This window comes from Geosporobacter ferrireducens (genome assembly GCF_001750685.1).
GTDB lineage: Bacteria > Bacillota > Clostridia > Peptostreptococcales > Thermotaleaceae > Geosporobacter > Geosporobacter ferrireducens.
Genome location: NZ_CP017269.1, coordinates 4,150,989 through 4,612,361, shown reverse-complemented (window position 1 = coordinate 4,612,361; position 461,373 = coordinate 4,150,989). Strand labels below are relative to the sequence as shown.

Below are 461,373 nucleotides of genomic sequence, written 5' to 3'. Positions count from 1 at the left end.
CCTCAAAAGCAGTTATCCCTTCTTCGTGAGCCATATTTGCAATATAATTCATGTTTTTCCGTCTTGCTAATGCTAATTTGAATGCATCATTTATCGACTTAGAATGTATTTCACTTAATTTTTCAAAAAGTGTAACGTATGCACAAAATGCTAGTCCTTCAGTTAATTCATTAATAGTATTTTCGCCTTCTTTGTCTATTTGTATTGTAAAATAGTCATATAACTTTGTCGGTTCTTTTTTTTCTCGATAACTTGTATATAAAACACTAACTATATTACATTTACGTCTTAGATCATAAAGGCAATTTTTGATAAAATCTTCTCCCGATTGCTGTAATCCTAAGCGTTTATCTACAATACAAAGGCAGAATTCTGATTTCTTTGTTACTCTTGTTATTTCTGTCTCAATATTGTCCCATTCATCAATTGGTGCTTCTTTGTAAATTCTCAATGATTTTCTTGGAGTAACTTTCTTAAGTTCTTCAAAAAAGGCACTATAGACACTTAGCTGATTCACTGCTCCATATTTCAAGAAGATGTCTGTTAAAGCAGCCTCCTTTTCATTTATTAAATTAATTTCATCAATAATTTCTTTTGCAAGTTTTTTTAGTTTTATGTACAATTCATGCTTATTTTCCATTTTATCCAAGTATTTGGTTATTTTTCCTGTTTCTACTATTTTTTCTTTTAGGTCAACTTCATGCTCTACAGATTTGAATATTTGCAGGAACTCTTCTAATGAAACGGTAAGTTTAGCATACCCATTATCACTAGTTTCTGACAGCAATGATTTTATATCTTCTTGGTTAACATCCACTAAGTAGCTTAATATTTCCTCAGGATCAGCCAATGGAGTAAAATCATTTTCTACAAATACAACTAGATTAACATTCAAATTTTCAATTAACGATATGAACTTAGTCGTTGTTTTCATCTGCCTCACCTTCATCATTAATATTTTCATCTTCAATTCTATTTTTGCTTTCTAAATAAATGGCAAACATATATCGGTTTCCATATTTATTCTTTTCTTGTAAAAGTTCAATATCTGCTCCAAAAGATCTTAAAAACTGTCTAACGATATATAACCCCATCCCTCTTCCGTTTTTATCTTTACCGGTAACGAGGGCATTAAATAAAATATGTTGATATAAGGGAATGACACCCGTTCCAGAATCACTAAAAATAATTGTATTGGCATCTTTTTTGCTAATTTTTATATAGTCTCCTGTATTTGTCTCATACGTCTTATCATAAATCGCTAATTTTCTTCTCTTTTCAATCCAGTACAATGAATTGTCAATTAAATTGTAGAAAATATGTACTAATGCACCTTTCGGAACTGCCCATTTCATATCAATTGATGAGAAATCAACTGCTATTTTACTCTTTGATAACCTTTTTGACATTCTTAAAGCAAGATTCTCCAGAAATTCATGCACATTTTCTGAAATGAAGTCTTCTATTGTCCCTTTGTAAAGAAATGTTTTTTCTAAAAACTGATAAAAATCCTTCAATTCCAGCATCCTTGAAGTAAGACCTACAAAATTACTATTAAGAGGTTTAAAGTGATCTTTATATATGTCAAATTGATCTGACTCCAGTAAATAGTCTCCTATTAATTTAAAATGTTCTTTATAACTATCAGTACTGTTAGTGTTTAATAGTATTGAATGAAGTTCATGGGTAACCACTTCTGTTATTAACCCGTTTGCCATTAGTTTATAGTTATTATATGTGTCTATTTCAATTATTTTTTTCTCCCTTTCAATTTGTTTTAATAACTCACCTGATTTTGTAACTGTTTCAATTGTTTTATCAATATTCTTATTAAAATTATCAATAGTATTTAAAATAAGCCCAAAAGCATTTTGTACATTATTTATTTTTTCAGGTGTGCTAAGATCAATATTATTTTTCATCTGTATAAAAGCTTCGCTAAAAACTTTTAAACTTTCCTTACTTTCAACAATTACTTTGTTTGTATCATCTATGTTTTCTTTTAAATCATCTGTAGTAACGTTTGGCAACAATTGTTCATTTTTGATTATCTCACGTACAATGTAATATGCAGATTGGCTAAACTGATAGAAAAAGCCATGAAATATAATTTTCAAGAGCTCCTTAAAAGCTACAGAATGATCATTTTGGAATAAATCCAAGCGGGAGCTAATTTCCTTTAGGTATTGCTGGGCTGGGTCATTCACTTTAACATATCCAATAACATTGCCCAGTTCAAATCTAAAAAACTGCTGTCCTTTTGTTCTCGCTTGCTGTAATTGGAGCCAATCACTGTCTTTGTCACCCAGAGTTGCAATACGATATTTTCCCCTATATAATTTAATTCCATTGTGATAATCTAAAAAATTGTCAAATTTCTCAACTTTAAAATCCTTATTAATAATATTGTTTTCTTTTGCTGATTCTAAAGCCATATCAGATAACTTTTTTAACCTTTTAAAAGTAAATACTTTTCCTTCAATTGGAGCTATATCTCTAAGTAATTCTGTGAAATTTGGTATTTTTTCATCAATCTTAGTTTTAAAGCTATCTTCACTTAATACGACGTTTAATGATTCATCAAATTTACGCTTATATTTTCTAAGCAGTTTTGCATAAAAGGCGTGTTCTCTTCTAAAGTCCTTAAAGAGACTTTCACCAACTAATCTACGATGTATTCTTTCAATATACCACGGCTGAATTTTCATGCTTAACATTAAAGTAAATTTATTATCATTTTCTTGCAATTTAAAGGAATATTCGTTTTCAGCTAATTTAATAGCTTCATTATGAAAATCTGATTTCACATCATGATTATCCATTAATAATTTAATCTCAAAATTATCTTTATGCTCTTCAAATGGGGATAATAGAAAACTAATCGCCGATTGCAGACCTTCTTTAAGAAAAATAGTATCTTCTTTTTTTATTATTTCATTGTGGCCTTTTTCAAATAGTTCATTAAAACTTAATTGTTTAAATTTAGGGTTATTATCAATTAGAAAATTGTCAAAATCGACGTTTAAGTCAACAAACCAAAGTCTCGTATATGAATCTTTCTTTTTAGGAAACTCCCATACTTCTATGTCTATCTGTTCAAGATTTTTATAATTGGTAAGAAAATCACTCCAATATACTTTAACTAAAAACGTTACGTTCGAATTTTTACTGGTAGTCTCAATAAATAGTATATTACTTAATCTTTGTGCAGCAAGACGACCAATGCCTTTCTCCCCTAATGGAAGTCTCCTTTCATTAGCTTTCCCGTTACTTTTACTGCTCTTTTGTCTTTTTTTAATATCTGTTCCGATAGTAAAAAAACCTTCTTTTAATTCGTTGGAATCCATTCCACTTCCATCATCTTCAATTAGTATTATTTTTTTATGGTGTGCAACTTGGGATATATGTGAGTATATTTCTTCGTTAGTTGGATTTAATAGTCTATTCTTATCTAAAATGTTACTGTCTGTAAGAAAGTGGATTTTCACACAGTTTGCCCCTGCATCATATGAATTTTTTATTAGTTCTGTAAAAGCAAGCTCATCGCTTGTAATTAGCTGCTTACCTAGTTGCTCCAGAACTCTTGAATTAATTGAGAACTTCATATTATATCCCCCTCGTATAAAAAACCGTAGTTATAGAACACGATACGTATATAAGTGTAGTATTAATATAGACAATTATTGATTGTATTCTACACAAAAAAAGAAAACCCCTTTGTCAAAAAATGAGTTTTTTTGTCGTTTTGTCCTTTTTCTATTCTTTCAATTCAATTTACACTTTTAAAGATCTATTTAATTTTTACGGGAAAACGAGTTTTTCGATCCTTACAAAAGAAAATATATTTTATTCTATATAAAATATTTATGAAGGTAGTAGGCACAGCTCATCAATTTTTCAACATATCTCCATCATCTTCCGAATAACCATTTCATTAAATGGAGGTGATTTGTTTGAAAAAAGTTATTATCCTCATTTCTTCGCAGAAACTTAAAATGGGCGTGATTTTTTGTACGTTTCTTATGCTCTTCATCATACTCGGCATCGTTCTGACTTTTAAAGACTCAAATCATTTTACTGCCTTTACTACTTTGCCTGATGATCATACAGAAGGGTTGAAAGATGAGAATGAAAGATTGAGGGGTGCTTTAGAAAGCGTATTGCCTAATGTGGAAAAGCCTCTATTTGAAAATGATTGTGGCGGTAAGAGCAAATGACATACTTCCTAAAGAAATAGATTCTCAAAATTTTCTATTTCAATTATCCACCCCAACGGAATATGAAATGGACTATCTGTATGGCAGCTATGGTCGGAGTGACTATTTGAAAAAAATAGAGCCCATTTCAGCTTCTGGCTTTGCCCATGTCCAAAATGATCTATCTTCCAATGAATTAGATAAGGAAAATGCATTGTTACGAAGAGAATTGCCTTATTATGTACCCTTGGAAAATGAGATGAGAATCATGGAGGAAGAATGTCCGGATCGTTTATTTGATATGATTTCAAAACAGAAAGATATCCCAAAGGATGTTCAAAAGGAGAAAGTATATAATAGCCCCTTTGTGGAAATTATTTAAACACAAAATTATCTACAAGTTTTTTTCATATCTATATAGTTAACTTCTTCAACTATTATTTTATAATGAACCTTGTATGCTATAGATTCTGTGGTTATTAATCATGACCGTTCTTTTTGGTGTAAAGTTTGAGTGAATATAAGGGAAATCTAACATATCTGGATAGGTTTATAGTTGTTATAACCATGTGAACTACATCGCCATTGAAATGGCGAGCTTCGGATTCTAGGTGAAAGAGCAGTTATTCCACTGATACATCACTGGATTATCCAACCCCACTACTGCCGGATGAATCGGAACATTTTAATCTTTCCAAATGCCCATTTATGCAGCTTTTGATTGCTTACTTTTCCAAGATTGTTATCTTCTCTGATATTTGTAATATCGCCGATGATTACCTTGGTAACTTCCTCTTTTTTGTATGCATAAGGGTTATATAGTTTATCCAAGTCCATCGAAGCCTTTATCTATCAGCCTTTCAGCCTCACAATGCCTCATCATATAAGGCTCATACAATTTAACAATACATTTTGCTTATAAACCACCAAAAATATATGGCAAACAAAATTGAATTAAAGGAGCAATAGTTAATGCAACTATCAAAGAAAGAAGCAATTGTATTTTGTCCCTGTATAACAATACTGTTGCAATGACTAAACAAAGTACTTCTGCAAAATAAGAAACATCTATATACCACACTCCAAAAGAAAATGCTTGTGTAAAAAAGAACCCAATGATTATTCCCGATAACGTAACTGCTAACCAACCATGTCCTTTTGCATACCAAGTTAAGAAAGCAAATATGGGTGTGAATAATGTTATTATCGACCATGCAATCATATATGTTTTAGGGAAAAAGCCTGATACTGTTATTGTAATTGTATAATAGCCCATAAGCATTCCAATAAAAAAACCAAAAACATTCACGCTTGCCCTAAATGGACGTTTACTGAAAACTGCAATACCAACTGCAAACAAAGCCCAAATGGAAAGCCTTGAAAAAATATTTGCTAAATCAACTATACCAAGTATCCTTTGCCACAAAATATCATTATTCAATGACATATTGTCCAATAGTTTTGATAACACACCAAACAAAATTCCCAATATACTAATTAAAATAGTGTTTATTATTTCAGATTTCAAAATTTTTTCAGAAGTGATTGACCGACACTTAGACAAAAGCTCTTTCACAGAGCATCCCCCCCTATTATATAAATAATCCCATTTCAATCTTTTACTAAACAATTTAAACTTATCGGCAAAACAAAACAACGTTCGAAACACTATTTCTAGTTTACCAGTAATGGTATCCAATACAAATACCTCCCACCATTCACCATTTCCAATAATAGGACATTTTTCATATTGGAAAAGTTCAGCCTAAAGGCGTTTTTCTTTTCTCCATTTGAAAGAAAGGATCATTTCACAAATTTGATTTTTTATCTGCATATAGACCGGAACATCGCTGCTCCTGTTTATTTGAATGTTCAACCTAAACGGCATAGAAAAAGACACTCAAATCGGAGTGCCTTGCTGAAGTTATTTTTATTCTGAAATTTTTCTTGACATTCGTTAGCTGGTCTTTTTCATAATTGAAAGGGTAATGACCGCATAATAACCATAATAGGAAGTAAGCAGAAACTTAAAATTCCTGAACCCATCTATTATTAATTTTGCCAAAACGGCATCCATAACCCGCATAAAAATATGCAAGAATTGTCGGGTCAATGATGCATGCATCATTAAAGCTGCAAATGCAATTATTATCTGCTTGATTGACATATTCATCAGATTCATCCCCAACAAAAAAACGCCAACCGCAGTCCGGAAAATTTTTAGAAGGTTCTTCCCTGTACATATAACCGATTTGATCTCTTTCAAGCGCGGCTTTAGTAATGATGCACCCCGGATTGCTTCCAAGAAGATCGACCCACTCTCGGTTCTGTGGCACATACCACTGGGATCTCTGCCATGCACCACCTTCCATGAATAAATGCTGAACAAGATTGAAATTTATCTGAAAGAAATTATCTAGATCAGGTTCACCAAGATACATAAAATAAACAGCACCGCACAGACAACTCACAGCATATTCCTGATAAGAATGATAAAACACCTGTGCTAGCCGCACCCAAGGGTCTGTTAACTGCCAAAATTCTTTATCAGACAGAATGCCACATGCAACGGCCTTCCGGCATAGCCCAATCTTTTCATTGATATCCCATGCATAATATCCTTTTTCATTTAGAATAGGATAAAACTGTTCCGAAACTTTTTTGCATTCCTCAAACCTTTTTCTTCCTTCTGATGTTAATTCCTCTATATCAAACAACGGAGCTTTAACCCAAAAGGTCATAAACTGCTCATATTGTTTGTGCACAGAATATTCTCTTTCGCAAAATTCCAATAACGATTCGGTATTCTGAATGCCATACACCTTCCATAAATGTTCGCGTACCATCTCCTCATCTTTTTTGCTCTCACAGTGATACAGTGTTTCATATCCCATATGTACCGGAATTCCCGGTGCTTTCCTACATGTAGAGATACCGCTTAACAGTAGAGTGAATTCCTCTCTGTTTACTTTCTTTGCCTCCCTATTCTCAGAGAGTTTATTTAGTTCTCTTTGATATAAGGAAATTTTTTTTGCTATGTTTTTTACAGTATTCATTTTTCGTTTTCTCCTATTTAACTATTTGACTACATCCCGGACGTGACGTGGGGACGGGGTTATCGTCACACTACACTCTCTGAATTATCCCCCTTCCAATTTCTATTAATCTCTCAATCTGTCTGATTGATAAATCGCCTCCATCTTTCAGGTCTTTTATGCAGGAATTTCCTTTTTATGTACGTCAAATCTTCGTATATCTATGGTATGGTCAACTCTACAATGATATTATAATCATAATTCAAAGAAGCCTAGTTGTTGAGGACTACTTTGATATATTATATAAGAATATTATATAACAAACTTAGCTTTCTAAAAGTAAAATCTTATTTCTTTCCAAATCAAAGAATAGTAGTTCTTTCCCCCTATACCGCTATTGTTGGCAATTCTAAACTAACACCTTTTCCTTTCAGTTTAACATATGTTTTATCAAGATCATCACAAGAGAATACAAAATTGACTTTTCCTCGCTTGACTTCCCCATTTATTTTCATTCCTTTCTGTTAATTAAGTCAAGCTGGGACGGTCTGCTTTCCTTAACTTTGGTTTAGTATATTTGCTTATTAAGTATTGAATTTATATGATATCAGACATTCCTTACTCTTATCTTTGCCTAATAGCGGCAAGCAAGATCCGTCCCCGTTTTCCTTCATCTGTCGGTAAACTTTGAGTATAATTTTTTACTGGCATAGAAAAAACTATTGACAATCTTATTCTACCGGAGTAGAATAAGATTGCATGCATTCTACTAGAGTAGACTACAAAACAAAACGAGGGGTGAGAAAATGAAAATTAAGCTGTTCGATGCAGAGATAAAGATTATGGATGTTCTCTGGAAAAATGGCGATACCACCGCTAAACGAATTGCAGAAATCTTAAAAGAACAGGTTGGATGGAGCAAGACTACCACCTACACGCTTATCAAAAGGTGTATTGACAAGGGTGCAATTGAGCGGATTGAGCCGAATTTTGTATGTCATCCGCTTGTGACCGTTGAACAGGCAAGGGAATTAGAAACCACGGAGCTTATCAACAAAATGTATGACGGCGCTGCCGATCAGCTTGTGGCTTCGATTCTGGGATGGAAAAGTTTATCGTCCGAAGAAATCAAAAGGCTGAAAAAGCTTGTCATCAACTTGGAATGAGGGGATGACTATGGAGATATTAAACATGAGTCTTTCAGCTGCTGTGCTCATTCTAACGATTGTGATAATCCGTAGGCTTGCACTTCACAGGCTGCCGAAAAAGACCTTCCTTGCACTTTGGGCCGTAGCCTTGTACCGCCTGTTGATTCCCTTTTCTGTTTCATCACGGTTCAGTATCTATACGTTGGCAGACATGCTTAAAAATAGGTTTTGGACAGCAAACAAGCCCTCTATAGATACGGTTACCCCTAATACCCGAATAATCACCGAAAAGCTTACACCCATATTGGCAGAAGTAACCCCCGTAAGCATATCACCTGTCATGGTAATGTGGTTGATCGGGCTGTCAATTTGCGCCTTGTTTTTCCTTGTAACGCATCTTCGCTGTCGCAGGGAATACAAAACCGCATTGCCGATTTCTAACGAGTTTGTGAAGGGTTGGCAGCAGGATCATCCGATAAGGCGAAGGGTGGAAATCCGGCAGTCAGATAAGATAGTCGTTCCGCTGACCTATGGAGTATTCCTGCCCGTAATACTCCTGCCCAAGACAACGGACTGGACTGATGAAACAAAGCTGCACTATATCCTTACTCATGAATTGGTCCATATCCGGCGTTTTGATACGTTAACAAAGTGGCTGCTTGCCGCTGCCCTGTGCACCCATTGGTTCAATCCCTTTGTATGGGTTATGTATGTGCTGGCAAATCGTGATATAGAACTTTCATGTGACGAATCGGTGGTTCGGATATTTGGGGAAAGGATGAAGTCCGCTTACGCCTTGACCCTTATCGGGCTGGAGGAAAAGAAAAGCCAACTTAACCCTCTTGCGAGCAATTTCAACAAAAACGCTATTGAAGAAAGGATTGTGTCAATTATGAAGATGAAAAAAAACTCTCTTATGGGAATATTTCTTGCTTTTACTTTGGTCATTGGTATGACAACTATATTCGCTACAAATGCTGCTTCTGCAGTTGATAAAGAGCAGAAGAACAAAGTATATAACGTTACCATTGCAGAAGAAACAGCATACATAGAAACGCCAGCAAGCAAGGCTGAAGCATTTGCCATCTATGAGCTATATGGACTTACCTACAATAAAAGCACAGACCAGCTATTCTACAATGGAGAATTAGTCAGATGGTTTGAGGATTATTACCCGGTTGGCGAAGGTGGCAGCACAGGGAGAGACTACTTTAATGCGAATGGAACAATAGATGTTCATGGAGTAAGAGACTTATCGCAATTAACCCGTAATCCCGATGGTTCCACTGATCCGAGCGGTAAACTTGTAGGAGTTGAGCCCTACAGTCAAGCAGCGTTTGACGCAAGGGATATTGATCAATTGAAAAATCCGCCTATGTCCGTAACAGCGGTTGAAAATTCTTCTGAGGAGCAGGAAGCGTCACAAGGAAGCACCTCGACGATAGTTTATAGTTCGGAGGGCGGCATGATGACACCGGAAGAACGCGCAAAAATCTACGCCGTTTACGAGCCCTTCGGCCTGATTTATGATAAAAAGCAAGATTGCTTTTACTATAACGGCAAGCTTGTCCGCTCGTTTATCGATATCTTATCATCAAACGGCGAAGCTTTGAGCAGTGGAAAATTCAAGGGTTCTATGCGGCAGATAAACAATCCTGATGGAAAAGGGGAAGTTGATATAAAGGCTGTGCGCGACTATACGAAGCCTAACGCCGGGGGAGAAGGCAAACTGATTGGAGTTGAAGTTGTAAATTAAAAGCCGTTGTTTCAACCACAGGATAGAAACGAATGATTGATAAAGGAATTGCCACAAAATAGCTTGCTTATTTGATGTTATACAATGTAGATTGTAAAATCAACATAAATTAAAGGTGGGAACAGTGGAAAAAAAGAATAATGGTCTTACAAAGGTTTATCATCAAAAGATGCTGCTGGTAGCGGGAATTACTTTTGGCAGTATTGGAGTCTTAGGAAATTTTGTGTTGTGGGCGCTGTCCAAAAAGCTACCGGTTCATATTGCAATCTCTAAAGGTCAATATGTTATCGGCAATATTTTGCGTTATGATTTTTATACTTTCATATCCGAGTATCGCCTTGGAGCAATTTGGGGCATGCTTTTAGTTTTTCTTTTAGTGGGGATTATTTTGCTTGTTATACGGTTTAGGAATATAGTAAAAATCAAAAGAAATTCTCTCGATGAAAATGAGTGAACGTCATACACACTATCAGACTATGGAAAACTAAATTATTTATTTTTTAAAGCCGTCACAATCGTGTCGGCTTTTCTTATAAAATTAGAAAGGAATGAGACCCTATCCATCTCTACAAAAAATAAGGGAATGCTTTTCAAAAAAACATCCCCATAATAAAATTCTCTGATTTGACTTCATTTAGTTTCTAACTCCATCCATTCCTTTATTTTTCATATTTTTTTAGCCACTTAACTACTTTGTTTCTTTCCTGTGTCAGAATAGTTCTCAGCATGCACTTATATATTAACGATTGTTTGCCATCTTGCCTGTATACTATTATAGCTGCTCAGTTTATAATCACTCCACTTTATAGAGTATTTTTATTTCACTAATAACAAAGACAATTGTGGAACAAAGGTAATGACCATCAGATCAAAAATAAGTAATGCAATAAATGGAACCGATCCTTTGATTACATCGGATATGGAAATATTGCCTATGCCCGAGGCAACAAAAAGATTCAGCCCAAAGGGCGGCGTCAACATGCCAATGGCTAGGTTTACAATCATAATTACACCAAAGTGAATTGGATTAACACCGATATTTGTTACGATCGGAAGAAACAGGGGCGTTAAAATAAGCACCGCAGCACTTGAATCCATAATCATGCCTACAAACAGAAGAATTACATTAATCACCAGCAGAATTACAAAAGGTGAACTTTCAAGAGCCAAAACGACGTCTGCAACTTTAAGGGGTACTTGCCGGAAAGTAAGATACCAGCTGAACAATTTTGAAGTTGCAATTACGAACATAATCATCGCCGAAGTAATAACAGATTTTTTTGCAATAATCAGGACATCGCCCGGCTTAATTTCCTTGTAAATAAACAGCGATATGATGAGACTGTAAATAATAGCAACCGCTGCTGCTTCTGTCGGTGTTGCAAAACCGAGGTAAATCCCCCCTAGAATGATGACGGGCATCATAATGCTGAAAAAAGCATCTTTAAAGGATATAAGCACTTCCTTGAAGGTAGGAAAAGGTACTTTTTCATGTTTCGAAATACGGGCATAAATATAACTGTAAATCATAAGTGTTAGGCCTATAAATATTCCCGGGATAACTGCTGCAATAAAAAGACGGCTGATAGACTGCTCAGATACGACACCGTAAGACATCATAGTAATGCTTGGTGGAATAATAATACCAAGAGAGCCCGCAGCACACAGTAGTCCCACTGTGAACTTTTTAGGATAGTTCTTCTCTATAAGATTGGGAATCATAACGCCACCCACACCGGCCACAGTTGCCGGACTGGAACCTGATAAAGCCGCAAAAAACATGGATGAAATAATTGCCGTAATCGGAAGACCGCCTGTGATCCATCCGAATAATTTATTGGCAAAATCAATCAGCCGTTTGGAAGCTCCGCCCTTTAGCATGATATCTCCTGAAAAAACAAAAAAAGGAATGGCCATAAGGCTAAAAGAATCTACACCTGAAAACATTCTCTGTACTGCAGTTGTCAAGCCAAGGTTATCAGTAGACATGGCAATGATTGTAGCAAGTCCAGTGGTGATTGCAATCGGTACGCCCAAGGCCAGCAGTACGACAAAAGATAGAAATAAAATCATGTTTACGCCCCCTCCGCTTTCTTGCTTCCATTGACTAAAGTTATAATTTTTTCTTTAAATCTTATAATATAATGCAGACACATCAGAAATACACCTACGGGAACTGATGCATAAGGTATATAAAGGGGGACATTTATGGCTGTTGCTGTAGACCCTAAAGCAACAACATCTTGTAACATTCTTATACCTGCATATACGATAATGACACAAAAAATAATATTTATCATATCAGTAAGAATTCCCACCACCATCTTGATCTTCTCTGGCAGAACGATAAGTAAAGCATCCATGCTTACATGTGCATTTTCCTTGACTGCCATACTGCTTCCCAAAAAGATGAACCATGCGATCATCATTCTGGCCAATTCTTCTGCCCATGACAGAGAATAATTAAACTGGTATCTTAATACAAGCTGAGCAAATATAAGGGCAGAGGTTAATATCAATAATATAGAAGCAATATATTCCTCCATATTGTCTATAAATCTCATGACAGTTCTCATAAAACACATCCTGTTCGTTTTAGATTTTCAATTGTTGTTTTCTGTATCAGGAACAAAGTCAAAGCTTTATTCCTGATACAGTTTTAGTTCTTCAATATCTGCCGTTTCCCTTATTTTACATATTTCTTAACAGTTTCTAATAGCTCTGCTCCGTTTTCCCTTTTGCTGAATTCGTCATACGCAGGTTTTGTTGCTTCTTTGAACGCTGCTTTTTCCTTATCTGTAAATGCATCAATGACCATACCTGCATCTTTAATTTCCTGCAGATACTCTATCTCTTTTTCAGCTGTTTTTTTCCACTCCCATTCTGTTGCTTCTTTCGCAGCTTCTTTTACCATTGCTTGAAGATCTTCCGGCATAGAGTAAAATTTATTCTTGTTCATGATGAAAGCATAACCCATAAAACCATGATCACTGATGGTCATATATTTTTGTACTTCGTAAAACTTTTTACTCGCAATATTGGCATATGGATTTTCCTGTCCATCTACTGTTTTCGTTTGAAGAGCTGAATAAAGTTCACTGAACGGAACTGAAATCCCACCTGCATTGATGGCTCTAAACTGGGATACAAGGATAGGACTCTGGCTTACTCTGATTTTTAGCCCGCTTAAATCTTCCACGCTCTTCACTGGCCGAACAGAGTTTGTAATTTGTTTAAATCCACCAGTCCAGTACCCTAAACCGATAAGGCCTTTTTGTTCTAACGCCGCATTAAATTTCTCTCCAACGTCTCCATTTAATGCATTGAATGCTTCCTCACTACTAGTAAATAAATAGGGCAAATCGAAAAGTTCAAATTCGCTTACAAAAGACGTCAAAGTAGATAATAAGGGGGTGTTCATATCTAGGGCTCCAGATAAGATTTGCTCGTTGATCTCCTGATCCGTTCCCATTTGTGAGTCTGGATAGATGGATACCGTGATTCTTCCATTGCTCTTTTCTTCAATACTTCTTTTAAACTCTTCCGCTGCAGCTCCTTTTGGTGTTGTAGGCCTTACTACATGGGCAAGCTTTAATTCATATACCGTATCATCTGCTGTTATATCGGTGTTTTTATTTGATCCTGAACATGCCGCAAGGGATAAAACCATGGAGAATGCTAGAAGAACCGTCAATATTTTTCGTAAACCTATTCTTTTCATTATAAATTCGCCTCCATTTTTTAAGTTTATTTTTTAAAGATTTTATTTTCCCTAAAATCAGACCATACATTTTCAAACCATGAATCATACTCTGGAATAGGTCGGACATCTACCCAGGTATTGTCAAACCCAATGCCTCCCTGTCCTTTTTCTATATAGGTTTCACAGATTCTGTCCTTAGAGTCCCGTTCAATGGAAAATTTAAAAGTCATATCCGCCCCTTTGATTTCATGACTTCCATGATCATCTGCAATCAGATAGGAACCCCTGCTGTCACCGTGCTGCTCTATATACTCAAGCATGGCACTGAGGCATGCAATTTGGGTAATAAGCATATCATATACCCGGAAAACAGCTGGCAATTCTTTTATATCTTTGATATGGATGCATTGGTGAAGGGTGCTGTAGGTCTTCTTGAATTCTTCCAATGTTTCCAGTATACTCCTTTTGTTTCTTATAAAAGCCCCTGCTTTTGACATTTTCTTTTGCAGTTCCTGCTGGAATGACAACACGTTGGAAGGTTTTTCCCTGTCTATTTTGATGGCTTTTATGAATGCGACACGCTTTTCAACATCGGGTATAACGTTTTCTTTAAATGCAGACATTGGTATCGGTGGGTCTGCATACTGATTTTTAATATACTCCGCTGCCCGGTAGCTTCCAACTTGCGTAGAATTGAGGGCTGTACCGCCCGGGCGGTAAATGCCCAGGGTACCATTTACCTCTCCTACAGGGAAGAAATGCTTGATATTGCTCTCCCACCAGACATTGCCGACTAATCCGCCATTTTGGTGTTGGGCACAGACATCAATTTCCAACCATTCCTTCTCTAAATCAATATTGTTATCTCTATAAAGATCAATGGCTAAAGGATTCATTTTTTTCAAACGGGCAATAGGTGTGGGCAAAAGGGCATCTGAATTTTTCAGATATCCATAAGCTTCTTCGCCTAATTGCTGAAAGTCCAGACTTCCATCCACATCCGCACAGCTTGGATTTCTCAGAAAATCCATGAATACCCGTCTTCCTTTGATTTGGGTTTCGATATAGATCAGGAGATCTACGATGGAAGATCCATTATTCCTAAGCTTCTTGGCGTCGAAGGGCCATTGATATCCTTTTAGGAAAACTGCATTGAGCAGTTCCGTAGGATTTTTAAAATAATCTTCTAAAAACTCTCTTTCATCACCCATATTCTCGTCGGTGGAAATATATCTCGGGATGACCTGCTGGTATGTTCCCGATAGATTCCATCTAAATTTGGTGGAGGCAATGCCATACTGCCATTCGGTCAGGTTGTTCGCCCGAGCTCCTGCTTCGAGGGCAATCCCTGTGGCTCCAGACTGGCTCTTTGGGTAGACGGAGCGATAATAAATGCTTGCCGGACCCCCGGTGCCGTAAATAATGTTTCGGCAGTTAAACAAGGTAAGACCGTAATTCTGTTCATTAATCCGTTTAACATCTAAAGCTAAGATGCCAATGGCTTCATCCTTGTTTTTTTCTTTTAGGATTCCAATTACCATAAAGGAATCAAAGATATCTGTCCCATTGTTTTTGACCTGATCTTCTAATTTTTCTGTCATCAGCTTGGATGTCAGCGGGCCGACAGAGCTTGCTCTGCTGTTTTCATCATGGTCTGTCTTGTATCCAACATACTGTCCAAAGGTATCGTGAGGGAACGGGACACCAATTTCTACAAGATTGTAAAAACTCTTGAGGGAAAGGGCAGCTTCCACCAGGGCAATATCTCCATGCATGGCCCCTCCGTTAAAGAGAGTCTGAGCCATCTTCAGCGGACTGTCAGCATCCTTGATGGATGTAGACTGTTTGTAGTAAGTCTGTTTATCAGAGCCTGTATTTCTGGATGTACCTCGATTCATGCCGTCTGTAATCAATGCGATATCCTTTTGCCCCAGCTTATATAAAGAAGCTGCTGCATTCAAGCCCGCTGCCCCTGAGCCTACAATAACAGTATTGTAGGCATAGACATTTACCGGTATATCATGAATTATAAGTTGTTCTTTATATGGTTTCACTATAACCTCCTTATATGATAGCCGCCATCGACATTAATCGCATCTCCGGTTGAATAAGTCATCTTGGGGGAGCACAGCAGGCTCACAACGCCAGCTATATCTTCCGGTGTTCCCCATCGCTTGATAGGAAGCAGTCCGCCTTCAATTGCTTGGTCATACTTTTCACTTACTTTTGCTGTCATGTCCGTTTTAATGATGCCAGGCCTGATTTCATAAACAAAGATGCCATAGCTGGACAGCTTGTCTGCAAAAAGGGTGGTGATCATACTGATACCAGCCTTTGAAATACAATATTCTCCTCTGCTTACAGAAGAGGTATAGGCGGACATTGAAGATATGTTGATGATTTTGGGCGGAAAATATTGATTATCTTGCTGAATCATTACATTTGCAACTTTTTGAGTCATAAAAAAGGTGCCCTTTAGATTGGTATCTATTAAAAAATCAAAGCTTTCAGGAGTTGTTTCCAAAAGGTCTTTACGCTCCTTGGGTGCAACCCCGGCATTGTTTACCAAAATATCAATACGTCCAAAGGCATCGGTCACTGCATCTACAGATTGTTCAATCTGATTGATCGAACTAATGTCTGAAGGAATGAACTTTATCCTTCCATCGGAGCTTTCAATCAACTTTTCTATATTTTCATTTAAGCTTCTGCCAAGGCATGCGACTAAAAAGCCTTGCTCAAAAAGCTCTTTTACGATGCCAAATCCAATCCCTCTGGTTCCTCCAGTTACAACTGCAACTTTTCCCATTCATTACACCCCCGAAGCTTTCATTTCTTTATAGATCGGCAGATAAACCGCTGCATCCCGTATGACACAGCCACAAGTTCCAATTTTTGATTTCATCTCACTGCATTTGCTGCAGGAAATACAGACACTGCTGCGTTTCATTTCTTGATTTTCCAGGATATCTCTGGCGAAATCAGGATAGGCAATAGATTCCCTGCCGAACCCGATAATCTTGCAAAGGCCATGTTTTAGACTGCCTGCCCCCACGTAAGGAGCCAGATCCCTAAACCAGCTGTACCCCAGGCCTACAAAGACAGTTTCAGGAAAGCTTTTTTGCATATTTCCAACCTCACGGATCAGTCTGTTACAACTGTGGAGAGCGTTTTCCGGCGGAATATAATTTCCTAAATCAAAAGGCTTGTTGATATGGGGAAAAGCATAAGGATTACCCATGGTAAGACTGATTAATTGAACACCTTTGCATATTAAACTTTTAACCAGTTTTTTGGGTTCAGTTAAATCTACTTCCAAGCCTTTTCCTTCTGATACACCCCAGCCCTGTGGATATGGAAGTCCGTCATAAATATTGAGTCTGGATGAAATCACCAAACCTTCACATGCTGCATCTTTTTTGATCGCTTCAACAATATCCATCATGAGACGGGTACGATTTTCAAAACTGCCCCCATATTTTCCTTTTCTTTCATAGGCAGAAAGCAGTTCTGACAGCAAATAACCATGACACGCTTTAATATCTACACCATCAAATCCAGCTTTTTTGCTGAGTCTTGCGGCTTGTACATACTTTTCTTTCAGACTGTCCAGGTATTCGTCTGTTACCACTGGATAACTTTCGTCAATTCCCAATCTTTCATCCAGGTTTTTCTTATGGGTAGCAATAATCGGACTTGGCTTTCCTTTTACTTTACAGTAACGTCCTGCATGATTGATCTGGATAATTGTCATCGGATGATAGTCTTCTCCGAATTCTTCCTTTGCAGATTTTTTGATGATATCATTTAATGCTTTGAAATCTCTCCAATTATCCTCGGTAATCCAAAGCTGTTTATCATTGGATCGGCCATCTTTGCATATGCTGACTGCTTCCACCCAAATGAGACCAGCTCCGCCCTTTGCTATTCTTTTGTACTTTCTAAAGGTCATGTCTGTAGGACTGCCTTTTTCGTCGGCGTCCCCGCCTTCCATGGGATGGCTGGCAATGGCATTTGGTATTACATGATGTCCTATTTTAACTTCTTCTCTATAAAGGGATAGATCTTCAGAGAATTTAATATCAAACTGCATCTCTTGAATATCCTTTTCCAGTTCTGCCAGGCTTTTATAATTGAATTTTCTGTCATTTGAATGTATGGAATTTGACAACACACAGCCTCCTTGTTTGTTTTGATAGTGCACTATCTATTTTTAAAATTTTATGTCATACTAAGTATAATATGGTTAAATAAATATCGATATTGACAAGTTGCCAAAAAATTGATAAAAGTTGCGATTGTAAAAAAAGGAGCCTTATGGATTATAAAAATATTGATATGAATTATAAGACAATGACTTTTCAAAGTGAAAAGTTAAAGGAACATTTTCATATAGGTTACGAAATCATTCTTGTTACCCAGGGTGAGTCGGTTTTTAAAATAAATGATGCGTTATGCCATTTTGAAAAGTATAGTATTGTTTTTATCAATAATTTAGAAAAGCACGAAATGCAGACCCTTAAACTCCCCTATTCCAGATATATGGCTATCATCGATGCAGATTTTTTTGATAACATCATCAAAGACCCCGTACTTTTATCCATCTTTAAAATAAGGCCAAAAGGCTTTAAAAATGGTTTTAAACTAAAAAAAGAGCATGTGGATAGTATAGAAGAGATCTTTTATCAGCTAAGCCTTATCCACAGCAAAAAACAGGAATTTTGGCAGATAGAGTTTAATGCCCTTCTGTCTAAACTCATCGTGCTGATCTATCGCAATTACAAAGAGCACTTTCCAATTCAAAATATCGATAAAGCAGAAAAAAGAATTTTTGATATCCAGAGTTTTATCGATGAAAATTTTAAGAAAGAACTCTCTCTTGAATCTTTATCTGCTCAATTTTATCTGAATCGATATTACCTTGCACATCTGTTTAAAGAAGTAACAGGCTTTACTGTTAAACAGTATATCTTGCTGAAAAGAATTGCTTTTTCTAAGAACGAACTTTATTTTACAGATAAGAGTATTACGGAAATTGCCTTTGATTCAGGATTTAATAGTCAAAGTAATTTCATACGGATTTTTCAAAAAAAGGAAGGAATCACTCCTTTACAATTCAGAATGTATTACCGTAAAAACTATTTAGGATGACAAAGAATGATAACTATTGATATTGGGAATCCTCATAGACTGGAGACAAAATATAAAAATAGCGTAAGGCGGGAGATTCAAACAAATTGGCTCAAGAAGATTGTATTGTTCGTCTAAATACAGGTTTTAAATTATCGAGCACGCCGAATCCGTAAGGAGTCAGCCTCCTCTTGTCATGTCCAATCAATACTTGCATAAAGGTAGTAAAAAAAAATACGACATATGGTTTTGATTATACTAATACATGTAGCTGCTGCTAATTCGCTTAACAACTTTAGACAAAGGCTCTTCCATTTCTCTAATAGGTAAATGAATATGGTTATTTATCAAGCAATATCCATATAATTGATAATTGCTAATAGTTTTGTAATATCCAACCGTCTGAATAAACCGATATCGATCCTCATCTTTTTCAAATAGATTTTGCCTATTAATCCCCTTATTATCAAATAATATATCCCACTACTACTTTTCTTTCGAGCTTGCCTTGGTATTTTCATCCCTCCCAGATAAATATCTCAGTTTCTTAACAGAGGGACAAGGTACCTGTCCCTATTCATCTTTTTCTACAACCTCACTTTTATAACGTTCCTGAAATAGATGTCCACATCGGTCATACTTTTGATTGATGCAACAGTTCACAATGCAATGGCTGTAGTTAAAACCTTTCTAGAATAAATAGTTGATTTCAAGCAAGGTCACAAGCGTTATGGATTTAATAGAAAAGTGAAACTTAAGGACTATAACTCCTGGTGGAATAGTCCTATTTCAGTGGGAAAAACTTGAAATAAATAGAGTGATTGTATAAAATTCCATACATGAACTTATTGAATACAAAATACAATAAGTGTAAGTGAAATTACAGTCAAAGGAGAAATGTTATGAAAAACAAAATAACAGATGTTGAAGGAGCTAAATCCCTAGCTAAACAAGGATTTTATGCATCAATGGTAATCAGTGGTATGACAACATTAATGATCATTTTAGGAGTGGCTGGGTTACAATTATTTGATATTGGTCTTTCTGGATTTATTGACGTTGCAGCCTTTTTAGCCATTGGATTTGGCATTCGCAAGATGTCAAGAATAGCTTCTGTGTTGGGTTTTAGCCTCTATATCATTGAGAAAATCATTATGATGATAGATTACGGCCCCAAGGTTGACTTTATGATGATTGTATTTTGTACAGCTTTTATAAATAGCATTCGAGGAACCTTTGCCTATCATAAACTCAAAAAGCTACCAGAGGATGTAGGCATTGAAATGTAGAGATGTTTGAAAGGTTACCTGAATAATTATGAAAACAAATTGATTACAAAAGCCCCTTCTAAAAATAGAAGGGGTTATTTTCGTAAAAAATAATAAGAATAGATTGATCTATTTTGAAGCTTCTAATAAAATTTAAAAGCTACAAGAGAAATAAAAACATTAGGAATTTAGATCTACAAAGCCAATTCAGCAGTATTTTATTCTAAAATTCTCCTTAATTCTTAAAACGTTGATTTTTAGATAAAAAGCTGATAAACTACAGGTAATTTAACAGTTCCCTTAAGCTGCGCTATAATATATACGTGGTTATTCCCTGGATAAGGGTAACTACAAAGGAGAGAGAAGCAAATGAAGAAGTTAACCTTTGCAATGGAGAACTATCTGGAAGCAATCTATGAACTTTCAAAAGATGGAGCTGGAGTCAGGCTATCGGATATTGCAGAGCGATTAGGGGTAACCAAAGCCAGTACCAATCGTGCTATGGCAACCCTTTCTGAAAAGGGATTAATCATCAATGAAAAGTATAAAGAAATATTTCTTACACCAGCAGGGTTAAGTTTGGCAGAATTTACTTCAAAAAAACATCAGGTTATTCATGATTTTTTTATAGAAATTTTAAATATTGATCCAGCTACTGCAGACAAAGATGCCTGTGCTATTGAGCATGTAATTAGCAGTGATTCTATCTATGCAATGGAGAAGTTTTTACATTTAAATAAAAAATTTCAGGCTGATTAAAGAGGTTCCCTCTTAATCAGCCTATTTATTATAGAAAATCCTTATTCATCTTTTTAGTTCACAATATCCACCCTATGAAGTGATGGGTGCCAAAGCACATTGGCCTCTAAAGCTTCCACCACATATCGGAGTGGTACTAAAGTACGCCCATCTTGTACAATAGCAGGAACATCAAGACCTGGACCAGTCTTTCCCAGCACCAGCTCTATCTTTTTCCCATCTTTTGTAATTTCTACACTGCGAGTGGCTTCCTTCCACTCAACATGAGCCTGTAGGGTTTCCGCTATAAATCGTAGAGGTACCATCGTACGGTCGTTCATGATGACAGCTGGTACGTCCAAGGTTTTCTGAGCACCATTAACCGTAACCGAAGGTTCGCCGATACTTAGGCTAATATATATCAGGTTGTCAGCTTTCAATACCCCATAATAGCTAAAGCTATCAGTATAGAAACTAAATTCTTTGGTCTGCGGATCATAGGAACCACCTAATTTCACCAGTGTCACATTGCCAGCAGCATCGGTGACATATCGAACAGCTGTGAGCTTTGTTACGTCTACTTGATTCATATTGACCGAAGACAAATCTATAGCAATTTTCACTGGCTCGCTAAAGCTGCTGATTTTGGTACGTGTAATGTTATCTGCACCATCAATGCTAACAATTTCTGCAGTCAGTTCAAATACTAAGCCCCCAATCTCAAAGATGCCAGTGGATTCACCTAGATTGGCTTTGGATAGTAACTCTTTCTGTTTCGCGTCATCAAGGGATTTCATAACAATATCTACATGAGTATCTACACCCGGTGCTGACTTGAGAAGATCGTCACTGAATAAGGATTTTTTAGGGAATTCCACGCGAACACCTGCACCTTCCATAATAATTGAATTTGTACTGTTAATGTCTTGAAGCGTTTCGGCAGTAAGTGTTGCCTGACCGATTTCCAATTTTATCCTTGCTTCTCCTGTTTTTTCCAAAGCTTCTTTGAGAGCACTGTCCGCATCCTTTGTCGGTTCTGAAGCTGTACCCTCAGAAGTATTTGAACTTGAGCCGCGGGAACCTCCGGAACTGCCAGAACCATTATCTGGGTCATTAGAACCCTTTGCAAATACAACCAAATCAAGAGCTTGATCATATACCCATGATTTCAATGCAATATCATCCGGTAATACATTCGTCACATTTTCATCGGTCATATTTTGATTGAGTACAGCAGCAAATTCTGCACTCTTCAAATAATTTTTCATTTTTCCCTCTACGCTCACTGCTGTAACCAGTCCCGTACTTGAAGATGGAACATAAACCCCTACCCCTGGCGTTGGCTTGAGAAGGGTATTTCCAGAGTAATGGATTGCATCGGTATTGTAATACGCATAGTAAGTTGTAGCTATCCCCGTATGTCTGCCTGCGTAACCACCCACGTCTGTAGCGGAAAGCACACTCTTCACATTCCCTAATGCATAGCAATTTCTCACATAACCTGCTTGGAATCCTGCTATACCGCCTGTTGATGTCTTGTTAACGTTAACCGTACTGTCTGAGGCAGCATCACCCAGTGTATAGCAGTTAATGATATACGTACGATTATTCAACCCGGATATTCCGCCAAGATAAACCCAAGAGCTGTCGGATATGCCGGTAATGTCTACATTTGTATAGCAGTTGATAACGTAACCTACAGCGCTATCCGTGCCAGATGTAAAACTCACAAGCCCGCCTGTGTAACACTGATTTTTCGAACGATTGGTTAGTATACCCTGTGCAGAACAATTAGCAATATAGGTACCGTTTTCTACTGCCCCAGCAAGCACACCAGCATAAGCACGACCATTCCCTTTATAATAATTATTGATATAAGCATTGGTTAGATTTACATTTTTTATCTGTGCACGATTTCCATACCCAAAGAGCCCAACATACTGGTATGTCATTGGTTCCCCTTCACTGCCGATGGTCATATCGCTGATGGTGTGCCCTGCACCATCAAAGCTTCCTCGGAATGGGTAAGCTGCATTACCACTTCCGGTAGGAATCCAGTCGATCCCTTTTAAGGAAATGTCCTTCGTCAGCACAATATAAGCACCCTCATATCCTTCATCAACATTAATAGATGCTGCAAAGGCTATTAGCTCCTGAACTGAAGAAATTTGATAAGGATTTGTTTCTTTGCCAGTACCTCCTGCGAAAATAGCTGGATCTACTTTCCCATAACCCGTTGTATCTCCCACTTCAGCTTTCTTGAGCGCAGCATCAATAGCCTTAAGCATTGCAGTCAATGAGCTGTTGTTTGTGTCGTAATGAATCTTTGTGCCTTGTTCTAGAAGTACTGCATCAATTAGGTCTTCAGTATCAAAACTATCCCCTTCATTGTGCTTTGTAACTTCAATCGTTTCAATCTCATCCTCTGTAACCGCAATTCTTACGATAATCTCGCGGCCTTCATTGTAGGCCCGTCCAAAGTAATTGCCTGGCTTATAGGTGACATCGCCCTCTGCCTCAATAACCACAGGAACATAGGTAGTCACAGCATCATCAGAAGTAAGTGTTACAAGATTTTTTGAGTTATCATAGGCCCATGTTTTCAACGTTGTCCCTGTAGGCAGCCATTCGGAAAGCTCAACGGGGAAGGATTCAAAATTGCTATTCAAAAGCAATGCAAAATCATTAGATTTCATTTCTGCAAGCGTATAACCCTTTAATCCATAGTTGAAACCACTATAGGTAATACCGTCTTCGGTCATGTTAATGGTAGTTCCTACCGCCACAAAGGGATTCGGCACCTGTTGATCGATTGTTTGAACTGCTTCCTTATTGTAATAAGACAAATATCCTTTACCAATACCAGTAGTCATACCAGAAATAGCACCTACATAATATGAATAGGAATCAGATATTGTATCCCCTAATACATAGCAGTTTATAATTGTACCCGCCTGGCATGCGACCAGATTACTGACATAAGCCATACCTTCCGCTGCTCTAACCGCATCTCCTGAAGCATTGCCCAATGTATAGCAGTTGGCTATTAACCCCCGGTTATTAAGAGAAACTAAGCCGCCTGCCTCTGACAGATGCTGGCCTACTGCCTCTGAACGCACATCCACATCGGCCCAGCTGTTGATGATATAGCCTTTATACTGATTGGCAACTAAACCGCCGACAAAATTATTGCCTTTGACTGTAGTTTTGCTGCTTATCATACCTGTTGCATAACAATTATCAATGCCACCGCCTTCAAGGTATCCTGCAATAGCAGCTGAATTTACAGAATTTTTCCCAGCATTATAAATACTAACATCAACCAGTCCCAGATTCTTAACGAATCCATTCGTGCCTATAACTCCGAAAAGCGCTACATAGATATCATTGGTAGCATCCTTTGCATTCTCTTCACTACCGTATTTAAGGCCTTTGATCTTATATCCGTCCCCGTCAAAGGTTCCTCGGAAAGCATACTTACCCTGTCCGATAGGAATCCAGTCCTCACCGTTCACATCAATATCTCCTGCGAGTTTGATATATATACCCGAATAATCAACTGCTTCGTTTAAGGATACTGCAAAGGTTCGCAGCTGCTCTTCTGTCTCGATGATATAAGGATTTTTTACAGTTCCGTTGCCCCCTGCAAAAATGCCGCTGTCAATTTCATCATTAATATAGATTTTATCACTTAAAGTCACCTTTCCGCCAGAAAGCTCCCATGCATGCATGGAAACACCGCTAGGGAGAATGATATTGCTTTGGTTTAACAGCTTTAATCCATTATTTAGTGCATCTACTAAGGTTTCTGATATCATGCTGCTTCCTGCTAAACCATAAAGACTTGTAGGTTCTGTATTGCTTGCACCTATTCCAACAGCTGGAATTGGATTATACACTGCATTGTTTACGGTCACAGCAGTATCTACACTATAAAACATTCGGTCCATGATTCCATTACCGGTAACTTGTCCTGCCAATGCTCCAGCCAAGCTATACTTAGGCGTTTGGTATACAGCTTCGGTTACATTATTCGCTGTAACCGAGCTTAGTGAATAGCAGTTATAAGACTTCCCACTCTGCATTCCAAACAATCCACCGACGATCGCACCATTCGTTAGATTTGCACTGGTGGCAGTGATTTCTCCCAATGTATAGCAATTTGCAACCGTTATATTGTTTCCAGCAAGAGAAGTCAGTCCACCGGCATAAGCAGACATAGTAGAACCCGATTTTGCCTCTACTGAAATATCTGTCCAGCAGTTGGTGATATTACTGTAAGAGCCTAAGGAGCCAACCAAGCCCCCTGCAAAAGCAATTGTATTCGCTGTTGTTTCAGAAGAAACACGGCTCCCAGTTACATAACAATTATCTATGATGGTTCCTCCAGCAGTGGAACCACTACTGGTTCTTGCAGCTAAACCACCGGCATAAGCAGCAGCACTATTGGATATGTAAATAGCAACATTACTAATTCCTAAATTTTTAACCACTGCAGTTGCTGAAAGCGTTCCAAACAGTCCCCCGTTGACAGAATCTGCAGGAGTTGATGAAGTTCCAATGGTTAATCCGCTAATTACATGACTTGCACCATCAAAAGTCCCAGCAAAGTTGTTAATGGGTATCCATTCTCTTCCACTGATATCAATATTACTAACTAGCCTGATATATTGATTAGCGTAAGCCTGTCCTTGATTTACAGTATTGCGGAATTCTTGTAGCTGCTCTAAGCTTGCAATAATAAATGGAGATTTTTCAGTTCCATAACCAGAATCAAAAATGCTTGAATAGGCCTTTTCAAGTGCAGAATCTACAGCTTCAAGAATTGCCCTACTACTCTTTGTTGCACCAGAAATTGCATCTACGTCGGTACTTTGCGTATTAATAATATCATCAATTACCGCTTTTGCTTGTGCTAAATAACTGGGCGTTTCATTATTCGCTCCGACCTCAATGTTGGAAATTTTTCCAGATTCAACGGTAACCAATACCGATAGCGCCCCTCCATGGCCGCTACCACTACCGTTATACACGCCGTCTTTATAGGTATAACCAGATGTAGTAGCCATTGATGGCATAGTAAAGCAAGAAAACATTAAGAACATAGCTAATAACAAAGCCATGCCTCGTTTCCCTTTTCTTACAGGTTTTTGCATATATGACCTCCTCCTTTATTTTAAATGTTAGATTGAACTAACTTTTTTATTTTAAAAAATGTTAGCAAAATCTAACTTTTTCTCTTGATGGAATGTTAGATTGATCTAACATTCATATTTTACCATAATTTAGCTGCTTGTCAATCTCTTCCTTTTTTATTTTTATTTATATTTAGTTTTATAGCTTGAAAACGGAAATATATGGGCAGGTTCTAATTGTGCTATAGCCACCTTTGAAGATGAAATATTAAATGAAATGCTCCTCCTTACAATAAACAGTTTTTATTGTTCAAACTGCCTACCATAAGGGGAGCATCTCACTTTCTCACTTCATTTAGTTCAGTTTTGTCAGTATGTTACAGATAATCACTGCTGCCTCTGCTCTTGTAGCTGTTCCTTTCGGATTCAGTGTACCATCTCCGTTTCCATTGATGATACCTGCTCGAATTAATGCAGCTACTGCATTCTGGGCATAAGAAGCGACCTGTGATGCATCTTTAAAACCTTCCAGCTCTTTAGTCGAATCTGCAATCTGCAGCTTTCCGCTCTTTTCTAGGGCTCTGGCTGCCATGACCATCAGATCCTGCCTTGTGATCTCTGCTTTTGGATAGAATAGGTTTTCACCCATTCCCGATACAATTCCCTGTTCCTTTGCAGCTCCTAACGCTTCGTAGTAATAGGCGTCACTGACTACATCCCGGAAATTCGTATGTGCAGCAGACGGCGTTTCGATCTCTAAGGCTCTTATCAGCAATACAATGAAATCCGCTCGAATGATATTCTTGCCCGGTTCAAAAGAATCCTCTGAGGTTCCCTTGATAATCCCCTTGGCAGCTAATTGCTCGATAGCACTCTTTGCCCAGTCATGGTTTCCAAGGTCTTGGAACTGCTTAATCGGGACGGACTGTATGGGTGTTTCTGCTGGTTTCTGTCCATCGTCGATTTTTGTATCTATTTTATTCTCTTCCTTCTTTTCTTCCAGCGGCTCAGGAGTTTTGACCGGTTCCTGATTCCCAGTGTTTTGGTTACCGCTTCCGCCGCCACTACTTGCACTATCGGTTCTGGCAGATACTATACCGGAGAATGGAGACTCTCCTTTTGCATTGACAGCAGATACTTTATAATAGTATCGGGTTCCTGATGAAAGCCCGGTGTTGCTATAGGAAGTCGTATTTTCAGATAGACTATGGAGCAAGGTATATGTGCCGTTTTCAGCAGCAGAGCGATATATGTTGTATCCTTCTGCACCTTCTACCTGATCCCAGGTAATGGTTACAGAGTATCGGCCATTGGAAACTGCACGTACATTGGCAGGTGCTCCAGGGACAATAGCATCCTCCTCTTCTGCCTCAATCAGACTACTGATGGCTGTTTGTACCTTTACGACTGCCACATTTACTGCTTCTTGGGTTGCCGCATCGTCATCCATAAGAGCGATGACTTCTAACAGAATACGTTCCAGTTCCTTCCAGCTTTCTGCTGTGTAATCTTCTGCCTTCAGCTTTTGGGCAATTTGGATCACTTCTGCAAGTGCAGACTTATCTACTACTACTTCTTCTTGTTCTTCTTCAATCGGTACGATGAACTCCATATCCCAATATACGTCCGAACTGCTTGGACGATCTTGATGTACCTCCGCTGCCAGTACATTGGCACCCTCTACCAGATGAGACAGAGCTGCTTCATTCAAATAAAATGTCTCATATCTATTTTCCGGTGTATCACTGAATCCGGGATATTCATTCACGTATTTGTTGTATGGGATTTCTCCTGCTGGCAGGTTATATCTGCCGATTTCATGTCCATTGAGATAAAGGATCACACTGTCATCTATACCGAATTCTATCAAACCTGACTTTCCAATAGCAGATAGATCCTCTACCGTAAATTCTGTCCTAAAATAACTGGTGGCATATTTGTTATTGGCATTATTTCCATAGCTGATAAGTGTTTTGATGCTTCCAAAGGTAGGCCGGGTTTCATCCAGGGGATATCCCAGTGGTGCCTGACCGCTTTTCCATGAACCATCGTCAAAATCTACCGCTCTCCATGCAGTTCCTTGATCTGATCCATCATCCAAGTACTTCCACACACTGCCTCTCTTGAATAGAATCTCATCTGTTACCAGTTTTATCTCTACAAATACCGAATTACTGGTTATGGTTCGTTGTTCTTTGGTGACTTCTGCCCAGATCTTTGCTGTCATACTCTTTTCCGGTTTTGTCTTTACAAGGATATTTCCGTTTTGTGATATTTCGATGATTTCTTCACAGTCTGTCTTATATACGATGTCGGACGCAGATAGATCCAGCGTATATCCATCCTTGTTCTTCGCTGTCAAGCTCAGTTTGATATCTTTATAGAATACGGATGGCTCAGCTGGCATGGTTGTTCCATCGGCTGCAAGAATTACTTCTTCTATTGTCTGATCGATTTCTTCACTGGTTTTTCTGATTGTATAGGTATCTGTCACTTCCATGGTATCCACTCTATAGGTAGTAATGGTAAAACTCTGGTCGTCTATGGATACATGAGAGAAAGTCGGTACGCGAAACTGTTCTCTAACAGCCGCATAGGCCTCCGGTATGGACTGCAGGTTGTAGTATTTGCTGCCGCTGGCAGAGTTTGCAGTAATGTATAGTGTCCCCGTAGGATTGATGACTGCTCCATCCTCACCGATCATCTGATCTTTCTGCGGTATATCCCCTTTCATCTGATAAGATCTGGTATAGGAATGGTCGTGGCCGCTTAAGACAACGTCAATCCCTAACTCATCAAAAACCGGGAATAGCTGTGCTCTCAAGTTTGTAATTGCAGAAGAAGTCGAATGACTGGCAGAGCTGTATATAGAGTGATGGTACATCACAATCTTCCACTGCACATTTGGATTGGCTGCTATCGCCTCCTCCATAAAGGCTTTGTGGGTGGCCCCGCTGGTATTGTTAGAGTTTAGTATCATATACAGGGCATTTCCATGAGTAAAGTAATAATCTCCACCGGCATTAGTAACCCCGTATTGCGCCGATTCATTGGGGCGATTAAAGTGATATTTGTAGTTGACTGCATTGTCATGGTTTCCGGCGGTTGTTGCCACAGGAAGGCTTTTTAGCTCTTCTGGGGTAAAATAACCGGTATAATGGGTTTCGTTGGTGGCAGTTTCCACCTGATCTCCTGCCGACATCATAAAGCTTATATCTGAAAAAGCACTGACTGCTTTAGACATGGTATTCACCCAGCCGGCTGTATCATTGGCTACATTACTGGAGCCGATCTGCGGATCTCCAACCAGCAGGAAGCTATAAGCATCAGTTTTTCGTGTCGTATACCTATATACAGGCCCCCAGTTTTCTCCATCACCCACACGATATACATACTCGGTAGACTCTTCAAGTCCTGTGACGGTTACTTTATTGGTTAAATGCCCTGTGACTGCACTTGAAATCGTACCTGTAAATATAACTGCTTTTGAATCTGGAAAGTCCGTACCTGTCATATCTGATTTTTTTGCAATCTGTACTGCATTTGCAGTAAATCCTTCTTCTATATACCAGGCAAAGTTAAGCTCTGTGGCATTGGCTCCCGGATTGAGTGCGATTCCTGTAGGATTATAATCCTTAGGTTCTTCTGGCTGCTCATTGTCATATACGGTTATATCCAGTGTATTGCTTACTCGCTGATTATCGTAGGTTATCACCGTAACGATTAATTTGGTATTGCCTACAGATACACCGGTTAAATATCCATCATTATTGACCACTGCAATACTAGGATCTTGAATCGCTACCTCAACTCCCGTGGGGAATGGGTAAGGCGGAATGCCTCCAGGAACATATACAGCAGTGGCAGGATTGAAAATAATATCTTCTTCTCTGTATCTGACAGTCTCTCCTACTTTAACCTTGGTCTTCAGCCCTTCTTTGAAGCCAATGGCATCCAATTTTTTTGTTATGTTTAGCTCAACTTTACCTTCTGCGCCGCCGATGGTTTTAACAATGATATAGGCTTGGGTTATGCTTTGTCCTATGACATTGACGGTATCTTTTGTTGCTCCAGGAATAACTGCTGCAATCTTTGTATTGCTGGAGGACCATCCTTGGATTTGGTCATCCCCTTGATCAAAATAGACTGGAGTAACTATGTTTGCTGTATAAACAATAGGCTTTTGGGTAGGGTCTGGAAGTAAAGACATAATATCCACATAGTCTTTTTCCACTGGTTTCCCATTTTTTTGGATCTCTATTACTACATCTTTATATACTTTGCCATAATAAAATCCTTCGAAAGTGATCCCACCAACATTGGCCTGTGCTCGAATGGTATATTGGTCTGCCGCATTTCTGTCAGCAGTCACAACGCCATCGGTACTGATCCGAATACCGTTCCCTTCTACGACTGTCCATACAATAGGAGTCTCTACTATCTCATTTCCTTTCTTCGCTTGCAGTGAGATTGAGGATCGTTTTCGAAGATGCAAAGTAGGCGGAGAATCTATAGTCGTCTCTATTTTCAGAACCGGCTCTTTGATGGTTAGATACTGGTGCTCCGCAGTACTAACCCACTCAGCAGCTCCGTCACTTTTTACTCTAGCATTGACCAGCATATGACTTACCGGACTGAGGGCCGTCAGAACTCCATTCAGGTCAATTTTCACATGATCGTTGTTTGCTTCTCCATAAACAAACTCATATACAGTAGCAGTTGCATCGTTTGGAGTTATGCTGAGGTAGTCTTTTAGATGCAGCTGTTCTCCCACATAGATCTCCTCAGGTATATTGGCTATCCATTCTAGGCCATCTGCCGGTTTGGCACCATAGACGACGCTTACAACTGTCTCCGCTTTGACTCCGTTTAATTCTGCCGTAATCTTTGTACTGCCATTTTCCTTTGCAGTTACTATTTTGCCGTTGACTGCAGCAATACTAGGATCTGCTGTTGTCAACTGAATGGACCCTAGACCATCTTCTGCATCCATATACTGAGGATCTGTCGCAGAAGAAACTCTATATTCTTTGCTATCTCCCTTTACCATTGTATATGCAGCAGGCTCTATGATCAGATTCAGATCATTTACTTTTACCTCATAGACGGCTGTGCCCCCATAAGGAGAACTTACTTCTACTTTCGCCGTACCTGCTTTCGTATCATTGCTTGTACCTCTAATGACCTCCAGTGTAACAGAAGCTCCTGTTTCTGCCGATAATCTTAACCCTGCGTTATTCTCGATGAATCTCCATTGAAATCCTGCAAATCCTGCAGGAGCAATATCTGAATGGGCAGTCAATGATACAGCTTCCCGCCCTTCTTTCTTTACATGAAGAGGCTCTTGAGTATCTGCTATGATTTCAAGACTTTCCGATTCTATCTTTAGAATGGTGTAGCTGTCTGTCAACGCCATGTTGTCCGTTCGATAAGTAGAGATCGAGAAACAATTCTCATCGACCGTGATATGAGAGAATGTAGGTACCCGAAGCTGCTCTCTTACAGCCGCATATTCTTCTGGTGCCGCCTGCAGATTGTAATATTTGCTTCCGCTTCCGGAGTTGGCAGTGATATACAATGTTCCTGTAGGATTGATCACATCTCCATACTCATTTACCTGCTGATCCTTCTGAGGAATATCTCCCATCATCTGATAGGTTCTCGTATAAGAGTGATCATGGCCCATCAATACTACATCGATTTCAAACTCATCAAAAATAGGAAATAATTGCTGTCTTAAAGAAGTAATACTAGACGATACAGAGTGATTGGCCGAACTGTAGATGGATTGATGGAACATGACGATTTTCCACTTCGCAGTTGGATTGGCTTCAATGGCCTCCTGCATAAAAGCTTTGTGGGTTGCTCCGCTGGAATTATTGGTATTGAGTACCATGAACAAAGTATCTCCATGGGTGAAATAATAATCTCCACCGGCAGCAGTTATTCCATATTCAGAGGACTCATTAGGAACATGGAAGTGATAAGCGTAATGAATGGAGTTATCATGATTTCCGATTGTTGTTACAACCGGCAAGCTCTTTAACTGATCCGGTGCAAAATATCCTGTATACTCAGTTTCACTACTGGAGGTATTGACTTGATCTCCCGCTGAGAGCATAAAACTTATACCTGGAAATGCAGTAAGTGCTTTGCTCATGGTATCTACCCAACCAGCGGTGTCGCTTGTTACGTTGCTGGAACCAATCTGAGGGTCCCCTACCAGCAGGAAGCTGTATGCATCTGTTGCTTTCGTTGCATAATCATAGATAGGACTCCAGTTTTCATCACTGCCGTCTCCCAAACGGTATACATAAGCAGTATTTTCTTTCAGTCCGGTCACCGTGACTTTGTTAGAAAAATACCCTTCTGATGCCGGTGCTACATTACCTATAAATGTATGTGCCGTATGCACCGGAAACGCTGTACCAACCGCATCAGACTTCTGGGCGACCTGAACTACACTTTTTGTCGCAGTCATGTTGGTATACCACGCAATGTTCAACTGAGTAGCATCCTTTCCCGGAGTAAGGGCTATCCCTGAAATCTCATAGCTGATATCACCGGTTGTTAATGTAGTCATACTTTGATTCTTTTCATCTGTATTAGCGAAAACAATTTGTGCTGTCATTGGATTTAAGAATCCAGACAACATAATCATCACAGCAATAAAGAGCGAAAGAATCCTTGTTAATCGTTTTTCTTTTCCTTGTGCTGTAAACATATCTGCCCCCCTATTCATTTTTTTCTTCCTTTGTTCACAATCAAACTCCTTTAATCCTTGCCCACCTACGGAACGGATTTATTATACTGGAAATCTTTGAAAAGAACATAAACACGCTGTTACGTTCTTGTTAACAATTGGTAAATACATGTATTGTTTATTAATTTACATGAAATTAACATTGTCTATAGCAGGTTATTAACATTCATGGTATATGTTAGAAATAATTTATTAGAATAGATTGGAGACTGGATATGAAAAAGTGGAAGTCATCAAAGTTCTCTTTATGGATACTCCTACTGCTGCTGTTTATCTTCTTTTTATACAACTTCAACCAAGGGACTCAGATTTCTTTTCGGCAGCAAGGCGGAATTTCCTATATACGGTATGAAAAAGCAAAGATACTCAGCATTATTAGCGAATCTCTGGAAAAAGACGAGACTATCAGCGGCTTATATAGGGGGTCTCAGGAGCTTGAAGTAGAAATCCTCTCAGGAGAGCATAAGGGAGAAGTCCATGTTATCAAAAACTATTTGAGCAATCTTTTCAATGTGTATGGAAAACCGGGAATGAATATCATCGTATGTGTAGATACGGCTAATCCCGAAATGTACCTGGTAACAGTATATAACTACAATCGATCTCCCGTATTATATGGATTCATCCTTCTTTTCCTGGGTGCCTTATGGGGTATTGGCGGTAAAAAAGGCTTTCAATCGATGGTTGGTATTATATTTACATGTGTGTGCATCATCTTCTTACTGATTCCGATGCTCTACAAAGGATATTCTCCAATTTTTGCAACTATATTCGTTGTAGGTATAACAACCTTTATCACTTTGTTTTTGCTAAATGGATGGAGTTCTAAAACCATGTCCGCCATTCTGGGAACCATTCTTGGTGCAGGAATTGCAGGCATCGTTTCCCGAATAGCCGGCAACCTGGCCCGAATCTCCGGGTTCCACACAGAAGAAGCGGAGATCCTCATTGTCATCGCAAGAGATTATGGGATGCGAATCGGCGACTTGCTATTTGCAGGAATTTTGATTGCCTCCCTCGGAGCTGTTATGGACATTTCCATGTCAATCGCCTCTTCTGTATATGAAGTATATCGAGCCAACCCCAGGTATAGCAAAACAGAACTTTTCCGAGCAGGGCTTCATGTTGGACGGGATATGATGGGTACCATGTCCAATACATTGATTCTCGCATTTGCCGGTACTTCTTTAAATACTATGCTATTGATTTATTCCTACAATGTACCCTACAACCAATTAATCAATATGAATATGCTAGGCATTGAGGTAGTCCAAGGATTATCCGGCAGTCTCGCTGTAATTTTAACAGTTCCCATCATTGCATTTATTTCCTCAAGACTCATTCCTCGCTTTGAGAAATAATCTGAAGTACATCCAAGATGCCAGATACAATTTCGGATGTACTTTTTTATGGCTCTTTAGTGTGGGAGGCCTTTTTATGAAAAGCATCAAAACACGAATACCAAAATTCTTAGGTTATGCACCTGTAACAGGTACAGGATGGTCTATTGCTGTGACTCTTCCCAAGTCAGAAGTATTTGCAGATCTGAAAAGATTGACAGCCACTATTACTATCATTACGCTATTGCTAATACTCCTAAGCATCGGCACAGCCTTCATACTTGCTTGCCGCATATCCAGACCTCTTAGACTATCAGCGGAACACTTGGAGGTAGTTGCCTCAGGAGACTTTACAAAAGAGGTTTCTCCTATATATTTGAATATGAAGGATGAAATAGGTATGTTGGCAAAGTCCATCAATAAAATGCAGACATCCTTCACCCTATTGATAAAATGTGTAGCAGATGCCTCCACTAAAATGGTAAATCTGATATCACATGCGGACGATAACATGCCCTAAGGAGACAAAAAAGATGCCGTTTTAACCTGGTGGGGCCTTGGCGGCAGGATATCATTCTGAAAAATTGCCCCAAAACCCTCTAAAAATAAAAATCACCTTTTAAATAAAATTTGATCGGAGACTTCCTGGATATGAACCCAAAAGTTTCTAAAAGGGAACTGATCAGAAAAATATGATTCAACTTTAGTCTCATAACTGCCATTTATTACTTTTTCAATATAGAAATCAGGCCATTGTGCTAAATAACGTCGTTCCTCTTTCGAAAAGGTTTTGTCCGGTAGAGCCAGATGTAAAATAAGCATAGCAAGTATAAATATGAAGGGAAGCATACCCAACACATTCTTTATAATAGCATAGTTTTTTTTATCATATATTCCCATAGCCACCTCCTGGTTAAAATCGAAAATATATAAATGGGTTGTAGGTTGAAGCAACCATATATGCCATTGAAAAAAACATAAGTGCACAATAGTATACATTAGCTGCTATTCCGTAAAAATTACTATGAATTCTTTTAAAAAATAATGCCAGCTTCTTCGGCCAAGGTGTAGCTGAAAGGATACAAACAATATAAAGAAAGGCATTGGCTTTTAACCTTATAATTCCCTGGTTATCAATTAAGGCATTATCCCCTGCTCCAAACATAGCCCGCAAAAAATTCAACATATCATTCAGATTGGTAAATTCAAAAAATACCCAGCCTATAACAACAAACAGCAACAAATATATATGCCGGACAGCCTTTGGCCATCTTTGCATACTTTTCTGTAAATATAATTTTTCGTTCAATAATAAAGTTCCAAAATAAAGCCCCCATAAAGCAAAATTCCAGCTGGCACCATGCCAAAAGCCTGTAAGAAGCCATACGATGAACAGGTTTCGTATCAATTTCCAATTACCTACACGGCTCCCTCCAAGAGGAATATATACATATTCCTTAAACCATGAGCCGAGGGATATATGCCACCTCCGCCAAAATTCCGAGATGCTTTGAGAAATATATGGATATTTGAAGTTTTCCTTGAATCGAAATCCAAACATTTTTCCCAATCCGATGGCCATATCTGAATAACCGCTAAAATCGAAGTAAATCTGCAATGAAAAGGCTATAATCCCGGCCCATGCCATGAGTACTGAAATTTCATTATTGGGCATAGCTTTTACTTCGGACCATAGCAGGCCTATGTGATTGGCAAGCAGCACTTTTTTTGCCAGTCCCTGCAGAAATCTCCTAAGCCCGGAGTTAAATTTTTTGAAGGTTATGCTCCTTTCTGCCAACTGTGATTCAATGTCTACATAGTTCACAATAGGGCCAGCCACCAGCTGAGGGAACATAGTTATATATAGAGCGCATAGAATGAGGCTTTTCTGGGGCTTTATTTTTCCTCTATATACATCAATCACATAGGATAGTATCTGAAAGGTATAGAAGGAAATTCCTATGGGAAGTGCCGGTGTTCGCACATTCAAGCCCCAACCGCCGATGGATGCTATTGTACTTATGATCATGCCGAAGTATTTGAAATAAGCGAGACAGCCTAAATTGAACACCAGGCTTATTATAAAAAAAAGCTTCCTTTTTCGTCTGCTGGTATCATCTCTACCTAAGAGAGTGCCTACACAGTAATTAATGATTATGGAACCGCACATCAATAACACATAGATAGGTTCTCCCCATGCATAGAAAAACAGGCTTGCAGTAAGCAGGACAATATTCTTGAAACGCTTGCCCAACAAATAATACAACATTACTATTACCGGTAAAAAAGCAAATGTGAAGAACAAGCTGCTGAATACCATATGACCTCCTTCGCTACATTAATTTAGAAAGCTTCTGCAGCCACAGCTGATAAAACTCCTTTTTGAAATGAATACCATCTTCAGCATATAAATCCGGGTTTTCCTGTGCCAATGTACCTATGTCTACATAATTAACTGACAATTCATCGGCTAATTCCTTCAAAACCTCGTTATATTCCTCTATTCCCTTATAACGAGGCTCCGCTTTTAACGCATCCTGCATTACAGGTGTAATAGACTGGAGGTATATTTTACTGTCCGGCAGCTCTCCCTTAATCTTGTTTACTAGCTTCGTTAAATCATTTCTGAATAACTCCTTGGGGTCATCCACCGGCATGAGAAGGTCGCATGATCCCAACATGATAAAGACCTTATCCGGTTTCTTTTCAACCAAAGCATCCATGTCATCATAGGAAAAACCGGCTGTTGCTCCTGCCCCGGCTATTACAGCTTCTCTCGGCAGGATTTCATTGAAAACAAAGCCTTCAGTAATGGAATCTCCCATAAATACACTGCTTTGGAACTCAACTTTAACATCCTTTTCTGCCGTTTTATTTCCGCAGGCAGTTACACTAACCAACATTAAGCCTATCAGAAAGCTAATCACTAATTTTTTCATAAAAAATACCTCTTTTCTTTATTTGATACACAGATATTACAGCAGCAAAATGCAGACGAGGTGCAGATGAGATAAAGTTCGGATATTATTTTCGTTCTAATTTTTTGCAAAATAAAAGCCATGAAGAATCCTTCATAGCTGTGAAAATATATCCAATGCTTTATGGTTGTACTGGTAGTGAAAAGAAAAAGCGGACGCCATCTTTTGTATTTTCTACACCATAAATTGCATGATGAAGCTCCAGTATTTCCTTGGAAATGGCAAGGCCAAGGCCTGTACCTGCTTTGGAGTTCCGTGCCTCCACACGATAGAATTGGTTCCATATCTTTTTTCTGTCTTCCTCTGATATCTGGTCCCCTTGATTTTCAATACTAACCTCCACCGTCTGTCCATTGGCGCTTACTGTAATTGAGATTTCATGGCCTTTCTCAGTATGCCGGATTGCATTACTGAGAAAATTAGTAATTACTCGACTAATCAGACCTTTATGTCCTATCACCAACTGTGAAGAGAGTCTTAATGTGAGGGTAAGATTTTTCTTCCGTATTTCCTCAGCCAGCGACCTGCATACTTCAGTAATGACTTTATCTATTTCAAAAGGCGCCATTTCAGGCTTATAGGTGCCAGATTCAAACTTAGCCAAATCCAGCATATTAACAACCAGCAAGTCCGTCCGCTGTATCTCGTCTTCCATTGCCTGAAAGTAATGTTCTCGTTTTTCAGCTGCGATCCCATCTTTTAAAATAGACAGACAGCTTTTCATAACAGCAAGAGGCGTTTTCAGCTCATGTGATACCCCTGCAATAAATTCCTTTCGTATGGTTTCCAATTTTCTCTCTTTATCCAGGTCCTGTTTTAGCTGACCAATATATGTTTCCATCTGGTTGGACAGGTTATTAATATTTTGGGATAGCTGTCCAATTTCATCATCTGAATGCACCGGCAGCTTTTCCGTAAAATCCAAGTTTGCTATTTTCCCGGTGATATTGTTGATGGATAACAGCGGCTTCGCCAGCCACTTTGAAAAAATAAAGGCTAAAAATATAACACAGAGAAGGGTAAAGCCAAAAAAATAAGGATAGAATTGCCGTATAACCGATATTGCTTCATCTATCGGCTGAAGGGAGGTCATGGCAAAAATATATCCCCTTACCCCATTTTCGACAACCGGTTCAATGATTATTTTATATTGAGCAAAATTTGCCGTTATACTAAGCTCTTCTGTACGCTGAAGATGCTTTGCATTATCAGCCAGCAGACTAAATTGAAATTCTTTTACCTGTTCCAAAAAATAACCTTCCTGATAAGGAAACGAAATATACTCCCTTCGCTCCGGAAATACGGCTTTTGTTATCCTTCCCCTCAGCAGGCCGGTGCTAATGTGACTATAAGCTTCATCTGCATTAGGACCGTGCAGCTTGTTTGCAATGTTTAGATTCACAACTCCTGTTGAACCGGTCTGTATTAGATATGGTATCCTTTCATCTGCTATATTTACTACATCAATGATCACCTCATCGCCGACCCTTAATGAAGAAAGTACATCAGATGAAAATTGTCCTTCAAAGGAGTACATTGGAATTCGTAAATCCCTCTGAGCATCATTTTTCAATAGCACTTCGATATAATAATCATTGACATCGCAGATACGTCCATATTCATCCAGCTTTGTAATCCAGATATGGTTATTCTTATATAGTTTTCCCGATGCCGTTTCCGCTCCTACTTTCTCTGCTAAGCTTAAGTACTCATTCATATAGGTTTTGAGCGTATCCGATTTTTTATCAATATAATATTTCTCGAAAAAGTAATTTTGTGTAATTCCAATGAATAAAAACATCGTAGAAAACAACAGAGCTGTCAGCACAAACCATTTAAAAACAATACTTTTTTTCATAGCTTTTCCTCTTCAAATTTATATCCCGTACGAATAACCGTAACAATACAGCTGCCTTTTCGGCCCAGCTTGGCACGCAGATTTCTGATATGGCTGTTCACTGTCTTTTCATCACCATAAAAATCATAACCCCATATTTTAGCGATTAATTGTTCTCTGGTAATTACAATCCCTTTATTTTGCATTAAGCAAGAGAGAATTTCAAATTCTGTATGAGTCAAATTTATAGTATTGCCATCTACAGTAACAAGTCTTGATCCCATATTTAATGCAATACCACCAGATGATATCAGCATTCCGTCCATTGTACCTGAGTATTTTTCAAGAAATCGTTTCACCTTTATCATTAGAACCCGGGGACTATATGGTTTAATCAGATAATCATCCGCTCCCAGCTCATATCCCAGGAGAGAATCATCCTCATCTGAACGGGCAGTCAAAATAATGATAGGGATACTGGAACTTTTTCGTATCCTGCGGCATACTGACCAGCCGTCAACCTTTGGCAGAACAATATCTAGTATAACCAAATCAACAGAATTGGCTTGAAACAGCTCCAAAGCCTTTTCTCCATCTGCAGCCTCTAACACCTGATATCCATCTTCAATCAGATAATCTATTATTACTTCGCGTAATATATCTTCATCTTCAACGACCAGTATTTTATTCATCTCATCCCTCCTTCTGTGTCCTTACAAACTCAATTAGCGTTAACAGTGGTAAACTATCATCATAAATAGCAATATCAAAGTTTTCTACTTCCATTTCATCGAAGCGCAGGGACGGTTCCACGCTTCCATTATGCTTTAAATATCAGATTAGGTGAAATCCCTAAAATCCTTGCAGCCTGTCTCTGCGAAATTCCTTCTATTCTTTTTACCTTTCTGATTAGTTCATCCCTTTTTAACTTCGGAAAGCTCTTTAATTGAGCCATTTCCATTTTCCCAATTATTTTGCCTATTTCTTCCCTCGCCTCTTCATCTGATAATCTTACTTTCTCATCACTAGTGTTATCCAGGCAGCTATCATTGTTTATTTGTTCATTAAACTTTCGAAATTTAGCTATTGCTATGCCTTTATCTTCTGAAAACATGTCCAAAATTAATTTACTATCTAGCAATCCTTCTGGGTATATAGCTTTCCCATAATATCCAAGACAACTACTCCACTTCCATTCCTCAATTTTCTTCACTTTTTCTGATTTTACAGGATTTTGATGTATATATCTAATTACAGTTAAAAGATATTCGTCTGTTTCTACATTTTCACTTTTGTACCTATCTTGATACAGATGCCCTGTTGTTTTGTATTTATTGTTGTAATACCATACATAGCTTACTCCTATGCGTTTCATAGTTATTGCAAGTTCCTCGGTACCTTCACTCAATAGTAGGTGTATGTGATTATCCATAAGGCACCAGCCTAACGCTTTTATCTTTGCTTTAATCTTAAATCTATTAAGGATCTCTAAAAATCTTGACCGATCTTCTTCATCATGAAAAATCTCTTGTCTATTAGCACCCCTAATCATTATATGATATACTCCACTCTTACTTTTTTCTCTTGCTTGACGTGGCATATTTGATCCCCACCTATATTTTTTCTATATTTTAACATAAAGTAAAGAAGCAAGAGAACCGTCCCTTAGCTTTACTTGGGCTCTGAAGAAAACTTTGAGTCACTTTTTGCTTCTTTCAGGTTTTCTATTTCCTTATGTCAGGTATATTTTGATCCACTTGTTGTGGGAGTGGAGCAGTATAATATTGTCTGGACAACTTTTGACTCTATAGGTTCATTCCACCAGATACTTCTATTCGCTGCGCAGTAATCCAGCGGGCGTCTTCCGTGCAAAGAAATGCGACCACTCCTCCAATATCATCCGGCTCTCCTACGCGTCCAAGTGCCGTAGCTGCTTTTATATTAGCATTATACTGAGCATTGTCTCTGATAATACCACCTGCAAAATCGGTGGCAATGGGCCCTGGAGCCACGGTATTTACTTTAATACCTCTTGAACTTAGTTCTTTAGCTTGGTATCGTGTAAGCGTTTCAATAGCCCCTTTCATGGACGCATATGCGGAATATCCCGGCATACTGGCTTGTGCTAATCTGCTTGAAATATTGATAATGCCTCCGCCATCATTGAGGTAGTTTAATGCTTTTTGTGTAAAGAAATAAACGCCCTTGAATTGGACATTCATCAGCTGGTTAAACTGTTCTTCAGTGGTGTCTATAAAAGGAATATTCATACCAATGCCCGCGTTGTTAATTAAATAATCAAAACAGTCCGTGTTAAAGACTACTTTTAATACTTCAGCAACCTGCTCAAAGAAAGGGCCGAAAGACCTTACATCGCCTATATTTAATTGCAAAGCGGCTGCCTCGCCACCGGCTTTTTTGATTTCTTCTACCACCTGTGAAGCTTCATCTTTTTTAGTATGGTAGGTAATAATTACATCCAATCCTTTCAAAGCAAGTTTAATAGCCGTATTCTTGCCTAATCCACGGCTTCCGCCAGTTACTAAAGCTATTTTCTTCTTCATCTTTTCTCATCTCCTTAAAGTATTCATTCATACCGGATGGAGAAACAAAAAAACGTACTCTCCGACCCAGTAGGTTAGATAGTACGTTGGCTGACGTGAACGCTTACGTTATATAATTAATTCTATTTGAAATCATTATATACTTTTTTAAGTTTAAAATCAATCATAAAAATCTTTGTAAATGGGCTTTAGACCGATTGAACAAATCTAAACATATTGCTTCTTGAATTTTCCCGATGTGAAATTCTAAAAAACTAATCTTTAGCTATTTGACAACATTATGAAATTGACTCATGTAATTACTTTTTTCCCTCTAGGAAAGCGACCCTGATTGGGCAGCCTTCCTAGCTTATGATTTCTATTTAGCTCTCCAGGAGAAAGACAACATCTTCCCCGTTATAGGATTTCTACATAGCCTTCCGTTCCGTTAACCCGGATTCTCTGTCCATCCTTAATCAGCTTGGTAGCATTTTCTACTCCGACAACTGCTGCTAAACCATATTCCCGAGCGATCACTGCTCCATGAGTCATCAGTCCACCAACTTCTGTGACCAGGCCTTTTATGGATACAAATAACGGTGTCCAGCTAGGGTCAGTAAAGGAGGTGACCAATATATCTCCATCTTTCAGATCAGCATCTTCCATGTTTAGGATGACACGTGCACGTCCCTCTATCACTCCAGAAGAAACAGGCAGACCTGCAATCGCTTCAGCCGGAAGATTTTCTAAGTTGTACTTACCTGCAATAATTTCACCATCAGAGGTGATAACACGTGGGGGATTTAGCTTTTCATATAATTTGTATTCATCTTTTCGCCTGCTGATGATCTGGTCATGCACTTTATTGGAGCGTACGGCTTCACGAAGTTCTTCAAAAGTGAGATAGTATATATCTTCTTTTTCATGAATAATGTTGGCCTGTACCAGTTGCTGGGCTTCTTTCAGTAAAGCCTGTTTATAAACGAAGTAGCGACTGACGATGACGTATTTCGGATATTCACGATAGCCGGCGAAATTCCGGATTAGATCGATCATTTGTTTTGTCTCTTCGGCTTTTTCTTCGCCATCCGGTAATTGCTTTAGTCGTTCTAATAACTCTTGCTCTTTTTTAGAAGCTGCCTGCAGCCCTTGCTGAAATTTCTGCTTGCCGGCATTAGGCTCAAAGTTTTTTACATTACTGAGAATCAAGGGAACAAGTGAAGTTGGTTTTTCGCTCCAACGAGGTTTCGTAATATCAATTTCCCCACTACACCGCATTCCGTATTTGTTGAGATAAGACAAAATTGCGTCTTGGGTTTCCTGTCCACCATCAAACCTAACCAGTTCATCCAAAAAGTTATCACCTTTTGCATGTTGTAAATACTCAATGACTTCTGGATAAGGACGAATCACATCTGCGACATCCAATAACGCCAGACCCATTTCCGAAGTAATATTGTTTGGTACAGATTGAGAAAGGATATCTGCTACGTTTTTTTCACCTAACCACTCCTTCATCTTTTCATTGATCCATGATGAAGCATTCATGGCAGCCATAATCACACCCATGTTTTGTGGATCAAATAAGCTCTTTTTTGATTGCTGGATATCTTCCAGGATAAAATCAAATAAATCTGATCCTGATCTCGCTTGGATGTTTTGCTTTAACGCTTCGATTGATGTTTGACTGCGCTTAATCAAACCAGAAACGATTGTGGGATCGTTTCCTACCTGTGCCTGAATATCAGCAGACGACATGCCTTTATTGCTTTTACCGGGACTCTGTTCTTTCTGATCATCCGGTAACGGTTTTATAAAATCCCCCCGCTCGATGATGGTTATCAATGCATCTTTTATGAGGGGATCGTGTTGTCCCATGTTATTTAATAATATTTCTCTGCTGTCAGGTGAAGGCAACATATGGGCAACATCAACAAACAACCTTCCACCCGCTTTAAACATGGGTCCGGCTGCTTGTAACTGCCATAAAGACAATCCCAATGGTTTCATAGGGTCGGTCATCATTTGTTGATGACCGACAGATATATAAACGTGATATTCATGGTCATTCGCTTCAGGGATGGGATATAGCGTAGTGATTGGCCGGCTCTGGACAATATAAAATGTATTATCAGCCAAACACCATTCGATGTCCTGGGGGTAGCCGAAATGTTCTTCGATCTTTCTGCCCATATGCGCAAGCTGCAAAATCTGCTCATCCGTCAGCGTTTGCCCATTTTGCTGCCCAGGCTCAATCTCCTGTTCTTTTGTACCGCCATCTTTTAAAACATAAATCGCACGCTTCTTGGTGGATATCTTTTTATCGACTACCTTTCCGTTACACACTTTATAGATATCCGCATTCACCAGGCCGGAGACCAAGGCCTCACCAAGTCCGAAGCTGGCATCAACAGATAATACCTTCCTGTTGGAAGTGACGGGATCTGCAGTAAACAAAATCCCTGCCGCCTGGGGAAAGACCATCTTCTGAATAACCACAGACAGCTGGACTTTACGGTGGTCGAAGCCCTTTTGAAGGCGATAAATTACTGCCCTCTCGGTAAACAGCGATGCCCAGCACTTGCTGATGTGCTCTAGGATTGCCTCTCTCCCAATAATGTTCAAATACGTATCCTGCTGACCAGCGAAGGAGGCCATCGGTAAATCCTCTGCGGTTGCGCTGGATCGTACTGCATAGGCATTTTTTTCTCCAAGTCTGGAGAGGCGGCGGGTGATCTCTTCAATAATGTCTTCAGGGATATCTAGCCCTGCGATGACCCTGCGAATCTTACCGCTAAGTTCACCGATTTTATCCCGTTCTTCCACCTTTAGATGCGATAACTGATCCAGTAATTCATTAATCAACGACGTTTCCCCAATGATTCTTTTAAAGGCTTCCGTAGAAATGCAAAAGCCGTCCGGGACGTGTATTCCTTCAATCTTGGAAAGCTCCCCCAGATTGGCGCCTTTACCCCCAACAACCATGAGTTTTGTTTTGTCAATCTCCTGAAAACCAAGCGCATAGGAACTCATATATTTCCCTCCTTTGGCAATTCCTTCTTTGATAATTTAGGTAACATCCTTTCCATAATAATCCTCTCCAGCAAATCTCATTAATATACTATTGCATTATAGCACTAGCAAATGAGAACAAATAGTCTATATTTGCAATTTTCTATATGTTATAATTAAAATGGGAAGAGTTCTATTTTCAAAGAAGTACCATCATGCTCCTTAAGTGTATGCAAAAAGGCACCTCCCCTTTCACGTCACACCTTTATTTTCTGTTGATATTCATTGAAATTTATGATGCCAGGCACAACACTTAAGCAGTTATTGCATAAAAAATCCTCTACTGAGAAATTTCAATAGAGGATTTTAAACTTCTTACTTACTCCCTAACAACCAACGCTATAGCCTCACAGTTCCTTGTGGCTGCACGGATTCAAATATACTTTGTTTTTCGTTATTTACTGGAAACTTGGTTATTCCTGTTATACATACTCTTATTTATTTTTTCGGCAAAAGTGTGTAAATTTCGACATTCCCTGTATATGTTTTACGGATGCATTTTATTTATATCGCCGATTATTAGATTAAATAGTCTTTCAACAAATATTAAAAATTCCCGGCACTCCTTGGTTTTATATCGTTTATTATTATATTCGGATATCAATCATATTACCCTTGCGTAAATCTACTGTATTACCATACTTAACGTGCCAGGCACCTACTGTTCCGAAATATGTTCTTCGATATAATCTATCAAAAACATATGATCTGCATATTATTATCCATGAGTATTACCTCCTTAGTAAAAGGATAGCTGTTTCTACATCTACTTTTTTCATAATTCTTGCTATCTTCGAAGAAAGCTGGATCTTGATCATCCTATACAGAAAGCATGAAAGCAGGTTATGGTCTACACCAATATCAATCCTTTTTATTGATTTCTTTCCAATTTTCTTTGAAATAGGGAAGCTTTTCAACAGCCTTTTGTATAAAGCACTTAATTTCCCCTTCATTAATACTGTCAAGTCTGTCATATTCAATCTTTCTTAAGAATTTGCTGGTACCGGCAATCAATTTATTTTTCTCGTCGCACAATAACCCACCAAAATGAAATACTAACGAAACCTTGTTCTTTAAAATCTGGATCGCACATATCCAGTGATGAAAATCATTATTAATAGCAAAAGTTGGTTTTCCCCATTTTATTGCTGCCTCCATACCTTGATGGCTGAGAATTATTTCCATAAGTCTGGCAGCTATTTTTTGAAGATCCTCCGGTTTTTGATCAAAATATGCATTGATTTCTTTTCTGACATCTACATTCATTGTTTTTTTATCCTTTCTGTTTCCATGCCGGAAACGGTATTCCAATTGCCATTTCCTGCAATGATATATGGATAATTCCTTTCCTCTAAATAACTCAGATACGCCTTCGGAGTGATAGTTGATACCAAAATTATAACTTCCTTTAAATATCCAAGATTTCTTAAACAGTGAAGATTTCTCAGTATTCCTCTGCTGTCAGGGATGACCCCTATTGGTCTGAGATCATCCGGGCTTATTACTGGCTTCGCAAAATCGGCCTCTGTTTCGTCAGGATATTCTTCAAATGCAGTAAAAACAGTATTGGAACCAAACAGCACCGCATCTGAATGAATTCCACCGGCAACTTGATAATATACCTCCGGGTTGTCAAAGCCCTTAATGCGGCCATCAAGGCTGATCTGTGAGTGCATAATTACCTTAGGTTTCATAATTGTGAATCCTCCTTTTTAAAAAAGAATATCACACTACACTGACAGCTGTATGTCAGTAGGAAAATTAAAACTTTACATATCAAGAAAATATGTAACATGTTAATAGCTTACTTTAAATTAGATTAAAACAATGTTCTGTAATTTGAGCCAAATACTTACGGATAATGCACTTTAATCTATCCGGATTAACTATTTCAATCCCTGATTGGTATTCAATCAACTGCTTGGCCAATATCTCAAGAGAATCTGTTTGCAATGTTATTTCCTTTTTGCTTCCGATGTCGATTTCCTCAAGGAAGCCGAGAACATATCTACTTTTAATAGCATTGTATATTTCGCCTTTTTCAACTCTTAGTATCACTCTATGTAGTTGCTTATAAGAGAGCATCTGTTGCAGTATTTGTTCCAACGTACCGTGAGGTTTTTCACAAGCTTCTTTTTCTTCAAGGCTTATATTTTTTATACGATCCACACGAAAATTCCTATATTCATTTCTAAGGCGGTAATAAGCAATCAAATACCAATTTTGCTCATAGAAGCCTAAAGAAATGGGTTCTACCGTTCTGCAGGTTGGCTTTGAATAACCCTGAGCAAGATATTGTATAGATATTGCTTTTTTGATACAAATAGCAGTTTGAGCGGGCCAAAAATGCACTTTTCTGGCCCGATTTTTGCTCATTTTTTGCTCTAAAACCACTGCATATAGCAGTTGACCCACCTTATTTCCCCCTCAAACCACTATTCGTCATCTAAACGATACACTCCACATGCCTTGAGTGTATAAAAATAATGCCGTTTGAAGCTAGTTGAGCCTTGGCGGCATGAATATATTTCTAAAAGATCTGATTTCTCTGTCAATAAATTTGGAAGCAGTATTCTGCTATCCAGCTATCATATACATCGTGCTTCTAACCATCCTATTTTAATAATAATTTTTTCAAATACACATGTTTGTTTTTATAAGGTGGATATTTCATCGATAAATCAAAAGCATAGCCTTTTTCTAAAATCGATTTCCTGTGTGAAAACGCATCAAAGCTGTATTTTCCGTGATAATTCCCGATTCCGCTGTTGCCTATGCCGCCAAACGGTAGGTGCTGATTCTGAAGATGACTCAGTGTATCATTGACACAACCACCACCAAAAGGAATGTTAAGAATCAATTGTTCAGCTATTTTTTTATCATTTGAAAATATATAGAATCCCAGAGGATTCGGATTGAGTCTAATGATTCTTTTAACCTCCTCTAAACCGGAATATGAGACAACCGGCAAGATCGGACCAAATATCTCTTCCTGCATCATTGGCGAATTCATATCGGATACCTCTATGATTGTAGGCGCTATATAAAGTTCGCTTTCATTCAATTGTCCGCCTATAATTATTTTCCCTTCTTTCACATAGTTTTTTAGCCTTATGAAGTGGCTTTTATTAATAATCCTTGAAAAGTCTGGGCTATTTTCAGGATGCTCGGTAAAAAAAACACTTAACCATTTTTTGAATGAATCGTAAAGGGCCTCCTTGATTTCATTATTTACAAGCAAATAATCCGGAGCGACACAGGTTTGACCTGCATTGAAAAACTTACCCCACAGTATTCTTTTGGCAGCAATATCAATATCAATCTTCTTATCGACGATACATGGACTTTTGCCTCCAAGTTCGAGCGTGATAGGAATCAATTTTCTTGCAGCCTTTTCCATTACAATTTTCCCAACACTTGGGCTTCCTGTAAAAAATATTTTGTCAAAATTTTGTTCTAAAAGGCATTCACTAACTTCAATGCCGCCTTCAACTACAGTAATATAAGGCATATCAAAAGCTTCATAGATTATCTTCCTTATAACACCAGCCGATTCTCTTGATAACTCTGAAGGTTTAACAACGCAGCAGTTCCCTGCAGCAATGGCACCAATTAATGGTACCATTGTCAGTTGAAAAGGATAATTCCATGGTCCGATAATCAATGCTACTCCATAGGGCTCCTTAATAATATAGCTCCTAGATGGAAAAAGATTTAACGGGGACTTGACGCTTTCACGTCTTGCCCACTTATTTAAGTTCTTCATTGAATAATTGATTTCGCTGATGATGAATCCAATTTCAGATGTATAGCTCTCAAGACGGGGCTTTTTCAAATCTTTCTCCAATGCTTCCACTATTGCCTGTTCATTCTTGATAATTGTGTCTTTTAGTTTTTTTAGTGAATTCAGTCTAAACCTCAAGTCCCTGCTCTTACCGGAAAAGAAAAATTCCTTTTGTTTTGTTACAATTCCCATAATCTTGCTTTCTTTCATAATATCAACCACCTCTTTTTTATTCATTCTTATTCTACCTGTATATTAAGGTGGTTTCATTGATCTATGTTAAGTTTAATTTAGATTTTATTCTACTTAAGCTTTCAGGCGCAATTCCGAGGTATGAAGCGATGTTTTTTTGATTGATCCTTCCTTGGAGGTTAGGGTTTTCCTTTATGAATTGAACATACCTATCTTGAGCAGTTTCTTTCAAAAAACTACCTTCACGCAACTCCTTTATGATGTACATTTTTTCTGCATACTTTCTTGCAATATTTTGCCAGAAAGTACTGCTTTCAACTCCCCTTATGTAGTCGCTGTACTGAATGACAAGCAATTCAGAACCTTCGAGGGCCTCTATATAGTATAAAGATGGCTTACGCATTATAAAGCTTGCATATGACGCAACAAAGTCATTTTCCTTTGTGAAGTGTTTAATGCACTCATCGCCATTTCTATCTATATAATAATATTTATATAATCCTGACACTACAAAACCTATACTCTCCGGGATATCCCCTTCGCAAGCAAATTTATCCCCTTTCCTCTGCTTAACTGAAGCAAAAACATTTCTAATATTTTTAATTTCCACCTCAGGAATTCTATATATTTTATTTAATTCCTCACATAATTTTTGATATCCGTTCAATTCCATATAACCTACTCCCTTCAATGTCCTGAAGAATCTTTCGGTACGTATATTCTCAAGGGCTTGTCCCTTTCCATCCATAGAAGCTCTTACTCCAGTTTCATCCAAAAACTTCAGGTTGTCTGCATTTTTAAATACTTCTGATGCGCTCTCGAGGAATTCCTGTTTTCATCAGCTCAGCACGACCGGACTGATTTCATATTTGTCTGCAATCTCATTAAGAGTTGCCGCTTCGGATAGAATCTCCAGTATAATTTTTGTTTTAAATTCGGCTATGTAATGATTTCTCTTTCTCATAGTTCTAGTATACGATAATCCGTTAAGCATAGGGACGGTTTCACGCTTCCATTATGCTTTAAATATCAGATTAGGTGAAATCCCTAAAATCCTTGCAGCCTGTCTCTGCGAAATTCCTTCTATTCTTTTTACCTTTCTGATTAGTTCATCCCTTTTTAACTTCGGAAAGCTCTTTAATTGAGCCATTTCCATTTTCCCAATTATTTTGCCTATTTCTTCCCTCGCCTCTTCATCTGATAATCTTACTTTCTCATCACTAGTGTTATCCAGGCAGCTATCATTGTTTATTTGTTCATTAAACTTTCGAAATTTAGCTATTGCTATGCCTTTATCTTCTGAAAACATGTCCAAAATTAATTTACTATCTAGCAATCCTTCTGGGTATATAGCTTTCCCATAATATCCAAGACAACTACTCCACTTCCATTCTTCAATTTTCTTCACTTTTTCTGATTTTACAGGATTTTGATGTATATATCTAATTACAGTTAAAAGATATTCGTCTGTTTCTACATTTTCACTTTTGTACCTGTCTTGATACAAATGCCCTGTTGTTTTGTATTTATTGTTGTAATACCATACATAGCTTACTCCTATGCGTTTCATCGTTATTGCAAGTTCCTCGGTACCTTCACTCAATAGTAGGTGTATGTGATTATCCATAAGACACCAGCCAAACACTTTTATCTTTGCCTTAATCTTATATTTATTAAGGAGCTCTAAAAATCTTGACCGATCTTCTTCATCATGAAAAATCTCTTGCCTATTAGCACCCCTAATCATTATATGATATACTCCACTCTTACTTTTTTCTCTTGCTTGACGTGGCATATTTGATCTCCACCTATACTTTTTCTATATTTTAAAATAAAGTAAAGAAGCAAGAGAACCGTCCCTTAGCTTCTATAAGTTGGTGGTTAGTATACTTTCATGCTAAGTATCTGCTGGATCGTTGTCATTGGTGTTCCTCATGGAGTAAGAATCAAAACAAGGCTGCCTACTTAGAATTGAGCGTTGTATCTTACACCTTTACATCAAGCGACGTGTATGATGTCTTACTCTCAGTACTTTTTGCAGCATTATCCCATGCTTTGTTATATACACTTAAAAATTCTAATTCACGGGCATTTTCTGCTTTTGTTCCGTAAAATGTCCAACCGCCATTTGAATAGGTTGCAATATGTTCACCATTACTGTCTGTAAACTCTGCATATGTTAAATCTACTTCTTTTTCGTAAGTGATTTTCCCCCATAGAAGAAGGTCTACGTAGTTAATATTCTTTGTTTTCGCTTGATTATTTTTAAAAATATTTGTTAAAGCTTCGGTAATAAGTCCCATTCTATCGGGTGAGGCCACAGACACATAACTTTTTAGTAAATTCTTATATGCCGTTGATTGAGTTTGAAATTTTCCTGCTGCCTGATCTTTTTTTGCTTGTTCAATGATAGCTTCCTTGAATTTATCATCACTCATCGAGGAAGTTGTTTTCGTATTAAAATGGAAATCATTAAAATCAGGTAAAGAGACATTACCGATTTTTTTTGCACCAGAAAACATACGTCTTATCGCATAACCATTATATTGTTCTATACGCACTATTAAGGCACTCCTTTCCTTTACATATTTTTATATGGGCTAGCCTAATAACAATATCGTCAAAATATGGAAATTTTTACAGTACAACTTTATATAATGATGATATATTTACTTTAGACTGCTTTCAAGCTCCTGCCGACACTATATTCGGCTTTCTTCTGAAAAAATCAAGGAATGACACAGTATACCCCCTCTGATTAGTTTGATTCATTATTTTTTCATGTATCTATAAAGATAAATTTCTATGCTTAATTCTTCCATGCGCATGAATTGCGTTTTTTGCTTTGGTAACTTGTTGTATGCACTATCTTCTTTCAATTTTTCAAAGAGTGCGACAGGACATCGCCCCCTTAAACATATCACTTAACCTATACTAAAGAAAATATACAGAATGCATAAAAAAAGACCTTAGCTTTATAGTAATTTTCTTAAAATTCAATCCTTTATATAATCAGATGCTTTTTTATGTTCAGATGGATTGATATGCTTTGAGTTATATAGTTGGACAACTTTTTCAATACCATCTGTAGACATATATTGGAGGTATGGCTCAATATAGCCCCAATTTCCTGTTTTCTGCATGATATCTAAAGCTTTTGTGTCTGCTTCATTTTTTGAAATATCGGATGGAACCTCTATGGTTTTGTAGTTATTACCGCCATTCATAGTTAAATTTACAGAACCGTCTTCACTGTTCCACTCAACTTTGAATTGCATATATTCTAGCAGTTCTCTCATTGGCATATATAATTGACCATCAGAACTTCCATCTTTCACAATTGTAACTAAAGGGTTTTCTAATAATATTTCATTTCCGTAAAAATAAACCTTAGAGTTGCTATAAGTTGCTGATTTAATTCCTCCCGCTGCAAAAACAGTTGTAACTCCTAACGTGCCAATTATTACGCCGAAAATTAAACTTTTAATATCAAGCTTTTTCATCTTTCTCCACTCCCTTATTAGTTTTAGTTGAATATATCAATACTATTTACAAATGCATAATATAAAAAGTTTCTTGTTGCTGCACAATATCAAACTAATAGGACTATCACTTTTTACACTTATTTCTTCTTTCAACATCAAGTCAACTATTAACTCAACATTATGCTAAGGATTGCAGGTAACGGTTCGAGGCTTAGCAATGTCAGACTTTCTCTTTAAAAAACTCTTCCCGATGTCTACTAAGCCTCTGTTATAGGTTGTCCCGTTACTTCTAATATTTCTATTGCCACTAATTTATTAGCTTTTATAACGTCTAGAAAAGATGATATGATATGAATTTTATTCTAACTTCATCACATAGCCAAAACGAATAATGACCAAGCAGAAATCGGATACCTATGGAGTCATTAATTTTTCCAGCTATAGCAAAGCTTATTTATTGGATAGAACACGTAATGATTCATACAAATCTTGCAAAAATTCTATATCGAATTCATTTCTTGAAACCTTATAACTTGAGTAATTCCCATTTTTATCTATAATTGAAAGATATCTGTCACCTCTTATAGTTGCTCTTAAAACCTCATTTTCGTTATTTATTATTTTTACACTGTAACTTTCCATATCATCCAACTTACGATAACTAACATTAGTTCTCTGATACTTATAAGATTGTAAAAAATCTAATATATCTTTAGCATGTTTTTGGCTGTAAGCTTCAACTACATCACCACTTTCAATAATAGCGTTGCGATGTATTACTCTTAAATGAGCATCTGAATCTATAATTGGCTCTTCTCCTATGATTTGAACAAGGGGTCGAGGATAAAACATAATAATACTGAATACAGTTAATACAATAAGTATACTTGCAAATTTTTTCATATCTAGAATTCCTCCGGTCTTACTTTTGCCGTACTTTCCATCCAGTATGTCTTTTAAAAATAATTTGTATTAATATTGCTTTATATATTCGGCTATTTTATCCACAGGGATTTTCCCGTCACCCTCGCCAAACTCCATAGTTACGTTGATATGCGTATCAGCATTTTTGTGGGAAAGAAGAATTACTGTCTCAACGTGCCTTGAGGAGATAAAAAAGATGCCGTTTGAGCATAGTGGGGGTTTGGCGGAGAGGTTAGAGTCTGTCCCGGAAGCGTAACTGTTCTGTTTATGAAATTCCGATGCTCAGTAGACATCTTGTTGATCAATCAATTCGCCGTATAATTCAGCCTTATAGAATTTAAGCACACGCAATACCCGGAGCGTATTCCAGCGGCTGTCGCAGCCCGTCTGTTCCTTATCGAAGTGAATCATTCCGGAATATTTCTACTGAACCGGCCAATGATTGTTCTTCCGTTTCTTCTGGATGATAAGTACCAGGCATTGTGCAGCAGGCAATTTTCTAAGTAAGTAACACCCTGAACACCATACTAACGGATGGCAGGGTGTATATTGATAAACAATACTGCTCATAAATATATATATATCAATTATTTCGGCACCGAAAATATTTTTGATACTATTCTCCATTCATCCTCTAATCTATATAAGAGCATATAGTCTATTGAGAAGTGTATTTCACCTTTATAAACATCAGTTTTCACAACAGCCGTATTGTCAGTATTATCTAATATACATAATTCGTAATCCGTTGAGTTTTGCCATAACTCAGGAGATTTTTCCTTCATTCCTTCTATTATGTCCAACTATTTGTCAATATCCACTTTTTCAATTTGACCGTTATTCAAAACAATCATTTCAAATTCCTTATGAAATCCCTTTAGCGCCAGGTTTTTATCTTGTTTCCGATGGATTCCCTCTATATAGCCTTCTTTCCCTACAAACACTTTTTTTGATTTGTGTTGTTCGAATTCAGCTTATTGTTATAAAATTCAATCTTGTTTGCTAGGAAATCCATAGAGGTTTGCAGCCTTTTCAGTTCTTCTGCAAGCCTATCTTTATAGCTGCTCAAAAGCTCTATTCTTTTGGGTATACTGTCGTCACCGCTATAATACAGTTCAGCATATATAATAATGTCATTGAGCGGCATTCCTGTGTTTCTCAGGCTTAGCAAAAATTTAATCCATTTGATATCATCATCTGTGTATTTTCTATCACCTTTGTCATCCCTGCATATATTTCTTATCAGCCCAATATTCTCGTAAGATGCTGTCAAGTAGGGACTATTAATTTTTTGTGCATTCTTGATATTTATAAATGTTGAGCAGAAAGGCTACTGCGTTTTTCCATTTGTTCTCAATACTCAAAATTTAATCTGCACAACAAATTGGAATTTGTCAGCTTCGCATTATGCTCATGATCCATTTCCTATCTTTGAAATGTTTTCTTCCGTCAAGTCCATATACTGGATTTGAATTTCAGAAGCGTCTCCAATGTGAGCGTTGACCCACTCATTGTATTCGGATGCATCTACCGGGTGGGTATTGTCATATCGTCCATCTTTCATAATATAGTAAACAAATCCCGTCCCGCTTTTATCTATATCACTTGGAAACGGATTATTTTGATTGTCTGTTCCTGGGTAGTTTTTGTCCCATGCGTCCACCATGCCAACTAATACATAGCTGTCCGAATCCGGCGCATATTGATATAGGCTATAGGGCCAAAAGTCACCAGCAAGTCCTTGATTATGGGACCATCCTGCTTTGATGATTCCGTTATCATAAAACGTCAGCAAAGTGAATTCACAAAGTTCCGTTTGCAGTTTTTTTGTCTCTGCATCGTAATCAAGCACGTATCCTGCCCAGCCACCTGAATATGTAGTGGTGTATATAAGGAGTAGTTCTTCTTTCCCGTCGCTATCCACATCGTAAACAGCGAATTTGTTTTCAGCCATATCACATAATTGTTCCCCGCCGTCGATGCCGTCGGGAAGTATATGGTTTTGGATCAGGTTTTCCAGTGCAGTAAAATATGCATTATACATATCATCAAGATTATCGACGGGTTTATTAGGTTCTGCCAGTGTGTCTGTCCCCGTTGCCGAGGCAGGAAGAGGCGAATTTTTACTATTATCATCTATATTTACTGCCTGATTGTTGTTGCAAGCGGCAAGTGTAACACATAAAGCCATAGAAAAAATAAGTATCAGTATTTTTTTCATTTAGCAGATTCTCCTTTTATTAGCTCAACGTGTGTACCAATCTGTGAAAGTCGACCATTATCTATGACAAGAATCTGATCGGCGTTCTCAATCGTCGCCAGACGATGAGCAATCGTGACGATGCTTTTTCCCTGTACCAGTTCACTAATTGCTTGCTGAATTAAATGTTCATTTTCTGGATCAATACTTGCAGTTGCTTCATCAAGAATGACGATGGGAGCGTCTTTCAACATTGCGCGAGCGATTGAAATACGCTGTTTTTCACCGCCTGATAGATTAGAGCCACCTTCGCCGACATTCCGATGTTGAAGCTGTTCAATTTTCAATTCCCGGACAATCTGTGCAACACGATTTTCAATTTCCTGCGGAGGAAATTCCTCATTTTCCAGTCCAAATGAGATTTCGCTATCAGAATCCAGATTAAAAAACTGCGACTTTGGATTTTGAAAGACAGAGCCTACTACTTTAGCAAGTTCATACATTTGGGTATTGGCAACGACACAACCCTCAACACACACATTACCTGTTAAATTTTCACCAGATGTGAAATGAGGGATCAGACCGTTGATTAGCTTCGTTATTGTAGTCTTTCCGCAACCGCTTTCTCCGCAAAGCAAAAGACACTCTCCCTGTGGAATTGTCAGGTTAATATTGTTCAAAACTTTTTTTGTTCTACGTAAGAAAAATTTACGTTCCTAATTTCCACCATAATCTTGCCTCCCTATTATAGATATGTAATAAAGAAATGCTTATTAGATACGGCTTAATGCCTTACCTAACTTTTCCTTCTTCAGTCTCTACCTTATTCACAAAGTCCATATTGTAACGCACAGCACCGTGGTCTTTAATTACCGTGCCTCTTGTGATGCGGATTGCCAAAATAATGCAGTTTTCATTCTGTTCATTGTTTGCGTGGTCGTACCATTTGGCAAATGCTTTACGAAGTTTAGTCCTTAGCTCAGCGTTTTTCGGATCTAAAACCCATCCGAGGTTTTCGCCAATTCCATTTCCGGAAAACCACTCGAAGCAAACAGCAAATGCAACCTCTTTGTTTTGAGCTATCTGCTGCATTTTAGTTGATTTCGCCCAAGTAGTAACATAAAACACGCCGTCTTCATAATAAGCGTCCACATCACGGACATAAGGACGGGGTTTTCCGTCAGCGTTCGGTTCCATTGCGATGGTTGAGAGAGAGATGATATTATCTTTTCCGTTGCCGCATCTTTCCTCGATTAATTTTATTCCTTCTTCGTACCTGCTCATTTTTAACTCCTCCTACTAAATTTTTCATCATTATAGCATGACAAATTAGACAACAACGTGTCATATTTGAAAATATAATTTTTTTATGTTATCGTTAAAGCGCAAAGCTGCTACACATAACGATTATACATCACTTTTGCAAGTTAGATAATCTCAATACTCACGTTATAGAGCCGTTTGATATCGTACACGGTATCGTGCTTATTTGTTATGATTCAAATTACATTACAGCTTTAGCCACAAAGCGGGACGGACACCGCCTGTACATTTGCCATCACTGATGTTGCCTTTCAATATATTGTTGCCTTGGATACCTATATTACCGTCACCGTGGATGTACACGGCTTTTACATTAACGCGGCCGGGCGACCGAAGCCACCACCACCAAATACCCCCTTTATTAGCCTCAAGTCTTGCTATTCGCTTACTGTTGTTTTCATCTTTTCTTTCAAACCAATATTTTTGATTTTTTCCACGGTTTTGCAGTTTTGAACTGCTATCACCGAAATATTGGCACACTACTTCCTCAATGCTTAATATAAATATGCTGTCTTGCGTATCTGCTCCGCCTTTTGAACCATACCACTGATTGTCAGGATTTTTATTTATTACCGGAATTATTCTTGATTTATCAGTTGCGTTGAATTTGTTATAAAATTCACCGTTAAGATATTTTCTTAACGAGCTGTCAGCCCATGTTATATCTTTATAAGCATCATGGTAAGCACGCTGTTCTATAATACATTCGGTTATAATCAAAGCCGTATTGTTTTGTATGTCAAGCACTCGCCAATCGTAACTGCCAAATGATATTTTATCTCCTACTTGCATATTTACCTCCCATACCTAATATAAATTTTCTGCTCTTTACATTACCGACAAATGTTTATCTGTATTATAACATAACTAATCTATAAAGCCATCAACATACAGAATGTCGGCAGCCTGAAGCCTGACATATGTTGTCAGGCTTTCTATTTTATAATAGATATATATAAGGAGGATGTGTTTCTATGAAATCAAAACTATTCACTAAAAATTTTACTTTTCTCATATTGGAACAGGCCATTTCCATGTTTGGCACCAACATACTGAAATTTTCTATTTCACTCTATATTCTTGATTTGACGGGATCAGCAGCACTGTTTGGAATCATCATAGCAGTCAGTTGTATTCCTCCTGTTTTTCTCTCACCCTTTGGTGGAATTTTAGCGGACAGAAGGAATAAGAAAAACCTGATGGCTTCCCTTGACTTTGGGTATTCAATCATCGCTGTCTTACTAGGGATTGTATTGTTAAGGCAGAATTCTCTTATCATGATAAGCGGTCTGATGATTCTTCTATCTGTAATTTCCTCATTTGAAACACCTGTTGTCCAATCAAGCATACCACTTGTGATGTCGGAAAATAATTTGGTAAAAGCCAATGCCGCTGTAAATCAGGTATCGATGCTGTCGGGATTGCTTGGCCCGCTTTTGGCCGGAATTTTAATTTCTAGCCCCATGACTGCTATTCTTATAGTATTGAGTCCAGATTTATCCCGGGTAAAGGTTTTATCTAACCCCCGGATTTGCAATAGCATTCTGCTTGCCATAACTGACCTCCAAAATTGTGAAAAATCTATTTAAAAGTCTTGCCATAAATGTTTTAAATGGCACCCTATGGTTTGATCCTTCAAATCCCCTGAAATACCCAAATACAATGTATTTAACCTTTTACACTAAATTTATAGGGGCAGACCCGCTTCAAGATGTTCCAAACCAGCATCGAGTAACTTGTAAAACCTCTCTATAAACCCTTCTGATAAATCTTCTCCTGTACTCATCCATGCAGCAAGCCATACCCCGGCAATTGCACCGGAGAGGTTACATACTGCAAAGTCATCCTGGCTACGTCCAACCCGTTCTGCCATCATTTCGTTGATTAATCGAATTTTCCCCGTAAAATGGTTCAGCGTAGCAGTACGCAGCTCAGGGACCGAACGCAATAACAGGTGACGCTCTTTTATCTGTTCGCTCTCCTCAATCTGACTTTCCATGAACAATTTGTAAAGCGCATTTCGCAAGGCCTGAATTGGACTCATTTCTGAAGGCGCCGACAGAGTAGCCTCCTTAACCGTATTATCAATAAAGTCAATATCACAAAGAACCACGTCGGCCTTCGTCGCAAAATATCGGAAGAAAGTTATACGTGAAATTTCCGAGGCTTCTGCTATCTGTTCTATTGTTGTCTCATTATACCCTTGCTCTTTGAACAGTCTCAATGCTTCACGCTGAATAGCGGCTCTTGTTTTCGCCTTCTTCTTGTTATGCCAGCCTAAAGCTGGCTGAATGTCACCATGCAAACCTTTTTTTTTCATCCGTCTATACTCCCTTCCTATTGGTAATTCCTTTAGCTTTTAGCATAATCCATTTGCTAGACGGAGGCAGATCATACTCCTGAATAAACATGATCTGCCCCCTTTTCACGATTTATACTTTATACATCTGTTCCGAATAAGTCTTTGGACTGGAGCGAATTCTGGAACCTAATCCAAATAAGTAAATGGAACTTTAATAGGCAAATATTTCCTCAGATCTGTTGTACCTGTTTCACGTTGAGCCGCCATATCGAAATGTTGGTGCATCATATTATGTTCCAAATCTGCTGCTAAGATCCTTTTCCAAGGACGTTTCGTAATCTGGCTCGCCATATACCGGCATCCGCGCGGTCGTTTCATCATCTCTCGCGCCAGTTCCCATGCTCTGTCAATCAACTTTTCTCTGGGCAGTACTTCATTCACCAACCCGAGTTCCTTCGCCGTCTCAGCATCGATGTTTTCACCCGTATACATATAGTACGCAGCCCGCTTCAGCCCAAGGAGTTCTTGCATGATGAGATACATCCCATCGCCGGGCGCAACGCCGAAAATGAAATGATTTTCGAAGAAATAGGCATCAGTAGCACATAACGTCAAGTCACAGGCCAATGTGAATTCCGTATGTGAGCCGGGGCCGTTGACGACTGCTATTGTTGGGATGTCCATTTGAAAAACCAGATTCTCAAGATTTTTGTAGGACTCCTTGTATTGGCGCATCATAAGGTCAGGCGACCATTCTCTGAAAGGAAGGCTTTCCCAGTTTCCTGATGATTTCCGCTTTTCAGGATTGGTCGAATAGGGGATCGTGTAAAATTTGTCTCCCGTGCCGGTAATAATCAGCACTTCATTTTCCGGATCATTGGCAATATCATGCCATGCCTGGCTCCACGCAGAATGCCCCGCCCAAGTATGCTGGAAAGGGCCGCCATCTGTATGCATTCTCGCCTCAATGATCCCGTTTTCTCTTTTCATAACAAAAAATTCTTTGTACTTTTCGGAGTATTGCTCAAAATTTAAGGGTCTAACTTCACCTGCAAAATGATCTGCCATAATTATTCTCTCTCCCTATAATGATATTAGTATCATTTGATACTAATATCATTATAGGGGTTTTTTTATTAAATTGTCAAGCTTCATAAAATTATTTTCATTTATGTATTTTTTGTTTGTACTATATTTTGTCTATATGACTGTGAATTCTCCCTGTAAAGTTTGGCATCATTGCTTAATTAGGATATTCTGAGTATAAAAGAATATACGCACAATTAGGTAAATTGAGCAATGCTCTAGCAGATTTGCTCGTGAAAAAGAGGCTTTAATGCAAAAGCCCTCGTCTCTTTGGCTGGTGTGGGTAATCATACGGGAAATATAATTGAGGGCTTCTTCAATGTTCTTTTTTTACTACAGAAACGGTGACATATTTATCCTGCACGATGCTGTTAGTTAGCTCCGGTGGCTTTATCCATGAGCATCTGGTTATGCTCCCTGCGATACTCTTCCAGCGTCTCATCTTTTATCGGGACAAGGTACCTGTCCCTATGCCTTCATCAGACAAATATAAGGATTGTAAAAATAATGGGAAGTAACAGAAAAAATACTTGAAACACAAGCGTTTTTTCTGTTACTTCCCATTAACTCAACGTCTCATTACTGCAATGTGCTCAGGATTCGACATTCTCTCATTATTGCCAAGTCTCAAATTTACCTCACACTGCGTAATATCGACAGGTCAGAACAATCTACTTAAAGCACTGTGTAAACATATCTACACACTCCATGTCCAACACAACCGATACATCAATTTTATCTTTCAACACCTTATTCCTGAAATCATCGCCATCAGTCGTAAAAGTCATATATCTCGCAAAGTGCTGAAACCTCAGGATTTCTACGTATCTTTCCTTTGCATTCATATTACGCACTCCACATGCATGGTATGTTGCAGCTAGCATGTGTATAACTTCTTTGAAAAAAAATGTGCCAAGGAAGTGTCTCCTGTCACACCCTGTCTCATTTTTATTAAAACTCGTTTTCATACCTTTTGAAAAATTCATAATATGTACGCACATTTTCCAACTCAGTCCATTCATTTTTTCACATTTACTGATAGTTGAAGATACAACTCGTAGCGCATCTACCAATTCTTCTCTTATATATTGGTCCATAGTATTTCATCTCAAATTAGAATTTATTACGCTAAATCTTTTTATTAAACATTCTTCATTAATTCAATTTGGATTTTTCTTTCTTTTCTTACTTCCTCTAAATTTTTAAGATACATTAAGTTTATTAAAGTTATTGCATAATCAGAAGCAATTAAAGCATGTCTCTTCACATGGAGAATGAGAGCAACTTGCTCCATAACTCTCAAGACTTTAGCTTTCACTGGGTCTTTCTCTGTGCGTACTAAGTCGGGTGTCATAGCAGCCGCCTGTCTAGTCTCTTTGTAAGTGGCTTTTCCTGCTTGCCACTTTGTGCAAATTTGAAAACTGTGTTTTATTTGGAAAAAATAATTCAAACTTTTTATAAAAAGGCTTGACAAATTTCTACTACATATGTAGTATTTGAATATAAACTATGGTTGTAGTTAATTTATTATGGAGGCATAATATGGAAAACAAAGCATTTGAAATCAGCGAGGCAGAATTAGAGGTTATCAAAGTCCTTTGGAAAACCGATAAACCAATGACAGCTCAGGAAGTATGTGACACCGTTGTTAATAAGGAGTGGAAATACACAACTGCTTCTACTTTGCTTAGTCGATTGGTGGAAAAGGGTGCAGTTGCATACAAAAAAAAGGGAAAGTCATATCTCTATTATCCAATTATCAAAAAGGAAGATTACAAGCAATCGCAGACAAAAAACCTTGTATCAAAGTTGTATGACGGCTCTGTAAAGAATTTAGCTGTTTCCCTGTTCAAAGCAGGAGAGATGTCCGCAGATGACATTGAAGAAATCAAAAAGATGTTTAATCTTTAGAGGGGAGACGGATTTATGTTATTACAGATTTTCAAAGCAATACTTATAACGTCGACAGTAGGAAGTGTTTTAGCGGCATTGTTGCTGTTGTTAAAGCCTATAACAAAGAGGTATTTTGGCTCTGCATGGCAATATTACGCATGGGCAATTGTACTTATTGTTATGATGTTGCCTGTCACTATACGTCTACCGCAGGTCACCACTAATATAGCACCCGATGTTTCGCTAAACATGCAACAGACTTTCACAGACGCAACAGTACAAACGGAATCAGAAAATGTACAACAAATACCAATTCCAGCAGTTGACACGAAACCGCTCGGACAAAGCACAGTAAATGTATTAAAGGATATTTCATTTGGAATAACAGATATGATGTGTTATGCGTGGCTGGTCGGATTGATGTTGATGTTGGGAATAAACCTTATTAGATATTTGATATTTTTGCGGGCAATCCACAAAAACTCCGTCATTATTTCCTGCCCAGGAATAGATGCAGATAAAATTATAACCCGAAAAACAAGCATGATTGACGCACCGCTTATGGTGGGGATTTTCAGTCCCTTGTTACTCCTTCCCGATATAGAAATGTCGGAGGAAAATCTAAACTATATACTGTTGCATGAGCTTACCCATTACAGGCGGCATGACCTTTGGTATAAATGGTTTGCAATGCTTGTAAATACTGTGCATTGGTTTAATCCTTTCGCCTATATCGTGTCGAGGCAGATTGATCAGGAGTGCGAAATCTCCTGCGATCTATCTGTTGTGGCAAATTTGGACGAAAATGAACAAAAAGGCTATATGAACACAATATTAACACTTGTTTCACGAACAGGCACAACTACTAAACTGTTTACAACGGCAATGGCAAGCAATAAAAATCAGATTAAAAGGAGATTTACCATGATTAAAAATGCAACAAAAAAAGTAAAATAACAATTCTTTTTTCAGTAATTACGGCTTGCATAATACTTGGTGCTTCTGTTTTTGCAAGCGGAGTTTTGAGTGATAAAACCCAATCACAAGATTTACATAAACCTCAGGAGATTGAGAGCGTGACTGAAAATCAGACGAATATACTATTAATCGGCGTTGACGGTAGTGAGCAAATGCGTACAGATACTTTAATGTTGCTCTCACTTAATAAAACTAATAACAGTCTTGCGGTGTTGTCGATTCCGCGAAACACCCTTATTACATCAGATAAGCAAGATAATAAAATATCTAATTTAATGACTGATGGTGATGCCCAAAAAATAATTGACGCCGTTACTAATCATCTTGAAATACCTGTTAATTATTACGCAAGGATAAATTTTGAAGGTTTTAGAAATATTATAGATATTTTAGGTGGCGTGGAGTTTAATGTGCCTGTTGATATGCTTTATGATGACCCTGCGCAGAACTTATATATATCTTTGAAAAAAGGATTGCAAATATTGGATGGTGAAAAAGCGGAACACTTAGTCCGTTATCGCGCGGGTTATCCCGAAGGCGACATTGCAAGAGTACGAATGCAACAAAATTTTATTACGGAACTAATAAAGCAAAAATTTGACACTAAATATTTCGCAGAAATAAGTGGACTGTATAACGAATTATCAAAAAACGTTGTAACAAATTATCCTTCTGTGAAAATTGCCGAAGATATGAAGGCTTTGAATAAAATAAACATCAACGAAATTGAGACTTTTATTTTACCCGGCACAACAGAATTACGTCAAACAACATTATATTTTGTAGTTAATGATGCAGAATTAAAAAACCTAATAGAGCAAAAATTTGCGTTGAAATAAAATAGATTGAGTGAAGACTATGGAACAAAGAGGAATGGTTATTTTACCATGTATTTAAATCAAAATATGAATAAATTACGGCAGGACACAACACTTTTGAATTTCCCGTTTCTATTCAAAATGCAAACAACAAGCATTATGGAGCTATGTTAAATGTGAACATAATTTCTTATTTCATGCTGCCCAATGGCATGTAAAAAATCGTTGTTATAGCTGTTAGATATTGGAGTGCTTAAACAAAGCACAAAAGCCTAACGGCGGTTTTGAAATAACAATCAAAACCGTCTTTAGGCTTTTTTAAAAATGGATCGTCAGTGGGTGTGTTAAAGTCAGGCTTTTTTTAGGGTACGGCTGTATCTTAGGAGGTATCGCTGTGTCTATTTTTCTTTTATACGCTCATCTTAATTTTCAATCATCAAAAAAAGTTATATCCACTATCGTTGAATCCTGTCTTTATATATGAATTCACACATCATCTGATTAGATATGAGTATTGCCATGCCTGACTGAGGTGTTTTCAGTCGGGAATTTTTGTGTATATTAGGTTTCGTTGCCGTTCACTACCTTTGTCCTTTTGATTTTAGCAATTCCTCAAAAATCGACAAGCAAGGACGGCAGACTGTGTAATAATGCTAAAATATTCTCAGCTAAGCCCTGTTTTTGAGTGTTTGTATAACAGCTCGGACCAGTAACCCATAAGCTTATACAGCACTTGGAAGAAGATATACATTAAAACAACTCCCAATAGACAAGCTAACAATATCGTCCCTATTCGATAATTTAAAATCATATTTGCCTCACGCAAAATCCAGATGCTGGGGATTAGGAATATAGCCGATGTGATGACTCCGGGTACATATCCTTTAAATCTAATGCAAAGTAATATATGAATCAATACATAATGTAAGATTAACCCTAAAAAAGCTCCATACCAAATAAAAAAACTATTGAAAACTATAGAAAATAAACTAATTAATGAAAGACCTAAGAATTCTACGCCCACTGCTATAGAAAAAGTTGGTGTCTGAAAATTATGTATATAATTTAACCCAAATGGCTTCCATTTAACCCAAACCAAGTTTATTTTTCCTTTTTTGCGTATACTCCATACTTTATGCTTTGCCTGCCTGATTCGGCGGCGAACCAAGAATCCGAACGATTATATTCGTAAGCGCTTGTTTCTTTTCCGATTTAACGTTTGAAGCGCCAGCTATATCAAAGAACCCGCTAGACCCGCGCAAAATGAACAGAGCTGTTTCTTCGGGGTACTCACAGTTCCACGAGCCATCGGAGTTTCCTTGCTTTATGAGCGACAGCAGCGTGGGCATTGCGGACACGGTCATTTTATTGGAACAGTATTCAATAATGGCGGCATCGCTTGCAATACTCGGTATCAGTTTGCCAAAACCATCCGAATCCAGCTTGACGCTTAGCAGAGTAATAAGCCTTTGAAGCGCCGTGCTTTCTGTACCATTCAGGGCTGTTTCCATCGCCTTCTGTTTTTCATCGGCCATTGCATCAATGACTGCGTACAACATTTCTGTTTTCGACTTGAAGTAGTGGTACACAAGTCCTTGTGCCACGTTCATTCTTTTTGCAATATCGGATATCTGTGTTTTGTCAAACCCATTTTCAGTGAACAGTACCCTCGCGGTATCAATAATTTCTTGACGACGCTCGGGAACTGTTTTCGTTACCCTCACCATACAAAGCTCCTTTCACGAAATTTGAACATAGTATATCACATTGAATGAATTCAGTCAAAAATTTTTTAATTAGTTAATCCACAATTTTAAATTTTCTTTTGTCTATATATTTGTTCATACATTTGTATAAAAAAGCCGCCAACTAAGAGATAGGTCCCTCGATTGGCGGTCAACTCAATATCTTATATTTCAACGTTAAGCTCAACTCCTGATTTGAACTCAACAATTACTTTATCATCAAAAACTGTAACCTTCTCGATTAGTCTCCTTACCAGCTGCTCATCATATTCTGTGATATCACATAACTGCTCATTTAGAAAGGCTGTCATTTCTGCGATCCGTTGCCTTTTTCCTTCACGTTCTGCATTTTCAACCAGTGCATTTTGCTTCAGTTCCCGCAAGCGGTAAATCTCTTCCGTCACTTCGTTATAATCAGCTTTGGAGTTTGCCGGCCTGAGAAGCTCGTTTTGCAGTTCATCCAATTTGGCATCAATATTATCAGTGATTTTGTCATGTTCTTCATTTAAGACCGTTGCAATGTTGGCCTGCAAGGTGGAAAGAAAAGTGTCCTTGCTAGCAAGTACCTCATTGATTACTTTTACAACCGCTACCTGAAGCACCTCTTCATTTATCGTCGGGGAAGTGCAGTCAGAACCCTTTTTCTCCAGGCGGCTAACGCATCTTCACACGATAGATCTGCATCCTCGATTGTTCCAGTGCACCCGTCTGTAAATTTGGTGACATTCGCCGCAATATACAATGCTGAATAATGCGTATCGACTACTATAAAGTAACTGTACTTAGTATACAGATAGGTTATAATTTCTTATAAATCCTCATTGCAAATATATACGCAACAACTATTATTGCTATACACCAAGCCAAAGCAGTCCATATCTCATTTCCTACTGGCTGATTTGCTAATAAGTTACGAATAGCTTCTACGATGGGAGTTACAGGTTGATTTTCTGCAAAAACACGTACTACTGAAGGCATCGTATCTGTTGGTACAAAGGCAGAACTGATAAATGGTAAGAAGATGATTGGGTAAGAGAATGCCCCTGCGCCATCTGGTGTTTTAGCAGAAAGTCCTGCAATTACAGCAATCCAAGTCAATGCAAGTGTAAATATTCCTAGAATTCCAAATACAGCTAACCACTCTAAAATTCCTGCTGAAGAACGTAAGCCCATTAATAATGCAACAAGTATAATCACTACTACAGAAATTCCATTAGAAATTAATGAAGTTAATACATGTCCCCATAATACTGTAGAACGAGCGATAGGCATAGAGTGAAAACGTTCAAAGATACCACGTTCTTTATCTGTAAACAAACGGTAGGCTACATATGCAATCCCACTACCAATAGTCATTAACAATATACCTGGTAAAAGATAATCAATATAATTTTCTGTACCTGTTTCGATTGCACCACCAAATACATAAACGAATAATAACATAATCGCAATTGGTGTGATACTAACTGTAATAATTGTATCCATACTTCTAAAAATATGACGCATAGAACGTCCAAACATAACACTCATATCTTTGAAAAAATATTTATTGGTAGATTCCATTTATTTTTCCCCCTTTTTACTAATTATTGTTAAAAATATTTCTTCCAATGTCGGTTGTTTTTCTACATATTCTACTTTTGCAGGTGGGAATAATTTTTTCAATCCTTCTAATGTATCTAGAGCAATGATTTTTCCCCCATGAAGAATAGCAATTTTATCTGCAAGTTGTTCTGCTTCTTCTAAGTATTGAGTGGTTAAGAATACGGTAGTTCCTGCAGCTGATAGCTCTTTTATGATCTTCCAAACTTTTAAACGTGCTTCTGGATCAAGGCCTGTAGTTGGCTCATCTAAGAAAATAATCTTTGGATTTCCCACAAGGCTCATTGCAATATCAATTCTTCTTTTCATACCTCCAGAATAAGTACCTACCCTGCGGTCTGCAGCCTCTGACATACCAAAACGATTAATTAACGCATCTGCTACTGCATTTGGATTTTTAAAATGTCTTAGTTTTGCTATCATTTGAAGATTTTCACGTCCAGTCAAAATTTCATCAATAGCAGCAAACTGACCAGTAAGACTGATAGAACCTCTAATATCCCCTGGATTTTTTTCAATATCAAAACCATTGATCACAACACTTCCAGCATCTGCTTTAAGTAAAGTAGCCATGATTCTAATCATCGTTGTTTTTCCAGCTCCATTTGAACCTAGCAATGCAAAAATACCCCCCTGCTCTACTTCAAAATCTACTCCTTTGAGTACTTCTACATCTTTGTAAGATTTCTTTGCCCCTTTAATTTGTATGATACTTTTTTTCATTTTTTTTCCTCCTCTACAATATAGTTTGGGTAGTTGTAATAAAGAAAGAGCCGACAACTGTGATTTCACTCACGGTTATCGGCTCTGCGTCTTAGCGTCTGGCTCTTTGATAACTGATATATTCAGTTGTTTTACATTGATTATCGTTTCATTTTTACACATGGGACAAAATAGTGGGAAGTTTTCAAGCACCGTATCATCACGTATCTTGACCCTTGTTTTGTTGCCACAGACCGGGCATAATATCCACTCGTATTTACACACTCTACCATCCCTTTAGTTGATGTTTTTGTTGACCACTATCATTTTAATGCCTGCAAACATTAATCTGCTTTTCAATGTACTCCATCTATGCGGGAGGCGCAGACCTTACACTTCAATTGCTTTTTCAGTCCCGATATCTCCCTTTTACTTTGTTTTATCCGTAACCTTTTTCATGGCCTTATTAACTTCTTGGTCAACAGATTCTTGATAGATGTCAGCGTAAGTTTTTGAATCTTTGATTAGATCGTCGCAGAAAGCCGCTACGTCACTGCCCGTCACTTCGAGCACGCCTTTCCCCAAGGCCGCGCCCTCTTCAAAAAGATCGATAATCCCCGAGAGTAGACCTATCCCGTCGGTTAGCTCAACAGGGCCGACCTTAAAGAGATATTTTTGAATCTCTTTATAAACAATCTGATAATCTTTCGGGAGCGCTTTGACACGCGCCACGTGCGCTCGCCACTCTTTTTTGCCTTCGATGATATCTTGTATTCTCATTTTATCCTCCTATTTACCTAATTTTTTAGCGATATTATTGTTGAGTTGCTCGCGCCACTTGTCGCGAAAAGACTTTGCCCCTTCTTCACCAGCCAGCGCTGAACAGAAGCCTTTGATATCGTCACCCAAAACCTCTTGGACACTCTGACCGTCCGCCGCCGCTTCTTCGAGCAGGCCAAGCACACCGTCAAGAATTGGCATGAGGTTGCGACCGGTGAAATCTGAGTGCGGCCAAAGATTGGCATTAATTTTTTCCCATGCCGCTTGATAATCAGCCGGCAGCTTTTTGGCTCGTGATTCAAAATTTTTCAATTCTTTAGTCATGTCGCTTCCTGTAATTTTTTCCCATAAATTCATTGTTTTTTCTCCTTTAACTCGTTAATTTTTGATGATACGAATTCCCATCTTTCCCAGAACCTCCGCAGCTCCTCACGCCCCGCGTCGTTGAGCGTGAAAAACTTTCGCGGAGGTCCCATATCGGATGGTTTTTTTTCTATGTCCACGAGTTTATTCTTCTCAAGCCGCACCAAAATGGTGTAAACTGTCCCATCCACAACGTCCGAAAATCCGAGGGCATTCAGCCTCCGCGTGATCTCGTAACCGTAGATTTCCTCGTGGTTGATGATTTCAAGAACGCAGCCTTCCAGTACACCCTTTAACATTTCCGTAATATTTTCCAAAAAATCACCTCTTCACTATCTAGTGATACATGTATTTAGTATTACTTACTACTACTATATAGTATCACGCAGTAGTGGCAGTGTCAATATGATATGTTTATTTTTTTGCGTTTATTTTTACCAGCGAGATCTAAAAAATACTAAGGATGATAACAATCACCTTATAATAGTACCTGTAGAAGTTAAGCTCAAATATAAGTTCCTTTTTACTTGATAAGCCCACTGTCATCACTAAATATGACGAGCAACTGGTAAGGTAGTTGATTGAAAAGATGATAGTATTTCATGATAAATTTATTGTAGAATTTAAATCTGGTGTTACAGTAGATATAAGTGAATAGAGCTAAAAACAAATAAGACACTCTACGCTGTTTAGTTATAGCATAGGGTGCCTTGAAAACAGAAAAAGAAGAATCCCCACCACTAGATATTTGGCATTTAACTCACTCTATCTCTATATTTAACGTTTGACTGTATTCAAATTCTATATAAGGGGGGTCGTTTTCCTCTATCAACACAAACAAATACGCAAAACCCAAACCTTAACGCAAAGATCCTTAGTTCTGCGTAAAATTTAGACCCCCTAAGTAAAAATTCCCCCAAACTAATCAGTCTGAGGGAACATAAAACACACTTCAATATTTAGTTAATAACCTCTAAAGCCTTTGATACCAGCCTATTTCTTCTCTATCTTCACAACTACCTCAACATGACTGGTGTGTTGCAGTTAGCATATTCTCTTCAATTTTCCAATAGATTATATAAAATAAAGAACACACAACGCTATTCGCTTTATGTGTTCTTTATTTTTAGTGACCTTTTTTCTTTTGTTTCTTTTTTTCCTGTCTTATAGCAAACCTTTTTTCTTTTTCAAAATCTTTTTTCTCTTTTAACTCAATTTTTCTCTCAAGTTTATTTGTTTCTCTTTCAAGTCGGATTGCCTCTTGCGCTTTTGTAGAAATCCCTTGATTTTGCAAAGCTTTTTTAATTTTTCTTTGTAATCTCTTTGGGTTAATTCTTTTAGAACTATCTTCTTTAACTGCTAAAGGTCTACTAAATTTTAATTGACTATAGTGCTTTAAAATAAAATCGTACACTTCATAATCTTTAGGTTCTGTTCCAAAAATGACTCTACATGTCTCTAAATGACCACTTTCAATGCGCTCAAACACGCCAATCCAAAATGGATCGTCAAAATAAACCGTTAACTGACTCATATTTATTTCCTCCTGTAAAGTTTGCTTTTTAAAGAGAATGGACAACCCCAGGAGGGCAGGTTACTGACAGATTAGCATCTGCATTCGGACTACCAACCGAATCGTGTTTTTATCTCATAGCTTTAATTTAATATTATAGTAACATACACATCAATAATTGGAAAGTATTTACTAATGGAATAATATATTTGTTCATTAATTAGTTTTTTTCAATTTTTGCAACTATCTCAAGATGTGTTTTGATAAAAAGATGACACTAATACGCATTAATATTTATAATGCGCACTTATTTTTTGTCTTCATTGCCTAACAGTTTCATTTCCATGTCCTCAAGTGCCTTAATATAATCTTTTTCCACCTTAGAAATCTCTTCAATTTTCAAAGCTTTATATTTCTTATACTCTTCCTTTGCTTTAAGTTCAACAGTCTTTGCACTTATCTTCCCTACATGCGTAAGTATTTCATGCTTGGACAATTTCAGAAATCCATCTAATGTTTCAATCCAATCTGACATATACATCGGGATTCTTCTTCTCGCCTGCATTTCAGCAAATTCAAGATACGCAGATACAACACTGTTCAAAGCAGCTAACTCATCTTCTGTGCAATAATTTTTTGCTACTATGTTTCATAAAAATATTCCCAGTATTATACTAAAAAGAGGCTAAGTTTATGCGCCATTTTATTGACTCACACTTAGCCTCTAATATTATAATATTTTATTAAAAACTCCTATCTATATGAATCAATCTAAATATTTATATTAATTCGACTTTCCGAGCTATCTTATCTACTGGGATTTTCCCTTCACCCTCGCCAAACTTCACATTTACGTTGATATATGTGTCTGCTTTTTTGTGGGAAAGAAGTACAACCGTCTCTACGTGCGTTGAGGAGACAAAAGAGATGCCGTTTGAGGCTGATAGCTCCTTGGCGGAAGGAGTATTATTGCAATACTCTTCAATAAAAATGCTACTGTATGTATGTTGCCTAATGGTCATCACTTGAGCTGCTCAATAACCAACTTTGAAAGTACCTTTATCCCAAAATCAATTTCATCCAATGAAGCATTCGAATATGAAATCCTGATATTCTGGTTAGAATGATACTCATACAAATCTCCAGGGTGAATAAGTATTTTATTTTTTAAGGCTTTTATAAACAGCTGGTGCATTGATATTGCATTATTTAGCCTGAGCCAGATGAAATATCCACCTGCCGGTGTGTTCCACGAAGCTATCCCTTTGAAATATCTATTAAGCGCGGCAAGTGCAGCATCCCTTCTTTTCCTGACGTTTTTTCTCATCATTTTATTATGTTCAGTGTATAATCCGCTGGCAAGCATTTCTGCAGCCACATATTGTGAGAGCGAACTAGATCCGTAATCGGTTTGCATTTTTATATCCGCCAATCTTGCAATAACCTGTTCAGACCCAACAATCCACCCTATCCTGAGTCCCGGACTCATATTCTTAGACATGCCGCCAATATAAAGAACAAGGCCGTTTTTATCGAATGCTTTTAAAGGCATCGGAGGCTGTTCATCAAACCATATCTCCCTGTAAACGTCATCCTCTATAACAGGCAGTCTTTCCAGCCCACATTTGTCTATGAGAATTTTGCGTCTTTCCGGTGACATTACATTTCCTGTGGGATTATGAAAAGTAGGTATTGAAAACAGCATTGCTCCTCTTTTTCGTCTGTGCCGTGCAAACAATTCCTGTATATTGATGCCTTCTTCATCAAGAGGTATTCCCGACAGCTGCATGCCAAAGGATTGAAAGGTTCTAAGCGAATAAAGATATGAAGGCTTTTCAAGGTATACAACCGAATTTGAATGCAGCAGGCCAAGAGAAATAAGCTGCAAGGCCTGCAAGGCACCTGAAGTAATCAGTACGGAAGAAGGTTCTGCCGCTATCCCCAATGTAGAAAGATATTTGCACAACTCTTTTCTTAAATGAAGTGTTCCCCTTGGTTCTTCATAGCCAAGGGACTTTCCCGAGAGAGTCATCTTCTTCAATATTTTCTGTATCATTCCGCAAGGAACTAATGCATCGGATGGTTCGCATGAACCCAGTCTTATGATTCCCGGATCAAATTCAGCCTGGTTGATCTGCTGCACTATGGTCTGATTGGTCTGATGAACCCCTGAAGAGATATAGTTATTCCAGTTGTAGGTACGCTCCATGGGACACAAAGTCCAGGTATTGTTAATTATTACTGTACCGCCTCCTGAATTTCCCTCTATAACCCCTTCAGCAGCCAGCTCTTCCATTGCAGCTACAATGGTGCTCCTGTTTACACCAAAAACCTCCGAGAGTGTCCTCTGACTTGGCAGTTTTGTACCAACAAGCCATTCTCCACAGGCAATTTTGTTTTTAATATACCCGGCAATCTGCAAATACAATTGTGTCGGGCTGTTTCTGTCCGGTTTCCAATCAATATTCAGCATGACATTACCTCCACACATTACTGATATTACTGTATCACTTGGTTGGCTAAAAAGCAACCAAACAATGGTTGGAGACTTTTCAACAAACTTTATTTATAATTGCATTGACACGAAGAACTTATATATAATCCGTTGAGATACTAAAGTGCGATGAAATTTCAATGTTCAATCCAAGAAGAACTTGATAAAATAACAAATGATATCGGAGATCTTGGAAATTGCAAGTGGCTTCAAAGAATAGACTCACTTGATTTCATTGCCGTAGATAATGCCGCAAAAGCCCTTGAGGAAACAGATACCGTAATAACCACAACACCTTCCCGTAAGGCATACATATCAAATGAATGGGTCATGCCTGGAACTCATTTCAGCTGTATTGGGGCAGATATGTCGGGCAAGCAGGAGATAGATGAAAAAATCTTTGGAGGGGCCAGGGTTTTTGTCGATGTAGTACAGGCATCGCCCTGCAGGATCTTTCCGTTTCAAATTTTCTGATTAAAAAAGCTGAAGAATTGAATATCTGTACAACCGTTTACATTTAAATGTCACCCCAATTTACGAGGAGGAATGAATATGAAAGTGAAAGCGTATACAATAAACTCATTTGCCAAAACCGCTGAAGGAGGTAATGCTGCAGGAGTAGTCCCAAATGCTGATTTTCTGTCAGATGTGGAAATACAAAAAATAGCTGCCACCCTCGGATTCAGTGAAACTGCCTTTGTTATGCAATCAAATCCGGCAGATTTCAGGGTAAGGTTCTTTACCCCGAACGAAGAAGTCGATCTATGCGGACATGCTACGATAGGAACCTTCTATACTCTGGCAACACTAGGATATATAAAGCCGGGCAGCTATCTGCAGGAAACCAAAGCAGGAATTTTGGGAGTTGAAATAAAGGAAGACCTGTCCGTTATGATGTGTCAGCCGCTCCCGTCTTTTTTTGAAATAGTCGAAAAGAACGAAATCGCCGATTCATTAAACATAGAAATAACCAGCATTCATGAAGATTTACCGGTTCAAATAGTATCAACAGGTTTGAGGGATATAATAGTGCCCATAAAAAGCGTAGATATTTTAAACTCCATAAAACCGGATTTTGAAAAAATAAATGAAATCAGTAGGAAGTACAATGTAGTCGGTTATCATGTATTCACACTTGAATCAATCAATCGTTCAACCGCCTGTTGCAGAAACTTTGCCCCCTTATTTGCGATCCCGGAAGAATCCGCTACAGGTACATCGAACGGTGCTCTTGGCTGTTACCTTTATAAATATGGCAAGCTCGATTCTAATCAAGCTTCACATATTATCATTGAACAGGGCTATTCTATGAAAAAACCGTCGGAAATACTGGTTTCCCTGGCTGTCGAAGGGAAGGAAATCAAAGGAGTCAAAGTTGGCGGGAAAGCATTAAGTTTATCTTCAATTATAGTTGACATAGAATAACTTAATCTTACCAAGACTCACAGTCTTTTCTCCCTAAAACGGTTCAATTCTAGCATTCACTTTTTTCGACAGATTGCCACGCATTCTACATGCCTTGAGGATACAAAAAAAAGATGCCGCTTAAAGCTGGTAATCCCTTGGCGGCAGGGTATATAACGATAGATCTTCACCTCATACACAACTTGCCTTGCTATAAATACAGATGAATTTTAAATATAAATGCTGTTATTTACCTTCTAATTTTTTAATTGTATCCATACTGATCTCCTGAATTGCTTCTAATTGTAGTATGGCTAATTAATCCATTTTTGCGGCGACAGTTTAAAAGCATTATATCCGGCTTCTTTTCTAAACCTATCGAATTCGATAGGTTTAAAATCAGGATTATACATCAGGGTTATACACCAGAATTACACCCATCCGGTTGTGTCTCCCGTTTGGGCGGTCATAATAATCGCCCGTACAAGGCATCCCTCTAAAAAAGCCAGACATTCAAATTCCATAAAGCGTGAAGCATTTTTATCGAACAAAATCTGAACGTCACATGGAAATTCATCATCTCCCTCATTATAAACAATCTGGAGGGGGATTTTCGGTAATATATTCAGAAGCCATGAATAGCCGCCCGATTTCAACTTTCCGTTAAAAAAACCGTCTAATTTGCACATAGTTTCGCTGAATGCTACATAATTTCCACTGAATATTTTACCGAGCGGATCGGTCATCCATTTTATATTTGAACTGAATATTATTCCTATGCCGGCAAAATAAGAAATCTGTACATATGAAAATACAGGCTCACCCATGCCTTTGGACAAGGTATAGTAAGCCAGAACATTGCGGTTGTTGATATTAACCGGCTTACCATCTGTCGGATTAACACCTCGGGAACTAATCTCGTATTCTCGGCCAAGAAAATTTACAGACAAGGTCCCATCTGGCTGAAGTGAAAGACCAAGCCGTTCGGCAACTTCTAAAAAATCACACTTGCTCAATTTAGGTATAAGGCTTTCATAAATTTGTTCATAACCTCTACTCATAAGATATTCCTTTCATTTTACGCCCCAGATGCCCAATACATATATTTTTAGCAGTATATATGTACATTTTAGTTTATATATCACCAGTTTACAAGTTTAATTAAGCAATCTTCTTCCCGTACAAGTAGCATTTAACAGATTCAATTATGGCGGAATATATTTTACTATTTTCGAGGGAAGATACGAAACCATTTAAAATTAATTCTCTGTAGATCTGGCTTGCTATTTCACGCTTTATTGCTTGGGGACTTTCAAATTGCCATGCTTTTAGCCTCTCATCTAAAAATAGTAGCACACAAACAAGGGTAAATCCAATAGCCAAAAGATTGACGTATCTTTCAATGGCAAGTTTGTTACGTACCATATAGTTGCTAAATCCCCAAAAGAATTTTTGCTGATAGAATATGACTTCGATGTTCCATCGAATTCCGTAGGCGCGAAGCATTAGATTCTCTGATCCTTTGAACCTGTTATTACTTTCTTCCTGCTCATGTTCTTTAAATAGTTCAATCCCTTCTGGATTCAATGTAGAGATATAGACTCTTACGGAAGTAAGTTCTTCGGGATTGGTAGTCGTTACTGTAACATATACAGGTTGGTCAAAGAGTCGTGTTATTGCTTTCTTCGTAGCAACATAGTAATCCCCTAGTTTTTCAAAGGAAAAGGTAGCTTCATCAAGCCTATCTCCATGTATTCTAGGTCTACCTCTTTTCCCTGTAGGGGCTGGAGGCAAGTCAAACAAAGCAGTGCCCCTTAAGATAGGTGTTTCCTGTTTTATTTGCATGATCAAAGTGCTGGAAGTAGCAGTCAAAATGATCTCCGAATTTTGCTTGCAGCGTATCGTCAATAGTTAGAAAAATAGTAGTATTCTTCAAGGCATCAGGAATTAACGCAATTGCAATACCTACGGTAATCTTTATTAGCTCTTCCACAGGAAAATGAACATAAGATAAAAGGTAGTATAGAGAGTTTAAAGCTTTTTTTCCATATTTCTTAATGAAGTTTTCATGTAGAAACCGAATAGATCGAACTTCCTCAACAGAGATAATGGCGAGCATGAGCCAGAAGAAAATATCTAAACTACGCTTTTTAAAAAGCAGACGATATTTCAATAAATATTGTTCTAAAGCTTGAATAAACGAATCCTTGGATATACTAATCATATCAGGCACCTCCTAGGGTGTTGGTTCTGCAAAATTAGTATTCCTAGGATTCAGGCGTCTGATTTTGTCATTTTTATCCAGTTAGTTTTTGATTACTTGTAAAGTGGTGTTTATATATTGTACTGGGCTCCTAAAAAAATATTATGCTAAAGTAAGTAATAGCATCGGGGCTATTATTGTATTTAATACCACATCATTTAACTATATATTTTGTGATAAAGATTTTACAAGCAAAATATTTCCTCTTTATTCTTATCTCGTGTAAACCTGTGTTAATTATCAGTTAGAGACATCTCTTTGCAGATCATCTGCGCAAGATCCCGTATCTTTTCATTTTCATTACTGCATGCCCCCATGATATATTGCTTATAGCTTTCCTGATAATTATTCCGCATGAAATTCAATACATTTACTTTCCATTTCCATAATTCATCCGGAGAAAGGTAAAAGAATTTAGGCTGTATGTTATGCTTATAAAATTCTTCTTCCATTTTCATAATGTTTTCTGGTGTGAGGCAAAGCGATATTTCCGAAACACCGGGGAATTCATCCTTCTCCGTCCATTTGCCACTGTTCATCGGACATGCATCCTGACAGGCGTCGCACCCGTAGATCCAGGTTCCAAAACTCTTGCCGAGAGGATCGTTTGACAAATCACGGCCGCCAAAAGTGGTAAGAAAGGAGACACAGCTGACTGGATTCATCGTATAAGGCGATGAAAGAGAGCAGGTGGGGCAGGCTTTGATACAATTGGAGCAGCCTTCAGGACAAATCGGTAAATTGGTTGATTCAACTAGTTCCATATCCCTGTCGGTTATCCACGCTTCTAATTCTACCCAGGAACCGGATTCCGTATAAAAGAAATTGTTTCTGCGTATGACCCCAAGCCCGGCCTTCATGGCCGCCCAGCGTAATCCGACGATACCAAAATTCCGGTTTGAGGCTGTTTTGAGTCCCAGATCCTGCAGAAATTGTTCCATCGCAACGCTTCTCTTAAATTCTTGAGATTCCGTATTGACACGTCCGTCAAATATATAGTGTTTACCGATATGGCCTTTTAATTGCCCAGGTACTTCATAATGTCCATAATGAGAAACAGCCACGATAACGGATTTTGTCCATGGGTACCGCTCCGGCAGATGCGTCAAACGGCTTTGGTTCTGATAGAACATCTTTGATGCGGGGACTTTATCAATACGTTCCATTAGACATTTATCATAACCCTCTAAATCCTGAATACGGACAATTCCGCATTTTTCATAACCGAATTCATAAGCTTTATTCTGAATTAATTTCTCTATACTCATGACTTTGATCTCCTTATAAATATAGTGCATATACACGAATAGGGCTAATTAAGATCCCATTCTCTCAATAATGGAAAGGAGAGATGTCAATTTTTCAATATTTTCTTTCCCGAGTTTCTGCTCAATGAAATTCTGCACATCGTTCCACAGGTATTCCGCCTCAATGCATTTCTCAATCCCTTTTTCGGTTAATTGAAGCTGACGATTTCGGGTGCCTTTTTGAGAAACGTCAATAATTAAGGAAGCAGTTTCAAGAGGTTTTAAACTACGGACCAAAGTCGTCCTGTCCAACCTGATTTTTATGGCCAGATCACTGACACTGACGGGACCAAAAAGCTTCAGATGCTTCAAAATCGAATATTGGCTGACCGTCAATCCGCTTGGGGCCAGCTTTTCATCATATATTTTTGTGATCGCTGCAGAAGCCCTACGTAAATTCAGACAATTGCAAATTGACGGCTTCTTTTCATTGTTTTTCATATAGGAAGTCACCTCAATATAGTGTATATACACTATATATGATACTTTAAGATTATTATTTTGTCAACATCACATTATTTCACAATCAGGGCAAAAGCATGAACCCATTCCTGCATAAGCTGATTCCTAGTATCCTGTAATATCTGTTTATGCTTTATTTTAAATTTATAGCTACGTAACTTTTGTACAAAGATCTAGTGTTAGATTGGATAACTTATCCATCAGGATATATCCAAAAAATAACTAAAGGTAATACCGTATGCCTATCGAAGTAGTATTTTTCCCACAAAGACTCTACGAAAGGCGGTATTACCTTATGAATAAGATAACATTTCACCAGAGTAATTGCAAGAAAGAAACTGCTTCAGCATGGTTGCTTTCATTACTCAAGTTTGCATGCGAAACTGAGTATTTTAAAGACTTACAGGACTTTAAACTTCCAATGATTAAAAAGGATTACACCATTTACCAGAAGTTAATGACCTTGATTAGTTCTATAGCCGTAGGCTGTGAGTCTACAAACGATATTAATGAGAGACTTCATCCTGAGAAAGTGGCTGCCAATATTCTAGGAATGGAAAGATTTCCAGACCAGTCTCAAATTAATCGTTTGCTGCAAGCTATGGATGAAGAAAATATTCAACAGCTTAGGCAGATACATCATCAAATCTTTATGAAACATAGCGATAGCATCTCCTCAGCCGAAGAGATGGTAGTCGATTTTGATCAAACGGGGCTAGTCGCCAATGGAAAAAGATGGACTTAGGGTTTTGTATTAGTTCAGATATTAACCAAGCATGGGGAACTAGTGTATACCCATCTGATTACCAACATTCCGAAGGAAAGAATGTCAGATGTAGAACTCTTTCATTTCTACAACCAGCGTCAGACCATAGAATCTTTCTTTAAGATGGCAAAGAACGTATATGGTATTAAGAATTTAAGAACAAGAAAATTCTATGGGATCTATGCATTTCTATGGTTAGCCTTTATGACCCATAATTTTATTGTAAATGCAAAGAAACTATTATTTGCTGAAACGACGCTAGTCGATACTGGAATGAAGGTATTGGTAAAACATGTTGGAAATATTAAAGCCCTTGTAGAACGAAGCATGGAGGGAATAAGGGTTATTATTCCTACATTTACGAAGTTGGCAAAGCAGCTGGCTAATGCCTTGGCAGAACCAAAGTACGTGCAGATAAGTCTGTTTGACCGTCAGAGATTCTGACGCATTAGTCAGGTAAATATATTCCATTAATGGTAATGATCCTGCTACCATTAGCTTTCATGACTTTTTTAAATATGGAATATTCTTCATGCTAAAAAGTCAGCCAACATAGGGAAATAATGGAATATAACACCTGATTTTTACTGGAAATTCAGTTCCAATTATATCTATTCACTTTGTACAAAATTTAGGTAATTACCAAACCTATAGTTGGAACACCAATTAATATAAGTAAAATACATAAAGTGGAAATTGGCATTTCCTTTGGCATATCTTTTAAATTAAATAAAAAATTGAAAGCAAAATAGCCTAGACTTAAAACCCTAATAACTAGACGAAAACCTATAAATAAATAATTGGCTCTTACCGTTTTTAAATGTTTCCCCATATTCTCCCCCAATAGCCTGTAATTAGCAAATCTTTTTCCATCTGACTTTTTACGACTTAAAAATCCCCATTAATTTAATATGGGGAATCAGTAGGAACGGTTCTTTCCGGTTGTTTATTTGAAATACTTTAAATCATTAGGAATCGTTCCCAGTGATTTAAATGTGGAAATGTGAACTGACAGGCACCAATACTTTTTATTTCTGTATTACTGGGATATTATATGTACTTTGAGCTTTTTGAAAAACATCATCTCTATTACCTTTCCCATCAAATCTCATTTTCTTTTTATCCACATCAAAAATCAGAGATTTCTTACCTGATGGAGGATAATGAAAAACAACATAATTATTTTCTGTTCTTCCGGCACCATGGCCTAATGAATGACGATCCACAGATATCCCCTCTACTTTTTGGGTATCTATTAAAATATAATACGTAACATCTTTTTGTAGTATAAAACGTTTACCAAATAATACTCTTAGCATATTATTATAAAATCTATACGTATACATATTATGATTTCCATTCTCCAACATATCTCTTGCAAAAGCCAATCTATCTTCTTCGGTCTCTAATGTTTCATCTATCTCTTTTCTTAGCTCCTTCATAAGTTTCTTCACAAGTCTTGATTTACTAAATACAAACATCAGGATCAATGCATTGAATGCAAACAATCCTACTCCAATGCCTACATGCATGGTCAGTATCTGTTTTACCGGTGCTTCTACCATGATTCCAATGCCTACCAGCATCCCTACAATAACCACAAACATTATTGGCAAATATACATGATAAAATCTTTTGCTGACCTTGACGGCTTGCTCCATGATTCTCTTCTTCTCTGTTTGTTCCCACTCTTCCAACAATGAAGTTATACTATTTTCATTCATAAGTTTCCTCCACAAATTTTGCTGGTAGTATATAGGTTTGCACTACCATTTTATTTTAGCTATAATTCATACTAGTAACTACAGGCATACAGTTATTCATTCTAAATAGAGAGCACACTGGTCTATATTGAAAAAGGATTGTAAAACTTACTACAATAACTGCATATCTGTAAATTTAAAATATTTTTCTTTGATGACTTATTGCCAATATTCGTATTGTACTTTATAAATTCCAAAAAATACATAGGTATTCGGAACTATTAGAAATCATTTGAATTTCAAACCATTAATCTCCTTTATACTGTATTGTAGCATAAGAACAAGCTACTCTTTCACTGAATCCTGATTCGAAGGTCAAATAAAAGTTGTTCTATCAACTCCCATGTATTTTCTAATATACATCTATACTGATAGAACTTACGAGCATCTTCATTCATTTAAAAATTCTTATGATATCTACTATATGTATTTAAGAATTCCTGATAATGTAGCTTATCAACTAAGCACATCAGGTCAGCCTCTTAAAGTTGCTTTTTTCATTGAGTACTCCTTTCTGAAATAAAATATATTGAGCAGGCTGCACACCTGCTCAATCGTTAAGTCACCATGTTTTTTCCAACGTCGTATTCCAGTCAACGGCATAAGGATTGTTACTGCCGGACTTAAGTTTTTCATATATTTTCCGGCGTTTAAATGCCTCTGTTGAGGGGTCCTTGGGGTCTTTTCCTGACCAATAAGCATATCCTGTCAAATAACTCTCTACCATTTCGTCCCATGAAGTGTAAAACGTTTGAAGCTCTTTGGCAATATCTAAAGCCTTATCAAGGGCTTCTTCTTCGGTATAGTAGCCGGCAAGATAATAGTCAGCCAACAAGTTAAGCGCACGCGTATAGTCCCATGCATCGATTGCACTTGCTCCATGCGTTTCATAGGCATCGATTGCCGCAATGTAAGATTCCACTGTTCCATTATCAAGTTCCAGACTTTTCAAATATTCGCGGGCCTCTTGGCGAGAAACGTCAAATACTCCATCCTTCTTAAGCAGCGTCATTTCTTCAACATATCCTGTTCTATGACCTTCTTTCATTAGAAACTCTATCATTTTGTCTGCTGAAGCACGGTCAGCTACTCCCCACCACTCTTCCAATAATACTTTCGCATTAGCGCTATTGGTTTCATTTTTAGGGAACCCGCCAAACAAATTAACATCTCCACCATTGGTCTCAGTAAGTATCGCATGGGTTGTGTTGATCCATTTCACAGTATCTGAAGGTTGTCTCTTACTGTCACAAGCAGTAAATATATTCACTAACAACACACTGGCGAGCAGACACAAAATAAATTTTTTCATCCTTTTTTCCCCTTTGTTTTCATTTTTTTCCTCTAATTTACATGAACTTTTTTAATATAACATATAATTTGGCAAAGAACAACATATATCAAATTCTGTATCAGCAGACGCTTTTTTAAAAGAAAAGCCGCAGAACCGGAAAACTCCCGCGGCGAATTTAAAAACTGAAACTATCTTTGTTAGATAGGATTCAATGTCCGAGCCCAATCGTCTGTTTGGTTCCATACCGGTTAATTTTCCTTCTTCGTTGACAACGGCAAGACATCTGTCATCAAAACAAAAAAAACAAGGAGCTTTATGATTTCCCTGTTTTATCTTATTTTTGATTCTTCACCCAATTAGAAACTTCACTTACGTATACTACTTTGTTTTTTCTTTCTGGGTGTCCAATTCTCAAAACATTTATTTGAGAACTTTCTATAGTTCCCGTAAACTCCCACCATGGCATTTTTTTCTTTCCAATAGCTACGTTTTCACTCTTAATGCTAATCATTTCATCAAAAATACTAGTGAAGTACTCATCATATTCCCAGGATGTTAAAAATACAATGTTCGTAGGTTTCAAGAGTTTTATTTCTTCTTTAATGATCTGCATTCTTGATATACAGTTGTCTTTCATTAAATTAGAAGTTGTATCGACTGTATCTGAGTTATTGCATTTCATTATATTGGTATAAGCAATGTAATCTCCCGAATCAGAACCATATAGCTCATCTGAAATAGATCTTGTATAACTCCAGTATGGCCATGAGACCTCCCATAATTCATCAGCTCTACCTCTTGAGTCTAAATATGAGTTTCTAGCCACACCTGGATTTCCCCTAGCATTTTTACCGATGAATAATAGTTTATATTTACTGAAACAATACTTATCGCCAACAAACCAAAAAGAAACTGGTCTTGAAAGGTTTTGAGTAGTGTTTCTGCAATTTAGACATGCGTCATCGTTTCCTATACCTAATTTCTCATACATATTAAAAATTTTATCTTCCAGACTTTCATCATGTCTAATCACCCAAAACCTTCTCCTCTATCTAACTAAGTTTAGAAACTTTTCTCCAAAGCAAAAAACAAGCACCCATTATAACTAAAAAAATCAACATCCAAATGTATTTAAAAGCAAACAATTCATTGGTTGCAATGAAAACCGCAGTTGGACCATCGGCTCCTCCAATAATTCCTATGGATGATGCCCCTTCTACCTCAACATCTGCTTTAAGCATTAATTTTATAAGCTGTTTTATAATGAAATCACTCAAAGCAAGCATGATTGTAAGTGCTCCACTCACAAACATTCCAACCTTCAGCAATCTAATCTTTGTTGCTTTTTTCATCACAAATTAACCTCATTCCACTATTAATTTCTCTTTTTAAAATATCACATATTACAAATCCTTACAATATCTATATTTTCGTCTGAAAACAAGGGCAAAAAAGTGGCATTTTTCACCCCCGTTTTCGCCCTTGTTTGCCTCTCAAACCACAACATTTTGTGGTCAATTCGTCTTATTCGTCCTTTTGACCACAATTCGTCATCAGAATTATACACTCCACATGCCTTGAGTAGACAATAATGATGTCGTGAAGACCTAGTGGTGCCTTGGTGGTAGTGTAAATTTGGCAAAAACCTTTTTTAATGCAACTTCTATTAAAGATAGTTAGTATCATAACTGTCTACGGCTATGATTAGCCTAGCCAATTACCTATACTAAGAATACTTTCATTTACAAGATTTCTACACTCCAACGCTTTCTCAATACGCAGGTACTTGGTATGAGCAGGTGGCTTTCAATAACCTGAATCCCATCCTAAATAATTCTAGTGATTTCTGCGAAGTATAAAGTGTGGTAATCCTCATTGCTATAAATATTATTAAGGATATCACTTCTTAAATTTGAAGATGTAACAATCTGCTTATATACGATATTACATTCTAGCACCGTTTTACATCCAGTGATGTATATTGCACCAGAATCTGTTGAAGCTGTTTTGAAATTGCATTTCTCAAATTTGTCTACTTTACGACCACTTGCTTTACCACATATTTCTAACTCCCTTAGCATTTCAAATTTCTTTGGGATGTTTATAGTAAAAACATCTGAACTCTCAAGCAATTCTTTCGTATGCCGTGTGTCTCTGACAAGTACCATTGCCATAGGCATTTGCCACATGTATCCAATCAGTGCACAGCCTATGGTCATTACATTTATCTCCTTTTCATTATTGCTAACAAGGAAGCAACCTTCATGAAGCTGAGATACTAAATCATTAACCTTATTTTGATAATTACTATTAGTCTTCATTTAATTTTCCTCAAGTATTCTGTAGAACTCATAACATCTGAAAAACCGCGACTCAGTGCAGCCATAAAAGTGGATTGAACTATATTTGCAGCTATAGTTTCGCCACTAAAAACCAGGTCTTTCGTTGCACAGCAATCATAAAGAAGTATATTGGAATATCCTAAATCATAAGCTGCTCTAACTGTTGTATCTACGCAATGCTGTGTCATCATACCTACAATCACTAATTCTTTAATTTTCTGTAATCGTAAAAACTGATGTAGTTCCGTATCTCTGAAACTATTCGGAGTGTGTTTGATAATAACCGTTTCTCCTTCAATTGGCTCAATTGCTTTATAAATCTCTGAACCGAGTGTTTCAGGCTTAAAAAATGTAGCACTCTCTTTCATGTTAATATGCTTAATGAATACGACTAAATCTCCTTCTGCTCTAAACTTGCCCAGCACACCCTGAATGTTTTTCGCTGCCATGTTAGCATTAGATAACGGATAAGCCCCATTATCAAAATAATCATTCTGAACATCAATAATTAGTAATGCCTTTTTCATAACTGTCCTCCTTTAATTAAGCATCTATATTGAACGTAATAGAGAATTTACATCGACAGATAATATTTATATTCACGTTCAATATGCAAATTTCGTGCTTGATTATACTGCTTATGTTGAAAGAACATTGGCACGAAACATATAGTATGTATCACAAATAAATTGTAGCAAGTATTCATTCATTTTTGAAGTACCTACTTTTTTGTTAGTATCAAATTCACGGACTTAGATTTTCATTCCATTTTCGTTCATGTACTCTTTTCCTATAGATTGCAATATATTGATAGCTTCAATAATTTTTTGTCCTCTTTCCGCTGTAAGACTATATTCAACTTTTAACGGGTAACCTTCATATTTTATTTTATTAACTACCTGAAACTCAATTAAATCAGCTAAATCTTGTATCAGCATTTTCTGATTAATCCCTACAATGCACTTTTCAAGTTCAGTTAAAGATTTAGGTCCGTGTTTTAGTTGATATAATATGATCGTCTTCCATTTTCCTCTAAGAAAATCATGTACTATTTCAAGTGGGCATGTGTATCGTCGTCGAATTTTCATAAATAAACCTCCTCTTGATTATCCTTTACCGACCAGAGGGATGCCACCCATCTTCAAAATACGCCCATTCTTTCTGCTTGATGCCAGTATCTGTTGATACAGGACTCTACTCCTTCAACACTTGTTTCACCAATCTTCATTTTATGTTAACCCAAAAAGAATGATACTCGACCCTTATTATTGCCCGGTCGAGGAAAATACAAAAAATTGTTTACATGCCCGTCTTAGTGACAAGGGGACGGGGTTACCGTCACACTACGCTTTTGAATAATGCCTCTACTAACTCCTGTCAATCTTTCAATTTGTCTAATTGATAGGCCATACCCTTCCTTTAATTCTTTTATGTATCTATCTTTTTTATCTGTATCAACCATCTGTAAATCTAAGCCCTGCTTAACCTTACAATGAGCCTTGATTATTTTTATAGCATCATTATCCTTTATCTGTCGGCTTTCTTTTATTTCTAGACATTTACCATCGTTATCTTTATCAATATACTCAATAAATTTCCTAACAGCTTTTTCTCTATCTACATTTAAAATATCAAAGGCAAGTCTATATCCGTCTGATATTTTTCTCCAGTATAATCTGTATAATTCGTCCATAAATAGTCTTCAACTTTAGCTACTATACCAGCTTTTACAGGATTCTGAAGAATATACCTTAGAACTGTTAGGAAATATGCACCCTCCTCTACATGCTCGCTTTTAAATCGATCTTGTAACAAATATCCTACTCTTCCTCCTTGTTATACCATAAAACATAGCTACAGCATATCCTTCGCATAACAGTCTCTAATGGATCTTTATCCTCCATTAGTAGCAGATGAAGATGATTACTCATCAAGCAATAGGTATATAATTTGTATCCACTAATCTCACTGTACTTTTGTAAGGTTTGAAATAAACCTATGATAATCTTCCCCATCTCCAAACACAGTTTGACGATTTATTCCTCTCATAATGCTATGATATATTCCACTTTTGCTTTTTATTCTTGGCACGAAAATCACCTCTATGGTAAGTTATATCATAGAGGTATTATCTGTGTCAACAACCCCGTCCCCTTGTCAGTCTTGAAGGTTTCTCAGTCTCGTTCTCTTTTATTTCCTGAACTAAAATTATGAGTTTATCCTTATATTGTTCAATTCCAGTTCCCCTCATTTTTGCACTGTCACAAAATCCATTTACGACATTTACATAATCCTCAGTACAATAGAAAAGCTGAAAATATTTCAAATCTTTAAGCCAAGACTTGAGTATTCTGTCTATTCGTGCTTTACATTTCTTATAATATTCGACGACAAAATTTTTACTTTTAGGAAAAGTAGATCCAATTTCCTGTTCGATTTTTATAGCTGTCTGTTCAATTTTTATTTTTTCATAGTCATAAGCTTCCGGGTTAAGATAATTATTGAAGTACTCCATAACATACTTAATGATAGTTGTCATGTTTTCAGCATGGTTTTTGAAATTAAATTCATCCAGCTTGTCCTTCTTTTTCATCTGCGATATGTACTACTCTATCGTAAGCATCCATCTCTTCCCTCTTTTTACCAAGCCTATAATATATTGTTTATTTCAGCAAATACCTTATCCTTTCCAATACAGATTTAAATATAAGATACTTGCTATCCCATGTATTCTTCAAGCTTTTGAGCAAGATGTAATGGTAAAGGCATTCTCAATGTTTCTCTATATTGATGAGCTGCTTTTCGAAGTACATGTGTCAAATATACCCAGTCAGCAGGATCGTCTCCTTCTTTCAAGTGTATAGGATAAATCTCAATCATGGCTGGTCTTTTACACTCTTTAGTAGGATGAGTCACTTTTGATATAGCGTATCTAGTGTTTTGAAACAATTTGTCATTGGGCGCTGGCGCAATGCTCCAAAATATATCTTTATACTGATATATTCCTGTAAGACTCTTCGTATTTCCATCTTCTTTTTCTTCAGTAAGGTAATCTGGCACCTCTTCATTATTTCTTACTCTAATAATTCTAATACCATTCTCTTTTCTGTCGAGAAAGACATCATTATTACTATCTAAGTTATCGAAACATAGCCTTTTCAGCGTGTACTTATTTAACCTTTCTACTTTTGATAGTTCAGTATCAGATACAAACTTCCATATTTGTCGACTAGTACCATCGGATTTTATTAATACTAATATTGGCTTTTTATGAGTGTTAATCAATTCAAGCATTTTTGACTTTATTGACGAGAACATTGCTTTTTTTATATCATCTTTTGCTTCTTTCTTCCCTGGCATTTTTTGAAATTCGAGGCATGCTTCCCAATAAAGCAAATTAGGTCGTGTAAAGAAACCACAATCCACTCTAATTTGTCCTTTTTCAAAATCTGTCTTAACAAAACCGGGAAACCGTTCTGTATTCCCATAGATGGTTTTTTTGTAATTCACAATCCAAATCCCCATTGCAGGTACTGACAAGTTAGCTTCGTTTAACCTCTTTTTATTTTTTAAAGGATATAAGTAACCTAGTTGCCGATACAAATCATATATAGCAGACGTTATCCTACTCTCCTCACTTTTTTCTGACTCTTCCTCATTCTCATCACCATCAATTCCCGGTTGTATAAATTGAGTAAGTCTTCCAGTTTACGAGTACAAAAAACTTCAGCATGGTATTTCAGCTCAAACATTAACCTTCTAATTGATTCAAACCACTGCTTCTTCCTGTATACATCCATGTTCATTCACAAATTCTATGAACTTATCACTGTCCAGTGACCTACTGAAATAAAACCCTTGGAAATACTGACATCCAAGTTCATGTAGTATTTCTACCTGCTCCTTTGTTTCCACACCTTCCGCCACAGCCTTGACGTTCAGTTGTCCGCAAAGTGAAAGAATGGATTTTACAATCTGTTGACGCTGCCTATCGCTGGTAATAGTACGAACCAAGGAAGCATCTATCTTAACAATATTTGCATAGAAGTCACAGATATATAACAAAGAACTATGCCCCATTCCGAAATCATCAATGGAGAGATTTATGCCCAGACCCTTTATTTGCTCCAGCTTACTTCGCGTGGAGTCACTCGGATCGATTGCAGCATTTTCAGTAAGCTCCAGTTCCATATATCTGGACTCAATAGCGAACCAGCCAATGTAGGACCGCACAGTTTGAACCAGTGATTCGTCCTCCTGCAGCTGCCGTGGACTTAAATTCACAGAAAGTGACAATGTATTGTATCCTTCTTTATGCCAACGCTGCAAATCGCTAAATGCCCGATGCATAACCCACCTCCCCAATTCATTGGTAATGTTGGCTTCATCACAGAGGTTTAGTATGACTAATGGCGATACGTATCCATAAACAGGATGAATCCAACGCAAGAGAGCCTCCGCTCCTATGACTTCGCCTTTGTGATTTACTTTAGGCTGATATTCCAAATGCAGGATTTGTGTATGATTCCTAAAACCATCTTTAATCTCAGCCACTAAAGCGCGGGCGAGAGAACCTGTTTCGTCGTCGCGGTTAAGAATGGTTTTCTGCTGTCTCTCCTGAACATATTGAATCTCATTTGCTAGATTTTTAAAGACTGTAATAAGAGTATGCTGCTGGTGCCTTTCCTGTAACCGGACGAAAGGAATATAAATCAATATGGACAGGATCAGATTCACTGCCTGCATCACAATCCCGGCAACTGATCCTGTACCGAGATAGCCGGATAAAAAAATAGGGGTTGTCCATTCTACTGCCTGCGTTACTGGAGGCACCCATCCTATGCGTACTGACACCCAAGCGATAAAACTGAGAATAACAGGTGACAGCAGAAACGGAACAAAATAATAAGGGTTGAATATAATTGGCAACCCATATATCATGATTTCGTTTATGTTAAAGATTCCAGGCAACACAGAAACCTTGGCCAACCGGTTTTCGTTGCTCTTTTTCCTGACCAGCATCAGGGCAATCAGCAGCCCCAGCGTTGACCCTGCTCCGCCTAAATAGACGTAGGTATCAAAAAATTCTTTGGTTAAGATGCTGACATCTGCCACAGACGTCACAGAAGTAGCAACCGGCGTTGCACCTGATATCGCATCCATAATTACATTGCCGCCGTGTACACCAAAAAACCATAAAATATGGGTTGTGAGAATGATGAATAACGCTGAAAAATAGTTATGTCCCGTCATCCAAGTTTCATTTATTATTCTTGTGAACATCAATCGGGCATTGTCCGATCCGGTGAAATCAAGCATCCTTCTTGCTGCGCTGAAAATGAAAATGGTGAGCAGAGCAGGTATAACTGCGCGAAAAGAGGCTCGGATCAGAGCACCTCCATTATAAGAAAATAGAGCTGAAGGCCAAATACGGTCACGGCATCTGTAAAAAAAGCAAAACAGATTGCAGGCCATTACAGCTACAACCAGCGCTCGAAACATACCTGCAGAACCTGCATGCTCTGCACTTATAATCATATTTGTGTTATTTATGAATGCAATAAAAGAGGCCAACGCCGTTATTACGACAATGGTTGAATTTACCTCACCGGATTTCACAAGATCCTTTTCCTTTGAAACGGCATAGCTGACCGTAATCAATGTCGTAAGTGCCATGATTTGAAGCGTACCTTTATGTATCGACAGCCCAATCTCCCGCCAGTCTTCTCCTAAAACATTCAGCATGAAATCCTGAAAGGCCGGGATGGGGAGATTGAGCAATACAAGAATAATTGAGCCAATGATAATCAGCGGCATCTGATATATAAAACCTCTTCGGACTGCCCGGATTGTTTGTTGGTTTGCCAGTTTAGATACAATTTTATCGAATTTTTCTATCATTTTTATTAATTCCTCCTCTTGAGTAATCCTCTCAAGTAAACAAAGGCCGCAAAACAAAGGATTCCGGTTGATATGATCTCTATTATATAAAAATATAATATTTTACCTGAATTTTGTTGTATAATGTATTCAATTGATGTTTTTTTGTTCCCAATATTAAATATAAGTTCATTGACGCACTACTTCTTCTTTTTGACAGCAACCCCAATTTTTATCTTCTGTAAAATAAAAAAACCTACCTTCTGCGGCCAGGTTGCCATTCCTCCAGCCGGAAGATTAGGTCCTATTGCTTTGCGTCCCAGTGTTTTCACCGGGTTGCCAGTATCGTGACAAGTCATCTTGCAGTCTTCATGATACCTCTTAACTGTATCTGCGACTGTAATTCAACCTATTGCAGTTCTTGCTTTTTCCGTGTTTTGTATGCATACATCTTCTGATCGGCCAGTGCCAGTATATCTACAACGTTGGAGGCTGGATTGGAGCAGAAGGATGCGATCCCATAACTGAAGGACAATGTATAGGGTTTTGGATTTTTACTGTCTAATTTTTTCAGTTCTTTATACATTCTTGCAATGATTTTTCCAGCAACTTCTTCCGTACAGTTTTTGAAGATGATCAGAAATTCATCACCGCCATACCGGCAGACTATATCCGAGTCACGAATTGAGGATAGAAGTACCTTCGCAATACTCTTTATCGTATTATCGCCTTCATTGTGACCGTAAGTGTCATTTATGGTTTTCAAACCATCGATATCGATGAAGGCAACGCAGTGTTTTTTTGATGTGTCTACATGGAACAAAATCTTCTCCAGTTCCTCCAACCCTACTTTGCGGTTATAGGTACCGGTCATCTCATCCATCGTTGCCGAGAGCACAAGCTGATATTCACTTTTTTTCCAGTCACTGATATCTTCAATCATATGCAGATAAAATACCTGCCCATTGGGAAGCGAAAACCTGTCTGACATAATTCGATACCATATACCGCTGCTGTCCTCATAGACTTCCCGAAAGACCGGAAAGGCATTATCCGCTTTACTAAATTTTGCGATAAGCTCCAGCAGCACATTGCTTTCTATTTGCTCCGAAGGTATATATTCTATACTTCCCAATATTTCTTTTGCCAGGCGGTTAGCGTACACCACACGTCCGCTGCTGTCCACCTCCAGTACCAAGATATGAAGCAGATTGAGCGCCTGGAGAATCTGATGGTAACGCCAGCTGTTAACTGGTGCGGGCACATTGGAGGCAGAATTATTTGTTCCCCGCACAGAAACCAATGCCACCTGGTCAATCAGTCCGTTAAATATCTCAAACAGTTCACCGGTATGCTCCAGTTTACTCACCACCTGACCCGACTGCAGCTGCCTTCCGCTCCACGCTAAAATAGACAGTTGAGAGTGGAGCTGCTTCAGCACGCCGGCCATGTAGTTATGCCGGGAAGGTGTGGGACCGTCCAGCTTGCCTTTTGAAAGGTCAAAGGCCAGACGGTTTATTTCATTTAAGTGTTGAATCAATTGATTCAACTGCTCGACAACTTTCTGCAATTCGGGTACAGGTGAGCAGCATTCAATCGTACCGCACTGCTTCCCAGATAGCAGTATTTTCAATGCAGACTGCACTGCCATAAGCGTTTTTTTACTTTCATCCTCCATCTTTCATCACCTCCGTTTCTCGAAAATTCCTATATGCACGTTAAATTAGCGGCTGATACAGGCTACAGCCAATTTCTTCATCACATTCTCGGGCCCGAATATTCTTTAGCATACATAGAAACAACCGGTATACAAGTACCGGCGTACCTGGCCCCAGATTTTTTATGCCATCGTCAACATCTCCAAAGCCCTCCCAGCTGAGCCTAGATGACTTGTTCTCGTGTTACATGTAACCGCCTCCCTGTCCATATCACTGGCTAGCAGCAGTAAACCGGCAGGTCCTATCTCCACTTGCCCAGCAATCGATCTCCTTGACTGTAAAAGGATGCCCACTGTACGTTTCAAGAATGCCTGCAATAAATCCCTCATCATAGTCACATACCGTTTCGCCTGAAACAGGCAAACCTGAACAATCCAAATCTTCTGAAACCGTCAGGGTAAAAGAAAGCGAATATAGATCAGCTTTCTCAATACGCAGAATTCCGATTTTAAGCTCTTTGAGCTTATTGGTCAGGTTTGCGATAAAAAAATCAAAGTCTCCGGAAAGATCCAGTACGTTTTTTGCCAGCTCAGTACCAGCCAAATGTCCGGCAGCTCGATACAGGCGGCAGGCAGTTTCTTCATCATATTCTCGGGCTAAAATATCCTTTAAGGTATATTGGAACAATCGGTAAACAAGCACCGGCATATCCGGGCCCAAATTTTTTCTGCCTGCACTGATATCTCCAAGTCCCTCCCAGGTGAACTTTGATAACTTGTTTTGGTGTTTCATAGGTATCTCCTCCTTTAACTATTGCATTAAACTGAGTACATGTCCGTGCCCTTATGAGTACAAGTATAAAATTGCTAAAGGATGTTGTATTTTACCATGTACTTAATTTGCTCTTTTTTGCTCCCAATAAATGATGTGTTTGCCTTGTGTCGGAAAGAACTTATTCTACGTAAAGCTGTTCCATCTCCGTATGCACCATGCCACTCCATTTCGTTCTATTCCTTTTGGAAAACAAAAGCAATTTTCCTTTTAACTGCAGTTGATGAATTTTTGATTTCAACACTCGATTTTTTATCCTCTATATTCAGCAGCTTCTTTTATGCCACTGAGTTCTTCCATTCCAAAATGATGCAAAAGCATCATCAGCATATGGGAATTATATCTGTCTCTTAATGTTTATGTATGATGCTTGTATTCAATTGGCATTTTATTGTTCCCAATAATGAAAAGCTGTGATAAATAGCATTTCATATTACAGGCAGGCGGCTGCGATAGCTAGTACGCGGATAAATCCGGCAGTCCAATGGCCGACAATGCTGACTGCCGACAAATCAGCCATCATCAGAATGTTCCTTGTGGAATAATAAATTTATTCGGAACAATAAAAGCCCATTGATGACAAAACCATTTTGTTATAGGTTTTATCCTTAATGAGCGTTTTTGTCATCAATAACAATTAAGCTAAAAAAAGAATGGTTTATAACATATTGCAAAAAAATCTGATCCACTAAAAAATGTATTCCATAAGCTTATTGTATTAAATAAACAGAGAGAGCAATGAAAAAAGCCGCGAACACGGTGATTGTGTCATGACATTTGCGGCTTAAATCTGAATAAAATTGATATTTCGTCTTTGCATCTTAGATAGAATTGATACGCAAAAAAGTAAATCGTGACAGCAAATATTTTTTTTATTGACTCCAGTTTAATTAATTGTCTTGATTTTCAATTTAATTACACCTTAAAAAATGTATAATTTCAGTATTTTATGGTATAGTGCGTCTATTTTCCTGCTTTTATGTAAAAAACCATGGAACCGATACATCCCATGGTTGAAGTTTTACATATTTACTTTTAGTTTTTCACAGCACTTTTACGATCAACGCTTTACATCGTTTATGAAGGTTTTTCCTGTGAAGCTTGTGGAATATGGAGTTTGATGGTGAACACCCTTTTATCCTGATCCGCGTCTATCCATACCAAACCGCCCATGCTTTCAATAATATCCTTGATGATATTCAGCCCCAATCCATGAAAATCCTTATTCTTCTTAGTCGTTTTCAATTCTTCGCCTGCGAGAATCACTTCACCATTAAAAGAATTTGCCACCTCAATCATTGTCCAATCCTGATTGCCGCTGCTTGTGATTTCAATAAACCGCTCCAGAGCGGGAACCTTACAGCACGCCTCGATAGCATTGTTAAGCACATTGGCAAAAATACGGATAATATGAAGCTCGGAAAGAATCATATCTAACGGAAGATAGATAAACGATGAAAATCTGATGTGGTTTTCTTCACATGTGTTGGCTGCATCCTGCAGTACAGCATCCAGTAAAACATTGTTGGAATACGTTTTATGAACCAGCACACTTTTTTGCATGGTATCGTGTATATCGTCGATCAGCTTGACAGCCTTTTCATTTTCATGATTTTTAATCAGCGTCTTAACCGACGCCATCATGTCTTTATAGTCATGCTTAAATGCCCGGAAGCTCTCCGTATATCTTTGATATGATTTGTAATGCCTTATTTGCCTTTCAAGTTGTTCCTGCAGCTGACGGGTATGCAGTTCATACTCCATCAGCACCGAAACCCTGATCGTATGATTCAAGACAAACAGCAATCCCAACTTACCCATGGTGAATGAAATAAGGTATAGTGTAGAAAACCATAGGGGCCTTATCCCCCAAAAGCGGCCGTCATTGACCAGCAAAAGATAAATAATCAGCAGGAAAAGATAAATGACAGCGAACTTTAGCTGTTCTCTGTTGCATAGCAGTTGCTTCATTTTATCCAGCGGCACTATCGTTTTTCTTATAAGAGTGAAAATCAGCATTGAATAAAGTACTGCCAATACGATTATCGTATAATAATAGACCTCATTTCTAAGTACTCCGGCAATGCTATTTTTTAAAATGATGGCATAGAGGGAAACAATGATACCCCTGCTGCTATATAAGGAGAACATATACATGCCGCCTGTGCACAAAACCTGCAAGCCCTTCATACGAAAAAGCAGCTTAAAGATAAGCAGAGTAGAACCTAAAATAAGAAAAACACCGATTTGGTGCAAGTCCCAGATATCCGATATCAAAAAAGCGCCGATGTTGAGAGCAATCGCAGCTGCATAATAAAGCCAGTGCTCCCGTTTAAGCGGGAACAGTCTTTTCAAATAGAAAAAAATAAAAATATTATACGCAACCAGTGATACAATTGCGATCACCATCATGTGCTCAACCGCCCTTTCATTTGAAGCTGTGGATGTTGGATCGGGATATATAGTCGGAGAAAAGCTGCTTAACCTGCTTCAAATAAGTCACACCGATGGGGATATTTTCTCCTGTTTTTAACAGCAGGCTTTGCTGCTGAAATTTTGCAATATAGGGCAGGTGGACCAGATACGAACGGTGAACACGGACAAAATCCTTATCCCGGAGCTGTCTCTCCAGCTGCTCCAGAGTTCCGTAAAATTCAATGGTTTCCTTGCCGTTGTGGTGAACAGTTACAACCCGCTTCCAGATTTCAAAAAAGGAAATTTCCTTGATCGGGATTATTTTCTGCGTGTTGCCCGATTCGCACAAAAACATATCCGTCGCTTTCTTTTCTGCCAGGTCTACGGCACGCAGGAACACCTGCTCGAACTTATCCTCCCCAGTGGCATCTTTCAGCAAATATTGCACCGGTGTAATGTCGAATGCGTCATAGACATAATCCTCACTGGTGGTAAGAAAAATGATTTCAGCCTTACACCCATAGGCCCGGAGCTGCCTTGCGGTATCCATCCCGTTCAACGTTCCCATGAGGATATCTAGGTAGATAATATCTGCTTGGTCCGGAGAATCAGACAGATGAAACAGCAGTTCTTCTCCACTGTTAAAAGCGGAGAGGGTCATCTCTATATGATGTTTTTGGGTGATTTTAGCAATCAGACGGCTGTAGTGCTCTATAGTTTTCTGATTGTCATCACAAAGAAAAACTGTCACCATATCCTGTTTCACCCTCCTTTATGCATGCTTCTATACGTGATATTCAAACCTTTTTTCTTTTTATTATTACATTTTTGCTATTATAGTATAAATCATAAAATGATACAAGTATATCACTTCCAAACTATTTCTGGAAGAAAACAGCTATGATTGACAATATAAAAAGGTCGTCCTTTGCTCAAAAATTATAGACAGCGTTTGTGTGATGCCTTGATGATCTTATTAGAGAAAATAGAGATAACAAAATAGATACCTTGTCAAAAAAGAGTATGTAAAAGTATTAACATTTTTTGCATACTCTTTTATTTTATAGCTACCATAATACTATCAATTGTTCACCCTTTAACTTGCATTTCCCAATTGTCAATTCTTGTAACGGCTATCCTGGGTAATATTTCTTAATATACATTATAACAATGGCCTACTTGAAGTTTTGCCATATAATTTCAAAAATGCCTGTTTCACCTTGTTGGTATAGGTTCCGCCGACAGGTATTTCCTCTCCGGTTTTTAAAACAAGAAACTGCGGATGAAAGGTGGTAATATAAAAGAGATTTACCATATAAGAGCGGTGTGTCCGTATAAAGTTTTTATCCTGCAATTGTTTTTCCAGTTTTTCCAGACTGCTGTAAAACCGAAACTCTCTTCCTTTATGATGTACGTTAATCAGACGCTTTTTAATTTTTATATATGCAATGTCTTCTATCGGAATCATGACTTTGCTATTGCCAAACTTACAGGCAAGAAATTTCGTTTTTTTCTGTCTGGCCAGCTCAACTGCCCGCAAAAATACCTTCTCAAATTTCTCTTCAAAAGTTGAACCTTTAACCAGGTACTGCACCGGTTTGATGTCAAACACATCAAATACATGCTCCACACTGTTGGAAAGAAAAATGATACCGGCTTGACAGCCGCGCAATCTCAGTTCTCTGGCGGTTTCAATGCCGCCCAGTTCCTCCATAAATATGTCCATGTATATAATGTCTGCTTCATGGGGGTGATTCATTGTGTGCAGCAAAAGCGTTTCTCCATTGGAAAATCTGGTTATGTTGACATCAATGTTGTGCTTCCTTGAAATCTTTGTCAGCATTTCTCTGTATTTTTTGGCGGTCATTACATTGTTTTCACAAATGCAGACACAGATCATATACATCCTCCTTTTAGCTTTTTTCTTTATATCTCTGTTTACATCGATTCTTTCAAATTTAAAATATTGATATTTGTTAGTATATCAAGCACCACCCTTTTTTCAGGCTGATTTGTATCTAATTATCCGTTTCCTGTTCTCAATAAAAAACGAGCAATTAGAACAAACAGGATGTCAAAGATGGATACCGGGAACAGAGAAATAGAAAAGAAAGCAGCCGGGATCACTTAAAAAAGTAATCCCGGCTGCAAAAACTATTTACGTTTTTGTAGCAGCACGCCTATGACTGCGATACTAGTATTTCTTCAACTCTGCCGTTTTACTGCTGCTGACAGGAGTCGACTCGTTAATCGTGGTAACCCGGTGCTTTTTTTTGGCAGACAATCCTTTCAGCTGAAACTGTTTGATGAGTTCTTCCAGAGTTTGAGCCTGTCCGGAAAGTTCCTCGCTGGCGGCGGCACTTTCCTCTGCACTTGCAGAATTGTTCTGGACAACCGCAGAAATCTGATCAAACCCTATGGTCATCTGACTGATTGCTGCAGCCTGCGCATCGGAAGCATCTGCAATTTCATTCACCAACTTTGAAACAACCCTTGCTTTCTCGACAATAGCATTAAGTGACTTTTCCGTTTCTTCTACCATTTGTGTGCCATTGCCAATCGCACGTATGGTGTTCTCGATAAGCATGGTGGTGTCCTTGACAGCCTCAGCGCAATTCGTTGCAAGTTTACGTATTTCGTCTGCAACCACTGCGAAACCCCTTCCGGCATCACCAGCCCTTGCTGCCTCCACTGCGGCATTCAGCGCAAGAAGGTTGGTCTGGGTGGCAATGTCATCGATGGTTTTAACGATCTTGCTGATCTGGTCAGAGGTATTTGAGATATTCTCCATTGCTGTTACCAGCTGCTTCATCTGACGGCTTTCGTTTTCAATTTCTGCAGCAGTTTCAGAAACCATGACATTGGTCTGTTGTGCATTTTCCGCGTTGTGTTTTACACGATCAGAAATGTCCGTGATGGTAGCCGATAATTCCTCAATGGTACTGGCCTGTTCCACAGCTCCCTCGGCAAGCATCTGGGCACTGGAAGATACTTGTTCAGAACTAGAAGCCACCTGTTCAGAGGTCTGGCTAATCTGTAACAGCGTGCTGTTCAAAGATGAAAGGATGTGCTCCATGGATACCTTGATAGGTATAAAATCCTTCTGATACTCCATCGTAATCGCTGCCGTCATATCCCCTTCCGCCATTTTGCCAAGTACTTCGGAAATATTGTGGATATATTGATTAAAACTATCGATTAAAGCACGGACACTGTCTGCCAGAGAACCAAGCTCGTCCTGAGACTGATATGTAATAACGACATTCAAATCTCCGGCAGCAAGCTGCCCGGTCGCCAGCTCGATTTCTTTAAGGGGTTTTGTAATGCTGCGGACAATATAAACGCTAAAAAGGATGATGGCAATAAGAGAAATGAATGCTAACACTACAATCCTAATATATGTGTTCCGTCCAGCAGCTTGACCCTTGTTATAGAAATCTTCTGCTACTTCCTCGGTACTTTCTCCCAGGGTATTGACCAACCCTCTTACATTTGTAAAAATAGGGCTGACATTTGCCTTATATAGGGCAGCCGCTTCTTCATTTTGGTTGTTTGTTGACAAGGTTACAATTCTGTCCTGATTATTCTTATTTGACTCCAGAATAGTTCGTATCTCCTTCAACAGCCCCTGCTCTTCTGGCAAAATCAGGTTTTTTTCCAGAATTGAAAAGCTGTTATCTACGGCAGCCATTGTAGCTTCAAACTCCCGAACATATTGCTGGGTTTCATTGATGCTTTCTGTGCTACACATCAAAATCAGATACTTTTCCATTTCCATCAATCCCCGTCGCATATCCATGGCGACGGTACTGGTCGTAGCGGGGCCCTTATGGTAAGTCGTGAAATTCGAGGACAGCGTCCGCACACCCAATACAGCGCTTATAACTGTAATCATAAAAAGAATGACTACAATACCGAATGTGATGCTGAGTTTTTTACCGATTTTCAAGTTTTTCATTTAAAATCTCCTCCTGTATGTCTGTTAGTGTAATCGAAAGAAGATTTGTTACACCAACCAGAAAAACATCCTGATCGTTCAATCTGGCCATACCGTCTAAAAAACGACGTTCCGGTTTTTCTGCCAAACTGGTTGATACCTCCATTTTTTCCAGGATATCAGTCACCTCGATCACCTCGTCTACAAGATATCCTTGCAGTTCTTGTCCGATACTTAAGACAATAATACTGTTGTGTTCTGACAATGCTGTATTTTCAGAGCGTAAGCAAAAGAGGAGGTCAATAACGGGAATTACAGTATCATTCGAAATGATGGTGCCCTTGATGTGGTCGGGACAGTCAACCAGAGGAATAATATCCTCCTGCACTATAACTTTAAGCACAGGAGGGATGGGTAGGCCATAAAGCTGGCTGCCCGTTTTAAACATGAGATATTTGCTGGTGGTTGTTTTTTCAAAATTCAGTGCCATATTTATTCTCCTTCCTTTTATTTTAAAGAGGCATTAATGTGATCAACCTATACCAGAATATTTTATTTCAGTGTGTAATGTTGTTTTTTGTCTTCAATTGGCTTTTTTTTGTTCCCAATAAGGGCAATTTTTGCCGGCTTATTGGGACTTTATGTTATTGAGGACATAAATAGTCTAAGCCCGATCCTGATAAGACTACCAACCATTGGTTACTCAATAACCCAATACTTCCTCCAACTGCTTTGATCAACAAGATAATAACTCTTAGGATAAAGAGAGGGATAATGCCCCATAAAACTGGGCCACCAAAAGATACCTGCTCCATATACATTGGCTCCATCAACGATTGCCTTATTGATGCCTTGTACAGCTCCATAAATATTTTCAATATATGGATCATGATAGATAACCAGTGTTTCCTCTATAAACCGGCGTTCATAAGCAGGTACCCACGGCATCAGCCTGGCTGGTTGTCCATTTGGTCCAATATCGCCAATCGCCTCACTGTATCTCATTATTTCAGAACAAATTAACTCCTGATAAACCTGAGGATTATCAATTGGAGAATCCCAACCCATTAAATCATATAACATTGGATTGATCTGATTCACTACAGAGGCAACTTGTTTAATAAACGAAGCATCCCAGTTCTTAAGGTCTGAATAGTTTATAGGGGCCGCAATTGAGAAATGATTGTTTTCCTTCAGTGCATTTTTTCTTAAATAAGCTAAAGTATTTAACAGTAATTTATCGTCCGGAATAAAAGGTTCAAAATCAATGTGTATACCATCTGCCTTATAATACTCATTTTCATAGAGAACCCCTTTATTCAATAACAAATCAACAATATCATTTAGATTTTGATTAAAACGCTTTGTCCCAAATAGCGGGTTCCTGCTTGCTTCATCTCCAAAATCATTCAGCAAAACTCTCTGATTGTAATTGACAACAAGGATAATTTCCTGTTCAGCATCGATTTGACGGGAATGATAAATCCAGTGACCTAATCCGGCATAATTCTTGGGCTCCAGCGTTCCATCGCCGTATAATACTCCAATATCCGCAAATTGATATCGAATTCGCTGTTCTTTCAACTCTTTAACGTAATCAGCAATGTCGTCAGGTGCCTGAACCGTATTGAACCAATCCTGCGGCAAAAAAGCCCCATTGTTTATTTGGGGCTTCAAGATATAATCCTCTAAAACAAGGCTTAGATTATCAAAATACACCTCTCCGCCTTCTAAAAGCTCTACGACATACAGATAGACCGACAGTTGAGCGGTACCAGATACTGTAGTAAAAGAAACAGATTGTTTTTCAAAGGATGTCTTCGAAAAAGCAACAATAAATTTACCATCCTTTATCTTATTTCCTTCACTATCCAGGCAGTCAACTCCCAATATTCCTACCTGTCCGATTTTATTTACCTTCCCATATCCAGACAGCGTATAAGTTTGACCCGGCTCAATACCTGATATAATTTTGCTGCCGGCTCCGCCTTCTGCCTGACTGACAACAGCACTATATTTGCCTTCATAGACTTGGCCACTGGCAGAAGTATAAGAGAATCCACCCCAATTCTCCCAGTCTGCACGCCTTTCAAAATTCGGATTCGTTATTAAACCTGTTTGCACGTTATTTTTATTGGTCGAAAAAAAAACAATAAATATCGCGGCAAAAACAACCAAAACAATTATGATATTTATTCTTTTTGTCATAGATATTTTCTCCAATTCATGGTTTGAGAATGAGTAAATTATTTTTACTATATTCGTAATCAACTATTTCCATACCCGCTTAAGTCTAAAAAGCTCCTGAAAATATCCCCAGACAGATATTGGACTCATCAATAACTGATAGGTCAATGTATACACAATAAAACCCAAAATATTTTTTCTGATACGCAACTCTAAGGTTTTAAAGACATTCTTTTGATAACGATATAAAATATAATTCACGATCATAGCCAGTGGCAGTACGAACAGTGTGGCAGGACCTACAATCCAATAACAGCCAAAAAAGGCTAAAATCAAGCCAGGAATCCAGCAGAAAGTATAAATGATATCTAAATATGGAAAAATAAGATTGACACCTGTTAAGTATCTGACGAAAACAAAGGGGTGCTGCCAAGGCTTAATTACTTTTAATGCCTCTATCATACCCCTGGCCCAACGGCTGCGCTGCCGGAAAAAGTGCTTGAGCGTCTCCGGAACATCCGTAAAGGCAACGGCTAAAGGCTCAAAATATACCCGGCCCTTCTTTGATAATAAACGCCATGTCAGAACAATATCTTCTCCAATTGCATCGGGCCAGCCGCCTATTTCTTTCACTGCTTCTGTTTTATATAAGGAAAAAGCACCCTGGGCAACCAAGGTGCCTTGGAATAAGCCTTGAAGTCTCTTAATACTTGAAATCCCTAAAAAATAATCCCATTCCTGTATTTTTGCCATTAATTTTTTACGGCTGTTACGAACCAGGACCGTACCGGCAACCGCACATACATCCGAAGGCGAGGTCATCATGCGTCCTACAATATAACGAACTGCCGATTTATGCATCAACGTATCCGCATCTAAAGTGATCAGCAGTTTAGTGTCAACATATTTTAGTGCAGCGTTCAATGCATTGTTTTTACCCGGTACCGGTTCATGAAGGACCATAACATTCAGATGAAATTTTTCACCTGCTGCTCTGGCTGCATCAGCCGTACGGTCACTGGAATTATTGTCAATAACGATTGTCTTTAACTTTCCATCGTACTCCTGTGCTGCTACATACCGCAATGTATTTTCGATGCTTTTTTCTTCATTGTAACAGGCAATCAAAATCGTTATTTCTTCTGTAGGATTCAACACTTTAACAGGAGGCTGCCTGTCAAATAATAAGCTTGAAACCATAAATGCATTCATATAGCCCGGTATATAAGCAATACCTGCAATAACCATAACTGCAACCGGTATTGTAATCAATTCTCCAAGCTCCTTAATCCATTGCATAGAAGCAAAAATTGAAATGAGCATCCATGCTAAAGCGATAATATGGCTATATATAAACTTTTGTATTACAGGAATGTAGCGCTTGGCAAAGGCTCTACGGGTTGGAAATACTTTACTTTTGCATCTAATTTCGGTTTTCATCATGCCAATTTTCCTTTGAATGTAAGAATTGCGTTAATTAAAAATGCTTGTACCTGCTTGTCTCTGATTTTTAAATGTATCAAGCCTAAATTCATTTTTATAAATTCTCCTTCATTATACTGGATTGCAAATATTGCTTTACTCAATATTTGCAATTAAAATAACATGCATCGGCCTGATTTTGGGTAAACTTGTCACCAATCATCGTATTTTCGTATTAAATACAATTCGACTCAAAAATATCCCTATTAGGAACAATCAGATACCTGTTATTGACCAAAAAAGATATACTTAAATATATTTCGTTAGTAAATAGTTCATCTATGCATCAGCTGTTTACTTCTTTAAGGGTACATTCTTATGCTGGTAAAAAAGTGGGAGGTGTTTTAAATCTCAAAGGTATATACTACGAAGGATGTGATGACTGCAGCAAGAGAACGAATTGACTTAGTTTTTACTGATTTTGATTTCATATATCTCTGTGTTTCCGGAGGCAAGGACAGTTCTGTTATGCTCCAGCTATGCGCTGATGGCGCACGGCGAAAGGGTAAAAAATTCAGCGTCTTATATATCGATTTGGAAAGTCAGTATCAAGCTACTATCAGGCATATCGAAGAACTACGGCAAATCACGGCTGATGTAGTAGATCAGTTTTATTGGTGTTGCCTGCCGCTCTCCTTGCGAAATGCGGTATCTGTCATCCAGCCCACCTGGATTTGCTGGGATCAAAATGAACGGGATAAATGGGTCCGGGATATGCCGGCTTACGATTGCGTCATTCATGAAAAGAATCTCCCGGAAGAGTGGATCTGGTTCAAAAAGGGGATGGAGTTTGAAGAATTTACATACCAATTCAGCCAATGGTTCCAAAGAAAAGCTAAAGGGCCTGCGGCGGGTGGCGCGGGCCATCGAGAAAAATGATTTTTGGTTAAAGCGTCTCAGTTTTGCTCCCACAAAGACAGATGTGATGCTTTTGCAGCATCTTAGAAAACAATACCGGAACTTATTTCATTTGGAGAATGCACAGGACAGATATATGCGGAAAGCACTTCTCTCCATGGAGGTTGAAGATGGTAATGAATAAGATTTCATGTTTCGAAGGGGCTTATGACAAAGCGCTTTTCTATTCCAAAATGGGCCGGTTCTTTGCGGAAGAAAAATATATCCAGCAGATGCCTTATTTGCGCAATGAGACGGACCGTGTCTGGTTTACGATAGAAGAGAATAACCAGATCATCGCCTTTTCGTCCTTGTTGAGCCGCCAGGCTTCTGGCAAAACTCATATACAAACTCTTTCCCGTTGCGGCAAATCAATCCGTAATCCGTGGACTGCACACCATCTTCCTTCATTTTTGCTTCACCGTATCTGCTAAAATCCAGAAGCTTAAAGGCGGCATCATCGGACGGGAACTTAGATGCTTCCAGCAGTGCCTGCCGTCCATAGTCTGCCGGTGAGGATAATTCGGGATAAAAATCATAGCAGTCAAGGTTTTGCGCAATGTCAATGGCAAAGTCCAGGTCGGTACAATACTCATATTGGAGGGCGGCTTTGTACTTAGCACCCATATTGCTGTCCAGGATTTTTGAAATGGCATTGCTTAAGGTATTCAACATTTCCATGTCCTCACTTTCTGAGAACACACTGTCAAAGCAGGGCATGATGCTTTGATAGTGTGTAAAAACACAGTCATCAAGGAAAGCTGCGCCCAGTTCCGACAGGGCTGATGCAATTTCAACCTCCGATGCGGGAAGGTACAGCCATGTCTTTTGGGGATTTTCTGTTGGCGAGTCCTTTCGCCTGACTTCCAGCTTCAGTATATAATCGCTGGTGTAATCATAATCGGGAAACATTTTGCCATCGTATACTTCTTCGATAGGAAGCCTATTGCAAAACACCACACCATAAGGAGTTATCTTACTATCACCGCTGCTTAAAAGATTCCTGCTCATTGTTTCAAAATCGAGCTTTTCAATTTCATTTGAAGGACACCCGATGTTCTTATCCATGTAGTGTTTACATCCGATGTTTTTAAGGTTCGAGAAATCTGTGACGACCGTATAGTTGTGAAGGTTGAAAGTCAGATTGATAAGATCTTTCATAGTGCAGATACCCGCTCTTGCAATTGCACCTTGGAACTTGGCAAGCTCATAATTATCGAAGCTGTCTATCCGTCTGGCCAGATAGTTCAGCTCATCCGCATTGATGCAGTTGTTTTCAAGTACGCAAAGAGCAGGAACCTCGCCGCTTATCTTCACTATATGACAGCTCACAATGTTGCTGTCGCTGATGCCTATCTCACCGAGCTTTTCCACCATGGCTTCCTCCTCAATAGGGAATGTGAGGTCGATGAGTTGGCTGTGCGAGTATGCACCGTTTTGGATGGTGGCAGTGATCATTTTCGTATCAATCCTTTCCTTATAAAATTAAGCAATAAAAAAAGCGGATACATTTTCTTTGGCTAAAAATGTATCCGCTTTTTAGGCTTTTGAGTTTTTAATGTTGTTTTAACTAACACCAAGCAATGCATATTTTATAAGCTTTTCTGCGCTTTTTAGTATAATATTATAGTTGTAATAATACTATTGCCTTAAGTCCTTCATGATTTCACTTCTCTTCCATACTGATTATTTCCTCACAGTACTCCGTATAGGGTCTGAGCTTTTCATAATTCCTTGAAAACCTAAGCTGTGGGTTGATTTGTCTTATCAATGTATCTGTAGAATTTTCATTCAACTTTTTACAAATCACTCTTGTATCAAGTCCTAATATTTTACATGCTTCTAAAGTTGGACAGAAGTTCTTGGAATGAAAAACGATCTTCCTCTCTGATTTCTCCACAATTGGCGCTTCGTCTTCTGTAATGTTGAACCTGTTAAGTAATAGTTTATAGCCCGAATCCAATATATTATCATTTATAAATTCGAATCTTTCACGATTTTCATAAAACCATTTGACTCTTCTATTTATTGAATCAGTATTTAATTCATTAAGTATTTGATCATTTGCATTTCGCAATTTTTCAATTTCTATTCTTACATCTTTTCTGTATAGAATCGAGCATTCACGGCTTAATATGTTCTCATGAATTTTTATGTTAGCACTTGCTCTTTTAAACAGTTCACAACAGGTTAATTCTATTCGCTTTCTTCCCTGCTTTATTGCTTCCTTGATTGAATATCCATAAGCAATTTCAGATATGCCTGACCACACTACTGCTGTAGCACACATAGGGCATGGCTCATGCGTCGATACTAAAATGCATCCTGTAAGCTTTTTTCCTAATTTTTTTGATGCTTCTTTTATTGCATTAATTTCTGCATGTGAAGTGGAATCGTCGTCAGTATCTTCAGTATCATGTGCAGAAGAAATTATTTGTTCATCCTTAATAATAACCGCACCAAATCCGTTGTTACCTTCACGCAAACTAATTTTTGCTTCTTCTAGGGCTAGTTTCATATATTTATTTAGTTCCAATCAAATCCCTCCACCAAATACAATAAAAACTAAATATCATTGTATATTACCACAAACCCTAAAAAAAATCATTAATAAAATTTCGACAAATAACAACATCAGCATTGATTTCTAAAAATTCAATGCCAATCTTTTCCCTGCTTATGGAGTTTTTTTGAGTGAAAATTAAAGTACATTTATGGATAAGCCATTTTAAACGGTTAAAATAACCCTTTTCTTAAACCGCCAGAAAATCAATATATAGTGTCTAACCGCTTGAAAAATCACTATATGTTGTAATGTTTACCTCTTTCCATTAAAGTACATCTGAGCAACCACTTCAACGTGCGTTGTATATGTTTTACAGATGTATTTTTTATGATACAAATAGTCAGGTGTTACTCTTCATCATTCTTAATGCTATTTGTTAATCTGTCAAAATCAGACTGAAAGAGTCTGTCCTGAATGATACGGTATTTTTCAAACTCACTCTCTGCAAATTCCTTTGCAATAGCAGCCGTCACTTTTCCTGCGTTCTCTAATATATCCTTTTCATTGAATTGCAGGAATGCGTTTAGCTTCTTAGCCCAGTCTTCCATTGTCATAGGGATGTTTCTTTCAGCCTGGCTTTCTGCATAATCAAGGTACATCGTCACAAATCGATCTAAAGACTTTAGTTCTTTTTCTGTGAGATAGTTTTTTGCAACAGAAACATCACTTTTTACAATTTTTCCGTGCGGTGCATTTTTCCAAGTCGTTAGCCCCATATGCTCTTTGGTACTGTCAGCTCTATTATAAACCACCTCTGCCGCAGTACTGCCGTGGATTGCAAAATGCAACTTGTTTTGAACAGTCTTAAAGAAATCCTTTGTTATTTTTGTCTGTGGATTATAATCTAAGGCAGTTGCATAAATATCGGTGATCTTCTGATAGAACCTTCTTTCACTTGCCCGAATCTCTCTGATTTCTTCAAGCAAATGATCAAAATATTCCTCGTTTAAGAAAGTACCGTTTTTTAGCCGCTCTTTATCCAGCACATATCCCCGAATCGCAAAATTTCGCAGCACTCCTGTTGCCCATTGTCTAAACTGCGTTGCTCTCAATGAATTCACACGGTAGCCAACGGATATGATGGCATCAAGATTATAAAAAAGAACATCTCTGTTTACTTCTCTGATTCCCTCTTTTTGAACTATCCGGTTTTTCCGGATAGTTGCTTCTTCTGTTAATTCACCTTCAGCATAGATATTTTTAAGGTGCTCATTTACCGTTCTTACATCCACACCAAAAAGCTCGGCAATCAACTTCTGTGTAAGCCAAACCGTTTCATCTTCAACACGAACCTCTATTGTATTCTCGTTGGCTTGTGAAGTAAATATTAAAAACTCAGCCGTGCTATTCCTTATCTGTAAAGAATTCTTCTTTTTTTTATCATTTTCTTTCATGCAGGATACCTCCATTCTTTCCAATTTTTCAAAACCAGTTATCGTGTCACCTCATTTATGACAATTATGCTTTGATTGTAATTTATAATAGCATAATTTCCAATCCAAGAGTATTTACTCGCAGTCCCACATATCCCGATATGCATTAACATATCCTACTGTAGCAGCCGGGTCTATTTGATAATAATAACGACATAGTTTACGATACAAAAGTAAAATTTGTTCATTAAAACAATAATCAAGCAGTCTATCTAAAAGCTCTTCAATTTTCTGTTTATCACAACATCTTGACTCAATAATCTCGTGAACTTCAGGCTCAAAATACTCTAAAGCCCGACTTGCCAAGATATTCCTTGTTTCTACCATTTCCATAATCTCTCTTGATAATATATCAACCACATATTGATAAGTGCTTTCATCTACATTTTTCGTCATGGTATTCATCTCTTTCATACATACTGCTATTAATACTATTATCTTTATACATCAAACATTTGAATTATCCAGTTTTTCCGGATAGTTGCTTTTTTCTCAAGATTCCCTTTATGTATATAATTCCTGTATCATATTTTCCAATCTATAAGGCTGCAACATAGGCATGTTCTTTTAGGATAAGTTCACACCATATTCCAGCTTACTCTTGAGCCCATCATAATTCTTATCGCACAGCAGTTCATTAGGAGACTGCCATGCAACGGAAGGTATGAGATAAACATCCGGTAATCTTCCATCTTCAAAAATGAGCAATATTAGGTATATGCTCGGGTCTGAAATATCCCACTTGTCTTTTTGCATATACACATAGTTGGATTGTCGCACTGCTTTGACTTGCAGTTCATGAAATTTACCGTTTTTTCCCTTTACAACAAAATCTATGCCATGATCATCGACTTCCGATGTATAGACCTCAAAGCCATAAGATGTAAACTCCATCTTTGCATAGTATTCTGCATATCTACCAAATTGTAATTTATTCAGCTTTGACCAGTTAGTATCCGGCATACAACCCCTCCATAAGGCTCTTCCATAACTTTTGAGTAGCTTTCCTACAAAAAGTTCTCAACATCAAAATAATTGACTGTTTCCTCAATAGTAACAGGTATAATTATTTCATCTCTTGTCTCATATTCCTCACATATAATTGACACCTTAATTTCATAATTGCCTGCTTTCTTCGGCACGATTATAAAATCTTCATCATCAAAGTTTATCTCATTGGTATGAAGTAAATCATCAATATTAATTTCAATTGTATTATCTTCCTCAGACGTTGATAACGAATGATGAATATTAAAGTTACCGAGCGTACTGCCTGCTAATTCACTTAAAGTTAATCTGCTGCTAAGCTGGTTTCCTGTAATAAATGGTGAGCTAAAAGCATTAACTATTTTGCTAAGATTCGTTACAGATTTAAAAGCAGGACTCTGCTTAAACATCTCTTCTTTCCGTCTCTTTTTAGCCAAATCATATAGATGCTCAGGTAGTCCCTCTGGTTCTTCAATTTCATCTAAATTTAAATTAGCATCTTTCATAATTACAAGTTCATCAGGAAATTCAATTACTATATCAATATCGTTAGCTTTTCCGGTGCCATTATTAATAACAGTGATTACAGGCTTATTGTGGTTGTCTTTTAAATATTTGACTGAACTGATTTCATCATTGTAATCATCTAATCCATAAATCTTGCTCAAGTGAGCATTATATTCATTTACCTCATTAATCTCTAAATATTTGGAAACTTCTTCAGGTAAATCTTCAAGTTTAACTGGCTTGTATAATTTGTAGTCAGTTCTTTTAGTGATCACAAATTTCAAGTCACTGCTTCCATTTATTTGGACATCAATTTTAGGGCTTCGAGCCTTAATCATATTTTCAAGACGCTTAACTTCATCTCTAAGAGTACGATTTTCTTTACTAAGTCGAACAAGTTCATCTGACATTGCACTAATGTCCGCTTTATCTGCCCTTATCCAGCCTATACCTTTCTTAGAGTTCATAGCCTTGAATAAGGATAACAGAACTTTACTCTCCAAGTCTGAAATATCATTCCAAAAATCAACCATCTTGCCAATCTTAGCTTCTTCCCTAAAAGCCTTTAATTTTAGAGTTAAATCAGGGTCTTCGTCTCTCTCATCAGGCTTTGTTGCTACATTGTCATTTCTTATAAATATATGTATTGGAATTCCTTTTTCTTTTGCATACCTATATTCTTTTTCAGTATAACTGATGCCTTCATTCGTTAAGCTGCCGTATCTATGCCCGATAATAAGCACATAATAATCCGATACATCAATGGTTTTCCTGATTACTTCCCATTGTTCCTCATCCCCTGCATTAAACATTTCCATTCCTATAGGAATATGATACGAACTTAAAATAGCCTTCGTAATTTTTTCACGTGCTTCTTTCAAATCTATATAAGTCGAACTTATGAATACTTGATATTTTACATCCATACAATCCCCTCATTTATCAATAATACTCAATCTCTTTATTTTTCTTTCTCTCCAACTTTTCTATCCTTTTCATCTCTTTTTCTCGTTTGCGTTCGGCCCAGTATTGCTTTCTCTGTAAATAATTTCTTCCTGTTAACAGTATTAAAGCATGTCCAATTATTGTAACTACTAATGCGATAACAAATAAAATAATAAATGCTTGCTTAACTTGTTCTTGTAACACAGCAAATATCTCCGTGTAATAAGCTGACGCATATCGAGAAGCATCAGGACTATCTATAATCATATCGGTTATAAATCCCCACAGGGGTATTGTGATCAGAAAATTCAAGAAGAAGTATCTACCAATCCAACCTAAAATCCCTTTCCTTATCCCATTCTTATAGTAATAAAGTAATATCAATGCAAGCATAACCCCTATAAAAATTAGATTCATATATAAATACTGGGTTTGCGAAGTATTCGTTAAAGCTTTCTCAAAAAAAGCTTGAATTTCAGCTTCAGTCTTAACCTCAGTCCCAAAAGATGTTGCAAGCATATCAGGCTTTATAAAAAAAATAACCGGCAATAACACTAAAGATGAGTATGATTTTATTATAGGCTCAAGAAAAGGTCCTATCGTCATTCCCAAGAATTGTGTTATTAATCCTAAAACCAAAAATGGAAGAAGAATTACAAAGAGCGCTAATATTAAAAACCCCTCACCACTTATCGCTGGAATAAAAAATATACTTACCTTTTTCTTAGTCATCAAAATCCATCCTCTTTCATCACTTTTTAGTGATCCTAATATTAAAAGCACTCTCAGATACAAAAAGAGTGCCTCATAGCAGTTTAAACCTTATCGATGTTCGCCTCAAACTAAATTGTATCTTTAATCTCTTATATAAACTCCGCCAAATTAGCCCCGCTCCAATCCATAGAATGTGACCATTTTTCAATAATCCTCATGTCGTTGAGGACATATACATGCCCTTCTTTAATGCTTTTTAAGTTAAAGAAAAAACCACTTAATAATTATATCATTAAATTTTGAATATTTCCATGACTATCCATATTTTATGAATGCTTTATGCTTCCTTTATGTTATATTAAATTCTCTTTCTCTATCATGAAAACCGTCGATTACTAAATAAACTGAATAAAGCCCTCAGCCAATAATGCTAAGAGTTTTATTCAGCTTGCTTACTTTTTAAATTATCGGTGCCTGCTTCGCATCAAACGCAGGCACCGATTTTCTCAGATTCCTTATTTTTCTTCGGTCGTCCGCAGCCCTGATATTTCTTTCGCACCTCCACGGATTGCTCCAATTCTATACCGGATTTAAAGACGATAATTATCTTATCTTCGGACATGATTTTGACGGTTTGTATCAACTATCTGACCAGAATATTATCAAATTCTGTCATAGTGTGGTTTTTATCTTCAAGGAATTTTTGCATCTCATTTACCCTGTGGCTCCCTGCAGATTCCCATTTGGAATTCATTTTAATTTCCTTCGTACTAAATGCTCCACCTGTACCTGATAGTTCTATTGCTGTTCTTCCAGTTCTGTACTGTCCTGGCAAATTCTCAAAGAGGTTATTTCTCTTTCTGCTATGTGAAGCTTTTCCGCATCCTCAATCCCCAGCTTGTTTTATAAGCACATTTGAATGAGGATAACAACATCTGTGATCCCATTCATAGCTGTAATCATAATTGTCGTTCATGGTTATAGCCCCTGACAGCCGTGTGCTTTTTTATGAGTTCAGCTATCGTTTCTTCAACCAATTTATCATTACCTGCACAACGTCTGATTCTATCTTTATCAGTCTGGGTAAGCGGCATGCCTTCCATTGACATTGAGCCGTTAACTTCATCAATTAGTTTTTCCAAATCTCTCATATGAACACCACCTTATCTATATATTATACTATATTGTCATTGAGAATTCAAAACTGTCCATCAGCTATCTAACTCCTTTATATTCAAGTCCTAGGACAGCTCCCGATATACTACATCTTTTTTGTATATACAAGGGTTATTTAGTTTGCCCAAGTCCCTTAAGCCCTCTATCCATCAGCCTTTCATCCTCTCAACCCTCGCGACGGCCTCGCAATGCGTTGTAGCAGTGGTGCAGATGCACTTTAGCGAGATTATTTACTTTTCATATTTTTATTGTTTCGGTACCAATCTCTATATTTTCTTCTACTTCCAATCCAATATGTTGTATTTAAGCAATAATTCCTTTGCTAATTTCATCCCCTCTTCTGTAATTGCTACAGACTTGGATCGATGGCTGCCCTGCCGGATATAATCTTCCTTATCCAGTTCATTAATAATATCAAAATCATATCCCTTCCAAGCCATATCTAAGTTCGAGCTAAAACGGTCTCTTTCATTAAATCTTGTTAAATACATCAGCAGTATAGTCAATTCTTTAATTGCTTTCTCCGGGTTAGCTTTATCCATTTCAAATCTCTCCTTTATGCAGCGGAATAACCATCTATTCGTTTATTCCTCGTTTAATTGCTCAAATTCTGCTTTAAATGCTCTTTTTCTGGGATGTATTTTTTTATAATGTTCTATCGTAACCATTCTTCCATGTAACTTCCCATTTGACTCCAATGTTTCACCTAATGCTGTTATCAGTATAGCTGCCTTATAATAGCTTTTCCGGTGATTTCCCCCTACAACAGCCTCAGTCCTTTTATCTACTTCTTCTTTCAGCCATGCAATATACTTTTCATATTGTTCATTTCTTAGAACTACTTTTTCTTTCCAGCCTAAAAATTGATCCTTGAAGCTTTTTGTATGATCTTCAGTAAATCCCAGTCTGTATTCTATTTCATCTATCAATCGTTGACCAGCTTTTGTAACCTTTTTATTCTTGTCTAATAACAAAATAAAAAGTGGTACAACAGTTCCTTTAAAATTGCTGCTCCAACCTAATGTAGTTCCATCTTTTTTACAATCTTCATAAATATAATCAAATTCTCCATTAAAAAACCGGAGAAGCTTTTTATGTTCCTTTGAAAGACTATTCACCATCATCTGTTTATTTTTATGATATCCTTCCCACATAGAATTCTCAGGTAGTGTTTTTGCATGCTGCACCGCTCTATCCGCTATATTCCGGTAATCCGAAAGCTCAAATAACCGTAAATAGTGATACAGCGTTGATTCAGAATAAAAAGCGGCTTCATAGCATTGATTAATTATATCAGTGTTTTCCAACTCTACAGCAGCTTTTGCAGCTAGATCTGTAATGCTTCCTCGAATAATCAGCTTTTCAGGCAATATACTGATAGCCTCCATTCCCAACTTCACACACTCAAACTCCTTTTTTTCATTTAGCAGATACTTACAAGCATGTTGATATAAAACCGGATGTCTCGCCCATACTTCTCTGGCTGCTTCACATAGACGGCTGATACCCCCCTGGTATATACATGCCTCCGACAGCAAACCTCCCGCCAGGTCGCCCTCTGTATTTTTAAGAAAAGAAATCCAATCCTCCATAAACCTGTCTATCCCTTTAAGCTCTTCCGGTCCTATAGTAAACATTTCTTCTACTTTTATGTTCTTACACATGTCCCATGAAAGATACCGGTACAGTGCAGCTGCTCTTTCTTCTCCTTCAGTAACCTGATATTTTGCATACATCATATTTAAAGCGATACGCTTTAAATCCAGAATTACCAGTTTTTCTTCTACAAGCTCCTCCAGCTCCAGCTCACTCCACTCTTCAATATCGCTATCCAATGCCGAAAAAGTTATACTGCAAAGTAAATCATATACTGCTGCCGCCTGCTGGTATTCTTTTTGGAATAACAAGCCTTCCGCAATCTGAAATGCTTTAGAAAGCTCTTTTCCTATTCCAAAAATATCAGAATACTCATAAGTATATTCGCTATCCCAATAGCCTTCTCCATACTCTTCATAACCACTGCACTCGAAATAGATTTCTGCATCTTCTATTTTTCTACACCAATCTTCTAGTTCTTTTATCTCCTTTTTTATAGGAATATCCGTACAATGATCTTGTTTTTTTGCTAAGGAGTTTAAAAATATAATTCTCTGATTTTCATTTGTAGTACGGGCCATATTATGTATCCATTCAGTTTTTTCCACTTCAGACATAGCGGATAGTTTTTCATCAACTGCTTTCATAAATTCATTATAATTCATTGCTTTTCTCATCTCTCTTCTTTCAAGCCCCATTGTCAACTAACAAAGCTTGATATTTTTTAAAAAGCTTCTCAAAGAAGATGGTAAGATCATGATAATAATTATTTTTCTATACTCTTTATCAACTCATTTGCAATATTAGGACTTTCAAGTCTCATGATGCTTTCTTCTGCACTACCAAAACTTAGTAGATTGATACTACCATACCATATGATTCTTTGATCAATAACTGCGAATTTCTGGTGTATATTTGTCCTAAAAACCATAATAACTCCAGCATCTTGCAACAATCTTATCGTAGCTTTCAGAGCAGTCGTATTTTTGTCTCTAAATTCATCAGGTGGTCTGGTGACTACGATAACTTTCACCTTGCTTCCTAATGCTCCCAGGTATTGTAGCATCTGTAAAGTTCGCTTCTTCGTGATAAATGGACTTACTATCAAAACTTCTCTCGATGCATTCACAATATCATTTGCATATACTGGTAAAAAGTTGCTTTTGTCAAAAATAATATCTACTGATTCTGCTGCAATACTTTCGCCTTTTGCTTTGTATCCAATGGACGCATATCCGTTAAGTCGTTTATTGTACATTTTTTCCAGCATCCTAATATGAATATCCACATAATCATATATTCGCACTTCATTTTTATTTTCAAATAGTCTGTGAAGCCGTCCTGCATATTGCTGCAAAGTGCCCTTCCACGATATAGGCATAGCTAAGAACAAAGTATCAAGACGTGGTTCGTCAAAACCTTCCCCTATATATTTACCCGTAGCCACTAAAGTCAACTGCCTATCTATAGGTGTATCTGTTATTCGCTCTAGAATTTCCCTGGTATTCTTCGCACTCATTCCACCCATAAGGGATATTACGTCAGGAATTCTCTCATTCAGTTTCTTTGTAAGTAATTTGACATGTGCAGTTCTTTCTGTAAGAACAACACAGTTCCTACCATTCTCATAACTTTTTACTACATCATCTATAATCTGCTGATTGCGCATTTCGTTCATAACGATTTCGGCATATAGCTCCTGGATAGAGATATCTTTCTCATCTTTACCCACGGGAACTCGTAGAGATGTAAATCTTGGTATAACATAATGTTCAAAAGGTCTTTTCTCGGCCTGTTTTTTCGCATCATCTCTATACCGTATTGGACCGCACTACATAAAAATAATAGGATGGTGTCCATCCTTCCTTGTTGGTGTTGCGGTTAGTCCATAAATATATCTCGCATTTATACTTTTTAGTATCTTTTCAAAGCTAAATGCTGAAACATGATGACATTCATCAACAATAACCATACCATAATTTTTTACGCAATCCTTTACTTCACCCATTCTATTTAACGATTGCATTACAGCTATATCAATGATCCCACTTAAGTTGTCTTTTCCTGCTCCCAATTGCCCTATAATGCTTTTGACCTTTTTTCTTCCTCTCTTTTTTCCGGCATCTGTATCTGGCAAAGTTTCATTTATAGTAAGAAACTCCATTAGTCTTTTTTTCCATTGTGAGACCAGATTGATTTTGTCAACGATAATAAGCGTATTTACCTTTCTTTCAGCAATCAGGTTTATTGCCACAACTGTTTTACCAAAAGCCGTTGTTCCAGAAAGTATTCCGTTATCATATTTCAATAGCTTGTCCATTGCCAGAAACTGCTCATCTCTCAGAGTCCCATTGAATTCAATGTCAATGCTTTTGCCATAGTTCGCGTTTTATCTATAAAATGAGCATCTATATTCAGTTCTTTAAATACATCTTTTAAATCCGTTTCACATCCTCTTTGCAGGCATAGATATTCTGTCGTTTCGTCAGAACATGAGATAATTCTTGGTAGCTTTTTTACTGATAATCTCATGGCTTGTGCTTTGTAAAATTCGGGATTTTTAAAGGCTGCTAAACGTTTAAAATAATTTAGCGCTCTTTGAGAAATACCTGCTCTCGGAATAAAAATCATATTGGCTTTTACAATTTCAACAGTCTTGGGGAAATCATTTTTCAATAATTTAGTTTTGCTTATTTCCCATGGTTTTTGGTCTTCTTCATCTTTTATTAATACGCCAAGTTCGTTTCCATGACATAGTTTTGATATCAGTATTTCAATATTATCTTCTGAGAGTTTTGGAATAGCTCCTAAAAATGCCCATTGATCACGATATGGTTGATAATTTTCATCGATGAATTCACTGTTATGATTCTCTCTTGCAGCTTTTTGCAAAGGCAAAGCAATTAAGTTCCCTAAACCACCCTTTGGCATAGTATCCTGGTTAGGAAATAACCTGTCATATGATTTAAATTTTATCTCATGCCTTTTGTTCATGGAGCAAGTAAGCAGTGCACTTCCAAATTTTCTTGCTAAAGCAGCAGGTATGGGACTCTTAAAGAAAAACCAGCCGTGGGCTCCTTTGCCTGAGCGTGAGCGTTCAACTGCTAATGGAATATCAAATTTAACACACACTTCTCTCAGTACTGAAATATCCTTTTGCCATTCTTCTCCATCAAAGTCTATAACTAAAAAATGGCAGGTTTCATCAAGGCACAAGGGATATATTCCTGCGACAGAATTTTTATATCCTCGTAAATGGTCATCAATAACCTTTTCATTTAGTACAGCATATACCTTATTAGTACAATTGGTACAAGTGCCCGTTGGTTTTCGGCATAATCCAGGTTTCCATTCATTCAAACAGTACGGTGAATACCCCGCTGTCCCTTTTTTTGGATTTTCCGACCTTTAAATAGTGACATAAACAGCTTGATTTTTTCCATTGGGTCTGACATGTTATCAATTTCCGAAGTGAAAACTTGATCAACTGATTCTTGTTCCAACGTTTCAGAGTCAGATTTATACTCAAAAATTTCATCAGAATCAGCCAGTAATTCTTCAGTGCCAAGTTGGGCTTTTAATCTTTTTATTTCTTCCTTTAAATTGTTATTTTCAACCAGCAATGTTTGATATTTTTCAAGCAACTCTTCAAAGTTCATTATGCCATCCCTCATCCCAATATTCCGATAAATATTGATATATATTTCTTTAACTCTGCAATACCAAGCTTTTTCATTATTCTATAACACTTAACGTCTCCATCTTCCCGGCCATAGTAATCTAATATTAATGCTACCCAAAGGTATTCTAGAAGTCTCCAAAATACCATGACTCTTCTCTGCTCAACTCGGACATAAATTCATTCCAAGGGGGAACAAATTTACCTTTTTTAAATTTATGATCTAAAAGCTTACTATGATCCACAATTTACCTCCATTGCCCCTTAAATTCTTAACAATAAAACCTATAAAAACAGTACTCCAGCTATATTAACCCTCGAGCCGTTTAATGGTGTCCATATTTATTTTCTGTATCGACTCAAGCTGATGAATGGCTAGCTTATTCAAAAGCTGTAGCCTCTCCGGTTGCAATTTGCTCTGCTCTATTAAAATCGCATTATAGCTTTCCATATTAGCCAACACCAGTAATTGATTTAAGGTAGCATAATCTCTAATGTTTCCATTCTTATCTGGATTTTTTTCGCGCCACTGCTTAGCGGTTATGCCAAACAGTGCGACATTAAGCACATCGGCCTCGCTGGCATAGGTTATGGATATTTGATATTGTGTCAGTTCTGGCGGAATTAAATTTTCTTTGATAGCGTCAGTGTGAATTCTGTAATTCAATTTTGAAATCTCACGATTGAGATTCCATCCCAAGGAAAGCCGACTGCTTTCATCGTTTTTTAGCCTTTTATAGTCTTTTATTATATAGAGCTTAAACTCCGCCGAAATCCAAGAAGCAAATTCAAAAGCAATATCAGAATGAGCAAAGGTACCACCATTTCTGCCTGATTTGGAAACAATACCGATTGCATTCGTACTATCAATCCATTTTTGAGGTGACAATGTAAAAGCGTTTGAACCTGCTTGATTTCTAAAGGAGTCGAATTCGACCCCTTTAAATTTATCATTATGTAATTGTTCCCAGAGACCTAAAAATTCAATTGTGTCCTTACTTCTCATCCAATTTTTAATGACATCTTTGGGTTCATCACTTTTATAGCGTGCAATATCTGTAAGTGAAATAAATTCGTTCTGAAAATCTTCAGTATAGATAGCAATATCTATACCTTTGGCTTGAATTGTTTCTTTTACAGGTTTCTTTGCCATTGGATCATCCTCTTTCTTGGTGCCTTAATCTCTGAATAATCGATACAATTATTCTTATTATACTATATTTTACCAATATTCGCATTATTAGAATATAAACTTTTCGCCATCTATCTTTCTAGAAAAATATCTTAGCCTGTTCTTCATTTTTATAACAAATTATACTATACGAATTAAATATCTGAATTATATCAACTTTATCCCTGATTACACTTTCATCATAAGCGCCATTTTCACATACCGTTTCGCCAAGTACTTTCTTAATCCACTCCTCATCCAACGTAGGCGAATTGGCACATGCGTCTTTCCCTTTTTCTATCCTTGTCTCACATCTCCAAACCACCTTACCCCTTTCCGTTCTTCTCCGATGAGATGCACCACAATCGCCACAAATAAGCAAATTTCCTAAAAGATATTTACCGTTATATTTGCATCCCTTTATCATCTATGTAAAATAGACAAGCCTATTTATTCTACAAAATAAAAGACGTGAAAGTCATCCTCTCACGCCAAAACATGTTTTCATCTGCGATTCTACAAGGCTTTGAAATATCAGCTTTTCCCCTTCTGCAACAGGGCTATGGATTCAACGTGCATGGTGTGTTGCAGTTAGCATATGTAGGAAGAATGTACCAAAGCGTATTGCCCTCACCTTTATATTAAAACGGAATACCTTCATCATGTTCTATCAAATCCTCTTCTTCTGCTATATTCTCAAAATAATAGTATGTTTCATCATACAATTGAATACGTTTCTCCTTCGCTTTTCTGCGTTGATTGGCTTTATCAATTTCCAATTGTTTTTCTCTGCTCACCACATCTGTATCGAAGATAACTCCTAAACTAATTAATTCTTGAGCAGCACAAAGTCTTGATACCCCAAACCATTTTGCATATCGTTTAATGATATTTTTCATTGGAGAATTCTCCTGTATCCATTGGGCTGCATGAATAAGTCGTTCGTTCTTTTTATACCTTTTTCTACGTGGCGTACTTTGAGCTTTTGCCATTTCACCACCTTCATAAAAATTTTGAAATATATTATACTGTTGAATATTTCTTCTTCTCTAACATGGTCATATAATTAATTGAGTCAATCCGTCTGTAACGCAGAATTTCTTGCTAAATTTGAATATCATTCAAACAAGGATTTTCACCCTGAATCAATACAGATTTCATTTAAGGTTATCTATCTGTTTCTTTGTATATTGAATCAGCGTGTTTACCTCGCTGCTTACTTCCCGCAGCACTTCTTATACTTTTTCCCGCTTCCACATGGACATAGGTCGTTGCGACCTATTTTGGGCGGTTTTGTTATCGTTTGAGCGCTCTTGAAGTTTTGCCTAGCATTCATTCTTTGCTTATAAGTTTCCTCAAAGCAAGCCCACCATTCCAATTCAGCTATGGTATCTTCAATAAATTCCATGTGTGTATTGTTTCTAGAACTCTCTAGAACATAGTCTTTTCCCTGCCGCATCGCGTCATCAACGCTTTCCATACCAATTATAGATTCATCTACCAAAGCCTCATCATAGCAGTTTTTTATATCCTCATACAGTTCTTCTGGATAGATATCACAGCATGCAATCACTAATAATCCCAGCAATAGAGGCTTATTCATTATCGCAGGCTCATTGATTAGTTTCTTATAATATGCAATGACTTGGTCTCGTTCTAGCACATTATGCAATGCCAAAATTGCCAATGCCTCTATAGCCTGTCCACGCATATATTCATCTGCCTCTTCATTTTCTGCCAATGCTTTTATCAGACTTGCATCTGACCCCCATACAGTAGCAAGCATTCGACTGCCAGCTTCCAATATTGAATCACCAAACAAATCATATGGCAAATCGTCTGGCAAGCTTAAAATATCGATTAATATTGGATAAGCCTCTTTGACACGAAATTGTGCCAAAAGGTAAGCTGCATAAATATGAGCAAAATAGCCATATTCATCCCGATACTGTTCGGGATTGTCTCTTATCTCTTTCAAGATATCCAACAGAAACGGGATTGCCTCTTCCTTTTTGCATATAATTTCTTCTATCTCCTCCTTCGGGAAATGTCCGGTGTTGTAGGCAACTTGATCAAGCAATTCTTCAACGCTATGTTCAGCTTTATCCAATGCAGTATCATTATGATCCAGTACCAGCTCTCGTCCTAAACTGTTTAAGCGTTCTTCATATTCTTCCTCATTAAATTTCTTATTCTCCTTTAAGATAAAATACATCTGTTCTACCAGAATTGCAGCAATCATTTCTTTAGCTTCCTGCTTTGTATAACCTTTTTCTACAAGTCGTTGTAAGGTAATATTCACACACTTTGGATCGTTCATCCTTATTTGATTTTCTACGGCTTGTAACATTTGACTTTTGAGTATCTTGTTTGACATATTTATACACTTCTCCTTTTCTATATTAAAACTTCGTATAGCAGAATTAGCCCATTCCATTCGTATTAGCTGTGCAACGTATTCACCCTGATATGTATGTTAGCATATCTTAACTACAGCTTTTTTCGCTTATACTGATAGTGAACTAATTTGATGTGTTAAAAACGATAAATATCAGAGCTCTTAATGTATATCCTGCTATAAAGAAAGGATAGCATCTATAAATTGCCATCCTTGAATTTAATATTCTTTATCATATCTTCTAATTGTATTTTTACATTAGGAATATCCTCTACCAGCGTAATCCATACGTCGCCCATCTTCAAAATTTGATATTTCTTGAAGAAGCTTATTGATAATTTGATAGTCTCTAGTGTTCATAGATATCAACAACCTTATCGATCTTTATCAACGAATTCTCCTCACTTGGAGCATGAATCAAATCTACCTCTTTATTTAATTTAGACTCAATTTCATATCTGATATGGTTAAAAGTGAAACATTAGGTGATAAAAACTCCACAAGCATATCAACATCACTATCTTCTTTTCCGGTCCCATTGGCATAAAAACTAAATAAAGATAATTTTTAAATAGGGTATTTTGCTAAGATATCTGCAATAGCGTTTTTAATATCATCCAGAGTTAGTATTTTGACTTCACCACCATAATTCATTGAATTCTTAGCTCAATTATACCATATTATTTGTTTATTAATCATTATTTATGGATGCTGTCTAACAATTAATGAGACGACCTCAACGTGGATGGTGTGTTGCAGTTAGCATATATCTAAATCGCTTGAAATATATCGTGTCACGGAACCGTCCGAAACCACTGAAAAAGTACCCCTTTTTATGGATACAAAAATATCTGAGTCCTGATTTTTTATGCTTCATCGGATATTTTCTCGCCTGAATATTAAAAATGAAATTTAAAGAGGATTGCAGTGCTGCAATCCTCTTTAAATTTACTGCCAATGCCGTTAGTTTTGCTTGTATGGACATGCTCCGCAGACCATACCCTTTGGCACGGTTTAGTCCATGAAATCTCTTCATCTCTCCATTTTTCCACTCCTGTGATGCACGTTGTTTGTATTTATCAAGGAATTCTTGGGTCTTGGCTCATTGGCTATACTCGTAGAACTCCGGAGTATTGATACTAATATCAAGTATTTTCACTTTTGCCCTGGCATGAAGACATTCTTCTCTATAGGGACAATCTCTACAGTTTTGTTTGTCAAATTTGTACTTGTAGAATTCTCTACCATCTTTCTTTTTAAACCGTTTCTTTTCTATGGTATAGTTTCCAAAATCACAAACCCATTGATCAGAATCTTTGTTGTAGCTGTACCGGCTCTCATCAATCCGATACACTGACTCGCTTACCGGAATATATGCTTGCGCTTGATTTTCTGATATCGTATCTAGTATCTGTTTTCTAAAGTAAGTCTTATCCCCATATACTTCTTGTGGAATCATTCCTGTTTTATTGGACAGATCCATGAGTTCTTCAAAACCATTGCCATCCACATAGGCACCATCATAGGATTTTACAGCAGTAATAATTCTTTCTTTTGTTGTGATGAGGTATTCGGTTTTGTAGCCAAAAAAACTTTCTGTCTTCGACTTGTATCCCACCCTAGCATCTTGATCCACTAAGGATCGTAGGCCTCTTTGTTGGATGAACTTAGGATCGGATAAGATCATCTTTGCATTTTCAATGGTGGCTTGAGTTTTAGGATGATCTTCTAATTTGATATTTTCTTTAACTTTTTCTATGACTTCCTCCAAATATTGTTTCATCGTTTCTTTTGCTTGTTTATGATCCTCAATTTCTTTGTATTGGGGAATAGTTGTGTTTAAGCCTTCTAAGATTTGTCCATTTTCTTCCTCTAGATTTTTGAAAATCTTTTTAGCAAGGTATTTCATGACCCTTTCTGGAACGGCTTTAAAGGTATTGGCATGGGTATGGGTACAGTCTACGCTGAGGGAAGTATCTTTTAAAATGCCTTTATTAATGCATTGTTTTACAACTTGTATAAGGATCTCATCCATGGTTGATTCCTTTAATCGATGAACTCTAAATTTAGCTAAAAGGCTTGGGTGAGGCAAATCTTAATCATCAGCTCAGGTTCTTTAGCAGGGCGTCCATAGTATTTACAGTATGACTTCTCTAAAAGCTTGTTGATAAAGCTAAAGTCTACAGCATGATTTACAAGCTTTAGTATATGATTATCTGGAATTTTATTGTATAATATTGAATAGATGCTTAACTGCATATCTTTGTTTTTAAGCATGGAAAAACCCCCGTATTTATGATATTGTCTCGACAACTCTATCATATCAAATCAGGGGTTTTTTCTCTATAGTATTAGCTTGCCTTGAACAAATTTCCCAATATTTAGGATGTGTTTTTCAGTGGTTTCACCCCGTCCCCTTGTCATCCCGTTGAACAATTTTTGTAATTGATCAATTTGTATTTATCTTTCAAAACACTACTAATAATATCAGACAACCACCCTGCAGCTATCTATACATAGATACCCACATTGGCGGTTGCATTTGTCATAATACTACTTTAGAATGCCCCAGCAAGTCCTCTTTCATTAAGAAACGTTTCCGAGTCAGAAATTGCTTTATTCACAACTTCCGTATTGACTTTATTAGGTTCTGTTTCATTACCGGATGCCAAAACGAGCTGAACTTTTCCCATATTGAAAAGAAGATTTACAAGCAACGCTGTGTTTTCAGTAATAAGTTTTTCTTCTGCAGTGAAAGTATCCCAATCTGTCTTTTTCAAAACTTCAACTACATTACTTAGCCTATCCATGTGATCCATGTAAACTCTGTTAACTTTAGTAATCGCATCATCAAACTTAGTCGCAACACCGTTCAAATCTTTCATATAGGAACAAATAGCGTCAATTTCTCTTTCTGCTTTTTTCATTTGAGACCAAGCTTCATCAGCTTTATCTGAAAGAGAAGATCCAGTTATGCTAAAAATAACCCCACCAACTAATAGGCCAACCCTCGTGGTTTTAGTCCTTTTGCTTCTATCATTCTTAATTGTTAAAGAAATGGATCGACACCTGATCATAGCACCATCTATAAAAATAGCGTTATTAAAAAGGGTAACAATATGAAAACCATTCCTGCCATTGCTACAAACAAAACTAACGGGATTTTTCTGCCTGCAAAACTATTAGTTAATGCCCCTTTCTTTGGACAAACAACAATGCATTTTTGGCAGTTAAAACATTCAGCCGATATTACCTTCTTCATTTTATGCACCTCTAGATTTGAGGGACATTTCTTTGTACATAACGTGCAATTGATGCACTTATCTTCGCACCGGACGATACCACTGGGGCTAAACCGACCTGCAACTCCGGCGACAGCACCCTGTACGCAGATATATTTGCAGAAGAATCTATCAATAAAGAATGAGCCAATAATTGTTACAAATATCAACATAATACTTATCCAGGCTAATCCAGTCAATATTATGTCATATTGCTCAAACACATCGTCAACACTGACTTGTAGCAGTAACTTGCCGCTTGCAATGGATAATACTGCAAAACCTATAAGTATGATGTATTTCGCTGCTCTAAGATATTTATCGAGTGTTGCAGGAACTGTGACCCTTTTTTTTAAAACCTTGAATCCTATATATCCAACAACCCTTTGCAGCGCCCCCACCAAGCACAAAAAACCGCAAAAGCTTCTTTTAAAGATAATGGCAAACAAAATAAATATTATTGGAGCTGCTATAATGCTAAGTTGAACTGCATTTTCGAAAGTCGCCTCAATAAGGGATTGAAAAACAAACGGGAATATTGTTAGAAAAAAAGGAATGGCTGTTTTTGCTAATTTCTTAGTATTAAGAATGTCTGTTTTTTCTAATTTCTTAGTATTAATATTCATTACATACCTCCGTATATTTGGTTTGGTTTACATCTACCGATTTCAGTATAGTTGTTGCAAATTAATGTTACATAATAAAATGATACTTTCAACCCTGTCTTTCCATAGTCTACATATTGCATCACCGCTAGGGCAGCTTTTAATCCCTCTTTCTTATCTACCTTTTGCTCTAAAGCCAATTTATCTGTTTTGCGATATGAATGAGCATTGCCTGATAGTTAGATTTAGTACAGACGTCACCCCCCCATTTATTGCAGGATAATACCAATCTGTTGTAATTAAAATCTTGACAAAAATACCTCCTGTTTATTTATGTGATAATAATATCAAATCACATTAAACAAACAGGAGGTATAAAATTAAACAAATCCTAAACTCTCTTTTTTTCAATTTAATTAATAATTATAATTTGCTACTCTAACAAGCATTTCGAGCTTTTACTGCTATCTTCCTTATTTTTTTCCAAGAGGACACTTATCGAAGCCTCTATCTTCCATTGAATAACCTGATAACCATATGATTTTATCTTATCTATTCAACCGGTATCCCGCGCGCCATACTGTCTCTAAGATTTTTGGGTTTTTAGGGTCATCCTCAATTTTTTCACGAATACGATTAATATGCACCATAACCGTCGCACTATCCCCAACATAATCATATCCCCATATTTTCTCAAACAATTGTTCCTTCGAGAAAACGATATTAGGATTTTCAGCCATAAATTTTAATAGTTCAAATTCTCGGTTAGGAAAACGAATTTCTTGCTCACCCTTATAGACCTTCCATCCATGCAGAAGAACTCGAATATTACCTATTAGTATCTCATCGCCCTTCTCATCCAACTCTATCTGATTGGCTTCTTTTAATCGACTATACTGTCTTATATTTGCATTTACTCTTGCTACAAGCTCAGCGGGATCAAAAGGTTTAGTAATATAATCATCTGCACCAAGTCCCAGACCACAAATTTTATCAACAGATTCCGTCCTTGCCGTTACCATGAGAATTGGAATATTAAGTTCACCTCTTATCTCTTTGCATATCTTATAACCATTCTTCCCAGGAAGCATAAGATCCAGTAGTATTAAGTCAAAATTTTCCACATGCAGAAGTGGAAGTACTTTATCTCCATCACTTACAATGAATGTTTCAAACCCACTAGCTTCCAGATAAGCCTGTTCTATCATACTGATATCATCATCGTCTTCGACAATTAGAATTCTATATTTTGCATTCATCTAAATCACCTCATTCATCCAAGATTGGTAGTCTTATTCGAATAGTAAGACCGTTGCTGTTTTCTGCATCTACTGAGCCTCCCATAGCATTCACTAGATATTTTACAATATAAAGACCTAGACCATTCCCTTCTTTTATATTCCTTGACTCATCACCTCGAAAAAATTGTTCAAAAATATGGGGAATCTTATCTTCTGAAACTCCACAGCCATTATCAGAGATCTCAAGTACGACATATGCATGTTCTTCAAAAATATTAATGGTAATTTCAAGCTTATTTGTTTCTGCATATTTTTTACTGTTTTCCAGTATATTATCAAGTATTCGTTTCATTTGTTCTCGGTCAACATTTGAAAACAAGCCTTTTTTTACATCTTTCATTTTAATTTTTATAGATTCATTCTCTATCAATAATTCGTATCTTTTCACATAGGCTTCCAGATACTCACTCCACTCTGTCTTTTCAAAAAACAGTGGCATATTACCTGTTTCAAGTTTTGAGAAATAAAATAACCTTTCCAAAAGCCGATCCATTTCTATTGTTCGTCTATAAGCTGTATCAAGAAATTTTTCTCTTAATTCAGGTGTTGTAGCAACCCCATCCTTGAGACCTTTTATTGTTCCTCTAATTGCCGTTAATGGAGTCCTTAAGTCATGAGAAATTCCCGCCACCATTTCAACTCTCACCTTTTCATAAGACTCCTTTTCCGCATTAGCTTCCATTATATGTTCCTGCATTTTATTAAATGCCTCACAGACATATTCAAATTCAATATCTCCCTTGTATTTAACAGGTTCAGAAAAATTTCCTTCTTTCATTCTTTTTGCTCCTTCTGACAATGCATCTAAAGGATTTGTGATATGTTCTATAAGTCTCTTAGTAAAAATCTGACTAATAATGAGTAATGCACCTATGCAAAATATACCATCAATCAGCAATAGTATAAGTATAGTAGTCAAATTATTTTTTTGAGACCAGAATCCATGATATTCTCCTGCAATTGCATACACTTTCATTTTCTCATTCATATCATATTGTGTTAGTACAGTCATATAGTCTTGTACATAAACATGTACCTTTCCATCTGTTTCAAAATAATCTCCAATATAATTTATAAGCTCACTCACAGGAAAATCAGTATTTGAGTAAATCACTTCACTATCGATTTCAACGCAAATAGAAAATCCATACCTATTCAGTTTTGTTGCAAGATTGTTTATCGCCTCTTCTTTTGGGGATGGATTCCAATCTGTCAGGATATTTCTTATTTGTTCGGTATTATCTGCTAACTCAGACGAACCAATCATGCTGTTTTTATATGTGCTCTCATATAAATTTACTACAAACATATTAACGAAAAGAAATAGACTTAAAGTTACAAGTACCATTCTGGTATTAGAAATAAAAATTCTGCGTTTCACCGTCTGCTTTTCCTTATTCATCGTCCTCCTCCTCGTAATAAGTGTCACAGAGAAAATCGTCAATGTTTCTTCTCTGTGACACACACTCTTTTAACTTTCTTCTTTTTCGCCTATCAAAGAATTTCCACATTACTACAGGATTTTGAACCAGCATTAACAGTTGTGTTACAGGTACAGGTACTACAAATTTTGTAAAAAGGATTTCCACGGTTTTGACATTATTTCGCATCCTTTTTCTTTATATGACCACATGCCTTACATGTTCCTTTAACTATTGAGTATAGATACAATACAATATAGAAATCATATGATTCATGCTGACTTCGGCTTCCATTATCTTGCTCCATCTGTTTCTGATATTCTTCTAATTGCAGTTCCTGTTGCTTTTGTAAAGAATCTTTTACTGTTGGAAACCTGTTATTAAAATTATTATACAACAAGATTCTGATATAACATTAAAAATAAATCCCGTTATCAAAACTCCATACTTTCTGTCAAGGGGACGTCTGTCAAGGGGACGGGGTTATCGTCACGCTACAATCTTTGAATAATACCTCTATTAATTCCTGTCAATCTTTCAATTTGTCTAATTGATAGTCCATATTCATTCTTCAATTCTTTTATATATGAATTTCTTTTGTCTACATCAATCATTTGTAAATCTAACCCCCGCTCAACGTTACAATGATCCTTGATTATTTTTATAGCATCATTATCCGTTATCTGTCGGCTTTCCTTTATTTCTAGACATTTATCATCGTTATCTTTATCAATAAACTCAATAAATTTCATTACGGCTTGTTCTCTATCTACATTTAAAATATCAAGGGCAAAGTCCGTATCAGTCTGATATTTTCCTTCAATATAGTCAGTGTAGTTCGTCCATAAATAGTCTTCAACTTTAGTCACTATACCAGCTTTTACAGGATTCCGAAGAATATACCTAAGGACTGTTAGGAAATATGCATCGTCCTCTACAGGCTCACTTTTAAATCGATCCTGAAACAAATACCCTATTCTTCCATATTTTTTGTTATACCATAAAACATAACTACCGCATATCCTTCGCATAACAGTCTCTAAGGGCTCCTTATCTTCCATTAGTAGCAAATGAAGATGATTACCCATTAAACAATAGGCATATAATTTGTACTCACTAATCTCCTTGTATTTTTGCAAGTTTTGAATAAACTTATGACAATCTTCCTCATCTTCAAATACAATTTGACGATTTATACCTCTCATAACAATATGGTATATTCCGCTTTTGCTTTTTATCCTTGGCATCCTTGGCACGCAAATCACCTCTATGATAAGTTATATCATAGAGGTATTTTCTGTGTCAATAACCCCGTCCCTCTGTCACTGAAATAACCCCGTCCCTCTGTCACTGAGGATAGCTGACGACCTTCAGCGGGAAAAAGATACGCATTGTTTCGTTTGCCATTTTGATCTCCTCCATTTCTTTTTGCGCCACATCGGGCAATAAAAAAGAGGCTATGCTTCTCAAAAAAGAAAAACATAGCCTCATGTGCTTCTGCCTATTGGCAGCAATTATTAAACTGTTTTGGGGTTATATAAAAACAAAGACCAGAGTTATGTGACTCCGCTATCTTTGAATTTATCCTTGCTTAGTGGAGGAACAAATAATATATCCTGATGATACTTTGGTCAGTTGACCTTTATAAACGTACCTACCAGGGCTATAATTAGGATATATAAATTAAAATCAGTAATGGAGGTGGTGTCCATGAGTACAATTTTAGATAGAATTCTGGTGCAAATTGGCGATCAAAAAATAATAGATAAACTTCTTTCTCTTTCAAAGGCAGACTTAAATTCGCTGTTGTTAGAACTGTTTGAAAAGCAAACGGATAAGTTTACCCCTGTGGATGTCTTAAAGGCGTATCAAGTTAACCGTTTCTCTACCCCCAGTGATATTGACCCTGCCAAATTCCATGCTCTAGAAACACAGCTATTGACCGCGGCACAGAAAATGGATATGCAAACTGTTCTGCTTTCGCCCTCTGCGCCCTTTGGCAGTTGTAGCGTTTTTGGTTGCGTAGACCAATACAATGTTGTAAGCGCATTGCGCGGTACGGAAACACTGTCCGACCCCTCTAATATGATGGCTATCATTATTGCTGACAGACTAAAGCGTAAGACGGAGAGTAATACGCCCCCTTTGCATTATGCTACAACCGCAAGAGCTGTTCGGGCACAAGCGCTTTCAGGTAAAGGTTTTTTTGCCCATTTCGGTCTTTTTTGCATGGTGTCTTCGGGGAAAGATATAGGGTCTTATGCCTGTGAGAAAGAGCTACTCAAGAAGCACTTGAATTTTTACAAAGAGTTGCTTCAAGAGCACTTCAATGCAAAGCTATCCATTGTTTTACGGAAAAGAGGCGGATACACAGACGGCGATGGCTTTTTTGACAAAATGACTACGGTTGTACAAACAGCATTTCCTGATACGCCGCTTTCCTTTGATTATGACGATGTAGACAACAAGTATTATCAAGGCATCAATTTTCAGATATACATGGAAACTGAGCATGAAAAAATGATGATTGGTGATGGCGGATTTGTTGATTGGATTTGCCAAATGCTCGGAAGCAAAAAAGAACGATGTTTGATAAGCGGAATCGGCTTAGATCGGCTTCTTTTGTTTAGTGAATGAGAGAGGAGGAGGACGATGGAATTAAAAAAATGGTCTTACAATTATGTCAGTGATTTGATCAGATTCGCCAATAACAAAAAAATCGCAGACAACCTGCGTGATATTTTCCCGCACCCCTATACAGAAGAAAATGCACGGCAATTTATAGAGTTTTGTATGAATACCCCAGAGAATAAGCAAATTAACCGTGCCATCTTTTATGAGAATCAAGCTATTGGTGGTATCGGCCTAACATTGGGAGAAGATGTTTACGCAAAGAGCGCAGAAATCGGCTATTGGTTAGCCGAAGAGTATTGGGGCAAAGGGATTGTCACCGATGCCGTCAAAGAAATGTGCCGCTTCGCATATGAAGAACTCAATCTTGCGAGAGTATATGCGGCAGTTTACGCTTATAATAAAGGCTCCTGCAAAGTCTTAGAAAAATGCGGTTTTGTAATGGAAGGCGTGTTGAGAAAATCTGTATTTAAGAACGGACAGTTTTTTGATGCCTGTATGTACAGCTTGATCAACTAACATCAGATGCTAAAGCAAACCACCCAATAAATCCATGCACCCAGGAATGGACTTATTGGGTGGTTTGGCATTTAACGTAGATATATTTGTAATTTTGTTGTGTCCAAGATTATTAGTTCTTGATTTTTATAAGACAATATCCCTTGCCTATCACACTCCGCTATCGCCCGATTGATACTTCTCATTGGAGCTTTAGTTTCCTTTGTTATCTGCTCCTTGGTGAGCTTGTCTATATCTCCCCGGCGATAGTGGGTAGCCACACAGCGCATCAGTCGCTCCTTGACTGTTAAAAGCGAAACTTCCTCGATGTATTCACTATTTATGATTAGCTTATATGCAATTTCCTTTATTATAAACTTTGTAACTTCAAAGTCTTTTTTCATCCAGTCAAAGAAGTCCTCCCTGTGAAGCGCATACGCAACACAGGGCGTCATAGCAGAAATCTCAACTGGCTTCCTACCAACATAGAATTGTTCCAACTCGCCAAAAAAACTTCCAGGTTCATAAAGATGTATAGTTGCAGAGGAGCCTTGCAGATTCGGTACATAGGCTTCGGCTTTTCCCTCAATCAAAAAATAAACATAATTGTTTTCGTTCTCTGCGAAAAGAATCGTTTCGTTTTCATTATACGTTTTCCGGTGCAATTTTTTCTTTACTTCATCGGGCATCATATCAATCAAACTTATTGTAATCACTCCTAACTTTGCCATTGTGTCACCTCTATCCTCATCAAATCATCGATGAATTGAAATTTGTTTATTCTAAGTCCCTTGTTTTCATATTTGCCGAAGCACTTAATACACCAAATTCCATGTTTACTCCACCTATTCTATTACATACAAATTCATTTGAAAAACAATTAATAAATTCATCTTCTTTACAATATATATCATCAGTTGGATAAACAAGTATTCTTGTCGTATCCAATGCTCTAAAACTATCAATAGATAACTTTGACTTAGTAATTTGGCCGCATATCAACCTGTCAAATTTCAACTTACCTCCCGCCCAATGCTGTCTGATTCTATTCTTAATATCTCCCGTAGTTCCAACATAAAGTTGACAATATTTATCAAGAATCATTACATAATATCCCGGGCAGGAATATTCGCTCAAGTCTGTAATTTCAAAAAACCTAGCTTTCTTAAGAAATTGTGCTACTTCATCCTCAAACTTAACATGGTCCAATCTCTCAAAGAAATTCATATTGAGGTCAAAATTCTGCACAACTTCGATTAAATGCTTTTTACACCAATCATCTCTATAAATAAGCCCTTCTTTATCAGCATAAATCTCAGAATAAGCCTTTATAAGTTTCTCATCGTTCCTTTTCAGTGCCTGTATATATATCATATTTTTTCCATGTGTACTCTTATTTGAAATAATAGCATAATTCTCACGGGTTAATTTGTAACCACGAGTTCTTAATGACATAGTTAGCCCAAAATGAATAATTGTTTTATCATCCATCTTTTACCTCAACATAAATTAATAGTATTGTTGTTCTGTTCAACCATTTGATAAATTCCCTGTTTATTTATGTGTTCTATACTATCCTTTATCATTTTATTGTCCAGCTATGGGAAATTCAAGCATGGACTCTGAAATACCGAATGTCATCTATGAAACGCCCCAAAAAACAGGGTTAAAAAATGCAGTTTTTGACCCTAATTTTTGCTCATTTTTAGCTTCAAAACCACTACATGTTGTGGTATACCTGCCTTATTTTCCTTTAGAACCACAATACGTCATCATTATTACGCACTCAACGTGCGATGTATGCGGAAACATATCCACTGGCTGTACTTCAACTGTATGATATCCCCGATCCTCCAGATACCTCAGATCCCTTGCTAGGGTGGCAGGATTGCAGGATACATACACCACTCTTTGTGGATTCATCTTTACAATCGTATCCAACACCTTTTCATCGCAGCCCTTTCTCGGAGGATCTACCACTACCACATCAGCTTGTATGCCCTCCCTATAAAGCTTTGGCACGACTTCTTCCGCCTCACCTGCATAAAAGGTCACATTTTCAATATCATTGATTCGGGCATTTTCTTTCGCATCTTCGATGGCTGCCTCCACCACTTCTATTCCATAGACATGCTTGGCCTTCTTCGCCAAAAACAATGAGATTGTCCCAATCCCGCAATAGACGTCAAAGACAGTTTCCTTGCCCGTCAGTCCTGCATACTCCAGCGCCTTTCCATAGAGCACCTCAGTCTGCATAGGATTGACCTGGAAGAAGGACAAAGGCGAAATATTAAACCTCAATCCTCCCAATGTATCTACAATCTGATCACTGCCATAGAGAGTGATGCATTCTCTGCCTAAAATGGTATTGCCCTTCTTGGTATTTATGTTTTGCACAACACTTTTGAGTCCTGGTATTTTTGCAGTTAGATCCTTAATTAACGCCTCTTTTCCGGGCAATTCTCTTCCGTTAGTCACTAAAATAACCATAATTTCACCTGTAGAGAAGCCCACCTTTGTAAGAACGTGGCGCAGCAGACCGTGGCCAGTTTTTTCGTCATAGGTAGAAACCTGATGTTCTACAATATAAGTTTTTATAATGGCTATCAACTGATCATTGATTTCATGCTGGATATGACAGCTCTCTGTATCAACAATCTCATGACTTCCTTTTTTATAGAAACCAATGATCGCCTGCGCTCCTGATCTTCCTACAGGAAACTGGGCTTTATTCCGGTAACGGGCCGGCGACTTCATGCCTAATGTATTATGTATAATCACATTCTCCAGTTTTCCGATCCTTTCAATATTCGCGCGTACCCGATTAGTTTTAAGCTGCAGCTGCGCAGCATAATCAATCTGCTGGATTTGGCAGCCCCCGCAAACTTCTGCGATGGGGCAGATGGGTTGAACTCTGTTTTCTGAAGGATTTACAATCTTGATGATCCTTCCGGCAGCATAGTTCTTTTTCACTTCCTCGATCTTTATCTTTAAAAGATCTCCCGGTACACCATCCACCACAAACACGGTCATTCCCGCAATACGGCCGATTCCTTCTCCGTTATGGCCAATATCTTCTATCGTAATCAGGTGTTTTTCGTTCTTTTTTAGTATTTCATTCATCATATGTATTCCACCTCATTTATTCATCTTGTGATGCTGTCGAAGCCCTTAGATTTTTGCTCCATATTATCTGTTATTGGTTAAATATGTTAAAGGGTAATACTTTTCCCTTTTGCTTTTATGCCTTATAATGTAAATAAGGGTGCTTGTGAGACAAGCTCCAATGGACAAAGGAGTGATTACATGCTAAGGTCAATCTTTAATCTGTTTCTCGTCTTTATTATTTGTATTACTGCTTCCGGTATCCCTGTAAATGTAGATGCATTTGACTTCTCTCTGCCACTCCCATCTACGAATACAAGTATATCATATGTTACTAATTTGAATACCGATAGCTTGGAAAATCCTTCGACAATTCAACTTGAGATCCATGGTATAACCCCTATGGAGTTAACTTACGAAGGCGATCAAAGGCTCCTTTTAGAAGTTTTTCAAGATAATCAGCAAATTGCCAACATTAACGGCAACGATCTCATAATAGAAACAAATGAGTTATCCAGCGCCGTTGAAGAAAATTTGGAATACACCCTGGACATATCACAGCAAAAGCTTAATCTTCCTAATGGAAATTATGTTTTCCATATTCGCTCACTGGCCCAGGAGCTCAAAAAAGCAAAACCTTTTATATTGAATGTATCCTATGTTTCTATTGCAAAATACATCCCGGCTTCCAACAGCATCGCCCAAGGTACGATGGCCCTTCATTTAGGCTTTACCGATTCAGACTATCAGTACCTTATCCCAGTAACCCGTGTAGTTCCTTATGATCGTGCTGTCTTGCGCACGGTGATCGATCAATTGCGTACGGGTCCTGATCCAGCTTTAGGCCTAACTGGCTTACCGGTGCCGGAAGTAAAAAAGCTTAGTGTCACAAAAGATCTCCTTACCGTCAACTGGACCGCTGATGCAGTGCAGGCTGCTCAAGGTTCCAGCGTTGCAAGTCTTGCCAGTGACGGCATTATTCAATCATTAACGGCTGTTTCCGGCATCAACCGGATAAAGTTCCTAGTGGATGGCAAAGAATCCGATGAATTGTTCCACGGCGTAGGTACTCGAACCATATTCACAGCGGATAAAGCACCAAAGATATATTTAGCCTATGACAATCAAAAAGATCGAATGCTGCTAGTCCCTTATCGCATGCAGTCTAAAGACAGAGATACGCTGGTTCAGGAAGTTTTTACAGGACTAAAAACGGCTGAAGTACAAGGCACTGCTGCAATAAACCTAAAGGCAGTGCTCCCAAGTCAAATAGAGCTTCTTGACTTTGCTGTTCATAATAAGGTTTTAGCCCTAAACTTAAGTAAAGAATTTTTAGATGCACATCCAAGCCGTACAGATCTACAAAGAATGATAATCGATGCAATTCTCTATAGCTTTACCAGTATTGACGGTATTGACAAGGTACAAATCAAAGTTGAAGGAAATGCTGTAGATTCCTTTGCCGGCATCAGCCTTTCCCAGGCAATAAAAAGACCTCTGTTTATCAATCCTGAAAGATAGTTGTTGGATGTTTATCTATCAAACTCGTCATAACGGGCAGACACAAGGCCTGCCCCTACAAAAACCAGTCTTCATCAAAAGATATATTTACAATCTACACATAAACATTCTATTTCATAGGACTTGAGGGGTCTATCCTCAAGTCTTATTTTATGCAAAAAAATTAGGCACCTGTAGCATGTGCCATTCAAGAATAATAAATAGAAGAATCAGTTATCACCTATTTTTCAAATATCAAAAAGCTATTATAGATTATTATACATAAAATTGAATTTTATACCAGCTAAAAATCGTTAAAATACTGGAAATTTTTTTCGTCTAAAATCTTTTGAAATAAATTGTATTATTTCCATTCGCCATCATCTGCTCCAGCTTCCTTTTTATGAGCGCTTTTGCTAACTCTCGCGTTCCCGGTATAACAAGTATAAAGCCCAAGCTGTCGGTCAAAATTCCCGGTGTCAGAAGCATTGCCCCGCCAACCAATACACATAACCCATTAATCAACTCATCTCCCGGCATTCTTCCCTCTCCCATTTCGTAACGCAAGCGAAACCATATTTGCCGCCCTTGCGACTTTGCGAGATAAGCTCCTACAATTCCCGTTAGAATCACAATACCAAAAGTATATCCTAGGCCGATATATTTATTCAGTTTTAATAGAATGAACAACTCCGCCAAAGGGACTAAGGTAAACAGCAGCAATAAACGCATGAACATTTTTTATCACTCCTCTGTACATTCTTGCAGCAACTTCCACATGCTCGAATTTACTTTTTTAAAATTAACAGGTTTCAACTGTTTGTCAACAAAGGCATGCACCGTTTTTCCCTCAGCTAAAATTTCTTCGTCTAACTTTCGAATAATTTGATAAGCAAACTGCAATCTTACACCTTTTAAAGCGCGAATCTTTGTACGAACCAATATCTCATCATCATATTTAGCTGAAGCTCTATAGAAGCACTGACTTTCAATAACAGGCATAATGATGCCTTCTTCCTCCAGTTTTTTATATGTATATCCTAAAGATCTAAAAAACTCAGCTCTCCCTACTTCAAACCATGTATAGTAGTTTCCATGATACACAACGCCCATCTGGTCTGTTTCCTGATATCGAACGCGAATTCTTGCATCATTGATATGCATCAAAAATCCTCCTTATTCCTAGTCAATAATAGTATGTCTAATCATTATTCTTCATATCAATTTGTTTTCCCTTCATTTCATAGATAAAAAAATAACCGAAGCATCCTTCGGTTATTTTTTTATGCTATAATACGTTTGCTTTTCCCCTGTACGCTAGTCCCCTAATACTATCTAACGTAATAGTTCCACCATCTTTTAATATCGATGTTGCGTCAGTCGCTCCAACAATCGTAGGTTTTCCTAAATGCAAGCCTACAATAGCAGCATGAGAAGTCAATCCGCCTTCTTCAACAATAATACCGGCTGCTTTCTCCATATATGGAACCATATCACTGTCTGTAGCTGTTGTTACAAGTATACTGCCCTCTTCAAACTTGACTGCTGCTTCTTCTGCATCTTTTACGATACACACTTTCCCGATGGCGGATTTTTTTCCGATACCCATTCCCTTGAGCAGTACCTCTCCTACGATTTGCACCTTGATCGTATTAGTTGTACCTGCCACACCTACAGGGACGCCGGCAGTAATCACGATAAGATCTCCGCACTTGATATACTTATACTTTAAAGCTTCTTTAATGGCTAAATCAAATACCTCGTCAGTAGATTCTCCCTCTTTTGTAACGATAGGATAGGTATTCCACGTTAAGACCAGCTGTCGTGCAACTTTATGGCTGGTAGTTGTTGCAATAATCGGTGCCTTCGGTCTGAATTTAGATACCATTCTGGCAGTAAAGCCTGATGAAGTGGACGTAATAATCGCTGATGCACCCAAATCTTGAGCACTGGTACAAGTTGCATGGCTCACTGCATCCGTGATGCTCTTTTCTTTACCAACCCCTTTTTCCCTTAGAATGCCGCGATAATCCAATGAATCCTCAGTTGTCTTGGCTATATTGGCCATCGTTTTTACTGATTCCAAAGGATATTTCCCTGCCGCCGTTTCCCCAGACAGCATAATGGCGTCTGTTCCATCAAAAATTGCATTTGCAACATCCGTTACCTCAGCACGTGTCGGTCTTGGATTTCGAATCATGGAATCAAGCATTTGAGTTGCTGTAATAACCGGTTTTCCTACCGCATTACATTTCTTTATAATCATTTTCTGAACAAGGGGGATTTGCTCTGTTGGAATCTCTACCCCTAGATCTCCTCTAGCCACCATGATGCCGTCAGATACCTCAATAATATCATCAATATTGTCCACGCCTTCTTGATTCTCAATTTTAGAAATGATCTGTATGTCTGCTGCATTATGTTCTTCTAAAATTCTACGGATCTCATAAACATCCTGTGCCTTTCTCACAAAGGAGGCAGCAATAAAGTCGATACCATTTTCGATGCCAAAAATGATATCATCTGCATCTTTTTTTGTGATAGCAGGTAAATTGATTTTAACCCCGGGAACATTTACGCCCTTGTGGTTCTTAATCGTACCCGAATTATTTATGCGGCAACGGATATCTGTATCGTTAACAACCTCTAATACTTCCAGTTCTACAAGACCATCATCAATAAGGATTCTATTGCCCTGCACTACATCTGCTGGCAATCCCTCATAGCTGATATTGCTAATGGTTTCATCTCCAAGTATATCTCTGGTAGTTAGCGTGTACTCTTTGCCTTGTTCCAGCAGAACTTCAGGGTCTTTAAATTTCCCTGTTCTTATCTCCGGACCCTTTGTATCTAAGAGGATAGCTACAGGCGCATTCATCTCTTTTCTTACTTCCTTAACCACTTCTATTCTCTTTAAATGCTCTTCATGGCTGCCATGGGAAAAATTTAATCTTGCTACATTCATACCATGTTCAACCAACTGCTTTAATATTTCATGTTTTTCACTAGCTGGGCCGATTGTACAAACAATCTTTGTTTTTCTCATCAGTAAATACCCCCTTTTATATTGATAGTACTTTAGCTAATCGATATATATCTTGATTTAGCTTCTTTTCGATTGTCAACGCTTCTGATATATCCATGTCGATGATTTCATTTCCTTTTATCCCAATTACTCTGCTGCTCTTATTATCTAGAATTAGTTCTACTGCTTTTCCGGCCATTCGACTAGCTAGTATTCTGTCAAAAGCAGTTGGACTTCCACCTCTCTGAATATGTCCTAATATTGTTAGTTTCGTTTCTATACCGGTTTTCTCCTCAATTTCACTGGCTACCTCATAGGAATTTTTCACGACACCTTCTGCAAGAAGAATAATACTATGTAGTTTTCCTCTATTTCGACCTTGTATGAGTCGCTTACAGATCTCGTCGATTGAGAACTCTTCTTCCGGTACGATAATGCTCTCTGCACCGCCGGCCAGTCCCGCGTATAGTGCAATATCCCCACAGTGCCTTCCCATTACCTCGATAATGTTTGCCCTTCCATGAGAAGTAGAAGTATCCCTTATATTGCTGATGGCATTCAATACGGTATTAATGGCCGTATCAAATCCAATTGTGTAATCGGTGTATGCCAGATCATTGTCTATGGTTCCCGGTAAACCGATGGTTGAAATTCCTGCTTGACTCAGTTTTTCTGCTCCTCTAAAGGATCCATCCCCTCCTATGACTACAATACCATCAATTCCAAAAATATTGATTACATTTAATGCTTTGCTAAAACCCTTTTCTGTCTTAAAGTCTTCGCTACGTGCGGTACGCAGCATTGTTCCGCCCCGGTGAATGATATCAGCTACAGAAGATAGGCTCATATTTTCTATGTCTCCATTTATCAAACCTTCATAGCCTCTTTTGATCCCTACAACTTTTAGATCATTATAAATAGCTGCTCGAACGACTGCCCGAATTGCAGCATTCATTCCCGGCGAATCCCCACCACTGGTAAGAACCCCGATTTTTTTCATCGTATCCCTCCTTGTATCATGGTTGAATAACTTATGATAAGTGCCTACATATTTCTTAAGGGAAAGCCTCCCTTGATGGGGCTTTCCCTTATGATATCATAATCACTAATATCCTAAATCCACCAATACATCATGCGCTTCCTGTACTTCCCCATTGGGAACCAAAACTTCATAGACTCTGTCGTCTTCTTTTCCAATTGCCCTAATTTTCACTAAGAATCCTTCACTGCCCAACAGTTCTTTTATCTTTTCGCCATCTGCTTGGTTATGAGCCATATATACTACAGTCCACATTAGTTGGCCCTCCCTTTTGGAGTACTTGATTTTTCTTATTATTGTAATTCAATTTTTGTCAAATTTCAATACATCTAAAGATTGAAATCAAATTTCTTCCTAAATATTATTTTCATTTTCCTTCCTTTTCATGTACATAACAGAATTATGAGACTTTTACACACTCAGCTCCAAGAATTTTTCTTAGTTCCTCCATCAAGCTGCTGTTGATTTCCACCCAGAGCTCCGCATTGGCTTTAAGTTTCTTATTTTGTTCCTCGATATAGATATATACGGGTACATTTCCCTTCCATTGCTGAAGTACAGGTTTCACTCTCTCGATCACCTGAAGTCCCTTCTCCCTCGATATTGTTAAGGAGAGGCCGCTATAAGAATGGTCCATCTTCACTAACGGCAGTATTTTCTCTGCAATCAACTTTGGCTCTTCTTCTTCCTTCATAGTAATTCTTCCTTCCACCACCACAGCCTGGTCTTCATAAAGGAGATTCGCTGATTTATCATATACATTTGGAAAGATCAGTACTTCTACGGTACCGTACAGATCCTCTAATGTAACAAATGCCATTATTTTATTGTTCTTTGTGGTTTTATTGATGCGATGGATGATCAACCCTGCCAGACGCACATAAGCGCCATCCCTCAGATCACTGTTTTCTTCATTTTCCTTTAATTCTACCAATTCTCCCGTATTCACTGTTGAAAGACGTAAAATTTCCTCTTCAAACTCTGCGAGGGGATGCCCTGTAATGTATAAGCCTGTAGTTTCTTTTTCCATAGCCAGCAGCATCTTCTGTGGAAATTCTTCTACATTCGGTAATACATCTTCCTTCACAGTCTCCGGCAAAACCTCATCAAAGTTAGAAAACAATGAGACTTGTCCTTCAATATTTCTGCGGCGATCTTGCTGAATTCCATCGATAACTCTTTCAAATATAGCCAGCAGTTGGGCACGGTTGGCACCAATATGGTCAAATGCACCACAACGGATCAGGCTTTCAATAGCCCTTTTATTTACCTCCTTTGAATCGACTTTCTCGCAAAAATCCATAAAGCTCACATATCGCCCTTTATCCTGCCTTGCCTGTACAATGGCATCGATAATTCCCAAACCTACGTTTTTTACAGCCATCAAGCCAAATCGGATTTTACCGTTCTCTACAGTGAATTTAGGACCGCTTTCGTTTATACTTGGTGGAAGAATCTCCATATCCATCTTTTTACAGTCCTGAATATATTGGGCTACTTTTGAAGTGTTTCCCATTACACTTGTCAGCAGTGCCGCCATAAATTCTACGGGATAGTAGCATTTCAAATAGGCCGTCTGATATCCTAATACTGCATAAGCGGCAGCATGGGATTTATTAAAGGCATATTTTGCAAAGTCTATCATTTCATCGTAAATCCGGTTGGCCACATCCTCCGGGACCCCATTGCGAATACAACCAGCTATTTCTAGGTTTCCCGCTTCATCGGTTTTTCCATGGATAAAATACTGACGCTCTTGTTCCATTACTTCCATCTTTTTCTTTCCCATGGCTCTGCGTACCAGGTCACTGCGTCCGTAACTGTAACCTCCCAAATCCCGTACTACCTGCATTACCTGCTCTTGATACACCAAACAACCATAGGTCACATTGAGAATCGGTTCCAGTTTGGGATGCAGGTATTGAATCATATGCGGATTATTTTTGTATTGTATATATCGGGGAATAGACTCCATAGGGCCTGGTCGAAAGAGGGAAATACCAGCTATGATATCCTCAAAGTTATCCGGCTTTAAATCCTTCATAAACTGACGCATCCCAGCACTTTCCAACTGGAATACTCCTAAGGTATCTGCTCTGCTGATAAGCTCATAGACCTTCGGATCATCATAATTGCTGTTGGAAAAATCAATTTTCACCCCGTGATTTTTTTCAATCAGATCTAATGCGTCTCGGATCACCGTTAGGTTCCGTAACCCTAGAAAATCCATTTTTAAAAGTCCCAGTTCTTCTAATGTACCCATAGTGAACTGGGTAGTAATACTCTCCTCATGCATGTATAAAGGCACATACTCATCCACAGCTTCCTTGGAGATCACTACGCCAGCGGCATGGGTTGAGGCATGACGGGGCATCCCTTCCAGAGCCCTAGCCACATCTATGAGATATTTCGCCTGCTCATTTTCTTTATATAGTGCTTTTAGTGATGGATTCACCTCCAGCGCTTTATCGATAGTCATTCCCAACTGCATAGGAATCTGCTTTGCAATCCCATCTACCTCTGCATAAGAAAGATTAATTGCCCTCCCTACATCCCGGATTGCAGCTCTGGCAGCCATGGTTCCAAAAGTAATAATCTGGGCTACCTTTTCCTGTCCATACTTCTGAATTACATAATCAATGACTTCTTGCCTTCGTTCAAAGCAAAAATCAATATCTATATCAGGCATACTGATTCGCTCAGGATTCAAAAATCTTTCAAAGATTAGATTGTATTTGATGGGATCAATATCTGTGATTCCCAACACGTAGGCTACAATGCTTCCTGCCGCAGATCCTCTTCCCGGACCTACCATGATGTTATTTTCTTTCGCATAACGAATAAAATCCCATACAATCAAGAAATACTCTACATATCCCATATCAATGATTGTATTCAACTCATAGTCCAACCTTTCCTTCAGTTGGTCTGCACCTTCCCCATACCGTTCTCTCAAGCCTTCATAGCAAAGCCGATAGAGATAGTCCTTCGGCTCTTCTGCCTCTGGAACATCGTATTTTGGAAGATGAATTTGGTCGAAATCGAAATCCACTTGGCAACTATTTGCGATTTTCACGGTGTTCTCCAGGGCCTCTGGTACATAGGAAAAGAGTGCTTCCATTTCTTCTGGTGATTTCAAATAAAAGGCATTGGTAGAAAATTTTAATCGGTCTTTATCCTGAACCGTTTTTCCCGTCTGGATACACAGCAGGATATCATGGCTATCCGCATCCTCTTGTCTCAGGTAATGGACATCATTTGTTGCAACTAAAGGAATCCCCGTCTCTTGACTTAATTTAATCAATTCCCGGTTAACGGTTTTCTGTTCCTCTATATCATGATCCTGCAGTTCTAAGTAAAAATGTTCTTTGCCAAAAATTTTCTCCAGTCTGAGAGCCGTCTCTTTCGCTGCCATGAAGTTGCCGTTTAAAAGCTCTCTCTGTACCTGGCCAGCCAAGCAGGCACTCAAAGCAATGACCCCCTCGCTGTAGTTTTCCAAAACCTCAAAATCAATACGGGGCTTGTAATAAAAGCCTTGTGTATATCCTAAAGAAACGATCTTCATAATATTCTTATAGCCCATCATATTTTTCGCAAGTAAGACGAGGTGCCCTTGATTTTTATCTTTCACTGGATCCCGATCATTCATCCTTCTCGCTGCAGTATATACCTCACAGCCAATAATAGGCTTGATACCATGCTTCTTTGCCTGTTTATAGAAGTCGATTACACCAAACATCGAGCCATGATCGGTAATGGCGATGGCCTTCATACCCATATTTTTTGCCATTTGGGCTAAATCTCTAATTCTGGCAAAACCATCTAATAAACTGTATTCTGTATGGACGTGCAAATGAACAAACTCTCCCATAGACAACCTCCCTTCCCTCTTATTTTTTTAGTATTTTTGCCGACATCATGGCTTTAGAGACAATTTCCTTTTGGTGCTTTACAGATATATCTACCTTATAAAATTTTCTTCCCATGTTGATGATCTCCGCATGGATTTCAATGGTATTCTCCATCTGCAAAGGTCTGATAAAATACACCATGAAGCTGTCGATCACACTATCCAGTTGTTTTTCCTTTTTGATTGCAAAGGATCCTGCAGCGGACATAAGCATAACCATTACACCGGCACTGGCAATTCCCAATTCATTGAGCATCATAGGTGTTATATCGCCAAGCAGTCGAATTCCATTTTCCGTTTCTTCAATCTTAAAATGATCCAGCAGCATATCCTCAAAGGTTTCGCCTAAATGAGGCTGACTTCTGATATACTTTAAGCCGCGAATCACATCCTGACGCGTAATTACACCAATAAGTTTTTTCCCCTCTACCAGTGGAATCATTTCAATTCCTTCCCAAATCATTATATGAGAAATATAAGCTACAGAAGTGTCTCTTAATATGGTAATAGGTTCCTGGGTCATAAGATTTTTTATTAAGTCATCATCTTGCGCTTCTGCAATATCTCTCGGAGTCACGATACCGATAACATGTTTATGGTTGTCCACTACTGGAAAACGACTATGCCCTGTTTCCCGAATCTTTTTTTTCAAATCGCCTACATTCTGCGTTCCCTCGATGTAATATAAGTCCCTGGGCATAATATCCTCCGCCATAAGAATCTCTTTACGAATCAACCGTTCATGAATATCTCTATTTAGGATAGAGGTTACTGTAAAAGTATCATGGCTGGTAGAAATGATCGGAAGCTTTTTTTCATTAGCCATTTTCTTGATCTCATCTTTACAGGAAAAACCTCCTGTAATCAATACGGCGCAATCTTTGTCCAAGGCTAATTTATGCGCATCATCCCGATTGCCTACAATCAACATGTCCCCTTCTGAAAGATAGCGTCTAATCTCATTAATTGCCATAGCTCCGATAACAAATTTATTAAAGGTTTTATAGATGCCTTCATGGCCTCCTAAAACGGTTCCCTCTACGATATGCAAGACTTCTGCAAAGGTAAGCTTTTGAATTCCTTTTTTCTCTACCTTTTCCACACGGATTGTTCCGACTCTAGGCATGGTACTGACCAGCTGCAGAAGCTCTGCATCCTTAATGGCTTTATAGGCAGTTCCTTCACTAACGCCCATATCGTTTGCAATTTGCCTGACTGAAATTTTGGTTCCTGCTGCAATACCTCGTATATACGCTAATAGTTGTTCATTTTTTGTCATCTTTATTCTCCCGTACACTAAAAATAGGTATGAAAGTTCTCTCACACCTACTATTATACCAAACTTATTCAATATTCTCTAATATATCTACAATCGTAATCGACGGATGTTTTACCAGATTCAAAATGCTTTTTCCACTGCACTTTATGCCTAATGGATCTAACAGACAGCGAATCTGCGGTCGGTGTGGAAAGTTCTTATCAATACTTGAAACAATTCCTCTATATCCATTGCTTAGCACCACCATCGTTCCAATAGGATAACTGGCCACATATCGCGTAAAATTTTTGACAATTTCATAATCGAATTGGTGATTCCCCATAGAAATCAAGTATTCGATTGCCTGGTGCGGCTTGATTTTAGATTTATATACACGATCAGAGGTCATTGCATCATACACATCTGCAATCGCTACGATTTTGGCATAGTCATGAACTTCTTCACACTTTAACCCCTGGGGATAACCCATGCCATCGTAACGCTCATGATGGGTTAAAGCGATCAAGGCAGCTTCCTCTCCTACTTGAGGATATTTCCGTAAAACCTCGTAACCCAGCTTAGCATGATGCTGAATAACGCCATACTCTTCTGCGGTTAATGCCCCGGGCTTATTCAGAATCGCCAAGGGAACTAGTGTTTTTCCAATATCGTGAAGCAGTGCGCCAACACCTAAGGTTTTCAAGTTTTCTCTAGAATATCCCAAAGAAATCCCTGTAATAATGGATAGCACAGATACATTGACAGAATGTCCAAAGGTATATTCATCAACGGTCCTAATTTCCGACAGATTCAGCAGTATATCTTTCTGGCTCAACAACTCCTCCAATAGGTCATTTACCATGGCCAATACTTTTTCCGTTTGAAGCGCTTGTCCTACACTTACCTTTTCCATAGTTTCTCTTACTAACTTCTTTGCCTCAACCCTGGCTTGCTCGCTGATTACATCTTGAAGAATTGTATTTTCTTTCTCTTCTGACATAATATATATTTCATCTATCCCTGCATCCTTTAGTTTTTCGATATAAGATTGCTTTAGAGGCATGCCGGAGGAAAGTAAAATCTGCCCCTCTTCATCATAAATATTTTTTGCCACCATCATTCCCTGTTTTATGTAATCCACCTTGAGCTTTCGCATGATGCCCTCCATCATTCTGTCATCATTCGTATTAATTTTGTAAGAACCTACATGAATTGTTATTATTTACATAGATTTCGACATCATAATAAAAAATCCTTTTCATATTTATTATTTATTACAAGGACTTTTCTACTATTTAGCAATAAAAAACTGCTCCAAATTGGAGCAGTTTACATATTCGCCAGTGTAACCTCAATTAGATTGACCAAAGCACTTAAAGCTTCACTCTCATCGGGTCCGTCTACTTCAATCATAATTTTTTCTCCCTTTCCAACACCGAGAGACATCACACCCATGATACTTTTTGCATTAATCTTTTTTGTACCTTTTTCAAGCATAATATCTGATGCGAACTTATTTGCAGTCTGTACAAACAATGCTGCCGGTCTTGCATGAAGACCAAGTTTATTTATTACAGTAACCTCTTGATGCACCATTTACATATCCCCCTTTTTCTGCTTTAATTTCTCAGCAATTTTATCTATTTTTCTTAGTCTATGATTCACACCCGATTTTCCTACAGGTGGCGTTAACATATTGCCAAGTTCTTTCAAACTGGCATCTTGATAATGCAGACGCAGCTCTGCAATCTCACGCAGTCCTTCAGGTAGAATTCGAAAACCCTCTGTTTTTTGGATGTACTCTATATTTTCGATCTGGCGTATAGATGCATTAACAATCTTACTAAGATTTGCAGTCTCACAGTTTACAATGCGATTTACATTATTGCGCACCTGCTTGTAGATGCGAATATTTTCCAAGTTGAGCAGTGCAGAGTAGGCACCCATAATATTCAGCAAATCAACAATCTGATCTCCTTCTTTCAAGTAAACCACGTAACTTTGCTTCCTCTGAATGATTTTTGCCCCCAGATCAAATTCATTAATAAGATTTTTTAGATCCTCACTGTGCTCTTCACTGGTTGTTACAAATTCTAAATGATAAGCTTTTTCCGGATCACTAACAGAACCTGCTCCTAAAAAAGCCCCTCTTAAATAAGCTCTTTTACAGCATCTTGACTTAATTAGCTCCCAGGGTACTCCGTGCTCTATGGTAAATTGCTCATCACTTAACTTTAGTATTTTTACCGTTTTGAGGATATCGTTTGCACCCGCATCACTGTTTATTGTCATCATATAATGGTTATTCTTCTTCAGTAATTTATTCCTTTTCACCATTAATTCTGTATGAATTCCGAAAGATTTTTTCAAAAGCGTAAAAATTGTGCGCGCTACAGCTGCGTTTTCTGTAGCAATCTTAATATTTACTTTTTGAAATCCCGCCAACTGAATCGTCCCGCTCATTCGAATCATTGCAGCTAATTGAGCCAACTGACAACAGGAGTCTTCCGGAATAATCCTAGCCAATTCATTCTTTGTTTTCATCGAAAAAGACATATGATCACCTGCTTTATGAACAATGATGCTTTCTTACCTAGGTTTTATTTTTACTACAATATTATATATTTCATATATTATAACACAATCTAAAAATTTTTCTATTAAAATTTTATTAAGAATCGTAATCTTTCTAATATTATTTTGTGTAATATTTGTATGAAATATTTTTTAAAAAAAGACACAAAATATATATGAAACCAATGAGGAGGTGTAAAATATGCAAGGAGGAAAACATCCTACAATGGAAGTAATGTGCCACGTTTCAAACTGTCGTTTTTTCAAAAATGATTATTGTCATGCTGACAAAATAGAAGTAAACCCAAAGCATAGAGGTATGGCTCATAACAGTGACGATGCCTTGTGTTCTACTTTTATTCCTCAACAGTAGTGATATAATAAAAAGGCCTCACCGGTTGGTGAGGTCTTTTTCCATCTCTTTAATAGCTTTTTCAATGATTTCCCGTTCATCATCATATTTTGCCAACTCGATAGCCCGGTTCATATGCACAAATTTTGCTTCAATAAAGCCTTCATCCTTTAAGGGGATACATTCCATATTTCTTGCTTTCATTAAATACCAATGTACTGTTTTATTTACTGTTTCATGATCCTGCCAGCTGTTTTTAAAAGAGTAGTTGATTTTTCCTAAATATCTCAGCACTTCGGCTTTTACACCGCCTTCTTCAAATACCTCTCGTACAGCTGCATTACTGGTTTCTTCATCTAGTTCTACCTTCCCTTTTGGCAAAACCCAATCTCCATTATACTTTCTAAGCAGCAATATGGCATTTCCGAAAACAACGACACCTCCTGAGCTGATTTCTTCCCTCACAACGTCCACTCCTTCTATACTGAAACAATCTTTTCTTTTTTCTATTTGTTGCTCTTTCTCTAGGTCTATTTTCCTACCGAATATCTATATATAATAAATTACCATAATCCCTTATGCCTTTCAATGTTAAATTGCAAGAAAAATTTTCATATCACTTTGTACCTGAATCATCCAAATCTGTTAACCTACATCTTTTTATACACATTTGCCCTCGGTTATTCCTTATTTTCTTAGATAAAATAATAAGAAGAAACAGATAAGAAGGCAGGTGAAAATAATGTCTATTCATGAAAGATTTATTATTAATCTACAAGGAAAAAATTTTGTAACCTATGAAGGACTTTTAGATTTAGCACATCAACAAGAGCTTGAGTCTATTGCAGTAGATCTTGTGCAGCTTCCTTCCCAAGATAATGCTTATACAGCTGTATGTAAAGCAACCGTCAAAACAAAGGACAAGGTTTTTACTGATTTTGGTGATGCAAGTCCAAATTCTGTGCGCAGCAATTTGACTCCTCACATCATCCGAATGGCCTCTACGAGGGCAAAGGCTAGAGCTTTACGAGACTTTACAAATATTGGAATGACCGCTATCGAAGAACTAGATTTGAAGGATTTAGATGATAGCAGCCTTGTTCGAGAATCTACTAATCCTGCGATAGAAGGTCCTGCAGCAGAAGACCCCCCCACTCAAAGGCAAATAGAGACTATAAAAAAGCTTTCTGGAACATTAGAAATTCCCGTTAATTTTGATAATTTGACTAAACGAACTGCAGGAGAATTAATTTCAAAAATGTTGGATGAAAAATATAAGCGGCATTGACATGCCGCTAGTTTTTTCATAGTCTATTTTACAGGTCTTAATTTTGCAGTGAAATGACGTAGTACCTTTGGCTCATATGCAAACTCTAACCCTACTAATTTTTCTGCATTTTTAAAGACTGCTATCACTGCATCGGCCACTACATCCATATGCCGATTGGTATATACCCTTCTAGGTATAGTAAGTCTCATTAGTTCCAGTGGAGATTCCAGATTTTCTCCAGTATCCGGATCTCTTCCCAAAAGGAAAGAGCCAATTTCAACGGGTCTTACGCCGGCTTCCAGATATACAGCATTGCAAACTGCCTGTGCAGGAAACTCATCATATGGGATGTGCGGGCAGATTTTCTTACAATCTACAAACACCGCATGACCTCCAGTAGGATATTGGATCGGTACACCTGCCTCTACTAACCGGTCTCCTAAATACTTCACTTGCTCGATACGATACTCAAGATAATCTAATTCAATTCCTTCCTGCATACCTACGGCTAAGGCTTCCATATCTCTTCCGGATAATCCGCCATAGGTAGGAAACCCTTCCAACGGTACGATGGTAGAACGGCAAAGGGTATAAAGTTCTTCATCTTCCTTGATTCCAATTAATCCACCCATATTCACCAATCCGTCTTTCTTCGCACTCATGGTGAACCCATCTGCATAGCCGAACATTTCCCTTACAATTTCTCGGATGGATTTTTCCTGATAGCCGGATTCTCGCATCTTAATAAAATAAGCATTTTCTGCATACCGTGCCGCATCGATAATTACCTTTATACCATACTTATCGGCAATGGCTTTTACACCTCGGATATTTGCCATAGAGACAGGCTGTCCCCCTGCCGAATTACAGGTTACAGTTACGACAATCAGCCCAATTTTTTCTACGCCTTTTTCTTTGATAAAGGCCTCTAGCTTTTCAAGGTCAAAATCCCCCTTAAAATCGTCATAGGTTGTGGTATCATAGGCTTTATCAGCAATCATATTAACAGCTCTGCCGCCGGCGATTTCTATATGCGCTTTCGTAGTATCAAAATGCATATTGCCTAATACATAGTCTCCTTTATTCTTGATTAGACTTGGAAATACCACCTGCTCGGCACCTCTTCCTTGATGGGCTGGAATCACATATTTGTATCCGATGATGTCCTGTACCGATGCCTCCAATTTATAAAAGCTTTTACTTCCTGCATAAGATTCATCCGCCACCATCATTCCTGCCCATTGTGCATCACTCATTGCACCGGTTCCGCTGTCGGTTAATAAGTCAATATATACATCTTCTGCTCTCAAAGCAAAGGGATTATATCCAGCCTCAATCAGCGCCTTTTCCCTCTCTTCCCTAGAAATCATACGAATGGGTTCAACCATCTTGATTTTAAACGGTTCAGCCTTTCTAATACTCATTCTATAAACCTCCCTTTAATATAGATTCTACCAACCGGTGTTGTGAATTAATTTTATTGCTTAAAATTTTTTTATACCTCCTCTATTATTCTACATTTGTATGAAAAAATCCTCTTCCTTTTATAATCTTTTCCCCTATTATGTGTAGGTTTGCATAAAAAAACTTATGGCATCAAAAGACGCCATAAGTTTTTTTATATTTTAAATGTCCTGACTTCTTCTAACAACAGCTTGGCCGATTCTGCCAAATCTTGACTGGAAGATGCAATCTCTTCCATCGATGCCAATTGCTCCTCGGTAGATGCTGAAACCTGTTGGGCTGAAGCTGAAGTTTCCTCTGCAATTGCCGATAAGTTTTCTATGATTCCTATCAATTCATCTTTGCTTATCTCCATATCTTTGCTGTAGCCATTTACTTCGTCAATTCTTGTTACCAGGTTTTGTACTATAGCCAGAATCTTTTTAAAGATCTCTCCTGTTTGATTCACAGCTATATTATTTTCTCCAACAGCAACCTTAGCGTGTTCCATAGCCTGTACAGCCATCTTCGATTGATTCTGTATTCCCTGTATAATCTGATGAATATCCCCTGCTGCCCGTCCGGACTGCTCTGCCAACTTTCTGATTTCTTCTGCAACTACGGAAAATCCTTTACCGTGCTCTCCGGCGCGGGCTGCTTCTATAGACGCATTTAAAGCCAATAAATTTGTTTGCTGGGCAATCTGTCCAATGGCACCAATAATCATCCCGATTTCCTGTGCATGTCGATTTACTTCTATTACGATTTCATTTACTGCCATGGTCGATTGAGCAGTTTCTTCAGATTTTTCGGTAAGTACTTGTACCTTAACCAGTCCTTCTGAAGTTATTTCATTGGTTTCCTTTGATATATCTCCAATTTCCCTTGCATTTTTTGTTACCAGTTCAATTTTTTCTGATAAGCCACTGACCTTCAGCATGCTTTCTTCCATGTTTCTGGCCTGTTCCATTGCCCCCTTGGCGATATCCTCAATGGCTCTTGCCACTTCCTCTACAGCCGTGGTGGTTTGTACGGTGATTTCCGATAAATGCTCTGAAGTCTCTGTAACATTTTTTGTGGAATGACCGGTCTTCTGAAGAAGCCCTTTCAGGGTTCTGATCATATTGTTTAGACTATCAGCAATCTCACCGATTTCGTCTTTCGTATGTACATCGCAGTTTACTCTTAGATCTTGATTTTCTGCTGCTTGAATAGTTTTTACAATTTCTTGTATATTATGAACCATTTTTTTAACAAACAATATAGAAATCAATACACCAAAAAACATTACTGCCAATCCGATGATAATCATGTTGAAAATCGTTTTGTTTACCACCTTCATTGCGTTGGCTTTACTAACCCCGACAAACCAGGCCCCAATAATTTTGCCGCCGGCATCTTTGATGGGCATATATCGACCTTGATAAATCACACCATTTACGTTAGCCTCACCATTGTATTCCTGGTCTCTTTCTATCACGTCTGCAACATTTTTAGATATCTGGGTACCTACTGCCCGACTGCCATCCTGCATCTGTACATTGGTAGCTACCCTCTGATAAGGTCCCTCATGGGTCTCCAGCTTTGCCTGTTGATTTTTCATGAATATGGTGGCTAAAGAACCAGTTTGCTTTTCTATTTCATCTACCAATTGATAGTTGCCCCCATTCTGGGTTCCGTCTCCAATCAATACCGCTCCCTTATAGAGCTTATCTCCTTCTACTCTCCAATCACCTGCATATTTCACGTCTAAAAGACTATAGCCCAGCTTAGCATCGCCACTAAGTTTTTGCTCTATTTCATACATGGCAATTTTTATTAGTTGATACCGGGCGATTGCTATAGTGGAAAATCCTAGCAGGCTTAATAAAGCAATCATAACGAACAGCAGTTTTCCTTGCAATTTTAATTTCATATTGTCATCCCCCTCGTTTGCTATATTTTTATAAAACTTTTACCCCACTCTCTTTTTTCAAATCACTTCATTCATATCCCTGTTTATAAAGTCTATACTATTTTATCGACACATTTCGTCAATATATTACATTTTTAGCCTCAAGCAAGAAAAATTTCTCAACAAAAAAAACCCTCAATAAATGAGGGTCATCAAATCCTACTGAGTTTTTTTAATTTCTCATGAAAATAATAATAATCTAGAATGCGAATCTTGTCCGTTGCATATTTTTCTTCCAATGCCAGCTTGATAATCTGTTCTGAAAGCTTATCCGTATCATGGCGTATATATTGCTTTTTTACTTCCAAAAACTTGCCTTCCTTGATTTTAATACCGGCTTTTGCAATCCTTTCCTGATCTTCTGGATTCAACACAACAGGAGAAGCACCGTCTTTCTTATATTTTTCCAATACTTCTAAAGGAACGGCTTCGTTGTTCACAAAGACATAATCTACAACCTGCTCTTTTATATGTGAAAAAATAGCCTCCAGATGCTTCCAAACACCATAGTCGTCAGTTTCACCCGGCTGTGTCATTACATTTGCTACATAAACCCGCAATGCAGAAGTCTTTTTTATTGCCTCGGCAATATCACGCACCAGAAGATTTGGAATTACACTGGTATAGAGGCTTCCAGGCCCTAGAATTACAACATCAGCATTTTGGATTGCCTCCACCGCTTCCTTTAGTGGTTTTACATGATCGGGCTTTATAAAAACCTGATCAATTTCACTTTCATATTCTTTGACCTTGATTGGAATCTGAGACTCCCCCTTGATCACTTTACCGTTTTTTAGTTTTCCATAAAGAGTGATATCCTCTGTAGTAACGGGAAGTACCTTACCTGTAACTGCTAAAACATCGTTGATTTTTCCAATGGCTTCTTCAAAATTATCAGATATGCCATTCATGGCAGCAATTAATAGATTGCCAAAGCTTTGCCCCTTTAAACTTCCCTCTGTAAAACGATACTGCAATAATTGCTCCATAATTGGCTCTGTATCTGCTAAGGCTAAAATACAGTTGCGAATATCGCCCGGCGGCAGCATGCCCAAATCCTCTCTCAGTTTGCCTGAGCCGCCTCCGTCATCGGCTACTGTAACAATTGCGGTGATATTCAAAGTATACTTCTTAATTCCCCGCAGTAGGACAGAAAGGCCGGTGCCGCCTCCCACAACGACGATCTTAGGCCCTCGCATCAAAATCCGTTTATCATAAAGCTTTTTATCGATACGGCTTCGATAGCTGGTTCCCTCACCTGGAATATCCAAAATGGTCAGTATCGATAATATTCCACGTTTAACGGCAATTCCTACAAACAATGCTCCCACAAACAACATCATAAAAGCATGACTAGTGAGTCTTTTTTCCCCTAATAAAAAGCTGATAATAGGATATACACCCATACTCACTAAAAAAATTCCCAGCACCCCTAATGCAACCCACCTTTTTATTTTCAACCCCGGCTTTAACCAATCCGTAAGGTTCATTTTTCCCTACTCCCTTACCGTTCTTACAGAATCCCTATGATTGATCATCGCACGGTGTCCCTTCTCTTTTAGGGTTTCATATAATATATTTGCAATTGTCACAGACCGGTGTTTTCCTCCAGTGCAGCCAATGGCAATTACTAGCTGTGATTTGCCCTCTTTTATATATAGGGGGATTAGGAAATCTATCATATCATTCAGTTTTTCTATAAAAGAAATACTTTCAGGCCATTTCATGACATAGTCCCTTACACTTTGATCATCTCCCGTATAGTCTCGAAGTTCATCGATATAATGGGGATTCGGTAGAAAACGAACATCAAACACAAGGTCCGCGTCCAAAGGAATGCCTTTTTTAAATCCAAAAGAAAGAATGGATATGGTTAAATTTCTTGATTTAACCCCCTGCATGAATATTTGCTGAATTTCATCCTTTAGATTAGCAGGTGTCAACTTTGAGGTATCAATAATATAGTGGGCCATTTCTTTTAATCGGGTCAGCTTCTTTCGCTCCGCTTTAATCCCTTCGATGATTCTATCCCCCGGACTTAAGGGATGGTCCCGTCGAGATTCCTTAAATCGTTTGATCAACACGTCATCAGAGGTCTCCAAGAATAGTATTTCATATTCATATCCAACTCGGCGAAGCATATCCAGATTTTCAAACAAATCATCAAAGAATCGTCCTCCGCGAATATCGATCACCAATGCTACTTTGTCAATATCTCCTTGTGCATGGAGACATAATTCTGTAAACTTTGGGATGAGAGAAGCCGGCAGATTGTCAACGCAATAGAATCCCAGGTCTTCCATACTTTTCATCGCTTGACTCTTTCCTGCTCCTGACAGCCCAGTAATAATTACAAATTTCATAGGATCCCCCTTTTACTATTCTTCTGCATTTAAGATTTGAGCAACAGGTACACCTGCAGCAATCGCACGATCTAAACCGGGTTTTATATTTCCTACATCCTCTGGTTTGTGCGCATCACTGCTGATGACAAACTTTACGCCTTCCTTCATTGCTACCTTGATATACTCTACTGTCAAATGACCATGACTGCTGTTGATCTCTAAGGCTGTATTTCTTGCTGCAGCTACTTTTGCCAACTCTCTTGTATCAATATGTGCTTTTGCTCCAGGATGGGTAATAACATCAATAGGATTGTTGTGCACTGCCTCTACCACTGCCTTTGTATTCAATGTCTTTGACTTATTTACAACAGAAGGAAGATGTTTCGCTAATAGATTGTAGGCATGAATCTTTGTACCATCTATCAAATTTTCCGGAAGGGCTCCAAAATGGTAGCCTGCCAGTACAATATCCAAGTGCTTTAACATATCTTGATCTACATCTATTTTTCCGTCCAGACCAATAATATTCGCTTCGATTCCAAGCTTTACTTGAATCTTGTCTGTAGTCTGATTAATCTGGTCGATCTCTTTTCGCATCTTTTCCAAGTCTTTTTTCTTAATCCCAAAGCCAAGGTGCCTAGGTCCGTGATCAGCTATAGCAACCTCTTTTAATCCTTTTTTTATAGCCTCCTGTACATTTTCTTGTATGGTTCCCTTGCCATGACTATATTTTGTATGGGTATGATAATCTGCAAATATCTTCACTGGTTTCACTCCAATTCCTAGATTTCCCCCTTAAGCATGCTTTCTTATTCCTCTCCAATAATTCTAACCTCAGGATGTAAGTCTACACCAAATTTATCCCGAACTACTTTCTGCACCAATCCTATAAGATTTAATACATCCTCTGCTGACGCCTTTCCAATATTCACAATGAAACCGGAATGCAAATCTGACACCTGGGCATCTCCTACTCGAACACCCTTTAGCCCTGAATCCTCAATAAGCTTCCCGGCAAAAAAACCCGGCGGTCTTTTAAATGTACTTCCTGCGCTAGGAAGATGGAGCGGCTGCTTGGTAGTTCTTTTTTGTGTCAACTCATTGGTAATCTCTTTAATTTTTCCTAAATCTCCAAACTGCAATGCTATTTTTGCCTCTAAAACAATATAACCCTTTTTTAATACAATACTGTTTCTGTATTCTAGTTCTAATGCGTCTCTATCCAGATATATTACATTCCCCTTGTCATCCATTAGGGTAGCACCCTGAAGTACTTCCTTCATTTCACTGCCATAGGCACCGGCATTCATCGCTACAGCTCCCCCCAATGTCCCCGGTATGCCGCTTGCAAACTCAAAACCGGCTAATGCGTATTCCATTATTTTTTTAGACAGGGTAGATAGTAAAATACCAGCCTGTGCCGTTACAATATTGTCTTCTACTCTAACAGCATTATAGTTTTCTGCTATTTTTATCACTACACCGCGGATTCCTTTGTCCCTTACAAGAAGGTTACTTCCATTACCAATGATCTGATAGGGTATGCTGTATTCTTTACACAAGGTAAGGGCATGTTTGATCTCATCCACCGTAGTCGGCAGCACCATAATGTCCGCCGGCCCTCCGATTTTAAAAGATGTATGTTTTGACATATGTTCATTGATACGCAGATGATCTATATGAATTTTCTCCAGAAGTTTCTGTTGAATCATTTCAATATTCACCGATTCCACTCCTCATCTATTTCTTTTTAGCCTTTGAATTGATCACATTTAGTATACCTCTTTGCCTAATGAAATACAAGGGTAACCTGCCCTATTCCTATATATCCTTTGGCTGCAGGCAACGAAAGACACTACAAAAAAGCAATATCCATCTCTACTATTGTTTAACCGCATTACAACATCTTATACATAAGTAAATGCTTCTTCCATTATCATTTTCCATTTTCTTTTTTCTTCATTTCTAAAAAAGCTTCTATTTTTAACTTTGCATCCGTAATGGCATCCTCTACAGTTTTCTTACCCAACACAGCCTGACGAATTTGACTCTGCAGAATTCCATCAATGGTCATCCAATAGGGATGCCTCGGTAGATTTTGGGTATAAGGAAGGCTTTTCTCGATCGTAGACATCATAGGATCATTTTCATAAATATTCCCGGCACTTTTTTTCACTGGAAAAACTCCCAACCGATGAAGCTCTTTCTGACTTTTTTCGTCAGTAATAAATTTTAAAAATTTTACGCACATTTCCAGTTTGGATTGATCTTCTTGCTTAAATATACCATAAGCGGATACATTCGCCGAAACCGATACAGGAAGTCCTTTTTCACCAATAGGATAGTTCGCCACGGAAAATTCAAAACCTGCTCCTTGCTGCCTGATCCGGTTGAGTGTATTTACTGTCCAGGTTCCAGCAGGATATACGGCTATTGCCTTGTCTCGATAAAAAGTTAGCCAGGCCTGGTCTTCAGTGTTTTCTCCAAAATTGCTAGGTGTTACCTGGTGAAGCTGCTTGAGATCCACTAATCTTTGCAATCCTTTTCTTGCCCGATCATCATCAAAGCGGTAAATTAGATAATCCTCATCAAATATTTCAGCACCATCTGCAAGTAGAATTCCCCACAGGTTATAGGCATAGGTATCGATAAAGCTGTTAAATCCGTAGCAGTCCTTTTTCCCATCATTATCTCTGTCGAAGGTGAGTGCTTTTAATGCATTCACAAATTCATCATAAGTCCAGTTTCCATCCCTGGGAATTTCTACTCCTTTTTCTCGGAACAAGTCATTGTTAAGAATCATCGTATAGGTAGTCATCATCCAGGGAAATCCCCAGGCTTTTCCCTCATGTCTAACGGCAGTAATGGCTTGCGTTTTATAATCATCCAGTTCTTCCCTGCTTAAGAATCTATCAACAGGCTCCAAAAGCTGTTTAGATACAATAGCATAATCTGCGGCTACCGGAGCAATATCCGGTACTTCTCCCGTGCTAATGGCTGTCTCCAATTGTATGGGTCCTGATTTGAAGTCAATGGGGACTAACTCTATATATACACCCGGATTAGCCTTTTCAAAGGCTTTTATTTTTCCGTTAATCCACCCATATCGGCTGCCATTCTCAATATCCACCCGCGGATAGTCCCATAAGGTAATGACCCCTTTCCAAGGACTGACTTCTTTATCATCAACCATATAATCCGGTATTGGTTTGCAAAGCAAAAAATAGATTGGTCCAAATACAACAAAGCACCATAATAGTAACATAAAAAAAAGAGCAAAAGGTCCAACTTTTCTGTCTTTCATTCCCCCCACCTCCTACTCTATTTTATTAAATAGAATGTAGTGATATGCCCAGCAACTTCGATCTCTAAAATCTAAAAAAGAATACCCCCAGCAGCTTTGCCGCTAAGGGTTGGGGAGAGAAAGAATAGAGAATTTTATGAGACGGTCATCATAAAATTCAACTACAGCCTATATTTTTCTTGGCTCAATATGCCATATTTCTTTTGCATACTCTGCAATCGTTCTATCCGTACTAAACTTTCCTGAATTGGCCAGATTCATCCAGCATTTCCTTGCCCAATTTAAAGGTAATCGATAATCTTTATCAACCTTTTCCTGCGCCTTGCGGTAATCATCAAAATCCCTACAAATAAAATAATGATCTGCCTTATGCCAGGATGCTCCTTCAAGAATAGACTGGTACAATTCACGGAACATCCCTGTTCCGTCATCATCAAGGGTTCCGTCTACAAGCGCATCTATAACCCGTTTTAAACCTGGCACGCTTTCATAGTAAACCTTGGGATCATAATGAGCTTTTATTGTCTCTATTTCCTCTACTCTGGCTCCGAAAATAAAGTTGTTTTCTTCTCCTGCTTCTTCAACGATTTCTACATTGGCCCCATCATATGTTCCTAAAGTAGGTGTACCATTTAGCATAAATTTCATATTTCCCGTACCGGAGGCTTCCTTTCCTGCTGTAGAAATCTGCTCAGAGACATCCGCTGCCGGGAATAGTTTCTCTGCATAAGAAATTCCATAGTTTTGTACAAAAACAACCTTTATTTTATGGTTGACAGCGGGATCATTGTTTATCCGTTTAGCAATCTCATGAATCAATTTGATGACAGCCTTGGCCCGGAAATAGCCTGGTGCTGCCTTCGCTCCAAAAATAAAGGTTCGCGGTTGAATATCCAGCTGCGGATTTTCCTTCAATCGATAATACAAATCTAAAATGTGGAAAGCATTTAACATCTGTCGTTTGTATTCATGAAGCCGCTTAATCTGAATATCAAAAATAGAATTTGGGTCAATCTCAATGCCCTCCCGTTGATAAATATATGCTGCCAACTGTCTTTTTTTAGCTTCTTTAATCTCTATGAACCGCTGCATCGCTTCTTGCTTGTCCGCATATTTTTCCAAATCCTTTAATCTCCCCAGATCCCGTATCCAATCTTTTGTACCCAGCAGCTCTGTGATCAATTCTGACAACTCCGGATTACTCAACAGCAGCCAGCGTCTAGGCGTAACTCCGTTTGTCTTATTCTGAAATCTATCTGGATATAGTTTATACCAATCTCTTAATTCCTGTTCTATGAGGATCTTCGTATGGAGTGCCGCTACCCCATTGGTGGTATGGCATCCGTGTATGGCCAACCAAGCCATTCGAATACGTTTATTGGCAAAAATTCTCATTTTCTCTATTTTCTCATTTGAATAGTTTTGCTTTTTTAATTCAGCCACAAAACGCTTATCTATTTGTTGAATGATCTGATATACTCTTGGCAGCAGCTTGCGATATACCATACAATCCCATTGTTCCAGTGCTTCTGCCAGGATTGTATGATTTGTGTATGCAAAAGTTTTTACTGTAACTGACCAAGCTTTATCCCAAGCAAGCCCCTCCTGATCCACAAGAATCCGCATGAGCTCCGGTATAGCGACCACTGGATGGGTATCATTCAACTGTATTGCATGGTACTGGTCGAAAACTTCAAAGGAGCCTTCATGCAGCAGTTTATATTTTCGAACCATATCTTGAAGAGAGGCTGAGACAAAAAAGTATTGCTGCTTTAATCTCAATATTTTCCCCTCTTTTTTAGAGTCATTTGGGTAAAGTATCCGTGAAATATCTTCTGCCCTATTTTTCTCCTTCACAGCTTCGTCATATTTCTGTTCATTAAACAATTGAAAATCAACTTCTGTTATGGGCTCTGCCTGCCATAGCCGAAGTTTATTTACGTTTTTTGTATCATAGCCTAAAATAGCCATATCATAGGGAATGGCCTGCACGCTTCCATCAGAAAAATCAACAGTTACCCGGTCCTCTATCCTACGTAATGACCAAGGGTCACCCCAGCGAAGCCATGGATCTCCTTCCTCCCGCTGGAAACCTTTCTCGAATCTCTGTTTAAAAATTCCATACCGGTAACGGATACCATATCCTGTCACAGGCAGGTTCATTGTCGCGCAGGAATCTAAGAAACAGGCGGCCAGTCTCCCTAGGCCGCCATTTCCTAATCCTGCATCTTCCTCTGCCTCTTCTAATCCATGGATTTCTATGCCCATGCTTTCCAGCACTTCTTTTACATCCTCATAAATACCAAGATTGATCAGATTGTTGCTAAAGGCTCTTCCCATTAAAAATTCAGCAGAAAGATAGTATGCTTGTTTTCCTTTCTCATAGTTCACTTCTGTATGATACCAATCCTCTGCAATAAAAGCCATGATACTTTTTGCCGCAGCATGATATTTCTCCTGGGCCGATGCCCGCTCCATAGACTTTCCATAGTCAGCTTTGAGGATTTTATTCATTGTATCTATAAAGTTTTCTCTATTCATCCGCCCATATCCTACCTTCCATATAATCTCGTTAACTGACAGATCTTTTCTGCAAGCTTTTCTGAAATATATTCCTTTTTAACACGCCACTGCCAGTTTCCTCCTATCGTCGAAGGGATGTTCATGCGATGGGTACTGCCTAAGCCTAAAAAATCCTGCAAAGGAGCAATAGCCAATCTGCCTACAGAACTCCATGCGCCCCGGATAAATCCCCAATGATATCCTTCTTCTTCCGTAAGATGGAAATAATCCGCAGCATAGGCAACATCCTTTTCATTTGCAGTACGCACCCATCCTATTACCGTATCGTTATCATGGGTGCCCGTATAGACAACACAGTTTTTATCATAATTATGGGGCAAATAATCACTCTCTTCCCGGGTATCAAAGGCGAACTGCAGCACTTTCATACCGGGATATCCCGAATCTGTTCTAAACTGCAATACTTCCTCTGTTAAAAACCCAAGATCTTCAGCAATGATGTCTACGGCTCCCAGTTGGGCAGTTATTGCATTAAAGAGCTTCATCCCCGGACCCTTTACCCATCGCCCTGTTGCTGCAGTTTTGCTGTCATAGGGAATCTCCCAATAAGATTCAAAGCCTCTAAAGTGGTCAATGCGAATCACATCATATAGCTTTAAATTTCCCTCAATCCTTTTAATCCACCAATCATAACCCCTCTGTTCTAAAAGGTCCCAGCGGTAGATAGGATTGCCCCATAGTTGCCCAATCTCCGAAAAAGAATCGGGAGGACACCCCGCAATATATATAGGATTTTTGTATTCATCTAAATGGAACAACTCACTGTTTGCCCAAGCGTCTGCACTATCCTCCGCTACATAAATAGGAATATCTCCTATAATTCGAATTTTTTTGTGGTTTGCATAAGTCTTTAATGCAGTCCATTGCTTAAAAAATAGATATTGTAAAAAAAACCAATATCCTATTTCATCTGCAAGCAGTCTTCTATATGCTTCTAATGCGTTCTCCTCTCTTTGCTTTATATCCTCATTCCAGTCCTTCCATGGTTTCATTCCAAAGTGCTTCTTGACTGCCATGTATAGTGCATAATCCTCTACCCAGTCCCGATGGTCCTCTAGAAAGCTCATAATTTCATCTGCAAGTTCTTTCTTACTGTTTTCGTACGCCTTTCTCAATATCGGAAGCTTCTGAAGATATATTTTTTCAAAATCTACTTTTTCTCTGTCGCTGCCAAAATCAGTATTTTGAAAATCAGCCTTTCGCAACAGCCCCTCTTGTACCAGCAGGTCTAGGTCAATCAGATAGGGATTGCCTGCAAAGGAAGAGAAGGACTGGTAAGGTGAGTCGCCAAAGCTTGTTGGCCCTAAAGGTAATAACTGCCAGTATTTCTGTCCTGCCCTCTCCAGAAAGTCTACAAATTCATAGGCATCCTTACCCAAGGTTCCGATTCCATAGGGACTCGGCAGAGAGGTAATGTGCATTAAAATGCCACTGCTTCTTTTCATCTTCATCTTTCCCTTCTACATTCCTACTTTGATATTTACACCAGCAGTATGGTTTTTTCCAGTATCCTTCCCCTTCGATCTATAAGATCAAACAGAAGTTTCTTCACCTTTGGACTTCCCTTCTTTTTTACATGAATAGCATAATCATCACTCTTTTTTTCAACAAAAATAGCTATTTCATCATAAATGCCCTCTTTATATCTATAGGTAATACCATCGTCATCATAATAATGATAGCTGGCTTGATCTTCAACAAATCCGATAAACCGGAGCACTGTATGATCCAATGCCTCTATATTTTTCCCATAGCTTCCTATCGGAAAGAGCTTGTTTTTCCGTAAAAATACCGGTACAACATCCAGGTCTGCCCCAATATAATGGTGTCCTTGAAATTTAACGCTGTACTGGAGTTTTTCACCCGGACCGAAGAGACAAAGGAGCATCTCTTCCGGAAGCCATACCGTTCTTCCCACTGCATTTTCTTGATAAATGGGTGTAATCATCAGGGATTCCCCTACCAAAAGCTGGTCTTCCACTCTTTTAGAAAGTTTGTCTTCATAAGCAAATGCCAAAGGAGCAAAATATAGTCCCTTATGAAACACTGCCTTCATATATTCAGCATAAATATAGGGAATGAATTCATATCGAAGTTGAATCATCCTGCGCATGATTGCCATACTCTCTTCATCAAAGGCAAAGGGCTCCTGTTTTCTTGTTCCCATGGCGGAATGATTGCGAAATAGAGGTGCAAACAAACTTAGCTGCATCCAACGAATCAGCATCTGTGCATTTGTATCTCCGCTAAAACCTCCGGTATCCGCCCCAACATAAAGAAAACCGCACAGGTTGAGAGAAGGCATCATTTTTAAATTCAAAAGGATGTGTTCCCACCATGAATGATTATCTCCTGTCCAAATCCCAGCGTATCGATGCATTCCGATATAGGATGCCCTTGAAAATAAAAGAAACCGCTTATCCGGGTCAATAGCTTGCAGGCCTTCAGCAGCTGCTTTGGTCATATTATAGCCGTATAGATTATGCACCTGATGATGATTGATTCTTTTCCCTTCAACCTGGTGATAAAAACTTTGATAGTCTTGTGGATGATTGGATAGATTTATAAATGCATCCTTTAGTGCAAAGAAAGAATAGATATCCAAATTCTCATTCTCAGACCGTTTTGCTTGATGGATGGCTTGCTGCAGCCCTCTTTCCGTATAGAAGATGGCAGGCTCGTTCATGTCGTTCCAAAAGCCTTCAATACCGTAATCTGTCAGTACTTTGTACTTGAGGCCAAACCACTTTCTGGCAGCTGGATTCAAAAAATCGGGAAAGTGGACACGACCGGGCCAGACTGCCGCAACAAATGGCTTTCCTTCCGCATCTATACAGAAATACCCTTTTTCCACACCTTCTTCATATACCCCATAGCCTGCTTCAATTTTAACTCCGGCATCTATAATGGGTATTAATCTCAAACCTTTTTCCCGTAGTTTTTTGACAAACTGCTTAAACTGAGGAAATTTCTTTTCATCTATGGTAAAATCCTTAAAATTCTCCATATAATCTATATCCAAGTAGATTGCATCACAAGGAATTTCGTGTTTTTCAAAGGCTTCCGCAATCTCTTCTACCGCCCGGGCATCCAGATAATCCCAACGGGATTGTTGATATCCAAAGGCCCATTTTGGCGGCACATAGCTTTCACCAATTAATTCTAAAAAATTCCTGCTAATCTCATACAGCTTTGTTCCTTTGATAATATAAATATCTGCATCTTTTCCTTCAATCTCTATTTGTAAAAGATCTTTATGGGTAAATCCAATATCAAAGATGATTTTACCGGGAAAATCAATATACAGTCCAAAAAATTCCAATCCATCTATTATAATAAAGTTATGAGCTCCGTATAAAGACTTTTTATCCGGAGTATGACGGGGATCATCAGAGCAATAAGCTTCATAGATGCCGCCCCTTTTGTTCATCCCCCGCTGACTTTCTCCTAATCCCCAAATAATATCTTCCTTATCCATTTTATAGTTTATTTTTAATGTTTCTTCCCATTGGACTTGAAGTCTATGGATTTTACCCTTGTCTGTCAATTCTCCCTGCATTACAACACTATGGGTTTCAAAAGGACTTCCAAATCGATATTTCATGATATGGTCATTTATTTTATATACTTTCACAGCAATCACCTGCACTATTTATTTTATGGATCCTTGCATAACGCCCTTTACAATATGCTTTTGGGCTATAAAATAGAATATAATAATTGGCACCATGGCAATTACCAAACCCGCCAGCGCTAAGTCCCAGCGTTTAGAGTACTGTCCGAAAAAGTAGAACATTTTTAGCGGGATCGTGTGCCAACCTGGTCTATTGATAACCAGCTGGGGAAGTAAGAAATCATTCCAAATCCACATGATATTCAGAATACATACAGTGACAGTAATGGGCTTGAGCAAGGGGAAAATAACATACCAAAATACCTGAAATAGGTTGCACCCATCTAAAATAGCTGCTTCCTCTAACTCAACAGGAATGCTTTTAATAAATCCATGATAAAGCATAATCGATAAACTGGATCCAAATCCTAGATACATAAATACGATACCTGCCCGATTTAAAAATCCTATTTTTCCCATAATATTGATCAATGGCAGCATAACCGATTGAAAAGGTATCAACATTGCAGCAGCAAAGAGAAAAAAGAGAAAGGTGCTGAGTTTCGACTTTACCCTTACCAGCATCCAAGCAGCCATGGATGCAAAAACTACAATAAGCAGTGTACTAGATGCTGTAATCAAGAGGGAATTTAAAAAGGATCGAATAAAATCAAGCTCTATAAAAGCCTGGGTATAGTTTTTTAATGTAAAGTATTCTTTCGTGGGAAGACCCATTACATTGATAAAAATGCCCTTTTGGGTTTTCAAAGAATTGGTAAATACAATGTAGAAGGGCGATAAAAACAAAATGCCTAATAAAGTCCCAAAAATAGGCCATCCTATGCGAAACTTGCGGTCCATTACATTTCAACCTCCCTCTTTTTGTTATAACTTAACTGTGTTAAGGTAATTACAGCAACTGTAATCAGAAAAATTACTGCTTTCGCTTGTGCTAATCCTAACCGGTTAAAAGTAAAAGCTGTAGAATAAATATTAAGTGCCAGCATTTGTGTTGATTTAAAGGGGCCCCCATTGGTTAATGCCAGATTCTGATCAAACAGCTTAAAAGAGTTAGATAGGGTTAAAAACATGCCGATGGTAAAGGCAGGTGCAACCAGGGGAATTGTTATATGAATGAGTTTTTGAAAGGGCGATGCCCCATCAATTTCAGCTGCTTCCTTCAAGGATTCCGGAACATTTTCCAAGGCCGCAATATAGATAACCATCATATATCCGGCTAACTGCCAGGACATTAAAATCACAAGGCCCCAGAAGCCTGTATCAGGCGTGGAGAGCCAACCTTCCAAGAATTCTAATCCATAGGTTACGCCAACCGCATCAAAAGCCTTGGTAAAAATAAACTGCCATACAAAACCAAGGATCAGACCCCCAATTAGATTAGGCATGAAAAAAATACTACGCAGCACATTGCTCATTTTCATACCCTTTGTCACTAGAAGAGCCAGTCCAAAGCCCATCATATTGATTGTAATCACGGATACAAAAGCAAATTTTGCAGTAAATAAAAAAGCATTTAAAAAATCTTTATCCTTTGTAAAGATTTCCGTATAATTCCTTAATCCTATCCAGTTCGCATCGTTTACAATTCCGTTCCAATCCGTAAAGGAATAATAAATTCCCAATAGTGTCGGTATGATCACCACCACCAAGAATGCAATCAATATCGGTCCAACGAAAAAGCCAAACCAGTATTTTGAATTCTTCATAATATCCTCCTATTGCCCCAGGTCACTATCATCTCTAGATTATAGAAATTTGAGGAGGGCAGTTCTCCCCCCTCAATCCACCTTTTTTACTTTCTCATTTCTATCCATTGGTCTTGTGCGTTCTTGACAGCATCTTCCCACTTAACTTCGCCAGCAAAGTATTTTTGAATTTCTGTACCTAGAACTTCCATACCCCAGCCTGTAGGATATCCCATGAATACCCATGGCATTGTTTTTCCTGCTTCAGCATATCGCTTTACAGCTTGACCTAGTGGGTCTTTTGGCTCAAGACTCTCATATCCTTTGAGTGGTGGAATAAAGAAGAATTTATTTACGATAAAATCTTTACCTTTTTCAGATGTATACAGCCAGTTCAAGAAATCCTTAGCAGCCGCCTTTTGGGCATCTGTCCCTTTATTGTTTACTGCCCAATACATTGGTACACCTACTGGAATAGAGTCTTCTTTAATGCCTTTCACAGGCATTGGCAGAATATCAAGATTGTTCGCTACCGCTTCGTCGACAGCTTTTACGCCGCCATAAATCCAGTTACCCTGTTGAACGATAGCCACACGCTCAATAGCAATTCCTTGGTCAACCTGTGTTGCATAATCTACTGCATTTAGTTTTGCCTTAGCTTTTGCATTGGATGAGTGATCAGCCTGCAGGTCTAACAATGCTTTAAGTGCATCCCCATATTTAAATTCTATGTTTTTTGCTGCAAATGCATCTAAGGAACTTGGAAATTCTTGTGATAAAGCCGTGTTGGATGCATGTAAGCCTGTTACCCAGGTTTCTTTGGCTGCTACTTCAAAAGCCGCTTTTAGATTTGGAAATTTATCTTTCAATTCTCCCGCTTTAATCTTGCTATCTAGTTCCTTTACTGCATCTTCCAGGCTTTTAAAGTCTATAATATTGGCTGCATCAATACCTGCGGCTTCAAAAACCGCTTTATTATAGACAAACCCATAACCTTCAATATTAAAAGGCAATGCATATATTTTTCCGTCAACAGTTACGCCTGACAATACACCCTCAAGGGCTTGTGCAACCCAAGGCTGATCAGACAGATCCTCGAGTCTTGACATCCAATCCTCCACATCCTGCGGACCGCCAATATTAAAAAGGTTTGGCTCTACACCAGATTGAATCTTGGCTCTTAAGGCAGCGCCATAATCATCGCCGCCTCCTACCGTTTGGATATTGATTTTTACATTTTGATTCTCTGCTTCATAAGCCCTTGCAGCTTCTTCTAATTCCTTTGCAATTTCTACTTTGAATTGGAAAATATTAAGTGTTACTTCCTCAGCTGCCGGCGGCTGTTCCCCAGCTGCCGACGGTGTCGCTTCCTTTGGCGCACAGGCGGCCAACAAGAAAGTAGACAACGCAAAAACCACCATCATACTCAAGGCAATAATTTTTTTTGCTGTTTTCATTGAAATCCCCCTCCTATTGTTTTTTATTAATCAATTCCCTCCCAATGCACATCATTGCAGGAGAATCGATAATCCCATCCGAAAACCTTTTCCTCTGAGTTATATAGATGTTATACCTGAGAAATTTAATATTTCCCGGAACGGTGAGGACACCGTTCCCTACCTAAATCTAAAACAGGAATGTAGGGATCGACGCCCTCGTCAGCCCGCATATAAATTAGGATTCCCAATCACCGATCTACAAAAGAACTTTCCTATAAGCCTCTTTCTAGATTAACTTTTTACAGGATTCACTTTCCAGTAATTCTGTCTTTAGAATAACATGTTGATGTTCTTTTTTCTTTTTAATAATATCAAAGAGTATATCAGCACTTCTTTTACCCATATACTCACCAGGTTGATTAACCGTTGTAAGGGAGGGATGAAAAAATTTTGCATAGTCAATTCCATCAAAGCCCATTACAGACAAGTCATCAGGAATCCTTAACCCCCTGTTCAAAATAGCTTTCGCTGCACCAATGGCCATAATATCTGAAGTCACAAATACAGCAGTCAAATCCTGAACGCGGTTCAGCAGACGGTTTAACGCATCAAAACCAGATTCAAAGGTATACTCACCAATTTCCTTGGAGCTTTCATCAAAAGAAATATGATTACACTCCAAGGCCCTCTTATAACCCTTCAATCTTAGATTTCCAACACATTGATCCTCTTCGCCGATAGTAATGATTCCTATCTTTCTATGACCCAATTTGCATAGATAATTTACTGCTTCATAAGCTGCCTTCTCATTTTCTATAGAAACGCTGGAGAAGAAAGCTTTTTTTCGTTCCTCTTCAAGGTCTGTCGAGGCTAAAACAAGCGGCGTTTCTAAATCTTCAAAATGGGATTCGTTTAAATTGCTGAAGTTTCCACCAAGGCAAATGAGTCCTTTCAGCTTCTTTTCCTTTACAAATTCAATAGCTGCTTCAATATCATTAACATTGTCATTATTATAATGAAGAATCATGGTGTATCCATGAGCAGCTACTTTTTCTTCAATGGACTGAATAATCTTTGCAAAAAATGGATTATATATCCCTTTGACCAAGACGCCTATATCTTTTGAATTACTTCTCTTTAGATTTCTAGCACTATTATTGGGTATATAATTGGTCTCTTCTATGATCTCCATTACCTTTTTTCTTGTCTCTTCGCTCACATCCGGATGATTGTTTATAACCCGTGAAACTGTACTGATTGCAACACCTGCAATCTCTGCGATATCTTTGATATTTGCATTTGACATAGTATATCCTCCAATAGGAAACGTTACCGGTAACGTTTCCAGTTTCTATCTAAATTTTACCATAACTTATAGAATAATCAAACTCTTTTTAAGGATAATTTATTGTCATTTGCACGATAGCCGCTACCGCTATCGTTGGAAAACAATTAAAAATAAGGAAATGGGTGAATTTTCATAGAAGTTTAGGGTTGCTTCTTATCTTTTTTCTTTTTCTGCACATCTTTTATCGAAATATCTTTTAAATGACTCGATACAGGCCGCAAAAAAACACTTTCCTGATAGAAAGTGTTTTTTTATTATAATTATATATTTTTTACAGGTGTTTTTGGCTGCAGTGCTGACGATGGGACCGGCGCGGCTGCTCTGATTGGTCTGAGATATGCCAGATAGTAGAACAATGGAACGATCAAGGCTCCACCGATCAGATTTCCTATGGTTGCTGGAATAATATTATTTAGCCACATTTGACTCCAGCTTATATCTGCCCCCAGGAATTTGGCCATAGGGATAAAGTACATATTTGCAATGCTATGTTCATACCCGGATAATACAAACAACATAACAGGAAACCAACAAGCAAATAGTTTGCTGATCACATCTTTTGCGCCTGTAGCCATCCAAACAGCCAAGACTACAATAATATTACACAGTATTCCCCGAATAATGACAGAACCTAAAGGAATGGCCATTTTTGCAGTTGCGATAGCGATGGCTTTTTCTACTACCGGACCACTCATCAGTCCAGAATAATAAATCATGATAACAGTTAGTATAGAACCGATAAAGTTTCCTAAATAAACTGTAATCCAATTTTTAAGCACACAGCTAAAACTGCATTTTCCGTCTAAAACACCTAATGTCATTAAATTATTGCCTGTAAAAAGCTCTGCCCCACAGATGACAACCATCATCAATCCAATAGGAAAGGTTGCAGCAAAAGCAAACTTTGCCAACCCTGCATCGACCGATGCTAATGTCTGAGAAATTACAATCGCCCCTTGTGCTCCAAATGCGATAAATGCACCGGCAAAAATGCTCAGTACACTCATTTGAAGGATAGATAGTTTTGACTTACCTATTCCGGCTGCGACCGTTGCCTCAGCAATTTCTTTGGGAACTAACATTCTCTTTTCCATTTCATGCTCCTTTCAAGCTGTTTTAATAAAGTAAATCTTATCATTACTCCTCACCATTATTAGTGTCCTATAAAAAATGTTTGTCAAATGGCAATGTTGAACTTGTGCTTTGTATTGAAAGATTTTAGTCAAAGGTATACAATATACATGTACGAATTTCTACTATCCTATAAGTAACAGAAAGAAGGGACATCATTGAAAAAAGTATCATTTTGGAAATCCTATCCTGTCAAAAACCTTAAAGGAGACATTATCGGCGGTTTTACCACTGCTATTGTAGCATTACCTTTGGCTTTGGCATTAGGGGTAGCGTCGGGTGCAGGTGCTAAAGCCGGCCTTTATTCAGCAATTATTACGGGCATACTTTCTACTCTATTTGGAGGTACCCCTGCTCAGGTTAACGGTCCTACCGGAGCCATGACCGTTGTACTTATTGAGCTAAGTGAAAAATATGGTCTGGAAGCATTATTTGCAGCAATGGTTGTAGCCGGTTTGCTTCAGATTGTAATAGGACTCTTGAGATTAGGAAGATATATTCACTTAATCCCTCAACCTGTAATTGTCGGCTTTACAAATGGTATTGGCTTTCTTATTTTTATCAAAATGTTTTCTTATTATAAAACAAACCCGGTATTAGCAACCATAACAATTTTGATTATGCTGCTCTTTCCTCTTTTTACAAAGAAAGTTCCTGCGTCATTGGTTGCATTAATTGTTGGAACACTTATTGGAACCTATCTTATTTCTACAGATGCTTTAGTGGGCGCAATCCCTAATGGCCTTCCAAAATTTGTCCTACCAACCTTTAGAGGAGGTCAATTGATGGAAATCTTAAAATCAGGATTTGTCCTCGCGCTATTAGGATGTATCGAATCATTATTAGCCTCTTTAGTTGTAGATGAAATGACCAAAACAAAACATCATTCCAACCGAGAGTTAATCGGACAAGGAATAGGTAATACTATAGCCGCCCTTTTTGGCGCACTAATTGGAACCGGTGCTATTGTTCGATCTGTTGTGAATGTAAATGCAGGTGGCAGGACAAAGCTTTCCGGCATTTTACACGGATTGATTCTACTGGTAATTACGCTGAAATTTAGTTATCTTGCTTCACAGATTCCCCTTGCTGTTCTAGGCGGAATTCTTATGGGAACTGCAATTAGAATGGTTGAATATAATACAACAAGGCAAATGGCCTATGCTTCTAAAAAAGCAGGAACGATTATTATTGTAACGACACTGCTGACGATTTTTACGGATTTGACGATAGCAGTAGCTCTGGGAACATTATTGTCCATGTTTTCCTTTGTCATAAGCATGGGGGATGTATATCTAAAAAAATATGACATCTCATTTCCAGAGGGAAAGGAAAAGATTGCATCTTATACCATTGAGGGCCCGTTATTTTTCGGTGTTGCACATACGATCACAAGCAAATTAGAAATTGAGGCAGAAGATGCAGATATTATTGTATTAAACCTGATGAACATGCCTGTTATAGATTCTTCAGGTGCCATTGCACTTAAAAATATTAAACAATCCTTAGAACAGAATGGTAAAAAATTAGTTTTAGCAGGCGTTAAAGAAAACATGGTGGATTTACTTGAAAAATTAGAAGTAATCACAGAAAATGAAATTAAGCTTTCCAGAAACCGTATCGGAGATGTACTAGACCATATAAAAATGCTTAACGACGCTTCATAGAAAGTATTCCTTATTTATTATATAAAAAAGCGTCGACGACAGCAAAGCTGTCTGAGCATCTTCCTGAAGGCGGCAGGGGATTTCATCCCCTACAACCCTTTTTTTATATAATAGAAAAGTAGAACTTTCCTACTTATATAAAAGACGTCTTTCAAAGACACACTTTATCCATTATACTTGTAATTATACTATTCTTCAATCACTTTTATTAGGTCATTTTTCTTTATTTTTCCTGGCTTAAGAACCTTTGTAAAAATTCCTTCCGTAGGCATCACACAGTTGCCTACCTGATGAAAAATCGCACACTTGGTGTGACATTCTTTTCCGATCTGTGTTACCTCTTGCAGTGTTTCCCCAATCTCTAATTTTGTTCCTACGGGAAGCTTCCACAGTTCAATACCTTCTGTTGTTAAGTTCTCCGCAAATTTTCCTGTACAAAGTCCTTCTATACCAATGGCTTTCATTTTTTCGATACTCTCGTTCCCCAACAAGCTCACCTGTCTATGCCAGTTGCCTGCATGGGCATCCCCTACTAAACCATGATCTACTTCGAATACACCTTCCTCAATGGTCCTTTTCGGTACACCCTTCTTTTCACTAATGTTGATGGCAATGACTTTACCTGTCAATTTCTTCGCCCTCCCTTATATAAGTTCCGGATTTTCCTCCGGTCTTTTTTATCAAACGAATGTCCGAAATGAGCATATTCTTATCAATTGCCTTGCACATGTCATATATGGTTAGTGCTGCGATGGATACGGCCTGCAGTGCTTCCATTTCTACCCCTGTCTTTCCTACCGTTTTAACAATGGCTTCTATATGAATTTTATTATTCTGTTCATCAATGATAAAGTCCATATCTACACCAGTTATAAAAATATTGTGACACATCGGAATCAAATCACTGGTTTTCTTAGCAGCCATAATTCCAGCCATCTGTGCTACTGCCAATACATCTCCTTTTGCAATTTTTCCCTGTCGAATTCGATTTAGGGTTTCCGGTTCCATTTGGATTGTACCCTTGGCCACTGCCACCCTTTTCGTCTCCTCTTTTTCTCCGACCTCTACCATTCTCGGCCGGCCTTTTTCATCCATATGAGTAAGCATTTTCCTATCCTCCTATCCGAAACATATCACGGTGGATCGGTTCATTGTCTTGATCATTTAGTCTATGCTGGGCTGGTTTCGCCAAGATAGCCTGCTCCATGATATCCTTCAAATCTCTAAGTCCACTTCTCAATGCCAGCTTTACATCTACCTCTTGATTAGAGTGAAGACAGGGCTTCAAGCGCCCATCAGCAGTTAGACGCATACGGTTGCAGTATTTACAAAAATGACTGCTGATCGGATTAATCAGACCCACCTTTCCTTTCCCATTTGGCAGCTTGTAATACTTTGCAGGACTGGATCGATCCCCTGTATAAATGGAAATTAGTTCTATAATTTGTTCCTTCACTGTATAATTAGATATAAAATTGGTTTTCGCCCAGCCTGCAGCCTGTCCTATAGGCATTAACTCAATAAATCGGACATCTATTGGCTCATTCATTGTCAACTGTACAAAATCTCTTATTTCTCCATCATTAAATCCCCCAATGAGAACCACGTTGATTTTTAAGGGAAGCAATCCTACCTTCTTAGCTTCCTCCAGTCCCTCTATAACACTGGTCAATTGACCTCCTCTTGTAATTTCCTTATACTTTGCCTCATTTAAAGTGTCCAAACTGATATTAACTCGGTTCAAGCCCGCTTCTTTTAATCCTCTAGCATACTTTTTAAGCAAAGTACCATTGGTTGTAAGTGCCAAATCTTTGATAGTACCTAATGAAGCAATATCCTCTACCAGCTTTAAGAGATCTTTTCTGACAAGGGGCTCGCCTCCTGTAATACGCACCTTGTTTACGCCTAATTCGGATGCAGCTTTTACAACCTGAAATATTTCCTCCAAGGATAAAATTTCATTCTGCTCTTTTTTACTTATACCTTCCTCAGGCATACAATATCTACAGCGCATGTTGCATAAATCCGTAACAGATATTCTCAAATAATTAATACTTCTTCCCAGGGTATCCCTCATACTATCCCCTCCTCGACGTACAATCCATAGGATTTCGTCCACTATAAGATATCAATAATTTTGCCAGCATCCTCAAACCGATATCCGCCCAACGCTATCAATTCCTTCTGAAATTCCATGGATTGAAGCACCTGAATAAAGGTTTTAGCCATTTCTGTATTCAGGTATTTACTAGGAATAACGAAGTCATAATCCTCTTCTCCGATAGCGATGAAGTCTAAACCAAGGGCTTGAGCGGCAGATAATACACCTATGCCTACATGGGCTGTTCCAGAAGCGACAGCAGCAGCAACAGCCATATGGGTTGTCATTTCCCTGTCGTAGCCTGATATCGTTTCAGAATCTATGCTTCTTCGGTTCAGCTCATAATCTACCAGTATTCTTGTTCCTGCCCCCCGCTGACGGTTGACAAACTGTATATCCTCTCGCTGCAGATCTGTAAAATCCTTTATCTTCTTTGGATTCCCTTTTTGGACAATAAAACCTTGAATTCGTTTTACCCCTTTGATCAATTTCATATCTACAGCAGGTAAATACCGTTGGATGAAAGAAATATTATATTGACCTGTCTTCTCATCCAATAAATGAATTGGCGCCAAATGGGCTTCTCCTCTTTTTATCGCCATAATTCCCCCTAAGCTTCCCACATGAGCTGAGGACAAATCATATCCGCCTTCCAAGTCATGCATATGATTTGCAATCAAATCCATGATAAGATCATGACTGCCGATCGATACTAGGGTTCGATGAATCTCTTCAATAGGCTTTAGAAGTTCCACTTCTACTGCCTCTCCAGCTTCTACGCCCTCGCTATTTTGTGGGATTATCAATACACCATCCGCTCGTACCAAGGACATCGTTACCCCTGCACCTCTATTTAGGGGCGTAGCAATCAATTGATCCTCTACACGGCCTAATTTTACTTGAATATACTCTCTATGCTTTAAAGAAGAGATGATTCGCTTGGATAAGACCGCCTTTGCTTTAGGTTTACCCGGCAGCTGCTGCCCTAAATAATAATGAATCAGAGGTTTAGCAAAGGTATCAAATACAAAATAGGCGGATACGGGATATCCTGGAATTCCCAATACAGGCTTTTCTTGAATAAATCCAAGAATCGTGGGTTTTCCCGGCTTTGTTGCGATTCCGTGTACCAATACCTCTCCTAGCTCACGAATCAGCTTTACGGTGAAATCTTCAGATCCTGCAGAAGATCCCGCATTGATAATGAGTATGTCATTAACTGCAACCGCTTGTAAAATCTGTTCCTTCAAAGCTTCATAATCATCAGGAACCGGCTTATATCTCAAGGGTATACCACCCAATTCGATCACAAGACCTTCAAATATCCGGGAATTCGATTCAATGATTTTGCCAATCTCCATGGTCTCTTCCGGTTCAATAATCTCACTGCCTGTAGGCATAATACCAACCTTAGGTTTTTGATAAACAGCTATCTTTGTAATTCCCCCACTAAGCAAAGCCCCTATATCTATAGGCCGAATTCTATGCTTTGCCGACAGAATCATTTCTTTTGCAACAATATCTTCTCCAATGGGGCGGATATGCTGCCAGGGTGCTGCAGCCTGTATAATCTCTACTTGATCTTCATCAATCTCTACCACATCTTCAATCATGATGACAGCAGTGTAGGGCTCAAAAATGGGATCTCCTGTGTCTACCGGTATATAATCCTGCTGTTTCTTCAATCGAACCGGGTTTCTTTCAGAAGCACTATAGGTTACTTCTGCTCGCACAGCAATTCCATCCATAGCAGAGGCGTTATAATTTGGCGAAGACAATCGCGCAAAAACAGGTAATGCGGTCACTCTTCCCAATGCCTCTGTTACTTTAATATATTCTACTTTACCGGCCTCATTGCCTTGTCTGATTCTATCAAAAAACATTTCTAATGCTTCTTCTACCGCGACATTGGATAAATACAGATTTCTTTCATTCTTTTTCAAAGGCTCATCCCCCTTCACCCTATAATAATATGACCTCTACCTTTTCGCCTTTATGAATTCCCTCTTGATTCCCATGGATTTTAATATATCCATGGGCTTCTGCCATGAGTGAGATCGCACCGGATTTACCATAAATGGGCTTTACAATATATTTATCATCCCTTTTTTCGAGTTGTACCATCTGATAGGTTTCTTTTCCCGGTGACGCGTGTATATTGGCATCACAGATGCCCTGTATCACTATTTCCTGAACTTCATTGAACTGCTGCAGTTTTTGAAGTATATAATCTACAAACACCTTATAGATGACCATCGCAGAAACAGGATGTCCAGGAAGGCCAAAAACTGCTGTACGATCCACTCTTCCAATGATGGTAGGCTTACCTGGCTTTACCGCTACCCCATGTATAAAGACACCGGGCTCCCCCAGACTATCAATAACCTGAGCAGTTACGTCCTTTGCACCTACAGAACTGCCTCCCGAAATGACGACTACATCACTTTTTGCAATAGCATTTTTTACAATATCCTGTAACCGCAGGAAATCATCTTTTACAATCACTTGCCCTGCTAACACTGCCCCTCCGTTTAAAGCCATTGCAGAGAGGGTATAGGTATTAATGTCACGAATTTGACCTGGCTTAATTTCTTCTTTCGGATGAACAAGTTCATCTCCTGTTGATATCACAAAAACCCTTGGTTTTCTAAAAACCTTGATCTGATAGATCCCCACTGCAGCCAACATCCCGATATCCTGAGGTTTTAATCTTCTCCCTTTTGACAGGATCTGTTCTCCCTTTTGGATATCTTCTCCTTTTTGAATCACGCCTTCACCGGGAGCCACAGCCTTATATACAGCAATGGTCTCATCATCAAGGCTCTCCACATACTCAATCATTACCATGGCATCAGCTCCCTGGGGGAGCATCCCCCCCGTAGGAACATAGATTGCTTTCCCTGGGGTTACTTTATGAGCTGCTGTTTCACCCATCTCTACCTTTCCTATAATCTGCAGAAATGTAGGAAGACTTTCACTGGCTCCGTAGCTGTCCTTTGCTGTAATAGCATATCCATCAACAGTTGCCCGTGAAAATTCAGGAACCTCTAATTGTGCATAAAGATCTTCTGCGGCTATTCGGTCTAAAGCCTCAGCAATATCTATATATTCTTCCTCTAAATATATTCCTTCAAAATAATGGTCAATCTTTCGCTTTGTCTCTTCTACAGAATCTACTTTTAACAGCTTCATTTCCCTTCCTCCTTAGTCAATCAGCAGTTCTCCTTGAATAAATCTGCGGGTAAGCATACTGCCAGGTTGATATAATATCTGTTCAGTTGGACCCGTCTCTACAATCTTACCCCTATGCATAAAAACGATCTCTTTACATAAGCGTTTTGCTTGCTGTAAGCTGTGAGTAACCATCAGTACCGTAGTCTGATTCTCCTCATTCGTATTTCGAATCATCTTCTCCATCACAGCCACTGCTGACGGATCTATGTTTGCTGTAGGTTCATCTAATATTAAAAGTTTCGGTTTAAACACCAGCGCTCTTGCTAATGCCACTTTTTGGGCTTCGCCGCCGGACAAAGTCCAGGATTTTTGATGTTGAATCTTTTCAATCCCCATTTGAAGAAGGATATCCTTTACAGACCTTTCAATTTCATTGGAAGAATAATCCCGTATTTTCAACGGATAAGCAATATTTTCCCATACAGAGCTGCGAAGCAGGTAAGGCTTTTGAAAAACGACCGTCATCTCTTTTTGCATCTGCGTTGTAAATGGCTTGCCATCATATAAAATTTCACCAGCAGTAGGGTCCTCCAGCTTTCCGATAATTTTTGCCAGGGTACTCTTTCCAGCACCATTCGAACCAATAATCCCCCATAGACTTCCTTTTCTAATAGACCATTTCCCAATCTCTAGAACCTGATAGTCCTCATAGGCTTTTACAATATTATGCAGTGAAATATTCATATTCTACGCTCCCTGTTGGAAATGATATAAAATAGAGTTTATTAAAAAGGATATTGCCAATAAAACAATACCAATGGCAATCGCCGTAGAATAATCTCCCATACTCTGCAGCATAGCAATGGTGGTAGTCATGACCCGTGTATGTCCTTTGATATTTCCTCCTACAATCATTACTGCACCTACTTCTGAGACAGCTCTGCCATAGCCCGTAACCAGGGCGGACAGAATATTGATCCGCAGTTCCCTGATCAATAGAAGCATGGTCTGCCCAGGGCTGGCTCCTAAGGTTTTCACCGTATTTCCCATCTCCTTGGTTCCATTGTAAACAATACCAATTATAATCGGTGTAATTAAACAGGTTTGTGCAATAATCATAGCAGCAGGTGTATATACCAGTCCCAGAAAACCCAAGGGCCCTTTTCTAGAGATTAAAAGAAATACAACTAAACCGGCAATCACAGGCGGAATACTCATCATTGTATAAAGAAACCTGACAACAATCCTTTTGAGTGGAAAATTCTTTATACCGATGAAAACACCTATTGGCACCCCCAGAATAGAAGAAATAAAAGTAGCAGTGAGAGAAACATAGAGGGAGAGCATAATAATTTTATATACTTCTTGATCTAAAGAAAGCAATAGATTAATTGCCTGTTGTACTCCTGTCCATATTTCGCTCATTCTAGTCACTCCTATTTACTGTTTTCCGTTGGGTATGAACAAGGACTGCCCATACTGTTCTTTTCCGAAGGCTGCAATGAATTCCTGCCCCTTTTCCGAAAGAATCCAGTTGATAAAGACCTGAGCCCCTTCACTGTTGATTTTATCATTTTTATTGGGATTTACAGCAATGACGCCATACTGATTAAAAAGTCTGCTGTCTCCTTCTACAAGAATCTCTAAACCTACTTTGTCTCTCATGGAAAGATAGGTAGCCCTGTCAGACAAAGTATATCCTTGAACCTCATGGGTCATCAGAATCACTTCTCCCATACCTCTGCCCACAGAAAGATACCAGTCTCCGGCAGGTTCCACATTCATCTCCTTCCAGAGCGCGATCTCTGCCTTGTGTGTTCCTGAATCATCCCCTCTGGATAAAAACTTTCTTTTTTGCTCGTGAATTAACTGAACCGCCGCGGTGATATCACTGCCAGCCTTTTCTTTGATTTGCAGCGGATCTTCCTTGGGTCCGATTAAAATGAAATCGTTATACATTACATCAAAGCGCTCTAAACCATGTCCAGCCTTTACAAACTCTTCTTCAGCGCTCTTCGCATGAGCCAACAATACATCTGCTTCGCCATCTTCCCCTAATTTCAGTGTCTGCCCTGTTCCTACAGCAACTACCTTTACATCAATCCCTGTATCTTCTTTGAACTTTGGCAACAGAAAGGTTAATAGTCCGCTGTTCTCCGTGCTGGTAGTCGTAGCCATCATTAGGCTCCCCGCATCTTCTCCAGACTTTTCCTGCACTACAGGCTGTTCAGGAACTACAGCAGGTTTTGCACATCCTATCCCTGCCAGGATTATAAAAACGGTTACTAAGATCAAAGTCATACCCTTGTTTCTCCACAATTGCATCTTTTATCCTCCAATCTGCCGGTTACAGGTAGAAAAAAAACAATCCTCGAAAGGATTGTATAGATTGTTGTCGAATCCTTTTCCTTTCCAATCACGGGAGGCATAAGAATTTCTCCTGATACCCATTGGTTATATTTTCATGGCTTTCACTTTAGAAAATATAACTCGGAAATTTTTTAATCGTTTAAATATTTAATTCATTATCAAAATTATAGCATGTCTAGGTCAAAAAAACTATTCCTCCATATTCTTACCATCAAAAATTATCCGTTCTTCGTCCGTATAGACGTTCATTTTTCCACCTCGGGCAAACCCAATCACGGTTATTCCAAGATTTTCAGCAAGTGCTAAAGAAAGACCGGTTGGTGCTGACCTGGATACGACAACAGGAATTTCTCTCTTTGCAGCCTTAATCAGCATCTCTGAAGATATTCTCCCACTGGTAATCACAACCTTGTTCTTCAAATCTATATCCTTTAAAAATGCTTCTCCAATCATTTTATCTAATGCATTGTGACGTCCCACATCTTCGTGAAATAATAACAGATCTTTTCCATCACTAAGGCATGCACTGTGTACACCGCCAGTCTTTAGAAATAGTTCCGAAGCCTTGTTAAACTGATGCATCTGCTGCATCAATTGAGAAGCAGAAAGCTTTAAGTCGCTATGGATGCGTTTACTCTGAAAGGAATCTACCACATTATAGAAAATCGTCCCTTTTCCGCAACCCGTGGTCATCGTTCTTTTGCCAAGGAGTTCTTTTGCCAATAAGCTTTTTCGGAGGGTTTCAATCTCAATCCTTCCCTTTTCTTCATCTAAGTGCCAGTGCAGCAAATCTTTTTTGTGGTGGATAAGCCCTTCGGACAACAGAAAGCCTATGGCTAAATAATCCAGTGCCTTTGGAGAACACAACAGGGTGATTAGTTCCTCCCTATTTACAAAAACAGTAAAGGGGTATTCAACAATCACGTCATCCACCAGAGTTTCTACAAGTCCCCGGTCATACTTTTGCAACTCAACCTTTTTTATACACTCCACCCGACTCACTCCTTTTTGCAGCTGCTAGGTAACGCTTCACATCTTCTTCCGTATTTAAATTTATAAACATTTCCCATTCAGGGCTGAATTTCCTGGCTATATACTCTTCAATGTACAATACCTCAGCTTCTTTTAACAATGTAAGAATTCTATGTTCATGCTGCTGCATCTTTTCTTCTATTTTAGAGATCAAGGTTTTTCCATAAAATCCATTGAAGGGCTCCAGCCATTCTCCCAGCATTGTCACTACCGCCTCAAGCTCCTTTTCAGATGCCGCAATCAAATCTTTCATATATTGAATATATTTCATATCCATATAGGGCATATCACAGGCAATAACATAGCTGTACCGGCTGCTGGAGGCTTTTAACCCGGCGTGAATTCCTCCTAATGGCCCAAAATTCTTTTTCTCATCCTCCACGATAATACAAGGGCTATTCTTATAATGGGCCGGGGTATTGGTAACAATGATGATTTCTTGAAAGATTTTTGATAACTGCTCAATTTGTTTTATAATCAGAGGTTGTTTCCCAATAGACAACAATTGCTTATCAAAACCCATTCTTGAACTTTTTCCTCCGGCTAAAATAATTGCTGTATCCGTTATTTTCATAAAGTCCCCCCTTGCAGTTCTTGTGTCTATTCTATCAAAAGCATTCTTCTAAGAAAAGAACTAAAAAAGAGATCAGTCAAAAGAGAGATGTCCGCAGGGACATCTCTCTTTTATTAACCAATATAAGCTGCTGCCGCGTAGCTTCGCAGTCCGTCTAATTCTGTTTTTGATAATTTTTCCACTATTACCGCACAAACTTTTAATTCCGGTGTCTTGCAAGTCGGATCGATTGCTGTATTGGTCAGCATATTGGCAGCACCCATTGCATAGTGGAAAGGCATAAATACTACCTTCCTCTCTACGGTATCCACAACCTTTGCCCTTGTTAAAATACTGCCCCGACGAGAAGATACCCGCACGTACTCTCCATCCTGAATCTTTAATGAAGATGCAGTAGCCGGATGAATCTCTATATAACTTTCCGGTGCCATTCTATTTAAGCCGTCAACTTTCCCGGTCATGGTTCTTGTATGATAATGATAAAGAATTCGACCTGTAGTAAGAATCAACGGATAGTCTTGGTCAATCTCTTCTGCAGGGGCCTTATGCTCCAATGCCATAAATAATCCTTTTCCCCTGGCAAAGCTTCCACTGTGTAGGAACTTGGTACCCGGATGCTCCTTAGTAGGACAAGGCCACTGCAACCCTTTTTCTTCAATTCTATCATAGTCAATTCCTGCGTAGGATGGTGTTACTGATGCAATTTCATCCATGATTTCTGAAGGCTGTTTATAAACTTTACTGCACCCAAGCCTGTTCATCAATTCCATCATGATCATCCAGTCTGGCTTGGCATTTCCTACAGGTTCAACAGCTCGCCGTACTCTTTGTACCCGTCTTTCCGTATTGCTAAAGGTTCCATCCTTTTCTGCAAAAGAGGTGGCAGGCAACACTACATCTGCAAACTGTGCCGTTTCCGTCATGAAAATATCCTGTACTACCAAAAACTCCGTATGCTCTAAAGCATGCTTCACATGGGTAGTATCCGGGTCTGATACCATAGGGTTTTCTCCCATGATATATAGGAATTTAATATCTCCATGACCGGCAGCATTCATAATTTCAGAAACCGTTAGTCCTGGCTTTGTGGGCAGTACAGCTCCCCATGCCTTTTCGAACTTCTCGGTCACCTCCGGTTTGTTAACCGGCTGATAACCGGGATATACGTTCGGCAGTGCACCCATATCACAGGCTCCCTGTACGTTATTTTGTCCTCTTAACGGATTCACACCTGTTGATTCCCTGCCAATATGACCACACAGCATTGCCAGATTTGAAACAGACATTACATTATGAACACCATTGGTATGCTGTGTAATTCCCATACAATAGAAGATGCTTGCTTTCGCTGCCTGTGCATATAGCCTTGCAGCCCTTCGAATATCCTCCGCATCTACTTCGCAAATCTCAGAGACTCTTTCTGGGGTATATGCTTTCACCATTTTTTCAAGCTCTTCAAAATTTTCTGTTCTCTCTGCAATAAAGGTCTTATTCTGTAGTCCTTCCTCCAGTATAACATGCATCATCCCATTGAATAAGGCTACATTGGTTCCCGGTTTAATCTGAATAAAAACTTCCGCATCCCTGGCTAAATCAATTTTTCTTGGTTCTGCCACGATTAGCTTAGCACCTCTTTGAATTGCCTGTCGGATCTTCGCTCCAATTACCGGATGACTTTCCGTCGTATTCGATCCCGTTACAAATATCACATCTGTATCCAGCACCTCATTGATGCTGTTTGTCATGGCACCACTGCCTAATGTTGTTGCAAGACCTGCAACCGTAGCTGCATGTCAGAGGCGTGCACAGTGGTCTATATTGTTCGTACCAATTACGGCTCTAAACAGCTTTTGCATCAAATAATTTTCTTCATTGGTACAACGGGCTGAACTAAGCCCTGCCAATGCATCTGCTCCATATTGGTCCTTTGTATTCTTTATTTTGTCCGCAATCAATGCATAAGCTTCCGCCCAGGTTGCTTCCTTAAATCGTCCGTTTTTCTTAATCAATGGCGTCTTTAAACGATCCGGATGATTGACAAAATTGTATCCAAATTTTCCTTTTACACATAGCAACCCATCATTGGAGGGCCCATCTGCCGGTTTTACATCTACAATCTTATTATCCTTTACCACTAAATCCATTTGACAGCCTACGCCACAATAAGAACAAGTGGTGCGAACTTTTTGTGTTTCCCAATATCTAAACCGCTCTTTACTCTTCGGCATTAATGCACCAACAGGACAGACTGACACACAGTTGCCGCAGGATACACAATTGGAATGCTCCATTCCCTTATCAAAGGGGGCACCTACGTGGGTATCAAAGCCTCTTTCCAATTGTCCGATGGCCCCTGTACATTGAAGTTCATTACAGACCCTCACACATTTACCGCATAGAATACATTTATTTTGATTATTACTGTAGAAATGATTGCTGTCATCAACTGGATAGTTTTTCTTTATACCGCCGAAAGGACCTTCCTTTACATCATACTGATAGCAATAGTCTTGAAGTTTACAATTACCGGCTTTCTCACAGGTTAGACAATCCAGCGGATGGTTTTCAATCATCAGCTCCAAAATTTCTTTTCTCGTTTTGCCAACCTTTTCACTATCTGTATATAAGACCATTCCCTCAGCTGCTGGAGTCGTACAGGCAGTCATCAAATTTCTTGCTCCTTCTACTTCAACAACACAGATTCTACATGCCCCATGGGGTACTAGCCTTTTATCGTGGCAGAAGGTAGGAATCTGGATTCCAAGCTGTTCAGCAGCCTGAAGGATGGTAGAACCGTCTTCTACCTGCACCTTCTGATCATTTATGGTTATCGTAATCATCTGCTCTTCCCCTTTTCAATATTTTTCTGTTATGAAAGAATTGATTGCTCGCACCATTTATCTATTTTCTCTCAATTGCTTTGAAAGGACAAGCTTCCATACAGGCACCACACTTGATACATTGTTCCTGTCGAATCTTATAGACCTCTTTTCCCTTCACGCCATCAATACAGCTGACAGGACATTTATTCGCACAGATTCCGCATTTTTTACAAGCTTCCGGTATTACCCTATAAGATAATAGTGCTTGGCATACCCCTGCTGGGCACTTTTTATCATGAACATGGGCTTCATACTCTTTCCTGAAATATCTTAGGGTTGATAATACCGGGTTCGGAGCTGTCTGACCCAACCCACATAGAGAGGAGGTTTTAATTGTATTGGCCAAACTCTCCAGTTTTTCGATATCAGCAACTGTCCCCTTTCCTTGTGTTATCTTTTCAAGAATCTCTAGCATTCGTTTCGTACCTTCACGGCAAGGGGTACATTTGCCACAGGACTCATCTACGGTAAAATCCAGGAAGAATCTTGCAATGTCTACCATACAATTGTCTTCATCCATGACAATCATTCCACCGGAACCCATCATGGAACCCAGTGCAATCAAATTATCGTAATCAATCGGTGTGTCCAGATAGTCTGCCGTAATGCATCCTCCGGAAGGTCCCCCTGTTTGCACCGCCTTAAAGGCTTTTCCATTGGGAATGCCGCCACCTACATCAAAAATTACTTCTCTAAGGGTTGTTCCCATTGGAATTTCTAAAAGTCCGGTATTATTAATCTTTCCACCCAATGCAAATACTTTCGTTCCTTTTGATTTTTCCGTGCCTATCCCTGCAAACCAGTCAGACCCTTTTAAAATAATCTGCGGTATGTTCGCATAAGTCTCTACATTATTTAGTAGTGTCGGCTTTTGCCATAATCCCTTTACTGCCGGGAAAGGAGGTCTCGGTCTCGGCATCCCCCGCTTGCCTTCAATGGAGTTTAACAGTGCAGTTTCTTCTCCGCAAACAAAAGCGCCTGCCCCCAATCGAATCTCTAAATCAAAGCTAAAATCTGTATTAAATATATTTTTGCCCAGCAAACCATATTCTCTTGCCTGATTAATGGCGATCTGAAGTCTATGAACGGCTATGGGATACTCTGCTCTTACATATATGTATCCTTGACTGGCTCCTACAGCATATCCCGCTATAGCCATAGCCTCTATAACTGCATGGGGATCTCCCTCTAATACAGAACGATCCATAAAGGCACCCGGATCTCCTTCATCTGCATTACAGGCTACATATTTTTCATCACTCTGGGCGCGATAGGTAAACTCCCATTTTAGACCTGTAGGAAAGCCCCCGCCGCCGCGACCGCGCAGCCCGGATTTCTTTACAGTTTCAATGACATCCTCTGGCTGCATCTCTATAAGCACTTTACCTAAAGCCTTGTACCCGTCAAAGGCAATATATTCTGTGACGTCTTCCGGATTAATAACACCGCAATTTCTAAGCGCAACCCGCTGCTGCTTTTTATAAAAATCCACCTCATTAATAGAACGGACTTTATTATCTACCATAGCTTCTTTAAATAACAAATCTGTAACGATTCTCCCTTTTAGCAGATGCTCCTCAGTAATCCGTGTTACATCTTTTACCTTTACATGGCTGTAAAATGCACCCTCCGGGTAGATAATCACAATGGGACCCGCTTCGCAAAGTCCAAAGCAGCCGGTCCTAACCAATTTTACTTCCTTTGTCAGGTTATACTTGCTTAACTCAGCACGAAAGACCTCTTCAATATTTTTAGAACCTGAGGAAGTACACCCTGTACCGCCACAGATTAAAACATGTGATCGAAATAATTCCATGTTTCACCCTCCCTCATCATGTGATTTCTACTGCTTAGTTTGCTGCTCCAATTGTATATTCATCAATAACCGTTCCGTTTACAATATGCTCAAGGATTACTCTTTTTGCTTTTTCCGCATTCATTTCTACATAGGTTACCTTCTCCTGGCCCGGCCGATATACTTCTACGATTGGCTCTAATCTACAGACTCCGATGCAACCGGTCTGACTGACCACAACCTCTTTCAGATTTCTTTTTTTCACTTCCTCAACCAGTGTCATCAACACGGGTCTTGCCCCTGCTGAAATTCCACAGGTAGCCATCCCAACTACGATCCTAGTCCCCTCTCGATCGTGTCGAATATCTACTTTTTTCAACGCCTCTTCCCGAATCTTTGCTAATTCTTCTAAAGATTTCATTCCCAATCCCTCCTCTTAAAATCACCAACACCCTTGCGCGCTTATAGGTTTCTTAATATTTTGCAATGATTCCCGGCACATCTGCTTCTATCAATCTCCCGTATACATCCTCATTTACAGTCAAAACCGGTGCCAAGCCACATGCACCAATACATCTCGTTGCCTCCAATGAAAATTTGCCATCCGGCGAAGTCGCACCAATTTCTACATTTACCTCTCGCTTAATTCTTTCGATGATTTTTTGTGCCCCCTTTACATAGCAGGCAGTCCCTAAGCATACGCCAATGGTATACTCTCCTTTTGGTTCCAGGGTAAACTGAGAATAAAATGTAACAACACCATAAATTTCGGCCATCGGCACATTTAGTTCCTCTGAAATCCTTTTCTGAACTTCCAGTGGAAGACATCCAAAAATCTTTTGCCCTTCATGCAGGATTGGCATCAAGGCTCCTTTTTTCCCTTTATGCTGACAGATAATCTCATTCAGCTTCGTGTAATTCTCTTGTGTTAGAATTTCTCTTCCCATAGTACCTCCCCCTTTGTTATAAAGCATATTATTTCATTTTACATCTTATATTGTATATTGTATTTTGAATTGACATATATTTGTCAAGAGTCATCCTTATTATAACACTTAAGCTTCCTTCCTGTTTAGTACTTTTATCAAATTCTTTGGAAAATTTTATACATTTATCTGCCTTACTAATTTTAACTTATTGTACCTTCTTTAAAAATGATATAATGGAATTAAATTAAAAATATACAAATGATCTTTGGAGGCGTTGTCATTGAAAAACAATGTAAACGTTATACTTGAAAAGTCTTATATTGAGCGTTCCCATCACCGTTGTGGACAAATGGGCATTGAGCGTTCTCAAATTTTCAGCAGCAACATTATTGTAGGTGATTTTTTGCAAAAGAAGCTGGAAGAAAACAGAAACCTGATTCTTACAGCAGAACCCTTTATGAATCAATTATATAATTTTGTTAAGGGATCAAACTTTTTTGCAATTCTTACCGATGGTACAGGCTGCATTCTCAGTGTCATTGGTGATGAAGGTATTTTATCAGAAGCTTTTGCATTAGAAATGATTCCCGGTGCTTCTATGGATGAAGCACATATTGGTACCAACGCTATGGGCACAGCGATTGCAGAGGGTATACCTGTGCAGGTTTCAGGAAAGGAACACTATATTCAAGCCTATCACCGCTGGACCTGTTCTGCCTCTCCAATACGCAATCCCAAAGGTGAAATTATTGGTACGCTTGATTTAACAGGCTACAGTGACCTCGTGCACTCCCATACGCTAGGCATGGTGGTAGCAGCCGCCAATGCGATTGAAAGAATGCTGGAAGTTAAAAGCTATAATGATGAACTCGCTATTGCGAAAAATCATATAGAAACCATTATTGACTCTATTCCTGCTGGAATACTTACCTCCGACTTGGATGGCAAGATCAAGGCCATAAACAAATCTGTCACGGATATATTTGGCTATGATGAAAAAGAAATGCAACAAATGAAAATATGGGACCTGTTTGAAGGCTGGACCCACGTCAAGGACCACCTTATTGGAAAACACACCTTTATTGATGAAGATGTTTATGTGAATGCGCGAAAAAATAAACTACAGTTAAACCTCAGCGCTTACCCTATATGGGATGGAGAGGGTACTGTACGGGAAATTATATATGTTTTTAAAGAAGTAAAAAAAGCTAGAAAGCTTACAACAAGAATTATCGGCAGGCAAGCCATATATACCTTCGACAAAATTATCGGAAAAAATGATCGCTTTATACAGACGATTGAATACGCGAAAAAAATTGCAGACAGCAAATCTACGATTCTGATCATGGGAGAAAGTGGTACAGGCAAAGAAGTTTTTGCACAATCTATTCATAATTACAGCAGCCGTAAAGAAGAGTCCTTTATCGCTGTAAACTGCGGCGCAATTCCTCGTAATCTAATCGAATCGGAGCTTTTCGGATACGAAGAAGGTGCTTTTACAGGAGCCCGAAAGGGTGGAAATGCGGGTAAATTTGAAATGGCTGACGGGGGCACCATCTTTCTAGATGAAATTGGTGAGATGCCCATCGATATGCAGACCAATTTGCTCCGCGTTATTGAAGAAAGTACGGTTATTCGCGTAGGCGGTTCCAAGCAAATTCCGGTAAATGTCCGTATTATTGCCGCCACCAACAAAGACTTGCGCCAGGAAGTAGAAAAAGGTAATTTTAGAAAAGACTTGTACTATCGCCTTCATGTACTACCCATATATCTTTCCCCACTAAGGGAACGCAAGGATGATATCCCACTTTTGATTGAGTATTTCATGAATACATTATCAAAGCGTCTTAATAAAAGGCCTGTGGAAATTTCTACAGCCCATATGGAAAGTTTCATTCATTACCATTGGCCAGGCAATATCCGGGAATTAGAAAACTTAATTGAGTTAATTATTAATACGGAATATATTCCTCTTGATATAGCAACAGGTAATGACCAAAAGAAAATTCCCATCGCACCTGTTCAGGAAAATACCATGACACTAGATCAAGTAGAACATCATTATATTTTAAAGACACTGAAGAAATTTGGAGGGAATATTACCCTTTCTGCTGAGTCTTTAGGAATTGGCAGAAATACTTTATATCGGAAAATCGAAAAGTATAACATCGACTGCTCTTTTATGGAACAGCGTTCGTCAACAGAGCCGTCTCATCTTCACAATGTCGTTCCGTTTTAAAATATCTCTTTAAAAGGAGGTAGTTGGCTTGAAAAGATACAGCCGAAACATATCTACCCTCTCGCCCGCCGAGAATGAAAGCTTGAGCAAAATTCGCATTTGCGTGGTAGGCTGCGGCGGCCTTGGGGGACATATCATTGAAATGTTGGGCCGAATCGGAATCGGTTTCATTACAGCCATAGATGGCGATGTCTTTGAGGAATCCAATCTAAATCGCCAAATCTTATCAGATGTGCCCTCTTTAGGCCAGCCGAAGGCGATCAAGGCAAAGGAGAGAATGCTTTCTGTAAATCCACTCATTCATGTAGATCCCTTGGTTAAACGGGTAGATGCACAGAATGTTCTGGAAATTCTGCGCGGCCATAATCTTGTACTGGATGCCCTAGACAACATTGAGACCCGATTTATTCTTCAGGAAGCTGCAGAACAATTGAATATTCCTTTTATTCATGGAGCAATCGCTGGCTGGTATGGCCAAGTCACCACCATTTTTCCCGGCGATGATACATTGAACGATCTCTACCCGAATCGGCAAGCAAAGGGTTTAGAAAAAGAATTAGGCAATCCCTCCTTTACACCGGCATTGGTTGCTTCTATTCAAGTCAGTGAAGCCATTAAGGTGATCATTGGACGTGGTGAGCTGCTAAGGAAAAAGATTCTTTTTATCAATACCCTGGAACAGGAATATGATGTTATTCATTTATAGGTATCGTAGGGACAGACCTGCATATCTGTCCCCTTCATTTTCGGGACGGCAAACACAGACGGCCGTCTCCTTGTATCCATTGTAATAGAGAACAATCACATACATCAAAGGGAGGATTTTTATGTTTACACTAGGTATTATCATCTCCAGTGACAAGGGTTCCAAAGGTGAACGTGTTGACGAAAGCGGTAAGGTTATTCAGGAAATGATGAAGCAGCAGGGATATGAGATAAAAAAATATATTGTTCTTCCGGATGAAAAGGAACTCCTTGCAGCAGAGATGATCTATATGACGGATGAATTAGGCGTCGATCTGCTTCTAACCTCTGGCGGCACAGGTTTTTCAAAGAGGGATATCACGCCTGAAGCCACTTTAACCGTGGTAGAAAGACTAACTCCAGGAATTTCAGAAGCTATTCGTTACAACAGTCTCAAAATTACTCCAAGAGCGATGTTGTCCCGGGCCATATCGGGTATCCGAAAAGATACACTAATTATCAACTTACCTGGCAGTCCAAAGGCTGTACGGGAAAGCCTAGAATATATCATTCCCCACATTGGCCATGGTCTTGAGATCTTAAGGGGTTCAGCATCGGAATGTGCAAGAAAATAGGCCAAGTTATTTAAAAAACCTATTTATTGATGCTGGATCATAATATTTGCAAATGAATAAATCCATCCCCTCTAAATAGAATATTTTCTATAGGGGGGATTTTCTATGAAACAAAGACAGCATATATGGGTTAAAGAAGCATTTATCGGTCACGAATTATTGCATGCAAATAATAAACCCTTGAATAACAGTATTGTTTTTGCAGGTGCAGAACAAAAAGAACATGCTGAGGAATATAAGATTCATTTCATCCTCAATTATACTGCCAATCCAGCGATCGCCGCAGTAGGCTATGGTGTCAATATCTTCATCACCACTGTACCGGGTACACCCATCCGCTTTGAAAACCATTTTGGCATTACAGAAGATGCCTCGGCGCAATACAGACCTGAAGAGTATGTGGCTTATAAACAGTTTTACCGGGTAAAGCACATTCGCTTTCTTTCAATTGAAACAGATCATCTACAGTATGAAATCCATTGCTTATGATATAAAAAGAGCGTCGACGACTGCTATCGCAGTCTGAGCACCCTCCTTAGTACAGCAGGGGATTTCATCCCCTACAACCCCTATTTTTTATATAATAGAAAAGTAGAACTTTCCTACTTATATAAAAAATAGGCAGATTTCTCTGCCTTCTATTCTTCCTTATTAATATGGTTCATGAGTCTGGTATTTAGTTCTTCAGCCGCATTATAGCCCATTCGCCTCTGCCGGTGGTTTCTGGCAGCCACTTCTACAATCATAGCTAAGTTTCTTCCGGGCTTTATGGGAATCGTGTTCTTTGGAATATTACTGCCCAGGATATCCATAAACTCTTCATCCATTCCCAACCGGTCGTACTGCTTGTTATCATTCCAATTCTCCAACTCGATAACCATATCGATCTTTTTCTTGTTTCGAACGGCTCCCACACCGAAGAGCTTGACGATATCCAATATGCCGATTCCCCGTATCTCCATAAAGTGGCGGATCAATTCCGGTGCACATCCCACCACATTGGTATCATCAACTTTTTTAATTTCTACTGCATCATCAGCTACCAAACGATGTCCTCTCTTAATCAATTCCAATGCAGTCTCACTCTTTCCAACACCACTTTCTCCTAATATGAGAATGCCTACACCATATACTTCTACCAGTACCCCATGCCTTGTAATAACCGGTGCCAATTTATCATCCAAATAACTGGTGAGCTTACCGATAAGCCGGGTAGATGAAATATTGGTTCTTAGAACAGGCCTCAGGAACTTTTTTGCCGCATCCAAAATTTCCTCATGAACTTCTAGTCCTCTGCTGTAGATTACGCAGGGAACAGGGTGTGACAGCATCTCCTCAGCTCTTTTTTTTCGTACTTGAGGCGCTAGGGCACCAAAATACGTCCATTCTACCTTTCCGATTACCTGTACCCGTTCATAGGCAAAATACTTGTAAAATCCAGCCAACTGCAGTCCTGGCCGATTCACATCACTGATCTCGACTTTAACAGATTCTGTCTCCGGCATATATAGCACCTCTAAATCTAATTCCTCTGTTAGCTGTTTAATCCCCACATGTGCCAAGCAGATCACCTATCCTTTACGATTTAATAAAAACTGTTGTACTTGCAGTGCAGCTCCGCGATTCATGCCCTCCACCGCACCCAGCTCCTCCAATGAAGCTTTTTTAATTTTATCAATAGAGCCAAAGTGTCGAAGCAGTGCCACTCTTCGTTTTTCTCCAATACCGGGAATCTCGTCTAAAACTGACTGAACACTGGTTTTTCCCCGTAGGCTTTTATGGTAAGTAATAGCAAATCGATGGGCTTCCTCCTGGACTCTACCCACTAATTGGAAAGCATTGGGATACTGATTCAGTTCAATTTCTTCTCCTTGATAGATTAATCCCCTGGTACGGTGTCGATCATCCTTTACCATGCCCGCCAATGGAATGTCTACGCCTAAGGCATTTAGAACATCCCGAATTGCATTTAAATGGCCTAAGCCTCCATCAATTAAAATTAATTTTGGCATTTTCGAGAATTTTCCTTCCAAGTCCGCTATCCCTTTTTCTTTAATCATAGCTTGCTCTTCCAATCCTTTTCTAAATCGTCTGTAGACAACCTCCTGCATACTGCCGTAATCATTAGCCCCTTCAACGGTTTTAATTTTGAATCTTCGATAATCACTATTCTTAGGCTTTCCATTTTCAAATACAACCATGGAGGCAACGGAATCTGTGCCTTGTATATTGGATATATCAAAGGCTTCTATTCGATAGGGGATCTCACGAAGCTGCAGCAGTGTTGCCAATTCTTCCAGAGCGCCTACACTCTTCTCTTTATCTTTTATCAGCTTGTCCCTAAAATGCTCAAAAATCTCCCGGGCATTTTTACGTGCTAGATCCAGAAGCTCTTTTTTCTCTCCTCGAAGCGGATGTTTTATAAGCATTTTAGATCCTTTTATTGTAGAAAGCCACTGCTCCACTACCTGCTGATCCTCAAATTCCTCCTCAATCAGGATTTCTTTCGGTACAAAGGCCGTTCCCCCATAAAATTGCTTCATGAAAGAACTGAGAATTTCCCCTTGCCCATCCTCTACTTCACAATCCAGCATATAGTGTTCCCTGCCCATTAGCTTACCACCTCGTACAAAGAATACCATCACACATACTTCCTGGCCTTCTCTGGCAGAAGCAATAATATCCTGATCCACATCAGCTGCAACAACCACCTTCTGCTTCTCCATGATACTTTCGATCGCTTTCATTTGATCCCTATATTCCGCTGCTCTTTCAAAATCCATATTCTCTGCTGCCTTCTGCATCCGCCGCTCAAGCTCTTTCAGGAGTTCGTCCTGCTTTCCACTGAGGAATAGGATCACATCCTGAATCATCTTCATGTAATCCTCATGATGTACATCCCCTTTACAAGGTCCTAGACAACGATGAATATGATAATTCAAACAAGGCCTGTCATTGGCCTTCTCTAAATTCTTTCCACAAGTTCTTAATGGATAGAACTTCTTAAGAATTTCAAGGGTTTGATTCACTGCTCCCACGTTAATATAGGGACCAAAGTATCTGGCACCATCCTTTAGAACTCTTCTGGTTTTCAATACCCTAGGATATTTTTCCCCTAAGGTCACTTTTAGATAAGGATAGTGTTTATCATCCCTAAGCAAAATGTTATATTTAGGTCTGTGCTTTTTGATTAGATTGCTTTCCAGCATCAATGCTTCCACTTCAGAGTCGGTGATAATGTATTCAAATTCTACAATATTGGCTACCATTGCACGAACCTTAGCCGGATGGTTCTTAAGAGATTGGAAATATTGCCGTACTCTGTTTTTTAAAGAGATGGCTTTACCCACATAGATAATGCCGCCGCTTTCATCCTTCATTAAATAAACCCCGGGCTTTTCCGGAAGCTTTTTTAGCTGTTCATTAATATCAAACATATTTCATCCTCACATTCTAGCCTTGCATTGTTTCTATTATCTCTTCTTATTGTACCAAATTGTCTATGCCATTAGTAACACTATTTTTTATCTTAAATAAAAGTGACAGGCTACATTTCTTGCCGTATAGCCTGTCACTTTTACTATTCCTGTCGAAGCAACTTCAATACCTGCGGAAAAGGTTCCAGTGCCCGCTCTAACACGCCTGTAATATATCCGATCAACACTCCATAATTCACGATAGGTGTGTCATTCTCTATAGCCTGTTGAATGCGGAATTCCATTTCCTTAGGATTCAGCATGCAGCCACCGCAGTGAACGATCAACTGAAACTTTTTCATTTCCTCTGGCTCTGGATAATAAGTTCCAGAAGTCCATTCGAAATGGAGCTTTCCGCCTACGATTCCCTCAATCCACTTTGGAATTTTATCTTTTCCAATATCTCCTTCCTGGCGATGATGGGTACAGCCTTCGCAAATCAATACATGGTCTCCCGGCTTTAATCTCTTTATTTTCTTTGCTCCCAGCACCAATTCTTCTAATTCACCTTTATATCTCGCAAATAAAATTGAAAAGGAAGTCATCGGAATATCCTTCGGTGTAATTGCATTGACCTTCACGAAGGCTTGAGAATCCGTAATCACCATCTTCGGCTTCTTTCCCAGTGAGTCCAAGGTTTCCGCCAATTCCGTTTCACGGGTCATGATGGCAATGGCACCGTGATCAATCACATCACGGATCGTTTGCTGCTGAGGCAAAATCATTCTACCCTTTGGTGCAGCCTTATCGATTGGTGTTACCAGAACCACCAGGTCACGAGGTGCAATTAGATCTCCAACAATGACCTTTTCCTGTTTTTCAACCTTTGCCTGTAAAATCATTTGCTGTTTTAATTCCTCGATTCCATCTCTTCGCAGGGCACTGACTTTAACAAATGGAAAACCATACTTTTTCTCCCACCCTTGTATCAGTGTATCTTCCAGATTTTTTTCATCAGTTTTATTAATCACACCTACGATCGGAATCCTTTTTCCCTTGATGCGATCAATCACTTCTTCATCAAAGTCTGTAATTCCTTCATTTCCATTAATCACGACAACCGCTAACTCAGTTTTATTTAAAACCTTGTAGGTCTTTTTTACCCGAAGGTCTCCTAAAGTTCCTTCATCGTCAATCCCAGCTGTATCAATGATCACCACGGGCCCAATTGGCAGAATTTCCATCGTTTTATATACCGGATCCGTCGTCGTACCTGCAACCTCCGAAACCAATGCAATATCTTGATTGGTCAATGCATTGATTAAACTGGATTTTCCTGCATTCCTTTTACCAAAGATGGCAATATGAAGCCTATTGCTTCTGGGTGTCTCCTGCATCTATATTCCCCTCCACATCTATTTTAAGATAGCTTGGGAATTTTCTTCCCGTTACTTGAATCGCCCGAATCGCTGCATGCAAATCAATCATATTTTTATTGCTGTAAATTTGGTAATTATACCGGTACTTAGCCGGCGTATTGATCAACATTACCGTATTGGCCCCTGCTTGCAATGCCTTGATTTGTCCATCCGGATCTAGGGAAGCAAGTGCTGTGGTAGCAGGAATAAATACTCTTTTACATACAATCCGTGTTACTGCAACAGCTTTTAAAGTCATTTCTACGCTGCCAGCAGGATATTTCTCAAAAGGTGTACCCTTTGCCGGCAAAAAGGGTCCAATACCGATCATATTGATGCCCATCTCCTTAAAGAAGAGAATGTCCCGGGCAATATCCTCAGGACGTTGCCCCGGCAGTCCGATCATGCAGCCTGAACCGTTTAAGTATCCTAATTCACGGAGCCATTCAGAACATTTGGCACGCTCATCGTAATCATCATCGGGATGGATAAATTCAAAAATCTCACGATTGGTGGTCTCTATTTTCAGTAAATAATTATTTGCTCCGGCTTCTTTAAACCGTGCATATTCCTCTTGAGGCCTCTCACCAATACTTAAAGTAATCCGCATCCCGGTCTCTGTTTTAATTCGCTTGATTAATGCGATCATCTTTTCTGCTGTCCACCAGGAATCTTCACCGGACTGCAGAATAACCGTTTGCAACCCCATGGCATGAAGCTCATGAACAATTTCCATGATTTCATCCTCTGTCATCCGGTAGCGCTCTAGTGTGGGAAGACTCCTGCGAACTCCGCAGTATTTACAATCTTTCATGCACACATTTGAAAACTCTATAGCCCCTCGTACATCCACCACATCTCCTACGATCTCCTTACGCATCTGGTCCGCAGCGCTGAACAGGGCATCCATTTCTGCTTTTCGTTCTGTTTTAAGAAGCAGAATGATATCTTCATAGGAAAGTTCTTCTCCACTTTCAATCTTCTTCATAATCTTTATAAATGCTTCTGATAAAATATCCTGCTGCATCTTTTCTATTAGACCCGACAATCGTTTCGGTAAATCGGGATAAATCCCTTGAATCACAATGGCATTTTTTCTAAGCAGATCCTCCGCCAATGCAACAACGTCTTTTTTTACACGAATTGCAATGGCGCAAACAGAACCATACTCAGCTGGCGCCGGTACTAATGCGGTTTCAATACCTATATCCTTTAGCAGTTTGTCTCCACGAAGCATATGATTAGTAGAACCCGCCATAATCAAATAGTTCATAACTTCATTTTTCTGCATCTTTTCCTCCATTTTAGAGATATAAATCCCTTTCTCCCGCTTCGATCCGCTTTAGGCGTTCTATCGTAATTTTCTTAAGCTTTTCATCGGTAATCTTATCTAGTTCTTTTGCAATCATAATCTCACCTTTGACTCTTGTCTCTCCCGATGCATAATCTTCAAGGTTCTCCTTAAAAGTCAGAATGGCATTAGGCTGACAAAACTCGTGGATATGTGCGTCTTTAGCTAGTTCCATAAAAGCTTCACCGGTGCGCTTGGCACGATAACAAGCTGTACAAAAACTAGGCAAATGTCCTTGCTGGCAGATCACCTGCAGCATCTCATCCAGGCTTCTTTCATCTGAAGTCTCGAATTGCTCCCCATCATGATCTTTTTCTTCATACCCACCGGGGTTTGTTTTAGAACCAGCTGAAATCTGTGAAACTCCTAAGCTCAGGAGTTCATCCCTCAAAGCAGCGCCTTCCCTGGTTGATAAAATAATGCCTGTATAAGGAAGGGTCAAGCGATATACAGCCACAATCTTTTTCAATTCCCAATCAGCCACCGGATAAGGGGTTTCACGAATTGCAGAATCTAAAGCAGGTCTCAACCTTGGAATGGAAATGGTATGGGGCCCTACATGATATTTGTCATCCATATATTGAGAATGCATTAGAGAAGCTAATACATCAAATTTATAGTCATACAATCCCAAAAGAACACCAATACCAAAGTCATCTATTCCTGCTTCAAAGGCACGCTCTATGGCAGTAATCCTATACTCGTAATTAGACTTGGATCCACTCGGATGCATTTTTTGATAAGTCTCACGATGATAGGTTTCTTGAAATATCTGAAAGGTTCCGATTCCCGCAGCTTTTAGTTTTCTAAAGTCTTCTACCTCCATTGGGGCTGCATTTACATTGATTCTTCGAATGTCTGCACCTTGATAAATTGTCTTTACAGCCTCGGTGATATGGTCAATATGGGTTTTGGATTTATCCTCACCACATACCAGCAGAATCCGCTTATGCCCCTGATTCTCAATGGCTTTTGCCTCCTGTAAAATCTCCTTTGCCGTTAGCGTTCTCCGATGAAGCTTTCTATTTGCTGCCCGGAATCCGCAGTAAAGGCAATTATTTGTACAGGCATTGCTGGTGTACAGGGGTGCAAAAACAACAATCCTGCTTCCATAGATGTGTTCCTTGATTTCCTTAGCTGCTTCAAATAAAGCCTCCAGTTCATCCTGGTCTTCAATTTGAAGCAGAGCTGCAGCTTCTTCTAAAGTAAGTCCATAACAATCTCTTGCTTTCTCAATAAGCTCTAAGCGTTCTTTTTTTTCTACTTTTTTTCCCGTTTCCAACAGTTGATTAATTTTGTCTTCACGAATAACCTCATAGACTTTCATATTGTACGCTCCTCCACTATTTTTGCGTAAGGGCACTCTTTACAGCAACCCCTTGCAATTTTCCCAACTTACCTGTCAGTGCACCAATCTCATCGGTTGTTCCATCCACAATGATCGATATAATACTCATTTGTTTTTCTCTATAAGGTACACCCATTCTTCCCACAATAATATTCCCATAACTGCTTAGCAGCTTGTTTACCAGCTCAACATTGTCTTTATTTTCTACTATTATAGCTACTACCCCAATCCTTTTGTTCATAACATCCACCCTTTCTCAAAAAACAAAAAACTTTCCTAAAGGTAGGAAAGTTTTATAAGTAAATGACCGCTTTCTACCCTCTTGCGCAGAAGAATCCTTGCAATTAGAATAACTATTTTCTCCTCCCACTGAATGAAATCCATTGGTCAGAATAAAAATTTATTTTTAAAAAAGCGTAGATGATCGCTCATCTACGCTTTAATGACTACTCTCTCGCGGCAGCAGCATCGTGATGAGCACTATGAACTGCTTCTGTTTTCGTTCCAAATTTTTCTCTTGCTACATAATGTGTATGCAATAGTTCATGAGCCTTATGACTGTTTGGCTTGCCTAAGAAATCTGCATACAGTTTTTGAACCATTTCATTTTTATGTGACTTTCTGAGTTCCATTACTGTGTCTTCTTCGTACAACGCCTTCGCTCTTTCTAATCTTAAGTCGCAATCCATTTTAACTTTAGCAGATACCTGTGGTTGCCCTCCACCGGTTACACAGCCACCGCTGCAGCCCATGATTTCAATAAAGTGGTATTCCTTCTCACCTGCTTTAACCATGTCTAACAGTTTTGCAGCCATAGCGGTTCCATGTGCAACAGCGATTCTAATGGTTTTTCCACCTAAAGTCACTTCTGCTTCCTTGATTCCCTCTAAACCTCTTACTGCGTTATATTCGATATTCTGTAAATCTTGTCCTTCTAATACATCCGCTACTGTTCTTAGGGCTGCTTCCATTACGCCACCAGTTGCTCCGAAAATAACCCCTGCACCTGTATATTCACCCATTAAATCCTGATCAAACTTTTCATCGCCAAGAGCCGCAAAATTTATTCTTGCCTGCTTTATCATTTTTGCCAACTCTCTTGTAGTTAATACTGCATCTACATCTTTTAGACCCTTTACATTCATTTCTGGTCTGGAAGACTCTGTTTTCTTAGAGGTACATGGCATGATAGAAACCGTAAAGATTTTTTTCGGATCAATATTTTGCTTTTCTGCATAGTAGGACTTAACAATTGCACCTACCATTTGGTGCGGTGATTTACAACTGGATAGATTATCTAAAAATTCCGGATAGTTAAACTCACAGAATCTTATCCATCCTGGTGAGCAGGAAGTAATCATTGGCAGCTTCCCGCCATTTTGAATTCTTCCCAGCAGTTCATGGCCTTCTTCCATGATGGTTAAGTCAGCACCAAAGTTTGTATCATATACTTTATCAAAACCTAGACGTTTTAAAGCTGCTACCATTTTACCTGTAACGCGTGTTCCGATCGGCATTCCGAATTCTTCTCCAAGTGCAGCTCTTACAGCAGGCGCTGTTTGTACCACTACATGCACACTCGGATCTTCAATTGCATCCCATACACGTTCAATGTCTTCCTTTTCTCTCAAAGCTGCTACTGGACAAGCAACAATACACTGGCCGCAGTAGATACAGGGTGCTTCATCCATACTCTTGTTGAAAGCAGGTGAAACCTCTGTTTTAAAGCCTCTGTTTGTAAAATCTAAAATACCAATCTTTTGCACATCTCTACAGACATTTACGCATCTTCCGCAAAGAATACATTTGCTAGGGTCTCTTACGATTGAGTGGGAAAGATCATCAATTTCCCCACGGGTATTCTCTCCCTCAAAAGGAATTTCACTGATGTTTAATTCCTCTGCCAAGCTCTGCAATTCGCAATTTTTATTTCTGAAGCAAGTTAAACACTCTCTATTGTGATTGGATAAAATCAACTCTACGGTTGCTTTTCTCGCATCTCTTACTTTTCTCGTATTTGTCTTGATAACCATGCCTTCTGAAACCGGATGAACACAGGAAGCTTGCAAGCCTCTTGCTCCTTGAAGCTCTACTAGGCATACTCTACAGGCACCCACTTCATTTACGGACTTCATATAGCATAGTGTTGGAATATCAATCCCTACAGCTTTAGCAGCCTCTAATATGGTATATTCCTTCGGCACTTCAACTTTGATATTATCTATTGTCAAAGTAACTTTTTCCATTTCGATCCTCTCCTTTTCTAATTAGATAAAAGTCCCTTTCACTATTTTCTGATAATGGCTTTGAACGGACATTTATCTACGCAAGCCCCACACTTGATACATGTTTCCGCATTAATTGTATGAAGTTCTTTTCTTTCCCCTGAAATCGCGTTAACCGGACATGCCTTCGTACACAGTGTACACCCTTTACAAGCATCGGTAATATGATAGGTCAACAGCTCTTGGCATACGCCTGCTGGACATCTTTTCTCAACAACATGTGCCTCATACTCATCCCTAAAATATTTTATTGTTGATAATACCGGATTCGGTGCTGTTTGCCCTAATCCGCATAATGAAGATACTTTAATATTTTCTGCCAATCTTTCTAGCTTATCAATATCTGCCAGTTCGCCTTTACCCTCTGTAATTTTGTCTAAAATTTCCAACATTCTCTTTGTTCCAATTCGGCAAGGAGGACATTTTCCACAGGACTCATCTACTGTAAAGTCCAAGAAGAATCTTGCAATATCTACCATACAGTTGTCTTCGTCCATAACGATCATACCACCGGAACCCATCATAGATCCTAATGCAATTAGGTTATCGTAGTCTATTGGTGTATCCAGGTAATCTGCAGTGATACATCCACCGGAAGGACCACCGGTTTGTACTGCCTTAAATGCTTTCCCGTCAGGAATTCCCCCGCCAATTTCAAAGATTACTTCTCTTAAAGTTGTTCCCATTGGAATTTCTAATAATCCCGTATTGTTAATCTTTCCACCTAATGCAAATACTTTCGTACCCTTTGATTTTTCTGTACCAATGCCTGCAAACCACTCTGCACCCTTTAAGATAATCTGTGAGATATTGGCATAAGTCTCTACATTGTTTAATAGGGTTGGCTTTTCCCATAGACCTTTAATTGCAGGGAAAGGTGGTCTCGGTCTTGGCATACCTCTTTTTCCTTCGATGGAATTTAACAATGCCGTTTCCTCTCCACAAACGAAGGCTCCAGCACCCAGCCTAATTTCCAAATCGAAATCAAAGCCTGTTCCAAATATATTTTTGCCTAATAATCCATATTCTTTTGCTTGCCCGATGGCAATTTGCAATCTATTTACTGCAATCGGGTACTCTGCTCTTACATATACATAACCTTGATTTGCACCTACAGCATAGCCTGCAATAGCCATCGCTTCGATAAGAGAATGTGGATCTCCCTCTAATACGGAACGATCCATAAATGCGCCTGGATCCCCTTCGTCTGCATTACAAGCTACATATTTTTGATCTCCTTGGGCTCTATAAGTGAATTCCCACTTTAATCCAGTTGGGAAACCACCACCCCCACGGCCACGCAGCCCTGATTTTTTAATTGTTTCAATAACATCTTCTCTGGACATCTCTGTTAAAACTTTTCCTAATGCTTTATAGCCGTCAAATGCAATATATTCTGTAATTTCTTCTGGATCGATAACTCCACAGAGTCTCAAAGCAACACGCTGCTGCTTCTTATAGAAGTCTACTTCATTAATAGAACGTACTTGATCTTCTACAACGGCTTCTTTAAATAAAAGATCTGTAACAATTCTTCCCTTTAGCAGGTGCTCTTCTGTAATTCTCGGGATGTCCTTCGCTTCAATTCTGCTGTAGAATGCGCCTTCCGGATATACGATTACAATAGGTCCGGCCTCGCAAAGGCCAAAACATCCTGTTCTAACTAATTTTACCTCATTCGCAATATTATGCTTCGCTAATTCTTCCTTAAAAGCATCTTCTATACTCATTGAACCTGAAGAAGTACATCCTGTACCTCCACAGATTAACACGTGTGATCGAAATAATTCCATGGTTTGCCCTCCTTACAAAATAGTGATTTACTTTGCAGTGCCAATCGTGAATTCTTCAACTACCTTACCGTTTACTACATGTTCCGCTATAATTCTCTTTGCCTTCTCAGGACTCATTTCTATATATGTCACTTTTTCCTCACCAGGTCTGTATACCTCAACAATTGGCTCTAATCTGCATACGCCAATACATCCTGTTTGACTTACCGTTACACCCTGTAGATTTCTTTTCTTTACTTCTTCAACCATCGCCATCAAAACAGGTCTCGCACCCGCTGAAATACCACAGGTTGCCATACCTACTACGATTCTGGTGCCTTCCCGCTCTGCCCGCAGGTCTACTTTTTTTAACGCTTCTTCACGAATCTTAGCCAATTCTTCTAATGATTTCATCAATGAATCCCTCCCGAATAAATAGATGTTTATAACGTTTTCCCGAATAGGAATGATTAATCCTATTTAATATTTTGCAATAATGCCAGGCACATCCGCTTCAACCAAACGTCCGTATACATCTTCATTTACCGTTAATACTGGTGCAAGTCCACAGGCACCGATACAGCGGGTAGCTTCTAATGAGAATTTCCCGTCTGGCGATGTAGCACCTACCTCTACATTTGCTTCCTTCTTAATTCTGTCAATAATTTTTTGAGAGCCCTTTACATAACAGGCAGTTCCCATACAGACACCAATGGTGTAATCTCCTTTTGGCTCTAATGTAAATTGGGAATAGAACGTAATAACACCGTAAATCTCTGCTAATGGAATGTTGAGTGCCTCTGATATTCTTTTTTGGGCTTCTAATGGTAAACATCCAAAGATTTTCTGGCCTTCATGAAGTACAGGCATTAAAGCTCCTTTTTTGCCCTTGTTTTTCTCGATAACAGCTTCAAGTTTTTGGAAGTTTTCCTTCGTTAAAATTTCTTTTGGCATAGTACCTCCCCTTTTCCTTCTGCAATTTATATTATAATGTCCTTCATTTATGTGTCATGCTTTATCCACAACTATCCCCATTATACCATTGAAATAAAAACTTGTGTAGTATTTTTGACAATCTCGTGTCGAATTTTGCATAATTTTATTCGTAAATAATCATTATTGACTAATTTGCTTCATTGTAGTCTGTTATATGATTACCAGTTGACATTAGGAGAATTTTTAGAATGTTTTTTGTTTTTGGTAATATTTTTATCTTTATTAGAAGTTTTTTTAAGAAAAGTAGTGTCATTGCATATGAAAAATTCAGATATTTCCAGTTATCGGTATGATTCATATTTATAACAGCGCCTTGTTGGCCACAACTTGTTATTATATTATCGTTAATACGTTAACACATTTTTGCTGTATAGACTACTCTTTTTTTGTTAAAAATCAAAATAAAAAGAATCTGCGAGGGGGATTTCTATGAAAACAATAAAGCAGAATTTATGTATACTTCTGGTATGCGTTCTATTTTCAGGTTTCATCAGTTATGGCACTGCTGATTTAACAGAAGTTAAGGCAATTCAGAAAACAGTGCACATGTCTGTAGGAAAGAATTCGTCAGCAACACAGGATGTTTTGTTCCTGGACAACAGGATTTATGTTCCTATTCGTTTTGTTTCAGAAGCGTTGGGTCTTCATGTAGATTGGAACAGCAATAAACATCAGCTCACAATTCACACAGAACCAAGCTTTACAGATTTTGATGAAGCCGATCCCTTAAATGGAGAGCGCTTTGTCTATGGAGAAATTCTATCTATCAATGAGAAGAATCGTCTATTAACCATCGAAGAGCATTATGATGACCAATATATCCATACAGAACCTCATCTCTTTGTATCCCCAGAAGCAGTAGTCATACTGCAAAGAAATGATAAAGTGATGAATTTAGATTTTAAGGATTTAAAAATCGGTGATGTGGTAGGAATGGTACTCAATAAAGAAGGGGAAATACGTGGGATCATATTAAATAATTAATATAAAGACTGCATCATAACAAGGGTCGCACACTGTGCGACCCCTACATTTTTTGTATCGTACTTGTTTATTACTCAAGAGATTTTCTAAGAAATTTACCGGTATAAGATTCTTCTGCTTTACAAATGTCCTCAGGTGTACCTACAGCTACAATATTTCCCCCGCCGTCTCCACCTTCTGGCCCCAAATCGATTACATAATCACAGGTCTTGATTACATCCAGATTATGCTCAATCACTAGTACCGTATTCCCTGTTTCCACCAATCGGCTTAAAACGCCAATTAGTTTATGAATATCGGCAATATGGAGTCCTGTAGTGGGCTCATCTAAAATATAGAACGTCTTTCCTGTGCTCCGCTTGCTCAACTCAGTAGCTAGCTTAATTCTCTGGGCTTCTCCTCCAGAGAGCTGTGTAGAGGGTTGTCCCAGTTTGATATAGCCTAAACCTACCTCATAGAGGGTCTCCAGCTTTCTTTTAATTCCAGGAATATTTTCAAAAAACTCTAAAGCTTCTTCAACCGTCATGTCCAGCACATCAGAAATAGATTTGCCCTTGTACTTTACCTCTAAGGTTTCACGGTTATATCGCTTTCCTTTGCACACATCACAAGGAACGTACACATCAGGAAGAAAGTGCATCTCTATTTTTATGATTCCGTCTCCTTTACAAGCCTCGCATCTGCCGCCTTTAACATTGAAACTGAATCGGCCTTTTTGATAGCCGCGCATTTTTGCCTCTGGCACCCTTGCATATACATCTCTGATCAAATCGAATACTCCTGTATAAGTGGCAGGGTTAGAACGTGGTGTCCTACCAATCGGAGATTGATCAATGTCGATTACCTTATCAATATACTCTAGTCCAAGAATTTCTTTGTGACTTCCCGGGCGGGTTTTCGCACGATGCAGCTCAGCAGCCATTTTTTTATAAAGAATTTCGTTGACCAAGGTACTCTTTCCGGAACCTGAAACTCCTGTAACACAGGCAAATACGCCAAGAGGAAATTTGGTATTGATATTTTTCAAATTATTTTCCTTTGCCCCTATTACTTCAATCCACTTCCCATTTGGCGTTCTTCTAACCTCAGGAATCTCAATCTTTTTTCTGCCTGATAAATACTGTCCTGTAATTGATTCCTCACAAGCCATGATCTCTTCTGCCGTACCAGCTGCTATAATATATCCTCCATTTGCACCAGCTCCCGGTCCAATGTCAATGATATGATCCGCTGTAAACATAGTATCTTCATCATGTTCTACAACAATTAATGTATTGCCGATATCCGTCAAGTTACGCAGGGTCTTCAGCAGCTTTTCATTATCCCGTTGATGCAATCCGATACTGGGCTCGTCCAAAATGTATAAAACACCCATTAATTGGCTGCCGATCTGCGTTGCTAAGCGGATTCGCTGGGACTCTCCTCCTGACAAGGTCCCTGCTGCACGATTAAGGGTTAAATATTCCAAGCCTACATCTGCGAGAAATCCAAGGCGTTCATTTATTTCCTTTAAAATTTGTCGTGCGATCATCATATTTTTTTCAGAAAGATTTAAACTGCCAAAAAAACGTAGTCCATCCCTAACTGAGAATTCTGTAGTCTGAGATATATTTTTTCCGGCAATTTTCACTGATAAGACCTCTGGTTTCAGACGTGCTCCTTTACATGCTTCGCATGGAATTAGACTCATGTATTCTTCAATTTTTTCCCTTGCGTAATCTGATACGGTTTCCTTATATCGTCTTTCCAAATTCTTGATGATTCCTTCAAAAGCAGACCGGTATTTGCGCATACCGCCGAATTTGCTCTCATAGGTAAATTCTATGGTTCTTTTTCCCGTTCCATAGAGCAGATCACTTATGAATTCCTCTGGGAGCTCCTTTATTGGTACATCCAAACTTACTCCATATTCTTTTGCTAAAGCTTCTATCATCTCAAAGTAGTAGGTTCCCTCGCTGGAGTTTGCAAGGGGCGAAACCCCGCCGTCCCGAATGCTTAAAGATGGATTCGGTATAACCAATTCCGGATCTATTTTTTGTAAAAAGCCGATACCGTTACAATGAGAACAAGCACCGTAAGGACTATTGAAAGAAAACATTCTAGGTTCCAATTCTTCAATCCCTGTACCATGTTCCGGACAAGAAAATCTCGTACTAAAGGTTAGGTCATCTCCGTCAATGATATTAACTACGACTAACCCCTCCGAGAGCGATAAGGTTGTTTCAATGGAATCCGCCAATCGCTTTTCAATACCGTCCTTTATAATTATCCGATCTACTACTACTTCGATCGTATGCTTTTTTGTTTTTGCTAATTTGATATCTTCGCTTAACTCTCTTAATTCACCATTAATTCGAACACGAACATATCCATCCTTCCTGATCGTCTCCAGAATTTTTGTATGTTCTCCCTTTCGTCCGCGAACAAGGGGCGCCAACAATTGAATCTTCGTTCCCTCAGGAAGCTCTATGATTCTATCAACAATCTGATCTACAGTTTGCTGCGTAATCTCCCGGTCACATTCGGGACAGTGGGGTGTTCCTACCCTCGCAAAAAGAAGACGCAGATAATCATAGATCTCTGTTACTGTCCCTACGGTAGAACGAGGATTTCTGCTAGTGGTTTTTTGATCAATGGATATGGCTGGAGATAAACCCTCAATATAGTCCACATCAGGTTTTTCCATTTGACCTAGGAATTGCCGGGCGTAGGCCGACAAGCTTTCTACATATCTTCTCTGCCCTTCGGCATAAATGGTATCAAAGGCCAATGAAGATTTTCCCGAGCCGCTTAATCCAGTCATCACCACAAATTTATCCCTTGGTATTGTCACATTTATATTTTTCAGGTTATGCTCCCGAGCACCCTTTACAACAATATTGTTTCTTGCCATAGTGTCACCTCTACCCTATCTTTTCCTTTAATGATAAAATTTTATCTCGTAATTCAGCAGCACGTTCAAACTGTAGATTGGCAGCTGCCTCCTGCATTTCTATTTCTAACCGGCTGATGGCTTCCTGTATTTCCTTTAGCTGCATTTCCTCTGCAGCCTTGTCTAATCCATATTTTACTGAATCCTCTGCAACCTTTGTCGCCTCAATAACATCTCGAACTTTTTTAATAATTCCCTGTGGCTTAATATTATTTTGCTGATTGTATGCCTCCTGTATTTTTCTTCTTCGGTTGGTTTCTTCAATGGCTCTGCCCATAGAGTCTGTAATCCGGTCTGCATACATAATTACTCTTCCATTGAGGTGGCGGGCAGCACGACCAATGGTCTGAATCAAGGAAGTCTCCGAGCGCAGGAAACCCTCCTTATCCGCATCTAAAATAGCGACCAGAGACACCTCCGGCAAATCCAACCCTTCCCGTAAAAGATTAATACCCACTAATACATCAAATACGCCTAACCGCAAATCTCTGATGATTTCCATCCTTTCTAAGGTATCAATATCAGAGTGGAGGTAACGTACCTTTATACCCACATCCTTTAAATATCCGGTTAAGTCTTCAGCCATCTTTTTAGTTAATGTGGTAATCAGTACCCGCTCTTTCCGTTCAATTACCCCGTTGACTTCTCCGATTAAATCATCAATCTGCCCTTTAACAGGACGTACATAGATTTCAGGGTCTAGCAGTCCCGTTGGACGAATGATCTGCTCCACAATGTTTTCACTGCGTTCTTTTTCATAAGGTCCAGGTGTTGCACTGACATAAACTACCTGATTGATTAAGCGCTCAAATTCATCAAAATTCAAAGGTCTGTTATCAAAGGCAGATGGCAAACGAAAACCATATTCTACTAGAGATTCCTTTCTAGACCGGTCCCCGGCATACATACCCCGAATCTGGGGAACCGTCACATGGGACTCATCTATAATGAGCAGAAAATCATCGGGAAAATAATCGATTAGTGTGAAAGGTTTGCTCCCTGGCGGCCTCTGCGATATGTGCCGGGAATAGTTCTCAATACCTTGGCAGAAGCCTACTTCTCGAAGCATTTCAATGTCATACATCGTTCTTTGTTGAATCCGTTGGGCTTCAATCAATTTTTCATTTTCCTTAAAGTACAGCACTCTCTCTTCTAATTCTTTTTCTATATCAAGTATCGCCCGATCCAGTTTGTCGTGGCTGGTCACATAATGGGAGGCAGGAAATATGGACACATGATTTCTCAGGCCTATGATCTCTCCAGTTAACACATTAATCTCTGTAATTCGTTCAATTTCATCCCCAAAAAGCTCAACTCGAATTGCATTTTCAGAAGAAGCGGCTGGAAAAATTTCAATCACATCACCTCGAACTCTGAAAGTTCCACGAATAAAATTAATGTCATTACGAACATATTGGATCTCCACTAATTTTCTGAGAATATCTTCCCTGCTTTTAGTCATTCCAGTACGCATAGATAAAACAAGATTCTCGTAATCAACAGGATCACCTAATCCGTAAATACAGGAAACACTGGCTACAATGATTACATCCCTGCGCTCATATAAAGCAGCAGTAGCTGAGTGACGCAGTTTATCTATCTCATCATTAATCTGGGCGTCCTTCTCAATGTAAGTATCTGTGTGCGCTACATAAGCTTCAGGCTGATAATAGTCATAGTAACTGACAAAATACTCTACCGAATTCTCAGGAAAGAATTCCTTGAATTCGCTGCATAGCTGGGCTGCTAATGTCTTATTGTGAGCAATAACCAAAGTTGGTTTTTGCACCTTTTCAATTACATTTGCCATGGTAAAAGTCTTTCCTGAGCCAGTTACGCCTAAAAGCGCTTGGGCCTTTTTACCTTCCAATATTCCTTTGGTCAAACGTTCAATGGCCTGTGGCTGATCTCCCGTGGGCCTATAATCGGAGACAATCTGAAAGTTTTTCATAAAAATACGCCTCTTTTCCATAACATACAATCAAATTATACCATAGGAATTTTTATCTATTATTGTACAATATCTTCCACCTATCAAACATTTGTTCGCATAGTAAATTATATCGTTCTCTCTTAGGAAAGTCAATTCTTCTCCTTGGTTTTTTCTCTTTTTAAAAATGTTTTATTATTACAAAATAATCTATTGCCAAAAGGATATTATCAATTTTTATAGAATGTTAACATACTATTAAATTCTATCTAAGTGAAGGTGACTTAATTTGTCCAAGAGACAGCCTATCCCATTCTCTATTGTTTTAATCCTTTTAGTAAGTATACTTTTTCTAATATATTTGAGCCTGCCTGTTTTCGGTTACACTGCAACGAAACTACACCCTGCTGTGACAGCCATTTTTGTGATTCTTCCATTGTGGCTGAATCATCTATATCATTCTAAAAATTTTAAAAAGCTAAATAATCAGTTAAGCAGCATGAACATACTCATGCGGGTAAATCGAGAACTGGCAAAGAGCAATATGTTGAATGAGGCCATGCTGGAAATTAGCAATTCGATTGTTAGCATCCATAATCTTGATGAGCTGCTGCAGCTAGTATTGGAAAAAGCTGTGAGCATCATCGACAGCGCCGATAAGGGCAGCATTATAATTACAAACTCCGATGGAAAATTAGAATATCGTGCAATTTATGGCTATGATGCAGAAAGCCTGACACACATCACTTTATCTCTAGAAGAAACCTTTATTCATGCATACACAAAGGGAGAATCCCTAAGAGCTTGCATCATTAAGAATCCTCAGGCATTTAACCGTAAAAATATGTCTGAAACCAATTTAAATAAACTTAATGATGCCCATGCGCTAGACATCCGCGCTACCATTTGTGCACCAATCATTGTCGACAAAGAGTTTTATGGTCTGATTAATGTAGATAATATTTTTGATGAAAATGCCTTCCGTGAAGAAGAGGTTCGTTTAATGGAGTATTTTGCCAACCAAGTGGGGATCGCCATTAAGAATGTCCGGCTTTTTGAAAAAACCCTCTACCTCTCTCGTCATGATGCCCTTACACACACCTACAACCGTCATTATTTTGAAGAACTGTACACCAATTTGGACAAGCGGGCAAAGCGCTACGCTGAGCGGTATTGTATTTGCGTTATTGACTTAGATGAATTAAAGCAAATTAATGATCATTTCGGGCACGTTGTTGGTGATTTAGCAATCAAGCACTTTGCTAAAACATTGATGGAGAATGTCCGGGAGTCCGATATACTCTCTCGTTTAGGCGGCGATGAATTTGTAGCCGTATTCTTAAACAGTGGCTTCGAAAATACTTATCAAAAGATTCGCCAAATTAGAGAAAAATTACTCAATAATCCTGTTTGCTATGAGGAGCATTGCTTTCATGTTCGTTTTAGCTTTGGGATTTCTTGTTTCCCGGAGGACTCTACTGAAGGACGGGATCTCATCAAAATTGCAGACCAAAGAATGTATGCAAATAAAATGAAACAAAAAACAACGATATAGCCCTTATCTACATCGTTGTCTATTAAAAAACCCCTCATCGGGGTTTTTTAATATAACTTTAGCAGCACCTTAAGTTTTTTACTCATTTGCTATCGTTTTTCTTTTAGAGAACCTATCCTCCGATATATTCAACAAAATCGAATTCAGGATATCCGATTTTCTTTAAAGCGCTCTTTCAACACCAATAATTCATTTTCAATTTGATGAAGAAAAAATAGACTGTTTTCAATATCGGCATCATGATAGAATTCTTCCAGCTTCTTTGACTTTTCATATACTTCTGTCAATCCGAAATTTAAAGAAGTTCCCTTTAGTCCATGTATATATTTCTCAATTGAAGGATCCTTTTGTTCTCTTTGGACAGCCTCTATTTCTGAAAGCGTTGCATTAATGGTTTCCTCTATATAATCCAGCAAAAATTCTCTTGCTTCTTCTCTTTCAAATCCAATCTCCTCTGTAAGCCGGTATAAAGGATCTGTATATTCCTGCTTTTGTACTTCCAGAATAGTTTTTTCCATCTTCAGATATCCGTTGATTTTGTTGAATAATTGATTAATATCTATGGGTTTGCTGATATAATCATCCATTCCTGCTTTTAAGCATTTTTCCCTATCTCCTCTAAGGGCATTCGCTGTTAAAGCAATAATCAGACTGTGCTCGCCCGGCTTTTCCTTTTTCCGTATTTCCTTGGTTGCTGTATATCCATCCATAATTGGCATTTGGCAGTCCATAAGAATAATATCGTATTTGATCTTTTTCATCTTTTCCAAAGCTTCCTGCCCATTTTCTGCACAATCGCAGCGCATCCCATTCTTTTCCAATGTCTTTTGCATCATTCTTCTATTGGTGATACTGTCCTCTACCAATAGCACTTTTACATGTTTTTTCGCATCTTCTTCAGGCTCTGCTTTGTCAATTCTCTCAATAGGCATATCTTTTTGTACCGGCAGCTCATGCAATTCTTCCTGCTCACGGAAAACATCAAAATCCACGACAAAGCTAAAATTAGAGCCTTTTCCAACTTCGCTGATCACCGAGACACTGCTTCTCATAGCTTCCAATATTTTTGTAGTGATTGCAAGCCCCAAACCTGTTCCTTCATATTTTATAGATGTTGAAATGTCTCCTTTGGTGAAGGGCTCAATAAGTTTATTTATATCCTCTTCATGAATCCCCTTTCCTGTATCCATTACTTCAAACTTTAATTTAACTCTGTCTCTTTCGCCCCCAATTCTTTTCACGCAAAGGTAAACGGCTCCCTCATCTGTAAATTTCACTGCGTTTTCCACGAGATGATTTAGAACCTGCTTTAATCGAAAACTATCTCCCATGAGAGACTGTGGCATATCCCATTCTACATAGGAAACAATATCTATACCTTTTTTTTGAGCATCAGAGATAAATGAAGCCATCGTTTCTTCAACCAAATCTATCAAACAGAATTTTTTGTAATCAAGGATTATTTTTTCAGCCTCTATCTTTGAGAAATCTAATATCGTATTCATTAATGCCAGCAGGGACTTTGATGCGGACTTGACTTCGTTCACATATTCATACTGCTCTGCATTTAAATGACTATCGCATAAGAGCTCTAGAAAACCAATAATACTGTTTAAAGGTGTTCTGATTTCATGGGACACATTGGCTAAAAATTGACTTTTGGCTAAATTTGCTGCTGCAGCTTCTTCCTTTGCTGCTTTCAGCTGCTTCTGGAGCTCTTTTTTTTCCGTGATATCCCTGGCTATACCCGTACTGCCGACAACATTTCCCATATCATTTATAAGGGGTGTTTTAAAAATTTCAAGCCATATCGATCCCTGCCCTTTTTCAATCTTTCTTTCAAAGCTAACTTGTCTTCCCTGATGTACTTCCCCATCTGAGTCAATATGGCTAACCCCAAGGTTTTCCTGCCAAAAGTCCATATCTTTCTTTCCTATAATCTCTTCCTCTCTATATCCGCTGATCTCTTCAAATGTCTGGCTAATTGCCATATACCGGCCTTCAAGATCCTTTATCCATCCAATACAGGGCATGCTGTTGAAAACAGCTTTCTGCAGCAGCTTTCTCTGACTGATTTCCTCTTTCAGATTTCTCATTTCAGTTAAATCTCTAAAAAATCCAAGAATCACCGGCGATCCATTCCATTCAATCATTGTTATTTTAACTTTTACAGGAAAGGTTTCCCCCTTCCGGGTATGTAACTTCATTTCGCATGCCTCTATTGTCCCACGCAGCATTTCTCGAATAAGTACCATTCCTTCATCTTTGTTTTCTGGGGGATGGATAATTTTCACATTCTGTTTTATTAATGCTTCTAAAGCATACCCCATTCGCTTTAAAAATCTTTGATTGGCAAATACGATTTTCCCATCCTGATCTACAGCCAAAACAAGTTCTTTTGTTGCATTCAGTATTTTGTCCAAATTTTTCTGCTGCACAGAGATCCTCTTCTCCATTTCTTTTTGTTGACTTCTGTCTACTAGTATACCAATAATTCGCTGAGGTCTGCCATTAGTGCTATAAGCAATTACTTTTCCCCTTGTAAGTACCCATTTATAGCTTCCGTCTTTACATTTCAACTGATGCTCTATCCGAAAAAAAGATGTTTTTCCTTCTAAGTGTTGTCTTAGCTTCTCCCATACCCTTGTCAATTCCTTCGGATGAATCCGCTCCTCCCATTCCTTAAAAGTCGAACTTATTTCCTCTCCTGAAAAGCCCAGCATGTTTTTCCACGATTCTGAAAAATATACTTCATTGGTCAGCAAATTCCAATCCCAGAAACCATCATTTAAAGCTTCTATATCCCGTCGATATCCTTCCTCCATAATTCTTCATCCCCCCTGTAGATATTAAAAACACTCCATAAATGGAGCGTAAATGCCGGTAACTATACTGTAAGAAGTATCCATGAAGTCTACTGCCCGATCATCAATAGATCTGCCGTCCTGATCTTCAGTTTCTGTAAGCATACCGTAATCATGAACCGTCCCTTCATCAATATCATTTGACATTTTTCAGTTTTAACGGTTACTATTTTCCTATTTATTATATAAAACTAAAAAAGGATATAGGCAATATTTTGTATGACTTTGTCTTTTTTTTGGCTAAAAAGGTGTTTTTCTTGATCAAATCATCTACTTTGATAGGTTCTCTCATTATTATAACATACAATATATTTGTCGAAATAATTTTAGCTTCTCCATCGTAATGAGGGCTGTCTCTTTGGTATTTTCCAGCTGTACCAGGTAGGTTTTATTTCCCCACGGATGCATTCCCACAATTTTGTCTACGTTGATAATATATCCTCTATGGCACCTGAAAAAGCTATCATCCAGTTTGCTCTCGATTTTCTCCAGAGATTCGCTAATCTTATAAACACCCCTATGGGTATGAATTTCAGTTTTTCTGCTATTCCGGGTTATCAGAATAATCTCTTTCATTTTAATAAAGATCAAACGTTCATCGGCTTGTATGATCATATGCTGATGCCTATTATTCATCTGGATGCTGTCATATTCCACAGCCTTTTCAGCCTGTCTAATTCCGTTAAAAGGATAATATACAAACCGCTTGATGCGATCCACCGTTTTTACAATTCTTTCAAAATCATATGGCTTTACTAAATAATCAAAGGCATAAACATCGAAAGCCTCTCTCGTATAATGGTCATATGCCGTCGCAAAAATAATAAATATTTGAGGATTAATATCCAGCAACTCTATTGCCGCCTCTAGTCCACTCATTTTAGGCATATTAATATCTAAAAATACAATCTGCGGCTTCAACTTATCTACCAATTCAATGAGATCTGGTCCATTATCTGCTTCTCCCTCTACGACTAAATCGGAGATCCGATTTAACATTTTTTTCAGCATCAGTCTTTCATGCCGATTATCTTCTCCAATAACAACCTTTAACATATATACGTCCCTTCTCTCTGGTCTATTAATTTTATAAAGTGCAAAACAAATTCTAATCATGTATTTTTCGAATCTTGATGTACAGGACTTTTATATTATATGTTATCATGTTTTTATTCTGTGTAATCAGGTCCATAGTCCTATTGTTGACAATTAACTGATATTTTTTACCAAGTTTTTTCACAGCCCTATCTCTTAAATCTTCTGACAGGATGCTTGTGAAAAACTCTCCATAAAAAGAGCAAGGGTTTCTGCGTTCAACCACTTGCCTTTTGAAAATACAGCATGAATAATCTCTCATAACATAAACATACCACGTATCTACATTGTCGTTTTTTGTTTTCCAAAAACCTTTTTGATCAATTTCGTTCCCAAGCTAAAGGAGGTTTGCGGTTGAAACAATACTTCTGCCTGTTCTGGAATCACAATGATGTCCAGATTTCTAATTCCTCTCCTGTAGTCTTTATGCTCCAGAGTTTTTCGAATGCCCTTTCTCGTTATGATGTCCACCCAAATATAAGATGGAAAATCGTATAATACTTCCCGAATACTCTCCTGGTTCGTAATCATACGATTATTAATTTTTAAAATGACATCTCCTGGTCTTAAACCCATCTCTCTGCCGTATCCATCCTGCATCACATCTAATACGGTGACACCTTCTGAATAATTGCGAAAAATAGGCTTTAATCTTTTTTCTTCTTTTTGCCCATAAATAATCAAGGCTTCGTGTCCGAAAGGAGCGAATAAAGCCGCAATATATTGAAATACTTGCAACCTGGTAGAAATCACAGAAAGAAGCAATAGAATCAGGCTGTAGGCTAATAATCGCAAAGATGACTTTCTGGTTTTTTCCTTTGGTGTAGCAGATAAAGCAATATCGCCATAGCCTAGAGCTGCTACTACTACAGACATTTGAAGCATTGTTTGCTCCAGATTAATGCTGTTTATTTGTGCTCGAAATAGCGGCCACCAATCCGAGAGGTTCAGCTCTCTTGCACCTTCACTAGTCCCCATTGATAAAAGTAATACGGTAAAAGGTATCGGCCAAAATCGCTGCAGCATAAAGCCGCCTATTACACCATATCTGGGATCCTTCATAAAAATAGGTGTCGCATCCTTATCTCCATCAAGCCAGATCAGCATACTCTCTACCAAATGGAGCAGCGCTACAATTGCCATAATACTGGAAACATTAATCTGTGGAAACCCGAAGACCAAACTAAACAGGCTCAATAATCCTCCCGCATAAGAAAAACAGATATACCGGGCATTAATCATCATCATAAAAACTGCCATCGGTAAAATATAAGTAAAATCCTTAGGTTGTAGGGTAATACCCAACAGAATGAAGAATATTGTTCCAATAAATCCTCCCAAAAGTCCCATCCATAGAGCATTTCTCATTTTATCCTTTATGGAATGCTTAGGCATCCCAAGAATACTCATTTCCATTTTTATGATTTTCTTATATTGAATCATGACCAGAATAAATACCAGCCAAAACAAGGGATTAACAATCGCTGTCATAAGCGATAAAAAAGCCATTTGAAACAGCTGAAGCCAATCGTTCAAAAACACCCCTCCTTTTTTACCATTCTGTTTGAATCATTTTGGAATATTTTCTTTTCATCGGGCATATATCTTTTAGGCTGGAATATTATTGTCACATACCTATAGTCTACAGTAAAAACCGTTCCATTTCTATTCTAAACACAACTTTTCACCTTCAATCATTTCGACAGAAAATGTAATTATAATTTTTTGTTATTGTGGCTATTTAGTTATACTTTACAGCCATTGGGTATAGACATAATATACGTGTAAAAAACCAAAGAATGAAAGGGGTGTTATAACCCATGAAGCTACAAACCATAAGCGATTTCGATCTCTACCTATTCCATCAAGGAACTCATGCCCACAGCTATAAATTCCTTGGTGCCCACAAAACGATGGATGGCGACTTGGAGGGTGTCCGCTTTTCCCTATGGGCTCCCAATGCCCTTCAAGTAGCAGTTGTTGGAGACTTCAACCATTGGGATCCCAATGGATATCAAATGACTAAGACTAAAGAATCGGGTATTTGGAATCTATTTATTTCTGGTATTCAAGATGGAGGCCTATACAAATATCTAATCTATACACAACAGGGAGAAATCCTTTATAAAGCTGATCCCTATGGTTTCAGCAGCGAATTTCGCCCCGGAACGGCTTCTAGAATCAGTAATCTTGATACATATGGTTGGCAGGATAAAGCTTGGCTTTCTAGTAAAAATTCGTCTGCTATGTATGACAGTCCTATGTTAATCTATGAGGTTCACTTGGGTTCGTGGAAGCGAAAAGCAGATGGCTCTTTTTATTCTTATCGTGATTTAGCAGAGGAATTGATTCCCTATGTAGTTAATATGGGTTATACCCATATTGAAATTCTTCCGCTTACGGAACATCCTTTCGACGGTTCTTGGGGATACCAGTCTACAGGTTATTTTGCTGTCACTAGTAGATACGGTGAACCTCAGGATTTTATGTATTTTGTAGATCAGTGCCATCAAAAAGAGATCGGTGTCATACTGGATTGGGTTCCTGGACATTTTTGCAAAGATGCCCATGGGCTACGGCAATTTGACGGGACACCGCTCTATGAATACGCGAATCCAATGCGCGCCGAGAATTTTCATTGGGGAACTCTATCCTTCGATCTGGGCAAGCCGGAAGTCAGAAGCTTTTTAATTTCTAACGCCATATTCTGGCTTGACGTTTTTCACATTGATGGATTGCGGGTTGATGCAGTAGCCAGTATGCTCTATTTGGATTATGGCAAAGAGGCCGGCCAGTGGGTTCCTAATATTCATGGAGGCAAGGAAAATCTGGAAGCCGTAGACTTTATGAAAAAGTTAAATGAAACAGTATTCTCTTATTTCCCCTGTGCATTGATGATTGCAGAGGAATCTACCCAATGGCCTATGGTATCAAAGCCTACTTACCTGGGTGGTCTCGGCTATAATTACAAATGGAATATGGGATGGATGAATGATATGCTTCGTTATATGCAGACAGATTCCATCCACCGCAAATGGCATCACGAACTGCTTACCTTCTCACTAATGTATGCCTTTTCAGAAAATTTTATTTTACCTTTATCCCATGACGAAGTAGTTCACGGGAAAAAATCTTTACTAAATAAGATGCCAGGAGATTATTGGCAAAAGTTCGCATCATTACGTGCTTTTTATGGATATATGATAGCTCATCCCGGTAAGAAGTTGATTTTTATGGGTGGAGAATTCGGCCAATTTATCGAGTGGGATGAACAAAAAGGTTTAGATTGGTTTTTACTTGATTATGATATGCACCGCAAGCTGCACCTTTATGTAGAAAAACTAAACTGCCTGTATCGCCAAGAATCCGCTTTATGGACCTATGACCACGACTGGCAAGGTTTTCAGTGGATTGATCCTCATGATTATCAGCATAGTATTATTACCTTTATGCGTATGGGCAAAGACCCTGAGGCGTTTATCATTATACTTTGTAACTTTACGCCGATCGTATATGACAATTATCGGATCGGTGTACCAAAGAAAGGGCACTATGTAGAATTATTCAACAGTGACATGGTTTGTTTTGGGGGTTCCGGACAATCCAATCACTGTACACTGGCAGCGGATTCCCAACCTTGGCATAGTCAACCGCACTCTATAGTATTGAAGGTTCCTCCGCTGGCAACCTTGTTCCTAAAATATCAAAAGCCCTCGGCAAATCCCATGGAAGAGTGTTAAACCATTAAAGGGGGAATACCGTGTGATGAAAAAAGAATGTATTGCCATGATATTGGCAGGAGGACAAGGCAGTCGTTTAGGTATTCTAACAAAACGACTGGCAAAACCCGCAGTTCCATTTGGCGGTAAATACCGCATCATTGATTTTACTTTAAGCAATTGTGCTAACTCAGATATTGATACCGTAGGTGTCTTGACACAATATAAACCTTTAGTGCTAAATTCTTATATCGGTATCGGCCGTTCTTGGAATCTAGATAGAAAAAACGGCGGTGTTACCGTACTCCCGCCTTTTGTCAAAGAGCAAGGTGGAGAATGGTATAAGGGTACAGCCAATGCCATTTATCAAAATATAGATTTTATCGACCAGCATAATCCTGAAAATGTGCTGATTTTATCAGGAGATCATATCTATAAAATGGACTATAGCCCCATGATGGAGGAACATAAAAAAAGAAATGCGGATGCTACCATATCAGTTATAGAGGTTCCATTAGCGGAAGCAAGCCGTTTCGGAATTATGAATACAAATGAAATGGATCGAATCATAGAATTTGATGAAAAACCGGCCCATCCCCAAAATAATCTGGCATCTATGGGCATCTATATCTTCAAGTGGTCTATCTTAAAAAAGTATTTAATCGAAGATGAACAAACACATGGTTCTAGTCATGATTTTGGTAAGAACATTATCCCTGCCATGCTTCAAAGGAATGAAAAAATGTATGCTTATCGTTTTTCAGGCTATTGGAAGGACGTGGGTACTATAGAAAGCTTCTGGGAAGCTAATATGGACTTACTTTCTGATCATCCTGAGTTGGATCTATATGATCCCCACTGGCGTATATACTCGGTCAATCCTACACAACCGCCTAACTATATCGCACCCAATGCAAGAATACGACGCTCTTTAATCAATGAAGGCTGTCTAATTTTAGGTGAAGTTGAAAACTCTGTGATCTTCCCTGGTGTATATGTAGGTACTGGCGCAAAGATTAGAAATTCTGTCATTATGCCTTATGTGAAAATAGGCGCTAATGTATGTATTGAAAAAGCCATTATCGGTGAGGCTTCTGTCATCAGAAAGAGAGCTTTTATCGGTTGTGAAGATCTGGATGACTTCTACTTCCGCGGGGATCCGAATTACGGTGAAATTACAGTTATTGGAGAAGGTATGGATATTCCAAGAGCAACGATTATTTCAAACGGCGCTATGGTTTCTCAGGAGGATTAATTCCATCCGTAAGTATATTAGATGATGAGATTTAGTTTTATATAGGGTGTTACGGTTTGGAAACTTATTGTATTTACAATCATTAGATAATGGAGTGATGGGTATGAGTTTGATAATGGGGATTATTAATAATACGAAAAATGGAAATCAGTTAAAAGAACTGACTGCAAACAGATATATGGCTTCAGTGCCCTTTGGCGGCAGATATCGTATGATTGATTTTGTACTGTCGAATATGGTTAATTCAGGGATTCGCAATGTGGGCATCTTAGTTCAGGGCAAATACCGTTCCTTAATGGATCATCTCCGTTCAGGCAAAGAATGGGACCTAGACCGCAAACGGGATGGGCTTTTTATTCTCCCCCCAGCCTATAATAATTGTCCGCTGGGCATGCAAAAAGGAGATCTGGACAATTTTCATGCCAATCTGGAATATCTTCAAAAAAGCCGTCAGAGATATGTTGCTATTTCTGGCGCAAACATGGTCTGCAACATCAATTACAACCAGATTTTACAAGTACATCAGCAAAAACAAGCAGACATAACGATGATATACACAGAAGAAAATGGTGAAGTTCATGATTTTTCTAAATCTACATTTCTCCATACTACTCCTTCCGGTCAAGTCACCGACTTGGAAATCAACCCCATCAAGCAACGGAGCAATAAAATATCCATGGAAATGTATCTTCTAGAAAGAACGCGGTTGATTGACATCATCGATGAGTGTATTTCTAAAGGTGGTTACGACTTTATCCTGGATGGCATTCTGAAAAACCTACAACGCTACAAAGTTTATGGCTATCATCATTCAGGCTATGTAGGGCGCATTCATTCTGTACAAAGCTACTATAGACATAACATGGATTTGCTGAACCCTGATATATGGGAGGAAGTATTTTTAAAGTCAGGTTTGATCTATACAAAAGTTAAAGATCAGGCCCCTGTAAAATACATGGAGCATGCCATGGTAAAGAATGCCTTGGTAGCCAATGGCTGCGTTATAAACGGAGCTGTTGAAAACAGCGTCCTTTTCAGAGGCGTTCGAATTCATAAGGGCGCAAAGATCCGCAACAGTATTATTCTTCAAAACTGCGTAATTGGTGAAAATGCAGAACTGGAAAATGTCATTTTGGATAAGGAGGTTCGTGTATCTGCTGAAAAGCAATTGGCAGGTCTGAAAGAATACCCAATCATTATCGAAAAGAAATCCCGCATATAAGAAAGGAGGATAAACAAATGATTAAAGTTTTATTTGCCGCTGCAGAAGGTACTCCCTTCATTAAAACAGGCGGCCTTGCAGATGTTATTGGTTCTCTTCCTAAGGCGCTGCTTCAAAAAGAGATCGACATACGGGTTATTATACCCAAATACGAATCCATTCCCTCCCATTGGAAAGAACAAATGACACCTATAAAAAGTATTACTGTCCCATTGGGATGGAGAACGCAGTACTGTGGAATTGAAACCCTAGTCTATGAAGGGATCCCCTTCTATTTCATAGACAACAAATATTACTTTGGTCGCGAGGGTTTATATGGCTATGAGGATGACGCAGAACGTTTTGCATTCTTCAGTCGTGCAGTTCTTGAAATTTTACCTCACATTGACTTTCAACCGGATATTCTTCATTGTCATGACTGGCATACTGCAATGATCAGTGTTTTTCTTAAAACTCATCTTAGCAGCACTGAATTCTATCGAAAGATAAAAGCAATCTACACGATTCATAACCTTATGTATCAGGGTATATTTCCCTATAGCATCCTTTCAGATTTATTAGGATTAGACGATCATTATTTTACAATTGATACCTTAGAATACCATGGACAAATCAATTATATGAAAGCAGGGATCATTTTCTCTGATCTGCTGACTACCGTTAGTAAAACTTATGCAGAGGAAATACAAACTCCCTATTTTGGAGAAACCTTAGATGGACTGCTTCGAAAAAGGAAAAAATACCTATACGGAATTGTCAATGGAATTGATTATACGATTTATAATCCTAATACAGATCCCTATATAGCGTCACACTATGTCCGTTCTCTCTCTAAAAAAGCGCTTAACAAGGAAAAACTGCAAGAAAGTTTAGATTTGCCAATAAATAGTGAAATTCCAATGGTAACAATTATATCCCGATTGGTCAGTTCGAAAGGATTAGATTTGATTGCACATGTGCTGGAGGACCTTCTTACTTTGGATCTGCAAATGATAGTACTAGGTACCGGAGAAACAAAATATGAAGAATTATTTCGCAGCTGCGCAGGCCGTTACCCCCACAAGCTTGCAGTAAGAATACAATTTGACGATAGATTAGCCCATCAGATTTATGCTGCATCAGATTTATTTCTCATGCCCTCACGCTTTGAACCCTGCGGTATTGGACAGTTGATAGCGCTGCGGTATGGCAGTATTCCTGTTGTCCGCGAAACGGGAGGTCTGAAGGATACGGTTCAATCCTACAATGAGTATACACAAGAAGGAAATGGCTTTAGCTTTACCCACTATAATGCCCATGACATGCTATATACCCTTAAACGGGCCTTACAATATTATCAGGATAAAAAGATTTGGGATAGAATCTTCAAAAATGCCATTCACTGTGACTATAGTTGGAAAAAATCAGCAGAAGAATATATCAACTTATACCAGTGTTTGTTGCATAAACCGGATCCAAAATAATACCGGGGGTGGTAGATTTGATTATTACGAAAGAATATTTTAAAAAATTATATCTCGATAAATTTCAATCTATGCATGGTAAAGAAATTACGGAAGCTACACCCATGGATCAGTACTTAACCTTAGGTGCTGTTATCCGGGATTTTATCAGTCGAAAGTGGATTGCAAGCAACAATACCTATGCCACTATGGAAGATAAAGAAACCTATTATTTTTCTCTAGAGTTTCTTTTAGGAAAATTAATGAATGCGAATCTATTAAAACTTAACTTAGGGGAAATTTGTACAGAAGCGCTTGAGGAACTGGGAATTCATCTAGATCAGATTGAAGAGCTGGAACCTGACGCCGGTCTAGGAAATGGCGGTTTAGGCCGTTTGGCAGCTTGCTTTTTAGATTCTTTAGCCTTTCTGCAGCTGCCAGGCCATGGTTGTGGTATCCGATATAAATATGGTTTTTTTGAACAAAAGATTGTAGACGGTTATCAGGTCGAGCTGCCGGATAACTGGCTGAAGTACGGAAATGTGTGGGAAATTCGGAAAGCTGATAAAGCCGTAGAGGTAAGATTTGGAGGAAATGTTCGCTTAGACCAGGCAGATGGCCGCACACTCTTTATACACGAAAATTTTGATCCAGTTTTGGCCGTTCCTTATGATACACCCATTGTGGGATTTAGGAACAATACCATCAATACGCTGCGGCTTTGGAGCGCTGAGACAACGATGAAAGACTTTGACTTTTCTACCTTTAATCGAGGCGACTATCTAAATGCTGTGAAATATAAATATGAGGTAGAGTCTATATCGCAGGTGCTCTACCCCGATGACAATCACCTGGAAGGAAGAGTGTTGCGGTTAAAGCAGCAGTACTTCTTTGTGTCGGCAGGTATTCAAAGTATTGTGCGCCGTTATAAAAAACATCATGCAGATCTGAAGTATTTTCACGAGAGAGTAGCCATTCACATCAACGATACCCATCCGGTATTGGCTATTCCTGAACTTATGCGTATTCTAATTGATGAAGAAGAAATGGGATGGGATGAAGCATGGGAGATTACCACCCGTACGATCTCTTATACCAATCATACAATTTTGCCCGAAGCCCTTGAAAAATGGCCTATTGATATCTTTCAAACCCTTCTGCCCAGAATCTATATGATCGTTCACGAAATCAATGAACGTTTCTGCAGCAGCCTCTGGCAGAAATACCCGGGAGATTGGAATAAAATTCGCTCTATGGCAGTTTTATCCGATGGTTATGTACACATGGCCCATCTTGCTGCTGTAGGCAGCAAGAGTATTAATGGTGTAGCAAAAATCCATACAGAAATTCTAAAGAATCAAGTCATGTCTAATTTTTATGATTATTATCCACACAAATTTAATAATAAGACCAACGGCATTACACCTAGAAGATGGCTGCTGAAATCTAATCCTAAACTGGCTCATTTAATTACTGACACCATTGGTTCTGATTGGCTCCAGGATTCAAAAAAGCTTCAACAGTTGGAGCACTATGCCCATGATCCAGTATTTCAAGAAGAGACTCATAGGATAAAGCAGCATAACAAAGCTGCGCTGGCGGCTCTTATTCAAGATAAATATCAGGTCGCAGTTGATCCCAACTCTATATTTGATGTGCAGATTAAACGAATTCACGGTTATAAGCGACAAGTTCTCAATGTACTGCATATTATGAACCTCTATAACCGCCTCCGCGAAGATCCTAACTTGGATATACATCCACGAACCTTTATATTTGGCGGAAAAGCTGCCCCAAGCTACTATATGGCGAAACAGACAATCAAGTTAATTAACACCTTAGCTTCTGTTGTCAATCAAGATTCTCGTATTAAAGATAAGTTGAAAGTAATTTTTATGGAGAACTATAATGTATCCTTGGGAGAGCAGATTTTTCCTGCGGCCGATGTGAGTGAACAAATCTCAACTGCCAGTAAGGAAGCCTCAGGTACAGGCAATATGAAATTTATGATGAATGGAGCTATAACAATAGGCACCTTAGATGGAGCCAATATTGAGATTAAGGAAGAAGTCGGCAAAGACAACATTGTCATTTTTGGTCTCACAGCAGACCAAGTATTAAAGTATTATCAAGAAGGTGGATATAATGCGTGGAATTTATATCACGGAGACAGCAGAATCAAAACAGTTTTAGATCAGCTGGTCAATAACTTTCTTCCCGTTGGTCCAGATGAATTCCGCAGTATTTATGAAGGATTTTTATATCATAACGATGAGTACTTTGTATTGAAGGATTTTTCTTCCTATGTGGATGCACATAATCAAATCAACCAACTCTATAACAATCGATACAAGTGGCTTCAAATGAGTATTTGTAATATTGCTCATTCCGGAAAATTCTCTAGTGATAAAACCATCAGCGAATATGCACGGGATATATGGAATATTCATACCATCCCAATTCCTGATCAACCAATGTTCTAAAGAAAGCAGGTGAACTCTTTGTGTATAGATTGGATCTATCATAACTCCCATGAAAAAATCTATCGGACACCCTTTGGCGCTCTCCCCTGCAGCGCAAGGGTGTCTCTGCGTATCAAAATTGCATCTGAAGTCCCTCCCGATACGGTTTTTCTTCGACTTTGGAATGAAGAAGAAAAAGAAAAACTCTATCCCATGTCCCTGCTGGAAAATCAAAGGATGGATCGGATTTATCATGCAGAAATTGAAACCCCGCAAACCCCTAAACTTATATGGTATTTCTTTATAATTCATTTTCAGAATCAAACCTATTTTTATGGCAATAATGCCAGCCAGTCAGGCGGTGCCGGAGAAATCTACACCCATGAGCCTCCGTCTTATCAAATCACAGTTTTTCAACCAAATACAAGAACTCCTGATTGGTTTAAGTCCTCCGTAATGTATCAAGTTTATGTAGATCGATTTTTTCCTCACCATCCAGATGGGATCACCTATGAACCTGCTCCTAAAAACTTTTTCCGGCGTGAATGGTCAGAGCTTCCGGAATATGAGCGTGATCCAGATACCCATAGGGTTATTCGCTATGATTATTTCGGCGGAAATCTACAGGGACTAATAGCAAAACTACCCTACCTTCATGAATTAGGTATAGGCGTACTCTATTTGAATCCTATTTTTGAAGCCCACAGCAATCATAAATATGATACAGCTGATTATCATAGGATTGACCCTATGTACGGAGATCAAGATACTTTCCAAAGACTTTGTGCGGAAGGGAAAAAACTCGGCATATTGGTGATTTTAGACGGTGTCTTTAGTCATACCGGCAGCAATAGCATTTACTTTAACCGGGAAGGTACCTATTCTTCTCTAGGCGCCTATCAATCTACAGATTCTCCTTACTATTCCTGGTATCATTTTGATCATCATCCAGGCAGCTACGATTGCTGGTGGGGAATCGATACCATGCCAAATGTAGATGAAACGAATAGCCTCTACCAGGATTTTATTCTATATCAGGAAAACAGTGTAATTAAGCACTGGATGAAATTAGGTGCCAAAGGCTGGCGGTTAGATGTTGCTGATGAACTTCCTGACAGCTTTATAAAGTCCTTGCGTGCTGTCATGCATACAATAGATGATGATTCCGTATTGATTGGCGAAATATGGGAGGATGCTTCTAATAAAACCAGCTATGGAGAACTTCGTGAGTACCTTCTTGGGGAAGAACTGGATTCCCCTACAAATTACCCTTTTCGAAAGATTCTGCTGGATTTCTTTTTGGAAAGGATCGATGCAGAGGAAATGCATATGCAGCTGATACAGCTTTATGAAAATTACCCGCTGCACCATTTTTACGCTGCCATGAATTTAATCGGCAGCCATGACGTACCTCGTGTTTTAACACTTTTGGGAGAAGCGCCAGAGCAACAAACACTTTCCAAAAAAGATCAGAAAAATTATCAGCTATCGGCATCACAAAGAGAATTAGCCATAAAACGCCTGAAGCTTTTATCCCTGATGCAGATGTGCTTTCCGGGGGTGCCTTGCATCTATTATGGAGATGAAATAGGGCTGGAAGGTTACAGCGATCCTTATAACCGTGCTCCTTATCCTTGGGGAAAGGAAAACCTGGAGCTTCTTTCCTGGTATAAAGCTATTATTGCCCTCCGTAATCAACATGCCGCGTTGCAAACCGGCAGCTGGCATACCGCTTACGCCCGTGATGACGTATACGGTCTGGTACGACAAATTACAGGCAATCAAGATGTATTCGGCCAGGTAAAGCAAAATGGAACCTTCTTACTCTTTATAAATCGAAGTACAGATCAGCAGCGAGATATAGAAGTAGATATTCGTTCCTGGTGCAACAACGCGCTAATCAGTCTTCTCGACAATCAGAAGGAATTTTTCATAAACGAAGGAATTTTAAGACTTACACTCAATCCTTTAGAGGCAAAAATAATGCTGCAAAGATAATTCTCTGCAGCATTATTTTATAATCCTATTTTTTGTTTTAATACTTCCAAGCCTTTTTGAAGCTGCAAATCTTCTTCATCGGTAATATTCCCTCGCTCAATGAGCTCTTCCGGCAACTCTACCACAATATTCGGTTCAATACCTTTGCCATGGATATTAATTCCATTCGGCGTAAAATATTGAGAAGTCGTGAGCTTAAAGCCCGTTCCATCCTCTAATGGTTTTACCCGCTGTACCAATCCCTTTCCAAAGGTTGTGGTACCGATTAGCGTACCAGATTCTGTGTCTTTAACTGCTCCGGCTAATATTTCTGATGCACTGGCGCTGCCCTTATTCACTAATAGTACATACGGGAATCCTACCATTTTCCCGTTTGAACGCTCATATTCCCGCTTTCCTGCCCGATCCTCAGTATAAACAATCACCTGCTTACCCAGGAGTTCATCCGCAATTTTTACACATTCGCTTAAAAGTCCTCCCGGGTTGTTTCTTAAATCTACCACCAACCCGGTTATATTTTGCTTTTTCAACTGATTTAATTGAGTTTTAAAGTCATCTGCTGTTTGCTCATCAAACATGGTAATTCGAATATAGCCGATATTATTCTCTAATACTCTCGACTTTACAGTCTTTAATCTTATTTCTTCCCGCCTAATCTTAACAGCAAAGGGTTCTTCTCTTCCCGCCCTAAATACAGTCAATTCAACATTTGTTCCTGGATCTCCCTTGATCATGGCTACCGCTTCATCCAGTTTTTCTGCCGTTACATCTTTTCCGTCCACCTTGATGATCTTATCCCCGGAAATAAGCCCTGCTCTCTCTCCAGGCGTATCTTCAATTGGCGAAACAACTGTAACAAATCCATCTTCTCCCGGAGTCATAATTACGCCAATACCGCCGTATGTACCCTTCGTATGAACCATGAAATCGTCAAATTCTTTGTTATCCATATAAACAGAATAGGGATCCTCCAGGGATGCAAACAGTCCTCTAATAATCCCATCTTCCATTTTTTCAGTATCAACGGGTTTATAATAGTTTTCCTCAATAAAGTTCTTTAAAGCAAGAACTTTGCTATAAGTCTTTTGAATATCCCTATAGTACTCAAAGTCACTTTTGGAAATCACCACTTTATTTCCCACAGTTAAAGTTACGATATTTGTAACAGTAAAAGTAACCATGCTCGTAATCATTACGAGAATAATTGCTCCAATAACGGCATTTTTTTTGCTGATCATGGTAAGTCTCACCCCAATATTAATTATTTAATGACAATCTTTTTGGTCGCCCACATAATACTATATTATTCCTTAATCCCACTGAATATAACAAATCATTACGCCTTTCATTATATCATCAATTAGAGCATTTGCAAATTATCTCCATAATGCAAGGAAGCCAGGCTAATCTCTGGCTTTTCTATTTTTTATATACGCTTCCATATCTGCTAAATAACCCTTTTGAACTGTTTGAAGAACTAAATTCTCTGTTGAATGATAGATTCTTTCATCAATAGAATGAATAGGCAGTACATTCACAGAGGTCCCTGTCATAAATGCAGCATCAATCTCTGTCAATTGGCTCTCATGAAGAAGTTCTTCCTTCACCTGAATCTGTAATTTTTTGCATACTTCCATAATGCGCATTCTCGTAACCCCTAACAATACATCTCCTGGAGGTGCTGTAATCAAATGATCCTCTTTTACGAAGAAAATGTTTGATCGACTTCCTTCCGTAATATAATGCTCATTATTTACCAAAAGCGCTTCAAAAGCCCTTGCAGTCTCCATGGCTTCCTGTACTCTTTGACGAAGATTATTGTTGACTACCTTTGCGTTGGGATTTTCTCGTTCCGACTCAAAAAGAATGGTGTGAATCCCTCTGCGACATACTGCTTGTTCTGGATAATGACTTTTCATAAAATAGAGCAAAAAGTCTTGGTTTTCCTGATGCAGATTGCTGCATAACAGTTTAATATTTAGGTCGGGATTGTTATTCATTTTTATTAATTTCTCAATCTCCCTAAACACTTCACCATCTGATTTATTTATTGCATAGCCTAAAATTTCCGCGGACTTTCTCATTCTTTCCATATGCTCTTCAAAATATAACGCAACACCATCAATCACACGTATCACTTCATAAATGGTATTCTCTCCAGTAATATCCGCCAACATCTGGCTTTGAATTGAAAAAATCTCTCCGTTTCGAATGTAGTAGTCTAAAACTGCTTCTCTTTTCACACGGTCACCCCTATATTCAGTATGTTTCATCCCTATTCTATTGTACTATATATTTTAAACATACAGAAGGTAAAGCCTCCATTTTCTGATATTAAATATCAAAAAATGGAGGCCTGTTATGTAAGATTACTGATTAATATTTGATAAATTTACTTCCTGGAACATTACAGATGAAACACTTCTCCGGCACTACTTTCTCAATGTTTCCACAGACTGGACAAAGGTAGTAGAATACCTCTTCTTTACTATCTACATTATTTAAGGCTTCCTCGTACAGTCTTGCATGAACTTCTTCAGCCTTTAGTGCATATTCAAAAGTTCTAACAGCTTCTTTATTGTCCTCTTCCTGTGCTATTTTTAAAAATTCAGGATACATATCCTTAAATTCATAGGTCTCCCCATTTACAGCATCCTTTAGATTGTCAACAGTAGACTTCAGCTTGCCTGCAACTTCAAAGTGCTTATGGGCATGCAGTGTTTCAGCATCGGCAGCAGCTTTAAATAATTTCGCAGCATTTACATATCCCTCTGCTTCTGCTTTTTTCGCATATGCCAAATATTTTCTATTAGCTTGTGATTCACCTGCAAAAGCCGCCATTAAGTTTTCTAGTGTTTTGTTGTTCATTGTATACCTCCTATAATTAATAATAATTATTTGTTAACTATTATTATATTTTAATTTAGTTTGCTTTGCAACTATATTTTTCCATATTTTTAAATTTTTAATCATTCACAGTTTGAAATTTGCTTTCTTCACCATATATATTTTTCCGCTTATATAGTAAATAGCTTAGAATAAATCGAAAAGCCATATCAAATGTAATCGCATACCATATTCCATAAATATTCAGGCGGAAACCGATGGACAGGATATAGGCCAAAGGCAGTCGAACCAACCAGAGACCTGTACCTGCCACAATCATCGGAGCCTTCGTAAATCCAGCACCGCGCATAGCTCCATATAAAACGCCTGCCAAGTTCTGGGGGATTTGTACAAATGCCATCAGCATTAGGTATACTGCACCTAAACGAATGACTTCCACTTGATTTGTCAATAATCCCATTACCTGATAAGGTAAAAAGAGCAAAATCGCCATACTAATGCTGGTAAGCACCACAGAGCCCTGCACAATTTCTTTCAAATACTTTTTTGCCATAGCCGGTTCTTTAGCACCAAGGGACTGACCGACAAAGGCAGTGGCAGCAATACTAAAGCCCATGGCAGGCATATAAGAAATGGCCTCCGCTTGAATCCCCAACTGATGTGCCGCTAATGCAACTTCTCCAAAAGTAAGAATCAATTTTGTCAGCAGAATCGTGCAGAACTGCCAAAATATAGATTCCATAGCTGTCGGTGTCCCTAGTCTATAGATTTCTGATATCCTTCTCCAATCAGGTCTGAAAAAAGAATGACTAAAAAGACCTTCCAATGTCCCCCCCTTGCCAAACAGGATATATAATCCAATCACAGCACCAATAAATTGAGCGAAGGCTGTAGCCATAGCAGAACCTCTGATCCCTAAGGAAGGGAATCCAAAATTGCCATAAATCAGCAGATAATTCCCTACTATATTTACACCATTCATAATGAAAGCAATCTTCATAGGCGTTTTGGCATTCCCCATCCCCTGCAATACACCAGCCACCACCAGCATAATTGCCATAAAGGGCAATCCCCAAGAAATCGTCCTTAAATACAAAGTACCCTTTTCCAACAACTCGTCCTTTCCCCCCAGCCAATGGACCAGTAAAGGTGCCTTCCAATAAATCAGCTGCTGTATGCCGATCACAAACAGAAGGACTGATAATAAAGTTTGCTGAACTACCTGACGAAGTCTCTTAGAATCTTGAGCACCATAGGCCTGAGCTGCAAAAATAGTAGCACCTGTAGTAACCCCTTTGAAAATTGCCCACACGATTTGTGTAATTCGCATGCTCAATCCAACAGCACCGATGGCAATCGTACTGATTCTTCCAATCATGGCCATTGCAACGAAGCCTGCTAACATTTGCAAGACATTTTCTAAGCTGATAGGCAAGATCATCGCGTAAATTCTTTTGCGCATCTCCTTTTTTGTCATCTGCTCTTTCACAAATCCAGTTTCCAAGGCTATCAACCTTCTTTGTTATTATTTCGATACTCTAAGTATATAATATTTTTTGGTTTTTATTGATGAATATTTTGTAAAATCCTTTTATATCTTAATCTCTTTGATTACTTTTAAAAAGGCAGTGGGAATCGCATATTTTCCGATTTCATTCAAAGAAACCCATTGAATTTCCGGATAGTCAATGTCAGACATGGATATGAGCTTTAACCTGAAAAGCTGCATATTCCATTTCATATGGGTAAAAATATGACTTTTCTGTATATCTGCCTGAGGTTGGGCTGTTTTTATCCCGTAGTTCTCCTGTAACTCCATTACAATGCTTTTTCCAGGAGCATTCCCTATCATTTCTTCAGTGGATGGCAATGCCCAGAGATTTGCCAATAAACCTTCTGCAGGACGCTTTGTCAGCAATATTTTGTCTTCTTTTTGCAGAAGGGCCAACTCCATATTTAAAAGCTTAACTGGCTCCTTCTTTTTCTTCAGCGGCAAGGTTTCCTGCACACCCTCTTTTCTAGCTTTGCAGATCAATAGAAGGGGACAAAGGAGGCATTTAGGTGAACTAGGCGTACATATCATGGCCCCCAGCTCCATTAGTCCTTGATTAAAGGCAGATGGATTCTCTACCGAAACAACTGTTTCCCCAAGCCTTTCCATCATCTTTCTCGTACCGGCTTCGCTAATATCTTCATAGATTAAGAATAATCTGGAAAACACACGCATAACATTCCCATCTACCGCTGCTGCTGCTTTTCCATAAGCAATACTCAATATTGCGCCTGCTGTATAGGGGCCAATTCCATGAACTTTCAACAGCTCTTTTCGAGCCTCTGGAATTTTTCCATTGTAAATTTCACAGATGAACTTTGCACCCCGGTGTATGTTTCTTGCTCTTGAGTAATATCCCAAGCCTGCCCATAACTGCAGCACTTCCTCTTCTTCGGCTGCCGCCAGGCTCTCTATCATAGGAAATGCATCGATGAAACGCAAAAAATAAGGGATTACTGTGTCCACCCGGGTTTGCTGCAGCATCACCTCTGAAATCCAGATATAATAAGGATTTCTTGTTTCTCTCCAGGGTAATTTTCGATGATTTCTTTCGAACCAGTAAATTAAATGCTGTTGCAGCCTTTGCACGTCCTCTAACCTAAAATCTTTCCAATCATCTATTTTATAAGCGCTCATGTCACTGCTCCTTTTTTAGTCAATATATATAGTATATCATACTAGAGAGCAGCAAAGTGTCCATAAGAAAAGACTAACAGAAACTGACATGCTTCCGTTAGCCACTGAGAATTCCTTCACCGTTCTAAAATTATATCTTCTAAAGCCCGCTTTGGCACATGATGGACACCTGCATCATCTCTCCAGTATTTGATATCTTGCCCATCCGTAAGATTTTCTAATACTACAGTCTCCTTAGGTTTCCCTAATGCAATTACTGCCAGAATTTCATATTGCTCCGGTATATCTAAATCCCGTATCAGACCATTTCTGTCAAAGGCGCCAAACATGCATCCGCCCAATCCCTTTTCGCAGGCTCCCAGCAAAATACTTTGACATGCCAAACCATGATCCCACCAATAATTTTTCGAAATTGTGGTATCACCAAGAATCACAATATATCCCGAAGGCTTTTCTCCCTCCACTGGGCCTGCCCAATCCTTTAAGTATCCAGCCCAGCGTAAATGCTGAAAAATCAACCTATTTTCCTCTTCCTCACAAGAAAGAATATATTTTAAAGGCTGCAGATTTCCAGCTGACCCGCTTAGCCTGGCAAGGCCTACCAGTTCTTTTAAAATTCCTTTGTCTAAAGGAACCTCCTGATAGAATCTTCTATAGCTTCTATTCTTCTCTACCAATTCACGCAGCACAAGTCCACCTCCTCAATGATTTTTGATCACCTTCATATGTTCCTTTATATTTTTATTAAAGTAGGGGCTGTTTTCATGCCTGACCGTTGTATTTTTCACCAATACCATTTTGGGACAGGCGCAGAAACCTGCCCCTACATTTTAAGTACACTGATTCTCTTCCTTATTCTATTTCACCCAAGGTAGCGGATCTACATATTCACCGTTTTTACGGACCTCGAAGTGTAGATGGGGACCTGTGGACATTCCTGTACTACCTGCTTTTGAAATCGTATCTCCCCGTTTTACTTTATCGTTTTCTTTAACTAGTAAACTGGAATTATGGGCATATAAAGTTACAATTCCGCCACCGTGGTCAATCATAACCGTCTTTCCATAACCCCCAAGCCAATCTGCATGGATAACTGTTCCATCTAATGCCGCTACTACATTTTTTCCCGAAGGAATACCAATATCAATACCCGTGTGCATCTTTTTCGTTTTTAATATAGGATGAATCCTATTTCCGAAGGGCGAAGTAACTCTCGTGTAACCTGGTGCCGGCCAAGCCATCTGGCCTCCTACATATTCCCCTTTGGATTGCTTTTTCTTAATTGTGGCAATCAGTTGATTCGCCTCTTTGTTCAACGCATCGATCTGTTCCTCCAGCTGCTTATTGTCCTGCTGCAGCTTTGCCTTCGCACGGCTTATTTCCCCACGGCTTTGTTCCAAATCTCTTTGCTTTACTTCCATGTTTTTTGCCATAGCTACCATCTTGGATTGCTGGGTCTCTAAAGTTTTTTTCTTAATTTCTACCGCATCCCGCTGCTGTTTCATATATTTCAACAAATCAACATCATGATTAAATATTTTTTGCACCATATCTAACTTAGAAAACAGTTCTACAATGTTGGCAGAATCTAATAATACTTCTGCATAACCTACATTTCCATTCTTGTACATCACTCTAAGCCTTGCATTCAATACATCTTTTTTATCATCTATACTGGCTTCTGCTAATTGCAGTTCCGTTTTTGTCTCGCTTATTTTCCTCTGTGTCAAAGTAATATCTGTACTGATTTGACCAATTTCCTTCTCTGTGCTATCAATTTTTTCATCTAAAACCTTGATCTGCGTATTGAGATTTTTTTCTTGATTTTTATTTTGAACTAGCTTTGTCTGCTGATTTTTTAATTGTTTGTTCAACTGCTCCAGTCTCTTTTGTTCGTTGGTTACATCCATGGCAAAGACCCTTAGTGAAAAAGTCAGTATTAATACAAATGTAAATAGAAATAAAAAAATTCGGTTTCCTTTCATACTCTTTTTTGTCCCCCTTTACACATTTTCTATACTTTCAAGAATTTTCTCATAGAAAATATGCTTCCTAAAGCCCCAATTCCAGTACCTAAAACCAAGAATATTACTGCTAGATTGTTAATAAGCAATGGCGTAGGAATCATATAAGCTGAAACCATAACGTACATTTTTTCCGTAATCAAATCGAAAATGTTTTTATAGCTGTACCCGATTACTACTAATGCAATTATTGATCCTGTAAATCCTAGGATCATTCCCTCTATGAGGAATGGCCATCGTACAAACCAGTTGGTGGCACCTACATATTTCATGATGTTGATTTCCCTATATCTAGCTGCTACTGTAATTTTAATCGTATTAGAAATAATAAACATTGAGATCCCGATTAATATTCCAATTACAATCAGCCCTGTCGTACGGATAAAATTTGTAATCTGTAACAGCTTGTCCACAACATCCTTGTAGTATTTGACTTCCTCTAATCCGTCAATTTTTTTTACTTGACTTACAACTTGCTCTGAATATGAAATATCCCTCAGCTTCAATACATAGGAATTGGGTAGTGGATTCGACTCAAGGCCTTCCAACAGGTAGCCATGCTCCCCCCACTGTTTTTTCAGATCCTCCAAGGCTTCTGCTTTGGATATATAATAGGCTGATTCAAGTCCTTCCATACGATCAACCATTTTACCGATTTCGTCAATTTCCTTCTGATCCAGATCATCCTTTAGATACAACTGTATCGAGTCAAATTGTCCTTTTGCTGTTTCTGCCAGACTGTTGATATTGAGTACAATCATAAAAACAATACCTAAAATAACCAATGCAGAGGCTACAGAGCCGATAGATGCAAAAGTCATCATCCGATTACGCCATAATCCCTTGACCCCTTGACGCATCATATAGGATACAGTTCTAATCTTCATAGCCATACACACCTTTCTTATCGTCTCTTACAATTCTTCCTCCTTCGAGTGCAATTACCCTCTGCTGCATCATATCTACAATTTCTTTGGCGTGTGTAGCCATTACCACAGTGGTTCCTCTGCGGTTAATCTGTTTAATTAGTTTCATAATTTCCCATGCAGTATCTGGATCCAGATTTCCTGTTGGCTCATCGGCAATTAGAACTGAGGGGCTGTTTACAATAGCCCTGGCAATGGAAACCCTCTGCTGTTCTCCTCCCGAGAGCTGATCTGGATACATATTTGCTTTGTCACTTAAAGATACCATGCTTAAAATCGTTGGAACTTGTCTCCTGATTTCCTTCGGACTTGCTTCTATAATCTCCATGGCAAAGGCTACATTTTCAAAGACAGTCTTATTTTGCAGCAACCGGAAATCTTGAAAAACAAAACCCATCTTTCTTCTGAGCATCGGGATTTTTCTTCTTGAAAGATTTGTTGTATCCATTTCGTCAATGATGATTCGTCCCTCAGTAGGTTCAAGTTCTTTCAAGAGCAGCTTAATAAACGTGGATTTTCCTGCCCCGCTGGGTCCTACTAAAAACACAAAATCGCCTTTATTAATTTGTATATTTATATTTGAAAGCGCTGATGTACCGTTCTTATACTGCTTTGTGACATTAAAGAATTCTATCATTTGACCAACTCCCACTAATTCATATACATTTCTACAAAATAGCTTAAATCTCCTTTTTATTGTAACATGAATTTATAATGCATTTGTCCTAAATTTAAAAAATAGTAAAAAAATAATACAATTTGTAGATTCTAATACTATTATAGTATGTTTTGCCTTTTTTTCCAAACCCTAATACTTGCCATCCAGCACCAAAAAATTAATAGCATAATTTCACTCTACCTCAAAGGATTCATTCTATTCTATAGCGAATTAAGAAATCGAAAATACTTCTAGGAGATGAGATTGTGAAAAAAGAGATGAGAAAAGAAATATTACACCATAGGGGAATGTTGTCAGAGGGGGAAATCCTAGAAAAAAGCAAATCAATTTTTCACCGTTTGAAGAATTTCCTACCTTACAAAGAGGCACAAAATGTAATGGTTTATATTGATTTCCGAAGTGAAGTAAAAACCGATGGGATTGTCCAAGATTTGATTGCTGGTCATAAAAAAGCAATTGTCCCCATTTGCGTGCCTAAGACAAGAGAGATGATTTTATCCCATTTGAAAAACCCTGCCAAAGAACTTGCCGAGGGAACTTTCGGCGTATTCGAGCCTAAAGAAGAATACATCCGCTCTGTGGATGCATCTGAAATTGATTTGGTAATTGTTCCCGGTGTTGCCTTTGACCGGAAAGGTTATCGTATTGGTTATGGCGGCGGTTACTACGACAGATTTTTTGAAAAGTTATCCAAAAGAATACCTACTGTAGCCCTTGCCTTTGACCTGCAGATTGTCGAAGCTGTACCTGCAGAATCTTTTGATCAAGCAGTAGATTATATCATTACAGAATCAGAACTGATTGAATGCAAATAGGGTAGACAAATGCCTACCCTCAGCTTGTTAACAAAGTCATATTTTTAAACAAACCCCTATAAGCTCCCGATTCGCGACTTGACGAAGGTCACTTTTTTCAACTTGTTTTATTCAATAAAAGTGGCCTTGTCATGGAGCAGGGAGGATCTTGTGAGGGGGGTATAATCAGTCTTAGAGTAGGCAATTGCCTACTCTATCTCTGTCTTTGCTTACACTCTCATCTTGCTTATTTCCTTTCTCTTTCTTTTCTTTTTTCTTTCATTTTTTCGTTCTTTTCCTTCTTCTGCGCCTTCTTCCTCTTCCAGGAATTTCTTTAACTGCTGATTCACTCTGTAATACACACTATCTTGTGTATATTCTCCGGATTCATCCTTTACGCCAGCAGGCACTCCTGTCAGTATCTCTATGCCTTCTTCCACACTTTTAATGGCATAGATATTGAACAACCCGTGTTCTATCGCTTTAATAACTTCATCATTCAGCATCAGGTTTTTTACATTTTGATGTGGAATCATAACTCCCTGTTTTCCGTTCAGTCCTTTCAGCTTGCAAACCTTAAAGAAGCCTTCGATTTTTTCATTGACACCACCAATGGGTTGTATCTGTCCTCTTTGATTGACTGAACCTGTTACTGCAATATATTGCTTAACCGGTATCTTCGATAAACTGGACAGCAGTGCATATAATTCTGTACTAGAGGCACTATCTCCATCTACCCCTGAATAAAGCTGCTCAAATACAATGTTTGCTGATAGGGATAAGTGTTTGTCCTGCGCAAATTTATCGCCTATATATCCGTTTAAGATTAGGACACCCTTGTCGTGAATACTTCCACTCTTTCGTACTTCTCTTTCGATATTGATAATGCCCGATTTCCCTTTATAAGTGGTAACGGTAATCTTACTGGGCTTTCCAAAGCTGTATTCTCCTGTGCCTGTAACAGCAAGTCCATTGATTTCGCCAATCTTTTCACCCTCAACATCTAGCAGAAGGGTCCCATCCTCAAACATCTCCATCGTTTTTTCTTCGTATTTGTTATTGCGCTGAACCTTTTCTGCAATAGCCTTTTCTACATGAATAATCGTTACATGGTCTGAGCCCATCATTTCTGCCCAACGATCCGCTTCATACAGTATTTCTACTACTTGATTAAACCGCGAACTCAATTTATGCTGATCATCTGCCAGACGAGAACTGTACTCAATCATTCGTCCTACGGCACTTTTATCAAAATGCTTTAACCCTTCTTTTTCGCAATGGGTAGCGATAAATCTGGCCATCTTGTAAATATTTTCTTCACTACGTTCCATCTCAATATCAAAATCAGCCATGATCTTAAAAAGCTTTTTAAAATCTTCATCATAGTTGTATAATAAATAATAGGTGTATGGATCTCCAACAATGATAACTTTGATATCAAGAGGAATCGGTTGTGGTTTTAGGGTAGAAGTTACTACATATCCAACCTGTTTGTCCAATCCTTCAATAATTATTTCATTTGTTTTTAAAGCCCGTTTTAATGCATTCCAAGCAAAAGCATTGGTTAGTAAGTCCTTTGCTTGAAGAATGAGATATCCACCATTGGCTTGATGCAATGCACCGGCTTTTACCTCTGTAAAATCCGTTTTCATAACACCTAATTCATTTTTATACTCAATTCTGCCCAGAAGATTGTAATAAGTGGGGTTTGTTTCATTAATAATAGGTGCACCTTTCTTTTCGCTATTGTCTATAAAAAGATTGACTCTATAACGATCAAAAAATGCCTCTGTCGAACGCATCTGGAACATTGCTAAGGGATTATTCATATCTTGTCCCTGATCAGACTTGAATTTATCGATATGCCCTACGATATCATCTTCAAGAAGTTCTAAAAATTCAATAATGGATTCCCGGTCTCCAAACTTTTCCTTTAGTTGAGTAATATAGAAATCAACTGCATCAAAACCGCTTTTTTCGTCTAATTGTTTTATGCGGTTCCTATACTCTTCTTCTAATGCCCGAAGCTTATTAAAAACATCTATGGTTTCTAAGCTTAACTGACTGGAATTTTGCCGCAGATGATCCATCTCCTGAGAGGTTAAATTTCGATACTCCTCTTCGCTCATTGGTCGTCCCTCTTTTAGAGGAACGCTTATCAATCCACGTTCCGTCTGGCTAAACATAAATTGATAAGATTTTGCCATTTGATTTAATTCATCAATGATCTGCTGTGTATACTTCTGGTATTGTTGAACGAGCGTACTTTTTTTGTTCTCATACTCTTTACTTAAGAAAATTTGAGGTATTTCTTTTTGTAAGATTTCAATCATGTTCTCGATTTCTTTTTTTAGATACTTTGCTGTACCATTTTTCAAACTCAGTGCAATAGGACTGTCCGGATTTTTAAAATTATGAACATAAACCCAGTCATCCGGTGTTTCCTTTGATTCAGCTTTCTTTTCTGCAATTGATAGTACATAGCTGTTGCGGCCTGTCCCACTTAGCCCTGAAACAAATATATTATAGCCCTTCTTTTTTATATCTAAGCCAAATTCTAGAGCTTCTGCAGCCCTTTTCTGACCAATGATTCCCTGCAATGGATATAAATCTGCAGTTGTATTAAAATCAAAACATCCTATATCACATTTGTTCTTCAGTTTGTCCACTGGGACTCTATATTGATCTATCATTTATTCAACCTCCCTATTTTAGTTTGTTAATATCTATACCCGGATATGTACCTTACAAAAAATAAATTTGCTAGTTTTTGTAATAATTGTAAAGAAAACAGAGACAGCCCGCATCTTATGATACGGGCTGCACATTATTCATCATATTTTACTTTTAACTCTATCTTGTCAGGCAGTTCTTTTAGATTGGTTTTTGCAACGGTATATGGATATGTAATCACTTGTGTAACCACGTCTCCAGGCTTAGGATCCTCGAAGGTTACATAAATCACTAGTTTATTTTTATCTTCTTCTTTTACTTTCATAATGCGATCTATATCAACCGTAAATCCACCTGTCGGCTTTTCTCCCCTTGTAGCGATCACATAAATATCTCCGTCTACCTTACACGCCAGCGCCCTTTCTAATGCTTTATATCTGGGCAGTATCTCCTGGACTTTCTGCGGTATCATTTCCTCACTCAGTATTTCAAAAGCCACGTTTCCATCATCCTTCATAAAATATTTAAGCGTATAAATTCCTGCAACCACGATCAAAATTACAACCGCTACGATTGCAATGGTTCTCCAATTGAGAGCCTTAAGATTGAAAGACCATTTGAATTTCACCCATATCCCCCCTTATTCCTTAATATATACTACATAGTATTCTGAATGTCCCCTAAATATTCTATATAGATTTCAATAAATCATGAATATTTGTCTTTCACTTCTCAGCGATCATCAAAACATGAAAATTGATCTTTCGGTTATACTAATACAGAATTCTAGCAAAGAAAAGGAGTTTTATATGAAGCCTTTGGTCGTACTTACAAGAAGTCATCGTGTAGAAAGCATCCATAGCGGCGCTATTTGCATTAGTGATTATCATAATCAGCTGCAGTCGCGCATAGGAAATGAGCAAAAAAAAATATATCTGCGTTCTTCAGCAAAGCCCTTTCAGGCGGTTGCTCTTGCAGCTTCAGGATCATTAGAAAAATTTGGAATCAGCCTTGAAGAATTGTCTGTCATCTGTTCTTCCCATAGTGGAGAAGATTTTCACCGGCAAGCGGTATATTCTATACTTCAAAAAATAGGTTTGACGGAGGAAGATCTAGACTGCGGTATTTGTAATCCTTACAATCCTGAAATGCTTACCCGGATTACGTGCAAACAGGAAAAGCCATCTCAGCTTTTCAACTGCTGTTCTGGTAAACATGCAGGCATGTTGGCATTATGCAGATTTTATGGTTATCCTACAAAGGGATATGTAGAGAAAACCCATCCAGTTCAACAACTGATTCTTAACACCATAGCTTCATTATTAAATATCCCTTCTGAAGAGATTGTCACAGGACAAGATGGGTGCGGCGTCCCTAACTTTATGATCAGCCTTCAACAGGCAGCCTATCTTTATGCGCTTCTGGCAGCTGGTGAAAAAGGACATTCTCAATACGGATTTGTTTTGTCCAAAATTGCAAATGCTATGCTGGCTTATCCTAGAATGATTAATGGAGATAGTGAATTTTGCACAGAATTGATCAATTATAGCGGTAGAAAGGTAATTGGCAAGGTGGGTGGTGAAGGTGTATACTGTCTAGCCATACCAGAAAAAGGGCTGGGTGCTGCTGTAAAAATTGCTGACGGCAATGAGCGCGCTGTTTATCCCGTTGCCCTTCATATATTAAGACAGCTTGGCCTTACGGACAGGGAAATGGAAGACCGATTGGTATTATGGGCATTTCCTCCTATTAAGGACCATCGGGGAAATATCATAGGATACACGCTACCTGTTTTCGATGTTCTTCAAGGTACTAATGAAGCCATTAAAATAGGTGACAACTTTGTTTTCAAAGGAGAATGCTTATGGAAGCACTAGCAGTTGTTACTCGGAACGATTTAATAGAAAGTGTCCATTATGGAACCATTTGTGTAACGAATTCTATTGGAACTGTGCTATATCAACTTGGTTCTCCAGATACATCTATTTTCTTTCGTTCCTCTGCAAAACCTATTCAGGTAATTCCTTTGCTGCAATCAGGTGCAGCAAAAGCTTATAACTTTTCACTTGAAGAGATCGCACTTGCCTGTTCTTCCCACAGCGGGCAAGGGCGCCATCAGGCTGCTGTTCAGAAAATGCTCGGTCGTCTGAAATTAGGAGAAAAAGATCTGCATTGCGGTATCATGATGCCCTACAATGCCGACGAAAGCAACCGGCTTATATCAACAGGGGATAAGCCCTCTGTATTCCATTGCAGTTGCTCCGGCAAGCATGCTGCCATGCTGGCTTTAGCAAGTTATAAAAACCTTCCTATAGATACCTATGAGGATTTAGCCCATCCTGTACAACAGGAAATTTTAAAAACTATCGCTGATTTTGCAGAACTAGACCCCAAAAGTATTCCTGTTGGTATTGACGGCTGCGGTGTGCCTATTTATCTTTTACCTATTCGTAATATCGCACAATCCTATGGGAAATTAATGTACCAGGCTATTCATTCCCATTCTCCCTACCATCCGGCTGCAAAAACTGTAGTAGATGCCATGTTGGCTTATCCTGAAATGGTCAGTGGCGATGATGAGTTTTGTACAGATTTAATGCGGTTAACCCATGGCAAGTTGATTGGTAAGGTAGGTTGTGAAGCAGTTTATTGCATCGGTATTAGAAATCAGCAGTTAGGGGTATGCATCAAAATTGTTGATGGAAACGAACGGGCAATCTACCCGGTAGTCATTCACCTTTTAAAGCAGCTAAATGTACTGGATGAGAAAGAAATAGAAACCTTAAAGAACTGGTATCATACACCCATTTATAATAATTTAAAGGAACAAATTGGAGAGGTAGTTCCTGTATTTGACATTCATCAGCCAAAGGGTGCTGTGCCTCTTCTGGGAAAGGATATTAAGGATTTCTAAAAAAATTCTAAAAAAAGAGAGGCTTCCCTCTCTTTTTTTACTTCATTGCGATCGCAGCTTTAGCAGACTCAACGATGGCCTCTGCTGTCAAACCGTATTTTTTCATTAACACATCAGGCTTTCCAGACTCTCCAAAGGTGTCCCTCGTACCTACGCGCTTCATGGGTACAGGCTTATGCTCCACTAAAACTTCTGCTACTGCCGAACCTAGACCGCCAATGATATTGTGTTCCTCTGCAGTTACAATTGCACCGGTCTCCGATGCAGCCTTCACAAGTATCTCCTTGTCAATAGGTTTAATTGTATGGATATCGACTACGCGTGCTTCTATCCCTTCTTGTGCTAAAATATCCCTGGCCCTTAATGCTTCTGCTACCATGACGCCGGTAGCAACCAAGGTTACATCCTTACCACCCTTTACTTCGATTCCTTTACCAATCTCAAAACTAAAATCCGCGTCATCATAAATCACTGGTACATTTAATCTTCCCAATCGAACGTAGACAGGGCCATAATAATCTGCAACTGCAAAGATTGCTTTCTTTGTAGAAACTGCATCAGCCGGATTGATTACAACCATATTCGGAATAGCTCGCATACAGGCCAAATCTTCTAAGGATTGATGTGAAGCTCCATCCTCACCCACAGTGATTCCTGCATGGGTCGCACAAATTTTTACATTCAATTTTGGATAACAGATAGAATTTCTAATAATTTCAAAGGCTCTTCCTGTGGCGAACATAGCAAAAGTGCTTGCAAATGGAATCTTTCCAGCAGCGGAGAGACCTGCAGCTGTGCCCATTAGGTTTTGTTCTGCTATGCCCATATTGAAGAAGCGATTTGGGAATTCTTTTTGGAAAACAGCAGTTTTAGTAGACTTTGATAAGTCTGCATCTAATACAACAATATTTTCATTAAGTTTTCCTAATTCAGCTAAAGCTTTTCCGTAGGCATCGCGGGTTGCAATTTTTTCAGTCATTACAGCACACCTCCCAGTTCTTCCAAAGCTTTTTCAGCCTCTTCTTTCTTTGGTGCATTTCCATGCCATCCTGCTTGATTTTCCATGAAAGATACACCCTTTCCTTTAACTGTCTTTGCAATAATCACCGTTGGTTGATTTTTCGTACTCTCTGCTTTTTCCAAGGCATCAAAAATCTGATCATAATCATGACCGTCTATCGCCACTACGTTCCAACCAAAGCTCTTCCATTTGTCCGTGATGGGATTAATATTCATTACTTCATCTGTATTTCCATCGATTTGGAGTCCATTATAATCCATGAAAGCCGTTAAATTATCCAATTGATAATGGGCAGCAGCCATAGCAGCTTCCCATACAATCCCTTCTTGTACTTCTCCGTCTCCAAGAAGTACATAAATCCGGTTAGATCGTTGATCTAGTTTAGCTCCCAATGCCATTCCAATGCTCGTTGAAAAACCCTGCCCCAATGATCCGGTAGACATCTCAACCCCTGGGGTTCCCTTCATATCTGGATGCCCTTGCAGCATGGCATCTACATGTCTTAGTTTTAAAAGTTCTTCTTTAGGGAAGAAGCCTTTTTCAGCTAGTGCCGCGTAGAGTACTGGTGCAGCATGTCCTTTTGATAAAATAAACCGATCCCGCTCTTCCCATTTTGGATTTTTCGGATCTATCTTCATTTTCTCAAAATAAAGTGCTGTCATAATTTCTACAGCAGACAAAGAGCCTCCCGGATGACCTGATCCAGCAGCATAAACAGACCGGATAATGCTTCTACGGATTTCCAATGCCGTTTCATTTAATCTTTTTTGATCCACCTTAACCAAGTAAAATCCCTCCTAATCTTATTCAAATTTCTTAAAGCCTTCTCCAAGTACCTCATGTACTGTGGTAACCATAATAAAAGCGTCACCATCAATAGAATGGACAATATTCTTTAGCTTTGCTACTTGTGTTCTGTCTACAATACAGAGAAGTACATCCCGATCATTTCCCGTATAAAATCCAGTAGCTTTTAAAACTGTTACACCGCGGTCCAAGGTCGTAAGAATCTGTTTCCCAATCGCCTTCGATTCCTTTGATATGATAAAAAATGCCTTCCCATAACTCAAATCCTCTACAATAAAATCAGCAATTTTTACAAGTATGTACAAAGCAATAATTGAATATAAAGATGTTTCCAGCCTTCTGTTGACGATTCCTGCCAAGGTTACAATTACTAAGTCCAAGGCCATCATCATTTTAGGTATGCTCATGTTTGGAAAATATTTATTTAAAATTGAAGCAGCTAAATCTGTACCTCCAGTGGTCCCTCCTGCACGGAAAACAAGACCGATTCCAACTCCCATTAATACACCACCATAAAGGGCCGCTAATAGCAAATCTTCAACCATAATGATATTTTGTCCCAATGAAATTATGAACATCCTAATAAATAAAGAGAGCATGAATGTTCCGTAAGCAGTTTTTAATCCAAATCTGCTTCCTAAAGTCATCAATCCCAAAATAAATAGGGGAATATTGATCACTAAGTTTGTCACATCAATAGGAATACCCAAAACCTTATTGACAACAATGGCTAAGCCGGTTACCCCGCCGGGCGCAATGGTATAAGGTTCCAAAAAGTAAATGAGTCCTAGTGCCATGATCAAAGTACCAACAGTAATCAAAATATAATCCAATAATACAGACGATTTGCCTTTTATACCCATTTTTTCACCTCCACTATTATATCACAATTTGTCTTCTAATTATTTATTTTTTAGCAATCGATGCATACTTATCCAACGATGTGATATTCACAATAAAATATTTCACAGGCCCACCCGCATGAAAAAATCCTCTCAAAATCTCTCTATGGCTGCTGCAAAGGTTTTAGCAGTTTCGGGAGACTTGTCGAGGATAGCCAGTAATAAATGCTATTTTTTGCTAAATAATACCTTTATCATAAACTTTGGTAATGACATCATACGTTTGTATCGCCAAGGCTCTTTCAACAGGCGGTAAAACCATTCCAGACCAAGTTTTTGATAAACCTCGGGTGCACGCTTAACTGTCCCGGCCCATATATCCACACCGCCACCTACCCCCATAGCTATTTTAGCTTTTAGTTTATCTCTATACTGGAAAATCCACTTTTCTTGCTTCGGGGCGCCTAAACCCACAAATAGAATATCTACGTTGCTCTGATTTATTTTTTCAATAACCGCAGCAGTTTCATTTTCTTGGAAATAGCCGTCATTGAACCCACTGATACAAATCTCCGGAAACTTGATTTGAATATTTTTGCAGGCAACTTCTGCAATACCGGGTTTTCCGCCTAAGATATAGATGGATTTTCCATGCTGATTACAATAGGAAAGGACTTCTCCCATCAAGTCTACGCCAGTCACCCGCTCCTTTAATCCTTTATTTAATATTTTAGAAGCATAGATCAGTCCAATACCATCGGGAATCACTAAATTTGCAGCCTTAATAGCGTCCAGCAGTATTGGATCCTGCTGGGCTGCCATAACAATTTCTGTATTCGGCGTATAGATCACTTGGAGATTTTCCTGCTGGAAAAAAGCTACTGCCTGGTCCACTGCCTTTGGCATGTCCACCGCATCTATTGGAACCCCCATAATTTCAACCCTATTTATCATGTTCTCACCCGCTTACTCTAACAATCTTACGGCGATTTCACCGTTGATAGCTGCTTTCCTTTTTAAATACGCAGCAACCTCTTGCAGCATTTTCTCATTGCTTTCCCGTTCATTCCATAAACGGTCAAATTCACTACAAAGCTTAATAAAATCCAGTTCCTCTACTTTTCCGATATTGGTCTGTTTGACCACATCTAAAAAACCTTTAATTTTCGGATCATATTCAATCCCAATCATTGGAACACCCATTCTTGCTGCAAAGATCAGTGCATGCAATCGCATGCCAATTAGAAAATCCATTTTGCCAATGATGCCAATCATTTCTTTAGGACTTACTTCTCCTTGGAGCACATAGGCTTTGTTTTTCATCTTACTGCAGATTTCCTCAGACAAGGCAATATCCTTTGTAAACTGCATTGGCAGAAACACTACATTCATATTTCTTTCAATGATATAGTCACAAACCGATGCCAACACCTTCACAATACTGTCAGCATGTTTCCAAGGCCTTACGGAAATTCCGATCAGCGGCTTATCCATAGGAATTTCCTCTTGTTCCAAAATATGAAGGATACGGACCTGCACTTCCGGCTCTAACACAAATGTTGCATCAGCAGTAACTTCAACACTTTTATTTAATCCTATAGCCTCAAAGGTTTTCATAGAGTCATAATCCCGCAGGGTAATACGATCCACGTTGCGGAGAACACGCTGCAGCAAATGCCTATTCCACTGCTTCGTGATAGGTCCAAAACCATTGCCATAAAACATTACTTTCTTACCCATTTTTTTTGCTAAATAGATGATACTTAAGTAATAGATCAAGGATCGGCTGCTGGTAATATCCTGCAGTAAGGAGCCACCACCGCTTATCACCAAATCAGCTTCTTTGATTGCTTGGATGATTCCTCGGAGACTATTTCTACTCACGGCATGAATCCCGTGAAGCTTTTCTGTATATTGGGCATTATAGGATAGGGCTGAGATTTGAATATCTTCTTTTTCCTTTTTCAGCGTAGAGACAATAGCAGAAAGAATGGCTTCGTCGCCAATATTCTGAAAACCGTAATAACCAAATATAAATACTTTTTTCATGTGCCCTTCACCTGCATATATACTGTATGATATTGGCTAGCCATCTCTACTGCTGAAAAATGTTTCTTTCCGTATTCAAAGAGCTGCTGCCCAAACTGCTCCCGTCTTTCCGCTGAATTGCCCAATGTAATTAAATGATCTCCAAAAGCCTTATGATCTCCTAATGGAAAAAGCAGTCCTGTTCGATCAGAAAGTATCAACTTGCTTACATCTCCAACATCAGAGCTAATGGTGGGCTTCTTCATTTTGGCACCTTCTAACAAAGCATAGGGGAAACCTTCGCTATAGGAAGTAAGCGCATTGATATCAATCGCATTAAAAAAATCATAGGGATTTTGTACAAATCCAACAAAATGCACCGCATGTTCAATCTGTAGTTTACTGCAGAGCTTTTGTAGATTCTCTATTTCAATACCGTCCCCGCCAACGATAAAACGAAGATGACCTGCCTCTTTTAATGCTTCTGCTGCCCCTTCTAAAAATACCTTATGACCTTTTACAGGATGAAGTCTGCCGAGAATCCCTATATAAATACAGCAAGGATCATAAGGGATATTTAGCCTTTTAAAGTATTCCTCCCGCGGTGTATAGCTCATTTCACTCTCAAAATCTAGCCCGTTAAAAATATAGGATATTTTTTTATTTGGAAAGCCCCGTTCAACCAATTTTTCCTTTAGTTCCATAGAAACAGTAATATAATAATCCATAAAGCGTAATGCAATAGCGTTTAATGGTGTAAAAATCCATCTTTTATAGAAGGTATCTTCGAAGTCCAATCGATAATCACTATGTATGGTAGTGATCACAGGAATCTTTATTTTTCGCTTTAGCAACATGCTGATTAGGTTTGCCCGCGCACCATGAGAATGGATTAAATCATATTCTTCGCTGTCAACAATAGCTTTAATCTTATCCACTACAGACATATCCAATCTTGAAGGCTGCTTGATTAACTCAATATCAAGTCCCATGGCCACTGCCTCTTCATAAAAGATCCCTTTTATGAAACACAACACCTTTACTTCGACATTTTGCTTTTGAAGATTCTTCACAAGTGTTAAAACTTGAACCTTTGCCCCTCCAATATCTCCACCGCTGATTAAGTGGAGTACCTTTAGTTTTCGATTTCCTTCCAAGGGAAAAACCCCCCCTTTCCTGAGTCGGTCATTTCCATATCGAACAAATCTGTGAAACAAAGGCAGCGCAAAAAGCACTGCCTGAGTCTACTCTGTTCTTACACCAATAATTACTGCTTGCGCTTTGCTTTTATGGGTATTGATAATCAAAATATTCCCAACAAGCACATCATCTTTTTGAATTTGAATACTATTATTATTTACCTGAGCCTTGCCTGTCACCGTAAGAATAATATTCAATTTATTCGGAACTTCCTTCATTACATAGTTTCCCTGCAGATCCACTACTGGCTCTTGATAGGGCTCCGATTTAATCTCTGAGATCGTTCCTAAAACTGTTTTTGAATTTGCATCTTTAACAATGTCTCCTACGGAAAAACTCTCTAATGCAAAAGGCATTACATCCTTTATGAACATATCCATTTCAATTTCCTGCAACACAATCTGCTGGTTTTGCTGCGCTCTCGCTGCCATTTTTGTATAGGTACCAAAAGCCAGAACCACAACCATTAATAACACAACTAAATCTATTAAGTTGATCAGACCGAATAAACGGCCTTTTTGATCTATTAAACCCATTTTTACACCTCGCTCCATTGATATTTGACCTGTTTTAAAGTCCTTCAAATACAAATCCTTTTCCTTCTACAAGTTCTTTGCAATAAATATTTCTAGTATCTATAATAAAGGGCTTGTCTCCAGACATAAAGCCTCTAAAATATTCTAATTTGTCAAAATCAATACCATCCTGCTTTGCCAAAACAATAATTCCGTGAGCATTTTGCAATGCATCCTCGAGTCTATCTGCCAGATAAGGGTGTTGTGCAGGGATCGCAGGATCGTATACAGCCACCTCAATATCCTGACTCTGCAATGCCTCTATAACATCTAAAGCAGGACTCATTCGATCGTCTGATGAATAGTCTTTCATGGCCATTCCCAGAATACAGATTTTTGCATCCTTTGGTGCTACCTGCAGGTTTTTTACAGCCATTTCTGCTACACGATTAGGTGTTCCTTTATTGATAGCTCTCGCTGCAGCCGATAGCTCCAGGCCTACGCCCAGCTCATCTGCCCTAGGTTTTAAATAATAGAAAGCATTGGGTATACAGTACCCGCCTACACCTGGTCCCGGATACAACAGATTTACCCTTTTATGGGTATTTGCTACTTTGATGACTTCGAAGATATCAATGCCCATTTTCTTTGTAAATTTCGCAAATTCGTTTACCATAGCAATATTAATATCTCTTGAAAGATTTTCCAATACCTTAGAAGTCTCTACTACTTCTATGGATGAAGCGATAACGATCTCTGCCTTTGTTACAATCTTCAATAATTTTTCTGTGGCCTTTGCACTGGCCTCATTCACGCCACTAACCAATGTAGGCATATTTTCAAATTCATCAAAGGCTTTTCCTTCCGCAATTCTCTCTGAGGCATATCCCAAAAAGAAATCCTCCCCAGCCTTTAATCCGCTTTCTTCTAAGATTGGTTGAATAAAGCTGCGCACTGTACCTGGAACCACAGTACTTCGAATAACCACCAAATCTCCTTTTTTTAAGCCTTTTGCGATGGTCTTGCTCACACTTTCCAAGTGACCCATATAACCATTTCCGTCAACTACCGGAATACCCACCGTCACGATAAAGCTGTTACACTTCTCCATTGCAGCAGTAGGATCAGCTGTTGCTTCAAATCTTCCAAAAGCAAGTTGTGTCTTCAAAATCTCTTGGATCGACTCACCCTGATAGGCTTCCAGGTGATGGGTAATGCCCTGATTTAATTCTTGTATTAAGCGTGTATCGATGTCTACACCTACAACCTTTGCACCTCTCATGGCAAAGCTCAATGCCAAGGGCAATCCAACAAATCCGAGGCCAAATACGGCTATTTGATTTCTATTTTCCATGTTTTTTTCCTCCCAACGTTTCTTCAATGATCTGTAGTATATCCATTACTTTTCTATCCCAAGAAGATTCTCTTCCCTTCTCGATCCGTTTTTGCTTCAAAATCTCGCTGTTTTCTTCTAAAGCCCTTTGTATATTCTCCAAAAAAGCATCCTCATTCTCAGAAATCATTACACAATCTCCAAAAGTGCGAACCGCTGGCATATCTACTGTAACAATGGGTTTTCCTGTAGCCAGGTATTCATAAAACTTTAGAGGACTTACGTTTTTGGTCAGATTTGATTGTCGAAAAGGATTGATACAAACATCAAACCCCTTTATATAATGGGGCAGTTCCTCCGGTTTTTTCCCACCTACAAAGTGTACGTTCGGTAAGGATTTTAGAGGTTCCACATTAATGCCTGCACCAATCGGTCCTACCATAAGAATAGACCAAGTGGGATTTTCATTGGCAATACGGTAAATCAGTTTTAAATCAATCCACTCTTGAATCACACCTACAAAGCCAATGATCGGTTTTTGTAAGCCCTTAATTTCTTGAGCAATGGGTGTACTTTCCTGATCGACAGAGTTAAATAGTTCAAAGTTTACACCGTTGGGAATACAGTAGGTATGATCATTGTAAGATCGCTTTGATTCATATAAACCCTCTGCTGTAACAAATACCAGATCACAGCTTTCTGCCAGGGCCTTCTCCATTTGCAGAAGTGCCTCCTTATGAATAAATCCTTTGTATTCCGAATGCTCATCCACACAATCATAAATAAGTCCTTGATATTCCAGCTTTTTTATCAAGTCTAAGCTGTTTGGCATATAGGTCCAGATCAAGGGATTCTGCATACCATGGCTTTTCATAATCCTTTTGATAAAAATGGACTGCCACCATTGATTCAATCGATTGATCCAAGGGTACATATTTCCAAAAGGAAGCACTGGCGGCGGGCAATAAACCGTAATATTCTCCTGAACCTTCTTCGTTCCTTTTAGAAACGCTGTCAACTTAAAGGTCATGCTTCGATCCTTCAAGGGTGAAATTAATGTGATAGGCGGTTCTATATAAAGAATGTCATAATCCTTTGGTAATCTAGACATTACCTGTTGCTTCCTAGTGGGAATGGGAAACCAGTCGATAGATGAAATACAAACAACTTTACGGGGTATATTCTTATAATCCATCTTATTTCACCTCACACTGCGGTTCTGCCTCTATATAGCGAAGAGAAAGAATCACAGCTACCAAGAGCCAGAAGTAGGTAGCCATCATCGGCACCTCAAAAACATTTTCAACGGCATTTTGGGCCAATATACCAATTAAGCCTGTAAAAATCCCTACTGCCATATTATACAATTTTGGGTCTTTCAACCCTCGTATGGTTCTTAGGGATTCGATGCAGCCACGGTACAACAGATATAAAAATCCGGTTAACCCAATAATCCCCATCTCTGCCATGGTCTTTAAATAAAAATTGTCCGCATAGAAAGAACCTGGTATATAGCGCATAGCGACAGCACCGCCATATCTTCCCAAGCCAACGCCAAAAATCGGACTTGTTTTCACTGCTTCTATGGCTGCAGACCATCGAGCAATCCTTCCCCCCCTGGCACTGCTTAGCATATATTCCGGACTGATCATATATGCGATTCGATCTCCAATCTGCGGTACAGCAATCAGTAAAACTGCGGCACCCAGTACCATAGGAATAATTAACCGTTTATCCTTTAACAGGGTGTAGATGACTGCGGATAGCGCAAAAGCTAGCCATGCACCCCTTGAAAATGTAAATACAAGACAAAGTGCCATGACGCCCATAGATCCTAGGTAAACCAGTTTTCGCAGCCACCCCCGTTCATTTAATACAAAGGAAAGGGTAATAGGCAGTGCCAGCACCAGTAAGCTCCCTAAAATGTTCGGACTTCCAATAATAGAGAATACTCTCGTTCGCATACTGGTTTCATGTTTAGAATCATACCAGGTTGTTGGAATTTCGACACCAATAATATATTGATAAATTCCATGAAGAGATAAGAGTACAGCAATCACAATCAATACCAATAATAACTTTCTCACAACACTTCTATCCTTGATAATATTGATGGCTACAAAATACCATAGGATATACTGCAAGATGACCCGAATTCCTTCGACAGCCACATGAAGCTCTGGTGAATTTACCAGAAGTAAAAAAATGCTAATGCCAAAAAACACAAAAATAGGCACGTCCAATTCTGTCAAACGAACAGGAAATCCCTTGCCATTTATCAGGAGATGCACGAAAAATACACCAATCATCAATATAAATAGCAGTTCATCCCAGATTCCCGACAGTATTCCGCCCCTTGTTCGAAATACAAAGTCAATGACTGCATAAGCAGCCAGTAAATTTAATCCTCTCTCCGGCTTCATGATCAATGCAATAGGCGTAATCAACAGAATACTAAAAGCAAAAGCATATTTTATGCCTAGCTTTGCAGCAATGATTCCTAAAGCCAAGCCTCCTAACCATAACAAAATTGTTCCATTTTTTTTCATGCTATAACCACCCGTCTTCATCTAAAAAGTATTGATAGAGTTGATAAAGCATACTCCCTGACAAAATATCCTTCAATTTAGCTTGTTGTCCGGAAAAAACAAATAATATGCCATTGGCCGCTGCCAAAACCACTGCCGCCTTTAAACTAACTCGCAGCATCAAAAACCCGATACTAAATCCGAAAACCAAAATCCAACTGCTTTTCATAGGGTTCATCTCTATCTCAAACCTCAGTTGCTTTAAAGCATTCAGCAAAATGCTAGTAGATTCAGCTTGCTTATATACTCTAGAAGTTGCATAAAAAAGCTTGTTCAGGCCTTGAATGATCCATGATAAAAACTTATATAATAAAGAATTCCTATAGACCGATTCCTTTTTTCCTTTCCCCAGAAAACGATTAAAGGCTGCACTATTTTCAAAGGAAACACCCAACCCATCCATGATCCGGCGAAAGATACTATGTTCATAAGCGGAAAGAAGCCAACGGACACAGCGATAAATTAAGCTGTCTTGTACAATCCTATTCAACACATTCATCTTCTGATCTCCTTTACTGCATTTCGATATTCGTAACAATTCCCTTCCACTCGGTTGTTAGGGTTTTTAAGAAAAATTCCCGTCCAATCTTAATGATTTGATTAGCCATGTGTATGTTTGCATCAGTGATGGAGGCTTCTCCTTTTATTGTGATATAAATACTTTTTTCAAAAGGATGTTCCGTCACTGACAACACTCCGTTTTTTTCCAGCATTGCCTTTTCCGAGCGTATTTCTACATTTTCCACATAAATCGGCTGTAGCGCATTATTAGCAACCAGCTGATCGCCCGTATTCACTCCATCTAGCTCTGCTTCATCAAGTGGAGTGTATTTAATCGTAACAAATATCTCTTGCTCTGCATGGGTTTTATCTGTAATAGATTGTTTTGCTACCAACTTATAATAAACCCCTCCGGCAAAAAGTACAATCACTAATAATAAAGTTAGGTCGACTATATTGACAACGCCAAACAGCCTGCCTCGCTCATCAACGATTTTCATAATCATTCCTCCGTCTTTTTAAAACTCGCTGAATCTGAATTATTTCATCTTTTAATTCTCCAACAATGATTAATGCCATAAAATAAACCATCACACCACAAATGATCCCAAGGATCAAGTGTATCGTACTACGATGGATCAACTCTAGCAATGTCCGCAGGGCTGCTGCCATGATTAGAGAAGCTGCTGCAATTCTTCCCATGGATTTAAAAGAAATTTTCCATGTAAATATTTTATAGGATAAGCCTAAGGCCAATGCAAGATAAAGCAAATAAGAAAATGCTGTAGTAATGGCCGCTGCATAAAAGCCATAATAAGGCACCATCACAATATTTAGCAAAATATTTACTGTAGCCGCTGCTATCATCAGGTAGAATATGGTCTTTGTTTTTTCCTGCAGTTCCCAAATCTTTGTTACATATTCAGTTAGTCCTTGAAACAAAAGTCCTAATGCAACCCATGGAATCACCGTATATCCGCTGATATAATCTCTAGATGCCAGCACAGTCAGCGCAGGCCGTGCAAGAACACTCAGTCCGACAAAGGCCGGTATCGTCATAATCAAGTAATATCTGAGAATCTTACCCATGAGCTCCTCTGTACCTTTTTTCCCATGTTCCTTCCAGGTCTTCAGAATAATAGGATATAACCCCAGCATTAAAGACGTATTGACTAGTGTAAAGCCTGCTGCTACAAGACTGTAGCTAATGGAATAAATCCCTACCTCCGCAGATGTCCGATAGATTTTTATTACATACTTATCGGAAGCTGATAAAATCCAAGTTGTAACAGATACACCAATCAAGGGAGACCCATAGGCAAGAAAACGCCTAAATAACCGGGATGTAAAGCTGTTCTTGTCAAAGTATTTCCATATTCTCAGCTTATAAGCCATCAAAATAATTACGATTAGATCAAATAAGGCTCCACTCCAAAAAATACTGTCTACTCCAAAGTGCATAACCGTCGCCATTATATAGATGGATACCAGCTTTAAAATACTATAACCTATAGTTAACAAAGAATAAAGCCGACTCATCCGTTCTGCCCTAAGGAGATTGAACAAGACCAGTGCATTGCTTTGGGTTCCTAGAAATAGTATGCCACTCAGAATTAAGATTGTCAAACCTTTGTCAATGCTGTTTTGGAAAAAGAACAGCAATAAAAGGGCCATGAAAATTGTAATGAATGTAACTGCTGCTGAACACAAAAATAGGGTAGAGTAGAATTTTTTCTTTTCCTCCACCGCTTGATATTCTTGGGAAAACCGGATTGCTGAATGAAACAGCCAGCCAAATACAATCATCAGAAGCATGTTCACTGTCGTACTGACAATCGAATAGTCTCCAAATACATCCGGTGCAAAGAGACTTGTAAAGAGCTTGACAGATAGAATGCCCATTAATCCCGCTACAACCTTAGCTGCCGTATAGTATACCGTATCTTTTGCTACATTTTTCAACATTTGATTTATATTGGCCATGCCTATTCTCTCCAAACAATCATATTATTTGATTTCATACCCGCCTTTAATGAGAATAAAAGTCTTGTCTGCGGTGATGTCGATTCCTCTTCCGTCATCCCGGGGTACTAGAATCAATTGATTCATTGGCACAACTTCTCCTGATCTTAAATCTTTCCCAGAAATTAAATTAGACAATCCGCCGGCAGTACTTGCAATAGCTTTGGCTTGTCCTGAACGCACGATCAGTTCTGTGCTGGCCTTACAAATTACCTTCTGTCCTTTTTGGACTTCGATAACTTGGTAGAACTGATTTGCCTGCGTCTGATTTACTTTACCCTGTAATTCTTCAATTTTTTGATCTATGTAATAACGAAGCTGTTCATTTCTTTTTTCTACATATGTCTGTGTTACAATAGGATCTTCCTTTGTTCCCGGCTCAAAATAACCAGCTTTGCTAACTTGTGCAAAAACAACAGTTAGTACAAATATCCCCAGTATAGTTACATACAGCTTACTATTTCTAAAACTTCTCCACATTATTATTCCTCCTTTGTCTATTGCCTGGGAAATAGAAAGTATTCTATCAAATGTTGGTACACTGTGACAAAATCTAACTATATTTTATCATAAAAATGGGCCCATGGGCTTACTATATTTCTGTCACAATATTATTTTTTTATTACAATTTTACCCATTATAAAAGGCGGTTTTTACAAACCGCCTTAAAAATCTACTAATCCAAAGCTGATGGATAACGCTTCATCCACTTTATGCATCATCTCTTCATCCAAATGTCCGAGCTTTTCCCGAAGTCTTTTCTTGTCAATCGTCCGAATTTGCTCTAGCAATACAACGGAATCCTTTGACAATCCATATTCTGTGGCACTTATCTCCAAATGCGTCGGTAGCTTTGCCTTATTGATCTGAGAAGTAATCGCCGCTACAATCACTGTAGGGCTGTATTTATTTCCAACATCATTTTGAACAATGAGAACAGGTCTGACACCGCCTTGTTCCGAACCAATCACAGGACTGAGATCCGCATAAAAAATATCGCCTCTTTTTACAATCACGCTACTCACACTCCGCTAGCTTTGCTACATAGCCTTCGAGTGTTTGAAAATCCGAATATATACCTGTTTCAGCTAAGGCTAAATTAATCGCTCCCATCTCCCTGTAGCCCTTCTTCATGGTTTCACGAATTTGTATTTTCTTTCTTTCCCGAATATACAACCGCATCGCTTCACGGATACATTCGCTTCGGTTTCGTTTCTCCACTTCGACAATATCATCTACTTCTCTCAATAAACTGTCTGGCAAGCTTATTATAATACGCTTTGACTCAGCCACAGAAACACCTCCAAAAATACCAAATATAAAATTGATTTATATACAGACATAGTCATCCATTATAGTATATACAAAAATATATATCCAATTATATACTATTCATTATAAGTGTGTCAATATGACTACCTTTTTATACCCTTCTTTGAAAGATTTCACTTTCTTTTTATTTAGTCTATATAAGTCACACTAAGTGCATTACATCCGCCTCGCCAGGGGGACAGTTCCATCGTCTTCCCTCCGGACCTTCGCTATGCTTCGGTGACGCTCGAACCGTCCCCCTGACTCCGCTACTCTTTCTTTTTATTTAGCGGAGCAGGTAATCCTTAATTTTAACAACTTTTCCATTGCGAATATATACACGTGGAATGCGCTTACCCATCATACAGACAATCTCATAATTGATCGTCCCCAGCTTAGCTGCTACATCATCTACAGAAATTTCTTCTTCTCCCTCTCTGCCAATCAATGTTACAACATCGCCTCTGTCTAAATTGTCGATGCCTGTTACATCAATCATACATTGATCCATGCAAATTCTTCCAACCACTGGAACTTTTTTTCCTTTTACAATTACTTCTGCTTTTCCTGACAGCATTCTTGTAAAACCATCGGCATAACCTATAGGCAGGGTGGCAATTTTTGTCCGGTCAACAGTAACATGCTTCAGCCCATAACTGATTCCGATTCCTGCTTCTAGCTCTTTTAGGTGTGCTATCTTTGCTTTTAAAGACATCACTTGTCTTAGTTTCACGTTCTCCTTATTCACTTCGCTGGAGGGATAAAGACCATAGAGCATGATTCCTGCCCGTACCATATCTAGATTGTAATCTTGCAGGTCAATAATCGCAGCACTATTGGAGCAATGTCTGATCGGTATTTCTATATCTTCACCCTTTAGCTTTTCCACTAATTCTATCAATCGTGCATACTGCTGATTTGTAAAGGCTTTATCTTTTTCATCAGCTACAGCAAAGTGGGTGAATATACCCTCTATTTTAATTTTCGGCAGTTTTGAAATATTTTTTATGGCTTTAACAGTGGTAATATCTGGTTGAAAACCTAGCCTGCTCATTCCGGTGTCTACTTTTATATGAAGAATCGCTTCTTTTTCTATGGCTTGCGCTGCTTTTGAAAAACCTTCTGCCTGTTCAAAAGAATAAACGGTCTGAATAATATCGTTCTTCACAACTTCAGATGCACAACTTTCCGGCGTATATCCCATTACCAAAATTGGGACTTCTCTATAAACACGTCGCAGCTCAATGGCCTCAGAAAGGGTAGCCACAGCCAACCGGTCAGCGCCATTGTTTAGCAGCACCTCAGCAATCTCCACTGCACCATGTCCATAACCATCAGCTTTTATTACAGCCGTAACCAGGACCCCTTCTTTTACAGCTTTTCTCACTTCAGACATGTTATGTGCTAAATCATCAAGATTTACTTCAATCCATACAGGTCTTGTTTTTTCTAAAGATATCATTTCTTCGTCCTCCTCATTCGCTTTCCCCAATTCATCCTTTGCCTGTTAAATGCATTACCTTTGCAATAACGGTTTATGAAAACAATATGTCTTTTTTCTCGCTACAGGATACGCAAAGCCCCTTTAGTCTTTTAATTTTCAAGAATTAGGTGCCCCTGTAATTCTAAACAAATTGTCCTCCAGCTTTGGATTATACTGAAAGTTTTCATATCGAACATCAATGCGGATTCTATTTTCTGCGTCCAAAACTTGCAACCTATAGGGTTCCATTGTCTCAATGCAAAACCAAAGTCTTTCCTTATGAAAATAGACATGATTGCCTGGAATGACCGTTTCTATGATTAAATATTCCTCGTTGTTCATGTTTTCTCTCTTTATTGTTACTTGCTCCGTCTCTAAGCTGTTTTTTATAAAATAGCCCAAAAACATATTTTGTTTTTCCGAATTCCGAAAATCTTCCATAATCCAAGTTTCTTCGATAACAGGATGATAAATCCATGCCCGTTTACCGTCAGATAACGTGATATTTCCTTTCAGTTCTTCCGGTTCTAATATCTCGAGTCTATATTGGTCAGGTTTTCTAAACCATTGCGTCATCCGATATTGCTGGGGGTCTTTGTTTCCAGTCACGGTTATTTGCGCCTCACAGCAATAGCTCTCTATTTTATTCAGGAGCTTTTGTGATTCATAATAAACCTCTTCATCACTTTTCGGCGCACAGCCAGATATTATCAATCCCAGCAGGATCAGAAGGAACAGCATGGTTCTATATCTTCTCATGATCAATACCTCCAACGCAAAGATTCTTATATCATCTTTACGTTGTTTTTTAAATTATATGTCTCAAAATATCCGAGCGCGTAACGATCCCTACCAATTTTCCTTCACTATCGATAACCGGAAGCCGATTGATCTTCTTCTCAACAATCTTATCTACTATGTCCTCTAATTCTGTATCCTCATGGATCGTCAGCACCTTTTTTGTCATGACATCCTTTACTTTAAAGGCTGCCATTTTTCGAACTTGATACTCTAGCTCTTTTGTACTCTCTAAAAAAATTACTCCATCCAAAATAGAAATAAAACTAGGAATATGCAGATGTTTTTCTCGATAAATAAGATCTGTCTCTGAAACGATTCCAATAACCTTATTTTGTTCATCAACCACTGGAACCCCACTAATCTTATTATCCAACAAAATCCTTGCTGTTTCATCTACCGTCATCTCTTCTGTCACTGTGATGATCTGTCGGTTCATTATATCTTTTGCTTTCATGGAAGCACCTCCTCTACTTACCCACAATTTCTTTTAATGCACAGGGCAGATGGGTCACAATGTCCCCAGCCATCATTCCATACTCTCCAAGCTCTGCAGCGGCCTTATCACCTGCTAAACCGTGTATATAAACAGCTGCCGCGGTAGCCTGTACCGGTTCGATTCCTTGTGCAATGAATCCTGTAATAATGCCCGTTAATACATCCCCACTTCCAGCTGTTGCCATGCCCGGATTTCCAGTGGTGTTAATAAAAGTCTCACCGGATGGTGCTGCAACAACAGTTCTAGCTCCCTTTAGCACAATAATAACATTCCATTTTTGTGCAAATTCCCTAGCTACTTCAACCCTATTTTTCTGTATGTCTTCTACTGCAATCTGAGTCAGTCTCGACATTTCCATAGGATGGGGAGTCAACACCGCAGGGCTCTTCAATAGCTTTAACAATTCTTTTCTGTTGGCTAGTGAGTTTAATGCATCAGCGTCTAATACAATTGGCGTGGTGGAATTTTCAAAAATATTTCGTAAAACTTCCTCCAGTTCGCGACTCTGCCCACTTCCCGGGCCTACAGCAACAGCATCACTTTGACTCATAGTTTTCATAATTTTTTCAATATCACTAATTCCAACAACACCTTTTTTAAGCTCCGGTAATGGCACTGTAATCGCCTCGGTCAGTCGAATCTCCATGATGTTGTTCAGACTTTGCGGTATAGCCACTTTTACTAGACCTGCGCCGCTCCGCAACACAGCTTCACAAGTAAGCATGGCAGCTCCTGTCATGCCGGTTGAACCGGCAACAATATAAACCCTTCCATAATCTCCCTTATGGGTATCTGCCTTTCGCTTTGGTATTATTTTTTTGACCCAGTCCATTGTAATCATCTGAATTTCAGAATTTATTGAATCAATTACTTTTTGCGGAATGCCAATGTTCTTAATCAAAATTTCTCCAGTATAGTCACTACCTGGATAATTTATATTCCCCAATTTTGGCAGTTGAAATACTACAGTTTTTTCAGCTCTTACCGCAGTGCCGCAGATACAGCCGGTTGCTGCACTGACTCCCGAAGGAATATCTATTGATATCACAGGTTTCTCTGATACATTAATCGTCTCTATTACATCCTGTATAAATGCATCAATATTTCGGTCCAATCCAATACCAAAAATAGCATCAACGATCAAATCATATTCTTTTAATTGATTAGATAAATCACTTCTGCCCTCTCCTGGAGACAGTACTTCAATAGGTGCCTCCAAGAGTTTTAATATTTCAAAATTAGTTTTTGCATCTCCACCGATTACAGCAGGATTTCCAGCAATGAAAACCTTTACTTCAACCTTATGTTGAAACAAATGTCTTGCTACAACAAAACCATCTCCTCCATTGTTCCCTCTTCCACATACTATGGCTACCTTCTTGCCAATTAAATTTTGAAGATGTCGTACTACTTCTTGAAAAACAGCAATTCCTGCATTTTCCATAAGAAGAACACCAGGAATTCCATATCGTTCTATCGTCATACGATCAAGCTGCTTCATTTGTGTGTTATTTACAATTTTCATAAATTTCAACGCTCCCCTTTATAGGTTGTAGATTTTCTAGGGCTATAGCTTGTGCTACTGCATAATCTTTACTGTGTGAAATGGTAATCAGCATTTGATGGACTCCCAGTGTCTCTGCAACCCTTTTCGCTCTTCCATAAAGTACTACAGAAGGCTTTCCCAAGGAATTGCGCTGAATCTCCATCTCTGTCCATGAAAAAGCCCGTAATCCCGTTCCAAGGGCTTTTACTACTGCCTCTTTTGCTGCAAAGTTTCCGGCAATAGAAACCGTCTGCAGACTATTCTCTTCAAAATATTTTATTTCATTTTCTGTAAAGATTCGCTGAAGAAACCTGCTATTTTTTTCAACAGCTTTCTTTATTCTCACTACTTCAATGATATCAATACCAATCCCCTTAATCATGCATTATATAACTCCCTTATGCTACAAAGTATTTGCAGGTAAGCTTTATTACCTTATGCCCCATCCTATATTCTATTTTTTCTCATAAATTCCTTTTTACTCGAGAAAGAATCTAAAACTATTTTGTATTTCTTCCTAGCAAAAAAGTACGCTTTTGCGTACTTTATAGAAATTTCTTATCTAGCTTATCGGTTTCTTCATGACCAAGGGTATTGTGCAGATAGGAGTATAGTTCTTGAACGCGGGTTTCTTTTTGGATTTTTTCTTCCCATTTTTCCGTTAGACTTTGTCTTAACTGGAGAATCTCTTCTGTTAATTTAGGTATTTCCTTCCCATTATTACGAATATCCTCATAGGCAATACCGACAGATTCCTTTAACAGCTCCAAATTGAGGCGGTCAATTTCTCTAGGCAATGTATCCAACTTAAATTGCAACTCCTCTATTTGCTGATTCATATCTATAATTGCTTTTTTCGTAGCTTCCAATTGTTCTAATGCCACCGGATTATCAACAGAATTTACTTCATCAGAGAGTTTTAAAATTCTCTCCATGAGCGCTTTTTTCTGTTTCTTGCAGTTTCGAATCAACAGTGCACCTGACTTTTCTTCAACAAGCATGGCTTCCAAATCTTTAGAGATTTTTAGCATCTGCTTCGTAGGTGCTTTCTCAAAAAGACTTCTCCACTCTTTGCTCTCTATGAGAATAGGTATTTTTTTTCGTCTTATAATATGCTCATCCAGATCTATGTCCTTTGTCATCAAAAATGCCTCCATAATATACACTATAGATTCATTATATTACGGCTTTTCCTAATTTTCAATGGCCCTCTAATTTATGAGCCTTGTGACCTAGACAGGTAACATAAAAAAAGACCTCTTTTGTCGAGGTCCCACATTATTCTATCTCAATGATTTTAAAGCCTTCTTTCTCAATATATCCTTTAATCTTATCGATATTTCCTCCATCCAGTCGAAGGATAATTTCTTTGACACCTAGTTTGGACTCGGGATCATTAATGGCAAGACTGATGATATTTCCGTCACCCTTTTTTATAGCCTTGGCCAGCCGAGAAATTCTCCCTTTAACATCCGGGGTATAGATGGTCAACCGAACACCGCTTCCATAACCCATTAACTTGTTAAAGGATTGGAAAATCGATTTCTGCGTCACAATGCCCAGCAAATGCTCTTCTTTATTAACCACCGGTACAAAGGGGATATTCTCTCTGCTAAACAATATAGATGCATCCTCTACAACATTCTTTGCACTTAAAGTTGGAATGTCCTTTCGGTAGTGGTCTCCAACATAGCTGTTTAAAAATGCCGCACGATCTGTTTCTTCTTTTTCATAGTACTTTTTATAAATATAGTAGATAGATAAGCATCCCTTAAAAAGATCGCCTTCTACTACCGGCAGAGATAGATGTCCATCGGCAACAATCAGGTTCAATGCATCCTGGATCCGTTGAGATACATCCAGTACTAATAGATCTTCTCTTTTCAACATATAATTCTTGACGATCATTTTTTCTCCCCCTTAATCTATTCAATAGCCCTTCCCTCAGTAAAACGATCCGCGCTCTCATCTACTGTATAGATACACCCATTTTTCCTTCTTTAAACTCACTAAACTTCTATTTTTTCAACAACAAGTCCATATATTTTCCTACAATTTTTTCCCTTTGATTACGAAGTGTATCAAAATTATCAACAATTATAAATATTTCGACCTTTTTCTACATTTTCTATTCATAACTTCCAATATATGTTATAATAACTTTACGTGTCATTATTCTAATCTATGAGGTGTTCTATGAAGCTGACAAGCAAATATCTTCTTGGAATGATTCTTAGTATTTTCGCAGCCGGTGTTTTCAGTATCACGCTCATTATGCTTCCACTTAATCGTTTTCAGCATGATAATATAGATAGATTGCTTCAGGAAAAATCCAGAACCATAGAGGTATACCTTCAAAAACAACTCATCGACCTGCAAGAAAAAAATATAGAATATGCCTATTGGGATGATACTTTAGATGCGATTGGCAGGCGGGATACAGCCTGGCTGATGACCAATATATCCCAGTATCTTTTCGAATCTCCTTTTGATATAGATGCTGTATATCTACAACTAAATGATGATCCTCTATCCCAGATATACAGCGATGAATTAACTACTCAGCAGATCTATCAGGTTTTATCCTCTGTTCCTGTGCTTGCAAGCCCGGCTGCTACTTTTCTGCGGCTGCTCAATAATGAATTGTATATGTTTTCTGTTGCTCCTATTTCAAACAATGATGGTACACATCCTGCTGTTGGTTCTTTGTTATTGGGAAGGAAGATGGATGAGGATTTTTTACTTCCCCTGGCTGATTACCTTGGAGATTCTACATCGATCAATCTTGCTTTTGTTGAGGTTTCCAATGCTTATCACACTATAAACGAAGACAGTATTTCTTTCATACATAATTTTTTTGATGAAAAGAAACAATATTTAGCTTCCTATAAGGTTACACTGGATATTTCCGCAACGAATCAATTAAAATCCAGATTATTTCTGAATATCTCCTTTTTAGTCTTTGTTTCAGTCATTTTATGTACGGCAGGCATCCATTATTTTTCCAGGGACTTTACAAAGCGTTTTAATAATGTAGTAGAGGGTATAAAATTGATAGCTGCGGGCAATTATACCCAAAAGCTGCCGCTTCTAGGGGAAAGCGAGATACAAAGTTTGTCCCTCAGCGTTAATCAATTGTCGGACAGTATTCTGACCAAGATTTCTCAACTTCAAAAAAGTTACCTGCAGACAATAGAAGCTTTAGTGACGACCATTGAAGTGAAAGATCCCTATACCAAAGGTCACTCGGAAAGGGTTGCAAAATATAGCCTTTTAATTTCTAATTATTTACATATAGATAATGCAGGTATAATAGAAACTGCCGCCCTCATTCATGATATCGGAAAAATCGGGATTCCAGAATCTATTCTGAATAAGCCAGGCAGATTGACAGAAGATGAATTTTCCTATATCAAACAGCATCCGGAAATAGGCTATAAAATTTTGGATATGATTGAGGAATTTCATGAGATTAAACATATTATTCGTCACCATCACGAATGGTTTAACGGTCAAGGCTATCCTCTAGGCTTATCCGGTGAGGCAATCCCGCTGGGCGCCCGTGTCATTGCAGTAGCCGATGCTTTTGATGCGATGACCAGCAGCAGGCCCTATAAACCACCTTCTTCTGCCTCAGAAGCCCTGGAAGAAATTCGTAGGATGTCAGGGAAACAATTTGATCCTTCAGTGGTAAATGCATTTTTAGCGGTCATGAATCCTTCCTTGCAAGGGGTTAGTCAAACGGTGCTGAATGAATAAACTGGATCGTTTATATTATATGTTTAAGGTACTGAAAGGAAGATGCATTAATGAAAGCTTTTTTTCGTAATCTTTTCATTGTTGCGATCGTTTCCTATCTGCTGCATTATGCATGGGAATATTGGCAGTGCGGTATCTTTTATGCGACTGATGATTCACCAGCCCATGCATTGCTTATGGCCAGTGCCACCTTTGGAGATATGGTGATGTCAATTTTTCTCTATGCGCTCCTTGCTGTGGTTGCCACGGATGTAGCTTGGATTAGAAAGCTTTGGAATACAGCCTGCATCCTCATCTAATATGGACTGCAGGCTGTTTATTACGATTCCTTTTTTGAAACCAGCATTTCTATCGGAAAATAAATTCTAAAGCAGCTTCCTTTTCCTTTCACACTCTCCACAGTAATTTTTCCGTTATGGGCTTCCACCAATCCCCTTACAATGGCTAAACCTATACCCGCACCGCCAGTTTCCCTGCTTCTGGAAATATCTCCGCGGTAAAAACGTTCAAATATATAAGGCAAGTCCTTCACTTCAATCCCTGCCCCCTCATCTCTTACCGTCAAAATAATGTTATTTTTATCATGGGTCAGCGCTACCTCAATGCTGGAATTTTCATCTGAATATTTATAGGCATTCGATAGTAAGTTGTACATAATTTGTTTAAGCTTATCTGGGTCCATATGCACAGTAAAGTTTGGCGCGATATGCGAAAGCATCCGGATGTTTTTTTTCTGGGCCTGGACTTGGAAAGATTCAACAATTCTATCTAATAATAAGGACAGATCAAAAGTACTTTTATTCACCTGCTGTCCGGATTGTTCCAGCTTAGCCAGATCCTGCAGGCTATCCACCATTTTTTTCAGTCGAAGTACTTCTTCATGGCAGCTTTTAAATCTTTCCGTTGTCGGATCCCATATCCCATCCATCATTGCTTCAATATGGCTCTGAAGGGTCGTTAAGGGTGTTCTGATTTCGTGCGCCATGTCAGAAGTCAAACGCTTTCGTATCATCTCCTGCTGCTGAAGGGTTTCTGCCAGATAATCAATCGAATTCGCCAACTGTTCAATCTCTAAAGTACTGGTAGGTACCTCTGCCCGAATACCTAAATTGCCATTTTTCATTTCATTGGCTGCCTTTATAATCTTCACCAGCGGTGTTGTCATTTGTCTGGAAAGAATGATACTGATAATGAATCCAAATAATAGAGCGATGCCAACAGATAATCCGAAAGCTCTATTTAGCGTATTTTTAAATCCTACATCTCCCTCAGACAGATTCCAGTCTCCATAGTAGCCAATGTGAATTGTTCCAATCTTGCTGTTATTATGATACAATGGATGCTTTTCCTCAATATACTCTCCTATTCGTTCCATCATTCTTCGTCCCATCATGTGACCCATCATATTTCCCATTCTCTTCTTATGGACAAGATGACCTTGTCCTGATGAAAAAGCAATGCTTCCATCCGCGTCCTGAATTTCGATATATATATCCTCTAACACCGCATATCGCTTCATCTCAAAAGGATCAATACCTTCAAACCCTTCACTGCTGTCATACAGTTCCTCTGCAATTTTTACTACCTTCTGTATTTTATTTTCGTGGGTTTGCTTTAAATATTGGTTAAACCGCCCATCTATCATATAGTTGGAAATGAGTCCCGCTGTCACAATGGATAGTATAACTGTCAGTAAAAAGCTAAATGTCAGTCTTCTTCTTATAGAAATTTTCATTTGGCTCCTCCAAATTTATAACCCATACCATAGATCGTTTGTATATAGATAGGATTTTTGGGATCTCTTTCAATTTTCTGGCGGATATTTTTAATATGGGTATCAATCGTTCTGTCAAAACCATCATAATCAAACCCAAAAACTTTTTGTACCAGCTGCTCCCTCGTAAAAACCTGCCCTGGATGAGATAAAAATACTGTAAGAAGTCTAAATTCATTTGGCGTAAAATTCACCAATTTTCCTTTAACCCTGACCTCTACCCGGTTTATATCTACCTCTAATTCTCTGTCATTATACTGCAGCTGTTCTGCCAAAGGTTTATACTCCCGATAACTTCTTCTCAATAGCGCCTTTACTCGCCCAACGATTTCTCTTGGGCTAAAAGGCTTTGTTACATAATCATCAGCACCTATAGCCAAGCCTGTCAATTTATCGTCTTCTTCCGTCCTGGCGGTCAGCATAAGAATCGGTATCGTAGAAAATCCCCGTATTTGCTTGCAAACCTCTTCTCCTGACATTTCCGGCAGCATTAGATCCAATATTAAAAGATGAATTTCTTCTGTTTTAAAGATTGCCAAAGCCTTTGTACCATCTGTTGCTGTTCGTACTTCATATCCTTCTTTTTTAAGATAGGCTTCCAAAACTTGCAGGATCTTTTCTTCATCTTCCACAATCAATATTCTTATCTTCTGTTCCATGATCTTTGAGATCCTCCTTCAGCACTTCTTTTTTTTATTCTTTCATGACTGTACTTATTTGTAAAGTAATTTATTCTACCCCAAAACTGTGAAGGAATGATGTAGGAACTTTTCTATATTTTATATTTATTTATAACTCAAGTTCTATACCTTTCAATAAAATAAAAAAGATTTTTTTATCTTTCTTCATAATTTCTCCACACTTATTTTTTATAATGACAGTGTAAACAAAATCATACATTAAAGGAGGAAATTGTAATGAAAAAATCAGTACTTATCTTGACTGTGATCGCCTTAATGGTTACAGTATTTGCAACAGCGGCCCTTGCTGCTGAAAAAGAGGAAAGTCCACAATGGTTTAAAGACATGCTTCAATGGAAAAAGGAACAGGTAGAAGAGGCTGTTAAGGATGGTACTATAACGGCTGAAGATGCAAAACTGTTTTATGAGCGCTTTGATGCAATGGAAAAGTATCATGAGGAAAATGGCTTTACTATGAACGGTATGGGTTTTGGCAGCTGCCGGGGTGGCCTCTTTAATAAAGCAGGAGGTCGTGGCGGCTTCGGTGGAGGTATGATGAACCGTTTCAACCTATCAAATCAATAGCAAAAAGACTGCGAAAATTTCGCAGTCTTTTTTATGCTTCTACCTTTGTTTTTTTCATATACCGATTGGCAGTCATATTTGCCATAAAGTTAATGAATAGCACTAGCAATATTAAAACTGTAGCTGTAGCAAATGTCTTTTCCTTTGACAGTCCTTCTGATGCCAGTATATAGGTGTGTACTGCCATGGTTCTTGCGGGGTCCATCAACGTTTTCGGTACCCCTAGGGAGCTTCCTGCGGTCAGCATAACTGCTGCAGTTTCGCCGATGGCTCTTCCGATTCCAAGAATCAGGCCTGTCAGAATTCCTGATATACTGCTGGGCAAAACCACCTTCATAATGGTTTGAAGTTTTGTTGCACCCAATGCGAAGCTGCCTTCCCGATAAGCCTGAGGAACAGTTTTTATGGATTCCTCTGTAGTACGAACCAGTGTAGGTAGAATCATCATTGCCAGCGTCAAGCCGCCAGACAGTATAGACCACCGGAAGCCTAAAAAAATTACAAAGAATACAAATCCGAACAATCCAAAGATAATAGAAGGAATTCCAGCAAGGGTTTCTGTACCAAATCGAATGAGCTTTACAAACTTCGTTTCTTTTGCATATTCTGTAAGATAAATTGCTGCCGCTACACCAATAGGCGTAGCAATGGCAATAGCCACTGCAGTTAGGTAGATCGTGCCGATGATGATGGAGTAAATACCGCCTTGCCTGCCCATGCTGCTTGGCTCTTGCGTAAAGAATTCTAAATCAATATATTTTAGTCCATTCAACAATACATAGCCGATAATCGAAACCAGTGCACAAATCGTTAGGATCGCCGCAAGGTAAATTCCTATATACGCTAGTTTTTCACTTATACGGGACTTCTTTTTTTTACTTTTGGCAATCCATTTTTCCGAAATTACCTTCGGATTTCTTTCTGTATTTACATTTATGTTCATCATGCCTTACTCTCCTCCCAATTTCTTTGTGATTGCAGTAGCCGAAACATTCAGGGTCATTATAAAAAGAAAAAGTATTATTCCAGTTGCAAACAATGCCTTTTGATGGGTTGGTGCTGCATATCCCATCTCCATGGCAATTGTCCCCGTCATCGTTGCTACCGAATCTAAGATTCCACCAGGCACCCTTGGCATATTTCCTGTGATTAAAATGACCGCCATGGTTTCTCCAACAGCCCTTCCCATTCCCAATACAACAGATGCAATAATTCCGGATTTTGCTGCAGGGATCAAGACCTTGCTGATCGTTTCAAAGTGAGATGCACCCAAAGCTAAGGAGCCCTGCTTATATTCCGAAGGCACTGCTCGGATGGCATTTTCTGATATATTAATAATGGTAGGTAGAATCATGATGGCCAAAATGACTGCTCCACCCAATATACTATAGCCGGAGGTATAGGCATCAGGACTAAACTTTTGGATAATCGGCAGTACTTGTGTTCGTATAAGCGGCACGATAATCGATAGACCAAAGAATCCATACACAACGGAAGGAATGCCTGCCAGCAGTTCAACCGCTGGCTTAAAAACTTTCACAACTGATTTTGGTGCGATTTCTGCCAGGAAAACTGCACAGGCCAACCCCATGGGCACACCAATAACCAATGCACCGATTGTAACAGAGACAGAACCTACAATCATTGGAAACGCACCATATTCTCCGTTGGTCGGACTCCAGTTCTTTCCAAATATAAAATTAAAAAATCCATATTCACTCAAGATCGGCAATCCCTCTTTAAAAATAAAAAAGGTAATTAAGAATACGGACAGTGTAGCTGTCGTAGCACAGATAAACAGCATTGCTTCTACTATCTTTTCATGGGTTTTCATTTATTTGTCTCCTCCCAATTCCACGCTTCATTCTTCCCATAACCATTTTATTTCTCAAATTTTATGTGAAAATTAACTTTATGTTAAAATCATGTTAAACAATAATTCTCTAAATACAAAAAAAACGGTCTCAGCGGACCGTCTCTTTTTATATTGGAAGGGAGTTGTATACTATTTTATAGAAATATATTCTTCTTTAACGATTTCTTGTCCTTCATTCATTACAAACTCGATGAAGGCTTTTACAACTTCAGACTCTTCGCCATTTGTTAGATAGATGAATGGTCTAGAGATCTTAAAGGAACCAGCTTTGGCATTTTCCTCAGTTGCCTCTACCCCTTCCACCTTCACTGTTTTTACAGTATTGTCAAGCGCTCCCATAGATACATAACCGATTGCATCCGGCGTATTTGCTACTGTTTGCTTTACTGCTCCTGTTGAAGGCTGTACTAATGCTGTACTCGTTGTAAAATCCTTGGTATTTCCATCAGCATCTTTCCCTTCAACCTTTGTAATTTCAATGAAAGCTCCTCTTGTACCGGAACCTTCTTCTCTCGTTACTACCACGATTGGTTTATCCGCACCACCAATTTCTTTCCAGTTTGTGATCTCACCTGTGAAAATCTTTTTGATTTGCTCCATTGTCAAATCCTCAACACTGTTTGAAGGATTTACAGCTACGGCAATACCATCTTTCGCTATTACATATTCTTTCAATCCCACTGCTTTCTCATCTTCTTTTAATTCTCTTGAGGATGCCCCAATATCTACAATTTTATCAATAGCTGACTTAACACCCACGCTAGAACCGCCACCTTGCACCTCTACAGATACTTCAGGATACTTTTCTTTAAATGCTGCTGCCAATTCATCGGATAAAGGTTGTACAGATGTTGAGCCAGCGATAACAACTTTTCCGGTTAATCCTGCTTCTTCATTAGGTTTTTGCTCATCTGCAGCCGGTTTAGAACCACAGCCTGTAAACATTGTAACGGCTAACATTAGTACCAAAGCAAGAGATAAAATCTTTTTCATTTTAAAATTTCCCCCATTCATTATGTTTGTTCATCTCATTTTTATTACCCACATTTATAAGTATAGGGTTTTATTGTTAACCCACTATAAAGCAACTGTTAAATACGTGTTAAATCCAAAAATACTGGTAATGTATCTCCTTTATAATCCTTTAACTGTTTGGTAGATATTTTCAATGTTATCCTTTTGAGTCTCCAGCAGCTTAAACTGATGCTGTACACCTTCCAGGGAGTCCTTTGTCGTATTGGTCACTTCTATGACAACCCCTGCAAACTGTTGTATAGATGAAATAAACTGCTGGATTCTCTCTGTTATACTTTGAGAATAGGTTCGAATCTGATCTGTTTCGTGATTTGTCTTTGCAGAATTCTCCGAGACCAAATCTGAAAGCTCCTTAATACTGTTAATGTCTTTTACAATGTCACGGAAAATACCACTCACTTCGTGGAAAATGGCAGTGATTTGTTTCGTCTCAGTAACAGAAGCAACTGCGATCTGCGTACTCTGATTTAACTTTTTTACAGTCACACTGCTTTGTCCAATCAGATCTTTAATAATTTTTTCAATTTCTAAAGCAGATTGTGAGGATTGATTGGATAGATTTCTTATTTCCTCCGCTACCACCGTAAATCCTCTGCCATATTCTCCAGCTCTAGCAGCTTCAATAGAAGCATTTAGAGCCAGCAGATTTGTTTGTTTTGAAATACTCGTTATGTCCGTCAAAATTCTATTGATGTTATTAATCTTATCTGTTAATTGCACAACATTGTCTGAGGCTTCCATAATTTCGCTTAGACTTCCGTGGAGATGTTCAATGATTCCTTGTACATTTCCTAACCTATCCTCTAGCTTTTCATTAAACTGAGTAAGATCCGATTGCGTTTTTTCAACAAAAACAATTGTGCTTTCAGTAGATTGCGCCAATGATTCATTCAATAAACCCACATCATTGATCCCTCGATTCACTTCTTCAACTGCTGAAGCAATTTCGTCTGTTCCAGCTACTAACACCTCGATATCTCTGGATAACTCACTCAAATGTTGATCTGATATAACCGCATCATGCCTGACATCCGATGCAATTCGTATCATTTCGTCAGCTTCCGACACCAGCTCCTTCGTGCGCTGATGTATATGATTTCTAAAAGCTTTAACATTGCCGGTAATGGTATATACAAAATATAAAGCAATAATCAGTGCAGCAAAAGTCATAATTATAGATACCCTAGCGTAGAGGTCATTTTGATCATGGATGTTATGTATAATCGGTGTAGTATAGTTTAAGGTATACTGTTTAAGTAAATTGGCAGATTCCTTCATTTTTTCGATTCGATCTAAGGATAGCAGCACAATCGTATCTTTCGTAGCTTGTGCAGTGTCTGCGTAGGTAATGGGCAGCTTGTCTGCATATTCTTCTAATCTTGCATACACTTCTTCGTAACGTACAATTTCTTCGGTGATTTCTTTTGATTCAGCATTATTATCGTTTGTCACGATGGCATTATGTAATGTTGTTAAGCCTTCATGGATTTCTTCCAACTTCTTTTTCACATCTCCAATAGAATAGTTACGGGTTAAGTAACCTTGAAAAATAACATGCAATTGCAGTGTTTCCATTTGTATCTGGGAAGCTGTCATAACTTGATGGCTAATCAAATGCTCTACCTTTTTCAAATTTCCGTTAGAAGTATACAATGAAAAACTAGCGGTAATGGATACCATCAAAATAAGAACTGTTAAAATAATAAAGGATCGGTAAATCTGTTTGTGAATCACTTTGTCTTGAGATAATTTAGCAACATTTTCTTTCTTCTGTACTGTAATTTTTCTCTTAAAGTAGGGAAGTCTTTTAATAAGCTCCTTAAAAGGATTTTTTGCATTCAAAGAATCTGAAGCTTTTTTCCGCAAGAACACCATTCCGAAATTTGCTTTTGGAAACAGAAATCTACGCTGATGCCTTACCGTATTTTTTGAAATTTTTCTTTGCTTTCTGAAAAAAGGTATTTTGTCTAATATTTTTGTAGTTTGTTCATCCATTTGCTATTGGCCTCCGTTTTTCAATGTCCACCTTCATTTTATGGGCTGCTGATGAATCAAACTATCACAAAAAGTTAGAGATTTGTTAAGATTTAGTAAAGGAATATACTGGAATTTTCATTGCAAAAATACCCCATTTTCGAGGAGGAATAAAAATGGAACGAAAAAGTTACAATCCTTATGGCCCAGATCTGTATGATATAGATATTGAAAAAAGAAAAGAGCACAAAAAACAGGAAAAGATCATGTCTGAAATGATCCAAGAATTGAAAAGAATTGATGATAGCTTACAAAATATCAAATATACAATCAATCATTTATTAAAATAAAAATAAAAGAGGCACAATGACTGTGCCTTTATATTCCTAATATCCATGCAGCCATGGAAAAATAAACAATTAATGCTACTGCATCCACAATGGTTGTAATCAACGGACTGGCCATAATGGCCGGGTCTAACTTCATGCGTCTTGCTGCAATGGGCAGAGAGCCACCTACAAGCTTTGCCAGCACAACGGTTACAAACATTGTAACACAAACAGTAACGGCAATCTGCATACCTACTTTTTCAATATAGTAAATCCGCAGAAAGTTAATTACCGCCAATGCTATACCCACAATCGTACTGACCCTCAATTCCTTCCATAAGACCTTTAATGTATCTTCCAGCTTTATATCCCCTAACGCCAAACCACGAATTACCAAAGTAGAGGATTGAGAACCTGCATTTCCGCCAGTATCCATTAACATAGGAATAAATGCAGCCAATACTACAACAGAAGAAAGTACATCCTCAAATCTACGGATAATATTCCCTGTAAATGTAGCAGAAATCATCAAAATCAATAGCCAGGTAATCCGATGTTTTGCCAGGGTAAAAACAGAAGTTTCCAGGTATTCCTCTTCAGAAGGAGCCATGGCCGCCATTCTTTGGAAGTCCTCCGTATTCTCTTGTTCAATAACATCTACGATATCGTCGATGGTAATGATCCCTGTTAATCTTTCCTCTTTGTCTACTACAGGTATTGCCATCAAGTCATACTTTTTAAATAAATGGACAATCGTTTCTTGATCATCATGGGTATGGGCATATATAACATCTGTATTCATCATCTCTCCTACGGTTTTGTCCTCATTGTTGGTTACCAGTTTACGTAGAGAGATAATCCCTTCCAGCTTTCGATTTGCATCTGTCACATAGCAAGTGTATACGGTCTCTTTATCCAAGGCAATACGTTTGATATAATCCAGTGCTTCTCGTAAGGTCATTTCTTTCTTCAAGCCTACATACTCAATAGTCATCAAGCTTCCGGCAGAATTCTCCGGGTAATTTAGAAATTGATTGATCAGAATCCGCTCTTCTTCCTTCGTATTCTTTAGTATTTTTTTAACAATACTGGCAGGCATTTCTTCCAGAAAGTCAATCATATCATCGAAATATAATTCATCCATAATATGCTTAATTTCACGATCTGTGATGGCATCGATAATAGCCAGCTGCTGTTCGTTGGATAAATAGGCAAAGACTTCAACAGCAGTATCCTTAGGCAGCATACGGAAGAGTATAATGGCTTGGTTTCTGTCAAGTTCTTCTAAAATCTCCGCAATATCTACTACATTTAGATCCATTACGTTTCTTCTGGCATCGCTAAATCGTTTTTCCTGCATCAGCTCCATAATTCTTTCCTTCATGGGCTATCCCTCCTTCGAAGAACCCCCATCCCGCGGTCTGAATGGTTATGGTTCTTAAAATATTCTTTTTTATTTTTCCGCTCCGCCTGGGTAAAGGACTACCTTCCATAACCATCACCACCTTTCATATCTGAACACTATACTATACCCATAATCTTACTGGCTAAAGAAAAATACACAATCAGTGTTACTGCGTCCACAATAGTTGTAATTAATGGACTGGCCATAATCGCAGGATCCAGTTTGAGCCGCTGTGCGATAATCGGTAATATGCCCCCAACCAGCTTTGCAAATACAATCGCAACGAAAAGAGTTCCACAAACGGTTAAGGATATATACACATCCATTCCTTCCAAAAAGTAAATTCGCAAAAAATTGAATCCGGCAAGCAGCATACCGACTACTACACTTACACGGAATTCCTTCCAAATAACCCGTAATACATCACTAATTTCAATTTTTCCCAGTGCCAGCCCACGGATAACCAGTGTAGAAGATTGTGCACCAGCATTTCCTCCTGTGTTCATTAGCATAGGAATAAAGGCTGCTAATAAGACCACTGAAGAAAGTACATCTTCAAACCTTCGAATAATTGTTCCGGAGAAAGTAGCCGAAATCATTAGAATCAAAAGCCAGGTAATCCTATTTCTTGCCAATGTTACAACGCCGGTGGAAAGATATTGGATCTCCGAAGGAATAATTGCAGCCATCTTTTGAAAGTCTTCCGTATCTTCTTGCTCGATAACATCTACAATATCGTCAATCGTAATAATGCCGGTCAACCTTCGTTCCTTATCTACAACGGGAAGAATCATAAGGTCATATTTCTTAAACAACTGAGCGATTTTTTCCTGATCATCATGAGTATGGGCATAAATCACGTCCGTTTCCATGAGCTCTCCGATCGCTACAGCTTCATCGCTGATAACAAGCTTTCGAAGAGAAATGCTGCCTTCCAGCTTCTGATTATCATCAGTCACATAGCAAGTATATATGGTCTCTTTGTCAATTCCTGTTCGTTTTATATAGGCCAAAGCCTGCTTTACAACCATTTCTTTTTTTAGACCTACGTATTCAATGGTCATTAGACTGCCTGCAGAGTTCTCCGGATAGTTCAAAAACTGATTAATCAGAATTCTTTCTTCTTCTCTTGTATGCTTCAGAATTCTTTTTACGACACTGGCAGGCATTTCTTCCAACATGTCTATCATATCGTCGAAATATAGTTCATCAATAATATGCTTAATCTCTTTATCTGTAATTCTATTGATAATGTCAATTTGCTGTTCATTGGACAGATATGCAAAAACATCTACGGCAGTGTCCTTGGGCAGCATACGAAAAAGTATAATTGCATAGTCTGCTTCCAACTCCCCTAGAAGCTCTGCAATATCTACCTCGTTTAATTCAATAATCTCTTTGCGTGCTTCGCCAAACTTTTTGGCTTCCAGTAGTGTAAGGATCAGTTCTTTCATCATTCAATGCCTCCTTTGAAGAGCCATTCAAGCATAAGATGATTATGGCTTCTTCCATATTAATTTTTTGAACCTTCTGCCTGGGCAAAGGACTCGAATCCATAACCATCACCATCCTTACACATAGATTTGAAATACAAAAAAATCTCTACCCAACAGTAGAGAGAATCAATAATCCTTCTATGTTGAGCTTTAGCACTAGAGAGCTTTGACCTTTCGAAGTCAGCTGCATTAAATATAACCTTCTCGATTATATCTGTTAACCGCATTGGCGTCTCTCGACATTTCTGGGCAGCAGCGTTTATCTCAATAGGAGCCTCACCTAACATAATTAATGCAATTCATTTATGATTACTACTCTACTATTATATGCCATCCCTTTTCATTAATCAACCTTTGTCTCGCTACTTTTCTTTTGATTCTATATAACCTTTTATTTCCTAATAAAAAAAGAACTGACATAATATGTCAGCTTTTATACTAAAACAGCAGCTTTTCCATCACCGTTACATCTATCCATTTCCCATCTAAGATTCCGTGCTGCATATAGGTACCTACTTCTCTAAAACCCATGGCTTGATAAAGTTTTTGCCCCCCTTCGTTAAACTTAAAGGTGCTCAGCACCAGTTTATGAAAGCCCTGCACTCTAGCGGTATCTATTAAGCTCTGCAATAAAATTTTACCTAAGCCTTTTCCCCGCACAGATCTTCCAATATAGATAGACAAATCTACTACACCACTATAGCAGCACCTGCCATTAAACACATTTAACGAAGCCCAACCTAAGACTTGATTCGAGTCATCAACGACCACCAGTACCTTGTGTGCTTCACTTCTGTTTGACAGCCATGCTTCCATCTCTATGGAATCTCTCAATCGGGTTTCAAGGGTAGCAATCCGGTCCTCTATTCCTTCGTTATATATCTTTGTGATCGCAACAACATCCTGTACTGTTGCTACTCTTGTGCTATACATAGCATCCGCCTCCTATTTATATGCCTTGATATAAGCCCCGGCAAAAGCACCATCTACTTCCTCCAATGGGATAGATCGTTCTTTCGGCAGTAATCCTTCCTTCGACACCAATAAACCCTCAATGACAGATTTTGTATAAACATGAACCGGCTCAATAATGATATCCTTAAAGCCCGCCTTTTTAAGAATCTCCTTATAAGATTCAACCTCCAGCGTTCCGGCAATGCAACCTACCCACAGTTCTGCCTGCTTTCTAATTTCCTGGGAAACAGGTTTTAAAGTCACTATATCTGCAATGGCCAGACGCCCCCCTTGCTTTAAAACTCTATAGGCTTCTGCCAGCGCCTTCTCCTTGTCATCAGAAAGATTGATAACGCAGTTAGACATGACCACATCAACTGTTTCATCTTCTATCGGAATTTCTTCAATATACCCTTTAATGAATTCAACATTGGTTACACCCATTTCTTCTTTATTTTTATTGGCTAATTTCAACATTTCATCTGTCATATCCAATCCATAAACCATCCCTTGCTCTCCCACAATCTTTGAAGCCATCAAAACATCAATACCGCCGCCGCTTCCTAAATCCAGCACCTTTTCTCCTGCTTGAAGATCAGCAAACAGCAATGGATTTGCACAGCCAAGTGAGGCATTGACTGCCTCTTTTGGCAAATCCTGAATTGCTTCTCCATCATAAAGGATCAGCTCACTGATATCTCCGCAGCAAGAGCTCCCACAGCCGCAGTTTCCATTTTCCCCTTGAACGACCTTCTCAGCAATGCTTCCATAATAGGACTTTACATTTTCTCTTACATCGTTTTGCATTTTCATTACCCCTTTCTATAAACAGCATTTATTTTTCTTTACTGCATCCAATAACAATTCTAGACTTTCGATTACCTGGTCTCTTTTGTCCTCAGGAATATCAGACAAGACCTTGTTAAAATAAATTGTCATTTCCTCCTCAATTCCATTAAAAACATCACTTCCTTTTTCGGTCAAGTTAATGCCCACAAATCTGCGATCCGTCGCATCAATCTCTCTTTCAGCTAAATCCTGCTGCACTAAATTATTAACCGTTCGGCTCATAGTACTATTGTCTAAATTTAATAATAGGGCCAACTCATTTAATGAAATCTTTTGTGCTCTGCCAATCTCAACAATGGCATGGCATTGGCCGATCGTAATTCCACAGCAGCTTGCTTCGCTTTTTTCTAAAATTTCTAGGTTTCGGATAAACAGTCGAATCAATTCTCTTAGCTTATCTGCGTGCTTCATTGTATCACCTCAATATAATTGTAATATAAAATATTTGCGTTTTGCAACTATATTTTTTCAAAATTTATTTGGAATTATACACTGAATCGATATAATTAATCATGCATCGTATTATTTATTGGATAATGATAAAATTTTTGGATAAACCTATATCTTCTTCAACAAAAGAGTGCAATTGACCTTGAACCGATAAAACAAAGGGCGAACACTGTTCGCCCCTACATATATTTTTCTGATTTTTACAATCTTATTGATAATGATAAATAATACTGTCTTATAATTTACTTATGTCTCTTTTTAGTCTCTATAATACCTATCTAATTTCCACTTTAATGGATTTGTTTCAATATAGTTATATATTTCTTGGTAGGCTTGTTCATTTCTAACAATATGGTCATGATAGGATTTTTGCCATATAGAATATCCAATTTGCTTCGTGACATATCCTTTAAACTGTTTTATGATTCGTGACAGGGTAGGGGCGAACAGTGTTCGCCCGTTCTGATCCATACTTATGATAACAATCATATGTAAATGATTTGGCATAATTGTATAATGATCGATCCGAATATTTGAGTAGTATTTCTCAATATTATTTATAGCAGCCTCTACCACTTCTCCCGTTTTTGATAAAGTAAAATTGGCAACACCTTCTGGCGAACCCTGTTCGCCCCTACATAAAATGCATTCTCCATCTTTCACACATACCGTAACAAAATAATATCCGGCCTGTGAATAATCATAATCTCTCAACCTTAACGGTTTTCTCCGAGGTAAATTTTCCACTTCCCCACCTCATTGTAAACAGCATTTTTTAGTATATAACCAGAAAATAAAATCACCGTTCTAGGCTTATCCATTATCTACCGCCAGCCATTTTTCCCCAGTCATCTTAATGGCAATCGCACCCAGCGGTGCAGTTATGATAATAGATAGTACCGATATTGCCAATATGATCTCTCCAGAGGGTATACCTGCAGCTAAGGGTACTGCCCCAATGGCAGCTTGAACAGTTGCTTTTGGTATATAGGCAAACACGCAAAAGAAGCGCTCTTTCCAATTTAAATTGGTCCTTGCCAGAGAGATTAACACACCTGCGCTCCTGCCGAGGAGCCCAATTACAATGATCAAAATGCCAATCAAACCAGAGTTTAGCGCCACATAAATATTAACCTGTGCACCAACAAGAACAAATAATAAGAGCTCGGCAAACACCCATATTTTATTAAATTTTATTGCCAGCCGGTTTGCAACTTTGGGGTATTTTTCCAAGATCATGAATCCGATGGTCATGATTCCCAAAAGACTTGCAATAGGGATTACTTCCTTCAATTTATCCTCAATACTCGTAAATACAATAGCTGTTCCTAATAGTATTAGGACTTTCTTTGTATCCCGTATGCGGAAATTTTGAAAAGTCACAACAATACTCATTCCTACCACAACTCCAAGTATAATGCCTAAGACAATAGAAATGGGTATATCCAGCACTTGTCTTAGGACACTTATATTATGACTGCCGTATAATCCTAAAAAAGTAGAAAACAAGGTTATAGCAAAAACATCATCAATAGAAGCGCCTGCCAATATTAAGGTGGGGATTCCTTTTTGTTCTCCCACCCTTCGCTGAATCAAAGAAAGCATAGATGGGACAATTACAGCTGGAGATACTGCTGCGATAACAAAGCCCAAAATTCCTGCTTCAATTCTTGTAATTCCTAGAAGATAACTTGCTGTAAATAAAATGGTAAATCCTTCAATCAGCCCAGGAATACAGCTCATTTTCATCGCTGGTATACCAACTTTATTAAGAGTTTCTTTTTTAATTCCTAATCCAGCCCTAAGCAATATAACAATCAGTGCTATTTTCCTAAGCTCAGAAGATATATTCAATATCTCTTCACTAATAAAATTTAAACCGTAAGGACCAATCAACATGCCTAAAATCAGCATCCCCAACAATCCCGGAAGCTTTAATTCCTCAAAAACTTTATTAAATATCAATCCTAGCAAAACAATTATACCAAGGCTAAGCGCCATCCATTTCAACCTCCCCTGCAGTGATTCATACGGTCTCATAAAAAGCAAAAAACTCCTACTTTGACTAGCATGGCCAAGTAGGAGCCATTAATTGCATATCCTGCAATGCTTAAAGGTGAGCTCCATCACCGATTTTTCTGTACTGTTTTTTCCGGCAACTCTATAATTTTACAAAACTTGGTTTTCTTTGATTAAAGGTAGTTATATACTTAAATCCTATTGCTTTCAACAGCTCATAGGTTTCAGTAATCCGGCAGCCTAAATGCTGTTTTTTATGGGCGTCAGACCCGACAGTAATTACTTCTCCGCCTAATCTATGGTACATTTTTAATACTTCTGGCGAAGGATTCACCATGTTGAGTCCGTAACGGTAACCGGATGTGTTGACTTCTATTCCTTTCCCCTTTTCAATAAGCACCTTTAAAATTTCCTCAATGACTTCATAGTCTGCTTTGATTAACTGGATCTCCTCATATTCATCCAGGGCATATCTTCTTACCAGATCCAAGTGTCCATATACATCAAAATCATCTACTTCCTTTACAATCCTTAAAATCTCGCTAAAATAACGGGCATAGGCTTCCTCTTTTGTCCTGTGTTCAAAAAATTTCCGGTAATATAAATCTACTCTATCGATGGTATGGCTAGAGCCAATGACAAAGTCGAAAGGATGGCTCTGAATCAGTTGATGAATCCGCTCCTTCTCCTCCACCTGAAGACCCATTTCTACACCAATCTTTATTCGGAGCTTATCCCTGTACTTTTCCCGGGCAACTTGAAGTGCTGCTATATAGGCTTCCTCATCAAATATATCGTCAATAATCAGGTCATTTGGATTCCATACGTTTAATTCTGCATGATCTGTAAAGACAATTTCCTTGAGTCCTATTTCTATAGCACGCTGTACCGCTTCCTCCAGCTCCATGGTTGCATCCTTAGAAAAGGATGTATGCACATGATAGTCGTACATAAAATCACACCTTTCAAATCTACTTTCTGCCAATCGCTTCACCCATTAATACCCTTGTTTCAAGGCCAGCCTTTGTATTCTGTATAATATCTTCATCAATTTTCACCTGATCTTTTTTTAAAAAAAGGATTACAGTAGATCCGCCAAACTTAAAATACCCTTTTTCTTGTCCTTTATGAACTTCTTTTTCCGGTATATAGGTCTGTATGATTGTCCCTACGCAGGTGGCTCCCACCTCAACAATGGCAATCTCTTCAAAATGATTCGACAAAAACTTAGTAATCTCCCGCTTGTTGATACAATATACCTTTTCAATCTTATGCAGTCCAATGGGATTAACGGAATAGTATTCTCCCCCAATTTTTCTAGCTGCCTTTGGCATCCCACTGTCCGGAAAATGGAATCGGTGATAATCTGCAGGACATAACCGAACTACAATACAGGTGCCGCCTTGATAACTTTGTGCCCATTCCTTATTTTGAAAAACATCCTCCAGAGAATAGTGGAAACCCTTCACTTGGATAACCTGATGAATATCGATTCTTTCGTAAGCTAATACCCGCCCATCTGCAGGAGCAATCAAACAGTTCTCCGTTTGACAAATCGGCCGTGCTTCAGGTTTTAGTTCCCTGGCAAAAAAATCATTAAAATTTCTGTATTCATCAATTGCTTCCCGCTTTGCCTCTTTCATATCGATTTCTAATTCCTTGACAAAGGAAGAGATTTTTTTACTGCTTGAAGAAAAATCTTGCAGTTTTCCATATAGAGATGAAAAAACCTTTCTTTTCACAATAGCCTCTAACAGACTGATTCCCGGCTTTGTATCATAAATCCATCTTAAAAATTTTTCTCCTGCTACGATTTCCTTCTTTTTTTCTCCACTTTTACGGTCAATATAATAGATTTCCACTTCTATCATCCCTGTCTAGTAAAATATTTTATTTTAGCTTTTCTCAGCTGCTGCTTACTTTATGCCTTATAACCCTAATATTTTACCACAGGTAATTGGAAAAAAAAAGCATCTTCCATGGTTTCTTATGTCTGGAAGATGCTTTGTACGCTTTTTCTTACATTTACCGATGATGAACATAATAGGACGATTCTGATAAAACCTCAAATTTATAACCTTTTTCTTTTAAAGCATCAATAATCTCTGGCAGTGCTTCTACGGTAGTCGTTTTGGGTGCATTGTCGTGAAAAAGGATAATTGCATCCTTTTTTCCTTGTACGCCTTCCAGAACAGAACGAATAATAATTTCTTTCTCTTGTGTTACAGCACTGGCATCTTTTGAAGTCACATTCCAATCAAAGTATTGATATCCTTCTTCTTGGAGCCGTGTGATCAATTCTGCCATAAAACCTTTCCCTCCGGTTCTCGTACTTGCTTGATTCTTTGACCCTCCTGGAAAACGGATAATTTTTGGTTTTACACCTGCTGCCTCATCCAATAAAGCTTCCAACTTCCACGTATCCTCCATATAGCTCTCTACGGAAGAATAAATTTTGTTATAATTGTGGCTATAAGTGTGATTACCAAGAGCATGACCTTCTTCCGCAATACGCTTGTAGATCTTTTTACTTGTTTCTGTCTCGCTGCCGATGACAAAAAAAGTTGCTTTAATGTCATATTTTTTCAAAACATCCAAAATTTTTATGGTATTTGGACTGGGACCATCGTCAAAAGTCAGGTAAGCTGTTTTATTCTGTGCTGCCGTTTTCGTATCGTTCTTATTTTGGGCAATAGGTGTTTTAAGACTTTCAATTTCTTTTTGATAGCTGTCATTTTCATTTTTTAGCGCTTCAAGCTCCTTCTCAAGCTGCTCTTTCTCTTGAACCATCTGAGATTTTTCAGTTTCCAAGGTTTCATAAGATTGTTGGAGCTCTTGATAGGTTTGAATCAGCTTCTCATTTTCATTGTGTATATAAGAAGTATGAATACTAAACAAGAGCAAGATGGAAATAATGGTACTACTAAAGAAAATTGTACTTTTATTGCTTAATAACTTATTCGTAGGTCTTCCCCCTTTCTGTCGAACCCATTGCCAACATTGGTCACTGCGATTTAGAAATAATTTATAATAAGCTTTTCTACAATCTTTTCTAAAACCCTTTCTTTATCTCTCAAAGAGTCTTTCTACAACTTGCTTCAAAGCTTCATAGCTTTCAACCCTATTCCCTTTGTCAAACTGAGTACCCAGACTCTCAATTAAGCTTTCATAATACCATTTCTGATCCTCATATCCCCGGCTAAATCGATCCCACACTGCATCTCCAACTTTTTCATATTCCTTTAATATGGACCATGCATTGTGAAGCTTATCTACGCAGGCTACGATACAAATCTCTCTAGGGGCTGTTCTTAAATATTCAATGGTGTGCTGTTTCCGTTTTTTCCAAGATAGCTTTTTATCCGGTTCAGTACAGCCTGCCACAATCACAGCAACCCTTTCACCAAAATGCTCCTGGATGTATTCCAGTGTAACCCAGGTATCCTCCACTGTATCATGAAGAATTCCGGCAATAATCTGGTCCTCGGAGCATCCTGCTTCCATCAGCATCATGCCAAGCATATAAGGATGCGTAACATAGGGTATATCGGTTCCCTTCCGCACCTGGTTTAAGTGAGCCTTTGCCGCTAACTCTATTGCCGCTTCAATTCTGTGTTCCATCTCCTGTTCACCTCATCACTACATTTTTTATCTATATAGGTTTATGACGGTTCGTTACAATTATGCTTCGAAACGACAGCGTCTCATCCCTTACCATAGGATGGCAGACCCTGTGCCTGCCCACTGGGGCACCGGTACGGCAGAAACGCCATATTTTACATTTGTACCCGGTATTATAAGCATTTATTCATATGTAAAATTTAGGATATTTTAAAAGATGCAAAACTCCCTTTCTCTCCAACGGATACTTCCAGCCTTGCATCGATTCTTTCCCTTAACTCTGGCACGTGGGATATAATCCCCACCAACCGCCCTCCTTGCTGCAGATCTATAAGGGCTTTTAATGCAAAATCTAAAGATTCAGGGTCTAGAGTTCCAAATCCTTCGTCAACAAAGATCGTATCTAAACTAATTCCCCCTGAATAGGATTGTACCACATCTGCCAGGCCTAAAGCCAAGGAAAGTGATGCCAAAAAGCTCTCTCCCCCCGATAGTGTAGTGACAGGTCTTTCAATACCTGTATAGGTATCAAATACTTCCAATTCTAATCCCCCTGCAGCATTTTTTCTAGACCGGTCCAGAGTCCTTTGTAAGTGATACCGGCCCTTGCTCATTCGTTTCAATCGTTCTGTGGCTGCGATGGTGATATCATCCAACAATGCACCTAACACAAAGCGCTGCAGTGTAAGTCCATGGATATTTTCCCCATTACTAACCTGGGAGAGATATCCTACAACCTTATAGGATTCTTCTTTCGCTTGAATTGTACTTTCCAGTGACCTTATCTCTTCCATTGCCTTACGGTCATTTTCTATTTTCTTTCGCAAATTATTCTCTAATGTTAAAGCGTTATCCTTTTCTTTTTGGGCAGCAATCAATGCCTGCTGAAGCTGTTCCAGATCAACAGTTGTAATCCTCTCTGCGGCTTTTACTGCCCGTGCGAAGCGTTCTTCTGCCGCCCCCAGCCTACTGTTATACTGCTTTATTTCCTCTTCGATCTGTTGTTGCTGTATCTCACTTTTTTTGGCTTCTATATAGTCTGCATACTTCTGAAATCCTTCCTGCTTCATTTTTTCAGAAAACTGCCTTTTTTCTTCTGTGTATTTTGCCACAGTTTCTTCATAAGACTTTTCTAAGCTCTCCTTGGAGGCTTTTATTGCAGCTAACTTTGTCGCCTTATCCTGATAGTTTTTTTCAGCAGCTTCAAGGGCCAATCTTAACTGGTCATAGAATCCCTTTGTTTTTTTCAGTTCTTTTTCTAATGCCTCCTCAGACCGTATCTCCTCCGGTATGGAAGCCTCTCTCTCCTGATAAACTCCCTCAATACTGCGAAGACTTTCACTCTGTAGCTTAAGGTTTTGAAGCAGGTCCTCCAGTATGGCTTTTTTGGTTTTGACATTTTCCTCTAATGTCTGTAAAAGTTTATCTGTTTCTGCTAAATTTTCCAGCTCTTTTTGAACCTTCTCCAAAGCTTCTTTTCTTTTTGTCAGCACTTCTTCCAGATAAGCTGCATCCCCTAGAGAAGGATCCTCCAATTCTTTGCGTAGAAGATTCCGTTTATTCTCCAGCTTTTCTACTTCTATCAATGCTTGCTGAAGTCTCTGCCTGCTTTTCTCCCTCAACACTTCCAACTTTTCTAAATCTAATGCGCTATTCTTTAACTGTTCCTCAGAAGGTACGCCTTCCATTTTTTCAGCCAATTTGGGATGATGGGTTGAACCGCATACGGGACATGCTTCGTTTGCTCGAAGGTGTGCTGCAAGGATAGAGGCTTGTCCTTTGTTCCATGCTTCTTGAAGCCGCAGCCATTCATTTTTATGTTCCAAATATTTTTTATCCAGCCCTTTGAATTCTTCCTTACATCGGATATAATCCTTTTGTTGCACAGCAGCCAGTTTCTCTATTTCCTCCAGTTGCTTTTTTTGAGAATACTTCTTTTCTATTTCCTTATATTGCGCTTCCAACAGAGGTACTTTTCCAGCAGCTTCCTTCATGTAGTCACTGTTTTGTTTCTGTTTGTTAAGGCTTTCTTCCATCTTAACAAGTTCTATTAGAAGTTTTTCTTTTTGATCCTCTAACTGTTTTACCAGCTTCCTCTGTTCAGCTACCTGTTGCTTTACAGCTTCTAAGGATGCTACCTTTTGGCGATAACTTTCCAGCTGAATTAAATGGGCTTTTGCCTTTTCACGAATTTCTCCTTGCCCTTGCTCTTTATGCAGCAGCTTTTCTGCCTGCTCTAAAGCACGAACAGCCTCTTCGGTTTCTTTCTCACACACAGCCAGTTTCTTTTCTAAAGCAATCTTATCATCGCTTCGCTGCTTTGTCAGCTTTTCCCGCTCTTCCAATGCAGCTGCACGTCTGGCACCTTTGAGGACCTCTTCCTGTTTGGTAATGGATAGCTTCTGATCTTGCAGCAGTTTCAACGCTTTTTGGCTGTTTTCCAGTTCTATCAGCTTTTCATTTCCTGCCTTTCCTGCAACTAAGGCTTCCTGCGCCGCTAAAACGCGATCATTTTTTTCCTTATGACTCTCTCCCAACTTTATCAACTCTGCTTCATCGGAATCAATCATTTGGCAAAGTGCTGCAGAAGTTTCACATTCTACTTTCTTTAGATTCCAATTTCGCTGGTTCTCCATTTCTTTGATGCTGTCCCGCAATTCTTTGGCGGACTTCTTTAATAACTCCTCAATTTTTCTATACATTTCTGTTTGAAAAAGCTTTTCCATAATATCCTGCCGCTCCACGGAATCAGCCATCAAAAGCTTTCGAAATTGCCCTTGGGGCAGCATGATTACTTGGCGAAATTGGCTGCTCTTAAAGCCAATTAGTTTTTCAATGGCATCGGTAACATTTTTCCAGCCGGTTTCCACCAAGCTTTCTTCTGCCGTATTAGAAGGATCTATCTTCCACAGTATTGCCTCAGCCATTTGGACCGTAGTTCCCGTCCCTGATTTCTTCAACCTTTCTTGTTCAGGCTTCCGATGGACTCTATATTGTTCTTCCTTCAGTGCAAATTCAAAGGTTACCTCAGTCATCTGTTCCACGCCTGCATGATGACTTCGCATACTCCTCCCGCTTCTTTCCGCTCCGCTGGTATCGCCATACAACGCAAAGCAAATACCGTCAAGAATGGTTGTCTTTCCCGAACCCGTAGGGCCGTGTATCAAGAAAATATTACGTTCTCTCAATTCTGTAAAATCCAAAGTTTGAAATCCGGCATAGGGACCGAAGGCACTCATGGTCAATTTTAATGGTTTCATGCCTATTCCTCCCGTATCATCCTATAGTAATGATCTATCACTTGTTGAAATGCTTTCTGTTGCTCCTCTGTAATCTCCCGTTCTGTCACTTGGCTTAGAAAAGAGGAAAACAAATGAAGTTCATTCATTTTTTTAAAATCTCTATCGGCACCAACGAGTTGACTTGCAGCTGTTAACTGGGGCCGCTCAATATGCAGCACGTTGGGATATACCTTTCGCAATTTTCCAATAGCATCTAAAATTGCACCTTCATCCAGTAAAGTCACTTTAAGATAGTCTGCCTTGTTTTCATCCATCTCTCCTCTGGCTAATAAATCCTGCAAATATCCCTCTACACATCTTAAATCTCTCTTCGGTTTCAAAGAAGTGTACTCCAGCCTTATATTCCCAGTTTCATCCATTTCAATAAAATTTACAGTTTTTGTATGGTCCGCCTCAGAGAAGGAATATTTCATTAAAGATCCTGAGTAACGAATGTGTTCCGCCCCTGCCCTTTGAGGCTTATGAAGATGCCCCAATGCCACATAATTAAAATCCTTAAAATAGTCAGTGCTTACAGCAGTGGACCCGCCTACTGAAAGCGGACGTTCTGATTCGCTTTCTACGCCTCCAGCCACAAAGGCATGGGCCAGCAAAACATTACGGCTGTTTTGGATCTTATTTTTTTGAATATGCTGAATGATCCTTCCCATAGCATCATCATGACCGCTAATTCTTTCATCTGAAAAATGTTCTTTTACCATTGCAGGTTCAGCATAAGGAATCGCATGAAAATATACAGGACCGTATGCATCGTACAGCACTACCGGTTTTCGATCCATCCTCAGCTTTCCCGAAATATTGAGTCCTCTGCTCTCCAGCAGACGATATCCAAATCCTAACCGATCGGGACTATCGTGGTTGCCAGCAATCATAATAATCGGTATCTCCAAATCCATCAGTATTTTTGACACCACTTCATCTAGCAGGTTTACCGCTTCTGTAGGTGGGACGGAACGGTCAAATACATCCCCTGCAATCAATATCGCATCAGGTTTTGTATCCTGTACTAAAGCTATAAACTGATCCAATATATAGGCTTGATCCTCAGTTAGATGAATGCCGTGCAAAATCCTGCCCAAATGCCAATCAGAAGTATGTAATATTTTCATAGCTTCACCGCCTCATCTAAATGAAATAGGTACAAATAGCTTTCTCTTACACTTTTCCCGGAAATTTTCTCCAATGCCTCTTTATACAATTCAATTTGTACCCGGTACTTTTCAAGTATTTCTTCTTTTCCTTCCATACCGATGATATCAGTTTTATAATCTACCAATACATAGGCTTCATCCTCTTCAAAATAGCAGTCGATAACTCCCTGCACCAACAATCCCTCATCACAGTTCTCCAGGCCAATATTCAACTGCTGAGCAGGTTTCATATAGTTAAAGGCTGTCTCCCGAAAGATATACTTGGCGCTTAGAATTCTCTTTCCAATGCTGCTTTGAAAGAAAGCGAAGATTTTATCAATGTCAACAACTGCCGCTTCTTCCGGTGTCAGCAGTTCTCTTGCTACCATATCCTCCACTTGCTCTTGAATACGCTCTTTTTGATCTAGGTCCTGAAACCGTAAATGCTGCATTACAAAATGTATGATGGTTCCTTTCTCTACAGCAGAGAACTGCTTTTTTCCTTCCATAAAGCCAGGCATTTTCTGTAGCGGCGGAATAAAAAAGCCCAATGGATTTCTGTCCCTGATCGTAAGTCTCTTGATTTCCGTAACAGAAAGCTTCGAAGGAATCTGAGAGGCTACTTGGTTTTCATAAAACCAGTTTAATCGCTGATAAATCATATCCCGATACAGGGAAGCTTCCTCTCGTTGAAAATTTTTCAAATACTGAAGCATTTTTTGTTTTATTTCTTTCTGCTCTGTCTGTTCTTGTCTTGTATCTTGCCGTCTAACCGTATGAATCACCCATTGACCCTCATCTGTGCGACAAGAAGCATCATTCTCTGGAATCCGGGCTAGATCCCGCAGTATGCAGCCATCCCGGTGACGAATCAATACAGAGCCAATCCAGTCCAAATAGCTTTTTCCCTTGCTTAGATGATAGGGGTTTAGGGGTCTCATCCATCGCTTTGCCGCCTTTTCCAGTTCTTTGACAGCACCTATTAGAACCAGTTTGTCCTTAGGTCTGGTGAGGGCTACATATAGAATGCGCATCTCCTCTGACAGACTTTCAAGCCTGATTTTATTCTTCATAGCAACCTTCACGATCGTATCACTGTAGTGGCGCAGTTCAGGATCTGCATATTTAGAGCCAATTCCCAAATCCTTATGAAAAAGTATCTGCTGGTTTGTATCCATTAAATTAAACTGCTTTCCCATCCCGGCTACCATCACGATTGGAAATTCAAGTCCCTTACTCTTATGTATACTCATAATTCGAACCAGGTTATCATTTTCTCCCAGGATCTTGGCTGTCCCCATATCCCCACTGCTGCTTTTCAATTTATCAATAAACCGTATAAAATTAAACAATCCCCGAATGGAAGTTTTTTGGAACTGCCTTGCCCTGTCAAATAATATGCGAAGATTTGCCTGCCGCTGCATTCCGCCGGGCATGGCTCCAACATAATGATAGTAACCCGTTTCCATTAGCAGCTTCCAGATAAAGGTATCCATGTTAATGTATCGGGATTCCTCTTTCCACCCATTAATTTGCCCGATAAATTTTTTTAAGCGGTCTGCTAATTCATTATTTTCTTCCATACAATAGGTTTCAACTGCATTATAAAAAGTCTCTGACTTGTTATGTAGTCGAATGCTGATAAGATCCTCTGTTTTGAATCCGCCAATAGGTGAACGCATAACACTCAGTAGGGGTATATCCTGCTGCTTGTTGTCGATCAACTGTAGAAGATGGATAAAAATATTTACTTCTATCGTTTCAAAGTATCCTGCATTCACATCGGCATAGGCGGGAATACCCTCTGCCATAAAAACTTCTTGAAAAGTATCTGCCCAGTTTTTTGTCGTTCGAAGCAATATTACAATATCTCTATAGGTAACAGGCCGATAGCAATCCATTTTGGGGTCATAAATCTCGCCCTGCAGCAGCTCTTTAATTTTCTGGGCAGCAATTTTTGCTTCAAGGGCTGTATCTTCCAGGATCTCTTGCTCTTCTAACAGTTCTATTTCCTCTTTTTCATCGCTAGATAGCTCTTCTTCTATCTCCTTTTTTTCGATCAAAATTAATTCCAGCGGCGTTCCAACAGGGTCCTCCCTATCAGCACCTTTATACAGACAGGCTTTGTCATCATAATCAATTTCACCAAAGGCCTTAGACATAATCTGTCTGAAGATACCATTCACCCCTTCAAGAATTTCCTCTCTGCTGCGGAAGTTCTGACTTAAGTCGATTCTTCTGTCCCCAACGTTTACTTCATTTGTATAGGTTTCATATTTTTCAATAAATAGGGAAGGGTCAGCCAGACGAAAACGATAAATGCTTTGCTTCACATCTCCTACCAAAAATAGATTGTTTTCTCGCTTGATGAAACCAATCAAGGTCTCTTGAACAATATTACTGTCCTGATATTCATCCACAAAGATATAGGCGAATTTATTCCGATAGGCTTGTGCAGCCGATTCATGCTTTAAAATGGCCAATGCATAATGCTCTAAATCATTGAAATCTACAATACCCTTTTCTTTTTTCTTCTCTTGATAACTTTCGTCAAAAGCACAAATCAATTGATAAAGGTATCGCATATAGGGATATAGTGCATGCAAGTCTTCAATAGCGGCTTCAGGATTCTTTCCAAATAGGCCTTTTTGTATATCCTGCAATATTTTTTTCCCTTTATCCCGTAGGGTTTTCACCTCCTCTTTCAGGCCTTCATCAACGTTTTTATCCAACTTTCCCAATCGTTTATGATCGAGCATGCTGATTTGATTATAAAAAGACTTCATGCCTTTTTTTAGATCTTTTTGTAAAGCTTCTGTCAATTGAATGTCCTCAACAATGGCTTCACGATAGCCTCTTGGCCCACATTCTCTTTCACACAGACTCTTTGCCTCTTCAAAGCTGTCTAGTGCACCCTTTAATTCAATATCTATCTGTTCTGCAATCGCACCATACCATGGACTCTTCTCAAATTCTGCCAGATCCATACGAAAATCTTCTATTCTTTCCTTCAACCACAATAGGGGATCGGGTTTACTCTGTATAAAATCATAGAGCCGCAGCACAATATCCTGCAAAGGAAGATCCTGTTTCGTGTCCCCAAAGCGTTCTACAAGTCCTAAAAATTCATCTGTGCTCTTCTCATACTCACTTTCAAAAAGTTCTTCTACGACTTCTAGTTTCATAATTCCAGTCTCTGTGCCGTCTCCAATACGGAAATTGGGATCTATGTCGATCATATGGAAATACTTTCGCGCCACTTCTATGCAAAAGGCGTGCAGTGTACTAATGGAAGCACGACTCAATAGATTCATTTGCCGCCGCAGATGGACTTCATTCTCATTTTTCTTTTCCAACTCTTTTAAAATTGCTGCAGCAATTCTTTCACGCATTTCCCCTGCTGCTGCATTTGTAAAGGTTACAATCAATAAAGAGTCTAGATCAATTTTATCCTTTAGGATCATTTGTATAATTCGCTCCACCAGAACCGCGGTTTTCCCCGAACCCGCTGCTGCAGCTACCAATAAATTGCTGTTTCTTGCATCAATTGCCTGCTGCTGGCTCTCCGTCCATTGAACCATCTTCCCCCACCTCCTCTTCCAGCATCAGTAAATTCATAACCTGTTCATCCTTCATCTTCTTTATATGTTTATATCGGTTATCCTCCAGCAGACTGTCAAATTGACAAATTCCTTGGTAGGAACAAAAGCTGCAGGCAGTATGCCTTCCATTTTTACAAGGCTCAATACGGATATTCCCTTTTATCATTTCATTGGTTATTTCCTTTACCAAATTGCGAACATGTTTTAATACAGCATGAAACCCTTCATGGGATAATACAGAAGACCATTTATGGAAATCTTGATTTTTTCCCAATGACACAGGAATGATATCTGAATAACCTTCAATCTCCCGATCCATTTGCCGTATAATATGCACATCCTTTAAAACTAAACCCTTTAGCTTCAATTTTTTTCGAATTTCTTTTTCGATAGCTTCAACAATCCTTTCGTCTGCTTTGATCATGGGATCGTCTATCTTGAAATAAAAGATTCCTGCTGGTTTTACCGGTTTATTTTCCGGATGCTTATGATGGGTCAGCATGGCATCTAAATAAATCATTAATTGCAGCTGCATTCCGTAATATACTTCTGACAGGTCAAAGTCTTTACTGCCGGATTTATAATCAATAATTTTCATATAGCTTCCCGCTTCATCCTCATAGACGTCTACCCGGTCAATGCGCCCCTCCAGATAGATCTTTTCTCCATCGGGCAACTCTACTTCAATGGGTGGATAGACTTCCCCCTGTCCAAAACCTATTTCATGGCCGATAGGCTCGAAACTGCCCCGCTTCAGATGCTCTGTAAGGGTCCATACAGCCCTCCTGCTGATTCGCTTCAACCGTTGTACTAAATATTTATAGCGATGGGTACTGAGTAAGACTCCTTCTCCATAAGCAGGAACCATCTCATCGATAATACTGTCAATAACCACATCTGATTGCTTTCGATCCAACTCTCGCCAGGAAATATCCTCTTCCTGCAATTTCTCCGTAAATTTCTTCATGGAATCATGAAATAACTCACCAATATCCGGTGCCTGAACCTTATAGGTTAATCTTTCCTTTGGCTTCAATCCGTACTTGATAAAGTGGGCAAAGGGACAATTCACAAACTGTTCCAGTCTTGAAACACTGGAGCGAATCGGTAAGCGATAGAGCTGCTTTGCCTGTTGAGACTCTAAATAGCTTTCCTGATTGCTGTGAAAAAAACCATCTATAACAGCTTCTCTACGGAACTTCCATTCCTCCTGCTCATAATACCAGCAGTATACATCCCACCATAAATCGGCCATAGGTTTTCCATCTACATATTTACGCAGATTCTCAATGAGATATTTAAAAGTACTGTTTTGTGTTCCAATCAGTTGTACCTGCTTCGCTTCATCATAGACAATATCGCTCTCCACCGAAAGCCCTTTAAATAGCTTCTTAATGCGATCTATGAGAATAGATGGGCGCAAAGCCTTTCCTTCCTGATCTGCTAAAGCGTAGCTGATCCATAAGTAGATACCGGGCTTACTAAAAGCAGAATAGATGAGAAATTTCTCTTCACAGGCCTTTCCTTCATGATCGGAGCGCAGTTGTAATCCTTTTTCCTTAATATAGCGTTTTTCCTCGTCTGAAAGAATTCCCTCCTCTCCTTTGCCTGTGGGCAAAATTCCATCGTTTACACCAACTACAAAGAGGGCTTTAATATCGTGACTTTTGGAACGCTGAATATTTCCCACCAACACCTGATCAATGGTCGTAGGTATAATGGCTAACTCCAAGGAAGAAAAGCCCGCATCTAAAATGCGGATATATTCTTTCAGCGTAATGGACTGTTCCCCTATGATTTCTACCATTTGATCAAGGGTATCCATCAATATATTCCACAGCTGTGCATTCTCTAAAACATAGGCATAGGCTCCCTTGGCTCTGAGTGTGTCGATCCAATCTTCCAATTGTTTGTCTACGCCTAGGTCTACCAGGTATTCATAGAGGCCTTTCGTAATTCCTTCTACTGTCTTTTTACCTTTTATCTTTTTTTCTAAAATTTTAATAGGTTGAATAAATTTTACCCTACTCTCATTTAAGGCTTTTAACGGGCCTTCATCTCCCTTTGTAAATTCTTCCATCCATCGGCTTCCCTGAATGCCATACCGCAATACATAATTTTCCAACTGCTCATATGCCTCTATAGAGAGTCCGCTAAATCCCGCTTTAAAAAAGCGGAATACATCTTCATACCGGAAACCTCTCCGGATAATCTCCAATGCGGAAAGTATACATTCAATAATGGAATTATTCATGATGGATTTTTTCTGATCCAAAAAGTATGGGATTCCGTATTCTTGAAATACTCTTTCCACCAATAATCCATAGTTTTCCATATCATTAGAGACCAGTGCAATGTCTCTCCAGCGATAGCCTTGATCCCTTACAAGACTTAAAATCTGCGCTGTTGCATTTTCAACCTCTGTGTGAAGATTATTTCCTGCAAACAGTTTAATCTGTTCCACTTTTCCAGCTTCATAGCAACTGTAGGGATAAGCATAAAGCTCCGCTTCTATATGAACCATTTCAGCAGGCTTCTTTCTCCCATTGCTACTTAATGATTCTAAACAAATCTTTTCTTCTACTACTCCACGCTCCACTGCCAAATCATGAAGTTTTTGATAGGTCTGCTCAGAGATCTTAAATAAATCTCCATCTCTTTCATCGGCTTTCGGCGGCATGGTAAGCGCTACAGTAACTTCTTGAGCGATTCCCATTAGTTTTTCAATAATTTGATAGGTTTGTACCGTAAAGCTATGAAAACCATCTATCCAAATTCGGGAATTTCTTAAAAAACTCGCTGCTTCCAATTTCTCAATCAACAAACTTATGTAATCTTCCGTATCCAGATACTTTCCTTCCAGATACCGGTTAAATTGTTCATATATGTATGCAATATCTGAAAGCTTGTCCCGCAGGATACTGTCTTCGCCCATGGCAAAAGCCTCCTGCATTAACTCCTGGGGTAAGATGGTCTGTTGCTTCAGTTCACACAGCAGCTCGCTGAATTTACTGATAAAGCCTTCCTGCTGTGCAGCTTTTTTATAAACTCTTAGCTCTTTTTCCGACTCATCAATGATTTTTCGAATGATCATCTGTTTTCCTTGGTCATTGATATGGATTCGAGTCGTTCCACCTACCTCATTAAAAACCAACTGAGCCAGCCGGGTAAAGCTAAGCACCTGTATATGCATAATACCTGGCAGTTTCATTTTCTCAATCAGATCTCTCTCCGCTTGAAGAGTAAATTGATCCGGAACGATAAGAATCAATGCTTCCCGAGTCTCCCCCAAAGCCTTTTTTATATCTTCTAATATATAATGGCTCTTTCCACAGCCAGCTCTTCCCAATATATACTTTATTTTCATTTTCTCACCCCTTACATGAAAATTATAACATGAAAATAGGACAGCCCTCTACCACATGTGTAGAGGGCGTGCCCCAATTTTTTACATCTATTAAGATTGAATGCTTTTTCTAAGTTCTTTTGATCTTAAAGTCGCAGCCTTGATTGCCTCCATTACACTCTCTTTGAAATGATTCTGATTTAATACGGCTAAACCTGCTACCGTAGTTCCATTGGGAGAACAGATTTGCTTAGACAATTCCGAGGGTTTCATACCTGTGGCAGTCATCATCTCTATTGCACCTCTCAGGGTCTGTAGTACCAGTTCTGTAGATTCTTTTTGAGAAAGGCCCAAATGATGCCCTCCGTCAATCATGGCTTCTAGAAAACTATATACATATGCTGGTCCACTGCCACTCAAACCTGTGACCACATCCATCTGCTCTTCTGCAACTTCTCGAACGGTGCCTACACAGGAAAAAATTTTTCTGGCCAGCTCCATTTGCTCCTCTGTTACATTTTCACCTTTGGCAATAGCAGTAGCAGAGCAGAGTACTTTCGCCGACGTATTGGGCATGGCTCTTATAATAGATAATTCCAATCCTGAAGCTTTTTGCAAAGATGCCATTTCTATTCCTGCAGCAATAGAAATGCATAATTGGTTTGGCCTCATCCAAACTTTGATTTCTTCAATAACAGAGAAAATATCCTGTGGTTTCATCGCAAGAACAATTACATCCGACTGTTCCACCAAACTCTTTTTATCCGTTGTTTTAACTTTATATTTTTTACTTAGGTACGCTAAACGATCTCGATTGCTTCGATTGCTAACCAAAATGCTCTGGCTGGAAAACCTCATGGAGGTAATCATGCCATGTATCAGCGCTTCTGCCATGTTTCCAGCACCAATGACACCAATTTGCTGTTTTTCCATCTTCATCAACCTCCATCATACATTGTATTTTAAACAAAAACAAAATAAAAAAACTTCGCCCAAATATAAAAGGGCGAAGTCTCATTCGCGGTACCACCTTTTTTGACACAAAGTCATCTCAGTGAGACACATTCTATTATTAATAGAAGATATCCCCAGCCTGTTAACGGAGCTGTTCCCGGCAAGGCTCATCGCCTGCAGTTCTCCGGACGGGTTCTGAAGAACTGTATAGAAACCTCTCACCAAATGGTTTCCTCTCTGCACTACAGTATGCCCCATACTATTTCCAGATCATCACTTTTAACATTTTTAATACTTTAACACATTCAAGTATCTTTGTCAAGTTTTTTTATAATAACTATTTCCTACACTGCTTTACAGATAACGCTGCATTGGTTCGCAGACCTTCTTTCCTTTTGTATGACCTATAATTTTTTATTAAATGCACATAGTTTTCTATATGTTATAAAGAATAGAAAACTATAAATAAGTATTGTACTTTTTATATCAATCATAGCCGGCAGTTGTATAACTTTCATAACTATACTTGCAAACAATAGGGCTGCCAGGTAGGATACGCTGAAAAAGAAAAGTACCTTGTCTATTTGTTGCCGGGTGTGCTGTAAAAAATAAAAACTTAAATATAGCAATAAACCTCCAAGCGTAACACCTGAGATAGAAATAAATGTAATGAGAAATTCTGAAAAATAAGATATGCACTGAAACAAAGTCTTGGCAGCAACAACTTCAAATAAATTATTTATAAATATACTTATATCGTAGAGATCATACTGATCCTTGATTGCCGATAGATAAAAATCAAACCGGACCCTTTTCAGTACGATATAAGTACAGCAAATCAAAAATAGAAAATGTATCATGAGAAAGCCAAGGGTCCTTTTATTCGATTGCACTGCTTCTAAAAAATAATGAGACTTACAGCCGTCTGCTAGGGTTGAAAATATCTCTTTTATGGTTTTTATTTGACTTCGGATAAGATAATATATCATCAGCATAGCAAATATCAATGTCGTTATAGCGTTTATCGGATAAGCTCTTTTTTGAAACCCTCTATAGTCCACAATTTTATAGTTTGACGGTCCTTTTCCCATATCTTCCAGTATCTTTCCAACCGCTTTTTCACTTTGAATTCCTTTTTCGTCCTCCAGTATTGATATTTGGAGATAGGGAATTTCAATGTTCTCATCCAATACAAATGCAGTCTGTAAAGGAATATATACATCCGGTTCTTTTCTTTTTAGCAAATTAGATAAAAAGGTACGCTTCCTCTTATTCACTCCAATAACTGTAAAACTTTTATCCATCAGCTCCACGTCCATACCAAGAATATCTGTACTCTTAAATATCCTTAAGGCAGCCTCCTCTTCTATTACTAAAACCCGGTCCTGATTTTCTTCCTGCTTTTCTGTTAAAAAACTCCCCTGTACCATATGAACATCAGCAAAGCTTGGATAAGAGGCACTTACAGCCAGAATTTTGGCAAACATAGTGTTTGATGAATTTTTTATATTTTCTTCAAATGGAAAGACAAATAGAGTAAGATTTTCCTTTAATTTACGCTTTAAGTGCCAAACTTCTTTTTTCGTAAACCCGTAGGTTCTGCTTTTGATTGGATTTTCTTTTGCTTCAACAGATATTTTATCAAAACCAAATGTACTTAATAACCCTTCGGCATTTTTATTTATTCCCTGGATGAAACCCATACTGAACAGCAAAGTAAAGATTCCTAAAATCAAAGTGTACTTCCATCCTTTTATCCGATTCATTTTAGGTCACATCCTTTGCTTCAGGCGTACCCTGCTGCCGTCGCGGATTACTTTTTCAGAATCATACACGATATTGGACCGGTTTTCCAAACCTCCCACGATTACAGTGTTTCGATTATCACTGTCTCCTATGGTCACATACTGTTTTTCCGCATAATATTCCTTCCCCAAAGCCCCTTCCCGTTCTTTCAGTAAAAAAATAAAATATCCTCCATTATCTCTTCCAAGAGCTGTATTTGGTATCATCATATTGAAATTCTTTGATTTTTTAATGATACGGTAATCGACCCTTTCACCGCCTAAGAAATCTGTTTCATCTAAATCAGCTGTCAGTTCTTTATAATTATCTTTGATAACAATTTTTCTGATAGGTATATCTACCAGTTTGCCTGTTGACTTTAAGCTGACTAGCATAGAATCTCCGGCAGACACAAAACTATTATTCTCTAAATCCAGGGAAACAGAAAGGCTAAAGCCCTTCTCCGAATGCACAACGGAACATATGGGCTCATGATCAGGTGCTAATTTGCCGCTTTGAGCATATATTTCTTTAACAATACCGTCACAGGGAGAAATAACTGCCTCCTCCCCCTGCAGCTCCTCTATTTTTAATTGCTGTGATTGTATATCGTAGCGCAGGGCTTCAATGTCCTTTCTTTTTTCTTCTTGCGATACTTGCTGCTTATTTTTTTCTTCCTGAAGCTCTATCTTTTTTTGCTGATAATCTTTTTGGGCTGTTTCAAGATTGTATTGTGCCTCTCTGACATTTTCAGCGGTTTCAGCTCCTGCCTCTAATAATTTGTGCTTTTTGTTTAAATCATCTTTCAGCTTAGCCACTCTTTCTGAAGCCTTTTCCATTTCCACTTCCAGAATTCCCACTTGCGTACTTTTTGTTTCCAAAAGCAATTTTTCTAAGTTGGTTTCCAATTTCCTCAAATTTATTTCTTCTTCAGTTAATTTACTGTCTGAAGCTTGGCTGTAAAGAAGGGCTAGGATTTGTCCTTTTTTTACCTTTTCACCTGCTTCAATCCTTATTTCTTTTATTCTTTTTGTCGACTGGGGATACACATGGACAGTTTCCTTTGGAATAATCGTTCCCGTTCCTGCAGCTTCATATGTCAATATCCCCGAGCTTGGCCTGGATACAGTTACCTCGGGAAGAAGCATATTTTGAATGGTTTTTGAAAAAAAAGTAATAACCATCATCGTACCAAAGAAAATCATAATTCCTTTTCCAAATATTTTTTTCTTTCGTTCATTCATTATTTCTTCATAATTCTCCATCATTAACCTCCAATAACAGGCCTACTCCTTTATACTTGAATTCAGTTGTATTCCTTCAACTAGGTAGGAGTCCCAATAAAAAAATATAAACAAAGCCGGCAGCATGTACAGGGTCGATGCGGCAAAAGCATATTGAAAGTCTTTCTTTCCAATGATCGACAAATAAGTAGATAAAGGTCTTTTTACAGTATTATCTATAAACAGCAAGGGCTGTTCCACCATATTCCAGTAATCGATAAACTGAAGGATTATAAGGGAAGCCAGTACTGGTTTTAACATGGGAAGGATGATATAAAAGAATATTTCAAAATACCCGGCACCATCTATTTGAGCTGCCTCAATGCACTCCTTCGGAATATAGTTCATAAACTGTTTCATTAAAAATACAGCAAAGGGTGAAAAAATGGCAGGAAGAATTAATGCCCTATAGGTATTCATGATGCCTAGCTTATCCACAATCAAATAATTAGGAACCAGTGTAACCTGAAAGGGCATCATCATTGCAACAATATAAAGATAAAATATTTTATTTCCACCCTTAAAGGATATCTTCCCAAAGGCATAAGCCGCCGTCGATGCAATAACGACCTGTCCTATAATAATCGCTGCAACAATACCGACAGAATTCCAAAACATTTTTAAGAAAAGGAATTGACGAAAAAGGACATTTTTATATTGACTCAGTGTAAACATATCCGGAATGAGCGTTACCGTCATAAATTCATTAGAATTTTCCATGTTTTGTGAGGGCGCAAATGCAGGATAGTGCTGTGCAATTTCTTCTGCTCCCATAAATGAATTAACGATAATGGAGATTATAGGAAATATAAAAAATAAGGATAAAGCTGTTAAAAAAATGTATATCATAAGCTTTTTATTAGATCCTACCGCTTTTAGGTTAAACAGCATAGGCCACCTCCTTTTTCAGCATTTATTTGTAAAAACTGCTGTATTTACTTTCCCACCGGAATAAGGCATATATTAAAAGACCCAAGATTAGAGCTACCACATATGCCGCTGCACTTAATTTTTGATAATCCAAAGAAACGAACACATTATTCATATAATGCTGCATCGTATATATACTTTCATGGGGATACGGACCTGCCAGAAGATATACCTCCCTGAAAATTTTGAAGGAATTTATGACGGATATAACCAGCACAAAAAAAGAAACAGGTGAAAGATAGGGAATGGTAATATAAATCAGTTTGCTTATTGCCCCGGCCCCCTCCATCTCTGCCGCTTCATAGCACTCCTTAGGGATCTTTAAAAGACCTCCTAAAAAAATCACCATACAATATCCGACATTTTTCCATGCGTAAAGAAGAACCATAACCCCTCTCGCTTTATCAGAATTTAGCCAATCGATAACATTAAAACCCAGCGAAGTAAGCAATGCATTTAGTGCCCCCTGTCCATGGAAGAGAATATCCCAGATCAGCACTACGGATGCGGTTGGAATAACCATTGGGGCGATGAAAACAGCTTTAAAAATATTGCTGCCATGGATCTTCTGATTTAACAATATTGCAAGGATCAATCCCAAAAGCATGGTAACAGGCACGGCCAATAGGATAAAATATGCCGTATTGGCCAATGCCATTAAAAATAAATCATTGGATAATATATTTGCGTAATTCTCTAGCCCTACAAAGCTTCCTCCTACAGCGCGGTCCATTAAAGAATACCATCCGCACCCTAAAAAAGGAATGATGTAAAACAATAGAAACCCGAACAGGCTTGGAAACAGAAAAACCAATAATGCACGCCTTCTGGTTAAATTCATCTTCATCCGCTTTCTGCCCCTTTTATTCTTTAAAATGCATTTCCACCTTACGCTGGATCATTTCAGCCGCTTCCTCGGCGGATTGTTCATCCTTGAAGAACCTTCCAGCCTCTTCACTGATAATTTGATCAATTTGGATATCATTTATATTGCAATGATTTAATTCCGGCAAAATTTTATCTAACTTCTCCATATTCTCTTTCAGCTGTTTTTTGATCCCCTCCGGAGATACAACTTGATAGCTGTAAAGATATCCCTGTTCCTCTATTGTTTTTTCTGCAGTGGAAAAATGGTCTTTAATTTTCATTTCCTTGGCCTTTTTATTTACGGGTATCCCATAAAGTTTTTGATAAGATTGAACCTCCTCTGAAAGAAGATATTTGATAAATTCCCATGCCTCTTTTTGATGTTTGGTCCGGCTATTTATCCCGTACATTTCCCCTGCACTAAAATTATATGTAGCTTGGTTTCCAGCGGGATACCGGTAAAAACTAACTTCATCTGCATTAATCAGGCCATTGCTGTAAAAAATCGAAAAATCACTTACGAGAAATGGATAAAACACCATTCCGCCCTGCTCTGAATTGGCTTCTGAAACATCTGGGTTTACAAAATCCCCCTGAGAGATGTTTTTACACATTTTTAATAAATCAATAAATTCTCCTGATGTAAAATAAGCTTTCTGCGTCTCGTAATCAACAAAATTTTTGTCTGAAGCGTTATACAGGTACCTAAACAAACTTTCCGGTGCAATGGTAGGCATTCCGTACATATCCGGTTTTCCATCTCCATCCATATCCTTTGTCGCTTTATTGACTATGTCTATAAAATCCTTCCAGGTCCAGCTGCTATCATTGATTTCAATGGATTGCTCCTTTAAAAAAGCTGTATTTGTCACAATGGCAGAATAAGAAAAATCCAGTGGCATAGCATATAATTTATCTTTATAGGCCAAAGCATCGAATATGTTCGCATAATACTGACTCTTGTCAAAGGAAGAATCTTTTTCTATAAGCTCTTTTAGGTCTACAAGCAAATTTTTATCTGCATACTTTCTGTAAGGAATACTGTCTATAAGAAGAATATCCGGCCCCTTTCCGGTCAGCATCTGTGCATTCATTTTCTGAACAAAATCATATTCCTTCTGCGTACTTTCTTCTGAAGCCTGCAGTATTTCTTCGTAATTCATATCTGAGGTAGTCCAGGAAAAAGCATTATGGTTTTCTATATTTATGACAATATCCGGATGTTGATTTTCAAATTTGTTTATAGCATATTCCAATACGGGGGATAAATATCTTACGGAAATTGTCAATGTCTTTATACCCTCTCCAACATGAACCTTTTTGGAATGGATTTTATATAGATTGCTTTTACTGTCTTTCATATTATAAGCCTGCAGGTAAATACTCCCATCCCTGCTAATGGCGCAATCCTGAAGATAAAATGAATCTAAACTCTCATCAATTAATAGGGCATCCATATTCATCATCTTACTTAAGGACTGGTTCTGCAAATCAAACTTTGAAACGCTGTTGCTGTTTAATTCCACTAGATACAGCGATTGATCCTGTTTGGAATAGGCTGCATTACGAACGTAGGAAAGATTGTTCTCAGCCTCATACTGCCAAAAAATTTCTCCTGTTAAAGGATTTTGTTTTGTAATTACAATTCTATTCTCCCAGGCAATCGTATATAGATTATCTTCCGCATCAAGCTCTACACAAACATAACCATCTGATTTTAACGTTTTTATATGTTTCCCTTCCGGGTCAAATACCTGAGTGCTTGCCTGTTGTGTCTGCAATTGCGGGATTAGTAAATAGATATTTCCCTTTGAATCTACTTTCATATCCCATTGGAGTACTGCATGCATTTCCGACGGATCTACATCTTTCAGTTCTACCTGCATTTCTTTTATTTTTTCCCCTTCCAGGTTAAAAACATAAATTTTGGGCTCTGCACTCCCGTCGAATATGTAGATTGCATCTTTGGCATCAGCCGTAAAAAGCTGCAGGCGAAAGTCTTGCGGCAAGCCTTCACAGTGGATTTCCTTTTTATTTCCCCCATCATCAATGGTCATCAGCCGGCGGTTTTGCATATCGTATGTAAGAAGATGTTCATTTGATAAAAGCTTCATCCTGCCGAGTACACCCATTTCGGTATTGGGGATAATTTTCTCTGCTTCATATTTGATTTTTACCACCTCTTGTACCGGCTGTCTGGCATTGGTCAGTAGAAAAACCGCTAAAACTGAAAATATGACAACGCCGGCAACTGACCATAATACATAATTTTTTTTGAAATTCACGATATTTTTCACTCTTTCTGTGATTAATTTTTTGCGGTCTATCATGCCTGCAGCACCATATATGCTGTTGTACCCAGAAAAAATGTCAAGCATTTTCAGCATGGTATTTCCGTATTTTTTATACTCGCTGGGTTCTATATAAGACAATACCTGTTCATCACAGGCCTTCTCCGAATCTTGACGAATAATATTAAAGGCAAACCATATCACGGGATTAAACCAATGGAGTATTTGAAGGAAAATTAAAAGCCAGCGAAGGATAATATCTTTTCGTTTATAATGGGACAGCTCATGCATAAAAACAAATTTAAATTCTTCTTCTGTCAATCTTTCAACATAATCTGACGGCAGCAGTATCTTGGGATAAAAAATTCCTAATAATGAAGGTGTTTTAATGCTGGTATCCATTACTAAAGGTATCTCTTTTCTTACTTTCATTTTTGATCTGCAGATTTCATAGATCGCCGTTATATTTCTGTCATTGCATAGTTCAAATTTACTTATTTTTATGCTGTAAGATACTTGCAGCCATAAAATATACAGCCCCCCAAGGCATGTACCCAGCAGCCATATAATCGCTGCAATATATGGAGCTTGAAATTTATCTTTATTAGAATCATAAGTATAATCTGAAAAGGTATATGGCCTTTGATTTTGTAGCGAATTAAAAATACTAGGCTCAATTTTATTTGCAAGCTCTTGCTTTCCATCTTTTGTTGAATATAAACTTGTACTTAGGTCTTTTTGGGCTGAAGGATTTACTCCGGATTGAATGTTATTGGAATGGATATCATTATGACCGACATTATTGATTACCGGGGATTGGATTTCTTCTGTTCCATAATTATGATTTGTAAAGAAATTATAAACACTGACAGAGCTCTCCGGACAATAGGGTACAATTAACCTAAGCAGCAAAATCATCCAAATCAGATAATGGCAAGACGCACTGATTTTATTTTTAAATATTTTTTTAATAAGAAGGATGATTATCGCTGCAATGGTTCCCAAAAATGACATTTTTAAGACTATTAAAAATGCATTCAATAAAGTCACTTTTCGTCACCTCTGTCATCACATTCATCTAGAAGCTTTTTGAGTTCTTTTATTTCGTTTTTTGACAGATTTTCGTTTTTTAGAAAATTAGCCATCAACAATTGCAGTGATCCGTTATATACCTTTTCTAAGAAGGATTTTGTCTCTTCTTTTTTACAAAATTCTTCTCCAATTAATGGATAATAAACATATGGATTCTCCTTTTCAATCCCTAGTACTTCCTTTTGTACAAGTCTGCGAATTAAAGTATGAATCGTCTTTCTATTCCAATCTGTTTTTACGATCAGCTCTTCAATAATTTCTGCAGCGGTAATGGGATGTTGCCGCCATGCAATTTCCATTACTTTCCATTCTGCATCTGATATTCTTGACATATTTTCGCTCATTACTATTCTCCCTTCTCTCCATTATGATATTTTAACAACATGGTATTACAAATGTACTCCCTGTAATATTACAACTGTAATACCATGTTGTCAAGTACACTTTTATCAATATTGAATTTTTGGCATAAATAAAAAATACATCCCCTTTCTAGCGTAGATAATACCCGTAACAATTTCAAAATGATATAAGGCTAAAACAATTTATGTAATATATATTTAGAAATAAACCTATTCAAGTTAAGGTTCAACTTTAACTTGAACTTTAGCTTTATATAAAAAGAGCGTCGACGACAGCAAAGCTGTCTGAGCACCTTCCTGAAGGCGGCAGGGGATTTCATCCCCTATTTTTTATATAATAGAAAAGCGTAGCCTTCTTATGGCTACGCTATTTTACTTTTATTGTAGTTATAATACTCTTGATCTGCGCCTCTTCTTCCAGTGTAAAAGCCTTCTTTTGGTAGATAATTACTGAAATAAGCCTGTTATTATGATTCCACTTGTACATGAGCATATGGCTGTCGGTAGCATTATCCTCTACCAATGCACCATAAATTTTTCCCACATTTTGCAAATCGATGGTTTCAAGTCTCTCTAAATGTAAATAGTCATCAACAGATGACAATTCTTCTTTAATATGTTCTTCACTGGCAATCTTTTCTCCTTCATCAGGCATTTCCATGATATTTAAAACTGTTCCCTTATTATTCTTAAAAGCCTTCATATAGATCTTGAAGGTCTCATTGTTTTCTTCCATATGGTCTTCATAGGATATAGGGATTTGCATACTCCAATCCTTCTCTACACCTGTGTAAACAAAGTAATCTTTTTTCGCTGTACATCCTGTTATCAAGAATACTGCTAGAAATATCAATAATGCTGCTTTCTTTTTTTTCACAATGTTCCCCCCTTTGCCATATATCCCCATTATATCATGGCCCCTTCTTAAAGGGGAAAAATCTTTTGTTATCTTCCAAACAATTTATCTATAGAAATCGGTCTAGTTTAAGGGCTTGGAATTCCTTGGATAATCTTTGGCCGCAGATCAAATCCGCTGTCATTTTACCTGTCAAAGGTGCCAGTGCCACCCCATCTCCTTCATGCCCCGCTGCAATAAAGAAGCCTTCTCTTCCTGCTACTTCTCCTAAGATTGGCTTTCCATCCGGTGTAGCCGGACGTAACCCTGCAAAAGTACGTATAATATTCACTTTTTTAAAAATAGGAAAAAATTCCACTACTTGCTGTCCAATTTTTTCAACTACCTCAAAGGTGGTACTTTTCGAAAAGCCAGCTTCTTCTCTGGAGCTTCCCAGCAAGAAATTCCCTGTAGCAGCTTGACTCAATGCAAAACCAATTCCCAGTTCTTCACAGCGTTGATCCCGTCGAAGGCTAAGCTCCGGTTTTATTTTTCTAACAATATATTCAGCACTCCAAACATTGGTTTCTCCAATTCCGGCGATAGGTTCCGTTACGGCTACCTGTCCCCGTATGGGCCTTACGGGAATCTCTATGTCAATCATTTTTCCGATTTCTCCCGCCCAGGCACCAGCTGCATTTACAATATATTCAGCTTCTACCGGTGCCTGATCTTCTAATTCAATTTTCCAATAACCGTTTTTCTGTATAATATGGGAAATTTCCACCTTTTTACGTATTTCTAGTCCTTGTTCTATTCCTCTTGCCAGGTATCCTCTCATGACCTTAAAGGGATAAACTTGGGCATCGCTGGGACTGTAGGTTGAAGCAAGAATTCCGTCTCTTGCATAGGGTTGTTTCTCATAAACCTTTCCCCTGTCAATGATTTCAACATTCAATCCAAAACTTCTCTGCCTTTCCACAAATTCTTCCATAACACGAAGCTGTTCATAATTTTCTATGAATACCATGCCCCCACGGACTTCGAAGTTTATCTCCATTTTTAGTTCTTCCGACAAGCCTCGGTACATCTCTAAACTTTCTATGGCCATCGTTAATAGATTGCCTGGCTTTTTAGACTGCAGCAAAATCATCTCATCACAGGCACCAGATGCACCACTGCCTAGCTCATTTTTTTCAAGCAGCAAAACTCGTTTTCCTTTTTTCACTAAATAGTAGGCAGTTGATAAACCCATTATACCTCCACCGATTACAATTACATCATAACTTCTTTGCAATTCGCATGCCTCCTGTCTATCCCCATAACGTTCAAAAGCAAACTCGCTCTTTTAATAATACTATGATTCATTCAATGAATCGATTCTTTTTCCCGGTTAATTCCGTAGAAATTCACATATCAGAATAAGTAAAAGCCATTGTTTAGGCCAAATTCCTAAACAATGGCTTTTACTGCTCATTTTATCTCGTTTTTAAATAATGCTGCACTGACACATTGGGTACTTCATGAAGAATACCTTCTATTACCAGATTGATCTCCTTCATAAGTTCAATAAACTCCATTTCGATGCGATTAGCGTTTTGGCGGATAATTCTCACCCGTGGCCGCAAAGGAAACTTATCAAATATTTCATCCACCACGCCTACATCTCCATTGCTTAATTTTACTAAGGTCCCTATCGGATAAGGAACTACTTTGTGTACAAAGGTACGAGCCATCTTAAAATCAAAGTATCTACCGGCTGCTCCCATAATATATTCAATGGCCTCGTGTGGCGGAACAGGTTTTTGAGAAGGCGAACCGGATGTCAATTTATCATATTGATCTGTTATGGCAACAATTTTTGCCAACTTATTAATTTGCGCATCCCGTAATCCCGATGGATATCCCGTTCCATCTACATGTTCATGATGTTGTAGGACAATAATTTTGACTAACCCGGAGATTTCACTATTGTCTTTCAAATAATTATAACCCTTTTGGCAGTGGGCTTGAACTAAAAGCTTCTCTTTTTTATCCCGATTCTCTTTAAATAGGATATCCTTTGGAATAAACGCTTTTCCAATATCATGCAACATAGCCCCAATGCACAAATCATATAATTCATTTTTATTTAAACCTAATTCGATTCCAAGCACGAGGGAGAGAACCGCAGTACTCATAGAATGTTCATAGATGTAATTATCCAAGCTTTTTATATCTACTAAGTTAATCATAATATTTCGGTTGCTTAGAATTTCGTCGACAATACCCCTAGATACATCTTTTAGCGAACCAATCTGCTTTTCTTTTTCCTGTTCCAACTGTTTTATCTTTTTCGATTGTTGGTTTTGCTGGAAAGACTGTTCAAAAGTCTTAAAAGTATCCTTAATTGTTTTCACAGCTCGAATCCGCATCTGCGGCTTAATAATATCCTCGATCTCCTGATCGCTATATTCATCCATTATATAAAGGCTATACACCCCAATCTCTTCTACTTTTTTAAGTAATGATTCATTGAGGTTTACCCCTTTTTTAAGTAGAATGCGACCCTCTCCATCATATAAGGGTTGTGCAAGATAACTATTTTCTTTTATACAATTAATGGGTACTAGTCTCATATGTTACGACTCCTTATCTGCTAACTTCATTTCTCCATAAGAAGATTATATCAAATTCGGCCAAATTATTAAAGCAATGCTCTGATTTTCCATTGAATCTTATTTTTTAATATTTCTAAACTTCTCTTTCAGTCTTTTTTTCTGTTATACTAAGTGGAGAAAAAGAACTGAATCCATAAGGGAGGCTCCATCATTGAAGAATACTTTTACAGATCTGTTGGCTGGCAAATATGGTATTTCCTTAAATATCCAACAGCAAAAATCACTTTATCATAAAGATGGACCAGCTATGGTATTGGCTGTTCCAGGAGCAGGCAAGACTACGCTTCTGATCTGTAGAACTGCACATCTTATATTCATGCATAATATTGATCCTAAGAACATTCTTTCACTTACCTTTAGTAAAGCTTCAGCAAAAGATATGGGGGATCGGTTCAGCCAGTTGTTCAAGGATATCGCCCATAAGGAGGTTCACTTCTCCACTATTCACAGCTTTGCATATGGTGTTTTGAGACAGTTCGCGGCAAAGCAAAAGCTCCGGTATACTTTTATTGAACAAGAAAATCAATCGATGAACAAAGCAATGCTCCTCAAACAGATTTATAGGGAAGTCAATCAGGATTACTTAGCAGAGGATAAGTTAGAAGAACTATCAAATGCCATCAGCTATATTAAAAATATGATGATACCCTCGTCACAAATCTATACTACTGATTTTGAAATTGACCGGCTTTCAGAATTATATATTCGCTATGAAAATTATAAAAAAAGTAATTTTCTCATTGATTTTGATGATATGCTCTGCTTAGCATTAGAAATTCTTCAAAACAATCCTCTATTGTTAAATAAATATCGCCAACAATATTCCTACATACAGGTAGATGAAGCACAAGATACATCGAAGATCCAGCATGAAATGATTCGCCTGCTGGCTGCTCCAAGCAATAATTTGTTCATGGTGGCAGACGATGATCAATCAATTTATGGTTTCCGGGGAGCCTTCCCTGAAATACTGCTGCGTTTTGATAAAGATTATCCCAATGCAAAGCTGTTTTATTTGGAACAAAATTATCGATCCACCCAGAACATCGTTCATGCAAGCAGTTGTTTCATCAGCAAGAATCAGCACCGTTATCCAAAGAAGCTGTATACAGAAAATCCTATGAAAGATCCCATTGAGATCTTTTCTCTGCAGGATGAAGAATCCCAATTGGTTTACTTGATAGAACAACTTAAAAATAATCTGCCGGCTTCAACAGCAGCTGTTCTCTACCGCAATAATCTCTCAGCCATCCCCTTGGTAGAAGTTCTGGACCGCAGTGGCATACCCTTTTGTATTCGAGACACAAAGCTTCATTTTTTTAGACATTGGATCGTTCAGGATCTCCTTGCATTTCTGGACTTGTCTATGAATCACTTTGATTTGGAATCCTTTGAGAGAATTTATTATAAAATGAACCGTTACATTCCAAGAACTGCCTTAGATTATATAAAAACCATGCGAAATAAGCAGTCGGTTTTTGATTGTCTGATCCAGTTTCCCGGATTTCGCAGCTATCAGAAAGATCGTATGATCGATTTGAAAAAAGATTTTACAGAATTAGCCGCAAAGTCACCCTTAGAAGCACTCCTATTTATTGAAAATCATCTAAACTACAACAACTACCTGCAAACCAACAGCAAACGTTTAAAATACTCTTATGATACCCTTCAGATCATTTTATCGAATCTGAAACGCATAGCTAATCATACGAATAGTTTTATAGAGTTTTTAGAAAGATTGCATCAATTGCCGAGGCTTATGGAAACATCGAAAAAACAGAAGCAAAACTCGGTTTTTCTTTCAACCATTCATAGTGCCAAGGGATTGGAATTTGATCATGTTTACATTATTGATCTGATCGATGGGCAGTTTCCTACTGCATCCAGTTCTGCAGATCATGAAGCAGGAGATTCTACAGCGCTAGAGGAAGAACGAAGACTTTTTTATGTAGCCATGACACGGGCCCGTACCTCTTTACAACTATTAACGACTGACTTTTATAATGGTGCGCTGGTTAAACCGTCTCAGTTTCTGCAAGAAGTTAAGGGATATATTAATAAAATCCGTCCTACCGAAAATCAAAATAAAAAAGCACAAACATCAAATCTCAATCGATCTTCACTATGGAATCATTTTTCAAAACCTTTTTCGAAAAAAGAGAGTCTTGAACACCCTTTTTTTGAAGGTGCTGCTGTAAAGCATATTTCCTTCGGTATTGGCACCGTAAAGGAAATTCGCCAAGATACTTTGTGCATTGATTTTTCAGAAATCGGCGAAAGAAGCCTCTCCTTAAATCTTTGTGTTGAAAAGCAATTATTAACACTACTGCCTCATTCTAATTTTTAAAATCCATAACAAAGCTCCTACTAAAATATCATCCTTTAGTAGGAGCCATCCATTACTTGGGCAGTTCTTGGGTGGACTTCATTACCACATGAAATTATCTATAAACCCAATAACTCGTCAATCTTCACCTTATCAAAACCTACGATAATTTCATCATCAATGAAAATTGCCGGTACACCCATAATTTTGTTCTTCATTAGCTCTTTTCTAGCATCTGGATCCTCATGAATATTTCTTTCTGTAAACACAACGCCTTTTCCCGAAAGATACTCTTTCGCTGTATGACAATGCGGTCATGTATTGCTTGTAAATACCACAACATTCTTCATAAAAACACCTCCTTGGATTGCGGTCATAAAACCGGTTACACCTACAGTATACCCTTATCTATTGATAAAAATCAATTATTTTCCATTTTCTATAGATAATTTCTATGCTACTGGTGTTACAAAATAGTATTTACCAAAATGCTTCCCTAGACATGTTTTTTTTTTAACAAATAATTGCTTTCCTTTTGATTCTTTGGGTATTATGATATATAATGTTAATTAATTATAAACTTGCAAGAGATTTGCAGACAAATTGTACATTGGCTCTCAGTGTGTTTAAATAGTGAAGGAGGATCTAAGCCCATGAAAAAACCTACCATATTAATGATATTAGACGGCTTCGGATTAAACGAAAGCAGCTACGGCAATGCAATCAAGCAGGCCAATACACCCAACATTGACAGTTATCTTGAAAACTATCCAAATAGTATTGCACATGCCAGTGGTTTTGATGTTGGTCTTCCCCATGGTCAAATGGGAAATTCAGAAGTTGGACACTTAAATATTGGTGCGGGCAGAATCGTATATCAAGAATTAACGCGAATCAGCAAAGCCATTGAAGATGGAGATTTCTTTGAAAATCCTGTGTTTTTGGATGCTATAGAAAACGCTAAGTCCCATCATTCAGCACTACACCTATGGGGTCTTCTTTCTGATGGTGGTGTGCACAGTCATAATACACACCTTTATGCCTTGTTAAAGCTAGCAAAAAATGCAGGTTTGGAAAAAGTATATGTGCACTGTTTCCTGGATGGCCGTGATGTGCCACCTTCCAGTGCTGCTCAATATATCGATGCCTTAGAGCAAGAAATGAAAAAAATTGGGGTCGGAAAAATCGCCACCATCGCCGGCAGATACTATGCAATGGATCGCGACAACCGATGGGAAAGGGTCTCCTCGGCTTATGATGCTCTGGTTTTAGGTAGAGGAGAAACAGCAGCCTCTGCTAAGGAAGCTATTTTAAATTCTTATAACCATAACGTTGTAGATGAATTCGTGCTTCCAACGGTGATCTGTGAAAAGGGGCAGCCAGTGGCTACAGTGAATCCACATGACTCTGTGATTATGTTCAACTTCCGGCCTGACCGGGCAAGAGAAATTACACGAAGCTTTGTTGATCCGGAATTTGCAGGTTTCGAAAGAAAAAATGGTTTTTTCCCGCTATACTATGTGTGCATGACCCAATACGATGCGACTATGCCAAATGTCCATGTAGCCTATACACCGCAAACACTGTCCAATACCTTGGGTGAATATATTTCCAGCTTAGGTTTAAAGCAGCTTCGCATCGCAGAAACAGAGAAATATGCCCATGTAACGTTTTTCTTAAACGGCGGAATTGAAAACCCTTATCCTGGTGAAGAACGTATTTTGATTCCTTCTCCAAAGGTGGCCACTTACGATCTGCAACCTGAAATGAGCGCGATAGAAGTTACAGATCGCCTCATTGAAGAAATCAAAAAAGAAATTTATGATTTAATTATTATAAACTTTGCCAATGCAGATATGGTAGGACATACTGGCGTAATAGAAGCTGCCATAAAGGCTGTGGAGACTGTAGATACCTGTGTAGGAAAAATCGTGGACACAGTCATCCAGTATGACGGACAGATTTTATTAACAGCGGACCATGGTAATTCGGATGAAATGTTAGATGCTGATGGAAATGTAATCACAGCCCACTCTACCAACCCGGTTCCCCTGATTCTTATTAATGCAGCAGAGGAATATGGGATTACAGAAGGCCGCTTAGCTGATTTGGCACCCACAATTTTGCATATGATGGATATTCCCCAGCCTGAAGAGATGGAAGGAAAGTCCCTGCTCGTACCAGGCTATGCCCTTGAAGAAGCAACTGCATAAATTGAGAACAAAAAATGATAGTCGATGCTTATCGACTATCATTTTTTAATAAGGTCTCAAATAATTGGTATATCCATATCCTGACCATATTTGGGTTTGCGGCTGCATACATTGGATAATGCCGCAGGCTAATCTTCTCCCTGCATCTCCCGCAGGCTGAGATCGGTAATCATCAGGATTTTCATGAATCATGATTGTTTTTCCCACAGCATCTCTGGGCCTAAACTTATTTGTAAAAAAAGACATTCTTGCAATGCCATTATTGGAAAATAATACTGGAAAATCTCCTGCATGATTGCCATGGGGCTGATTTGTCGGATTCCAGTGTTCACCTGCTGCCTCGAAAGGTTCTTCAGGATCACTTACCTTACAGGTTCCGTGCTCATGTATATGAAATCCATGGGGTCCGATTGGGTCTTTTCCATTCCTGGCAGGTTGATAGTGAGGAAGCCCTTCCACTTGAACATATACTTCCGTTCCTCCCGGAACCTCCTTCAGTATAACTGTTCCTCTGATCTGCGGTGCCAGAGGACCTCCACGGATTTCTGCTACAGCCATTGTGCACTGAATGCTGTTATCCATCTGCGCCACCTCTTTATTTCAAATGATTTACACTATATCTTATGTCTTTGGGATTTAAGAGGTGTATGGCCCTATTTTATATAGATGTGTGTCTAAGAACACAAAATTCAGCGGAAGGATCACTGATCCTTCCCTGCCTTTGTAAAGTTTTTTCTTCTTTTCAGCAAATCAATAAAAGCTTCTACCCTTGTTTGTATTCCTGCTTCTCCTGTCATCTCATCCAATACCAGCTTTAAAATTGGAATACGCTTTTCTCTTGCCACGGTAGGTAAGATACTTTGCGCCACAATTTCAGGCATGCAGGTAAAAGGCATTAGATGAATCACGCCATCGAAATCCTTTTCTCCAAACCGCACCGTGTTTCCGATGGTATGTCTTGCGTGACCACCGATCTCACGATCTAAATAAGGCTTTGCCGCACGGTGAACTTCATCCTTTTCAGAGGAAATGAAAGGCAAAAAATCAATTTGCTCTCGGATAAATTCACTGGCAGTTACAGAGCAATATACTTCTACACCCATCTGTCCTAGTTTACGGAGGATGTCCTGATTGATAAATGGCTCCACTACACTATAAATCTCTCCGGTGATACCTACCTTGATAATATCCTTTGATGTATTTACAGTTATTTCAGTAAAAGCTCGCCGATATTGCTCAATCACATCGGTCGTTTCCTGAAATCCCCTAGATTGGCTGACAGCTTCTTGAAATGAAGCATATACCTTATCTACTGTCCAATGATCTTCGGTTCTCGCCCTTACTTTACATACCATCTCATCCAGTGCATCTACCTGTTGAATCAGTGATATACCCTTTTTGAAAATAGTCACCAGCTTTAAATAATTGGCACCGCTTGAAATGCGCTTTAGCTTATGTAGAAAAAGCTTTATTTCTCCTATAGATTTAAAGGGTTCTACGCAAACCATCTGTATAGAATAATCAAGATTTTTTAAAATCTCTTTATGCAATGCCTGATAGTAACCAATCCTGCAAACATCGCAGCCACTCCACATAAACAAAGTATCCGCTCCATTTTCTATACTTTGAATATAATTTCCCAAGGTAAGCTTAAAGGGAATACAAATTCCTTCCGGAGAATATTTAGTGCCAAGCTCAAGGGTCCTTTTATTGGATTTAGGCGGCACCACTACCTCTGCGCCCAATTCTTCAAAAACAGCTTTTAGAGGGATGTACAGGTTGCCCATATGGGGAAACGTAATTTTCATCCTTTACCCTCCATTCTAACATATCCATAAAGGCTTCAACTCTGGTATAAAATCCGGCCTCTCCCCGATGCTCATCTATGGTAAGCAAAAGAAAGGGAATATCACTCTTTTCACGAATGGTTTTTTCGATGATATCTGCCACAACTGAATCTACACCACAGCCAAAGGTAGAAATATAAATGATACCGTCTATCGTACCTTGTTCAATCAGATAGAGCATGGCACCAATCAATCGGTTGGCAAAGGACCAATAGAACTTCGTCTTATAATCTTTCATGAAACTGTCTGTTACACTTCTTTTAATCATCTCCGGCGTAAGTATCTGGCTATTCCTTGAGACGAGTATTGAGAAGAGGTCCATATTTAAGTAGGAATCATATAGATTGTAGGGATGACCCATTACCATAATTTCTTTTTTCCGCAGGGGATGCCCCCCGGAATTTGCCCTATACATATGGAATGGCACCCCCAAGGAAGGAATCTCTCCTTTTTGAAGCTGCCGACGATAACTTTCATATACCTCTTTCGCCCTTTGAAAGGCCTTCATCATCTTTTTTTTATCTTTCGTAAAAAAGCTTCCTATTTCATAGATGGTGTTCTTCACGGATTCCTGAGATTTAAAAAAATTGATCTCTGTAGTAATAAGCGGCGGCAAGCCCTCTATTGAATGCTGAATCATTTCTGGCAGTCCGCAAAATTTTGGACAGATATATTCCTGAAAATAGATGCTGGTAATACGCGGGATAAAAAGTACATCTACCCCATCCTTTAAATCCATCACATGGCCATGAAACAGTTTTATCGGTATGCATGCCTCATCGACAGTAGTACTTATACCTTCATCCAATATTTTTTTATTTGTCTTTGACGATATCATGACTTCTGCATCCAGTTCTTTAAAATATGTGACCCATAAGGGAGAATATGCATAATAAAGTAGTGCTCTTGGAATTCCAACTTTTATTGCCATAGGCGATTTCCTCCAAGTAATCTTCTGTTAGCTTCTAAAGTATTGGCAACTATACATGAAAATATTCACCTACAATATGTGACAGGGGGTAGTTCTTTGTATTCACAAGAACCACCCCCTGTCACATATTGTACTATCTATTATCTATCTTCTCCGGATACATATCATGATAATACAATCTCTTTTCAGCTACTTTTTCCCATTTCGTTCCCTTTTTTCCATAGTTGCAAAATGGATCAATTGAAATTCCGCCTCTTGGAGTAAACTTACCCCATATCTCTATATATTTGGGTTCCAGCAGCTTTATTAAATCCTTCATGATGATATTTACACAATCCTCATGAAAATCCCCGTGATTTCTGAAGCTTAATAAATAGAGCTTTAAGGATTTACTTTCCACCAATAGATTGTCTGGTACATAGGAAATATATATGGTTGCAAAGTCTGGCTGTCCTGTTTTTGGGCAAAGGCTCGTAAACTCTGGGCAGTTGAACTTTACAAAATAGTCATTGTCCGGGTGTTTATTGACAAAACTCTCTAAAACAGCAGGATCATAATCATAGTTATATTTCACACCTTGATTTCCTAATAGTGTTACACCCTCTAGTTCTTTCACTGTTCTTCCATCCATTGAAATACCTCCTCATGATTCTTTGATAATCTCTATATTATTACACTTTATCTCTTAATTGCTTTACTAATAAAACACCCGTAATTCCTGGTATGATTTGTCCAATCACAATGCTTGAGGCTAAAATCGTATAAGGCACATTTAGCAAATAAGATAACCAAATCGGCACGATCAAACCAGGTCCTAGTATGATGGGAATGGCTATCAACCATTCACTAAGATTATACCTTTTTATTGAATATATAGCCGTAGAGGTTATGATTCCCACTATAAATCCACCGATCATATCTGGCAAACCCAAACCACCCATTAATGTATTGCTTAAAAGATTACTCATACCCATGGGTACAATTAAAAAAGGAAAAATTGCACTTAATGCATACAGTGATGTCGCTATTCTAATTTGATACTGTCCAAAGGCAAATCCTTGTGTAAAAAACATAACAGCTATATACAAAGCCATCACCAGCCCTGAAATAGTGAGCTTCCTAACTGCAGTAATATTTGTATGATTCGAAAACTTCCCTTCTACTTTCATTTTGTCCCTCCTCCTATTGGATTATTGAATACATACACCCCTTTTAACTAAAATAAAAAAGGGCATCATCTGCCCATAAACTTATTCCTAATCAAACGTACTATAATATCTATTTGTTGTATACTGAAAATCAGAAAAGGGATATATCGGTCCCCTTCCATACAAATAGACTATATATCCCTCAATCGGTAAGTCCATAGTTTTGTTTATAGACAGGATGGTTGCGAACTGTCTTATTCAATTCTACCGAATCATTATAACATTCTCTTATAGGATAAACAATGGTTATTATTTCTCCAATATTCACCATCTCCATCCTTACATATAAGAAATAAAAGCTTTGTGAAGCTCCACCTTCGGCTGTATACCATGTTTTCTAAGTACTTGATCCAAAGCTTTTAAGGTTAAGTACACTTTATCCTCATGGCAATTTTCACCCATATGTCCAATACGGATTACCTTATCCTTTAAAAACCCAAAGGCCCCTGCGATTAGAATATTATGCTCCTCTAGCATGGTTTGATATAAGGCTTGAAAGCTTATATTTTCAGGGATATTAACCGTTGTCACTGTATTTGAAAATCCATCAGCGGCATATAAATCCAAACCCCCATCTAAAAGACTTTTTCGAACAGCTTCTGCTATTTTTTTATGTCTCTCTATAGGGTTCTCATCCATCAACCATCGTTCTACGGCAGATCTCAGGGCGTAAATATCGCTAATGGGTTGTGTATAGGGAAACCATTTTTCTTGATACCAATTTCTCCAATGGGATAGATTTGCATAGTATCCTATGATCGGCATCTTACGATTTAATATTTTTTCCCAAGCCTTAGGACTAACACTCAGAAAGGTTAGTCCTGGAGGAGCAGACAGGCACTTTTGGGAACCGCCTAAAATCATATCTACAGCCCATTCATCGGCTTTAAGCACTTCTCCCCCTACTGCGGAAACTGAATCTACTACAGAAATAATGCCGTATTGATTTAATAATTTACAGATTCCTTCTATTGGATTTGTGATTCCTGAAGGAGTTTCACAGTGTACAAGGGTAGCTATTCTAAAATCATGATCTTTTTTCAAAAATGCTTCCAGCAAAGCTACATCGACAGCCCTTCGATAATCAGATTTAAAATAAACTGCTTCCCCGCCATACATCTTAACAAAATCTCCAAATCCATTTCCAAATATGCCATTATCAATACACAGCACACGATCCCCTGGTTCAATTAAGGATGCACAGGCTGCTTCTAGTCCTAATATCCCTTCCCCACTGAGGATGAATACATCATTCTTAGTCTGAATAATCTCTTTTAGCCGACTACAAGTCTCTTGATAAAACTCAAAAAAGCTTGCATCTAAATCTGGATTGGTAATCGGCCTTGCCATTGCCATCCTGACTTCCTCATGGATATAGGTAGGACCTGGTGTCATGATTAATGGATTTTTCATATTCTTAATCTCCTTCTTCCTCATTAAAAAAGTTTTGTCTTTTTAACAGCTGCTGCAGCCGGTAAACCGATGGCTGCACCTATCAAAATTTGAACGATATTTCCTGGTATAGATGTCATCGGCGTAACCCAATTTCCATACAACACACCCTCTGTTATATAATAACCCAAAATCATAATAACTCCGGAAATCACAATGCCAACAAGATTCCATGAAAAGCTTCTCCCATCTCTTCCTTTCGCATAAGCGATGCTTCCAATAATATATCCCATAATTCCCCTGATTATGAATGTAAAAGGTGCCCATGCCATCCATCCGGAAGCAATATCAAACAGGCCCATTCCAAAGGCTCCTGCAACTGCACCTTTCTTTTTTCCAAAAACGATCGCAGCTAGAAACAGCATGGTATTTCCTAGATGGATCAATCCACCATTGATCGATATGGGTAATCGAATATTGATAAATTTCGTTGCAATAAATACCAAACTGATTAATAAACCTGAAGTTACAAGTTCTTTTGTTTTGCCTGCAGCGTTCACCGATACATTTAAACCATTTTCCATAATTGTACCCCTCCTATTATTTTGTAGTGATACAATCATTATATTACAGATACAATTTTGATGCAATATAATTCTGTCTTGACATATTTTGTTGACCATGTTAGCATAAGCATATGACAACAGAATATCCTTCAGGGCAGGGTGAAATTCCCGACCGGCGGTTATAGTCCGCGAGCCGATTAGGCAGACTTGGTGTAATTCCAAGACCGACAGTACAGTCTGGATGGAAGAAGGAGAAGCATATCCATTGATACATATAATCTATATGTGTATATTGGAATATACATTAAATGCCCTGAAAATACTATTTTCAGGGCTTATTTTATTTGTATTTTAAAAATCGAGGTGATTTTTTGGACAGTACATATATGTATAGAGCACTGGCATTGGCAAAGCTGGGCACCGGTTATACAAATCCCAACCCACTGGTAGGTGCCGTCATTGTAAAAAATGATTCTATTATTGGAGAAGGTTATCACAGGCTATACGGTGGTCCCCATGCAGAAATCAATGCTTTTAGTAATGCCACTGAAAGCGTTGGGGGCGCAACCATGTACGTAACCCTTGAACCTTGCTCCCACTATGGCAAAACACCTCCTTGTGCAGAGGCAATCGTTAAAAAAGGCATTAAAAAAGTAATTATTGCTATGAAAGATCCGAATCCCCTTGTTGCCGGAAAAGGTATACAAATTCTTAAAGATGCAGGGATTGAAGTGATTACCGGCATACTGGAGCACCAGGCGAAAAAGCTGAATGAAGTTTTTATAAAGCATATCACTACAGGTCTTCCTTTTTGTGTTCTCAAAACCGCTATGACTCTTGATGGCAAGATCGCAGCTGCTACTGGTGAATCAAAATGGATTACAGATGAAACCTCAAGAAAATATGTTCACTTGCTTCGCCACCAGCATTCAGCCATCATGGTAGGTATCGGCACAGTTTTAGCCGACGATCCATTGCTCACTACAAGGCTTGAAGGAATGCAGGGCAGAAATCCGGTTCGTATCGTACTAGACACCCATGGCAAAATCCCTCTAGAATCCAATATTCTTAAGTGTGATACACATAAAAAAACAATTGTAGCTGTAACCGAACTTGCTGACAGCAAAAAAATAAAATCCATAGAAGCTGCTGGGGCTGGGGTGCTTATGGCACCAGTAAAAAATAATCAGGTGAATCTAAACTATGTAATGGAATGGCTGGGAAAAAACAAATTTGACAGTGTCCTTCTTGAAGGCGGAAGCACATTAAACTACACAGCCCTGCAAGAAGGGATTGTAGATAAAATCATTACTTTCATTGCTCCCAAAATACTTGGCGGTACAACTGCAAAAACTCCAGTAGGCGGCACTGGTGCAGCCCATATCTGTGATGCTTTTCTTCTGGAAAATATGGAGTTTTTTAAATTAGACAATGATTTGATGGTGGAAGCCTATATAAGAAAGGAGGTTCTATAACAGTGTTTACGGGACTTATTGAAGAAGTTGGAACTGTACAATCTATTCTCAAGGGCACAAAATCTGCGAAAATCGTGATTCACGCAAAAAAAGTTTTAGAACAGGTTCAATTAGGAGATAGCATTGCCGTCAATGGTGTATGTCTTACCGTTACCGATTTTACTTCCTATAGCTTTGCTGTAGATGTTATGGCTGAAACGATGCGAAGAACCAATCTGGCAAATCTCACCAGCAGCAGTAAAGTTAATTTGGAAAGAGCTCTACGGCTGGGCGATCGTTTAGGAGGCCATTGGGTCAGTGGCCATATTGATGGAATCGGGATCATCCGGGATTTCAAACAGGAAGACAATGCAGTTTGGGTATCCATATCTGCTCCACCAGAAATTTTAAAATACATTATCGAAAAAGGATCCATTGCAATTGACGGGATCAGTCTCACGGTTGCTTATGTAGATGAAAGTATTTTTAAGGTATCAATTATTCCACATACAAAGGATGTAACAACACTTCTCACAAAATCATCCGGTGATGCAGTAAATCTTGAAGGTGATATGATTGGAAAATATATTGAACGGTTTTTATCTTTTAGAGAATCTGCTGCTCCAAAACCCGGCATTGATATGGAATTTTTAAAAGAAAATGGTTTTTTGTAAAAATATTTAATAAACAATGAGGTGAAAAAACAATGTATAAATTTAACACTGTAGAAGAAGCCCTTGAGGATATTCGTGCTGGTAAAATGATTGTCGTCGTAGATGATGAAGACAGAGAAAATGAAGGAGACCTACTCATGCCTGCTGAAACCGCAACAGCAGAAGCAGTAAACTTTATGGCAAAATATGGCCGTGGGCTAATCTGTATGCCGATCATAGGGGCCCGATTACGGGAGCTGGATATTCCTCAGATGATTGGCCATAATACGGATGCACATCAAACCGCATTTACTGTGTCTATCGATGCCTTAGACACTACAACAGGGATCTCTGCCCAAGAAAGAGCCCATACAATCCAAAAAGTACTTGAATCAACAGCTAAACCTACGGACTTCAAAAAGCCTGGACATATATTCCCCCTTGAAGCAAAGGAAGGCGGTGTTCTAAAAAGAGCCGGTCATACGGAAGCTGCTGTCGACTTAGCTAAGCTTGCTGGATTTTATCCGGCTGGAGTGATTTGTGAAATCATGAATGAAGATGGCACCATGGCTAGAGTTCCAGAATTAATGCTGTTTGTTAAGGCGCATGAACTAAAAATCATTACCATAGCCGATTTAATTACCTATAGAAGAAAAAATGAAGTATTGATTGAGCGTGCTGCTGAAGCCGATATGCCCACAAAGTATGGAAATTTTCGCATCATTGGGTATCAAAACAAACTAAATGGGGAGCATCATATCGCTTTAGTAAAAGGAAATATATCCGATGGAGAGCCTATACTCGTTCGCGTCCACTCTGAATGTCTCACTGGCGATGTATTTGGTTCCATGCGCTGTGACTGCGGCGAGCAATATGCAGCTGCAATGCAGAAAATCTCTAAGGAGGGACGCGGCGTACTGATTTATATGCGGCAAGAAGGCCGTGGCATTGGCTTAATTAATAAACTAAAGGCCTATACCCTTCAAGATGAAGGTATGGATACCATAGAGGCAAATCTTGCCCTCGGTTTTCCGGAAGATATGAGAGATTACGGAATTGGTGCACAGATTTTGAATGATCTGGGTGTGAAAAAAATCAAATTAATGACAAATAATCCGCGAAAACTTGCGGGGATAACCGGTCACGGAATCGAAATTGTTGAAAGAGTGCCGATACAGATGAATCATAATGAAAAAAACGCTTATTATCTAAAAACAAAGAAGGATAAAATGGGCCATATATTAAATCTTGAGGAGGAGTAAAATATGAAAATTTACGAGGGTAATCTGATTGCACAAGGCTTAAAAGCAGGTATTATCGTGGGGAGGTTTAATGAATTTATAGGCGGCAAGCTTCTCTCCGGAGCAATAGATGCCTTAAAACGTCATGGAGCGGAGGAAAAGGATATTGAAATTGCTTGGGTACCCGGTGCTTTTGAAATCCCATTGGCAGCAAAAAAAATGGCAAAATCTCAAAAATATGATGCAATTATTTGCTTAGGTGCCGTTATTAGAGGATCTACGCCCCACTTTGATTATGTAGCCAGTGAGGTAAGCAAGGGCATTGCCAGTGTATCCTTAGATACAGAAGTCCCTGTAATTTTTGGTGTACTTACTACAGATACAATTGAGCAGGCAATCGAGCGTGCCGGGACGAAAGCCGGAAACAAGGGCTACGAAGCAGCTGTAACAGCAATTGAAATGGTAAATCTATTTAAGGCTTTTTGATAAAAGCAGACAGCAATAAGTCATGAAGGCTAAGCCTGAAGCCTCATGGCTTATTTATTTACGAAATTTCATAGATGTTTTACTTTAAATTCTGTTTTTAGTTGTTTTTTATCGCCTTTTTCATCTATGGAAAAAGCTCTTTAAATTTAAGGAGCTTTTTCTTTTACCCTAAATATGATTTATTCTGGATCGGTGTCTGTTAAATAATTGAAAAAATCCCTCATCCCTATAAGATAATTTTTAGAATCCGGAAAGTAACACATATGGTTTATATCACATATCCTAAAGTAGAAAGAGGACAAAGAATAAAGATATATAGATAAAAAGGAGGTGTACTATATGTCAGAGGCTAAAGGATTAGGCGGTTTTGTCGGCGGCTTATTTGGATGCGGCCCTGGTGAACAATCCAGCTTACTATTCTTCTTTTTATTATTGGTGATTTTATTCCAAGGTCCATTAGGAGGATTATTTGGAACTGGTGATGAGCTACTATTCTTCTTCTTGCTATTAGTAATCATATTCTGCTCCCCATTTTTATTTGGTGGCTGTGGGATTGGATGCTAGTAGGCTTCGGGATTGGAGATTTGCTCCAATCTCTTTTACATAAAAGTTTTGTTTATACTATCCATAAACTATAAATCTATTCAATTCCAGCAAAAGATAAATTCAGTCATCAATCTATCACCTCCTTATAATACCTAGGACCTACCCTAGGTATTATATTTTTCTTCTTGGATATATCATTGCGGCAATATCCATATTCAAATATATTTCGCCCCTTCCAGCCATAGTTTATACTCTATCGAAATAGTATTTTTTGCAATTGCTAAGGTGTATCACTTAATTAATGAACTACATATTTTGTATTAGGAGAAGAAACAAGCTGTATTTTTATATCTCACACTTTCTAAAACTTTTATAAAATTCAAAGGAGGTGAACAAAATGGCTGATAAACAATGTGGAGTAGGTGGTGTCTTTGGTGGATGCGACAGCAGTCTATTATTTTTCTTCTTGCTGCTTGTAATTCTATTCTGCTTCCCTTTTTTCGGCGCCGGCTTCCGATGCTAGCATAAATAAGGGTGGAAAATTCCCACCCTTATACATAAAATTTTATACACCATAAGCCGTTCATATATTCGCTGTTTGTTAATCTATTGACATAGTCGCTATGAACTGTAATAACGTGGATAAATATATATTATTTTCCTCCCTCTCAATGGCATTCCATTTTTCCTGCGCATGAAGCGTATATTTGAATAAGTATGATATTAATTTGTTATTTCTGGAGTCCTTTTGCCATAAATATAGTTATAGGATTTTTTATTATGGCCATATCAAAATAACAATGGGGATAAAACCCCTTTTCATGCATACTGCTTTTCCAAAACAGATGGGAGGTTTTTATATGCTGTCACCAAGTTTAGAAGACTATTTAGAGGAAATTTATCGTTTGTCGATTCTAAAAAGTAGCATACGTGTTTTAGATATTGCCGACCGATTAAATGTTTCATCTCCCTCTGTCGTTAAGGCGCTGAAAAAATTACACGAAGAAAAACTGATTCGATATATAAGATATACAGAAATACGATTGACTGATGATGGGGAAAAGCTGGGCAGACTCTTAGTAAGAAGAAATGCTGTACTTCAGGAGTTTCTAAAAGTTATCCGCAGCAATTGTAATTTAGAAAAAGAGGCAGAAGCTATGGAGCATTATTTAAGCCCTCCTACGATTTCTGCCATAGAAAATCTCATTGCTTTTCTAAAGCTAAAAGAAGTCAGAGAAATGTATGATAAGTTTAATGAACCGCCTAGCGACACCCACTGGAGTGATAAAATTCAAACCCAATAAAAGCACAATCCTTTCATGCCTACCAGACTTTATTGGTTATTATGCAAATCCGAGAAATCTTACGCTTTGTGTTATCACAAATAATAAGGCAATTCCAATCAACGTAGGCAGCACTGCACTAAATAGGGTCCATTTGAGACTGCCACTTTCCTTTCGTATGGTCCAAAGGGTAGTTCCACAAGGATAGTGAAAAAGTGCAAACAACATGACATTTAGTGTTGTCAACCAGGTCCATCCATTGGCAATAAACAGTTCCTTCATGGCTTGAATACTGTCCAGCTCCAGCATAGCCCCTTCTGCCATGTAGCTCATGATCAGTATGGGCAGGACGATTTCATTGGCAGGCAATCCTAGGATAAAGGCCATTAGAATAAACCCATCCAAGCCGATCATACGGGCGAATGGCTGTAAAAATCCAGCACAGAGTGCTAAGATACTTTGTTCACCAATCATGATATTGGCAAGGAGCCAAGTGACTAATCCTGCTGGTGCTGCAACAACTATCGCACGGCCAAGAACAAAGATGGTTCTATCTATAATGGATCGATATAGTATTTTACCAAATTGGGGTCTTCTGTAGGGTGGAAGCTCTAGTGTAAAGGTTGATGGGATTCCCTTTAGTACGGTCTTAGATAAACCCCAGGATACGACAAATGTAGCCCCGATACCTATTAAGACCAATAAAGATACAAAAGCAGAGGCCGCAAGGGTAGAATACTGTGCAGCAATGACGCCCCCAATAAAAATGGTGCCTAATGCAATTAAGGTTGGAAAGCGTCCGTTGCATGGAACAAAGTTATTTGTAATCATTGCAATAAGGCGTTCTCTTGGGGATTCTATGATTCTACAGGCAATGATCCCGGCAGCATTACAGCCAAAGCCCATACTCATGGTGAGGGATTGTTTCCCATGCGCTCCGGCCTTTTTAAAGAATTTGTCGAGATTAAAAGCAACTCTAGGTAAATATCCAAGATCTTCTAGCAGCGTGAAGCATGGAAAAAATATAGCCATAGGTGGCAGCATAACCGATACAACCCACGCCAGGGTTCTATACACACCCAGTACCAATATGCCATGAAGCCAAACAGGGACATTTGCTGCCATAAACCATCCTGTTATGTGTTCTTCTAGACTAAAGAAAGCATCAGCAAGCATTTGAGAAGGATAGTTGGCACCGGTTATGGTTAACCAAAACACCAATCCCAACAGCATAAACATAATCGGAAAACCTAAATATTTTGAAGTAAGAAGATCATCAAGCTTTTCATCCCATGTATATTTAGTAATAGAAGTCTTTTTCACAGTCTTATGGGCAACTTCTTCGGCGGTACTGTAAATACTGCTCACAATCCCATCTCTAAACTCAAGCCCTTTCTCTTGATTTAACATTTGCTGTAATCGTTCCAGTCCATGGCTTTTGGCATAACCTTCACTAGCACTCATATACACAAGCGACCCCCTCACAGTCAAATTTATTATCATCATAGAGGAAATTATTGATAGATTCTAAGATTGTAGCATCTCCTTCAATGAGTCTTAGCGCTACCCAACGGGCATTTAATTGATCTCCTAATATTTCCTTTAGCTGAGGTAGTATTTTTTCAATCTCTTCTTCGATGGCCGGGGTGTATTTCATTGGGCGAGGCGCTGTTTTTTCATGTGCCAAAGCAACATTATATACTCTGTCCATCAGATCCCTAAGCCCTTTACCACTCCTGGCAGTAGTTGCAACCGCTGGAATTCCTAATTCTTCTTCCAGTGCTTTTATATTCACATCAATTCCTTTTCTTTTTGCTTCATCCATAAGATTTACACACAGAACTACTTTATCTGTTAATTCCATAATTTGCAAAGCAAGGTTCAGATTTCTTTCAATGCAAGTAGCATCGGTTACAACAATCGTCGCATCCGGTTCCCCGAAGCAAATAAAGTCCCTTGCGACTTGTTCCTCAACAGAATTTGCCAGCAACGAGTAGGTTCCCGGTAGATCCACGAGAATGATCCTTTTCCCCTTATGAAAAAAACTTCCCCTTGCATTTGTTACTGTCTTTCCCGGCCAATTACCGGTATGCTGGTTCAATCCAGTTAATGCATTGAATACTGTACTCTTTCCGACATTCGGGTTACCGGCAAGTGCAATAACCAGATCATTTTGACCTGATGTTTTAATATTAAATTTTGTATCTAAAACTGCCTTCCCACAAGATTGACAACTGAGTCCCATATTTCTTTCCCCCTTCTATATCAACTTATTGTGTGATCACTTTCACAAGAATTTTTTCTGATTCTTCTGTCCTTAGGGCAATCCTTGCGCCTCTTATGTCATAGGCGATGGGGTCTCCCAGCGGACTCTTCCGGACAGCCGCTACAACCGTTCCCGGCACAAGTCCTAGATCCAATAGTCTTCGTCTCTGAAGGCCCTCTGCCTCTAACCTGAATACTTGCGCAACTGTACCAATAGATACCGCAGAAAGCGGAATATGACTTTTAGAAATTGTTTGCAGTTCCATAATAAACCTCCTTACTTTATATATTAGCCAAAGCTAATTTTAGACAAAATAAAAAAGCTATCTACGGATCAATGTTAAATTCATTTCTTTGAATATGCATAATCTATATATCTAAATATTACCTGGATAGCATTTGACTGTAGAACATTAGCTTTGGTTAACTCATTTTAATTTTTTTCTAATTTCATACTATGCTTTTTTTCAAATTGTGTTACATATATGAATTTATTTTCTATATAAGTTGCAGTAAAGCTATTATAACGCTGTGTGAGATAGCGGAGTCATGTGGAGGGTTCGTCTGGCACAGATGTTTTTATGTGCCTGAGGAACCCTCCCCGTGGCGTAGCGGTTGTACTAGCTTTATAGAACAAAAATAAAAACCGATAAATTGCACAATAGCAATTTATCGGTTTTTATATTAATTCGGGACGACACACAGGTCGTCTCCTACTAAAAGCCATAAAACAAATGCTCTTAAATTAAACTGCTCCGCCCCACCGCTTTAGGCATCCGCCCTATAGCCGCATAGTTTTTCTTTAAACTAACGCCTGTTGCACCAGTGTTTTCGGCATGGTTTCATGCAGCAATGCTCCTTAACCGTGCATAGGATATGGGCCGAACCGCAGCTCGGACAAATACGGTTTTCTTGCTCCAAAGCTTCATCAAACTTTTTGCCGCAATCTTCACATTGATACTTGCAAATGTTATAGGTATAGTTGCCTCCCTGTATATCGATCGCCTTTCCAGTTGTAAGTGCTTCCGCAACCTTTCTTCTCGCCTCATCGATAATTAGCTGAAAAGTTTGTCTTGATATATGCATCTTCTCAGCACATTCCTCTTGGGAAAAATTTTCCAAATCCTTTAACCGCATGGCTTCAAGCTCTTCTAGTTTTAAAGTAATTTTTTCAACGGAACATGTCTTTATACCCATGGGTATAAAGTATGTATTCTCAGGGACAAAAGATATTTTTCTTAGTTTTGTAGGTCTTGGCAAAATTTCACCTCCTGCAATTTTTACATACACCTTCTACGACAACATCCATATTATTCTCTCCAAATAGTGCTTGGGCAGTTGCGCCCATTCCCCCTGAAATCACAACATTAACATCTTTCTCTGATAAGAACACTGGTAAAAATCCTGGTCTATGCCCTGGATTTTCAATAAAAAACTGATTTTTTATCTTTCCACTCTCCAGTTGAAAGATCTCAAAGGCTTCACAGTGTCCAAAGTGCTCTGATACCATACTCCCATCTCTAGTGATTGCGACTCTCATTTTCCTTCACCCCCATAAACAAAGAGCTTATACATTTTGAAAACAAAGATTTTCATCTTTTCCTGCTTCTATGACCTTTTCAATTTGAATGCCAAAAGCTTCTCCAAAGGTGTAATTAATTTTCTCATATAATTCTATTTTTCCTTCATCACTTAAAGACGTCAGCTCCGGATCGATAGGAATTTTTCCGATTAGTGGAATATCCATCTCCTTAACTATGGTTTCTATGCCGCTATTTCCAAATACACTATGCTGCTTACCACAATCAGGACACTGAAAATAACTCATATTTTCAATAATTCCTAAAATAGGAATTCCCATCATTTTTGCCATATTGATTGATTTTGTTACAATTAGTTTGGCTAAATCCTGAGGTGTTGAAACAACAATAATTCCATCAATCTCCAATGACTGCATAATGGTTAAAGGTACATCTCCAGTTCCCGGTGGAAGATCGATCAGAAGATACTCCAGATCTCCCCATAGGACATCGGTATAGAATTGTTTTACCATATTGGCAATCAGTGGCCCTCGCCAGACAACCGGTGCATCCTCTTGGTCTATTAGTAAGTTGATAGACATAATCTTGATCCCTGAAGCAGTTTTTACAGGCATGATTTCATTTTCCATGCCCACTGCCCTTTTTTGATTTACACCAAAAACCTTAGGTATGCTAGGGCCTGTAATATCGGCGTCTAATATACCCACCTTATAACCCTTATTATTTAAAGCTACCCCCATTAATGATGTTACAGATGATTTTCCTACACCCCCTTTGCCGCTCATCACTGCAATGATATGTTTAATGTTTGTAAATGGATTGGTTTTTTCCTTTTGTATTTCCATAAACATCCCTCCTGCTATAGTTATTGGCATTTGCTATTTATATTATACAAGTAATTTTGGCAAATGCCAATAACTTTCAAGGAAAATAAAACACCCTGTTTTACTGCTAAAAAACAAGGTGTTTTCCCTAATGCTATATTCACGCTGTCTAAGGTTAGTCTTGATAGCCAGATAATTGTTGAACTGCAGTATTCAGTGAATTGATTGCCTGTTGAATTCTATTTTTGTTATCTTGCTTTTCTGCTGAGCCTAAAGCCTGCTGTAAAGCGCTAACAGCTGTTTGCACCGATGCCATACTTTGATCCACCTGTTGTTTTGCTTTTCCTGCCACACACAACACCTCCTTCTACAAGATTTCAGTTATAGTATGGTTATAACGTAAAAATCTATACTATAGTTTTTATAAAAAATGGTATAAATTCACAGGTAGGGTTTTCCAATTCAATTGTTGTCTCATATTAGCAATAAGACTTATCATCACCATAAATGTATCATTACAAAATCTAATTGTGACACTATTACATAATTGGAAAATATATGTTATAGTATATTAATCCGTAAATATCCTCTAATCGGTTTCATAAATAAAGGAGGTTATCCTATGCAATCAAATCCTACGAAATATATGGCTATTGGACAGGCAATTCTTGCAGCTGCTTTATTTGGCATGAGTGCACCTTTTTCAAAACTGCTGCTTGTTAAAATCCCTCCCCTTATGCTTTCAGCACTTTTATATCTTGGAGCAGGCTTAGGCATGTTGCTTATAGACTTAGGAAAGAGAATTTTGGGCGTTGAGCGTGTAGAAGCAAAACTGGCAAAAAAGGAGCTGCCTTTTGTAATCCTAATGGTTGTACTAGACATTATAGCACCCATATTTTTAATGCTTGGCTTAACCATGACCACCTCTGCAAGTGCCTCTCTGCTGATTAACTTTGAAATTGTTGCAACTTCGATTGTTGCCCTGGTGATCTTTAAGGAAGCCATCGACCGGCGTCTATGGCTTTCCATTATTTTGATTACTCTATCCAGCATAATTCTTTCTGTTAATGATTTTACCAGTCTATCCTTTTCGATGGGTTCAGTTTTTGTATTGCTTGCCTGCATCTCTTGGGGCTTTGAAAACAACTGCACAAGGAAGCTTTCTCTTAAGGACCCATTGCAGGTAGTGATTATAAAAGGCCTGGCATCGGGCTTTGGTGCTTTGGTAATCGCTGGATTCGCAAGTGAACTCTTATGGCATCTTGGATATATTCTATTCTCATTGCTGCTGGGTTTTTTTGCATATGGCTTAAGCATATTCTTTTATGTTAATGCCCAAAGACATCTGGGAGCTGCAAGAACCAGTACCTATTATGCAGTAGCCCCCTTTATCGGCGTAGGCATATCCTTTATTATCCTATCTGAACCAATCACCCTATCTTTTGTGGCTGCCTCCATCATCATGATTATAGGAACATATTTCGCCGTCATCGAAGGACACGGGCATGATCATGAGCACCCAGTGATTGAACATGCGCACAGGCACAACCATTCCGATGGACATCACGGTCATTTCCACGAGACGATTGTTCATGGAGACCATGCACATCTTCATATACATGAAAAGATGGTTCATGCTCATCCTCATACACCCGATCTCCATCATGCCCATAAACACTAAAGCATTTTAGGTCTTTCCCTATTTGCAGTTTAACATTTGTTCATAGTGAAAGTACCGATAATGCCACACATATTCATCGTGCAGTTTTACTAGGTGTAGAATTTCCTGGAGATCATCAAACTATCGGTTTCCCCATTATCTTTATTTGCTTCCGGCCTGAATGTCGGAAAAGATATTATGGACACAATGGCCAATACCCTGATTTTAGCTTATGCAGGTGCATCCCTGCCACTGTTTTTATTATTTGGTCAAATGGATCTTTCCTTTACCCATATTTTAAACACAGAACTAATTGCCGAGGAGGTCGTTCGTTCTCTCTGCGGCAGTATCGGCTTAATTTTAACGATTCCATTAACTTCCCTCATGGCTTCTATTAAAGCCTAGAATGATTCGCTTATTATCTCCTTAATGAATTACCTAGCCTTCATGAGTTTCGTATTCGGCTAGTATATCCTTCATCTTAGAAAGCGTTTGTTGAATCCCCTCTACTTTTTCATCATTCTTTTTGTTGGCAATTTTTAACTCTATGCATTCTATGATATTATAATGATCTTCTTTATTTAATCTTTTCAGCAATGTAACCAAATGGCTTTCCATACACATTTGTCACTCATCTCCTTTTATTTTCTACTAACAGATCCTGGGCAGGAGTTCTCCTACCGGCATTTGGAGAATCCTTGTGCCGCCAATCTCTGTTTTTACATAAACCTGCCCTTGGGGTGAATGCACTACAGTTCCAATAATGGCTGCATCTTTACCCATAGGATGACTTTTCATGACTCCTAATACCGCTTCTGCATCTTCTTCTGCAACAATCACTACCAATTTGCCTTCATTGGCAATATATATGGGATCTAGCCCCAATATTTCACACATACTTCTTACCTCATGCTTTACTGGGACAGCGGCTTCCTCCAGTAGCAACCCCACATTGCTTTGCTTTGAGATTTCGTTTAAGGTAGTTGCCAGGCCCCCTCGGGTAGGATCTCGTAATACCTTGACCTTTGCTCCTGTGTGAAGTATTTCATGGATCATTCCACTGAGCAGCCCGCAATCACTCTCTAAGTCTATAGAAAATTCAAAGCCTTTACGCAGTGCCATAATCGCAGTGCCATGATCGCCTATGGTGCCGCTGATGATGATCTTATCCCCTGCCTTCGCATTCTGACCGCCTATGTCTATATCTTCCGGCAGGATACCAATTCCTGTGGTATTGATATAGATCTGATCTACACTCCCTGACTCCACCACTTTTGTATCTCCTGCAACGATTTTTACTCCTGCTTCTTTAGCCGCCTCACCAATAGAAGCTACGATTTTTTCTAAATCCCCCATTGAAAATCCTTCTTCAATAATGAACGCAAGGGTAATATAAAGAGGCTTTGCTCCACTCATAGCTAAATCATTAACGGTACCATAAACTGACAGCTTGCCAATATCTCCTCCTGGAAAAAAGATGGGATGGATGACAAAGGAATCTGTAGATACAGCAATTCTTCCGGAAAATTTAGGAAGAATAGAAGCATCATTTCCTTGCAGAAGAATATCGTTTTGAAAATGTTTGTAGAAAAGGCCTTCGATCAACTGATGACTTGCCTTTCCCCCACTGCCGTGGGCCAGTGTAATGTAATCCATGAAGATATCCCACCTTTACTTTAAAAATGATTTGGTTTATACCGATAATATGCTGCACATGTGCCTTCCTCTGATACCATGCAGGCACCCACCGGTGTTTCTGGCGTACACTTGGTTGAGAAGAGTCTGCAGTCTAAAGGACTGACTTTACCCTTTAAAATCTCGCCACAGATACATCCTTTGGCCGGCTGCTCCGGTGCCGCTTGTATTCCCAGCTTTTTCACCGTATCATAGGACTCATAGTCTTGTCTAAGCCTTAGTCCTGTGCCCTCGATGGATCCTAATCCTCTCCAGACACTGGCAGTTTCTTCGAAAACCCTTTCGATCATCTCCAATGCCTTAAGATTTCCATCTTCCGTAACCAGTCTGGTATATTCATTTCTAACCTGACTTTCTTTCTTATCAAGCATGTCCAGGATGTGATAAATACCCATGATAATATCCGTTGGCTCAAAACCTGCTATCACTGCAGGTAAACTGTATTTCTCTGATAAAAACCGATAGGGCTTCACACCAATCACTGCACTTACATGCCCCGGACAAAGGAATCCATCGATTTGAATATCTTCTTCTCTCACCAATTCTTCCATGGTATTGGGCATGGTCTTGATGGATTGCAGAATCGAGTAGTTATTTATGTTGGCTTTTTTCGCCTGTTCTACACTTAAGGCAATGGTAGGTGCTGTAGTTTCAAAACCAACGGCTAAAAAAATAACTTCCTTTTGAGGATTTTCTGCTGCCAGCTGAACAACATCCAAAGGAGAATATACCATCCGGACATCTCTTCCCTTTGATTTTTGCGCCATCAAAGAACCTTCTGTTCCAGGCACCCGCAGCATATCTCCAAAAGCCGTAATGATAACATCTTGTCTCTCCGTCAGTTGTATGGCTGTATCGATATAGCTCTGTGGTGTTACACATACAGGGCATCCAGGACCCGAGATTAGGCGGATCTGGTGCGGCAAAAGCTGTCTGAGACCACTTTTAAAAATCGCCATGGTATGGGTTCCACACACTTCCATAATGGTAATCTCTTTATCAGCCATATTTTCTATTTTCTGAACCAACTTCCTGGTCAAGCCAGGATCTCTAAATTCCGTTAAATATTTCAAGTTTTCACACCCACCTTAACCCTCTTGTCCCATTGCATATCGTTTAAAAAGCTCTAAGGTCTTTTCCGCTTCTTCCCGGTCAAGACGTGAAACGGCACAACCGGCATGTAAAAGTACATAATCCCCTACCTGCACATCATCCACCAAAGCGATATTTACCTGTTTTTTGACGCCACCAAAATCTACCCAGGCTTCCAGACCATCTATTTTAATAATTTCTACAGGAACTGCTACACACATGACTTATTATCTCCTTTCTTGATTCTGCGGTTTGCGATGACCAACTGTCCCAGCGCAATTCCTCCATCATTGCAAGGAATTTGTTCATGCATATATACTTGAAAATCCTTCTCAGTAAGACGGTAATAAACTTCCTTAAGCAGGATTTCATTTTGAAATACACCCCCACTGAGAACAATCTTGGAAATCCCATATTTTTCATAAATTTTGCAGCATAATTCAATGGTAAAACGAATAACCGTTTCATGAAATCTTCCAGCAATTCTCGAAGCCTCTACTCCTTTTTCTATATCCTGAATGATCTCCTCAATTATTGGTCGGGTATTAACTACATAGGCTTCATCCAGTATTTCAAGTTGATAAGAATAAGGAATAGATTCAGATAGGTTTGAAATACCTTCTAATTCAATAGCTCCTTGTGCCTCGTAGGTAATGGTTTTACATATTCCCAGCAGGCCAGCAACACTGTCAAATAATCTTCCCATGCTGGAGGTCTCGGGACAATTCAGCTGGTGTTTTAGTACCTGAATAATGTTTGTCTTTTCTTCTTCAGATACCTCCATAGACAGAGGCAGTTCTAAAGCTTCTCCCCTTAAGGCATAAAGTTGGCTGGCAGCCATTCTCCACGGCTCTTTAACCGCAGTTTCCCCACCAGGCATTCTCATATAGTTTAGGTGTCCTACCCGTTGAAATCCTTCATAATCGCATATCAGGAACTCCCCTCCCCAAATCTTTCCGTCTGTACCATAACCTGTACCGTCATAGGCGATTCCAATGACCGGCTCATGAATGCCATGTTCTGCCATGCAGCTGGCAATATGGGCATGATGGTGCTGTATCGCTACTTTATCCCCGGTTTCTTTTTCAGCGTATACGGTAGAAAGATATTCTGGATGTAAATCATGGGCTATGATATGCGGTTGAATTCCATAGACAGATTTAAAATGGTCGACACATGCTTGGAAATGCTGGTAGGTTTCTAAGTTCTCCAAATCACCAATATGCTGTCCGAAAAAAGCCATATCTTTTTTTGAAATACAAAAAGTGTTTTTCAGATGAGAACCGCAGGCCAAGGTTTCTTCTATGCCCTCTATTTTTATAGGAATCGGTGCGTATCCTCTTGATCTCCGGATCAGCCGCTCCTTTCCCAATACCACCCTAGATACAGAATCGTCTACCGGAATATGGATTTCCCGGTCATGGAGTAAAAAACAATCTACAATTTCACCCAAATGATCTATGGCTTCCTCGTTCTTATATTCGATGGGCAAACCGCTGATATTGCCACTGGTCATGATTAAAACCTCTAATGACCCATGAAACAGCAGATGGTGAAGGGGTGTATAGGGCAGCATGATCCCCAGCCGTTTTTGTCCCGGTGCAATGCTTTCAGGAAGTCCTTCGTTTTTTTTGTCTAACAAAAGGATAGGCTTTTGAATTCCAGTGAGAATCTCCTCTTCTTTTTCATTGACATGACAGTAGGCGCGTAGGGTTTTCAAATCTCTCATCATCAAGGCAAAGGGTTTCCATGGCCGTCGTTTTCTTGTCCTAAGTTTTTGGACTGCCGCTGGATTCTTGCCATCGCACACTAACTGAAAACCTCCTAAACCCTTAACTCCAACAATGGCTCCTGCCTTTAATCTACGATAAAGCTCCTCCATAGGATCCTGGGTATCGATGGGATTGCCCCTTTGATCGGTTAACCACATCCGTGGTCCACAGTCTGGACAAGCGTTAGGCTGCGCATGAAATCTTCTATCCAAAGGGTTTTTATATTCTTCTTTACACTTATCACACATGGGAAATTTTTTCATTGTTGTCATTTCTCGATCATAGGGCAGCTGCTGAATGATGGAAAATCTTGGTCCACAGTTGGTACAGTTGGTAAAAGGATATCCATATCGATGATTGTCGGCATTTTTAATCTCTTCTTCACATTGAGCACAGATCGACACATCTGGTGAGATCAGTGTCAATACCTCTTCTTTGCCATGACTTTTTTCGATGTTAAAGGAATCATATCCGAAGTAAGGTAAATTCTCTACTATTACTTCCTCAACTTTTGATAGTGGAGGTGCTTCTTCTGTCAGCTTTCTTTGAAAAGCCTCCAGGTTTTCTAAGTTTCCTTCTACCTCAATGCGTACGCCTACGGCTGTATTGTTTACCCATCCTTTTAAATTTTCTTCTAAGGCAATTCTATATACAAAGGGTCTAAATCCTACCCCTTGAACTATTCCTGTTACTTTGATAAATCTTCTATAGTTCCTCATTAGCTTTTATACTCCTGCGTTGGGTAATTTTATGAAATATAAACATTAGTCCTAAACTTAGTTCAAAAAGGAATAGGAGTGGTAAGGCTACTGCCAGCTGACTAACGGCGTCAGGAGGTGTAATCACTGCACTGAGAACAGCGATCAGCAGGATCATATACTTTCGATTCTTCGCCAGCAGTCTATAGTCTACAATTCCAAATCTTGATAGCATCAATAAAACCATAGGCAGTTCGAATACAAGCCCTAACCCTAAGGTAAATCCCATTACAAAGGAAAAGTACTTGCTCGCTGAAAGCATAGGCTCCATTAATCCATCTCCAAAACTTAAAAGATATTGGAGAGTCATGGGCATCAAAAACTGGAAGCTAAAAACTATACCGCTTCCAAAAAATAAAATCACAAAAGGGAGGCAGGAAAATAGGATTATTTTTTCTTTCTTATAGAGCGCCGGTGCAATAAACAACATCGTTTGAAGAAATATTAAAGGAGAAGCAAAAACAATTCCTCCGAAAAATGCTGCCTTTATTCTTGTCATAAAACCTTCCGCTGGGGTAATAAAGACCAAGTCAATATCTCCCAGAGGTGCCTTCAAAAGTCCAATGATCTCAGGGGCTTTGATATAGGCTAATGCTGAGCACACCAAAACAGCCAGCAGGCAAAAAATCAACCCCTTTCTCAATTCGTCCAGATGATCTAGGATACTCATCTCTTCTTGTTTTGTCATGATCCTTCCTCCCTAGATCTTTACTGCTTTTCTTCTGTATCCTTTGAAATTTCCACTGCAGCTTTCTTAAATTCCTTAATAGAAGAACCCAAAGCCTTTCCGATCTCTGGAAGCTTTTTCGGTCCAAAAACCACCAAAGCGATCACCAATATAACAATCAATTCTGATAATCCTAAACTAGGCATCTTTTTTTCCTCCTTTGCACACAATTTTTTGTTGTAGATAATGACAAAGATTCTGAAATCCCTGCCCTGTGGTGCAGGATACTTCAAATATTTTCATATTTTCATTTAATGCTTTGATGTCCTGATAAAGCTCTTCCATAGAAAAATTCGTAAATTGGATTAAATCCATTTTGTTTACAATCAGAATGTCGGATCTCTGAAACATAGAAGGATATTTTAATGGCTTGTCGTTTCCCTCTGTAATACTCAGGACCGTCATTCGCAGATCTTCACTTAGGTCATAGGATGCAGGACACACTAGATTTCCTACATTCTCAATGATTAAGAATCGAATTTGCTCCAAATCAAGGTGTTCTAAGGCCTCTGATATCATGGCTGCATCTAGATGACAAGCGCCTCCTGTGTTTACTTGGATCACAGGTATACCCTGGGCCTCGATACGCTCTGCATCCTTCGTGGTATATAAGTCTCCCTCTATCACTGCCATTGCTGTCTGCCGCTTCATGATCCGGATCATTTGCTCCAGTACGGAGGTTTTTCCAGCTCCTGGAGAGCCTAATAGGTTTATGGTGAATATGCCCTTTTGTCCCAAAATACCCCGATTTTTATCCGCAAGATCATCATTGCTCTTTAGGATATTCTTTTTTACCTGTATTTGTTTCATCTTATTCTCCTTCCAGGGTGTCAATATACAGCTCATAGCCTGTTATAACATCATTGCTGAAACTACTGCATAAAGGGCAAATCTTATTAAAGTAGCTAATCTCATATATATTTTTGCATTGATCACACCGTGCAGTTGCCTTTACACGATCAATGGACAACGCTGCACCTTCTACCGCTGTATCCTTCGAGAAGGCTTCGAAGGAAAAACGCAGGGCACTTTCCTCTAAACAAGTCATCTCGCCAATTTTTAAGACTACTCTACTGATTTTGCTTAGATTGTGCAAGAGGATATTCTCTTTTATAATTTCAAACAAATCGGCTGTAATGGAAACTTCATGCACTTTTTTCACTCTTCTCTTCAAGAATTTCAGTTCGTAGAATTTCTATCATTCGCGGTAATTGTCGCTTTATGGTCTTAGATAAATTTAAATCAAAACAAATCTCTTCCGGTTCTATTCCAATGATCATAACCTTTGGAAAATATCCCATATGATTTACATTCTGAAGCAAATCCAATACTTGGACATCATGCAAGGAAGTTGTAGCCTTTACAAAGTTTCCTAATTCTTCAGGGGTTAGCCTATAGATAGTCCCGGGAGCATGTCCTCCCTTTACACTATCGACAATCACCACTTTCTCATGTTTTAAAAAAACATCTAGTAAGTCAAAAATGCAGGTTCCTCCATCAACTAATAATACTTCATTACTCCATGCTGCTTCTTCAATATGCTTCAGAATGTGAATCCCAACACCATCATCCTTCAGCAATATATTTCCGATTCCCACCACTGCTGTTTTTTTCATAGGCTTCTCCTTGTTCCCTAAGTCTGTCTATAGCATTTCGGAACGGCACAGTGGCCGTTCCCTACAAATCAGGCCTTCGTAGGGGCGGTACCACCGTGTCCGCCCGCCCTTCCTCGGAACGGCACAAAGGCCCTCCCTATAAACCTGGTGCGGACACAATAAATTTATTTTCTATTCTTCCTTCCGGTGTCATAATATGAACAGCACAAGCAGTGCATGGGTCGTAGGAGTGGATAATCCGCATCAGTTCAATAGGATTATTCACATCTTGTATCTGAACGCCTATCAAGGCCTTTTCCAAAGGTCCCATTTGATCATTGTTGTCCTTCGGTGATACGTTCCAGCAGGTAGGTGTCACCACTTGATAATTTTCAATTTTTTGACTCTTATACTTTATATAGTGTACCAAGGCTCCCCTTGGCGCTTCTGTCACACCCACTCCTTCTCCAGCGCTGTAACCCATATGTAAATTAGAGTCGTACTCCTGTTCACCGCTGCTCAGTTCATTAATCCATAGTGACAATGCATTGGCAACTTTCTTGGTTTCCAGCATCCTCGCCACATGTCTGTCCATAACCGAAACCCCACCTCTGTAATCTCCATTGATCCAGGCTCTGGCCAAAGGCCCTGCCTCATGGGGAAGATCTAGATATCTTGGTGCCTTGATCCATGAATAGGCATTAGACTTGTTTAAAGTAGGCTTAGTATTGTCATCCTTCAGCTCTGCCCGCTCTTTGCCTTCATACCAGGCATATTTGATGTCTTCTGTAATCCTTCTTGGTTCCACACTCATATATTGCCCTTCAGTGTACCGTCCGCTTCGATAGAGCAAATTAGGATTGGAAGAACTTTCCAATTCAAATACCCCAAAGGAGATGAAATTACGATAACCTTCACCAATCTGGAAATAATCTTTATACACCGATGCCAGCTTTTGTACATCTCCATGATATTGTCCATCCACAAAGCTTTTCACTTCTCCCAATAATCTTTTATAATTGCTGATTTCAGAGGCAGTAGGTGTTTTGGTGACACCGCCAGGCATAATAGACATTACATGAGGGATTTTTCCAGCAAAAAGAGAAACCATTTCATGGGCTTTCCTTCTGATTTCCAAGGCCTTCAAATAATTATTAAACATTTCCTCACTGGCAGACTTAGAAAACCGCATATCTGTATCATAGCTGGTTTTCCACGGAGATCGGTTCGGTCCCTGTATATAATCCAGCAGCGTTAAATGATAAAAGTGGAGGATATGGTCAGCAACATAATTGCCTCCCTGAATTAAGTTTCTCAGCAGCCGCGCCTGCCCTGTAGGTCTGAAGTTACGGGACATCTCCAGTGCCTTCACTGATGCAATTCCGTGGGATACAGGACAAAGTCCGCAAATTCTCTGGGTAAGGTGCACAGCATCCCTTGGATCTCTGCCTTTTAATATATTTTCAAAGCCTCGAAACATATTGCCTGTACTTTTTGCGGCAATAACCTCCTTGCTGCTGTCAACTTCTACTTCTATTTTCATATGCCCTTCTAATCGGGTCACCGGATCCAGTTTAATCTTCATTCAATATTCCTTCCTTCCTATGGCCAATTAATGATTAATTGTATATTTTACTAAATGGAAAGTTCGAACTGGAGCAGCCGATGCACATATTTCCCGTACCAAAGCAGCCTTTTCTATTGTTCCAATCGATCCCCCAGTATCTCGTATAGCAAGTACTTCTGGTTTCATCATCTTTTCCCTTGCACCCCATATTATCAAAGCAGTTGCCGCAGACACCCATTTTACTTGTTTTTTGTGTATCCTTTAATGGACAATTGGCCTTACCATCTACCTTGTCATGGAGCTTTTTCTCCGAATATAATCCCAGGGGTCTGTTCTTGCTATCTTTGGTCATGGCTATTCCCGCAATAAGCTTGACAATGGTCTCTCCAATAATATATGGATGCACAGGACAACCCGGAAGATTTACGATTTTACTCTTATAACTGGTTCCCAACACTTCTTCTACTGATTTTACACCTGTAGCATTGCTTCCTGCTCCTGCTACTCCTTTAAAAGCTGCACAGGTACCAATAGCAATAATATGCTTTGCATCTGCTGCCAGCTCTTTTACTGCCTGCAGTGCGGTCCAAGGCTGATTGTTCTTTTCTCCGATGACACAATGAATACCCTCTTGTGCTGTGGGTATGGCTCCTTCTACGATGAGTATGTAATTGTTTTTAATCATCTGTACCTCAGGATTAGCCTGCTCCATAGCATCCTTGGCAGCTGCTGCCATCAAGGTACTGTGATATTTTAAATCAATATGCTCCGTCAGCATTTCATCCACTGTAGGTACACCGTCACTATCCTTTTCTACCATATTCAAAAATGAGATGGTGCAGCCGGAGCATCCGGCTGCCTGTATCCAAATCACTGGTGTATATTCCATAGTTTCTAATGCATAGGTTGCCTGTTCCAGCTGTACCTTTCCCATTCCCAACACGGTGGCCGAAGCAGTCATCCATTTGATAAAATCTCGTCTGGATATCTTCATGATCTTCACATCCCCTTATTTGTAGTTAATATGTAATAAAATCCAAATACTCCATCATGTTCTTAAATACAGTCACTGCCTCTGCCCTCGTAGCTTTGTTTTTTGGTTTAAAGGATTGATCTGCATAGCCTTTCATGATCCCAAGCTCAATGGCAACATCCGTAGCCAACTGTGCCCATGGGCTAACCTGATCTCTATCTGCAATCCTGGTGGAAGTCGTACTTCTATCCAATTCTTTTAGTACCTGGACAGTTTTGGAAATCATGACAGCCATTTCTTCCCGGGTGATTTCTTTGTCGGGTTTAAAGGTTCCATCCTCGTAACCAGTGACGATTCCTAGCTTCATTGCCGCATAGACATGCTTCTCATACCAACTATTGGCTTGGACATCCTTAAATGGCTTTATTGCCACATCGTCAGCCTTATAACCTAAGCTTCCGATCAGCATGGTTACAAACTGCGCCCGTGTAACGTTGTTATTTGGGATAAATTTCCCTTCTTCCATTCCTTTTACTACTTTTTTCGATGCCAGTAATTCAATATTGCTCTTCGCCCAGTGGCTGTGGATATCCTCAAAGGTTTTTTCATGCTCTATAACAGCATAGATACTGTTTCCATTACGTTTTATCACTGCCACCGTTTTTCCATTCTCCTGAATGAAGGTAGTTGGGACAGGCTTCCAGTCATTATTTTCCCAAACAACCCCAACACACTTTCGAGGATCTACTGCACGGTCTAATACAATTCTTCTTTCAACATACTGATTTTCAAAATATTTTACCTCTACGGTTTCATTAGCAAAGACTGCTTCCATCATGAACCCTACTGGGCTTCCAATAATTTTGTAACCCATCGTATCCATAGATGTAAGAGATATCCTTTCCATCGTGATCCTTAGACCTTGTATACTGCCTTTTTCCCAGCTCATTTTTTCGAGAACAGCTAGATCGTGCGGAATGACATAGCTAGCCTCTCCGTCATTAACAATAAATATCGTTTTGTTTTCCATTAATATGCTTAAAGCATCAGCATCTAATTCCAGTACTGTTTTAGCATTAGACTTTGGAATTTCCACCTGAATCGCAGTTTTATCCTTCATTTGGTTTATCACATCTTTTAATACATGAGAATTGATTCGTCCATGTTGTGAATTTTTGCTGCCTGTTATTTCTACCAGCTGATTTTCCCTTGCCGGATTACTTGCCATCTTATCGCCATGATCAGAAGTTTTCTTCTTTCCTGATGGACTATTTGGAGTCTGTGATTCTTCTCCCGGCTCTTCTGCATCCTCTCCCGGCTCTTCTGTATCCTCTCCCGGCTCTTCTGTATCCTCTCCCGGCTCTTCTGCATCCTCTCCCGGCTCTTCTGTATCCTCTCCCGGCTCTTCTGCATCCTCTCCCGGCTCTTGTGGTATATATTTAGGATCAAGCAATCCTAAAATATCTTTAAGTAAGTTAAATTCTAGGTTTATTTGGAATGTAGAAAGATTTTCTGGCAGCCAGTAGTCCCCTTCAAGCTCTATATCCTCTACTAAAGGCTCATTAGGTTCCTCAGGCAGGTCCTCATGATTCCCCATCAAAAGATTCATGACAGGTGTACTTTGATTAGTGGCTGTCCCGTCTCCCAGCCTTCCGTTTCCATTATCTCCCCATGCCCATACGGTATTGTTGAACTTTACCGCTAAGACATAATTGTTTCCTGCAGATATATCTACAATATCCTGTAGATATTGATTTGTACTTTCACTGCTTCCCTTAAGGACTTGAACTGATGTGTTTCTTTGGGTAGTGGTACCGTCTCCCACTTGTCCCTTTTCGTTATTTCCCCACGCCCATACCGTTCCATCTGCTTTTAGTACAACAGAGAAATTATTTCCTGCAGCTATTTTCCTTATATCAGTTACTCCAGATACCTGTACCGGACTGGTTCTGTTGGTGGTGGTGTTATCTCCTAACTGTCCCTTATCGTTCTTTCCCCATGCCCATAGGGTTCCATTTGATTTAAGGGCCATGGTATGTTCTCCTTGGGCACTTATGGCTATGACATCGGTTAAGTTGTTTACCTGAACCGGTGTATTGCTTCCTGAGCTTGACCCATTCCCCAGCATACCATTTTCACCTTTGCCCCAAGTGTAAACTCTCCCATCTTCTCTTAAAGCTACACTGTGCTCTTTTCCTGCGGCAATGGCAACTACCCCTTGCAGGAATGCATCCGAACTATCGGTTACACCTTTTCGAACTTGAACAGGTGTACTTCTTTGGCTGGTACTGTTATCTCCCAGCCGTCCACTTCCATTTTCTCCCCATGCCCATAGGGTTCCGTCTGCTTTTAGGGCCAGAGTATGGGTATGACCAGCAGTGATGGCAATAACATTGGTTAAGCTAGTAACCTGAACTGGTGTACTCTTCTGCACAGTAGTACCGTCCCCTAACTGGCCTTTATCGTTTTTCCCCCAGCTCCAGACCGTTCCATCTGCCTTTAAAGCAATGCTGTGCCCGTTCCCCGCTGCTACTGCGATTACATCCGTCAGATTGCTTACCTGCACTGGTGTATTGCTGTTAGCAGTTGTACCATCTCCTAATCGGCCATTTTCATTATTTCCCCATGCCCATACCGTTCCATCTCCCTTTAGTCCAAGGGAATGGTTGTTTCCTGCTGCAACTTGGATTCTATCACCCATTGGGTCCTGGATTCCTTTCTTTCTATTTATAGTTACCCTATAGGTCTTTTTTGTACTTCCATCTTCTGCAGTTACCTGAATCGTAACGATATTTTCGCCTATATTCAGTTCCAGCATACGAGGCATCCCATTAGACAAATTTATACCGTTAAGCTTCATAGAAGCATTGCTATCTTCCAACCAAGCTGTAACATCGATGGTATTCCTGTCATGATCCACTGCCAGATTGTATTCCGTAACACGGTTGTCAAAAGTTGGCATTAAATCCCCATAACTCATTAAAATATCTGCCAGGTTCGCGTTTTCGCCCAATAACACTTCTTCTGGGGGCGGATCATTGCTGTTAGAATCTCCCCGGTCCGGTTCTGAATCTGGTTCTGGTTCTATCGGATTAACAGGTGCTTCAATGTCCTCCCCGTCTGAAATAATCCGATCTACTGTGATTATATAATTTTTTTCTGTTATGCCATCCTCTGCACGTACTAAAATGTCTACAATATTTTCTCCCTCATCCAGATCTATGGTGCATACCCTTCCGCTAATTTGGGAAATTCCATTTATCTTCATGGATGCATTTAGATCTGCAAGAGTAGCTATCATATCAATCCCATATACACTGTCAGTAACCGTCACCCTATAATCGACAATGCTGCTACTAAAAGCGGGACTAAGAACACCCTGGCTTATTGTAAGATTAATTAGATTGGCATTATTGCTCTTAGCGATCGTTGCAAGGCTGCTTTGGACGGGTATAGTGCGATTGGTTGTAGTCCCATCTCCTAATCGACCATCACCATTATTTCCCCAGGCCCATAGGGTTTCATCGGCTTTTATGGCTAGCGAATGGTCGTTTCCTGTGGCTATTGCCTCAACTGTATTTAAATTGGTAACTTGAACTGGAGAAGTTCTATTCGTTGTTGTTCCATCCCCTAGTCTTCCGCTGCCATTATTTCCCCAGGCCCATACTGTACCACTAACTGTTAGGGCTAAAGCATGATCACCCCATGTTGCTATCTTGATTACTTGAGATAACCCGGAAATCTGAACTGGACTAGTTCTTGCTGTCGTTGTTCCATCACCGAGCTGACCGCTCCCATTTTTACCCCATGCCCAAATAGTCCCATCTGATTTTAGCGCTAAGGAATGATCCTTTCCACCTGACACAGCAACTACACCTGTTAATCCAGAGACTTGAACAGGCGTCCTTCTATCCGTCGTTGTCCCATCACCAAGACGTCCCGAATCATTGAGTCCCCAAGTCCGCACAGTTCCATCACTTTTTACAGCAAGAGAATGCTGACTGCCAGCTGCAATAGACACTGCATTTGTTATATCTGTAACTTGAACAGGGGTACTGCGATTGGTAGTTGTACCATCTCCCAGCTGTCCTTTGTCATTCTTACCCCAAGCCCATACAGTTCCGTCTGCTTTTAGGACTAATGAATGATCTCCGTTTGCAACTATGGCTATTATTTCTGTTAATCCTGCCACTTGGGTAGGAATGCTTCGATTGGTTGTTGTTCCGTCACCTACTTGGTTTTGATTATTTTTGCCCCAAGCCCATACGGTTCCATCTGCTTTTAACGCTACAGCATGGTCCGTACCTGCTGATATTGCTTTAATTTGAGAAAAATTTGGAATAGGTGTAGTTATAGTTCCCCCTCCGAGTTGTCCAAACTGATTTTTACCAGCACCGAAAACCGTTCCATTAGGTGCCAATACTATACTAAAGCCATTTCCTCCAGCAACCGCCGGGCTTGTTGTGTAGCTACTTATTTCATTGGCAAAGACTGCATTTTCCGGTATAAAGCTAGAGAATAAGTTTACAAGTATTGCAAATAACATTATGTAGGCCATTATTCTGATGTGTCTGACTTTTTTAACCACTGAAGCATCCTCCCTGTTAAAAGTTATTATTTGAATAATATTACCATTAAGATTGTACACTCAGTGATAATAATAGTCAATATCATTTATCTTGCAGTTCGACATTTTTTTACAATTTACGCAATCTATCCGCCCTAGAAGAAGATTCAATAAATAAAGCAGGTTTGTAATATTGATTTTTAAATTCCCAATATTACAAGCCCGCTCATTTTTAATCGTTTCTATTCTCTTTTATACAGCAACAGATGCTATCTGTGCATTAATTAAATCATAATAATATCCCTTTCGTTGCACTAATGATGTATGATTTCCTGTTTCTGTAACTTTTCCATCCTGCAGCACCACTAACCGGTCTGCTTCTTTAAAGGTAGAAAGTCTGTGGGCTACAATCAATGTGGTCTTTCCTTTACGCAAATCATTTAAAGACTGCTGGAGCAGCCGTTCATTTTCCGTATCTAAGCTGGACAATGCTTCATCTAGGATAAGGATTGGTGAATCCTTTAAAAAAGCTCTTGCAATAGCTAATCTTTGTCTCTGCCCTCCGGACATTTTTAAGCCCCGTTCTCCTGCATTGGTATCATATCCCTCTGGAAGTCCCATAATAAATTCATGGATATGTGCCGCTTTTGCCGCCTTCTCTACTTCTTCATCTGTGGCCTTAGGGTTTCCCATTCGAATATTTTCACGAATCGATAGATTAAAAAGATAGATTTCCTGAGGTACTACGGTAATGAGGGAACGCAGAGAATCTAAGCTTAAGCTTCTGATATCTGTACCCTCAATTGTAATTTTCCCGCCTGTCACATCCCAAAATCTCTGCAACAAATTAATGCATGTAGTTTTCCCAACACCGGACTCTCCTACCAATGCGACTGTTTCTCCATGATTTACTTGAAAGGAAGCTTTATTTAAAACAAGAGGAAGCTCTTTACCATATGTAAAATCGACATCGTGGAAAGCAATTTTCAGTTCATTACTTTTATTTAGCTGAATCTTTCCTGTGTCTTTAACGGTTTCTTCTGTTTCCAGTACCGCTGCTACCCGCTTTGCCGCCGCTAAAATAATACTGAAGTTTCTGCCCATGGCAGCAACCTCTAAAATAGGACTAAAAATATTCGCTGCAAGAATCATGATTACTGGCAGCCATTGTTTGTTCAAAGATCCCTGAACTACCAATAATGCCGACACAACTAATATACTAACCATAGCCAGGGAACTCACCCCGTTAAGATAAGCCCCTTCAACGCCCATTCTTTTTCCATAGGCTAGTAAACTTTCATAAAGGCTTTCTGAGTACCTTGATAGTCTAGCCGTATAACCGGACTTATGATTAAAAGAAACAATCTCCCGCAACCCTTGTATTCCATCAATCGCTTCACCATGAACTGCAGCCAATCTTTCTCTTGTCTCAACACCCTGTTGGTCCGCCTTCTTTTTAAACCAAAAAGGAATACTAAACAGAATAAAAATGAATGGCAAGAGTATGAGTGGCAGTATCCAATGCATGGTAAACATCATACCTAAGGTAATGAGCGGAACAGCTACAGCTACTAAAAAAGCCCCTGCTGTATGTGCAAAAAACCATTCTAATACTTCAACATCTGCCATAAGCGTAGCTGCAAGCTCTCCTGAACGCTGTTTCAAAAGATAAGCCGGAGCTACCCGCTCAATGGCATTATAAAGCTTAATCCGAAAATCTACTAAAATTCTAAAGGCTACTTCATGGGCAAACCACATATCTGAATAATACATAACAATTCTTGCTGTTACTAATATCCCTAGAATCGGCAAGTAAGGAAGAATTTGCTCCTTTTTACCCCCAATCACTGCCACCCCAACTAAATAGGCCCCTAATGCAGGACCAATAATCCCTAATAAATGATGCAGAATACCACTTAATACAGAGAGGCTCATGCCTTTCCTATAAGGCATTAAATAGTTCAGCAGTGGATGAAAGCCTTCCAGTCGAAGCTGCTTAAAAAGTTGTTTGCTATTTTTATCCATACCTTTTCCTCCTTTACTGCTGCGCCTCAATTAATTTGGCATAGAAACCTTTTCGAGCAAGCAGTTCGCGATGGGTTCCCTCTTCCTTTATCACTTGGTCATCCATGACGAAAATCCGGTCTGCATTTTGGATCGTAGATAATCGGTGGGCGATCACAATCGTTGTCTTATTCTTCATAAGCTTTTCCAATGCATTCTGTATTTTTTCCTCACTACGGGCATCCACATTAGAGGTAGCTTCATCCAAGATCAATAAAGGAGCATCTTTTAGAAAAGCTCTTGCAATCGCCAGTCTTTGCCTTTGCCCTCCTGAAAGCCGTATCCCCCGTTCCCCGACCACCGTATGATATCCTTCTGGCAGCTCAAGGATGAATTCATGGGCACCTGCAAGCTTAGCTGCCTTCTCAAGTTCTTTGTCAGCGGCTTCCGGTTTTGCTATACGCAGATTATCAGCAACAGATCCATAGAATAAATAGGTATCTTGAAAAACAACTGCAATTTGTTTTCTAAGTGCTTCTAAAGAATAATTTTGAACATCCAATCCATTCATCATTATATGGCCAGACTGAGGATCAAAGAATCTCAGGATCAATTGTACCAGAGTGGATTTTCCAGAACCTGATTTTCCGACAAAAGCAATCTTTTCCCCCGGATTTATTTTAAAAGATACATTTTTAATAGCCTCACGCTTCCCGCCGGCATAGGCAAAGGTAACCTTTTGGAATTCTAAGTCGGGCAATCCTTGATCCATCTTCTCTTCTAAATAAGTATCTCTTTCTTTAACAATCAATGGTTCATCAAAAAGCTGAAAAATGCCTCTTGCTGCTGCAAAACCTAAAAAGCTTGAATGCCAAAGCCTATTTAAGTCGTTAAGGGGACGGAAGCATTCTACTGTTAAAAAAAGAATCACAAATAGCTCCGCAGCCGGAAGCTGTCCAGTAGTTACCCGTAACGCCCCAACACCTGCAGCAAAAGCGGCTCCTGCTGCTGCTCCCCACTTTACAATGGCTGAGTCTAAGAGGGATACCCCTAAACTTTTCATAGATCGGCTGTATACATCCCGTGCTTCTGTTTCTAATTCTTGACCTTTGTTTTTACTGGATTGAAAGATTTTTAAAGTGGTCATTCCCTGCACCGCATCGATATATTGGGCATTTAACTTGGCATAGGATTGCCAATACTCTAAAATAATTCTCTTAAAGATATTGCTTCCAAGCTGAGGGGAAGCTACAGCGATAAAAAGGCCGCCCGCTGTAATCATCCCTATCACAGGGTCTATCCTCCAGATATAAAAAACTACAGCACCTGAACCTATTATAGAGACCAATAGCTGCGGAATATATCCTGTAAGGAAAGGCTCTAAAGATTCAACGCCATCAATGAGTACAGATTGAAGATTTCCACTACGATAGTTCTCTTGATACCCCGGCCCTAAATCCATCAGCTTCATCAATAACCGTTCGCGAAGCCGGTTTTTTACTAAGCAGGCAATCTTTTTCCCATAAACTTCATCGCCCCTGAACAAAAAGCCTCTGATTATAATCAAAGCGATAATTATTGAAATTAAAGGAGCAAGCATATGAATATTTGCCCCTGCATATAACGCTTTCATCACGGCTGCAATGGCAAAGGCTTGTCCTACATAAGTTCCAACAATCAGAAGTCCTAGTAAAACTTTTAAAAAAACTTGCATTTTTACACCATTTAAAAATGTAAATAATCTAAAATATAGGTTCATAATCTATCAACTCCCATCCTTTTCCTTAAAGGCATCTATTTCTTTTCAGCCCCCACCATAAACATCGGAGTTGATCTGTATAATATTTTATCCTCTTCACTCCGCACCCTCTCAGATATATCTGTTTCAATAAAAACTTTATCATAGCCGCAGTCTACTAATGCTGCAGCATCCCACTGGGGCCTTCGGACCTTACTTAAAAACAATTCTTTCGTGATGGCGTCACTTTCTGCCATATTGGCCTTGTCGTGAGTGTCAATAATCCCCAATTCCTTAGCTCTTTTTTTATCTTCCTCATATTGTCTTTGCATCTCCGGATCGTGAAGCCTCAGTCCCCAGTTTCCGTCAAACACCAGAAGCCTCCCTTTTGGCTTTAGAACCCTGTGCCATTCACGGTAGGCATCCATGGGCGCTCTCAATGTCCACACCAGGTTTCTGCATAGAATCAAATCAAAGGTTTCATCTGCAAATTCAAGATTATGAGAGTCCATTACATGAAAATCTACCTGTACATCAACCCTTTCTGTATTATGCTTTGCTTCGCGGATCATATTTTCAGTACAGTCAATAGCTGTTACCTGATGTCCCATCAGGGATAGCAGCATTGCAAAAAATCCTGGTCCTGTCCCTATATCTAAAACCTTTAGAGGTTTTCCCGCTGGACGATACTGGTCAATTAAGTTAATCCAAGCATTCTTTTTAAAACTCTCCATCTCTTTCCATATAGCTTCACTATAATCAGAAGCGCGGTCCTTCCAATAATTCTCTATCTTTTTTTGAATACGCATCTTTCATTCCTCCATTTTTTTATTGTATGCAGCTATGGCAAGCTATGCTGTGATTCAGTGATACTGCTTTTAGCTCAGGCTTTTCTTCATGGCATTTCTTCGAAGAGGTATCACAGCGATGGGCAAAAACACAGCCTTTCATTTCATCTTCGGCATAACTGTTTCTATCAACTGTTTGGGTGAAAAAATGATTTTTTCTTGAGGCATAGGACGGTACAGAGTCTAGGATCATCTTCGTATATGGGTGCTTTAACTGGTCAAAAATGTGTATGTCTTCAATGATTTCAACAATCGTTCCCCTATACATCACGGCCAGTGCATCGGCTAAGTAGTATACTGCCTCTAAGTCATGTGATATCAATAAATAGGATAACTGAAACTGTTCCTTTAAATCTGCCAGTAAATTTAATATCTGTGCTTGTATGGAAACATCCAAGCTGCTGGTGGGTTCGTCCAGCACAATCATTTTAGGCATTACTGCCAAAGCCCGTGCAATGCACAATCTCTGCAATTGTCCTCCACTGAATTGATGAGAGAATTTATGCTTATCCTCCCGATGTAAATCTACTAGTTCCAGGAGCTCTTGGACTCTTTCCTTTTCCTCATCAGCAGTCAGTTGAAGAAAGTTTCTTAATGGCTCCAGCAAGACTTTTTCTGCCGTATATCTTGGATTTACAGAACTATAGCAGTCTTGAAAAACCAACTGCATATCTTTGCGCACATCTAGCCGTCCTTTTTTTTGAAGCTCTGCAATATTTGTGTTTTTAAACTTTATTTCACCGCTTGAAGGTACTTCCAGCCCCGTTATTAATCTGGCCAGCGTACTTTTGCCGCAGCCGCTCTCTCCGACGAGGCCTAAGCATTTTCCCATTTCCAGCTTTAGACTTACATCTGCCACGGCTTTTTTCTTTTTTACGGGACTCCAAAGATATTTTCTAGTGTGATATGTTTTACTCACATTCTCTAAGCTTAAGAGATGCATGCATTCACCTCGATTCCCCTAGCTTGAATACAACATACTTGATGAAGCGGATCGATGATTTTTGGTGCCATATCATACTGTAAGCATCGATTATGGGCATATTCACACCGATCTGCAAAGGGGCATCCCTGATATTTCTCGGTAATCCGCGGCGGCGCCCCTTTGATTGCTTCAAGCCTCCTCTTTTGAAAAGCCGGTTTTGACAAAATCAGCGCCTGGGTGTAAGGATGCTGTGGATTTTTTAGCAACACCTCTACTGGTGCTTTTTCTACGATATATCCCCTGTACATCACAGCCACTTCATCTGCAATACGGGCAATCACTCCAAGATCATGGGAAATAAAAAGGATGGATGTATCATATTTTCTTTTCAAATCAATCATTTGGCAGATAATTTGATGCTGTATGGTCACATCCAAAGATGTCGTAGGTTCGTCGGCAATCAGTACAGCCGGCGACATGGACAGGGCAATGGCGATCATGACCCGCTGCAGCATTCCTCCGCTGCACTGAAAAGGGTATAAATCCATTAGCTTATGCGCATTCTGTAAGCCCATTCTCTGCAGCATTTCTATCCCCACTTTTGCGGCTTCTTTTTGACGCATCTTCGTGTGTGTAATAAGAGTCTCTGTAAAATGTTTACCGATAGTAATAAGAGGATTAAAAGAAATCATTGGATTTTGCGTAATCATAGCCATTTCTTTACCACGAATTCTTCGCATATCCTCATGAGACATTTGCATAAGGTTTTTTCCCTTTAGCAACAGCTCCCCGGAAAGATTCCAAACCTTAGCATCCAGCAAACGGAGTATGGATAGGCTGGTAACAGATTTGCCACATCCGCTCTCCCCAATTAAGCCTAAAGTTTTGCCTAAATATAGCCGGAGATCGATCTTTTTCACAACGGGTATTCCATTTGCACCTGTCTGCAACTCTATATTAAGTTTTTTGATATCCAACACAATATCTTTTTTTTTCATCGAATCAACCTCTCTCACGATACACGCATTTCTTCAACAATATCTCTTAAACAATCACCTAAATAGTTAAAGAAAATTACTGTTAAAAATATGGCCATTCCGGGATAGGCCATAAGCTGCGGCATTGTACGGATAAAATCCCTACCGTCACTGATCATAATCCCCCATTCCGGTGTAGGCGGCTGAATACCCAAGCCTAAAAAAGAAAATCCTGACAAGTGCATGATCACGCTGGCTAAATCAAGGGTTGACAAAACAAGGATTTGTGGAACTAAGTTAGGAAATATATGGAGTATAATGATATCCATGTCAGAACTTCCTGAAATCTTTGCTGCAGCCACAAAGTCACTGTTTCTTAGCTGGAGCGTATTGCTTCTTATTACCCGTGCATACCAAAGCCAGTGGACAGCAATCATCGCGATCATAATATTCTGGATACCAGGTCCCAGTACGCCAATAATGACAAGCACTAAAACCAGGCTGGGAAATGCCAGAAAAATATCGCACAATCTCATCATCCAGCCATCAATCCAGTCTCCCTTATAACCAGAAAACATCCCTACTATGGTTCCAATGGTCAGCGAAAGTATGGTAATCACAATGGCTACACTTAAGGATATTCTTGTACCATACATCAGCCTTGAAAGCAGGCACCGCCCCATATTGTCGGTACCTAGGGGAAACTCCGCACTTGGCCCCTTTAATCTAGCGGTAAGCACCACTTCAGTAGGGTCATTCGGTGCCAGAACTGGTGCAAAAGCAGCAATCAATATCAATAGACCTATGCCGATAAGACAAATTCTAGCCATTTTATTGTTTATTAGGGTACTAAAGAATAGATTCAGCTTCATCTAAATCTCCCCTTTTCTAATGCGTGGATCCAAATAAGCACTGAGCACGTCTACAATTAAGTTAGAAAATACAAATATAACGGCGGTAAAGATCACATAGCCCTGAATCATCGGATAGTCCCGGTTAAAAATAGACTGGGTAATCAACCGACCTATGCCTGGCCAGGCAAATACATTCTCCACAATAAAACTTCCTGTCAATAAGTAGCCAAAATTGATGCCAAAGGCATTCAGGATAGGTAGAAGAGAATTCTTAAGAACATATCTGCCTAAGATCAGTTTCTCTTTCAATCCTCTTGCACGGGCATATAAAACAGACTGATGTCTCATGTTTTCCAAAATATTCGCTCTTAACAGCCGAATATAACTGGCTGCCAATCCGACTGCTAAAGTAAAAGAGGGTAAAATCACATGCCTTGCGGTACCCCTTCCCATCACTGGAAATAAACCCAGTTTTAGCGAAAAAATATAGATCAAGATGAACCCCAGCCAGAATGACGGCATGGAAGCTCCAGCAAAAGAAATCAGCCGGCTAATATGATCCAGAATACTATTTTTATGTAATGCAGATAGAAGACCTAATGGGATACTAATTACCACTAGCCAGGCAAAAGCAAAAGAAGCCAGTTGGACAGTTGCAGGAAAGGCATACATCAATTCTTCTAAAACCGGTTTTTTTGTAACATAGGATTTCCCAAAGTCTAGACGAAGTGCATTACCCATCCATTCCATATAACGGATGGGCAATGGTTTGTTTAATCCCAGCTCTATTCGGGCAGCTGCGATGGCTTCATCTGTAGGAGGTATTTTTACAACCGATAAATATGCCTGTGCGGGATCTACAGGCATGAGATGTACTAAAAGAAAAGTTACAACAGATATTCCTAATACAACAGGTATTAAACTAATCAGTCTTCTGACAATAAATGAACGCATATAAAACCTCTTTTATGATGAGACATTTTTCTATTTTTTATCGATGTTTATTAAAGGTATTTCATAAGAGTTGTTGAATTCTACCCCTTCCACGTTTTTATGATAAACAGCAATATTGGTTGTATAGGATATGGGAAGATAAACAGCCTGATCATGTAGGGTTCCCAGGATCTCATTATACATTTGCTGTCTTGTGACTTCATCCGTTGTAATTAAAACCTGCCCGATTTTCTCATCAATCTCTTTTTTCATTGGCAATCCGGCCTGTGCCTGGTAGTCAAAATGAGATGGGGCACGCATGGATGCTACCATTGAATGTGGATCATAGGGTGTACCCCAGGTTTCTCCAATAATCATGCCAAAATTTCCATCCTTTTGCCGTTGGGCGAAGGACTGTGATTCTTCCCCAATCAAATTCAGCTTAATTCCCGCTTTTTTGTATTGTGCCTGTAAAATCTGGACAATGGTTTTATCAATATTATTTGCGCCGTCAAAGCACATATCAATTTCTAAAGTTTTTCCATCTTTTTCCCTGAACTCCTTGCCAGCTGGATTCTTCCAGCCTGCCTCCTCCAGGAGCTGCTGCGCCTTCTCCAGATTGAATTCCCTTTCTTCCAGATTTATATCACAGTAAGGAAAGTTCTTTGCAAAAAGGCTGTGGGCGATCTTTTCTGTGCCGTAAAAAATACTGTCTATGATCTCTGGTTTATTCACTGCATACTGCAGTGCCAACCTTACCGGAAGTTCATTTGTAACGCCTTTGTTTGAGTTAAGGCCAATTACCCTTGTAAGTAAAGGATGGGATATCTGAGTATCATAATTTCCTGATTCTCTCAAGTGATTAAAGGTATCCATGCTGATTAATCCACTTCCGTAGATCATATCTATTTCCTTGTTCTCGAAAGCTGCTGTAATGGTATCTCCGTCAGGAATCACCTTCACAATCACTTTGTCAATTTTCGGCTTTGTTCCCCAATAATGCTCGTTTCTGACAAATACAGCATATTCGTCTTTTTTGTGCTCTGCCAATACCCAAGGGCCTGTTCCGATCGGTTCTTTAATCTCTTCAGAGGTTTCTCCACTTTCAGGGAAGCCTGCTGCTCCAAGAAATCTCATAGGTCTTACCAAAGTCAACTCTTGGAGTGCTGGATAATATGGATTGCTTAAGGTAATTTTAAAGGTATAGGGATCCACTACTTCTGTGCTTTCAATCTGACTTACTAATTCAAGCCAGCTGTGATTATCTTTTGCCTTCAAAACCGCATCATAATTCTTTTTTACAATCTCTGCGTTAAAGTCAGACCCGTCAGAGAACTTCACACCCTTTCTTAATGTAAAGGTATATTCTTTTCCATCTTCTGAAATCTCCCAGGATTCTGCCAGAGCCGGTTCAATTTTCCCATCTTTTCCATACTTTAATAAGTTCTCATAAATAAAATCCTGTGCAAACATCTGACTGTTATATAGATGTGGATTTAAAACCCCAATGTCTCTTTGCCAAGCTATGGTAAATACCTTTTCTTCTTTCATTTCCGTTTCCTGATTGGCTGGTTTATTGCTTGGAGCTCCACATCCAGCAGCCAATAGAGCGCAAATAAATACCAGAGCTGTCATAGATAAATAAAACCGATTTTTCCTCAAAACAATCAACTCCTCGTCCATAGAATGTAATGTAATCTTACAGTTGCTAAAAAAATGCTTTTTATCCTCCTCCTTTTGATAGATCACTGTTTTTAAAGCACAAAACCTATAATTTTCAAACAAAAACAAAAAGCCATGAAGGAGAAATTCGCTTCTAGCAAATTTATTTACCTTCATGGCTGCATTATATTTTTTCCACTTATTTGGTTCGGTTTCATACCTTCACCAATTAATATGATTGTACTATATATTATTTTAATATTCAATATATTTTTGTGTACTTTTTAACAATAACTTATTCTATAAAATCATTTGCTGCTTGTCTTTGCCATTTGTATCCGATCTATTCAATGGCAACATAGGTGTCAGTTGCCTCTAAATACACAGTTCCAGGGTTGAAGCTACAATTTTCCAAACAAAAATATATCTCCCCAATTAACACGTTTTTTAACAAAATAAACAGATCTTTTTTAAGAATTTACATCAAATATCCAAAAATGACTCACTTTGACAGCAGTTTCACGGCAATATATAATGGATTTGTTGAAAATTTCATACAGTTGGGTAACAGGTTTGAAATCTCTAATCGCCCCGAGATTTCAATCAAAAGGGAAGCAGGTGCAATTCCTGTACGGTCCCGCCGCTGTAATAGCTTAGTAGTGCAAAATATGCCACTGTAAATACGGGAAGGCTTTGTACTATGTTCATGCTTAAGTCAGAAGACCTGCCTGTTGCTGTAAATCATAACTCTACGAAGGATAGGGGGTATGTTTGTATAGGGTGTGGATTGTTTAATGAGTGATCTCCTTGCATGCATGAGGAGGTTTTTTTATTTAATAAGAATATTCATGGTATGCATAGTACAAATGAGGAGGCAAATAATGAGAACCAACAAAATACTAAGCATTCTATTGATCTTTACACTGGCTATTTCAATAATCGGGTGTAGTCGATCAACGGCAGACAACAATGCTTCTGAGAAGAGTAATTCAACAAAAACACAGTTAGTTTATGCCAGCACAAAGGATATCCGTAATATTAATCCCCATCTTTATTCTGGAGAGATGGCAGCACAAAATATGATCTTTGAGTCGCTTGTCATAAATACAGCAGACGGGGTAAAACCGTGGTTAGCCGAGAGTTGGACCCTATCCGACGACGGCAAGGTTTATACATTTAAGCTGCGCCAGGATGTAAAGTTCACAGATGGAGAAGCTTTCAATGCTGAAGCTGCTAAGCTGAATATCGATGCAGTCATGAATAACGCTGAAAGACATTCATGGCTGGAGTTGGTCAATCAAATTGACCATGTAACAATTGCAGATGATTTCACCATCGAACTCGTTCTGAAAAATCCTTATTATCCAACCCTGGCAGAGTTAGGCTTAACAAGACCCTTCCGATTTATTTCCCCAAATTGCTTTATTGACGGCAATACAAAGGATGGGGTCAGTGGATATGTTGGTACAGGGCCATGGGTCCTCAGCGAGCATAAGGAAAATGAGTATGCAATCTTTGAGGCCAATGATACTTATTGGGGAGAAAAAACAAAACTGCAAACCATCAAGTGGCAAGTCATGCCCGATCATCAGACCATACTGCTTGCTCTGCAAAAAGGAGAAATTGATTTATTATTTGGAGCAGATGGAGATATGATTGATCTAGACTCCTTTAAGGCATTAGAACAAAAGGGACAATACACTACAGTCATGAGTGAACCCATCGCCTCGAGGGCGATTCTATTGAATTCAAAAAAATCCATTACAGGAGATCTTCAAGTTAGAAATGCCTTACAATATGCAATCGATAAGGAAGCCATTGCGGAAGGAATCCTCAATGGGTCTGAATCCGTAGCCAACACCCTGTTATCCCCTACCACTCCTTATTGTGATGTAAAGCTTGAGGAGAAATCCTATGATGTAGAAAAGGCCTCCCAGCTATTGGATGCAGCCGGTTGGATCATGGGAAATGATGGTTATCGCTATAAGAATGGTTCTAAATTTGAAATCATCATTTACTATAACTCTAATAACAGCCAGGAACGTACAATCAGCGAATTTATCCAGGATAATCTTAAAAAGGTTGGTGTAAGCTTAAAAATAGTGGGTGAAGAAAAACAAGCCTTTTTAGACCGGCAAAAATCAGGTGATTTTGATCTTCAATATTCTCTATCCTGGGGTGTCCCCTATGATCCTCAATCCTACTTGTCCTCTTGGCGAATACCAGCCCATGGGGATTATCAGGCACAAGCAGGTCTAGAAAAGAAAGCATGGCTGGATGATAGGATTGGAGAAGTTATGATCGAAACAGACGAAAATAGACGGCAAGAAATGTATAGGGAAATCCTGACCTATATTCATGAAGCTTCTGTATATATTCCATTAACCTATTCCAGAACCAAAGCCGTCCATGTCCCTGGACTGAAGGGAGTAGGCTTTAACATCTCTCAATATGAAATACCTTTTGAAAAGATGTATTTTGAAGAGTAGTTGTACCATAGGATTCCCTTTTCTCCTAGGGAATCCTATTTTTTATCGTTCCTGCATCAAGCCTATGAAAGGAGATTGTGTATGAAAAGGTATTTTCTGCAGCGAATACTCTGTATCTTCCCCATATTGTTAGGAATATCCTTAGTTTCATTCTTGTTAATTAACTTAAGCCCCAGCGATCCTGCTGAAGTAGCCCTGCGGGTCAATGAAATTGTCCCTACGGAGGAAGCCGTGGCCTCCATGCGTACGGAACTGGGTTTGGATAAGCCTTTTTTTGAGCGCTATATTCATTGGCTGGGAGACTGCCTAAAATTCGATTTTGGCAATAGCTATATCAATAAAAAACCGGTTTTAGGCGAAATGCTTAAGGCACTGCCGCCTACTTTATATTTGGCAGGGGTATCCCTTGCCATTATTCTGTCCATTAGTATTACAGCTGGTATTTTGTGTGCTGTATTTGAAGGTTCTGTGATCGATAAAGGGACTCGGGCTTTTATATTTGTCGGATCAGCCATGCCTAACTTTTGGCTGGCCTTGCTGCTGATATGGTTTTTTGCAGTAAAACTCGATCTATTTCCCACCAGCGGCATGGGCGGGTTTGATTCTGTCATTTTACCTGCTGTGACATTGTCCTTTAGTTATGTCTCTACCTATACCCGGCTGCTGAGAAACAGTATGGTACAGAACAAAACCGAGAATTATGTACTATATACCCGTGTAAGAGGCCTCAAAGAGAGCACTGTGATCAAGCATATATTTAAGAATTCCCTTCAGTCCTCTATAACTGCTCTGGGCATGTCTATTCCTAAGCTCATTGCAGGAACCGTAATCGTAGAAAATATTTTTGCATGGCCTGGTATCGGCAGATTATGTGTTACGGCTATTTTTAACAGAGACTATCCGATTATACAAGCTTATGTCATCATGATGGCGGTTCTATTTGTAGTATGCAATTTGCTGGTAGATTTATTAAGTGCATCCTTAGATCCGCGAGTAAGGAGGGAAGTATAGTATGCATATTTGGCGCACATTTAAATCAGATACCCTTGCACTGGCATGCCTCTTTGTTCTTGCTGCAATTATCCTCTTAGGTGCTGCGGCACCGATTATAGCACCCAATGATCCTGTAGATACCAATCTTAAGGCCAAATTTGCTCCGATGAGTCTACAATACCCTTTTGGGGCAGATCATTTAGGTAGATGTGTCTTTTCCCGGTTACTCTTTGGGATACGGACGACTGTGTGGTTTTCTTTAATAGCCACAATGACAACTGTTGCTATAGGGACTTTATTAGGGGTGATTTCCGGATATTTTAAGGGCTGGGTAGATGAAACAATCATGAGGCTATGTGATGTGATGCTGTCCTTTCCTAGTGAAGTAATGATCTTGGCTGTGGTCGGAATGCTCGGCCCCGGCCTTGAGAACATCGTCATCGCAAATATCATAGCCAAGTGGCCTTGGTATACCCGCATGATTCGTTCTATTATCCTTCAGAACATTGATAAAAACTTTATTCGTTTTTCCAAAGTTTCAGGAAGCAGTCATTTTCATATTATGAAGAACCACTTACTTCCCGGTGCCTTCGGAGAAATCTTTGTACTTGGTTCCCTGGATACAGGTGTAGTCATACTAAATATTTCTGCACTGTCCTTCTTGGGCTTGGGTGTACAGGCACCCACACCGGAGTGGGGTATGATGCTCAATGAGGCAAAAAACATTATGACAACCCATCCGACGCAAATGCTCGCTCCCGGCATTGCAGTATTAGTTGTAGTTGCTGCCTTTAACTTTATCGGAGATAAAGTAAGGGACATCTTAGATCCTAAACATATGGCGAAGGAGGGAAAAAAAAATGAGTCTATTGAAAGTGGAGAACTTGTCTGTCGTTGATACCCGCAATGGCGAAAGAATCCTTAATAATATAAGCTTTTCCCTTGAATCCAACAGCTGTCTCGGTATTGTAGGAGAAAGCGGCAGTGGCAAGTCCATGACTTGTAAGGCCATATTGAACCTAACAAATCCTTGGTTGGATGTAAGGGGAAATATCTATCTCCATGGAGAAGAAATAGATAGAAACAATGCAAAAAAAATACAAGAAATTCGTGGTAAAAAAATTGCAATGATTTTACAGGATGCCATGACAGCGTTTAATCCGCTTTATACCATCGGCTATCAGATGATCGAAACTTTTTGCGGAAATTTGAAGCTCTCAAAGAGAGATGCACAGACCTTGGGGCTGGAAGCATTAGATACAATCGGTATCTATGATGCGAAGGAGGTATCGAAGAAGTATCCCCATCAGCTGTCTGGCGGTATGCTCCAAAGATGCATGATTGCCACTGCCTTAGCTATGAAACCGGATATGATCATCGCCGACGAACCCACGACTGCCCTGGATGCCATTAATCAAAATGCAGTGGTGGAACAGTTTGAATTACTGCAGGATGTAACAGGTAGCGCCATTTTGTTTATCTCCCACGATTTAGGCGTAGTACAGCGGTTGTCCCAAAAAGTACTGGTCATGAAGGATGGATGCTGTGTAGAGTATGGAGATGCAGATCAGATTTTCAGAGCACCTGAAAAGGAATATACCCGTTACTTAGTAGAAACCCGACGGGCTCTCTCTCGGCCTTTTCACCAGATTATAAACGCAAAGGAAGAACATTATGTTAAACGTGCAAAATGTGTATAAAAGCTATCGTAAACAAGGATCTTTATTAGGCAAGAGCCAACTGCAGGTTCTTTCAGGAGTCAGCTTTGAAATCCAGGCTGGAGAGTGCGTTGGACTGATTGGAGAAAGCGGCAGTGGTAAAAGTACTTTATCGAGATTGATTATGGATCTTGAAAAACCGGATGAAGGTTCTATTACCTATGAAGGCAAAACCATAAAAGCCTGGAAAAAGAAAAATCCTGGCCAGCTAAGTGTAGTATTTCAAGACTACACCACTTCTGTTAATCCAAGATTTACCCTTGAAAAAATCATCGCAGAACCCATGCTTGTCCAAAATAGAGACAAGAATATTCAGACAGAGGTAACGCAGCTCCTAGAAAGAGTGGGCCTATCCTCACAGCTTTTAAATAGATATCCCCACGAACTTAGCGGTGGTCAATTACAGCGTGTGTGCATTGCTCGAGCCATCTCTACAAAGCCGCGATTCATTGTTTTAGATGAAGCCCTGAGCTCTTTAGATGTCTCTGTACAAGCGCAGATTCTGGATCTATTAAAGGAATTAAAAAATGACCTGAATCTCACCTATTTATTTGTCGCCCATGATCTTCAAGCCGTAGCTTACCTGTGTGATAAGGTATTGTTTTTATATCAAGGAAGAATCGAGGAGCAGATACAGGTCGCAGATCTAGCTTATACTCAAAATTCCTATGCAAAGCAGCTATTATCTTCCGTGATAGCCTTTGAAGCATAAAGAGAAGGAGTCGTATATACGGCTCCTTCTCTTTATGCTTTGGTCAATTATTTTTCTGCTCCAATCATAAACATAGGCGTAGATCCATAATTTACAATCTCTTCTTCATCCCATACACTGCTTCCGATTTCTCTCTACGATGATCTTTCTAAATCCAATTTCTAGCAGTTCTTAGCAAAATTTACTATCTTTTCCTATCTCTTTCCCCAGGGGCATACAGCTAAACACTTACCGCAATGACCTATTCCATGCCTTTCCTTCATTTCATCAAAATAGTCCTCACAAAGCTTTGGATTAAACCGCTGTCCGATCCCTTGTTCCGGATCAAAAAGAACCCCTTTTATAGCCCCGGGTATGCAGGCATCTTTACAAGCAGTACATTTGCCACATTTGTTAGCAACAGGATGGTCCGGTTCTAGGGGAGCATCTGTTAAAATTGTCACTAACCTTAATCTCGGTCCTACTTTTTCATGGATCAAACAGCAAGATTTACCAATTAAACTACATTCCTTTTCTAGCAATAAGTCCACCTACTATTTCTCGTTTTTAGAAGCGCACAAAATGAACTGGGGTATGGAAGTGTATAATAGCTGTTTTGCTTCATCATATATCCATTCGTTGATATTGTCCTCAATAATAATCTCCTGGAATCCTAACTGTGTTAATACTTCTTGGTCCCATTCAGGTCTTTTTCTGTAAGTTAAAGGCAGTTCTTTTGCAATTTCTTCTACTCGTTTATGCTGCTCTTCTGTCACTTCATCAATTAGGCCCTTTTCTATAGCCAGTCTACGATAATAATTATACTGCTTTTGAAGTTCAGGATCAGACAAATGCAGATACCAATTGGAGTCAAATACTAATATTTTTCCACCTGGCTTTAGCAGTCTTCTCCACTCCTTATAGGTCTCCTCTGGTTTTGTCAAGGTCCACACTACATTTCTGCTTACTATCAGGTCAACGCTTTGATCCGGAAAATCAATTTGATGTGCCTCTCCTTTCACAAAATTTCCTTGAAAACCTGCATACTCCATACTCTTTTTGGCTTCCTTCAGCATGTCTTCACTAACATCTACGGTGGTAACCCCATAGTCCAGTTCCCCCATTAGAATAGAGAAAAAGCCCGGTCCTGCGCCTACATCCATTGCCTTAATTTTGTCACCTTCGCCAGCATACTTTTTGATCAGAGATTTCCAAACCTCTTTTTTAGGACTATTCATTTGCTCCTGAATAGAAGTACTATAGCCTTGTGATCGCTCATCCCAGTATTTTTCAATTTGTTTTTCTATCATTTTGTCATTTTCCTTTCTGTTATTTAATTACCTAAGTTTTGTATAAACAACTAAGCTATATTTGGAAAATCATGGAATACTAATTAGACATACTTAGGTTGCAATGCTTCAACAAATGATTTTGCAATTTCTGACAGGCTAGGTAAAACAATCTCAATAGTATCTCTTAACTCTATGACTCTAGCAGAAATATTCCCTAGCTTTTTTATCAATGCCTGAACACCCATATTCTGAAGCTTGGATAAATTGAATGTAGTGTTTTTCATTAAGGTAATCAGGTTATGAGTAATAAATACCAGCCATAAAAAGCCATATATTCCATAGAATTTTGACGTTCTTAGATTCTTAATTCCATAGACCTCTTTACAAGTTTTAAAAAAGGCTTCTATGGTCTGTCTTTCATTGTAGACATGAAATAATTCGATAGCACTCATTTTTTCAGAGTTTATGTTGGTAATCAGATGCGAATATTTGATCTTTCCGTCTTAGAGGTATTTCCTACAAAGGCAGCAGATAGCTGATAGCCTTTTTCCCCCTCGTTTTCTAGGGAAATAACCCTTTTCAGCTAATTCATAGGTTTTGCCGCTAGCTATAAGAACAGTCATGTCAAAGTCAACACTAACATCGTCTTTACTTGATAAAGATAGGGCATTTTCCATAAACAGACTATGATGGATATACTCAAGCTGATCTATGTTTGACTCACTAAATGAGGTTAAGAAACGGCTAATCTAAGATTGATCAGGAAAATGATCCATATCAAGGAGATTAGCAGCTACAGTATCAGGAATTAATTTCTCGCTAATGTCACTGGTATAATTACATCCCATGACAATAGAAGAAATCAAGGTTTGTAACCTGTTTAAATTGGTGTAATTGACACTTTTCTTTTTTAGCTTGAACGCCTTAAAAGCATCAAAGAAATTGATTTTATTAGCAAATTGAATTACAGATACAAACCAAGCAGAAGTATTTACCACTTTATTCTCATCTAGACGAAATGATATACTTTTCATAGGTGTGATACCGTCTTTCGTAGGATTTTTTTTGGATAAAAAATACTTCTACTGGCGGCTACTTCTCACCTTTTGTTGTTTTTTGGTAATTTGATATGGAAATTTTATGAAAATGTTATGCTTTTGTTTGTACAAAATCTAGGTATTTACACCGTCATCCTCTGCAAATACAAAAAGCCATGAAGGCGAAATTGAATCAAATCAACTTCATTGGCCTTCATGGCTAAATTCTATAAAACCCTATTTGTACTTTCAGTCCTTAGATTTCATACCTTTATCCATTTCATTGTACTATAATTAGTCCTCAGTCTACAATAGCAATTTGTAAAATTGTATTAATTTTATCATTTTTTTGTATCTTCAATAAAGGCTGCTGTTCTCTTTATAAAGATAAAGGTTCTGTTGAATATATCCTAATGATCTTCGGTCCTATGAAAAAATAGGAATATAATCCTATTTTTCAAATCTGCAGAAAATTTTACAAATTATGGATACTTATTTTTTATATAATACGTCTTATATAGTATGGGAAGTTTAATTATTTTAGGCTTAAAGTTTTTTACTATTGGGAAAGAGTGTATCGAGGTTTACGTAAGGAGAGGATAAAATGGATCACCTGGCGAGAAGCTTTCTAGAAGAGGATACAGAAAATAGGGATCTATATATCAATGGCATCCTATTGAAAGATCGGACATCCCTAGAAAGCCTCAATAAGAAATTTAATGATTACCTATTCAGAATCAACCTGTGCAGCTACATAAAAAAATCTATTGCTTTTGCCTCAATAGATTTAAGGAAAAAAGAAAGTGTCATCAGAGAAAAAGAAGGGCTCCATCTAAATACTCTGGATGAAAACTTTGATGAAGAAAAAATCAATACCATTCCGGATGCTTCTGTTAATTTTGAAGAAGAGATCTACGCGGATAAAGAGTATCTGGATTTTTGTGAAATATTTACAGACAGAAAAATGTTAAAAGCTATTCACAATCTTACGGAGAGACAAAAACAAATTATCTATGAATGTATTGTTAGAGATAAGGAAGAACATCTCGTCGCCAAGGAATTAGGAATTAGCAAGCAATCGGTAAATAAAATCAAAAATACTGCATTGAATAAACTAAGAAAACAAATCGGCGGGAAATAATCATGAAAATACTTAATGATTTTATTTCAAATTCATGAAAGCGTCTCAATATAAATTGAGCCGCTTTCATGGAAAATAATAAATCGTTTAGATAAAAGATTACAATCATCTTTTATTTTGATTAAAACACAGCTTAAAAGAATAACCGATCTTTCTTATCACATGGAATTCTAATCGTTACTATAGTTCCGGCATTCTTTTTGCTTGTCATTTGAACATCATATTGAAATCCGAAGCTGTAGATTAACCTTTTCCTTATATTTTGAATACTTATCCCGATGAAATCTTTTTCATAATCTTCAGGGTGAGAGGGAAATATTTCCTTCATCTGCTTCTCAGCCATTCCCACTCCATTGTCTTCAATTTCTATCACTGCATCGGTATTTTCCATGTAAACCCTTATCCTTACAGTTCCACCGTATTTTTTAACTAGAATACCGTGCTCCACAGCATTTTCAATAAAAGGCAGTATGATAAAAGGGGGAATTTTTTGCTTTTCCAGTTCTCCCTGCATTTCAATGGAATAGTTTAGTTTATCTATAAAGCGAATTTTTTGTATTTGTAAATAACGTTCTATCTGCTTAATATCCTCTATTAAATCTATTAAACCTTCTGTATTTTCGATTGTATACTTGAACATTTCTGAAAAGAGAAATGCCATTTCTTTCGTTTTTTCTGCCCTCTCGGTTAAAGCAGCATTCTCAATCGTCTTCAACGCATCCACTATAAGATAAGGATTCATTTGCTCTTTAAAACGTTTTAGTTCTGCAATCACTACTGCTTTTTCCATTTCTGCACGAATTTTTTTTGCAATCATCTCTGCCATGAATCTTTTATTTTCTTCCTCTAAGGCTTTTCTATCTGCTTCTTTTTCTAGCATTCGACAGAGTGTTAACTGGATTAGATATATGGTTGATAAAATTTTTTTGTAAGATACTATAGATGTTTGTTCATAATTTTCCATGAGCATGGAATTACTTTTTCGCTTGTCTTCACATTGAATAAATCTTCCTATATTTACAATTCCATCTTCTTCAGTACACCTCACCTGCCCAAATAATACTGCTCCCAGATACTGTTCCTTTATAATGAGTGGTACTGTAACTTCAATAAGTCCTGCTGGACATCTGTAGATATTTGGTTTTTGGTTGATGATTGATTCTAATCTCCCATAGGTATCACAAAAATTACAAACCTTCCTATTTTCTTTTTCTGCTCTCCATCCCTTACAAAATTCTGAACAGCCTATTCTTTTTGTAATCTCATCTCCCTTGAAATCTACAACAGTAAAAGCAAATCCTGTAGCCTTTGAAAATTGCTCTTGTAATTGCTCCAGTTTTTCGATATCCATTAGTTCTTTTAGATAATAACTGCTATCCTTTGACTTTTTACAAATCTCTTTTCCATTTTTTTCAATCACCTGAACCAATGAGAAAAAATCATTCTTTCTTTTTTCTTGCAATCTCTCCAATTCCATGATTATTCCTCCCCATAATGAGTTCCTCTATCCTAATCCTATCTGACTAAAAATAAAAACCTTTTTCCGGCAGGAAAAAGGTTTTTATTTAATGTATTTTATTGATAAAAAGAACCGTACAGATTCTTTCATCTAAAATACCTCCTTATCCGCGTAAGTATTAATGGTATTGTTCATTATGGCAGGTCTCCTGACTCCAAATCATCATACAGCTATTTCCTTCCCATTTCTAAACAGAAATAGTGGATTTCCAACAACTGTACTCCTTGTTACAGTGGCGGGACCGCGTCGGCTTTTCACCGGACTTCCCTTTTAAACGATCGTATTAGCAATCGTACCATAAAGCAGTTATTCAGCTTTTAAAGCCCTTTGCTACAGATTTGTAACTGAGAAACTTGATTCTATCCGGGACGATACGAGGCTATCCCCTATAATATCTGATTTTGGTAGGGGCAGGCCTTATGTCTGCCTGCTATATTTCCGGCATCGCCAACAGGACAGCTCCTGTATTATACTTCCAATGCCTGTTTAGCTCTTTCTTCAATAATGGATGCGATCCTTGAATCAGCCCCTATATGTTTACCCATGGTAAACTTTACAGTCGGGTAGTCTGCACGTATTTTTTCTAACGCTTCTGGAATGTCATACTTTACATGATTTCCTTCAAAAATAAACATTGGTACAATAACAATATGCTCTGCCCCCCTGCGGATTAAGTCTTCAATGCCTTCTTCAAAGCTCGGTTTTGAAATCTGTAATGAACCTAATCCCACAACTTCAAAATCTGTGATATTCATTACCATTTCCACTATATTAGAAAATATCTCATCTGCCTCTTGTGCTTGACTTCCATGACCTAATACAAATAATCCTGTTTTCATTCTCTTTAGCTCCTTTATATATTATTTATCTACCAATGGTATATTCTTATATACAAATAAAAGCACCTTTGTAAAAAGGTGCTCCACTTTTATGAAACCAACTATCAGCTTTCAGAAATCTAATAAGCTTAGCTATCTCATAACACCTCCTTATCCGCGTAAGTTCTCCAGGTATTACAATTCATGGCAGGTCTCCTGACTCCAAGTCATTGTGCTGCTGCACCTTCCCATTTCATACATGAAACAGTGGTATTCTCCACAGCTGCACTCCTTGTCACAGTGGCGGGACCGCGTCGGCTTTTCACCGGACTTCCCTTTTAAACGATTGGATTAGCAATCGTACCATAAATCAATTATTTAATTTTCTGAAATGATTATATCAGACTATACCATCTTATACAATAACTTATTCATTATTTAATATTTACATATATTTTTCAGCCAGTTGGGCTAATGGACTTCTTTCGACCTGCTGCAGTGTAATATGGCCTGTAATGTCAAAGCTTTTCATTCGATCCACCGTATAAACCAATCCATTAGACCGGGAATCTACCAAAACATTATCAATTTGATTGTCGGAAGGATCCCCAATAAACAAAAATTTTGAACCTTCTCCTGCCCGGGTCAGCATCAGCTTCGCCAGATGTGGGGTGGTTTCTTGAGCCTCATCTACTATGACCAAAGCATTCGCCAATGTTCTGCCTCTCATATAATTAAAAGTCTTCATTTCAAGCAGACCCATATCCCGGTAAGTATCAATAAATTGTTCTACAGAGAAATCCGGCTTCTCTCCTCTTTTATATATTCTAGGTCCATCATCTTCGCGGTATTTACTTTTGTTGTGAAATAGATTATCTACAGTGTCATACAATGCTGACATCCAAGGCTTTAATTTATCCTTTTCATCTCCCGGTAGATATCCGATATCATTTCCCGCTGGAACTACCGGGCGTACAAAAATTATTTTTCGGTATAAGCCTTTTTCCAATACACTTTGCAAGGCATAGGCTATACACAAAATACTTTTCCCGCTACCTGCACCTCCAAGAATACTTGCAAAATCAATATCCGTGTCAAAAAGCAATTCAAAAGCCATTTTTTGTTCCCGATTGATGGGTTTTAACCCCCATGCGGCTGCATTCGTGTGTTCCAGCGGCACAATTTTTTTATTTTTATATTTAGCCAATATTTCATGACTGCTGTTATCATGGCTTTTAATATGAAAGAAGTGATTGGGATATATAGTATCAATAATTTCTTCCGGCGGCTCGATTCCTTTTTTAAATATATTATTGATTTCTTGAGAAGAAAGATATATTTGACTATAACCTTTATAGAGTTCATCCGTGTGGACTTTATCATTCTGATAATCCTGTACTGTCAGCCCAATGGCCTCTCCTTTAACCGTCATACACATATCCTTCGTTACAATGATGGTTGGTCTCTCTGCATCGGCAAGTGCTACATTTTTGGCGATTGTCAGAATTTTATTATCATTGCTTTGGCGGTCCATTCCATCAGGAAGTACCGTCAAGTCCATATGATTCATTTCGATTCGAATCCTCCCACCATTAGGAAGAGAGATTCCCTCCAGAAAGTTTCCATATTGCCGCACTTTATTCAACTCTTTTAAAACCAGCCGGGCATGGTAACCAACTACACCCGGTGCCTTTTTTAATTTATCCAACTCTTCAATAGCGATAATCGGTATGATAATGTTATTGTCTTCAAAATTATATAAAAACTTTGGATCATGAATCATAACATTCGTATCAATAATATAATTTTTAATCATAGCCGCCGTGGTAAAAACCACTTTCCCCCCTGTCTAAGATGTTCCCGGGCACATTTCCCAGTATTTTATGAAACCATTTATCGTTTCATATTTCCCTCCCCCCAGCTTCTTATAGAATCATTTTGAATAAATCTTATAATTATTTTTTATGCGTTTTTTTCGATTTTATGTTCTTGATAAATTTCATCTATTTTATTATCGTTTATATCGAATCGTACAATATTATCTTAAGGTTAAATTTCTATGATTCCAACGAAATATAAAGAAAATTAGTCTTTAAGACCTAAGAGAAGTAGATATCCATTTTTCATGATTTTAAAGCACAGCATGATATCGTCAAAATCTCTTATTATATAAATATATCTCTATTGACCAATGGATTATATTCTTCTATAATTAGATTAAAATAAAAAATGAATGGGTGTTTATTATATGCAAGTACTCAAAGATGATGTTAGGAATGCGATTCATCAATCTGCCTTGGTGGAGTTTCAGGAGAAAGGATTTAAAAATGCCTCTATGCGGTCCATCGCTGAAAGAGGCGGCATGACGGTGGGCAACTTGTACCGCTATTTTAACAGTAAAGAAGATTTATTTTATGCGGTTATTAGCCCTGCCTATCATAAGATCATTGATCTCACACAAGAACAATTTATCAAAATGGAAAATGCCAAAGCGGTTCAAAATTTTTTTGAATATATAGCCGACCGCATTATGACAATCAACCGGGAACACCGGCGGGAGTTATTAATTTTGATAGATGGTTGTGAAGAAACAAGGTTTGAGCATGCCATAGAAGAAATTATTCTCTTGGTGGAAAACAAATTTAGAAATCAAGTTTTTCCCAGACTCAAAGAAAAAGGCGTACAAATTCCAGATGAATTTTTTGCCTGTGTACTTTCTGCCAGCCTTGTAGAGGGAATAAAAGTAATTTTAAAACATTATGAAGATGAAGCTAAAATGAAGCCATTGGTTCACCAATTTATCCACTATCATCTTCGTGATTTAAAAAACAGGCTGTTATAATTTTTTTTGCGTTAAAAATAAACGCTTGTTTATTATCAATTGCCATTGGGGGAGATTTTTATGAAGAAAATAATTTCAGTATGGATGGTACTTCTTATGCTTACTTGGACTACAGGCTGCTCTATAGATACCCAGGATAATGAAACCTCTCAAAAACCAAAGCCTGTTAAGCTTCTGTCCATACAGGAAGAAAGCCGGCCTGTAGTTTTAGAATATACAGGTATCGTAGAAGCAGCATCTATAAAAAAACTGGCTTTTAAGAGTTCTGGAAAAATTGATAAGATTCTCGTAAAAAAAGGAGAAAAAATTAAAGCAGGTCAACCACTGGTACAGTTAGATACAAAAGATTTGAGCTACAGCCTTGCCGCTTCCCAGGGACAGCTGAATGCCGCACAAGCTGAATATGCAAAAGCTGTTAATGGCGCTGTTCCAGAAGATATTAAACAGATGGAAGCCAATGTAAAAAAGGCTGAGGCTGCATATACTTTTGCAAAAGATCATTATGAAAAAATGCAACACCTGTATGGATCCGGCGCCATTTCCCAGAGTGAGTTGGATAAAGCCAAAGTAGAATTGGAAGCCAGAGAAGCTGACTATACTACTGCAAAGGAAATGGAAAAGAAAGCGAAAAATGGCTCCCGTGCAGAGGATCAGGCTGCTGCCAAAGGACAGCTGGATCAAGCTGCTGCTGATTATAAATACAAAGCCAGCTTAATCGAAGATGCACTTTTGCATTCTAATGGAGAGGGGTATGTAGTAGATCTATTATATAAAGAAGGTGAATTGGCTCCGGCAGGCTATCCTGTAGTGGTGGTGAGAGATGACCAGCAGGTTGTAAAGGTGGGCCTGTCTTCAAAAGATCTAAAGAAGGTCAACATAGGAACTAAGGCAAAAATTCGGATAAATGGTGAAGAAATAGAGGGAGGAGTGAGCAATATCAATCAAACACCTGATGAAGCAACCCTCACATATGCTGTAGAAATTGCTCTGCCAAATAATAACTGGCCCATTGGCGCAATTGGTCAGGTAGATTTTATTATCGATGAAGCACTTGGAATATGGATACCCATAACAGCCATCCTGTCTAATGGTGAAGACTATGTATTCGTAATGCAAAATGACCAAGCCCATCAAAGAAAAATCCGATTGTCAGAAGTATCAGGCAATATGGTTAAGGTTGAGGGCTTAAAAGCCGACGAACAACTTGTTATCGAAGGTATGAAAAAACTCAAAGATCAAGATTTTGTTTCCGTTCAGAATTAAAGGGGGAAAATACCATGGGAAAAGGACTTATCGCTGGTGCCATCAAGGAAAGAAAAGTAACCCTCTTTCTGGCAGTGCTTATGATGATTGCAGGCTTTTATAGCTATTACATCACACCTAAGCAGGAAAATCCTGATATTACACCCAGCATTGCTATTATTACGACGGTTTACCCCGGCGCTTCTCCTGAAGAAGTGGAAAAGCTGGTAACGCGAAAAATTGAAGATGAAGCAGCAGAATTAAAGGGGTATGATTATTCTGAATCTCAGTCTAGAAATGGACTATCTATCGTAGTTGTGCGTCTCACCCAAGATGCAAAGATCGAAAAATCATGGACTGACTTGCGTCAGAAAATGGAGGATATACAAAATGAACTGCCGAAAGAAGTTCATCCCATTCAAATCAATACAGACCTGACAGATACTGCCGGAATCATCATCAGTATGTCTGGCGAGAACTACTCTTACGAGGAGTTGGCTGCCTATGCTGAAATTTTCAAAAAAGAACTGAGCAAAATTAATGGAATTTCCCGTTTTGATATTCACGGTAAACAGGAAAAAGAAATCAAAATTGAAGTAGATATCAGTCAAATCAATCAGTACCAACTTTCTTTACAGGATGTTGTCCAAGTGCTTCAAGCCCAAAACATAGCGATTCCATTGGGACAAATTAAAAATGATGAAGCAAGATTTAATGTCACGACTACAGGAACTTTTTCAAGCTTAAAGGAGATTGAAAACACCATACTTACAGGTTCCAAAAACAGCGGTGCAGTCATACGGCTCAAAGATATCGCTAAAGTAACAATGGACTTAGAAGACTCCAACTATCGTATCCAGCAAGATGGCCGTAATGCAGTACTGCTGACAGGATATTTTCAAGAAAATAAAAATATTGTCATTATCGGTAAATCCGTAGAAAAAAAAATGAATGCCTTAAAAGCGGATTTACCCCAGGATATATACTTTGATCAGGTACTCTATCAACCGAAGGATGTAAGTCAGTCTGTTAACAATTTTGTTCTTAATCTAATCACAGGAATTCTATTTGTAATTATTGTCGTATTTGTTGGTATGGGATTCCGAAATGCAGTAATTGTTTCAACCGCCATCCCACTATCCATTTTGTCAACCTTTGTGATGATGGAACTACTGGGTATACCCATTCACCAGATTTCCATTACAGCTTTGATTATTGCACTGGGCATGCTGGTAGATAACGCTATTGTTGTAAGTGATTCAATACAAGTAAAGATCGATCAGGATGTGGAGAGAATGCAGGCATGTATAGAAGGAGTCCGGGAAGTGGCCATTCCAATCTTGTCCTCTACACTGACAACCGTAGCTGCCTTTACTCCATTATTGATGCTTCCTTCTATGGCTGGAGAGTATATTAAAAGTTTACCGCTAATTATCATGATCTCTCTATCAGCCTCCTATTTGGTGGCCCTCTTGGTAACACCTACGATGGCATTCTTATTCTTCAAAAAAAGCACTGCCTCTGAAAAAGGCTATCGTATACGTAGCTTCTTTGATCACATGCTTCACCTGGGCATGTCCAAAAAGAAAAGAACTGTTTTTTTAGCCCTTTCTGTTTTTGTTATGTCTCTCCTGTTAGCAACACAACTTGGATTACAGTTCTTTCCAAAAGCAGATACAGATATCCTTTATATTGATATACGCACAGAATCCAGTGGCAATATTCATAAAACAGAAGTTCTAGTAGAGCAAGTAGCTTCGATTCTAAAGGAACAGAAAGAAGTAGTAAGCTATACGGCAGCCATTGGTGATGGGCTTCCGAAGTTTTACAATACCCTGCCGATTTATACCCAGTCCCAGGACTTTGCCCAAATTATGATCAAAGTAGATTTAAAGGCTGAAAAACGATTTAAATCCAATACGACTTTTGTAGATTATTTACAGGAAATTTTAAATGAAGAAATTTCCGGAGGAACGGCAACCGTTAAACAACTCGAACAAGGAGAACCCATTGGGGCCCCGGTACGTGTCCGCGTAGCCGGTGAAGATATGGAAAAACTGGAGACAGCTGCAAGAGAAGTTAGTCATTATCTTTCAAGCCTTCCGAGAACGATTAATATTGACGATGATTTTGCAGATAAAATATATGAATTTTATGTAGATATCGATACTGAAAAAGCAAGCTTTTTTGCTGTTACAAAATACGATATCCAAAACGAGTTAAATATTGCTTTGATGGGTAGAACCGCTTCGGTCTTTCGGGATGAAGGCAATGAATACAATATCCTCTTAAAGGGCAATGCAGAATCCCAAGAGGTGCTGGAGAATCTAAAAATTAAATCTTCTGCCACAGGCAGCAAAGTATTGCTTAAGGAAATTGCGGAAGTACAGCTTAGACCACAGATTCCTAATATCAAAAAATATGACAGGGAAAAATCTGTCACCATCTATAGTGATGTAAAACCTGGATTTAGTTCAGTCGATATACAAAGGCAATTGCAGAAAGGATTGGAAGAACTAGAATTAGAAGATGTGCAGGTAGTGTTTGACGGAGAAAGAGAGAAGATTCAAGAGCATTTCGGCAGCATCGGTACTTTTGCAATCTTTGCCTTACTACTGGTATATGGCATTCTTCTCATTCAATTCAATTCTTTCATACAGCCGTTAGTCATTTTATTAACCATACCCTTATCTGTAATCGGATCTATTGTAGGTTTGTTCCTTCTCCGCCAACCATTGTCTTTTACTGGATTACTGGGCATGGTTAGCCTGCTGGGAATTGTAGTAAACAACGCGATTGTGCTCCTGGATTTTATCAACGAAGAAAGAAATCAGGGGAAAGGGATTACAGAAGCTTGTTTGGAAGCAGTAAATAAACGCTTTAGGCCTATTATGCTGAGTACGACTACTACCGTAATCGGCCTTACCCCTTTGGTACTTTCGGGCAGTGAACTGTTTCGACCCATGTCTATCGCCCTTATGTGCGGCTTAATGGTTTCCACACTACTCACACTTGTCGTTATTCCTATAGTTTATAGTATGGTGGAAGCGAAAATAGATAAAATAAAGCATAAGCAATTGTCTTAGATATAGAAAGAGCAGCGAAAATCTTCGCTGCTCTTTCCATTTATCATTATGCCAGTTCTAAAGCAATCTCGATCATCTTGGTAAAGGTCTCCTGCCGCTCCTGAGCAGTAGTCAGTTCATGGGTAACAAGGCTGTCGCTAACAGTTAGAATTGTAAGGGCATCTACCCCAAACTTTGCTGCCAGGGTGTATAATGCCGTAGTTTCCATCTCAACAGCCAAAACCCCAAACTGGGCCCATTTTTTCCAGGTATCCGGTTCATCCCCATAGAAGGTATCCGAGGTTAATATACTGCCAACCTTCGCCTCGATTCCTTTGCTTTGAGCGATATCATATGCCTGTTTCAGCAGCTTAAAGCTTGCTGTTGGAGCATAATCCATGCCATTAAAGCGAAGCCTGTTGACACTGGAGTCCGTAGAAGATGACATCGCTAAAATTACGTCTCTTAATTTAATATTCTCCTGCATAGCACCACAAGTCCCAATACGGATTAAGTTCTTCACATTGTAGCTTGTGATCAGTTCATTCACATAAATAGAAATGGAAGGAATACCCATCCCTGTACCTTGTACAGATACTCTCTTTCCCTTATACGTTCCGGTAAAACCATACATCCCTCTTACTTCATTGTAACAAACGAGGTTCTCAAGCATCGTTTCGGCGATAAACTTAGCCCGCATGGGATCCCCTGGGAGCAATATAGTTTCGGCAATGTCGCCTGGTTTTGCACCAATATGTATACTCATTCTTAAACACTCCTTTATGCCGTTTTCATTTTCAAGATTCTACAAAACAGTTGAAAATCCTTTATTGTTTCATAAATTTCATAATCTATATGTTTTTTACTAGTATGACTTGATCCGCTACATTTGATTCAGTAAATCCCATTTTTTTCAAGTATTTCCGATGCACAGGGTTGATTGTATGGGTATAAAACTTCGTATATCCTTTGGAAAGAAACACCTCTCTTCTTTCTGTAAAAAAATATTTGCCAGTCTTAAAATCCCGATATTCCGGAATGGCAAAATCCACATCGATCCATAGAGTTTCTGCATTATAGTGGGATGCGATAAAGATACCTGCCGGTAGGAGATTCCTTAAAATATAAAAACCAATACTTTTTTCTCCGATATTCTTTTGAAACTCCGGAAAAAATCTTCTAATATCCTTTTCATAGTAATCCAGAAAATGCTGTAGGTATTTGTCATCCTTACCAATCTCCAAAATTTGAAAATATTCTTTTTCCGAATATATTTTATAAAGGTAATAAATATTGATAAAGAAAATGAACAGATTTATGATCCCTACAGGCAGTGCTCCGATGGAAAAGCCATAGACTGTAAATAGCGCAGAACCTACAAGATTATATAGGCGCAGTTTTACAATAGAGCTCATCAAAAGAGATATAGCTATCAAAACCGATGCAAGATAGCCTAACCATTCTAACCAATTGATATCTGTCATATTACCCTCCTTTTATAAACTTCAAATATAATTGCCTTATTTGGAAACTTTTAAGCAAGTATATTTATTATATCATATCTTGTTTTTTCAAAGTAACCTGATTCATTTTACAGTTATACTTAACACTTCTGGAAATATAACTGTTTTTTTATCTCTGATGGGGTAAAGTCCCTAAGCGATTATTTATTAATCTCTTAGGGACTTCTATGCTTAGATCCTTTATCTTAAAAGCTGTTCTCTTTATGGCGAATGCCTTGCTCTTGGCCAAGCTCCTTCATAAGAGATACCATACAGAAAATCATTACTATGGTAAAGGGAAATGCCGCTGCAATGGATGCTGTCTGCAGCGCGCCTAACCCTCCAGCCAGCATCAATACAAATGCCAATAAAGATTGAATTACAGCCCATACTACTTTTCTGCCCGTATTCGGATTCAATGCTCCATTAGCAGACATCATTCCCAGTACAAAGGTTGCTGAATCCGCTGAAGTAACAAAGAAAGTACATAGAAGTATAACGGCCACAAAGGAGAGAATGCCTCCCATAGGATAATGACTCATAACGACAAAGAAGGCTGTCGGCGTACTCTTAATCGCTTCTGAGGCTACATCTGGCCCTAAATTTATACCTAATGTGCCAAATGTAGCAAACCACAGAAAGGACCCAAGAGTTGGAAGCAAAAGTACACCAGCTATAAATTCTCGAATGGTTCTGCCCTTAGAAATCCGCGCAATGAAGGTTCCTACAAAAGGTGCCCATGCAATCCACCAAGCCCAGTAAAAGATTGTCCAACCACCCAACCAACTGCTGTCACCAAAAGCTTCCACGTAAAAACTATCTCTAATTAGATCCCCAAGATATAGTCCTAGCCCATTAGTAAATACATTAATAATCATTGCCGAAGGTCCGATCAAGACTCCTAATAACATCAATAAAGCCGCCAAAGAGAGATTAATATTAGAAAGCCACTTGATTCCTTTGTCAATTCCAGTTACTGCAGACAACATAAACATTATTGTAATAATGGCAATAATAGAAATTTGTATAGGTATATGATTAGGAACTCCGAAGAGATGACTTAATCCACTATTGATTTGAAGAGTGCCTAGACCTAAAGATGTCGCAACACCTGCTACAGTTGCAAAAATAGCTAGAATATCAATTGCATGACCAATAGGACCTTTAACTCCTTTTTCTCCTATAAGCGGATAAAAAACGCTGCTGATCAAGCCCGGCTTATTTTTTCTAAATTGGAAGTAGGCAAGTGCTAAACCCATAACGCTATAATTTGCCCAAGGATGTAATCCCCAGTGGAAGAAAGATTTTTTGATTGCAAAATCTGCAGCAGCAGGCGTACCTGCTTCAATTCCAAGGGGTGCCATAAAGTGATTGAGTGGTTCTGCCACACCCCAGAACACAAGGCCTATGCCCATCCCCGCACTAAACAGCATAGCAAACCACGAAATATAAGAATACTCCGGTTCTGAATCATCCGGACCTAACCTTATTCTGCCATATTTGCTAAAGGCTAAAACCACTGAAAAAACCACAAAAGAGAACATCGATAAAAGGTAAAACCATCCAAATTTATCTACCAGAAAGTTAAATACTCCCGCTGAAGCTCTGCCAAAGCCCTCTGAATCCAGTATACCCCAGAGAACAATGGAGAACACAACGAACAGTGAAATAAAGAACACTTTTTGATCCTTCTGCTTCTTCATCGTTGTGCCTCCTCTAACAATAAAAAATGTTTGTTCTTAATATCGATATTTAAATGAGAAACTTGATTTTATTCGGGACGATACACCGTCCCGAATATGAAGTGGGCAGACACCCAGGTCTGTGCCTACGAAAGAAAATAGGTTATATTTAAAAGGCGTATATCTATATAGATGTGTGACTGAGAAAGCTTACTTATCCATCCAAGACCGTAGGGGCAGGCCTTGTGTCTGTCCGCTGCATTTTCGGGAGGACCACAGCTCCTCCCCTACCATGATCTAGGACTTAAATCGGGTTGAATGTTAAATGTCCCAGTCACACATCTATATACTGCTAAAGGTCTGAACTCAGATATATCCAAGTTCAGACCTGCAAATAGCGTACTGCGGTTCGATCATTTGTTTATGGGCATTTAAGTTATTTAGATGAAAATCTGCTTACAAAGTTCTACCGCTTCATCTGCGGTCTCTGACCAACCATCGGCTTTAATTTCATTTGCCCATTTCTGGTTGGTTGGACCACCGCCAATAATTACTTTATATTTATCCCTTACATTTTTTTCCTCTAGGTAGACAATTAAATCTCTTTGGGCACTCATGGTCGTTGTTAGCAGTGCACTGGCTGCAATAACCTTTGCACCTACTTCCTCAGCCTTCGCTAAAAAGTCTTCCGGTTTCTGATCAATCCCAATATCATAAACTTTAAATCCAGCAGCAGTAAGCAAAGCGCCTACAATGTTTTTCCCAATATCATGGATATCCCCTTGAACAGTTCCTAATACAATTTTTCCAACCTCTTTAGCTCCTGTACTCCCAAGTTCTGCTATTGCCGATTCAAGAACCGCTAATCCCGATTTCATCGCATCTGCAGCCATCATGACATCAGGTAAAAAAGCTTCTCCTGCCTTCCAACTATTTCCTATTTCCTCAATTCCTTTGATATATCCATTTTGAACAGCTTCTACCGGATTAATCTTCTCATCTAAAACCCGTTGCGCTAACTCCGCAGCTAAATCTTCATCCCCATCAATCACAGCTTCTTTGATTTCTTCAAAAATTTCTTTCATAAATTTTTACCTCCCATTGAAAATTTGTATTTTATTCAAATTACTTGAGTAACTCCTTTGATTTCATTTCTATAAAATCCTCCACTAACTGATTGACTTGAGGATCTAACTCAGGCGGCACATAATTAGCAAGGACATCTTGCCACCGCTTGTTTGCACGTTTATTCGCATCTAATCCTTCCTTTGACCAGCCGTCATAAGATTGTCGATCACTTAAATCCGTTCTGCGAAACTCTATTTTATGATTTTTCTTCGTATGTTTTTGTGTCAAGAAATGACCCCCTGGACCAACCTGTTTAAGCACATCGAAAGCAAATTTTTCCTCATCAAAATCAATTCCTTGAAGATACCGCAAAACCATGCCTGCAATTTCATCATCAATCATAAATTTCTCTAAAGACATAGCCATGAAATACTGCAAAATTCCTGCAGTGTGCAGTACGAAGTTAATTCCGGTCGTACTGGCTGCCATAAGCGTCATCATAGATTCATAACCTGCCTGCCCATCAGCAATCTTCGCATCTGTCAATCCTCCGCCTCCGCGGGATGGTACTCCATAAAATCTAGCCATCTGGGCGCTAGCAGATGTAAATAGTGCACATTCCGGATTGCCAATAGATAAAGAGCCCGTTGCCATGTCTGTTATAGCGGAAGTAGAGCCATAGATGACCGGAGTCCCTGGATGAATACATTGAGCCAAGGTAATTCCTGCCAATACCTCAGCGTTTTGAACAGCCAGTGCCCCTGCTAGTGCAGCGGGTCCGGTTGATCCCGACATTACCAGTGAAGCGATCACCATCGCCTGCCCTGCTTCTGCATACGCCATTAATGCACCCAGCATACGGTCATCATATTTTAATGGTGTAACGGAATTTATCAAACAAATCAATGCAGGTTTCTCTTTAATGACCTCTTTACCGCCAAATAGCAGTGCTGCCATCTCAATGGAATCTTTAGCTTTTTCATAACCGGATGCACTTCCCATAAAGCATTTATCTGAATTTACAATATGACTGTACATCATTTTTAAATGTCTGATCCGATCATCTATGTCGGTAGGTTCTACAACATTTCCACCGGTCATGTGCAAGTTTTTACTAGCGCCTGCTAATTTTACTATGTTGTTATAATCCTCCATCGTTGCGTTTCGCTTCGTCCCATCAGATTCATGAATAAAGGGAGCACCATAGCCTGGCATGAAAATAATGTTTTCACCGCCACAAATCAGATTATTTTCTGGATTTCTAGCATGTAAAGTGAACTTTGACGGTGCTTTGTTCACCATCTCTTCTACAAATTCTCTTTTAAGATACACACGATGGCCTTCTACTTTTTGACTAAAAGATTTAAATACTTCTATTGCAGGCTCATAAGAAAATTCAATGCCTATTTCTTCAAGAATTCTCATTGTTTGATCATGAACGGATTTGATTTGTTCTGGCGTTAAAATATCAAATTTAGGTAGCACAATGAACACCTCTCTTTATTTAATAAAATCTTTTTTCTACATTTTCTATACATTCTTTGATTCTTCCTCATAATCCTCTTTCAGTGCTTTATAGATACTAAAACACATGACAAGCATAATGAGCATAAAGGGAAAGGCTGCCGCAATGGATGCTGTTTGTAAAGCTTTTAATGCGGCGGTTCCCCCTACTAAAATCAGCATGATGGTTATCGCTCCCTGGGCAATTCCCCAGAATCCTCTCAGTTTCTGACTGGGATTCATATCTCCGCCAGAGGTTAGCATGGCCAAGACATAGGTTGCTGAATTGGCTGCCCCAATAAATGAAACTACAATCAATACAATTGCTAATGGCGCAGTAAGGAAATAAAAAGGCATTTGTTTTAGCGTTGCAAACAGTGCCGTGGTGTAATCAGCATTTACTGCTGCCTGGATTGCTCCACCTGATAATTTATCGAGATTAAAAGCAGCTCCCCCATAGATTGCCAGCCAGATAAAAGAAAAGCCAACCGGTAGTAATGTAACCGCAATAATAAATTCCCGAATGGTACGTCCTTTGGAAACACGGGCTACAAACTGACCAACAAAAGGAGCCCATGCAATCCACCATGCCCAGTAAAATACTGTCCAACCGTTTACCCAATCAATGTTATCCATCCATAAGGTTTGACCTACAAAATTTTGCAGATATGCACCAAGAGCACTGGTAAAATTATTTAATATATAGACCATTCCACCGAATAAGAAAATAAATATCATAAATCCAACAGAGAGCCAAATTTTCAGATTAGCAGCTGCCTGCATTGCTTTATGTAATCCTGAAACAGTGGCTAAGGTAAAAATTACTGTCATGAATGCAATGATTATAGAAATTGTCCCTGGCGTTGATCGAATTCCCCATATGTATTCCAGACCTGTAGCAATCTGACTGGATCCAAGACCCAAACTGGTAGCTACCCCAAATATGGTAGCAAACACCGATAGAATATCAATGGCTTTTCCGATAGGCCCATAGATTCTATCACCGATCAACGGATAAAAAGCTGAGCTGATTAAGAAAGGCAGACCTTTTCGAAATTGAAAGTATGCAAGTGCTAAGCCTCCAATAGCGAAGATTACCCAAGCATGAATTCCCCAGTGAAAAAACACAATTCTCATGGCTGTACTCATGGCCTCTGCTGTGCCGCCATCTCCGATCGGCGGCGCCAAGTAATGCATGATCGGCTCAGCAATAGACCAAAATACAAGACCAATACCCATTCCCCCTCCGAAAAGCATAGCAAACCATTGAAAATTCGTAAATTCCGGTACATCATCCTCTTTCCCCAACTTGATCTTCCCATAAGAGCTGACAGCAATTCCAAAAGCTGCCACAATGAAAACAGCTACCGATAATAGATATAGCCATCCAAACTTTATAGTCAGAAATGCAAAGACCTTGTTCACCACTTCACTCATCTGTACTGGAAAAAACATACCGAAAGCCACAAACAACAATGCTATACTGGCAGAAGTGTACAATACTGTACGGTTTGATGAATTATTTGTGTTTGACATAATATTTCCCCCTTTCCAATATACTTTTTTAAAATCCATTGAGCGAAATTTTTTATGTTTTATTAAAAGATTTTTAATAGCGGATGCTGGTTAGTCCCCAATTTGGTGCCTGTCAATTTATTGGTATACCCTATGATTCCATCCGTAGTGGCAACCGCACGATATACCCATGGTGCATTCATCATCGGTCCGTATAAAATAAAATCTGCACCCTGTGTAACAGGATAAGTAAAAACAGAAGCACCGGCTGCTTCAAAATAGGGTGAACCTTTTGAACGCATTTTTTTCCATAGATAGAGTGCATTTGATGATGCACAACCTCCCGGATATCCAAATTGTTCCTTGATATCATAAATGGCTTTTGTGGTCCAACTACTGCTGGCAACATCCAAAACGCCGGGATCAATCAGGAATTTTTCAATTCCGGCTCTCTTTGCTGCCTGAATTAGACCTTCCTGTTTATCATCTCCGGTGAGCAATTCTACTCTTTTTGCAGGTTTTAAATGTTTTTTGCTAAAGGCTAAAATTACTGCTGCTTTTACGCCGCATTCCTTTATAGCAGCAAGTTCCTCTTCCGTGTAGTTTTCTTCGATAGAATTATAGACGATTCTGTTGATCACTGACGCATCCTTTGCAAAATTTTTCAGGGCTTGTATACGGACCTCCGGGCATGCACTGTCAAAGAGTATCGGTACATTCGTATATTTTAAAACAAACTCTGCATGTCTTGTTAATGCCTCCACCGTGTCTCCAATGACATCTATGATTCTTGGGTTGCCCGTTTCCTCAGATAATTCAGCCTCTTGATCTAATAGTGCTCTGGCAGCAGCTTCATCAAATATACCTTTTTCAGAATCCTTTACAATTTTGTGTCCACGATAAAACATACTCCCAATCAAAACGGTAGGATATTCTCCCGGCTGCCCACCTACCTTCACGCCGTCAATGTCATAAACGAATTGATCTGTTGAGAATCTAAACATCAGTATTCACTCCTTTGCTGTTAATAGGGGTTTCATTTCTTAGACTAAGCGTACGCTATAGATTTAATTACTGACAGAATTGTCAAATAATTTTCTGATATAATCATACTAAAGATCCTTGTTGAATGTCTCTGGATGATTGATATACTTTTCGGTAATTTCTTGCCCATTCGGATTATCTCATTGATAAGAAGCAAAAAGCCAAAGACTTTATATGCAGTATAGGTATCGATACTGCATATAAAGTCTTTGGCTTCTATTTTTAATATTCCTTTAACCGGCTGCAACCAGCATATTATGCAATAGTAAAAAAATCTTCTTTTCCGGTTATTAAATCTTTAACCACCTCGATGGCCCCAAATGAATCTGATGCATAAGCATCCGCTTCAATAGCTCTTGCAAATTCGGATGTCACCGGTCCCCCACCAATCATGATCTTAACCTGATCTCTCAATCCCTTTTGTTTTAACATCGTAACCACTTCTCTCAGTTCTATCATGGTGGTCGTTAGTAATGCTGACATTGCCAAAACATCTGGCTTGTGGATTTCAACTGCAGAAATAAATTCAGTGGTTGGAACATCTATTCCCAAATCTATAACGGTATATCCCTCACCCTCCAGCATCATGGCGACCATATTTTTCCCAATGTCATGTAAATCTCCTGCTACAGTTCCAAAAACAATTACACCTTTTGTAACCTGATTAGAAATGGTCAGACTAGGGCGCAGCGCATATAAACAAGCATGCATTGCCCGCGATGACATTAAGACATCCGGTATAAAAATTTCGCCTTCACGAAACTTTTGACCAATAGACTTCATCATTGGCAGCAAACCCTGTTGTATGATATTCTTAGGGTTTATCCCACAAGATATGGCATGCTCGGTTTTCTCCTTTACCAATTGAGCATTCCCCTCCCATAATCCCTGTTGTATTTGATCAATGATATCATTCATATTCATACCTCCTCTAAGCACTTATGCCTTGTGCCTAAATTGTGTAGGAGACATTCCCTCATTCCGGCGAAATACTTTGGAAAAATAACTCCCATCACAATACCCTAACTTTTCAGCAATATCATCGATCTGATATTGTGGATCCCGCAATAACTTTTTTGCCTCTTCTACTTTCACCTTTGTTACATAATCCATAACCGTCATATTTTGATTTTCCCTGAAAATCCGACTAACATAATACGGGCTGAGATATACAGAAGCAGCAATTTCTTCGAGCGCTAAGTTTTTATGTGCATTATTTCTTATGAATTTTTTTATTTCTTGAATAGCCAGCCGATTCTTCACTTTATTATTTCGTTGAACGGCTTGCAAATAACGTTCTAATGCTTTTACTGCCGCTAAATCAATTTCTTCAATACTGTCAAATCTACTCACATCTTGTAAAAACTCAGTGCTTATCCCTAGTGCTTGGTTTGAGTCGGCACCACCTTCAACAGAAGCTCTGGATAATATAACACCTAATTCCAGGACCCTCGCTTTGATAACAGGGAGTTTAGCTGCACCAATGATAAAAATCTCTGCTAATAATCCTTGAAAAATTTTTTTTGCATTCTCTATATCACCCAGTTTGACTTTGCTGACCAATTCGCGCTCTTTCTCAAGCGAATAGTTTAAATTTGAGGTTTGGGCACTTAGCTTTTCTTCTAATGATTTTCTGTTCTGTATTTCTTCATTCAATAGAGATTGTTGCAATGCAAGTTCTTGTCTATGACGAAGGTTTTCCCATCCGGCTTCCATAATATAATTGGCGGTTACAAAGAGTAAATCTGCAGCACCTTGTACCTGATTGCCCGATATTACCTTTAGATCTTTCGCAGCATTAAATAATGGGTAGAAATCATCTGTCAATGTTTTGTTCATTTCTCTTAACTCAATCCAAAAAAACTCTTCAGGCTCCCACATTAAAACCTGTCCACATATTATCGATCCCAAGTGCTCTCCACCAATAATGATCGGTGCCGCCCATTCAATCAATCCAGCAGGACATCTGAAAATATATGGTTCACCAAATATGGCAGCTTGTTTTCCCGCTCTGGCATAAGCCCCTCTACAGCGCTGAAGTCCTTTATTTTGCTGTAATTGCCAAATCAATTGGCAAAACTTGCAATTCTTTTGAGCATCTGCTTTGGAAAAAATGGATCTTCCTTTAATATCTACTATATTTGCAGTTAACCCAGTAGCTTTTGTAAAAGCATCTAAAATCTTTTTCAGTACATTTTTATCCACCAGCTGCAGTAGGTTTGTTCTACTGGAAGCGTTATCCTCTTGCCACTGCTCCTTCACTTCTTGACTCATGCCATCCCTCCCTACTTAATCAACTGATATTTATTCATACTTAAATTGAAATATTATTCTATACTATATATATATATGAAAAACTGCTTTTTTTACAGGTACAATCTTGATGTTTTCGGTATAATCATGCTTTTTTAATTAACTGATAGAATTTTTAAAATAATCATTATTAATTAATGTTATTATATAATTGGAATGTTCTCTAAGTCAATTTTTATCCATTGTGATACACTTATTCAAAAGTTTTCATCTTATTTTTAAAATTTTGGCCCGATGAAAAAATCTACCTTTCATGTAGTTTTTTCATCGGGCCTGATTTTTGAATTCTCTATTTTTTATAAAAGACTTTCCTGCTTCAGTATATTAATAAACCTTTTTTCCATGCAATCTATGCTTTCTTTTTTATCAAAAAGCCTTCCTTCCCCAACGGTCTGCAGCTTTGCTTTTTTATCTTCAAAATGATATCCGTCTGTATACAGTACGTGACTTTTATTCACTGGCCAGAAGACGCCCTTGCTGCCAGTCTTATTGGCTTTGAAATATTCAGGCACACTTAAGGTAATTTGTTCAAAAATCTCCTCAGGACTTCCATACTCTATATTGTTACATAAGGCATTGGCCAGCTTAATGATTACCTGCCAATTTTCTAAACTGCATAGAGGTGGTATGGCCTGCTCTAATTTTTGAATCTTCCGCTCTGCACTGGTAAAGGTCCCTCTCGATTCCGCAAAGCTAACACCAGGCAGTACTACATCTGCCTTTTCAGCTGTTTCTGTCAGATATACATCCTGTACCATCAAAAAGTTTAAGGGTGTCAAATCTATTTTCGACAAATCTTCTCCAAACACCAGCAGTCCTTTGATGCTTCCTTCCTGAATACCTTTCTCAATCTCATTCGCGTCTTTATCGATCCCTAGGTCTACTAACCCCTGACTGTTATTTTTGGGTTTCAATTGAATAATTCCGCTTCTCGGTTTGCCTATATGTCCAGACAATACCGCTATATTGGCTATCATTTTAGCCGCATCAGCCGTTAAAAAATTTTGATCGAAGACAATCATCGCTTTTTTTGCATTTCCATAGATCTGTGCAATTTCTTTTACGGTTTCCCTTACAACAATATTATCTAAAGATTTTTTAAGTTCTTCAAAGCCAATAGCCTGATCGTTTTGGAATTTAACGCCTCCATCTATCACTGCTTTAACCATTTCCTTTAAGAATACAATATCATTTTCAATCCTTACTTTTTTGTATGCCCACTCGTCGGCTAACGAATCAAAAGGATTGATGACAATAAGCTTTGCTCCCTGTCTTACAGCCTTTTTAATTTTCAGCCCTATAATTGTGTGATCCCGCATAATGTCTGATCCAATTAAGAGAATCGTATCTGTTGCCAGCAACTCATCAAAAGTATTCGTTGATGCATCGTATCCCAGAACATCTTTAATTCCTCCTGAAACACGACTAAAAGAACATGTATTTTCTGTATTTAGAACTTTCTTCCCTAACTGCGTTGCAAGATAGATCTCTTCGTTAGTATATCGATCTGAAATCGACAATGCCAATGAGCTGCTGCCATAGAGCAAAGATAAGCTCTGTGCTTTTTTCGCTGTATAAAGTACTGCCTCTTCCCATGATACTTCCTGCAATACCCCTTCTTTACGAACAAGTGGCTTGGTAATCCGCATTTCTTTTTGCCCTACGTCAAACCCGAATTTTCCTTTTACGCAGAGCAATCCTTCCTCCACTGTATCTTCTTTTACAGGCAGCGCCTTGACCAACAAATCTCCTTTTGTATTCAAATTCATATTACATCCAATGCTGCAGTATGAACAAACCGTATTTGTTTGATGTGTTTCTACAGGAACGGATTTTGGAATTTTAAGTTTTTCCTGCAAGGCACCTGTAGGACATACGCTAATACACTGTCCGCAGGAAATACAGGAAGTCTCTTTTAACGGCATATCCAATGCAGGCTTTACAATGGCATCAAATCCCCTGTCAACGAGCCCTAAAGCCCCTACACCCATCACCTCGTCGCAAATTCTGACACATAGCCCGCATAGTATACATTTATCACTGTTTCTGCTTATAAATGGATGTCCATCCTCTATACTTCTTTTATGCACTTCACCTGACAATCTTTCCGGTTGTACGTGGTATTGATTTGCGTAATGCAGCAGTTTGCATTCAAAGACATCATGACAGCCGCATTCCAGACATCGCATGGCATCCGCTCTTGCTGCTTCCTCACTGTAACCTGCCACTACCTCTTCAAAATTTATTTTTCGTACTTCAGGGGATAAGTGAGGCATCTCTGGTCGATATACTTTTTCCCGTTCTGCAAAATCTTTCGGGCTCAAGTCATGTCGTTCTACATAGAATGGTTTTTGATAAGGTATGATTTCCCCTTCTAAGTACCTGTTGATTACTTCTACAGCCTTTTTAGCATCTCCAACGGCTTCAATGGCTATTCCCGCTCCATTATTAACAGCATCCCCACCGGCAAAAACACCCGGTAAGTTGGTTAAAAAACTGTTTTCATCCGCAGCAATCGTCCCTCTATCCGTTAGCATTATGTTTTCAAAGCCTTTTACCTCTGCCATCTGTCCAATAGAGGCTATAACAGAATCTACTTCGATAATTTCTTCTTCTCCATCAATGGGAACCGGGATTCTTCTGCCGCTTTTATCCGGTTCTCCCAACTCCATTTTCTGCAGTCTTATCTTTGATACTTTCCCATCATTGCCAACAATCTCAATCGGTGCTACTAAAAATTTAAAAGTAATTCCTTCTTCTTCAGCCTCTTTTATTTCAACTTGAGAAGCCGGCATTTCTTCCTTCGTTCTGCGGTATAGGGCATAAACCTCCCTTGCACCAAGTCGAATGGCCGTCCTGCAAGCATCCATTGCAGTGTTTCCTCCTCCTACCACTGCAATTCGATCTCCTGTTCTAATCGGTTGGTTGATTGCAAACTTGGTCAAAAACTCAATTCCGCCAATAACCCCTTCAAGGTCTTCACCAATACAATTTAATCTTGCACTTCTCCATGCACCAATAGAAATATATACTGCGTTAAAATGCTCCCGTATGTAACTTAGATCTACATCTGTGCCGACTCTTATGCTTGTCAGCATTTTTACACCCATTTTCTCTATGATACTTATCTCTTTGTTCAATACTTCCTTTGGCAAGCGGTACTGTGGTATTCCATACCGCAACATCCCACCTAATTCGGGCATGGCTTCGTAGACGGCTACTTTATGGCCCTCCTTTGCAAGATAGTAAGCTGCCGTTAAACCTCCCGGGCCTCCGCCGATTACCGCAACCCTCTTCCCGGTAGATGGCTTGACTTCCGGTATGAATACCTCTTCACTTTTTAAATCAATATCTGCAACAAAACTTTTTAACCAGGCAATAGACACAGGCTCCTCCAACAGCTGGCGTCTACAGGCTGTTTCGCAGGGATGAGGACAAATCCTGCCAATGCTTGCAGGCAGCGGAAGCTGTTCCTTGATGAGTTCCAATGCTTCTCTGTATTCTCCGTTAGCAATCAAACCTACGTATCCTTGACAGTCGGTATTTCCAGGACATGCTAATGTACAAGGCGCTTTGCAATCTCCCACGTGATCTGATAGCAGAAGCTCCAATGCCATTTTTCTGGATGCCTTCACCCGATCTGTGTCGGTCTGAATAACCATCCCATCACAGGCTTCGGCGGCACAGGCCCTCAATAACCTGGGATTCCCTTCAACCTCTACTACACACATCCCGCAGGAACCATAAACCGCCACCCTCTCGTCATAGCAAAAGGTTGGTATTTCGATGCCATGCTCCTTTGCAACTTCTAAAACTGTCTGGCCTTTTAGTCCTTTTATTTCTTTACCGTTTATATTTAATCGAATGTACGGCATATATTTCCCCCTTACTTTTTTTATTCAATTTCAACTGCATGGAAACGACAAACCTCATTACACTTACCGCACTTTACACATTTTTCTTTTTCAATTTGATGGATTTGCTTTCTTTCGCCGCTTATAGCGTCTGTAGGACAATGCTTTTTACAAAGGCCACAACCGACACAGTTTGCTCCGATAATTTTATAATATATTAAGCTGCTGCATTGTTTTGCCGGACATCTTTTATCATAAATATGCCTTTCATATTCTTTACGGAAATACCGAATGGTGCTCAATACAGGATTCGGTGCAGTTTGTCCAAGACCACACAAAGACCCTTCTTTTATTTGTATTGAAAGCTCTTCCAGCAGTTCAATATCTCCATGCTTCCCTTGCCCATCGCAAATTCTATTTAATATTTCAAGCATTCTCTTCGTTCCTACTCTACAGTGTATGCACTTTCCACAGGATTCCTTTCTTGTAAAATCTAAAAAGAAGCGTGCCATATCTACCATACATGTGGTCTCATCCATTACCACCATTCCTCCGGATCCCATAATGGCACCTGTTTTCATGATGGATTCATATTCTACCGGTGTATCTAATAAGTCTTCAGGAATACAGCCTCCTGAAGGTCCTCCCATTTGAATAGCTTTAAACTGCTTGTCATTTAGAATCCCACCGCCAATATCAAAAATGATTTCTCTAAGGGGCATTCCCATAGGAACCTCCACAAGGCCTCCCTTTTTTATCTTTCCGGTAAGGGCAAATACCTTTGTGCCCTTGCTTTTTTCTGTTCCAAGTGCGGCATAGGCCTCACCCCCATGGGTTAGAATCCAAGGCACATTTGCAAAGGTCTCAACATTGTTAATGTTGGTAGGGTTTTGCCAATAACCTTTCTGTGCCGGAAAAGGCGGTTTTAGGCGAGGCATACCCCTTTCCCCTTCTAAGGAAGCAATCAGTGCTGTTTCTTCTCCGCATACAAAAGCACCGGCACCGGCTTTTATCCTTAATTCAAAATTGAATCGGTTTTCGCCAAAAAGGTTGTTTCCTAACAGTCCTTTCTCCTTTGCCTGCTGGATCGCCTTTTCCAGCCGGACAATCGCCAGGGGATATTCTGCCCGCACATAGATAATTCCAATTTCTGCACCTATGGCATATCCGCCAATGAGCATTCCTTCAATTAAGCCGTGGGGATCTCCTTCCAAAATACTGCGGTCCATGAATGCACCGGGATCCCCCTCATCCGCATTACATACAATATATTTAGGGCTTCCTATAGACTGACGCGCGGCATTCCACTTGAACCATGTAGGAAACCCTGCACCTCCCCGTCCTCTCAGTCCTGAAATTTTTATTTGCTCGATAACCTCTTCCGGCGTCTTATGACGGATACAGTTTTCAATGGCTGCATATCCTCCTCGATTGATATACTGATGGATTTCCTCAGGATTAATAATGCCGCAGTTTCGAATGGCTATTCGCTTCTGTTTTTCCAATATATATTTGTCCTCATGATCCATTCTATACTGGTTCGCACCATCTTTTTCTATAATCGCCTTAGATATAATTTCACTTACTTTTTCCGGTGTCACCTTCACATATGTACTTTTAATTCCCTGAGCATTGATCATATCAACAATTGGTTCCAGGTAGCACATGCCGATACATCCCGTGATCTGCAAATCAATATTTAGTTTGCGTTTTTTGATTTCATTTTCTATTTCAGCGTATACTTTGCCTGCCCCTGCTGCCATACCACAACTGCCAAATCCAACAATCAATCGCATGCTTATGCCCCCTTTGACTCCATATGTTTATTTCGAAGCTCTTTGATGAGTTCCCTCGCTTTTGTTGGCGTAAGATTGCCATAAGTCTCTCCGTTAACCATCATTACAGGAGATAAGCTGCAGCAACCCAGACAGGCTACATTATTTAGTGTAAATAATAAATCCTCTGTTGTTTCTCCTTCCCGGATGCCTAATTCATCACAGAGGGCAGCCTCAACACTTTTCGCTCCATTTACATGGCAGGCGGTACCTTGGCATAGCATGATTAAGTATTTACCTATAGGTTTTAGTCTGAATTGGGTATAGAAGGTGGCTACGCCATATACCTTGGCAAGCTTGGTATTCGTTTGCTCCGCAATATAATGCAACACCTTCATAGAAAGATAACCATATATCTCTTGGGCCTCCTGTAATACAGTAATCAGACTGCCCGGTACACTCCGGTATTTTTCCAATATATGGTCCAGTTTTTTTACGTCAATTCCGGATGCATTAGCATCCTCAACTTTCTTACCTTTTCCCCCACAACACTGCATATTCTCAACTCCTTATTAATATTTATCAATCTTTTGGCTTATTTCCAACCAGGATTTGCTACATAAATGCTCGTTTAATCCAGCTATATTGCTTATTCCCTGCATCTCATTTTAAAAATTCGCATAATGAATAATTATTTATTATATCATAGATTTCACTGAATTATATTACTATTTTTATTATTTGATAATTTTGATCATTTTTTGCCTATAAAAAGAGCGTCGACGACAGCAAAGCTGTCTGAGCACCTTCTTAAAGGCGGCAGGGGATTTCATCTACAACCCCTATTATATAAAAGAGACCTCCATGCAAGGATGGAGATCTCTTTTCCTTTAAAACCTTAAAATCCAAATCCTGGAAATCCAAATCCCGGACGACCAAAACCAGGTCTTCTGAAAAATGGTCTTCTCCAAATAGCCGATAGCAGCAAGAACCAAAGTAGTAAGCTGCTACCTCCAAACTGTGTTGTCTCTACCGTTCTACTGGAAGCGGCAGGAGCATTGACGATAAGCATATTTTTCACCATGGCAATTCTCTCTCTTACTTCTGCATTTGAAAAGCCTTCCATTTGTCCCATGAGTTCCAGGTTCTTAATATGTTTATCGACAACTTCCTTGGATACCTCACCGCGAACCCTCATAATTTCTGACATGATTTGTCTTTCAGATGCTCCTTCATATTGTTTCATATATTCTTGGAATTTTTCAGAATGTGTCTGCTCCATAGTGATAGGATTTAATAAATAACCATATTCCATTTTGTCTTTAACCTCCTTTCAAAATTTTATCCCTTTGCATTGGTAGTATATGTCCCAAAGGAAATTTGGTTTCATAACCATATCAAATTTTCACTCTTGTCCTTTACCTACTATACAGTATGCGTTTGGAAAGACAGGTGTTACATAAATAAACGACAAGAAATAAAAACCCCCATATCTGTATAAGACATAGGGGAAATGTAAAAATAAGATAGATTACAAAACTTTTCTCACATCATACATCGCACGCAGCACTAGCCAGTTCTGCGGGAAGTATCTACCGATGGTCCAGTAGCTTACACCTCCAAGATTATATTCATTCACCAGTCTAAGCTTCGCCTCAATACTTCTAGCATCCTCGAACCAAACCACACGCTGTCGCCGCTGCTGATCATAGTAGTTGTAGAAAGGAGACTGGGCTATTGTGTCATATTGTATAGCAGCACCGACTCTTATGGCTTGTTCTACTGCACCCACATTAGACAAAGTGGTAGCTCTTGATCCAGGTGTAAAAGGCAGCGTCCACTCATAACCGTAATTCGGGATTCCCATCAATATCTTCTGTCTTGGGATTGCTGAAACTGCATAATTTAATACTCTTCTTACTTCATTCAGCGGTGCTACGGCCATTGGCGGACCAAAGGTATATCCCCACTCATAGGTCATTAAGATCACGTGATCCACTAAAGCGCCATGCACCGGATAATCATGGGCCTCATAGAGAATTCCCCTTTGCTCAGCAGAGATCTTGGGAGCAAGCGCTGTTGTTACGGTATATCCCTGGGGCCGCAATCTGGCTGTAGCTCTCCTTAAAAAATTATTATAAAGCTCTCTGTCTTCAGGGTAAACGTATTCAAAGTCAATATCCAGGCCATAATAGTTTTTCTCACTTAAGGTTGTTAGAATATTGGTCAACAATCTGTCCTGAACTTCTTCGCTGCTCAGAATGGCCCTTGCTACATCACTGCTGAATCCGCCTTCTGCCTCCAAGTTAGTAATTACCATCAGCGGTGCCACATTGGCTGCTCTGGCAGCCTGAATTAAGGCAGTATCATTTTCGGGAGCTCTTAAAGTCCCATCTGGATTTACCTCATAACTGAATATGCTAAGATAAGTGAGGTTTGGTAATGTTTTTTGGAGAACTTCCATACTGATATTGGGATATGCATATCCATTTACCTCAATCGTGCCTAGCCTGGTCGTTCTCGGAGGTATAATAATCACCTGTCCGGGAAGAATTCGTGCCGGGTCTGTAATCTGTGGATTTGCAGCAATCAGTTGATTCATAGTTAAACCATACTGCAGCGCAATACTGAACAAGGATTCCCCTGCTGCAATGGTATGTGTTCTCGTTCCATCCAATACTACGATAGTTTGCCCTACCGCTAGTCGGCTCGGATCAGCAAGCTCATTGTCTGCTATTATTTTAGTATAGGAAACACCATACTGACGGGCGATCGAGTATATACTGTCACCAGGTCTTACTACGTGAATAATCACGAACATCACGCCTTTCTTCGCTTTAGTACCAATATATGCGCAAAGCCCCAAGGCGGATACTAGGCTAAAGACATCTCTTCGGGCATCCTGTACAAAAAATTAATTAAATAAAAACTAAAAGTCATATCTCTTTGCAAGATATGACTTTACAAAATCTATTTTTTATTTTCTTCTACCCATTCTTTTGCCTCCACCACAGCTTTTTCACTGGGTACCGTCACATGGGTTTCCGGATCCCAACAGGCCTGCTCAGCCCACGCAGCAGTTTTTTCTGTACCGATACTTTTCACTTTTTTGTCTGTCATAATCTTTCTCTCCTTTCAATAAATGATTCTCAGAGCCACTCCGATATATACATGCAGGTTTTCTTGATATTTATTATCATTTACTACCCTGCATCCAAATCTTTAAACGGTATATTCTCAGTTTTTCCAATGAATACAATATTCTTTAGCATAAAAACAGGACAATCCTATCCTATTTCTATGCTGTATGTATACTATAAAATTGATAATTGTTCTTTCCTTTCTTTTTGACTGCATACATGGCATCATCAGCTTTTTTGATAAGGGATTCAATATCTAACCCATCCATAGGATATATACTAATGCCTATGCTGGGGCTCACATAAATGGATCTCTCCTGAAACTGAAAGGGGCTTGCCAGTTCTTCTAAAATTCTTTTTGCTGCCTTTTCCGCATGTTGTATTGAAGTTATCTCCAACAATACCATAAACTCATCACCGCCAATACGGCATAGAATATCATTCTCCCGGAAGATTGCCCTTAATCTCTCCGCAACATCTTTTAGCACAACATCCCCAACATCATGTCCGTAAGTATCATTAATTTTCTTAAAACCGTCTAAGTCAATAAAGAATATCGACATCTGCTGCTTTTTTCGCTTTACCCGTTCCAAAGCCTCCGTTACACGATTATTAAAGTGCACTCGGTTTGGCAGCCCCGTCAAAGGATCATGAAGGGCCATCTGGATCATTTTATCCTCTAATTTCTTTTGTGGCGTGATATCAATCAGCACACCATCAATTCTTATCAGTTTATTCGATTCATCCTTAACAAGAGATCCCCTACTCTGTACCCAGCGATCCTCCCCATTCATAGTAACAATTCGGTATTCAACGGGCTTCATGTCTCCCAAGAGCTGCTTATGCATTTCTTTGCTGGCATAAGATAAATCAGATGGATGTATAATGCTTCTCCAGCCTTCTTTGTTTTTGATGAAATATTCGGGAGATCTGCCGCTAAGCTTTTCAATATTTGGAGAAAACAGCATCCGCCCCGTTTGAAGATTTAGAGACCAAGTCACTACATCCGTATTGTTTAAAATACTATTCAGCTGCTGCTGCCCTTCTTCTGCCTTATCCAAAAGTTTTTTAAATACAGCAGTAACTATAAGTAGAAAAATAATTAAGAAAGCATCAAATAACAGGAGAAATGCAAGACTTTGAGGATCAGCTCCCGGAAAAATCTGTAGCTGATATTTATTAAAAAAATATAATGTGGCAAGACACTTTAAAAACCCGGAAAGAACAATGATTCCTCGCTCCAAATATAAAGCACTGAGTATTACTGCCAACCAGAAGAGCATATAGCTGACCAAGGAAAGATGAGTAAGTGTTAAAAAAAAAGTAAAGCAAAAAAGAAAGCAAATCATAAAATACATCGTAAGTACAGGTCTTTTTTTATTTCGTACCAATATAAAAAGAATGGCTGCAAAAATTACACCCACAGAAAGGGATACTATAGAAAAGTTTCGGTAAATCAATAGATTCAGACTAAAGTTTGCTAGATACAATACGGATATGTACGTCAGCAATAATCGGTTACGCCCATGAATTAAGTGATTTCTTAGAAACATACGCTCCTCCTCCACCCTCTACAGTACCCAATTATCTAGCTTGTCCCATAGCATTCTTAATACCTTTATTATACATGAAAAGGATTGCGCTGTCTTTATGCTTTGTGAAATCATAAACAACAAAAAAACCTGCCGAAGCAGGATTTTTTAATCACCATATCTCTTAGCTTTTTCAGGACTTACTGTAAAATATTCTCCTTCCCTCATTTCAAAATGTCCCGATTGATAGGGTTTCCCATCCACCCGGATCATCACTTTTCTTACATTATAGTTGGTTCCAAAAGTGTTGACAATCGCATCTAGAATTTGTCCCTCACCATAAGCGCCAACATTCATCTCTTGTACCAACTCTTTGGAAAAATCAACCGTTACCAAATCCTCATTTGCGTCCCGACCTATTTCATTTATCTTGGTATTCTGACTCAGCGGCGCTATAATATCTTTATCCGGTGGATTTTTCATTTGTGTTTCAAACACTTTTTTGATATCTTCATTGGTTTTAATATCAATATTTCTTTCTACATAAATCTGCTGCTCCTGAACCACATCAGGAAAAAATAGTGTCATGCTATGCTCTAATGGTTGATTCTCAATGATACGTTCCAGTTCCGTAATGACTTCAAAATCCGTTGACTGAAATACTGATTTGACATGCCCAATATTGGCTACGTAATAATCCAGCTGTTTTGTGCCTTCTCCCATAATTGTGACGACTTCCAAGGCTTTATAAGTACCTGAAGGCGTTTTTACTTCCACATCTACTCCTGTAATGCTGCGCTCCATTCCATCAGGTAATTTCCAAGAAGTTCCTTTTTCTAATGGTTCCATTAAGAGAATTTCCTTGTTTCCTTCCACATCTGCTGTTATATCTTCAAAGTGATAATGTTCTTCTCTAGAGATGGACCTGCGAATCTCTCCTCCTTCGATTTCTATAACTTGAGCCATGGTCGTTCCGGGATTGATTACACGGAGCTGAGCCCTATTTCCTCTTATATAGTCAAAATAAACTTGTTTTTCAGCAAATTCATTACCTTCTCCACCATAAATATATAGTGCATTTTCTACAAATGGATAATAATCTTTAAGTGTATAATTTTTTTGTTCCTCTTCTGCAGGGGTCTGCCCTCTGCATCCTGTTAACAAAATAAGTACAAAAAAGAATATCAAAATTTTCTTCATAGCTGCACCTCACCTTCCGTTGATTTTTCGATATATTCTATTGTACCCAAAAGTATGCATCATTAGCGATTTTTTTCATTTTTTCTGGGCATTTAATAACACAGGCTGTTTTCTTGCCTATATTTCCTTTAATTCATTGATAATTTGTCCGATATCAACATTCCCTTCCGTCACAACTGCTTCTCCAAAGGCCACAATAGGTGCCTGTGTTGTCTCATCACTCATAAGCTTAAAAATCTGCGGATATTTCTCCAGCGCGGGAGAAAATATATTAATAAACTTCATGGATGCTACTTTATCAACCAAACCCTCCTCTTTAATTGCATTTTTTAGATCCTGAATATCATCCATAATTGTTCTGGTTGCTTTGCAGCTTTTAGCACAGCTACAGCCACACCCTGCTTGCCTCGCAGCAAAAATATTGATGTCTACTCTATTCATATTGGTTTCCTCCAAGTTTTTTTATTATATCATTCCTTCAAGCACATCTACAGGCAGCCTACGACTAATATATAGATGTATGTCTATATATATTATGATATAGCATAAGCTGTGTGTCAATGCATTTTAAAGGTAATATGCTTTTTATCCTGCCGTATTTTGACTTTTACGGCTATCTTTTATATAATAAGACCATCAAGTATATCTACCGTAATTATTTGGCAATAATCCTGCTATAGAAAGAATATCCATCCCCTGTGACATTTATTTATATACGCTTAATGTTCTGGTGATCCTGGAGGTATCGATTTATGGAATTTGAAACACTTTTTAAAGCCTTAGGTGAGTCTACGCGAATTCGGATTATTCGCCTGCTTGCCCACAAGCCGATGTATGTCTGTGAATTGGAAGCAACGTTGAGAATGAGTCAACCTAGGATTTCTCAACACCTGAAAATATTAAAACATGCGGGGATCGTTGATGATGCAAAAGAAGGACAGCGAAGCGTATATAGCTTGAATCAAAACCTTCTTAATACTTCTCTTTCCAGTTTTATGTCCTTTTTGGAAGAACCTCTTGAAAATGTAACGGACTTTCAAACCGAATATGACCGCATATGCTGTTTGGCAGAAGATCCTGGTATCCGAACTTGCAAATCCCTTTAACCTTTCTATCATGGCTTATTTACAAGCCATGATTTTTTTGAGACGTAAAGGCTTTGAAAAAAGTTTCAGGTAAATTTATCCAATTTCTAAAAATGCTTGTCTTATGTAAACTATAAATGATAGACTATTAGGCATGAGCGTTAGGTACTAACAAATTATTTTACGAACAGGATCACCGGATGGACGATTCGTAAATAAGGAGGAACAACTAATGAAAAGAGCTTTACATATGCTGGTGCTTTTGGTTTTCTGTTTTATATTTACAGCCAATGCAGCCAGCGCGGAAGGATATACTTTTTCAAACAAAGTTTATAGGATTGGTACAAGACATAATGATGTCAAGGTGATTCAAGAGGCATTAAGGAAAGATGGCAGCTTTCCCGATCAATCAACGACTACATACTTTGGTCCGGTTACAGAAAAAGCAGTGAAAAGTTTTCAGCGTAAGTATGGTTTAAAGGAAGACGGAGTGGTAGGTGCTTCTACATTAAAAAAAATTCAATCTCTAGGTTTAGTGCAAGCCAGTACAAACCAAGTCAGCAGAAGTACTTCCAGAAAGAAGACGGGACAGTACCTGGATTGGTGGAGCAGTGTATCTAAAACCATTAAAAGAGGTGATGTCTTTACTGTAGAGGATTTGGCTACAGGCAAAACCTTTCGCGTAAAAATGACAGCGGGAACAAATCATGCAGATGTAGAAACCATGACCAAGCAAGATACCGCAGTCATGAAAAATATCTGGGGGGGCTTTAGTTGGAATAGAAGGCCTGTACTTGTACATAAGGACAATCAAATCATTGCCGCTTCCATGACAGCCATGCCCCATGCCGGAGTCGAAGGCAAACCGGCTGGCCAGACTGTATCTAATCGGAGCGGCGGATATGGCAGAGGATATAATTATGATTTTGTTAAAGGAAATGACATGAGCGGCCATGTAGATATTCATTTTAAAAACAGCAAACGTCACAAAGACAACAAGCCGGATCCGCAGCATCAACAGGCAATTAAGAAAGCTGCAGGGCTATAGGCATAACTTCATAGAGATAAACAAAGGCGATACAACAATATCGCCTTTGTTTATCTCTAAATACTTCTGAATTTTAACAATATTTTTTCGTCTGTAAATTACGGAGTGACTCCTACATTTTTAATCTTCACACGGGTATTTATATGAAAAATCGCAGCAGCAAACTGTTCGTTCCAGTTCTCACAATCAAAATACTCAGGATATTCCGCCTTAACATATTGGCCATAACCAATATTATCATTTTTTAATTCCTTCTGCAGAATTCTTATTGTACTTATTAAGTCCTTCTTTATTTCTTCAGCCATATAATCTTCCAACGCTTTTAATTTTTCCTTTGTAAATATGATTTCTTTAGGCGTATATTCTGCAAGGTTGCAATTGATTGTTATATCTTGATAGATGTGTAATTTGGAATCTTCCAGTTTTACTTTAATTTTGCTTTTTCCGCCCTTTAAATTGATAGATGTGTATTCATCGGTGTCCTCCTCTTTCGTCTTATATTTAAAAGAGTAAATGCCCCGGTGTATCTCATCTCTTAGTATCATAAAACCCCTGCTATTATCCCCATGCAGTGTATGAATCATTTTATCTTTTTGAAACAAGGCAACACAGCCGATATTTATTTCCCTTCGGTTGGCTCCGTAGCAGATGTACGGCATTGCAGGCTCAATCCCATCGGTATAGTATTCATGGCTGAACTTTCTCAAAGTCATAATAGGAACCGTAGTAGATTCGTAATTTTGTTGAATCGAATCGAATAAAAAGCTGCTTACTAAGAGAGAAACCGGGGGTTCCATAGAAAGCAGTTCTACAGCCCTATCTTCTACAACTGCAAACCGGGTCGTTCCCCGAAAAAGCGGTTCCCTGAACATTGAATCAATATGTGGCAAAATTCCTTTTCTTGCTGCCTCTTCACCAAATACAATAACCTTGATATTATCATAAGAGATTTTGCGGTAAACCTTATTTTGCAGATTACTCTTTCCTTTTCCCAGTGATGGTGCTTCCGTAAAGAATTCCATTTTCTTTTCCGGTGCTTCCTCAATAATTGTAGGAAATCCAATGGTAAACAAATATTTTTCCGGATCTTCTTTACTAATATCGATTCCGAGACCGTATACCAGCAACAAATTCTCCAAACCTGTTGAATCCCAGCAGGCTGTCAGTGAAGTACTCATTAGGAGCATTATTAGCAGCTTAATTATTTTTCTCATACCGGGGCTTCCTCCCTCGAATAAAGTAAAGAACAAAAATAATTAAAGGAAATATTAATCCGAAAAATATATTGGCTTTTCCAACAGTATCGCCTAAATCTATGACGTCTCTGGTGCTTTGAGGATATAGTGTAATGACATAGACAATAGGCGATAATATATATGCAAAAAAGCTTGTTTTTTTATTCGAAAAGACATTCTGCAGCAGTATACAACCGGCTAGATATTGGATTCCGATTGTTCCCAAAACCGTAAATACCCAGAATATTGTAAAAAATATCTCTACTCTTTCAAATACCGGAAAGTCAACAGATGTCAAATAGTTAATAGATGGATATAATACATGTTTGATTTCCTGTGGCCCATACAGAGCAATTTGAGCTGCTACAGAAGCAGTGTAAAACAACGTTACAAATAAAACAGCTACCACAGAATTTCTCATAATCGGTTGTTGTTTATTGGAAATATAGGGATAATACACTAAGAGCACCTCATACCCGGCAAAAGAAAAAAAAGAAGGTGTTGCTCCCTTTATAATCGTAGTAATTCCTGTACCTCCAACCGGTCTCAAATTGACAAAAGAGGCCTCCGGCAGACCTACAAGTATCAGCAAAGCAAAAGGAATTAACATAAATATGATTACCTCATTATACCTGGCCAATACAGTTATTCCGTTTTTAACCATGTAGACTACAGTAGCCACGATGATAAGATTAATAACAAATAATGGACTACTCTGCAAAAGCCATGTACTTATCATTTCCGACAAAAAACGAATCACAGTGGCCGTAACTAAAATGGCGTAAATAACAAAGCTAAATGTAATAAGATAACCCAATAGCTTACCCAGCAAATGACTTGTATATTGAAAGAAATTATATTTCGGAAATCTACTGACGGTATAAATAATGATCATCATCACGAAACCGATAAATATCCCATTTAGCAAAACAGAAATCCATGCATCCTGCCGGGAAACTTCAGCTACTGCTTTTGAAAGTCCTAAAACACCCGTACCAATCATAATGCTGATTAAAATAATAAATGATTGAATCGCCGTTATTTCACCATTTTTATATCTTTTATACACGGGTACCTACTCCTTTTTCTACTTTCTCATTTGATTTTTTTTGTTTGCTGTATTTGGCCGTTTTCCAAAACGCCACACAGGTCCCCTAAGTATAGCATCCTTTTTCAATTCGGCGTCAAGGGGTGCCAGTGGAGAAAGATACGGAAATCCAAAGGATTCAAGGCTGCATAGATGGATAATAATCCATGTCCATGCGATAATGATCCCAAAAGCGCCAAAGGTAGCTGCCATTAGGATAATAGGAAACCGAATTAAGCGCAGAGAATAAGAGGTACTGTAATGGGGAAGCACATAGCTGCCAATTGCAGTAATTGCTACTACAATAATCATGGTGGGACTGGCAAGATTTGCACTAATTGCTGCATCGCCTATAACAATCGCCCCTACAATTCCTATGGTTTGTCCAATGGTATTCGGCAAACGTGCGCTGGCCTCCCGCAAAAGTTCTATGGTAATTTCCATTAACAGTGCCTCTACTACCGGTGGAAAGGGAACTTGTGCCCTGGTTCTGGACAAGTCGACCACTAGGTCCATAGGCAGCATTTCATGATGAAAGGAAATTAATGCTACATAAATTGATGGCAAGGATGTTGCAACAATAAAACCTATGAAACGCAGCAGCCTTGAAAAATTGCCAAAAAGTATTCGTTCATAATAGTCTTCAGGAGATTGAAAGAGTTGAAAAAAAGATATGGGGAGTATTAGCGCCTGCGGGCTGCCGTCAATTAAAATAATAATTCTTCCCTCCAGCAAATTTCCACAAACTTTGTCCGGTCGCTCTGTAATTTGCATTTGAGGAAATGGAGAATATGGGCTGCTTTCTAAATACTGCTCAATATATCCGCTTTCAAAGATCCCATCGATTTGAATGTTATTCAGCTTTTTCACAACCTCTTCTAAGGTCTGTTGATTCACGATGTTTTCCATATAACAAATATAGACCGTCGTATGACTCTCATTTCCAATAATCGTTTTTTTAGCTTTTAGGGATGTACTTTTCAGCCGGGTTCGTATCAATCCAATGTTGGTTTCTATATCTTCAATAAAGCTATCCCGAGGCCCCCGGACAATACTTTCTACATTAGACTCTTCTATATTTCTGGTATCCCTACCCTGGCTGCTGAGACTTAATCCCCTCTCATAATGTTCTAGGATCAGCACCGTATTTCCAGACAAAACTGCTTCCACCAATTCTTTGAAATCCGTCACTGTATCAACTTTACTGACACTGACGATCTCTTCTATATTCATGGGAAAGCAGTCTTCCTGCCTGTATTTGTCCGGACTTGACAAGTTACATGAAAGTAGCGGACGGATAATATCCTCGTTAACAATATTTACATTAACTAAATTCGAAGCGTATATTAAAAGTGCATGCCTAATCTCCTCCTGGTCTTTGATGCCTATCTCTCTAAAAAAAATATCATCGCTATCTTTAAACATCTTTTGCAAAAGAGATCTGTTGATGTTGATATCTTTTGAAAGCTGTTGTTTGTTGTATTCTGCTCTATCAACAATATTTATTTCTTTCTGATAGCTTTTTGAACTGTTCAATAACCGCTTTAAAAACTTCAATTATAAAACCCCCATACTGGATTCTTATCTCTAGTATGGATGCTTTACCCATAAACATATACTTTTTTTCTTTAAAAGTGCTATTGTTTACTTTAAAAGTAATGCTTTAAACCTTCAGCAAAAAATACTAAAAGCAGCAATTCACTTGCTGCTTTCCCGTAGAACTAACTCTGATGGTATGACAATTTTTTTAACAATTTCTCGGTGGTCATGGATCCGTTCCAGTAATAAACTTACCGCTGTAATTCCCATAAACTCGGTATGGATTTTCACCGTACTTAATGGCGGCACCAGATATTTTGATGTGGGATTATCATTGAAAGCAATAATGCTCACTTCATTCGGTACGTTGATATTCGCCTCATAGAGAGCTCTCATGGCCCCGATGGCGATAGAATCATTGGCCAGAAAAAATGCAGAAGGTAAAGACTCTTTCCGGATAGCCTTTTTCATTAATTCGTAACCGCTTTCTGCTGTAAACTTGCCCAGATATACACACTCCGGGTCGAAAATCCCCTTTTCCTTTACAAATTCATAATAGGTCAGATCCCGTTCATCCTTTATAACCTCTCTGTTCGCTCCTACATATTCTTTTCCGCCAATATATCCGATTTTCCGGTGGCCTTGATGATATAAGTAAGACAGCAGTTCCAGCACCGTTGTCCTAAAATCACTTACCACTGAATCATAGATCATTCCTTCAGGTGCAAAATCTACAAAAACAATATTTTTAGAATAGATTGAAAAGGCTTCAATATCCTCTTTACTAAATTTTCCTATGGCAATAACCCCATCAATATCCTTCAGTTCATTGGTTGTATATTTGTCATCATTTTTAAAAATAGTAGTAATTTCTATTTTTTTATGATAGCACTCTTTTTCAATTCCTTTTCGGATGGACAGATAATATGGATCTCCCAGCTCTTCTTTTGGTGAATACCAGTGAATAATACCCAAATTAATACGCTTTTCTATATTTCTACTTCTTTCCTTCACTGTCTTATAATCCAGTTCTTCTGCCACTTGGAAAATTCGTTTTCTTGTATCCTCCGCAACAGAAAGACCCGTATCATTATTCAATACACGAGATACAGTTGCAGGGGATACACCCGCTATTTTTGCGATATCTTTTATTGTAGCCATACACGTCTTCCTTTCGAAACCCAATCTCTATGCATCATAGAACTAGGGGTTTAAATCACAGTTTTTAAGGATTTTACTGTCATAGGGTGCCATCGTAATTCCCTTAAAAACAATCTCTTCATCGGTGTGATTATTGAGAATCAACCATTCCTCACTGTCTACGTCTCGAATGATAATCTCTAACCCCCCCGGTGAATCCATCATTCGAATACCCTGTTCGGTAACAACAGTCCTTGCAATGTCCTGCAATATGTGTTCATCTACACCTCCGCCCACATAGTATACCATTCCTGATTTATAAGCATTCACTGTAATACATGCATTCTCACGATAAAATTTATCATTATACCGATATAACACCTGCGCTTTTTCAGCTGTAATCAAGTCTCGCCAAACTGCACATTTTCCCTCCCTGCCTTCATAATCTCCCAAACCGGTAATCTCCACTTCCTGTCCTGTCTGAAGAGATTCTGATTCTAATATTTTTATCCCTGTAATCCCCTGGATGTGACAGGGATATACCTTTTGAAAATGAAGATTATTGTCCCGGTCTTTAATACCGGCCCTAAAAGAAAAAATAATCGTACCGCCATTTCCGGCAAAGGTTTCAAACCGCTTTCCCAGTTCTTCATCAATCATCTGCATTACCGGTACAATCAGCACTTTATATTTGGAAAAATCTTTTTGAGTGCTGATCACATCTATGTTCGTATTGAGCCGATGGAAAGGGGTGTACAAACGGACAAGCTCCTGAGTAAAATTAAATGTGACAGACTGCTGCTGAATATACCAGGACCACGTATTATCATAATCATATACCACTGCTATATCTGATTGGATCTCGCTTTTTAATATGGATTCATAATTTCTTATATCTTCCATAAAAGACCGGACCTCTTCATATTTTCGTCCCTTTTCATTATGTTGATCGATAATTCCAAGGCAAAATTGCTCTGCTCCCCTTGTCATTCCACGCCAACGGAAAAACAACAGGTTTTCGCAGCCATGGGCCATTGCTTGGTAAGCCCACATTCTTGCTTGATTGGGTCTTGGAAGGTAGCCGATTACATTGTGCCCCTGGGCACCCATTAACGCTTCTGCAACCCAGTAGTTCTTATTTTTCAAACCGCGGATATAGCCATGGGTCATGGCAATATGTGCCGGTTCCAGGGGTTCGCGAAGACCTCCCCAAACCGGATAATTATCATAGGACACAAAATCCAAGCTTTCTGCCATCACATTTTGATCATAGGCCTTTTCAAAGAAACCTCCGTAAAAATTGTGTGTCACCTGTTGGTGATCTCCCTTTAGTGTCCGGACAAGTTCAATCTGCATTTTCCCATAGCTATTTATCGTATGTGATCGAAACCGCGCCCAATCCAGCCGCAGGCTGGGGTTATGGGTAGTAATGGTGGGCTGCGGCAGTGGAATCTCATCAAAATCGTTATAGGTCTGCCCCCAGAAGATGGTTCCGTAAACCTGATTTAATTTATCAATGGTTTTATATCTTTCCTCTAAGAATTGTTGAAATTTCCTATGGCATTGCTCACAGTAGCACAAATCGCTTCCTTCATGACCAAATTCATTATCAATCTGCCAGGCAACGATATTTTCTTCGCCTTGGTAATGCGTCACCAGCTTTTTTACAATTCTTGCACTGTATTCTCTATAAATATCAGAATTATAACAGTACTGTCTTCTTCCTCCAAACACCCTTTTCTGTCCGTATTCATCCTTCGATAGAATGGACGGATGCTTCTTTGCCAGCCATGCTGGAAAGGTCGCTGTCGGTGTCCCGAACATCACCTTTAGATGATATGTTTTTGCCTTTTCAATCACTTTATCAAAAAAGGAAAAATCATAATTGCCTTCAACAGGCTCCATAAGATGCCAGGCAAATTCACCTATTCGAATCATATTTGCTTCCATATTTTGAATACGCCGCAGGTCTTCCTCCAGCATATGCTCTTCCCAGTGCTCCGGATAATAATCTACGCCTAGATACACCTTTCATCCCCCTAGACCGTTGTAAATTTAAATAGCGTTTTATGATCATAGCGCTCTCCAACATCCAGAATTCCTTGATGGAGATGCGCATGGTTTATACCGTCGGGTTCATACTGGGTTTCAAAGCAAATCCCGTCATATTTGCTTCCAACCTTCCCCCCCTTAAGTTTCTCTTGATTGGGATAGTTATAGCTATAGACCACTACACTTGGATAGGTGGTGCTTACACTCATTTTTCTGCCGCTAATCTCATCAATCATTTCAATCTGGCTCTCTTTCCCCTCCAATATCCAGGGATGGTCATATCCATTGGTTCTTCGCAGCTGCACGTAGTCGCTTTCTATGTCTTTGCCAATCCGCTTTAGGTGTCGGAAATCCATGGGTGTATGGGTTACATCGATAAATCTCCCGGTAGGTACTTGGTTTTCATTCAGCTCTAAGAACTGATCGGATCGAATCTTTAGCTTTTGTTCCGTTACCTTTCGCCGGTAGTTTCCAGACAAATTAAAATAGGAATGATTGGTTAAATTGCACAGTGTCTTTTTATCTGTAACCCCTTCATATTCTATCAAAAGCTCATTTTCTTCTGTCAGGGTATAGCTTACCTGAACCTCTAAATTTCCCGGATAACCTTCTTCCATGTCCTTGCTGGTATATTGAAAAATAACGGTTGTACAAGCTTCTTTCTGCTCAATTTTATAATCCCATATCTGATGACTGAAATTTTTTAATCCACCATGTCCATGATTAACGCCAAAGTTTTTTTCCAATGTATATGCTTTACCGTCTATAGAAAAGCTTCCATTGGCAATCCGCCCGGAAGTTCTTCCTAATGTAACCCCAAAACAGGAAGGATTCTTTAAATAATCTCCAATCTTTTCATGGGTTAGTACGATATTTTCAGATTTTTTTTCCCGGTCAGGAACCAAAAGTTCCACAACTGCAGCTCCGTAATTCAGCAATTTCACTGTCATGTGCTGCCTGTTTTCAAGCATAATCCCTTTAATCAACTTTCCTTCTAACACCAGTATCTCTTCCTTTAGAATCATACAAATCACCTACTTATCTGCTCTATAAATCTGGTAAAAGCCTCAATACCCTTTGAATCTTGCTTAAAAACCCCTGCATCCCATAAAATTCTTTCAAAGATCCGGCCAACCTCGTTTTTCAAAACTTCATTATATGCTATATCGGTCTTGGGATACTTTGCCTTTAGCATCTGGAACCAAGTTATATGCTTCTCCATGCCTTCACATTCATGGATATTCCTCGTCCCCTGCATACATTGCTTCAAGATTTCCAATTCTTCAATTAACCTGTCTGGAAGCACCGCCAGCCCCATGACCTCAATTAGTCCGATATTTTCTTTTTTGATATGATGCACATCGCTATGAGGATGAAATATCCCCAATGGATGCTCCTTGCTGGTACGGTTATTTCTCAGGACCAAATCCAGCTCAAACTTTTGATCTTTATACCGGGCAATCGGTGTAATGGTATTATGGGGTTCCTCTTTCGTATAAGCTAAGACATCAACACTTTCATCACTATAATTCTTCCATGCATTTAAAATAAGGTCTCCCAGCTCTGTTAACCGGTTTCTATCGGTGCTCCGGATACGAATCACCGACAGCGGCCATCTGACAATCCCTGCTTCTACGTCTTCAAAGCCTTTGATAAACATTTTCTTTAATAAAGGGGCTCTTTCCATTGCAAAAGTATAATTTCCCCCTTGAAAATGGTCATGGGATAAAATAGACCCTCCTACAATCGGCAGATCTGCATTCGATCCAATAAAGTAATGGGGAAATTGTCCTACAAACTCTAAGAGCCGATCGAAGGTAGCCCGTGAAATCTTCATAGGCTCATGACATCCCTTAAAGATGATGGCATGTTCATTATAATAGACATAAGGTGAAAACTGAAAAAACCACTTTTCCTTATTCAGTTGTAAAGGTATGATTCTATGGTTCTGCCTTGCCGGATGATTGATGCGGCCCCTATAGCCTTCATTCTCTTTGCACAACAAACACAGGGGATAGGAAGAAGACTTCATACCTTTTGCTGCAGCAATCGCCTTTGGATCCTTTTCCGGTTTAGAGAGATTGATCGTAATATCCAGTTCTCCAAACTCCGTGCTGGCTTTCCAACTCAGATTTTTGCTAATTCTTCCAGTCCTAATATAATTCGATGCGGTAGACAGCCGATAGTAGTTTTCTGTAGCCAATGCAGGAGAAATTTGGTATTCAGCCCAAAACTTTTTTATGATCTCGCTGGGACGAGGCATTAGGCAATCCATGATTCTTGTATCCATCAGATCACGGTAAGTCACGGTATCCTCTTCCAGAATTCCTTTTTCATAGGCATAATCCAATATTCTATTCAAAATTGGCTGCGGTTCTTCCAGGGATTCTGCATCTACCCTTACCGCTTCATATTCATCTAAATGTAAGATTTCTAAAATCCGATTCCGCGCATAGACTTCATCCTGAGGATCCAGCAATCCTTTTTGGATGCCATAATGAATCAGACACTTTATTTCCCTATATATATTCATAGGCAAATCACCTCTTATTTCTTAAATCCATTAGGATGGCTTTGATGCCATTTCCAGGCTGATGCAATGATTTCGTCAATCCTATTAAATCTTGGCTTCCATCCCAGGTCCTGCTTTGCCTTTTCACTTGAGGCTACGAGCTTTGAGGGATCTCCGGCTCTTCTTTCACCCAATTCTGCCGGAATTGGATGCCCAGTTACTTTTCTGGCAGCCTCGATTACCTCTTTTACTGAAAAGCCTTCTCCGTTGCCCAGATTAAAAACTGTACTGTTTCCACCCTGTCCGAGCTTTTTTAAAGCCAGAATATGGGCATCTACGAGATCCATTACATGAATATAATCCCGGACACAGGTGCCGTCATGGGTTTCATAATCTTCCCCAAAAACAGTTATGTGTGTTCTCTGATTGAGCGGTACCTGTAAAATCAGTGGAATCAGATGGGTCTCCGGATCATGGTCTTCTCCGATCGCGCCGCTTTCATGGGCTCCGGCTACATTAAAGTACCTTAAGATGATATATTTGATCCCATGGGCATGATCTGCCCACTTCATCATTTTTTCTACGGCCAGTTTTGTTTCCCCGTAAGGATTGGTAGGCTCTGTCCTATCGGTTTCCAAAATCGGTATGTTTTCAGGTTCCCCATAAGTTGCCGCAGTGGAAGAAAACACGATTCTTTTAACACTGTGCTGTTCCATTACTTCCATTAAAACTTGAGTACCGTATACATTGTTGTTATAGTAGGCAAGAGGTTCATGAATGCTTACGCCTACCAAAGAATTTGCCGCAAAATGGATTACAGCTTCTATCTGATTTTCAAGAAAAACCCTATTTAGAAATTCCCGGTCCCGAATATCTCCCTGATAAAATTTTGCGCTGGAATGCACAGCATCTCTGTGTCCTGTTTGCAGGTTATCAATTACAATCACTTCTTCTTTAGCATCAATTAATGCATATACACAATGGGAACCGATATACCCAGCTCCTCCACATACCAAAACTGCCATCGCATATCCTCCTTATCAAAACAAAGTTAAAATCATTATATCCTATATTTTTGTATATGCACAGCAAGAGGCAGTTTTTATATGGATGGGGAAAACTACCTCTTGCAGTACTAACTATATTTGCCGTGCGCCATCATCAATGGAAGCCACGTAAAAGTCCGCTTTATATCCAATTTTTTCTTCATATATACTGCCGACTTTCTCAATAAAGGCTTCAATCTTATCATTATGGACCAAGCTTACAGTACATCCGCCAAATCCAGCTCCAGTCATCCTGGAACCAATGGCACCATTTTCCCAGGCTGCGGTTACCAGGGTATCCAGTTCTATTCCTGTTACCTCATAATCATCCCTTAGGGATACATGGGAAGCATTCATAAGCCTGCCAAAAAGCTGTATATCTCCTGCTGTCAGTGCCTTAACCGCTTGAATTGTCCGTTGGTTTTCAAAGACCGCATGTCTCGCACGCTTTCTGTGCATCTCATTCTCAATCAAGTGTGCATGCTGTTCAAACATTTCTTCTGACAGATCTCCTAAGGACGAAATATTAAGCTTCTTTTGAAGGACTTCTAAGGCACATTCACATTCACTACGCCTTTCGTTATATTTCGAAGCTGCCAAATCCCGCCTTTTATTGGTATTTGCAATCACGATGGAGATGCCTTCTAATTTAGCCGGAACATAGGTATATTTCAAAGTATTTGTGTCCAATAAAATGGCATGATCCTTTTTTCCCATACCACAGGCAAATTGATCCATGATCCCGCAATTGACACCATTAAATTCATTCTCTGATTTTTGGCTTAATTTCACCATCTCCACCTGATCAATATCCAGGTTAAATAAAACCTTTAACAGCGTACCTGTTACTAATTCAATGGATGCACTGGAAGACAGCCCTGCTCCGTTTGGAATGTTTCCGTAAAACAATACATCCAATCCTTTATCCATTTTGTATCCTGCATCCTGAAAAGTTTTTATCACTCCCTTTGGGTAATTCGCCCAATCATGTGCTTTATCAAAAACCAAATCCGCAAGATCCGTCTCAATCACGCCAAAGGCCTCAAAATTTTTTGAGAAGAATCTCAGCTTTCCATCCTCTCTTTTGCGGGCAACGGCATAGGTTCCAAAGCTCAAAGCACAAGGAAAAACATGGCCTCCATTGTAGTCTGTATGCTCTCCAATCAGGTTCACCCGGCCCGGTGCAAAAAAGGTATGGACCCCTTCTTCGTTTTGAAATGTGTTTACAAAATCTTTTATCAGAATTTCTAGCATAGTGGTCCCCCCTTAGCAAGTAATTTACTTTTTCTTGATATATTTACGGGTATCAATGGCAACTGCTGTAATGATAATGAGTCCTTTTATGATGTATTGCAGGTATGGGTTTACGCCAATAAAGGCCAATCCATAGTTGATAACCTGGAAGATCAATACCCCTGTGACGACTCCTGCTACGGTACCTACTCCTCCGCTGAAGGATACCCCTCCTACTACGCAGGCTGCTATGGCATCCAGTTCATACATGTTTCCTGTGTTGTTGGTGGCACTCCCTACTCTCGCCGCTTCTAATGACCCTGCAAATCCATAGAGCATTCCTGCCAGTACGAAGACGATGATGATGGTTTTTGCTTTGTTTACTCCTGAGACTACTGCCGCATCCGGATTCCCTCCTACCGCATAGATGTTTTTCCCAAAGCGGGTTTTGTTCCATAGTACCCATATGAATAGGGTTACTGCTGCCGCATAGAGGACCAGGTAGGGCAGGATGAATCCTCCTATGTTAAAGCTGCCTTGGGCAAATTTCATGTATCTTGGGTCCAGTCCTCCGATCGGTTGCGCCCCGTAGGGGGGTCTGTCGAAGTAGATGGAGGTTACTCCATAGACGATGATCTGGGTTCCTAGTGTGGTGATAAAGGGGGTTACGTTGAGTTTGGATATGATAAATCCGTTAATGAGTCCAAATACTCCTGCTACTGCTGCTGCCAGCAGGATGGGCAGCAGGATGGGCAGTGCCGGCAGTTCCGGGTACATTCTGTAGGCATAGCTGGGTGCCTGCAGCAGGGATGCGGAGATGACTGCCGACAATCCTACGATTCGTCCTGCGGATAGGTCCGTTCCCTGCAGGATGATGATGCCCCCCACTCCTAATGCGATGATGATCCGGGTTGAGGCTTGGGTTAGGATGTTTCGGAAGTTGTTCATGGTGACAAAGTCCGGGGATATGGTGATGATTACCAGCAGTAATACCAGTAATACGAGAAAGATTGCATTGTTCATCATCCAGGCTAGGATGTCTTTGGTGGTTATTTTCTTTGTTTTTTTTGTTTTTTCCTGTATCACTTTTCTCTCTCCTTATCCTATAGATACTTAGCTGATAGGCGTAATATTTCTTCTTGTGTTGTTTTTTTGGTTTCTACGATCCCTGCCACCCGGCCGTTGCTCATTACTAGTATTCTATCGGTGATTCCTAGGAGTTCCGGCATTTCTGATGAGATCATGAGGATGCCTTTTCCCATTTTCGCCAGTTCTATCATGAGTTGGTAGATTTCATATTTTGCTCCTACGTCGATTCCACGGGTGGGTTCGTCCAGCATGAGTACTTCCGGTTGTGTCAGCAGCCACCGCCCTAAGATTACTTTTTGTTGGTTCCCTCCGGACAGGCTGTTGATCATGGTCTTTTGTCCCGGGGTTTTTACGCTCATGCTGTCGATGACCCATTGGGTGTCTTCTTTTGTTTTTTCTTCTTTCAGGAGTCCTATGGGGTTTGTGTATTTTTCCATGTTGGCGATGGTCGCGTTAAAGAGGATGTTTAGTACGCCGAAGATTCCTGTTGTCCTCCTCTCTTCGGTTACCAGGGCAAATCCGTTTTGGATTGCGGCCTCCGGGGTCTTGTTTTTGATTTCTTTCCCATGGAGGATGATCTGCCCCTTTTTGATTTGTCTTATGCCAAAGAGGGCTTCTACGATGTCTGTGCGTTTTGAGCCTACCAGGCCGGCTATGCCCAGGATTTCTCCTTTTTTCAGTTCAAAGTTTATTTCTTGTATGGAGGGTTGGTACTGGGCTGTCACTTCTTTTATCTGCAGGATGGTCTCTCCCGGTTCGTTGGTTTTTTCCGGGAACCGGTGGGTCAGGTCTCTTCCTACCATCAGGTTGATGATTCTGTCGGTTGTCAGTTCTTTTGCCCCTTGGGTTGTGATCCACTTGCCGTCTCTCATGACGGTTACTTCGTCTGAGATTTGTAGGATTTCTTCCATTTTATGTGAGATATAGATGATCCCTACTCCTTTTTCTTTTAGGGCTGTGATGATTTTAAACAGGTGGGCTACTTCTTTTTCTGTCAGGGAGGAGGTGGGTTCATCCATAACGATTATTTTCGAGTTGTAGGATACTGCTTTTGCGATTTCTACCATTTGCATTTCTGATACGGTTAGTTTTTCTACTTTTTCCCGGGGGTCCAGCTGGATGTCCAGTTCTTCAAAGATTTTCTTTGTGTCTTTATGCATTTTTTCTTCGTCGATGAAGGGGCCTTTTCTGGGATACCGGCCCAGCCATATGTTGTCGGTGATGCTTCGCTGGCGTACTTGGTTTAGTTCCTGGTGCACCATGGATACTCCGTTGTCTAGGGCTTGTTTTGCTGATGTGAAGTTTACTTTTTTTCCTTCCAGGTAGATTTCTCCTTCGTCTGCATGGTAGATTCCGAATAGGCATTTCATCAGGGTAGATTTCCCTGCACCATTTTCTCCCATCAGCGCGTGCACTGTTCCTTTGTTGACTCTCAGTTCTACCCGGTCTAATGCTTTTACTCCCGGAAATTCTTTTGAGATACCGATCATTTCCAGCAGGTAGTTTTCTTTGTTTTGTTCTTCTTTTTGTTTGGTCTGCACAGGTTTCACCCCTTTCTATTTCTCTATTTCTATTTAAAAACAAGGATGCATGCTTATACATCCTTGTTTTTTCTGTTCTTTTGGTTGTTGCTTATTTGTATGCTTCTTCTGCTATGGCCAGATTGTCTAATGTGATCCCCACATAGGGTACTCTTACGGCTTTTTTGTCATCTAGTGTCCATTTGGTTCCTTCTAATGGGTCTTTTCCATTGGCTACGTTTAATGCCAGGTCTAATGTTGCCTGTCCTTGGTTTTTCGCGTCGTTCAATACGGTTCCTACCATGAGGCCCCCTTTGATTTGTTCTAATGCATCCGGGATGGCATCTACTCCTACTACCGGCATGAATTTGCCGTTTTCAAAGTATCCATTGGCTTTTAGTGAGGATACGGCTCCCAATGCCATGGCATCGTTGTTGGCGATGATGTATTCGATTTTGTCTCCATGTTTTGCCAGCCATGCATCTACCAGTTCTTTTCCTTTTACGCTATCCCACATTCCGGTTTGCAGTTCAAGTTCTTCTACTTCGATTCCGGATTTTTTTATTTCTTCGATTACGTATTTTGTACGGGCTTCAGCGTCCGGATGGCCTGGTTCTCCCTTTAGCAGTACGTACTGGATTTTTCCGTCCCCGTTTTTATCCCAATCCGGATTTGCTTTCCAGGAGTCTGCTACGATTTTTCCTTGCATGACTCCCGATTCTGAGGATGTTGTTCCTACATACCATGTATGGTCATAGCTTGCCAATGCTGCTGCATCCGGCTCTTTGTTAAAGAAGACTACCGGCAGGTTTGCCCCTCTTGCTTTTTCTATGATCGATGGTGCTGCTTGTGGGTCAACCAGGTTGATGGCTAAGGATTTTACTCCTTTTGAGATCATCATGTCTACTTGCTCATTTTGGGTTGCCTGGTTGTTTTGTGAGTCGTTTAGGATCAGTTCTGCTTTATCCTTCCCACCGGTCTCAATTGCACGGCGTACAAAGGACATAAAGTTGTCATCAAATTTGTAAATGGTTACTCCTATCTTTGGAACGCCTGCATCCCCACCGGCTGCTGGAGCTTCCGCAGGCTTTTGACCGCATGCAGCCAATGTAAGTACCATTGTCAATGCCAGCAGTAATGCCAATATTTTTTTCATACATACTTCCCCCTTTACAATACTTGAATTGTTTTGAAAGCGTTTTCCATCTTGTATAAATTTTACTAAAAATTTAGTCAATAGTCAATAGATTTTATTACACTTTCATTACAAAAATAATAAAACCAAATATTTCAAGTCAAAGTTTTATCTTTTTATACTGAGTTTGGTTACTTTTTTACCTTTTTTTATACAGTTTTTTTCTTTTTTTGATGTATTACACGATAATTTTATATTTTTTTACAGATAAAATTCGATACCGCTAGTAAAAATTTAGTAAATTTTTACTAGCGGTATCATTCACTTAACAAATCTTTCCGGGTCTCACCAGGCCCCTTATAATATCTATGAAAGGAAATTTATAAAGATTGGCTAGCTTACCTTGCCAAATACTTCTTCAGCAATTTTCACAGCATCACTGGCAATTGTGCTGCCATAATCAGGACCGCAGAATTCTTTCACCTTATCATCTACGATTGCACCGCCTATTAGTATTTTAACATCCAAGCCAGATGCCCTTACGGTATCAATGGTTTTTTTCATGGATTCCACACAGGAGGTCAACAGTACACTTAATGCCAGCAATGGAGCTTTATTTTGGCGAATGGCATCAACAAATTTCTCTGCGGGGACATCTACACCCAAATCGATAACGTTATATCCGGAACCTTTTAACAACATTACAACAATCTCTTTACCAAGATCATGTATATCATCCTTCACAGTACCGATAACAATAGTACCCCGGTGTTCACTGTTTACATCTGCAAGGCGGGGCTCTAAATCCACCATCCTCTCCTTCATGATTTCACCAGCCATGATCAGCTCGCTTAAGAAATATTCTCCTGTCTCAAAACGTTTTCCTACTTCTGTCATGCCTTCCTGCAGTTTGCTAACGATATCCAGTGGCATCAATCCAGCTTCCAACCTGATGTTTACTAATTCTTTAACCCTATCTTCATCAAGCTCCACAATAGCTTTTGATAGATCATCAGTCAACAGTGCCATTTTTAATCATTCCTCCTCAAATTAAAATATAGCAAAATTCCGTTTAGGCTGTTTGCAGACTAGCGTTGTACCCACCACCAAAGATATACATAAGCTAAGGCATCGAGTTTCTCCCACTCACTCTTAATAATTTCAGCGTCGCCTTTAATCTCGGTAAATTCTTTAGATTTTTGTTCCCACGGGAAACATACTCCTGGCGGCAAGCTCTCAAATGTGTTTTTTACAGGAACATCTTTATTCATCCTTCTCGACCTCCCCACGGCTATTCATAAACACCATATTCTCTAGCGGCCTCAATTAATGCCTTCATATTCTCCACCTGTGCATCTGCTTGTATGACAGCAGCAGCATCTATTATAAAACCGCCGTCTCCAGCGTAGGTATCAATTAGACGTTTTACGTACGTTTTAACTTCCTCCGGTTTTCCGTAAGCCAAAAGAGTATTCGGTACATTTCCACTAATGCAGAATCTTCCGCCAAGAATCTTCTTCGCTTGTGCCATATCTGTCATATCTACGTGAAATACAATGCTTTTCTCCGGCAGTTCGGCAATTTTTTCCAAATAGGGCGTCCAATTTCCCTCAGCGAAGAATAATGTTCTCTTGCCATTTGCCCACAGTCCTTCAATAACCTTTTTCAGGGTAGGCCAATAGAATTCATCCCACTGCTTAGGATTCAAGAATGGGAAAGCACCGCGGTGCAAAGGCATAAACAGGGGCAGCTGTGTATCTCCGGCTGATGTTGCAAAACCGTAGAAAATATTATGGGCTACTAACATTTCTATCGCAGCAAGGAGTTTTTCTTTATTCCGGGCCATATCCTTCATAACGCCTCTTAATCCACGTAAAGTATCCCCCATTGTATCAAAAGGTGCTTTCGTAAATCCCGTATATCCGGGTACCGCTCCATAATTATTGGCCCAATCAGCCCAAGCTTGGCCTGTGGCCCCCAACTGCTGGACAAAGCCCATAGCGCCTTTTATATGTGATACAGTAGAACGATATGAAGCGGCTTCTGCAGACTCTCTATGTAAGCGGGGCAAGAATGTATTGGCAATCCATTCTGTCGGATTGGCCAAAAAAGCATCGTAATCCTCCGGCTGCATATATTCTCCCTCTACATATTGAAATTGAGTATCCTCGTCAAGTTCCGCTCCTGCAAATTTTAAATATCTGGCGCCTACTGCATCGTGTGTCGTTGCCCACCATATGCTTGGCAGGCCAAAGCAGGCATCAATGTCAAAATCCTTTAGAATTTTATTTATCGAATCAACATTTTTATCCATTTGATAATAGATTTCCTGATGCGTATAGCCGGCATATTTCGCTGCAAATTCAGAAATAGACAGACGAATAGGTACTTTATCTGGTTTACCAAGGTCCATTGCGGTCGTATATCTTTTCAACCTCTCCTGGTATAATACTCGCTTATCCTCAGACATGGTTAAATACCTCCCTATGTTCAGTTTTAAAATCACTGATCCATTTACTAAACAGTTCTAGCCTTCTAATTCCTTCATTACAGATTGTCCCTTATTTTATTAATCAGAATCCCCCTTTCTAAACATGCTGTTACACTATCGATTCCCCCTTTATACGCTTTTATTGTCATTATGGATAAACCTACCCTCTTACAATTTATAAGAGATGTAATGATGTATAGACATGTGGAGAATACGCATTCAGATTTCTTTTCTAAATCTATATGCCTGCTTTTATACTTGTATTCAAATGAATATCATCTATTGCTGATATTTTTTTCTTCGGCCAAACGCTTCATTAACTCTACTGCCTTAGAAGCTTCTGTTTCGAAATAATCCGCTCCCGTATATTCCCGCACTCTTTTATCAACCGGATAGCCTCCGATTACAACGGTTACCTTATCCCTTAATCCGGATTCCTCCATCATTTGAATTACTTTTCTTACGGAATTTATTGAGAAGGTAAGCACAACCGAAATACCAACGATATCGGCGCCGGTTTCAATAATCTTATTGATAAACTGCTCTGGTTGAACATCTACACCAAGGTCAAAAACCTCAAAGCCTACAGAACGCAACAAGCTGATAATAATATTTTTTCCTAGGTCATGGATATCTCCTTCAATGGTACCCATGACAATCTTCATTCCTTTATTCTGTTCAATATCCTTAAAACATGGTTCCAATATTTCCATTATCCCTCTAAAAATCTCCTCTGACATAATGAGATCCGAGAGATAATATATTTCCTCGCTATATCGTTTCCCAACCAGTTCAACCCCGTGTCTGCACCGTTCAACGATTTCCAGAGGCGTAGCTCCATTTATAATTTCTTCCCTTACCAGCAAAAGTGCCCTATCTTCATCCAGGTCTATGATCGCATTAATTAAATCATCTCTCAACATATTTATCACCCTTGTCTCAAACTCAGTCTTCAATAGACCATCCAGTATAACTCGTCAACTTATAGCGATCCCCTCTGTAAACAGATGTACCCCAACCCATAGGCTTCTTTTCTGCATTATATACGGTTTGCTCAACAACAAAAACCGGCGTATTTAAGGGTATCCCTAAAATTTTTGCCTCGTCCGCTTTCACAATTGAAGCATGCAGAATTTTTTTGCTAATCGTTGGTAAATATTCGCTGTGAATAGCTGCTAGATTGGATAAGGATGGGTCTTTAAGTTCCGTCTCTAAGATTGGTTTTTGTTTAGAAAAAACTACATATTTATTTTCATAAACCAAAGGTTCTTCATTGGCTGCGAGAATCATTCTAAAAAACAGGCAGCTGGTGCCTACCTCAACCCTTAATTTGTTTCCTAAATGTTTATCTGCCTTTACGATCTTTACACTCAGCAGCTTTGTACTGGGCTTCATTCCTCTTCCGATGATCTCCTTGTGAAAATCCCCTAGTTCAAAAACAACATTATCTAATTTTGGTTTTGACACAAATGTCCCTTTTCCCTTCTGCGTATAGACCAGACCTGCTGATACAAGCTCCGCAATAGCTCTTCGCACCGTCATTCGACTGATCCCGTATTTTTCAGCAATATCATACTCTGGCAGCAGGGCTTCTCCCGGTCTTAGCTTGCCTTCATAAATCTGTTTTTCAAAAATTTTAGCAAGCTGATAATATACTGGAATTACTGAGTCTTTTTCAATTTTATCACTTTGATTCGTAATGTTTATTTTCATATGATCAACCTGTATATACATCCATACATATTTTTATTTTTATTGTATAATATTTCAGTATTTTCTGTCAATAACGTTTTCCTGTTTTAAAATTATCTTCAAAATAAATATTCTTTCTAGCTGCACATTGTACAATTTCTATGTGAATGCTTCATTCATCCTTCTATTCAAGGAAACATTAAATGCGAAAGGCACGCTCAGCGGCTAATCTAAGCGTGCCTCTCCGCCAAACTTTTTGTACTTCCAAAACCGTTTGATTTATAAATCCATTCGGTTTAAAATATCCCGCAAATTTCTAATTTCTTCTTTTGATAATGTAATACCCTTTCCCATCTTTTCATCATTTGGAGCCCATTCCCGTATATCAAATTTAGGCTCACGGTCATTCCAGCTGATACTCCTCACTTCTTTCCGCCAGCCCTTCGACGATTCAGATAAGACTCCAAAGGTTTCCCTTATATCGTATTTTATTTCTGCCATTTTATCACCCCACTGAATTTAAGCATTTCTTACAAATCTCCTTTTAGTCCAATGTTCTCTGCAACCTTTTGCATTCCTTTAATCGTTTCTTCAATGATCGTGTTCAACTCCAGCCCTAACATACTTGCCCCCTCTTCAATAACCTCCCGGTTTACCCCTGCGGCAAAGCCCTTCTGTTTCCATTTCTTTTTGACAGATTTTATCTCTGTATCTAATATACTTCTACTGGGTCGCATCAATGCAGTAGCTGCAATCAACCCGGTTAACTCGTCGATCGTATATAGTACTTTTTCCATTCTTTCTATCGGTTCAACATCTGAGCAGATTTTCCATCCATGGCTTACAATTGCCCGGATATAATCTTTGGGCCAGTTTCTCTCTGTGAGAATCTCCTCTACCCGCTTGCAGTGTTCTTCTGGATACATTTCGTAGTCCAGATCGTGAACCAGGCCTATAATCGCCCATTTTTCTTTATCCTCTTCAAAAAGTTCTGCAAAGTGTACCATTACAGCTTCCACTGCTAAGGCATGCCTTATTAATGCTTCATTTTTGTTATACTCTTTTAAAATTGTAAAAGCCTCTTCTCTCGTTGGTGTCATCTCTTTTATAACAATCCTTTCTTTTGTAATATTCGCAGCTAAATCTACCGTATTCTGACTGCCCTTTGCTTCATACTTTCTTCCACAAGCATCCTGAATATCAAAAGAAATTTTGGATACTTTGCTGTCAGCGCCTCCGGATGCCACTGCAATCCCATTATAAAGCGCTGATCATCGGATTCAAGGGCTTCGATAATACCATCGTCAGAAAATGCAGCTGCCTTTAATCCCTTTCCTATTTTCTTAACAGATTGATGATGGAATGAATTTACATAGATCTTTTCCTCTTGAAATACTGCATAAAGCCGGCTGTCCTTTCCTATCTCTACGGTATGCTGAAGTTGATCCATTGCCGTTCTCAAAGGATAATGCCCCAGTGTCCCCGGTACCTGTTTTTCAATATCCTGATATAGTGTTCCCCCGGAAGCAACATTCATAATTTGAACCCCCCGGCAAATTCCCAAAATAGGAATATTTTTTTGACAGGCATGATTGAACAATGCAATTTCATGCTCATCCCTTTCCCATGATACATTAGCCGTTTGTTTGATAGGTTCTTCTCCATAAATTAACGGTGCCACATCTCCGCCTCCGGAAAGAACCAAACCATCAATCACTTCCATATACTGAAGTACAGCCTGCTTATCCTTTACAATCGGTATCAGTATAGGTATTCCCCCTGCCAGCATGACCGAACTGATATAATTCTCGTTTATGCCGCAAAATACTTTATCTTCATCAACACTACAAAAGGCAGTAATTCCTATTACCGGTTTCATAAATCTCCCCCTCAATTAAACTATAATCTTTCGCATACTGCTCTACCGAAAATAAAGGGGACAGACACAAAGCCTGCCCGACAAAAGTCAGTAAATACCATTGAAAAGCAAATATCTGTATAAACCGGGCCTTTTATTCCTGATCTTCCGCCCTGAGTATTTTAGGTGCTCTTGGGGCCCTTAACCGATGGGCAGAATGAAGATCTGAACCTAGCAGTGGTCTTAGATAGGATTTGAATGCAGTTGTGACATTCGTGCCTTCCTTACTGATAAATTCATCTGGCATCAACTTTGTTTTCGCTGCTACCTGGCCTAGTGGTGTAATCCTATAATCTACGGAATAATCTCCAGTTCTATGTATGGTTATAGACCCATCAATATTATGCCAAATGGCAAACTGTGCTGCTTTTTCTCCCACCTCTCTGGCCTCGTGCTGGTCAACATCAGAAACACAGCCAAAGAATGAGCGCTGCAGATAGCCAAATGTATCAGATCTTACTCTCTTGATGTTTAATTTTTCTTTTACCAGATTTGCCAATAAATCTCCAAGAGCTCCCGTGCCGGATAAGATTGCGTTGCCATGGGCATCCTTTTCAACATTCTTTGTTAGACCAAGGGCAATCGGTTCACCTTTTTCATTAACAATTCCCTCCGATACAGCAATCAGGCATCTTCCATATTTTTCATAGATTCGCTTCACATCGCTTAGATATTGCTCTACGTTAAAAGGCCTTTCCGGAAGATAGATTAAATGAGGGCCGTCATCTGGATATTTTTGCGCAATAGAAGATGCTGCCGTTAAGAATCCTGCATTTCTTCCCATAATAACGCCTATATGAACACCCGGGAGTGCCCGGTTATCAAGGTTTAGTCCTATAAACGCCTGTGCTACGAACTTTGCAGCAGAACCGTAACCGGGAGTATGATCATTTACCATTAAGTCATTGTCGATCGTCTTAGGAATATGAATCGCCCGGAATTCATAATCTGACTGCTCTGCTTGTTCATTAACGATCCGAACCGTATCTGCAGAATCATTGCCTCCTATATAGAAAAAGTATCTCACATCATGGGCCTTTAATACATTAAAAATCTCCTTGCAATACTTTACATCCGGTTTATCTCTTGTAGAAAATAAGGCTGAAGATGGTGTTACTGCGACCTGTTCTAGGTTATGGGTCGTTTCCTGCGTTAAGTCCAGGAAATCTTCGTTGACAATTCCTGCTACCCCATTAATCGCACCATAAACTTTTGATACCTGCTCAAACTTTCTTGATTCCAGCACTACTCCAACCAATGATTGATTAATAACTGCAGTCGGTCCTCCCCCTTGTGCTACAACAACCTTTCCATCTAACTTCATGCTTAAACCTCCTTTATGTAATGATTATATTAAGCTTTTGTGAAGTAAAATGTTTTCCAGCTTATGCCTTTTTTCCTAAATTCTATTATACACCAATTTATCACGTTTCAATAGTTTGATTTTTTAGAAATTTAAACCTCAAAAGAGCCATAAAGTCTTCAGACCTCATGGCTCTTTATATGTATAATTTTCAGTAGAACGTTTACTGATAATTAGAAGTTGTAATTGTCTATATTGTCCTTGGTAAATACTACGCGTTCTGGCAAAAGTACAATCCCTGAATTTTCTGCCGTATACGAATACCCTTGAATCGTATTCGGTTCTACTTTAAGCGACCCTATTCCAGGCACTTCAATAGCATCACCAACTTTGAACGTATTACCGGCTGCTAACCAGTACGCGACATAAGCGCCTATAGCCCCTTGGATCTTACAATCCCATAAACCAAACTTAGGAACAGTTCCATCTTTTACAAAATCTCTCATCGAGCTTGGTGTTGCAAATCCGGTAATAATAACCTTGCCATCCTTTTTTAAATTTTTTGCAGCCTGTGCCATCGCCGGAAGTGCCGTTGAGTCTGGACAGAGGATAGCATCTATGTCTGCATAGGTTTGAAGAATTGATTGTCCAACCTGCAAAGATTTTTGGGCATCTTGCTCACCATATTGTGTTGTGACAAGCTCCCATCCGGGATATGTTTCTGCTATATATTTTTTAGCATATTCAACCCAAGAGTTTTGGTCTGTAACCGTAGGACTTGAATAGAAAAATGCAAATTTTGCTTTCTGTTTTTGTTCATCTGTCATTTGAGACGCAGCCATATCTACCAGCATTGTTCCAAGAAGATCTGGAGTACCCTGATTAACATAAATAGAACGATATTGGGGATCGACGTCTGAATCCCACGTAACAACCTTCACCCCTTTGTCAATAGCATTTTTAAGGGCCTGGTTTAAACCGTCAGGCGATAGTGATGAAATTGCTATTGCATTTGCTCCTTGATTCACTGCGCTGTTGATAATCTGCACCTGATTGGCAACAGCAGCATCAGGAGATCCATCATATTTACAGTTAAATCCAACCTTCTTTGCAATATCCTGAGCCCCTACATTTGCTGATTCAAAGAACATATTTCCAGTAAGCTTGGGAATAAATACAACGTTAATGTCTTTAGGCTCTATAGTCTTCGGTGCAGCTGTTTCATCGCTGGCAGACGTTGGCTCTGCAGGAGCTTTTGGAGAACACGCAGTGAAAGCAGAGACAATCATAGTGATCACCAGCAAAATCGACAACAATCTGAATCTTTTCATTGAAACTTCCCCCTTTTAATATATATTTCTTTCTATATTATCCTTAGATAATATGAAATATATTTTTATTATTTAGACAGTCGCAGTCTTACGCTCCCCTTTAAATTAAATAATGATCTAACAGAAATACTGCGCATAGCCACAGCAAGAATCAGCAATAACCCGATTGCTACACTGATATATTGACTGGATACATTGGCCATCTGCAGTCCAAACCTTAGTATCCCTACAATTACACTTGCAAGGGCAGTCCCAATCACACCGCCTTTTCCCCCTGTAATTGCCGTCCCTCCTAGCACAACAGCCGTAACAATAGGTAACGTCATTTCAGCGCCTAGATCTGGTCTTGATCCTCCTAAATATGAAGTTAATACAATTCCTGCAATTGCAGCACTTACACCTGAAAGCATATATGTACTCATCGTCACCATTTTTGTGTTTATCCCCGAATATCGCGCTGTATTTTTGTTTATGCCTACAAGAAAGACATATCTGCCATATTTTGTCTTATGCAGTAAGATATATGAGACAATAACCAACGCAATGAAGATAATGAAAGGATTCGGTATATTAAAAAGACTCCCGTTAGAAACATTTATAAATTCCTGAGGCATTCCGCTAATGCCTTCAAAAGCGCTGGCTCCCGATATACCCATAACCACTAAGGACAGTCCCGAATATAGAAACATACCGCCCAAGGTCACTACCATAGCCTGAACACCTGTATAAGCTATCAAGAAACCATTCAGTGCACCACATAGGGCCCCCGATAATATTGCAATAGGAATCGTAAGCCAAATATTAACCCCTGCCAGCTTCCAAGCTACACCTATAACAATAGAAACAAGGCCTATTATTGAACCAACAGATATATCAATGCCCCCAGTTATCACAACAAATGTTACAAATAATGAAATGATACAAATACACACAAAATCATTAATACTATAAAGCAGGACATTTAGTTTAAGAAATCGAGGATTTATTAGTCCAAATACTACAATTTCCAAAATGAGAATAAATATTAACATGGTCTCCCATTTAAAAATTTTGTTTAGCTGATGTATATATGAGTTTCCTTTTAATATTTTGTTTACTCTATCCATTAATCTCCCTCCTATCTGTATTCAGAGGTTCGCCTATCTTCATTGATTTAGAGGATAGTCTTTCTTTTCTCGCCTTCTCTGATAGGTATGTATGGATCATCGCGTCTGCTACAACAATTGTAATCAATAGAATCCCAGATATCGTATTATTCCAATATGCAGGTACTTTCAAAAATACCAGAGCAGTATTTATTGAGTTCATGATGACAGCACCTAATGCAGCGCCCACAACGGAACCTATCCCTCCATTTAGACTAACTCCGCCCAGTACGCATGCTGCAATCGCCGTCATTTCCGTGCCACTTCCTGCAACATTAGCAACAAATCCTACTTGACTAACATATACTAGGCCAGCAATCGCGGAACAAATACCCGATATAACAAAGGCAGCAATTCTGATGCCACTAACAGGAATTCCAATTAGTACAGCGCCGTCAATATTATCGCCTATGGCAGCAAAGTATTTTCCTTTCTTTCCCTTTGAAAGATACAACTGTATCAGGACAACCGTTATCAAAGTAAATAATACAAATATATTTATTTTCTCAAAGAGCTCGGCCTGTGAAGCATTTTTAAAATAATCCGGAAGGTTTTCTACCCATCTGCCCCCTGTATATACAAACATTAGGCCTCTTAGAATTCCCATAGTACCTAAAGTCATAACAATTGCCGGTATTTTCAATTTAGTAATACCAATACCATTAATCAGTCCAGCAATAGCTCCAATCATCAAAGTAACGATAATAATCTGAAACAGACTCTTATTACTACGCAGCATAGTGGCCGCTACAGCTGCACACATTCCTAAAATAGCACCGACAGATACATCTATGTCTTTTGTAAAAATAACAAAAGTCATACCTATTGCTAAAAATACATACATAACACTCCCCTTTAAAGTGAGGATAATGTTTTCCATATTAAGAAACACCGGATTTACAGCTCCTACTAATATGAATAAAATAAAAAGGAAGCCTACAACTGTAATTTCTCTTGCCTTAAGGAGTTTACCGAGCAACACTTTCACTTTCACACCCCTCCTTACTACATACGCCAAATGATGCCGCCATCAATCTATCCAACGTAATCTCATCCCGTTCATATCTATGACTAATTGTACCTCGATACATTATCTCAGCGCGGTCGCAAAGTTCAACAATTTCTTCCAGATCAGAGGATATAAGTAAAATTGCGTGCCCCTGTTCTTTTAATTGATAGATAATCTTGTAGACATCTGCACGGGCACCGGCATCAATCCCTCTGGTCGGTTCATCCAGAATAATAACCTTTGGTTGTGTTGCAAGAGCCTTACCGATTACTACTTTTTGTTGATTCCCTCCTGAAAGTAATTTCAAGGATTGGCTTTGATCCGCCACTTTGATTCGGAACTCTTTTATGTATTTCTCTGTTATTTCCATCTCCTGCTTAATATTTATGAAGATGCTTACAAGCCATTTCAGTACAGAAGATGTTAAGTTTGACATAACATTAGTCATCGAAAAAATTCCATTCAGATGCCTGTCCTCTGGCACATAGTTTAGTCCTTTCCTGATAATTGTGCTCGTCTTAAGCCCCGTAATATCCTCCCCATTCAGATACACCTTTCCATCAATGATTTCACCTATACCGAAAACGGCTTCTGCCAATTCTGTACGTCCTGCTCCAACAACCCCTGCTATGCCCAATATCTCGTTTGGATATACCGATAAGCTCACATCTCTAAAACCATAACCGGTTAGGTCTTCTACTGCCAGGATCGGCGTTAAACTAGAATAGTCTACCTTTGATGCGTCAGCTTTCTTTAATCTACACGCCTCATTCTCAACATTTGGGGGCAGCAGACCTTGTATTAACATTTCCTTTGTAAATTCAGATACATCCCCCGATAAAGCAATAGTCCCATCGCGAAGAATTACAATACGCGTAGCAATCTCAAAAACCTCTGTTAGCCGGTGGGTGATATAAAACATTCCTATGCCTTGACTTTTAAGATCTAAAATAACCTTAAAAAGTGATTCAATTTCGCTAAAACTAAGGGCAGAAGTCGGTTCATCCAATATAAGTATCTTTGCTTCTCTTAAAAGTCCTCTTAAAATTTCAATGAGCTGTTGCTCTGCAATTGATAAGGTCTCCGCAGTTCTATCTAGTGCTATATTCCAACTAAGTTTTCTCATTAGAGTCATTAACTTTTGCTTCAATTCTGCCCTATTTTCATTAAAACCAATAAGAATATTCTCTTCTACTGTCATATTTGGAAAAAGCATTGGCTCCTGCGGTACTAAATAAATTCCTTTTTGCAAAGCTACAGAGGGGGATGAAAAAACTGTTTTTTCTCCATTAATATAGATCTCTCCAGAATCAGGAGTATAAATCCCCATTAATATTTTCATCAATGTACTTTTACCTGCACCATTTCCACCAATCAATGCTATGATCTCTCCATGATATAACTCAAGGGAGATACCCCTCAGAACCAAATTGTTGGAAAAGGATTTCACGATGCCCGATAAACAGACGAGGGACTTATCTTCACTTAATGGATCATTCATAATTTCTACCTCCTAATTGCAACATGAGAATCTCTTTATTTTCACGAAATGATTTAAGTTTTTAAATATTCTGTTATCTCGATAATAAAATAAAACATTTGTTTTGTCAATAATATTTTGTGCTTGTATCTATTCTATAATTGCTCTTATCAAACATTAAATATATCGTAGGTTTTATTCTGGACAAATTAATTTTCTCCTCAGTGCCATCCATAAAAATCAAGCATTTCCGCAAGTGTCCGTATTTGAAATTGTTTTAATATTAATTATATTGACACAAATATCAATACTTGGTATACTCTAAAATAAATAAACATTTTTTTAATCTCAAAACAAATGTTTAATATCTTATGTGAGTGTGGTGATACTTTTGGATTATGAAGAAAATTTGATTTTTAAAGTAGCTTGGTTTTATTATATGGAGAATATGACACAGCAACAGATATCGGAGCAACTGTGCCTCTCTAGAATGAAGGTTATCAAATATTTGGAAAAAGCTAGGAATCTTGGAATTGTACAGTTTAAAATTAAATCAGATGGTGAGAAACGTATCCATATTGAACGTACATTAATGAAAACATTTGGTCTAAAAGATGCTTATGTAATTCCAACAATTGATTCTAATATTAACGAATCCATTGCAAAGGCTGCTGCCCAATATATAGAAGGACATCTTATTCCAAATTCTTATATTAACGTTGGCTATGGCGATACAGTGTCTCGTACGATCAACAATCTAATTTTCTCTTTAGATATACCTGTATCTCTTGTCACCCTTTCCGGTGGTGTCTCTTGCTATACTTCATCAATCGCAGGCGCAGGAAAAAGCGACCCCACAAGACCTACGCCTCAAATCTATTTTGTACCCTCACCGCTTATTGTCTCAAGTGTAGAAATGGCAGAGGCAATCTGGGAAGAGAAATCAGTTAAAGAAATAATGAATATGGCAGAGCTCGCATATATGACCGTAATAAGCATCGGAGCTGTTGACGAAAATGCAACGATATTTAGAGACAACAAGATTAGTCACAACGAGCTTATACTTTTGAAAATGAATGGTGCTGTGGGCGATATCCTAAGCCAGTTCTATGATAAGGATGGAAATAAAATTGATTTTGAACTCCACAAACGCTTAGTGAGTACACAACTCGACACCCTCAAAGACATGAAAAACGTAATCGGTGTTGCAGGTGGCCCCAGTAAAGTACATGCAATTCTCGGAGCTCTTAAAGGGGGGTACCTTGATGTATTAATTACCGATGAATCTACTGCTGAGAGTCTAGTAAATCTTGTTAATAAGTAAAACAAGATAAAAATAGATTGGAGGTTGAATTATGTCAAAATACTTGATGGCTATTGACGCTGGTACAGGAAGTGTTAGGGCAGTTATTTTTGATCTTAATGGAAACCAACTCGGTGTAGCGCAACATGAATGGGAGCACAAAGGATATCCTGAATATCCAGGCTCAATGGATTTTGATGTAAAATATAACTGGCAGCTTACAGTAGACTGTATTAGAACAGTCCTTTCCAGTACGGGCATATCCAGCTCGGATATCGCTGCAATTTCTACAACCAGTATGCGTGAGGGAATTGTCTTATATGATGAAAACGGTGAAGAGATATGGGCCTGTGCCAATGTTGATTCCCGAGCTGGAGCCGAAGTGGAAGAATTAATTGCAAAGGATCTATCATTAGAGAGAGCGCTTTACAAAATATCTGGGCAAACCTTTGCACTAGGTGCACTTCCTCGTATCCTATGGGTAAAAAAATATATGCCCGAGATTTATAACAAAGTAAAAACAATTACAATGCTGAATGACTGGCTTATTTATAAATTATCAGGGGTGCTATCTGTAGAGCCTTCTAATGGTTGTACGACAGGAATGTTTAATTTGGAAAAAAGAAATTGGCAGCCAGAGATTTCTAAAAAATGTGGCCTTAAGGATGATATATTCCCCTCTATATTCGAGAGCGGCAGTGTCGTCGGCAACGTATCCGAGTCATGTAGTCTTATCACAGGTTTAAGCACAAGTACACTTGTAGTTGCTGGCGGCGGCGATGCTCAGCTAGGAACCATCGGCGTAGGCGCTGTGTTGGAAAATCAGATTGCCGTATTGGGAGGCAGCTTCTGGCAATTGGAATGCAACACGATTATTCCTAAAACAGACAATCATTGCCGTATTAGGATAAATTGTCACGCTGTACCAGGTCTATTTCAATATGAAGCAATTGCCTTTTTTCCAGGATTAGTAATGCGCTGGTATCGAGATGGGTTTTGTCAGCTTGAAAAACAAATAGCACAACAAATAAATGAAGATCCCTACATGCTAATGGATAAAGAAGCTGAGCAAATACCTGCTGGCAGCTATGGTATGATGTGTGCTTTTTCCGATGTGATGAATTATATTTCTTGGAAACATGCATCCCCTACCTTTACAAACTTTGCACTTGATGCAGAAAAATTTAACCGCTATACATTCTATAGATCTTTACTTGAAAATGCTGCTCTTGTGACAAAAGGACACTTAGAAATGGTAATAGAACTGACAGGAAATAGGCCTACTGAGATAATTTTCGCAAATGGAGCGTCCAAGAGCAAATTATGGTGTCAGATAATGGCGGATGTGTTAGGTGTTAATGTAAAGGTTCCAAAAGTCAAGGAAGCTACTGCATTAGGCGCTGCAATATGTGCAGGCGTCGGTGCTGGAATATACGAGAGTATTGAATCTGCGTCCTCTGCACTTGTCCTGTGGGACCACCAATATACGCCCAACCCTGAAAATCAGAAAACATACGATAAACTTTTTAAATCATGGAAGCAAATGTATAGTGCTCAGTTAAAGATTTCCGACAACGGCATTACCGAATATATGTGGAAGGCTCCCGGACTTTAAAATATTGATTCAAGGAGGTAATCAAATGTTTCATCTGCATGAAAGTGAGCTTGAATATCGTTTCGGCGACAGCGGACCCAAATATCTTCTCAAAGGTCCAAGAGCAAATATGGGTGTAGTAGTATTAAAGCCAGGTCAAGACTTTAATAATCATTATCACAACGTCATGGAAGAAAATTTTTTCATACTCGAAGGAGAAATTGAATTTACTATTAACGGAAAAAAAATTTTATGCAAGAAAGGGGATTTCGTACATGTGGAACCCCAGGAAACACACTATCTTAAGAATCTTTCAGATACTATAGCAAAGGCTGTATTTTGCCTTGCCCCTTATCAGGAAAGTGATAAGGTCGAAGTTTCCCTTGTTTAGCAAAGAGATGTTATGTATTGGTTAGGAGGAGGATAATTATGGCAGATGTAGTAGGTAACAAAAATGCAAAAGATTATTATATTGGTGTACCACAACCTAAATCCAGTTTTCATGTTAAAGGAATGGATCACGTTGATTGGGGAATGAAGGATAGACTATCTAGAATATTCAATCCTAAAAGCGGCAACACATTAATGCTGGCATTTGATCATGGCTACATAATGGGTTCAACCTTCGGGCTTGAAAGGTTAGATCTTGTTATTCCCGAATTAGCAGAAGATATTGATGTCTTTATGGCCACAAGAGGAGGATTACGTAGTTGTGTCCCCCCCACATTTAATAAAGCTATAGCACTAAGATGTTCAGCTGGCAGCACAGTAGCTTCTGAGGATGTAATTAAAGAAGTTATCGGAGTTGACATTGAAGATGCGATCAGAATGAATGCCTCCTGTATGGCAGTTCAAACCTTCATCGGTACTGAAGAGGAGAAAAGTTCCCTCCAAAATCTTGTTAAAACGATTGATGCAGGTAATCGCTATGGAATACCTACTCTTGGTGTGGTAGCAGTTGGAAAAAACATGGTTCGTGACACACGTTTCTTCTTGTTAGCAACAAGAGTTCTAGCAGAACTTGGTGCGCAAATTATTAAAACCTACTACTGCGACGAGTTCGAAAAAGTAACAGCTGCATGTCCTGTTCCGATCGTTATCGCTGGGGGGAAAAAGCTTCCCGAAGAATCTGCTCTTGAAATGGCGTATAAAGCAATACAAGAAGGCGCGAGTGGTGTTGATATGGGCAGAAATATCTTCCAAGCAGAAAATCCTAAGGCGATGACAAAAGCCGTCGCAAAAATCGTTCACGAAAAATATACAGGAAAAACAGCTTATGAATTCTACATGGATACTAAGTAAAAATAAGAAACATCCATCTATAAACAAGCGTCAAGTGAAGATCTTCACTTGACGCTTGTTATCATACTGCTTTTTCCATTTTCATTTAATCGATTCCCTTTTCCAGAAATTCCTGCAGTTCTTTTACAGCGAATTCCTCATCCTCACCACTGGCACTGATTGTCAGTTGGTCACCTTTGTAAATCCCTAGGCTTAATAAAGATATAATACTTTTAGGATTACAGGTTTTGCTGTGGTCTCCATTTTTAATTACCTTAATATCCGATTTATATTTTGCAGCAGCTTTAGAAAATAGACTTGCAGGCCTTGCATGCAAGCCATTTTCATTTTTAACTATCATCGATACTTCTACCATGATTGAATCCTCCCCGCTATTCAATAGATCTATTTTCTAGTAAATATGTTTCAGCCTCTGCCGACCATAGACCATTATGCGCAGCAACAATTCGACCCAGTTCTGCGAAAAAAGGATCTTCTTTTCCTTTCTTTTCAAAATCTTCGATAGCTGTCAGTTCCATTTCTATGTTACAGTATATCAGCTTCTTGCCACCAGGAATCTGAGGAAGATTCAATGTGGTATCTATCACGCTGTCGATTCCCCCTACATGGGTAACCATTACCGCTGGATTAATCAATCCCTTCGCTGACATTTCCAAGGATTCTCTCATATCGTCGTCGTTTCCGCCAGTAGATCCCATAATGTGGGTAGGTGCATAATGCACATTGTAAAAGTTGACTTCTGCCTTAAATCCTGTATCTGTCGGTCCTGCAAAGAAATTGAGGCATCCGTCCTTTCCCAAAATCACGTCAGCATCCTCAATCAGGGAACGGACAGGCGCATAGACGAAAACGTCATCAAATCCGGTCCCTCCTGTAAATTGATTTAAGAACGCTGCGGGCTGATCCATATCCTTTGTATTTACATAGTGAAGCTCTACACCATTTTTTGAGCCTTCCTCTACAGGAAATAACTTTTCTGCCCGCTTTAATCTCTCCGCATCAATATCTGTAACGACTAAAAGCCTTGGTTTTCGTTCACAATGCAGGGCATAATCGATGGCTCCAAGGCCCATAGGTCCGCAACCTGCTAATAGTGCCATTTTGCCGCCTTTTACAATACCCATGTGGTGTACATATTTTCCGGTTTCCGTATGGTAGTTGGCGTGAAATCCTCCAATGATACAGGACATCGGTTCCGCTAAGGACGCCTCATAGAAAGCCTTTCCTTCATAATCCAGCAAAAAACCTAACTCCATTACTTCCTGGGGAATGATAATATAGGTAGCATTTCCGCCGAAATAAGGATAAGAATAACCTGGGGCGTAGGGACTGCCTTTGTAGTTTAATGCCGGCTGTAATGCAAATTTTTGCCCCGGCTTAAACTGATCTTGCCACTTCTTTCCTACCTTTACAATAACACCTGCAAACTCATGGCCGGTAATCGTAGGATTTTCTGCAACGTCATCGGGTACGCGTTTATGCTTATTTCCTAAGATTACCGCCTTATAGGTCGACATACAAATACTATCCGATACTACGCGGGCTAATATTTCATCCTCCTGAATCTCCGGCAGCTCAAATTCTTCCAATCTTAAGTCATTTGCTCCGTATAATCGTACTGCTCTTGTCTTCATATATTCACCCTCCATAGATTAGCAACGTATAGATTTTATTTTTACTTGCTTCATTAAATTTTTGATTTGCTCCAAGGTTCCCATTTCAGTTCCTTCATTCCCAATGGTTGCCGTGGCCGCAGCAATTGCCAGTTCAATGCCCTCTTCCAGATCCATTTTTTTACTGATTGCATAAGCCAAAGCACCAACCACCGAATCTCCTGCACCTACTGTACTTTTTACATCTGTCTTGATCGCCTCTGCAACCAATGTTTTATCCTGGGTAACAAATACACTTCCCTGCTCACCCATAGAAACGGCGATGATTTTTATTCCATACTCAAGCAGGGACTGTGCCGCTTCAACAATTTCCTTCATTGTTTCAATTTTTCTATCAAATAACATTTCCAATTCATAAATATTAGGCTTGATCATATAAGGTCCTGCTTGAACGCCTTTCCGAAGCACTTCACCATCTGCATCCAGAATTGTTTTTACACCTATCCGATTGGCCTTTATGATCCACTTTGCATAGATGCTTTTTGGAACATTTTGGGGAATACTCCCTGAAAAAACGATCAGATCCTCTTCCTTTACACGAGAAAATATTAAATTTTCAAGCTTTATGAGCACATTTTCCGCTAAAGCTGCGCCAGGTTCGTTGATATCTGTGTAGATTTTATTTTTTGTATCTACTACCTTAATATTGGTTCTTGTATTTCCTTCCACTTCAATAAACCCATGCTGGATTTCCATTTGTTCTAACTGGGTTCTAATACGGGCCCCTGTCTGCCCTCCTAGGAATCCGGTCGCCAGTGTTTCTCCCTTGAGATTGCGAATCATTTTAGAAACATTAATCCCTTTTCCGCCTGCATCTTCCCTAACTTGACACACACGGTTCACGCTTCCTACTTTCAAAATATCTAATAAAATGGTTTTATCCAATGCAGGATTGAGTGTAACAGTAATGATCATAAGCGCGCTCCTTTGTTTTCAGACTATACTATTTTTTTGTAAACAGTTTATACACATATTCTAAATCTGTCGTAGTTTTTAGTCCCTCTGCAATCTCATCATCCTCCATGACAGAAGCTAAGTTAGATAAAATAGCTAGATGTTCATTGCCTACTCCTGCAATTCCTACAACAAGATGTGCCATACCTTCTCCGAAATCTATTCCTTCCGGGAATTGCAATATGGTAATCCCCGTTTTGCGAATCTGCATTTTCCCGCTTGCTACGCCATGGGGTATGGCAATACCATTGCCAATATAGGTACTTAAATCATTTTCCCTTTGAACCATTGCATCAATATAATCTTCCGTCACATATCCGCTCTCTGCCAGCAGCTGACCGGCCATCTTAATGGCTTCTATCTTTCCAACGCTTTTTTCACCCAGTCGGATGTTCTTTTTTTGTAATACAGGAAGTTCGTCTATTCGCAATGACTCTCTTGGTTTTTCAGGTTTTACCGCTTTAAGCTTTTCAAGGTGTTCTACCAATTGATCATAGACCGGGGTTTCAATAAAGTCTTTTATCAAAATATGCTCTGCCTGAGGTGCTGCCAGCTTTGCCCTCGTAGATAAATTTTCATGGGTAATGACAACCTGTGCATCTGTCGGAATATTTTCAATTGCTTCATTAACCACTTCCACATGAATACCTTGCTTTTTAAGTTTATTCCGTAAAGTACTTGCCCCCATGGCACTTGAACCCATTCCGGCATCGCAGGCAAACACAATTTTTTTAATCTCCCCGTCCAAATTAATATTTAGCTCTGTGTCTATTTTTTGCCCTTTCAGTCTTTTTACTTGTTCTTTGGCCGTTTCTAATTTCTCTTCATCCTCTAAAAATTTTCTTCTTTTGATGATAGGCGCTGAAACGATAAATGTAACAGCTGCAGATATCAATACCCCTGCCAATACCGGCAATACACTTCCTTTAGGCGTCATTGCAAGCAGTGCAAAAATACTGCCTGGTGAGGGTGTTGCCACTAATCCAGCCCCTAAGAGAACAAAAGTAAATACGCCAGCGCAGCCGCCCGCAATCACTGCAAAGATCAATAACGGATTCATCAGCACATAGGGAAAATAGATCTCATGGATTCCACCCAGAAAGTGAATGATCATTGCTCCCGGTGCCGATTGTTTAACCATGCTTTTTGAAAAAACATAATATGCGAGCAGTAATCCCAAGCCAGGCCCTGGATTTGTTTCTAACAAAAAGAATATGGATTTTCCGCTTTCGCTGACCTGTTGTATTCCCATGGGTCCTAATACGCCATGATTCAACGCATTATTTAAAAACAATATCTTAGCAGGCTCAATTACCAAAGATGCAATAGGCAGCAAACCGGCAAGAGCAGCTTTCTCCACCAATCCTTTTATTATTAAATTTAAGGTTATTACAACGGGACCAACCCCAATATAGGCAGCAATAGCTAAACCTGCACCAACAATTCCCGCAGTGAAATTGTTAACCAACATCTCAAAGCCTGCCGGTATCTTTTCCGCAAACATCCGATCTACCTTCTGAATCACAAATCCACCCAGCGGCCCCATGATCATAGCCCCTAGAAACATCGGGACGCCTGCACCAACGATAATCCCCATCGTTGCCACCGCTCCCAAAAGGCCCCCCCGGATTCCTGCGACCATTTTTCCTCCCGTAAACCCAATCAAAACAGGGAGCAAATAAATAATCATCGGTTCAACTAGCTTTGACAGATTCTCATTGGGTATCCATCCAGTGGGTATAAACAATGCGGTAATCAAACCCCAGGCAATAAATGCTCCAATGTTTGGCATTACCATCCCACTTAAAAATCTGCCGAATCGTTGTATATTCATATGCATATTTGATGCAGGCTTTTCCTTAGAACTTATCTGCATTACCACGCAAAGCACCTCCTCATATTCTTTCATTTACATCATCTTCTGCTGATAAAATCGCCCTAGGATTAAACTAAGATCATTATATATTTCCTCTCTTTCACCCTCAATAATGGAGGAGGAAAAATGATCATTTTCAACCAAGCCCTTTGTAATTTCACTTAATACTTCTAAACCAATTTTTTCTGCATCGTAAGGTGCCAGCATCACAGTACCTGCCTGAATTCTTTCGGTTTCCCCGTTCATTCCCCTTGTATAAATAGGTTTCTGAAGTCGAAATACAGTAAAATGAAGCTCTTTTACCGTAGAAGTTCTACAATGTAGAAGCATAATTTCTTTTTGCTTTAATAAGGTGCTCCCTAATTGTTCACGATTTTTCAAATCTGTATAGAGTCTGGTTCTTTCCTCCGTATTATCAACAAATTCTATACAGATCTCTTGAATTAAAGAATCTACATCTTTTACATCCAGTTCTTCCAATAATCTAAAATGTTCTAATATCTGTAAAATTCTTTGATTGCATATACTTAACATCTCAAATTTTTCCTTTAACAGAATTCCACTTTGCTTTGAGATTTTGTTTTCTTTCTGTTTATAATGAAAATTACTAATGAATTTTTCCAATTTTTTTTGATCCTCATGGTTTAGAAGCGGATTTACAATGATAAAAGGAATTTTACAATCAGGAATATAAGATGTGGAAACGATAAAATCGATTCCTGCTTCAGTGAGATTTTCCTCATGAATATTGATAATCGAAATCAAATCTACAATATCCAAATTACTAAATTCTTTCTCTATTCTACTTGATAGCAGCCTGGATGCACCGATGCCGCTTGTACAAGCCACTGCCACACGGTATTTAATTTGACGCTCCTTTTTTTTCTGTTCAATCACTGCACCTAAATGCATCGCAATATACGCTATCTCAGATTCTGGTACCTTAATCTTTTCTTGCTCTTCTAGAACGGTCACACATCTTTTAGCCGTTTCAAAAATTTTGGGGTAAAACTTCCTAATTTCCTCTAACAGGGGGTTTCGTATATCCAGGTTTAATTTCATGCGATTGAGTGCCGGCCCTAGGTGCTGTACAAGGCCGATCAGCAGTTTATCATTTTCCGCTAGATAGCATCCTGTTTCCAGCTCTGCAACATGCACCATCTTTTTAGCCAACCGTACCAGCTTAAAATCCTCCGTAATAGACTTCTCGTTGTTGTAAAACAAATTTCTTCCCTTTGAACCTTTTAAATGCATGGTTATATAGCCAATCTCAGCCAATGGAATCTCTACATTAAGAGCACTTTCAATCGCTTGGGCCAGTTCTTCTGCAATTGAAAATTCCTTTGTACTCCGCAGCTGTTGCAGAATCTGCTCATCCATTGTGATTCTTTCATTATTCCGAATACGCTGTAGTGCGATGGCCAAATGGATAATTAGGGCTGAGTAAGCATCATCCGCAAGCTGATATCCTAGCTGCTTCTCAATTTTTCGTGTTAAAATCTCTAGATTGTCTATAACGGCAGGATTTAAAAAATGATAGATTGGATTCTGCGGGATATTTTTAGAAGAATATCTCTCGCTGGAATCTTTTACGGTTCTCTTACGCATTGAATTCAATACTTGTGTTTGCCCTGCATTTTCATAAAATATATCCGTTACGGCACGACGTTTATTTTTTTCACTGCCCTCGATGAGGATGCCTAATCCCGGCTTTCTGATCAAATCCAGTTGATACTTTCGCAACCGTTCTTCAATTTTATCCAAATCATGGGTTAATGTTCCTTCTGTCACATGAAACATCCGCGTAAAATAATAGAGTTTTGTTATTTCTTTATTTAACAGCAGCTCGCTAAGCATAACGTTTTGTCTTTCTTCTGGTGTAAAACTTTTTTCTACTTTTTCATTTTGAAGCAGCGCTAAAATATCCTCTCTCGCTTTATTTCCTCCGCTGAGCCGAATGCCCGTCCCTTTCTTCGTTTCTAATGCATGACCATTGGCTGATAACCATTTTTCAACGAAAGTCAGCTCCCGTAGAATCGTACGGGAACTGACTTCCAACTGATTTCCAATGGTTTCAATGGTTGTATAGTCATTTTGCCGACACAATATCTGTATGATTTGTTTTGTACGGGAACTGATATTCATTAGAATCAGCTGCCTTTCAAAATAATTTTTTGAAAATTATTTCAGCTGCCGAATAAGGTCATCATATTGCTTGCCCTCAACAAAATTCTGTATAGACATATGCTCTGCATGGGGTGCTTTCTCTTTTGCTCTAGAAGTTAGGCTTTCATGTGTAATCACAAATTGTGCATCCTCTGGTATGTCGTCAATTGCTTTATTTACTACCTGGATGTCTAATCCTGCTTTCTTTAGCTTACTTCTTAAAGTAGTAGCACCCATAGCACTAGAACCCATTCCAGCATCACAAGCAAAAATAATTTTTTGAATCTTCGTATTTTGTATTTTGTTTATTTCTGCATTTACTTCTTTCTTCCCTTTTAACGTCTTAGTTTTTTCTTTGGCCGCCGCAAATTCAACCCCACTTGTTTCGTCAGCAGTTCTTTTAATAAAGAAAGCACCCACCAAGAAACTCACCGCAGCAGATACTGCAACACCTAGAATTACAGCAATAAATCCCCCCCTTGGCGTCATAGCTAATAATGCAAAAATACTTCCCGGTGAAGGTGTAGCGACTAAACCCCCGCCTAGCAGGCTAAATGTGAATACGCCACTGGCACCACCGGCAATGACGGCTAAGAGAAGAACCGGGTTCATCAACACATATGGAAAATAGATTTCATGAATACCACCCAGGAAATGTATGATGACAGCACCCGGCGCTGATTGCTTGACCGTCCCTTTTGAGAAGACCCAATAAGCTAACAGGATGCCTAATCCTGGTCCCGGATTTGTTTCAAGTAAGAAGAATATTGATTTTCCCATCTCATTTGCCTGCTGGATTCCCAGAGGTCCTAGAACACCATGATTCATCGCATTGTTTAGGAATAATATCTTTCCCGGTTCAATAAACAAAGAAGTCAGCGGCAGCATACCTGCATTTACAATCCCTTCTACGCCAGTCTTTAAGATATTGTTCAATCCTAATACGATGGGACCAATGCCTAAATAAGCTACTATTGTGATGATCGCACCAATAATCCCTGCCGAGAAATTATTCACCAGCATTTCAAATCCTGCCGGCACTTTTCCTTCTGCCCATTGATCAAACTTCTTTATACAGTAACCGCCTAAGGGGCCCATAATCATAGCGCCAATAAACATAGGAATATCTACACCTACAACAACACCCATGGTCGCTACTGCACCTAACATACCCCCTCTTGTTCCTGCAACAATTTTCCCGCCGGTATAACCGATTAACAATGGCAATAAGTACAAGATCATAGGTCCAACTAATTTAGATAAATTTTCATTGGGTGTCCAACCCGTCGGTATAAATAGCGCAGTAATCAATCCCCATGCAATAAAAGCTCCGATATTCGGCATTACCATTCCGCTTAAAAAGCGTCCAAATTTTTGAATAGATCCTTTCATGTCCTTTTCTGAATAAGCTGTGGCTGTTGACATAATATCCCTCCCTCAGTTTCATTCATTTTTGATCATGACATGTCATTTATAAAAATACTTAAGTATTGATTTCATTATATGTAGATATTTCAAGGCCTACAATAAAAAGATATGTAGTTGTGTCACTATAGAAAAGTGACAATATTATGGAGTCCTATTTTATCCCGGCTCCATCCTCCTACCTGAAAAATATTTACATGAATATTTCGTCTCTTGCATACTTCAATTTATTGCACATCAAAAAACAGGTATCTTAGTAAGATACCTGCCAAAATATATCTATGTGATTGAGAACCCTACTTTATACCCGGAACGACGAGGGCTTCGATCCTTACGACATTGTAATTTCGTATTTTCATAGAAATGCATTATCTCTTATTGCTCCAGATAAGTCACTACACTCTCCAGAGTTTTTAAGATTTGATTAGATGCATCTATATCATATTCAAAAACGCTCTTTCCAAGGGCTCCTGCTTCTGTAATCTTCACCCTCCGTTGAATGGGATCTGTAATGGTAATCCCTTGGTTGTCCTTGAAATATTCGCGGATACGCTCTAGATTTCGTTTTGCATTAACCAGTCTGCCATCAAACATGTTGGGAACGACAAACTTAACCTTAGAACTAGGTAAATCAAGAAGATCTAGATATTCATATACATTTTCTACTGCATCTACACTGGCCATTTCCGTTTGGATCGGTAAAATAATATGGTCTACATAGGAAAGAATTGCGTCATTGACACTGGTTTGAGATGGCCCGCAGTCTATGAGTATACAATCATATTCCATTTTCTCTAAATCAACAAGGAGTCTTCCGAACACTAAGTCAAATCGCTTGGTATCTTTGATAAAGCTATCAATAATCTTTAGTCCCCGGTTTGTAAGGATATCAAGATTTTCCCTTATGTTTTTTACAATACAGTTTTCCACCTTAATTTCATTTGCAACGACCCGTCCTTTCCGTCTCGCATCTTCTTGCTCAAAAATATCGTTAATGGCTTTCGTTGTATCCTGCAAACCTAAAAACTTTGAAGTATCTCTCTGAGAATCTAAGTCTATAATCAATGTCTTGTAGCCTAATTTGATTGCCAATCCCGCACCTAAATTGGATGTCAGTGTGCTTTTCCCTACACCGCCTTTATTATTGTAAATACCAAGTCGCTTCATGTCTTCATTCCTCCTTTATCCTCGTTTCTTATATCCTGAATAATTTCGCATCCCTATGTGAAAATTCCCTATAACTGTTTGAAAAAACTGCTTTTCAAATTTTTATTCACCATGAAAACATACTATTATCATTCGCCTTAAATATCGATTTTCCTTTTAATTGAACGAAAAATCGCACAAATTGTCGAATAACTTCCTATGGTTTCTACAACAAAAAAAGTTAGAGCGCATCCTTTTTAGAATACTTCTCTAACTTTTATGTTCTGTATTAAAATAATATGAATAACTTATTCATATTTGGTGTACTTTTTATAAAAAAGCAACCTACATGCAGCTGTCTCCACAGCTGTCTCCGCATCCTCCAGCGCCTGTAGAAATCGTGAAGCCCTTTCCACGGGCGTTATTTACGAAATCTATGCTAACCTGTGGCAGTCCTTCTAATACATCCCTGGCAATAATCGTACTGAAGCTTCCAAAATCTTCTACATAGTCTTCTTCTTTTGGCTCATCCAGAGCCATACCAAAAGATGGGCCTGCTCATCCATAGCCTGTAATAAACAATCTTAACCCCTTATTGGTCATATCATATTGCTTTAGTTCTTGTTCTAATTCCATTTTTGCTGCTTCTGAAATCAATATTTTCATTTTATTCCTCCTTTTTTATTTATGTTATGTAATAAGTAATAAAAAAACACCCTATATCAGGATGTTATACCCTTGCTTATACACCCAGAATTTATAAAGATAGTTTATCAAAGAAAAGAAAACGAGTCAAAGGAATCATCCCTTTGACTCAACCAATATATTGCCTTCAATAATTTCTTTTTGCTTTTTTTTACTTAGAGAACCTAATACCAATTCATAGGACATATCGATCATCTGCTGTAAAACCGCATCAGGCACATCTCCATCCAGATACGCTGAATTCCAGTGTTCTTTATTCATGTAATATCCGGCGGTAATATGGGCATACTGCTCCCTTAAATACTGACCAAAGGATGGTTCACATTTTAGGGTAATGATTGCATTTTTTTCTTTGTCTCCCCCCAGCATAGCAAACATTTTTCCGCCAATCAGGTATCTTGTCGCATCCCATTCTACCTTAAAATCCTTCTCTGCCGCTTTTTTTGAGAGACAGTATTCGTCAATCCATCCGTATTTCATAGAAATTCCCCCTTATCTAGATTATCAGCGAACGATTTTTCCGATCTTTTTTATAGAATTACTTGTTTCAAGCAAATTTTGCTCTCTTATAGGACTAGATACATCTCCTGTTGTGAAATGCTGTCTTTGATAAATCCTGTGTGTTTTACAAAGCCCTGCAGATTACTATTGTTTGGAAAACTGATGTGCAACTTTTCAGGCTTTAATTCTTTTACGCCATAACCGATAAGGTTCCTTCCAATTCCCTGATGCCGAAATCTAGGGTCTACCCATATAAAATGAATCTTGCCGCTAGGGAGCATGCTTATAGCACCAATTAGCACCGATTCTTTAAATATCCCATGATTGACTTTGTTTTCAAGTTTTTCTATATAATCAAAATCATTCTGCCAATTGATATGAATATCCTGCAATCTGTTTTGCAGCGCTTTAACCTCATCCATACGAATCAGCTCAATTTCATATCCTAACTGTCCCTTTTTATCTATAGCTAGTGGCGCTTCATGATAATAATAAGATAATTCATAAATTTTGTCATAGCCTAAACCTTTATAAAATCCTATTGCGCGGTCATTACCTATGATTACTTCTAAAAACAATTGTTTGCATCTATTTGCTATTCCAGTCTTCTTATGTCGTTCAAAAAGATTCTGACTGACCCCCTGCCCTCTATACCCGGGATGGATACACAGCGTTCCGCAACGCAAGGTTTTAACCCCCTCGTATTCTTTTATTCCTCCTAAAATCAGCCCGATAGGCTGCTGTCCGTCCAATGCGATATAGGAATACTTCAAATGGTTTCCCTCTGGCCCGAAGAAACGCTTCACGAAGGCTTCCTTAGGCATAGCTATATCGATAATATAGTCAGAAAACCCCTGCTGAAAAGCTTCATAAATTGCATCTATGTGTACCTCCGTACACTGCTTATAAGTAATCATTCCGCACCCCTTAAAATTTTTCTTTTTTGTGAGCCTATTATTACAGTGATTCAGCTTCCTTGTAGATTCTTTCCACTTCCGTTTTATCCACAAGCGCACATAAAATATACGCAATCAATATAATCCCAGGTATATCTACAAATAACCTTGTCAGGGCAAATTTTACCCCCAAAGCTGAAATCTCAAACAACAACATCGGTATCTTAGTCGTAGACCATGCCCCTATAAAAATTAAAACATTGCTGAATTTAACTCCTTTTTTCATAAATACTGCTGCAACAGGAAAAGCGCCATAGAGAGGACCTGCTGCTGCTGATCCTAGCAAGATTGCTAATAGGATTCCCTTTAGCCCCGATTCCTCTCCCATATACCGAATCATCGTTTCTTTCGGAACCCATACGTCTAACAGCCCAAGCAACACAAAAACCGGCGGTATGACTAAAAGCATTTCTTTTAAACTAAACCCCGTTATATGAATGGCTCTCATTCCTATTTCTCTATTGATCAATAATATTACAAGCATACCTATAACCGTAATAAGAAAAAATCTATATTTTTTTATTAACGTCATATCCCACCAACAACCTTTCCAATAACGTACGCCACAACAAAAGAAAAGAAAAATGCTAACACATTTCTCATGATTGTAAGCCGTTTACCAAAATACTTGATCTCAACAGGCGCTGTTATAACCCCTACCATCATCAATGCAGACACAAAAGCACCGATCTGCATATATCCGGCTCCGTTGTTCAACAGCAGTGCAGCTGTAGGAAATGCTACAAATCCCGGAATCAACGTAATTGCTCCAACGATAGTAGAGAAAGTCACACCCATCCACCCCGACTGACTGCCTATGATCCGGGATATTAATTCTGCATCAAATGCTGCTAAGAGCATACCTACAAGAATCAACACGCCTAGAAGTTGCGGCAAAATATTTTCAAAAGACTTCCAAGCCTTTATCAGAGCCAATTTTGTCTTTTTTCTATCTTTAAAATGTGAAAGCACTAAAAGTGAAATCGTCACCATATACATCACATAGCCGTTCATGAATCCACCCCCATAATCAGGTTTATCATTGAGATTCTAAAAAAAACATCTGCCTTGTGGCAGGTGTCTTTTTTAGTTTTTGTCATCAGCCTCCTGTCCAAATCAATTTTCTAGTGCCCACAATCATGCTGGCTGCAACTGTTGTGAATCGAAAACTCTGCTAGTTCATTCCGCTTTAACCGTTCAATATTTTGCAGTACAGTTTCACCTGTAACCCTATAGGCCCTTACGCCTTGATTGCTTAGTTTCATTAACGCCCCTGCACCAATACCGCCAACCAAAACAGCTTCCACAGTTTCCCCCCCAAGAGCTTTAAGCGGCTGGCACATCCCATGTGCATGATGCAGATCCTTATTTTCAATGACTTTCGTTTCTTCCTTTTCTAAATCATAAATCAGAAAAAATGGAGCTGATCCAAAGTGGCTGTAGGCAATACTGTCTAAGCCTTTGTCCTCCTGAATCGGTACACATATTTTCATATCTATTCTCCTTTCTTTTTTGATCACTTATTTTTTTGACAACATTTATTTTTCTGAGCTTTACAGGACACTACACACTCCTGGGGTATATGAACACCTAATTTGCAGCAGCTTATAGTATGGATGCTATTTATTTCCTCTACGAGTTTTACGATTTCTCTTAGTGTTGCTTTCTGTAAGTCGTAATGAACATAGTAGCCTACCTTTGCTCCTGTAATGATACCTGCATCTTTGAGAACTTTTATATGTTGTGATACTGCTGCTTCTGAGATATTCAAATGTTTGGCAATTCCTTTTGCACAAATTCTTTTTCTTGAAAGAATAATTAATATTTTCAGCCTTGTTTCATCACCCAGCGCTTTTAATATCTGTACGATCTGATCCATCCTTCACCTCTTTTTAATTAAGCATTAACTTAATTAAATCATAATCCTCTTAATTAGATTTGTCAAGGATAAAATCAACATTTCCAAATCATCTCCTCAATCCCCCCAATTCAGAACAATATCAATCACTTCCGGTCTATTGAAAATTCTCTGTGGAATAATGCTGTTGCCAAGACCTCTACTGACAACCATGGTTGTATCTCTATCCCGATATACCCCTGATGTATACTGTGGGAAAAATCCCTGATCTGGTGCTACTATCCCACCTACAAAAGGAATTCTAAACTGTCCGCCATGGGCATGGCCGCTTAAAACTAAATCTACTTCATACTGTGTATAAAGCGGCATCTTTTCTGGCCTATGGGATAGAAGCAGCCGGAAGCTATCTTTTGAGATTTTTGTCAATGTTTCCTGTAACTTTTCTTCTATAAATCCATTCTCATCATACTGACTCCCTGCTGCAGCCGGATCATCAATGCCGCATACAAATATTTTTTGTCCGTCTCTTTCAATGGTTTGCCAGTTATTACGCAATACATGGACACCGGCTTCTACTAATTGCTTTTCCAAATTGACAAAACGACCAGACCACCATTCATGATTTCCCATCACAAAATAAACCGGTGCAATTTTCACAGCTTGATGTACTAATGATAAAGCTGCTTGTTCATCATAATGTTTACGATCTACCAAGTCACCAGTGATTACGATGATGTCCGGCTCTGATTTTTTTATGATGGTTACCAGTTGTTGCTGATTTTTACCAAAGAATTTGCTATGCAAATCAGAAAGATGGATTACTTTAAAGCCATCAAAGTTCTCTGGCAGTTTATCAAAAGTCAGCTCCCACTTAGATACCCCAATCCAGTTATTCTGTAAATATAGGAAACCTGCCAGAGCAGCTATTAACAGTACTAAAATTTTTATTTTCTTTTTCATTCCTATCCCCATTATCTACAAATTTTTTCTACATCCGCTTCGCCAGGGGGACAGTTCCATCGTCTTCCCTCCGGACCTTCGCTATGCTTCGGTGACGCTCGAGATGTCCCCCTGACTCCGCTACTTTGTGACTGACTGCAATATACTTAGTGTTATTTATATAATTGTGTGTTTAAAAAATTAAAAGCATGGTATATAAATAATAAGAAAGATCAATTGATAATCATAATCGTTTCTTGAGAAGGTGATTTTATGAAACTTGGTAGCACAAATATCTTAACAATGACTAAGTTAAACAGTTATCTACAATCACACCTCTATCTGCAAAAAAAATCGAATTCAAGTAAACAAGCTATATCTTCTAAGAAATCATAGATAACATTTACCCCCCTAATATTGAATTCCAAGTGCACCCCCTGCATTTGGAATTCTTTTTTAAGTGATTCATAGGCAATTGTCTTCCGTCAGTTGCCGTTAATTATTTTATTTTCTCCACCCTAAATCTAAGTACGGTTTTTAATTTGCTGACCTCAGTTTTTCTAGGGTCAGAGAGATAGATCTCCCGGTGGGCATGTCCAATACGCTTGTAACCATTTTCAATACAAAATTCCTCCATTTTGGCGAAGCTCACAGGTTCTTCATCATAACTGCCTACGTGCATCATTTGTACACACAGAGCTTCTTCTATGCTGCCGAAGCAGACATTGTCCAGTACCGGATTTGGTTTCTTCTTTTTTGTCTTCTCGATCATCTCAATAGCAAGCTGGTCGGTTACAAATTCCGGCTGTCGTATCATCACCGTATAGATAAATTTGTCCTTATCCAATAAACTAAAATCTTTCGCACCGCTGTCCATATTCCAAACTCCTTCCAGAGGAAAAACTGTATATTCATAATAACCCCCGGGCGTCACACCACTTTTCGGCATCATCTTCACTCCATAGGCAAGGGAATATAATGCCTGCACTACTTCTCCAAATGCTTCCCCATTGGGATCACCTTTACCGTCAATCATAAAGAATTTCATCTCCGGTATATTAGTCATCACAGGCTTTTGCGGTGGAAGATAAAACTCCTTATATGTTTTTTTATAATCAACCTTTCTTTCCATCCTTAGACACCTCCTTGTAAAATTCCTTCAATTCTGTCTTTGTTCTACTGTCTAAATAATGTACTCGCATATTTTGAACAGCTCCTTCCAGAGCATAAAGGGTATGGATTCAAGTAGTAGGATCAACAAACTTTAAGCGCATAAAGGCTTCTCTGCTCCCCGCTTCTCTTAGCTCTTCAATGTTGGTTATGCCCACATGCTCCAACTTTTCAGCAGACACCTTGCCGATATTTGGTGACTTTTCCAATTCTCTCATTTTCTTTGCACCCTCCTTAACGATTCTCCTAATGCAGTACATGACATTATCATCTCACCACTGTATAAAGAAGGAAGTTGGTTCATTAAGCATATATTAACAAAAAAAACATGACAACAGTATGTCAGCTTTATATTTTCCATAGTAAAATCTATTTTCGTTTGGAATGATTATCTATTCTTTTACCTTTATATGCTGAACAAATTCAGCATTAATAAGTTCATTGCCCTTTTTCGTTTCAACTTCTATCCAGTTTTCATTTACATCAATGATTCTTCCTATTATATTGACACCAAATGTACCTGTGGAGATATTGCAATTCTTTCCGATATATTTCTTTAGAACCTCGTTCGTCATAGTGATCCCACCCTTCTTTTTTTTGATCTTTAGAATTATTGATTTCGTTAATATCCTTTGCTGTGGCAAAATAATAAATAATAGAATAAATAATGGCATATATATTGCTATCCATGTTCCTGCATTCAACCAAATATCACCTCACCCTTAAAGCACGCTTTTCTGCCTTCCTGATATATGTGCAAAATCTATTTTTAATTTATGATAAACAGCCTCATCTGATACTTACTACTTTTTTCTACGCTGGCAAAGGAATTTTTTTCCTGTTTCTATACCCCCTATTTTACGCTATCATAAGTTGCTTAGCAACCGAATTTATCAATAAAAACGCTTACTTTCTGTTCAGCACACAATCTTGCAATATCCCTAATTCCCAGAAAATCAGAGAATAGAGAAACTTTATGTACTGTTACACATGTGCCTTTTTATTGTTTTTATAGATATACCTCACATATTGGTATAGGAGCACACAACAACATAAACAATATATAATAAGCAAGCATATCATTCAACACTTTAACAACACTCATCCAAAGTATTATTGCAATAAAACAAAGGAGTGAAACAGATGACAGAGATCGTTGTACTGGGAGCCGGGTATGCTGGAATAAGGGCCGCCTTAACGCTGCATAAAAGATTAAAAAATGAAGATGTATGCATTAGGATTATTGATAAACATAATAGACATACGCTTTTGACAGAACTCCATGAAGTAGCAGGAAATAGGGTAGATGAAGAAAGTGTAAAGATTTATTTAAAGGACATTTTTAAATATACCCAGGTAAAAGTGATTCAGGATACAATCACTTCTATAGATTTTGAGAATCAAAAGCTCATATCAGAACGTGGGCACTATACTTATAATTATTTAATCATAGGTTGCGGCAGTGAGCCTGCTTACTTTAATATTGACGGAATGCAGGAACATGCATATACGCTTTGGTCTTTAGAAGATGCAAAGCGCATTCACAAGCATGTGATAGATATGTTTCAAGCAGCTGCCGACGAAAAGGACCCGAAAAAAAGAAGTGCCTATCTCACCTTTATAATTGGCGGCGGTGGTTTTACGGGAATTGAAATGATGGGTGAACTGATGCAGTGGATAAGGATACTTTGCAAGGAATATGCTATTTCAAGAAAAGAAGTCAGACTTATGGTTATAGAAGCCATGCCTCAGATTTTAGCGATATTAGACCACAGACTAATTACCAAAGCTGTAAGTTATTTGACAAAGCATGGTGTAGAAATTTTAACGGATTCACCAATTAAAAGCGTTGCATCGGATTATCTTCAAATAAAAGATGGCACGATCATTGATACCCGCACATTAATTTGGACCGGCGGCATTAAGGGAAATGACTTTATTACCAGACTGGGCCTGCCTGTAACAAACAGAGGAAGAATAGAAGTAAATCAGTTCACACAGTCAATGCAATACAAAAATATATTTTTTATAGGCGATAATGCACACTTTGTAGATGAAGATGGAAGGGTACTTCCTGCATTAGTTGAATCTGCAATGCAGACGGGAGACGCTGCTGCGCTGAATATTGTTAGGCTGATAAAGGAGCAGCCTTTGGAAAGCTGTAAGCCCAAACTCCACGGTGTCATGGTTTCCATAGGTAGAAGCTATGCAGTTGCAGATGTAATGGGTTTTAAATCTTCAGGGATCATAGCAGTGTTTATTAAGCATATGGTAAATATTCATTATCAATTCGAAGTTGCTGGATTTGAGCAAGTCATTCGGTATCTGAGTCATCAATTCCTGCACAAACGGGAAGACGACCACTTTTTAAAAGAACATTTCATACAGCGAAGTTTTACATTTTTTTTGGTCATCATGCGTATGTACCTTGGATATATGTGGTTGATCCAAGGAATGAATAAACTTAGAGAGGGTTGGTTGTCCAAGGCTGTTATTTATGCAGAACGAATTGGACCAACACTCCCCGATGCCATAGCAAACCCAAGTCCACCAGCAGATACTGCCAATGAAGCCGTAAAGCAAGGTTTGAATTTAATCGGTAAATACACACCTTTATGGTATGCTTGGATTCTTGAAAATATCATAGCATCCAATGCACTTCTTTTTCAAACATTGATTGTCATAACAGAAATTGGATTAGGGATTGCATTTTTGACCGGCACCTTCACCTTTATCGCAGCATTGATTTCTATCGGCATGAACATTAATTTTATATTTTCCACCGGTCTTTATGATTACTGGTATCTTGTGACTTCGATCGCCTGTCTGGGGGGTGCAGGCCGTTCCTTTGGTGTTGATCACTACCTGATCCCATGGTTTATGCGGCAATGGAGATACTTTATTCGCAACAGAGATATAAAGATAAATTTAAAGTAGGTAAAAACAAAGATTAAATGCTTGCAAACAATCCTTAATTCTTTTGTAAAAATTACTTAATCTGATGTTTTTTTAACAGTCATATGAAAACTCCTCTCTGTTTTGTATCATTTAATACGTCCCAGAAAGGAGTTTTCTTATATCAATGATCTATCAATGTCTTACGGGCTTTAATCAGTATTTATGTATTTTACAGCAAGTCATCTCCAGGTTTCCAGTCAATAGGACATAACCCGCCAGCTTTTAATGCCTGAAGTACTCTTAAGGTTTCATCAACACTTCTTCCAACATTTAGATCATGTACTACAGAATATCTCAAAATTCCTTCGGGATCAATAATAAACAGACCTCTTAAGGCAATTCCTTCTTCCTCAATCAAGACACCATAGTCCTTTGCAACCTTTTGAGTCATGTCAGATGCTAATGGAAATTCCAGTTTTCCTAAACCCCCTTGGTCATGGGCTGCATTGATCCATGCTTTATGCGAATGTTCACTATCGGTACTAACGCCAAGTACCTCGGCATTTAATTTCTTAAACGCGTCAATTTGACTATTGATTCCCTTAATCTCAGTTGGGCAAACAAAAGTAAAATCCAGAGGATAAAAAAACATTACCAGCCATTTCCCTTTATAATCATCCAAAGATACTTTACTAAAAGCTTGCCCTTCTCCGTCTACTGTCTTCATTTCAAAGTGCGGTGCTTTTAAACCTACCATTCTCTCTGCCATTTATCAGACCCTCCTATATTTCAATAAATTTTATAGCCAGTCTATATATATCCCCGCAACTAATTTTTAAACATATTTTATTAATAATTTTTATCATTAGATATTTATTTTTCCTTTTGCCGAAATAAAATACAAATTCCCAGTTAGCAATTAGTGTATATTTCTTAGCCCATAAAACTAAAAAATAAAAGCACCCTGTGTTAGGATGCATCATCAGTCATTTCCAATTTTATCACCTGCCGTTTGATTCCCTGCCAATCAGCGACCGTTAATGAATGCAGGAAGCTCATTCATAATTAGGCTTCAGATTCGTTTTAAAAGCCATTTGCCTGTAAAGTACACTATCTAATTTTTTGCTTAAATCTAAGATATCTTGATACAGTAGACTGGGCTTCATAGCAGCTAAGTCTTCTGCCTGAGCTCCCTCATCTTCTATCGTCTCCCTGGACTCTAATAGTTTATAATATTCTTCATTGACGACTTGCTTTTTTTTGCCTTTCTTTTCTTCATATAGATTGTGATCAGCTTTCTGAAATGCTGCCTGTAGATCTGATAGATTCTTAAAGGTAGCTACACCAATACTAACATGAATTTCGTCTTCTTTACAGTTCTTGCTAATCTTTCTTCTAATTCTATTGACAAATTTATTTACATTATTATTTTTCAAATCGTTCAGTAAGATAATAAATTCATCTCCTCCATAACGACAAGCAAAGTCTTTCGATCGAATAGATTCTTTGATCGAATCCGCTACGATTTTAATCATCCTATCGCCTACAGCATGTCCCGCGGTATCATTTACTTCTTTTAGATTATCAATATCGATGATTACTAAAGTATTAAATTGATGGCAGAATTCTTCGAACCTATTCTCCAGCATGTCCTCCCACATATTGCGATTATATAATCCACTCATAAGATCTTTATATGCAATACGTGAAAGACTGTCCGTATGTGCAGCATCCATAAATTCTACTACATATAATTTCTGATTTTCTATATGTATTGGCTCAATAGAAACTTTAAAATTATCGCACATTTCTACGCCGAAATTTCCTGTTCTTATTCTTTCAAAAACTTTTATCGTCTTTAGTAAGTGGTTGATATCATATTTGTAATTACTATTTGTATACAGAACATTTTCATTTTCATCAATGAGTATATATCCCGGTTTCAGCTCATATGTATTTTCAATCACGCAAACACCTCCTTTTTAAACTTGATACTTTTCATCTCTTCCTAAGAATATAATTAAAAAGCTAACTTCCAGCAGACCATTCACCGTCCATTTTCTGCAGATAGTTTGATGCCCATATAGTATTTATTAAGCAAAATATGCTTTAAATAAGGATTTACGAAAAAAAGATAAAATATATTTAACTCAGACCCATGCAGGAAGTCAACATTTTGATATACTTCATTCGTATTTATCAATTCCATAAAACAACTTGTTATAATATTCTATGTATGATAAACTACACCTTCAATAACCATTCTTTAATTTTCTACATATTTCGACAATATTTTATATATGCTTTTTCTTTCTATAGTAAAATATTCAAAAGCATCCCCAGCAGGATGCCATATATTTTTTAGTCTCTTTACTTAGTTGTTTTTTCTATTATATTTTTCCTCCATTGCTTAAGAACCTGGTTGTATTTTTCCATACAGCTTAAACAGCATCTCAAAAATTTCTATTTTCTATAGACAACGCACCCCTCTAAAACATTTTACCATATCTACTATCACAATAGTTAAATAAATGTCTTTTTTCCTCTAATTTTTATAATACTCATCTCTCTGAAAATTCCCTGCTTCCGTCAAAAACCAATAATTTATTTAAGCTTTAGATTTTAAGTTTGTTTGCAAAGTCATGTACCTGTAAATCAGGTTATCTAGTTTTCTGCTCAAGCTCAATACATCCTCACTTAGATGGTTCTGTTTTACTGCAACCAAATCATTTAATTCGCCTCTTGTTTCTTCTATGACTTCTTTCAGTACTACCATCTCATAATATTTTTCATTGTTCTTTATTTGTACGCTATCAATAAGTTTATTTGTATCATTGTTTTTTACATCATTCAGTAATACAATAGGCTGATCGGCTGCTTTGTTATCAAAGAAAATTACCTCTACAGGCTCTTCCAATATTAAAGATATTTTTCTGGCAATTTCTATATTGATTTTTCTTTTGCCGTTTTCAAGTTGATTATAACCGCTGGCGTATTTATATCCAAGCTTTATAGCCATTTCTTCTTGGGTAATCCCCTTCTTTAACCTTAAGTTCTTTAATTTCTCATGCAAACCCATCACCTCCATTTACTTAGTAGTCATAATGCAAACTCTACGCTTATATAATACCACATTCCGAGTACTAGTCAATGTTTTTTAGTCATTTCGACTACTTTTTATGAATATTATTTAAGTTCACAAATTGTGTATTATAATATCCATAAGGAGGTGCTTTCATGGCTAATTTTCAAAATAGACTTCGTGATCTTAGAAAATCACTTGACCTAAGTCAGTCAGAATTAGGTAAAAAATTCAATCTTGCAAAATCTACAATTTCTCAATATGAACTTGGAAAAAGAGCACCAGATTCTATTATGCTTGAAAAACTGGCTGATTTTTTCAATGTTACAGTTGATTACCTCCTTGGAAGATCAGAGATAAAAAATCCGTATGCTAAAGAGGAACCTGCAGAAAGTGAACTCAGCTGTGAAACCAAATCTTATTACATTTTGGAAAAGCATACTTTACCGGTGGAAGCAATTCAACAAATAGATGAGTATATCGAATTTATCAAGCAGAAGTATGATGCAAATGGATATTTAAGGAAAAAAGACCCCCAGAAATAGAACATAACAAAGGCTTGCCAATTCTCTTATGAGAATAGGATCATTACATATCTGCTTGAATTTGTTTTTCTAACCATTTCTCTATTAGCTCTGTTAATAAAATTCGCTTATACTGAAAACCATGATCTGAATCCAATAAATGGTATTCTAATTTATCCGCATGGTTTGAGTGTAAAGCATCTATTAGAGGATGATAATGTAACTCAGGTGGACCTACGTCGTCTCTGCTTCCGGCAATGAGCATAATATTCTTTTCTGCTAATTTACTGGAATAATTCAATTATATAATCAATCCATTTTATTAAATAAATCCCATTCTGTTAACAGACCCAGCAGTTTTCCCTGTTTCGTTCCATCTGAAGTTATAAATAATGCCACTAGTTTATGATTATTTTTATTTCTTTTCTTGAAATATCTTTCTACATCATATATATTCACTGTCTTATCTATAAAATCAAATTGCTCTTTTCTATGACTATCTAAGTTCGTAAAGTCAATTAACTCATTCATCACTGTATTATTGGATATCAAACATTTCTTTGCGCTAGCAAAGTAACGTATGAGTACATTCCCATTAAATACGCCCACAACATGCTCATCTTCTAGAATAGGTACTCTAGATATAAGCAAGTTCTCCATTGCTTGCATGATATCTATTGCCAGACTGTCTGGAGATGCCACCAGCATCTTTGACCGATGGGTACATATATCATATACTGTTAAAGGATTCTTAAATCTGTTAAGAATACTGTTGTATCGTTCAATCACCTCAGGTAACGGCACTGCTATCGGCCCTTTTATTTCAGAAACCGTATCATGTACGATACAATTTCTTAATCTGGCATATTGTTTTAGAACATCTAAATTCCTAGTTATTAAATCATTTTTCTTAGCCAATATATCTAAAGCTTTCACATGGGATATGTTACTATCTAATTTCAGTACCTTCCTAATTTCTTTATCTAAATCATTATATATCCGAATGAACACATCTACTCTATTCATTTAAGTTTCTCCTTTGTTATAACTAAGGCAATTTATTTTTTACTTGACAGCAACCACGCTTCTTCTTTTTAATTATATCTTAACATCCAATACAGTAGAAAGATATAGATATGTTAGTATAACCAAAGACACCGTTGTCTATGGTATGGTTCATCTTATCACACTACCTGCAGTTTTTCAAATAAACAAAAAGAATCAAAGGGAATCATCCCTTTAATTCTTTTTGTTTATTTGTAGTAAATTTAGCGAATAAAATTCGTATATACTTTATTTTCTCTTTCCGGTTCCTTAACAGCACCTTTTCCATTTTCAACCAATTTTAAAAGCCATACCATATTCTTTGCCAATATTCTCATGATTTGCACGCCTTCTTGATCCTGCAATGCTTCTCCAGGTCTAGTACCATGAATAACATTCCAATAATTCGAAGTTGGCATCAACATTTCTGAGTAATTAATATAGTTGTTTAGTTGATCAAAAGCTGCAACTCCACCAGAACGTCTTACAGCAACAACAGCTGTACCCACTTTGTGCCTTAACATACCATTATTGACACTGGTAACATAAAAAGCTCTATCCAAAAATGCTTTCATCGTTGCTCCCATTGATGAATAATGTACAGGGGATCCTAGAATGATACCCTCTGCCTCTTTCATTTTTTGAATCCACTCATTAACTTCATCACCTGGAAGAACACATTTTTCGTTTTTGTTTTTAACACATTGATTGCATGCCATACATCCTCTAATTGCCTTATTTCCAACATGAATAATTTCAGTTTCTATGCCTTCTTTTTCCAGCTCATCAGCCATTATTTTTATGGCATGATACGTATTCCCTTCTTTGTTCGGACTTCCGTTAAAAGCTACTACTTTCATTTTTTTCATCTCCTCTTGGCTAACATTATTCTATTATGAGTCTTCGCTAATGACAGCTATCCTCACTTTCCAGTACCCGCTTCCATTTCAAAGTATATATCCAATTAAAACATAAAACAAGTATGCACGATTCAGTAAGATAAGTCCGGCATTGGATATTCTAGAAAAACGGTCTCAAAAATATTTTTCAGATCTATAAAAATACCCTATTCAACATAAAAATCACCCCACTAAATAGATTCTATAATTGTCTGCTTGACAACATCTACTTAATGGGGTTCATTTCACAATTCTATCAGCCATAATTCTACCCAGCGAATTATTTTGCTGAAGTTCTCAGCCCTTTTAAGCCAGCATGAAACTTAATTCCTTATACGGTTTGTTCCTTTCCTATATCCTTAGCATCCATATTATCATTTCTTCCAATACCCAATATTATGCTTGCGAACATAACTGCCAACATAGCAAACGCATAGAATACAAATGGGGTTACTTCCATCGCAGTAAGTGGATGGATACCGTCTCTGGTAAATCCGATCGTGTAAATGATTGCAGGTGTCCAAGGCAGTGAGTAAACTAATGTACAAGAAGTAGCATCTAATAGGTTTGCTGTTCTGTATGGACTGATGCCATGTTTTCTAGAAAGCGGTTTTGCAAAGGAAGCACCTACTGCTAATATTGCTGGTGCGTTTAAGCCCATTAGTGCAGAAAGTATTATTGTCATACCTGAGATTGAAAACTCTGCCCCTTTCGGTCCCTGTGCTATTTTTCCAATAGCTTCGAGCAGCTTAATATCCCCTTGCCCTGCTCTCATAACAGCGATAGAACCAAACAATAAAATTGCCAATATAACAACTTGAATCATACTATTAATACCGGTATAGATTACGCCATCAACAGTTCTGTCAAGACCTTCTCCAAATACTCTAAACAGAGCTCTCTTTGTAACTTCTTGTCCTGGGTCGATTTGGATAAAATCAATCAGTCCGGCAAAAACTGCTGTTAGCCCCGCTAATACAGTACCTATGGTCGTTGCTATAATAATATCTCCTGTTTTAATTGCAACCCATATGGTAATCGCTACAGGAACCAGCATGATTAATGCTGCGGCGTTATACTCTATAGTTCCCACCGCGCCAGAGTCCCCCCTATACATCATGCCAAACGCTAAAATACCCACTATGGTAATGACGGCTGCCGTAAGTGCATACTTTAGCCTGGATTTTACAACACCTGGAACATCAATTCCCTGAGAAGTAGCAGAACAAATTGTTGTATCAGAAACAGGTGCTAAATTGTCTCCAAATGCTCCACCAGATACAATTGCTCCGGCCAATAGGGCTGGGTGCGCACCGAGAACAACACCAGCAGGGTATAAAACGCCCATACCGGCTGCAATCGTACCAAATCCTGTACCAGATGCTGTTGCAAATATAGCGGATGCGATAAAAGAAACAATTACGAAAAATGTGCCGCTAATTCCTAATGATGCAGCCATGCCTGCAATACCGCCAGCAAGACCTGACTCCCTGAGAATTCGTGAGAAAACACCAGCAAAGATCCAACAAACTACAGGAATAATTGCTTCTTTGCTTGCCATACCGTTAATAATGATTTCACTATAATATTTTTTGTCCTTTGCAAAGAAAAATGCAACAATAAGAGCCATAAATGCAGGAATCCACAATGCCCCATCTGAAATAGAGCCTGCCACAAAAGTTGTCATGACGATTAATACTAGAAATACTATGAATGGAATAAAGGACATCCATTCTCCACCATAAAACTCAAGCTTCCTAATTTCATTGTTCATGTTTACCCTCCTTTTAATCTATAGATCATTCCTATTGACTTTCGTCATACACTTATATCGCAAATGTTATGCCAATTTTTTTTAATAAAAAAAGCGCTAAATCATCTCTATTCCGATAACTTTTTTATAAAACGCCTCACGGATTTCGTTATCTAAGAAAAAAATTGCTATGAAATTTTTTTCCATATGGAAATTTATTTCATAGCAATTCAAATGAATCGTATTTTATAGTTTTTTATAGAGTCCAACAACTTTTTCTTCAGATAATTTTATATCTTCAGATAGGAACTTAATATCTTCAGGTTCAAGATCCTCTAACTTATAATCATCCGCAATATTTTTCAAATAGGTTGTTTTCAGTTTAATTAAGTCCACATCCTTTGCAGACACTTGCGCCAAAGAAGTAGGAATCACGATTGTCTCCCCCGGAATATTCTCCTCAGGATTTCCCCTATATATTTTTATGCCATTATTTCTTGCAAAGGTTAATTGGGGCATTGGGTGCTTTCCAGCCCCTGTATATTCAGTTTCCTGAACAACAATGATCTTATCTTGATCCATTTCTTTTGCCAGCGCAATAGCTGCAGCTAAGGAAGTATTGCCTGCAGGGCCTCTTTCAAGACCTTCGAGCTTGGCCATCATCTCTGTTATAAAGAACACTTCACCCTGAGTTACTGTAACATATCGATCCATATATCGCAATACTCTGGCTGCATTTCTCGGCACGTCTGCACGATCTGGTTTCGCTGCAAAAGGGATTCCAAATCCGGTATGCCCTGTTGTAAAAGATTTTCTATTAAAATCCTTGTCTGATGCCATATGGAGACCATGCAAATCGACCGACGCACCTACAATTTCACAGTCTACTGCTCCCGCCTTAATTAACCCTCTGGCAGTTCCTGTAAGATTGCCGCCGCCGGCATGGGTTGCAACAACCGTATCCGGATATCTTCCTTCCATTTCCATCATCTGATTTGCAATTTCATAACCCAAAGTTTCTACCCCGGCAATTCCAAATGGTGTATATAAAGAAGCATTAAAAAAACCTGTTTCCTCGATCACTTTTAAAAAAGTGTAAAATAATTCTGGTCCAACCGTGAGCTGTACTACTTCGGCCCCAAAAGCTTCACACTTACGGGCTTTTTCGATAATTTCCGGTTGCCCCTTTTTGCTTGAATCGTATACTTCCTGAATGATTATGGATTTTAGTCCTCTCTGGGCAGCTTGGGATGCAACAGCAGCACCATAATTGCCGCTGGTTGCAGCAATCACACCTTTGTATCCATTTTTTCGGGCATGATAAACAGAAATTGCCGCTCTTCTTGCTTTAAATGATCCCGAAGCATTTGCTGCTTCATCCTTTACAAAAATCCTTGCACCTTTTCCAGGCTCTGAGTATTTTCTGACCAGTTTCGTGATATTTTTTAGTTCATATAGCGGTGTATTGCCTACCTTCGTTTCTCTTTGAATTTTTTGCATTTCTTCAATAGAATATGCTGCATTGTTCATCATTTTTTCATAATCAAATGCAATTTTTCCATATTCAAAAACACTGTAATCGATACCCACAGCATCTTTCATTATTTCATTCTTTCTTGCTATTACCCCTTTATATGATAAATCTCTCATTTTGCACCTCCTATAGATTTTCTAGATCTTCTCTTAAAGACACACCCGTTTCTAACAATTCAAGAACCGGATTTCCAAAGTCATGTTCAAATCTTGGATTGATTTCAACCAGTTTTCCCCGTACGCTTCTACCTGAAAGCGTATAGACGGATACATCTTCTCCTATGGCTGCTGATTCTTCAATCAAAAACCCTCTCGTCCACATCATGAGGGGCGTCTCTTTTGTATCCTCAGGTACTTGTGGAGCTCTTTCATCCACGGACAGTACTTGGTTTTCAATTTCAACCCAAGAACCTTTCACTGCCTTCTCCATTTCAATTCCTCCTTTATAGAAATATTTACTCAAAATAAATTAAGGGATAAAATTTCATGTCATACTATCATTTATGCAAAGAAAATGCCAAGTTCATCCCAGTCCTAAGGATATAACTTGACATCAAACTGATTTAAATAATTCAACTCTTTAAATTGTACTCTACCAGCTTATTAAATAACTGCCTTCTGCTAATACCTATCAAGCTTGCGGCCTGTGTAATATTGTTATCACATTTTTCTAATACATCCTTTATATAATCTACTTCAAACCTTTTCCTGGCTTCCTTAAAAGGTATAATTTTACCGTTCTGACTGATATTTAGCTCTTTCGTTTTTATATTTTCTAAATTATTGAGTCTTAAAATACCGTCAGTCGATAATACCACGATCCGCTCAATAATATTTTTTAACTCCCGCACATTTCCCGGATAATCATAGGCTAATAGATACTGCTCTGTATTTCTTTCTATGCCCTTGATATTTTTCTTCATTTCATTACTAAAATGTGTAATAAAAAAATCAATCATCCCTTTCAGGTCTTCTTTTCTTTCCCGCAAAGGCGGAATCTCTATATTGATCGTATTGATTCTATAGAATAAATCTTCCCGAAAATTGCCTAATTCTATCTCCTTTGATAAATTTCTATTTGTAGCAGAAATCAATCTGAAATTCACTTTAATTTGTTTGTTTGATCCAATTCTCTCTATCTGTTTTGTATCCAGTACTCTTAGAATTTTAACCTGGGTATTCAGTGACATTTCTCCCATTTCATCAAGAAATATCGTTCCACCGTTAGCTTCCTCAAACCGTCCGATGCGTCTTGAAGCAGCCCCTGTAAAAGAACCTTTTTCATGGCCAAAGAGTTCCGATTCCAGTAGATTATCGGATATTGCCTGACAATTTATAGGTAGAAATATTTCTTTAGCCATTTTGCTTTTTTGATGGATTAGTTTGGCAATGATTTCTTTGCCTACTCCGGTTTCACCTGTCAATAAAATATTGCTTGAAAATTGGGATATCGCATCAACCTCTTTTAAAACCCTAAACATTTTGGGACTCTTTATCTGACTTAAAAAAAGTTTCGAGCCGGCTTCCCGCTTTGCTATACTATTTTGTGTCTCCAATTTTATAAATCTCTTGGCTTTATCTATTTCACTGAACAATTCTTCTGGATTTCTACTTTTGATAAAATATCCTAAAGCACCTATTTTCATGGCTCTGACAGCGCTTTCGATACTTCCGTATCCGGTTACAATAATCACTTCTATTGAATCCCTATAGGTTCTCTTTATTTCATTAAGTAAATAGAATCCATCCTTTCCTGGCATTATAACATCAGACAGCACGATGGGATAATATTCTCTCTCAAGTATTTCAAGGGCCTCCTGGACCGAATTGGCTTCTCCGACAAAAAAACCTCTTCCTTCTAATAGCATCCTGTAGGTCTCTCTATACTCAACTTCATCATCCACAATTAATATTTTGCTTGATTCAATCATAGGGCATTCTCCTTATTATCGATGGGTAAAGAAATTTCAAATGCTGTTTTACGATTAGGAATGCTTGTAACAGAAATATGTCCGTTTAATTTTTCAACTTCATTATATACAATATATAAACCTAATCCCGTTCCTTTTCCCGGCTCTTTCGTAGAATAAAAAGGATTGAATATTTTTTCTATTTCATCTTCCGGTATTCCTTCTCCTGTGTCTTCAATCCTAAATACGATTCGTTCCTCCTCAGAAAATACATTTATGTTTATACTGCCATTTTCACCTATAGCATCTACAGCATTTGAAATTAAATTAATTAAAATGTGTTTTAGAGATTCCACATTAGAATACAACTTTATGTTTTCGTCACACTGAATGAAATACGCTATATTCAGTTTCATTAATGTTTTATGTTCAAGTTCAAAAATTTTCGATATAAAATCTTTAATGTGAATCCATCTCTTATCATCATCTGTAAGTCTGGAGAATTCCAGAAGGTTATCAATAATTCTATTGGCTCTTTCTACAGCTGCGTCTATATAATCGAGAGATCGAATGATTCTTTCATCCTCATATAAAGCGCTTAAAATATAGCTATGATTTCTAATAATCCCTAGAGGGTTTCGTATTTCATGGCCCATGCCTGCCGCCAATTGACCAATGGCAGCCATTTTATTTGCTTGGAGCATTTGTTTTTCTGATATCTTTTCTTTTGTTATATTTTGTATTACCACTAATATATTTTTCATATTTCCTATACTATCCTTTAGGAGATAGGTACGGACTGCATAATAATTATTCCTGCTTATGAATTCTTCTTCTAAATTCTTTTCTAAATGGATGGTATCCAAAATCATTTTTTCCATGCTTATAGGGCTAAAATCCTTAAAAATTTCCCTGCAATAGATATTAAGCACATCAGATTTTGAGCACCTTAAAAAATCTAAAAAAGATTTATTGATATTTACAATCTTTAGCTTTAAATCAGTAACCGCTATATATTCAGTCATTCCATCAAAGGTTATCTGCAGATCATGTTTGCTGTCCATTAATTCTTTCGTTCTCTTTTCTACTTCCTGCTTCAAAAAATAATTCCAGGTAATCATACCCACTATAATCATCATTAAAATCCCAGCAATTACTAATATGTATTTGATTCTGGTGCTATAATCAGGCACCTGCACTATTGGAGCAGAAATACCAAACCATTTTTGCTGAATTCTCTCCAGTTGATTCGTATCCTTTAATGCAGCAATCCCTTTATTGATAATAGACACCAGTTCAGGCTTGGATTTTGGTACAGCAAATACAACCTCTTCTTCATAGAGAGGCGCTTCTTTTATATGAAGCAAGGCCTCAGCATTTTTGTTTTTTATCTGATGAAGAACTACCGGCTCATCCCCAGCTACTGCATCTACTTTTCCAATTAGAAGCAAATCCAAGGCACTGCTCACATTATCCACTTGAACAATCTTTATTCCAGGATAAGTGTTTATAAGATATTCATTAACATAATCGCCTTTTTGAGTAGCTATAGACATATTTCCTAAGTGTTCACGCTCTTTATTGCCTGATTTTACAGCTAGAACTGCTCTCAGATTATATATAGGATTCGTGAATAGAAAATGCTTGGATCGTTCTTTGCTTTTAAACATATCGCACATATCCGTTCTACCTTCTTCTAAGCTTTTCAGGGCATCTTCCCAGAGCAATGGATGCAATTCGATCTTAACGCCCAGCTCCAAGGATAAAAGGTTAATATAATCCACCACAACACCCTTATACTGATGATCTGCCATATCAACAAATCTAAGGGGAGGTGCATTATCGTCCGCAGCATAAATCAATGTCCCCTGTTCTTTTAGCCACCGCTGCTCTTCGGTCGTCAATATAGGATTTTTAGGATACCTTAAATCTGAAATAACATCCGCCTCACTTATATTAGAAAAATATATACTGATAACTGCTATTAAAATGATAGGTATTACATAAATTATGCTTGGTTTCTTGTCCATAAAATCCCCCTGCATCTACTGGATGCCTATTATATAATAAAGAATATAAAATATTCAATCGTCTGGATGTTTAAATTATTCGTCTAATTTCGACTTTTTCCTTCAAAATAAAAAGCTTTGCTATATTATTGTGTTGGTTTTTATGAAAAACAGCGTGCCCATTTAATATTCCTCTGGGGGTCATATCTCCTGAGATTGCTTAATAATATATAAAAAGGGATTTTATAAAATATCAAGGGGGGATTTTTATGTATAAAAGTTTTTTCTTGCTTGCAATTGTAATACTTTCCATGATTATTGGAGTTTCAGCCATAGGACAATACTGTCTAGCCGATACTATTCAGACTGTAAAAGAAACTTATCTTTATAAAGAAGCTGCAATTGTAGAAAAAATTAATAGCAGCAACTCGGTCTTTCAGGTAAAAATTGACCTTAATGAAGGAGAAACCAACTGTTTCTATGTATCTAAAGAAGTTTATTTTAAGGTTTCAGAAGGCGGCAGCATTCATATTCTCTTTAAAGTAATTGAGAAACAGCCATTAAAAATTGTTTCAACTTTCGCAACAAAAGAAGCGTATGAAAGCTATCTGGAACAATACAAAAAGGATACTATCCCAGTTGCCCCCTATTCGAAAGAAATATTGGATGAATTTCAAATTCCAAATTAGATTTTATAAGGCAGCCGTTTTTACGACTGCCTTTAATTATGTATATTTTGGCCTTACAATAAAAAAGAGAAAGTCAGGCTTATTATTCCTGATTTCCTCTCTTCCTCTCTATTTTTGAACGCTTTTTTATTTGAATGACTTTATTTCAAGCCTACATCCCCATAAAGTTATTATGTAGACGTATCTTCACCATCTTCTTCCGGTTCTTCTTCTAAATGAATATTTGCAGGTATAATGATTTTGTTGCTTTTATCATTATGCTCTATAGGATATGTTGAAATGGTTACTCTAGCATCTCCCACCACTTCTACACCTAGTTCATATTCTACCTGAATAGCGATAG

General features: G+C 38.7%; 414 protein-coding genes, 5 pseudogenes and 8 riboswitches (2 of these 427 running past the window's edge). Of the genes and pseudogenes, 73 read left to right on the top strand and 346 right to left on the bottom strand.

The features are described 5' to 3' along the window. Both Gferi_RS21620 and Gferi_RS21615 read right to left on the bottom strand, forming a co-directional pair. Positions 1-934 carry the 5' portion of a hypothetical protein gene (locus Gferi_RS21620; RefSeq protein ID WP_069980210.1) on the bottom strand. 1,457 nt of this gene lie to the left of the window's left edge, so the window shows 934 of its 2,391 coding nt (coding positions 1-934); its start codon is at positions 932-934; its stop codon lies beyond the left edge, outside the window. Beyond that, entirely contained in the window at positions 918-3,605 is a 2,688-nt protein-coding gene (locus Gferi_RS21615) for an ATP-binding protein (RefSeq protein ID WP_069980208.1), read from the bottom strand. The genes Gferi_RS21620 and Gferi_RS21615 overlap by 17 nt, the downstream gene beginning before the upstream one ends. 348 nt (positions 3,606-3,953) lie before the next feature. On the opposite strand from Gferi_RS21615, the gene Gferi_RS21610 reads away from it, so the two are divergent. Together Gferi_RS21610 and Gferi_RS28535 are read left to right on the top strand one after the other, a co-directional pair. Beyond that, a complete protein-coding gene (locus Gferi_RS21610) occupies positions 3,954-4,217 on the top strand; it encodes a hypothetical protein (protein WP_069980206.1) in 264 nt (87 codons plus the stop codon). Beyond that, positions 4,186-4,578, top strand: coding sequence for a hypothetical protein (locus Gferi_RS28535; RefSeq protein WP_069980204.1), 393 nt, complete (start codon positions 4,186-4,188; stop codon positions 4,576-4,578). Before Gferi_RS21610 ends, Gferi_RS28535 begins: the two co-directional genes overlap by 32 nt. A gap of 278 nt (positions 4,579-4,856) precedes the next feature. Here the strand turns inward: Gferi_RS28535 and Gferi_RS28315 are convergent, their stop codons facing one another. From Gferi_RS28315 to Gferi_RS21595, 3 genes are all read right to left on the bottom strand, one after another. Continuing rightward, on the bottom strand, positions 4,857-5,033 hold the full coding sequence (locus Gferi_RS28315; RefSeq protein ID WP_156782459.1) for a hypothetical protein: 177 nt from the start codon (positions 5,031-5,033) through the stop codon (positions 4,857-4,859). Between the two features lie 79 nt (positions 5,034-5,112). Further along, entirely contained in the window at positions 5,113-5,895 is a 783-nt protein-coding gene (locus Gferi_RS21600; protein ID WP_069980202.1) for a hypothetical protein, read from the bottom strand. 328 nt (positions 5,896-6,223) lie between these two features. Continuing rightward, a complete protein-coding gene (locus tag Gferi_RS21595) occupies positions 6,224-7,090 on the bottom strand; it encodes an immunity protein Imm33 domain-containing protein (RefSeq protein ID WP_236932642.1) in 867 nt (288 codons plus the stop codon). 947 nt (positions 7,091-8,037) lie between these two features. On the opposite strand from Gferi_RS21595, the gene Gferi_RS21590 reads away from it, so the two are divergent. The 3 genes from Gferi_RS21590 (at position 8,038) to Gferi_RS21580 (ending at position 10,589) form a co-directional block, all read left to right on the top strand. Continuing rightward, complete coding sequence (locus Gferi_RS21590; protein WP_069980199.1) at positions 8,038-8,397, top strand: BlaI/MecI/CopY family transcriptional regulator; 360 nt, start codon at positions 8,038-8,040, stop codon at positions 8,395-8,397. A gap of 10 nt (positions 8,398-8,407) precedes the next feature. Beyond that, positions 8,408-10,135, top strand: coding sequence for a M56 family metallopeptidase (locus Gferi_RS21585; RefSeq protein ID WP_069980197.1), 1,728 nt, complete (start codon positions 8,408-8,410; stop codon positions 10,133-10,135). 124 nt (positions 10,136-10,259) lie between these two features. Further along, on the top strand, positions 10,260-10,589 hold the full coding sequence (locus Gferi_RS21580) for a hypothetical protein (RefSeq protein WP_069980195.1): 330 nt from the start codon (positions 10,260-10,262) through the stop codon (positions 10,587-10,589). A 362-nt stretch (positions 10,590-10,951) separates the two neighbouring features. On the opposite strand, the gene Gferi_RS21575 is transcribed toward Gferi_RS21580, so the two are convergent. From Gferi_RS21575 to Gferi_RS21550, 6 genes are all read right to left on the bottom strand, one after another. Further along, positions 10,952-12,208, bottom strand: a complete 1,257-nt coding sequence (locus tag Gferi_RS21575) for a TRAP transporter large permease (protein WP_069980193.1) — start codon at positions 12,206-12,208, stop codon at positions 10,952-10,954. 2 nt (positions 12,209-12,210) lie between these two features. Beyond that, positions 12,211-12,711, bottom strand: coding sequence for a TRAP transporter small permease (locus Gferi_RS21570; protein WP_069980191.1), 501 nt, complete (start codon positions 12,709-12,711; stop codon positions 12,211-12,213). A gap of 110 nt (positions 12,712-12,821) precedes the next feature. Further along, on the bottom strand, positions 12,822-13,856 hold the full coding sequence (locus Gferi_RS21565; RefSeq protein WP_069980189.1) for a TRAP transporter substrate-binding protein: 1,035 nt from the start codon (positions 13,854-13,856) through the stop codon (positions 12,822-12,824). Between the two features lie 26 nt (positions 13,857-13,882). Continuing rightward, a complete protein-coding gene (locus tag Gferi_RS21560) occupies positions 13,883-15,892 on the bottom strand; it encodes an FAD-dependent oxidoreductase (RefSeq protein WP_069980187.1) in 2,010 nt (669 codons plus the stop codon). Continuing rightward, positions 15,892-16,647, bottom strand: coding sequence for a 3-ketoacyl-ACP reductase (locus Gferi_RS21555; protein WP_069980186.1), 756 nt, complete (start codon positions 16,645-16,647; stop codon positions 15,892-15,894). The genes Gferi_RS21560 and Gferi_RS21555 overlap by 1 nt, the downstream gene beginning before the upstream one ends. A 3-nt stretch (positions 16,648-16,650) precedes the next feature. Further along, positions 16,651-18,009, bottom strand: coding sequence for an oxidoreductase (locus Gferi_RS21550; protein ID WP_083273695.1), 1,359 nt, complete (start codon positions 18,007-18,009; stop codon positions 16,651-16,653). Between the two features lie 146 nt (positions 18,010-18,155). Here Gferi_RS21550 and Gferi_RS21545 point away from each other — a divergent pair, with 146 nt between their 5' ends. The 3 genes from Gferi_RS21545 (at position 18,156) to Gferi_RS21535 (ending at position 20,995) form a co-directional block, all read left to right on the top strand. Further along, complete coding sequence (locus Gferi_RS21545; protein ID WP_069980185.1) at positions 18,156-18,989, top strand: AraC family transcriptional regulator; 834 nt, start codon at positions 18,156-18,158, stop codon at positions 18,987-18,989. Between the two features lie 881 nt (positions 18,990-19,870). Beyond that, positions 19,871-20,257, top strand: a complete 387-nt coding sequence (locus tag Gferi_RS21540) for a hypothetical protein (RefSeq protein ID WP_069980183.1) — start codon at positions 19,871-19,873, stop codon at positions 20,255-20,257. A gap of 348 nt (positions 20,258-20,605) precedes the next feature. Further along, entirely contained in the window at positions 20,606-20,995 is a 390-nt protein-coding gene (locus tag Gferi_RS21535) for a metal-dependent transcriptional regulator (RefSeq protein WP_069980181.1), read from the top strand. A 53-nt stretch (positions 20,996-21,048) separates the two neighbouring features. Here the strand turns inward: Gferi_RS21535 and Gferi_RS21530 are convergent, their stop codons facing one another. Both Gferi_RS21530 and Gferi_RS21525 read right to left on the bottom strand, forming a co-directional pair. Next, positions 21,049-26,130, bottom strand: coding sequence for a stalk domain-containing protein (locus Gferi_RS21530; protein ID WP_069980179.1), 5,082 nt, complete (start codon positions 26,128-26,130; stop codon positions 21,049-21,051). A gap of 334 nt (positions 26,131-26,464) precedes the next feature. Further along, positions 26,465-32,833, bottom strand: a complete 6,369-nt coding sequence (locus Gferi_RS21525) for an S-layer homology domain-containing protein (protein WP_069980177.1) — start codon at positions 32,831-32,833, stop codon at positions 26,465-26,467. A gap of 254 nt (positions 32,834-33,087) precedes the next feature. Here Gferi_RS21525 and Gferi_RS21520 point away from each other — a divergent pair, with 254 nt between their 5' ends. Together Gferi_RS21520 and Gferi_RS21515 are read left to right on the top strand one after the other, a co-directional pair. Continuing rightward, the gene (locus Gferi_RS21520; RefSeq protein ID WP_069980176.1) at positions 33,088-34,233 is read left to right on the top strand and encodes a YibE/F family protein; all 1,146 of its coding nucleotides are present in this window, start codon (positions 33,088-33,090) and stop codon (positions 34,231-34,233) included. Positions 34,234-34,309: 76 nt separating this feature from the next. Beyond that, positions 34,310-34,732 carry a HAMP domain-containing protein gene (locus Gferi_RS21515; protein ID WP_069980175.1) on the top strand — a complete coding sequence of 141 codons (423 nt, stop codon included), beginning with the start codon at positions 34,310-34,312 and terminating at the stop codon, positions 34,730-34,732. 92 nt (positions 34,733-34,824) lie between these two features. On the opposite strand, the gene Gferi_RS21510 is transcribed toward Gferi_RS21515, so the two are convergent. From Gferi_RS21510 to Gferi_RS21400, 23 genes are all read right to left on the bottom strand, one after another. Then, positions 34,825-35,112, bottom strand: a complete 288-nt coding sequence (locus tag Gferi_RS21510) for a DHHW family protein (RefSeq protein WP_069980174.1) — start codon at positions 35,110-35,112, stop codon at positions 34,825-34,827. Between the two features lie 13 nt (positions 35,113-35,125). Continuing rightward, positions 35,126-36,532 (bottom strand): MBOAT family O-acyltransferase, encoded by a 1,407-nt coding sequence (locus Gferi_RS21505; RefSeq protein WP_069980172.1) that lies wholly within the window; start codon positions 36,530-36,532, stop codon positions 35,126-35,128. A 13-nt stretch (positions 36,533-36,545) separates the two neighbouring features. Next, positions 36,546-37,151: an SGNH/GDSL hydrolase family protein gene (locus tag Gferi_RS21500; protein WP_069980170.1), complete on the bottom strand. Its 606-nt coding sequence runs from the start codon at positions 37,149-37,151 to the stop codon at positions 36,546-36,548. A gap of 160 nt (positions 37,152-37,311) precedes the next feature. Beyond that, positions 37,312-39,048, bottom strand: a complete 1,737-nt coding sequence (locus Gferi_RS21495; RefSeq protein WP_069980168.1) for a sensor histidine kinase — start codon at positions 39,046-39,048, stop codon at positions 37,312-37,314. Next, positions 39,045-39,719: a response regulator transcription factor gene (locus Gferi_RS21490; protein ID WP_069980166.1), complete on the bottom strand. Its 675-nt coding sequence runs from the start codon at positions 39,717-39,719 to the stop codon at positions 39,045-39,047. Before Gferi_RS21490 ends, Gferi_RS21495 begins: the two co-directional genes overlap by 4 nt. A 128-nt stretch (positions 39,720-39,847) precedes the next feature. After that, a complete protein-coding gene (locus Gferi_RS21485) occupies positions 39,848-40,627 on the bottom strand; it encodes a transposase (RefSeq protein WP_069980164.1) in 780 nt (259 codons plus the stop codon). 205 nt (positions 40,628-40,832) lie between these two features. After that, positions 40,833-41,591, bottom strand: coding sequence for an SDR family oxidoreductase (locus tag Gferi_RS21480; protein ID WP_069980162.1), 759 nt, complete (start codon positions 41,589-41,591; stop codon positions 40,833-40,835). Positions 41,592-41,987: 396 nt separating this feature from the next. Next, complete coding sequence (gene ppsA, locus Gferi_RS21475; protein ID WP_069980160.1) at positions 41,988-44,603, bottom strand: phosphoenolpyruvate synthase; 2,616 nt, start codon at positions 44,601-44,603, stop codon at positions 41,988-41,990. Between the two features lie 900 nt (positions 44,604-45,503). Continuing rightward, on the bottom strand, positions 45,504-45,908 hold the full coding sequence (locus Gferi_RS21470) for a DUF1801 domain-containing protein (RefSeq protein WP_069980158.1): 405 nt from the start codon (positions 45,906-45,908) through the stop codon (positions 45,504-45,506). Then, the gene (locus Gferi_RS21465) at positions 45,905-46,336 is read right to left on the bottom strand and encodes a hypothetical protein (protein ID WP_236932641.1); all 432 of its coding nucleotides are present in this window, start codon (positions 46,334-46,336) and stop codon (positions 45,905-45,907) included. Before Gferi_RS21465 ends, Gferi_RS21470 begins: the two co-directional genes overlap by 4 nt. Before the next feature lie 115 nt (positions 46,337-46,451). Further along, a complete protein-coding gene (locus Gferi_RS27770; RefSeq protein WP_083273693.1) occupies positions 46,452-47,057 on the bottom strand; it encodes a helix-turn-helix transcriptional regulator in 606 nt (201 codons plus the stop codon). A 199-nt stretch (positions 47,058-47,256) separates the two neighbouring features. Beyond that, positions 47,257-48,663, bottom strand: coding sequence for an aldehyde dehydrogenase (locus Gferi_RS21455; RefSeq protein ID WP_236932640.1), 1,407 nt, complete (start codon positions 48,661-48,663; stop codon positions 47,257-47,259). A gap of 37 nt (positions 48,664-48,700) precedes the next feature. Further along, on the bottom strand, positions 48,701-49,366 hold the full coding sequence (locus Gferi_RS21450) for a Crp/Fnr family transcriptional regulator (RefSeq protein WP_083273692.1): 666 nt from the start codon (positions 49,364-49,366) through the stop codon (positions 48,701-48,703). 267 nt (positions 49,367-49,633) lie between these two features. Then, entirely contained in the window at positions 49,634-50,413 is a 780-nt protein-coding gene (locus tag Gferi_RS21445) for a transposase (protein ID WP_069980156.1), read from the bottom strand. 190 nt (positions 50,414-50,603) lie between these two features. Next, a complete protein-coding gene (locus tag Gferi_RS21440) occupies positions 50,604-51,179 on the bottom strand; it encodes a hypothetical protein (RefSeq protein ID WP_069980155.1) in 576 nt (191 codons plus the stop codon). A gap of 435 nt (positions 51,180-51,614) precedes the next feature. Further along, the gene (locus Gferi_RS21435) at positions 51,615-52,121 is read right to left on the bottom strand and encodes a stalk domain-containing protein (RefSeq protein WP_069980154.1); all 507 of its coding nucleotides are present in this window, start codon (positions 52,119-52,121) and stop codon (positions 51,615-51,617) included. 432 nt (positions 52,122-52,553) lie between these two features. Beyond that, entirely contained in the window at positions 52,554-53,006 is a 453-nt protein-coding gene (locus Gferi_RS21430) for a hypothetical protein (protein ID WP_069980152.1), read from the bottom strand. A 608-nt stretch (positions 53,007-53,614) separates the two neighbouring features. Next, positions 53,615-53,812: a nuclear transport factor 2 family protein gene (locus tag Gferi_RS29550; RefSeq protein ID WP_156782458.1), complete on the bottom strand. Its 198-nt coding sequence runs from the start codon at positions 53,810-53,812 to the stop codon at positions 53,615-53,617. Between the two features lie 149 nt (positions 53,813-53,961). Further along, positions 53,962-54,300, bottom strand: a complete 339-nt coding sequence (locus Gferi_RS29545; protein WP_169833020.1) for a MerR family transcriptional regulator — start codon at positions 54,298-54,300, stop codon at positions 53,962-53,964. Between the two features lie 138 nt (positions 54,301-54,438). Then, positions 54,439-55,248: a hypothetical protein gene (locus Gferi_RS21415; protein ID WP_069980141.1), complete on the bottom strand. Its 810-nt coding sequence runs from the start codon at positions 55,246-55,248 to the stop codon at positions 54,439-54,441. After that, positions 55,245-55,907 (bottom strand): ATP-binding cassette domain-containing protein, encoded by a 663-nt coding sequence (locus Gferi_RS21410; RefSeq protein ID WP_083273691.1) that lies wholly within the window; start codon positions 55,905-55,907, stop codon positions 55,245-55,247. Before Gferi_RS21410 ends, Gferi_RS21415 begins: the two co-directional genes overlap by 4 nt. A 112-nt stretch (positions 55,908-56,019) precedes the next feature. Next, positions 56,020-56,511, bottom strand: a complete 492-nt coding sequence (locus tag Gferi_RS21405; RefSeq protein WP_069980137.1) for a pyridoxamine 5-phosphate oxidase — start codon at positions 56,509-56,511, stop codon at positions 56,020-56,022. A gap of 225 nt (positions 56,512-56,736) precedes the next feature. Further along, the gene (locus Gferi_RS21400) at positions 56,737-57,342 is read right to left on the bottom strand and encodes a DUF6273 domain-containing protein (protein ID WP_069980136.1); all 606 of its coding nucleotides are present in this window, start codon (positions 57,340-57,342) and stop codon (positions 56,737-56,739) included. 182 nt (positions 57,343-57,524) lie between these two features. On the opposite strand from Gferi_RS21400, the gene Gferi_RS21395 reads away from it, so the two are divergent. Next, positions 57,525-58,139 carry an MFS transporter gene (locus Gferi_RS21395; protein WP_069980134.1) on the top strand — a complete coding sequence of 205 codons (615 nt, stop codon included), beginning with the start codon at positions 57,525-57,527 and terminating at the stop codon, positions 58,137-58,139. Between the two features lie 98 nt (positions 58,140-58,237). Here Gferi_RS21395 and Gferi_RS21390 read toward each other — a convergent pair whose 3' ends face one another. The 4 genes from Gferi_RS21390 to Gferi_RS29230 form a co-directional block, all read right to left on the bottom strand. Further along, entirely contained in the window at positions 58,238-58,870 is a 633-nt protein-coding gene (locus Gferi_RS21390) for an acyl-CoA-like ligand-binding transcription factor (RefSeq protein WP_069980132.1), read from the bottom strand. Positions 58,871-59,038: 168 nt separating this feature from the next. Further along, entirely contained in the window at positions 59,039-59,920 is an 882-nt protein-coding gene (locus tag Gferi_RS21385) for an enoyl-CoA hydratase/isomerase family protein (protein WP_069980129.1), read from the bottom strand. A 689-nt stretch (positions 59,921-60,609) separates the two neighbouring features. Continuing rightward, entirely contained in the window at positions 60,610-61,035 is a 426-nt protein-coding gene (locus tag Gferi_RS28905; protein ID WP_069980127.1) for a hypothetical protein, read from the bottom strand. A gap of 44 nt (positions 61,036-61,079) precedes the next feature. Continuing rightward, on the bottom strand, positions 61,080-61,412 hold the full coding sequence (locus tag Gferi_RS29230) for a putative immunity protein (protein ID WP_069980125.1): 333 nt from the start codon (positions 61,410-61,412) through the stop codon (positions 61,080-61,082). 68 nt (positions 61,413-61,480) lie between these two features. Here Gferi_RS29230 and Gferi_RS21370 point away from each other — a divergent pair, with 68 nt between their 5' ends. From Gferi_RS21370 to Gferi_RS21360, 3 genes are all read left to right on the top strand, one after another. Further along, positions 61,481-61,849 carry a BlaI/MecI/CopY family transcriptional regulator gene (locus Gferi_RS21370; RefSeq protein ID WP_069980123.1) on the top strand — a complete coding sequence of 123 codons (369 nt, stop codon included), beginning with the start codon at positions 61,481-61,483 and terminating at the stop codon, positions 61,847-61,849. A 15-nt stretch (positions 61,850-61,864) separates the two neighbouring features. Continuing rightward, positions 61,865-62,788 (top strand): M56 family metallopeptidase, encoded by a 924-nt coding sequence (locus Gferi_RS21365; RefSeq protein ID WP_069980121.1) that lies wholly within the window; start codon positions 61,865-61,867, stop codon positions 62,786-62,788. Positions 62,789-62,907: 119 nt separating this feature from the next. Then, complete coding sequence (locus Gferi_RS21360) at positions 62,908-63,648, top strand: LCP family protein (protein ID WP_069980119.1); 741 nt, start codon at positions 62,908-62,910, stop codon at positions 63,646-63,648. Between the two features lie 643 nt (positions 63,649-64,291). Here Gferi_RS21360 and Gferi_RS29540 read toward each other — a convergent pair. The 12 genes from Gferi_RS29540 to Gferi_RS21300 form a co-directional block, all read right to left on the bottom strand. Next, the gene (locus tag Gferi_RS29540) at positions 64,292-64,651 is read right to left on the bottom strand and encodes an HXXEE domain-containing protein (protein WP_408607516.1); all 360 of its coding nucleotides are present in this window, start codon (positions 64,649-64,651) and stop codon (positions 64,292-64,294) included. A gap of 109 nt (positions 64,652-64,760) precedes the next feature. Continuing rightward, on the bottom strand, positions 64,761-65,354 hold the full coding sequence (locus Gferi_RS21350) for a TetR/AcrR family transcriptional regulator (RefSeq protein ID WP_069980115.1): 594 nt from the start codon (positions 65,352-65,354) through the stop codon (positions 64,761-64,763). A 182-nt stretch (positions 65,355-65,536) separates the two neighbouring features. Then, on the bottom strand, positions 65,537-65,974 hold the full coding sequence (locus tag Gferi_RS21345; RefSeq protein ID WP_236932639.1) for a DNA recombinase: 438 nt from the start codon (positions 65,972-65,974) through the stop codon (positions 65,537-65,539). A 196-nt stretch (positions 65,975-66,170) separates the two neighbouring features. Further along, positions 66,171-66,935, bottom strand: a complete 765-nt coding sequence (locus tag Gferi_RS21340; protein WP_069980113.1) for an ABC transporter permease — start codon at positions 66,933-66,935, stop codon at positions 66,171-66,173. Beyond that, complete coding sequence (locus Gferi_RS21335) at positions 66,936-67,697, bottom strand: ABC transporter ATP-binding protein (RefSeq protein WP_069980111.1); 762 nt, start codon at positions 67,695-67,697, stop codon at positions 66,936-66,938. It lies immediately after the preceding gene. Between the two features lie 75 nt (positions 67,698-67,772). Next, positions 67,773-67,961, bottom strand: coding sequence for a cysteine-rich KTR domain-containing protein (locus Gferi_RS27755; protein WP_083273687.1), 189 nt, complete (start codon positions 67,959-67,961; stop codon positions 67,773-67,775). 144 nt (positions 67,962-68,105) lie between these two features. Then, positions 68,106-68,456, bottom strand: a complete 351-nt coding sequence (locus tag Gferi_RS21330) for a DUF1048 domain-containing protein (protein WP_069980109.1) — start codon at positions 68,454-68,456, stop codon at positions 68,106-68,108. Between the two features lie 9 nt (positions 68,457-68,465). Then, positions 68,466-68,813 (bottom strand): DUF1048 domain-containing protein, encoded by a 348-nt coding sequence (locus Gferi_RS21325; RefSeq protein ID WP_069980108.1) that lies wholly within the window; start codon positions 68,811-68,813, stop codon positions 68,466-68,468. Further along, complete coding sequence (locus tag Gferi_RS21320; RefSeq protein WP_069980104.1) at positions 68,810-69,136, bottom strand: PadR family transcriptional regulator; 327 nt, start codon at positions 69,134-69,136, stop codon at positions 68,810-68,812. Before Gferi_RS21320 ends, Gferi_RS21325 begins: the two co-directional genes overlap by 4 nt. A gap of 809 nt (positions 69,137-69,945) precedes the next feature. Further along, the gene (locus Gferi_RS21315; RefSeq protein ID WP_069980102.1) at positions 69,946-70,353 is read right to left on the bottom strand and encodes a YjdF family protein; all 408 of its coding nucleotides are present in this window, start codon (positions 70,351-70,353) and stop codon (positions 69,946-69,948) included. Positions 70,354-70,639: 286 nt separating this feature from the next. Next, positions 70,640-70,936, bottom strand: coding sequence for a RhuM family protein (gene rhuM, locus Gferi_RS21310; RefSeq protein ID WP_069980100.1), 297 nt, complete (start codon positions 70,934-70,936; stop codon positions 70,640-70,642). 417 nt (positions 70,937-71,353) lie between these two features. Beyond that, on the bottom strand, positions 71,354-72,805 hold the full coding sequence (locus Gferi_RS21300) for an aminotransferase-like domain-containing protein (RefSeq protein ID WP_069980097.1): 1,452 nt from the start codon (positions 72,803-72,805) through the stop codon (positions 71,354-71,356). Between the two features lie 150 nt (positions 72,806-72,955). On the opposite strand from Gferi_RS21300, the gene Gferi_RS21295 reads away from it, so the two are divergent. Together Gferi_RS21295 and Gferi_RS21290 are read left to right on the top strand one after the other, a co-directional pair. Then, positions 72,956-73,300, top strand: coding sequence for a hypothetical protein (locus Gferi_RS21295; protein WP_069980095.1), 345 nt, complete (start codon positions 72,956-72,958; stop codon positions 73,298-73,300). Between the two features lie 78 nt (positions 73,301-73,378). Then, positions 73,379-74,251 carry a PhzF family phenazine biosynthesis protein gene (locus Gferi_RS21290; protein ID WP_069980093.1) on the top strand — a complete coding sequence of 291 codons (873 nt, stop codon included), beginning with the start codon at positions 73,379-73,381 and terminating at the stop codon, positions 74,249-74,251. 410 nt (positions 74,252-74,661) lie between these two features. Here Gferi_RS21290 and Gferi_RS21285 read toward each other — a convergent pair whose 3' ends face one another. The 5 genes from Gferi_RS21285 to Gferi_RS21270 all read right to left on the bottom strand — a co-directional run bounded on the left by Gferi_RS21285 (position 74,662) and on the right by Gferi_RS21270 (position 78,241). Continuing rightward, complete coding sequence (locus Gferi_RS21285; RefSeq protein WP_069980088.1) at positions 74,662-75,291, bottom strand: DUF3786 domain-containing protein; 630 nt, start codon at positions 75,289-75,291, stop codon at positions 74,662-74,664. Between the two features lie 100 nt (positions 75,292-75,391). After that, positions 75,392-76,033, bottom strand: a complete 642-nt coding sequence (locus Gferi_RS28895; RefSeq protein ID WP_236932638.1) for a hypothetical protein — start codon at positions 76,031-76,033, stop codon at positions 75,392-75,394. Further along, positions 76,026-76,454, bottom strand: a complete 429-nt coding sequence (locus Gferi_RS28890; RefSeq protein WP_236932637.1) for a hypothetical protein — start codon at positions 76,452-76,454, stop codon at positions 76,026-76,028. The genes Gferi_RS28895 and Gferi_RS28890 overlap by 8 nt, the downstream gene beginning before the upstream one ends. 272 nt (positions 76,455-76,726) lie before the next feature. Then, entirely contained in the window at positions 76,727-77,761 is a 1,035-nt protein-coding gene (locus tag Gferi_RS21275) for an epoxyqueuosine reductase (protein ID WP_069980086.1), read from the bottom strand. Positions 77,762-77,809: 48 nt separating this feature from the next. Beyond that, positions 77,810-78,241, bottom strand: coding sequence for a MarR family winged helix-turn-helix transcriptional regulator (locus Gferi_RS21270; RefSeq protein ID WP_069980084.1), 432 nt, complete (start codon positions 78,239-78,241; stop codon positions 77,810-77,812). Positions 78,242-78,557: 316 nt separating this feature from the next. Here Gferi_RS21270 and Gferi_RS28885 point away from each other — a divergent pair, with 316 nt between their 5' ends. Then, positions 78,558-79,007, top strand: a complete 450-nt coding sequence (locus tag Gferi_RS28885; RefSeq protein ID WP_069980082.1) for a transposase — start codon at positions 78,558-78,560, stop codon at positions 79,005-79,007. A 42-nt stretch (positions 79,008-79,049) separates the two neighbouring features. After that, positions 79,050-79,472: a transposase gene (locus Gferi_RS28880; protein WP_069980080.1), complete on the top strand. Its 423-nt coding sequence runs from the start codon at positions 79,050-79,052 to the stop codon at positions 79,470-79,472. 187 nt (positions 79,473-79,659) lie between these two features. Here the strand turns inward: Gferi_RS28880 and Gferi_RS21255 are convergent, their stop codons facing one another. From Gferi_RS21255 to Gferi_RS21155, 23 genes and pseudogenes are all read right to left on the bottom strand, one after another. Beyond that, on the bottom strand, positions 79,660-79,860 hold the full coding sequence (locus Gferi_RS21255) for a hypothetical protein (RefSeq protein WP_069980077.1): 201 nt from the start codon (positions 79,858-79,860) through the stop codon (positions 79,660-79,662). 196 nt (positions 79,861-80,056) lie between these two features. After that, positions 80,057-80,752, bottom strand: coding sequence for a hypothetical protein (locus Gferi_RS21250; RefSeq protein WP_069980075.1), 696 nt, complete (start codon positions 80,750-80,752; stop codon positions 80,057-80,059). Between the two features lie 601 nt (positions 80,753-81,353). Beyond that, positions 81,354-82,103 carry a DUF1266 domain-containing protein gene (locus tag Gferi_RS21245; protein ID WP_069980074.1) on the bottom strand — a complete coding sequence of 250 codons (750 nt, stop codon included), beginning with the start codon at positions 82,101-82,103 and terminating at the stop codon, positions 81,354-81,356. 316 nt (positions 82,104-82,419) lie between these two features. Then, entirely contained in the window at positions 82,420-83,118 is a 699-nt protein-coding gene (locus Gferi_RS21240; protein ID WP_069980072.1) for a hypothetical protein, read from the bottom strand. Between the two features lie 19 nt (positions 83,119-83,137). Next, positions 83,138-83,440 (bottom strand): hypothetical protein, encoded by a 303-nt coding sequence (locus Gferi_RS21235; protein ID WP_069980070.1) that lies wholly within the window; start codon positions 83,438-83,440, stop codon positions 83,138-83,140. Positions 83,441-83,911: 471 nt separating this feature from the next. Further along, positions 83,912-84,406: a flavin reductase family protein gene (locus Gferi_RS21230; RefSeq protein WP_069980068.1), complete on the bottom strand. Its 495-nt coding sequence runs from the start codon at positions 84,404-84,406 to the stop codon at positions 83,912-83,914. Beyond that, positions 84,403-84,954 (bottom strand): cysteine hydrolase family protein, encoded by a 552-nt coding sequence (locus tag Gferi_RS21225; protein WP_069980066.1) that lies wholly within the window; start codon positions 84,952-84,954, stop codon positions 84,403-84,405. Before Gferi_RS21225 ends, Gferi_RS21230 begins: the two co-directional genes overlap by 4 nt. A gap of 225 nt (positions 84,955-85,179) precedes the next feature. Further along, positions 85,180-85,515: a winged helix-turn-helix transcriptional regulator gene (locus Gferi_RS21220; protein ID WP_069980064.1), complete on the bottom strand. Its 336-nt coding sequence runs from the start codon at positions 85,513-85,515 to the stop codon at positions 85,180-85,182. A gap of 224 nt (positions 85,516-85,739) precedes the next feature. Further along, positions 85,740-86,120: a hypothetical protein gene (locus Gferi_RS28875; protein WP_236932636.1), complete on the bottom strand. Its 381-nt coding sequence runs from the start codon at positions 86,118-86,120 to the stop codon at positions 85,740-85,742. A gap of 127 nt (positions 86,121-86,247) precedes the next feature. Next, positions 86,248-86,442 carry a transposase gene (locus Gferi_RS29535; protein WP_236932635.1) on the bottom strand — a complete coding sequence of 65 codons (195 nt, stop codon included), beginning with the start codon at positions 86,440-86,442 and terminating at the stop codon, positions 86,248-86,250. 122 nt (positions 86,443-86,564) lie between these two features. Further along, positions 86,565-87,020, bottom strand: a complete 456-nt coding sequence (locus Gferi_RS21210; RefSeq protein ID WP_069980062.1) for a hypothetical protein — start codon at positions 87,018-87,020, stop codon at positions 86,565-86,567. A gap of 125 nt (positions 87,021-87,145) precedes the next feature. Beyond that, entirely contained in the window at positions 87,146-87,937 is a 792-nt protein-coding gene (locus Gferi_RS21205; protein ID WP_169833019.1) for an RNaseH domain-containing protein, read from the bottom strand. Positions 87,938-88,057: 120 nt separating this feature from the next. Next, positions 88,058-88,102: pseudogene (locus Gferi_RS29530) on the bottom strand (hypothetical protein); the annotation flags it as partial. A 93-nt stretch (positions 88,103-88,195) separates the two neighbouring features. Continuing rightward, positions 88,196-90,328 (bottom strand): EAL domain-containing protein, encoded by a 2,133-nt coding sequence (locus Gferi_RS21200; RefSeq protein ID WP_069980059.1) that lies wholly within the window; start codon positions 90,326-90,328, stop codon positions 88,196-88,198. Between the two features lie 240 nt (positions 90,329-90,568). Further along, positions 90,569-90,658, bottom strand: a riboswitch (cyclic di-GMP riboswitch). Between the two features lie 58 nt (positions 90,659-90,716). Beyond that, positions 90,717-91,985, bottom strand: a complete 1,269-nt coding sequence (locus Gferi_RS21195) for a GGDEF domain-containing protein (RefSeq protein WP_069980057.1) — start codon at positions 91,983-91,985, stop codon at positions 90,717-90,719. A gap of 250 nt (positions 91,986-92,235) precedes the next feature. Then, on the bottom strand, positions 92,236-92,757 hold the full coding sequence (locus Gferi_RS21190) for a V4R domain-containing protein (RefSeq protein WP_069980055.1): 522 nt from the start codon (positions 92,755-92,757) through the stop codon (positions 92,236-92,238). Positions 92,758-93,873: 1,116 nt separating this feature from the next. Beyond that, positions 93,874-95,208: a sensor histidine kinase gene (locus tag Gferi_RS21185; protein ID WP_069980053.1), complete on the bottom strand. Its 1,335-nt coding sequence runs from the start codon at positions 95,206-95,208 to the stop codon at positions 93,874-93,876. 16 nt (positions 95,209-95,224) lie between these two features. After that, a complete protein-coding gene (locus Gferi_RS21180; protein ID WP_069980051.1) occupies positions 95,225-95,965 on the bottom strand; it encodes a LytR/AlgR family response regulator transcription factor in 741 nt (246 codons plus the stop codon). Positions 95,966-96,373: 408 nt separating this feature from the next. Continuing rightward, entirely contained in the window at positions 96,374-97,111 is a 738-nt protein-coding gene (locus tag Gferi_RS21175) for a LytR/AlgR family response regulator transcription factor (RefSeq protein WP_069980049.1), read from the bottom strand. A 294-nt stretch (positions 97,112-97,405) separates the two neighbouring features. Beyond that, positions 97,406-99,169, bottom strand: a complete 1,764-nt coding sequence (locus tag Gferi_RS21170) for a methyl-accepting chemotaxis protein (protein ID WP_069980047.1) — start codon at positions 99,167-99,169, stop codon at positions 97,406-97,408. Next, positions 99,147-99,638, bottom strand: coding sequence for a chemotaxis protein CheW (locus Gferi_RS21165; RefSeq protein ID WP_069980045.1), 492 nt, complete (start codon positions 99,636-99,638; stop codon positions 99,147-99,149). Before Gferi_RS21165 ends, Gferi_RS21170 begins: the two co-directional genes overlap by 23 nt. 209 nt (positions 99,639-99,847) lie before the next feature. Beyond that, positions 99,848-101,356 carry a carbohydrate binding domain-containing protein gene (locus Gferi_RS21160; RefSeq protein ID WP_069980043.1) on the bottom strand — a complete coding sequence of 503 codons (1,509 nt, stop codon included), beginning with the start codon at positions 101,354-101,356 and terminating at the stop codon, positions 99,848-99,850. A gap of 63 nt (positions 101,357-101,419) precedes the next feature. Further along, positions 101,420-102,778 carry a glycosyltransferase family 2 protein gene (locus Gferi_RS21155; protein WP_236932634.1) on the bottom strand — a complete coding sequence of 453 codons (1,359 nt, stop codon included), beginning with the start codon at positions 102,776-102,778 and terminating at the stop codon, positions 101,420-101,422. A 417-nt stretch (positions 102,779-103,195) separates the two neighbouring features. Between Gferi_RS21155 and Gferi_RS21150 the strand changes: the two genes are divergently transcribed. Further along, the gene (locus Gferi_RS21150; RefSeq protein WP_069980041.1) at positions 103,196-103,696 is read left to right on the top strand and encodes a phosphoadenosine phosphosulfate reductase domain-containing protein; all 501 of its coding nucleotides are present in this window, start codon (positions 103,196-103,198) and stop codon (positions 103,694-103,696) included. Between the two features lie 312 nt (positions 103,697-104,008). Here Gferi_RS21150 and Gferi_RS21145 read toward each other — a convergent pair whose 3' ends face one another. From Gferi_RS21145 to Gferi_RS21015, 26 genes and pseudogenes are all read right to left on the bottom strand, one after another. Continuing rightward, positions 104,009-105,091 carry a hypothetical protein gene (locus Gferi_RS21145; protein ID WP_156782452.1) on the bottom strand — a complete coding sequence of 361 codons (1,083 nt, stop codon included), beginning with the start codon at positions 105,089-105,091 and terminating at the stop codon, positions 104,009-104,011. Positions 105,092-105,380: 289 nt separating this feature from the next. Further along, the gene (locus Gferi_RS21140; protein WP_207645772.1) at positions 105,381-106,250 is read right to left on the bottom strand and encodes a nucleoside deaminase; all 870 of its coding nucleotides are present in this window, start codon (positions 106,248-106,250) and stop codon (positions 105,381-105,383) included. Between the two features lie 377 nt (positions 106,251-106,627). Further along, positions 106,628-107,674: a virulence RhuM family protein gene (locus Gferi_RS21135; RefSeq protein ID WP_069980037.1), complete on the bottom strand. Its 1,047-nt coding sequence runs from the start codon at positions 107,672-107,674 to the stop codon at positions 106,628-106,630. A gap of 114 nt (positions 107,675-107,788) precedes the next feature. Beyond that, entirely contained in the window at positions 107,789-108,109 is a 321-nt protein-coding gene (locus Gferi_RS21130; RefSeq protein WP_069980034.1) for a hypothetical protein, read from the bottom strand. 171 nt (positions 108,110-108,280) lie between these two features. Continuing rightward, positions 108,281-108,676 carry a hypothetical protein gene (locus Gferi_RS21125; RefSeq protein WP_069980032.1) on the bottom strand — a complete coding sequence of 132 codons (396 nt, stop codon included), beginning with the start codon at positions 108,674-108,676 and terminating at the stop codon, positions 108,281-108,283. Between the two features lie 44 nt (positions 108,677-108,720). Further along, on the bottom strand, positions 108,721-110,133 hold the full coding sequence (locus Gferi_RS21120; RefSeq protein WP_069980030.1) for a DUF4062 domain-containing protein: 1,413 nt from the start codon (positions 110,131-110,133) through the stop codon (positions 108,721-108,723). A 16-nt stretch (positions 110,134-110,149) separates the two neighbouring features. Next, positions 110,150-110,884 (bottom strand): hypothetical protein, encoded by a 735-nt coding sequence (locus Gferi_RS21115; RefSeq protein WP_069980029.1) that lies wholly within the window; start codon positions 110,882-110,884, stop codon positions 110,150-110,152. Between the two features lie 941 nt (positions 110,885-111,825). Then, positions 111,826-112,017 (bottom strand): hypothetical protein, encoded by a 192-nt coding sequence (locus tag Gferi_RS21105; protein WP_069980026.1) that lies wholly within the window; start codon positions 112,015-112,017, stop codon positions 111,826-111,828. 303 nt (positions 112,018-112,320) lie between these two features. Beyond that, the gene (locus Gferi_RS21100) at positions 112,321-112,584 is read right to left on the bottom strand and encodes a DUF6429 family protein (RefSeq protein WP_069980024.1); all 264 of its coding nucleotides are present in this window, start codon (positions 112,582-112,584) and stop codon (positions 112,321-112,323) included. A 42-nt stretch (positions 112,585-112,626) separates the two neighbouring features. After that, positions 112,627-114,303, bottom strand: coding sequence for a hypothetical protein (locus Gferi_RS21095; protein WP_069980022.1), 1,677 nt, complete (start codon positions 114,301-114,303; stop codon positions 112,627-112,629). A gap of 101 nt (positions 114,304-114,404) precedes the next feature. After that, positions 114,405-115,370, bottom strand: coding sequence for a phospholipase D-like domain-containing protein (locus Gferi_RS29225; protein WP_330389454.1), 966 nt, complete (start codon positions 115,368-115,370; stop codon positions 114,405-114,407). 99 nt (positions 115,371-115,469) lie between these two features. Next, entirely contained in the window at positions 115,470-115,958 is a 489-nt protein-coding gene (locus Gferi_RS29220) for a DEAD/DEAH box helicase (RefSeq protein WP_330389453.1), read from the bottom strand. A 20-nt stretch (positions 115,959-115,978) separates the two neighbouring features. Continuing rightward, a complete protein-coding gene (locus tag Gferi_RS29215; RefSeq protein WP_330389452.1) occupies positions 115,979-116,998 on the bottom strand; it encodes a TOTE conflict system archaeo-eukaryotic primase domain-containing protein in 1,020 nt (339 codons plus the stop codon). After that, positions 116,995-117,297: a hypothetical protein gene (locus tag Gferi_RS29210; protein WP_330389451.1), complete on the bottom strand. Its 303-nt coding sequence runs from the start codon at positions 117,295-117,297 to the stop codon at positions 116,995-116,997. Before Gferi_RS29210 ends, Gferi_RS29215 begins: the two co-directional genes overlap by 4 nt. A 330-nt stretch (positions 117,298-117,627) precedes the next feature. Next, the gene (locus Gferi_RS21085; protein ID WP_069980020.1) at positions 117,628-118,470 is read right to left on the bottom strand and encodes a KilA-N domain-containing protein; all 843 of its coding nucleotides are present in this window, start codon (positions 118,468-118,470) and stop codon (positions 117,628-117,630) included. A gap of 118 nt (positions 118,471-118,588) precedes the next feature. Next, positions 118,589-118,915 carry a zinc ribbon domain-containing protein gene (locus Gferi_RS29525; protein WP_083273683.1) on the bottom strand — a complete coding sequence of 109 codons (327 nt, stop codon included), beginning with the start codon at positions 118,913-118,915 and terminating at the stop codon, positions 118,589-118,591. A gap of 214 nt (positions 118,916-119,129) precedes the next feature. Further along, positions 119,130-119,480 (bottom strand): hypothetical protein, encoded by a 351-nt coding sequence (locus tag Gferi_RS21075; protein WP_069980016.1) that lies wholly within the window; start codon positions 119,478-119,480, stop codon positions 119,130-119,132. 224 nt (positions 119,481-119,704) lie between these two features. Then, positions 119,705-119,788, bottom strand: a pseudogene (locus Gferi_RS29315) (SEC-C metal-binding domain-containing protein); the annotation flags it as partial. Between the two features lie 117 nt (positions 119,789-119,905). Beyond that, positions 119,906-120,703: pseudogene (locus tag Gferi_RS28520) on the bottom strand (DUF1186 domain-containing protein); the annotation flags it as partial. Between the two features lie 1,093 nt (positions 120,704-121,796). Then, positions 121,797-123,163, bottom strand: a pseudogene (locus Gferi_RS21060) (transposase); the annotation flags it as partial. Between the two features lie 281 nt (positions 123,164-123,444). Beyond that, positions 123,445-123,963 carry a hypothetical protein gene (locus Gferi_RS21050; protein ID WP_179948109.1) on the bottom strand — a complete coding sequence of 173 codons (519 nt, stop codon included), beginning with the start codon at positions 123,961-123,963 and terminating at the stop codon, positions 123,445-123,447. Positions 123,964-123,971: 8 nt separating this feature from the next. Then, positions 123,972-124,793, bottom strand: a complete 822-nt coding sequence (locus Gferi_RS21045) for a 4Fe-4S binding protein (RefSeq protein ID WP_069980006.1) — start codon at positions 124,791-124,793, stop codon at positions 123,972-123,974. 527 nt (positions 124,794-125,320) lie between these two features. Further along, positions 125,321-126,031: a response regulator transcription factor gene (locus Gferi_RS21035; RefSeq protein WP_069980001.1), complete on the bottom strand. Its 711-nt coding sequence runs from the start codon at positions 126,029-126,031 to the stop codon at positions 125,321-125,323. A gap of 10 nt (positions 126,032-126,041) precedes the next feature. After that, positions 126,042-127,475, bottom strand: coding sequence for a HAMP domain-containing sensor histidine kinase (locus Gferi_RS21030; protein WP_156782451.1), 1,434 nt, complete (start codon positions 127,473-127,475; stop codon positions 126,042-126,044). Then, complete coding sequence (locus Gferi_RS21025) at positions 127,468-127,683, bottom strand: hypothetical protein (protein ID WP_069979999.1); 216 nt, start codon at positions 127,681-127,683, stop codon at positions 127,468-127,470. Before Gferi_RS21025 ends, Gferi_RS21030 begins: the two co-directional genes overlap by 8 nt. Positions 127,684-127,988: 305 nt before the next feature. Further along, positions 127,989-128,741: a transposase gene (locus Gferi_RS21015; RefSeq protein WP_236932768.1), complete on the bottom strand. Its 753-nt coding sequence runs from the start codon at positions 128,739-128,741 to the stop codon at positions 127,989-127,991. A gap of 463 nt (positions 128,742-129,204) precedes the next feature. Here Gferi_RS21015 and Gferi_RS21005 point away from each other — a divergent pair, with 463 nt between their 5' ends. Both Gferi_RS21005 and Gferi_RS21000 read left to right on the top strand, forming a co-directional pair. Next, positions 129,205-130,131, top strand: a complete 927-nt coding sequence (locus tag Gferi_RS21005) for a hypothetical protein (RefSeq protein ID WP_069979990.1) — start codon at positions 129,205-129,207, stop codon at positions 130,129-130,131. Between the two features lie 15 nt (positions 130,132-130,146). Beyond that, a complete protein-coding gene (locus Gferi_RS21000; RefSeq protein ID WP_069979988.1) occupies positions 130,147-130,644 on the top strand; it encodes a GNAT family N-acetyltransferase in 498 nt (165 codons plus the stop codon). A gap of 71 nt (positions 130,645-130,715) precedes the next feature. Here the strand turns inward: Gferi_RS21000 and Gferi_RS20995 are convergent, their stop codons facing one another. From Gferi_RS20995 to rlmD, 3 genes are all read right to left on the bottom strand, one after another. Next, the gene (locus tag Gferi_RS20995) at positions 130,716-131,354 is read right to left on the bottom strand and encodes a Crp/Fnr family transcriptional regulator (protein WP_069979986.1); all 639 of its coding nucleotides are present in this window, start codon (positions 131,352-131,354) and stop codon (positions 130,716-130,718) included. Between the two features lie 46 nt (positions 131,355-131,400). Then, positions 131,401-132,114 (bottom strand): hypothetical protein, encoded by a 714-nt coding sequence (locus Gferi_RS20990; RefSeq protein WP_069979984.1) that lies wholly within the window; start codon positions 132,112-132,114, stop codon positions 131,401-131,403. 252 nt (positions 132,115-132,366) lie between these two features. Next, a complete protein-coding gene (rlmD, locus tag Gferi_RS20985; protein WP_408607515.1) occupies positions 132,367-133,737 on the bottom strand; it encodes a 23S rRNA (uracil(1939)-C(5))-methyltransferase RlmD in 1,371 nt (456 codons plus the stop codon). A 192-nt stretch (positions 133,738-133,929) separates the two neighbouring features. Between rlmD and Gferi_RS20980 the strand changes: the two genes are divergently transcribed. Beyond that, the gene (locus Gferi_RS20980) at positions 133,930-135,249 is read left to right on the top strand and encodes a GerMN domain-containing protein (RefSeq protein ID WP_069979982.1); all 1,320 of its coding nucleotides are present in this window, start codon (positions 133,930-133,932) and stop codon (positions 135,247-135,249) included. A gap of 318 nt (positions 135,250-135,567) precedes the next feature. On the opposite strand, the gene Gferi_RS20975 is transcribed toward Gferi_RS20980, so the two are convergent. The 10 genes from Gferi_RS20975 to whiA form a co-directional block, all read right to left on the bottom strand. After that, the gene (locus Gferi_RS20975; protein WP_069979980.1) at positions 135,568-135,966 is read right to left on the bottom strand and encodes an FxsA family protein; all 399 of its coding nucleotides are present in this window, start codon (positions 135,964-135,966) and stop codon (positions 135,568-135,570) included. A gap of 6 nt (positions 135,967-135,972) precedes the next feature. Further along, positions 135,973-136,392: an acyl-CoA thioesterase gene (locus Gferi_RS20970; protein ID WP_069979978.1), complete on the bottom strand. Its 420-nt coding sequence runs from the start codon at positions 136,390-136,392 to the stop codon at positions 135,973-135,975. 124 nt (positions 136,393-136,516) lie between these two features. Next, positions 136,517-138,274 carry a pyruvate kinase gene (gene pyk, locus Gferi_RS20965; protein ID WP_069979977.1) on the bottom strand — a complete coding sequence of 586 codons (1,758 nt, stop codon included), beginning with the start codon at positions 138,272-138,274 and terminating at the stop codon, positions 136,517-136,519. Positions 138,275-138,290: 16 nt separating this feature from the next. Next, a complete protein-coding gene (gene pfkA / locus Gferi_RS20960; protein WP_069979973.1) occupies positions 138,291-139,253 on the bottom strand; it encodes a 6-phosphofructokinase in 963 nt (320 codons plus the stop codon). 105 nt (positions 139,254-139,358) lie between these two features. Beyond that, a complete protein-coding gene (locus Gferi_RS20955) occupies positions 139,359-139,547 on the bottom strand; it encodes a hypothetical protein (RefSeq protein WP_069979971.1) in 189 nt (62 codons plus the stop codon). A 145-nt stretch (positions 139,548-139,692) separates the two neighbouring features. Continuing rightward, positions 139,693-143,163, bottom strand: coding sequence for a DNA polymerase III subunit alpha (locus Gferi_RS20950; RefSeq protein ID WP_069979969.1), 3,471 nt, complete (start codon positions 143,161-143,163; stop codon positions 139,693-139,695). 19 nt (positions 143,164-143,182) lie between these two features. After that, positions 143,183-144,481: a DRTGG domain-containing protein gene (locus Gferi_RS20945; protein ID WP_069979967.1), complete on the bottom strand. Its 1,299-nt coding sequence runs from the start codon at positions 144,479-144,481 to the stop codon at positions 143,183-143,185. Between the two features lie 64 nt (positions 144,482-144,545). Next, complete coding sequence (locus Gferi_RS20940) at positions 144,546-145,616, bottom strand: HD-GYP domain-containing protein (RefSeq protein WP_069979965.1); 1,071 nt, start codon at positions 145,614-145,616, stop codon at positions 144,546-144,548. 173 nt (positions 145,617-145,789) lie between these two features. Next, positions 145,790-146,056 carry an HPr family phosphocarrier protein gene (locus Gferi_RS20935; RefSeq protein WP_069979964.1) on the bottom strand — a complete coding sequence of 89 codons (267 nt, stop codon included), beginning with the start codon at positions 146,054-146,056 and terminating at the stop codon, positions 145,790-145,792. Beyond that, positions 146,057-147,016 carry a DNA-binding protein WhiA gene (gene whiA, locus Gferi_RS20930; RefSeq protein WP_069979962.1) on the bottom strand — a complete coding sequence of 320 codons (960 nt, stop codon included), beginning with the start codon at positions 147,014-147,016 and terminating at the stop codon, positions 146,057-146,059. A gap of 220 nt (positions 147,017-147,236) precedes the next feature. Between whiA and Gferi_RS27740 the strand changes: the two genes are divergently transcribed. Further along, a complete protein-coding gene (locus Gferi_RS27740) occupies positions 147,237-147,407 on the top strand; it encodes a DUF1540 domain-containing protein (protein WP_083273679.1) in 171 nt (56 codons plus the stop codon). An 18-nt stretch (positions 147,408-147,425) separates the two neighbouring features. Here the strand turns inward: Gferi_RS27740 and Gferi_RS20925 are convergent, their stop codons facing one another. Beyond that, positions 147,426-147,851 carry an NUDIX hydrolase gene (locus Gferi_RS20925; RefSeq protein WP_069979960.1) on the bottom strand — a complete coding sequence of 142 codons (426 nt, stop codon included), beginning with the start codon at positions 147,849-147,851 and terminating at the stop codon, positions 147,426-147,428. Between the two features lie 277 nt (positions 147,852-148,128). Between Gferi_RS20925 and Gferi_RS20920 the strand changes: the two genes are divergently transcribed. Next, a complete protein-coding gene (locus tag Gferi_RS20920; RefSeq protein ID WP_069979958.1) occupies positions 148,129-148,674 on the top strand; it encodes a hypothetical protein in 546 nt (181 codons plus the stop codon). A gap of 23 nt (positions 148,675-148,697) precedes the next feature. Here the strand turns inward: Gferi_RS20920 and Gferi_RS20915 are convergent, their stop codons facing one another. The 15 genes from Gferi_RS20915 to Gferi_RS20845 all read right to left on the bottom strand — a co-directional run bounded on the left by Gferi_RS20915 (position 148,698) and on the right by Gferi_RS20845 (position 169,485). Beyond that, positions 148,698-150,080, bottom strand: a complete 1,383-nt coding sequence (locus Gferi_RS20915; RefSeq protein WP_069979956.1) for a tryptophanase — start codon at positions 150,078-150,080, stop codon at positions 148,698-148,700. 194 nt (positions 150,081-150,274) lie between these two features. Beyond that, positions 150,275-152,014 (bottom strand): methyl-accepting chemotaxis protein, encoded by a 1,740-nt coding sequence (locus Gferi_RS20910; RefSeq protein ID WP_069979954.1) that lies wholly within the window; start codon positions 152,012-152,014, stop codon positions 150,275-150,277. Positions 152,015-152,205: 191 nt separating this feature from the next. Continuing rightward, the gene (locus Gferi_RS20905) at positions 152,206-153,543 is read right to left on the bottom strand and encodes a gluconeogenesis factor YvcK family protein (RefSeq protein ID WP_069979952.1); all 1,338 of its coding nucleotides are present in this window, start codon (positions 153,541-153,543) and stop codon (positions 152,206-152,208) included. A 6-nt stretch (positions 153,544-153,549) separates the two neighbouring features. Beyond that, positions 153,550-154,416 (bottom strand): RNase adapter RapZ, encoded by an 867-nt coding sequence (gene rapZ, locus Gferi_RS20900; RefSeq protein WP_069979950.1) that lies wholly within the window; start codon positions 154,414-154,416, stop codon positions 153,550-153,552. Between the two features lie 15 nt (positions 154,417-154,431). After that, positions 154,432-155,163, bottom strand: a complete 732-nt coding sequence (locus Gferi_RS20895) for a PHP domain-containing protein (protein ID WP_069979949.1) — start codon at positions 155,161-155,163, stop codon at positions 154,432-154,434. Between the two features lie 44 nt (positions 155,164-155,207). Next, the gene (gene murB, locus Gferi_RS20890; RefSeq protein WP_069979947.1) at positions 155,208-156,122 is read right to left on the bottom strand and encodes a UDP-N-acetylmuramate dehydrogenase; all 915 of its coding nucleotides are present in this window, start codon (positions 156,120-156,122) and stop codon (positions 155,208-155,210) included. Between the two features lie 212 nt (positions 156,123-156,334). After that, the gene (locus tag Gferi_RS20885; protein WP_069979945.1) at positions 156,335-157,702 is read right to left on the bottom strand and encodes an ABC transporter substrate-binding protein; all 1,368 of its coding nucleotides are present in this window, start codon (positions 157,700-157,702) and stop codon (positions 156,335-156,337) included. Positions 157,703-157,870: 168 nt separating this feature from the next. Next, positions 157,871-160,243: a glycogen/starch/alpha-glucan phosphorylase gene (locus tag Gferi_RS20880; protein ID WP_069979944.1), complete on the bottom strand. Its 2,373-nt coding sequence runs from the start codon at positions 160,241-160,243 to the stop codon at positions 157,871-157,873. Between the two features lie 11 nt (positions 160,244-160,254). Next, on the bottom strand, positions 160,255-161,736 hold the full coding sequence (malQ, locus tag Gferi_RS20875; protein WP_330389445.1) for a 4-alpha-glucanotransferase: 1,482 nt from the start codon (positions 161,734-161,736) through the stop codon (positions 160,255-160,257). 29 nt (positions 161,737-161,765) lie between these two features. Next, on the bottom strand, positions 161,766-163,919 hold the full coding sequence (locus tag Gferi_RS20870; RefSeq protein ID WP_069979942.1) for a TIM-barrel domain-containing protein: 2,154 nt from the start codon (positions 163,917-163,919) through the stop codon (positions 161,766-161,768). Positions 163,920-163,937: 18 nt separating this feature from the next. Next, positions 163,938-164,759: a carbohydrate ABC transporter permease gene (locus Gferi_RS20865; RefSeq protein ID WP_069979940.1), complete on the bottom strand. Its 822-nt coding sequence runs from the start codon at positions 164,757-164,759 to the stop codon at positions 163,938-163,940. Next, positions 164,759-165,625: a carbohydrate ABC transporter permease gene (locus Gferi_RS20860; protein WP_069979938.1), complete on the bottom strand. Its 867-nt coding sequence runs from the start codon at positions 165,623-165,625 to the stop codon at positions 164,759-164,761. Before Gferi_RS20860 ends, Gferi_RS20865 begins: the two co-directional genes overlap by 1 nt. Positions 165,626-165,711: 86 nt before the next feature. Continuing rightward, entirely contained in the window at positions 165,712-167,061 is a 1,350-nt protein-coding gene (locus tag Gferi_RS20855; protein WP_069979932.1) for an ABC transporter substrate-binding protein, read from the bottom strand. A 268-nt stretch (positions 167,062-167,329) separates the two neighbouring features. Further along, the gene (locus Gferi_RS20850; RefSeq protein ID WP_069979929.1) at positions 167,330-168,349 is read right to left on the bottom strand and encodes a LacI family DNA-binding transcriptional regulator; all 1,020 of its coding nucleotides are present in this window, start codon (positions 168,347-168,349) and stop codon (positions 167,330-167,332) included. Positions 168,350-168,651: 302 nt separating this feature from the next. Then, positions 168,652-169,485 (bottom strand): formate/nitrite transporter family protein, encoded by an 834-nt coding sequence (locus Gferi_RS20845; protein WP_069979927.1) that lies wholly within the window; start codon positions 169,483-169,485, stop codon positions 168,652-168,654. Positions 169,486-169,680: 195 nt separating this feature from the next. Here Gferi_RS20845 and Gferi_RS20840 point away from each other — a divergent pair, with 195 nt between their 5' ends. After that, on the top strand, positions 169,681-171,189 hold the full coding sequence (locus tag Gferi_RS20840) for a SulP family inorganic anion transporter (protein ID WP_069979925.1): 1,509 nt from the start codon (positions 169,681-169,683) through the stop codon (positions 171,187-171,189). A gap of 188 nt (positions 171,190-171,377) precedes the next feature. Here Gferi_RS20840 and Gferi_RS20835 read toward each other — a convergent pair whose 3' ends face one another. The 14 genes from Gferi_RS20835 to Gferi_RS20770 all read right to left on the bottom strand — a co-directional run bounded on the left by Gferi_RS20835 (position 171,378) and on the right by Gferi_RS20770 (position 186,064). Then, positions 171,378-171,818, bottom strand: a complete 441-nt coding sequence (locus Gferi_RS20835; protein ID WP_069979924.1) for an MOSC domain-containing protein — start codon at positions 171,816-171,818, stop codon at positions 171,378-171,380. Further along, positions 171,808-172,296 (bottom strand): cyclic pyranopterin monophosphate synthase MoaC, encoded by a 489-nt coding sequence (gene moaC / locus Gferi_RS20830; RefSeq protein WP_069979923.1) that lies wholly within the window; start codon positions 172,294-172,296, stop codon positions 171,808-171,810. Before moaC ends, Gferi_RS20835 begins: the two co-directional genes overlap by 11 nt. A 4-nt stretch (positions 172,297-172,300) precedes the next feature. After that, complete coding sequence (moaA, locus tag Gferi_RS20825; protein ID WP_069979922.1) at positions 172,301-173,266, bottom strand: GTP 3',8-cyclase MoaA; 966 nt, start codon at positions 173,264-173,266, stop codon at positions 172,301-172,303. A 41-nt stretch (positions 173,267-173,307) separates the two neighbouring features. Further along, entirely contained in the window at positions 173,308-175,233 is a 1,926-nt protein-coding gene (locus Gferi_RS20820) for a molybdopterin biosynthesis protein (protein ID WP_083273678.1), read from the bottom strand. A gap of 19 nt (positions 175,234-175,252) precedes the next feature. Continuing rightward, positions 175,253-176,482 (bottom strand): molybdopterin molybdotransferase MoeA, encoded by a 1,230-nt coding sequence (locus tag Gferi_RS20815; RefSeq protein ID WP_069979921.1) that lies wholly within the window; start codon positions 176,480-176,482, stop codon positions 175,253-175,255. A 12-nt stretch (positions 176,483-176,494) separates the two neighbouring features. After that, positions 176,495-177,208, bottom strand: coding sequence for an ATP-binding cassette domain-containing protein (locus Gferi_RS20810; protein WP_069979915.1), 714 nt, complete (start codon positions 177,206-177,208; stop codon positions 176,495-176,497). Between the two features lie 3 nt (positions 177,209-177,211). Beyond that, positions 177,212-177,889: an ABC transporter permease gene (locus tag Gferi_RS20805; RefSeq protein WP_083273677.1), complete on the bottom strand. Its 678-nt coding sequence runs from the start codon at positions 177,887-177,889 to the stop codon at positions 177,212-177,214. Positions 177,890-177,904: 15 nt separating this feature from the next. Next, positions 177,905-178,789, bottom strand: a complete 885-nt coding sequence (locus tag Gferi_RS20800) for a substrate-binding domain-containing protein (protein WP_069979913.1) — start codon at positions 178,787-178,789, stop codon at positions 177,905-177,907. 64 nt (positions 178,790-178,853) lie between these two features. After that, positions 178,854-178,972, bottom strand: a riboswitch (molybdenum cofactor riboswitch). A 51-nt stretch (positions 178,973-179,023) separates the two neighbouring features. Further along, the gene (gene fdhD / locus Gferi_RS20795; RefSeq protein ID WP_069979912.1) at positions 179,024-179,827 is read right to left on the bottom strand and encodes a formate dehydrogenase accessory sulfurtransferase FdhD; all 804 of its coding nucleotides are present in this window, start codon (positions 179,825-179,827) and stop codon (positions 179,024-179,026) included. Then, positions 179,805-180,440, bottom strand: a complete 636-nt coding sequence (gene mobA, locus Gferi_RS20790; RefSeq protein ID WP_069979910.1) for a molybdenum cofactor guanylyltransferase — start codon at positions 180,438-180,440, stop codon at positions 179,805-179,807. The genes fdhD and mobA overlap by 23 nt, the downstream gene beginning before the upstream one ends. A 113-nt stretch (positions 180,441-180,553) precedes the next feature. Next, on the bottom strand, positions 180,554-183,280 hold the full coding sequence (gene fdhF / locus Gferi_RS20785) for a formate dehydrogenase subunit alpha (RefSeq protein ID WP_083273676.1): 2,727 nt from the start codon (positions 183,278-183,280) through the stop codon (positions 180,554-180,556). A gap of 61 nt (positions 183,281-183,341) precedes the next feature. After that, positions 183,342-185,138, bottom strand: a complete 1,797-nt coding sequence (nuoF, locus tag Gferi_RS20780; protein WP_069979908.1) for an NADH-quinone oxidoreductase subunit NuoF — start codon at positions 185,136-185,138, stop codon at positions 183,342-183,344. A 34-nt stretch (positions 185,139-185,172) separates the two neighbouring features. Then, positions 185,173-185,538 (bottom strand): (2Fe-2S) ferredoxin domain-containing protein, encoded by a 366-nt coding sequence (locus Gferi_RS20775; protein ID WP_069979906.1) that lies wholly within the window; start codon positions 185,536-185,538, stop codon positions 185,173-185,175. 52 nt (positions 185,539-185,590) lie between these two features. Further along, positions 185,591-186,064: an NADH-quinone oxidoreductase subunit NuoE family protein gene (locus Gferi_RS20770; protein WP_069979904.1), complete on the bottom strand. Its 474-nt coding sequence runs from the start codon at positions 186,062-186,064 to the stop codon at positions 185,591-185,593. A gap of 262 nt (positions 186,065-186,326) precedes the next feature. On the opposite strand from Gferi_RS20770, the gene Gferi_RS20765 reads away from it, so the two are divergent. The 4 genes from Gferi_RS20765 to Gferi_RS20750 all read left to right on the top strand — a co-directional run bounded on the left by Gferi_RS20765 (position 186,327) and on the right by Gferi_RS20750 (position 190,093). Then, positions 186,327-188,285, top strand: a complete 1,959-nt coding sequence (locus Gferi_RS20765) for a sigma-54-dependent Fis family transcriptional regulator (RefSeq protein ID WP_156782450.1) — start codon at positions 186,327-186,329, stop codon at positions 188,283-188,285. A 28-nt stretch (positions 188,286-188,313) separates the two neighbouring features. Continuing rightward, positions 188,314-188,991, top strand: coding sequence for a HesA/MoeB/ThiF family protein (locus Gferi_RS20760; RefSeq protein ID WP_069979902.1), 678 nt, complete (start codon positions 188,314-188,316; stop codon positions 188,989-188,991). Between the two features lie 121 nt (positions 188,992-189,112). Further along, on the top strand, positions 189,113-189,604 hold the full coding sequence (locus Gferi_RS20755) for a MogA/MoaB family molybdenum cofactor biosynthesis protein (RefSeq protein WP_069979900.1): 492 nt from the start codon (positions 189,113-189,115) through the stop codon (positions 189,602-189,604). Positions 189,605-189,709: 105 nt separating this feature from the next. After that, positions 189,710-190,093, top strand: coding sequence for a hypothetical protein (locus Gferi_RS20750; RefSeq protein ID WP_069979899.1), 384 nt, complete (start codon positions 189,710-189,712; stop codon positions 190,091-190,093). A gap of 149 nt (positions 190,094-190,242) precedes the next feature. On the opposite strand, the gene hprK is transcribed toward Gferi_RS20750, so the two are convergent. From hprK to Gferi_RS20700, 10 genes are all read right to left on the bottom strand, one after another. Next, positions 190,243-191,166: an HPr(Ser) kinase/phosphatase gene (gene hprK, locus Gferi_RS20745; protein WP_083273675.1), complete on the bottom strand. Its 924-nt coding sequence runs from the start codon at positions 191,164-191,166 to the stop codon at positions 190,243-190,245. Between the two features lie 9 nt (positions 191,167-191,175). Next, on the bottom strand, positions 191,176-193,041 hold the full coding sequence (gene uvrC / locus Gferi_RS20740) for an excinuclease ABC subunit UvrC (RefSeq protein WP_069979898.1): 1,866 nt from the start codon (positions 193,039-193,041) through the stop codon (positions 191,176-191,178). Positions 193,042-193,184: 143 nt separating this feature from the next. Next, entirely contained in the window at positions 193,185-194,417 is a 1,233-nt protein-coding gene (gene hydF / locus Gferi_RS20735; protein ID WP_069979897.1) for a [FeFe] hydrogenase H-cluster maturation GTPase HydF, read from the bottom strand. Beyond that, entirely contained in the window at positions 194,392-195,729 is a 1,338-nt protein-coding gene (hydE, locus tag Gferi_RS20730; protein WP_069979896.1) for a [FeFe] hydrogenase H-cluster radical SAM maturase HydE, read from the bottom strand. Before hydE ends, hydF begins: the two co-directional genes overlap by 26 nt. Before the next feature lie 13 nt (positions 195,730-195,742). Further along, positions 195,743-197,116 (bottom strand): [FeFe] hydrogenase H-cluster radical SAM maturase HydG, encoded by a 1,374-nt coding sequence (gene hydG / locus Gferi_RS20725; protein ID WP_069979895.1) that lies wholly within the window; start codon positions 197,114-197,116, stop codon positions 195,743-195,745. 16 nt (positions 197,117-197,132) lie between these two features. After that, positions 197,133-197,378 carry a TM1266 family iron-only hydrogenase system putative regulator gene (locus Gferi_RS20720; RefSeq protein WP_069979893.1) on the bottom strand — a complete coding sequence of 82 codons (246 nt, stop codon included), beginning with the start codon at positions 197,376-197,378 and terminating at the stop codon, positions 197,133-197,135. Between the two features lie 205 nt (positions 197,379-197,583). Then, positions 197,584-199,383 (bottom strand): NADH-dependent [FeFe] hydrogenase, group A6, encoded by a 1,800-nt coding sequence (locus Gferi_RS20715; protein WP_069979891.1) that lies wholly within the window; start codon positions 199,381-199,383, stop codon positions 197,584-197,586. A gap of 41 nt (positions 199,384-199,424) precedes the next feature. After that, positions 199,425-201,215, bottom strand: coding sequence for an NADH-quinone oxidoreductase subunit NuoF (gene nuoF, locus Gferi_RS20710; RefSeq protein WP_069979889.1), 1,791 nt, complete (start codon positions 201,213-201,215; stop codon positions 199,425-199,427). Positions 201,216-201,242: 27 nt separating this feature from the next. After that, entirely contained in the window at positions 201,243-201,608 is a 366-nt protein-coding gene (locus Gferi_RS20705; RefSeq protein ID WP_069979887.1) for a (2Fe-2S) ferredoxin domain-containing protein, read from the bottom strand. A gap of 66 nt (positions 201,609-201,674) precedes the next feature. Beyond that, a complete protein-coding gene (locus Gferi_RS20700; RefSeq protein ID WP_069979885.1) occupies positions 201,675-202,148 on the bottom strand; it encodes an NADH-quinone oxidoreductase subunit NuoE family protein in 474 nt (157 codons plus the stop codon). A 471-nt stretch (positions 202,149-202,619) separates the two neighbouring features. On the opposite strand from Gferi_RS20700, the gene Gferi_RS20695 reads away from it, so the two are divergent. Next, a complete protein-coding gene (locus Gferi_RS20695; RefSeq protein WP_069979883.1) occupies positions 202,620-203,174 on the top strand; it encodes a stalk domain-containing protein in 555 nt (184 codons plus the stop codon). A gap of 70 nt (positions 203,175-203,244) precedes the next feature. Here the strand turns inward: Gferi_RS20695 and uvrA are convergent, their stop codons facing one another. Both uvrA and uvrB read right to left on the bottom strand, forming a co-directional pair. Then, on the bottom strand, positions 203,245-206,067 hold the full coding sequence (uvrA, locus tag Gferi_RS20690) for an excinuclease ABC subunit UvrA (RefSeq protein WP_069979881.1): 2,823 nt from the start codon (positions 206,065-206,067) through the stop codon (positions 203,245-203,247). A 10-nt stretch (positions 206,068-206,077) separates the two neighbouring features. After that, positions 206,078-208,057, bottom strand: coding sequence for an excinuclease ABC subunit UvrB (gene uvrB, locus Gferi_RS20685; protein WP_069979880.1), 1,980 nt, complete (start codon positions 208,055-208,057; stop codon positions 206,078-206,080). Positions 208,058-208,325: 268 nt separating this feature from the next. Here uvrB and Gferi_RS20680 point away from each other — a divergent pair, with 268 nt between their 5' ends. Then, positions 208,326-209,591: a sensor domain-containing diguanylate cyclase gene (locus tag Gferi_RS20680; protein WP_069979879.1), complete on the top strand. Its 1,266-nt coding sequence runs from the start codon at positions 208,326-208,328 to the stop codon at positions 209,589-209,591. A 143-nt stretch (positions 209,592-209,734) separates the two neighbouring features. Here Gferi_RS20680 and Gferi_RS20675 read toward each other — a convergent pair whose 3' ends face one another. The 4 genes from Gferi_RS20675 to Gferi_RS20665 all read right to left on the bottom strand — a co-directional run bounded on the left by Gferi_RS20675 (position 209,735) and on the right by Gferi_RS20665 (position 215,086). Further along, a complete protein-coding gene (locus tag Gferi_RS20675) occupies positions 209,735-212,416 on the bottom strand; it encodes a PAS domain S-box protein (protein WP_069979878.1) in 2,682 nt (893 codons plus the stop codon). A 24-nt stretch (positions 212,417-212,440) separates the two neighbouring features. Continuing rightward, on the bottom strand, positions 212,441-212,602 hold the full coding sequence (locus Gferi_RS28270) for a hypothetical protein (RefSeq protein WP_156782449.1): 162 nt from the start codon (positions 212,600-212,602) through the stop codon (positions 212,441-212,443). Between the two features lie 147 nt (positions 212,603-212,749). Beyond that, positions 212,750-213,511 carry a LytR/AlgR family response regulator transcription factor gene (locus tag Gferi_RS20670; protein ID WP_069979876.1) on the bottom strand — a complete coding sequence of 254 codons (762 nt, stop codon included), beginning with the start codon at positions 213,509-213,511 and terminating at the stop codon, positions 212,750-212,752. 321 nt (positions 213,512-213,832) lie between these two features. Next, positions 213,833-215,086 carry a PDZ domain-containing protein gene (locus tag Gferi_RS20665; protein WP_083273673.1) on the bottom strand — a complete coding sequence of 418 codons (1,254 nt, stop codon included), beginning with the start codon at positions 215,084-215,086 and terminating at the stop codon, positions 213,833-213,835. 284 nt (positions 215,087-215,370) lie between these two features. On the opposite strand from Gferi_RS20665, the gene glgB reads away from it, so the two are divergent. The 6 genes from glgB to Gferi_RS20635 all read left to right on the top strand — a co-directional run bounded on the left by glgB (position 215,371) and on the right by Gferi_RS20635 (position 225,648). Beyond that, positions 215,371-217,290, top strand: a complete 1,920-nt coding sequence (gene glgB / locus Gferi_RS20660; RefSeq protein ID WP_069979874.1) for a 1,4-alpha-glucan branching protein GlgB — start codon at positions 215,371-215,373, stop codon at positions 217,288-217,290. Positions 217,291-217,315: 25 nt separating this feature from the next. Further along, complete coding sequence (locus Gferi_RS20655) at positions 217,316-218,524, top strand: glucose-1-phosphate adenylyltransferase (RefSeq protein WP_069981542.1); 1,209 nt, start codon at positions 217,316-217,318, stop codon at positions 218,522-218,524. A gap of 103 nt (positions 218,525-218,627) precedes the next feature. Then, positions 218,628-219,746 (top strand): glucose-1-phosphate adenylyltransferase subunit GlgD, encoded by a 1,119-nt coding sequence (gene glgD / locus Gferi_RS20650; protein WP_069979872.1) that lies wholly within the window; start codon positions 218,628-218,630, stop codon positions 219,744-219,746. Between the two features lie 17 nt (positions 219,747-219,763). Beyond that, positions 219,764-221,209, top strand: coding sequence for a glycogen synthase GlgA (gene glgA, locus Gferi_RS20645; RefSeq protein WP_069979870.1), 1,446 nt, complete (start codon positions 219,764-219,766; stop codon positions 221,207-221,209). A 17-nt stretch (positions 221,210-221,226) separates the two neighbouring features. Next, positions 221,227-223,671 (top strand): glycogen/starch/alpha-glucan phosphorylase, encoded by a 2,445-nt coding sequence (locus Gferi_RS20640; protein ID WP_069979868.1) that lies wholly within the window; start codon positions 221,227-221,229, stop codon positions 223,669-223,671. Positions 223,672-223,689: 18 nt separating this feature from the next. Next, entirely contained in the window at positions 223,690-225,648 is a 1,959-nt protein-coding gene (locus Gferi_RS20635; RefSeq protein WP_083273671.1) for a glycoside hydrolase family 13 protein, read from the top strand. A 17-nt stretch (positions 225,649-225,665) separates the two neighbouring features. On the opposite strand, the gene Gferi_RS20630 is transcribed toward Gferi_RS20635, so the two are convergent. From Gferi_RS20630 to ftsE, 9 genes are all read right to left on the bottom strand, one after another. Next, positions 225,666-226,886: a S41 family peptidase gene (locus tag Gferi_RS20630; protein WP_156782448.1), complete on the bottom strand. Its 1,221-nt coding sequence runs from the start codon at positions 226,884-226,886 to the stop codon at positions 225,666-225,668. A 165-nt stretch (positions 226,887-227,051) separates the two neighbouring features. Then, complete coding sequence (locus Gferi_RS20625; protein ID WP_236932633.1) at positions 227,052-227,891, bottom strand: aminotransferase class IV; 840 nt, start codon at positions 227,889-227,891, stop codon at positions 227,052-227,054. A 133-nt stretch (positions 227,892-228,024) separates the two neighbouring features. After that, entirely contained in the window at positions 228,025-228,516 is a 492-nt protein-coding gene (locus tag Gferi_RS20620; RefSeq protein WP_069979862.1) for a rubrerythrin family protein, read from the bottom strand. Between the two features lie 97 nt (positions 228,517-228,613). Further along, positions 228,614-229,999 (bottom strand): MATE family efflux transporter, encoded by a 1,386-nt coding sequence (locus Gferi_RS20615; RefSeq protein ID WP_236932632.1) that lies wholly within the window; start codon positions 229,997-229,999, stop codon positions 228,614-228,616. 87 nt (positions 230,000-230,086) lie between these two features. After that, positions 230,087-231,184, bottom strand: a complete 1,098-nt coding sequence (mutY, locus tag Gferi_RS20610) for an A/G-specific adenine glycosylase (protein WP_069979860.1) — start codon at positions 231,182-231,184, stop codon at positions 230,087-230,089. Between the two features lie 116 nt (positions 231,185-231,300). Beyond that, entirely contained in the window at positions 231,301-231,873 is a 573-nt protein-coding gene (locus tag Gferi_RS20605) for a nitroreductase family protein (protein WP_069979858.1), read from the bottom strand. A 168-nt stretch (positions 231,874-232,041) separates the two neighbouring features. Then, the gene (locus Gferi_RS20600) at positions 232,042-233,169 is read right to left on the bottom strand and encodes a murein hydrolase activator EnvC family protein (RefSeq protein ID WP_069979856.1); all 1,128 of its coding nucleotides are present in this window, start codon (positions 233,167-233,169) and stop codon (positions 232,042-232,044) included. 29 nt (positions 233,170-233,198) lie between these two features. After that, positions 233,199-234,095 carry a permease-like cell division protein FtsX gene (gene ftsX / locus Gferi_RS20595; RefSeq protein ID WP_083273874.1) on the bottom strand — a complete coding sequence of 299 codons (897 nt, stop codon included), beginning with the start codon at positions 234,093-234,095 and terminating at the stop codon, positions 233,199-233,201. Beyond that, on the bottom strand, positions 234,085-234,771 hold the full coding sequence (gene ftsE, locus Gferi_RS20590; protein ID WP_069979852.1) for a cell division ATP-binding protein FtsE: 687 nt from the start codon (positions 234,769-234,771) through the stop codon (positions 234,085-234,087). Before ftsE ends, ftsX begins: the two co-directional genes overlap by 11 nt. 287 nt (positions 234,772-235,058) lie before the next feature. Between ftsE and Gferi_RS20585 the strand changes: the two genes are divergently transcribed. Continuing rightward, positions 235,059-235,628 (top strand): 5-formyltetrahydrofolate cyclo-ligase, encoded by a 570-nt coding sequence (locus Gferi_RS20585; RefSeq protein ID WP_083273670.1) that lies wholly within the window; start codon positions 235,059-235,061, stop codon positions 235,626-235,628. A gap of 209 nt (positions 235,629-235,837) precedes the next feature. On the opposite strand, the gene Gferi_RS20580 is transcribed toward Gferi_RS20585, so the two are convergent. Both Gferi_RS20580 and Gferi_RS20575 read right to left on the bottom strand, forming a co-directional pair. After that, positions 235,838-238,300 carry a Lon protease family protein gene (locus tag Gferi_RS20580; protein ID WP_069979850.1) on the bottom strand — a complete coding sequence of 821 codons (2,463 nt, stop codon included), beginning with the start codon at positions 238,298-238,300 and terminating at the stop codon, positions 235,838-235,840. Between the two features lie 134 nt (positions 238,301-238,434). Then, complete coding sequence (locus Gferi_RS20575; protein ID WP_069979848.1) at positions 238,435-238,908, bottom strand: protease complex subunit PrcB family protein; 474 nt, start codon at positions 238,906-238,908, stop codon at positions 238,435-238,437. Positions 238,909-239,089: 181 nt separating this feature from the next. On the opposite strand from Gferi_RS20575, the gene Gferi_RS20570 reads away from it, so the two are divergent. Further along, positions 239,090-240,157, top strand: a complete 1,068-nt coding sequence (locus tag Gferi_RS20570) for an asparaginase (protein ID WP_069979846.1) — start codon at positions 239,090-239,092, stop codon at positions 240,155-240,157. Further along, on the top strand, positions 240,145-241,194 hold the full coding sequence (locus Gferi_RS20565) for an asparaginase (RefSeq protein ID WP_069979843.1): 1,050 nt from the start codon (positions 240,145-240,147) through the stop codon (positions 241,192-241,194). The genes Gferi_RS20570 and Gferi_RS20565 overlap by 13 nt, the downstream gene beginning before the upstream one ends. A 37-nt stretch (positions 241,195-241,231) precedes the next feature. Here the strand turns inward: Gferi_RS20565 and Gferi_RS20560 are convergent, their stop codons facing one another. The 23 genes from Gferi_RS20560 to Gferi_RS20450 form a co-directional block, all read right to left on the bottom strand. Next, positions 241,232-242,173 (bottom strand): transketolase family protein, encoded by a 942-nt coding sequence (locus tag Gferi_RS20560; protein WP_069979840.1) that lies wholly within the window; start codon positions 242,171-242,173, stop codon positions 241,232-241,234. Further along, positions 242,173-242,991, bottom strand: a complete 819-nt coding sequence (locus tag Gferi_RS20555; RefSeq protein ID WP_069981538.1) for a transketolase — start codon at positions 242,989-242,991, stop codon at positions 242,173-242,175. Before Gferi_RS20555 ends, Gferi_RS20560 begins: the two co-directional genes overlap by 1 nt. A gap of 27 nt (positions 242,992-243,018) precedes the next feature. Next, positions 243,019-243,885, bottom strand: a complete 867-nt coding sequence (locus Gferi_RS20550; protein WP_069979836.1) for a YitT family protein — start codon at positions 243,883-243,885, stop codon at positions 243,019-243,021. A gap of 207 nt (positions 243,886-244,092) precedes the next feature. Next, complete coding sequence (locus Gferi_RS20545; RefSeq protein WP_207645771.1) at positions 244,093-244,818, bottom strand: WecB/TagA/CpsF family glycosyltransferase; 726 nt, start codon at positions 244,816-244,818, stop codon at positions 244,093-244,095. A 12-nt stretch (positions 244,819-244,830) separates the two neighbouring features. Next, complete coding sequence (csaB, locus tag Gferi_RS20540) at positions 244,831-245,913, bottom strand: polysaccharide pyruvyl transferase CsaB (protein ID WP_069979834.1); 1,083 nt, start codon at positions 245,911-245,913, stop codon at positions 244,831-244,833. After that, complete coding sequence (locus tag Gferi_RS20535; RefSeq protein ID WP_069979833.1) at positions 245,910-247,049, bottom strand: glycosyltransferase family 4 protein; 1,140 nt, start codon at positions 247,047-247,049, stop codon at positions 245,910-245,912. The genes csaB and Gferi_RS20535 overlap by 4 nt, the downstream gene beginning before the upstream one ends. 87 nt (positions 247,050-247,136) lie before the next feature. Further along, positions 247,137-247,682, bottom strand: a complete 546-nt coding sequence (locus Gferi_RS20530) for a DUF4330 domain-containing protein (RefSeq protein WP_069979831.1) — start codon at positions 247,680-247,682, stop codon at positions 247,137-247,139. Beyond that, a complete protein-coding gene (locus tag Gferi_RS20525; RefSeq protein ID WP_069979829.1) occupies positions 247,663-248,961 on the bottom strand; it encodes a nucleotide sugar dehydrogenase in 1,299 nt (432 codons plus the stop codon). The genes Gferi_RS20530 and Gferi_RS20525 overlap by 20 nt, the downstream gene beginning before the upstream one ends. Further along, complete coding sequence (locus Gferi_RS20520; protein WP_069979828.1) at positions 248,951-250,135, bottom strand: glycosyltransferase; 1,185 nt, start codon at positions 250,133-250,135, stop codon at positions 248,951-248,953. Before Gferi_RS20520 ends, Gferi_RS20525 begins: the two co-directional genes overlap by 11 nt. Position 250,136: 1 nt before the next feature. Continuing rightward, positions 250,137-251,489 carry an O-antigen ligase family protein gene (locus tag Gferi_RS20515; RefSeq protein ID WP_069979827.1) on the bottom strand — a complete coding sequence of 451 codons (1,353 nt, stop codon included), beginning with the start codon at positions 251,487-251,489 and terminating at the stop codon, positions 250,137-250,139. Position 251,490: 1 nt separating this feature from the next. Next, positions 251,491-252,027, bottom strand: a complete 537-nt coding sequence (locus Gferi_RS20510; protein WP_069979825.1) for a hypothetical protein — start codon at positions 252,025-252,027, stop codon at positions 251,491-251,493. 13 nt (positions 252,028-252,040) lie between these two features. Continuing rightward, the gene (locus Gferi_RS20505) at positions 252,041-252,529 is read right to left on the bottom strand and encodes a DUF4330 domain-containing protein (RefSeq protein ID WP_069979823.1); all 489 of its coding nucleotides are present in this window, start codon (positions 252,527-252,529) and stop codon (positions 252,041-252,043) included. Beyond that, positions 252,516-254,012: an oligosaccharide flippase family protein gene (locus Gferi_RS20500; protein WP_069979821.1), complete on the bottom strand. Its 1,497-nt coding sequence runs from the start codon at positions 254,010-254,012 to the stop codon at positions 252,516-252,518. Before Gferi_RS20500 ends, Gferi_RS20505 begins: the two co-directional genes overlap by 14 nt. A 24-nt stretch (positions 254,013-254,036) precedes the next feature. Then, complete coding sequence (locus tag Gferi_RS20495; protein WP_069979819.1) at positions 254,037-254,531, bottom strand: hypothetical protein; 495 nt, start codon at positions 254,529-254,531, stop codon at positions 254,037-254,039. A 185-nt stretch (positions 254,532-254,716) separates the two neighbouring features. After that, positions 254,717-255,067, bottom strand: a complete 351-nt coding sequence (locus Gferi_RS20490) for a type II toxin-antitoxin system PemK/MazF family toxin (protein ID WP_069979814.1) — start codon at positions 255,065-255,067, stop codon at positions 254,717-254,719. Position 255,068: 1 nt separating this feature from the next. Then, on the bottom strand, positions 255,069-255,344 hold the full coding sequence (locus Gferi_RS20485; RefSeq protein WP_069979812.1) for a CopG family ribbon-helix-helix protein: 276 nt from the start codon (positions 255,342-255,344) through the stop codon (positions 255,069-255,071). Between the two features lie 304 nt (positions 255,345-255,648). Then, positions 255,649-256,824 (bottom strand): alanine racemase, encoded by a 1,176-nt coding sequence (alr, locus tag Gferi_RS20480; protein WP_069979811.1) that lies wholly within the window; start codon positions 256,822-256,824, stop codon positions 255,649-255,651. 138 nt (positions 256,825-256,962) lie between these two features. Continuing rightward, positions 256,963-257,604: a LolA family protein gene (locus tag Gferi_RS20475; RefSeq protein ID WP_069979810.1), complete on the bottom strand. Its 642-nt coding sequence runs from the start codon at positions 257,602-257,604 to the stop codon at positions 256,963-256,965. Between the two features lie 49 nt (positions 257,605-257,653). Continuing rightward, a complete protein-coding gene (locus Gferi_RS20470) occupies positions 257,654-258,100 on the bottom strand; it encodes a CBS domain-containing protein (RefSeq protein WP_069979808.1) in 447 nt (148 codons plus the stop codon). 13 nt (positions 258,101-258,113) lie between these two features. Further along, positions 258,114-259,667 (bottom strand): NAD(P)H-hydrate dehydratase, encoded by a 1,554-nt coding sequence (locus Gferi_RS20465; RefSeq protein WP_069979806.1) that lies wholly within the window; start codon positions 259,665-259,667, stop codon positions 258,114-258,116. Then, entirely contained in the window at positions 259,651-260,070 is a 420-nt protein-coding gene (acpS, locus tag Gferi_RS20460) for a holo-ACP synthase (protein WP_069979805.1), read from the bottom strand. Before acpS ends, Gferi_RS20465 begins: the two co-directional genes overlap by 17 nt. 163 nt (positions 260,071-260,233) lie before the next feature. After that, entirely contained in the window at positions 260,234-260,830 is a 597-nt protein-coding gene (locus Gferi_RS20455; RefSeq protein WP_069979804.1) for a coiled-coil domain-containing protein, read from the bottom strand. A gap of 136 nt (positions 260,831-260,966) precedes the next feature. Next, positions 260,967-261,596 (bottom strand): CBS domain-containing protein, encoded by a 630-nt coding sequence (locus Gferi_RS20450; RefSeq protein WP_069979803.1) that lies wholly within the window; start codon positions 261,594-261,596, stop codon positions 260,967-260,969. A gap of 288 nt (positions 261,597-261,884) precedes the next feature. Between Gferi_RS20450 and Gferi_RS20445 the strand changes: the two genes are divergently transcribed. Continuing rightward, entirely contained in the window at positions 261,885-263,447 is a 1,563-nt protein-coding gene (locus Gferi_RS20445) for an HD domain-containing phosphohydrolase (RefSeq protein ID WP_069979802.1), read from the top strand. Between the two features lie 50 nt (positions 263,448-263,497). Continuing rightward, entirely contained in the window at positions 263,498-263,746 is a 249-nt protein-coding gene (locus tag Gferi_RS20440; RefSeq protein ID WP_069979801.1) for a hypothetical protein, read from the top strand. Positions 263,747-263,766: 20 nt separating this feature from the next. On the opposite strand, the gene Gferi_RS20435 is transcribed toward Gferi_RS20440, so the two are convergent. After that, a complete protein-coding gene (locus tag Gferi_RS20435) occupies positions 263,767-265,182 on the bottom strand; it encodes a sensor histidine kinase (RefSeq protein ID WP_069979799.1) in 1,416 nt (471 codons plus the stop codon). Further along, positions 265,179-265,880 (bottom strand): response regulator transcription factor, encoded by a 702-nt coding sequence (locus Gferi_RS20430; RefSeq protein WP_069979797.1) that lies wholly within the window; start codon positions 265,878-265,880, stop codon positions 265,179-265,181. Before Gferi_RS20430 ends, Gferi_RS20435 begins: the two co-directional genes overlap by 4 nt. A 258-nt stretch (positions 265,881-266,138) precedes the next feature. Here Gferi_RS20430 and Gferi_RS20425 point away from each other — a divergent pair, with 258 nt between their 5' ends. Beyond that, on the top strand, positions 266,139-266,486 hold the full coding sequence (locus tag Gferi_RS20425) for a DUF2680 domain-containing protein (RefSeq protein WP_069979795.1): 348 nt from the start codon (positions 266,139-266,141) through the stop codon (positions 266,484-266,486). Between the two features lie 31 nt (positions 266,487-266,517). Here Gferi_RS20425 and pstA read toward each other — a convergent pair whose 3' ends face one another. From pstA to Gferi_RS20405, 4 genes are all read right to left on the bottom strand, one after another. Beyond that, positions 266,518-267,432, bottom strand: a complete 915-nt coding sequence (pstA, locus tag Gferi_RS20420; RefSeq protein WP_236932631.1) for a phosphate ABC transporter permease PstA — start codon at positions 267,430-267,432, stop codon at positions 266,518-266,520. A 3-nt stretch (positions 267,433-267,435) separates the two neighbouring features. Beyond that, on the bottom strand, positions 267,436-268,320 hold the full coding sequence (gene pstC, locus Gferi_RS20415; RefSeq protein ID WP_069979793.1) for a phosphate ABC transporter permease subunit PstC: 885 nt from the start codon (positions 268,318-268,320) through the stop codon (positions 267,436-267,438). 171 nt (positions 268,321-268,491) lie between these two features. Beyond that, positions 268,492-269,355 carry a phosphate ABC transporter substrate-binding protein gene (locus Gferi_RS20410; RefSeq protein WP_156782447.1) on the bottom strand — a complete coding sequence of 288 codons (864 nt, stop codon included), beginning with the start codon at positions 269,353-269,355 and terminating at the stop codon, positions 268,492-268,494. A gap of 141 nt (positions 269,356-269,496) precedes the next feature. Then, the gene (locus tag Gferi_RS20405) at positions 269,497-271,392 is read right to left on the bottom strand and encodes a methyl-accepting chemotaxis protein (protein WP_069979789.1); all 1,896 of its coding nucleotides are present in this window, start codon (positions 271,390-271,392) and stop codon (positions 269,497-269,499) included. Between the two features lie 155 nt (positions 271,393-271,547). Here Gferi_RS20405 and Gferi_RS28265 point away from each other — a divergent pair, with 155 nt between their 5' ends. Further along, entirely contained in the window at positions 271,548-271,721 is a 174-nt protein-coding gene (locus Gferi_RS28265; RefSeq protein ID WP_156782446.1) for a hypothetical protein, read from the top strand. Positions 271,722-271,749: 28 nt separating this feature from the next. Here the strand turns inward: Gferi_RS28265 and mgtE (Gferi_RS20400) are convergent, their stop codons facing one another. The 26 genes from mgtE (Gferi_RS20400) to Gferi_RS20275 all read right to left on the bottom strand — a co-directional run bounded on the left by mgtE (Gferi_RS20400) (position 271,750) and on the right by Gferi_RS20275 (position 306,891). Next, positions 271,750-273,084 (bottom strand): magnesium transporter, encoded by a 1,335-nt coding sequence (gene mgtE / locus Gferi_RS20400; RefSeq protein WP_069979787.1) that lies wholly within the window; start codon positions 273,082-273,084, stop codon positions 271,750-271,752. Next, complete coding sequence (locus Gferi_RS28260; protein ID WP_156782445.1) at positions 273,041-273,193, bottom strand: hypothetical protein; 153 nt, start codon at positions 273,191-273,193, stop codon at positions 273,041-273,043. The genes mgtE (Gferi_RS20400) and Gferi_RS28260 overlap by 44 nt, the downstream gene beginning before the upstream one ends. A gap of 28 nt (positions 273,194-273,221) precedes the next feature. Continuing rightward, positions 273,222-274,562, bottom strand: coding sequence for a magnesium transporter (mgtE, locus tag Gferi_RS20395; RefSeq protein ID WP_330389434.1), 1,341 nt, complete (start codon positions 274,560-274,562; stop codon positions 273,222-273,224). 167 nt (positions 274,563-274,729) lie between these two features. Next, a riboswitch (M-box (ykoK) riboswitch) is annotated at positions 274,730-274,896 on the bottom strand. Between the two features lie 143 nt (positions 274,897-275,039). After that, positions 275,040-275,534 carry an arsinothricin resistance N-acetyltransferase ArsN1 family A gene (locus Gferi_RS20385; protein ID WP_069979783.1) on the bottom strand — a complete coding sequence of 165 codons (495 nt, stop codon included), beginning with the start codon at positions 275,532-275,534 and terminating at the stop codon, positions 275,040-275,042. Positions 275,535-275,546: 12 nt separating this feature from the next. Next, on the bottom strand, positions 275,547-276,362 hold the full coding sequence (gene arsM / locus Gferi_RS20380) for an arsenite methyltransferase (RefSeq protein WP_069979781.1): 816 nt from the start codon (positions 276,360-276,362) through the stop codon (positions 275,547-275,549). 15 nt (positions 276,363-276,377) lie between these two features. Further along, entirely contained in the window at positions 276,378-276,815 is a 438-nt protein-coding gene (locus tag Gferi_RS20375; protein ID WP_069979779.1) for a MarR family winged helix-turn-helix transcriptional regulator, read from the bottom strand. A gap of 297 nt (positions 276,816-277,112) precedes the next feature. Continuing rightward, positions 277,113-277,601, bottom strand: coding sequence for a transposase (locus Gferi_RS20370; protein ID WP_069979778.1), 489 nt, complete (start codon positions 277,599-277,601; stop codon positions 277,113-277,115). 66 nt (positions 277,602-277,667) lie between these two features. Further along, positions 277,668-278,894 carry a cation:proton antiporter gene (locus Gferi_RS20365; RefSeq protein ID WP_330389433.1) on the bottom strand — a complete coding sequence of 409 codons (1,227 nt, stop codon included), beginning with the start codon at positions 278,892-278,894 and terminating at the stop codon, positions 277,668-277,670. 32 nt (positions 278,895-278,926) lie between these two features. Further along, a riboswitch (Fluoride riboswitch) is annotated at positions 278,927-278,994 on the bottom strand. A 21-nt stretch (positions 278,995-279,015) separates the two neighbouring features. Continuing rightward, positions 279,016-279,825, bottom strand: coding sequence for a histidinol-phosphatase HisJ family protein (locus tag Gferi_RS20360; protein ID WP_069979774.1), 810 nt, complete (start codon positions 279,823-279,825; stop codon positions 279,016-279,018). Between the two features lie 19 nt (positions 279,826-279,844). Then, the gene (locus tag Gferi_RS20355) at positions 279,845-280,744 is read right to left on the bottom strand and encodes a phosphatidylserine decarboxylase (RefSeq protein ID WP_069979773.1); all 900 of its coding nucleotides are present in this window, start codon (positions 280,742-280,744) and stop codon (positions 279,845-279,847) included. A gap of 154 nt (positions 280,745-280,898) precedes the next feature. After that, positions 280,899-281,663 (bottom strand): polysaccharide deacetylase family protein, encoded by a 765-nt coding sequence (locus tag Gferi_RS20350; RefSeq protein ID WP_156782444.1) that lies wholly within the window; start codon positions 281,661-281,663, stop codon positions 280,899-280,901. A 276-nt stretch (positions 281,664-281,939) separates the two neighbouring features. Then, positions 281,940-282,494: an HD domain-containing protein gene (locus Gferi_RS20345; RefSeq protein WP_069979772.1), complete on the bottom strand. Its 555-nt coding sequence runs from the start codon at positions 282,492-282,494 to the stop codon at positions 281,940-281,942. A gap of 200 nt (positions 282,495-282,694) precedes the next feature. Further along, a complete protein-coding gene (locus tag Gferi_RS20340) occupies positions 282,695-285,754 on the bottom strand; it encodes an AAA family ATPase (RefSeq protein ID WP_069979771.1) in 3,060 nt (1,019 codons plus the stop codon). 2 nt (positions 285,755-285,756) lie between these two features. After that, complete coding sequence (locus Gferi_RS20335) at positions 285,757-286,905, bottom strand: exonuclease SbcCD subunit D (protein WP_069979769.1); 1,149 nt, start codon at positions 286,903-286,905, stop codon at positions 285,757-285,759. Next, positions 286,902-290,507 (bottom strand): helicase-exonuclease AddAB subunit AddA, encoded by a 3,606-nt coding sequence (gene addA / locus Gferi_RS20330; protein ID WP_069979768.1) that lies wholly within the window; start codon positions 290,505-290,507, stop codon positions 286,902-286,904. The genes Gferi_RS20335 and addA overlap by 4 nt, the downstream gene beginning before the upstream one ends. Then, positions 290,470-293,895, bottom strand: a complete 3,426-nt coding sequence (gene addB / locus Gferi_RS20325; RefSeq protein ID WP_069979764.1) for a helicase-exonuclease AddAB subunit AddB — start codon at positions 293,893-293,895, stop codon at positions 290,470-290,472. The genes addA and addB overlap by 38 nt, the downstream gene beginning before the upstream one ends. A 90-nt stretch (positions 293,896-293,985) precedes the next feature. Continuing rightward, complete coding sequence (gene proC / locus Gferi_RS20320; protein WP_169833018.1) at positions 293,986-294,807, bottom strand: pyrroline-5-carboxylate reductase; 822 nt, start codon at positions 294,805-294,807, stop codon at positions 293,986-293,988. A 425-nt stretch (positions 294,808-295,232) separates the two neighbouring features. Then, positions 295,233-296,594, bottom strand: a complete 1,362-nt coding sequence (locus Gferi_RS20315) for an ABC transporter permease (RefSeq protein WP_069979760.1) — start codon at positions 296,592-296,594, stop codon at positions 295,233-295,235. A gap of 6 nt (positions 296,595-296,600) precedes the next feature. After that, positions 296,601-297,881 (bottom strand): HlyD family secretion protein, encoded by a 1,281-nt coding sequence (locus Gferi_RS20310; RefSeq protein ID WP_156782443.1) that lies wholly within the window; start codon positions 297,879-297,881, stop codon positions 296,601-296,603. 18 nt (positions 297,882-297,899) lie between these two features. Then, positions 297,900-298,787 carry a carbohydrate ABC transporter permease gene (locus Gferi_RS20305; RefSeq protein ID WP_069979752.1) on the bottom strand — a complete coding sequence of 296 codons (888 nt, stop codon included), beginning with the start codon at positions 298,785-298,787 and terminating at the stop codon, positions 297,900-297,902. 22 nt (positions 298,788-298,809) lie between these two features. Next, positions 298,810-299,673 carry a carbohydrate ABC transporter permease gene (locus Gferi_RS20300; RefSeq protein ID WP_069979750.1) on the bottom strand — a complete coding sequence of 288 codons (864 nt, stop codon included), beginning with the start codon at positions 299,671-299,673 and terminating at the stop codon, positions 298,810-298,812. A gap of 16 nt (positions 299,674-299,689) precedes the next feature. After that, positions 299,690-303,034 carry an extracellular solute-binding protein gene (locus Gferi_RS20295; protein ID WP_069979748.1) on the bottom strand — a complete coding sequence of 1,115 codons (3,345 nt, stop codon included), beginning with the start codon at positions 303,032-303,034 and terminating at the stop codon, positions 299,690-299,692. Then, positions 303,031-303,420 carry a BlaI/MecI/CopY family transcriptional regulator gene (locus tag Gferi_RS20290; RefSeq protein ID WP_069979746.1) on the bottom strand — a complete coding sequence of 130 codons (390 nt, stop codon included), beginning with the start codon at positions 303,418-303,420 and terminating at the stop codon, positions 303,031-303,033. Before Gferi_RS20290 ends, Gferi_RS20295 begins: the two co-directional genes overlap by 4 nt. 385 nt (positions 303,421-303,805) lie before the next feature. Continuing rightward, positions 303,806-304,315: a hypothetical protein gene (locus Gferi_RS20285; protein WP_156782442.1), complete on the bottom strand. Its 510-nt coding sequence runs from the start codon at positions 304,313-304,315 to the stop codon at positions 303,806-303,808. A gap of 88 nt (positions 304,316-304,403) precedes the next feature. Further along, a complete protein-coding gene (locus Gferi_RS20280; protein ID WP_083273664.1) occupies positions 304,404-305,570 on the bottom strand; it encodes an NAD(P)/FAD-dependent oxidoreductase in 1,167 nt (388 codons plus the stop codon). 181 nt (positions 305,571-305,751) lie between these two features. Then, positions 305,752-306,891, bottom strand: coding sequence for an HD-GYP domain-containing protein (locus Gferi_RS20275; protein ID WP_069979740.1), 1,140 nt, complete (start codon positions 306,889-306,891; stop codon positions 305,752-305,754). 193 nt (positions 306,892-307,084) lie between these two features. Here Gferi_RS20275 and Gferi_RS20270 point away from each other — a divergent pair, with 193 nt between their 5' ends. Beyond that, positions 307,085-309,280: an ATP-dependent helicase gene (locus tag Gferi_RS20270; protein WP_069979738.1), complete on the top strand. Its 2,196-nt coding sequence runs from the start codon at positions 307,085-307,087 to the stop codon at positions 309,278-309,280. A 98-nt stretch (positions 309,281-309,378) separates the two neighbouring features. On the opposite strand, the gene Gferi_RS20265 is transcribed toward Gferi_RS20270, so the two are convergent. Next, positions 309,379-309,609 (bottom strand): glutaredoxin family protein, encoded by a 231-nt coding sequence (locus tag Gferi_RS20265; RefSeq protein ID WP_083273663.1) that lies wholly within the window; start codon positions 309,607-309,609, stop codon positions 309,379-309,381. Between the two features lie 303 nt (positions 309,610-309,912). Here Gferi_RS20265 and gpmI point away from each other — a divergent pair, with 303 nt between their 5' ends. Then, complete coding sequence (gene gpmI / locus Gferi_RS20260; RefSeq protein ID WP_069979737.1) at positions 309,913-311,472, top strand: 2,3-bisphosphoglycerate-independent phosphoglycerate mutase; 1,560 nt, start codon at positions 309,913-309,915, stop codon at positions 311,470-311,472. Between the two features lie 45 nt (positions 311,473-311,517). Here gpmI and Gferi_RS20255 read toward each other — a convergent pair whose 3' ends face one another. The 7 genes from Gferi_RS20255 to Gferi_RS20225 all read right to left on the bottom strand — a co-directional run bounded on the left by Gferi_RS20255 (position 311,518) and on the right by Gferi_RS20225 (position 317,434). Continuing rightward, positions 311,518-312,054, bottom strand: a complete 537-nt coding sequence (locus Gferi_RS20255; protein WP_069979736.1) for a superoxide dismutase family protein — start codon at positions 312,052-312,054, stop codon at positions 311,518-311,520. 119 nt (positions 312,055-312,173) lie between these two features. Next, positions 312,174-313,280 (bottom strand): acyl-CoA dehydratase activase-related protein, encoded by a 1,107-nt coding sequence (locus Gferi_RS20250; RefSeq protein ID WP_069979734.1) that lies wholly within the window; start codon positions 313,278-313,280, stop codon positions 312,174-312,176. After that, positions 313,222-314,250 carry an acyl-CoA dehydratase activase-related protein gene (locus Gferi_RS20245; protein ID WP_069979731.1) on the bottom strand — a complete coding sequence of 343 codons (1,029 nt, stop codon included), beginning with the start codon at positions 314,248-314,250 and terminating at the stop codon, positions 313,222-313,224. The genes Gferi_RS20250 and Gferi_RS20245 overlap by 59 nt, the downstream gene beginning before the upstream one ends. A 133-nt stretch (positions 314,251-314,383) precedes the next feature. Then, complete coding sequence (queF, locus tag Gferi_RS20240; RefSeq protein WP_330389429.1) at positions 314,384-314,881, bottom strand: preQ(1) synthase; 498 nt, start codon at positions 314,879-314,881, stop codon at positions 314,384-314,386. 40 nt (positions 314,882-314,921) lie between these two features. Continuing rightward, on the bottom strand, positions 314,922-315,419 hold the full coding sequence (locus Gferi_RS20235; protein ID WP_069979728.1) for a QueT transporter family protein: 498 nt from the start codon (positions 315,417-315,419) through the stop codon (positions 314,922-314,924). Positions 315,420-315,737: 318 nt separating this feature from the next. Then, entirely contained in the window at positions 315,738-316,871 is a 1,134-nt protein-coding gene (locus Gferi_RS20230; RefSeq protein ID WP_069979727.1) for a pyridoxal-phosphate-dependent aminotransferase family protein, read from the bottom strand. A 23-nt stretch (positions 316,872-316,894) separates the two neighbouring features. After that, positions 316,895-317,434, bottom strand: a complete 540-nt coding sequence (locus Gferi_RS20225; RefSeq protein WP_069979726.1) for an ECF transporter S component — start codon at positions 317,432-317,434, stop codon at positions 316,895-316,897. A gap of 123 nt (positions 317,435-317,557) precedes the next feature. Then, positions 317,558-317,673: riboswitch (FMN riboswitch) on the top strand. Between the two features lie 114 nt (positions 317,674-317,787). On the opposite strand from Gferi_RS20225, the gene ribD reads away from it, so the two are divergent. The 7 genes from ribD (at position 317,788) to Gferi_RS20195 (ending at position 323,100) form a co-directional block, all read left to right on the top strand. After that, complete coding sequence (gene ribD / locus Gferi_RS20220) at positions 317,788-318,891, top strand: bifunctional diaminohydroxyphosphoribosylaminopyrimidine deaminase/5-amino-6-(5-phosphoribosylamino)uracil reductase RibD (RefSeq protein WP_069981532.1); 1,104 nt, start codon at positions 317,788-317,790, stop codon at positions 318,889-318,891. 2 nt (positions 318,892-318,893) lie between these two features. Next, positions 318,894-319,544 (top strand): riboflavin synthase, encoded by a 651-nt coding sequence (locus Gferi_RS20215; protein ID WP_069979720.1) that lies wholly within the window; start codon positions 318,894-318,896, stop codon positions 319,542-319,544. Positions 319,545-319,576: 32 nt separating this feature from the next. After that, positions 319,577-320,785 (top strand): bifunctional 3,4-dihydroxy-2-butanone-4-phosphate synthase/GTP cyclohydrolase II, encoded by a 1,209-nt coding sequence (locus Gferi_RS20210; RefSeq protein WP_069979718.1) that lies wholly within the window; start codon positions 319,577-319,579, stop codon positions 320,783-320,785. Positions 320,786-320,788: 3 nt separating this feature from the next. Then, entirely contained in the window at positions 320,789-321,250 is a 462-nt protein-coding gene (gene ribH, locus Gferi_RS20205; protein ID WP_069979716.1) for a 6,7-dimethyl-8-ribityllumazine synthase, read from the top strand. A 339-nt stretch (positions 321,251-321,589) separates the two neighbouring features. Beyond that, positions 321,590-321,814, top strand: a complete 225-nt coding sequence (locus Gferi_RS20200; protein WP_069979714.1) for a hypothetical protein — start codon at positions 321,590-321,592, stop codon at positions 321,812-321,814. 379 nt (positions 321,815-322,193) lie between these two features. Then, the gene (locus Gferi_RS29050) at positions 322,194-322,319 is read left to right on the top strand and encodes a hypothetical protein (protein WP_257785950.1); all 126 of its coding nucleotides are present in this window, start codon (positions 322,194-322,196) and stop codon (positions 322,317-322,319) included. Between the two features lie 337 nt (positions 322,320-322,656). Further along, complete coding sequence (locus Gferi_RS20195; protein ID WP_069979712.1) at positions 322,657-323,100, top strand: metal-dependent transcriptional regulator; 444 nt, start codon at positions 322,657-322,659, stop codon at positions 323,098-323,100. Positions 323,101-323,139: 39 nt separating this feature from the next. Here the strand turns inward: Gferi_RS20195 and Gferi_RS29205 are convergent, their stop codons facing one another. From Gferi_RS29205 to Gferi_RS28515, 7 genes are all read right to left on the bottom strand, one after another. Further along, on the bottom strand, positions 323,140-324,543 hold the full coding sequence (locus tag Gferi_RS29205) for a nucleoside recognition domain-containing protein (RefSeq protein ID WP_069981531.1): 1,404 nt from the start codon (positions 324,541-324,543) through the stop codon (positions 323,140-323,142). Then, complete coding sequence (locus Gferi_RS29200) at positions 324,533-325,324, bottom strand: FeoB small GTPase domain-containing protein (protein WP_069979710.1); 792 nt, start codon at positions 325,322-325,324, stop codon at positions 324,533-324,535. Before Gferi_RS29200 ends, Gferi_RS29205 begins: the two co-directional genes overlap by 11 nt. A gap of 25 nt (positions 325,325-325,349) precedes the next feature. Continuing rightward, positions 325,350-325,610: a FeoA family protein gene (locus Gferi_RS20180; RefSeq protein WP_069979708.1), complete on the bottom strand. Its 261-nt coding sequence runs from the start codon at positions 325,608-325,610 to the stop codon at positions 325,350-325,352. A 541-nt stretch (positions 325,611-326,151) separates the two neighbouring features. Next, entirely contained in the window at positions 326,152-326,604 is a 453-nt protein-coding gene (locus Gferi_RS20175) for a DUF134 domain-containing protein (RefSeq protein ID WP_069979707.1), read from the bottom strand. Between the two features lie 4 nt (positions 326,605-326,608). Next, on the bottom strand, positions 326,609-326,884 hold the full coding sequence (locus tag Gferi_RS20170; RefSeq protein WP_069979705.1) for a NifB/NifX family molybdenum-iron cluster-binding protein: 276 nt from the start codon (positions 326,882-326,884) through the stop codon (positions 326,609-326,611). A gap of 27 nt (positions 326,885-326,911) precedes the next feature. Continuing rightward, positions 326,912-327,730, bottom strand: coding sequence for an Mrp/NBP35 family ATP-binding protein (locus Gferi_RS20165; protein ID WP_069979703.1), 819 nt, complete (start codon positions 327,728-327,730; stop codon positions 326,912-326,914). Between the two features lie 154 nt (positions 327,731-327,884). Then, on the bottom strand, positions 327,885-328,061 hold the full coding sequence (locus tag Gferi_RS28515; protein WP_169833017.1) for a hypothetical protein: 177 nt from the start codon (positions 328,059-328,061) through the stop codon (positions 327,885-327,887). 270 nt (positions 328,062-328,331) lie between these two features. On the opposite strand from Gferi_RS28515, the gene Gferi_RS20160 reads away from it, so the two are divergent. Together Gferi_RS20160 and Gferi_RS20155 are read left to right on the top strand one after the other, a co-directional pair. After that, positions 328,332-329,390 carry a DMT family transporter gene (locus tag Gferi_RS20160; RefSeq protein WP_069979701.1) on the top strand — a complete coding sequence of 353 codons (1,059 nt, stop codon included), beginning with the start codon at positions 328,332-328,334 and terminating at the stop codon, positions 329,388-329,390. 177 nt (positions 329,391-329,567) lie between these two features. Next, on the top strand, positions 329,568-329,774 hold the full coding sequence (locus tag Gferi_RS20155; RefSeq protein ID WP_069979699.1) for a YibE/F family protein: 207 nt from the start codon (positions 329,568-329,570) through the stop codon (positions 329,772-329,774). A 33-nt stretch (positions 329,775-329,807) separates the two neighbouring features. Here Gferi_RS20155 and Gferi_RS20150 read toward each other — a convergent pair whose 3' ends face one another. The 21 genes from Gferi_RS20150 to nikA (Gferi_RS20050) form a co-directional block, all read right to left on the bottom strand. Continuing rightward, positions 329,808-329,993, bottom strand: coding sequence for a hypothetical protein (locus Gferi_RS20150; RefSeq protein ID WP_069979697.1), 186 nt, complete (start codon positions 329,991-329,993; stop codon positions 329,808-329,810). Positions 329,994-330,020: 27 nt separating this feature from the next. After that, complete coding sequence (gene hypE / locus Gferi_RS20145; protein WP_069979695.1) at positions 330,021-331,025, bottom strand: hydrogenase expression/formation protein HypE; 1,005 nt, start codon at positions 331,023-331,025, stop codon at positions 330,021-330,023. A gap of 20 nt (positions 331,026-331,045) precedes the next feature. After that, complete coding sequence (hypD, locus tag Gferi_RS20140; RefSeq protein ID WP_069979693.1) at positions 331,046-332,137, bottom strand: hydrogenase formation protein HypD; 1,092 nt, start codon at positions 332,135-332,137, stop codon at positions 331,046-331,048. Positions 332,138-332,152: 15 nt separating this feature from the next. Next, positions 332,153-332,377, bottom strand: a complete 225-nt coding sequence (locus tag Gferi_RS20135) for a HypC/HybG/HupF family hydrogenase formation chaperone (protein WP_069979691.1) — start codon at positions 332,375-332,377, stop codon at positions 332,153-332,155. Continuing rightward, positions 332,368-334,647, bottom strand: coding sequence for a carbamoyltransferase HypF (gene hypF / locus Gferi_RS20130; RefSeq protein WP_069979689.1), 2,280 nt, complete (start codon positions 334,645-334,647; stop codon positions 332,368-332,370). The genes Gferi_RS20135 and hypF overlap by 10 nt, the downstream gene beginning before the upstream one ends. After that, positions 334,634-335,374, bottom strand: coding sequence for a twin-arginine translocase subunit TatC (gene tatC / locus Gferi_RS20125; RefSeq protein ID WP_069979687.1), 741 nt, complete (start codon positions 335,372-335,374; stop codon positions 334,634-334,636). Before tatC ends, hypF begins: the two co-directional genes overlap by 14 nt. A 20-nt stretch (positions 335,375-335,394) precedes the next feature. Beyond that, the gene (locus Gferi_RS20120; RefSeq protein WP_069979681.1) at positions 335,395-335,559 is read right to left on the bottom strand and encodes a twin-arginine translocase TatA/TatE family subunit; all 165 of its coding nucleotides are present in this window, start codon (positions 335,557-335,559) and stop codon (positions 335,395-335,397) included. Beyond that, a complete protein-coding gene (gene hypB, locus Gferi_RS20115; protein ID WP_069979680.1) occupies positions 335,552-336,223 on the bottom strand; it encodes a hydrogenase nickel incorporation protein HypB in 672 nt (223 codons plus the stop codon). Before hypB ends, Gferi_RS20120 begins: the two co-directional genes overlap by 8 nt. A gap of 1 nt (position 336,224) precedes the next feature. Further along, entirely contained in the window at positions 336,225-336,566 is a 342-nt protein-coding gene (gene hypA, locus Gferi_RS20110) for a hydrogenase maturation nickel metallochaperone HypA (RefSeq protein WP_069979679.1), read from the bottom strand. After that, positions 336,559-337,029 (bottom strand): hydrogenase maturation protease, encoded by a 471-nt coding sequence (locus Gferi_RS20105; RefSeq protein WP_069979677.1) that lies wholly within the window; start codon positions 337,027-337,029, stop codon positions 336,559-336,561. The genes hypA and Gferi_RS20105 overlap by 8 nt, the downstream gene beginning before the upstream one ends. A 136-nt stretch (positions 337,030-337,165) precedes the next feature. Next, positions 337,166-338,593, bottom strand: a complete 1,428-nt coding sequence (locus Gferi_RS20100; RefSeq protein ID WP_069979675.1) for a nickel-dependent hydrogenase large subunit — start codon at positions 338,591-338,593, stop codon at positions 337,166-337,168. A 34-nt stretch (positions 338,594-338,627) separates the two neighbouring features. Next, positions 338,628-339,569 carry a hydrogenase small subunit gene (locus Gferi_RS20095; RefSeq protein ID WP_069979673.1) on the bottom strand — a complete coding sequence of 314 codons (942 nt, stop codon included), beginning with the start codon at positions 339,567-339,569 and terminating at the stop codon, positions 338,628-338,630. Between the two features lie 25 nt (positions 339,570-339,594). Further along, positions 339,595-344,136, bottom strand: a complete 4,542-nt coding sequence (locus Gferi_RS20090) for an RCC1 domain-containing protein (RefSeq protein WP_069979671.1) — start codon at positions 344,134-344,136, stop codon at positions 339,595-339,597. Between the two features lie 231 nt (positions 344,137-344,367). Continuing rightward, positions 344,368-346,140, bottom strand: coding sequence for an ABC transporter ATP-binding protein (locus Gferi_RS20085; protein WP_069979669.1), 1,773 nt, complete (start codon positions 346,138-346,140; stop codon positions 344,368-344,370). 13 nt (positions 346,141-346,153) lie between these two features. After that, on the bottom strand, positions 346,154-347,878 hold the full coding sequence (locus Gferi_RS20080) for an ABC transporter ATP-binding protein/permease (RefSeq protein WP_069979667.1): 1,725 nt from the start codon (positions 347,876-347,878) through the stop codon (positions 346,154-346,156). 35 nt (positions 347,879-347,913) lie between these two features. Then, complete coding sequence (locus tag Gferi_RS20075; RefSeq protein ID WP_069979665.1) at positions 347,914-348,666, bottom strand: class I SAM-dependent methyltransferase; 753 nt, start codon at positions 348,664-348,666, stop codon at positions 347,914-347,916. A 19-nt stretch (positions 348,667-348,685) separates the two neighbouring features. Continuing rightward, on the bottom strand, positions 348,686-349,648 hold the full coding sequence (locus tag Gferi_RS20070; RefSeq protein WP_069979664.1) for an oligopeptide/dipeptide ABC transporter ATP-binding protein: 963 nt from the start codon (positions 349,646-349,648) through the stop codon (positions 348,686-348,688). Beyond that, positions 349,636-350,628: an ABC transporter ATP-binding protein gene (locus Gferi_RS20065; RefSeq protein WP_069979663.1), complete on the bottom strand. Its 993-nt coding sequence runs from the start codon at positions 350,626-350,628 to the stop codon at positions 349,636-349,638. Before Gferi_RS20065 ends, Gferi_RS20070 begins: the two co-directional genes overlap by 13 nt. Before the next feature lie 14 nt (positions 350,629-350,642). Then, positions 350,643-351,479, bottom strand: coding sequence for a nickel transporter permease (nikC, locus tag Gferi_RS20060; protein ID WP_069979662.1), 837 nt, complete (start codon positions 351,477-351,479; stop codon positions 350,643-350,645). Then, entirely contained in the window at positions 351,480-352,415 is a 936-nt protein-coding gene (nikB, locus tag Gferi_RS20055) for a nickel ABC transporter permease (RefSeq protein ID WP_069979661.1), read from the bottom strand. It abuts the gene before it with no gap. 30 nt (positions 352,416-352,445) lie between these two features. Further along, positions 352,446-354,056, bottom strand: a complete 1,611-nt coding sequence (gene nikA / locus Gferi_RS20050) for a nickel ABC transporter substrate-binding protein (protein ID WP_236932630.1) — start codon at positions 354,054-354,056, stop codon at positions 352,446-352,448. A 552-nt stretch (positions 354,057-354,608) separates the two neighbouring features. Further along, positions 354,609-354,802: riboswitch (cobalamin riboswitch) on the top strand. A 135-nt stretch (positions 354,803-354,937) separates the two neighbouring features. Between nikA (Gferi_RS20050) and nikA (Gferi_RS20045) the strand changes: the two genes are divergently transcribed. From nikA (Gferi_RS20045) to Gferi_RS20025, 5 genes are all read left to right on the top strand, one after another. After that, positions 354,938-356,545: a nickel ABC transporter substrate-binding protein gene (nikA, locus tag Gferi_RS20045; protein ID WP_069979660.1), complete on the top strand. Its 1,608-nt coding sequence runs from the start codon at positions 354,938-354,940 to the stop codon at positions 356,543-356,545. An 81-nt stretch (positions 356,546-356,626) separates the two neighbouring features. After that, positions 356,627-357,556, top strand: a complete 930-nt coding sequence (opp1B, locus tag Gferi_RS20040) for a nickel/cobalt ABC transporter permease (RefSeq protein ID WP_069979659.1) — start codon at positions 356,627-356,629, stop codon at positions 357,554-357,556. 1 nt (position 357,557) lies between these two features. After that, positions 357,558-358,436 carry a nickel/cobalt ABC transporter permease gene (opp1C, locus tag Gferi_RS20035; RefSeq protein WP_069979658.1) on the top strand — a complete coding sequence of 293 codons (879 nt, stop codon included), beginning with the start codon at positions 357,558-357,560 and terminating at the stop codon, positions 358,434-358,436. Next, on the top strand, positions 358,399-359,238 hold the full coding sequence (locus Gferi_RS20030) for an ABC transporter ATP-binding protein (protein ID WP_069979657.1): 840 nt from the start codon (positions 358,399-358,401) through the stop codon (positions 359,236-359,238). Before opp1C ends, Gferi_RS20030 begins: the two co-directional genes overlap by 38 nt. Then, positions 359,213-359,968, top strand: coding sequence for an ABC transporter ATP-binding protein (locus Gferi_RS20025; protein WP_069979655.1), 756 nt, complete (start codon positions 359,213-359,215; stop codon positions 359,966-359,968). The genes Gferi_RS20030 and Gferi_RS20025 overlap by 26 nt, the downstream gene beginning before the upstream one ends. 194 nt (positions 359,969-360,162) lie before the next feature. Here Gferi_RS20025 and Gferi_RS20020 read toward each other — a convergent pair whose 3' ends face one another. The 4 genes from Gferi_RS20020 to Gferi_RS20005 all read right to left on the bottom strand — a co-directional run bounded on the left by Gferi_RS20020 (position 360,163) and on the right by Gferi_RS20005 (position 362,273). After that, the gene (locus Gferi_RS20020) at positions 360,163-360,498 is read right to left on the bottom strand and encodes a 4Fe-4S double cluster binding domain-containing protein (protein WP_083273659.1); all 336 of its coding nucleotides are present in this window, start codon (positions 360,496-360,498) and stop codon (positions 360,163-360,165) included. 3 nt (positions 360,499-360,501) lie between these two features. Continuing rightward, a complete protein-coding gene (locus tag Gferi_RS20015) occupies positions 360,502-361,257 on the bottom strand; it encodes a class I SAM-dependent methyltransferase (RefSeq protein ID WP_069979651.1) in 756 nt (251 codons plus the stop codon). Positions 361,258-361,340: 83 nt separating this feature from the next. Further along, positions 361,341-361,733 carry a transposase gene (locus Gferi_RS20010; protein WP_330389700.1) on the bottom strand — a complete coding sequence of 131 codons (393 nt, stop codon included), beginning with the start codon at positions 361,731-361,733 and terminating at the stop codon, positions 361,341-361,343. 255 nt (positions 361,734-361,988) lie between these two features. Then, positions 361,989-362,273, bottom strand: coding sequence for a hypothetical protein (locus Gferi_RS20005; RefSeq protein ID WP_069979649.1), 285 nt, complete (start codon positions 362,271-362,273; stop codon positions 361,989-361,991). 607 nt (positions 362,274-362,880) lie between these two features. On the opposite strand from Gferi_RS20005, the gene Gferi_RS20000 reads away from it, so the two are divergent. Further along, positions 362,881-363,417, top strand: coding sequence for a sigma factor-like helix-turn-helix DNA-binding protein (locus Gferi_RS20000; RefSeq protein ID WP_069979648.1), 537 nt, complete (start codon positions 362,881-362,883; stop codon positions 363,415-363,417). 133 nt (positions 363,418-363,550) lie between these two features. On the opposite strand, the gene Gferi_RS19995 is transcribed toward Gferi_RS20000, so the two are convergent. From Gferi_RS19995 to Gferi_RS19985, 3 genes are all read right to left on the bottom strand, one after another. Further along, on the bottom strand, positions 363,551-364,894 hold the full coding sequence (locus Gferi_RS19995; protein ID WP_069979644.1) for a sensor histidine kinase: 1,344 nt from the start codon (positions 364,892-364,894) through the stop codon (positions 363,551-363,553). Positions 364,895-365,057: 163 nt separating this feature from the next. Then, positions 365,058-365,251: riboswitch (cobalamin riboswitch) on the bottom strand. A 152-nt stretch (positions 365,252-365,403) separates the two neighbouring features. Then, positions 365,404-365,775 carry a sirohydrochlorin chelatase gene (locus Gferi_RS19990; protein WP_069979637.1) on the bottom strand — a complete coding sequence of 124 codons (372 nt, stop codon included), beginning with the start codon at positions 365,773-365,775 and terminating at the stop codon, positions 365,404-365,406. Between the two features lie 168 nt (positions 365,776-365,943). Then, positions 365,944-366,137: riboswitch (cobalamin riboswitch) on the bottom strand. A gap of 62 nt (positions 366,138-366,199) precedes the next feature. Then, positions 366,200-367,591, bottom strand: a complete 1,392-nt coding sequence (locus Gferi_RS19985) for a PhoH family protein (protein ID WP_236932629.1) — start codon at positions 367,589-367,591, stop codon at positions 366,200-366,202. A 411-nt stretch (positions 367,592-368,002) separates the two neighbouring features. Here Gferi_RS19985 and Gferi_RS19980 point away from each other — a divergent pair, with 411 nt between their 5' ends. The 3 genes from Gferi_RS19980 to Gferi_RS19970 are packed head-to-tail and all read left to right on the top strand — an operon-like array spanning position 368,003 to position 372,924. Continuing rightward, positions 368,003-368,596 (top strand): TetR/AcrR family transcriptional regulator, encoded by a 594-nt coding sequence (locus tag Gferi_RS19980; RefSeq protein ID WP_069979635.1) that lies wholly within the window; start codon positions 368,003-368,005, stop codon positions 368,594-368,596. A gap of 60 nt (positions 368,597-368,656) precedes the next feature. Continuing rightward, a complete protein-coding gene (locus Gferi_RS19975) occupies positions 368,657-369,859 on the top strand; it encodes an efflux RND transporter periplasmic adaptor subunit (RefSeq protein ID WP_069979633.1) in 1,203 nt (400 codons plus the stop codon). Between the two features lie 14 nt (positions 369,860-369,873). After that, entirely contained in the window at positions 369,874-372,924 is a 3,051-nt protein-coding gene (locus tag Gferi_RS19970; protein ID WP_069979631.1) for an efflux RND transporter permease subunit, read from the top strand. A 46-nt stretch (positions 372,925-372,970) separates the two neighbouring features. Here the strand turns inward: Gferi_RS19970 and deoD are convergent, their stop codons facing one another. The 18 genes from deoD to Gferi_RS19885 all read right to left on the bottom strand — a co-directional run bounded on the left by deoD (position 372,971) and on the right by Gferi_RS19885 (position 395,472). Continuing rightward, entirely contained in the window at positions 372,971-373,669 is a 699-nt protein-coding gene (gene deoD / locus Gferi_RS19965; protein ID WP_069979629.1) for a purine-nucleoside phosphorylase, read from the bottom strand. Positions 373,670-373,754: 85 nt separating this feature from the next. After that, positions 373,755-374,387, bottom strand: a complete 633-nt coding sequence (locus Gferi_RS19960) for a YgjV family protein (RefSeq protein WP_069979627.1) — start codon at positions 374,385-374,387, stop codon at positions 373,755-373,757. A 224-nt stretch (positions 374,388-374,611) separates the two neighbouring features. Then, positions 374,612-376,108, bottom strand: coding sequence for a glycine betaine uptake BCCT transporter (locus Gferi_RS19955; RefSeq protein ID WP_069979625.1), 1,497 nt, complete (start codon positions 376,106-376,108; stop codon positions 374,612-374,614). Between the two features lie 419 nt (positions 376,109-376,527). Continuing rightward, a complete protein-coding gene (mtgC, locus tag Gferi_RS19950; RefSeq protein ID WP_069979623.1) occupies positions 376,528-377,172 on the bottom strand; it encodes a glycine betaine-specific corrinoid protein MtgC in 645 nt (214 codons plus the stop codon). A 40-nt stretch (positions 377,173-377,212) separates the two neighbouring features. Beyond that, positions 377,213-378,640 (bottom strand): glycine betaine--corrinoid protein methyltransferase, encoded by a 1,428-nt coding sequence (mtgB, locus tag Gferi_RS19945; RefSeq protein WP_069979621.1) that lies wholly within the window; start codon positions 378,638-378,640, stop codon positions 377,213-377,215. Positions 378,641-378,685: 45 nt separating this feature from the next. Further along, entirely contained in the window at positions 378,686-380,194 is a 1,509-nt protein-coding gene (locus tag Gferi_RS19940; protein ID WP_069979619.1) for a glycine betaine uptake BCCT transporter, read from the bottom strand. A gap of 62 nt (positions 380,195-380,256) precedes the next feature. Next, on the bottom strand, positions 380,257-381,177 hold the full coding sequence (gene mtgA, locus Gferi_RS19935) for a [methyl-Co(III) glycine betaine-specific corrinoid protein]--tetrahydrofolate methyltransferase MtgA (RefSeq protein WP_069979617.1): 921 nt from the start codon (positions 381,175-381,177) through the stop codon (positions 380,257-380,259). A 295-nt stretch (positions 381,178-381,472) separates the two neighbouring features. Further along, complete coding sequence (gene mtgC / locus Gferi_RS19930; protein ID WP_069979616.1) at positions 381,473-382,135, bottom strand: glycine betaine-specific corrinoid protein MtgC; 663 nt, start codon at positions 382,133-382,135, stop codon at positions 381,473-381,475. Positions 382,136-382,156: 21 nt separating this feature from the next. Then, on the bottom strand, positions 382,157-383,491 hold the full coding sequence (locus Gferi_RS19925) for a PocR ligand-binding domain-containing protein (RefSeq protein ID WP_069979615.1): 1,335 nt from the start codon (positions 383,489-383,491) through the stop codon (positions 382,157-382,159). Positions 383,492-383,826: 335 nt separating this feature from the next. Next, positions 383,827-387,405, bottom strand: coding sequence for an FAD-dependent oxidoreductase (locus Gferi_RS19920; RefSeq protein ID WP_069979614.1), 3,579 nt, complete (start codon positions 387,403-387,405; stop codon positions 383,827-383,829). Between the two features lie 20 nt (positions 387,406-387,425). Further along, positions 387,426-389,180: an NADH-quinone oxidoreductase subunit NuoF gene (locus tag Gferi_RS19915; protein WP_069979609.1), complete on the bottom strand. Its 1,755-nt coding sequence runs from the start codon at positions 389,178-389,180 to the stop codon at positions 387,426-387,428. Between the two features lie 2 nt (positions 389,181-389,182). Then, complete coding sequence (nuoE, locus tag Gferi_RS19910; RefSeq protein ID WP_069979603.1) at positions 389,183-389,716, bottom strand: NADH-quinone oxidoreductase subunit NuoE; 534 nt, start codon at positions 389,714-389,716, stop codon at positions 389,183-389,185. A gap of 341 nt (positions 389,717-390,057) precedes the next feature. Next, a complete protein-coding gene (locus Gferi_RS19905) occupies positions 390,058-390,474 on the bottom strand; it encodes a hypothetical protein (protein WP_069979601.1) in 417 nt (138 codons plus the stop codon). Between the two features lie 216 nt (positions 390,475-390,690). Continuing rightward, positions 390,691-391,974: a LysM peptidoglycan-binding domain-containing protein gene (locus tag Gferi_RS19900; RefSeq protein ID WP_069979599.1), complete on the bottom strand. Its 1,284-nt coding sequence runs from the start codon at positions 391,972-391,974 to the stop codon at positions 390,691-390,693. Between the two features lie 155 nt (positions 391,975-392,129). Then, a complete protein-coding gene (locus Gferi_RS27730; protein ID WP_083273657.1) occupies positions 392,130-392,279 on the bottom strand; it encodes a CDIF630_02480 family spore surface protein in 150 nt (49 codons plus the stop codon). 178 nt (positions 392,280-392,457) lie between these two features. Then, the gene (locus Gferi_RS19895) at positions 392,458-393,852 is read right to left on the bottom strand and encodes a sensor domain-containing diguanylate cyclase (protein WP_069979597.1); all 1,395 of its coding nucleotides are present in this window, start codon (positions 393,850-393,852) and stop codon (positions 392,458-392,460) included. A 147-nt stretch (positions 393,853-393,999) separates the two neighbouring features. After that, positions 394,000-395,031 carry a GerMN domain-containing protein gene (locus tag Gferi_RS19890; RefSeq protein WP_069979592.1) on the bottom strand — a complete coding sequence of 344 codons (1,032 nt, stop codon included), beginning with the start codon at positions 395,029-395,031 and terminating at the stop codon, positions 394,000-394,002. A gap of 117 nt (positions 395,032-395,148) precedes the next feature. After that, positions 395,149-395,472 carry a hypothetical protein gene (locus tag Gferi_RS19885; RefSeq protein ID WP_069979590.1) on the bottom strand — a complete coding sequence of 108 codons (324 nt, stop codon included), beginning with the start codon at positions 395,470-395,472 and terminating at the stop codon, positions 395,149-395,151. A gap of 311 nt (positions 395,473-395,783) precedes the next feature. Here Gferi_RS19885 and Gferi_RS19880 point away from each other — a divergent pair, with 311 nt between their 5' ends. After that, positions 395,784-396,137 carry an ArsR/SmtB family transcription factor gene (locus tag Gferi_RS19880; protein ID WP_069979588.1) on the top strand — a complete coding sequence of 118 codons (354 nt, stop codon included), beginning with the start codon at positions 395,784-395,786 and terminating at the stop codon, positions 396,135-396,137. 211 nt (positions 396,138-396,348) lie between these two features. Continuing rightward, a complete protein-coding gene (locus Gferi_RS19875; protein ID WP_069979586.1) occupies positions 396,349-397,164 on the top strand; it encodes a peptidoglycan-binding domain-containing protein in 816 nt (271 codons plus the stop codon). Positions 397,165-397,262: 98 nt separating this feature from the next. Here the strand turns inward: Gferi_RS19875 and Gferi_RS19870 are convergent, their stop codons facing one another. The 25 genes from Gferi_RS19870 to Gferi_RS19750 form a co-directional block, all read right to left on the bottom strand. After that, a complete protein-coding gene (locus Gferi_RS19870) occupies positions 397,263-398,378 on the bottom strand; it encodes a Ger(x)C family spore germination protein (RefSeq protein ID WP_069979585.1) in 1,116 nt (371 codons plus the stop codon). Then, complete coding sequence (locus Gferi_RS19865) at positions 398,362-399,468, bottom strand: GerAB/ArcD/ProY family transporter (RefSeq protein ID WP_069979584.1); 1,107 nt, start codon at positions 399,466-399,468, stop codon at positions 398,362-398,364. Before Gferi_RS19865 ends, Gferi_RS19870 begins: the two co-directional genes overlap by 17 nt. Positions 399,469-399,486: 18 nt before the next feature. Beyond that, positions 399,487-401,043 carry a spore germination protein gene (locus Gferi_RS19860; RefSeq protein WP_069979583.1) on the bottom strand — a complete coding sequence of 519 codons (1,557 nt, stop codon included), beginning with the start codon at positions 401,041-401,043 and terminating at the stop codon, positions 399,487-399,489. A 141-nt stretch (positions 401,044-401,184) separates the two neighbouring features. After that, entirely contained in the window at positions 401,185-402,186 is a 1,002-nt protein-coding gene (locus tag Gferi_RS19855; protein WP_069979578.1) for a LacI family DNA-binding transcriptional regulator, read from the bottom strand. 42 nt (positions 402,187-402,228) lie between these two features. Then, entirely contained in the window at positions 402,229-404,193 is a 1,965-nt protein-coding gene (locus Gferi_RS19850) for a beta-galactosidase (RefSeq protein WP_069979576.1), read from the bottom strand. A gap of 11 nt (positions 404,194-404,204) precedes the next feature. Beyond that, a complete protein-coding gene (locus Gferi_RS19845; RefSeq protein ID WP_069979574.1) occupies positions 404,205-405,242 on the bottom strand; it encodes an aldose epimerase family protein in 1,038 nt (345 codons plus the stop codon). A 5-nt stretch (positions 405,243-405,247) separates the two neighbouring features. After that, a complete protein-coding gene (gene galT / locus Gferi_RS19840; protein ID WP_069979573.1) occupies positions 405,248-406,750 on the bottom strand; it encodes a UDP-glucose--hexose-1-phosphate uridylyltransferase in 1,503 nt (500 codons plus the stop codon). Positions 406,751-406,764: 14 nt separating this feature from the next. Continuing rightward, a complete protein-coding gene (gene galE / locus Gferi_RS19835; protein ID WP_069979572.1) occupies positions 406,765-407,754 on the bottom strand; it encodes a UDP-glucose 4-epimerase GalE in 990 nt (329 codons plus the stop codon). A 114-nt stretch (positions 407,755-407,868) separates the two neighbouring features. Further along, positions 407,869-409,029, bottom strand: coding sequence for a galactokinase (locus Gferi_RS19830; RefSeq protein WP_069979571.1), 1,161 nt, complete (start codon positions 409,027-409,029; stop codon positions 407,869-407,871). A 24-nt stretch (positions 409,030-409,053) separates the two neighbouring features. Beyond that, a complete protein-coding gene (gene mglC, locus Gferi_RS19825; RefSeq protein ID WP_330389292.1) occupies positions 409,054-410,094 on the bottom strand; it encodes a galactose/methyl galactoside ABC transporter permease MglC in 1,041 nt (346 codons plus the stop codon). Positions 410,095-410,111: 17 nt separating this feature from the next. Next, a complete protein-coding gene (gene mglA / locus Gferi_RS19820) occupies positions 410,112-411,638 on the bottom strand; it encodes a galactose/methyl galactoside ABC transporter ATP-binding protein MglA (RefSeq protein WP_257785949.1) in 1,527 nt (508 codons plus the stop codon). Between the two features lie 91 nt (positions 411,639-411,729). Continuing rightward, positions 411,730-412,773, bottom strand: coding sequence for a galactose/glucose ABC transporter substrate-binding protein MglB (gene mglB / locus Gferi_RS19815; protein WP_069977865.1), 1,044 nt, complete (start codon positions 412,771-412,773; stop codon positions 411,730-411,732). A 372-nt stretch (positions 412,774-413,145) separates the two neighbouring features. Next, positions 413,146-413,781, bottom strand: a complete 636-nt coding sequence (locus Gferi_RS19810; protein ID WP_069979570.1) for a cobalamin B12-binding domain-containing protein — start codon at positions 413,779-413,781, stop codon at positions 413,146-413,148. A 59-nt stretch (positions 413,782-413,840) separates the two neighbouring features. Continuing rightward, entirely contained in the window at positions 413,841-414,023 is a 183-nt protein-coding gene (locus tag Gferi_RS19805; protein WP_069979568.1) for a hypothetical protein, read from the bottom strand. A 20-nt stretch (positions 414,024-414,043) separates the two neighbouring features. Beyond that, a complete protein-coding gene (locus tag Gferi_RS19800; RefSeq protein WP_069979566.1) occupies positions 414,044-415,222 on the bottom strand; it encodes a uroporphyrinogen decarboxylase family protein in 1,179 nt (392 codons plus the stop codon). A 296-nt stretch (positions 415,223-415,518) separates the two neighbouring features. After that, positions 415,519-416,166 carry a cobalamin B12-binding domain-containing protein gene (locus Gferi_RS19795; protein ID WP_330389423.1) on the bottom strand — a complete coding sequence of 216 codons (648 nt, stop codon included), beginning with the start codon at positions 416,164-416,166 and terminating at the stop codon, positions 415,519-415,521. Between the two features lie 22 nt (positions 416,167-416,188). After that, positions 416,189-416,956, bottom strand: a complete 768-nt coding sequence (locus tag Gferi_RS19790; RefSeq protein WP_069979564.1) for a GntR family transcriptional regulator — start codon at positions 416,954-416,956, stop codon at positions 416,189-416,191. Positions 416,957-417,214: 258 nt separating this feature from the next. Beyond that, on the bottom strand, positions 417,215-417,436 hold the full coding sequence (locus Gferi_RS19785; protein ID WP_069979558.1) for a YdbC family protein: 222 nt from the start codon (positions 417,434-417,436) through the stop codon (positions 417,215-417,217). Positions 417,437-417,465: 29 nt separating this feature from the next. After that, a complete protein-coding gene (locus tag Gferi_RS19780; RefSeq protein WP_156782441.1) occupies positions 417,466-418,035 on the bottom strand; it encodes an HD domain-containing protein in 570 nt (189 codons plus the stop codon). 44 nt (positions 418,036-418,079) lie between these two features. Next, positions 418,080-418,814 carry a gamma-glutamyl-gamma-aminobutyrate hydrolase family protein gene (locus Gferi_RS19775; RefSeq protein ID WP_069979557.1) on the bottom strand — a complete coding sequence of 245 codons (735 nt, stop codon included), beginning with the start codon at positions 418,812-418,814 and terminating at the stop codon, positions 418,080-418,082. A 133-nt stretch (positions 418,815-418,947) separates the two neighbouring features. Continuing rightward, positions 418,948-420,177, bottom strand: a complete 1,230-nt coding sequence (locus Gferi_RS19770; protein ID WP_069979556.1) for a 6-phosphofructokinase — start codon at positions 420,175-420,177, stop codon at positions 418,948-418,950. 212 nt (positions 420,178-420,389) lie between these two features. Continuing rightward, positions 420,390-421,487 (bottom strand): autoinducer 2 ABC transporter substrate-binding protein LsrB, encoded by a 1,098-nt coding sequence (gene lsrB / locus Gferi_RS19765; protein WP_069979555.1) that lies wholly within the window; start codon positions 421,485-421,487, stop codon positions 420,390-420,392. Positions 421,488-421,555: 68 nt separating this feature from the next. After that, positions 421,556-422,593, bottom strand: coding sequence for an ABC transporter permease (locus Gferi_RS19760; RefSeq protein ID WP_069979554.1), 1,038 nt, complete (start codon positions 422,591-422,593; stop codon positions 421,556-421,558). Beyond that, a complete protein-coding gene (locus tag Gferi_RS19755) occupies positions 422,586-423,620 on the bottom strand; it encodes an ABC transporter permease subunit (RefSeq protein ID WP_236932628.1) in 1,035 nt (344 codons plus the stop codon). Before Gferi_RS19755 ends, Gferi_RS19760 begins: the two co-directional genes overlap by 8 nt. After that, positions 423,601-425,142: a sugar ABC transporter ATP-binding protein gene (locus tag Gferi_RS19750; protein ID WP_069979552.1), complete on the bottom strand. Its 1,542-nt coding sequence runs from the start codon at positions 425,140-425,142 to the stop codon at positions 423,601-423,603. The genes Gferi_RS19755 and Gferi_RS19750 overlap by 20 nt, the downstream gene beginning before the upstream one ends. Before the next feature lie 370 nt (positions 425,143-425,512). Here Gferi_RS19750 and Gferi_RS19745 point away from each other — a divergent pair, with 370 nt between their 5' ends. The 4 genes from Gferi_RS19745 to lsrF are packed head-to-tail and all read left to right on the top strand — an operon-like array spanning position 425,513 to position 429,320. Beyond that, positions 425,513-426,445, top strand: coding sequence for a sugar-binding transcriptional regulator (locus Gferi_RS19745; protein WP_083273656.1), 933 nt, complete (start codon positions 425,513-425,515; stop codon positions 426,443-426,445). Between the two features lie 31 nt (positions 426,446-426,476). Beyond that, the gene (gene lsrK / locus Gferi_RS19740) at positions 426,477-428,039 is read left to right on the top strand and encodes an autoinducer-2 kinase (RefSeq protein WP_069979544.1); all 1,563 of its coding nucleotides are present in this window, start codon (positions 426,477-426,479) and stop codon (positions 428,037-428,039) included. Between the two features lie 25 nt (positions 428,040-428,064). Beyond that, positions 428,065-428,409: a cupin domain-containing protein gene (locus Gferi_RS19735; protein ID WP_069979542.1), complete on the top strand. Its 345-nt coding sequence runs from the start codon at positions 428,065-428,067 to the stop codon at positions 428,407-428,409. A 38-nt stretch (positions 428,410-428,447) separates the two neighbouring features. Beyond that, a complete protein-coding gene (lsrF, locus tag Gferi_RS19730) occupies positions 428,448-429,320 on the top strand; it encodes a 3-hydroxy-5-phosphonooxypentane-2,4-dione thiolase (protein ID WP_069979540.1) in 873 nt (290 codons plus the stop codon). Between the two features lie 85 nt (positions 429,321-429,405). Here lsrF and Gferi_RS19725 read toward each other — a convergent pair whose 3' ends face one another. The 18 genes and pseudogenes from Gferi_RS19725 to Gferi_RS28685 all read right to left on the bottom strand — a co-directional run bounded on the left by Gferi_RS19725 (position 429,406) and on the right by Gferi_RS28685 (position 445,264). After that, positions 429,406-429,675 carry an HPr family phosphocarrier protein gene (locus Gferi_RS19725; protein WP_069979538.1) on the bottom strand — a complete coding sequence of 90 codons (270 nt, stop codon included), beginning with the start codon at positions 429,673-429,675 and terminating at the stop codon, positions 429,406-429,408. Between the two features lie 16 nt (positions 429,676-429,691). Further along, entirely contained in the window at positions 429,692-430,954 is a 1,263-nt protein-coding gene (locus Gferi_RS19720; RefSeq protein ID WP_069979536.1) for a zinc-binding dehydrogenase, read from the bottom strand. Between the two features lie 18 nt (positions 430,955-430,972). Further along, a complete protein-coding gene (gene pfkB, locus Gferi_RS19715) occupies positions 430,973-431,908 on the bottom strand; it encodes a 1-phosphofructokinase (RefSeq protein ID WP_069979535.1) in 936 nt (311 codons plus the stop codon). 28 nt (positions 431,909-431,936) lie between these two features. Then, positions 431,937-433,823 carry a PTS mannitol transporter subunit IICBA gene (locus tag Gferi_RS19710; protein ID WP_169833053.1) on the bottom strand — a complete coding sequence of 629 codons (1,887 nt, stop codon included), beginning with the start codon at positions 433,821-433,823 and terminating at the stop codon, positions 431,937-431,939. A 33-nt stretch (positions 433,824-433,856) separates the two neighbouring features. Next, positions 433,857-435,968, bottom strand: a complete 2,112-nt coding sequence (locus Gferi_RS19705) for a BglG family transcription antiterminator (RefSeq protein ID WP_069979534.1) — start codon at positions 435,966-435,968, stop codon at positions 433,857-433,859. 36 nt (positions 435,969-436,004) lie between these two features. Next, the gene (locus Gferi_RS19700; protein WP_069979532.1) at positions 436,005-437,414 is read right to left on the bottom strand and encodes a PTS mannitol transporter subunit IICB; all 1,410 of its coding nucleotides are present in this window, start codon (positions 437,412-437,414) and stop codon (positions 436,005-436,007) included. A gap of 375 nt (positions 437,415-437,789) precedes the next feature. Beyond that, positions 437,790-438,581 carry a ParA family protein gene (locus Gferi_RS19695; protein ID WP_069979530.1) on the bottom strand — a complete coding sequence of 264 codons (792 nt, stop codon included), beginning with the start codon at positions 438,579-438,581 and terminating at the stop codon, positions 437,790-437,792. A gap of 324 nt (positions 438,582-438,905) precedes the next feature. Next, a complete protein-coding gene (locus Gferi_RS19690) occupies positions 438,906-439,100 on the bottom strand; it encodes a hypothetical protein (protein WP_069979528.1) in 195 nt (64 codons plus the stop codon). Positions 439,101-439,361: 261 nt separating this feature from the next. Then, a complete protein-coding gene (locus tag Gferi_RS19685) occupies positions 439,362-439,745 on the bottom strand; it encodes an MmcQ/YjbR family DNA-binding protein (RefSeq protein ID WP_069979525.1) in 384 nt (127 codons plus the stop codon). An 86-nt stretch (positions 439,746-439,831) separates the two neighbouring features. Then, positions 439,832-440,683, bottom strand: coding sequence for a GNAT family N-acetyltransferase (locus Gferi_RS19680; protein WP_069979523.1), 852 nt, complete (start codon positions 440,681-440,683; stop codon positions 439,832-439,834). Between the two features lie 40 nt (positions 440,684-440,723). Next, entirely contained in the window at positions 440,724-441,254 is a 531-nt protein-coding gene (locus Gferi_RS19675) for a permease (RefSeq protein WP_069979521.1), read from the bottom strand. Next, a complete protein-coding gene (locus Gferi_RS19670) occupies positions 441,251-441,736 on the bottom strand; it encodes a permease (protein ID WP_069979519.1) in 486 nt (161 codons plus the stop codon). Before Gferi_RS19670 ends, Gferi_RS19675 begins: the two co-directional genes overlap by 4 nt. A gap of 110 nt (positions 441,737-441,846) precedes the next feature. Next, positions 441,847-442,215 carry a NifB/NifX family molybdenum-iron cluster-binding protein gene (locus tag Gferi_RS19665; RefSeq protein ID WP_069979517.1) on the bottom strand — a complete coding sequence of 123 codons (369 nt, stop codon included), beginning with the start codon at positions 442,213-442,215 and terminating at the stop codon, positions 441,847-441,849. Between the two features lie 23 nt (positions 442,216-442,238). Further along, entirely contained in the window at positions 442,239-442,601 is a 363-nt protein-coding gene (locus Gferi_RS19660; protein ID WP_069979515.1) for an ArsR/SmtB family transcription factor, read from the bottom strand. 96 nt (positions 442,602-442,697) lie between these two features. Next, positions 442,698-443,540, bottom strand: a complete 843-nt coding sequence (locus Gferi_RS19655; protein WP_069979513.1) for a metallophosphoesterase — start codon at positions 443,538-443,540, stop codon at positions 442,698-442,700. A gap of 478 nt (positions 443,541-444,018) precedes the next feature. Then, positions 444,019-444,651 carry a GyrI-like domain-containing protein gene (locus Gferi_RS19650; protein ID WP_069979512.1) on the bottom strand — a complete coding sequence of 211 codons (633 nt, stop codon included), beginning with the start codon at positions 444,649-444,651 and terminating at the stop codon, positions 444,019-444,021. Beyond that, a pseudogene (locus Gferi_RS19645) lies at positions 444,635-444,907 on the bottom strand (TfoX/Sxy family DNA transformation protein). The gene Gferi_RS19650 and the pseudogene Gferi_RS19645 overlap by 17 nt, the downstream one beginning before the upstream one ends. Positions 444,908-445,081: 174 nt before the next feature. Further along, positions 445,082-445,264, bottom strand: coding sequence for a hypothetical protein (locus tag Gferi_RS28685; RefSeq protein WP_083273869.1), 183 nt, complete (start codon positions 445,262-445,264; stop codon positions 445,082-445,084). A 568-nt stretch (positions 445,265-445,832) separates the two neighbouring features. Between Gferi_RS28685 and Gferi_RS19635 the strand changes: the two genes are divergently transcribed. Then, positions 445,833-447,626: an NAD(P)/FAD-dependent oxidoreductase gene (locus Gferi_RS19635; RefSeq protein WP_069979510.1), complete on the top strand. Its 1,794-nt coding sequence runs from the start codon at positions 445,833-445,835 to the stop codon at positions 447,624-447,626. 190 nt (positions 447,627-447,816) lie between these two features. On the opposite strand, the gene Gferi_RS19630 is transcribed toward Gferi_RS19635, so the two are convergent. The 3 genes from Gferi_RS19630 to Gferi_RS19615 all read right to left on the bottom strand — a co-directional run bounded on the left by Gferi_RS19630 (position 447,817) and on the right by Gferi_RS19615 (position 450,660). Beyond that, positions 447,817-448,356: a peroxiredoxin gene (locus tag Gferi_RS19630; protein WP_069979505.1), complete on the bottom strand. Its 540-nt coding sequence runs from the start codon at positions 448,354-448,356 to the stop codon at positions 447,817-447,819. A 286-nt stretch (positions 448,357-448,642) separates the two neighbouring features. Further along, positions 448,643-449,554: a GGDEF domain-containing protein gene (locus Gferi_RS19620; RefSeq protein WP_069979503.1), complete on the bottom strand. Its 912-nt coding sequence runs from the start codon at positions 449,552-449,554 to the stop codon at positions 448,643-448,645. A gap of 641 nt (positions 449,555-450,195) precedes the next feature. Next, entirely contained in the window at positions 450,196-450,660 is a 465-nt protein-coding gene (locus tag Gferi_RS19615) for an XRE family transcriptional regulator (protein ID WP_069979500.1), read from the bottom strand. Between the two features lie 164 nt (positions 450,661-450,824). Between Gferi_RS19615 and Gferi_RS19610 the strand changes: the two genes are divergently transcribed. Further along, entirely contained in the window at positions 450,825-451,214 is a 390-nt protein-coding gene (locus Gferi_RS19610; RefSeq protein WP_069979498.1) for a helix-turn-helix domain-containing protein, read from the top strand. A gap of 288 nt (positions 451,215-451,502) precedes the next feature. Here the strand turns inward: Gferi_RS19610 and Gferi_RS19600 are convergent, their stop codons facing one another. From Gferi_RS19600 to Gferi_RS19570, 7 genes are all read right to left on the bottom strand, one after another. Further along, on the bottom strand, positions 451,503-452,219 hold the full coding sequence (locus tag Gferi_RS19600) for a CBS domain-containing protein (RefSeq protein ID WP_069979492.1): 717 nt from the start codon (positions 452,217-452,219) through the stop codon (positions 451,503-451,505). A 242-nt stretch (positions 452,220-452,461) separates the two neighbouring features. Continuing rightward, a complete protein-coding gene (locus Gferi_RS19595) occupies positions 452,462-453,097 on the bottom strand; it encodes a flavodoxin family protein (RefSeq protein WP_069979491.1) in 636 nt (211 codons plus the stop codon). Between the two features lie 370 nt (positions 453,098-453,467). Then, positions 453,468-454,910, bottom strand: a complete 1,443-nt coding sequence (locus Gferi_RS19590; RefSeq protein WP_069979490.1) for a Na+/H+ antiporter NhaC family protein — start codon at positions 454,908-454,910, stop codon at positions 453,468-453,470. A 225-nt stretch (positions 454,911-455,135) separates the two neighbouring features. Continuing rightward, the gene (ortB, locus tag Gferi_RS19585; protein WP_069979489.1) at positions 455,136-456,539 is read right to left on the bottom strand and encodes a 2-amino-4-oxopentanoate thiolase subunit OrtB; all 1,404 of its coding nucleotides are present in this window, start codon (positions 456,537-456,539) and stop codon (positions 455,136-455,138) included. A 10-nt stretch (positions 456,540-456,549) separates the two neighbouring features. Then, a complete protein-coding gene (gene ortA, locus Gferi_RS19580) occupies positions 456,550-456,852 on the bottom strand; it encodes a 2-amino-4-oxopentanoate thiolase subunit OrtA (RefSeq protein ID WP_069979488.1) in 303 nt (100 codons plus the stop codon). A 142-nt stretch (positions 456,853-456,994) separates the two neighbouring features. Next, on the bottom strand, positions 456,995-458,353 hold the full coding sequence (locus Gferi_RS19575) for a sigma-54-dependent transcriptional regulator (RefSeq protein WP_069979487.1): 1,359 nt from the start codon (positions 458,351-458,353) through the stop codon (positions 456,995-456,997). After that, a complete protein-coding gene (locus Gferi_RS19570; protein ID WP_069979486.1) occupies positions 458,350-460,362 on the bottom strand; it encodes a transporter substrate-binding domain-containing protein in 2,013 nt (670 codons plus the stop codon). Before Gferi_RS19570 ends, Gferi_RS19575 begins: the two co-directional genes overlap by 4 nt. A gap of 248 nt (positions 460,363-460,610) precedes the next feature. On the opposite strand from Gferi_RS19570, the gene Gferi_RS19565 reads away from it, so the two are divergent. Then, positions 460,611-461,030 carry a hypothetical protein gene (locus Gferi_RS19565; protein WP_069979485.1) on the top strand — a complete coding sequence of 140 codons (420 nt, stop codon included), beginning with the start codon at positions 460,611-460,613 and terminating at the stop codon, positions 461,028-461,030. Between the two features lie 170 nt (positions 461,031-461,200). Here Gferi_RS19565 and cotE read toward each other — a convergent pair whose 3' ends face one another. After that, positions 461,201-461,373, bottom strand: the 3' portion of a protein-coding gene (gene cotE / locus Gferi_RS19560; RefSeq protein ID WP_083273653.1) for an outer spore coat protein CotE. 424 nt of this gene lie beyond the right edge of the window; only the last 173 of its 597 coding nucleotides appear in the window; its start codon lies off the right edge, out of view — the gene reads right to left on this strand; it ends in the stop codon at positions 461,201-461,203.

Excerpts from the sequence above, each read along its gene's own strand:
- Gferi_RS21615 (WP_069980208.1), bottom strand. The coding sequence starts at position 3,605 with ATGAAGTTCTCAATTAATTCAAGAGTTCTGGAGCAACTAGGTAAGCAG.
- Gferi_RS28315 (WP_156782459.1), bottom strand. The coding sequence starts at position 5,033 with ATGGACTTGGATAAACTATATAACCCTTATGCATACAAAAAAGAGGAA.
- Gferi_RS21595 (WP_236932642.1), bottom strand. The coding sequence starts at position 7,090 with ATGGGATATGAAACACTGTATCACTGTGAGAGCAAAAAAGATGAGGAG.
- Gferi_RS21590 (WP_069980199.1), top strand. The coding sequence starts at position 8,038 with ATGAAAATTAAGCTGTTCGATGCAGAGATAAAGATTATGGATGTTCTC.
- Gferi_RS21585 (WP_069980197.1), top strand. The coding sequence starts at position 8,408 with ATGGAGATATTAAACATGAGTCTTTCAGCTGCTGTGCTCATTCTAACG.
- Gferi_RS21575 (WP_069980193.1), bottom strand. The coding sequence starts at position 12,208 with ATGATTTTATTTCTATCTTTTGTCGTACTGCTGGCCTTGGGCGTACCG.
- Gferi_RS21570 (WP_069980191.1), bottom strand. The coding sequence starts at position 12,711 with ATGAGAACTGTCATGAGATTTATAGACAATATGGAGGAATATATTGCT.
- Gferi_RS21565 (WP_069980189.1), bottom strand. The coding sequence starts at position 13,856 with ATGAAAAGAATAGGTTTACGAAAAATATTGACGGTTCTTCTAGCATTC.
- Gferi_RS21555 (WP_069980186.1), bottom strand. The coding sequence starts at position 16,647 with ATGGGAAAAGTTGCAGTTGTAACTGGAGGAACCAGAGGGATTGGATTT.
- Gferi_RS21545 (WP_069980185.1), top strand. The coding sequence starts at position 18,156 with ATGGATTATAAAAATATTGATATGAATTATAAGACAATGACTTTTCAA.
- Gferi_RS21540 (WP_069980183.1), top strand. The coding sequence starts at position 19,871 with ATGAAAAACAAAATAACAGATGTTGAAGGAGCTAAATCCCTAGCTAAA.
- Gferi_RS21535 (WP_069980181.1), top strand. The coding sequence starts at position 20,606 with ATGAAGAAGTTAACCTTTGCAATGGAGAACTATCTGGAAGCAATCTAT.
- Gferi_RS21530 (WP_069980179.1), bottom strand. The coding sequence starts at position 26,130 with ATGCAAAAACCTGTAAGAAAAGGGAAACGAGGCATGGCTTTGTTATTA.
- Gferi_RS21525 (WP_069980177.1), bottom strand. The coding sequence starts at position 32,833 with ATGTTTACAGCACAAGGAAAAGAAAAACGATTAACAAGGATTCTTTCG.
- Gferi_RS21520 (WP_069980176.1), top strand. The coding sequence starts at position 33,088 with ATGAAAAAGTGGAAGTCATCAAAGTTCTCTTTATGGATACTCCTACTG.
- Gferi_RS21515 (WP_069980175.1), top strand. The coding sequence starts at position 34,310 with ATGAAAAGCATCAAAACACGAATACCAAAATTCTTAGGTTATGCACCT.
- Gferi_RS21510 (WP_069980174.1), bottom strand. The coding sequence starts at position 35,112 with ATGGGAATATATGATAAAAAAAACTATGCTATTATAAAGAATGTGTTG.
- Gferi_RS21505 (WP_069980172.1), bottom strand. The coding sequence starts at position 36,532 with ATGGTATTCAGCAGCTTGTTCTTCACATTTGCTTTTTTACCGGTAATA.
- Gferi_RS21500 (WP_069980170.1), bottom strand. The coding sequence starts at position 37,151 with ATGAAAAAATTAGTGATTAGCTTTCTGATAGGCTTAATGTTGGTTAGT.
- Gferi_RS21495 (WP_069980168.1), bottom strand. The coding sequence starts at position 39,048 with ATGAAAAAAAGTATTGTTTTTAAATGGTTTGTGCTGACAGCTCTGTTG.
- Gferi_RS21490 (WP_069980166.1), bottom strand. The coding sequence starts at position 39,719 with ATGAATAAAATACTGGTCGTTGAAGATGAAGATATATTACGCGAAGTA.
- Gferi_RS21485 (WP_069980164.1), bottom strand. The coding sequence starts at position 40,627 with ATGCCACGTCAAGCAAGAGAAAAAAGTAAGAGTGGAGTATATCATATA.
- Gferi_RS21480 (WP_069980162.1), bottom strand. The coding sequence starts at position 41,591 with ATGAAGAAGAAAATAGCTTTAGTAACTGGCGGAAGCCGTGGATTAGGC.
- ppsA (WP_069980160.1), bottom strand. The coding sequence starts at position 44,603 with ATGAGTTCCTATGCGCTTGGTTTTCAGGAGATTGACAAAACAAAACTC.
- Gferi_RS21470 (WP_069980158.1), bottom strand. The coding sequence starts at position 45,908 with ATGAATGTAGATGTCAGAAAAGAAATCAATGCATATTTTGATCAAAAA.
- Gferi_RS21465 (WP_236932641.1), bottom strand. The coding sequence starts at position 46,336 with ATGAAACCTAAGGTAATTATGCACTCACAGATCAGCCTTGATGGCCGC.
- Gferi_RS21455 (WP_236932640.1), bottom strand. The coding sequence starts at position 48,663 with ATGAATAAAAAAGAGGTGGTTGATATTATGAAAGAAAGCAAGATTATG.
- Gferi_RS21450 (WP_083273692.1), bottom strand. The coding sequence starts at position 49,366 with ATGGATGGAAAGGGACAAGCCCTTGAGAATATACGTACCGAAAGATTC.
- Gferi_RS21445 (WP_069980156.1), bottom strand. The coding sequence starts at position 50,413 with ATGCCACGTCAAGCAAGAGAAAAAAGTAAGAGTGGAGTATATCATATA.
- Gferi_RS21435 (WP_069980154.1), bottom strand. The coding sequence starts at position 52,121 with ATGAAAAAGCTTGATATTAAAAGTTTAATTTTCGGCGTAATAATTGGC.
- Gferi_RS21430 (WP_069980152.1), bottom strand. The coding sequence starts at position 53,006 with ATGAAAAAATTTGCAAGTATACTTATTGTATTAACTGTATTCAGTATT.
- Gferi_RS29550 (WP_156782458.1), bottom strand. The coding sequence starts at position 53,812 with ATGAAGGAAAAATCTCCTGAGTTATGGCAAAACTCAACGGATTACGAA.
- Gferi_RS21415 (WP_069980141.1), bottom strand. The coding sequence starts at position 55,248 with ATGAAAAAAATACTGATACTTATTTTTTCTATGGCTTTATGTGTTACA.
- Gferi_RS21405 (WP_069980137.1), bottom strand. The coding sequence starts at position 56,511 with ATGAGCAGGTACGAAGAAGGAATAAAATTAATCGAGGAAAGATGCGGC.
- Gferi_RS21400 (WP_069980136.1), bottom strand. The coding sequence starts at position 57,342 with ATGCAAGTAGGAGATAAAATATCATTTGGCAGTTACGATTGGCGAGTG.
- Gferi_RS21395 (WP_069980134.1), top strand. The coding sequence starts at position 57,525 with ATGAAATCAAAACTATTCACTAAAAATTTTACTTTTCTCATATTGGAA.
- Gferi_RS21390 (WP_069980132.1), bottom strand. The coding sequence starts at position 58,870 with ATGAAAAAAAAAGGTTTGCATGGTGACATTCAGCCAGCTTTAGGCTGG.
- Gferi_RS21385 (WP_069980129.1), bottom strand. The coding sequence starts at position 59,920 with ATGGCAGATCATTTTGCAGGTGAAGTTAGACCCTTAAATTTTGAGCAA.
- Gferi_RS28905 (WP_069980127.1), bottom strand. The coding sequence starts at position 61,035 with ATGGACCAATATATAAGAGAAGAATTGGTAGATGCGCTACGAGTTGTA.
- Gferi_RS21370 (WP_069980123.1), top strand. The coding sequence starts at position 61,481 with ATGGAAAACAAAGCATTTGAAATCAGCGAGGCAGAATTAGAGGTTATC.
- Gferi_RS21365 (WP_069980121.1), top strand. The coding sequence starts at position 61,865 with ATGTTATTACAGATTTTCAAAGCAATACTTATAACGTCGACAGTAGGA.
- Gferi_RS21350 (WP_069980115.1), bottom strand. The coding sequence starts at position 65,354 with ATGGTGAGGGTAACGAAAACAGTTCCCGAGCGTCGTCAAGAAATTATT.
- Gferi_RS21340 (WP_069980113.1), bottom strand. The coding sequence starts at position 66,935 with ATGGAATCTACCAATAAATATTTTTTCAAAGATATGAGTGTTATGTTT.
- Gferi_RS21335 (WP_069980111.1), bottom strand. The coding sequence starts at position 67,697 with ATGAAAAAAAGTATCATACAAATTAAAGGGGCAAAGAAATCTTACAAA.
- Gferi_RS21330 (WP_069980109.1), bottom strand. The coding sequence starts at position 68,456 with ATGAGAATACAAGATATCATCGAAGGCAAAAAAGAGTGGCGAGCGCAC.
- Gferi_RS21325 (WP_069980108.1), bottom strand. The coding sequence starts at position 68,813 with ATGAATTTATGGGAAAAAATTACAGGAAGCGACATGACTAAAGAATTG.
- Gferi_RS21315 (WP_069980102.1), bottom strand. The coding sequence starts at position 70,353 with ATGAGTCAGTTAACGGTTTATTTTGACGATCCATTTTGGATTGGCGTG.
- Gferi_RS21300 (WP_069980097.1), bottom strand. The coding sequence starts at position 72,805 with ATGCTGAATATTGATTGGAAACCGGACAGAAACAGCCCGACACAATTG.
- Gferi_RS21295 (WP_069980095.1), top strand. The coding sequence starts at position 72,956 with ATGAAATTTCAATGTTCAATCCAAGAAGAACTTGATAAAATAACAAAT.
- Gferi_RS21290 (WP_069980093.1), top strand. The coding sequence starts at position 73,379 with ATGAAAGTGAAAGCGTATACAATAAACTCATTTGCCAAAACCGCTGAA.
- Gferi_RS21285 (WP_069980088.1), bottom strand. The coding sequence starts at position 75,291 with ATGAGTAGAGGTTATGAACAAATTTATGAAAGCCTTATACCTAAATTG.
- Gferi_RS28890 (WP_236932637.1), bottom strand. The coding sequence starts at position 76,454 with ATGATTAGTATATCCAAGGATTCGTTTATTCAAGCTTTAGAACAATAT.
- Gferi_RS21275 (WP_069980086.1), bottom strand. The coding sequence starts at position 77,761 with ATGAGTATAGAGAAATTAATTCAGAATAAAGCTTATGAATTCGGTTAT.
- Gferi_RS21270 (WP_069980084.1), bottom strand. The coding sequence starts at position 78,241 with ATGAAAAACAATGAAAAGAAGCCGTCAATTTGCAATTGTCTGAATTTA.
- Gferi_RS28885 (WP_069980082.1), top strand. The coding sequence starts at position 78,558 with ATGAATAAGATAACATTTCACCAGAGTAATTGCAAGAAAGAAACTGCT.
- Gferi_RS21255 (WP_069980077.1), bottom strand. The coding sequence starts at position 79,860 with ATGGGGAAACATTTAAAAACGGTAAGAGCCAATTATTTATTTATAGGT.
- Gferi_RS21250 (WP_069980075.1), bottom strand. The coding sequence starts at position 80,752 with ATGAATGAAAATAGTATAACTTCATTGTTGGAAGAGTGGGAACAAACA.
- Gferi_RS21245 (WP_069980074.1), bottom strand. The coding sequence starts at position 82,103 with ATGAAAAAATTTATTTTGTGTCTGCTCGCCAGTGTGTTGTTAGTGAAT.
- Gferi_RS21230 (WP_069980068.1), bottom strand. The coding sequence starts at position 84,406 with ATGAAGACTAATAGTAATTATCAAAATAAGGTTAATGATTTAGTATCT.
- Gferi_RS21225 (WP_069980066.1), bottom strand. The coding sequence starts at position 84,954 with ATGAAAAAGGCATTACTAATTATTGATGTTCAGAATGATTATTTTGAT.
- Gferi_RS21220 (WP_069980064.1), bottom strand. The coding sequence starts at position 85,515 with ATGAAAATTCGACGACGATACACATGCCCACTTGAAATAGTACATGAT.
- Gferi_RS28875 (WP_236932636.1), bottom strand. The coding sequence starts at position 86,120 with ATGGACGAATTATACAGATTATACTGGAGAAAAATATCAGACGGATAT.
- Gferi_RS29535 (WP_236932635.1), bottom strand. The coding sequence starts at position 86,442 with ATGGGGAAGATTATCATAGGTTTATTTCAAACCTTACAAAAGTACAGT.
- Gferi_RS21210 (WP_069980062.1), bottom strand. The coding sequence starts at position 87,020 with ATGAAAAAGAAGGACAAGCTGGATGAATTTAATTTCAAAAACCATGCT.
- Gferi_RS21200 (WP_069980059.1), bottom strand. The coding sequence starts at position 90,328 with ATGATAGAAAAATTCGATAAAATTGTATCTAAACTGGCAAACCAACAA.
- Gferi_RS21195 (WP_069980057.1), bottom strand. The coding sequence starts at position 91,985 with ATGGAGGATGAAAGTAAAAAAACGCTTATGGCAGTGCAGTCTGCATTG.
- Gferi_RS21190 (WP_069980055.1), bottom strand. The coding sequence starts at position 92,757 with ATGAAACACCAAAACAAGTTATCAAAGTTCACCTGGGAGGGACTTGGA.
- Gferi_RS21185 (WP_069980053.1), bottom strand. The coding sequence starts at position 95,208 with ATGATGGTGATCGCAATTGTATCACTGGTTGCGTATAATATTTTTATT.
- Gferi_RS21180 (WP_069980051.1), bottom strand. The coding sequence starts at position 95,965 with ATGGTGACAGTTTTTCTTTGTGATGACAATCAGAAAACTATAGAGCAC.
- Gferi_RS21175 (WP_069980049.1), bottom strand. The coding sequence starts at position 97,111 with ATGATCTGTGTCTGCATTTGTGAAAACAATGTAATGACCGCCAAAAAA.
- Gferi_RS21170 (WP_069980047.1), bottom strand. The coding sequence starts at position 99,169 with ATGAAAAACTTGAAAATCGGTAAAAAACTCAGCATCACATTCGGTATT.
- Gferi_RS21165 (WP_069980045.1), bottom strand. The coding sequence starts at position 99,638 with ATGGCACTGAATTTTGAAAAAACAACCACCAGCAAATATCTCATGTTT.
- Gferi_RS21160 (WP_069980043.1), bottom strand. The coding sequence starts at position 101,356 with ATGACAAAAAGAATAAATATCATAATTGTTTTGGTTGTTTTTGCCGCG.
- Gferi_RS21155 (WP_236932634.1), bottom strand. The coding sequence starts at position 102,778 with ATGATGAAAACCGAAATTAGATGCAAAAGTAAAGTATTTCCAACCCGT.
- Gferi_RS21150 (WP_069980041.1), top strand. The coding sequence starts at position 103,196 with ATGACTGCAGCAAGAGAACGAATTGACTTAGTTTTTACTGATTTTGAT.
- Gferi_RS21145 (WP_156782452.1), bottom strand. The coding sequence starts at position 105,091 with ATGGTGGAAAAGCTCGGTGAGATAGGCATCAGCGACAGCAACATTGTG.
- Gferi_RS21135 (WP_069980037.1), bottom strand. The coding sequence starts at position 107,674 with ATGAAAGAAAATGATAAAAAAAAGAAGAATTCTTTACAGATAAGGAAT.
- Gferi_RS21130 (WP_069980034.1), bottom strand. The coding sequence starts at position 108,109 with ATGACGAAAAATGTAGATGAAAGCACTTATCAATATGTGGTTGATATA.
- Gferi_RS21125 (WP_069980032.1), bottom strand. The coding sequence starts at position 108,676 with ATGCCGGATACTAACTGGTCAAAGCTGAATAAATTACAATTTGGTAGA.
- Gferi_RS21120 (WP_069980030.1), bottom strand. The coding sequence starts at position 110,133 with ATGGATGTAAAATATCAAGTATTCATAAGTTCGACTTATATAGATTTG.
- Gferi_RS21115 (WP_069980029.1), bottom strand. The coding sequence starts at position 110,884 with ATGACTAAGAAAAAGGTAAGTATATTTTTTATTCCAGCGATAAGTGGT.
- Gferi_RS21105 (WP_069980026.1), bottom strand. The coding sequence starts at position 112,017 with ATGAGAGATTTGGAAAAACTAATTGATGAAGTTAACGGCTCAATGTCA.
- Gferi_RS21100 (WP_069980024.1), bottom strand. The coding sequence starts at position 112,584 with ATGGATAAAGCTAACCCGGAGAAAGCAATTAAAGAATTGACTATACTG.
- Gferi_RS21095 (WP_069980022.1), bottom strand. The coding sequence starts at position 114,303 with ATGAATTATAATGAATTTATGAAAGCAGTTGATGAAAAACTATCCGCT.
- Gferi_RS29220 (WP_330389453.1), bottom strand. The coding sequence starts at position 115,958 with ATGGACAAGCTATTGAAATATGATAACGGAATACTTTCTGGAACAACG.
- Gferi_RS29210 (WP_330389451.1), bottom strand. The coding sequence starts at position 117,297 with ATGAACTTTGAAGAGTTGCTTGAAAAATATCAAACATTGCTGGTTGAA.
- Gferi_RS21085 (WP_069980020.1), bottom strand. The coding sequence starts at position 118,470 with ATGGCAAAGAAACCTGTAAAAGAAACAATTCAAGCCAAAGGTATAGAT.
- Gferi_RS29525 (WP_083273683.1), bottom strand. The coding sequence starts at position 118,915 with ATGATAAAGGGATGCAAATATAACGGTAAATATCTTTTAGGAAATTTG.
- Gferi_RS21075 (WP_069980016.1), bottom strand. The coding sequence starts at position 119,480 with ATGGCAAAAGCTCAAAGTACGCCACGTAGAAAAAGGTATAAAAAGAAC.
- Gferi_RS21050 (WP_179948109.1), bottom strand. The coding sequence starts at position 123,963 with ATGATCAGGTGTCGATCCATTTCTTTAACAATTAAGAATGATAGAAGC.
- Gferi_RS21045 (WP_069980006.1), bottom strand. The coding sequence starts at position 124,793 with ATGAATATTAATACTAAGAAATTAGAAAAAACAGACATTCTTAATACT.
- Gferi_RS21035 (WP_069980001.1), bottom strand. The coding sequence starts at position 126,031 with ATGAATGCAAAATATAGAATTCTAATTGTCGAAGACGATGATGATATC.
- Gferi_RS21030 (WP_156782451.1), bottom strand. The coding sequence starts at position 127,475 with ATGAATAAGGAAAAGCAGACGGTGAAACGCAGAATTTTTATTTCTAAT.
- Gferi_RS21025 (WP_069979999.1), bottom strand. The coding sequence starts at position 127,683 with ATGCGAAATAATGTCAAAACCGTGGAAATCCTTTTTACAAAATTTGTA.
- Gferi_RS21015 (WP_236932768.1), bottom strand. The coding sequence starts at position 128,741 with ATGCCAAGGATAAAAAGCAAAAGCGGAATATACCATATTGTTATGAGA.
- Gferi_RS21005 (WP_069979990.1), top strand. The coding sequence starts at position 129,205 with ATGAGTACAATTTTAGATAGAATTCTGGTGCAAATTGGCGATCAAAAA.
- Gferi_RS21000 (WP_069979988.1), top strand. The coding sequence starts at position 130,147 with ATGGAATTAAAAAAATGGTCTTACAATTATGTCAGTGATTTGATCAGA.
- Gferi_RS20995 (WP_069979986.1), bottom strand. The coding sequence starts at position 131,354 with ATGGCAAAGTTAGGAGTGATTACAATAAGTTTGATTGATATGATGCCC.
- Gferi_RS20990 (WP_069979984.1), bottom strand. The coding sequence starts at position 132,114 with ATGGATGATAAAACAATTATTCATTTTGGGCTAACTATGTCATTAAGA.
- Gferi_RS20980 (WP_069979982.1), top strand. The coding sequence starts at position 133,930 with ATGCTAAGGTCAATCTTTAATCTGTTTCTCGTCTTTATTATTTGTATT.
- Gferi_RS20975 (WP_069979980.1), bottom strand. The coding sequence starts at position 135,966 with ATGTTCATGCGTTTATTGCTGCTGTTTACCTTAGTCCCTTTGGCGGAG.
- Gferi_RS20970 (WP_069979978.1), bottom strand. The coding sequence starts at position 136,392 with ATGCATATCAATGATGCAAGAATTCGCGTTCGATATCAGGAAACAGAC.
- pyk (WP_069979977.1), bottom strand. The coding sequence starts at position 138,274 with ATGAGAAAAACAAAGATTGTTTGTACAATCGGCCCAGCTAGTGAAAAA.
- pfkA (WP_069979973.1), bottom strand. The coding sequence starts at position 139,253 with ATGAAAAAAATCGGGGTTCTTACCAGTGGTGGGGATTCGCCGGGAATG.
- Gferi_RS20955 (WP_069979971.1), bottom strand. The coding sequence starts at position 139,547 with ATGTGGACTGTAGTATATATGGCTCATAACCAAGCAGATGGCGAAAAG.
- Gferi_RS20950 (WP_069979969.1), bottom strand. The coding sequence starts at position 143,163 with ATGGGAGAGTTTGTTCATTTGCACGTCCATACAGAATACAGTTTATTA.
- Gferi_RS20945 (WP_069979967.1), bottom strand. The coding sequence starts at position 144,481 with ATGACAAAAAATGAACAACTATTAGCGTATATACGAGGTATTGCAGCA.
- Gferi_RS20940 (WP_069979965.1), bottom strand. The coding sequence starts at position 145,616 with ATGCGAAAGCTCAAGGTGGATTACATAAAACAGGGAATGATGGTGGCA.
- Gferi_RS20935 (WP_069979964.1), bottom strand. The coding sequence starts at position 146,056 with ATGGTGCATCAAGAGGTTACTGTAATAAATAAACTTGGTCTTCATGCA.
- whiA (WP_069979962.1), bottom strand. The coding sequence starts at position 147,016 with ATGTCTTTTTCGATGAAAACAAAGAATGAATTGGCTAGGATTATTCCG.
- Gferi_RS27740 (WP_083273679.1), top strand. The coding sequence starts at position 147,237 with ATGCAAGGAGGAAAACATCCTACAATGGAAGTAATGTGCCACGTTTCA.
- Gferi_RS20920 (WP_069979958.1), top strand. The coding sequence starts at position 148,129 with ATGTCTATTCATGAAAGATTTATTATTAATCTACAAGGAAAAAATTTT.
- Gferi_RS20915 (WP_069979956.1), bottom strand. The coding sequence starts at position 150,080 with ATGAGTATTAGAAAGGCTGAACCGTTTAAAATCAAGATGGTTGAACCC.
- Gferi_RS20910 (WP_069979954.1), bottom strand. The coding sequence starts at position 152,014 with ATGAAATTAAAATTGCAAGGAAAACTGCTGTTCGTTATGATTGCTTTA.
- Gferi_RS20905 (WP_069979952.1), bottom strand. The coding sequence starts at position 153,543 with ATGAACCTTACGGATTGGTTAAAGCCGGGGTTGAAAATAAAAAGGTGG.
- rapZ (WP_069979950.1), bottom strand. The coding sequence starts at position 154,416 with ATGAAATTTGTAATTATTACTGGGCTGTCAGGAGCAGGAAAGAGTCAA.
- Gferi_RS20885 (WP_069979945.1), bottom strand. The coding sequence starts at position 157,702 with ATGAAAGACAGAAAAGTTGGACCTTTTGCTCTTTTTTTTATGTTACTA.
- Gferi_RS20880 (WP_069979944.1), bottom strand. The coding sequence starts at position 160,243 with ATGAATAGAGAAAACTTTATAGATACAATGAATAAAATCCTCAAAGCT.
- malQ (WP_330389445.1), bottom strand. The coding sequence starts at position 161,736 with ATGAAGATGAAAAGAAGCAGTGGCATTTTAATGCACATTACCTCTCTG.
- Gferi_RS20865 (WP_069979940.1), bottom strand. The coding sequence starts at position 164,759 with ATGGACCGCAAGTTTCGCATAGGATGGCCTATTTTTGGGACTTTATTA.
- Gferi_RS20860 (WP_069979938.1), bottom strand. The coding sequence starts at position 165,625 with ATGAAGAATTCAAAATACTGGTTTGGCTTTTTCGTTGGACCGATATTG.
- Gferi_RS20855 (WP_069979932.1), bottom strand. The coding sequence starts at position 167,061 with ATGAAAACAGCAAAAAAAATTATTGCCTTGAGTATGATGGTGGTTTTT.
- Gferi_RS20850 (WP_069979929.1), bottom strand. The coding sequence starts at position 168,349 with ATGTCAAATGCAAATATCAAAGATATCGCAGAGATTGCAGGTGTTGCA.
- Gferi_RS20845 (WP_069979927.1), bottom strand. The coding sequence starts at position 169,485 with ATGGAAAAGAGAATGTTAGTTCCCAAAGAAATTGCTGAGGCAACGGTC.
- moaC (WP_069979923.1), bottom strand. The coding sequence starts at position 172,296 with ATGCTTACTCATATGGATGAAAAAGGCCGGCCGAGAATGGTAGAGGTC.
- moaA (WP_069979922.1), bottom strand. The coding sequence starts at position 173,266 with ATGAGGGATACCCTGGGAAGAAGTATTAATTATTTGAGAATATCTGTT.
- Gferi_RS20815 (WP_069979921.1), bottom strand. The coding sequence starts at position 176,482 with ATGAAGCTGTTAAAAGTAGATTCTGTAGAAGAGACAAAGCGAAAGATT.
- Gferi_RS20810 (WP_069979915.1), bottom strand. The coding sequence starts at position 177,208 with ATGAATATTTCACTGCATAATATTGTAAAAGCCTATGAGGACTATCAG.
- Gferi_RS20805 (WP_083273677.1), bottom strand. The coding sequence starts at position 177,889 with ATGAGCGAAATATGGACAGGAGTACAACAGGCAATTAATCTATTGCTT.
- Gferi_RS20800 (WP_069979913.1), bottom strand. The coding sequence starts at position 178,789 with ATGCAATTGTGGAGAAACAAGGGTATGACTTTGATCTTAGTAACCGTT.
- mobA (WP_069979910.1), bottom strand. The coding sequence starts at position 180,440 with ATGAAAATAACGGATACAGCAATTATTTTAGCCGGAGGAAAAAGTTCA.
- nuoF (WP_069979908.1), bottom strand. The coding sequence starts at position 185,138 with ATGGAATTATTTCGATCACATGTTTTAATCTGTGGCGGTACAGGGTGT.
- Gferi_RS20775 (WP_069979906.1), bottom strand. The coding sequence starts at position 185,538 with ATGAAATCTTTAGAAGAATTAGCAAAGATTCGGGAAGAGGCGTTGAAA.
- Gferi_RS20770 (WP_069979904.1), bottom strand. The coding sequence starts at position 186,064 with ATGGGAAGAGAAATTCTAACACAAGAGAATTACACGAAGCTGAATGAG.
- Gferi_RS20755 (WP_069979900.1), top strand. The coding sequence starts at position 189,113 with ATGTTTACACTAGGTATTATCATCTCCAGTGACAAGGGTTCCAAAGGT.
- Gferi_RS20750 (WP_069979899.1), top strand. The coding sequence starts at position 189,710 with ATGAAACAAAGACAGCATATATGGGTTAAAGAAGCATTTATCGGTCAC.
- uvrC (WP_069979898.1), bottom strand. The coding sequence starts at position 193,041 with ATGTTTGATATTAATGAACAGCTAAAAAAGCTTCCGGAAAAGCCCGGG.
- hydF (WP_069979897.1), bottom strand. The coding sequence starts at position 194,417 with ATGCAGGAGACACCCAGAAGCAATAGGCTTCATATTGCCATCTTTGGT.
- hydE (WP_069979896.1), bottom strand. The coding sequence starts at position 195,729 with ATGCAGAAAAATGAAGTTATGAACTATTTGATTATGGCGGGTTCTACT.
- hydG (WP_069979895.1), bottom strand. The coding sequence starts at position 197,116 with ATGAAAGTCTATGAGGTTATTCGTGAAGACAAAATTAATCAACTGTTG.
- Gferi_RS20720 (WP_069979893.1), bottom strand. The coding sequence starts at position 197,378 with ATGAACAAAAGGATTGGGGTAGTAGCTATAATAGTAGAAAATAAAGAC.
- Gferi_RS20715 (WP_069979891.1), bottom strand. The coding sequence starts at position 199,383 with ATGGAAAAAGTTACTTTGACAATAGATAATATCAAAGTTGAAGTGCCG.
- nuoF (WP_069979889.1), bottom strand. The coding sequence starts at position 201,215 with ATGGAATTATTTCGATCACACGTGTTAATCTGTGGAGGTACAGGATGT.
- Gferi_RS20705 (WP_069979887.1), bottom strand. The coding sequence starts at position 201,608 with ATGAAATCATTAGAAGAATTGGCTAAGATTCGTGAAGAAGCGTTAAAA.
- Gferi_RS20700 (WP_069979885.1), bottom strand. The coding sequence starts at position 202,148 with ATGCCAAAAGAAATTTTAACGAAGGAAAACTTCCAAAAACTTGAAGCT.
- Gferi_RS20695 (WP_069979883.1), top strand. The coding sequence starts at position 202,620 with ATGAAAACAATAAAGCAGAATTTATGTATACTTCTGGTATGCGTTCTA.
- uvrA (WP_069979881.1), bottom strand. The coding sequence starts at position 206,067 with ATGGCAAGAAACAATATTGTTGTAAAGGGTGCTCGGGAGCATAACCTG.
- uvrB (WP_069979880.1), bottom strand. The coding sequence starts at position 208,057 with ATGAAAAACTTTCAGATTGTCTCCGATTATAGGCCCACGGGAGATCAG.
- Gferi_RS20675 (WP_069979878.1), bottom strand. The coding sequence starts at position 212,416 with ATGGAGGAAGGATATCGACGGGATATAGAAGCTTTAAATGATGGTTTC.
- Gferi_RS28270 (WP_156782449.1), bottom strand. The coding sequence starts at position 212,602 with ATGTCAAATGATATTGATGAAGGGACGGTTCATGATTACGGTATGCTT.
- Gferi_RS20670 (WP_069979876.1), bottom strand. The coding sequence starts at position 213,511 with ATGTTAAAGGTTGTTATTGGAGAAGATAATCGGCATGAAAGACTGATG.
- glgB (WP_069979874.1), top strand. The coding sequence starts at position 215,371 with ATGAAGCTACAAACCATAAGCGATTTCGATCTCTACCTATTCCATCAA.
- Gferi_RS20655 (WP_069981542.1), top strand. The coding sequence starts at position 217,316 with ATGAAAAAAGAATGTATTGCCATGATATTGGCAGGAGGACAAGGCAGT.
- glgD (WP_069979872.1), top strand. The coding sequence starts at position 218,628 with ATGAGTTTGATAATGGGGATTATTAATAATACGAAAAATGGAAATCAG.
- glgA (WP_069979870.1), top strand. The coding sequence starts at position 219,764 with ATGATTAAAGTTTTATTTGCCGCTGCAGAAGGTACTCCCTTCATTAAA.
- Gferi_RS20630 (WP_156782448.1), bottom strand. The coding sequence starts at position 226,886 with ATGATCAGCAAAAAAAATGCCGTTATTGGAGCAATTATTCTCGTAATG.
- Gferi_RS20620 (WP_069979862.1), bottom strand. The coding sequence starts at position 228,516 with ATGAACAACAAAACACTAGAAAACTTAATGGCGGCTTTTGCAGGTGAA.
- mutY (WP_069979860.1), bottom strand. The coding sequence starts at position 231,184 with ATGAGCGCTTATAAAATAGATGATTGGAAAGATTTTAGGTTAGAGGAC.
- Gferi_RS20600 (WP_069979856.1), bottom strand. The coding sequence starts at position 233,169 with ATGAAAGGAAACCGAATTTTTTTATTTCTATTTACATTTGTATTAATA.
- ftsX (WP_083273874.1), bottom strand. The coding sequence starts at position 234,095 with ATGAAGATTAGAACTGTATCCTATATGATGCGTCAAGGGGTCAAGGGA.
- ftsE (WP_069979852.1), bottom strand. The coding sequence starts at position 234,771 with ATGATAGAATTCTTTAATGTCACAAAGCAGTATAAGAACGGTACATCA.
- Gferi_RS20580 (WP_069979850.1), bottom strand. The coding sequence starts at position 238,300 with ATGATAGATCAATATAGAGTCCCAGTGGACAAACTGAAGAACAAATGT.
- Gferi_RS20570 (WP_069979846.1), top strand. The coding sequence starts at position 239,090 with ATGAAGCCTTTGGTCGTACTTACAAGAAGTCATCGTGTAGAAAGCATC.
- Gferi_RS20565 (WP_069979843.1), top strand. The coding sequence starts at position 240,145 with ATGGAAGCACTAGCAGTTGTTACTCGGAACGATTTAATAGAAAGTGTC.
- Gferi_RS20560 (WP_069979840.1), bottom strand. The coding sequence starts at position 242,173 with ATGACTGAAAAAATTGCAACCCGCGATGCCTACGGAAAAGCTTTAGCT.
- Gferi_RS20550 (WP_069979836.1), bottom strand. The coding sequence starts at position 243,885 with ATGGGTATAAAAGGCAAATCGTCTGTATTATTGGATTATATTTTGATT.
- Gferi_RS20545 (WP_207645771.1), bottom strand. The coding sequence starts at position 244,818 with ATGATAAATAGGGTTGAAATTATGGGGGTTCCAATAGATGCGGTGGAC.
- csaB (WP_069979834.1), bottom strand. The coding sequence starts at position 245,913 with ATGAAAAAAGTATTTATATTTGGTTATTACGGTTTTCAGAATATTGGC.
- Gferi_RS20525 (WP_069979829.1), bottom strand. The coding sequence starts at position 248,961 with ATGGAAAATAGAAATCAAATAGCCGTATTTGGCCTCGGATTTGTTGGA.
- Gferi_RS20520 (WP_069979828.1), bottom strand. The coding sequence starts at position 250,135 with ATGGATTATAAGAATATACCCCGTAAAGTTGTTTGTATTTCATCTATC.
- Gferi_RS20515 (WP_069979827.1), bottom strand. The coding sequence starts at position 251,489 with ATGAAAAAAAATGGAACAATTTTGTTATGGTTAGGAGGCTTGGCTTTA.
- Gferi_RS20510 (WP_069979825.1), bottom strand. The coding sequence starts at position 252,027 with ATGAATGTGTTGAATAGGATTGTACAAGACAGCTTAATTTATCGCTGT.
- Gferi_RS20505 (WP_069979823.1), bottom strand. The coding sequence starts at position 252,529 with ATGAAAATCGTTGATGAGCGAGGCAGGCTGTTTGGCGTTGTCAATATA.
- Gferi_RS20500 (WP_069979821.1), bottom strand. The coding sequence starts at position 254,012 with ATGGCCAATATAAATCAAATGTTGAAAAATGTAGCAAAAGATACGGTA.
- Gferi_RS20495 (WP_069979819.1), bottom strand. The coding sequence starts at position 254,531 with ATGTGGAGAAGTTTTAGAAATAGTAAGCTGTATGTAACTATACTGGGG.
- alr (WP_069979811.1), bottom strand. The coding sequence starts at position 256,824 with ATGATATCTTTAGAAAAAACAAGACCTGTATGGATTGAAGTAAATCTT.
- Gferi_RS20475 (WP_069979810.1), bottom strand. The coding sequence starts at position 257,604 with ATGAGAAGATATAGAACCATGCTGTTCCTTCTGATCCTGCTGGGATTG.
- Gferi_RS20470 (WP_069979808.1), bottom strand. The coding sequence starts at position 258,100 with ATGAAAGCAAAAGATATAATGAACCGACAGATCATCACAGTGACAGAA.
- Gferi_RS20465 (WP_069979806.1), bottom strand. The coding sequence starts at position 259,667 with ATGAAAATTGTAAATAACACACAAATGAAGCAGCTTGATCGTATGACG.
- acpS (WP_069979805.1), bottom strand. The coding sequence starts at position 260,070 with ATGATTAAGGGGATTGGTATTGATATCATTGAAGTAGTGAGAATAAAG.
- Gferi_RS20455 (WP_069979804.1), bottom strand. The coding sequence starts at position 260,830 with ATGACAAAGGACATAGATCTGGATGAGCATATTATAAGACGAAAAAAA.
- Gferi_RS20450 (WP_069979803.1), bottom strand. The coding sequence starts at position 261,596 with ATGATCGTCAAGAATTATATGTTGAAAAGAGAAGATCTATTAGTACTG.
- Gferi_RS20445 (WP_069979802.1), top strand. The coding sequence starts at position 261,885 with ATGAAGCTGACAAGCAAATATCTTCTTGGAATGATTCTTAGTATTTTC.
- Gferi_RS20440 (WP_069979801.1), top strand. The coding sequence starts at position 263,498 with ATGAAAGCTTTTTTTCGTAATCTTTTCATTGTTGCGATCGTTTCCTAT.
- Gferi_RS20435 (WP_069979799.1), bottom strand. The coding sequence starts at position 265,182 with ATGAAAATTTCTATAAGAAGAAGACTGACATTTAGCTTTTTACTGACA.
- Gferi_RS20430 (WP_069979797.1), bottom strand. The coding sequence starts at position 265,880 with ATGGAACAGAAGATAAGAATATTGATTGTGGAAGATGAAGAAAAGATC.
- Gferi_RS20425 (WP_069979795.1), top strand. The coding sequence starts at position 266,139 with ATGAAAAAATCAGTACTTATCTTGACTGTGATCGCCTTAATGGTTACA.
- pstA (WP_236932631.1), bottom strand. The coding sequence starts at position 267,432 with ATGATGAACATAAATGTAAATACAGAAAGAAATCCGAAGGTAATTTCG.
- pstC (WP_069979793.1), bottom strand. The coding sequence starts at position 268,320 with ATGAAAACCCATGAAAAGATAGTAGAAGCAATGCTGTTTATCTGTGCT.
- Gferi_RS20410 (WP_156782447.1), bottom strand. The coding sequence starts at position 269,355 with ATGAAAAAGATTTTATCTCTTGCTTTGGTACTAATGTTAGCCGTTACA.
- Gferi_RS20405 (WP_069979789.1), bottom strand. The coding sequence starts at position 271,392 with ATGGATGAACAAACTACAAAAATATTAGACAAAATACCTTTTTTCAGA.
- Gferi_RS28265 (WP_156782446.1), top strand. The coding sequence starts at position 271,548 with ATGGAACGAAAAAGTTACAATCCTTATGGCCCAGATCTGTATGATATA.
- mgtE (WP_069979787.1), bottom strand. The coding sequence starts at position 273,084 with ATGAAGGAAAGAATTATGGAGCTGATGCAGGAAAAACGATTTAGCGAT.
- Gferi_RS28260 (WP_156782445.1), bottom strand. The coding sequence starts at position 273,193 with ATGGAAGGTAGTCCTTTACCCAGGCGGAGCGGAAAAATAAAAAAGAAT.
- mgtE (WP_330389434.1), bottom strand. The coding sequence starts at position 274,562 with ATGATGAAAGAACTGATCCTTACACTACTGGAAGCCAAAAAGTTTGGC.
- Gferi_RS20385 (WP_069979783.1), bottom strand. The coding sequence starts at position 275,534 with ATGTATAGCACAAGAGTAGCAACAGTACAGGATGTTGTTGCGATCACA.
- arsM (WP_069979781.1), bottom strand. The coding sequence starts at position 276,362 with ATGCAAAACGATGTAAGAGAAAATGTAAAGTCCTATTATGGAAGCATT.
- Gferi_RS20375 (WP_069979779.1), bottom strand. The coding sequence starts at position 276,815 with ATGAAGCACGCAGATAAGCTAAGAGAATTGATTCGACTGTTTATCCGA.
- Gferi_RS20365 (WP_330389433.1), bottom strand. The coding sequence starts at position 278,894 with ATGAGACCGTATGAATCACTGCAGGGGAGGTTGAAATGGATGGCGCTT.
- Gferi_RS20360 (WP_069979774.1), bottom strand. The coding sequence starts at position 279,825 with ATGTACGACTATCATGTGCATACATCCTTTTCTAAGGATGCAACCATG.
- Gferi_RS20355 (WP_069979773.1), bottom strand. The coding sequence starts at position 280,744 with ATGATAGAAGTGGAAATCTATTATATTGACCGTAAAAGTGGAGAAAAA.
- Gferi_RS20350 (WP_156782444.1), bottom strand. The coding sequence starts at position 281,663 with ATGGTTCAAGAGAAAGAGCAGCTTGAGAAGGAGCTTGAAGCGCTAAAA.
- Gferi_RS20345 (WP_069979772.1), bottom strand. The coding sequence starts at position 282,494 with ATGGAACACAGAATTGAAGCGGCAATAGAGTTAGCGGCAAAGGCTCAC.
- Gferi_RS20340 (WP_069979771.1), bottom strand. The coding sequence starts at position 285,754 with ATGAAACCATTAAAATTGACCATGAGTGCCTTCGGTCCCTATGCCGGA.
- Gferi_RS20335 (WP_069979769.1), bottom strand. The coding sequence starts at position 286,905 with ATGAAAATATTACATACTTCTGATTGGCATTTGGGCAGGATTTTGCAC.
- addA (WP_069979768.1), bottom strand. The coding sequence starts at position 290,507 with ATGGTTCAATGGACGGAGAGCCAGCAGCAGGCAATTGATGCAAGAAAC.
- addB (WP_069979764.1), bottom strand. The coding sequence starts at position 293,895 with ATGAAAATAAAGTATATATTGGGAAGAGCTGGCTGTGGAAAGAGCCAT.
- proC (WP_169833018.1), bottom strand. The coding sequence starts at position 294,807 with ATGGAAAAACAGCAAATTGGTGTCATTGGTGCTGGAAACATGGCAGAA.
- Gferi_RS20315 (WP_069979760.1), bottom strand. The coding sequence starts at position 296,594 with ATGAATCGGATAAAAGGATGGAAGTACACTTTGATTTTAGGAATCTTT.
- Gferi_RS20310 (WP_156782443.1), bottom strand. The coding sequence starts at position 297,881 with ATGATGGAGAATTATGAAGAAATAATGAATGAACGAAAGAAAAAAATA.
- Gferi_RS20305 (WP_069979752.1), bottom strand. The coding sequence starts at position 298,787 with ATGCTGTTTAACCTAAAAGCGGTAGGATCTAATAAAAAGCTTATGATA.
- Gferi_RS20300 (WP_069979750.1), bottom strand. The coding sequence starts at position 299,673 with ATGAAGATGAATTTAACCAGAAGGCGTGCATTATTGGTTTTTCTGTTT.
- Gferi_RS20290 (WP_069979746.1), bottom strand. The coding sequence starts at position 303,420 with ATGAGCGAAAATATGTCAAGAATATCAGATGCAGAATGGAAAGTAATG.
- Gferi_RS20275 (WP_069979740.1), bottom strand. The coding sequence starts at position 306,891 with ATGAGACTAGTACCCATTAATTGTATAAAAGAAAATAGTTATCTTGCA.
- gpmI (WP_069979737.1), top strand. The coding sequence starts at position 309,913 with ATGAAAAAACCTACCATATTAATGATATTAGACGGCTTCGGATTAAAC.
- Gferi_RS20255 (WP_069979736.1), bottom strand. The coding sequence starts at position 312,054 with ATGGATAACAGCATTCAGTGCACAATGGCTGTAGCAGAAATCCGTGGA.
- Gferi_RS20250 (WP_069979734.1), bottom strand. The coding sequence starts at position 313,280 with ATGAAAATTACGTTTCCCCATATGGGCAACCTGTACATCCCTCTAAAA.
- Gferi_RS20245 (WP_069979731.1), bottom strand. The coding sequence starts at position 314,250 with ATGGCAATAAAAGTTGGAATTCCAAGAGCACTACTTTATTATGCATAT.
- queF (WP_330389429.1), bottom strand. The coding sequence starts at position 314,881 with ATGGATGGAAGAACAGTGAAAGAACTAGAGGGTGTAACACTATTAGGA.
- Gferi_RS20235 (WP_069979728.1), bottom strand. The coding sequence starts at position 315,419 with ATGAAAGTAGAAGGGAAGTTTTCGAATCATACAAATATTACTGCAGTT.
- Gferi_RS20230 (WP_069979727.1), bottom strand. The coding sequence starts at position 316,871 with ATGAAAAATCCATTAATCATGACACCAGGTCCTACCTATATCCATGAG.
- Gferi_RS20225 (WP_069979726.1), bottom strand. The coding sequence starts at position 317,434 with ATGGAAAATGGTTTAAATGTATCGGTGAACGCTGCAGGCAAAACAAAA.
- Gferi_RS20210 (WP_069979718.1), top strand. The coding sequence starts at position 319,577 with ATGTATAAATTTAACACTGTAGAAGAAGCCCTTGAGGATATTCGTGCT.
- ribH (WP_069979716.1), top strand. The coding sequence starts at position 320,789 with ATGAAAATTTACGAGGGTAATCTGATTGCACAAGGCTTAAAAGCAGGT.
- Gferi_RS20200 (WP_069979714.1), top strand. The coding sequence starts at position 321,590 with ATGTCAGAGGCTAAAGGATTAGGCGGTTTTGTCGGCGGCTTATTTGGA.
- Gferi_RS29050 (WP_257785950.1), top strand. The coding sequence starts at position 322,194 with ATGGCTGATAAACAATGTGGAGTAGGTGGTGTCTTTGGTGGATGCGAC.
- Gferi_RS20195 (WP_069979712.1), top strand. The coding sequence starts at position 322,657 with ATGCTGTCACCAAGTTTAGAAGACTATTTAGAGGAAATTTATCGTTTG.
- Gferi_RS29205 (WP_069981531.1), bottom strand. The coding sequence starts at position 324,543 with ATGAGTGCTAGTGAAGGTTATGCCAAAAGCCATGGACTGGAACGATTA.
- Gferi_RS29200 (WP_069979710.1), bottom strand. The coding sequence starts at position 325,324 with ATGGGACTCAGTTGTCAATCTTGTGGGAAGGCAGTTTTAGATACAAAA.
- Gferi_RS20180 (WP_069979708.1), bottom strand. The coding sequence starts at position 325,610 with ATGGAACTGCAAACAATTTCTAAAAGTCATATTCCGCTTTCTGCGGTA.
- Gferi_RS20170 (WP_069979705.1), bottom strand. The coding sequence starts at position 326,884 with ATGAGAGTCGCAATCACTAGAGATGGGAGTATGGTATCAGAGCACTTT.
- Gferi_RS20165 (WP_069979703.1), bottom strand. The coding sequence starts at position 327,730 with ATGGAAATACAAAAGGAAAAAACCAATCCATTTACAAACATTAAACAT.
- Gferi_RS20160 (WP_069979701.1), top strand. The coding sequence starts at position 328,332 with ATGCAATCAAATCCTACGAAATATATGGCTATTGGACAGGCAATTCTT.
- Gferi_RS20155 (WP_069979699.1), top strand. The coding sequence starts at position 329,568 with ATGGACACAATGGCCAATACCCTGATTTTAGCTTATGCAGGTGCATCC.
- Gferi_RS20150 (WP_069979697.1), bottom strand. The coding sequence starts at position 329,993 with ATGTGTATGGAAAGCCATTTGGTTACATTGCTGAAAAGATTAAATAAA.
- hypE (WP_069979695.1), bottom strand. The coding sequence starts at position 331,025 with ATGGATTACATTACACTGGCCCACGGCAGTGGGGGAAAGGCAAGTCAT.
- Gferi_RS20135 (WP_069979691.1), bottom strand. The coding sequence starts at position 332,377 with ATGTGTGTAGCAGTTCCTGTAGAAATTATTAAAATAGATGGTCTGGAA.
- hypF (WP_069979689.1), bottom strand. The coding sequence starts at position 334,647 with ATGAGGAACTATAGAAGATTTATCAAAGTAACAGGAATAGTTCAAGGG.
- tatC (WP_069979687.1), bottom strand. The coding sequence starts at position 335,374 with ATGACAAAACAAGAAGAGATGAGTATCCTAGATCATCTGGACGAATTG.
- Gferi_RS20120 (WP_069979681.1), bottom strand. The coding sequence starts at position 335,559 with ATGCCTAGTTTAGGATTATCAGAATTGATTGTTATATTGGTGATCGCT.
- hypB (WP_069979680.1), bottom strand. The coding sequence starts at position 336,223 with ATGAAACAAATACAGGTAAAAAAGAATATCCTAAAGAGCAATGATGAT.
- Gferi_RS20105 (WP_069979677.1), bottom strand. The coding sequence starts at position 337,029 with ATGAAAAAAACAGCAGTGGTGGGAATCGGAAATATATTGCTGAAGGAT.
- Gferi_RS20100 (WP_069979675.1), bottom strand. The coding sequence starts at position 338,593 with ATGAAGATTAAACTGGATCCGGTGACCCGATTAGAAGGGCATATGAAA.
- Gferi_RS20095 (WP_069979673.1), bottom strand. The coding sequence starts at position 339,569 with ATGAAGATATCCAGACGAGATTTTATCAAATGGATGACTGCTTCGGCC.
- Gferi_RS20085 (WP_069979669.1), bottom strand. The coding sequence starts at position 346,140 with ATGGATAAAAATAGCAAACAACTTTTTAAGCAGCTTCGACTGGAAGGC.
- Gferi_RS20080 (WP_069979667.1), bottom strand. The coding sequence starts at position 347,878 with ATGAACCTATATTTTAGATTATTTACATTTTTAAATGGTGTAAAAATG.
- Gferi_RS20075 (WP_069979665.1), bottom strand. The coding sequence starts at position 348,666 with ATGCGTATTCAAAAAAAGATAGAGAATTATTGGAAGGACCGCGCTTCT.
- Gferi_RS20070 (WP_069979664.1), bottom strand. The coding sequence starts at position 349,648 with ATGCATCTCTTAAGCTTAGAGAATGTGAGTAAAACATATCACACTAGA.
- Gferi_RS20065 (WP_069979663.1), bottom strand. The coding sequence starts at position 350,628 with ATGAAAAAAAAAGATATTGTGTTGGATATCAAAAAACTTAATATAGAG.
- nikC (WP_069979662.1), bottom strand. The coding sequence starts at position 351,479 with ATGAAGCTGAATCTATTCTTTAGTACCCTAATAAACAATAAAATGGCT.
- nikB (WP_069979661.1), bottom strand. The coding sequence starts at position 352,415 with ATGCGTTCATTTATTGTCAGAAGACTGATTAGTTTAATACCTGTTGTA.
- nikA (WP_069979660.1), top strand. The coding sequence starts at position 354,938 with ATGAGAACCAACAAAATACTAAGCATTCTATTGATCTTTACACTGGCT.
- opp1B (WP_069979659.1), top strand. The coding sequence starts at position 356,627 with ATGAAAAGGTATTTTCTGCAGCGAATACTCTGTATCTTCCCCATATTG.
- opp1C (WP_069979658.1), top strand. The coding sequence starts at position 357,558 with ATGCATATTTGGCGCACATTTAAATCAGATACCCTTGCACTGGCATGC.
- Gferi_RS20030 (WP_069979657.1), top strand. The coding sequence starts at position 358,399 with ATGAGTCTATTGAAAGTGGAGAACTTGTCTGTCGTTGATACCCGCAAT.
- Gferi_RS20025 (WP_069979655.1), top strand. The coding sequence starts at position 359,213 with ATGTTAAACGTGCAAAATGTGTATAAAAGCTATCGTAAACAAGGATCT.
- Gferi_RS20015 (WP_069979651.1), bottom strand. The coding sequence starts at position 361,257 with ATGATAGAAAAACAAATTGAAAAATACTGGGATGAGCGATCACAAGGC.
- Gferi_RS20005 (WP_069979649.1), bottom strand. The coding sequence starts at position 362,273 with ATGAAAAGTATATCATTTCGTCTAGATGAGAATAAAGTGGTAAATACT.
- Gferi_RS20000 (WP_069979648.1), top strand. The coding sequence starts at position 362,881 with ATGGATCACCTGGCGAGAAGCTTTCTAGAAGAGGATACAGAAAATAGG.
- Gferi_RS19995 (WP_069979644.1), bottom strand. The coding sequence starts at position 364,894 with ATGGAATTGGAGAGATTGCAAGAAAAAAGAAAGAATGATTTTTTCTCA.
- Gferi_RS19990 (WP_069979637.1), bottom strand. The coding sequence starts at position 365,775 with ATGAAAACAGGATTATTTGTATTAGGTCATGGAAGTCAAGCACAAGAG.
- Gferi_RS19980 (WP_069979635.1), top strand. The coding sequence starts at position 368,003 with ATGCAAGTACTCAAAGATGATGTTAGGAATGCGATTCATCAATCTGCC.
- Gferi_RS19975 (WP_069979633.1), top strand. The coding sequence starts at position 368,657 with ATGAAGAAAATAATTTCAGTATGGATGGTACTTCTTATGCTTACTTGG.
- Gferi_RS19970 (WP_069979631.1), top strand. The coding sequence starts at position 369,874 with ATGGGAAAAGGACTTATCGCTGGTGCCATCAAGGAAAGAAAAGTAACC.
- deoD (WP_069979629.1), bottom strand. The coding sequence starts at position 373,669 with ATGAGTATACATATTGGTGCAAAACCAGGCGACATTGCCGAAACTATA.
- Gferi_RS19960 (WP_069979627.1), bottom strand. The coding sequence starts at position 374,387 with ATGACAGATATCAATTGGTTAGAATGGTTAGGCTATCTTGCATCGGTT.
- Gferi_RS19955 (WP_069979625.1), bottom strand. The coding sequence starts at position 376,108 with ATGAAGAAGCAGAAGGATCAAAAAGTGTTCTTTATTTCACTGTTCGTT.
- mtgC (WP_069979623.1), bottom strand. The coding sequence starts at position 377,172 with ATGAAAGAAATTTTTGAAGAAATCAAAGAAGCTGTGATTGATGGGGAT.
- Gferi_RS19940 (WP_069979619.1), bottom strand. The coding sequence starts at position 380,194 with ATGTCAAACACAAATAATTCATCAAACCGTACAGTATTGTACACTTCT.
- mtgA (WP_069979617.1), bottom strand. The coding sequence starts at position 381,177 with ATGTTTAGATTCTCAACAGATCAATTCGTTTATGACATTGACGGCGTG.
- mtgC (WP_069979616.1), bottom strand. The coding sequence starts at position 382,135 with ATGAATGATATCATTGATCAAATACAACAGGGATTATGGGAGGGGAAT.
- Gferi_RS19925 (WP_069979615.1), bottom strand. The coding sequence starts at position 383,491 with ATGAGTCAAGAAGTGAAGGAGCAGTGGCAAGAGGATAACGCTTCCAGT.
- Gferi_RS19920 (WP_069979614.1), bottom strand. The coding sequence starts at position 387,405 with ATGCCGTACATTCGATTAAATATAAACGGTAAAGAAATAAAAGGACTA.
- Gferi_RS19915 (WP_069979609.1), bottom strand. The coding sequence starts at position 389,180 with ATGCGATTGATTGTTGGATTTGGCAGTTGTGGTATGGCAGCAGGGGCA.
- nuoE (WP_069979603.1), bottom strand. The coding sequence starts at position 389,716 with ATGCAGTGTTGTGGGGGAAAAGGTAAGAAAGTTGAGGATGCTAATGCA.
- Gferi_RS19905 (WP_069979601.1), bottom strand. The coding sequence starts at position 390,474 with ATGGAATATGGTTATTTATTAAATCCTATCACTATGGAGCAGACACAT.
- Gferi_RS27730 (WP_083273657.1), bottom strand. The coding sequence starts at position 392,279 with ATGACAGACAAAAAAGTGAAAAGTATCGGTACAGAAAAAACTGCTGCG.
- Gferi_RS19895 (WP_069979597.1), bottom strand. The coding sequence starts at position 393,852 with ATGTTTCTAAGAAATCACTTAATTCATGGGCGTAACCGATTATTGCTG.
- Gferi_RS19890 (WP_069979592.1), bottom strand. The coding sequence starts at position 395,031 with ATGAAGAAAATTTTGATATTCTTTTTTGTACTTATTTTGTTAACAGGA.
- Gferi_RS19885 (WP_069979590.1), bottom strand. The coding sequence starts at position 395,472 with ATGAATAGAGTAGACATCAATATTTTTGCTGCGAGGCAAGCAGGGTGT.
- Gferi_RS19880 (WP_069979588.1), top strand. The coding sequence starts at position 395,784 with ATGGAATTTGAAACACTTTTTAAAGCCTTAGGTGAGTCTACGCGAATT.
- Gferi_RS19875 (WP_069979586.1), top strand. The coding sequence starts at position 396,349 with ATGAAAAGAGCTTTACATATGCTGGTGCTTTTGGTTTTCTGTTTTATA.
- Gferi_RS19870 (WP_069979585.1), bottom strand. The coding sequence starts at position 398,378 with ATGAGAAAAATAATTAAGCTGCTAATAATGCTCCTAATGAGTACTTCA.
- Gferi_RS19855 (WP_069979578.1), bottom strand. The coding sequence starts at position 402,186 with ATGGCTACAATAAAAGATATCGCAAAAATAGCGGGTGTATCCCCTGCA.
- Gferi_RS19845 (WP_069979574.1), bottom strand. The coding sequence starts at position 405,242 with ATGATTCTAAAGGAAGAGATACTGGTGTTAGAAGGAAAGTTGATTAAA.
- galT (WP_069979573.1), bottom strand. The coding sequence starts at position 406,750 with ATGAATATATATAGGGAAATAAAGTGTCTGATTCATTATGGCATCCAA.
- galE (WP_069979572.1), bottom strand. The coding sequence starts at position 407,754 with ATGGCAGTTTTGGTATGTGGAGGAGCTGGGTATATCGGTTCCCATTGT.
- Gferi_RS19830 (WP_069979571.1), bottom strand. The coding sequence starts at position 409,029 with ATGCTAGAAATTCTGATAAAAGATTTTGTAAACACATTTCAAAACGAA.
- mglB (WP_069977865.1), bottom strand. The coding sequence starts at position 412,773 with ATGAAAAAAATATTGGCATTACTGCTGGCATTGACAATGGTACTTACA.
- Gferi_RS19810 (WP_069979570.1), bottom strand. The coding sequence starts at position 413,781 with ATGGCACTGTTGACTGATGATCTATCAAAAGCTATTGTGGAGCTTGAT.
- Gferi_RS19805 (WP_069979568.1), bottom strand. The coding sequence starts at position 414,023 with ATGAATAAAGATGTTCCTGTAAAAAACACATTTGAGAGCTTGCCGCCA.
- Gferi_RS19800 (WP_069979566.1), bottom strand. The coding sequence starts at position 415,222 with ATGTCTGAGGATAAGCGAGTATTATACCAGGAGAGGTTGAAAAGATAT.
- Gferi_RS19795 (WP_330389423.1), bottom strand. The coding sequence starts at position 416,166 with ATGTTGAGAGATGATTTAATTAATGCGATCATAGACCTGGATGAAGAT.
- Gferi_RS19790 (WP_069979564.1), bottom strand. The coding sequence starts at position 416,956 with ATGAAAATAAACATTACGAATCAAAGTGATAAAATTGAAAAAGACTCA.
- Gferi_RS19785 (WP_069979558.1), bottom strand. The coding sequence starts at position 417,436 with ATGGCAGAAATAAAATACGATATAAGGGAAACCTTTGGAGTCTTATCT.
- Gferi_RS19780 (WP_156782441.1), bottom strand. The coding sequence starts at position 418,035 with ATGACACCAACGAGAGAAGAGGCTTTTACAATTTTAAAAGAGTATAAC.
- Gferi_RS19775 (WP_069979557.1), bottom strand. The coding sequence starts at position 418,814 with ATGAAACCGGTAATAGGAATTACTGCCTTTTGTAGTGTTGATGAAGAT.
- Gferi_RS19770 (WP_069979556.1), bottom strand. The coding sequence starts at position 420,177 with ATGAAGTTAGATGGAAAGGTTGTTGTAGCACAAGGGGGAGGACCGACT.
- lsrB (WP_069979555.1), bottom strand. The coding sequence starts at position 421,487 with ATGAAAAGATTCAGATTGTTGTCGATTTTGCTGGTGATCACTATGATT.
- Gferi_RS19760 (WP_069979554.1), bottom strand. The coding sequence starts at position 422,593 with ATGGATAGAGTAAACAAAATATTAAAAGGAAACTCATATATACATCAG.
- Gferi_RS19750 (WP_069979552.1), bottom strand. The coding sequence starts at position 425,142 with ATGAATGATCCATTAAGTGAAGATAAGTCCCTCGTCTGTTTATCGGGC.
- lsrK (WP_069979544.1), top strand. The coding sequence starts at position 426,477 with ATGTCAAAATACTTGATGGCTATTGACGCTGGTACAGGAAGTGTTAGG.
- Gferi_RS19735 (WP_069979542.1), top strand. The coding sequence starts at position 428,065 with ATGTTTCATCTGCATGAAAGTGAGCTTGAATATCGTTTCGGCGACAGC.
- lsrF (WP_069979540.1), top strand. The coding sequence starts at position 428,448 with ATGGCAGATGTAGTAGGTAACAAAAATGCAAAAGATTATTATATTGGT.
- Gferi_RS19725 (WP_069979538.1), bottom strand. The coding sequence starts at position 429,675 with ATGGTAGAAGTATCGATGATAGTTAAAAATGAAAATGGCTTGCATGCA.
- Gferi_RS19720 (WP_069979536.1), bottom strand. The coding sequence starts at position 430,954 with ATGAAGACAAGAGCAGTACGATTATACGGAGCAAATGACTTAAGATTG.
- pfkB (WP_069979535.1), bottom strand. The coding sequence starts at position 431,908 with ATGATCATTACTGTTACACTCAATCCTGCATTGGATAAAACCATTTTA.
- Gferi_RS19710 (WP_169833053.1), bottom strand. The coding sequence starts at position 433,823 with ATGCAGATAAGTTCTAAGGAAAAGCCTGCATCAAATATGCATATGAAT.
- Gferi_RS19705 (WP_069979534.1), bottom strand. The coding sequence starts at position 435,968 with ATGAATATCAGTTCCCGTACAAAACAAATCATACAGATATTGTGTCGG.
- Gferi_RS19700 (WP_069979532.1), bottom strand. The coding sequence starts at position 437,414 with ATGTCAACAGCCACAGCTTATTCAGAAAAGGACATGAAAGGATCTATT.
- Gferi_RS19695 (WP_069979530.1), bottom strand. The coding sequence starts at position 438,581 with ATGAAGCGACTTGGTATTTACAATAATAAAGGCGGTGTAGGGAAAAGC.
- Gferi_RS19690 (WP_069979528.1), bottom strand. The coding sequence starts at position 439,100 with ATGGCTCTGGATGAGCCAAAAGAAGAAGACTATGTAGAAGATTTTGGA.
- Gferi_RS19685 (WP_069979525.1), bottom strand. The coding sequence starts at position 439,745 with ATGAAATACGGATGGATTGACGAATACTGTCTCTCAAAAAAAGCGGCA.
- Gferi_RS19680 (WP_069979523.1), bottom strand. The coding sequence starts at position 440,683 with ATGATTACTTATAAGCAGTGTACGGAGGTACACATAGATGCAATTTAT.
- Gferi_RS19675 (WP_069979521.1), bottom strand. The coding sequence starts at position 441,254 with ATGACGTTAATAAAAAAATATAGATTTTTTCTTATTACGGTTATAGGT.
- Gferi_RS19670 (WP_069979519.1), bottom strand. The coding sequence starts at position 441,736 with ATGAACGGCTATGTGATGTATATGGTGACGATTTCACTTTTAGTGCTT.
- Gferi_RS19665 (WP_069979517.1), bottom strand. The coding sequence starts at position 442,215 with ATGAAAATATGTGTACCGATTCAGGAGGACAAAGGCTTAGACAGTATT.
- Gferi_RS19660 (WP_069979515.1), bottom strand. The coding sequence starts at position 442,601 with ATGGATCAGATCGTACAGATATTAAAAGCGCTGGGTGATGAAACAAGG.
- Gferi_RS19655 (WP_069979513.1), bottom strand. The coding sequence starts at position 443,540 with ATGAAAAAGAAAATAAAAATTTTAGTACTGTTAATAGCTGCTCTGGCA.
- Gferi_RS19650 (WP_069979512.1), bottom strand. The coding sequence starts at position 444,651 with ATGGAAAGAAAGGTTGATTATAAAAAAACATATAAGGAGTTTTATCTT.
- Gferi_RS28685 (WP_083273869.1), bottom strand. The coding sequence starts at position 445,264 with ATGACGAACGAGGTTCTAAAGAAATATATCGGAAAGAATTGCAATATC.
- Gferi_RS19635 (WP_069979510.1), top strand. The coding sequence starts at position 445,833 with ATGACAGAGATCGTTGTACTGGGAGCCGGGTATGCTGGAATAAGGGCC.
- Gferi_RS19630 (WP_069979505.1), bottom strand. The coding sequence starts at position 448,356 with ATGGCAGAGAGAATGGTAGGTTTAAAAGCACCGCACTTTGAAATGAAG.
- Gferi_RS19610 (WP_069979498.1), top strand. The coding sequence starts at position 450,825 with ATGGCTAATTTTCAAAATAGACTTCGTGATCTTAGAAAATCACTTGAC.
- Gferi_RS19600 (WP_069979492.1), bottom strand. The coding sequence starts at position 452,219 with ATGAATAGAGTAGATGTGTTCATTCGGATATATAATGATTTAGATAAA.
- Gferi_RS19595 (WP_069979491.1), bottom strand. The coding sequence starts at position 453,097 with ATGAAAGTAGTAGCTTTTAACGGAAGTCCGAACAAAGAAGGGAATACG.
- Gferi_RS19590 (WP_069979490.1), bottom strand. The coding sequence starts at position 454,910 with ATGAACAATGAAATTAGGAAGCTTGAGTTTTATGGTGGAGAATGGATG.
- ortB (WP_069979489.1), bottom strand. The coding sequence starts at position 456,539 with ATGAGAGATTTATCATATAAAGGGGTAATAGCAAGAAAGAATGAAATA.
- ortA (WP_069979488.1), bottom strand. The coding sequence starts at position 456,852 with ATGGAGAAGGCAGTGAAAGGTTCTTGGGTTGAAATTGAAAACCAAGTA.
- Gferi_RS19575 (WP_069979487.1), bottom strand. The coding sequence starts at position 458,353 with ATGATTGAATCAAGCAAAATATTAATTGTGGATGATGAAGTTGAGTAT.
- Gferi_RS19570 (WP_069979486.1), bottom strand. The coding sequence starts at position 460,362 with ATGGACAAGAAACCAAGCATAATTTATGTAATACCTATCATTTTAATA.
- Gferi_RS19565 (WP_069979485.1), top strand. The coding sequence starts at position 460,611 with ATGTATAAAAGTTTTTTCTTGCTTGCAATTGTAATACTTTCCATGATT.